Below are 392,830 nucleotides of genomic sequence, written 5' to 3'. Positions count from 1 at the left end.
TGGTCACATGTCGCTGACCAGTGGGCACCAGCGCCGCCCGCGGATATGGCGTCACCAGAGCCGGACCCGCACGGATACACGAGGCCGCCCAGTCGGCGACTGGCCGTCCCTTGGCCGTGGGCCACCACCGTGCTGGCGAGCTGCTCGGTCGCCCGACTCACCGACCTGCGCTCCTTCGTGATCTGGCACGACAACGGCGGACTGGTCAGCCCGACGGGCGGTTGGTAGCGACCGTCGGCGAAAGTGCGGAAAGATCTACTTCTGGGACGGCAACAGACATACGGGCGAGGCGCGGGCCCAGACCCAGCGCCCGCTCGGCCTGCACGCCCGTGTGATCATGAAGTTCACCGCCGACGGGTCGGGTCTGACAGTTGTCACAAACCAGGACTTCTGCGCCTCTGCCCCGCTCCCCTGCCCAACCGGTACGTCGGTGCTTACCGTGGATACCCGCACCGGCGCCGAAACCATCCTCGCGAGGGTCGACTCCGTGGTCGCCCTGAGCCCGGATGGACATACGTTGGCTGTCGACAGCCGCGAAGACGGTTGCGGCTGCTGAATCCCTTTCAATGGATGGTCACATCGATCTTGACGGCGACGACCCCGCTGGAAAATGAGCAGTCCCGGTTTCGGGCTTCAGCCCGATCAGCCGACCCAGCCAAGGACTTCGACGCCGGCAGCTGGCACGTCCCAACCCGCCAGACGATTGCGCCGCTTCGGCCGACCACAGGCATACGGACGCTGATGTTCAGCGGCGACGGGCGCCGGCTCGTCACCTGGGGGGATACCTTCGAGCATGACGAGGATTGGGGGGTGTCGCTGTGGGACATCGACACGGGAGCGAGAATCGGCTGACCGATCGATCTCCTCGGGTCGCGGCCACCGGGCAGGTGTTGGCCATCTCGGAGACCAACCAGCTCATCAGGCTCTGGAACCCCTCCACTGGCCGGATGGCCACAATCGAGGAGGGCGCGAACAACCTCGTCTTCCGGCCTGGTGGGCAGACCCTGGCCGTTGTCGGGCGGACGGACCGTGTGCGGCTCTACAATCCGGACGGCTCTCCGAACGCTCTACCGTGGATCGGCCCCGCCTATGGTGGTCTGACCTTCAGCCCCGACGGCGCCCGAATCCTCACCACGGACGACTTCGACAGGGTGCGGCTATGGGACGTGACGCCGCAGTGATGACCCGCGAACCCTCCCGCCCCGAGCAAGCACTCGACGACTCGCGACGCGGACGAGCTACCCCGCCGGTACGTGTCCGGAACCCTCGGCCCTATCGGCTGTCACGCTCGCCTGCACTGCCGGCCGAGACTCCGCTGCCCCACCTCAACCTCTGATAGGCGCGGATTCGACGTCCCGACGATTCTGGTGCAATCTTGCAACGCGACAACGCGGGCTACCCGTAGTCGGAGCCCTGCCGTATCCATACCTGAATGTGCGGCTTGCTTGCCTCAAGATCAGGCATCCCTGTGGCCTCGACGCGCGATCCGCGCGCCGTCCCCGCCGGTGGTGACGACTTGCGTAGCCCACGAACGCCGCGGCCTGCCCTCGCGGACGTACCGACGTCAATGGCTGCTGTGTACTTCATGGCGTACGCGGCTCTGCAGTTCGAGGCGTACGCGGACAGGTGGCGAGCGCGGCGAGATCGTCGGGTCGCGCGGGGCTGTAGAAGCCGGTGGCGAGGCCTTCGTTGGCGGTGGCGAGTTGGAGCAGGACGAGCATGGCGCCGGCGGTGAGATCCGACAGTGCTCTAGGGCTGGAGGCGGGTTCGCGGTGATTGGAGACGCTTCAGGTCCTGCCGGGATACTCGGTGCTGCTGGTGGATGATCCTGCTGTGCAGCGACTGTCGGAGCTCTTCCGCGTAAACACTTCGCACGTGCCGCCCTCCGGATGATGAGGTGGCAGGGTGATCAACCACGATGAGGCGGCGGCTGTGCTGCCGTTGACGCTGGCTTGGGTGAGTCGGCATCTGGAGGTCGGCGAACGGATTGTCAGGACCGAGGCGCTGCACGGTGGCATCACTGCCGAAATGCGGAGGCTGACCATCAGCATGCGGGACGGAAGCACCCGTGAGCTGGTGCTGCGGAGCTTCGTAGACCCTTTCTATGTGGGACACGCCGAGGACTGGCTGCATCGGGAGGCCGACGCCCTGTCCCTGCTCATGGGGACCGGCGTGCCGGCTCCTGAGCTGGTCGCGGTTGATCCGACCGCCGTGCATTGTGAGTATCCATCGCTGCTGATGACACATCTGACCGGCCGGACGGTCCTCGATGACGAGGGATTGGCGACGCGCGTTCCTCTGCTGGCCCGTCAACTCGTGGCGATCCACGCGGTGCGGCCCGCCGAGCGGCCCCGAAAGTATGTGGCGTTGACGACCGCCGACACCGTCGTAACTCCGAAGGGCGCCGACGCGGCGGCGTGGGCCGCGGCGATCGACGTGATCCGCAGGCCCGCGCCGGCCTATGAAGGGCGATTCCTGCACAGGGACTTCCAACCGGGCAACGTGCTGTTCGACCTGCCGCCCCGAAGGGCGGCAGGTGCTCGGATCACCGGCGTCGTCGACTGGGCAGCGACCTCTTGGGGCCCGGCGGATCTCGATGTGGCGCACTGCTGCACCAATCTCGCGCTGCTGCACGGCCGGGCGTGGGGTCTGCGGTTCGCTCAGGCGTATGAGGAGGCCGGCGGGGTGCTGGCCGCGGCCGCGAGCGAGCGGCTGTACTGGCAGGTGCGGGACGCGCTGGCGTGCTCAGAGGAGATGCAGGTGGTGGCGCAGCCATGGCGGGAGGCGGGGAGGACAGAGCTGACGACCCGAGCCGTGGAGGAGCGGCTGGATGCCTATGTCACCGCCCTGATGGACGCGCTGGGCTGAGCCAACGCGGCCCAGGCGCGGCTTGGACCTCATCGTCACCGCTTAACCAAGTGGAGAATCGAGGTTCGGCAGCGGCATGTCATGATCGGTGGGCGACCCGGGCGTGACGGGCTCACCTCAAGGACCTGGAGCCTTGCAGCGGGATGACGGAGCGGATCGCGGAGTCGGCGGCCTGCCGACGCATCGCGGCGTTCTCCTCGGCGAGGGCGGCGATGACGGTCGCCGCAGCGTCGAGCTGGTCCTGCAACTCGCGGTATCGAGTTCGGCTGGCCGTCAGGTCGCGGCGTAGACGGTCCAGCTCGTCGTCGCATTCTCTGGCCGTGGCTGCGGCTGGACTGTCGCTGACCCGGGCGTCCCACTCGGCCAAGATGTCGCTCGCGCGGTTCATGGTGGCGCGGCTGACCTGCGCCTCGCGGCAGAGGTTGTTCTTGGTCAGCCGCCCGTCGGTGTGGTTCGGTGCGCCGGCGAGCAGGCGCTGCATTGCGTCGAGCAGCCGCTGCCGGGTGGCGGGGGAAACGGATCCGCTCATCGGCCGGTGCGCGTGAGGACGTGGTCGACCTCGGTCAGCTCGGACTCTATGCGGCGCCGATGGTTGGCCGCGAGGGTGCCGGAGTCCAGCAGCCGGTGCAGCGAAGATCGTTCGGCGGTCCAGATCGGGATGTGTTCGGTGGCGATGATGCTGTTGGCGCACCGTGCGGGCTGGCAGCGGTCCAGCAGTGGCCCGCGGTGCCCGGCCGGGGTGATCGCGCCTTCGAGGCATTTCGCGCCGGCCGGGTCGTCGTCGTTCATGGTGCAGTGGTTGAGTTTGCCGAAGCGGATTGAAATGCGGGTGCGGCGTAGAAGGTCGTGCTCGACGCGGATGTCGCCGCGGCGGGCTTGCCCGGTGTCGCGTAGCTGTTCGGCTTGCGCGCGGACCGTGGAGAACGCCTCGCGCAGGCGGTCGGCGCCGGGGCCGTAGCCGATGCGCTGGCCGCTGGTGTCGGCGTTGAACAGCTCGGTGAGTCGGTCGAAGCGCCGGTCGCTGATGGCGGTGTCGAGGTGCTGGGCCCAGGACGGGTCGGTGTCCATGTAGCTGCCGGTGACACGGTTCGCCAGTGCCCGGGTGGCGACGTGTTTGAGCTGCATCCCGACGGCGATCTCGGAGCCGGGGAAGTCGCGGGTGAGCATGGCCATGGTGCGCCGGAACATGTGCGGGGTGACTTTGCCATCCGGGATTTCCTCGAGGCCGCTGAAATGCCGCCATCGGTTGATGTGGTTGATGAAGTCGACGATGGCGGCGATGCTGGCGAACCCTTCGCCCGCCCGGGCGCCGGTCACGGAGGCGAAGGTGAGCTCGCCGTGGCGCGACAGCTGGCCGGCCAGCGCGATCGCGTGGGCGACCGGCTCGGTGATCCACCAGTGCTTGACGGGTAGGTCCAGGTCGAGTTTCTGCCGGACGGACCTGACCGCAGGGCAGCCGTAGTAGTCGATGACCGCATCCTTGGTGATCATGCGCAGTTCCGACTCGCGCATCATCGACAGGGCTGCGGTGAACACGAAACACGCGTTGCGCAGCATGACCTGTTCGATCGCGATCTGCCGAGGACCCAAGCTGTCGTGCCAGGGTCCGCGGCTGCCGTCCGGCCGGGTCACCATGGCCAGATCCGGCAGCAGGCCGGGATGGCAGCGGCCGTCGACGATCAGCCCGGCGACGGCGTCCCTGCGGCTCTGGCCATGCGGCTTGCCGGGTCGGAAGAATGTCGGCCCGACACCGATGATGCGGGCAATCACGCTGAGGTGGGCGACACTGCCGCCGCTTTCACCGGGCCTGGCGCGGCGCATCGGCACGGTCGTCGCGGGATCGGCGAGCCAGACGTTCAAGCGCTGGTCGCCGCCGATGTCGGTGACCAGCCGCGTCTGCAGGTCGTCGCAGTAGGCGCTGGCGCGCGCGATGTCGGCGGCGAACACGTTGATGTAGGTCGAGCAGTTGCGGATCAGCGGGAACCAGGTCTGCGGCGGGATCGCCGGGGTCCGCAGCGGCGCGACGATCGGCTGATTCGCCACCGCGTTGGGTGAGCGGCCGGGCCAGGGGTCGCGGGCCAGGCCTCCGCCGGTCAATGCGGCGCGTAGCCGGTGCAGGGCCTTGATGACGTGAACAACATTGCACATGGTGCCCGGCTCGCAGGTCTGCTGCCTGATGACGACGTAGGCCTTGAGGTCGTCGTCGTTCCATTCGCAAAGATCGGCCGGCAGCCGGCGCTCGGCGCCGAACGCGGCCAGCGGGCGCAGCTGGGCGACGCGCTCGGTGACGGTCATCGCCGACAGCGGATCAGTGCGCAGATGAACGCCGGCGGCCAGCACCGCGGGATGGCCGGGGTTGAGCCAGAGCATCGCCAGTTCCCGCGCCAGCAGGTTCCAGCGCCCGGGCAGGTCGTGCAGCAGCACCCGGAGCGCTGAGCGGGGGTGATGGGGAGCTTTGTGCACCACGTCGTTGAGGTCCCAGCCGACGGTGTCACCGAAACGAGGGACGGCCGCGCCGGCCAGCAGAGGGTGCGACTGGATCACCAATTCGTCGTCGCGGTAGAACGCGGACCGGCCGGCGAGCGGTGAGGCGGGGCTGGTCATGCGTCGAACTCCACCCTGCTCGCCAAGGGCAGTTGAAGGACGATGCCGTCCTCGGCGATCTGCCGCCGCGCGTCGCGCAGCTCGGTGTCGGTGCGGGATCGCAGCACCTCCAGCAGGTTCGCGCGACTCTGTCCCCACAGCGCATGGAAATGGCTGGGTGTCAGTCGCAGGGCGAGCTGGTCGAGGTGCTCGGCGAATAGCAGCAGCTGCGGCAGGTTCGACGGCAGCACGAACGCGTTGCGGCATTCCAGGCAGCGCAGCGGCGCCACCGGGCAGAGTTGCCCGGGACGGCCGAATGGGGAGGCGAACGGGTCCGAGCAGTCGGTGACGCCCATGTTGAGCTGCCCGGTCCGCAGCGCCTCGATGTCGGCCGGTTGTAGTCCCAGCGCCGACGCCGAGCCAGGAGCGTCCAGCGACCGGGTCGCCTGCTCGTCCAGCACCGTCGGGCCGGCCAGCGCTGTGTCCAGCCAGCGCCGCTGCGAGGTGGTGATCACGTCCCCGGCGATCACCCGCAGGGTCGTGCCGTGCGCGTAGTGGCCGCGGAAGGTCTGCTCCGAGTGATCGTCGGCGATATCACTGATGCGCCCACCGAACGCGATCGCCTTTGCCCGGCCACCGGCCGGTCCGGGTGCTCGGCGCGCCGGGCGATCAACGCCCGAACCCGCCCGGCGTTCCAACCCGGCGTCCGCGATCCTGCCCGATGCTGCGACGGCAGGACGCGGACCCATCCGGTGACCGCCTGACGCAGGTCCGGGTCGTCGCGGGCCAGGGACGCCGAGCCGGCGCCGGGGACCTCAGCGTCGACATAGGTGAGCAGCGCCTTGATCGCCGTCAGATAGGCGCGGGCTGCGCCCTCGCGCAGCCGCGCGGCCTGCGCCAGCTCCACCCACTCATCGGCGAACTCGCCGGCCAGCCGCGCGCATCGGAACGCCGCCGGATTGAATGACACCGCCACTGTCGCCGACCGCAACCCCGACGTACCGCTGGCCGGCACCGTCACCTGCCGCACCCCGATCCGATCGACCCCCGGCTCCACCCGGCGTTCGGTGGGAAATCCGGACGTGTGTTCACCCCTGCGCGGCATGGCCGTCCCTCGTTGTCATCAGCTGCCGGGCGATCTCGGCGTAGGTCGCGCCGCCAGCCGCGGTCCAGCTGCGAAACGCCTCGTGGACATCGCGCATCGGGTCCTTCAGGTAGCGGATGTAGCGGTAGGTCGTGGCCGGGCTGGCGTGACCGAGCCGCCGCTGCACCTGCAGCAACGGGTTGCCGCTCATGTGATCCAGCAACGTCGACACCGGCACCCGCCGTCGCCGGTGCTCGTCCAGGGCCACCTCAGTCAGATAGATCAGCAGCCGCAGGGCGAACGTGTGCCGCAGATCGTGAAAGACCCAGCAGCGGCGCGGCACCAGCCCCGCCGACTCCTCGTCCGCGTGAGCCTTCATGCTTTCACGCCGCCCAGCGCACCCGGTCCCAGCCCGAGGCCGTGAGCATCCGCCCGCCGGTCCCGACGAACAGCGCCAGCGGGTCCAGGCCGTCGCCGGTCTCGCGCACCGCGATGCGGCGCAGCCGCGGATCCATCTCCCGGATCGACCTGGTGACCATTCCGCCGTCCAGCATCCCGCGGACCTTGGCGCCGTCGGCCTCCAACCGCGAGACGACGAACAAGTCGCGATGCCGGCGCCGCAGCGTCGGCTGCGCCTTCTCGACAATCTCCGGTCGTTCCAGCAGCAGATACGGATCGAAAACGTCGACCGCGTCGGCGGGGACGTAGACAGTCCGCGGATGCCCGAACTTCGCGCACGCGCCCAGTTCAAGCTCCGCCGCCCGCGGCCGGCCGCCATCGAGCAGCCCCAGCTCCGGCAGCAGCACGGTGGACCACTCCTGGATCCGCATCCCGGCCAGAAGGGCCAGCTCACAGGCCGCACGATTGCGATGCGGCCGCCAGCCCCGGAACCCCTCGTCCAAACCTGCGCCCGGGGCAAGCCCGCCGAACCCGACACCGCGCAGGAACAAATACTGCTCAAGCTCCATGTGCCGGACCCGAAGATCACGGCCGACCCCGGTCGACAACGACCGCCGGCCACGCCCGGCAGAGCGCCACTGCCGACGCTCGACGATGCCCTGCCGGGCCATGAAGTCATACAGGCAACCGATCGCCGCGGCGTCACGGTCCCACGCCGCCTCCCCGATCGTCTGCTCGGCATCGTCAAGGCGCCACCGACGAAACTCCTGCAGATGGGCCTCTGTGGCCGACGCCAGATTCGCACCACGGGCCAGCAGAAACCGGAGCAACATCACCACGGTGTAGGCATAGGCGCGCATCGTCTTGACGCTGCGCCGGTCCAAGCTCAGCTCCCGGAACCAGCTACACAGCGGCTCCACCGGCGTCATCGACTCCGACAACACGATCGGCGTACCCACCGCCGGAGCCCACCTCGCCAACAGGCCACACAACTCCACCGCGTCCAGGCCGGGAATCTCGCCGACCTTGCGCACCTTCTGCACATCGGTGAAGAACAAGTGCATGGGAACCCCGCGAACGATCGACGACCATGCCAATCACTCAACGGAGCCGGGGCTAGAGAGATACGCGCCGATCCTCAGCTGACACACGTAAGTGTCTTGGAGAACCGTCCCACTTCGACTCATAGCACTGCTCGGCGGGGATGTCGCCGATGGGCTTGGCCAGCATCGGCAGGATCGGAGGCATGACAGGCAGGTCCACCGGTACATCGTCTCCCAGTAGCAGGCGGTTGCCTCGAACCTGCTTCAAGAGACCGCGATCAGTCTTGAGGGTGGAGGCGGCGGGCGTCCCGGACCAGGGCGGGTCGATGCAGAGCGGCGGCCCGCAGTTGTTCCACCGCGGCGGCCAAGGCCCGTACGCGATCCTCGACGGCACGCTCGTCCCAATCGACCGGGTCGCGGACCAGCGGCCGTACTACTCGGGCAAGCACAAACGCCATGGCGTGAACGTGCAGGTCGTAGCCGTCCCCGCCGGCCGGCTCGTCTGGGCCTCACCTGCTCTACCCGGTGCCGTGCACGACCTGAACGCTGCGCGAACCACCGGTCTAATCGACGCCTAGACCTGCCGCAACGTGATGACGTTCGCGGACAAGGCATATCAAGGCGCCGGCGGCACGGTCCGGACTCCGTTCAAGCGCCACCGGCACCGGCCATGGCTGTCAAGCGGGTGTTCACCGCGCCGGCGCCGGATCTCGCCTGGTGCGGCCACATGACCGAGATCCGCACCGACGAGGGCAAGCTCTATCTGGCCACCGTCATCGACCTGTGCTCGCGTCGGCTTCTCGGCTACGCGATGGGCGCGCACCACGACGCCGGGCTGGTCGTCGCCGCGTTGAACATGGCCGCGGTCACCCGCGGCGGCAGCGTCGAAGGGGTGATCTTTCACAGCGACAGGGGCAGCGAATACTGCTCGGCCGACTTTGCCCGCGCCTGCGCCCGATGGAAGGTACGCCAGTCGATGGGCCGGTCGGATTGTGCTTCGACAACGCCGTCGCCGAGGCCACCTTCTCCACCGTCAAGGTGGAGTACGTGCACCGCCGCCACTTCCGCACCCGCGCCGAGGCCCGCCTGAAGATCGCCACCTGGATCACCGACTTCTATAACCGGCGCCGCCGGCACTCCGTCTGCGACTGGCGCTCGCCCATCGACTACGAACGATCAGAGACCCGCGCCCTGGAGGTCCAGGCCGCTTAACGGAGCCCTCCACGATCCCAGGGGATTGACAGTCCAGTCGCCGGCGCGGCTGTGTCGTCGGAGCCTCCAGACCCTGGCGGTGGAGAGGATCGGACATCGGGATTGGCGGGCAGTTGTGCGCGGTGGCGGAATCTGCCGGGGGCGGTGCCGAAGTGGCGTTTGAACGCCGCCGAGAAGGCGAACTCGGACGTGTAGCCGATGTCCGTTGCGACGGTGTGGACGGAGTTCGCCGGGTCGCGGAGGCGATCGGCGGCAAGGGTCATCCGCCACCACGTCAGATAGGTCATCGGGGGCAGGCCGGTGAGGGCGCAGAAGCGGCGAGCGAAGGCGGCGCGGGACAACCTGGCCTCGTCCGCGAGTTCCTGCACGGTCCAGGGATGTGCCGGGCCGTTGTGAATGGCGTTGAGGGCGGCGCTGGTCGCGGGATCGGTGAGGGCCGCGGCCCATCCGGTGCCCGTCCCGTCACCGGGGTGATCGTCGAACCAGGCGCGCAGGATGTAGACCAGGAGCATGTCGAGCGCGAGGGGCACCAGCGCGTCGGCACCGAGACGGCGCCCGGTGCTCTCACTGCTGAGTATCCGCACCGCCACCTCGAGGTCTGGATGGCGTTGCGGGTAGGCGGGGAGCTGGATCGTGTCGGGAAGTTCGCGCAGCAGCGGATGGGTCCAGTTCGGCGAGAGGTGGTAGCCGCCGCACAGCGTTACCGTCGCCGCCTCGTCGGCCAGCCTGTATCCGTTGCCGTGAGGGAAGAACACGACATCCCCTCGCCCGAGCCGGACGGGTCTGGCGGATTCCTCGATCAGCCGGCACGAGCCCTGGAGCACCACGAGAAAGCCGGCGGTGCCGGGTTGATCCGGGAACCGCTGTTCCCACGGTCCGGACCATTCGACCCGCTCGCAGCCCGGCTGCCCTACCCGGATCGCGGAGACCACGTCGCTCAGAACGTCCATCGGCGAATACTATCGCGTATAAATCGTAGACTGTCGCGCATTCATTGTCTCCCAACGTCTTCCTAGGCTCGATCTCAAGACGAAGCCAAACGGGAGACAACGATGACGACGGCGCGCAGCGACGCGATACGGCAGTGGATCGAGACGAACGCGCATCCGCTCGCGACCACCGCTCCCGCAGAACCGCTCACCGACCTGAAACCGCTGGCGGCGATGCTGGCCGACGCGGCCATCGTCGGCATCGGCGAGACGACACGCGCCGCGCACGAGGTGGTGTCGCTCGGCCACCGGGTCCTGCGGCTGTTGGTCGACATGGGTTTCCGCGTGCTCGCGATCCAGGACGACGAGTCCGCCGTGGAGACGCTGAACGACTATCTCCGCACCGGTGACGGCGACCCGGATTCGGCCATCGCCGAACTCTGGCGGCCGTGGCGCACCTCGGAAATGGCCGAGATGGTCAGCTGGGCCCGGTCGTTCAACGAGCAGCATCCCCATGATCCGTTTCGCGTGGTCGGCCTCGACCCGCCCTCGGCAAGGCAGGCCAACTACCAGGCCGTCCTCGACCACGTTGCCGACGAGGACAGCGAAATCGTCGACGCGATTCGGCGGCACTACGACGCCATCGTGACCGCCCACGAAGTACCCGAGCATGTGCAACTGGCGCGCAGTAGCCATCCAGGACGCCCGTTCGTCGACCACGCCAGGGACGCCTACCGGCTGGTGGCGGGTCTTCCGGAGTCCGCAGCCAGATCAGCGGCGCTGGACAACGCACGGCTGATCGTCGACTTCCACGCGGGCAGTTTCGCTGGCGGCGGCTTCGACTACGCCGTCACCCGACAGCGGGCGGTGGCCACGATGACGTCGCTGGTAGGCGACGGCGCCAAAGTCGCCTACTGGGAAGGCATCGCGTTCACCGCGAACGCGGCTCGGCTAGAACCGGTCGCCCTGCTCGACCCGTTCCAGAGCGTCGGCAACGAACTGCGCCAACAACTGGGCAATCGGTACGTGTCGCTGCTGATCGAGTTCGGTGGGGGAGACATCAGCCGACTCCACCCCGGTCAACACGCTCCCGCGGCGATGGCGGGCTCCGTGAACGCCGACCTGGCGGCGGCGGAGCCGGACCGGTACCTGCTCGATCTACACGCCCCACGCCAGGAACCAGTCGACGACTGGCTACGCGGCACGCACCGGCTGCGGGTGATCGGCGGAATCTACGAGGCCACCGCCGACCACGAGCACTACCTGACGACCGGCCCACTTGACGAATGGTTCGACGCCGTACTGCACGTACGCACCGTCGGACCGACCACCTTGCTGTAGCACACCCCGACCCAGAAGGAGCTTCCATGCGTACGACCGTGGCCGTCATCGGTGGCGGATATGGCGGTATCAGCACAGCCAAGGCACTTGACGAGGACACCGACGTCGTTCTCGTCGAACCGAGGGAAACGTTCGTGCACCACATCGCCGCACTGCGCGCCCTCACCGATCCGCAATGGACGGACCGGCTGTTCTTCGGCTACGACCACCTGCTTCGCCGTGGCCGGGTGCTCAGGGACCGGGCCGAGCGGGTGGACGGCACGTCGATCCGGCTCGCCTCCGGAAGCATGCTCGACGCCGACTACGTCGTGCTGGCGACCGGTTCTGAATACCCGTTCCCCGCGAAGACCGGCGTCACCGACAGTGCGGTCGCCAAGACCAAGTACGAAGCGACCCGCCACGCGTTGGCCGGATCGAACCGCGTCCTACTGCTCGGCGCGGGCCCGGTCGCGCTGGAACTCGCCGGAGAGATCAAGGCCGCGTGGCCGGACAAAGGCGTCACCGTCGTCGCGACAAGCGCCGACATCGTCCCCGGCGACTATCCCGACGAGTTCCGTACCGAGCTGCGCCACCAACTCGACACACTCGACGTCGAGCTCATTCTCGGCACCGGCCTGCGCGAACAGCCTTCTTCCGAGCCCGGTGAGGCCAAGACGTTCACCGCGACCCTGGACTCCAATGGGCAGGTCACCGCCGACATCTGGTTCCGCTGCTTCGGCGGCGCGCCGACCACCGACTACCTCGCCGGCGAGCTGGCCACCGCCCGCCGTGCCGACGGGCGACTCGAGGTCACCGCCGACCTCCGCCTGCCAGGGCAGCAGCGGATCTTCGCCATCGGCGACATCACCGCGACGCCGGAAGCCAAACAGGCCAGCGCGGCGATGGCGCACGCGGACGTAGTCGCGGACAACATCCGCGCTCTGATCAACGGCGGCGAGACACGCACGCCGTATGAACCCGGCCCGCCTGGCATCGTCCTCCCGCTCGGCCCCAACGGCGGCGCGACCTACGCGCCCGGCTGGCAGAACCATGTGGACGCCGACACCGCGGCACAGATCGCCCGGCGAGCGGCCGACCGGAACGACCCGCTTATCGCCATGGACATCCTGGACGCGGAAACCACCGCCCAGATCAAAGGCATCGACCTGATGACGGGCGACATCGCGGCGCTGTTCGACGGGTGTGTCAGACGAAGTGTGTAAGCCCTGGTCCTGGCAGGGTGGCGGAGTGAGAGCACTCCGCCACCCCTGAAGGGCGAAGTGAGAATGACTCAAACATCTTTCGAGGCTCCCATTGCCGGTGACGATGTCACCAGCGATGAGGTCGTCAACAGGTTGCTGGCCCAGGCTGATTCCACCGGCCGGCAGCTCGTCGGCCCGGGTGGGTTGTCGACCCAGCTGACGCAGAAGGTCCTCGAACGGGCCCTCGACGCCGAGATGGCCGACCATCTCGGTTACGAACCCGGCGACCCGGCCGGCAACGGCTCGGGCAACTCCCGCAACGGACGCAGCCGCAAGACCGTGCTCACCGACATCGGGCCGGTCGAGGTGACAGTGCCCCGCGACCGCAACGGGACCTTTACTCCGCAGGCGGTGCGGAAGCGGCAACGTCGTCTCGACGGACTCAACGACGCGATCGTCTCCCTCTACGCCCGCGGCATGACCGTCCGCGACATCCGCGCCCACCTCGACGAACTCTACGGTGTCGACGTGTCACCCGACCTGGTCTCCAAAGTGACCGACGCCGTCGCCGACGAGATCGGCCAGTGGCAGAACCGGGCCCTGGACCCGGTATGGGCGGTCCTGTTCGTCGACGCCATGTGGGTCAAGATCCGCGACGGGGTCGTCACGAACCGGCCCGTCTACGTCGTCGTCGGAGTCGACTTCACCGGCGCCAAGCACGTCCTCGGACTGTGGATCGGCAAAGACGGCGAGGGCGCCAAATATTGGATGGCGGTCCTGGCCGAACTACGGAACCGGGGCGTGACCGACGTCTGCTTCGTGTGCTGCGACGGGCTACCCGGCCTACCGCAGGCGGTCACCACCGTCTGGCCCGAAGCGATCGTCCAAACATGCGTCGTCCATCTGATCCGAAGCTCGATGCGGTACGCGTCGAAACGGGACATCGCCCTGGTCAACGCCGGCCTGAAACCGATCTACACCGCACCCACCGTCCAAGCCGCCACCGACGCCCTCGACGCCCTCGACGCCCTCGAAGACAGCGTCCTCGGCCGCCGATATCCGGCGATCGTCCGGCTATGGCGCAACGCCTGGACCGAGCTCACACCGTTCCTGGCCTACCCCGAACCAGTACGCCGGGTCATCTACACCACCAACATGATCGAATCCCTGAACGCCCGACTCCGCAAAGCCACCCGCAACCGCGGCGCGTTCCCCACCGAACAAGCCGCGTTGAAGACCCTGTTCCTCACCATCCGCACCATGACCCGGCCCGACGAAGCGGTCGGCGTGACCCGCTCCAACGGCTGGAAAGCCACCCTCAACGCGTTCGCCATCCAGTTCGGCGACCGCATCAACATCAACCGATAGACCAGGACCTTACACACTTAATCGGACAGTCCCTGGGCGCTCGACAAGTGCGTCGACGTGATAACTCACGGGGGTGAGGATCAGATGCCGCTGGTACACGTCAGAGGCAAGCCCAGAAAGACAGGCGCCAAAGCATGCCTGCTGGGAGCAGACGGGGTCCAGGGCCGCACAGCGGGTGGAGTCGGGGCGAGCAGCCGCGATCAGAGTTATCCCGCCGGTCACCTCGACCAAGCCTGGCCTGGCTGCGGCTGTAGGTCCAGTTAGCAGAAGGCCCGCGATCCGGGCGCGTAGCGCTCGTGCACCAAGCCAGCGCGAGGAGGCCACGGCCGAACGGCCGCGGCCTCCTCGGCCGTTACTCGAATACAAAACCGGCTTCCACGATCAGTGATCGACCGTTCGCGCTGTGCGTTTGCAGTTCTGTGGCGTGCCCCCGGGGTGGCCCGCAGAGCATCTGCGTCAATTGCTGACCTGGACAAACGCGCTCCGGTAGAGATCGCCTGTCGCTACAACTTGCGCCCGAGGTACCCGTTCGGGCGGAAGTCCGCCTGAAGACGACGCGTGCCGCGTCCGCCCGAACCTTGCGAGTGTCCGGGTGACTCTGCGAGTGATCTTGCGAGCCGTCCGGAATATCTGCGAGTCACCACTGCGTCGCTCTCAGTCAAGGGGGCGACGCTCGGCGATCCGGTTGTTGTCGGTGCTGGGAGCTAGCGTCCGCTGCATGGATGACACAGCCGAGACCCGGCAGATCGCGGTTGCGTACGTCGAGAGCCTTGAACAACGCGACTGGTCCCGGCTCGTTACCTTGCTCGCCGAGGACGTCGTCTACGAGATGCCGCAGACCCGCGAGCGTATCCGCGGCAAATCCGCGTTCCTCCAGTTCAACACGGACTATCCGGGTGACTGGCATCTGCGGATCCGTCACGTGGTCGCCGATGACCGCCTTGCCGCGTTGTGGCTTGACGTTCGCGTTGATGCCGACAGGCAGGACGCTTGCGTCTGGGTTGAGGTAGGCGAGCAAGGTCTCATAAACCGGATCACCGACTACTGGCCTGAGCCGTACGACCCACCTCCGGGGCGAGAACATCTCGTGGAGCGGTGGTAGGAACCGCGGCAACCCTCCGCGGCGCCGGCAAACCGCAGGGTAGGTCCGGACACTTCAGCCTGACATCGTCCGGACCTACCTTGCGAGTCACTGGTCAGCGCCTTGATCATCCGCAACCTTCGAGCGACGCGACAACGCGTGTCGCGCCCGCGCGAACCTTGCGGAGTCCGGACTTACCTTGCGGACGATCTTGCGGAGTCCGGCTTACCTTTCGGATGTGTCGTGGTCGAGGCACGCTGCCATCTCGGCCTCTCGCCCACGGGAACGCTTCCGTGAGGGCGTTGAAGACCGTCGAAAGTGGGGTACGTGGTGAGCGGACTGCCACAGTCAGTTGCCGGCACCGGGCCACCCTGGTGGTACCTGTGGGCCGCCTCAGACGCCACCAGTGGTCGCAACCTGCCCGGCCCACCGGAGAAGACGCCGTAGGGCGTTCACTTTTCCAACGCCCGTCGATGGTTTGTCACGTGTGCGCTGCGGTGTTGTCACACCGGTGCACGAGGTTGATGCTTCCCGTACCCCCAAGCCTCGGGAGCACTCGTGTTCGATCGCCGACACCGTATCCGGCTCACCCTCACCACCGTCGCCGCGACCGTGGCGATGGCCGCGTCCCTCCTGGTCGCCACTGCGGCGAGCGCCGCCCCGCCCGGTGTGCCCAGCAAGGCCACGGCGCAAAGCAATCTCAACGCGTTGACGGTCGCCGCCGAGTCGGGCAGCGGGTACAACCGGGATCTGTTCCCGCACTGGACCACCGTCTCCGGCGCCTGCAACACGCGGGAGACGGTTCTGCGACGTGACGGCAGTGGCGTGAGTGTGGACAGCGCCTGCTACCCGACCTCCGGTAGCTGGTACAGCCCCTATGACGGCGCCACCTGGAGCAATCCGGCGGATGTCGACATCGATCACATTGTGCCGTTGGCTGAGGCGTGGCGTTCCGGCGCCAACTCGTGGACGACCGCGAGGCGGCAGTCCTTCGCGAATGATCTTTCGGGTCCTCAGCTCATCGCCGTAACCGACAATGTGAATCAGAGCAAGGGTGACCAGGACCCGTCCAGCTGGCAACCGTCCCGGACCGCCTATCGTTGCACGTACGCCAAGATGTGGATCCGGACGAAGTACACCTGGAGCCTGCGCTTGCAGTCGGGTGAGAAGTCGGCGCTTCAGACCATGCTCAACACCTGCTCTTCCTGACCGTCGGTAGGGGCAGGAGGTGCCTTCCCAATCTCCTGCCCCTATCCGCCGCCCAGAGTTAGCGGTACGCGGCAAGCAGGTGCGACCGGCCTCACGCGAACCCGAACCAGTCCTTAGCCTCTGGTGGACAGCATGCCCATCACCAGGGCGAGGAACCCGACCCCGGCAAGAGCAAGACCCACCTCCCGCAGCGCGCCAGGGTGAGAAGCAGCGCCAGGCCGAAGCCGAGGTAGCTACCGAAGCGCAGCCGCCGAACCATGCACAGTGCCGTCGCTGCGGCGGCGACCGCGAGGCTGCCGAGGAACACCCCACCGGACAGGTTCCAGCGGTCGACGCCGAGGTTCAGCGCCGCGCCGAACGCGGTGACGAGCGCCAGAGCACCGAACAGGACGGCCGGTACACGCACCATGTACGGCATCGACTGCGAGGGTTCTCATCGACGATTTCGTCGGCGTCGAAGGTTTCGTGCGTGTCCTCGGTCATGCCGGCGATGTTGGCGCCCAGGCTTGAGAGCGGTCAGCGCCCGGTCGGGTTGGCGACTGTCACTTGCTTGACAGAAGATGAGTACACCTCACCTGTTTGTCTATGAGTATCCCTACCCACACGGTGAGTGAACCCGGGACTCAAGTCCCAAGCCGTCACCCATAGACCCGGCAGACAGTTGCGCACGAAAATAGCTATGTGGAAGTTGCAACACGCCGGGGACGAAAACGTGTCGGGGCCCCGCTGGCTGCGGGGCCCCGACGTGGGGTCGGCTACTGCTTGCCGCGGATCTCTGGGATGAGGAATGCGGCGAGCCGTAGCAGGTGAGCGATGGCCCTGGCCGCATGGGCAGGGCCATCGCGCCCACCTGACTGCAAGATTTCTGCGGTCAGGTCACACGCGGTGGCTGTCGTTGCGGCCGTCTCCCTCCATGCCGACACCGGCCGTTGGGCTGGTGTGGAGGGATGTTGTGGGTCTGACGGGGCGTCCCCGTCATCTTTGTTGATCGTCTACCCCTTCCGTTGAGGAGTTTCGGGCACGCCGATGTGCCCCGTGGTCGATCTCCCCAACGCGCGAGGAAGGGTTTGGAAACTGCCTCATCTTGCCCATCTGGCCCCACCGTCCGATAGGCACTTTTTATGGCTTCCGGCGTGTACGAACCAGTGCGTAATCGCCATCCGTCGTGCTCGACTGAGCGTGCGGTGACTAGATCGAATCCGATCGGCCCACGTGTCGAGACGACAGCCGATCGACCCACACACCCGGCCCACCGGAGTTGAACGACCGTTCGTGATCCTCGGGCTGCTGACCGGTGTAGCCCCGAGGATCGCGAGCCACGATCGGATCATGACCGCCACCACCCTGCGGCACGGCAGGTGCATCACCTGCGAAACCCCGACCACTGGACTGGCCCGCCTGACCCGACGCCGCAGCTACCGCGATGTCCTCGAACGCGTCACCACCCCGCCCGCAGGCCTAATCGGCGACGGCTACGAGGTGCAGTGGTTTGCCGACCCCTGCCTGTGTCCGATCGTCTCGGCGGAGGCGTGGGACGCCGTCATCGACGCCGGATGACTGCAGCCGAAGGGGACGCAGTCACCAAAGGTTCGGGGGTCCGTGGACGGGCGATGGCGAGACCGGCGGAGCCACCCACCCGACGATACGAGAAACATCCGACGCGGCAGGCACACTGAACTGGTGACCAGCGAACCAGTTCGCGTCCCGCAGGCCGTCTTCGGCGGCGGCGAGTTCTGGCGGCGCCTCGACCGGCTCGCCGACGACCGCGGCCACCAAGGGCACACCCGCTGGCTGGTCGGCGAAAGCGAACCTGACAACTGGTACAAGCTCTACTGCGACCGCTGCAACCTCTCGATCGTGGAGATGATCGTCGACCGGTGACCGTTGGATCACCCATGCCCGTCGCCGGCCGTAGCCTCAGCTCGTGGATATCGACGACCCGCACCATGGTGCGGACGGCTGGATGAATCGGATCTGCCTGATGCTGGCTCGCACGGTCCGGTCCGGGCGGACCCGGCCAGTTGCCCCGCGTGCAGACGATGGAGCAGCTGCGCGCCGAGTACGGGCGGACCGTGTTCAACGCCGCCACCTGCAGCCTGACGGCGACAGACTCACCTACTTCTGAGCGTTCTTCGCCGCTGCGGACTGGGCCCGCGAGGCCGCCCCGGTGCGCGCGGTGGCGCTGGCCGGGTTCCGCGCCGCCGCCGACTGCATCCGCGCTGCCGCCTTTGCCGTCATCGGCGTACCGGCCCCGGCCTTGTCGGTCGAGGTGCCGGCGCCGCTGCTCTTGCCGCTGTTCTTCGCCATGACCCGATCGTCCACTCGCGCCGTCACCCGGGCGTCTAATCTCGAAGGCCCACCGGGGCGGATGCTGGCGCCGCCTGGTGCCGGACGACCGCAGCACAATCGGTGCGGCAGAGGGCCTCGGGTCAGGGTGGGGGCCGGACGAATTCCGCCGTAGGGGGACCTGTGCGTTGTTCTGGGCCTTCCTCTGGCCGGTCTCCAGCCCGGGGCCGGTGCCTGGGCCGGAAAGCAAGGAGAACTGCACGTCGTTTTGCCCTTCACCTTGCACGGCGCCAGGACAAGAAGCGGGCGCAGCGGCAAGGCATGATCTTGATGGCCCCGGACGAACTGGGCGACCGCAATCCGGTCCCACGACCGCAGCTCCGACGTGGCCGGCAGGCTCAGGCTCGGCGTCGGTGGGGCGCTGACCTCCCGGGACCAGCCCGGCGGAGAGACCTCGGTCGTCTCCACGAACACCATGGGTAGGCCCGCGACCACTCGGCCACCCGCCTGCGGGCCGAGACGATCACGGGCCGTCGCGGCGGCGCGCACCGCGAACTCGTGCGTCGGATCGGTCTCGTCGTACCAGCCATTCCGCAGCTCGTCACCAGGGGCGAACCGGTGCAAGTTCCAGGCACGGGGACCACCAAGGTTGTACCCGTAGGCACTCAACAGACGAAACGAAGGAGCCAAAGGCATGCCGCCACCGTATCCACACCACTACCCGCTGTCGATGCCCCGGCGGGGAGTCCTTCCAAAAAGTCCAGTGCCCCCGTCTCTGATAGGCGGCGCGAACGTCGCCGGTCCTGCACTCAGCGAGGAGGAGTCGGGGTTGGCAAAGAGGCAAGCCGCAGCCACTATTGTTCTCGTGGCGATACCGGATGAGACGTATCGGCGGTACTTCGAGAACGGCAGGTTGGCAGTCGACTGGGACCGAGCGGCGCAGGTCGTTCGGCACGGTGAGCCAGCCGCCGGATTTTTTACCCTGCCGTGGTGGCAGACAGAATCACGCCTTCTCTCCCTTTATGGGTCAGACTATAATAAAGAGCGTCTGACTGAACTGCGGCGGCTTCCAATGAAAAGGATGTTCGGCCACCAGGGTTGGCGTACGGGCATACTCTATCCGGGCGTGCCGGATGAATGGACGCCAGTCGCAGTTGGGGTGATGACTCAGGCCGGACATGTCGGTTGCGTGGCTGGGGATGTTTGCACTGCTGGGCTCGGAAATCTGGTGCGCGCTCTCGATGCTGCTGGCGAATACTTTGCGGTACCCCTACACGTGTCGTCCTCCGATGTCGCAGTCCTGACGCCGGACGGCAGGGAGTTGTCAGCTTTCGACTACCCGTGGGCAGGGAAGGACTCCGAACGCCATAGGGCGGCGGCGCGCCTCAACAGGTCCCATGTCCTGGGCCTACTAATGCTCAAGCACGGGCCCACAGTCCGCTGGCGGTCACTCGCAGAACGGATTTCCGTTTACGGCGAGGATTCTGGCGTCACCGTAGGGCCGACCCTTCCGCTCTTCGAGGGCAGCAGGGTTATGGTGAGCCTCCGAGACGACACCGCCCGGATGGCGATTCAACGGGCTTCCGAGTTGGTGGGCTTCGAGTTCATCCCGCGCCCGAAGGGGATCATCGACAAGCGCCGCGCCAACGAAATCGGCAAGATTGACGCCCTGATAACCACATATCCGGAGTCTGGCGTTCCCATCTGCGAGTATGCGCGCAGATACAGTATTCCGATCTACCGGCCTGATGAGTTTGTCGGAGGCTTGGCAGAAGCAGTCCTGCATGAACAAAGAGCCTGATTCCATCTGACCCAAGGAGAAGGAGACCATGGCCGGCTTTCCGCAGCCCATCCCGACACCCACTCCTGGCCAGGTGCGGAGGTACCTCGCACAGTGGCGTGAAGGCGACCACGAGAAGATTACCGCCGCGCTGACCGAGACATTCCGAGCGATGCCTAAGAACAGTGATGTCGGCGAGGTCGGAGTCAAGATCGCGGCACTCAACGGCCTTTACTGGACCAACATACTCGGCGTGATCCAAGTCGCGAGCCACATCGTCAGCCTGGACATCGACGCTCAACTGGCCGAGGATGACGTGAACCCTGACCTCATTGAGAGCATCGCGAAGGTCGAGATCGGCGGCAAGAGACGGCGCAACTACTCTTTTGCCACCAAGTACTGCAGCTTCCACGCACCCGACGTCTACCCCATTTACGACTCCCGCGTAGCCGGCGTCCTCAATGAACTACTCAAACAGGGCGAAGCATTTGACAGCTTCAGACCCGGCGAGCAGTGGAAGACCGACTATGCGATCTGGCACCGGTCGATCAGCAGGTTTCGCAGGTTCTACGAACTGGAGGAATTCTCCATCCGGGACATCGACAAGTACCTGTGGATGCTGGATAGGGAGCGGAAGGCCATGGGCGCCGGCATGCCCGCTGCTTGAGGATCATCGGAGCGAGGAGTAGCACTGCTGGCGATTTTGTCGAAGGGACACCGTGTCGCGGATCTTCCGCTGATCGCTACGTCGGTGACCAGGCCCTGACCGGTCTCGTCGTCGGTACGCGGCTGGGGGCGCCGTTGGGGTTCCGTCGGAGGAACGCGTCGATTGGGCGTGGACGGCCTCGAAGTCGGCGGCTTACGAGCAGACGACTATTTGCCGCGCCGGATGCGGCGCATCCGACCAGCGGATTGTGGCTACCGGGGTCTCCTGGGCTCCGGCAGAGCTACAGCCCTACGATCGCGGGCCGGCCATCGACGAGCCGGTGACGGTCCAGGACTTCGGCACCTCCGCGGTAGCGGCGGTGCTCGCGGGTAGGTCGGAACTTGCCGGCCCGGTGATGGCTTCACACGTGCGGGCCTTGCTGCCGGCGGGTGCTGTCAGTCCCGTCGCATCCTCGCTTCGAGTACCCGATGAAGCCGGCCAAGACCCTGCGGAGATTTATCGATGACAGTGGGAGCAGTTTGCTGCCGACCGGCGATGTCCGCGCCAGCCTGCTGCGATCCATCGTCGAAGCGTCTACCGATCGCCTCCGCGCGGCGTGGTGCGCGGCTGGCGAGATGCGGACCTGGGTTGCAGCAATGCGCCGCAGTCGAGGCCAAGTTGGACTCCGGCGAGCTTGGCGATGCCACGCTCGCCTGGATGACGGGCGCGGTGCTGTCCCTGAACCGGCTGCTGATCCGGGACGTGCTGCAAGATCGGCGACCGTCGACCACCACGCGGGCCAGCACTGCGGTGATGCTGCTGTGCATCGCCGACGGCTTGGACCGGCTACGCCAGATGCTCCCCGACGGGCAGTTCCACCTGATGCCGATGCTGATGCCGCCCTTCCTATATGAACTGGCTGGCGTCGCCACTTCTTCTGATCACGCCGGCTGACGCTTGGATCAGGACCGGGGCGTGTGGCAGGTGGTTAGCCGGGCCGCCACCGGGTCGGACCGTCTTGGCCATCGCGGCTCAGTACAGACGACCGAGCGGTCCACCGGGCGAATCTCAGAAGACGGCCTGGTCGCACTGAGTTAGATCAGGGTACGTAGTCGGCCTCCTGCCGATTGACGACAAATGTGACGCTGTGCTTGGCGCGGGTGACTGCCACGTAGAGCCGATCGGGCGCGCGGAGCGCTGCGAGGTCTGCGGTTTTGAGGTACTTCCGCATCGGTTGGGTGGGGAAGATCAGCACGCGGTCGTAGGTGCTTCCCTTGGACAGGCCGATGTTCATGGCTGGTAGCCCCAGCGTGGGCGTGGTAACACGGTCCCGGAGGACCTTTGGGTCGTACTTGGCTACGTAGGCGTGCACGTCCTCTTCCGCGATCTTGAAAACCCCGTCGTGGCCGGTTTCGCAGTGGTTGCGGGATGTTGTCGGGGGCATGTTCGGGAAGAGTCGGTCGGACCAATTGCAGATGACCTGGTGGCAGCGCCAGCTCTCGGCACGTATCTCCAGTTCGCACGTCATCTGTGGCCGGTGAAACCAGTCCAGGATCCCGGCGCCGCGGTACTTTTTGTTCCGGGGGCCGTTGTTGGTGGCGAAGGTGTGCTGGCGTGGGTCGCCGACGACGGTGACGCTCATGGTCGAGGCGAACAACTTGTCGACGAAGTCGACGTCGTAACCGACCAGATCCTGAAACTCGTCGATGTAGATGTTGTCGTACATCGCCGCCAGCCGGCGCACGACCGCGCCGGCGGAGGCGTCGTCGGCCCGGCAGACGAAGTCGGTGACCCCGTCGCGGTACATGCCGCCGTGCCGGTCGAAGTAGTAGGGCAGCACGTTCTCCCGGCGTACGAACCGTGACCTGCTGCCGTGGAAGTTCAGTGAGCGGATGTCGTCGATCCTGCCGGTGAGGCTGGCCTGGAACGGTCGCGCCGCCTCACGGAGGAGGAAGGTGAACCAGGGCATTGTCGTGATGTGTGCGGGGACCAGGCCGGTGGCTTCCGCGAGTCGTCGGCGTATCTGGGCGAGATTCTCCTCTGTGTAGGTGGTGATCAGCGTTCGCCGGGTCGGGTCGGCGAGCGCGGCGTCGATGATCAGCTGGGTCTTGCGTGACCCGGCGGCGGCGATGACCGCGCGGTTACCGGCGGCGGACGGCATCGCGGATGTACTCCGGCATGGTGATGGACTGGTCGGATTCGAACGCGGCCAGGGCCCAGCCGGTCTTGTTCGCTGTCATGTGGTCGAGCATCTCGTCGTCGGTCGTGTAGCTCTTGCCGAGGACCTCGTTCATCCGTGCGAGGCCGTTGGCGGCCAGCACCTGAGGTTCGAGAGTCTTCTCGGCCCCGGCAGCGACGTGGATCGAGATGAACTCGTAGTCGTCGTAGCCGTCGTACTTCTGCCGCATCTTGGTGGCGTCGCCGTCGTTGTCGTTGACGACAGCGACGGGCTTGGCCAGCGGCACGGCGAGGTCGAGGAACCGGGCGGCCGACAGGCCGCGCACGTTGATGATGTCGACCCCGTCGGCGATCGGCTCACGGCCGTGCTCGTCGCGGTAGGCCCGCGTGACGATGAGCTCGTCCGATGGGCCCTCCACCAGGATCGCGCGTTTGGCCAGGACCAGCCGGAGGGTGTCGTAGCCGGAAAGCTTTTTGAAGTAGTCGACGGTGTCTCTGGCCAGGTCGGTGATGCGTTTCCCGCCCGCGGGGGTCAACAGGATCAGCTCGTCGAGACCGAGTTTGTTCAGGATGTAGGCGCTGTGGGTCGTCACGAGGACCTGCTTGTCCGCGCACTTCTGGCCGATCTTGTGCACGAGCTGGTTGAGGGATGAGAAAGACAGGTGGTTCTCGGGTTCCTCGATGAGGACCACGTGGGTGTCGGCGATCTTCTCGTTCAACGCCAACAGGATCTTGAGGCTGCTCTGCTCGCCCTTGCCCACGTGCGGAAAGGGCAGCTCGTCGAGGTGCGGAACGAGGCTGCGCTCCCACCCAGTCCGCTGGGAGATGTCGATGGACAGCGTAAGTTCGCGGTCGCTGATCTCACCCCGGTCGCCCGCCAGCTTGGCGTTGATGTCCTTGACTGCGGGAATTCCGCTGAAGGTCTCGCGGAGACTGCGGTACGAGCGGGACAACTCCACACGTTCGTGGGCGTCCAGGCTGGCGCCGATGATCGACTGCAGGTAGGCGTCCGCACCGTTCTGGAGCCGGATCGCCGTGGCGTCGATCAGCGACGCGGTCGCCGGCACACCACGCGCCGTGACGGCGGCTCCGGCGAAGTTCGTCCACTCCACCTGGTAGTACTCGGTCGGCACCCAGGCGATCTCACCCGGCTTCGCGGCGTAGGCGGCGTATTCGTCGATGAAGTCGCGGTTGAACGCGATTCTGATCTTGACACCGGGTGCGGGCTCTTTGAGGGAGTTGTTGGTGCCCTTCAGGGTGGCGAGGTCGTCGGTGTCATCGAAGTAGACCTCGATGAGGATCTCCGGCGGTTCCGCTGGACGCCGGGACCGTAGCGCTTGGATGTATTGATGTGTTGCGTCCAGATTGACCAGGAACGGCGAGAGTTCAGCAGCTATCGGGTTGCCGCGTAGCCGGCCCGTCAGGGCAAGGTTGATGGCCTCCAACAGGTTGGACTTGCCCACGTCGTTGTCGCCGACGATCACGTTCATGCCGGCGTTGAGGTCGAGTGTGAAGTCCTGAAATTGCTTATAGTTCCGAATGATGATCTTCTTGAGCACGGCGCGACGACTCCTGAACCCTCCGGTAGCGACAGGCGAAAGCATGATCCGACCGGCGCGGCTTGCGCTGATCGCAGATCCCTTCAAGGTGGACGGATTTCACCTTCGCATGCTCGACCGGCAAACGGGTTGTAAGACGGCCCGGCGTGTATCACCGGCGCACGGCTTGATGGGATGAACGTCTGATGCGTCCGAGCGACGCAAAGTTGTGGGGCCGGCTGGGCCGCAAGGACGAACTGCGAAAATCGACCCAAATTGATGAAACCCGGGGCGCAGTAGAGACTGGTACAGCTTCTTGAGAGGTCCAGGCGCCGACCTCTTCGAGCCGAGCTCCGCGAAGCGCCGGGCATCCGTGGCAAGCTCGACGTGTCGCTGGTCGGCTGGATCCAGCTGATCGAGCCGCAACCCGGCGCATCCCCGGTCGTCGGCGTCGCAGATCATGCGCAGTCTCCTTGCCCCGACGCCCGGACCGGACTATTCGTCTGACCAACTGGAGCGGAACCACAGCCAGTCCGGCATACCTACCGGCTCAAGGCCGATCGTGGTCAGCGCGCCGATGAGGGCCTGGTCCCAGTCCAGGTCCGGGTCACCAGCACCGCTGATCGCCGGATCGAGGATGTAATCGTCGCCGTTGTGGAACGCGACGTCTTGCGCATCATGGTCGAACAGCGAGTCGGCGATGACCACGACGAACTTGGCGACCGCAATCCGGTCCCACGACCGCAGCTCCGACGTGGCCGGCAGGCTCAGGCTCGGCGTCGGTGGGGCGCTGACCTCCCGGGACCAGCCCGGCGGAGAGACCTCGGTCGTCTCCACGAACACCATGGGTAGGCCCGCGACCACTCGGCCACCCGCCTGCGGGCCGAGACGATCACGGGCCGTCGCGGCGGCGCGCACCGCGAACTCGTGCGTCGGATCGGTCTCGTCGTACCAGCCATTCCGCAGCTCGTCACCAGGGGCGAACCGGTGCAAGTTCCAGGCACGGGGACCACCAAGGTTGTACCCGTAGGCACTCAACAGACGAAACGAAGGAGCCAAAGGCATGCCGCCACCGTATCCACACCACTACCCGCTGTCGATGCCCCGGCGGGGAGTCCCTCCGAAAGTCCGCAGTGCCCCGACTCTGATAGGCGGCGCGAACATCGCCGGTCCTGCAACGACGTCGTACCTGATCGACACGACGCGTACGTCTTCCAGACGTCGCCGTCCACCTCGCGTGTAAGCGCGTACCGCGGCGCTCTCGCGCCGCCGATGCCTCGGGCGATCAGCCGCATGACGGTGTCGTTGTGGCTGTAGCCGATGAAGAGCACCGGTACCTGGCGAACATCCGCTAGACGAACCGGGCTGCCCAGGCGTCGGTCAGGTATGCGCGCCTGAGGTCCCCCTCGGTCGCGATGACCTGGGCTCCTGCGTCAGGTCGCCGTGCAGGTACACGATTACCCCACCTGCCATGAGGAGGCGGGGCGTCACCTGGGCCCCGGCGCCTGGGCCCGATGAGCCGTTGAGCCTGTTAAGCCCAACCGACCTTCACGGTGGCAGGCATATTGGCAACATCGATTTCACAGGGTAGGTACCACATGCCGTGCTCGGCGTGCTCGGCGGCGAATCCGAGGCGTATGACGTTTCCTCGCTCGTTCCGCCACTGCTCGGGTGTCGTGCCGGTCATCCAGTGCCCAGGCCCGGTCGGCTCCATCTCGTACGGTAGTTCCTCTCCTACTGGTAGCTGGTCCTCGTAGACCGTTTCGCGTCCGGTGGTATCGGCTTGTGCATCATCTGGGCCGGTACCTGGCACGAATCGGTATGGGCCCCATATGTGCTGCCGAATTTCCTCGGCGCTGGGCCCGGCAGGGTTCAGATAGCCCTCACCACGACGGAAGTGGTCGTTGCGGACGACGATCGTGAGTCGGTCCAGCCGGTCGAGGCCAGACGGTCCGAGCAGCATGACCCGCATGCGCAGCCGATCGGAGCCGGGGTTGAAGCGCTCGCACGTCACGTTGAACCGAGGGCACAGCTCGCTGTGGCGGCGCTGACTTTCGATGCTCGCGAGCCTGCTCGATGAAATGCGGGCCTGGTAAGCGGCCCACGCCGCAACACCTACGGTGGCGGCCGTTCCCAGCGACTCGACTGCTCCCCAGGCTGGCGACCCGAGTACGTCCCAAATGTTCAAGGCGTCTCCGAACGGTGGCGACCGGAATTGTGATCAGGATGCCCAGTAGTGGACAAGATTGTCAGGGTGCATCCGGACGAGACAGGGCGGTCGCTCGGCGCGGTTGACCGACTATCGGCGACGATGATCGCCCGACCGCCGGCCCTACCGGCCCGACCGTGCCCCGAACCCGTGCCGAGAGCCGAGGGCGTCAAGGTCATCCGCTGCCACGATTGGACCCATGCCACCATCCTCCAACGTGGCCAGCGAGCCGATCCACCTCGCCCGGGAGGCGCAGCGCGCCTCGGACGAGCTGGCCAACGCGCTGCACCACGACGATGTGCCGATCACTGACCCGACGGCGCTGCTCACCGCGCTGGGCGGCATAGGACGTGCCCTGGAAACCTCGGTCACCGCGCTCGCTGAGGCCGCAGTCGGCGCGGGCCATTGCCAGGGCGCGGCGGCGCTGCGGGAGGCCCTTGGCCACCAGCGGAGGGCGGTACGCGCCCTGGCGCACGCCGTCGCCGTGGTGGAGACGCCGGCCGGCTCTAGCGTTCGGAGGCGTCGGCCGATCGGTCCGGGGAGTGGGGCGAACTGGCGCAGTTCTTCGAGTACGTCATCGACGTCGACCTGAGCCACCTCGTCCCCAGAACCGGACACCCTGCCGGCGATCGTGCCAGCACTGCGGGAGACCGCGTGGTACATGGCAAGTCATGGCTTGCCGGCAAGCCATGACTTGCCGTAGGTTCGGGGTGTGATGACGACGGCGCCGGATGTCGGGACCGCCGGTCAGGCTGCTGAGATCGCGGCCTATCACCATGGCCTGCTTGACTGGCCGCCGGAGGGCTGCGAGCAAATCGGCGCCGGCTCGCAACGCACGGTGTACCTCGACCGTGCCACCGGCACCGTCTACAAGGTGGGCCTCGACGCGGCCAACCGGCAGGAGACGGCCACCCTCACCGGCCTTCGCGCACGGGGCGTGGGGCACGCCCCTGCGGCGACGCTGTATGTCGTCACCGTCAACGAGTTGTATGACGGTGATCGGGAGGTCACTGTCGTGGCGATGCCGTACCTGCCCGATGACGGCAGCGTGCCCCGCCCCTACCCGCTCCTTGAAGGCGCGGCCGACCTCAACCCGCACGGCAACGTGCACGCCCACGGTGGTCGGCTGTGGCTGATCGACGCCGGTGGACTTTGACCAAGCGACCACGGTCCGAAGGACTCACATGAGCCAAGCTCATCTCGATCCGACCCGCCGCCACGACGCCGTTCTGCTCTTCGACGTCACCGACGGGAACCCCAACGACGACCCGGACGCCCAGAATCAACCCCGCACTGACGACGAGTCCGCGCAGGGATTGGTCACCGACGTGGCGATCAAGCGGAAGATCCGTGACACGGTGTCGCTACTTCGGGGCGATGACCCGCGCTACGGCGTTTTCGTCGAGGCGGGCGTCGCGCTGAACACGCGGTGGGCGGGCGCGCGGCAAACCGCCGCGGACCGAAGCGAGGACGCCGTCGGCACGTTGTGCGGCATGTACTACGACGCGCGGATGTTCGGCGCCGTCCTCACCGCGGGGAAGGGCGCGGGGTCAACCAGCATCCGCAGGCCGGTGCAGGTGACCTTCGCCCGCAGTATCGACCCGGTCCTGCCGATTGATCACGCGATCACCCGGGTCACCCAGACCCGGCAGGAGGACATCGACAAGGGAGAACGTACGGAGCTGGGCTCCAAATGGAGCGTGCCGTACGGCCTGTACCGGGCGAACGTGTTCTTCTCCGCCCCCCGGGCCGCGAAGACCAGGGTCACCAGCGAGGATCTGGCCACGCTGTGGCAGGCTCTGGCGGTCATGTTCGACCACGACCGCGCGGCCACCCGCGGCATGATGAGCACCTGCGGCCTGTGGGTATTCACTCACCGCGACGCCTACGGGGTCGCGCAGGCGCGGGAGTTGGATCGGCGGATCGGCCTGGCGCTCAAGGACCGAGACAAGCCACCTCGATCCATGGATGACTACGCCCTCACCATTGACGATACCGAGCTGCCCGATGGCATCGAACTGACCACCGTCGTCAACCTGTGGCTTTGATGAGGCCGGCCACACGAGGTCGACACCTTCCTGCTCTATAGCCTGATCTGGAGAGATCGCATGACCTACACCGTGGACATCTCCCGCGACCCCTCGTCGGGAGCCTGGCTCGCCGACGTTCGTGACCTCCAGGCCGCACACGCATTCGCCGATGACCGGCAGCAGCTTGATGTCCGCGTCCGAGAGGTGATCGCTCTGGTGGAGGACCTGCCCGACGGCGCAGAGGAGACCCTGCACATCGTCTACGTGAGCGTGCCGGCCGTGCTCGACCAGCTCAACGCCTACACCGGCGACAACATCTGGCAGGACGTCATCGCCCACCTGGATTACGACGAGGCCGCCACCGAGGCCATCGACCCCTCCGACGCCAGCGACCGGTTCGTCCTCGACGGTCGGATCATCCGGTGCAACGGCGACACCTGGTACGACGCGGGTGAGTACCCCGCTCAGGGAGAATGAGCATGGGTTACGAGATCGAGCCGCATGAGGTGCAGGCTCTTATGGAGAACCTGCTGGGCGACGTGCTCGCTGAGCCGGACGACCTGATCGCCTACGAGCTGTTGACCCGTGAGCAGGCGTTGTTCGACGCGCTCGTGTCGGCCATCAGGCGGCAACGCGGAGGGCGGCTAGCGAAGCTGGAAGAGGTGCTGCGCACGGCCGCTGAGGCGCAGGGCCAACCAGTGAGTGTCAGCGCCATCCGAAGGACGATCGCAGAACTGACCAGACTCAACAGCCGGCAGCGCGTCGAGCAGTTGATCGCGGCAGCCAAGGCGTGAGCCGCCGGGACCGTACGGCAGATTTTATTTACCATCGAGGCGGTTGATCTTCACAACCAGCGAACTGCCGGCCAGGTTATGCCTGTTGCGATCCCGGGCCTCGAACCCTTTGGTCGAGAGCGTGCGCCTGGCCGGCAGCCACCTCAACCACTGGCATAGGTGACTAGCGGGGGGTATGGCGCGGTACTTCGGCGGCCTCGACTGGGGCGAGAGCCACCACGACATGGCGGTCATCGACCAGGATGGGACGGTCGTCACCCAGTTGCGGATCACCAACACCGCCGACGGACTGGCCGAACTCCTCGCCGCGCTGCGGCAGGTCAAACGTAACCGCCGTGACATCCCGATCGGGATCGAAACCGGCCGTGGCCTGATCGTCGCCGGCCTGCGAAAGGCCGGGCAGCCGGTGGTCGTACTCAACCCGACTCAGGTAGCCCGCTACCGCGACCGGCTCAGCGCCCAACGAAAGAAGTCCGACCGCAGCGACGCCAAGCTCCTCGCGCACGTGCTGCGCGTCGACGGCGACGCCCACCGGCCTGTACCGGCGTCCACCCCCCGCGCCGAGGCGATCCGCGAGCTGGCCCGCGCGCACCGCAAGACCACGCACGACGCCCGGCACACTGCCGCCCGGCTCCGCTCCCGCCTGCACGAGTTCTTCCCCGCCGCCCTGGACGCTTGGCCCAGCCAGGGCGGCCTGACCCGATCCGACGCCCGCACCATCCTGACCGCCGCGCCCACCCCCGCCAAGGCGGCGCGGCTGACCCACCGCCGTCTGGAAGACCTCCTCACCGCCGCCGGACGCACCCGCCAGATCGCCGACGAGGCCGACCGGCTCTTCCACCTCTTCCGAGGGCGGGCGCTGCGGCAGCCACCGGAGATCGAAGACGCGATGGGCCACCAAAGCAGTGCTCTCCTCGCCCAGCTCGACGTCGCCCTCACCACCGCCGCCCGTCTGCTCGACCAGGTCGAATATCTCGTCGACCAGCACCCGCAGGCGCCGATCTACCGCAGCATGCCGGGCGTCGGCCCGATCCTGACCGGCCGGCTGCTCGGTGAGCTCGGCGATGACCCGGGCCGGTTCGCCACCGCGCGCAACCTGCGCGCGTACTGCGCCGCGACTCCGATCACTTGGGCCTCCGGCGGGTCGCACCGACACAGCCACCGCCGCAACGCCAACCCGATCCTGGCCGAGGCCGGTCACCTGTGGGCCTTCGCCGCCCTGACCCGCTCCCCCGGTGCCCGCGCCCTCTACGACCGGCGACGCGAAGCCGGCGACCGACACGCCGCCGCGCTACGTCGCCTCTACGCCCACCTGCTCGGCAGCCTGCACCACTGCCTCCGCCACGCCGTCCCCTACTCGGAGTCCCGGGCATTCCCGGCGAACGACGAGCCGGCCGACCAGAGCACGCAATGACAGTAGGCCCTGGTGGATGCCGGGACACGCCTCATGTTTGCTCCCGGGCCACGAGCCCTTGCTCGGGATCGGCACCCGGCATCCTCCCGACCGACCGTCAAATTCGCCCGTCACCCGCCCGAAGAGCCCTCCACAACGCTTCGGCCCACCCGCCCCTTCGTCCACGCAGAGCCCTTGTTGGACTCGCAGTAGGAGGTGCGGCGCTCGACGTGGATCGTCAAAGCGATCACCGCAAGTACGGCTCGTCTTCATCTGTGTCAGTGTTCCGAGCGAATTGCGGCCGAAGGGTGCGCCGCCTGCGCCGGGCGGGCGTCTGTCACCAGGGGCGACCAGATGCAGTCACTGAAGCCCTGCCCGACTCTCATGCTCTGCGATCTCACGCAGCAGACTGTCGCGCACCGAAGCGGACAACAGTGCGTCGTCGAGTAAAGCCGCGACCCTCTTGGCACCGTGAAGGGCAACCAGCACGAGCCATCGACGAATGATGACCCGAGCGGTACGCGTCAACAGTGGATGGTCCATCGGCCTGGTGCGGCTGTTGCCGTGAGCAAAGGCCGAGCGTGCACCATAGGCGGCTTTGATCAGCTCGCGGAGGGCGAGGCGGCTGTCGTCGTCCTGGCCGGCGAGGACAGCCGCCCGTTGGGAGACTTTGCGTCCGATGCTTTCGTGATCGCCGTCTGTGCCGCGTAAAAGCGCTTCGATTGTGACGATGCGACGGAAGGCGACGTAGCTGCTGTCGAGTTCGGGTTGTTTCGGGCCTTGATGATAGGCCAGGTACAGGTGATGCCCTGCCGCGTGGGCCAGGATCCGAAGGTCGCCGTCGCGCAACTTGGCTAGACGAGAGCCAATCTCGGCGGCGAACCGCTCCAAATTTGCGGCCACGGCCGGAGCGAGGATCTGCGGTTTGGTTGGTAGCAGGGTTTGCGGCTGCGGGTGCCATGATTTGACTTCGGAGGGCAGGTGTCCGCGGAGAGCATCGGGCGAGGTGATGATGCTCCGACCTGGCTCCACCAGGTAAGCCGTGAATGCGCGTACCGCTGGGAGGTCGAGCAGGTTGAGGGTGAGCAGGGGCCAGATCAGTTCGTGGGCATCGGGTTCGGTCTTGTCGAGACTGTGTGCCAGCTTCGGACGTCGTAGGGCGCCGAAGCCTTGGCTGTGTAGCGAGTCCGGTGTCCACACCTCACTCAGATAGGTTGAGTAGGACATCGGCAAGGTTGGGTCGTTGGCGCGGTCCACGCTGCACAGCTGCCAGCCGTCGAACAATGGAACGCTGGTCAGCGGAACGCTGACATCGACGGTGACGTACTCCCATGCAGGGATCGGCTTACCGGCGAGCGCGCCGGCGATCCGGCGAGCAATCGCCTCGGTGTCCGGGTTTTTTCCTGCGTATTCAAGGAGTTCTCGGGCCTCGTCTCCGAACGATGACCAGCTGGCGACTGCGGCGCGCCAATCTGTTCCGTTAGACCATTCGACGTCGCGGCCGTTCGCGCGCGCAGCCATCTGCGCGATATCGGCCCAATTCGGAAACTGCTCCCTAAGGATCGTTGGCAGTCGGGTAAACGAGAGTTGTAAAGTGGGCCTACGCGAGCGCTTCGCCTTCGGCGGGTTGACCTTCTCCGCGAGATACATGTCGAGCACCCGACGGAAACCATCAACAAGATCATCGAATGCCGGAGTCTCACCATCCACGACCCAGACGGTAGCCGTCGTGGTCGCCGCGGCCAACGCAGTATCGGGTGGAGCTTCGGCTGGAACGCCCGCGCGACGTTTTCTTCCGCCGTGATGTGCGCGCTGCCCGCCCTAACGGCGCGTCGAGGCGGCCTGTCCGCAGGCACTCATCGCTTCCACTCCACCTGACGGTCCAGTTAGGGCTGGAGTACGATCCCGCCGCTAGCCTGGGGGTGTACTGGCCGGGAGTTGCAGACGGCCTGCCGGCGCGGCCACTTCCCCAACGAGCTGGCCGCGTTAAAGTGTCTGTACCTGGTGACCCGGTCCCTGGACCCCACTGGAGCAGGCAGAACCCGATGGACGATGCGCTGGAAACCCGCGTTGAACGCCTTCGCCATCACCTTCAACGACCGCTTCCCGATCGCTGAAACCTACTAACCAAGATCGCCGGAAACGCCCTTAGCGAGACAGGCCCCGCTTCGGCCCACCCACCCCTTCGTCCACGCATCGTGATCAGTTCGGGTCGAGGTGCAGGTCGGCTGGCGGTGTGCCGGTGAGGAGGTAGTGGTGGGCTGCCCGTCGGGCGGTGGCCGGGGTGAGTCTGGTCCGTTCCGGGATGTAGGTGGTGGCCTGTCCGCCCTGGTTGTAGTCGATGGGTTCGGGCCAGGGCGGCAGATCGGGCTCGTAGGCGTAGCCGCCTTCGACACCGAAGACCAGGAGCACCGCTCGGTCGGGGTGGCCGACCCCGATCTGCAGGCCGAGGTCGTCGTTGTCCTCGGGCACGACGTCGACGATGTGTGGTGCTGCGCTGGCGATCTGGTCGAGTACGGCGTCCAGGTCGGCGGGCGCGGATACCAGGGCGGTGTGGTCGGCGCCCCAGTAGAGCGAGTAGCCGGTACTCATGCGACTCCTCGTCCGTTGCCGTGGTAGTCCGCCCACCAAGTGGTGGTGCCGTCGTCACCGGCAACGTACACCCGCAGTGTGGTGCCTTCGGGGAGCATCTCGGCCAGCCGCCGGTGGCAGCCCTTCGGCCCGCCGCAGGGCGGCGCGGACACCACCAGCACGGCCTGTTTGGGGGCGTCCGGTCTGCGGAGTACGGCAGCGGCGTGGCCTTCCACGTGCTGGGTGGCCGAGGCCATCTGGTGCCAGCGCAGCGGTGAATCACGTCGCAGTCCCGGCGCGCCCTGGCCGGGGCCGTCCTCGCCGCTCCAGATCGGCTTACTCCGCGTACGGCCATCCGGGCTGACCAGCATGCCGACCGTCTTCGCGCCGCGGGGCAGCATCGCCCGCACGCTCCCCGCCACCACGGCCAGGTACGGCACGGGCTCGGGCGAAGCCGTCGGGTTCACTGGCGGGTCCCCGTCGGAGACGGAGATGCCGATGGAAACCATGTACGCCTCGACCGCAGCGGCGCTGTGCCTCGCCGCCACCGCAGCATCCCGTGCCCTATCGACCGCCCTGAGCAGGCTGGAGATGAGGCCCGTAGCCGAGGGCACGTCCGCGCCACGCAGATGATCGCGCAGACGGTCGGTGGCCTCCGACAACTGCGTCGACGCCTTCACCGCCAGCGCCGCACCGGCGCGGATGGTGGTGACGGTGGCTCGTAGACACGCGCCTACCTGCGCCAGCGAGGTCATCGAGGTCCCACCCCGCTACGCCGTCGCGACGCGGCGGAGGAACCGTCCGGGCCGTGCCGGGCTTGCCGATCGTGAGGTGCTGATGGAGTCGCGGTTGGCGTTCGCATGAGAGGAGGGTGCGGCCGTGGCCGGATGGTTGGAAAGACCCGGCGCCTCAACCTGTGGATAACACGCCCGGTTATCCACAGCCACCTTCCGTAGTGGGTCAGGTAGGGCCTGTTCTGGTGCCCCTGGTGGCCTCCGATCGTTTACTCCCAGGCTGTGCGTCGGGTGTGGCCGCATCCCGTTCCGCGTCGGTCAGCGGCGGGCCCGGAGCCCGGTCCATAAGCTGGTGTGAGTTGCCGGTTCGGAACCCTTGCCCGCTGCGAGACGATGCCCGGCGTGGTCTCTGCCGGTACCGTCGGCCGCGGGGCGTGGCGCGTGCCTGGACGCGGCCGGTCGCGACGGGCCGCGCGCAGCTGGCCGCCCGTTCGTAGTATCAGGCGGTGGGAACTGTGACCGTGATGCTCCGAGGCGGCCCGGCCGATGGCGCGGTGCGCGAGTTGTCCGCCGGCCCGGACGGCGGCCCGCCCGCCGTGTGGGTCCTGGAACAGCGGAACTCGGTACCGGGCATGACCCCGGACCAGGATCACCGCTACGAAGTCGAACCCGAGCCGGCCGCCGACGGCACCTGGACGATGACGTACGTCCGGAGCACTCCGGGGCGGCGCCGCCAGCGGTGATGCGTGAGTGCCGAGCTAACGCGGGGAACATTCGCGCCGGTGACGGATTCGACCATGGCCTACGACCGGGCTTGAGACTGGCCCTGATGACGGACGGCTTGTCGCCGGACGTCCTGGCCTCACCTGTGGTGCCACCGAGATCGCCTGGTAGCCGTTGCTCGGGTCGGTCGTCAAGGAACAGGTTGAAGAGCAGGGTGGAGTCCCAGTGGTGGATCGAATCGCGACGAGCTGGACGCTTGTCGAGGGTCGGGCGTCCGACCTCATCGGCTCTCGGGTGCGGCTGCTGCTCGTCGGGTGTTGACCCTGGCTTGCTTACGGTTGCCGACGATTGGCCACCGGTGCGCAGGATTTAGTCGCGCTGGAGGCTGTATCGGCGGCGGCGCTGGAATTATGGATGGCATGCCTGACGTCCCGGTCGCGTCACCTGGTCCGCCGCTGCTGTGGGAGCAGCACTGCTGCCTCCCCCTGTCTTCCCAGGCCGACGTCGGTCAGTTGGCCCGGTACCTTCGGTCCGGTGGCAGCTACGTGTCGGTCAACGTCGGATACGCCCCGCACAGCGCTGCGGATGTCCTGAGTTTGCTTGATGCCTTTCGGCGGCGGGTGGCCGACGACAGCCGGTACCTGCTCGCCGCCACCAGCCGGGACATCGACCAAGCGCACATCAGCGACCGGGTCGCGGTCGGCTTCGACCTTGAAGACGCCGGACCGTTGGAGGGCCACCTCGACCGCGTCGAGCTCTTCTACGACCTGGGTGTGCGCACCATGCTGCCGACCTACAACCACCGCAACGCCGCCGGTTCTGGCTGCCTCGACGCCGTCGATGACGGCCTCACCGCCTACGGCCGGGCCCTGGTCCGAGAGATGAACGCGGTCGGGATGGTCGTCGACGGGTCCCACTGCGGCGCCCGCACCGGCCTCGACCTGTGCCGGAGCTCCAGCAGCCCGGTGATCTACAGCCACTCCTGCATGCGCGCCCTGTGGGAGCATCCGCGCAACATCACCGACGACCAGGCCCGCGCCTGCGCGGACACCGGCGGAGTCATCGGCATCACCGGCGTGGGAATCTTCCTGGGCCCCAACGACCCCTCCGTCGAAGCACTGTGCCGGCAGATCGACTACGCCGTCGACCTCGTCGGCCCCGACCACGTGGGGCTCGCCACCGACTACCCGTTCGACCTCGACGACTTCAACCGCGAAGTCGCCGCCAACCCGCACCTGTTCCCCGACAGCTACACCCGCTGGGGGCCCATCGAGTTCATGCCACCGGAAGACCTACTCAACGTCGGCGCCGCGCTCCACAACCGCGGATACCCGGCCGACGCGATCCACGCCATCGTCGGCGGCAACTTCCGCCGCATCGCCGGGCAAGTATGGAGGGCGTCCTCGCCCCAACCGCAAACACCTGATAACCGTCCGACGCGGGGCCCGATCAGCAGTTAGTCGGGACGCGACTACCGGGGCCTCCAGCTTCGCCAGCCGGTCGTCGGCGCCGGCACCCGGCTCCGAAGCGGAACAGGACGAGGCGTTTCCGCGCCCCTTCGGCGATGGCGGATGACCTCGTCGGGATCAGAGGGCTGTGGTGACAGCTGTCCGGTCCCGGGTATCATCCCGACTCGGGCGCCCAATGCGCCTCGCCGTTCACGAGGTGCCCCGCGAGGGCGGGATAATCGCGAGCAGTGTATTCGGCACCGCCGTCAGTCCCTACGTGATCGGCTGGCGGCTCGGGATGAATGTCCACAAGCACTACGTGATCAGCAGCGTTCCGCTAGGAGGCGTTGATGAGCGATGATCCCTCAATCAGCGACGACGGATGTGGCCGCCGACACCATATCCGCCGTGCGGAGCCGCATGAAGCCAACGAACTAGAAGGGCTTCAAACCCGCTCCGCCTCTCATTGGGATTATCCCGACGGGTACTTCGACTGGGCTGGCGACGCCCGGCGGATCACAGATTCCTATATCCGCGACAACTCAGTCTTCACGCTTGTCGACAGCGACGGCCGCAAACTAGGCTTCTACAGTTTCACTCAGAACGACGACGGCCTTTTGCTGGACAAGATGTTCCTCGACATCGGCCAGATCGGCAAAGGCTTCGGACGAGTGCTATGGCAGCACGCCGTAGGGACGGCACGCGACTTGGGCGCCTCCGAATTTTCGATCGGCGCCGACCCCAATGCCGCCGGATTCTACGAGGCTATGGGCGCCAAATGGTACGCCTCACAACGAACTGCGGAGCCGACGTGGACCGTGCAGATGTACCGCTACATCCTGCCCGAAGGCACTCAAGAGGCGAACGGCTCCGCCAGGGCTTGACCATGACAGGCCGGCACGCGTAGGACCGGGCGGGATCCCGGCGCACCACCTGTACCTCGGGATGTTGCGCCAGCCAGGCGGCGACAGGTGCGGCCTCGCGGCTTTCGAGGACCTCGACCGGGTGCCGGGTCTGCAGGTCCACCATGATCGTGGCGCGGACGTGACGGCGGCGCAAGGCGAGGTCGTCGACGCCCACTACCGCAGGCACCTGCTCAGCGAACGTCACTGCCGGACAGGCGGCCGACACGCTCTTAAAGCGGCGCACCAGCACATCAATCACACCGCCCGGCCGCCGATCGGGGCGTCGGCTATTCCTCCCATCCTCTACCGGAGAGCGCAATCTGGTTCCACGAAGTGCCGCGCCGTTGACGAGACAGGATCTCCTACTTGCCGTCGCTCACATCGCCCACCCCCGGCCGATGTGCAGGACGCACATCGGCACCGTACACAGTGCACGTCAACGTCACACAGCTGGCACTGGCCCGCCGGATGCCGGAAGATCGAGCACAGGACCGCCGATCAGTCCTGGCACCCGGTCTCGCAACAGGCCGCGGGCGGCCTGACGATAGCGGGACGGGCGTTGGTCCTGCGGCTCGCGCCGTCGCGACGCCAACCAGCTCAACCCCATTTCGGCGGCGCGCATCTCCTCTCCTCGCGACGTGGAATCACCATCACACCCGGAGGTTTCCGGTGAACAGTCAGTCGACAAATCAGCGCTCTCCCGACCCAGACGGGACTGTCCGCGACCTGCCCTCCACCGGCCGCCGGCCGCGCTCTGCGCGCGGGCTTCTGGTTTGGCTCAGGAACCGCTGGCCGACCGCGGTCGCCGTGGCGTTGTCCCTGCCCGGTCTCCTCGCCGAGGCCTCGCCTGCGGAAGCGCCCGACCTGACGAGAAGCTTGGGTGGAGTCTTCGTCCTGCTGCCGCTCGGCTACCTGGTGCTCGCCAAGCTTCGTCGGCGTCGTGCCACTTGGCCGGTGGTCATCACCGGCTTCGGCCTTGTGATTCTGACCCGAATCGTTGGCGTGGACCCGGCGTTCGTCCTGACGGTCATCGCCTTGCTGGTCCTCATCTGGAGCGTCGCCGACGGGCAGTTGACGCGGGACCGAACACTGCAAATGCAGGCGCTCGGATTCGGCGTCTTCGCCGCTGTCAGCTTCGCGGGACTAGCGATCCTTACCCAGGAGCCGACCATCGCAGGATATCTCGTAGCAGCGGCCTGGTTGGCGCACGGAATCTGGGATCTGGTCCACCTCAAGCTCGACAGGGTCGTCGCACCCTCTTTCGCCGAATGGTGCGCAGTGATCGACATACTGATCGCCGTCCAGCTGGTTCTACTTATCACCGCCTAGCGAGGACCTATGGGAATGCTGAGTGCAAATCGCGCCGTACGTCAGCACCATGTTGGACCCCTGCAAGGCTCCAACGACGGCGGTTTCAGCTGCTACGCTGGGGTACCGGCACCAACAACGGCAAACCGCGCCCGCGCTAACCGGAGTACGGCTCTGCGCCGCCGTTGGCCACGTGTCCAGCCGTTCGCTGTCGGATCGCCCCGGTGGGCACCGGCGTCCAGATGTCTACGTGCGATTCGGGAATTCGATCGACACATCCAGGAGTCTAGGCGCCACGCCCATCGATTCTCGTGACCATGGCGGATCCGCCAACACGGCTGCCAAGATCGTGAGAATCCGTCATCGGCGACGAGAACCTACAAGACGTGAAGGCTTGTTTTACCTCGTCCCGTCGGTTGGTCCACCAGTGCAAGGTTTCCTCGCCAGAGAGGAACAGGTCGTCGCAGGAGGTGTCTCCGCGGTCGTAGTGGAAGTCGAGATGCCAGTAGTCGGTGAGGCGCTTCCACCACAGCCGCTCGACCGCGTCGGTGACCTCGTTGTCGTCGAGTGGCAGGATTGTGCGGTAGCCACGGGTAAAAGCGTTGATTCGGACGAGGTCGAGTGCGCCGCGTTCGCTGCCGAACTGGATGGTGGCGGTTCGTACGAGTTCCTCTCCGAAGGGACGGATGCGGATTCGGTCCCAGTCGAGGATCCCGGCGACACGCAGGATGTTGTGGTCGTGGCCCACCGTGGGGGCCCAAAGGATGTTGCGGTGTTGCAGGTCGCCGTGGATCCAGCCGTGTGGTCCGGCAGGTACGTGGGTACGGGGACGTTCGTCGGCGACCTTGTTGATCAAGAGCTTTCGACGGTGCAAAATCTCTGTGACCTGCGTATCGAAAGGCGTGTTACCCGCTTCGGCTGCCGCAAGATAGTGATCAGCCTTGGCCACGGCCGCCTCGGTTTCGGTAACCTGCGCCCGCAATTGTTCGGGTGGCGCCGGTAAGCCCTCTGTTGTTCCGAGGTGGCGGAGGCTGTCGTGGAGACGTGCGATCACTCGTCCCAGCTCGTGCGCTTGGTCGAGGGTGAGATCTCGCCCTCTTAGGTGGTGACCGTCCAGCCAGGAGGTCATCATGAACCCGGTCTGGTCGATCTCTGCGACAGAGTCTCCGTTTCGGGTCATGCGGGGACGGCAGCCTGGAACCCCAAGGTCGATGAGCCTGGCGAGCACCCGGAGATTGCGACGTGCGGTCGACGGGGACGCGTCTCGAAGTTCCTTCAGTGCATGCACGCCGGCATCGGTGACGATGCGCCAGTTCCGGGTCATCAAACCGGTGGGTAGGTACGTAATGTCGTGCAGGGCGCCCCAGGCATAGATCAGCCCGAGCGCGGCCAACTTCGACGGCGGGCCGGGCGCGACAGACGCAGACGCGGCGGGACTCACCAGGAGACCGTACCGACGTGGCTTGCGCCCGCTGCGGTCCCCGCAGTGGCCCTTGTCCGTGTCGCGATCATCGTTGCTGCCCGTGGTTCTGAGCCAAGGCGGTCGAGCCAGGTCTGCGCGATGGGCACGGCGCGGGTCCACTCGCCGAGGGGTTTCGCGAACCCGCCATCGTTGGTAGTCCAGCTTCGCCCAGGTCGACGGCTCGGAGTCCGAGCGCGACTCGACCGCCCCCATGGGCGCGACCGGGCCGCTCGCCCACCTGCCGTGCTGCTTCTGCGCCAATCGCACGTACAAGACCTTCGGATGGATCAACACCCAGCTCTCCGGCTACTGCTGATCGGGCGTCATGAGGGTCTCGACGTTGCCCGAGCCAGGGCGTCGGCTGCGGTCTGTGTGGTGGTGGTGAGTGATTCGGTCAGTGCTGGTGGGAGGGATTTGGCGCCCAGGCCGCAGGCGGCGACGAGTTCGGTTAGTGCTTTGCGGTGCGCCTCGGTGAGGGTGGTGACGTCGCTGCGGTAGGTGAGGATCTCGCGGGCGGCGTAGCCGTCGGGGGCGTTGATCGCCTCGTTCGCGGTGCGGGCGAGCACGTGGTTGGCGGCAGTGGGGTCGGTGTTGCCGGTGAGGGTGGTGATGGTCAGTCCGAGCCTGGCTCGGAAGACGGCGTAACCGGGCTTGGGGCGCTGGCTGAGGAATCGGTTGATCATGGTTGTGGTTTTGGCGGCACGCACTGCAGGGTCGGTGCAGATGATGTTGAGGCAGGCGCCGACGTCCTGTTCCCACGGGTGGGTGAGTTGGCTTTCTTGGAGTAGGGCTCGGGCGGCCGGCCAGGCGCCGTGCAGGCAGCGGGTGATGATGGCGACTTGGCGTCCTTCCATGAGGTGGCGGGCGATTCCTCGGTGGGTCTCGGCGTGGGTGAGGGCGTCGTCCCAGCGGCCGGCGAGTGTCAGGGCGCGGATGCCTTCGGTGAGGTACTGGAGCCAGACCCAGTCGCGGAGGTTGCGGTGTTCTTCGGCAGTGCCAGCGAGGTGGACGAGCGGCAGCGTGTGGCCGTCGATGATCGGGTCGGTGCGGGTGAGGACGGCTTGGTACACGGTGTGGAGCAGGCGGAGGGCTTGTTCGCCGGCGTCGGCGCGGATCTGGAGTCGGGCGAGGTTGATGACGGGTTCGAGCATGTATCGGGCCTGCAGGACGGTGAGTTGCGGGTTGGCTCGGTAGATGTTGATGTGCTGCCAGCACAGGTCGCGTGCGTGCTCTGTCAGGCCGCAGTCGCTGGCCACGAGCGCGGCCTTGTTGAGGGCGTGTGCTGCTTCGGCCATGCCGTCCGCGCCTTGTTTCCGGGCGGTGTCGGCGATGGTGGCGATCTCGTCGATTCGTTCGGGTAGGGATGGACAGGTGGGTCGGGGCCAGCCGACGAGCGGGAAGCGGCGGGTGGCGGCGTGCAGGGTGTCCGGGTCCACGGTCAGCTCCTGGGGAGGATGGCTGTGGTGGCGGCGGTAGCGAGGATGCCTTGAGTGCGGGCGGACAGGCCCAACCGGTTCCAGTGAAAGATCAGGACCTGGCCCAGTACGGTGCGCAGTCCTCGGCCGAGGGTGCCGTCGGTTGCCGCACGGCGGAGGTGCTGGCCGGCGTGGTCGAACGCGGCGAGCCAGGCGGCGATGGACGCGGCCGGCTCGCCGTAGGCGCGGGCGGCGTCGTCGGCTCGTAGGGTTCGGGCGAGCAGGGGGCGGATGGTGTCGGCGAGTGTGGCGGTGTTCGGGGTGTCGGCGCCTGCAGGTGCTGGTCGCAGGTCGCGTACTCGGGCGTAGACGTCGCCGCGTTCGAACCAGTCCAGACCTGCGGCGTCGAGGAGGGCGTTGATCAGCAGGAGGGACAGGTGGCGGCGGTCCAGCGGCGGGTTGGGGTGGCGGGCGTAGGCGAGCGCGCCGTGGCTGTCGGCGATGAACAGGTCGTGGACGATGTGCATCGCGACGGGTCCGCCGAACGCGTCGGTTTCCGATTCGTAGATCGTCGGCCACCAGCGTGCGAGGACCCCGGTGGTGCTCAGGTCGTCGAGGGCCTTGTTGACGGCTGTGGTGTCGGCGTCGCGGAAGCGTAGCCGCCAGCAGGGGTACTTGCGCAGGTACCACCATCCGCCGGCGATTGCCCCGTCGGCGGTGAGTTGATCCAGGTGTGGTCCCAGTGGTGATGTTTCCGCGCCGGGCCAGTCACCGAACTGGACGAGCACCTGGTACCACTCGTGTTCGGCGCGGCGTTGGAGTGCGGCCAGGCCAGCGGCCTGGTATACCTGCCGGGCTTCGATGAGGTCGAGGGGATCCAGGTCGTTGCCGTCGGCGGTGGCCTCCAGGTTCGCGCCGGCGAGGAGTTGGAGCACGGCGGCGGCGAGTTGGTGTGGTGGTGTCGCGGTCAGGTGATGAGCAGGCATGCGTCCCATCCCGAGCGTGGTGGTGTGGTGTGCGAGGCGGTTTCCAGGGTCAGGCGGGCTCCGGCGCTGCCGGTGAGTAGCCCTGCGTCGTTGGTGGGGTCGTCTTCGGTGGCTGCCGCGTGCCTGGACAGCGTTTCGGCCAGGGCGGGCAGCTGTTGCCCGATCGTGGGGGTTCGCGCGTCACGGGCCGCCCGGTATGCGGTCTGGTAGATGCCGGCGATGCCGTGGCAGAGTCCCGTGTCGGTGATCCGGCGCAGTTGCCGGCCGGTCAGGCAGGCGGCGAGGGTGTCCTCGGCGGTGGCGCGGCGGCGGTGATGGTGGGTGGCGATGGCGGCGAGTTGCAGGGCGCGGGCGATGCCGACCGCGCCGTAGCACCAGGACGGCCGGCCGGGGCCGCGTTGTGACGGCCGGCCGGTGCGCAGGTCGTCGCGGGTGAGCCACTGCGGCCACCAGGAGCCGTCATCGGAGTCCTGCCGCCACCGGTCGAACCAGTCGCAGAGAGCGTCGATCGCCTCGGTTTGGCCGTCGACGACGCGGCCGTGGCGGGTGGCGAGGCTGAGTAGGGCGAGCAGTCCGGCGGCGCCGTGGGCCATGCCGAGGTTCGCGTGCCCGCCGGGGGTCGGCAGGCTCGGGTCGGGGTGGTGGGCTACCCACCATCCCGGCAGTTCGATTCCGTCTGCGCGGTGTGGTCGGGTCAGCCGGATCAGGTATCGCAGCAGGTCGGCGAGGGTGTCGCTGTCGGGCTGGTGGCGTAGCAGCAGCGCGGCGAGCCCGGTCAGTCCGTAGAACAGGTCGTATTCGCCGAACGTGGCGGTCTGGCCACGATCGATTCTGGTGTTGGCAGTCGCGAGCCGGCGCTGGGCCAGGCGCAGCAGGTGCCGGTCCAGACCGATGGCAGCCGGCTGGTATCGGGGGTGTGCGCAGTGCAGGACGAAGGCGATGGCGGGTGCGCCGTAGTAGAGGCCGGCGTGGTCGCCCGCGTCGAGCGGCCCGTTCGCGGCGCGTCTGATCCGCCGGTGCGCGGTCGCCCAGCCGCCGGTGCCGGTGAGGGCGCGCTCGATGTGCAGCAACGCGGTCCCGGCGGTGCCGTTCGCCAAGGACTGGCGGCCCGCCTCGCTGTCGGTGAGCACCATCGCAGGTGCGTCGATGTGGGGGGTCATAGGGCGCCGGCCAGGGCGAGTCGGCGCAGGGCGGCGGCGCGGGCCAGACGCCCGGTCATCTTCTCGACTGCGGGGTCGACTCCGACGGCGCGCCGGTGGTGCTCGTGCAGCAAGCTCCGCAGCACCTGGGTTGGGTCCCGCTCGGCGACGAGAGCCAGGTGGTACGCGGCGAGGGCTTCGTCGCGGGTCTGCCACGCGGCAGCGACCCTGTCGCCGTCGGGCAGGGCGCGGACGGTCCGGTAGGCGTCGGCGGGGTCGGCCAGGCGGAGGGTGTGATCGCGGACGCCGCGGTCGAGCGGTTCGGTGTCGCGGGGCAGGCAGGAAGTCAACGCCCGGTAGCCGGCCTGCGGGTTGGGAGCGAAGGCCGCGGCGAGGTGCGTCATCGACGCGGCGGCCAGGGCCTGGGCCGGGACGCCGGCGGCGTCGGCCGCGGTGAGCTGGGCGATGGCGCAGGTGGTGTCGGTGGCGAAGACACGCTCCGCGGCGGCCATCGCCGGGCCCTGGCCGTAGCGGGCCGGGTGTAGTGGGTAGCAGGCCAGGGTGAGCTGCGCGGGCAGGCCGCGTGCGTCCAGGCCGGCGGCGAACGCGGCGAGGTGGGCGGCGACCGGCCCGTACCGGTCCGGGCTGGTCAGGCGGAACAGCACGCTGAGGTGCTGGTCGGCGTCGGGGTGGATCAGGTCGCGGTGCCGGCGCACCCACCACCGTTCGACCAAGTCGCTGAGGGTGTCAGCGAGGGCGGGCAGGTGGCGGGTGAGGATCGCGTCGAACCGTGCCGGGTTGCCGGCCAGCTGCGCGTGCACCACCAGCGCGTCGCCAGGCCGCATGACCGGCCCCGGCTTCGCGGTGCGCGGGAGCGGGCGTGGCGGCGGGTTGATGACGGTCATCGGGATCAGCAGCTCGGCGGGGCGTCCAATCCAGCCGTGCGCGCCAGGCGGGCTGTCCTCCTGCAGCTCGACACGCCCAACCGGGGTCAGGCGGGTGCGCAGCAGGGTGCGGTCCACGGGCTGGTCCAGGTCGAGCGGAAGGCGCAGTTCACCCTGGCAGAGCACCACCCGGGCCGGCACCCGCCACCGCTGCCGCCACCACGTCAGGGTCTCCTCCCAGGACTCCCTCCGGGCGCTGGTCAGGTCGGAGTTGTCGAGGATCCAGCGGGCGGCGGCGAGCACGGTCCGCCCGTACCGGATGCGAGGGATGTAGGCCAGGATGCGGGCGGCCCCGGGGTTGAACGGGCCGAAGGTGGCGGTGCGGGCGTCGGCGACCTCGGCGATGAACCGGGCCAGCGGCGGGGTGTGCGCGGCGAAGTCGAGAGCGTGCGGGATCCGGGGGATCACCCGCCGGCCGGTGCAGCGCTGCACCAGGTACATCTGCTCGCCGTCGGCGGTCACCGCCAGGTCGTCCACGTCGATGACCTCGCCGTCGGGGTGTTCGCACAGCGAGACGACATCGGGAAGCAGTCGCGGCACGCCGACGACGTGCTCGTCATGCGCCCGCCGCGGTGGAAAGGACAGCTGAACCGCGAACGCCTCACCGCTCCCGGCCGCCGGCGGCTGCGTTTCGAAGGTCGCGGCCAGCAGGGCGCGGCCGTCGTCGTCGAGCAGGCGGGCGAACCGGCCGGCCATGCTGGTCGGGACGCGGGGTGCGGCGACCACGCGCAGTTCGAACTCACCCCGGTCGATCGCGTCGGTGGAGGCGGCGTGCAGCGCGACGCCGAGTTCGATGCGCTGCGGGGCCACGATGTCGCCGTGGTCGCCGACGGTCAGCGCCTCGACGTCGGCGTCGGTCAGGGTGATCTCCCGCGCGCCGTCGAGGGTCGCCTTCTGGATGAGGGCGAGGAAGGCGGCGTCGCGTTCGGTCAGTTCCCGCCACGCGGGCCGGGCGCGGGGCGCGTCGAGGTAGCCGCCGGGGTAGCCGAGGCCGGAGTCGGCCACCAGGTCGCGCACCGGGACCAGGGCGCCGGGTCCGTAGCGGGCACGGAAGCGGGCGTGGTAGTCGAGCCAGGCGGTGGATCCGAACGGTTGCGTGGACAGGCGCAGCAGGACACTGGCCGCGAGCGCGGCCTGAGCCAACACGCCCTCGGGGATCGCGATGCTGGCGTCGAGCCGCACATCAACGGCGAGGACCTGACTGGTGGCCGGGGCCAGCGCGGTCATCGACACCGACGCGAACGCCCGCAGCGCCGCCGCCCGTGACGGGTCGAGGCAGCTGTTGTGACGGGCCAGCAGCTCGTGGATCTCATCAAGGCCCGCCAGCAGCCCCGCGATGTCGAACAGGTCCTCACCGCCCACAGCGCGAAGGGCGCGGATCAGGTGCGCCAGGCCGTCGGGGCTCGTCGCCGGTGGACGAAGGTTGGTGATCAGGAACCGCTGGTCGACCAGGTTGTCCACCAGGGCGCGGATCTTCTGCCAGCCGGCGGCCGGGAACTGGGCGGCCAGCGCGTCGGCGAGGGCGTCTACCCGGACCGGTACGGCAGCCGCAGCCAGCACGGCTCGCACGGCCGGGGTGTGCGCGACGCTCGCCTCGCGCAGCGACGCGTGCCCGCGCACACCCACCTCATCCGGCAGGGACACGATCAGGCGGCCGTCACGCTCGACCCGGCCGCTGTTCGCCGTCACCAGCAGACGCGGACGTAGCCGCGGGTGCCGCTCCACCGAATCGATCAGGTGCGTGAGCCATCCGCCGTCCGGACGCGCCACAATCCGGTGCCGGGTGCCGAACTGGGCGGTCGCGGGCCCGACGGTGGCGGTGCAGATGCCGGCGAACATGCCGAACGGAGTCGCCCGGCGCTGCCAGCGCAGCAGGTAGGACGCGACGGACAACACCGCGCGGCGTAGCTGCTTGACGGTGCCCGGACCGGTGCCGGCGTCGAGAAGCCGGCCGACCCTCGCCGCCAGGTCCGGGCTGGCCAGCGACAGCGCCTGCCGGATCTCCTCACGCGCCCAAACCTTGGCCAGCCACGCCCGGCCCTGCTGCTCGACGACAGCCGGCTGGGACAGGTCCAGGTGCGTGGGCGGATCGAGATCGCCCGGATCGGTCGTCGCGCGCATCAGCACCAGGCCGCTATGCCGGTAGCGCACAGGGATGCTCACCTTGTTCACCTCCTCGCAGGGTGAACCGGACCGCCGACGCCCGGGAGCAGGACGCCGGCGGCCACAGATGGTTCGGGACGACGGGTTAGGACGGGTCGTTGGAACTGGAGCTGCAGGCGCTGCCGCTGCAGGTGCTGCCGCACCCGTCGTTGGTGCTGCACGCCATGCTCGTCAACGGGGTGGTGGCCTCGATGACCCGCATGTCCGGCAGGTCGAAGTCCAGGGCGTCGGTCAGGGTCGGATCCTTGACCATGCCGTCGAGGGTCAGCATTGGAGCCATCAACATCTCCTCACAGAAGGGGGGAATGGGGTGGAGCACCTGGCCCGCGCGGACGCCGCGCGGCTTCAGCCCGCCGTGGGCCAGGAGATCGTGACCCGGCCGTGGGTCTTGGTCAGCACCGCCGCACCCTCCGGCAGGGCGGCGTCGTCGCTGCCGGCCGGCCAGTAGCCGATCGTCGGCGCGGGGCGACCGTGACGGTCCCACGCCTGGATCTGCTCGACCATCGCGGTCGCGGGCAACTCGCCGTGCCGGCCGTAGGCGCGTGCCCCGAACTCCACCCCCGCACCCTCCAGCGCCGGTCGGACCGCGAGGTAGGCGAACGAGTCCCCACGCACCACGCCGTAGGGAAACCACTGCCCGCGCTCGGCGGCCAGCTCGGTACCGTCATCCGCCGCGACCTGACAGAACCCGGGCAGAAAACCGGCGCACCACAGATGCAGGTCGGCGAACGACGTCCTGTGCGGGATCGTGACGCCCGACCACACCTCGGCGCGGCCGGCAGCCAGTACCCCGTCGAGCTGGCCGAGGTCATCCGGGACGGCGTCGTCGAACCTGAGCCTGACATGGTGGCCGTCCGCGTCCGGCAGCTCGAAGACCCGCTCCTTGTGCTGCCCGCCACCCTGCATCGGCACGAACCCGCACACTTCGGCGCTCTGGCTCACCAGGTGATCCCTGTCGCACCGGAACGCGATCGAGCGGGTGACCCCGCCCATCCGCAACGGCACAACCAGCACCCCGTTGGGCGCCAGTTGCTCCAGCCAGGCCGGGGAGATGTCCCACGCACCGACCGTCACGATGATCGCGGCGAACCTGCCGTACCCGGACAGGCCCTGCTGCGCGTCGGCCCGCACGACCGTGACCCGGTCGCCGTACCCGGTGGCCTCCAGCACCGCCCTGGCCCGGTCGGTCACCTCCTCGTCGATGTCGACGCTGACCACACGCCCCTCACCGCCGACCACCTCGGCCAGCAACGCCGCGTTGTAACCCCCCGAGCCGACCTCCAACACACTCAACCCCGCACGCAGCCCGGCCTGCTCGATCATCCGCGCCTGAATAAACGGCGCGCTGATCGAGGACAGCGCCACACCGTGCTGGTCGGTCTTGGTCACCAACGACTCATCGGCGTTGTACACCGCCCCCAGCGACACGCCGGCCGGAGCGAACGCATGCCGCGGCACGGCCCGGAACGCCGCCTCCACTACCGGGGAGGTGATCATGCGATCTGCCAGCAGCTTTTCCGTCATCGCGTCGCGGAACTTCGCCGCCGCCCTATCGGAATCCTTGAACATGCTCACCTGCTGGGTCATCGATACTCCTGTACGGTCTGCTGATCTTGCTGGCTCCGGCAATTCCCCCGGATCCCGTTCGATTGCCTGGGAGTCTGGCCGTGAGTGTGGAGGCACGGCGTCTCGACCCGGCCCTAGAGCGAGGAAGGGGTGCGCCGGGCTACTAGCCATGGTCATTTTGCGGTGTGGGCCAGGTGTACTGGCGTCGTGATCGTCCGCCTGGAGGGTCGCCAGTGCGGTGTGGATCCAGCCGAGGCGTGTTTGCTTCAGGCTGTTGTAACTGACTGCACTGGTAACGATTACTGATTGCAGTCAAGCTGGGAATGCCGACTTATGGTCCGACCTTCTGGGCCGACCTGCGGTCCGACCGGACGTTGACCTGCCCGGCCTCAGCGGCCGACGGCTCGGGCCGGGCCGGCGTTGATTTGCCGCCGCCTTGAGGGGCGGATGGGCACCGTCGCGATCATGGGAGCCTAGGTGGCACAGCATGGTCAGGCGGCACGTTGGCTTGAGGCAGACAGATGGGATGGGCGCTTATGCGATCGGTCGTGTTTGACATCGGCGAGACCTTGCTCGACGACACCCGCGGGTTCGCTGCCTGGGCTGACTGGATCGGCGTGCCACGGCACACCTTCTCAGCTCTACTTGGAGCCCTGGTGGCACAAGGACGGAACAACGCCGAGACGTTCCAGTACTTCCGACCCGGATTCGACCTTGATCACGAACGTCAGCTACGCGAAGCAGCAGGCGTAGGAGAACAGATCGAGGAAAGTGATCTCTATCCGGACGTTCGGCCAGCGCTTTCCGAGCTACGGGCACGTGGCCTCTGGGTCGGTATCGCCGGGAACCAGACGGCGCGGGTTGGCGAGCTGCTTCGGCAACTCGACCTGCCGGCTGACCGGATTGCGACATCTGGCGAGTGGCAGGTGGCCAAACCTGATCGGCGCTTCTTCGATCGTGTCGCTGAGCTCGCGCCAGGAGAGCGTCACCAAATTGCCTACGTGGGCGACCATCGCGACTACGATGTTGCCGCAGCAGGGGCGGCTGGACTTCAACCGATCTTAGTCCGGCGTGGTCCATGGGGCCATCTCTGGGCCGATGATCCGCTCACGACGGCCTCCGCGAAATGGATAGTCAGGTCGCTAATGGAGTTGCCGGACCTGCTTCGCCCGAACGTTCCTTGATTTCGGACTTGCCTTCCAACCAATCCCTGAAGTCTTGCAACCGGCCGTTATTGGCGAGCGTCGTCTGCGAAAGCTGTCCGAGCAAGTCATGGACCTGTGGATGGCAGTGAACATGCTCAGGTGCAGCGCTCCTCGCCTCCAGGAGGGCTTCGAAGGCGGTTGAGGCGAGGCCGACCATCGCGTGTGCTCGGGCCATCTCAATGTAGAAGTGGGACCGGCGTTCGCCGGGAATATCAGTGGAGGGCCGCCATTGTGCTGCGACCTTGATGGCCGCATCGGGATCATTTCCATCGATTCCCAGGGCGACGTGATGGATGTGCACGGAGGTCGGACCGAACATAGTGCCGTAATAGACACCCTCTGGAACGCAGTGCGCCCAGACTCTTGCCTCCTCAAGATGAGCACGAGCAGAGCCGAGTTGCCCACCCCGGGCGCCGAGGACGGCTGCCCGCATATGCAGCGCGCCGTAAGCAGCGGCGGCGGATGTCCCGCCCTCAGGCGTGAGCTGGTCAGCGGCGCTTTCCAGCAGCGACCGCCCAACGTCAAATTGCCCGTTCGCGAAGAACGTTTCGGCCCGCACGTATCTGGCTGCTGCAACCGCCAGTTCATCGCCGGACTGACGAGCTGATTCGGCCATGAGGCCGATGATCCGCGCCGACAGGTCGTAGTAGCCGAACTTGTCGGCTACGGCGTCGGCGCCGCGATAAGCTTGCGTGAGCAGTCCAGCCGCCGCAGCCTGCCGGTGTCCGCTCCATTCCTGCACTGCCCGTTGTAGTTCCGGTAGGAGGCGCAGGAGGTCGTGCGCGAGCAACCGGTAATGTGACTGCAACCTTCGTCGCACGACATTCTCAACCCTGCGCCGAAGTTCGGGCAAGGACCCGATCGGTCCATCCGGGGGAAGATCATGTCTGTCTAGCGTACGGCGGAGCGCCGGCATCAGTAGGTGGACCGTGTCGCTGGCACGCGGGCCACTTATCGAGTTCTGGGTGCCCCGAACGCCGGCCGCGGCCGTGACCAGCGGCGACAGTTCAGCAGCGGGAAGCAGTCCGTTCAGCCAGTCGGGCGAAGGTGCGTGGCCGTGGTTGTTGCCGGTCCTCGCACTGTCGGTTCGTCGTGGGCTGTAGAGGCCGAGTCGGGTGTCGGTGGGTATGCCGAGGACGTGCCGTAAGGCGGTCCGGCGTTCCTCGCTGGGCCAGCGGTGTTCGCCGCGTTCGAGCTTGCCGATCCAGCGAGAGTCGACGTAGTGGGCGGCGAGGTCCCGTCCGGGGTAGAGCTGGCTGAGCGCAGCGTTGACGGCGTCGGCCAACTCGGCCCGGGACATGCACTGGCCAGGCCGACGCGGTGATGACAGGCTCCGGCGGGCTTCGCTGAGCACCGTGTTGGGCGTGATCACCGTGTCCGGATGGCGGGGCACTACGCCTTCCCCCGACTAGGTTGTCGGAAGCGAACCACCATTGATCCTGCGCAAGGTGTTACGTCAGCGAGCCGGAAACCGGCCGGTATGACGTGTGGGTCAACCGCTGCGAGTGCGTGGGACGGATCGGCTCTTTGGGTGGCGATAAGGACTTCGTCGACGGTGTGCATCTGATGCCGAAGCATCTCCGCGTATTCAGATCCCACGAGTAGGGCGCTCCGTGCGCCTGCTGTGTACGTGGCTGAGAGCAATCGCACCAGGCCCGCATCGACATCGAACTGGCCTGGCAACGCGAAATGCTCGCCAGCGTGACCTCCCGGGATGCCTTCGACAGCAACCTTGCTCGCGATGACAACATCCGCCCTACCGCGCAGGTCGAGGATGAGCCGTTCGTTTACCGCCGGGTCACGATCATTGTCCGAGGTGTTCACCCAGATTAGGTATGGCCTGCGTCGTACGGTGGCAGTGAGCCAAGGCCCGAGAACGGCAAGCGCTTCATCGCGGAGCACGTCAGTTTCGACCTCGACGCCGGCAGCGGCGAGCGCTGCCGCGCCGCCGTCGCCTCGCGACGTTGGGTCGATGACGCTGATCACGACCCGCGCAATACCAGCGTCAAGCAATTCTTGGCGGCAGGCAGGCGTAACGCCGACGTGATTGCACGGTTCGAGCGTGACAACCGCAGTACCGCCACGAGCCGCAGCCCCAGCCGCTGAGAGGGCGTGTACTTCGGCGTGCGACTCTCCTTTGCGGCGGTGGAAGCCCGCACCCGCTACCGTCCCATGGCGGTCCAAAATGACACATCCAACGGGTGGATTGGGACTCGTGGTTCCCAAGCCCAGGGCCGACAGCGTGATGGCGTGTCGCATCGCGGCGAGTTCGGCCTCCGACGCCATCAGGTGCTCTCGGCGAGGTCGTCGAGGAACGCGCGAACGTCGGCAAGCTGGCGGTGCTCGCGGACTGCCGCACCGACCTGTACAAGTTGGTGCAGGATTCGGCGGGTCCCTGTGTGGCGTGCGATCGGCAGCGCGGCATGTGCCGTTGCAGCGGCCAGATCGGGTTGGCGCGCCGCTACGTGGGCCGCGGCCTTGCTTACCAGCGCCGAGGCGAAGTCCCCGCGATGCAGTGGTGGGATCGAGGTAAGCGCCTCGCTTAGCACCGCGACGGCCTCGTTCGGGCGCCGTGCCAACCGCAGGCACGTTCCCCGATAAATTTCAATGTATCCACTCGTGCAATACGATCCATGCTCGCCTTCGGGCTTGCCGGGCTTGCCAACCGCCGCCCAGCGATGCGCGTCGTCGAGCATCAGCATGACTTGGCGATGGTCACCGCTCGCGGCGAGCGCGTGAGCATGTTGGACGCGAAGGGCTGCCCGCATGGGTCGAGGTAGCTGCTTGTCGTGGATCATTGCGGCCTCGGCGCGCTCGACGGCGCGGCGGGGCTGCCCGACGATCAGCCAATGCTGGCTGCTGCGGTATTTCGCCCATGCGGTCATGATGGGATCCGCGATCTGATCTGCCCAGGCGAGGGCCTTTTCGGTCCACCGATGCCCTTCGGCATAATCGTCGAGCGACTGGTTCAACCACGCTGCCGATTCGGCGTACTGAGCGGCGAGGCGGACGAGGGCGGGGCGGCGCGCGTCGGGCACGCCGCCCAGGAGGCGGTCGAGCAGCGTCAGTTGCGTGGTGACGCCGATGAGCGCGTACTCCGGGCCAAGGAGTTTGTCGTTCTGGACCAGCAGGTGCCACTGTGCTCGCAGCTGATACATCGTCTCGTCCCAGCTCCCGGGCGTCGGTTCAAGTCCGATGCTGTGGGGGGCCCAACTGGCGTCGCTTCGCCGTGGGCTGTAGAGGCCGAGTTGGGTATCGGTGGGGGTGCCGAGGACGTGACGCAGAGCGGTACGGCGTTCTTCGCTGGGCCAGCGGTGTTCGCCGCGTTCGAGTTTGCCAATCCAGCGGAAGTCGACGTAGTGGGCGGCGAGGTCTCGCCCGGGGTAGAGCTGGCTGAGTGCGGCGATGACCGCGTCGGCCAGTTCGGTCCGGGACATGCACTGCCGAGGCCGTTGCGGTGATGGCAGGCTCTGCCGGGCTCCGCGGAGCAGCGTGTTGGGCGTGATCACCGTGTCTGGGTGTCGGGGCATCTACACCTGCCTGCGGCCTGGCCTGGAGGTCTGCAAACGACCGCTGACGTCAGGATTGCGATCGCTGGGACGATGTCAGCCTATCGGTCAACACGCCCGGCGTCGTACTACCCGCCGTTGCCACGTCCAGTCGGCCATCTACTGTTCGTTCAGCAGGGTGGCGAGATGATCGCCGAACGACTCGGCCAGGCTCGCCAGCAGCGCCCGTCCTTTGTCCGCTGTGCCAGCCGAGGGACGGCCGATGACCCCGGTCTTCGTGTAGGCACCCATCCCATGGACCAACAGCATCGGCCGTTCGTCGGCTGCATGGTCCCCGTTGACGTAGCCGGGGCCTACGGCGTCCGGCTGGACGTGCAGCAGGATGGAGACTTCCAGCTCGCCGGCGTGCATGTCGTGGTGTGCGTCGCTGGCCAGCTGCGCCGCGGTCCGTGCACTGTCCCAGTCCGTCCGGGTGGGGAACAGGGTCATCGAGCCGGCCTGCATTGCGTTGGCGGTCTGCACGATGTTGCTGAGGACGTAGTTGCCGCCGTGGCCGTTGACGATCGCCAGCCGCCGGATCCCGTTGCCCGCGAGTGATGCCCGGATGTCCTCGACGACGGCAGAGAGGGTCTGGTGGCTGATGCTGACGGTCCCGGGCCAGGCGGCATGCTCGTGCGAGCAGGACACGGTGATCGGTGGCAATAGCAGGACGTTGTGCCGTTGTGCGATGGATGCGGCGACCGCTGATGCAACGATCGTGTCCGTGGTCAACGGAAGAAACGAGCCGTGTTGCTCGAAGCTGCCGATCGGCAACACCGCGACGATCGGTATGCGGGCGGCGACGTCGGTGCTGGTGGTCGTCGGGATCAAGTTCACCTGGCCATCTTGTCACCGGCCGGTCACGGCTCTGTGGTGCGTATCGACGAAGACGCGCACCGGGGGGAGGCCGCTGTGTCGGCGTAGCGCAATGGCCAGCGGTTGGGTCGCCCGGATGACGCGGTACGAGCCTGTCTGACGGGCTAGCCGCAGGGCGCTCATGCCGTGGGCGGCGGCGCGTTCGGGGTCGTTGAAGAGGTAGCACTCACCGAGATGTGCGTGCCACATCCCGGCGTCGAGCAGAGCTGTCGGCTGTTCGCCGTTCAGGAGCTCTTCGAAGATCGCCACGGCCGACATCGAGTCGCCGAGCAGGTGCCGGCAACGCGCATCGACTGCCGTGACGTAGCGCAGGTCGCAGTGTTTGGCGAATTCGTCTGCGGCGTCGTCTACGGCACGGCCCAGCCCACGACGGGCGTCGGTGATCACGCTGTTGGTGTCGTCGTCGCCGCTGGCGGCCAGCGCTTCGGCCATCCGGGCCAGGCACAGCACCCGCGTGCGGGACGGCACCGGGCCGTGCATGAGTGATCGGCGGGACAGCGTGATCGCGGTGCGGACGTCGCCGTCGTCGAGGGCTCGCTGGCTTTGCCGCATGAGGGTGTACGCGCTGAGTATCTGGTCGTCGGCTTCGGTCGAACGACGGTGCGAGCGGTCCAGCCACGATCCGCCGCCAGGTTCTCCTGCGTTGTCGGCGATCCAGCTCATGAACTCCGACCACCGGGCATCGACACCTGCCAGGTGTGGTCGGGCGCCGTTGCGTTGTAGCCAGTCGAGGACTTCGAGGTGCTGGCGAACCCGGACCGCGAGCTGTGGGGTTACGCACGGGTTGGACTGCCCAGTGATGCGGTCGAGTTCACGTAGCCACACCTCGACCGCATCCGAACGGCCGGAGATGAGTTCGGCATCGACGTGGCTGCCGGACACCGGGCTAATCGCCGGTGGGCTCGGATGTGGAACTACCGCGTCGGAGGAGCGGCGTGGGCTGTAGAGGCCGAGTTGGACGTCGCGGACGACATTGAGCACCTGGCGCAGGGCGGCACGGCGTTCTGCGCTCGGCCAGCGGTGATCACCCCGTTCAAGTTTGCCGACCCACCGGAAGTCGACGTACTGGGCGGTTATGTCCCGGCCTGGGTTGAGCTGCGCAAGGGCGTTGTTGACGGCATCGGCCAGCTCCGAACGCGACATGTGCTGGCCGGGTCGGTGCGGCGATGCCAGGCCCCTGCGGGCGTCGCGCAGCAGGGTGTTCGGCATGGTGGTCGTTTCAGGGTGACGCGGCACAGGCCACCTCCATGAAACGCCGCCCCCCGCCGTCCGCAACACGATGTGCCATGTGAGCATCCCAGCAGCGCCGAACGCTGTACCACCTCGGCCGCCGCCGTACCCACGACGTGGTGAGGCGCCCGCCGCTGGCTAGCCAAACGCTGGTCGGCGAACTCAGCATGGCGGGTGCCCATCGAGCTGTATGGGCTGAGGCGCCAGAGCCGGTGGTGAGAGCGCCGTAGCCGGGCAACCTCGCCATGGACACTGTCAGGCAGATCTGCCGGCACGGAGGTCATCGGTGAAGGCGCGCCAACTGGCCGGGACGAATTCTAGGACGGGCCCTCTGGTGTCTTTGGAATCGCGTACACCGACGGTGCCGTCGCCTGCGATGGCGAATTCGACGCAGTTTCCCTGGTCGCTGCGGCTGGAACTGCGCCAGTTCGTGTACTGCCGTGTGGTCATGCTGGAACTCCTTCGGCGGGTGCCAGATCCTGCGCCGCCGAATGGAGCAGGCGGATGCTCATGTGGGGCGTTAGCGCGGCGGCTCTGAGGCGGCTGTGCAGGTCCAGGTAGGGGCCGACCTCATGCCCTTCAGTGTGTACCAGGTCCTTGGTCAGGGTGTCGACCGCGACGGCCACCGAGCCCGGCGTGTCGCGGTAGCGGTAGATCGAGTACGGCGACAGCGGCGCGCTGTGCTTCTCGATGGAGGCACCGATCGGCAGCACCCGGACTTCTACGGACGAGTGGGCCGCGCAGACGGCGATGATGTGCCGCAGTTGATCGGCAACGATGTGTCGTTCGGCGGCGCGGCGTCGGATCGCGATCTCGTCGATCACGACGTTGTAGTGCGGGCCGTCGGCGGCGAGTAGTAGTTGCTGGCGGTGTGCTCTGGCGGTGACGGCGGCGGCGGGGTCGAACGTATCGGCTTGACGCGCAAGGTCACTGCGCAACCGGGCGTCGGCGAACGCGGTCGTCTGCAGCAGGCCGGGGATGAGGAGGGTGTATTCGGTGATGCTCTTGGTGCCGCTTTCCAGATCAGCGTAGGTAGCCTGTCGCACGCCCATCCGTTCGGCGTCGGCCTTCCACCACCCGTGAGACCAGCCGTCGGCCGCCGCATCCATGATCGTCATCCGTCGCTTGGCGCCAACGGTCAGGTAGTCGCAGATCGCGCTGACCAGGTCGATGTCGGGGCCAAGATGTCCGTTTTCCAGGGCACTGAGTTGCTGCCGTGGGAACCCGACCGCGCGTGCTAGCGGTTCGGCCAAGATGCCGTGCTCGTCGCGCAGGCGGCGAATCTCGCGTCCTAGCCACCGCCGACGGACGTACGGACTGGGACGAGTCACCGGCAGCCTCCGCGGTCCATTCACACCCGGCTGGCGATCACCGCCGGCCGGGTGCACTCAATCTAACCCCAACAGTTGGCCAGACGATCTTCATGCGGTCGGCTGACCGTGATGAATGCCCAGCTCAGAGGGCGGTCGGACCCAAGGTCAGTGCAGGAAGTCGGACCGAAGGTCGGCATTCCCAGCCGCGAACCATTCCGTGATCGTTGATTCGCAACATGCTTTTCGTCTATGAGCAGCTGTTGGCGGTGGAACCAGTGGGAATCGCGCTCGTACTGGCGACTGTGGCCGGACTCGTCGTCGGATTCATCGCCGGGCTGTGTGCCTACCGGACAAGCCGGCGATGGTGTCCCCGCTGCGGCGGTTCCGTGACCTGCCAGACCTGCAAGGTGAGCTTCCCCGGTCGGACCGCCGGTACCCCGCGCCAGTCGCCCGCGCGCTGACTCTCCCCCGAGGCAGCGCCGACATCCCCCGACGGACCAGGTTATGACACGACGCCACAGCGGATCACCCGTCACCGGGCACGCCGCTGCCCCCACAGCAACGACCACCTCCCCATACCCGGGCTACCGGACGGACGGATGGCCCACCCAAGAGGAACCGCCCCAGTCCGAGCCGATGATTTGGCGACCGCGCCAGCCGGCCTACCGCACCAACCCCCACCTGCCCCTCGCCGACGACCTGTACCTGATCGCCCTCGACGAACGGACCGGCCGGTACCGGCGCCCCGAGCGGGCCGTCCGTCTCGCCCTGGCCGCCGCGCTGCTCGGCGAGCTGGTCCTCGCCGGGCGTCTCGACATCCGGGGCCGGCGGCTCGTGGTCGTGCAGCAACGGACCCGGCCCGCCGACCCGCTCGCGGCCACGGTGGAACACCGGATCCTCGCCGAGCCGGGGGCCGTCCCGGTCGCCGGGTGGCTGGACTACCTCGCGCAGGAGTACCCGGACAAGATCGTCAGCCGGCTACGTGACCGGGGTTGGATCATCCCCGCAGTCACCCGACGTCTCTGGTCCAGGACGGTCGTGGCCAGACCAGCCAGCCGGGACAGGGCCACCGACATCGCCTGGCGGGCACCCCGGATCGCGAACGCTTTGACCGGACAGGGCGTGTGCGGGTGGGAGGAGCTGCTGCTCGCCCGCCTGATGATGATCCTCGACCTGCTCGCCCCCGTGGTCTACGACGGGCAGATCCGCAAGGCAGAGCGGCACGTGGAAGAGCGGATCCGAGAAGCACTCCCGCTGTGGGCGCTGACCGCCGTCACCAAAGCCGCAGTCGACCAAATCACGCTGTCCCACCGTCGCTAGCCCAGTTCCCCGGGAGGCCACCCCCGATGACCCCTCTACAACATCCGCGCAGCGTGTCGGCCGCCACCTCGGCGGGCAAACTCGGCGTGCCCCAACTCGTGTCGTTCATCTTGGCGTCCGCGACGCTGCTGACCGTGGTCACCGCGGTCTACCCGACCGGCATCGCCGTCACCGGCCTCATCAACTTCACCGCCGGATTCGCCGTCGTCGGTGTCGTCCTGATGTTATGGGCGCCTGGGTACGTCAAGATGGGCCGGCACGTCCCCAACGCCGGAGCCTTCTACGCCTACAGCGCCACCGGGCTGAACAAGCCGTTGGGCGTCGGCGCGGCGTGGATGGCGCTCGCCTCGTACTGCCTGTTGCAAGTCGGCCTGTACGGGGTGACCGGGACCGCGGCGGCGCCGCTGATGCGTGAGCTCGGGTGGAACCCGCCGTGGTGGCTGCTCGCCGGAGGCGCGGCGGTACTCGTCGGCGGCCTAGGCCTCACCCAGATCAAGATCTCCGGCCGGCTGCTCGCCGTGCTCCTGCTCGCGGAGGTCGCGTTCATCCTGGTCGTCGCGGTCGCAGGCCCGCTCCATCCCTCCGACAACGGGATGGCCCTGGAGGTGCTGGACGTCCGGCAACTGTTCGCCGGATCGGCCGCCGGCGCCACCTGCGCGCTCGTGCTGCTGGGTTATGTCGGGGTCGAGCAAGGTGCTGTGCTCGTGGAGGACGCGCGCCGGCCGCACTGGACGGTCGGGCTGGCCACCTACGGCGGGATCCTCGCCGCCGCTGTCCTCTACGTCCTGTCCACCTGGTCGCAGGCCGCCACGATCGGCACCGCACACCTGGTCGACTCCGCACGCCAGCACGGCCCGGACATGTACTGGCTCGTCGTGAACGTGACCCTGGGGCCCGTCGCGGTCCTGATCGGCCGGGTCTTGTTTTTGACCAGCGTCAACGCCGCGACTCTCTCCTTCCACCAAGCTTTCGCGCGTTACGCGTTCAGCGCGGGCCGGGACGGGGTGGTCCCGCGTTGGGTCGCCTACAGCAGCCGGCGCACGGGCGCGCCCGTCGCTGGCTCCCTCATCCAGACGGTCATCGGCCTGACCGTCATCACCGTCTACGCCATCGCTGACCTGGATCCTCTCGTCCACCTGTTCTACTTCGGTGGCACCGTCGGCGGTGTCGGGATCCTGCTGCTGATCACGTTGACGTCGATCGCGATCGTCTTCTTCCTCGCCCGCTGCCAGGGTGCGCGGGCCGTCGTCCTGCCGCTCGTCGCCGCGCTGATCCTGCTGGCCATGACCTACGCCGTGCTGACCAACCTGGACCTGCTCCTCGGTGTCGACCCCGACTCCCCGCTACTGATCGCCGTGCCTGCCATGTTCGGCGCGCTCATGGTCGCGGGCGTCGTCCGGGCCCTGTATTTGCGGTGCGTCCGGCCCGGGACCTACGCCGGGATCGGGCAGGGGGTCAGGAGCGTGCTCGCCGAGCTTCCCGATGACCCCGATCCGCGCGCGCTGACCGCCCCGGTCGTCCTGGACGGGTCGTCCCGATGACCGGCCCCCGGATCATCCAACCGGACCCGGCTGAGTCTCAGCCGATCGCCGAGGTGATCGCGGCCTCTTTCGAGGACCTGGGGGTGTCCCGCTGGCTCGTTGCCGACGAGAAGGCGCGGCGGTCCGTGCTGGCGGCGAACTTCCGGATCTGGGTGTCGCACGCGTTCGGCCACGGGGCGGTGTACGCGACGGAGGACCTGTCGGGGGCCGCGGTCTGGCTCGACGCCACTTCCGGGGCGATCCCCCTGCCGTACCAGTACGACGGGTTGCTCCTGAGCCAGTGCGGCCGGTACGCCCCCCGCTTCCTGGTCCTCGACGACGCCTTCGACAGCGCGGCCCCGGCCATGCCACGCCACCACCTGGCGTTTCTGGCCGTGCACCCGACCCGCCAGGGCGAGGGAATCGGCGCCGCGTTGCTGGATCGGCACCACAGCCTCTTGGACGTCCTCGGACTGCCCGCGTCGCTGGACGCGAGCAGTGAGGCCGCTGCCCGGTTGTACCGCCGCCTCGGCTACGAGGGCGAGGAGCCGGTGTTCCTGCCCGACGCGGGTCCGCCGTTCTGGCCGATGGTCCGGCCACCCCAACCTCTGCCAGCGCCGGGATAACTCGGCGCGGCGCTGGCAGGGGGCGTCGGAGCTGGCCCCCCGTTCCGGTCCCGGCGCCCTTCCCCGGGGGATGGTGTGCCGTTGCCTCCGGCGGCACACCATCCCCACCCACTCGTTCACGCCACTTGTTGAAAGCCGCCTACCTGATGAGTCTTCGCCATCCGGCCCCCGCGACCTTCCTCGGAATGCTGGGCACCCACCAACCACCAACTCCCACGCTTACCCGGCGGTACATCGGTTGGTGCCTGTACGCCCTGCGGATGAGGAAGCGCTTAGCCATAGATGTCGTTGCCCGGCGCGCGGGACGAACCGAGATGACAATCCGGCAGATTGAAGACGGCGCGCGGCGTACGACCGTTGCCGATGTGCTGGCCCTGTGCGATGTGTACCAGCCGTCATCGACGGACGTTGAGGCGCTGGCGGATCTGGCGAGGAAGTCTGAACAGGGACACGACTGGTGGGATGACTGCGCGAAACCGGCTCTAGCGCGGTATTTCACCTTGTTCCTCGGGCTTGAAGACAGCGCGTTATTGATACGACAGTTCTCCGACGCGGTAGTCCCCGGGCTTCTGCAAACGCGTGAGTACACGACAGCCCTGCTGCATGAGCTAACCGCCACGCCGACTCGTCGTAGTGCCGGGAAGGGAGGTGTGGAGCTGCTGCGGCGGGACGTGCCCCGCAGGGTCGAGGTCCGCCAGCGGCGGCAGCGCGTCCTCACCAGGGACAACAACCCCCTACATCTCAACGTCGTGATAGCCCAATCGGTGCTGCGGCGGCAGGTCGGCACCGCCGGGACGATGGAACGGCAGATGCGGCACCTGCTGGCCATGGCCGACCGGCGCAACGTGAGCGTGCGAATCCTTCCGACCAGAACGCCGGTCAGGCCGGAAAGCGCGTACATGCTGCTGACCCTGCCAGTTCCCGAGCCACTAGCGCTCTCGCGTGAACGCGACCGAGGAGGCACCACCGTCGCCAGCAACAGCTGGGACGTCGGCCAGTACATCGTCACCCAAGCGCAGATCGAAGGCTCAGCGTTGGACCCGGAAGCATCACTGCGGGAAATCAGAAAGGCGGCGGAGCAGTGGGAGAAAGCCTCGACGTCTTGAGGGATCCCGACGTCATGAGTGAGTCACTGCGGATCACCGGGGGCTGCAGCCTCGAAACACCGGTGGAGTATTACACCCACCGGGACTGCGAAGGATGGTCAGTCGTCCTGGTGGGCACGTACCCGATAGGAGAAGCGTCCTATTACACCCGACTGCGCAGGATCGTCCACGAGTTGGCAGGCGCACCGGGAGCAGTCGTGGATTTCGAAGAAGTGCCCTGGAACCCGCCTGAGGACCGTCTTCGGGCGAGCACAGCCGAACGCCGCGTCGTCGGCGGCCTTATCGGCGCCGAGGAGTTGCAGATCGGACGGGCCGAAACCCTGGGATGGGTCGCCAAACAGGTGTCGTTCCAGCCGTCGGCTGGCTGGCGTGTCCATGGGATACGGGCGCTGGAGCTGGTCCGCCGCGCCGGCCTGGTGGTGATGGAGGAACGGGCCCGCGCGGTGGACCAGCTGTTGGACTGGCGCGACGGGGACCGCCGTGGCCCGGCCCGCTACCGGCTGGCGGTCGCGCGGGCGGTACGGCTACAGGCCCGCTCGCGGCCGGCCGGCTTGGAGCATCCCGCGCTGGTGATGTACCGGGCCGAGGCCGCGGTCAGGGCGATCGACCAGGTCAACCGGCAGCAGGTGTTGGTGTGGGATGTCCAGATCCTGCCCCGGCTGCGTGCAGAACTGCTGGGACGCGGGCTGGTCCGCCAGCGGGTCGAATGGCACCGCGTTGGCCAGCTGCCCCACCGGGGCGCGGCGGTCGCGAGCCTCCTCCTCGGTTGGGCGCTCCAGCCCTGGCCGTCGCGGACAGCGGCAGCACAGGCAGAGCCGACCGCCACCCGCACGCGCGAATGACAGCGGCCCGCCGCCGGTAGCGCAGATCTTCCGGTCCCGGACACCAGCGGAGCCGGGAACCGGGCAACCCCACGTGCACGATCGGGGTCCTTAATATCCGCTGACTGATTGAAAGGTATGTTTTGACCAGAAATGGCATGACAGCAGCCATCGGTGTCGGGCTGTTGCTCGCGGCCGGACTCGGTGTGGTCCAACCTGTCTCCGCTGCCCCTCAGAGCGACGACCAGGCGACGTACTGGATGGGTGGCACCGGCCTACCCGGTGGTCCTCCCGTACCGCCGTCGCCCACCCCGATGGTCGTCGGCGGCTACGACGCCACCGAGCTGTATCCGGGGATGGCCAGCCTTCAGTTCATCGCGCACCCGACCAACGGGCAGCCGTCCTGGCACACCTGCGGCGGGTTCCTGACCGGCGTCCCCGGGGTCGCCGCAGGGTGGGTCGTCGTGGCCGCTCACTGTGTGACCGTGATGGACAGCCGGATCCTCAGGGACCCGGCCAACTGGCAGGTGCGGATCGGCACCAACCTTCGTAGCGCGGGTGGCACCCTCGCCCGGGTCACGCAGGTCGTCCTCCACCCCGAGTGGGACTGGTTCGCCTCGGGCGACGTCGGCGACATCGCGATGTTGCGTCTCGACCGGCCGGTCCCGCATGCCCCGTATCTGCCTCTTCCCGTCGTCGACCGTGACGGGAAGGTGCGGCTCCTCGGGTGGGGCACGCGCGACATGATCGACCTGCCCGAGGTGCTGCAAGAAGGCGACACCACGCTGGCGGCGGCCGAGCTGTGCGCGGCGGCTGCGATCACCGACGACGAGCTGTGCGTGGACAACCGGAATGGGGTGGCGGCCACCCCCGGCGACAGCGGCGGTCCGGCGCTGCAACGCATCGGTAGTCGGTGGGTGGCCGTCGGGATCGCGAGCCGGCTCACGGTCGGCCTGCCGCTCGGTGCCGGCCGCGCCGTCTACACCTCCGTGGCCCACTACGCGGCGTGGATGTGGTGGGTGATGGCCACCGGCCGGGCCGAGATGCCCACCCGTGCGACATACGCGTTGGCCGGCTAGCTCGCTGTAGACCGACATTCCCTAGGACCTTGGCCCGCCCTGGCCCTCAGGGCGGGTCCGGTCCCCACACCACAAGGCACAGGATGACGTCGCAGGATCCGCTGACCCAGCATCTGGTCCGCCGGTACGTGCAGGACAAGGTCTCGATCCGGGCGCTGGCCAAAGAGGTAGGCGTCTCTCGCGAGACGGTCCGCACGCGGTTGCATGGAGCAGGGGTCGCCGTTCGGAAACGTGGCCGTGCGCCGGTGCGGGCTAGCTCGCTGTAGACCGACATTCCCTAGGACCCTGGCCCGCCCTGACCCTCAGGGCGGGTCAGGTCCCCACACCACAAGGCACAGGATGACGTCGCAGGATCCGCTGACCCAGCATCTGGTCCGCCGGTACGAGCAGGACAAGGTCTCGATCCGGGCGCTGGCCGAGGAGGTCGGCCTCAGTTCCGAAACCGTCCGCCGGCGGCTGCACAACGCCGAGGCTGCGGTCCGGTGCCGTGCCAGACCACGACGCCCGCCGGTGCCGGCCGACCAGTCGATGATCTCCCGCTACGTCGAGGACGGGGTCTCCCTGGCGAGGATCGGGCGGGAGCGCGGCCGGTCCGCCAGCTATGTCGGCAGGCAGCTGCGTGCCGCCGGGGTGGTCCTGCGGCCGTCCGGGGGAGGACGCGGCCGGACACGGGTGCGTGCGCTGACGCCGTTCGACGGCGTGATCGCCGAGCACTACCGGCGATGCCTGTCGGTGGCGCGGGTCGCGAAGGAGCTCGGCGAGACCCGCCGCTACATCGAGAACAGCCTGAAGCTGACCGGCTCACTCCCGGGTCCCGCCCCTGACCTCATTGCGTTGCACGCCGACATCGCCGCCCGCTATCGCAAATGCCGCTCCCAGGCGCGGGTCGCCCGGGAGGTTGGCAGAGACAGACGTTTCGTGCGCAAGAGCCTTGAACTGTCAGGAATAGAGATAAGAACGACACGGAGGAAAAGGGATGGCACCTCAGGCGGGCGGGACCGGCACCAAGCTCGACCTCATCACCTACAACCTGCGGGACTACTACTACCGGCAGGAGTACCAGCGGTACGGGCAGGTGGAGGAGGTACTGGCGGGAGCGGTCGGCGCCCGGCCGGCGATCGTCGCCGTGCAGGAGCTGGTCGGTGGTGAGCAGTCCGACACCGATGGCGCGATCCGTCGGCTGGCCGCCGCCACCGGTCTGTGCTGCGTCCTGCCGGATGGGCGGAGCGCTGGTGTTCTCGGCGCACACGACCGGCTGGCGCTCGGGTTGCTGTGGAGTCCCGGTATCGAGCCGGTCCCGGACAGCTTCCACTGGCAGGCCGAGCCGTTCTGGCACGGCTTCGCGGCGGCCACCTTCACCGTCGCCGGCCACCGGCTCGCCGTGGCCAGCTACCACGCCCCGCCGTCTGCCGGCCGGGACCGGCGGCCGTTCGAGGCGGAAGCGCTGTCGGTCGCCCTCACCGCGGCGACGACCTGCGACCGTTTCCTCGGCGGGGACTTCAACGCTCCCAGCGCCAGCCGGCGAGGCGACGACGGGTACTACGACCCGGACCCGACAGATTGGGTCACCGACGCCGACCGGGCACGCTGGGGTGACGACCTGCCCGAGGTCGGGTATCCGACCGACTGGCGGTCGGGCGAGCTGCTGCAGCAGGCTGGATGGTTGGACCTCGCGCCCATGCTGGAGGCGCCGTGGGAGCCGACGACCGGCCACTGGCCGACCGAGCGCAACGGCCGTCGCCGGCTCGACCGGCTGTACCTGCGTCCCGGGACGGCGGCACGTACGGACGGGTCACTGCCGCGCAGCCGGGTGGTCGGTTGTCGAGTCCACGACAGTCCCCTTGCGAGGGAGGCGTCAGACCACCTGCCGTTCTCCTGCACGATCAGAATCGCGGCGGATCAGCGGTGACCTGGAACCGATGGCGGGTCGTTCTCGCCGTGGCCGCCGAAACGATCATCGCGACCGCCCTGGTCTACTCGCTGGCGGTCAACGTTGTCCACCTGATCGATTACGCGGCCACTCGAAGCTGGTTCAAGTCCGGTCCGTTGATCGACCATCTCGTCGCCGCGCTGCCGGCGGCGTCGGCGCTGCTCGGTATCGCCGTCGCCCTGGTCGGAGGGTGGACGTGGTCACGGGACGCCACGTGGGCGTGGATCTGGTGGTACCTCCTCGGTGTCGCGGTCAACCTGGCCGGGCACGCGGTCGCCTTCCGGATCGTCGACGCGGCGCAGGGACAACCGTGACCGATCCACGCCTGCCCGAGGCCATGTCCGGCACCGCCTGGTACGGCCGTCGAGGCCGACGCACCCGGTCCGGCACCGGCCCAGCAGCACCGGAGACGCCGATTAACCGGCCAGCCTCGTCCCCTCACCCCTCTACGACACGAGAGGCACCACCGGCCAATGATTGACCTGCGTCCACCCGCACGGCGAGTCGCGCAGCGCCTGGCGATAGCCGCCCTCGCCGTCCTCGCCCTACCCGCCACAGCCGCCTGCACCGCCAGCACCTCCACACCGTCGCCGCCGAGCGCCTCGCAGCAACCACCACCGTCGGCCCCGCCGGCCTGCCCGGTGCAACCCCGACCGGTCCTGCCGCAGCTGTGCGCTCTGGCCGCCGCCATCACCGCCGTCCCTGCCGACTCGCACCCCGGCCCCCACATCGAGGTCGACAGTGAGCTGTGGGCCCGGTCCACTGACCGGCTGTTGGGCTCCCGCGAGGTGTGGCGTCACACCAAGGGCCGCCCGGCGACCCTCACCGAACGGCGGGCCCCGGGTCCGGTCGGTCTCACCCGGCCGCCGAACGCCTCGGAACGGGCCCGCCTCGCCAGGGCCGAACCCGTGCCGGCCTCCGGCGACCCGCAGGCGCTCGTTCCCGAGCCGATTCTCGTCGATCCCCGTGCGCTGGCCGCGCAGCTGGCCGCCCACGCACCACCGCAGGCCCACACGCAGACGCTGCTGTCCAACCTCTCGCGCATGGCCGCCCAGCAGTACCTCAACCGTGGGCAACGCGCCGCGGTCCTGATCGTCCTGGCCACCGTCGACGGCGTCCACTACGCCGGCCCTACCCGTGACATCGCCGGCCGCAGCGGGGTGGCGGTCACCGTCACGAGCGCCCGCTCGACCTGGCAGATCATCGTCGACCCGACGACAGGTGAGCTGCTGTCGTACACCGAGACCATCACGGCGGGATACCGCCGGGGAATCTGGGCGATCCGTCTCTACCTCAGCCGCTCCCGGCACCACACGCCCGGCCCGGTTCTGGCGCAGGCGTCCGGTCCCTGGGCGGAGGCACGGTGATGGGTAGCAGTATGGATCCGTCCCCGCGAGTGCCGGTGCCCCCGGTGGTGATGCCGGCGGCATCACCGGCCGGGCAGGGCCTGGCGATCGACACGTCACGGCCTCACGAGGCCCGCCGCTACGACTACTGGTTGGGCGGCAAGGACAACTTCGCCGTCGACCGGGCCTCGGGCGACGCGATCGCGGCGGCCTTCCCGACGATCCGTTGCGCGGCGGTGGAGAATCGCCGCTTCGTGCTGCGTGTCGTGGAGACCCTGGCCGAGGCAGGGGTCCGTCAGTGGCTCGACATCGGCACGGGGATCCCGACCTCTCCCGCCGTGCACGAGGTCGCGCAGGCAGTCGATCCGGGGTGCCGGGTCGTGTATGTGGACAAGGACCCGATGGTGGTCGTCCACGCTGCGGCGATGATGAACAGTTCCCCGTGCGGCGCCACCGCCTACGTCCAGGCTGACCTGCGTGACCCGCAGAAGATTTTGGCGCATCCGGCCGTGGTCGCCACCCTCGACTTCGGCCAGCCGATCGCCCTGCTTCTCGGCGCCGTCCTGCACTTTCTCGCCGACTCCGACGATCCCTACCGGATCGTGGCCCACCTGGCGCAGGCCCTCCCGCCCGGTAGCTACCTGGTCCTGTCGCACGCAACCCTGGATCTGCCGCCTGCCGAGACCGTCGAGCGGCTCTCCGCTGTCATCGCCACCGGCGAGCACGGCACCCTGCGGCCCCGTACCCGCAACGAGATCGCCAGGTTCCTTACCGGGATGGAGCTGCTAGAGCCGGGGCTCGTCCCCGTCGTGCAGTGGCGACCCGACCGGCCACCCTCGCCGGAAGCGTCAGCGGAGGAAACGGCCCTCTACGGGGTGGTGGCCCGCACATGAGCACATTCGCGAAAGCGGACCTAACGCGTGCACCGGGCCCACCCGGCGCCGGACAAACCCAGCGTCAGGCCCTCGACTCCACACCTGCACCGTCAGCACTCTCCGCCCCTGCGACGACATGGACCGAATCATGAGCGCGAGCAGCACCTCCATCTGGACGCGACAGCCCCCGTCGGGGCAGGACTTGGTCTGGCTGCTCTCGCGCCTGGTCGAGGACGTGCCGCACGCCCGCAGTGCCCTGCTGCTGTCCTCCGACGGCCTGAAGAAGGCCGCCCACGGACTGGATGCCGACGGCGCGGACCACCTTTCCGCGATCGCCTCAGGCCTCTTTTCCCTCGCCCGCAGCGCCGGCAACCGCTTCGGGAACAGCGAGGGGGTCCGGCAGGTGGTGGCGGAACTCGACGACACCCTGCTCTTCGTCTCGGCGGCGGGGGCCGGCGCGGTCCTGGCCGTCCTGGCGGACCGGGACGTCGACCCGGGCGTGCTCGGATACCAGATGTCGCAGCTGGTCAAAAGCGTCCGCCGCCACTTGGCCACCCCGGCGAGGACACCTCCCGCCACGAGCGAGCCGAAACCACCGGGCAGCAGCCGGACCAGGCGCACCTACTGAAAATCCCTGTCCGCCCCGGCCGGCCAGAGCTGGGCGACTTCGCGGGAGTGATGCCGCCGGCATCACCGCCACCATTCGCCCCCCGCAACACCCCAGCTTGTCAGCACCGCACCGGCCGTGGCGCCCGTGAACCACTCATCAACCCCCGACCCGCAGATACTCACGAGCAAGGAAAAACCAGGGTGCGCGTATCCCCCACGTCGACCGTCGACTCCGGCCAATCCCCGGTTGAAGGACAGACCTCAACGGCGATTGGCCCCACCCCTTTGAATCCGACCGCGGCGCGATCAAGTAGCGGCGGCGCCGCCGTCCAAGCGGCGACTCGGTCGAGACACACGCGAACGAGTTTGATGGCGACGGTGCCTGATTGGGCGGCCCGCGTGGTCACCCTCCACCTCGCCGAGCGCTACCTGTTCGACGAGTGGACGACCGCCGAAATCGGGAGATCGGTTGATTGCCGGGCCAAGTACATCCAGAAGGTGCTGCCGGAGTTGGGGATACCACTCCGCAACGGGGGCCGACGGCGGGGCGCTAGCCCTGTCCCAGATGATCAAATCGCGTGGCCCGAGGGTGCCACCGAAGCGGGGTTGCCGCCGGGGTGGACGTGGACGAACTCGATGGCCAACGTGCCGGACTGGGCAGCCCGCGTCGTCACCCGCCACCTTGTCGACCGGTACCTGGTCCAGGGATGGACGATCGACGAAATCGCCAGTTCCGTCCAGTGCTCGTACGTACGCATCCGGCGTGTGATGGTGGAAGTAGGGATACCACTGCGCAAACGGCGTCAAGGGCTACCCGCACATAAGCGCCGTACCGGACGTGCGGATCGGCCGGCCCGGTGACACCGTCCCGAAGGCGGCGCGGACCAAACCGCCGGAGCCGCGGGCAGGGCCCCTATTCGTTGGTGGGCCTGCCTGACTGGGCGGCGAACGTGGTCGGCCCTGCTCTTCGTCTGGGTGGTATCACTATGAGCCGCAACCTACGCGTTGACGTGTTGCGGGATCTCATCGAGCTGCGTCTGCCTTTAGGCGAGGCCACGGCAGCTCTGGCCCGCTTCCCGTGGGACAGCGACGCCGAGCTGGTCGCGCTGACCCGAGCAGATGCCCTACGCCTGCTACGCCGCTACCTCGACGGCGACGTGACCGCCGTCGACTGCCAGCGCTGGGCCGAGGCGCTGGAAAGACGTGACGACGTCGGCCTGGAACCCGGGTTCGAAGACCTACTCAAAGAATTGTTGTTCGAGACCGCCACACCCGCCCTCTTCGGGGATCTCACTCCCGCCCTTGCCGCCACGTGGGAGACGACGCTGCGCACGGCGGAGGGAGGTCGAACCACTCATGCCGGTCCTGGCAAACCCGAGCGGCCCCTTGCTCGCATCCAGCACCCGCTGAACCTGTTCACCGTCCGCGCCCGCCACGCGGACCAGTCCGCCCGGCCTCTGATGCCCGTCCATCTGGCCGCCCAGGCGGGGATCGACCGTCGGTGGCGGCCGATCGTGACTTGCGTCCTCGTGCTGATCTGGGCCGGCCCTCTCGCCTGGCTCGCCGGCTACTGGGGCGCGGCTGCTGCGCCAGAGGGCGGTGTGCCGCTGCTAGGAGCGCAGACCGCGCTAGCCGTCAAGTGGGCAGTGGCAGCGGCGGTGCTGCCGGTCGCGATGGCTACCGTCTGGCTTGTGGAGCACCGGCCGGCGAGCACGGTGTGGTCTGTGCGGCGCCGGCTGCGATGGCCTTTGCTCGTCGTGTTCGCGGCGGTGGCTGTTCCGGCGGCGATGCACGCCGCGGCGGTGACGTCTGCGTTCGTCGCTACGCCGCTGGGTGTGGCGTCCAGCGGCCCCAGCCAGGCGGGCGGTGTGCTGCCGCGCTTGGCGACCCTCACGGTGCTGCTGATCCTCGCCGCTGGCCAGGCCGCGGCCCTGGTGTACCTGTCAGGCATTTGGTTACAGGCATGCGGTGCCGTCTATGGCTCGTCCTGGTCGGTCATCGTCGGCGCGGCGTCCATGTCCCTGCTGGCGCAGCAGCCCTCCGGCTACTGGCACGCCCTTGACGTCGTGATCACCGCCGTGATCCTCGGCTGGATCACGCTCCGGACCGGTGGTCTGGAAGCCGCTCTGGCCCTGGTGTTCGCCCACGCCGCCGTGTACGCCGGCCAAGCCGTCGCCGGTTCGGCTGTCCAGCCCAGCGCAACCGGCGAAGTGTCGTGGGCTGTGCCACTCATACACGCGTACCTGCTCATCGGCTACGCCGCGATCGTCAGCTGGATCGCCCCGCACCGACGTACCGGCCATCTCTACCACGCCGGCGCCGCCCCACCCGGTGACCTCTCCGACGCCCGCCAGGGTCGGGGCTGAGCGGGACGCTCCGCCACCGCACCAGACGGACCTGACGGTCGCTGCCCTAGACGATCCCTCTCCCTTCCCAGCACATCAGGAAAGCGATGCTGACGAACCTTGCAGATCCAACTCGCATGCCCGAGCCGGGCGACAGTGCCTACCATCGGCTCGGCGAGCTCTGGCCCGTCCACTGGCACCGACGGATCCTGACCGCGGTCACCGTGCCGCTTCTCACCTGGGTGAGCGTCCACCTCGTCTGGGAAATCGCGGAGCGGGTCATCCCCGCCACCGGCCCCCTGCTGGGCGCTAACACCGTACTGGCCGTCAAGTCAGCCGGCGTCGTGCTGGCGTTGCCCGCCTCGATGCTCGTCGTGCGGCTGGTCGACCGGCGACCGCCCGGCACGGTCTGGTCGGTGCAGCACCGGCTGCGGTGGAGATGGCTCGCGCTGTGCGCGGCGGTGGCCGCCGTGGCGACCCTCGGGTGGATGGTGGTGTCCGCCCTCGTCGCCGGCACCGACCTGCTGCCCGTGGTACCTGCGCTCTGGAAGGCTGGCTTTCCGCACCTGGCCGCCCTCGCGGTGATACTGGTGCTCCTGACCGTCTGCACCGCGAGCCAGCAGTATATTACCGGTGTCTGGCTGCAATCGGTCGGTGTCTTCGCCCGCTCGCAATGGCCGGCGATCCTGGTGACGGGCGTCCTCATCCCGGAACTCCTGTACGCGCGAAACGGATGGGTGCTCGGCGATGCGGTGGTGACCGCAGTCGTCCTCGCCTGGTTGACGATCCGGACCGGCGGCCTTGAAGCCGCTATCGCCTGCATGGTCTCCGGCGCAGCGGTAGGCATCGATGTCACGCCGACACCCCACGAAGCCATCACCACTGCCCAGGCGGCCTGGGTGCTCCCGGTCGTCCACGCCAGCACGGTCATCGCGTACGCCGCCGCGATCACCAGGCTCGCCGGTCGGCGCCCCGAGCGGGGCGACGGCGGGCCCCCGGTGACGACCCGCCAACCGCTCCCGCGGGCCATCATGAGCCTGCGGGCTGCACAGCGGTATCTCTCCAACGGAGTAGCCGGGCTCATCCTGACCTGCGCCGTACTCGTGGCCGGCGCGGTGCCCCCACCGCCAGAGTCCGGCCATTCGGTGCGGTCCCAGCAGTGGCACCTCGACGCCCTCCAGGTCGCCACCGCGCATCACACAAGCCGGGGTACGGAAGCGATCGTCGCGGTCATCGGCACCGGCGTCGTCGCCACCCATCCCGACCTCGCCGGCGTCGTCTTACCCGGGATTGACCTGACTGGGCAGCACCGCGACGGACGCCGCGACGACGATGGGCAGAGCAGCGCGGCGGCCGGACTCATCGCCGCGCGCGGCCACGGACCCGAGCACCGTGACGGCGCGCTCGGCATCGCACCCGACGCGCTGATCCTGCCGATCCGCCACGTCCGCACCTCCGACGCCGGCACCGCGACGACCCTCGCCGAGGCTGTCGACGAGGCGGTACGCCGCAACGCCCAGGTGCTGACACTCTCCCTGCCCGAGCGACCGTCAACGCGGCTCAAAGCGGCTGTCGAAGCGGCGGTGGCCGCCGACGTGGTAGTCGTCGTGGACGTCAACGGACAGCTCGGCGGCGCCGCATACCTCGCAGAGCTGCCGGGTGCGGTCGTCGTCGGGGCGACCGGACGCGACGGCACGACAAGCCGACTGTCACCGACTGGCGAGGTTATCGACCTGGTCGCGCCCGGGGTCGATCTGACGACTACCAGCCGCGACGGCCGCTACGAGCAGGTCAGCGGCACGGCCGCCGCGACGGCGGTGGTGGCCGGCGCGGCGGCACTGGTCCGTAGTCGGTACCCCACCCTGTCCGCAAGTGAGGTGGTGCGCCGGTTGACCGCCACCGCGGTCGACGAGGGCGCGACCGGCCGAGACGACCACTACGGCTACGGCGCGCTGAACCTCCTCGCCGCCCTCACCGCTCACGTCGCACTGACAGTTCCACCGACGCGCGCACCCGTCACCGCCGACCCCGAAACGGCGGAATACGAAGAGAAGGAGGAGCGGGCCGCCCGCTGGATGGGAGTGATCCTCATCGTTGCCGGGGCGATCAGTCTGTTGCTGAAAGTGCTTCTGGCGTGTGTTGTGGCAATCGTCGCGATCGCGTTGATCGCCACGCTCGTATACCTGCCGAGCCTGTGGCGTCGGTTTCGCTTCCGCCGGGTCCGGAACCGGAGAAGGACACCGTGACGCGGCCCCGCCGACAGGGCCGGCCGGAGCCGCCCGCTCCGGCTCCGCCGGACCGGCGATCCGGATTCAGCGCCACGCACGAACACGGTACCGACCGCGGCGACGGTGCGCTCGGGATCGCACCCCAGGCGCTGATCCTGCCCATCCGCCACCCCGCACCGCCAGCACCGGTACAGCGGAGACGCTCGCCGCCGCGGTTGAGGAGGCGGTACACCACGACGTCGACGTGGTGACGTTTGCGCCGCTCGCGCCCCCCGTCATCGCGGCTGCGCGCGCCCGTGGAAAGGCGGCGGCCGATCGTCGTCGTCGCGGGCGCCAACGGTCACGTCGAGCAGGCTGGGCGCTTGGCCCACATTCCGGTGCGTCGCCCCGGGATGGTGGGTCGTCGCCTTGTCCGACGGCACACCACCCCCACCCACTCACACATTTGAACTGAAAGAAGGAAAAGGACAGTCATGACACCGGCGATGCCCACAACTAACACTGGCTCCGGCACACCAAGGAAATCCCATTCTCGGGCCCGCCCAGCGGATCCGAGAGTCGCTTACCTGGATATGGGGAGGTTGCGGCGAGGGCACTGGTGGCGACGTGCGTGCCTGGCTGTTCTGATCCTGCCCGCAGTGTTGGTCGTATCAGCGCTCAATAGATTCTTGGTCTCTTGGGCGCCTGAGACCGTGCCGGTTCTGGGTTACTACCTCAAAGTCATCCTGTGGTTCGGTGTGACTGGCCTGGGGTTGCCGTTGGCTCTCCTGGCTGTGCGGTGGATCGATCGCCGCCCAGTCGGCACGCTGTCGTCCGTGGCGGGTCGTCTGCGATGGCGACTGCTTGTCAGGTATTTCTGCTACGGGGCTGCGGTATTGGTGCCGATCCAACTGTTTCTCGCTGCGGACGGTTTGCTGTTGCTGCCTATGCCGAGTCTCGACGGGCATCGATCGTCTGTGGTGGCCGTGGCGATCACCCTCCTGGTGTTGCTGGCCGCCGTAGCGGCGCAGACAAGTGCGGAGGAGTACATATGCCGGGGCCTCCTGATGCAGACGGTTGGCACCCTCAAGGGGTCGCCGTGGCCGGCGATCCTCGTGCAGACGGCATTTTTCGTCGGAATGCACGCGCGACACGGAATCGTTGTGCCCAGCCTCATCTTCGTGACAAGCCTCGCGGTGGCAGGCGGGTTAGTAACCGTGAGGACCGGGGGCTTGGAGGCCATGGTGGCATTCCACTTTGCGGGCAATGGGACTAGCGCCATCGTCGGCGTGTTTGCCTCCCAACCCTGATCACGCAGGAAAGTTCACCTATTGGCTCCGCTGCCGACGGCAGCGGATAACCGGTGCCCTTTGAACAGGCGCCGGCCCCGCCGAATTAAGCCAGAACCCGGGAGAGGAGGTGAGATCCATGACTGTCGCAGTCGACCGGCATGAACGCCACGTTGAGGCGCCAGCGAAGCATCGAGTTGACGCTCTGACGCGATGGCTGGGCCAGAGCACGCTGAAGCAGCGGCTCCTCGCGCTGATGCTGATAGCGCTGTAACCGGAGTGCCGGGGCCGACGGCTTCCCGCCGGCCCCGGTCTTCATTCACCGGTCATTTCTCTCCGGTGCCCGGACAACGGCCCCGGGACGTCAACACCCAGCACCGCCTATTGGAAAGGGATTCGCGAGATGAGGGCATGGTTACGTCGAGGCGCCGCTGCGGCCGTGGGCGTAGTGCTCGTCCTGGGAACCGGAGCGGGCCCAGCCAGGGCCGATGGGGTCCGCGATCGGCAGTGGCATCTGCGTGCCCTCCAGGTGGCCGAGGCGTACACGATCAGTCGCGGCAAGGGTGCGATCGTCGCGGTCGCCGACACGGGTGTCGCCGCCGATCATCCCGACCTGGCCGGCAGCCTCAAGCCGGGGGTGGACCTGATGGGCGATTCCACCGACGGTCATGTCGACACCGACGGTCACGGCACCGCGATGATCGGGCTGATAGCCGCCTGCGGGCACGGCCCGGGTAGGGCCCATGGCGCGCTGGGTATCGCGCCCGAGGCGACGGTCCACCCGATCCGAGTCGGGCGGGGGCTGTACATGCCGGGAGGCACCCTTGCACCCGCCATCCACGAGGCCGTGCGGGCAGGTGCCACCGTCATATCGATGTCCCTTAGCGGTGGCACCGATACGGCGCTGCGAGAGGCGGTCCAGGCCGCGGTGGACGCCGATGTGGTGCTCGTCGCCGGTGTCGGGAACCGACCCGAGGCGCATCGCGTGGGCTACCCGGCGGCGTACCCGGGGGTGCTTGCCGTAGGCGCGACGCGCCGCGACGGCCGGTTGGGCGAGGTGTCGGTGACGGGCGTCGAGGTGGACATCACCGCCCCTGGGGTCGACCTCGTCAGACCATCCCTCGGCGGCTACGGCCGGGGCACGGGCACCAGCGGAGCCACGGCGATCGTGGCCGGCGCCGCCGCGCTGATCCGGTCGAAGTATCCGCACCTGTCGGCGGTGCAGGTCCGGGACCGGCTCACCAGCACCGCCACAGACAAGGGCCCACCGGGCCGCGACACGCAGTACGGCCACGGCGCGCTGAACCTACTCGCGGCCCTGAGCCCGGAGCTGACACCCAAGCCCACACCGCGGCTGTGGCGGACACAGGAGCAGTGGCCGCCGGCTGAGGCCGCTGCCGCCACCGACCGGCCGGCAGCCTTGAAGCTCAGCGGCGCGGCGTACACGGCGATGGGATGCCCACTGCTCGTCCTCGTCCTGGCCGGCGCTGTCTGCCTGGTGCTCAGGCGACGGCGACGAAGCGTGACCAGCACCTCCGGCTTGCCGGAGCCCAAGAGCGGAGGGATCCGATGACGCACCTGCTCGTCGGATCGGACTGGCACGGCCACACAGACGAGTTGCCAACCCCTGCCGACACCCTCGCCTGGCTCGACCAGGTCGCCGCCCAGATCCAGGCCCACGGCGGGACCGGTCAGACGTTGTGGCTCGGACCCGCAGCAGACCTTCAGCAGCTACGCGTCGACATTGACATCGACGCCGACCGCGCGGCCCTGCGATGGCAGCTCGACGACACCTATGCCGTCGAGTTGCCGCCGGACCGGTCCATCACCGTCCTGCACTGCCACGACCTCGGCATCGTCACGATCCCCGCCCGCCTCGCACGCGTCTCGGCCGCCACCGCCCGCGCTGTCGTCGCCGAATACGCCACCACCGGGCGGAAGCCCGAGGGCGTCACCTGGCAGCCGTGCGGCGGTCGCGAAGGAACTCGACGAGCGGGTCTCCGGGAACTGCTCGATGGGGCGGAGGTGGCGCGGCGGCGCGCGATCGCGGCAACCAGGTCCATCACCGCCATCGACGGCGCCCTCAACGGCAACGGTTGGGGCTTGGACACGACACGGAGTCTGCGTGCCGCCGCTGACCATCTCGCCGTCGTCGTCCGGGTGCTGTCGCGCCGTCGTCGAGCCGGCGCCGAATTAGTCTCGTGGGTGCCCCTGATGATCTGGGCCACGATGATCGTCGCCCGCAAGCCGCGGAGCTATCCGATGATCGCGGCGACGGGCCTGGCGGCTGTTGTGGCGAGTACCGGGACAGATGCCTTCATCCGGGCGCGCTACGAGACTCGACTCGCCGCGGTCCCGACCATCGCTCCATACACCGCTCAGTACGAGCATCTGTGCATCGGATCGGTCAAGGACCAGGTCCGCGCCGCCGTCCAGGACCTCGGTGCGGCATTTCACCTGGCCGCGCAACTCCGCGAACTGTTGCCGCTTCCCCCGCCGAACCTGGCAGTGCCACGCTACCGGCGCCCCCTCCGAGCAGCCGCCCACCATCTCGATGCGGCCCATCACCATCTGTACGCGGCGTCGGACGCCATCCACCACCTGTCCGCCAGAGTCGAAGCACTATGAGCGGGAAGCCGCGAACCCAACGCGTTGCCGCGTTGCGGAACCTCATCGAGCTGCGTCTGCCCCTAGACGAGACCACGACAGCTCTGACCCGCTTCCCGTGGGACAGCGACGAGTTGGTCGTGCTGACCCGAGCAGATGCCCTACGCCTGATACGCCGCCACCTCCACGGCGACGAGACCGCCGTCGACTGCCAGCGCTGGGCCGAGACGCTGGAAGGACGGTACGACGTCGACCTGGAGACCGGGTTCGAAGACCTACTCAAAGAGTTCGTGCTTGCGGCGGGGTCTGTAGCAGACGTCGTAGGCGACCTCACCGGTGGTGATGCTCCGTCGGACGAGGAGCCGGTGCCGCTGCCCAACATCGACATTTGGCACGCGATGTTCAACGAACACGATTCTCAATCGACTCGCTCAATGCCTGCAGTCCGAGCGCCCGGCGCTAGGCAGATCACGCAGGGCGGCCCACCGTCACCTAGTATGCGAGCCGAGACTATGTTGCCGGCAGCGTTACGTGCGAATCCAAGCGGGGGGCCTATATGGGACTAATGACGCATGAGCTGATTCCGCTGCACGGAGACCTGGATCTGCCGACATCGGTCATAGACCGATTTGTCGACCTTGGCGGGGCCTGTAATAGCTTTGTCGAGGCGATTAGGTCGGCGGACCTCAGCGAGAGCCGAGCCCGGGACCTCATCGATGCGACGGAGTCCGACCGCCGCGACATGAGCTTCACCCTGGACGCGGCACATGAATTGGCGCTAGCCGCTCTGGACTATAGTGAATTTTTAATCCTCACTTATGCGAGATACGCGGCGACGTACGCTACATATGCAGTCCGAGTCGCCGCAGCGGTAGCAGCTCGCAGGCCGGCTCCGGAGCCAATAACCACGCCTATCCACGCCGGGGATATCATAAGGGAGCCGCATGTCTATGTGCCCCTAGTGCGCCTGAACCAGGATGGGGAATTGCCAAGCACTCACACGGCAGTCACGGGCGCACTCTCCCGGATGACCGATGAGACCGCCAGATTCTATGGCGGCGATCGGTCGCCGCATCGGCGCCCAGCAGGGTCCGTTGACATCGATGTCTCCTTCCCTACGTCCTTGCACGCTTATGCCGCAGCGCTCGCATTTTCCATTAGTAGCCACTTCGTGTCAACGTAGACCCCTTATCCCTGCCTTGATGTCAATTGGTATCACGGCGGCCAGGGGATGTCCTTGTCGATGGGTAAGGGAAGATCCGCCAAGGAAATTCCCAGGGCCTCGCACATGACTCGCCGATTGACCTCGTCTGGTTCTCTGTCGCCCTGCTCCCAGCGGGAGATCATGGATCTCAGCGAGCTGGCGTCGGGCGGGTTCAGTCCGTGGGCCTTCGCTACACGCCGGAATTCGTAGGCCAGCCTGAGCTGCTTCCAGCCGCGTTGCATTCGTGCCCGTCGAAATATTGCACCAGTCGCGGGCACGGCTCTGCCTCTCGGTGGAGATGTCATAAGCACCGTCCTTGAAGCCCTGATGTAGAGACCTCGGCATGGCTCTGCCGAAGTCACGATGTAAAACCAATCGCCGAGAACAGATGCGCCTGGCCTCGCCGGCGGCTTCCACGCCTTCGGTGGCCCACCATTAGCGCGGACGAAGGCACGGGCTTGTTGTCGGTCGACCGCACGATGCCCGCCCGCGTCGCCGCGCGCACCGCAGTCCCCCGGGTACTGGCCGCCCGGGCCTTGTCCGGTGCTGGTATCGAGGAACGCCCCCCGGCGCCTCCCACCGCTGGTCGCGACGAAAGGTTCAACTGGCAGTTGAGTTCTTCGGTGGCCGAGTCTAGACTGGACTCCGTCGATGTTCAACTCTTAGTTGAGATGATTTCACGTTGAGTGATCATCTTGCAGGTGGTCTGGGGGTGGTGAGCGGTGTCGGACGCTCGGCTTGCCGCCAGAGTGGACCGCCTGTTCGACGTCATCCGTCCCGAGGGACGTGCCGGGCGAAGGTACACCAACGAGGAGGTGGCTGCGGCCATCAGAGCCGCGTCCCCGTCTGTACGGGTGAGCGGCGCGTACCTGTCGGCAATCCGCAAGGGCACGAAGACCAACCCGTCTCGTGAACTGTTGGCCGGGCTAGCCAACTTCTTCGGCATCAAGCGGCTGTCGTACTTCGTGGACGACTTGACCGCCGAGCAGGTGGAGGCGGAGATTGCCTTCGCGCAGGCGTTGGGTGACGGCAAGCCGGTCGGACGAGTCGACGCGGAGGCGACTCTCGCTCGGGCACTCGAAAATCACGACGTCAGGATGCTCGCGTTGCGCGCGCTGGCACTCTCACCGCAGCAGCTCGCTGAGCTAACGAAGGCCGTCGACGACTTCCTCAACGAAGATCAAGGTGATGCCGATGATCACGGCAGGGCGGGCGGACATGATGAGGCGGATGAATAATGCCGCTGACAGTCGCGATCTGGCGGGCCCGAGGCACGACGGGAGGTGGCTCAGTGAATTTGAGAGCCATGAGTAGGGCCTGCACCGCCTTGATCAGCGATCTAGACCTGCCGACACCCACTGAGCCACAGCAGGTGATCGCCAGGCTGTGCGAGCGCATGGAGCAGCGGCTTGGCCGTCCCGTCCGGCACCGCCTGGTCCCCTTCCCATCCGGCGTCAGCGGCCTATGGGCAGTCAAGGGCAACGCGTATTACATTCTGTGTGAGAAGAACACCAGCCCGTGGCATCAGATGCTCATCACCGGTCACGAGATGTGGCACATGGAGGCCGGCGACATTCTGACGGCAGTTCCGGCGGAGAGCGTCTTGGATGCACTTTTCACGACCCTGCGCCCTGATGCTGTGGCCCGCATCGCGGCTGCCCGGACCGACTGCACCGGCTCGGGACCGGTTGGCCTGAGCGGAAAAGAGGACGTTGAACGACAACGGGCGGAGCAGGAGGCAGAACTCTTCGCTTCGATGCTGGCGGCCAGGGTCAGCCGTTGGCTACCTCATCGAGAATGGACAATTCCGCCACATGCGCGCGGCGTTGTGGACCGCCTGGAGTCGTCGCTGGGCCCCGGCATCAACACCACAGAGCACAAATGAGCGGCGGGTACTGGGTCGGGTCGGCCCTCCTCTTTGTCGCGTTCCTCTATAAGCTTGGCGACCTCCTTGTCGACCCGCGAAACGCGAGCCGGCGAGCCCTGTGCGCGATGCTCCTGCTTGCCTCATGCACGCTGCTAGCCGTGGCCCCGACGTCGATCGCTGCGGTCAACGCATGGACAGGCGTGCCCAACTTCGCCGCCGTGCTCGCCTACTGCCTAATCGTCGCGGTTGCCGCCTCCATTCAAATCCTCGTCGCATTCTGGCGGTACCCGCCGGCGACGGCTTGGCGCCGATCACGCTGGTGGCTACTCGGTTACGGCACTGTCATCATCGCGATGATGATCCTGTTCCTGCTCGGGGAAGCGCCTATCGAACGCCGAGTGGACTTCGATACCTACTATGCTCGGACGCCCTACATCTCCGGGCTGATTCTTTCTTATCTCGTCGCCGGCAGCATAGCCTACGGCAACATTTTGGTAGCCACGTGGCAGTGGTCGAATGTCGCCGGTCGTCCCTCGCTACGACGAGGGCTGCGGTTGATTGTCGTCTCAATGTGCCTTGATCTGGCATGCAACACCTGCAAGCTTATCGCCGTGTTCACCCGCTGGCTCGGCCACGATCTAGACTTCCTCAGTTCGTCCGTCGCCCCCGGCCTGTCTGTTCTCGGGGCAGGCACAGGTGCTATCGGATGTGTGTTTCCGGTGGTAGGACACCGCCTAGCCGGAGTCTCCAGCTGGATTCGCCGTTATCGGGCATACCGAGGACTGTTTCCGCTTTGGGACGGGCTCAGGGCCGCCACCCCGCAAATCGTTGCACCGATACCGCTGCCCTGGTGGGATCTCGACTTGCGCATCACGCGCCGTCTCGCCGAGATACGCGACGGGATCCTAGCCGTACGCCCTCACGTCAATCCGGACGTGGCCAAGACGGCGATGCGGCATGCACAGCGGTCCGGACTTGAAAGAGCCGACCGTGATGCGGCCGTCGAAGCTGCCTGCCTCGCCTATGCGATCGGGGCGAAAGCTCGGAGGGAATCATTTCCTCGCGGCACAGGGCAGGAGACGGAACCGGTAGCCGGCGGCGTCGACGGCATGGACGAGCTCGACTGGCTCGTGAAGGTCTCACGCGCCTACGCCACACTACCCATGGCAGCCCACGCAATCCCCGACGACAGCACCCGTGATGCCCCTGTCACTTCACATGAGGGCCAATGAACCGTGACAACACTAAGGCATGCCATAGTCCTTGGGTCTGGACTAGCCGGCGCGCTCGCGGCGACGGTGCTGGCCGAGGACGGATACGCCGTCACGGTCGTGGAGCGTGATCGGCTGCCGACCGGACCAGTCGCTCGCAAAGGGATCCCCCAGGCCCGCCATGCTCACCTCCTCTGGTCCGGTGGAGCGCGGACGCTGGACTCCGTGCTGCCGGGCACGATCGAGCGGTTGATCGCCGCCGGGGCGCACCGCCTCGGAGTACCCAGCAAGCTCGTGTCCCTGTCTGCGCAGGGATGGCTCCAGCGGTACCCCGACCGGCAGTTCCTCATCACCTGCAGCCGGGATCTTCTCGACTGGGTAATCCGTGACCATGCCCTGAGCAGTCGCAACATCGTCATCCGCGACAGTACCGATGTCCTGGAGCTGCTTGGTGACACCGCCCGGCTCGCTGGTGTGCGGGTGCGCGACCAGCAGACGCAGGCTGTCGAGGATCTCCACGCCGAGTTCGTCGTCGACGCCACCGGCCGCGGATCCCACGCACCCACGTGGCTGTCCGAGCTTGGCCTACCGGCAGTCGATGAGGAGATCGTTGACTCCGGCCTCGCCTACGCCACGCGACTATTCCGCGCCCCGGGCGCCGCGACCCGTGACTGGCCTGTAGTGAACGTCCAAGCCGACCCTCGGGCACCCTGTCCTGGACAGACGGCGACCCTGCTGCCGATTGAGGGCGACCGGTGGCTGGTGACGGTGTCCGGCACCCGGGGCGGTGAGCCGACCACTGACGAGCACCGATTTGTTGAGTTCGCCCGCGCGGTTCGCCACCCGATCGTGGGTGACCTCATCGCATCCGCTCAGCCATTGGGACCGGTCGTCGGCTCCCGGAGCACGGTAAACCGGCGGCGCTACTTCGAACGATTGCCCCGCTGGCCCCAGGGGCTCGTCATCCTCGGCGATGCCGTCGCCACCTTCAATCCCGTCTACGGACACGGGATGTCGGTGGCCGCACACAGCGTCGCTGCCCTACGCGACGGCCTGAGAAAGCATCATCGCGATCCACAGGCCGCCCAGAACCTGCAGCAGGCGATCGCCCGAACGGTTGAGCCGGCGTGGCTGATGGCCACCGGGCAAGACATCCTCTACCCGTCCGCCATCGGCCGCCGTCCACCCGCCACAGCCCGGCTCGCACAACGCTACTTCGAGCGGATGATGCAGACCGGCATCAGCCGACGTACCGTCGCGTACCCACTTCTCGACGTCTTCAGCCTGTCCGCGCCCATCAGATCTCTCCTCTCGCCGCGAATCGTCCTGGAAACGATCCTGGGACCCAAGCAGCCGCCGCCAAGCGAACCGCCACTCACCGCCGAGGAACTCTCAGTCTGGCGCTCGGCGACCCAACACCCGGACTTCCCCTAAAGCCATATCAACCGTAGGGGCTCACGCAACGCTAACCGAGGGGTGTAGCAGCAGAACCCACCGCTAGATAGACGGCAGCGGTCGCGCGTATGCCGCACGACCGCTGCCCCTCCTGACGCTGTTGCAGCGGCTCTTAGAAGTCCAAGACTCCTTCACCGCCGCCGGTGGTGACGTCCGCGTTCCCCCCACGCGGAGTTCATGTTAGGTGTTGTCGATTCTTATCCGATCTTCGTAGCAGGCCATCGAGATCTGCGCCCTGTAGCTGCCGTAAAGGCCGCCGATCCGTCTGGTCATGTACCCCCCCGATGGTGTTCTCCCGCTGGCAACGGTCGCACCGGTGCCGGTGTCCCACACCTTCCACCGCGTGTCACGGCAACCCCAGTAGGTGACGTCGATAAAGCGGCCAGCGGAGTTGGCTGGTATGACGCCGGTAGTGCAGCCACGGGTTCCCACGGTAAACAGCGGTGCGGTGCATTCAGCACTAGCAGCCTGAGCTGGAGTGACGATGAGAACGCCGCTGAGCGTGATGAGGAGCGCGGCTGCGCTCGCGAAAATCCTGGTGCGCATGTTGTTTCCCCCCTACATGCGATTCCTGTTCCTTCTCGTTGTCCTCAGATGTGTGGGTGCCTACCGATCACCCCCTTCCCCGGTCGTTAGAGGTCCGCCTGTCGACGGGGATCAGGTGCGCTGACTGGAGCGCGCTTGAGTGACGAGGAGCGTTCGATGCGCCCGGAAGGCCAGGTTGGGCTTGAACCGTGACTGGTGGCCACGGGCGAGCCGCAGCTCGGGCATCGCCTCGGCGAGTCGCACCAGAGCGATCCGGGCCTCCAGGCGGGCCAGGGCGGCGCCGATGCAGAAATGTGGCCCGTACCCGAAGGAGAGGTGGCCCCGGCCCCCCATGCGTGCCGGGTCGAACCGGTCTGGATCGGCGAAGGCGGCCGGATCCCGGTTGGCCGCCCCGATCAGCAACAGGCACCGGCCGCCGGCCGGGATGTCCACCCCACCGATCGTCAGCGGCCGAAGGGCGACCCGCAGCCAGCCGTCGATGGCCGGACCGAACCGCAGCACCTCCTCCAGGAAGGCCGGCACCGCGGCCGGGTCCGCCGCGATCCGCCCCCAACGCGCCGGCTCCGACAACGCCCGGTCCAGGCAGTGCGCGAGTAGCCCGGCGGTGGTCTCGTGCCCGGCCACCAGGAGGTTGAACGCCAGGCTCGCCACCTCGGCCGGGGTCAGCACGGCGTCGTCTCCGTCGCGGTGGCGCAGCGCCCGACTGACGAAGTCGTCGCCGGTAGCGCCCTCGGCGGTCCGCCGCGCGACCAGCGCCTGGCAGTAGTGCCAAAAGTCCAGCAGCCCCTGGGCCAACCGGACCTGCTCGGCCGGCTCCGGCTGGCCCCAGATCAATGCGATCTGCCCGTCGGCCCAGCTCCGGATACGCGGTACGTCCCGCTCAGGTACACCAAGGATGTCCACCACCACCAGCAGGGGCAGCAGCACGGTGAACTCCGGCACTAGATCAACCACCCCGCCTCGCCGGTCGGCGATCCGGGCCACCAGTTCCGTTACCCGCCGGCCCACGATCGGGCCGTACCTGTCGGCCACCCGAGGACCGGTGTGGGCGAAAGTGGCCCGCAACGCCCCCCGGGTCCGGGCGTGCACCGGCGAATCCGCCGCCGCCGTAGTCGGCGGAACGTCCAGGCGCATGACGACCGCCAGCGCCTCCGGACACATCTCGTAGACCGGGGCCAGGGTGAGCGCACTGCCGAAAGCCTCCGCATCCGCGAATGCCCGGCGCACGTGCTCGTGCCGACTGATCACCCACAGCCCGAGATCGTCGGCGAAGTGCACCCCCTTCGGAGCGTTCAACAGCTCGCGCCAGACGACAGCCGGGTCGGTGAGGTAGGTGCCGGCGAAAGGCCGCAACTGCATCATGAGCCTCCGTTCAATGTGTTTGTTGAGGGCGAACGGCTCTGCCGCTTAAGACGGCAACCGGTGAGCTTCATCGAGCCGACTTCGGTCGCCTTCGTTCCAGGAACGTAGCGGGAAAGGCGAGCTGCGGCTACGTGCCGCCGTGGGACTCGCAATCAGGTCCGATGCTCCTATCAGGGAAAACGGTAAGCACGACGCGGCACGACGCGGCACAATGCGACACACCCCGGCACACCTAGTCACCAGCCGTCATCTAGCCACCGGCATACCGGGTAGGGCAGATTGCGAAGGGTGAGACCTGCGAGACGCACGATGGGGTCGAGAGTGACCTCTGTGAGGGGGGACCGTGCGCGCGGGAATCGCAGCCGTGTCGGGTGCCTGCTCCCGGTACCCGACACGGCTCATACCTGGCCTGATGCGGCAGCGATACGAGTCCCGGAGGTGGTTGTTGTGGCAAGAGACGGTGATGGGTCCGACGAATTCCGGTCATCCGTTGAAGGGTGCGGTTCGGCCGAAGACGCCAGTCCGGGTGATGAGACAAGCCGCGACAATGAAGGGTTGCCGTTACCGCCGGTGCCGCGGCGCTTCCGATCCGATGGCGCCGATGTTCTGTGGCTCCGTGCAGCGTGGCTTGCCCCGCCGTGTGCCGTGGTCGGCGTCGGATCCGCCGATGGTGGCGTTGGCCGGTCGGCTATTACCGCAGCTGTGGGCGGGGTCTTGGCGCTCGCCTGTCCCGATCCCGTTATAGCCATCGACGCCACCGGTCGCGCCTGGGGCGGACTCGGGACCCGAGTCTCCACCGCGTGGCCGCGCAGTGTGTGGGATGCCGTAGACAACGAGGACTCCCTGATCGACAGGCAGTCCATTGAGCGATTCGTGCAGCAGGGCCCCACTGGTCTACACGCACTGGCAGCGGAGGAAGCAGTGGTCGGGGGCGCGCGACGTGCCCCGATGCTGCACGAAACGTACGCCCTGGTTGAACGGATCCGCCAGGTCTACTCGATCGCTCTCCTCGACCTCCCGCAAGTCGAGTTCCGAGGTACTTGGTCACCGTTGGTGGGATGCACAATTCCCGTCCTCGTGTCTCGCGCGACGCGCGAAAGCGTGCAGCACACACTGCGCCTACTGACACAGCTCCGCGAGGTCTCCGGCGGGTTTGCCGATCAGGTCATCCTCGCCCTGGTCGTTGGCCGGCCACACAACCCGCGAGAGCTACGGCTCGCCCAGCAACAAGCCACCGATGCCGTGCATGCTGTCATCACCGTGCCCTGGGACCCCGTACTAGCAAGGCCCGAACCAATCGACGTACGGCAGATCGGCGCCGCAGCTCGGCGAGCGGTAGTCAATCTCGCCGCAGAGATCGTGACCAGATGTCCATCCGTTCGGAGTGTGGCGCGCACACATAAAAACGTCCAGATGGCGGGCACGTCGGCACCGGAGGCTTGAGCAGTCGCCCGACCTTGCTGCCGTAGTCGTGAGCGGATGCCCATCCACTTCCTCGATGAGGGCGATATCGCAAGCCCGTGGAAACAGCTAGCACCTAACCCGAATTGGAGCGACGTCTATGTCCAGCCCTGCCCCGGCTCGCATGGGCCAGTCCGCCACCGAACGGCATCTCCACGACCAGTACGTCGCCACGCTTGCCCGCATTGAGGCCGCCTCCGTCACCCTCCGGGCCACCATCAGCAGGGCGCGCCGCAGCCAAGAGCAACGGGCGAATCTCGTCGGTCTCCACAACCTCGTTCGCGGCATGGGCATGGACCTCAACCGGGCGCTCGGCGGCCGGCAGCTGCCAAGTGACGCGTCCACGGATCCGTCATCAGGCGGAGACACCGGCGGCGAATGATGGCTTCCCCTGCACCGACCGAGAAGTAGGTCAAGGAGATCACCATGTTGCGTCCCAAGCCGGCCAACGAAACAGATTCCGTCACAGGCGCCGGCCATATGGCCCTACGGCCGGCGGTCAAATCGCGGCGACGGATACCTCTGACCATCCTTGCCGTTGTCGTCGCCATTGCTGTCACATCCGTGATCACTACGGCAGTCATCTACTGGCCGAACGTGTCCCCGACGGAACACCTGCTGGCGCCATCCACCGAGGCGCCACCGGACCTCGGACAGATCGGCATATCCGTCTCTCCGAAGGCGACAGGCGGCAGCTATGAACCCGTTATCCGCCCATGCGCGGCGGTCGGGTGGGGACCAATCGCAACGCACGTCGGTCGGCCAGCCAGCGTTGCGCAAGAGAAGCTCTCGGCGTCGGGCCCAATCGTTACAATGGTGTGCAGCACCCCGCTCGGCGACGGCGACAGCCGAGGCGTCGCAATGGCAGAGATCACGCTAGTCGAGGACGGTAGCGCGGAGGACATGTTCGAAGGTCTCCGGCGCGCGATTCAGGCTGATGTCGTGCTGACGCCAATATCCGGGCTGAGCGCCGCCGCGTATGCCTATGTCGACGAGGATGTCGGGCCAGCGGTTGTCGCCTATGACGGAAACCTCTACCTGAGGCTCGTCTGGGTACCGATGAAACCTAAGATGCTCCCCATGTATAGCGGTATCGTGCGAGCGCTCGCAGAGGTTGCTCGCCAGACGATGGATTCTCTCCGCGTCTGAATAACGCCCGCCGGCGAGTTCTGGCGATCGATTCCGCTAGACAGGCCGCAGCGGCAGTGGATCCTGATTTTGTAGTCACGCTCGGGGGTGTCACTCGTGAGCTATGTGGTTCCGGTCGAGGTTGTCGCCTCGTTCACCTGCCCTAGCATGTTATCGGAGCGGGACTTTTGGAGACTTTGGCCGGCTCTTCATTTGGCCAGCGCGCTCGTTCTGCTGGTGGTTGTGATTGGCGGCGCTGTGGTCGCATGTATTTTCGCTCGAACTGTGATCAACCGGATCGTCTCGTCCTTAGGTGTAGTTGGTCGCCTACGCCATCTAGCGAAAAGACCTCATCCCCGTCGACTCCGACGAGATGGCAGTCAAGGCTAGTCACGTGGTGTCAACGCCTGTCCTCTACCGCTGCCGGTGACCGCGATGCAAGATCGGAGACAAGACCTGTGATGGCGTCGAGGCTGGGAGGGAGTAATGGTACTTAGAGGCGGCACCCCGTGGCGGAGAGCTGGGAGTCCGCATTCGCCTCCATTGTTGCCGACGGCGCTAGGCGCTGTTACGGCGGAGAGTAGTCCAGTGGCCGATGATCCTCGAACCGGCGCCGCCTCTGCTAGCGCGCCGTCCCACCGAAGGAAACGGCAGAGACAGCGGCGATGGCCCTTGCCGCCTACAACGGCTACCGTGAGGCGTACATCGCCGCGCGGCCGAGCGAACCTGGCACCGGTTCTAACCAGGTACGTCGCTAGTCCGTTGCTGCAGCAGTTCCGATTGGCGCCGCAACGGCCCGCGCCAAGCATCGCTTCCCGAGGAAATACCCTCAGCCTGGCCTGGCCCAGCGGGGAGAAAACCACCCCACCGCAGGCTCTCGCAGAATTGCTGACAGTGAATGCTTTGCCAGTCTTGAGGAATCTCGTAAGTTGGGGTTGCACACCACCGGGCGGCGCCCTTAGTGCGTTCCGTCGGCGGGCCGGAAACGAAACGGCGAGCGCGATGCGCGCGCCGACGTTGCTTGCCAAGTTTCGGTAGCGGAGGAGTCAAGGTCATGGAATTTTCACGAAGGCGTCCCATCCAGATTGGCGGAGGGTACGCCGCGCGAGCGTCATCCCCGAGGCTGCTCGCTTGCACGGTGGTCGCGTTGTTCACGGCCGGGTGCAATGACGGCGACTCGCCACCGACGCCCTCACCCTCGGTTGTATCGCAGGTGCCGCCGTCTGCGACTCCGTCCTCGACGCGGGTCGTCGGCGGGGCGCCCACCGCGGTGGACGCCTACCGCGGCATGTGGAAGGCGTACATCGAGGCGGTCCGCATCCCTGACCCTCGATATCCCGATCTTGCCCGCTATTCGCAAGGTCACGCGCTCGACCTCTGGGTGACGGGTCTGACCTCTGCCGAGGAGAAGGGTCTTGTCGGGCAAGGCGACGTCACGTCGAATCCGGCCGTTACTTCCGTCAACCCGAACGCCACGCCGCCGACGGTGCAGATCAGGGACTGCGTCGAGACCTCCAAGAGCCGCCTGGTGAAACAGGACGGCTCGCCGTATCAGGACACCCCCGGTGGCAAGCGCTTGACCACGGCGACCGTCGCTCAAATCAGCGAGGGAGCCTGGAAGGTCACTCAGGTTGCAATTCACGGGGTGGGAACATGCTGAAGGCGATGCAATGGTTTGGGACCACGAGCGGCTCCGTTGCCCTGTTCGCCGTCGCTCTCGCGGTTCCGGCCCGCGCCGACGTCGCTGACCTTGTCAACTGTGTCACCAACCCAACGCACCCCTCGTGCACCATCGCGATCGAGGAGCCTGGTGGTTCCGAGGGTGGCAGCGGAGGAGGCAGCTCGGGCTGTCGAAACTGGCAGGGGCAGGCGATCCCCTGCAACATCCCGGGCAAGGGCTGGTACGGCGGTGACGGCTGCTGGTACAAGCGCGCGGAAGGACTCGATCTCGCCGCAGCCGAGGCTTTCGGTGGCAAGGTTTCACCGCCAGACGCCTGGTACGTGGGGTCCTGCGGTGACCCGATCACTAACTTCTGGCCGGCCAGCTACATCCGATACAGGGTGTTCGGCGGCGACCCTGCCATCGAGCTGCTGGCGCAGGAGGCGGTGCGGCACCTCAGGTTGCCCGCCCCGCAGATCCGGCTTAATCCCGCCACCGATTTCCCTCAGGTTGTGTACGTCCCGACGTGGATGTGGGTCGACGAGGCGGTGTGGTCCCCGCGTAGGGCGACAGCGAGTCTGGCCGGGCTGTCGGTGACCGCGGTCGGTACGCCGACGGCGGTGACGTGGTCGACCGGCGACGGCGGGTCCCGGCAGTGCGGGCGGGGTACGCCGTGGAGAGCGGGGACGAACCCGGCTAGCGCGTCGCCTGACTGCGGTCACACCTACACCTCGCCGTCGCGCGGCGGGGCGGGCGGCGCGTACACGGTGACGGCGACGATCACGTGGCGGGTTACCTGGTCGGGCGGCGGCACATCAGGTACGGAGCCGGATCTCACCTCGACCGCAGGTGTTGCGGTCCAGGTGGTCGAAGCCTCGGCCGTCAACACCAAACCGTGAGGAGCCCTCGGCGATGAGCACCACTACGTCCACCAGGTCCCTGGGCCGCAGGACACCACTGGAAGACCGACCCGTGGTGGATCCGCCCGGCGTGCGCCGCCGGCGTTCGGTTCCCCGTTTGCTGGGTGGCGCGTTGCTGGTGGTGCTGGGCGCCGTGGCGTTCGGGGTGATCGGGCTGCGTGCTGATCCCGGCATTGACGTGCTGGCGATGGCGCGTCCGGTCACCGCCGGTACCCAGCTGGGCGACGCCGATCTGCGGGTGGCGCGCATCGTGCCCGATCACGCGCTGCGGGTGGTTCGGGCGAGCGAGCGTGGCACGGTGGTGGGCCGTACCGCCGCGGTGCCCCTCGCGGCGGGTTCCCTGCTGACCGCCGATCAGCTCGGCGCGGTGACCGATCCACCACCGGGCCAGTCCGTCATCGCTGTCGATGTCAAGACCGGCCGGGCACCGGCCGGGCTGGCCCCCGGCGCGTCGGTCCTGATCGTCATCGTGCCGCAGAGCGGTGCCACCGACGCCCCGCCGCAGGCGCCGGCGGTGGTCCGGGCGGTCGACCTGACCGACAGTTCCGGAATCACCGTCGTGTCGCTGCAGATGTCGGCCGAGTCGGCGGTGCGGATCGCCTCCGCGACCGGGGACGTCGCGTTGGTCCTGCAGAACCCCGGGCGGTGATTCCGGCATGCTGCTCTGTCTTGGATCTGCGAAGGGGTCGCCGGGCACCACCACACTGGCTGTCGCGATGGCGGCCCGCTGGCCACATCCGGGGATCGGGCCTGTGGTGGTGGAGGTCGACGCGGCCGGCGGTGATCTGGGCAGCCGTTGGGACGCCTACGACGAGCCGGGACTGGCGAGCCTGGCGTCGGGCGCCTACGGCGGCCCAATCGGTGACGGCGCCGCGTTCGTGCAGCACCTGCGGGTCGGTGCGGATGTGATCCTGGCTCCGCCGAGCGACGCCGCCGCCGCGACGGTGGATGAGCTGCGGGTCAAGGGCCCCAGCATTCTGCGTGACCTCGCGACGGTCAGGCCGGTGTTCGCCGACCTCGGCCGCCTCGACCCGCGGTCACCGGTGCTCGCGTATCTCGATAAGGCGCACGAGTTGCTGCTGGTCGCGCGGCCGGAGTCGGCGCAGCTGCGGCATCTGCGAATGCGAGTGCCGGTCTTGCGCCGACACTGTCCCGCGGTGCGCCTGGTGCTCGTCGGTGACGGTCCACATCACCCCGAGGAGATCGCCGACTACCTGCAGATCGAGGTCGCGACCACGGTTCCGCACGACCCGGTATCGGCCGACATCCTGACCGGGCGCAAGCGGCCCCGACAGTGGGGGCAGCCCGGCGCCCAACGGGAGGCTGGCTGGACGCGTCGTCCGCTGCTGGCGGCGGTCCGCAGCTTCGCGCTCACCTACCGTCCCACCCGCCCTGCGTCGGAGGTTGTGACGGCCGCCGCCGGCCGTAACACCACGCAGGCCGTTCAGGAGAGATTGGAGGCGACGTCATGACGACGAGTCCGATGCCGGCGCAGGCTGTCGCGCTGCGTGACGAGCTGCATGCAGAGGTGTCCGACCGGCTGGCCGCCGCGGTGCGCCGTGGTGAGGTCGATAACCGGGCGGCGTACGTCGAAGCCCTGGTGACGGATGTGGTCCACGACTACACCGTGAGCGCGCTGCGGCGCGGCCAGCCGGCGGTCGCGAACGAGATCCGTGACCAACTGCGCCGATCGCTGCTGGACGCCTTCACCGGTCTGGGTGACCTGCAGCCACTGATCGACGACCCGAACGTCGAGAACATCGATGTCAACGGGGCCGAAAACGTGTTTGTCACCTACGCCGGCGGCATGCGGGTCCGGGTCGGGCCGGTCGCCTCCTCCGACGAGGAACTGACCGACACGCTGCGCAAGGTCGCCGCCTCGCTGGGGGTTCAGGAGCGGCGGTTCGACCCGGGCCTACCCCGGCTGAACTTGCGCCTACCCGGCGGGGCCCGGCTGTTCGCTCTGATGTCGGTGACCGAGCGGGTGCACGTGTCGATCCGCCGGCACCGGTTCATGCAGCTGACCCTGGCCGAGCTGGCCGAGTTGGGCACCATCACCCCGGCGATGGCGCAGTTGTTCGCCGCGATGGTCACCGCCCGGCTCAACATCGTCGTGTCGGGCGGCATGGACACCGGGAAAACCACGATGGTGCGGGCGCTGTGCTCGGCGATCGGCCCGCACGAGCGGATCATCACCGTCGAAGACCCGCACGAGCTGAGCCTGCACACCGATCCCGCCCACCCCGACGTCGTGCCGATGCAGCCGCGCGATGCGAACATCGAGGGTTCGGGCGGCATCGACATGACCACCCTTGTGCGGTGGGCGACCCGGATGAACCCCAGCCGAGTGATCGTCGGCGAGGTCCGCGGACCGGAGGTCATCCCCCTGCTCAACGGCCTGAACCAGGGCACCGACGGGTCGATGACCACCATCCACGCCTCGTCAACGCGGGAGGCGTTCAAGAAGATCGCCGGATACGCCCGCCAGTCCAAGGAACGTCTCCCGTTCGACGTCAGCTACCAGCTGATCGGCGGCGGCGTGCACGTCGTGGTGCAGCTGGGCAAGACCGCCGACGGCGCCCGGGTAGTCACCGGTGTCCGGGAGGTCGTCGACGCCGACGCGACCCAGGTCCGCAGCAACGAGATCTACAAGCCGGGTCCGGACCGCCGGGCCGTGCCGGCCAGCCGGTTCAGTGACGTCACCATCGACAAGCTCCTCGACGTGGGATTCGACGCCACGCTGCTCGGCGGAGAGCGGTGAGACGTGACTGGAATCAACATCCTGTGCGGTCTCGCGGTCGGCGGCGGCCTGTGGCTGGTCGGCACCGGGATCCGCCATACCGAGCGCCCGAACCGGCCCGCAACCTCCCCGTGGCTCCGCAACCTCGTCACCGGACGCAACGGCTACCGGTTGGCGACGGCCGTCGTGGTCGGCGCGTTGGTCGCGGGGTTCACCCGCTGGCCGGTGGCCGCGCTGCTGGCCGCCATGTTCACCTACGCGGCCCCGTCGATGCTCGGCGGCGGTCGGGCCGAGGCAGCTTCCCTCGCCAAGCTGGACGCGATTGCGTCGTGGACGGAGGCGCTACGCGGCAGCCTGCGCTCCTACGCCGGGATCGAGCAGGCGATCCGGGACAGCGCCGACCTGGCCAAGCCGCCGATCCACGCCCAGACGACCGCGCTGGCCGCGGCCCTCGACGCGGGCGTGCGGCTGCCGGCGGCAATGACCGGATTCAAACGCGACGTTGATCACCACGCCGCCGACCTGGTCGCCACCGCGCTACGCACGGCGTCCGGTAGCCACAGCGGCAACCTCGCCGCCCAGCTCGGCTGGCTCGCGCACGCGGTCCGGGAACGGGCCGCCGCGGTGCAGCGGGTCGAGACCGCCCGGACCGAGGCCAAGGCCAGCGCCCGCCTGGTGATCATCATCGTGGTCCTCGTCGGGGTCGGCCTGTACCTGTTCAACCGGCCGCTGCTGGCGCCGTTCGACAGCCCCACCGGACAGGTCGTGCTGCTCGCCGTCGCCGCGATCTGGACCCTCGCCACCGTGTGGCTGCAACGGCTCACCCGCATGCCCGAGCCCACCCGGGTGCTGCGGGACGACCCAGAGACGAGCACGCCATGAGCGACGCCCTGACCGGCATGGTCACCGCCGGCGCTCTGGTCGGCGCGGGCGTGGCCGTGTTCACCTCCGGGCTCAACCCGCCCCGCCCGGCCCTGACCGAGGCACTGGATCGGCTGTCCCGACGGCCCGTCGCCCCGCTCGATCGACGCCGTCGACTCGACCTGGCGCTCGCCACGCCGCTGCGCCCGTTCGGCCTGCCCCGCGACCGCACCCGACGCGACCTCGCGATCCTCGACCGCGACCCGGCCGAATATCTGGCCCAGCAGGTCGTCATCGCCATCGCCGGCATGCTGATCCTCGGCGCGCTGCCGGTGTTGTGGGGACTCGGCGGGCAACTGCCGCTGTGGCTGGCGCTGCTCGGCGCCGCGATCGCCGTCCGGCTCACCCACGGCCGCCTGCACGCCGCCGCCGAGCTGCGCCGGGCGCAGATGCGCGAGACCCTGTCTGCCCTGCTGGATCTCGTCGGCGGTGGCCTGTCCGGCGGGGCCGGCGTTGAGCAGGCCCTCGACGACACCATGGACGAGCTGTCCGGCTGGGCCGCCGTCCGCATCCGCCGCGAACTGGCCGCTGCGGCGCAGACCCGCGGCCGGCAACGCATCCACGCCTGGACCGCGATGCGGGATCTGGGCGCGCAGATCGGCGTCGACGAACTCGCCGAGCTCGCCACCGCGATGGAACAGGCCGCCGCCGGGGCACCGGTCGCCGAGACCATGTCCGTGGTAGCGCGCTCCATGCGAGCCCGGACGACCGCCGAGATGGAACGTCGCGCACACGCCAACAGCGCCCAGATGGCCATCCCCATCATGCTGTTCGGCCTCGGCTACCTGATCTTCCTTCTGTACGCGGCAATGGGCGCGATCAGCGCCAGCCTGACCCAATAAGGAGGCCCTACCCATGCCCGGACCCATCATCCGGCTGCTGGCCAAAGGCAGCGCAGCCATCCACACCCAGCCCGAACGCGGCTCCCAGCAGACCGTGGAGGTCCTGCTCTGGATCGGGGCGGTCATCGTCATCGTCGGCACGGTCGGCGCCCTTCTGCGTGACGACCTCGAAGCGTTCTTCAACAACATCTCGTACACCATCGGCTTCACCGGCGACGAATGACCATGCCTCACCCGCGTCAGCGACGACTCGACGGTGACCGCGGCGCGGTCACCGTCGAAGTTGCCGGCTACACGCTGCTGATGCTGCTGGCGCTGATGATCGGCGTCCAGGCGGTCACCTGGTGCTGGGCAGCCCTAGGCGCCCGGTACACCGCCAACCACGCCGCGCAGCAGACCCGCGTGCACGGCGGCACCGTCGCCGGCGGCACCGCCGACGCCCACACCATCCTGACCTCGGCGGTCGGCAACGCCCTCAACGGTGCACACGTCGATATCGACCGCACGGCGACCGAGGTCACCGTCACCGTCCGCGGTAGGGCCACCTCGATCATCCCGGGGATCCGTCCGCCAGTGACGGTCACCGTCCACGCACCCGTGGAACGGCTCAGCTAGATGCCCAACCAGCCGACCACCCGCCGGTGCCGCCGCCTCACATCCGCGGCGCGCGGCGACCGCGGCGCGTGGTCGGTGGAGGTGGCCGGCTTCTTCCTCCCGTGCATGCTCCTGGCCATCATCGTGGTCGCGGCAGCGTTCCAGCTGGCCATCTCCCGCCTGGACCTGGAATCCGCCTCCGCCGCCGCAGCCCGCGCCGCGTCACTGCAACGCAGCTCCGCCGCGGCGACCACCGCCGCCCGGCATGCCGCCGAAACCGACCTGGCGGGCCGGTCAATCACCTGCGCCACGCTCGCGATCGAGGTCGACACCAGCCGGTGGCAGCGCGGCGGTTCGGTCACCGTCACCATCACCTGCACCGCCAACCTGTCGACGCTTGCGATGACAACCGCCATCCCCGGCCAGCTGACCGCCTCGTCGACCTCCACAGCCCCCATCGACAACTACCGTTCAGTCGCGCTGCCGGACGTACCCGACCGCCCCGATCCCGGTGGTGCCGCATGATCGTCTCGCTGGAACCGGAACTGCTGCAACGGCTGACCAGGCTCGACCCGCAGTCCACCGCCGTCGCGGAAGAGCTCGACGACGACCTCGCCGCAGCAGTGCGACGCACCGCGTCCATGCGGCGACTCTTCTACGCCGCAGTCCTGATCGTCGCCCTGTACGGCACGGCCACCGGCGCGGTCACCGAATTCGACCTACCGTGGTGGATCGCGATCGGCGGCATCTTCGCCCTCGAACTCGGCGGCGTGACGTTCCTGTCCAACGCCGACGTCCGCCGCCGGCTCGGCGAACACGCCGCCACCTCCCGCCTGCTCGGCGCGATCATCGCCGCAGCGGCGGCCACCTTCAACATCGTCACACACGGCAACCGCCTGCTCGGCGGGTTCTTCGCCTTGATGAGCGTGCTCGGCTTCGTCAGCTGGTGGCTCGACGTCGAAAACAAACGCCGCGACAGACTGCGCGCCCGAGGGCTGCTCCCGGCACGACCACCGACGTACGAGCTGTGGACCCACTGGCTCCGTCACCCGCTGATCACCACTCAAGCCCGCAGCCTCGCCAAGGCATACCCGCAGTTGGGCCTCTACGGCTCGCTGGAAGCCGCGATCATCGTCCGCCGCCGGGAACGACGAGACGCTGCCCTCGCCGACGTCCTGCGCGCCCGCATCAAAGCCGCCGCCGGCAAGGAGATGGCCGACATCGCCGTGCTCACCTACGACATGGACCAAGTCGCCCGCAGGCTGCGCACCAACGCCGACTACGACGGCCTGACCGCCCTGCTGGCCGCCGAACTGACCGCCGAGCACGTGCTCCACGGCCGCGATGACCAGGCGGCAGTCGCGGCCCGCGCCCTCCTCGCCCGCAACGCCCAGACCCACCTGCCGCTCACCGCGGCCAACCCGGGCGCCAATGAGCCTGCATCGTCACCCGACCGCAAAGAGCCCTCTGACACCGATACACACCGCACACCCGGCCAACACGGCTCGCCGGTGGACGACACGTCGCGGCGAACGTCGCCCACTCTCAACGGCGGGCCGCCACCGGCCGAAGGCCGTGCTGTCCTCCCGCCGGCCGGCGCCGGGCCGGGCCTGCCGCCCGCGCGGCCAGCGACGGGCCGAGGCAACACACTCAGGCTCGTCGAAACCAGCGAAGGCCGCAACTCGGACCAGGTGGACACTCTGCCGCCTGGTCCAACGGCCAACACGTCAGCCAGCGCACCCGCAGGTTCCACTCCGCCGCCGGGTGGCCGGGTCCGCATCACCGTCATCGGCGAACCAGCCATCCTGGACAGGGCCGGCCAGCCGATCCGCGGCCTACGCGCCAAGAGCATGGAACTGCTGGTCTTCCTGGTCGTCCGCCGCGACGGCGCCCCGCTGACCGAGATCCTCCACACGGTATGGCCGGACGTCACCATGCAGAAGGCGAACCAGCGGCTGTCGACCTGCCTGAGCAACCTGCGCGGCATCATCCGTGCCGTACTCGACGCCGTCGAACCCGCCGACCGCGACGAGACAGCCGACAGCCCGCGCCCCGAGCCCATCGTCAACACCGGCAGCCACTATCACCTCGACCCCGCCATCGTCACCGTCGACTGGTGGCAACTGCTCGACGAGCGGCGAACAGGCAAGCCGGCGACGACCGAGGCGGTCCTCGGCGCGGCACGTGCTCGCATCGCCGACGGTTACGACTACCCCTGGCTGGACGCCGACTCCGACGAGCCCTCTGCCGACCGGCCCGGCCCGCAACCCTGGGAGAACCGGTGACGCTACGTCGACTCCGGACAGCACTGCCAACCGCAGCGGGTGGGGACCGTGGCTCCGCCACCGTCTTCGGCCTGTTCCTCATCATGGTCGTCCTGGTCTTTGCCGGCGCCATCCTCGAAGTGGGTGTGGCCATGAGCGCCCGGGGTCACGCCACCGACATCGCCCAGCAGGCCGCCCGCGCCGGCGCCAACCAGCTCAACCTCGCCGCGCTGCGCGAGGCCGGCGTGGTCCAGATCGACCCCACCGCCGCGCAGGCCGCCGCCACGGCCTTCCTCACCCAGATGGGCGAGCAGGGCACCGTCACCGTGACCGCCGAAGAGGTCCAGGTCACGGTAACCGTCACCAGACCCGGAATCCTCGTGCCGCTCCTCGGCATCGAGACGCTCACCCTCCGCGCCACCGCCAGCGCCGCACCGATCACCGGATAAGGCAGGAGACGCGCATGCGCACAGCAGTCGCCCGCATCGGTCAGCGGCTCGTCAACGCCGCCGGCCTGCTCCTCCTCCTGCTCGCCGTACCGGCGGCGCAGCTGCGCTACATCGGCTCCCCCCTGCCGGCCCACATGCCCTCCCTGGCCGAAGCCCGCACGGTATTGACCAGCCGGGACTGGCTCACCGACACCACCTACCTCAACGGGCTCTCGATCCTGCTCTGGGTGCTGTGGCTGCTGTTCGCAGTGTCCGTCGTCATCGAGATCTGGGCCGCCGTCCGGGGCGTGCGAGCACCCCGCTACCGGTTGCTGGCACCCGCCCAAGGGCTGGCCGCCGCGCTCATCGCCGGGATCACCGCCAGCATCGTCATCGCCGCACCCGCCGCATCGCTGACCGCCTCACTCACCGGCCCACCCACCCACGCCGCCCCGGCCACGGCGGCCCTCGCGCAAGCGGACACTCCACCCCGCACCACCATGACGATCTCGACCACCGCCGCCGCGGAACGCCTCGAAGGAACGCCACGCCTGCCGGCGTTCAAGCCGGTCGGCAAGGTCACCCTGCTAATCGACGGCGAACCGGTCGAGCACACGGTGAGTCGAGGCGAGTCGCTCTGGCGAATCGCCGATGAATTCCTCGGCGACGGCGACCGGTGGACCGAAATCTGGGAATTGAACAAGGGCCGGTACTGGTCCCACATCTCCGGCCGCACCACCTTCACCGACCCCGCCCTGATCTTCCCCGGCTGGGTGCTGACGATGCCAACCACTCCCCCACCGGCGAGCACAGCACCGAACAACCCGACTGCCCAGGACCCGGCGGACGCGACAACAACACCACCGAGCGCTGGACCGACGACGCCACCGAACACCGGCAAACCGGCCGTGCCGGGCACGGCGGCTCCGGCCACCCCCGAGCCATCGACCCCACCAGCGACGCCGGGAGACGATGGTGTCTTTGTGCCGCCTGCGGCGACGACGCCCACATCGACACCCACCTCGCCCTCGGCCGGCTCGACGACGTCGTCGACCACATCGAGTCCGCCCACCGCCCACACCAGCGATGACGCGCCTCCGCCAACCGAAGACCGGGATGCGACCGCCTCGCCGGACTGGGTCGTCATCACCGGCGGCGCGATGAGTGTCGGACTAGCCGCCGGCCTGGTCTACGCCGTCGCCGCGGTCTGGAAGCGACGCCGTCACCGCTACCGGCCCACACCCATTACCAGCCCCGTCCTCCAAGATCCAGACCTGGCACCACCGCTGGCAGCGATCGCCCGGCTGCGGCAAGGCGTACGCCGCGCCGCGCCGCACCTGCTGGACCGCAAACCGGACCGCGGCCCAACCGTCCGCGAGTATGTCAGCGCCCAGGTGAAGCCCCCGCTGCCGCCTCCTGGGCCCAGTGGCGCTGAGCTGGCCGGCGTCGCCGCGCTCCCGGTCACCGCAGGCCTCGGCCTGGACGGCCCCGCCGCCCTGGACGCCGCCCGCGCCCTCCTCGTCGCCACCCTCACCGCGGGCGACGCCGATGATCCGGACGCGCAAGGCTGCGCCATCATCCCGGCCTCGACACTGGCCACCCTGCTCGGCGTCGCCGCGGTCGACCTCGACCCGATGCGGCGCCTCACCGTCACCCCGACCTTCGCCGCAGCGCTCGCTCTCCTCGAAGAAGAGATCATCCGCCGCAGCCGGATCGTCGCCGACCAGGAGGCCACCACCGTCCACGCGCTCCGCGAGAAAGTGCGCTGCGGCGAACCGCTGCCGCAACTGCTGCTCATCGCCGATGTCCCCGACCAGACCTGGCACACCCGACTGGCCACGACGGTCCGGCTCGGCACCAGCGTCGACATCGGCGCCGTCCTGATCGGCCGCTGGCCCGAAGGCACCACGCTGACGGTCGCCGACGACGGCACCACCACCGGCGGCGACGGCCAACGCGTCGCGGTCCTCGACACCACCGCGACCACCGACATCCTGACCATGCTCGCCGAAGCCCACGGCGATGCCGAACCCACCACCACCCAGCCCGCACCCACCAGAACTCAACCAGCGACGGCCACGCCCACCGCCGCCGAGACCGAAGGCGCTGACTCCGCACCCCAGCACGTTGACCCGCGACCCGAGCCCGGCACCCCAGCCGAGGCAGCAGAGCCGGCACACGACGCTTACGGCAGGAGGGTGCACGCCCGAGTCCTCGGCGAACCCGCAATCCTCACCACCGACGGCAATCCCGTCCGCGGCCTGCGCGCCAAAAGCCTCGAACTGTTCGTCTACCTGGTCGTCCACCGCAGCGGCGCCGCCCTCGCCGACATCATGGAAGCGCTCTGGCCCGACGTGCCCTTCTCCCGCGCCGGGGACCGCCTGTCCACCTGCGTGGCCAACCTACGCACCATCATCCGCTCGATCGCCCAAGCGGACACCGAACCGGACGACGCACGCAAGATCGAACCGGTGATCAACACTGGTGGCCACTACCACCTCGATCCGCACCTGCTGCACGTCGACTGGTGGACCGTCCAGGACGCCTACGCCCAGGTCGCCGCCGCGGCCGACGACGCAGCCCGCCTGACCCACCTGCATGCCGCGATCGCCGCCGCCAGCGGCGGCGGCCTCGCCGACGGCAGCGACTACGAATGGATCGACACCGACCGCGAACATGCCCGACGCCGCCTCGTGAAGGTCTACGCCCAGGCCGCCGCCCTACAGGCCGCGCGCGACCCGGCCGCCGCGCTCACCCTCTACGACGCAGCCCGCGCGCTCGACCCGCTCTCCGACGAGCTGACTCGCCGCACCATGCGCACCGCCGCGCGTCTCGGCGACGCCGCCGGCGTACGACAACGGCTCTCCACCCTCCGCCGCGAACTCGACGACGCAGGCATCGACATCGACCCGGACACCGAGGAACTCGCCACCAACCTGCTGCGCGACCTGGCGAACCCGTGACCCTCCCTGCCCCGACGCCACAGCTGCCCGATCCGCACGCTCACGCCCACCGGGACGGGTGGGCATGACCCGCACGTGGGTCACGGCCTGCGCCGTTGCCGCACTCGCCCTAGCCGGACCCGTCCGAACCTGGATCCGGGCATTCAGCGTCCCGTATGACCATCCTCCCCGACCGGCCTGCCCTGCCTGTCACGCCGCCATCATCCCCGCCGGGCGAATCGGGTTGCTCGGATGGCTGCCGCCCAACGGCCGGTGCCGCACCTGCGCAACCCGGATCGGCCCACCCCCCGGCACCGTAGAAGCCGTCCTCGCTATCGCGGCCGGTGTGCTCGCGACCGCCACCACCACCCCGGCCGCAGCACCCGCCCTGGTCATCCTCACCGCCGCCTGCGTCACGCTCGCGTTCGTCGACCTCGCCGTTCGACGTCTCCCCGACCCGTTCACCGCAGCGGCGTTCACCGCCGCGGCGGTAACCGTCCTGCTGCAGACCCTCAACGGCGGCAACTGGAGCCACGCACTCCGCGCCGTCGCCGCAGCGGCTATCACCGCCAGCTGTTACCTCGTGTTAGTCCTCATCGCCGACGGGGGTCTCGGCGACGTCAAATTCGGACTCACCACCGGCCTACTGCTCGGCGCCCACAGCTGGACCGCAGCCTGGATCGGCGGACTCCTCAGCGTCCTGATCACCGCTGCGATCGGCACCACACTGCAAGCCACAGGGCGACGGAAACCCGGCGAGGACATCGCCCACGGACCCTCAATGCTGGCCGGCGCGGTGATCGCACTCGCCTCTGTCACCTAGCTGGGATCGTCACTGCATACGAACCGGACCAGCCCCGCACTCACCGAAACCGTTCAACAGCAAAGAGTAGTCAATCTGAAGACAGAAAAAGGACTGTCACGCTTTGCGGGCGCGTCGCGGACGACGGCGGGCAGCCGCCGGCTTGGAGCTCAGGCTGATCTTCGTAGCGAACCCGGCATGCTCTGGGACGCCAGCCGCAACCCGTCGATCCAGGTGTACTGCCTTTGCATGCCGACCGTCCACAGGCCCTTCTTCAGATCGCCAGTGTCGTCCAGGATCAGCACGCCGCCGGGGTCACCCAGCACGTCGACCACATAGCCGCGTACGTCGTCTCGGACAGCGTCGGCGTCCCACACCCGCCTCCCCGAGCAGCCGCCGCATCACATGCGGCGACACATCACCAGCCTGCTCAGCCAACTGCCAACGCGAACGCCAGTCCACACCGGACAAGAGGCCGAGCAGGAACAAACGCGCCTGCCGGCGCGGCTCCACCCGCCCGAACCGGGCCGCGACCGCCGCGAACCCGGTGTCGAACTCCGCCAGCCGACCCGCGGCGTCTACGCTATGGCCAGCGGGCCGCCGCACGATATTCGATTGTCTCCACAAGTCACCGATGATCAACCGGCGGGCCGCCTCTACGCAGGCAGGCGCGCGCCCACCCCATTAGGATCGCGACATGGCCCTTGACCTGTACGCAGGAATCCCAGTCAACGACTACCCGGCGGCACTGACCTGGTACGAAAAGCTGTTCGGCACGCCGCCGACGTTCATCGCCAGCGACACCGAGGCCGTGTGGGAACTTGCCGAGCACCGGTCAGTGGCCATCGAGCACCGGCCCGAGCGCGCCGGCCACGCCATACACACCATCTTCGTCGACGACTTCGACGCACGCCTCGCCCACATCGCCGGCAAGGGCATCGAGCCCTCCAAACAAGAGACCTACTCCAACGGTGTGCGCCACGCTACCTACCACGATCCGGAAGGAAACGAGATCTCGTTCGGCGGCGCCCCACTCTGATCAAGCCAACGGCTGTCGCAGACCTGGCCATCCATCAACCAGCATCTACATAACGAACCGGGCTGCTGTATTAGCCTGCCGGTGCTGTCGCTGTCAGGGCGCCCCTGCGTCCGCCGACCTCGTACGCCATTTGAGCGGCGACTGATTCGCGCTTGGGGTAAGGAGCTGCCGCCATGCCGATTACGACCCGGGTTCGCTCCGCTCGGGTACGCCCGATCCGCAGCAAATACCGGAAGTTGCCCGGGTGGCGCACTTTACGAGCGCCAATGGTACGCAGCGCTGCCGCCAACCACTGTGCCGGATCCTCCCCGACAGGCTGCGCGGCGCCGGCGGCGACGAGTCGGGCAACGACCCCATCGCGGCCACGTTCCCTGCCGGTCACCTTGGCCGCGGCCCGCGCCGGAAGGGATGTCCCGTCCGGCAGAAGGACGAGGGTCCGAGCGGTCGAGCGCCCAGCATAAATAAAATTGGATGCTTGATAAACCGTTCCTACGTGGCCCGGCATTATCAATTCGGATCCGCGCCATCTCGCAATCGGGTCACTAAACGCGACTACGCCGCGAATGCCATCCTGAGCCGCAACTTCGAACGCGCGAGCACAGAACCAACTTTCCTGGCGGAGTGTACGGATTCGTAGGTGACGAATTCGTACCGGCAGAGGCCAGCAAGCACGACCGAATCGCGTTGACCCGAGGCGTCGGCTCGATCTGATCGGCCGTGCGATCGGCTGGGCGGCAAGAACCAGAGAGTGCCACGTTCTTGCAGCGATGGGGGTTCGGCGGGTGAGCCGCGGGCAGCCAAGATTCGGGGCCAGCGACCGGCGCGGCCGTCACCGAGGGCTGACGGCAGGCGAGCCCAGGGCGACAGGGCCAGCTTCGCGGTATGGCGCCAGCCACTGCGGACTTTGCCGGTGACGGCGCTGCACTCGATGGTGCGGGTCAAGTCAGAACGGCGCGGGTGCATAGAGTGAAAGCCTCAGTCGAGGGCCGACCAACGGCCCGAGGTGCGACAGGGGGCAGGATGGTGGGGGTCGCAACGGGGTTCGAGGCACAGGGGCAGGCCGAGGCCTTGCTGTGGGCCGCGCCGTCTGGGCCGCTTCCCGTGCCGCCGGTCGAAACCAACATTCAGGTACTGCCTGTCAGCCAGCTGAACTGGCCCGACGCCGAAAAGCTCTTCTTGCGGCTGTTACAGACGGTCCGGCCGGTGACGTACGCCAAGCTGTTCGGCACACCCGGCCAAGCCCAAGCCGGCATCGACGCGTACGCGCGATTGCCACTCGATTTGACGGCGGCTGACGCCACTGGCCGTGACTACATCACGCTGCAGTCACGTCGGGTGCAGGCCCTGACCGCCACCAAGATCAAGAACGCAGTGGACGACTTCCTTGAGGGCGAGTGGGCGGGCAAGACCCGGACGTTCTACTACGCGACCTCATACGACTTACAGGAGACCAAGCTCGACGAGGCACTCCGGACGCAAAGCGACCGTTTGGCCGCGCTCGGGGTGACCTTTGTTCCCTGGGGCGTGCAAGAGGTTTCCGCCCTGTTGAAGAACCATCCGCGCATTGTCGACGACTTCTTCGGCAGGAACTGGGTCGAGGCGTTCTGTGGCCCGCAGGCAGCCCAGGCCCTGGTCAACAATCTACCCGCCCTGGAAAGCAGGGAACTGCGCACGCGTTTGCGACACCTCTACCAGGCGGTCTTCTCCGCTCAGGGTGGCGTCCAGCAAGGTGAGGACCCTGCGTCCGAGTCGCAGTTCGTGATCGTGAACGTCGATCCGCAGCCTCAGCAGAGCAGCGTCCTCGACGTCGAGCAACCGCCCCCAGAAAACACGACGCCGTCGGAACGGCCGGAGGAGGGCTTCACCCACGTCGCCTCGCGGCTGGGTGCCCGCCGCCAGTCGTTCCGCTCAGCCCAGAAACTCATCCGCGCCGCCGCCACGGCAGACCTGCCGAGCGAGCAGGGCTTCCTACCGGCCGACGCCTGGCTAGCTGGTGGCAAGTACCGCCTCGTTATCGGCGGCCCTGGCGTGGGAAAGTCCAGCCTGCTGCGGTTCGCGGCGGCGGACCTGCTCGCTGAGCGGCCGCAGTCGGTCGCGTTGCACCGTGAGCACGGCGGCGACCTGCCGGTGTGGTTGCCCTTCGGGTTCCTGTGCCGGCACCTAGACGCCTCAACGGAGAACTCGCTGGTCTCCGCCGTCGAAGCCTGGCTACGGTCGCAAAGCGCCAGCGATCTCTGGCCGTTAGTTCAACGAGCGCTGCGGGACGACCGGCTGGTGCTCTTCGTCGACGGCATCGATGAATGGAATGACATCAGCTCAGCCGAACGTGCTCTCGGCATACTGGAGGCGTTCCTGGGCCACACGAATACTGCCGCTGTCCTCTCGACCCGCCCGTACGCAGTCGATCGGCTCAACTGGCGGCGCCGCTGGACGCACGCGCGCATCACGCCTCTGACCGACGCGCAGCGCCGCAGTATCGCCGCTGGCATCTTGCAGTCGAGTACGGCAGCGGGGGCCGAGAGAGAACCGTGGCTGCAGTGGGGGGCAGGCGTTGAGACGTTCCTCGATCAGCTCGAAGCATCCACTGAACTCGCTCAGCTGTCCCGGTCGCCGCTGTTCCTCACACTGCTCGCGACGACCTGGCAAGGCGAACCGCTGCCACGACAGCGATTCAAGATCTATGCCCGGCTCGTCGAGCTATTGATCGAGAAGCATCCGCAAATGCGGCAGCGAGCCTCTCTCGCACAGGTTGGACCGCTACCGGCTGTCGACGCGAGCACGCTGTTCGCCGCGGTTGCCCACCGGCTTCGTCTCAAAGATGCGGCCGGCATCGCGACCAAGCAGGAGATGCGCAAGATCATCGTTGAATCGATGGTCGACGATGAAGTCCTCGGTTACCAGCAGGCCGAGGCCCGGCGGCTGGCCGACACGGTCCTGGCGATGGCCGAGGACGAGTTCGGGCTGATCGTCTCGCACGGCGCCGGATCATATGGCTTTCTGCACCGAGTCGTGCTCGACCACCTGGCCGGTCAGCACCTCGCGATGCTGCTGCCTGCCGCGCAGCTCGACACAATCCAGCGGTTTGTCCACGACCCGGCCTGGCGCGACGTGCTGCTCGCGCTGCTTAGCGCTCAAGTCAGCCCTCACGCGACCGAACCCCTGCTCACAGCGGCCCTCGACGCCGGTGAGCAACTCTGGGGGGACATCGACGGTTACGAGCTGCTAGCAGATGCGCTTGCCGCTGGCGTCAAACTCACGCCCCGCGCCCAGACCAAGTACATCAACGACCTCGTCGAACGGATCGAGACCCACCCGTATGCACGGCATCGCGCCAACCTGATCACCGCGTTAGTCGGAACGCTCGCGAGCCCCGCCGCCAGCAGCCACCTTCTGCCGATCATGAAACGGTGGCTCACCGCGTCCCACCCCGAGCCGTCCCCCATCATGTGGGCACTGCGAGACCTACCCATCGCCGACAACGACGCCGCCAAGTACCTCATCTGGGGCGTGCGGCATCCCAGCGACGAGGTGAAGATCAACGCGGCAATCGCCATCGCCCGCCGACTTGGCGGGCAACCACATCTCGTTTCTACGCTGGTAGCACTCACCGAGACCGGCCCCACCTCCGCTACCCAGGCCGCCGCAATCTGGGCGCTCGGCGAGGGATGGCCGGACGCGCCGGATACCGAGCGCCTGATCGACTGGGGCCGCCGCCAGCCATCCGTCGCTCTGCGGCTGGTCGCTCTGCACCTGGTACACAAGGCAGCCGAGGAACGAGACAGCTCCATGTTCCGACCAGAAGAGTGCGCCTGGCTGCTGTCGCTCCTGCACAGTGAGGGACACCACGCGGGCCCCTGGCCAGTGGCGGACATGGTGGGCATCTGTGCCGCCGGGAAGACGGAGGTTGCGGACTTCGCGCTGGAGACTCTCAAAACCAACGGACGAACCGGCGGCGACCGGTATCTCGCGTGGAGTCTGGCATGCACGGTCTTCGCCCAGGACGACCGCTTCAAGGACTGGGTCGCCGAGCAGCTCACCAAGCCGGACAAGCACGGGTTGATCCTCTATAACGTCAACATGATCCCCGAGCAGTGGCGCGATGACCCGGTCTTCGCCCAAGCTCTGCACCCGTACATCGAAGACGATGTAACGAATCTTGGATCCTTCGGAAGCGCTGGCCTTGCCGTTGCGCTGCCGCCCGTCCAGGCCGCAACGTTGCTTCTTCGTGGCCTGGACGGCTTTCGCCCATACGGCGCGGCCCATGTCCTGGCTGATAGGTACGGAGACGATGAGCGAGTTCGTACGGCCCTAACCGGCAGGCTGCGCGGCGCATACGAACAGGCGGCGCCCTTGGCCGGCGTGGCCGTCGACGTGCTCGGCCCTGAAGAGGGATTCGCCCTCCTCGTTTCGCTGCTCCGCCAGCCCGCTGAGGCTCGGCGTGCCCAGGAACGTGTCGTCGTTGCGGAGGCTGTCGCTGAGGCATGGACCCGTCTTGCGACCGCCGCTGACGAGCCTGGTAGCGGCCCGGCACAGTCGATTCTCGCCAGCTACGACCCGGCTGAATTGGCTGCCCTGTGCACAGCGGTCGATCCGCATCCCTTTACCTGGCACGTGGCCGCTGTCGTCAACGCCTGGCCCACCCAACCCGCCGTACAGGACTTCGTCGAGCAACTCATCACCGACATCCGACCGCTTGGATCCGGAATCCCGGACACCATTCCGGCCATCATTCTCCGCGCCTACTGCGCACGCGACGACGCACGGTCACAGCACTTCTGCGACAAGGTGTTGGGCCAGCTCCGATACCTTGAGCCGGAACTTCGTGAAGTGCTCGCATTCGAGCTCGCGCGCAGCTCGCTCGCCGTCCCGGAGCTCGTTGATGTGCTGTCCCAATGGGAGAAGGAACCCGACTCTGAGGTTCGCCGCACCGCCTTCATCGGTCTGGTGCAAGCGATCAAGGGCTACCAGCAGACCCTCGACCAGATGGCCGGAAGCGGCGTTCTCAGCGACCAGATGCAGTGGCTGCGCCAGAAGATCAGCGATAATCTCTGTGCCTATGGCCCTGACCTCGACGAGCTGCGGCAACTAGCATGGACCGGCATGCTGATGCTTGGCGACGTGACGCTCAGCGATGGCATCACCGAAGGGCTCGGCGAGCCCCGGCCGGTCAGCGTCAAGCTCACCGGGCTCCCGGACGGCGTCGTCGACCCGATTCTTGTCGACCTCGTCGCCGAGAACTGGGAGCGCTTGCGCGAGCACTTCGGCGACGACATCTACTGGCGCTTCGACCGCAGCTCGGGCGATCGCACTGCCACCATCGCCGAACACCGACACGAGCTCATGTCGGCCCTGTCAACGACAGCCATCCGATTTCCGGCCATCGCTGAGATGCTGCGGGAGGAGGCCGACTCCGACCCGAAACTGCGCCAGGACCCGAACTTCCTTCTATGGGCCAAGCATGAGAATCGGGGCGACGAAACCGTCCTACGCGCGCTGGTCGGCAAGCTTGGCGGCACCACGCAGAGTTGGGCGAACCAGGTCCTCGAAGCGGTGCTTGACAGAGAGAGCTGGACAGTCTCCGACGACAGTCTCAAAACTGTGCTGACCGACGACGGACCTACCAACCGTTCCGGCCACCGGCGCCGCAACCCCGCGAAGCTCGCCGCCTACGCGGAACTCTTTCCGGAAGATGAGGTATCCGTCACCGCCTTCCGCGACCTTGAGGAATGGTTTCGCGACGACCACTCCCGGCGCATGCCGCGGGAATGGGACGACACCCTGGCGCTCGCTCTTGCGCTTGCGCCGTCACAGGATTTGCCTGCGATCTTCATCCGCGTCCACGAACGTTTCCGCCAGATTGGAATGGCACATTTGTTTCCCACCTTGATCAACCCCTTGCTGCGGCGCCTGCGACGGGACGCGACCGCAGTCAACGCCTTCAGAGATGCCGTGGACGATCCGACGGGAATCCTCGACGCGACTCCAATTTTCACCACCGCGCCGGATCCGATTTCCGATCGGTGGCCAGACATGCTGCCGACACAACGCGTCTATCTTTTCGCTTTGATCTTGCGCCTGGCAGGCGGACTGCCTGAGCTCAAGGCCGCCGATGTAATGCAGAGGTTGGCCTCCATCTCGCCTGACACCGTTGTGCGTAATCCCTTTACTGAACACGAAGGTCCTCTGCGCCTCGCCGTTCTCGATCTAACGCACAGCTAAGGCGTCATGTCGGCACCCTGTCCCGGCCCGCCGCCGCCCGGGCCGGATCGTTGCCGGACAGACCCAGCGCGGCGCAGACCCGGGCGGTCAGTGGGGTGAGGTACCCGTTGGTGGTCAGCACCGTGCTCGGTCACCGAAGTCTTCGTTGTATACCGACGGCCGTCGCCGCCGTCGCCCGACGGCTTGGTAGGTCACTGTCCGCGACGGACGCTGTGGATCTTACCGGCTTTCAATCTCCGCTTCCGCCGAGAGTAGTGCTCCGAAGCATTCACGATCATCCTGATGACAGTGCCCCCAGGTAGCGACCTCTCATGCCGCCGGTCACGTGCTGCCGAATCGGAGATGCGCTACCGAGAGAGAAGGTGCCGAATCTGTGGCAGGGAGACTCACATCTTCGGCACGTGAGTTCTGATCGAGGGGCATCAGCAGCACGTAGCGGCTTCTCGTTCTGCTTGACTATTGCGTAGCGTCGAGGACATGGTTCGCTGCTGCGCGCACCACGGCGGATGGGTGGGACACGAGGATCTGAGCGAGGGGGCGAACGCGCTGGTCGGGCCGGTCGGGCCAGCAACTGACAACGTGTCGGGCGAGGAGGGTGCCGTCGTCGGCGAGCAGTTGCAGCAGTGTTTCGGTTGCCGTGGTGGCCGAGACGTCTTTGGTTATCCAGTAGCTGAGTGCTCCGGCGACGGCGGCTCGGATGCGGGGGTCCGGGTCTGTGGCCAGGGTGACCAGGGTGTTGGTGTCGTCGGGGTCGGCTCGCCGGGCGAGGTTGAAGATCATCTTCTGGCGCCCTTGCCGGTCTCGGACTGTGAGCCACTGCGTGAGAGGAGTCGGTGCCGGGGCGAGAGCGTCAATCGCGCTCGTAGCGGCCGGCCGCGGGTCACCTCCCCTGGACAGAAGAGCTGATAGCGGCTTGCGTTGAAGGACTGTGGTGAGTGCGTCCAGAAGCTGCGCTCGGGTGCTGTCGCCGATCCTGTCCGCGTTCCACTCGATCGTCTGGATCGTCTCGTCGAGCAGGTGGTTGTCGGCGAGGGGCTCCGTGAGCAGCTCAATCACGGGATCCCAGTCGGGGTTGTCTGGGAAATGCGTGTTGAGAAGCACGAGCGCGCGTCCAGGGTCGAAGCCGGCATAGAGGGGGTATACACCGCTGCGAACCGTGGCCAAGCGACCGCGAATCGAGTGCGCCAGTCCGGTGACGAGCGGCGCAACGGCTTCTCTGGGTACGTTACTGATCGAGCCCACCCAAGTCAGTGCGTCGATCGATCCGCTTCTTAGGGCGTCGTTGTTGGCTGCCCGCCAGGTTGGATTGCGCTGGACACCGATGGCCTTTATCGCGTGTTCGAGTTCCCAGTGGTCACCTGCCCGGTGCAGCAGTGCATCCACCTGGGCCGTCGTCCACTCACCTTCCGGGACGGCGCCGATGACCTTTGCCCATGCGTTCGCGGATCTTTGGTCGCCTAGTTGCGGAAGGGCGACAAGGTATGCGCGTACGAGCGAGCGGATGTCTGGTGACACGACCGGTAGGAGCGCTTTGAGCAGGTCGGCTTGCCGGCGTTCGACGATGAGGCTGGGGCGGACCCGCTGTTTCCATATGGACAACTCGTCTGGGCTACGCATCGCCCAGCGGGCAGCGGCGTCGGCAGTCGAGGTTCTCAGCACGTCGGCGCCCTGCGTGAGTAGTTCGAGCGAGGCTCCGGCCTCTGTGTGAGTGGCACGGTCGAGGTCGATCAACTCTGCGCTCTGGCGGACCGCGATAGCCGGCCCGGCCTCGATCAGGTGGGCAACTGCCGCAGCCACGGCCTTGGAATCCCCGGCGCGACGAAGGTCGGTGAGGCAGCCGGAGGCATCGTCGACGCCAAGCTTGGTGGACATCAGTTCCCACTTCGCCAGTAGCGACGTGGTGTGACGCCAGCTGTCGTGTAGCGCCGTAAATCCTTCGACCAGCGAAACTCCGCGCAGCCGGCCGGTTGGTTTGCTATTGCCGATTACGATCTCGTTGTCGTTCCGTGTCCAACGGCGGAACGACTCTTTAAAGACGGAGTTCAAGCCCCAGGACGTTGCCTGGGCGTTCCACCAGGATGTTTCTGTGTCGCTGGCGGTGATAGTTGTCGCGACATCGCCCTTGAACAGGTTCGAGGCTCGGAACACCAAGGCGGCTCCGCTGCCAGCTATCGCTGCAGCGGTGACGTCATGAGGCAGCACTTTCGGAATAGCCTGGACGGACACTGCGAGCTCGATGGCTGCCGCCGGTTCGCCGAGTTCTGCGAGGCATCGTGCCTGGTGCACTTGCAACCAAGCATGGTCGACTGCTGTCGATCTGTCGGAATCGAGCGTTTCACGGACAATCTCAAGTGCCTCGTCGTAGGCGCCGTGCTCTGCCAGTGCTGCTGAGAGCGCGATGGTTGCGGCCACCTGTTCATAGGGCTCGGGTGCGCTCCTGGTGCAGGCACGAAGAGCATCGACTGCTCCTGACGACACGAATGTCGTCAATGCTGCGAACAGTTCCCAAGCCCAACCCGTCCGTGTGGAGTCCTCTTCGAGAAGGCCGTATCTGTCGAATTCACCGAACCGGCCAGCCGCGAGCAGCGCAATCGCTTGGGGTGCCTGTAACGCTCTGACGCCAGCGTTCGGATGCGGGGCAACGAGCCGAGGAGCCAGCAGGGCGCGCCTCAACACGTCGGCCGACGCCAGGTCGCTGTCGCCATTCCATACCGATCCTGCCCATCGCGGTGCGGGCTTGGCCGCTGCGGCGATGTCGACCAGCGCAGAGAGGGCGCTGGCGTCAAGCACTTGGTCTTCGGGTACGAAAATCTTGCCGTTTTTGCCGGTCCGTTCCACGGCGTTGCGGTTGACGTGTACCCAGTAAGCCTGCCTTAATGTGGGGTTGCGGAGTACGAGGATGTGTGGAACTACATGCCCTGTCCAGTAGTCGAAGTGTGCATGATCGTTGCGGTGCCACCATCCATTGCGGCTGTCTCTCACGTGTGCCTCGGAGAACCACGACTCGCCGTTCTTGACCTGGGCGCCAAGCATCAAACCAAGATCGATGCGTCGTGCGTCACGTGGGGAAATCCATAAGTCGGTCCCAAGGTCGTGCTCGGGATTAGGAACGACCGCCCATCCGAACTCCTCAAGTATCGCTTTTACATAGGTCTGACCGGAGGTTCCAGTTGCTTCAGTTGCTCCGGCTCGCACTTGGGCCTCCTCGAACGCGTTGATCAAGCCGCCCCATGCGGTCACCTTCGTGTGGTCACATCGTCATGCGCGGAGACTGCAAGGGGTAAGAATAAATCTTACATAACGACATGCTCCGCCTGAACCGTGCCGCGCCAGGACGCCCTAACTGCGCGGTCGTGTCGCAACCTCGCCGTCGAGATTCAGCCGCAAGTCGACGAAGCCAGACAACTGAACGGCCCGCCCAGCGCGCCGCGGTCATCAGGTCGACCTCTCTGTAGCCGCTCGCTGTCCCACCTCTAAGCCCGCCTCCCTGGACGACGGCAAGTCAGAGACCGGCTCTAATCAGGACGAAGTACTACGAGAGCGATGGTCGGGACGGTCTCGGAGTGCTTCGCTCCACTGCAGGGCCAACAAGTCCACGGCATGCAGGGCATTTGAGGTCCTCGGTCAGTGGTCCAACCGAAGTCATCGCCCATCTGACTTGCCCATGACAGCGGCGGCTGCCAACCTTTCGCCATGACCATCCGTCTCCCCGCTGTTGAAGCCCGGCTTGGCTGCCGACTGGATCAAGTGGACGAGGTCGCTGTCGGCCGGCTCATCGGTCTGCGTGAGACCGATGATCTTGACTTCAAGAGTCTGCTCTATAAGCCTGGCGCAGAAGGTACATCCAGTCTCTCAGGCGATGTCGCAGCCATGGCCAACAGTGGCGGCGGCGTTGTAGTGCTCGGCATCGAGGATGATAGAGACGCCCAGGCTATCCGCCTCACGCCCGTAGCCATGAGCGATGGCGAGGAGCGGCGAATGCGCGAGCTGATCGCTTCTCACGTTTTTCCGTTTCCCGCTTGGGACATTATCCCGGTGCGATTGGCGGCCGGTCGTACCCACGGCTACTACATCTTGGCAGTCGCCGCGAGCGATCTAAGGCCCCACGCTGCGAAGCGCGGCCATGGCTTCGCCTACCCCGTTCGCGACGGGGCCAAGACCAGATATCTCAGCGAGCACGAGGTTGCCGATGCCTACCGCAATCGCTTCCGCTTAATCGAGTCGCGAATCGAGCGGCTGGACGATCTCGGCAGCATGATCGCTGATCCTAGCAACCCCTGGCATTCCGCGCCCTGGCTGACCTGCACGCTTGTGCCAACAGTTGGGACTCGACTGCGGGTCTCCCAGAACCTCATCCGGGACGTCAAGGATTGGACCAGGTACCTGTTTGATGAGCTTCCGCCCTTCACCCCGCTCCGTGAGGTCACGCTTGGTGTCGGAACCGGTCTCCGTTGCCTCCTGCTCACAAGCACAGAGACTGCACCGGTACGGGGCGAAGTCCGGCCGATCGCCCAAGCGGTGCTGGGCCTGGACGGCTCGGCCGCGGTCAGCGTCAACATCCTGGTGGGTGAGCGGGCCGAGAACGTCGTAGGCGAAGACGACCTTTTTAGCCAGGTAGTCGCCGGAGTTCAGTTCGTGGCAGGCTACGCAGCGAAAGTCGCCGGCGCGACCCATGACGCCTTGCTACGGGTCGACCTCTGGACGCCGCCAGGGTTACCCGCCGCAAACGCGGTAGACCGGAGCGTTCGTCTCGGCAGTTGGTCGCACAACGATCTGCGCCAAATCCCCGGCACAAGGCGTGCTCGCGGGCTGATTCGCAGCGAACACACCATTGACCTAGACGCCGCCGCATCGTCAACCGGGTCAGCGGTAGCGGCTGCCGTGCTGCCGTACGGCGATCTCGTCAACTCGTTCGGCCTGCCCGAACCGGCGGTAGTGTCAGCCGACGGCGCGCTCCAGATCAAAGGCTGGCAGGCCGACGGACAGCACCAACTACGGGAGTGGGCGTTCTCGCGCGGCGTGCCAGCCGAGGGCTGACCCACGATCATCGGCAGTCAAAGGATGGCTTCGATGACACCACCCGCCGGGTCGAAGCGTGTCTGCTGACGAAGAACCGAAAGGAAGGAAGGACCCGACAACCGGCATCCTGGGCACCCACGACGAAACCGCCACCTTCGAACCCAGTCCAATCGGTGGCGATGCAGGCGGCGTTGTCCACTATCCCCCTGGCACCCGGATCTAGCCGCGATCCGCGCTCATCCCTCCGTCCTCCGGTGACCCAAGGTAGTTGAATCAGGTAACCGTCCTGGTTGACGACGACATTTCTCGACGCGCCCCGACGTCGATCCGTCGGCTTGTGGATCTTTGAAGGTCACCGTGTACCTGGCTCTGCACTCCAAGCCGTACGCCGACAGATGCTCCGGCTATTGAGCGCGGAGGCCGACGTAAGTGCCGCGCGTCGCGGCGATGGCCTTGGACCACTTCGCGGCGGCACCAACCGACAAGCCGATCTGGTCGGCGAGCAGTGCTGGTGGCAGTTGGGCGGCGAGGGCCGCGAGCGCGCCGTTGCGGGCATGGAGTGCGTTCGTCAGTCCGAGCTTGGCGGCTCGGTCGCGGAGACGTTCCCCGGATAGAGGCCGGTTGCCCTGGCTGCTGGGGAACAGCCAGCGTGAGCCGGTCCTGCGGGCGTGGCCGGCAACCTCGCGGGCGAGTCCGGCGAGGGGTTCGCGGAGCCGGATGGGGGTGATGGCCAGAGTCAGGGTGGTCCGGCTGTCGGTCACGATAACGGCGTCGACGTCGAGGGCAGCCAGGCGGGTGATGCGTTGGCCGAACAGCAGGACGAGGACGGCCGCGAGGCGTGCGGGTGGATCGTCGAGCTGGTCGCGCAGGAGGCGCTGGGCCAGGGCGAGGCGTTCCTCGTCGTCCAGCATCGCGCGTTGTTCCCGGCTGATGCTGGCGGGGACGTCCAGCTCAGCGGGCACGTAGTCGTGGTCGACTGCCCATTTCACGAACGATCGCAGAGCGGGTCGATGGCTGGGCAGTTCGGTGACCCACGCGTCAAGTTGTGTCTGGGTGACGCTGGCCAGGCTGCCTGCGTCGGCAGTGACAGCGGCGGCGAACAACGTAGCGGTCCTGACCCGGACCAGGGGCCAGTGCAGGAGATCGGACCGGACTGCGGCGCCGTCGCTGACCTTGCGCTGCAGAGGACGGGTGACGGCCCACCGCACGTAGCGGCGGATGACGAGCCGGGCCGGTTCGGGCACTGCGGCCAGCAGCTCGTCGACGCGCTGGTGGTAGGCATCCAGGGTCGGTTCGCGGTCGGGTTGCCGCGCGTTGATGAGGTTGCAGGTCGGGCACCGGCCGGCGCGCAGACGTCGGGTGAACAAGCCGCAGCCGACGCACTGGTAGTGAAAACGTAGGTCGGCGCAGGGAGGGCATTGTGGCGCGTCGCCAGCCGCAGCGACGTTGGGTTGGACAGCGCGGCAGGTCGCGCAGGGCTCCGGGTTGGCGAAGGCCAGGTCAACGCACGGGCCGCAGATCGGGCCGGCGGGCCAGCGCAGTTCGGCCGTGGTCGTCGTGCCGCAGCGGGCGCACTCAAGCTGCTCACGGGCCCAGCAGCGGGTGCAGCGAGGCGGACCACTGGCCCCACCGACTTCGTGGTGGCCGACGCGGCCGCACTCCGTACAGGCAACCGGTGGCTTGCTCTTGCGGTGACAAACGGCGCACAGCGCGGTGCCGTCGTCGCGGCGGGCGACGGGCCTGCTGGTCCGGCCACAGGCCGAGCAGGGTGCGAGGTGGTTGGCTACCCAGCAGCGGTAACAGCGGCTCGTGCCGTCCTCGGCGCGAGCGACCACCACCGCCTCTGCTCCGCAGCCGCCGCATTGTTCTGGGCGTCGGCGACGCCCGGCGCAGGCGGAGCAGACGTGCCCGCCGTCGACCGACGTGTGCGGATAGCGCTGCTTGCCGCAGTCCCTGCACTGGATACGACTGCGCCGCCGGACGGCGCACCGGGAACAGACTGGTCGGCCTTCCTCGTCCGAGCCGCTAGGCTTGCGGTGGCGCCCGCACGCGGCGCAGTCGACCGCTGGTCGTGCCGCGTGCCAGCATCTCCCACAGTGCGGCGGGTCGCTGGCACGGTTGACTCTGGGCCGGACCTGGGCGCAGCCGGAACAGGTGACCTTGTTGCGTTGAGCCCAGCAGGTGCCGCACACCGGTCCGGCGTCGAGGATCTTGTGTGGCCGCTGCTGCTTGCCGCAGTCCATGCAGGTGATCCGGGGTCGGCTGCGGTCGTAGCAGTGCGAGCAGCGATTACGGGCGGCGATCCGGCAGTCCTTGCGGCCGCATTCGACGCAGGTGCCGATCATGGCCCGGGCCTGCCGAAGAACGATGGCGGCACGGCCGATGGTGGCAGCGCTGTCTCGCCGACAGCTTTCTTGCGGGCTGCGCGTTTGGCCGGGCGGGCGGGCTTGGCCGGGTCAGGTGTGGCAGCGAGGTCGGTGAGCTGGCAGTCGAGAATGTCGCAGAGCGCCAGCAGCAGTGGAATGGTGACCCGTTCCGGTGTCTCGGCGACCAGCCGGTAGACCTGCGAGCGCGACAATACGATGCCGCGGTCGGCCAGTGGATCGATGAGGTCGGAGGTGGAGAACATCCCGCGCACAGCCATGAGCTCGCGCAGCTTCCACTCGAACGCGGGCCCGCCGGTCATGAAATCGCTCCCTGCTCGCTGTCGTCGTCCCACTCCAGCCCCAGGCTCTGGTAGAGCACCCGGTCCTTGAAGTCGTCGGACAACGCGGTGTAGACGGCTGTCGTGGCCACGTGAGTGTGCCCGAGCTGGTCCTGCACCAACGCCATCGGCCACCCCATCTCGATCAACGTCGTCGCGTACGTGTGTCGCAGACAGTGCGGGTTGAGGTAATCGGGCAGCCCCGCCTCGTCCCGGATCGCGGCGAAGCGCAGGTTGATCTGCCGTGGTGTGATTCGGGCCCGCCGCTCGGTCGGCAGCAGCACCGTGCTGTCGACCTCCGGGTAGCAGGCCGCCCGCCCAGTTTCGACCCAGTGCGCAGCAGCCTCAGCCGCCCACGGGAACGCCGTCAGCACGGTGCGGCGTCGTGGCGGTCCGCCCGGGAAGCTCTTGGCGTTGCGCACGACGAGCGCGCCGTATCGGGTGAACTGCGGGCTCTTGGCGTTGCGGCGGAAGTCGCTCACGTCGAGCCCGGCCGTCTCGGTGCGCCGGGTGCCCCACGCCAGCATGATGAGGAACATCGTCGCGTCGCGGTGCGCCGACGCGGCTCCCTTGCGGTGAAACGCCGCAGCGTTACGCGCCCGCGCGTCGACCGTGCCGAAGAACTTGTCCAGCTCGGCCCGGGTCAGCGGCCGATTGCCGTCCGGGCGGCCCTCGTAGTCGCCCTTGTGCCGGATCAGGTTCAGCTCGTGCGTCACCCGCGCCGGCGTGGCGTCGAAGAACCGCTGGCAAACCGTGCCCCACTCGTAGCGCGGATCGGCGACGAACCCGGTGAACGCGACGATGGCGTTCTGGTAACCGCGCATGGTCGCCTTCGTACGACCAGCCCGCAGATGAGCGGCGGTCCAGGCATCGAAGTGCGCGGGCGTCCATTCCCACGGCCACGCACCGGAAGCAGCCCGAAGTTGACGCACCAGCCGCTCCCGACCACGCCGGGTGTCCGTGGCGAGCCCGCGCGCCGCCTGCTGGCGATCGAAGCCCTCCAACATTGCGTCGAACACCGCCTGCGGCAAGTCCATGTGCACAACGGATGAGTCCATAAACGCCGCAGCGCCGAGGTTCGGCCCGGACGCGCGCTGCGCCCGAGCGACGGTCAACGGCGACGCTCCTCGTACCATGACACGCATCGTTGTCGCATCTGATGCAACAAGCAAGTGTGATCGACGGTTTCGGGCTTCTGTGATCTACTTGCGACGACTTACGCGCCGGACCTGTGCGGCGCGGTCGAGTTGTTGCACGAGGTGCAACAACGCCTAGTTTCCGCGTTTGCCGGAACGGGATCCAATAGGACAAGTCTCGACAGGTCGAGGCTCTCATCGTACGGGACCAGCGCGGGAAATGGGCCGGTAAGCACTTTCTGTTGCATGGGTATTCCGAGAACGAGCACACCGACCAATTGCCCCCAGGGAAGCCATGACGCAGAGGGGATGGCGGTGTATTCGTCGAGCGGCCATCGATCGATAAGACCGTACCGCAGTTTCGCGGCCGGCCAACTGAAACTGTAGTGGTGGGCCTCTACAAATTCTCGCGCCGGTCTTTCGGCCAGCGGAATGACGATGTAACGGTTCGGGTCGAAACCGCCCTCGCTGGTGTGCCGCCAGCTGTGCTGGTGCTCCCGCCACCGTTGCGACCAGCCGCCGCCGTTAGCGTCGGGCGTGTCTGCGTGGCTGGTGACGGTTCGCGGGATCGCTCGCGAGGGCGTGGACGTGACAGGTGTTGCCATTCATCGCGTCTCCTTGCGCGTACGCAAGAGGCACTGCCCACGGCCAGGGCCCACCGCCCCGACGCGGGCAGCGGACCCTGGTGGGTGCGTGCCCCGTTTGCGGGGTGGGCGTGGTTGCGGCCTTCCGGGCCCGCGCGGGTGCGGTCGGGAGGTGGGATGAGCGGGATGTCAGACCGGGGCCGGCTCCGGCAACACCTAGCCCTGGTCAGTCGTTGTGGCGCGTCGGCCGTGGCGTGGCCGGGGCGGAGTGTCGCTGTCACGCGCGGTGGTTGTCTGGTCCGGGCCGCTGTCCGCTTGCTTCCGGTGCAGCGTGCTGAGGACGGCCGGGTGGACGCGATGCGGAAGCAGCCGGGCGCAGCACGCTCTGATCTCGTCCGGTGTTCCGCCGGTGAGCAGGGTCATCCTGATGCGGGCGCGCATGAGTTTCGCCGAGAACTCTTCGGCGCGGCGGCGGAGGGTGGCGTCCAGGTCGCGGGTTGCGAAGAGGAACGGCATCGTGTGCAGCATCGCCGACGTGGGGAGGTATCGACCGCGCGGCCCTCCGGTCGGTGGCAGGACGTAGGCGGCGGGGTCGGTGGCCTCGTCGATGGTCAGGTCGCGGGTGATGGTCCGGGTACCGCCTTCGAGTGCTGTGAGCACGGCGAGGCGCCGGTGCCCATCGAGGACTCGCCACCGTTCGCCGGCGCTCGGGCTGGCGGCCCAGAGGAGCAGCGTTCCGGTAGGCCAGCAGGCCTCCAGCGAGGACAGGAACAGCGTCTGCTTTTGGGTGGTCCAGTCCGGGCCGCCGGGCGGTCCGACGGGCCGCAGTGCCTGGTCACGCAGGGGTCCCAGCAGGGTGGTCAGATCCCACGACAGGTTGGTGCAGGTGATCGTCATTGCTACCTCGTTTTCGTTTGTCAGCAGGCAGGGCGGAGCCGGCTCCGTGGGTGGGTCCGGCCCGTATCGAGTAGGGCAGTGAGTCCGCGCCGCAGCTGCGGACCCCGGCCGCCTTGTGCGGTCTCGGGGTCCGCGGCGAAATCGGTAGGTGAGCGGGATGTCCGGCCGGTGCCGAACGTCGGCAGCGCCTAGCCTCGGGGCGTTGTATGCGGCGCGTCAGCCGGACGTCGATGTGGTGAATCTGCTGGTCGGCGGGTCGTGCGGTGGTACAGCGCCGTGTTCACACCGCGGTCGGCGTCAGCCGGCCTACCGCCCCCAGCTGTCGCCGCTTAGCCGCGAGTCCAGAGCCGCCGGGGTGTAGCAGAAGCAATCCTGGGGCAGTTCGCCGCAGTCGAAGCACCAGCCGCAGTACCAGCAGGCGCCGTCGTCAAGGTCGACCAGTGCGTTGCACTGCATACAGCGGTCGAGGTCGGCGACTGCTCGTCCCCACAGCGGCCAGTCCCACCGGCTGTTCGCCCAACGCGGGTCGAGCGGCAGGTAGCTGTCGTTGGAGTACCAGATGCCGCCGTCCCAGATCCCCGAGTCCTCGTTGAGGATGTACGCGCGCTTTTTGAACCGGCGGTTGACGGTGAGGATCACCATCTTGTTGTGCGGGGTCATCCACCGCTCGAACAGCAGCCGGTTGCGCCGCAGGTGCAGGGATCCGATCTGCCGGGGCAGGAAGTCCTCGGCGGTGATCCGCGTATCCGAGCGGCTGTCGCCCATGGCCGGTTGAACGTTGTGGGGCAGCACGCCGTTGTGCGCCAGCACGGTGCGCCGGTCACCCCCGACCTGGAACGGGTGGCAGTTGTCGACGTTGGTGCGCCCTGCGGTGGTGATCCGCGAGTGGAACAGGGCGGGACCGTCGGGATGCTCCTGACGCGCAGCGGCGAAGGCGTCGACCATCGCCTCACCGTCCATGCCGTGCCGGACCAGGATCTGGTTTTCGGCGACGATGGCGAAGCCGTGACCGTCGCCGTTGGTATACGTGCCGTTGATCAGGGCGGACGTTTCCGGTAGCACTCCGGCGGGGAAGAAGGTCAGCAGACACATGCCAGCGCCTCCAACTGCGCGGTCAGCGGCGCGTAGACGGGCCGGGCGGCGAGCCAGTCCACGAACGATGACCAGGCCCAGCCGCCGTCACGGGCGATTTCGTGGAACGTCAGGTCCCGGGTGTACTCGACCGACGCGGCGGCGAACCCGAGCGCGGCCTTCACCTCCCCCGGGTCGAGGGAACTGGCGAAGATCCGCAGTTCGAAGGTGTCCTCGTTACCGGTGTTGATCGCCCGGTAGCGGGCGTAGCCGCGGGTGCCCTTCGCGTAGTCCACGACCGCCCGCCGGTCGTCGTCGGTGAACGCCGCCCACTGCGGTGACTTGCGCCGCGCCAGCGTGATGACCTGCTGCTGGTTGCGGTAGATGAACTTCATCCACCGGTACACGTGCGACGGTGAGACGAACGCGTCCCGCGAGACGTGCACGTGCAGGCCGGTCCGTCTGGTGGCCGCGCAACCGGCAGCGCGCAACTGGTCGAGGAACTGCCAGGGGCAGTTGTCCAACGCCCACTGGTAGGACATGGGGTGGGTGACGACTTCGAAACCGCTATTGCCGATCGAGCTGTCGTTCTTCAGATAGCCGATATCGCCGAGCCGATCGTGGACAAGCTGCGCGCACGCCTGGTCGCGGTTGTACGGGGTTTCGACCTCGATTTCCAGGCCGAGATACAACGGCCCCGCGCCGTAGAAGATCGGGTAGGGCTTGTAGTCGTAGCTGTGGACGAGGACGTCGTCATCGTCATCGCTTTGGTCACAGTCGTTGCCGCAGTCGGAACCGTCTCGGTTCCAGCCGTCACACTCGCCGCACTGCCAGTAGTACTCGTCGAGGCAATCCTCGCAGATGGTAGAGCCGCGGACGGTCTCGGTAGTTTCGCTGTCGAGTACGACGCTGTCGCAGCGGTCGCAGGTGGTGCAGTCGTCGCAGGGCGACCCGTCGATGGTCGGGTCACCGCAGCCATCGCAGGTTGGCGTGCTCGGCGGCGCGCAGGTGTCACATCCGATGCATTCATCGAGAGTGTGGTTTGCCCCGCTGATCGTGGTTGGCATAATGGCACCTCCTTGAAGACGTCACGGAGGTGCGGACCCGTCCCTTTTCCGCACCTCCGTCAGCCGAATAGGCAAAGAAATGAGGAAGCGGAACGGGACAGGTCGAGTACTCGCGGCGGACGGCTTTCAGCCGGACATCACGAGCCGTGCAATGAGCGCCGATTCGACAATCACGCGGTAATTGCGGATGAATCAGCCGTGCGTTCGCAGCGGCATATGCGCCCGAACCGGAGGGCGGCATGCCCGCCAGGGCTGTTCCGCCGCGGGCGGCTTAGGCCGCGAAGTTGTGCGGGTGGACAGCGAAGCGGGTTGCTACCGCAATCGCGGGTGGTCGCGCCACCGACGGCGTGCTTCGAGGTCGTGGATTTCGCCGCGCAGCAGCCCGACCGCGTCTTCAATGGCGGCGTCGACGGTGTGGAACGACGCGGCGCGGGCGCCGCCGTCGGCGAAGGACGGGAAACCTACTCCGGTGACGCGGTTGTGGACCGTCACGGTCCGCTCGAAGCGTCCGGTGGGCGGCTGGAGGTAGCTGGTCGCGTCGATGACCCCGTCCGGCGCGTCGATCGCGATGGCGTAAAGCGCACCACGCATCGCCTGGTGTGTGCGGGCTGACCAGCCCTCGGGTAGCAGCTCGTGGACTCGGGCCAGGTGTTCGTCGACCAGCCGGATCGACGCGGCGATGGCCTGTTCGGTTTCGGCGGCGCGCTGGCGGTACTCGCGTTCTGCGTAGCTGACCCACTGTCCGCTGGGCTCGTGCAGGACGAGCCAGATTCCGCAGGGGTCGCACCACGGTCGGCCGTTGCGGCTGCCGCCTGGGTTGGTGCACGTCGCGCACACGATGGTGGTCATGCTCTTCTCCGTGGGCGGAGTCGTCCAGCGGCGGCGCCGGTGCCGGCTCGTGCGGTCATCGCGGCTGCTCCGGCTCTCGGGACAGTTCCTGCCGCTCGCCGTGTCGGCTCCTGGGTGGGGGTGGGATTCGGTTTGCCGGGTCGGCGAGGTGGGCGGGAGCGGTCCGCAGGGCGGGCAACCGGTCGTGGAGCCACTCGGCGATGAGGTTCTGGACCTCGCGGATGAGTTCCGATCCCGGATCCGGTGTCGCTGTGCCGAGTTCCGGATAGCGTGCGGCGACGGCCCAGACCATGGCCCCGGCGGCTGCCGGCGCAGCGGCGGCCAGCCGGGCGCGCCGTGTCTCGACCTCGTCGATGGTGGCGACGATCAGGGCGGCGACCTCGGCTGTGGTTGTGTGCTCCGGAACGGAGACGCTCCAGCCGTGCCCGTCGTCGTCCGGCCCGATGGTGAACTCGCTGGTGTCGGCGAACGGCTTTCGGTGGTTCGGCGCCTCGAACCAGCCCGGTCCCGCGGCAACGGCTTGTTGCGTGTCGCCGTTGCGGTCGGTGTGTGTGGTGCCGGCGTAGATGGTGGCGGTGTTGCCGCCGGTGTGGTCAATCTTGGCGGGGTGACCGCGCCGGGTTACTTCGGCGATCACCGCGTCCATGTCGATGCGGTGGGGCTGGCGGCCGTGGTTGAAGGCGTCGCGCAGGTCGTCGAGCTGATCGATGTCGACCTGCTTGGGCAGGTCGAGGGTGCGGTGGCTGCGTGCCCACGTCCATAGTTCGTGGTCGGTGGGCAGCGGGGTGTCGTTGCGGCGGCTGGCTTCGCCCCACGCCTTCGTGAGCTCGAGAAGATTCAGCCAGTCCTTAGTTGTGTCCACTTCACTCCCTTGTGGAGTTGTTCGGTGTGGTTGGTCAATGGCGGGCGCCGGTGCGGACCCGGGCGGGTTCGCAGCCCAGCGATGCGGCCGGCCGGAAGGGGTAGCTAGGTGGCCTGGTCCTGCGTCGGCGGTTCGGCGAAGTTCCAGCTCCAGCCGTCGAGGCGGTAGTAGCCGTCGGCATCGGCGGCGATGATGTCGGCCGATTCGTCGGGCGTGCCGGCCCGGCGGGTTTGATGGACGGCGCCGTCGATCAGGCGGATGCGGGTGGTCTCGGCGGCTTCGCCGACCCGGGCGGCGAGGCGGTCGCAGTCGGCCGCGATCCGGGCGATCGTGTCGGCGTCGAACCGGGCGATCGCCCATCCCTGCGGGCTGAGCAGGTCGGCGACGAGCGCCGGGTAGGGGCCGCCGACGCCGGGCAGCGCCACCCAGCCCGGTCCCCAGCGGGCCACCAGCTCTTCAGCGCGGGCAGAGTGGTGTCCCGGGCCGTCGGTGAGGTTCGCATCGATGTCAGCGGCGTCGCGGACCAGCCGGACGCGCGGATTGTCGCGCATTGCCTGGTGGCAGCCGGCGGACTGGACGGAGGTGACCGGACCGGGTACGGCCATCGCGGGCCGGCCCAGGGTGAGCGCGTGCGAAAGGACGCCCCGCGCGTCGCTGACCAGGGCGGCCTCGACGAGAACCGTGGCGCGGGTCAGGGCGGCAAGCCAGGTCCGGTTGACCGCGAAGTGGTGGCGCTGAGGTGTCCTGCCCGGCGGCCAGGCGCTGATGAGGTCGAGCCGTTCGAACAGCGCCTGATGGCCGGCGGGGTACGGGCGGTCGAGCCCGCAGGCGGGCATCGCCACCGCTGGGTGTCCGCCGGTGAGTGCGCCGCGCAGCGCTGCGGCGTCGATGCCATACCCGCCGGCGTTGAGGACGGTCCAACCCCGGTCGGCGAGCCCGTGGCCGAGGTTTTCTGCGACGTGCTGGCCGTAGGGGGTGGCTGCGCGGGCCCCGACGACGGCTATCGCACGGTCGAGCAGGTGGGGCAGTGGCCGCGCGGACCGTACCCACAGGCACAGCGGCGGGGCGGGCAGCTCCGGGGCACCGGCGGGGCGTCGGGCCGGGGTGAGGTCGTCCAGGACGCTCGGCCATTCCGGGTCCTGCGGCGTGACGATCCGGGTGCTGATCCGTTCGGTGTCGGCGATGATGCGCGCGGCGAGCTGCGGCGCGTCGAGGTAGTCGCGCAGCCGGCGCAGGATGGCTTGTGGCCCCTCGTTCTGGACCAGGGCGTGGATGTCGGGGTCTCCGGGCTTCGTCAGGGAGGCGAGGACAGCTCGGGCGGTCGTGGGGTTGTCGATGGAGGTCATGTCAGATTCCGTCTCCGGTGTGAAGGGTGATGGCCTCGGCGACGTGGGCGGTGTCGGGCAGTGCCCGGCCGGCGAGGTCGGCGAGGGTCCAGGCGAGGCGCAGCACCTGCACGCCGCCCGGGTAGGAAAGGCCACCGGCGTCGATGGCGGCGTTCAGCGGGGCCAGCGCCCGTGCGGCCGAGCGGCCCAGCGGCTGCACCAGGTCCCCTTGCCGCGCCTGGGCGTTGGTTGGGTACCGGCCGGCCCACCTGGTCGCGGCGGTTGCCCGCGCCTGCGCGACCCGGGCGGCCACGGTCGCGGTCGCCTCGCCGGGTGACGCGTCCGCTCGGGGTGCCGGTAGCGGCGGCAGGACCGTACGGATCGCGACCCGGTCGAGCAGGGGACGCAGCCGCCGCAGGTAGCGGGCCCGCCGTGCCGGTGAGCAGCCGCACCGCCCGTCGGTGTCGAAGCAGGGGCAAGGGCGGGCGGCCAGCACCAATTGCGGGTGCGCGGGGTACTCGACCACTCGGGTTCCGTCGGGCAGCTGCACCCGCCCGGTGTCCAGGGGCCGGCACAGAACCTCGATAGCCCGGGTGCTGAACTCGGCGGCATCCGCGAGAAACAGCACGCCCGCGTGGGCCAGGCTGACCGCGCCCGGACGGCGTGAGCCGCCGAGCAGCGCCGGAATCCAGGTGGTGTGGTGCGGAGCCTGCCATGGCGGCCGATGTAAAACGGTCACCGGTTCGGGCACGAGCCCCGCCCGCCGGTACAGGTCGGCGACCCGCTGACCGGTCTGCTCGTCGAGGTCTGGCAGCAGGCCGGGCAGCCGCTCGGCGAGCATCGTGGCCCCCGCCGTCGCCGAGCCGACCAGCGCCAGGCGGTGCCCACCGGCGGCGGCGATCTCCAGGACCCGCCGCCCGTGCCGGTGCTCGGCCGGCAGGTCCGCGAGGTCCCCGACCGGTACCCCCGGCGTCGGCCACCGCGTGCCGTCACCGGCGGCCACCTTCAGAAGGTCGACCAGCTCGCGCAGGTGGTGCGCGGCCCAGACGGTCACGCCGGGCACCGACGCGGCCAGCTCGCGGCTGCCCGCCGATACCACCGCGCGGCCAAACCCGGCCCGGACCGCGACGGTCAGCCGCTCGGCGAGTGCCCGCGGTGTGCGCAGACTGCCGTCCAGGCCCAGTTCAGCCAGGAACACGGTGTTGTCGAGGACCGGGGTGGGTGCCTGCTCGGTGGCGATCAGCAGAGCGACCGCCAACGCGAGGTCGACACCGCTGTCGGCCGCCTGCAATGGGGCCGGGGACACCTCCAGCGCGACCGTCTGGCTCGGCCAGCGGAAGCCGGCGTTGACGACGGCAGCGCGGACGCGGTCCCGGGTGTGGATCGCGCTGTCGCCGAACAGGCCGCTCAGGACGACCGTCGGCTCTCCCGTGGTCAGGGTGGCGCGAACGCGGATCATGTGGGCCGTGGCGACGGTGGCGGCCACCGTAGGCACTGTGGTCCCGGAAGGAATCGTTTCGGTCATTGCATTCGTCCTTTCTTCGGTAATGGCGGCCAATTCGCCGGCCGCGGGGCAAGGTGCAGGGCAGGCGCGGGGCCGCTCGCCCAGGTGACCGGGTCCCGGCCAGAGCGCGGGCCGAGAGCTCCGGCAGGGAGTCCGGCGGATGGCTGGCGGGCGAACGGGTTACTGGCCGAGGTCGTTGTCTCGCCGCCGGCGGGCCATGTGTCTGCCGACCTGCTTCACGAGCGCGAACGACCGGTCGTGTTCCTGGTCCCACACCTGCCGGTCCGACAGACCGGAGGTGAGCTCACGCGTCGCCTCGATCCGCCACTGCCGCAGCAGCGCCACACGGAAGGCGACAACGTTCGGCTCGGCCTCGTCCTCGGCGACACGGGCCGTCCGGGCCTCGCCGTGCACGGCGTACTCGGCGGCACGCTTGCCCAGCAGGTAGGTCCGCGCGCTGACCCGGCGCCACGCAGGCTCGTTAGCCACGTCCGGATCGGTCAGGATCCTGGTCACATCGGCCCGCCACGCCGGCAGGTGCGCGGTCACGTAGTCCCAGAAGCGTCCCCGCTGCTGATCCGCCTCGCTTGCCTCAGCGTCTGCCCCCGTCGGCCGTCGGTGTGGCTGGTCGTGCGGGCCGATCGTCGCGGGCGCTGGCGATCTCGCCGTGCTCGGCGTCGCGTCGGCGGTGCTCATGCTCGCCAGGCCTGGCGCACCTTGTGGCGCAGCCACGCCTCGTTCTCATCGATCGCGGAGCCCGCCAGTGCCTCGTAGTACGCACTGCTGTCGCTCATTTCCACCGGGGGAAGACCGGCGCGGGCCCACATGCGGACGTAGAGACCGACGGCGCTCGTGGTCAGCGGCGCCCGCAGGCTGGTCTTGCACAAGGCGATGCAGCATTCGGCTGCCGTTCCGGGCCGGGTGTCCTCGCCGGCTGCCACCCGGTCCAGCACCTCTCGGCAGTGCGCCCGGTACACCGACGCGGTGCTCATCAGGCCGTGAGTGGGGGTGAGCAGCCGGGAGCTCTTGCAGATCCGGTCGGCGCCGTCGGGGTGCCGGCGCTGCGCCGCCATGATCTCCTGTCTCGCCCAGGTGTTGGTGGTGAAGATTGAATCCACCAGATCTTGAAGGTTGTTGAAGTCGGATAGGGACACGGTTTTCCTCCTTCGGTTGTGGTCGATTGGGTCGGCGATGCCGAGAGACGACGAACGGGCCGGACCCCAGGCGCGGTCCGGCCCATTCAGATCGAGAGGCGATCGCCGTGGCTCGACGGCTGGGCGAGACGTTCACGCCCAGCGGTGCCGTGGTCAGGGCACCCGGCGCTCGGGATTGGGCGGGCGCGGTTGCTCGGACTGCGACTGGTCAGCGCCCAGCGCTGCGGTAGGGCACAGCCGGCGCTCGACCGCCCGGAATTGCCACTCCACGTGCGGGTGGATGTTGCCGAACTCGGGCGGGTTCCGAACTGTCCCTCCTGACTCAAATGCGAAACGCCACCCGGGCGGGTGGCGTCAGGTGCCGTGCGGTCAGGCCGCCACGGGCAGCGGCGGTGCGGGTTACAGGTTTCTGACGGCCGTGACGAGCCGACTCAGCGCGTGAGGGACGGCGCCGAGTTCGGGGGCGACCCTGTCGTGGATCGTCGCCCGCCGCCGATCCTCGCCCCGAATACGATCCACCTGGTAGTAGCGGCCGTCGGTGTCGACGGCGCAGACGAGGCGTACCTCGGCTGTCGCCTTTGCCGGCTCCCGGTTGATATCGCCATGGACGTAGCCGGGATACGGGATGTACTGGAATCCTTCGAACACCAGCCCAATCCCGACGAATGTCCGCTCGCCGCTGTGGAGCCAGTCCTTGATGGGCGATGCGGCCTCGGGCATGGTGACGAAGTCGACGAGCAGGTTCAGCACGCCGGCAATCCCGGAGCTTGGAGCGGGGTCCAGGTTGAGCGTGAACGGCATCGCCGCGACGTCGATCAGGTGCACCGGCAGGTCTTCGGCGAGTTGCCGGTGGAACAGCGCCAGCAACACGGGTGGGGCGTCCCACCCGTGGGTCTGGGCTTTGTCTTCGATACCGGCGACGACCTCGCGCAGGGCAAGGCGGATGTGCGGGGACAGCATGGGAATGATGCTCCTTCCGATTCAGGGCCGTGCAGGATCCGCGTAGAAGGTGTGGGCGCTGATCCGACGGTGGTTGATGTAGGACGGCCTTACGGCCGGTGGATGAGAAAGCAGTCGGCCGCGGCGGGGTCGTCGTGCCGGTAGTCGGCGATGCGGCTGTCGTAGTGGGCCGGCTGGCCGCAGTGTCCGCAGCGCATGGGAATCGGCCCGTCCAGCTCACGCCCGTCCGGCCCTTGCCCCGTGGTGTGGTCGTGGCCGGCGAACGTGCAGGTGCCGTACGTGCACATGGGCCGTCCGGGCGCCTGCAGCCGGCGAGTGATGTCCCGCTTGATCTGACCGATCGCGTCCTCGCCGAAGCGGACATCGTCCGTGCGGGGGGCTATCGATTCGAGGTAGGCGTCGAGGTCGACGTACCGGACCACGTCACATACGCTCCCGATCCCGGGCGGCAGCGTGTGCGCCGCGATGTGCCGGTCGATCCACCGCATCGCCAGGCCGGCAGGGTCGACCTGGCCGGAATCGGACGCCGGCGCGACCGGTTGAGCGCCACCGTCCAGGTGGCCGGGCGGCACGGTGCCCTCCGGCCTACCATTCGCGCTCGGCAGTGGCTCCTGCAGCGTCCATCGCCACCAGTGGGCGCCGACGGTGAAGTAGCCGTCGGCGTCGCGATCGACGCGGTCCTCCTCGAAGTGATGGCATCCGAACTCGCCCGGGTCGTATCTCTGCCGATAGACGCACAGCTCCTGGTCCGTGTGGGTCAAAGTCGGGTAGTCCCCGGGGGTGTCGCTGTCGTTCAGGTCGGTGAGGATGGCGCGCATGCGACGAACCTGCGGTAGCGGGAACCGCGCCAGGACAGCGCCAAGGGTGGAGTGGTACCCGTCCGCGATGAGCGCCTCGAAGGAGGCGCCGTCGACCGCCTCGCAGGTGACGGTCGCCGGGATCCAGATGGCGTCCGGCGGAACGACGTCCGCTCTGCTCCGCGAGACCAGATACCGGCTGCTCGTCTCCTCGCTGGCGGGATCGGGGTCGAGTCCGAACCAGTTCAGCTCGTGCCGGGCGGCGTAGCGCAGCAGGTCGAGCAGTGTGCGGCGACCCTTGAGGTAGCGACCTGTCTTCAGTGGCAGGATCCCGTGTGTCTCGGCGACCTGCGCGGGATTGCCTCTCGCGCCGGTACGGATGTGTATCCAGGTCTCTGCGCGGGCGTGATGGACGGTGCCGTCGCGGTCGTACCAGTCCGGGATTCCGTTGGAGAACAGTAGGTCGCCGTCGGGCCGGCTGACCCAGATCAGGGCCGGGGCGTCGCCCCACCAGTCGACGTTTCGTTGGAGGTCGTACGTACGGTGTCGCCGTGTGGCGACGGCATGCTCGGCCAGTGGCAGGACGTCGGTGACCCGCCACCAGAGTCTTCTGGTCACGCTATCTACTCCCTTTGGGTTAAGGCCCACGAGTCGGGACACGGTGAGGAACCCGGGTCCGGGCGCCGCAGCCTGGCTGCGCGGCCGGGCGGGCGGCGGTGCGAGGCGCGATCGGCACAGCGCCTGCTACGCGGGCTGCGATCCGACGTCGAGCCCGGTCTCGGCGACGGCACTGCTGTCGGCGTCGGCCGGGGTGAGGTCGAACAGGATCTTCTTGGACACCCGCAGGATGGTTTCCGCGCACTCGCGGATCAGGTTGAGATCACCGTTGGCCCAGCCGAGCACGTACGCGTCGGAGTAGACATGTGTGTCCAGTCCGAGTGCCTTACACACGAGGTGCGCGACGCTCTCGGCCTCGGTCTCTTTGCGTCCACGGTGCAGGTCCTCGCCGAGACGTGTGCCGGCGGTGTGCTCGCAGCGGATGTGCGCGAGTTCGTGCGCGGTGGTCTTGACCCGCTGCGCCGGGTCGACGTCCTCGCGGACCTGCACGAGCCGGGTGGTGGGTCCGGTGACGGTGACCCCGTTTGCGGTGCCGAGATAGCCGCTGCGCGCTGGCGCCAGCTCGAACGCGTAGCCTTCGTCCTTGATCAGCTTGACCAGGTCGTCGTAGGCGCCGGTCGGGTCGTCCCCGGTCAGCAACCGCGGCAGCTGACCGCCGGCCACCTTCATCCGGCGCACGCGCTGGACGGTCGGCGGCTCGAACGGCTCACCGTCGGTCTGGGACAACTCAAACACGCTGATCAGTTGGAAGCCGACGACCTGGACTGCGGGGCGGCCTTTGTCGTCCCGCTTGACCGTCCGGCCGGCTGCCTCCCACTCCTGGGCCTGCTCTTCGGTCGGCCGGCGCCGCACCGGCGCCCACACCTTGAACGCCTGCTCGTCAAGGCGGACCTGGCGCCCGCGCGCCCGCCACCCAGACGTGCCGGCCCGGTTGCCGTACGACAGGAAGTAGCGCGGCTCGATGCCACGCTCGTGTGCCTGCACCATGAGCAGGATCTGGTTGGTCAGGGTGTACCGGGCTCCGAAGACGGCCGCCCGCTCCACGAACTCGATCCACTGCTGCGGGTCGGCCGCGAGCCGCGCCAGCCGGTCATCGAAGTCCGCTTTGATCTTGGCGAGGAGTTCGGTGTGCTCCTCGGTCTCCTTCTTGGCCATCGTGGCCTCCTGTCCCCGCCTCCTGGCGGCGGGCAGGCTGGGACCGCGCAGCCCCAGCCTGCCCGCAGGCATGAGGTGAGGCTGCGCTGTTGGCGACGATCCACGCGGATCGAGGCAGCGCCGAGGGTCAGTCAGGCCGTTCGCGCAAGACGTCGAGCAGCGGCTCCCCCGTCAGCGCGGGATCATCAAGCCAGCCGCTGGCGACGAAGGCGTGAGCGGTGCTGGTCACCTGGAACATTCCGCGCGGGTCTCGGTCCAGCCAGTGCAGCCGGACCAGACGGCGCAGGGCCGACTTCACCGACCCGGCCGACATGCTGGTCAGGTCGACCAGGTCCCCGGGATGGCAGCCCGAGTACACGCCGCCCGATGCGGCGACCCAATCGGCATGCTGATGAACAGCGGCGAACACCAGCCGCTGAGCCGGTGTCAGATCCTCCGGGTGCAGGCCCCGGCCCGCGCGTCCACCAGACAACACCCACCAGCCGTAGGCGGTATAGGTACATATCCGGCTGATCGGACCGGCCAGCGCTCGCAGCCGCAGCGCACGGCTGATCACCGGCCGTCTCGATCCGAAACTGATCGCTGCCGGGCGATGCTCGGGCGGTACCGCGCGTCGAGCACTGCCCGACCGCGCACACCGATCGAGGCACTACGGTGTTCCCGCAACGCCAGGACAGCGTCCAGCTCGCCGCCGGCCGATCCTTCCAAGTCAGCCAGCGTGACCCGGTCGGCGCCGTCGTCGGCCGCGACCGCGTTGAGAAGCTCGCCGCGTGGGATGGTCGCCCTGAACTGTTCGGTGACCTCCCACACCACCTCGACACCGTCGTCGGCAGCTGCGGATTTGAGGCGACGGCGTAGCGGCCAGAGCGTGACGGCGCAGGATGCGACCGCCAGGCTGGACCAGCCACGCGGTCGGATGGATCGCAGCAATGCCGTAGGCGATATCAATGAGTTCTCCTAACGTCGAGCGGTCCCGCCGGTGAGGGCAGGACGGGATGGAACGAGCGCGGGGAATGGGTCGGCGGACAGCCGCAATCGACCGGCCGGAGCAGTGCTCGCCCTGCGGGCGAACTGCTCAGCCAGCCCCGGTCGCGACTGGCGCGGGATCGTGGCCGCCCGCCGACCCGACATCAGCGGTGCCTACTCTTCGTCGTCTCGCCTCTGCGTAAGGCAGTCCTCCGCGGCCAGGTCCTGCGCCTCATCGACGCCGGTGGACTCGACGCTGATAGCCCACAGGCCGACGTCGAACGCGGAGTCGTCCCCGCCATGAACCTCGTGCTCCCCGACGATGACCCCGACCGACACCGGCTGCTCATCGGGCCACACGCCAAGCACGGTGTAGAGCGTCACGAATCCACCCCCCTGTCTGGGAGGGATCGGTGCCGGCAAGTTGGACCTCCACGAGATCGAACTCATGCAGCGCAAGGACCACGGACCGGAACGTGCCGCCCTGATCGATCTCATCGGCGGCAACCCGCAGCGGCCGGAAACAACTCGGCAGCAGGTTCAGGATGGCGTCGTCCTCGCCGTCCAGATCGTCAAGGTCGTAGACCATGCGCCAATCCGCACCCGCGACGTCTGCAACGGACCGGTGCTGCCAGGCCCACCGGGCACGTTGACCGTGCCGGGCGGCGGTCAGGTGAACGGGTAGGTAAAGCCTGGTGGGCAGCCGGATGACATCGTCCTGACGCAGGTCGACCACGCGGCGAAGCCCGATGACCACGACAGCGGGGGCCGGCTGTGGCTGGATCATGGCTGGCTCCCCTGCGGGTCAAGAGTCGCGCTGATCCGTCCGGCGAGGTCCGCGTACTTGGCCACCTCCCCCTGGGCCAGTGCCCGGATGCGGTCGATCCCGCCGCCGGTAGGTGCGACGTCGATCATTTGGTCCACCGGGGCCGGCTCGCGGGATTCGACGGGCGCGGGTTCGATAGTGGCCGCCCACCGCTCGTGGGCGATCCACAGGGCGTTGACGATCGTCTCCGCGTCGGCCGTCGAACAGACGAGCCGGACTAGCGCGGCGGATCCGTCGGCAGAAACGAGGATGTCCCGGCCAGGCTTGAGGTCGCGGCGGCGTACCTGCACGCGGGTGCCGTCTGCCCGTGGTGCGCCGTCGCGGTCCGGGTCGTAGACGAGGGTCTGATTGCCGGCCCGCTTCGCGGTATACATGGCCGCGTCTGCCTGGGCGAGGGCGTGCCGAGGGTTGGTGCCGTTGCTGGCGGCGACGCCGACGCTGGCACGCGGCGACGTCCAGCGTTCATCACGGATCGGTTCGGCGAAGGCGGCCCGGATCGCGTCGGCGAGTTCCCCCGAATCGGTGTCGGGTGCCAGGATCACGAATTCGTCGCCGCCGGTACGGGCGATGAGCGCATCGGCGGTGACGGCTCTGGCGGCGGTGGTAAGGCGGTCCGCGATCGCGATGAGGTACAGGTCGCCGGCCGGGTGCCCGCCGTCATCGTTGACCTTGTTGAGGCCGTCGGCGTCGGCCAGGGCGATCGCCAAGGGTTGTCCCTGCGCGGCGGCAGCGGTGATGGCGTTCTCGGCGACGGTGCGGGTGGGAAGGCCAGTAAGCGGATCGGTCAGGGCCGCCGTGAGTTCCCGCCGGAGGTCGTTCTCCCGGACGTCGGCCTCCGCGAGTTTGTTGCGCAACTCCTCTGCGGTCGTCATGACGTGCCGGCGCCGGTGGGCTAGCAGTACAACCGCGCCGGTGCACAACAGGGCCCACACTTGCAAGGCGATGATGGCGACTGCGGCTACATATGCGCGGTCCCCGGGCAGGGCCAGGGCGTAGATCGGGCCAACGACGATAGCGCTGCTGATGGCGTCGAACACGACGGTTTTGATCCGGTCGGATTGGCGGCCGGGTGGCCGAGGGGTGAACATGAAGTGCTCCTTCGATGCAAGGAGCACCGGGGGCGGGCCGCTGTCGAAGGCGAGGCCCGCCCCCGGGCCCACGACTGAGGCAGCCCAGCCGGGTGGCGGAGCTGCCGGGGTGGTTCCGGATTTGATGCGGGCCGTGCCTTGGCGGCCGAGCGCGCGAGCGGTGCGGCCAGACGCAAAGGGCGTTACGGGTGGTACACGCTCAGATGCTGATGGTGGTGACGGAGGAACGCGCGTGGGAGCAGCGCGGCAGCCATCGGCATGCCCAACTGGTAGTGCCCGACGGCTGCCTCGACCTGATCTGGCTCGGCGACGGGGAGTTGGTGGTCGCGGGTGGTGATACGGGCCCGCGGCTGGTCGACCTGTCGGCGAACGCCGAGGTGGCGGGGGGTCCGCCTCAGTCCCGGAGCTGCGGGTGCTTCGTATGGCGGGCCGCCGGGGTGCTACGGGCTGAGGTTGCCTAGCCCGTCGGAGGGAGGGCTAAGGACGGCAAGGTCGGCTGCCACCTGGGCGGCTTCTGGGACGCCGAGTGCCTGGTACAGGTGCAGGGCCTGCCGTAGGTGGGAGGCGGCGGAGGCGGTGTCGCCGAGGTCGGCGGCGGCGCGGCTGATTCCTTCGGTGGCGCGTGCTTCTTCAATGCGGTGGCCGTGGTGGTGGGCGATGGTGAGAGCTTCCTGATGCAGGGCGTGGGCCTGGTCGGGGTGTCCGGAGAGTCGGCGTAGGGTGCCGAGGTGATTCAGGGCTTCGGCCTCGTCGTCCGGAGCGCCTACCGCACGCAGCGCGGTAAGTGCCTGCTGCAGCAGGTTTTCGGCGGCGGGGTGGTCGCCGGTCAGATACCGCACCACCGCGAGCTGGGTTCGGATATTTGCCTGACCATGCCGATGGCCGAGTATGCGGTAGAGGTCCAGAGACTGGCGCAGCAAGTCGTCCGCGCCCGGGTAGTCCCCAGTCAGTGACCCCAAGACCCCCAACTCGCGGAGCACGCTGGCCTGGCCGAGTCGGTGGCCGAGTGTGCGGTAGAGACCCAGGGACCGGCGTAGCAGGCTGTCCGCGCCCGGACTATCCCCGATCAGACGCCGCACTATCCCCAGCGCTTCAAGGACATGGGCCTGGCCTGGCCGGTTGTCGAGTGCACGATGCAGAGCCAGAGCTCGGCGTAGCAGCTCGTCTGCGCTCCGGTAGTCCCCGGTCAGGCGTCGCACAATCCCCAAATCGCCGAGAGCGTGGGCGTGGCCTGGCAGGTTATCAACCGTCTGGTAGAGGTCTAAAGCTTGGCGTAGCAGGTCGTCGGCACCCGGGTAGTCCCCGGTCAGGCGTCGCACGATCCCCAGCTCGTGGAGAGCGTTGGCCTGTCCGAGCCGGCCGCCGAATGTGCGATAGAGGTTTAGGGCCTGACGTAGCAGGTCGTCGGCGCCCAGATAGTCCCCCGTCAGCCACCGCATAACTCCCAACTCGCCCAGAGCGTTGGCCTGGCCCTGCCAGCTGTCGAGTGCGCGGTGCAGGGCCAGGGATTGGTGCAGTAGGTCGTCGGCGCCCGAGTAGTCCCCGGTCAACCAGCGCATAACTCCCAGCTCGCCGAGGGCGTTGCCCTGGCCAAGCCGGTCACCGGCTTGCGCCGCGTGGTTGGCGGCGTACTGGTGCAAGTCGACCGCAGTGGCCCAGGGACCCTCGTTACGTAGCAGGTTGGCAAGGCCGGCGGTGAGGCCTACCACGCGGTGGTGCTGGTTGCGGGCTGTCGCGCGGTGCAGGCAGGCGAGCAGATTCGTCCGTTCGACGCGCAGCCAGCCGGCGGCGGCGTGCCAGCCGGTCAGGTTGGGTGTGGCTGCCAGCGTCACCGCCGCTGTGGTCGTGGGTCGGGTGTATCGGGCGATCAGGCGATCGGCGCGGACGGCGGTGTGCTGGTAGTAGTCCAGTAGCCGCTCCACGGCCTCACCGCGTACCTCGGGACGGTCTGTGGTAGCGGCGAGGGTACGGGCGTAGGCACGGATGAGGTCATGCATCCGGTAGCGGCGGGGTGCGGGTTCGTCGAGGAGATGGTCGTTGTACAGCTCATCGAGCTGCTCGGCGGCGTGGTCGAGGGCGATGCCGGTCAGGGCGGCTGCGGCGTAGGCGTCGATGTCGACGCCCGGGTGCAGGCCGAGGAGCCGGAAGAACCGCTGCCGCTCGGGCGGCAGGTGGCGGTAGGACAGGTCGAACGCGGCCCGCACGGTCGCGTACTCCCCCTTGACCGTCAGAACCCGCTCGCCGGTTACGCGGAGCTCGGCGAGCAGGTCCGCCATGCTCCACGCGGGCCGGGCGCCGAACCGGCTCGCGATGATGGCGATCGCCAGCGGCAGGAACCCGCACACCTCGACCAGTTCCGCAACCAGGTCGGATTCGGCGTCGGCACGGGGAACCAGCCGGACGAACATCGCCGCCGCGTCGTTCGGGCTCAGGAGATGCAGGTTGAGGTGGGTAGCCTCGTGCAAGTCGGCCAGGCGGACCCGGGAGGTAATGAGCACCAGCACGCCGGTGGAGCCGGGCAGCAGCGGCCGCACCTGTGCCGTCGACCGCACGTTGTCGAGCACGAGCAGGGCACGTTTGCCGTTCATCCGGTCCCGCCACAGAGCCGAGCGGGCCTGCACTCCGTCGGGGAGCTGGCGAGGGTCAAGGCCGTCGGCACGCAGCAGGTCGGCAAGCGCGTCGGCCGCGTCGGTGGCTTCGTGTCCGGGGGTGTGACCGTGCAGGTCGACGAAGAGCCGCCGGTCCGGAAACCCGTCGGCCAGCTGGTGAGCGGCGCGCACCGCGAGCGAGGTCTTGCCGATGCCGGGCATGCCGTCGATGGCGTGGATCGCGATCACGCCACTGTTCGATGCGGCGTCGGCGTCAGCGACGGTGGCGGTGATCCGCTCCAGCTCAATGTCCCGACCGACGAACACCGCCTGCCCGACCGGCAGCGTGTCCCGCGCCGGCCCTCCACCGGCGTGCAGGTCGAGTTCGGTCAGGGCGTGGAACACCTCGTATTCCAGGCGCTCCACCGTGGAGAACGTGCGTAGGATCAACCCCGCGTCGCTCAGCCGGCCCCGGAAGCCGTCGATGCGTGACCGGTCGGTGTCGACCAGCCTGGCCGGCAGGTCGGGCCGCTCGTCGAGCAGGAACACCAGCCGCGGAAGCCCGACCTCCGTCGCCGTGAGGAACTCCAACTCGGTGTAGGACACCGACGTGTCCGGGACGATCGACCCGTACCGGAATCCCACCACCGCCACGTACACGTCGCACGCCCGGACCAGCCCCTGGCAGTACCCAGCCGGCTGGCCATCGCGTGCCGCGAAGTAAGCCTGGTCCACTGGCACTAGCCGCGCCCGGTTCACCGCGTCGATCACCCCCCGCACGAACGACACCGCCTGACTCGGGTACCCGGCCATGTCCGACGTGTGACTGATGAACACTTGCACGCCACCCGCCACGACACCCCTCCGCACGCCACTCCGCAACCCCACCCCGTTGTGGGCAGACTGCTCACCGTCGCTGTTCCCAGCAAACCATCCGAGACGCCAAGGTCACCGCCCCGAATATGGAGGTTCTCATCGAGAAGAGCCACACCGGCGCCCCATTCAGCACGCAGGCGGACCCACAATCAGCGAAGAAGGCAAGTACGGCTGATCGGGTGAGACGGCTAAGGTACACCGAGAGCCCACAGGGATTTCTCATGGAAAAGGCGCAAGCGCCAACCCGGGCGCCATATCCGTAAGATCGCGCCACGGTGAACGAGAACCTACAATTCAGCTCGCTTCAGTCAGGTCGACGCCGCGTATGACGAAGAAGCCAACGGGGTCGACGGCGTTGGATTCGGTCGCGGGCTGGCCGGTATGGGTTTCGAGGTGCAGGTGTGGGCCGGAGGAGTGGCCGCTGCTGCCGACCTGGCCGATGACCTGACCGACGGCGACCTGCTGGCCCACGTCGACCGGCGGGCGGCGCAGCATGTGGCAGTAGCGGGTGACCGTTGAGTCGGGATGCTTCAGCTCTACGTACCAGCCGCAGCCGAGGACGTTGACCGGATGCCCGTCCACGTCGCAGGAGTAGGGGCTGCCGTCGGGCCGGTGGGCGTTGCAGACGACGCGGATGACCAGGCCCGAGGCGGCGGCGTGGATCGGGGTGCCCTTGGGTGCACCGATGTCGACGCCATCGTGCTTGGGTCGGCGGTCGGTGCGGAACCCGGACCCGACGGTTCCGCGGACTGGTTTCGTCCAGCCGTCGACGCTGATGCACTGCTCACCGGGGCCGCCAGGGGTGGTCGGTTGGCCTGAGACGAGCGCGACGAGGACGGCCGCGTCGCTTTCCCACTTGGCGTAGGCGTCGGGATAGGCCGAGCGTTGTACGGCCTGCGCGGCGACGGTCAGCGGCATCATCTGCCAGCCGGGGATGGTGACGAGTTTGCGGTAGAATGCCGCCGCCGCGTACTCGGGATCCATAATCTGCGCAGGCGTGCCCCATCTCTGGCTCGGTCGTTGCTGGAACAGCCCAAGCGAGTCGTGGTCATTGCGGTCACCGAGATGCCCGAGGTTACGCAGGCCGGACTCTTGGAGCGCGGTGGCCACCGCGATGACCTGGCCGCGGACAGGGATGCCGTTCTGGACGCCGACGGTGACGATGACCTGGGCGTAGTGCCGTTGTTCGGCGTCGTAGCGGCCGGTGGTGCCGCTCGGGGTGGTGACCACCGAGCAGGCCGATGCGGCTCCGGTGAGTGCGAACAGGCCGGCGACGCACAGGAACGCGACGCCGGCGATGACGGAGACGATCAGAGCGATGACGCGGCTGTTCACGGCAGCCGCCGAGTGTGTATGGGCATAGCGTTTCCCTTCGAGATGGACGTGCCCGCGGCGATCAGCCGTACGGGGGGTCCCGGCGTCGGCCTGGAAAGGGGTGGTGCGGTGGCGGGACATGGGTCTGTGTTTCGCCACCGGCAGGCACGCGGCGTTTACGAGGCGGATGCCGGGTGCTGCCGGGCATGGCCGTTGTTCCCGCCCAACTGCGCAACCCGGTCGATCAGCGTGAGCGGCGAGTCGAGCAGGCCGCTGGCTCCGATACGGCTGATCCGCTGGACCTGCCGCAGAGAGATGTTGTGCCGCTGGGCGAATTCGGCCCGTTCGAGGTCCGGGTTGGCTTTGAGTTCGGCCCACAGCTGCCGCCACCGGTCGTAGGACGCCTGGTCCTGCGGCACCCGGCGCAGCACGTCGGCGGGCGGCATCGGCCCGACCGGAAGAGCCGCGGGATTCCGCTCGGCGTCCGCGTCGACGTCGCTGTTTGGGGTTGGGGGCGTCAGGTCAGCGCCGATGACGCGGGCCCAGCCCGGCACGTCGGCCTGGGCGGTGAGCGTGGCGGCGACCGCGTCGAGGTCGAGCGTGGTAGCGGCGATGTCGGCCCGGACCGGGTCGTCGTGCCGGGAGCGGATCAGCGTCTCCACGTGGCTAGCGAGTGCGGCGCGGCGCTTCTCGTCGCGGAGCTGCTGACGGGCGATGTCGAGGGACTGGTGCAGTGGGAGCCGCTGCGCGACGGCGAGGGAGCGGGCGCGGCGGGTGACGGCCGGTTCGCGCCACCACTGCCCGATGCCGAAGGCCGGTGCGGTGTCGGCGAGTTTTCCGGCGGCCCGCAACGCGTCACGACGTCGGGCGGCGCTGTGCATCAGCCAGATCGCGTATGCGAAGACCCCGAGGCCGCCGAAGACGACAGCGAGGTACGCCACGTCGGCGTGGCCGACGATGTTGGTGGTGACGCCGACGGTGACGGTCGCGGCGGACAGGATCCGCCAGCCGTAGGCGGACTCGCCGAGCCGCTGGCGCCAGTCGGCGAAGGCGGCCGTGACGGCGCCGCCGAGGTCGATGACGATCGCGAACGGCGCGACGAACGTGGCCCGCCACCACCAGTGCAGGGTGTCGGGCCAGGGTGGGGTCTGCACACCAACCCAGATTTGGCCGATGGTGGAGCCGATGGCGGCGACGGCGTAGAAGACCCAGGCGGCGTGTTCGACCGTCGGGCGACGCGAGTGCCTCGTGCGTTGCCCCACCCGCTGCTGCCGGTGGCGCTCATCAAGGGTCATGGGCTTCTCCTTCAAGGAAGAGGAGGCCCAGCACCCCGACGCGGGACGCTGGGCCTAGATAGGCGTAGGCGTTCCGCCGTGACGAACCACCGGGGTGGGTGTCCGTCAACCGGGGGGATGGTGTTTCAGGTGGTGATGCGGAAGCGGGCAGGCCGCTGCCGGGTACGGGTCACCGTGCCGGTCTCGGCAAGGCGCAGCAGGGTACGACGGATGGTGCCGTGGGAGCGGCCCAGCGCTTTCGCCAGTTCGTACGGGCTGAAATCGAGGTGCGGCCGGGTGTGCATGTGCTTCAGCACCAGGGCGGTGAGTTGGCCGTAGGCCAGCCGCCGCTGTCCGTTGCGGTTACGGCTGGCCGACGCGTGGGTTCCTGCCGATTGACCCGTCGGTGGACGCGCTGGCGCCTGCTGTCCGCCGCTATCGGTGATCAGCATTCCGTCACCGGCGACGAGGGAATGCAGGGACAGTTCGCATACCGGGTGACGAGGTGTCGAGGTACTCGACGTAGAGGCGGCCGAACGCGCCGCGGTCGCCGTCTTGGGCGCCGCGCAGCAAGGACGGTGGCGGGCGGGGTCTTACTGCGGTGCCGAGCGGATTGGCGTGGGGCTGCCATGCCGAAGCTCCCTTTCTCAGGCTCGAAATTGGGTCCGGGCACGGCCAGATGGCCGTGCCCGGACGTGGTGCCGGCGGCCGGGCGATGGCCAGGGGCGAAGGGGCGAGTTGGATGAGGTGAACCAGTGGGCGCCAGGCGTTGCGATGGCGGTTGCTCAGCCGGCGGCGAGATTCACCTGGTGTGTCGTACCCCCACACAGGCCCTATTGGGCCTCGGAGCAGGGTTGAGGCTGAGGACGGTCCGCCCGCGGTGGCTCGGATCACCCTCGCGCTGGTGCTGGGGGTCGATGACCGGGCGGTGCCTGCGCGCTAGTCCCGCGTCGCTGCGGGAAGCGTTGCCGCCAACACAGCGGTCTTGGGTGCCGTTCGAAAGATCGCGACCGCGTTGGCGGCGATGTCCGCGACGCCGTCTGTGCGCTCCTGCGTGGTGAAGGGCAGCCGTGCGTGGGGGCCGACGCGGAACGCGGGAAGCTCGTTGTGCTCACACGCGACGACGATCCCGTCGGCGGTCGCGTACTCGTCGAAGAACCTGAGTTCGAGATTGCCGATGTCTGTTTCCCGGTTGCCGGTACAGACAACGACGAGGTCGTATGTGCGGCCGTCGATGAGGCCCGCGTCGGGCAGCGCGATAGGTCGTACCCGGCGAGGCAGCACGGTCAGCCGCCGGACACCGAACCGGTCCGGCCGCAGGTAGCGGCCGATGGCCTGGTACCTGCCCCGGACGTTGTCCTGCCAGTCGTCGCACGTCGTCGGCACGTCAGCGGCGTACCAGTCGACCCGGTCCACCTGGTCCAGCGCGACTGCGGCCATGAACGGCTGTGGCCCGATACCCAAGCAGGACTCGACGGCGCACTTACCGGAATCGCCGCCACCGATCACCGCGACCCGACGCACTGCGCGTAGCGGCCACGCACCGGCCATGCGCTGCATGAACTGTGGGAAGGTGAGAATCCTGACGCCGTCGGCAACGCCCTGATCGTTCGGCTCGCCCAGGCCCCGGGCGTCGATGACCCGTCCGGCGGGCAGCGACGTTCTGCCCTCAATCTCGATTTCCACCCCGGGGTAGTCCCGGCTCACCGACACGACATTGGCCTTGGTCACCACGTCGGCGTACTGCGCCAACGCGAGGCGGACCACGAATGCCATGTCGGCGTTCGTGATGTATTCGAGCATGGACACGTTCGCTGGCTGGATCGGTGCGCCCGGCAGGTAGTTCAGGCTGGCCCCCAGGTCACCGGCTAAACCTCCGGATCCTGCGCGGTTGCGGGAGTTCAGGTGGAACGTCGGCCGCCGCGTCATGGCGAAGCTGCCGCCAACCCGGTCGGCGCGTTCCAGCACCAGCGGCTTGGGATAGCCGCTGAGGACGCGGATCGCGGCATAGGTGGCCGCGTGGACACCGCTGCCGATGATGACCTCACGGTCGCTGCTGCTGGAGCCGAGCAGGTCCCGCTGGCGCTGCTCACCCGACCAGTAGGCGTCGAGGACTCGATCGGCGTATGCGCGGCCGTTGGGGTCCAGCGCGACACCGGTGAGCCTGGCCTGCGTCGGGCTGGGAAAGTCTTGCTCGCGTTGCATCATTGCCCGCAGCCCTTCGGCGGCGGAGTCCTTCACCGCGACGGCGGTGAGCAAGGAGTCGATCTGTGCGGATGGCTCGAACATGGCATCTCTCCTCGGTTACCCGGGGACACCACGTCGGGCCGCGTGCCCACCCCGGGACGCCCCCGGGGTTGCGTCACGCGGCCGGCGCGATCCCCGGAAGGGTCGAAATGGGTAGGCGGCTGGGCCTGGCGGTTACCAGTCCCAGTTGGGCGGTCGCCGAGCTGGTCGGCGTTGAACATGGCCGTCGCCGCCCGGTGCGGGCGCCGGCGTAGCGCCTGACAGCAGGTGGGAAGCCGGGCACGGCCACATGGCCGTGCCCGGGGTGTGCGAGGTCGCACTGCGGTCGCCGAGCGTCGGCCGTAGGTGGTACAGGAACAGCGAGTGCGGCGGACGGCGACGTGGTGGTGCCCTCAGGCGGTGGCCGCGAGGGGCCGGATGCATAGCGGCGGGATCCGCTGCCACGACGCGGCGAGCGTGCCCGGCCGGGCGGGGTGCTCGATGACGTCGTAGTCGCGGATCCAGACCGCGTACCAGGGTTCGGCGGGTGCGGACTGGCGTAGTAGCTGATCTGCGGCGAGCGGGATACCCGCCAGGGCGGGGTGTTCGCTGGCCCGGTACCGGGACCGCCGGGCGGCGAGCATCGGGCAGGCTCGTCGGCTGTAGGCCGCGCACGGTGGGCATGCCGCCGGTTCCGCCGTGCACCCGTAGAACAGGTCGGATTCGCGGGCGAACATGACCGCCCGCCGACCCAGCCGCTGGCCGCAGACCTGGCACAGGCTGCGGATCAGGCATTGGTACTGCACCAGGTCGGTGATCTTGCCGAAGAGGTACAGCCCGTCGCGGGTGGCCGGGGTGATCATCGGAACGACCAGACCACCGGAGCTGGGTCGCCCGGCCAGGTGCACCGGAATGTCAGGAATTGCTCTCATCGGCTGCCGCCCCCATCCGGCTCGCCGGCGCCTCTGGACGCACCTGATCGACGTCGGCGACCGGCCGCAGACGCGGGTCGCTACGCAACAGTTCGTGGCAGTCGGCCGACACGGCGGAGGGGACCGAGCCGGGCACGACCATGCCGACGCGTCCCACGTTGACGGCGCGGCGCGCCTCATCTCGTGCCCCGGTAGGTGCTTGGCCAGCGGCGGCGTCGTCCTGGTGAATCAGACGGGCGATCAGGCACGTCGCGGTGCTCCGGTCCGCGGCGTTCCAGTCGCCGGGCAGGGTGACCGTGAGGGTGTCGCCGTGCAGGGTGCCGTCGCCGCAGGCGCGACCGGCGGGATCGGCCAACATGACTCTGGTCAGCCGGCGCGCCGGCCGGTCGGCCCAGACGGTGACGACATGGGTGCCGATTGGCAGGCGGCCGAGGTGCACTGGCTGATCGGTGAACGGCGGCAGCGGTGCCGCAGCGAGGCTGCCTTGCTGAGGCTCGGTCATCGCGCGATCACCACCTCGTCGACGAGGATGTCGAACCACGGGATGGCCGTCGCCTGACGCAGCAGCGTCAGCCAGTCGTCGATGGCCGTGATCGGGCCGTCGGGGTCGGGTAGCGGATGCCGGTCGGTGAAGTCCGGGGCGTCCCCGGCCAGGCTGCCCTCGGCGAGGAGCGTGCTGGCGAAGATTCGGATCGCTTCCCGTGTGACCGTCTCAGCGGTGCTACCGACGATCAGGATCTGCGAGCCGTCCCAGTCGATGAGCCCGTACACGTCGCCACCAGGTGCCGCCACGCGTCGCGCTGGGGTACGGCAGGTGATTGATCGGCGTGTTTTCATCGAGCCTCACCACCATCGGCGGGGCCAAGCATGGTGGCGGGATCGAAGACCGCGGTGCTGCCGCGGCCGGCTTGTTTCGCCGCGCGCATGGCCCGATCGGCGTGCACAAGTGCCACCTGCCGGTCGGCGTGCACGTGGGGTGCGAGGGAGGTGACGCCAGCGCATGCGGTGACGGTGACGGTGATCGGGTGCCGGCCGAGGTGGATGTCGGTCCGCTCGGCGACGGCCTTGACCAGCCGCACCGCGTGGCCGGCGGAGTCGAGGCGGTCATCGAGGATGACGACGAACTCGTCGCGTCGCAGTCGGAACACCCGCCCGCCAGCGGCAGAGGCGGCGTGCTGAAGGCGACCGGCGGTTTGGACGAGCAGCTGGTCAAGTGTGTCGTCGCCGAAGCGATCCGCGAACGCTCGCGTGCTGTCGAGGTTGATCAGGATCAGCGCGACTGGTCGCCCGGCGACGGCCAGCGCGGCGTGGAAGCCGGCGCGGTCGCCGAGGCCGGTCAGGTCGTCGCGGTGAGCATGCATGGCGGTGGCGACCGGCGTCCGGTGGCGGGCGGAGGCGCGTAGTCGGATCAAGTAGTGGGTGATGACGGCGGTGATCGCTATGGCCGCCAGGAATGCAGCGATTTGCGCGGGGGTGGACACTGGTGCCCACACCTCCAATCCCAGGTTGGGGAGGTGTCGAGGGCAGCCGGGTGCCACCGGCTGCCCTCACCTCGATCGGTGTGTGAACCTCCGGTCGCGGAGATTCGCGGGTATGCCGGCGGCGCCCTGGGCGGGCACCGGACGTACAGGCGGTTAGTTGGTAGTGGTCCCGGTGGTGGTGGCCTGCCACACCTGCGGCGGCACGCCGGCCCGCAGGGCGTGGCCAAGCAGGTGGGCAAGCCGGTAGTCCGGTTCGGCGAGCAGGGCCCGGTCCACGGCGATGTTCGCCATGGCGACGTCACCGGCGAGGTAGGCGGTGATGGCGAGCAGGCAAGCGGGGGCGGCGCTGAGGTCGGGCATCGCCCGGCGGGTCACGTCGATCCAGAGCTGCCGCTGGGCGTCGCTGCCGTCGCAGGTGATCCAGGCGTGGTCCCGGACGGCGAGCACCATCAGCGCGGCGGTCAGCCACCCCACGTCGTCGTCGGACAGAACCTGGCCACGGGCAGCGGACTCGTACGCCTGCTGCACCGCCGCGATCCCCTCGCGCACCACGTGCGCGGGCGGCTGTCGGTCCTCGCGGGCGGTCGAAACGGTGCCGTCGGCGACCATGCCGGCGAGCCGAGACAGGGCGGCGAAGGTCGTGGCGCGCATCCGGTCACGCTCGGGCCCGGTTACCGGTGTGATCAGGTGTTCCAGCGCGGTCCGGTCCGGCAGCGGGGCGATACCCCGGTAGACCGCCTCCGCCGGGAACATGCTGGCAGCGGGGTCGTAGGCGATGCCGTCGGCGCAGCGGATATCACCGCACAGGCACCAGTAGCGGCCGTCATCGACCCGCAACACCTGCTGAACTTCGACGCCTGCGCTGGTCAACGCGGTGGCGAACAACGCGGCGGCGGGTTCGACCCGCTCGGCCGGGCCGTAGCCGACCAGGAACGCGGCCGAGCCGTACTCCGCCATCATCGTGGCGTTCTCCGCGGCCGGCACCGCCAGCTCTTCGAGTTCGGACGGTTGGGGCAGGTCGAGCCGGGCGGTGAAGCGGATCCACCCGTCGTCCAAGACCACGACGAGCAGGCTGTCGGTCGGGGTGAACCCGACGATGTAGGGCATTGCGACGACAAGGTCGTTGCGGGTGGTCAAACGAAACTGGCCAGGATCTTCCACAGGTTGGTCCTCCTTCAAAGGGCCCGTTGGGGCGGCCCGGGGCCGCAGATATCGGGTCATCGACAGTGGGTCAGTGCGGCCAGTACCGCGTCAATTTGGGCGGGGGTGAGGCTGACGGCAGTGCCGTCGCGGCGACCGGTGATAGCGACGGGTCCGGCCAGTGGCGTCCGACCGCCGCCGAGGCGGGCGACAAGTAGCCCGGCGACGAGGTTGGGGCGCCGGGACTTCGCGGGGCCGTCCTCGTCGCACCACAGGTGGAGGTTGCTGGCGCCGGTCGGGATCGGGGCCGGCCAGCCGCCGACGGCGCGGCGCAGGACGGTGGTGACGTCGCCGCCGCGTAGCCGGCTGTGGTGCTCGTGGCTCATGCCGTCCTCGGCGACCACGATGAAGACGAAAGGCGTGTGGGTCACAGGGACTCCTCTCGGATGGAGTCGCCGGGCATGACCGTCAGACCATGCCCGGCAAGCGAGGTGAGGGTGGCCGGGCATCGGCCAGAAGGAACCGTGCGGTGCCCGACGCGTGCGGCGCCGAGCGGTCAGACGGGCTGGGTCAGCCCTGGAACACGATCCGGCCCTCGACGGTGACCTGCACCGGCACCGTGCGGTCACGTCGGAGCAGCCAGGGCTCGGCCTCGTCGAGGTGTGCGGAGATTCGCACCGTGCCTCGCCAGTCGACGTAGGCGAAGACGCGGACACCGGCGATGTGGATCGCCGGGTGTGGCGCGTCGAACCTCCCCGGTACCAGCCGGGCGTCCAGGTTCGCGCCGAGCGCGACCACCGGCGTTGATGCGTCGAGGCGTCGGAACCGGGTCGCGTGGCGCCGCCACACGTCGGGACCGTTGCCAGGTGGCGGGTGGCCGCCGTGGCTGTCGGCCCATCGCTGAGCGCGGTCGGACGCCCTGTCACACAGCGCCGCCGCCTCCGCGAACAGATCCGCCCGGGTCAGCTCAACGAGCAACCGGGGTGCCGGTTGGCGTGCCGGTTCGCGCACGCGGTACACGCGCAGCAGGACGCCGGCCGAGTCTTCGTGCAGGTACAGCTGGTAGCGGTAGTCGAGGTCAGTGTCGTCAGCGGCCTCGGTGCCGGTGACCTCATCTCGCGGCAGTGTTCCGGGAAACGCGTCGGCGTAGGCGAGCCACGCCGACGTGACCAGCCGGTGACCGCACTCGTCGGCCCAGGCCAGGACGTGAGCCACGACCGGGATCAGGTATTCCGGGTTGGCCCACTCGGACCGGAACGCCCGACTGGTGCCCGACTGGTCGGTGATGGTGACCACGCCCCGTGTGCTCGTCACAGGATCGTCGTCCGTGCTCGACGACAGATGGAGCGGACGGCTGCCGTGGGTGCCGTATTGCTGGTCGTTGGTCGTCATTCGCTGTGGGCCTTTACGTCGACCGTGACATCGAACGCGAGCGTGTCCAGGTCAACGTTGTCGACCTGGTCGGTGTCGAGGCCCAGGTACTCGCGGACGTCGTCCTTCGTGTAGCCGGTGCTGGCGTCGTCGTTCGGTTTCACGTAGAAGCTGCCAGTGATGGTGAACTGCACCCGGTGCAGCGGTTGGTAAGGGTCGAGGTCGAAGCGGGCGAGGAACTTGTCGAGCCCCTCCCGGCAGATGTCACCATCGCGGTGCCGGTCGATGGCATAGGAGCGGATCTCCGCGAGCTCACGGGTGTGCCGCCGCTGCTGCTCCTCGTCCTGCTCGACTAGACCACTGACCCGGTCGGCGGCGGCGCGTTCAGCCGTCAGGGCCCAGGCCACAGCCTGCTGAGCCAGGCGCAGCGCGGTAGCGGGATCGGTTACCGGCACCGCCCTGATGTCGGCGCGCAAGCTGCGGTCTTGTCCGTTGATCAGGACCTGGACCGTGCCCGTCCCCTCGGCCTGGCGCAGGACGACGGCGTTGTCGCGGCGGTCGGCGTCCAGGATGGTGACGGCCCGACCGGGCGCCGCGGACAGTTCCGCCAGCGACTGCGGCTGCTGATGTGGGTAGGCGGTGAGAGCAAGTGGCGCCCGGGAACGGTCGGATGTCAGGACACGTTGCTGCATGATGTTGGTCATGCCAGTTGCCTCTCTGGAAGCCCGGCGGACCGCCGGGACACGGATGTGCAGACGTGCGTCGAACGGCGCTGCATCAAAACTGGTGCACCGGCCAGATGAACGAGATCGGCAGCACTGTGGCCTGTGGTGACGCCAGGCAGGCGGTGGAACGGCGTCACAGGGTGATGCCGTTGACGGTGACCGTCGGCGTCGGGTCGACCAAGCGCAGAATCGCGTTCGGCGGCACCGTGGCGCGCTCGCCCGTGGTGTAGTCGATGACCCACCAGCGGTCGCGGCCCTGCCACGCCCCGGCGACCGTGAGCGGAGTGCTGTCGAAGGCGACCACGTCGTCGTCGACGCGCACCGCGTGGACCGGTTGCAGACGCAACCCATCGGCGGGCCGGACCACCCACGGGGCGACGGAGCTCGCCAGTGGCCCACTGGCCCAAAAATGGGTGTCGTAGTCAACGCCTATGCAACTGTGCGTGATCGACGTCACGGTGGCGGGTAGCCATACGGTGCGGACGTTGACGTGCACGGCCTGCCCGGGGTGCAGATCGGCGGGCGGGACGGCAGTGACGCGGGCAGCGAACAGTCTGTTCATGCCGAACTCCTGTGTGGATGGTTGGAATCCGGGCAGGGCGGAAGGCCGTGCCCGGGGTTGCGCCGCGGAGACGCGGGTGCGAGGGCCGGGCGACGGCCAGGTACGGCGGCCCAGGACGCGGGCCGCTTCAGGGACGCAGGTGGCTACTGGTGGCGCCAGATGGATCAGCAGCGGGGGGCGCGTCACGGGGCGAGCCGTCGACGCGGTCGGTGCGCAGATACACCCCGCACTCGGCGATGGAGAGCCAGCCAGGTCGCAGGATGTGGGCCCGGGGATTGCGCCGGCAGGTCTGCCCGAGCGTGACAACGGGCCGCGGCGGTTGACGACCGGCGGCGGCAGGCCAGCGGCGCGGCGAACGCCGGCCATGCTGCGAATCTCCGTGCCAGTCCCGTCCGAACCTTCCGGGCGATCGGAACGCCAGGTGACGTCGAAGGCGTCGGTCTCGCGGTGAAAACCGTGCGGTCGTCTCGATGCGGCGATGCCGGGCGGCGACGTGACAACCATCGGTGATCGTGACCGCTAGTGGTCAGGGTGAGTCGTCTCCGTCCGGGGAACCCAGGTCGAGGTGGAGATCCCCGTCGATTCCGCTCGCCACCGCGTGCACGAGCACCGGGTCGTCGTAGCCGACCTCGGTAAACACGTCGCCCGTCCTCAGGCTGTGGACTGAGACCTCCACGCCGTTGCGCAGCACCCCGTGGTAGCTCTCGGTGTAGATGGCGCAACCGTCGTCCTCGGGGTGTGTCCCGGCCTCGTACTCAGCGGCCCCCGCCTTCGCCTTCGCTTCGGTGGGAAACCACCCGACGCGGGGCTTTCTGCCCGGGAGATCACCGGCCCTGACCTGCTCGACCTTGACCCCGCCGGCCGATAGACGCGCGACCTCGACCAGTTCGTCGTCGGCCTCCTCGGATCGCTCGCTGTCCGGCATGTCGTCCGGAATGACGAGGTCCACCACCCATCCGCCGCCCTGCGGACGCAGCACGTAGTAGCCGCCGTCTACGAGGCTGCTCACCGCGCGCAGCTCGCCGCTGTCGACGGCGTTCCACTCCAGGCCCCGGCGGCCGGCGTTGAAAGCGGCTCGCAGTTCGGTGAGCAGCGTGGGGTCAATCTGTTCGGGCAGGTTCAGGTCTGCTCGGATCCGGCTAATGGCCCACAGTTGCTGGTCGGTGGGCGGGTCGGTCTCGTTGCCGGTGCTGGCTTCGCCCCACGCCGTGATCACGTCGAGGTGTTGGAGCCAGCGCGGATCATTCAGGTCCATGCGTGCGTCTCCCATCGAAAAATTGGAAAGGTGGGTTGGTGCACCGCTCATCGGCCATCCCGTAGCGGCTGTCCCGCCCCGTCAACCAGGTCGCAGTCGCGCACGGGGTCGCCGATCAGGTCGGCTTGACTGGCGTCGTGACCGGGCTGTGAGAAGCGAATGCCGGCAGACGAACCGGGGGTTTGACCGGTTCGTCTGGGCGGATGCGGCGCTGTGGGTTCAGCGGGTGCTGAGCGCGACGAGGATGTCGCGCTGGTGCAGCGTGGTGATGCGGTGGTTGGCGTGTGCGAGGTAGGCGATGTGGGTGGCGTACCGGTCGCTGGTAGCCGCCAGGTGGGTGCCGTCGAGGGAGATGACGTTGCTGCCGGGGACGGCACAGAGCCAGCCGTAGTGGGCGTAGCTGTCCGCGCTGGTCTGGAATGCTTCCAGGTGGCTGGTGGGCAGATCCGTGAGTCTGGTCGGCAGGGCGTTGTAGGTGAGCATCGTGGCGATGCGGGGCTGGGCGAGGTAGTGCTGCTGGGCCTTGGCGATCGGGTACTTTGCCGGGTCGGCGAGGTGCCGATCGAGAAAGGTCCAGTAGGGCTGGGCGGGCCGGGTGCCGGCGACGACGGAGTTCCAGATGTGCCAGCGGTACCAGTAGTCCCGATGGGCGGTGGCGCGCATCGCGTCGAGGTCCAGGAGTCGGACGGGTCCGCCGGCGGCGGTGTCCCTCCACGGCTGCAGCAGGTTGCCGCGGCGCAGGCGGGCGGTGGTGATGAAGTGTCCGGCGCTGCCGAGGTTGATCAGCGGTGTGGCCGCGAGGCGGGATGCGGCCGTGGTGGCCACCTGGTCAATGGGGGTGTCCTGCGGCAGGCACACGATGGTCAGGGACGTCTGGGGCACGGTGTCCTCCTTGAGATGGGAGTGGCGAGACACGGGAATGCCGAAAACGGCTACCCGCAGAGCGAGATGGAAGCGCGACCGTGATGCGGTCAGCAGCACGCGGAACGAGGCCGCGGCAGGCGCCTGGACGGCGCGGGGTGGTGCGGTGGGGTGGGCGAGGCGCCTACGGGCGGCGCAGGCCGACCGGCCGGTTGGCGGGTGGGCGGTTGCGACCGCGGGTCGTGGGCGGCGAGGCCCGGATGATGGTGCATAAAGGGTTCAATGAAATTGAGCCCTCACCGTAGCCCGATTACCCAACAGGTCACGGGCCGCGCATAGCCTCCTCATACCCCTGCTGGCCTGCGCTGTTGGATGCATCGCGCGTTCGAGGGCGCAGCCCGTCGTGGCCCTGTTGGGTGGCCGTGAACGCATGTTGCTCACCACTACTAACCGCCGCATGGTTGTTGGGTAACCGAATGTGACGTCACGGGGTCGCGTCACCGGTCCCGGCTCTGACCGCCGCCCCCGAGGACGCCGCACGGCGAGGTATCAGGCGGTGGGCCGGCGCGCCGCGGGTGCGGCGGTGCCCGGCGTGGGCCTCGGGAGCCGCCCGCGGCGGTGGACGCCACGTTGGGTCTCGGCCTGCCAGGTGCTGAACCGGCGTCCGGCGAGCCGGCGTAGGAAGGCCGGGATGCGGTTGGCGGGAATGCCGACCAGCGGAGGCCCGAGGACGGCGAGAAGGTCGGAGGCTTCCTGCGACGCCCAGCCGGCCTCGCTGATGGCCGCCTCGTCGGGGAAGACATCGGCGACACGGTCCACGGTCGGGTCAAGGGCGCCGTCTTGAGTACCGCCGTAGGAGTACACCCAGAACAGGTTGGCGGGCGGGTCGGGTTCGACGAGCCGCCGGAACCGGTCGACTTCCTTGGTATAGCAGTAGAAGCGCACCTCCGGCCGGGCGTGGCAGATCCGCAGCCAGGCCGCGAGGTACTCGTCGCAGAAGAAGTCGCCACTGTCATGGATGCGGATCCAGCGGCCCTGCGCCGCGCGGCGCCCAAGTTCGGCGGTCATCACGGCTTCCCAGCCGGGCAGGTCGTCGAGGACGAACATCAGGTTGGCCTGGTGGCGAGCGCGTACCGCAGGCCACAGGTAAGTGCCGTTGCGGGCGTAGCAGACGCGGGCGCAGATGCCTGCCGATGGGCAGGTGTTGTAGGTGCGGCCGTCGGCGAGCCGGCCGGCCCAGGCGGGCAGGGTCCAGTTCCACACGCCGATTGCTTTCATTTCACGGTTCTGGGTGAGCAGGCGTCTGGGGCGTACATCGCCCGCTGCGTGCGGCCCGGTGTCGGGATGGCTTGCAGGCATACAACTCCTCGGTGTGTTGGGTGGTGGAGTGAGTGCGGCGCATGCGGTGGCCCCGTCCCCCGCCGCGCCGAACGGCGTCGGGGCGCGGAACCGAGAACGGCCTCGGGTCCGTCTCCGCGCGGTAGGCGCGGGAAGACGGACCCGAGGCCGTGGGGTCGCGGCGTGAGGACGCCGCCGGGCCTCAGCCGGTGGCGTCGAGGATCAGCCGGAGGGGGTGGTCGTCCGGGCCTGCCGGTCCGGGGGTGAGGGGGCCGGGTTGGCCGTGGCTGCTGGGCAGGTCGGCCAGGGTGAGTCGGTGGCGGCCATTTCCGGCCAGCCGCCACACCGGGCCGGCCGGCTCGGGCCCGGATTCCGGGCAGGTGGTAGCGACGATCAGGGTGGGTTCGGGCCGTTCGGCGAGCTTGCGGTGCAGGTTCTGCTCCCGTAGCCGGCTGGGCAGAACGAACAGGATCGGGTACTGCGGGCCGCCCTCGGCGCGCAGTTTGCGGTGAGAGGCCAGCTTGTCGACCAGACGCCTGATCGGTTCGGTGCCGCGGTCGAGTTCGAGGAAGAACCCGGTTTCCTGGCTGCCGTCGGTCCAGACGCCGTGGCCGTCGGGTTTGATCCGGTGGCCGAACGCCGCCGCCGTGGTGCGTTCGGACCACCAGCGGGTCAACGCCGTGCCCGGCCGGTGGCGGGCGTGGACGAGCAGAGAGACGAACACGTCGTTGACGGCGAGGAGATGGTCCAGTGTCGCGCTGGAGTAGACCCGATCCTGCCGTTCCCGCACGGCTTTGATGCTGGGTGGGCTATCGCCGAGTGCCAGCGCGGTGTACCTGGCGGAGAGCAGGCCGGGCAGCCAGCACATCGGGTTGGCGCCGGGCCGGTTGCGGATGAAGCGGTCGATGAAGCCGAGCCGGCGCAGTAGCTGTAGGCGATGCCGACAGGTTGTGGAATTGGTGAACAGGATCGAGGTGAGGTGTTCGGTGGTGAGAGTGGTATGCCCGTCGAGGAGAAAGGCGATGGTGTAGTCGCGGGGGCGAAGACGGTGGGAGATGTCGATGAGGGAGTGGGTGGCTGTGGAGCGAGAGCTGGTCGTCGGAGGCACGCCTACTGGGATGTCCCCCGTAGAGAGCTCCCCCAGGGGGGAGTGTCGGGTTTTGTTGTTCGCGGACATGACGGCTCCTAGCTGGGCTGTTGGGTGGGTGGGGTCGGCCGGGGCTCGGCAGTACAGCGCCGGGCAGTGGCCGGGTCGGTGGCTGGTGCGATGACCGGGTTCTGGCCGGGTCTGCAGAGGGCGATCAGACCGGCGCCACCGGGATTCCGATCTGGTGACGGGCTGATAGCAGGGCGTAAACTGACGAAGTCCCCCAGCGGCTTCCCCCGTGGTCGCTGAGGGACCTCGCCACTTATCGCGAAGGTGAACGAGCACCGCTTACGGCCGGCCCAGAGGCCGGGCGGCCTCGTACCCGGGCGTTGCCGAACACGTCTGGTGGGTTACGCAGGATCCTGTTGGGTGGCTGTTGGGTCGTCTGAGTCCGGATCGTCGCCGGCCGGTGGGGCGGCGACGCCGGCGAGCTGGGCGATCGCCGACTGGTTCCCGGCGGTGCCTGCGACCGCGTCGGCGACGGCCTGTCGGACGGCGGTGGCCTCGCCGACGATCGGCCGTGACGGGTTGGTCCGCAGGGTGAATGCCGCGGTTTCACGGCTGTTGACGACGAGCCGGCACGCCGCCCGGTAGGCGTCCATGTGGGACACGTCGTGCTCGTCGAGTTCGGGCATGGTGTGCCGGGCCAGCTGGTGGGCGTCCTCCGGCGCGCAGGAGAAGAAGACCTTGTTGCGGGCGTTCGCGGAGATGGCCAGCTGCGTCTCCCGCGGCATCTGCGACAGGTTCTGGTGCGCCAGAACGAGGCCGAGGTGGTAGCCGCGCGCCTCGGCCAGCATGTCCCCGACCGAGCCGGGCAGGTTTAGGAAGTTGTGGGCCTCGTCGATGTATGCGAAGGAGTCGCGCCGGTCCGCCTCTGGTAGCCGGGTCCGGCCGGTGGCGGTCTGCCAGGCCGAGGCGAGGACGAAGCTTCCCATCAGCCGGGCTGTTTCTTCGCCGATCTGGCCTTTCGGTAGTCGGGCGAGCAGGATGCCGCCGTCGAGAACGCGGCGCATGTCGAAGCTCGACCGCGGCGCGCCGAGGGTGCGGCGAACGAAGTCCCGCAGCAGGAACGCCCGCAGCCTCGACAGCACGGGGCCGATCACCTGCGCCCGCAACGGTGCCGGGGTGGACTCGAACCATTCCCAGTAGCCGCGCAGGCCCTCGGGGTCGTCGAGGTCCTGGGTGAACGCGTACCGGAACTTCTTGTCGTTAAGCAGGGGCGGGATCAGCGTCAGCGTGGCGTTGGCCTTGCGTAGCAGCGTCAGACAGGCGACCCGCAGCGTGTCGTCGATTCGGGGTCCCCAGTGCTTGGCGAAGATCCGTCCGAAGATGCTGACGATGTTGTCCACGACCAGGTCGTGGTCCTCGCCTTGCAGGGGGTTGAGGGTGGTGCCGGCCGGCTGGTTCGGGTCGATGATCGTCAGCCGTTTGGCGTGGCTTTTTGGGATTCGGTCGAGCAGGTCGAGGACCAGGTCGCCTTTCGGGTCGATGACGACGGTGCCGCGACGGGCGTGGATGTCGTCGAGGATCATGTTCATCAGCAGCGTCGACTTGCCGGAGCCGGTGGAGCCGAGCACGTGCAGGTGCTGGCGGGCGTCGACGACGTGTAGGGCGACGGAGTGGCCGCCGACGTCGGCGCGGCCGAGGACCTTCGTGCCGCGTCCGCCGGCGGCGACGGCGACCGGGGCGGGCATCGGTTTGGCGCGTGCGCGGTCCAATCCGGGTACGGCGATGTCCTGGGGCAGTGCCGCGATCGTGGCCAGTTCGGCGTGGGACAGGAGGAAGCCGCGGCGCAGTCTGCGGCCGGCCAGGACCGGGGCGGGGTTCCTGATGGAGCGGCGGCGTAGCCGGTTGCGGCCGGTCCACACCCCGTAGGCCGAGGCGATGCCGTGGGTGAGGATGACCAGCCGGGGTTTGAGGTCTTCGGGGTCGCTGCCGCGGGGGTTGGTGTGCGCGACGCCGAAGCGAAGCGCCACCTCCCACTGGGCGCCGGCGAGCTTGTCGACACCGAAGCGGCCGTCCCGCTCACGCTGCGGGTCGTTGCCCGGCGGTGCCGTGTATCGGGCAGGCTGACGGGTTTGCCGGCCCGTGCTGAACAGTTCCGTCACCAGATCGAGGACGGCGCGTAGCCAGGTGGCCGGGTCGAGCAGGTCGCGCGGTGCCCGGCCGGTACGCAAACTCTGGACACCGTGACGCAGCAGGCGTACCTGCCGGGTCGTCGCGGGCCGGGCCAGGACCTGCACGCAGGCCGACTCGGCGGCGTGCAGTCCCGATGCCGCGGAGATCAGGGTCCGCAGCGGGTCGTTGTCGTGGTCAGTCTGCAGCGGGTACCAGGCCGGCAGGATAGGGGCGAGCGCGCCGCCGACGTTGAAGGCGTCCCGGGGCAGCGGCGGGTCGGCGTCGGTGACGGTGCACGCCGCGCCGGGCCAGGCACCGCGGATCGCGGCCTGAATCGGGCCGTGCTGAATGGTCGCCGGTACCCAGACCGCGATCGTCAGTTGCCGGCCGCCCCACCGGTACTCCACCGCGAGGTGCGCTCGGCCGTCGCGCAGGCGGCGACGCCAGCCGGTATGCAGGATCTCAGCGAGGGTGGCCCAGAAGGTAGCGGCGCCGTCCGGGTTGACCTCCGGCGGTGGGCTGATGGTGATCAGCTGCGCGTTTCGGGCCATCCGGGCGTGTCGGCGGCGAGCCACGACGGTGCCTGCGGCGTAGCCGCCGGCGACGATGAGCAGGCCGACGAGCGCGAGCCACGGCCGGTCCCGGCACCAGCCGACAGCGGTGGTCACGGTGTCGAGGAGCCATTGCGACGGTCCGGGCAACGACGGTGTCGTCGGTACCGGCGGGGTCGAGGACGGTGCGGGCGTGGGAGCGAGCGTGGAGACGATAGAAGCGGGTACGAGGCTGGGGTTCACGGGTTAGGCCCTTCCGGAGAACAAAAAGGGCCGCGGGCGGCCATTGCTGGCGACCCACGGCCCTCGGATGGTTTGCTGATGCCACGGTCGTTTCCAGCCGCGGCAGGTGTGGCGGGGTTACTCGTCGTCGGGCAACTCCAGGTCTCCGAGACACAGCCGATGCTCCTGGCGGGAGGCCACGGCCTGGAAGCCGACTCGGTGGGTCCCGGACATGAGTAGGCCCTCGCCGCGGCGGGCGGCGAGCAGCACCCGGGCTTCACCGGTGGTCAGGCCGAACACGTCCGCGACGACGTCGATCGCCTGCGGCGCCTGCCGCAGCAGGATCTGGGTGGCGGCGTTGGCGATGACGATCTGCCCGAGGGCGGAGCCGAGCAGGTCACCGACGTCCTGTGTGATGACCGCGAGCCCAGCCCGGCGCTTCCGTGCTGATTTGGCGAGGTGGGAGAGGAATTTGGCGCCTTCGCCGTCGCGGAGCAGTGTCCAGGCTTCGTCGACAACGACCAGCCGCCTGGGTGTGTGCGCCGAGCGAATGGCTGGGGTGTCGACCTCGCGCCAGATCGCGTCGAGCGCGAGGAGCATGCCGGGGGCGCGGAGCTCGTCGGCGAGGTGCCGGGTGGACCAGCACACCAGCTGCCCTGACGGGATCGTCGTGGTGGGGCCGTCGAAGAGGTCCCGGAACGATCCGGTGGTCCACGGTGTCAGCCTGGCGGCGAGGGTGTCGCCGGCCTCGGTGCGCTGCGCGGTGAGCGCGGTGGCGACGTCGCGTAGCAGCGGTGCCTGGCGGCGCCAGGTGTCGGGGTCGTTGGAGATCCCGGCCTGGTCGTAGGCGTCGTTGATCGCCTTATCGAGGGCAGCTTGCTCGGAGGGTGGTGGCTGCTCACCCAGCAGTACCGAGATCAGGGTGTGCAGGAACATCGCCCGGTAGGTGCGTGCTTTCGGTCGGCGGTCGGCGGGTGGAATGTCGAGCGGGTTGAGCCGCACCCCGTTGGCGCCGAGCGCGATGGTGACGCCGCCTACCGCGTCGGCGAGACGGATGTACTCGTTGTCGGGATCGATCACCGCCACGTGCACGCCGTCAGCCAGCGACCTGAGTACTTCCAACTTGACGAAGTACGACTTGCCGGCCCCGGACCGGGCGAGGACGACGCTGTTGGCGTTGTGCTGCGCCCACCGATCCCACCAGACGACCCCGTTGGAGTGGGGGTTGAGTCCGTAGAGCATGCCGCCGGTGGCGCCGGGCTCACCGGGCAGCGGCGCCGGCAGGTCCGACGACGCGAGCGGGAACGCCGAGGCGAGCGCGTCGGTGTCCATTATCCGGCGCATGTCGAGCCCGTCGGTGCCCAGTGGGAGGGTGCTTGTCCAGCCCTGCATCTGGCGCCAGGTTGCCGGCTGGGTGTCCAGCAGCACCGAGGCGGCGGTGGCCCGCACGTGGGCGACCGCTTCGTCGAGTTCGTCGAGGGTGGTGGCGTGCACGCACAGGTACAGGCCGACGCGGAAGAGTTTGCTGTGGCCTCGGGCGATCCGGTCGGCCAGCTCCGCGGCGTCGTCGGCGGCGGCCTCGGTGATCGGGTCGATCAGGCGGCCCTTCTCGGTGTCGGTGCGTCGGTTGGACTCCAGCCGGGCTCGCTGTTTGCGCAGCCGGGCGGCGGCGATCTGCGGGGCGAGGGGGTCGATGTGGACGGCGACGTCGAGGCGGCCCGGCCAGGCCAGCAGCGGGTCCAGCCAGGCGGGGCCGACCTCGGCGGGGTATCCGGTGACGATCAGCGTTGCCGCGTAGCCGTCGCCGAGGCGCAGGTAGCGAGGTGTGTGGTCGATCGCGGCCGGGCCCACAACGGCCGCGAGCCCGGCCGGATCGGCCGGGCTCGCGTCAGCGGCGGTGGTCGGCTTTTGCCGTTTCAGTAGGGGCATGTCAATCTCCTGGTCCAGTGACGGCCGCGTCGGGCAGGGCACGGGCCCAGGTGACGTCGGTCGGGGTGTAGGGGTCGGTAGCGCAGGTGAGCACCGCGGCGGCCCGGCCGCCGTCAAGGACGGCGGCCTCGGCCCCGAGAGTGGACAGCGCGGACGCGGTGTGTTCCGCCCGGCGCAGGACCTCGGTGTCGCGGCCCTTGTCGCCGGTCGCGGTGACCGCGACGGTCACCGTCCGCCACAGCGGGTCCCGGCGGGCCGCGAGGTCGTCGAGAAAGTTGGCGTAGTCCCGGGCGGCGTCGGCCAAGGCAGGGTTGCCGATGGTCTCGGCGCCTTCGGCGATGCGGTAGGCGTGGCTGGACAGGTCGACCCGCTGCGCGGAGATCACGATCTGTACCGGTCCGGACAGGGAGTTGAGCCACCGCCCGTAGCTGCCGATCAGGGCGGCTTGCTCGTCGCCGGTCCGCAGCCCGATGTTCACGGTGGTGCAGGCGACCAGGGCCGCGGCGTGCGAGCCGGCGTCGATGACGCCGGTGTCGCTGATCGCGGTGGCGGGCAGCCGCAGCACCGACACCGTCGCGGCGGGTGTGGTGGTGGCTGGTGCCCAGGTCGGCGCCGGGAGCGGCCTGCCGCCTGCCGCCGGCGTCAGCTGTTTCGAATTGCGGGTGTGCCGTACCGCCGCGAGTAGCCAGGCGTCCATGGACAGGCCGTCGCGGCGGCCCAAGGCCAGCACGATCGCCGCCCCGGCGAGGGGGACGAGGATCGCGATCAGCATCGGCTGCGGCAGCAGGTCGCCGACCGCGCGGAAGATGCCGTAGCCGATCACCCCGGCCGCGGCCAGGATGGCCAACTGCCGGGCGGTCAACCCGTAGACGATCTTGTCCGGGGTGTCGACGTCGGCGGGAATTCGGGCGTGCGGGGTGAGGTCATCACTCGGGCGCATCGTCGCCTCCGGCCGTCCGCGCGCCAGCAGCGCGGGCTTTCATCGCCCGGGTGTAGACATCGACGCCTTCGGCGATCTCCTCCGGGGTGTAGGCGTAGATGGGGCGGCGCGTCGGCCAGGCGATCGCGACGATCTCGGCGCTGCTGGTTGTGAAGTTGCGGGGCGGTTGCTGGGTCATCGCTTCGTCAGTGGTGTCCTGTGGCGCTGTCATCTGGTTTCCCTTTCGCCTTGGGTCGGGAGGTGCTGCCCGTCCACAGCGCGGGTGAGGATGTCCCCGCCGTGGACGAGAGGTTCTTTGGGTGGCCCGGTGATGGGCGCAGGTCAGCGTGTGTGGTTGGGCCGGTTCCATGTGCCTTTGACCGGTGGGCGTACCGGCCGGGTGCGAGGCATCGCGGTCGCCGGGGTGACCCCGGGCGGGACCGATCGTGGGGGTCCTGACCGCGGTGGATCCGGGACGACGCCAGCGGCCCGGGTCGGCGGCCGTGTCGAGCGGGGAGTCGTTGGTGCCGCGCGTTTCGCCACGGTCCGCGTGTAGAGGTCGACGCCGCCGGCGATTTCGTCGCGGGTGTAGGGGCGAACGGGGCGGCCGGTTGGGTAGGCGGTGCCGGTGCGGCCGGGACCCGCACCCGATGGCTGCGGCAGTGGTCGGGGCGCGGAACCGCCAGAGCGAGGTTGGCCGCCGCCTCTGCCGCTCGAATGCACCGGCCACGGACGGTTCGCTCCGGTCGCGCCACCGCCAGTGCGGCTGGCGGCCCCTGCGGCGCTTCGACCGCCGCTGAACGCGCGGGATAGCCCGCGGGTTAGCTGCTGCACGAGCACGACGCGCAGGATCATGCCCATCGGGTTCGGCGGGGTGCGGGTGACGTATCGGCTCATCAGTTTGGGGATCTTGACGATGCCCCACAGCAGGCACACCACGATGAGCAGATTCATGATCGCGGCGGGGTCGCCGGTGGGTATCGGCAGGCCGAGCACGGCCAGGTTGCTGGCTGGGTTGAGGAAAACCGTCAGCGTGGTGTGCAGGGCGACCGCCTGTAGGACCACGATGCCGTTCGTGCCGAGGACTGCCCGCCACCACAACATGGCGCCACCTTCGGTCTGCTCGGTTCCGTGCAGCGCCAGGGCGATCGGTGAGATTCCGACAGCGACGACGAGGAACCCGAGCCGGATGATCCACTGCACGAGGAGGGTGCCGGTGAGCACGGCGATCAGCATTCCGATGAGCAGTAGTAGGAAGCTGACCGCGGTCGCGCCGGTCGGACTGCCCAACGCGCCGACCGCGATGTCACGCAGCTGCCGCATCGAGCCGGGCGAGGTGATGTCCTGGTCGGTTAACGCGGCGGTCAACGCGTTGGACAGGTCGATGATGGTGGAACAGATCGGGATGGCGAAGTTGGCGCCGATCAGGCCGATGACCAGGCGAGGGATCAGCTCACCTGGCCCGACCCGGGATTGGATGGTGTCGCGGCCCATCACCATGATGGCCGCCCACAGGAACGCCAGCACGTAGCAGACGTTCACGATGCCCAGTGACGTGCTGGCGAACGTGGTGACCTGCGGCAGGGTGGTCACGTCGGGGCTGACGAACGCGGTGACGGACAGCAGTTCCCACAGGGCATTCAGCACGCCGATCACCGTTTCGGCGAACCACTGCAGGATGGAGCGGATCAGCTGCTTGACGTACCAGTCGCCCACGTCAGCCGCCGATCCAGCCCTGCACGATTGCGAGCAGGATCGGCGCGAGGACTGCCAGGGCGTAGCCGAGGAGGGCGTTCTTGAACGCGGAGTTGGACTTCTCGATCTCGGTCGGGTCGCCGCCGGCGGCCAGACGGCGCAGGCCGCCGATGGTCAGGAACAGGGTCGCGACCCCGACCAGCAGCCCGACGATCCAGGCCGTGATGCGGCTGATGATCACGGGCAGCGGGTAGGGGGCGGCCAGGATCTGCGGCTCAGCCGCGTGCGCCGGGGCCGAACCGGTCAGGGTCGCTAGGACCACGAGGGTGATGGTGATGGTGATGATGCGGTGAACGTTGCGGCGGAACATAGCGCGCACCTCCCGCCCCGCATGCGGGGCTGAATGGGGTTGAGGTGCGCCACCAGGAATCGGGGCAGGGCCGTGGGAGCGTCGCTCCTTCCAGCCATGGGTGATCGGGTGCGAACACGGCCACTCAGGCCGGCCGCGCCCCGATCCCCGGGGCGCCGACACCGGCCGCGTCTCGGTCCGATGTCTTGCCCACGAACGCCCCCTGTTGGGTGGCCAACACGACGTCCGCCGCCACCCCGCGACCCAACAGCGACCCAACAGCGCGTCGCTGTTGGGTCGCGTCCGCAGCAGCGACTCGCTGTTGGGTCGGCGCCATTCGTTGTTGGGTCGCCGCGACCAGATGTTGAGTCGCGCCGTCAGCAGAAGGGACGTCCTCCCGCGTGTCGGGCCGTGCGCTGTTGGGTCGCGGTCATCGCTGTTGGGTGGCGGCGACGCGTTGCCGAGTCGCGGCGACTTTCTGGCGGGTCGCAGCACTATTGCGGCGGCGCGGACGAGGCCGCAGCGGCACGAATGCGAGGTCGCCGTCGCGGATGGCTTCCCGGAGCCGGCGTTCGGCCTTTAGACGCCATGAGGAGGCCAAGCTGGAGGTGATGCCGAAACTCGCCGCAGCCTGCGCGAGAGTGGTGTTGTCGAGGCGGGTGGCGGCGATCAGGTTCGCCTCGTCGGCGTCCAGCACACCGACCGCGACGGCACGGGCCAGCACCAGGTCAGGGTGGTCCCACGGGTGGATCGGCGCGATCGGGTCCGGCCCGTCGGTGTGGATCAGATGTGCATCGGATTCGGCGTCCCGGGCCTTACGCGCGGCACGCAGACCGGCATCGATCAGCCGGCCGCAGATCCGAGTCGGCTCCAGGTCGATGGTCTTGAGTCGCGCCACAAACCCGACCAGCAGTTCGGCGTCCAGATCGCTGGTGTCGCCCCGCCATCCCGCAGCGAGCGCACCGGCAACGTGCCGCAGACCCGGCATAGCGATCCCCACCGCGGCGACAACCCAGGCCGGGCCGTCCCGACGGGCGCGGATGACCAGCTCACGCCACACGGCATCGCGCACCTCAACGCCGGTCTGCGGCGACAGCAGCAGGGTTCGTAGCTGCTCCAACGGCAGGATGTCATCCGGCAGACCCTCGAAACCGCGACCATCGAAACTGAGGTGTGTGGGCGGCTGAACCAGAAGTGTGAAGGCACGTTCGGCCGCGGCTAGCGGCGATGACGGCCAGGATCGAGCAGACATGTCAACCTCACGAGGCGATCGGCGCCGCATCCGACAGCGGCGCTGCACCCCTATCCGCACATGCCGACCCAACGGTCCATGAGCGTGCGAACCTGCGCCGGAAGCTGTTGGGCCTGCTCAATAGCCATGCCCGCCCAACAACCAACAGCAGCCGCAGATGTCGTTAACGATCCTCGCGAAGGCCAACACCGCAGCTCACCGGCCTGTTGGGTACCGTTGACTCAGAAGATCAGCACGAGAGTGGATTCGCACCGCAGCGTCCCACGAGATCATGAGATTTCCGCGCAAGAAGCGCCCGGCAGACACACGTCGGTGCACGACTCCGCCTACCAGCACCCCGACCATCCGCGCGAGGCTCAAGCACTGGCCATGTGGGGCGCATCCGGCCTGGTCACCACCGCGCCGCCCGCTCGCTTCTTCGCGATCACCACGCCGTATCGCTATCCCCGTCCACGGACTCCTGGCGGCTCCGGATCACGGCGTCCGTCCCCTCGCCGGTATCCGTGCTCGACCTGCCCTCTGGTCGCCATCTGTGGGGGCAGCTACGGCCGCGACGCGCAGAACTGGACGCAGCCGGCGCCGAAGCCGTCGGCAAGGTCAAGGCCCCGCCACCGACGCCCCGCCCCGTCGACCAGGCATACCAAGCGGCCGTCTCGACAAGGGCGGCGTGAGCGCCCACCACGTGCACTCACTGTTGGCTACCCAACAGCCATACACGGAAAACTGTTGGGCCAACGATGATCATCTGTTGGGTAAGCCGACCCAACAGACGGCACGCGCTGTTGGGTGCTGTTGGGTTCCGGCGTGTGAGAGACCGCGCTGTGAGCCGGTATCCCGGGGCCATTCGTAGGTGCGAACACGGTCAGCCAGCGCGGGAGCTACCCGCACATGACTGCTCTGCCGAACTCCGTCCCCGACGACCCGCCCCGCCCGAACCCATCCACCCTTGCGCCGAGCATCCACGGCGACGCGATCCTCGTCGGCGGCGACGTACCCATCGCCGTCTGGCGACTCGACGACCGCGACGACGACGTACTCACCACCGACCCCACCGCCCGTCTTGCGTCGCGGCTGGCCCGGCGACTCATCCTCGTGTACACCCGGCGTGGCGAGGCGATCGTCGACTTCGACAGCGACCCACATCTGCAAACCGCCAGCGCCGACACATCCCGTTCGTACCTGCCCATCACCGACCCCGGCGAGGTCGCGGACCTGGACTCACTTGCCGAGCCCGCCAGCCTCGTCGTCCTGCGGTGGCCTCCGCGGCACGCCGACCGAACGCGGGCCAGCATCGCAGACCTGTTCGGCGCGTGCCGGCTCATCATGACGGCAGACACATGCGCGATCGCGGCCATCAGCTCCACAGCACCCGGCCAGCCCGGAACCACGTACGCCGAGCACCTGAGCGAACTGCTGCCAGCTGCTCGTGCCGCGGGCCTTACGCACGTCCTGCAAATCGTCGCGGTCATTGGTCCGGGCAACGGCGACCAGTTCGTGTACTACGCCACCCACGCCGAAGCCGAGGCAGCGCGACAGGATCGGCCGACCGGTCACGGCGACCAAAGCTTCCACGTCGACCTAATGGTCTTTACCGCCCCAGGAGTCGCGATGGCCGAATCCGACCCAACTCCGACCGACCGCGACCCGCAGCGACTCACAACACAACGCCACCACGATTCCCGCGACGTGACCCAAATCGCGGAAAACGACGTCACCACACGATCGACCAACGGCGCTGAGTCACGCTACGGTGCCGCCGCGCCAACAGGCCCTACCAGCCACAACGAGCTTGACCAACCCCAATCCGAGGTACGCGCTGAAAGGACGCCCGATCTATGCCCGCCCTATCCGCACCCCACACCGGTGTCCGTGCCGCACGGCGAGTCGCTCCCCCAGCCTGGTCCGTCCGACACGGCAGGCCGGCGATGAGCGGGTCGACCGCCCCCGAATGGCGGCCCGACCCCCTGCTCACCATCGACGACGTCGCCGCCTGGCTCGGCAAGCCGAAGAACACCCTCTACGCCTGGCACAGCCGGGATAAAGGACCTCGCGCCATCCGGGTCGGCAACACGCTGCGCTACCGGCGCAGCGAGGTCGAACGCTGGCTCGACGACAACACCGACCCGGAGCGATGAACAATGGCCCGACCTCCACTCCCCATCGGCACCTGGGGCAACATCCGCACCGAAAAGCTCGGCCCCAACCGCCACTGCGCGCGAGCCCGGTTTCGCGACTACGACGGCAGAACCCGCGACGTCGAGGCCACCGGCACCACCGGACCCGCCGCCACCCGGGCGCTGAAGGAGAAGCTGCGCGACCGCGTCGCCCCGAACGACGACGAGATCACCAGGGACACCCACGTCAGCACGCTCGCCAACCTGTGGATCGAGGTCGTCACCGCGGAGGAACGCGTCCTACCGCAGACCATCAACAATTACAAGACCAGCCTGCGCACCTCGATCGTGCCTGCCCTGGGTAACCTGCGCATCCGAGAGGCCACCGTGGGCCGCCTCGACAAGTTCCTCGGCGATGTCGCCAAGACCCGGCCGGCAGCGGCCAAGAACGCGAAGGTCGTCCTCGACCAGATGTTCGCCCTAGCGGTACGCCGTGGTGCGCTCACGACCAACCCCGTCCGGGAAACCGGTCGCCTTCGCAAGCCACGCCGCACCGTGCGCGCCCTCGAAAGCGAACACTTGGAAGGCGTCCGCTCGGCGATCCGCCAGTGGCAACAGCCCACTGCTGGCAAGCCGGGACCTCGGCAGACCGGCGACCTGGCCGACATCGTCGACCTCATGCTCGCCACCGGCGCCCGCATCGGCGAGATCCTGGCCGTGCGGTGGGAAGACGCGGACCTCGCCGCCGAACACCCGGCCGTGACCATCTGCGGCACCATCGTCTACCTCAAGGGCAAGGGCTTTTTCCGACAGGAGTGGACCAAGAGCGACGCCGGTTACCGGACGGTCATCCTGCCCCGATTCGCGGTCGGGATGCTGCTGGCCCGCAAGCTCACCGCCGCTGACAACCCCCACGATGCGATCTTCGCTTCCCGGCGCGGCACCTGGATGTCCCCGCACAACGTGCGCCGCCAGTGGCGCCAAGCCCGCGCTGAGACCGGCCTCGAATGGGTCACCCCACACACCTTCCGCAAGACGGTCGCCACCCTCATCGACAAGCAGGCCGACGCCAAGAGCGCCGCTGCCCAACTCGGGCACGCCAGCGAAGACGTCACCAACACCTACTACATCGTCAAACCCACCCTCGCCCCGGACAGCTCTCACATCCTCGAACAGCTCGGCGCCAGCCCGACGACAACCGACCCCGAACGCCGCGACCATGGGCCGTCCCGGGCAGCGTAGCCCCGGACAGAGGATCGCCTGACACCCTGCAGCGCGGACAGACCCATCCCGCCGACGAACGTGGCCGCGCCCTCGCGTTTGTGGGGGGTTTTCGGGGGGTGATTCAAAATCGCATAGACAAACTTAAGGCCCTGACCGGCGTTCTCGCTGGTCAGGGCCTTAATTATGTGGAGCTGAGGGGATTTGAACCCCAAAGACCGTGGGCGGGGTAGAGATCATCCGGAACCGGGCAGATCTGACCCCTCACCAGGGCCGCGACCCTCAACGTCTCTCGACGTCTTACACGGCTTTTCGGTCTCAGTTGTGCCGGATCTGTGCCCGATGATCATGAAGCGGCCATCGTGCCGTATCGATTTACGCCATCCCTCACCGTGGCTTGACGAAGGTGCCTCGCTGCGGCACCACGAACAGCACGCCTTGTTCCACCAGGACGCCAATCGCTCGCCGCACGGTAGCCCGCGCAAGCCCGTACTCCTGCACGAGCTGACTCTCGGACGGAATCGCTCGGTTGGGCTGCCAGTCGCCACGGCCGATCCGGGCGGCGAGAATGCCGACCAGTTGCCGGTACGGCGGCAGCGGCGCCTCGTGGTCGATGCGGGCGTCCGGGTCGAACTCCATGGCTTGACCGTAGAAGTCTCGACATGGCCTCCCTCGACCTTCTACGTACCTAGACGTATGTGAACCAGCGTTGGTACGGTCGGTTAGCCCGCTGTGCTGGCCGTGGAGGACCCGAACCCGCCCCGGTACGGCGGATGCGCTCTGCCCGGCCGGGCACCTCCGAGCCTCGCCGGGCAGAGCGACCGCCAAGCAGGGGAGCCCCATGCCTGTCGTGCAGCACGGCCATATAGCGGTCAGGCCGCAATCACGCCTACCCGAATCCGGCGACGAGCTGTGGATCAGCCGCGAGGCTTCGGTGCAGTTCGCGGGACAACCGCGCTTCGTGTTCCGCGTCATCTCGGTGTCCCGGAAGCCCACCTACCACGGATGGGTCTGGCTCAGCGGCTATCAGCTCGACAGACAGGGCAACGCCGTAACGAAGCGAGAGATCTTCGTGCAATTGGCCGGTCTACGTCGCGCGATGCGTCGTCCGGCGCAGCGAACATACTGACCTACTGCCGTCCCGTCACCGTCGTCCCACACCCTGTGGAGCGGGTCCGCCCTCCTGGCCCAAGGTCGTTCAGTCGTGGAGTGCTCCACCTTGGTCCAGGAGGGCGGATCTGCTCGGCTCCGCCTGGGACGACGGCGACGGGACGGCACTCCCCAGCCACTCACCCCACCGCAACCGCCGAGCCTTCCCCTGCCATCCCGGAGCCTGAGGCCCCCGCCGGAGGCATCTCGACCTGGCACACTTCCCCGCTTTGCGCTTGCCGATCACCAGCTCCCCCATCCCACCTCGGGCGAGCCCAGCCACCGAATGACGACCACGGCGGACCCAGCGGTGTGCGTGCCAGCGTGAGGGATCATCGCGAGTTGGCACACGGGCGACCACTCTTCTCGGTCCTCGAAAGCCCAGCTCCCTGCGCAGCCTGACGTCCGGAGCTGCGCGTGCTCCTGGTGGTGGTCGGCGTTGGCCAGATCCGCCCGCGGTTGCGCCTACGGCTTCCAATGGCCCGCCGTGCGCCGGGGCGTGACCGGCCGCCAGGCCGCACGCGCGCCCCGGCGCGACACGGCGGCGGGCCGAAGGCCCGCCCTTGAACAAGTAAAGAAAGTCTGAACACGCTCAAGCTACAACGCATGTTGGCGGCAATAGCAAGGTGCCCACCGCGCCGTTCATGCTGTGGCGGTGGGCACCTTGGAAACGATGCGATAAAGAGCCTGGCCGTGCGTGGTGTGGTAGTGCTGTCCTCAGAGCTTCGGCAAGGCTGGATTGTAGCCTGGCCCGAACTGTTGACGCTTGTGGTTGTCAATCTCGATCAGAATCTCCGTCAGGCTGTCACGAGCCCTTTGTACTTCGGCGTCCAGGCGACTAAGCACTTCATTGTTTGCCGCTCGAATCATCCCCGTGTTGTCGCCACCATCCGAAACGCCCGTGGGCTCGATGTACAAGCCGTCTTCGTCGTAGTACCGCGTTATCACATTCCTCAGCTCGTAATACACCTGCGTCATGATGGTATGCGCTCGGGCGCGTACTGCTCGGTCGTCGGCTGGATCGGGATTTGTGGTAGACATTTCATCCTGCCCGCTCTGCTGCGGCGCTCTCCGCAGTCTTTGTTGCTGGCTGAAAGCGCGTACCGCGCCATCTCCATAGGTTTCTGCCATAGATGAAGACAAACGCAACGGAGAGTGCGATCATCCCGGGTTGATCGGTTGCAGCTCCGTAGGCGACCCATACGCCTTGGTTCAGGATGCCATAGATCCATCCATATCGCGGGTTGATGCCACCGATCCACAGCCCACTTATCGATACCGCTGCCGCGATCCACGACCAGGCAGCCGGGCTCATGACCGAGCCTCGCCCAGGTCGACATTGAGCGTGTAGGCCACCCGGTCACCCGGAACGATGGCCGTAGATACTTCGACCGGCACTCCGTCCTTGCTCATTACGCGCCAGTGTTCGTAGACCGGGGTACCCCGACTGATTGCCAGTTGTTCGCGTTCATCGGTGGTCGGCATCCTGGTTTCCAGATTGATGGATACGCGGTCAGGAGTGGAGCCGGCTTTGCGAAGCTGTGCGATCGTGCCTATGCCGGGGCGTTCTGATCCAGGTGAAGTCAGCTCGGCTTGTCGCGCAAGCTCCGTCGTCATGAACGAGCGTGTCAACTGGTGCGGCTGTCCGGCGATCGTGTACCGAAACGTTCTTGCAAGGAGTGGCGTCCCGGCCTGGACTTGGAGCAGCTCCGCTACGCGGTCCGCTGCGTCAACAAGCTCGTAGGACGTAGCTACGTCGAGGCCATTTGTGCCGGTCATCGCCTCGAATAGCCCACCAGTCGCTACCTCGTCTCGGACGGCTCGGTCGTACTCCATGTGCAGCCCAGCAACCAAGTCTCGGCGCACCACCTGCCGTTCCCGAACGTAGATGCCCGAGCCCTGACGACTGACAAGCAGGCCGTCGCCGACCAGTGCCCGTATGGCTCGATCCATCGCCCCTCGTGACCGCACGCCGTACTCGGCCATGAGGTCGGTGAGCTTCGGCAGCTGCGCCCCGGGACGGAATTCGCCCGATTCGATCCTTCTACGTAGATCTTGTTCGACCTCCGTAGCTGCTGTGCTACTCACAGTGCCACACCTCCTCTTCAAGATCCTCAGATTGTCCCGGGACAGTGGTTGCACCTGTTGTTCCGCCATGCCATGATAGTCCCATCGAAGTTGGCCCGGGACAATAGGCCAACGGAACGATCTGGGGATCGGCCTAAGGGGCCTGAGCAGTACGAAGAGGAGCTGTAGATGCGGAACATCCCGGTGAACCTGTCTGGCTACAAGCTGCGGGTGGTGGAGGAGCCGTCGGTGAAGGCGGATCAGGAAGGGAAGGTGATCACGGCGTACGGCACGAGCGACCCGCTGTTCACGGTCGCGGTGTTCGCGAAGCCGATCGCGACCGAGGAGGGCTACCGGGGGAAGGGCGAGGAGCTGAAGGTCACGCTTGCGACGGACCCGGGCCAGGTCGAGGAGGGTGAGCTGGTGGAGCTGATCGGGCCGACGGTGTCGCACTGGGAGCGGGACGGGCGGTCGGGTCTGACCTGGAAGGCACAGGGACTCAAGACCGCTCGCTGATCGGACCTTCGGCCCCGCCCCTTTCTGGTGGGCGACCCGTTCGAGTCGGGTCGGGGCGCTCATGCCGGTGGCAATTCGGTCCTCGTGGGACTGCATCCTCGGCAGATTGTTTGTTGATAATTCCACAGTGGATACCCCCTTGCCTGAAAACACCATTTATTTGCTATCGGATTGCTATCAGGATTTGAAGGGAGGTTGTTGTGTCGAATTTTGACCTGATCGTTTCTGGCCTCCTGCTGGTTTCGGTTTCGATCAACGTTGGTCTGATTCGCCGTGAGACTCGACGTTGGCGGCGCGTGTGGCGCCTGAGCGGTCGGGAGTAGCCCGCCGGTCGGTGCGTTCTATCCGCCCCTTGGGTCTGGCTACCAGGGGCGGGTGGTGCTCACCGAAAAGGCGAGCAGACCGTGCGGAAAGGAGGGGCATGGATATGGTTCCGGAGATGGTGAAGTCGTGGACGGGTCGAAGTCGGTACGAGGCGTTGATGGGCAATGTTCAGGGCTTGGCGCTGATGCTCGATGCGGCGAAGAGCCTGATCAACGCGTGTGAGCCGCCGCCGGGGGCGCTGTACCAGTTCGCGGCTCGGATCGAGGACTTGGAGGACGCGCACAAGCAGGCTGTCGAGACGCTGCGAGCGTTCCACACGCGGGTGAAGACGTACGAGGCCGATTTGCTCGCGAAGCCGTGGAAGGTGGGCTGATGTCGTACCGGGTGAGCGACACCTACGACGGGATCGACAAGGCGATGCGCTTGATGCGCGGTTCGATGAAGGGAATGCCGGAACGGTACCGGTACATGCGGCACTACGACGAGCTTCGCCGGTCGGTCGCGGTGCTACTGGTGCTACTCGAAGAGGCTGCCCCGTGGCTGGAAGAGACGCGGGAAGCGAAGAAAGCCACGACTCGGGCGAAGGAAATGTTCAACGCCGTGCGCTGACCGGCGGTCTCGGAGGAGGCCCGGACTGGTGATCCGGTCCGGGCTCTCTTCTGCCCAAAAACAGGACATGACGAATTGCACACGAATTAGTGAGGGTAGGTGCGGGAGATGGGTAAGCGTACTCAGGGGTGGGAATGGCGGGCGGCGGGTTGGGCCGCTCGGCATCCGGGTTTCGTGGCTGCGCCGACTGCTCTGACCGCTGGTGTGGTCGAGTTCGGGCCGGTCACCACGGGTGGTGTGGTGGCGGGCGCGGTTGCGGCCGGTGTCGGTTGGTACCGGGGTCACCCGGACTCCTGGTCGCGGTTCGCCGCTCCTCAGCTTCGGGCGGTGCGTCGTCGGTGGCTGTCGCGGACCTACCTCGGGCCGTGGTGGAGGCGGGTGACGGAGGCGTGCGGCCTGGTCACGGTCCAGCGGATGACGGGTGTGATCAACGTTCCCCGGATCGTGCGTATCCGTAGCCACTCCCCATCGACCGAGACGGTCTACGTCCGGCTGTTGCTGGGCCAGACTCCGAAGCAGTGGGAGGAAGCGGCTGAGGCCCTGGCGGTGGCGCTGCGGGCGGAACGGGTCGGGGTCGAGCGGGTACGGCCTCAGGTTATCGCGTTGATCGTGCAACGCTCGGAGCCGTTCACGCAGGTGATCGTTCCACCGGACATCCCGGCCGACTCCGACGCTGTGAGCCTGGCCAACGTCTATCTGGGCGAGACGGAGCACGGGTCGGACTGGCACGCGCCGCTGATCGGTCAGCACTGGTTGATCGCGGGGGCCACCGGTTCGGGCAAGAACTCGGTTACCTGGATGGCGCTTCGGGCGTGCGCTCCGCTGATCCGCGACGGCCTGGTCCGCCTGCACGTGATCAACCCGAAGGGCACCGAGTTGAACGCGCTGCGTCCGGTGTCCTACCGGTACGCGGAAGCCGACAAGGACATCGTGGACGTGATGGGGTCCTTCTGGGAGACCATGCAGGCCCGGAAGCGAACCCTTGCCGAGCAGGGGCGGCGAACCTTCGAGATGTCGCGGGAAACCCCGCTCGACCTCCTGGTCATCGACGAGCTGGGCGCCGTGACCGGCTACGGGGACCGGTCGTTGACCCGTGGCGCTCAAGCGGTGCTGCCGCTGATCCTCTCGCAGGCCCGCGCGTTGGGCGGCAGCGTGATCGGTGCTCTTCAGGAGCCCACCAAGGACGTGATCCCGCAGCGGGACCTGTTCTCCCTGCGGGTGTGCCTGCGGGCTACCTCGGCCGGTCACGTGGACATGGTGCTTGGTGAGGACATGCGCCGGCGGGGCGCTCTCGCTGACGAGATCCCCAACGTGCCCGAGTCGGCCGGTATCGGCTTCGTGGTCAAGCAGCGGTCGCGTACCCCGATGCGGGTCCGGGCGGCGTACTGCGACGACACCGACATTGCGGAGCTGGTCCGGGTCGCCGGGTGGCCGGTCTCCGAGCTGTCCCGTACGGGGCAGGGATGACCGCCATGCCTGAGCAGTCTCGACCGACCAAGCCACCCCGGCCGGTCCGGAAGCTGTCTCGCCGGCTGGATGTGGCGCGGCAGCTTCACGACCTGGAGCAAGACACCGCGTTGGACATCGTGGAGATCGAGCGGCTGCGGGTGAGCGTCACTCGATCGCTGTGGCTGTTCCTGGCCCTCGGGTCGGTGTTCACCACGACCGGTGTTCACGACTTCCTTGCCGGGCACCTCACCCCCGCCGACCCCGTGTGGTGGGGCTGCTGGGGAGTGGAACCCTGCCTGGTTGGAATCCTCATCACGGTGCTCCGCTGGGAAGCAGCGATGATCGCCCGGGGGATCGACATCGACTCCCGTGCGGTCGACTGGCTCAAGCGGTTCCTGCTCGGCTGCACCCTGATCATGAACGTGGTACCGGCCCTGTTCCCCCGGGACGGCGGAATCAGCGCGGGCATGCTCGCCGCTCACATCATGGTCCCGGTTCTGGTGTTCTTCCTGGCCGAGGTCATGCCGATCGTGCAGGCGCGCTGCACCCAGGCGCGCCGAGCGATCACCCTCACCACAACTACGGCCCCCGCGCCTGAGGACACCATCCCGGCGCCACCTCCGGCGCCTCCGGTCGCGCCATTGTCCGCCCCGGCCGCCGTCGTAGAAGCCCCCACCACCCCGGTCCCGGCTCCGGCGCCGCCGGTTGTCGACACCGCCCCGGCGCTCTCGCTGGAAGGGCTCGGGATCCCGGTCGGGATGCAAGACCAGATCCGGCGACTCGTCGCGGACCTGCCCCGGCCCGTGACCGCTGTCGACATCCAACGGGCCACACGGCTACCGCTGCCGATCGCGACGCGGGTGGCAGACCGGCTAACCCCGGTCGGGGTCAACGGCTCCACGCACTGACCCCCCGCTCGTCTTTCAGCCGTCCAATGTGGCCGGTCGCTGACCGTGCCCGTGGGGCATCCCGCCCATATCCGGGGTGCCCTCGCGGAGACAGCCAGCACCGATGAACCCCTGCTCAGAGCATCGGAGGACCCGCGATGAAACGCCCCACCGGTCCCGCCGCTGCCGTCCGCGCACTCCGTCCCGGACACGTCATGTGCGCGGCCGGCTGCGGCTGGCCCCTCGACCCCGCCGCTCGCGTCGGCTGCAACGGCCACCCGGCCGCGTTCGATCGGCACCCCGGATGCGACGACACCACGAACCGCACCCCCCGATCCCGGAGGAACTGATGCCGCTGACCAATCGACAACGACCGACGTACGACGGTGAGGCGGCGCTTGAACAGTGGATGCGGACCCCTGCCTACCGCGAATGGCGGACCGGCGTCGAGAGCGTCAAGGGCTGCCTCCGGCCGGTACGCCTGATCGGCAAGTGGGAGGCTCGGCACGCCGCCACCGGACACGTCATCGCGTCCCGGTCCGGTCGGGTCTGGGCCTCCTGCGGCACCCGACGCGCGGCCGTTTGCCCCACCTGCGCCGACCGGTACGCCGCTGACGCCTGGCACCTCATCCACGCGGGCATGTCCGGCGGCAAGGGCGTCCCCGCCACCGTCGCCCGGTCAACGCGACTGTTTGTCACCCTGACCGCGCCGTCCTTCGGCCCGGTCCACAACCGGCCCGGGAAGCGGCCCTGCGGCTGCGGCAAGTGGCACCCGGACGGGCATCCGCTCCTGGGTAGCCCGATCGACCCCGACTCCTACGACTACCCCGGCGCCGTCCTGTGGCAAGCACACAGCGGCCAACTCTGGCACCGGTTCACCATCGCGCTCCGGCGGGCCGCTGCTGCCGCTGGTGGCCTCACCGTCCGGGCATCCGGTGCGCACCTGCGGATCTCCTACGCCAAGGTTGCCGAGTACCAGCGGCGGGGCCTCGTCCACTTCCACGCCGTGATCCGGGTCGACGGCCCATCCGGTCCGGACTCGGCTCCCCCGGTGTGGCTCACCCCCGACGTTCTGGCCGACGCGGTGCGTTCCGCGGCAACCTCCGTCCAGGTCGACACCGAACGACCCGACGGCACAGGGCTCGCCCTCGGCTGGGGCGCCCAGGTCGACGTCAAGGACATCACCGCTACCGACATCGACGTCACCGCCGACGAAGAGGGCGACGGGGACCAGGTGGTGAGTGACACCCGGCTCGCCGGCTACATCGCCAAGTACGCCACCAAGGGCACCGGGGCGACCGAAACCGGAGACCGGCGCATTCGCTCGCAACTGCACATCGACCAGCTCCGGGTATCGGACCACCACCGGGCGATGATCCAAGCCGCGTGGGACCTCGGCGGTCTCGACCAATACGCCGATCTCAAATTGCGCCACTGGGCGCACATGCTCGGCTTTCGGGGTCACTTCCTCACCAAGTCGCGGATCTACTCCACGACCTTCAAAAATCTGCGCGCGGAACGTCAAGCTCACCAATTACAAACCGCGCTCACCGAAGCTGGCCTACCCGCCGACGCTGACGTCCTGGTCGTCAACGACTGGCAAATCCTCGGCATCGGCTACGACACCCCCGAACAACTCGAACTCGCCACCGCGATCGGTGACCGAATCCGAGCCTCACGACAGACACGAAAGGAAGCCCAATGAGCGCCACCCCCACCGAACGCCTATGGAGCATCACCGACGTGTCGGCGTTCCTCGGCATCCCCGTCGGCACCCTCTACCAATGGCGCCACCGCCGCACCGGTCCCCGCGCTTCCCGGGTCGGCCGTCACCTCCGCTACGACCCCGCCGACGTACGGGCGTGGTTCGACCAGAAGGCAGCCTGACATGCCCATCGATGACCTGTGGTACCTGACCAAGCGTGGGCCGGACAAGAAGCGTTTGCCGTCAAAGCGCCACGGCCGGGGCAAACGCTGGCGGGTGCGCTACACGGACGCAGCCGGAGAGCCCCGAGAGAAGTTGTTCGAGCGCAAGGTCGATGCCGAAGAATTCGACCTGAGCGCCCGTGCCGGTATCGCGGAAGAGACCAAGGTTGACCAGGCAGAGCGACAGGCTACCTTCCGCGAGTACGGCGAGCGTTGGCGGCTCTCGCGTCAGATCGGGCAAGCTCTCGATTACCAGCGCCACACGGAGTCACGTCTACGCCATCATCTTTATCCGCACGTCGGCAAGAGGCAGATGCGCGCAATCACCGTAACGGATGTATTGGAATGGATTTCCCTTCTACTGCGAAACAATGTCGCGCAATCCTCAGTGAAGACATACTTTGATCTGTTCAACGCCATCATGAACGCGGCTGTAGCAGATAAGGTAATTGCCAATAACCCGTGCAAGGCGGTACGACTTTCGGCAATCCTGCGGGGCTTTTCTCGCGCGCCGAAGTGGGTACCCACCGATGACGACATGCTGGCCCTGGTCGACGTCGTCCCGGACCGCTACCAGGCGGCCATCTGGTGCGGCGCGGGTGAAGGTCTGCGACTGGGCGAAGTCCTCGGCCTGGAGGATGGCGTGCGGTGTGTCGACCAGCCGCGCCAGGAGCTGCACGTGGTCCAGCAGCTTCGCTTTCACCGCGAGGCTTACGGCGGCTTCTACATCGCCCCGCCCAAAGCCGGCTCCGTCGGTGACGTGGACCTGGACGACCACGTGGCGGCGGTGCTCGCGGAGCACGTACGGAAGTACCGGCCCGCGCTGGTCGAGCTGCCCGACATCACTGCCGGCACTCCGGACCCCGGCAAACAGCCGAAGCGGCGGGCGGTCCCACTCCTGTTCACCGACGAACAGGGCAGGCCGATTCATGATCAGCGCTGGTCCGACCTGTGGCGAGGTTGGCGCAAGTCGGCGGGCTGGCCGGAGGAAGGCACCTTCCACTCCCTACGCCACTACTTCGCGACGCGTCTGATCACCTCGGGCGCCGATCCCACCGACGTCCAGAACGCCTTACGCCACTCAAGCCTGCGGATCACGTTGGAGACCTACGTGCACTGGTGGCCGAAGAAGAACCGTCGTCGCAACATCGTCAGCACGGCGCTTCGGGAGGCTGCGGGAAACCGCCCCGGCCCGGCTCTCCCGGGCTGAGTTGTGCCGGATCTGTGCCAAATGATCAACGACCAGCGTTTCCGCTGGTCGTTGGTGTTATTGGTGGAGCTGAGGGGATTTGAACCCCTGACCCCCTCGATGCGAACGAGGTGCGCTACCGGTCTGCGCCACAGCCCCCTGGTCGAGCTTCCGACCACCAAGCACCCGCCGCCGTCCGAGACACCGGCGAGCCGGCGCCAAGGCTAACAGGTCGGTCCGGCTGGCCGCGAGCCCGCCCCCGGCGTGCCGGCCGTCGAACATCGGGGCCGGGCGGCCAACGCGAGATCCCGCAGGGGCGGGCCCGAGACCGACCCCGGGCGTCGATACGGATGCGTACCGACGCCGGGACCCGGTCACTGACCGGCGGTCGGGCCCCGGCCCGCCTCGTACGGCCGTCCCCGCAGGCCGCCGGCCCGCCGGTAGGAGACCGAGCCGGCCGCCCGGCCGCCCCCGCTGGCCGCCGGCGGCAGGTCCGCGATCCGGTCCAGGCCGAGCGCGGCCCGGCGTACCAACTCGCGCTGGGCCGCCAGCCGACGCTGCGTCTCCCGACGGGCCTGCGCCCGGCGGGCCTGCTCGCGGCGCACCTCGGCCTGGCGGGCGGCCAGCCAGGCCGCCTCCCGGGCCTGTGCCCGACGCCGCCGGCGGTCCCCGATGGCCCGGCTCCGCAGGTGTACGACGTACACGACCAGCATCATGCAGGTGACGGAGAAGCCGATCCAGAACCCGGGGCTGACCACGATCACGCCGACCAGTTCGACCAGGTTGAGCAGGAGCAGCGCGGCGAAGACCCGACGGCGGCGGTAGACCGCGGGGGTGTGCCGTCGCGGCGGCGGACGGCGCCGGGACCGGCCCGCGTCCCGGGGCACCGAGCGCAGCCGCCGGCTCCGCCGGGTCCGGGCCGGCGGGGCGGAGCCGGCCGGCTCCCCGGTCGACGCATCGACACTCAGCGTGACGACGAGGGAACGGGGCGGGTTGACCGGCTTCCGGCCCGGGACAGTACGGTGCCGCCGGCGGCGCTGGAGCACCCGCGCCGTCGACTGCGCCCGCTCCGCGGCCAGCCGCTCCGAGGCGTCGTACCGGCGAACGAGCGCCGGCGCGAGGGCGAGCAGACCGGCAGCGGCGAGGACGGCGAGGAGCACCGAGGCCGGCACCCTCATCCCTCCCGTCACCCACGTCGGGCAACCGCCGGCCGCCCCGATCCCGCGATGGAATGTCCAATCACGCAGATCGTGCGGGGCTGGCGCGACGTTGCCGCACGTCCCAGTTACTTCAGGTTACGGGCGGGGACCAGGAAAATCGTGCGCCGCGCCGACCGGGCGGGGCCGGAGGGGATCGCCCCGAGGGCCCGGCGAAGCGTCAGGACGCGGCGGTGCGCAGCCGGTGCCAGCGGGCCAGCAGGCCACCCTCGGCGGTGAGGTCCTCGCTGGTCATCGCGTATCCGATGTGGTCACGCCAGGCGCCGTCGATGTGCATGTACCGCGGGTGGTACGCCTCCTCGCGGAAGCCCAGCTTCTCCACCACCCGCCGGGACGGCCCGTTCTCCGGACGGATGTTGACCTCGACCCGGTGCAGTCCACCGGGGCCGAACGCGTGGTCCACGACGAGCGCCAACGCGGTCGGGACGATGCCGCGCCCGGCCACCCGGGCGTCCACCCAGTACCCCACGTACGCCGAACAGAACGCCCGCCGCACGATGTTGCCCAGGTTCAGGTGCCCGACCAGCCGCTCCCGCCCGCTCTCGCTCAGACAGACGGCGAACGGCATCCCCTCGCCCCGGCGGGCCTGCCGGCGCTGGTCCTTGTAGACGTAGCGGAACGCGACCGGCGAGTTGAGCTCGTCCCACCGGCCCGGCGGGGAGGACTCCCAGGGGGCCAGCCAGGCCTGGTTGGCGCGGCGCACCTCGGACCAGGCGGCGGCATCGGAGCGCCGGTACGGTCGCAGCAGCACCGGCCCGTCGCCGAGCACCACCGGCCAGCCCGGCGTGCTGCCGAAGTTCATCGACGCCGATCCAGCAGCAGCACGTCCACCGTGGAGCCGGCCGCCGCGCTGGTCACCCGCTCGCCGAGCACCACCAGGCCGTTCGCCTCGGCCAGCCCGGAGAGGGTGTACGGGCCGCCGCGCAGGGGCTGCACCGTGTAGCCCCCGCCGCGCCGCTCCGCCACGTGCGCCGGCCGGAACTCGCGCAGCCCGGCCGGCGAGGAGACCGTCTCCAGCAGATGGGCCCGTACGCTCGGCCGGAACACCGGCTCGGCGCCGGCCAGCAACTGGATGGCCGGGCGGGCCAGCACCTCGAAACCGATCAACGCGGCACCGGGCTCACCGGGTAGACACACCACCGGCACCTCCTCGGCACCGACCGTACCGAACCCGAGGGCGCTGCCGGGATAGAGGGCGACCTCCATGAAGGTCACCGGGCTGGCCCGGCCACCGTCCCGGCGGGACAGTACCCGGCGGACCATGTCACCGGGACCGATGCCGGTGCCGCCGGTGGTGATGATCAGGTCGGCGCGCAGGGTCTGGTCCTCCAGCAGCCCGCGCAGCCCTTCCGGATCGTCGTCGCAGATCCCCACCCGGTACGCCAGCGCACCCACCTCGGCAGCCGCCGCGGTGAGCGCGTGTGAGTTGATGTCCACCACCTGGCCCGGCTGGCTGCCCCGGCCCACGTCGACCAGTTCGTCACCGGTCGCCACGATCACCACCCGGGGGCTGGGCCGCACCACGACGTGGCCGATCCCGGTCGCGGCGAAGACCGCCACCAGGGCCGGCGAGATGTACGACCCGGCGCGGGCCAGCAGCGTGCCGGCGGGCAGTTCCTCCCCGGCCCGGCGCAGCCCGTACCCCCGCTTGGGGGTCCGGAAGATCTCCACCGCCGCCATGCCCTGGTCGGTCCACTCCACCGGCACCACCACGTCCGCGGCCAGCGGCAGCGGCGCCCCGGCGGCCACCGAGAAGCAGGCCCCGGGCGTCAGGCGGACCGGCCGCCAACTGGCCGCGCCGAGGTCGCCGACCACGTTGAGGCGTACCGGGCGGGGGTCGCCGAGGCGGGCCGGGCCGGGCGAGCTTCCCCCACCGGCCCGGCCCGCGCCGGAGATGTCCTCCCAGCGTGCCGCGTACCCGTCGACGGCGGCCTGGTCGAAGGCCGGAAACGCGTGCGGCGCGACGACGTCCTCGGCGAGCACGTTGCCGTACGCCTGGGTCAGGTCGAGGTCGAGCGGCGGCAGCGCGCGTAACCTGCGCAGCACGCTGCCCAGGTAGTCCGCGAGCGGCGTCAACTCGTTGGCGGCCGCCTCGGCGTCGGCCGTCGCTGTCACACCGTCACCTTGCCATGGATGGTCATGTCCGGCGGCCGGCGTCGGAGGCGACGAACTCGCCCAGCCACTGCCGGAACTCCGCACCAAGATCCTCACGTTCGCTGGCGATCTGCACCACCGTCTGGAGGTAGCCCAGCGGCATGCCGGTGTCGTACCGGGTGCCCCGGTAGACGATGGCGTGCACCGGGGTCCCCTCCTTCAGCATCAGCCCCATCGCGTCGGTGAGCTGGATCTCGCCGCCGCTGCCCCGCTCGGTCCGCCGGATCGCGTCGAAGATCCCGGCCGGCAGCACGTACCGGCCCAGCACCGCGAGGTTGCTCGGCGCGTCCTCCGGCTTCGGCTTCTCGACCAGCCCGGTCACCCGGACCACCTCGCCGAGGTCGCCCAGCTCCGGCTCGGCCGGCTCCACCGACGCGATCCCGTACCGCTTGGTCTCCTGGGGCGGCACCTCGAAGAAGGCGAGCACGATGCCGCCGGTACGGGCCTGGAGGTCGAGCATCGCCGGCAGCAGCGGCTCGGCGAGGTTCACGAACTCGTCCCCGAGCAGTACGGCGAAGGGCTGGCCGCCGACGTGCGACTCGGCGTACCCGACGGCGTGTCCCAGGCCGAGCTGTTCGGGCTGGCGGCAGGTGTAGATCTCGGCCAGTTCGCTGGGGCGGCGGACGGCGGCCAGCAACTCCTGGTCGCCCTTCTCCTCCAGCCGCGCCTCCAGGTCGGGCCGGCGGTCGAAGTGGTCGACCATCGAGGTCTTGCCCCGACCGGTGATCAACAGGACGTCGCCGATACCGGCGTGGGCGGCCTCCTCGACGATGTACTGCAACACCGGGCGGTCGACCACCGGCAGCAGTTCCTTCGGCACCGCCTTGGTGGCGGGCAGGAAACGGGTGGCCAGGCCGGCGGCGGGGATGACCGCCTTCACCGCCCGCCGTGCCGTCGTCGACGTAGGGGTTTTCGCTTGGCTCGCTGCTTGCTCCGGCATGTCGCGAGACTATCGGCCGCGACCCTGACGCGGCGGTTGTGGCCCGGATAACGCGCCGTTCTCGGCGGCCACGCCCCGGGAGAGGCCGACCTCGGCGGGCGTCCCGGGCCGGCCGCGCTCGGCCGCCGTGGCCGACCGCCCGTGCTCGGCCGCCAGCCCCGCCCACCCGTTCCGGGCACCCGCCCAGGGCAGGCCGTCGTCCAGTGGTGGGCCGCCGGCCCGTACCGCGATCTCCTCGACCGCCGGGCGCGCGGCACCGCCGGTCGCGGTCCGGTACGTGTCCCGCCCCGCCGCCTTGGCCGCGTACAGCGCCTCGTCGGCGGCGGCCAGCACCTGTGCACCGGTGGTCGCGTGGTCGGGATAGACGGCGACCCCGATCGACACGGTCACCGAGACGAGCGCCCGGACCGGGGCGAGCGCGCCGGGCCGGGGCCGGATCGCGATCGGGGTCTCCCGGACGGCGGCGCCGAGCCGCTCGGCGACGATGGCCGCGCCCCGGGCGTCGGTCTCCGGCAACAGGACCACGAACTCCTCGCCGCCCTGCCGGAACGCCAGGTCGACCTCCCGCATCCCGCCCCGGATCCGCTGGGCGAACTCGGCGAGCACCGCGTCCCCGGCCGCGTGCCCGTAGGTGTCGTTGACCTCCTTGAACCGGTCGAGGTCGAGGGCGAGCACGCTGAGCACCCGGCCGAACCGGCCGGCCCGTTCGACCTCGCGGCGGATCGACTCGTTGAGGTACCGGTAGTTCCACAGCCCGGTCAACGGGTCCGTCAGGGAGAGCCGCTGGACCTCCTCGTGCACCCGGACGTTGCGCACCGCGATCGCGGCGTGCCCGGCGAACGTGCGCAGGGTGACCAGGTCGGCGTCGTCGAACTCGTCGGAGCCGAGCCGGTCGTAGAGGGCCAGTACCCCGACCGCCGGCGGCTGGTCGGCGGCGTCCGGCGGCGCGGTCGGGGTTGCGGCAGCGCCGGGCGGGGCGCCGGGGGCGGTGAACGGCACCGCGACGTACGTCCGGCAGCGCGGTTCGTGCGGATGCAGCGCCGGCCGGTCCCGGTCCAGCCGTCCCCGCCGCGCCGCCCCGGTCGCCGCGACGGCGCCGAGCAGCCCGGCGCCGAACGGGACGCGCAGCAGCGACGGTCCGCCGGCGTCGCCCGGGGCCACCTCGGCGTCCGGCCCGTCCGGCGCCGCCCCGGCCCGCACCGTCGCGTCCGGCACAGGTTCATCCGGCAACATCCCGTCCGGCGGCGGGGCCGGGCCGTCGAGCCCCTCGGCGCACTGGCTGACCAGCATCCCGGTCCCCGGGTCGAGCAGCAGCACCACGCCGGCTCGGGCCCCGGTGGTGGCCAGGGCGGTCCGCAGGATCACCTGGAAGATCCGCTGGAGGTCGTGGGTGCTGGCCAGGGTGTCGCCGAGCACGGTGAGCTGGTCGCGGAGCTGGTGCCGGCTGATCACCAGCGCCCGCAGGTACGACTGCGTCTCCCGGGTCACCCGGTTGAAGCTGTCGGCGAGCCGGCCGACCTCGTCCGGGGCGAGGACCGGCACCCGGGCCGCCAGGTCGCCGTGGGCCACCCGGTCGGCCGCCCGGACCAGCTCGGCGAGCGGCCGGGTCGTCGAGCGGGCCAGCCGCCAGGCGGCCAGCGTGGCCAGCAGGGCCGCGAGCAGGACCGCCGCGCCGAGCAGCCCGTACCGGACCGGCGGTGGGTCGCGGGGCACCGAGAGCACCAGCGGCAGCGGCTGGCCGGGGGCGGGACCCACCCGCCGGACGTACCGACCGCTGTCGGTGCGGGCGACACCGTCTCCGGTGATCCGTCCGGCGGCGGCGAGCACCCCGGCCCGGGTGCCGGTCGACTCGGTGCTCTGCGCCGCCGCTGCCCCGCCGGCGTACCCGCCCAGCAGGGTCACCGCCGTACCGCTGGCCGCCGCGAGGCGTCGGACGAACGGGGCGTCCAGCGCCTGGGCGGCCCACACCTCGCCGGTCACCGCACCGAGCCGGTCCCGCAACTCCACCCGTACGGCGAGGGCCACCGGCGCGGCGTCGGCGGAGACCGGCCCCGCGCAGGGCACCCAGGGCCGGGGCGGCGCGCCCGGGGTGACGTAGCCGGGTACCCCGCCGGGGTCGGTGATCAGCACGGCCCCGGCCAGTCCCCGCGTGACGACCTCGGCGGCCGTGCCGATCCGGCCGGCCGGGTCGGTGACGACCGCCACGGCGCCGGCGGCGGCGTGCAGTTGCTGGCAGAGCGCGCCGATCGAGGTGCGCACGGCGGTGGCGGCCAGCCTCAGCCGCTCCTCGGACTGGTGGCGGCCGACCGCGGTCACCGTGAGGCCGACGAAGAACGCGCCGAGCAGCACCGGTCCGAGCACGACGGCGAGGAAAGCTGTGGTCAACCGCCCGCGCAGCGTCACTCATCCCCCCGGAAGCTTCGCACCCGATGCTGCGATGCTGACCCAACCGAAGTGGTTAACCGGCGTCACGGCAGGAGTGTTACGTGCCGGATTTTTCGGATGAAGCGGTCAGGTTGGCCAAGGTCGATCTCCGGATCACCCTGCTGGCCCGGCGCCGGGCGCTGCCGGGTCCGCTCCGGCGGGCCGCCGCCGAGCGCGTCCGGGCCGCGCTGGTCGATCTCGTCCAGCGGGTACGCCCCGAGCTGGTCACCGGGTACGTCCCGGTTGGCAGCGAGCCCGGTGGCCCGGAGCTGCCGGACGTACTGGCGGCGGCGCTCGCCCCGGCCGGCCCGCCGTTGCTGCCGGTGCTCCGCCCGGACCTGGACCTGGACTGGGCCCCCTACGGCGGGCCGGGATCGCTGGTCGCGGCCGGCCGGGGGATGCGGGAGCCCTCCGCCGGGCGGCTCGGGCCGGGTGCGATCGCGGCCGCGGGGCTGATCGTGGTGCCGGCCGTGGCCGTCGACCGGCGTGGCGTACGGCTCGGGCGCGGCGGCGGCTCGTACGACCGGGCGCTGGCCCGGGTCGGCGAGGGCGTCCTGACCGTGGCGCTGCTGCACGACGGTGAGCTGGTCGACTCGGTGCCGAGCCGGCCGCATGACCGCCCCGTGCGCGCGGTGATCACGCCGAGCGACGGCCTGCGGATGCTGGCTCCCCCGCCGGGGTCACCCGGCACACGTTGACTGGACGAAAACGGGTTCGATGGCGCACCATTGGCACTCGGAACCGTCGAGTGCCAAAAGGCTTGCAAGATCCGGAGGAGATCGTGCCCACCTACCAGTACGCCTGCACCGAGTGCGGCCACCAGCTCGAGGCGGTGCAGTCCTTCACCGACGAGCCGCTGTCCGAGTGCCCGGCGTGCGAGGGTCGGCTGCGCAAGGTCTTCAACTCGGTCGGCATCGTCTTCAAGGGCTCCGGTTTCTACCGCACCGACTCCCGGGCCAACGGCTCCGAGGGGGGCGACGGCAAGCCCGCGCCGGCCAAGTCCGAGCCGGCCAAGAGCGACTCCGGCTCGACCAGCGGCGGCGACTCCGGCTCCGGCTCGACCTCCGGTGCTTCCGGCGGCAGCGGCACGTCCGGCTCGACCGGCGGGACGTCCGCGAACGGCTCGGCCAGCAAGCCGAAGGCGGCCTCCTCCTCCACCAGCACCGGCGGCAGCTGACCCGGCTGATCTGGCGGCTCTTGCCGACCCGAGGGGCGGCCGGAACCGGCTGACCTGGGCGGGTGGCCGGCGGAGTTTTCCACAGCCACCCGAGTTATCCACAGGTGGCCGCCGTCCGGCCCTTCCGGGCGCGCTCCCCGCCTAACCTCCTGCACACCGGACGACGCCCGCGTGGGGCGGCGTCGCCGGTCGAGGGAGGCAGGCCATGGCGCTCGACCGTACACTCAGCCGGCGCGACGACCCGTTGCGCCCGAGTCGCTGGCCGTCGCGCCCCGCCGGCGGTCCACTGCTCCGATGGGCCCTGGTCGCCGCCCTGCTGCTGCTCGCGGGCGGCATCCTCTACCTCAGCCAGCCACAGGTGTCGTGCTCCGACGGACGAGCCGGGGCGGTCCGGCCGGCCAGTTCGACGGCGCCGACCGCCACCGGTGTGGCCGGGCCCGCCACGCCGGCACGCCCGTCCAGTGCCGGTCCCGGCACATCGTCCGGGCCGCACGGCGGCGCGTCGTCCGGGCCGGACGGCGGCCGGGGAGGCGCCCTGCCGTTGCCGGCCGGGGCGGTCGGGGTGCCGATCCGGCTCGCCGAGCCGGCCGCGCTGGCCGTGGTGCGGCCGGGAATCCGGGTGGACCTGCTGGCCGTGCCCGCCGATGACCGCTCCGCCCGGTCCACCGCACCGACCCTGGTGGCGGGCCGGGCGCTGGTGCTCGACGTCCTCGACCAGGCCGCCGACGACGCGGTGGCCGGCGCGCTCTACCTGGCGCTGGCACCGGAGCAGGCACGGCGGGCGGTCGGGATGCCAGCACCGACCCGCTTCGCGATCATCGTCCGGCCCTGAACCGCGCCGGCCGACAGATCACCAGCCGTTCGCCGTCAGCCCCGGCCGTCAGCGCTCGCCGTCACCGCTGACCGTCACCGCTCGCCGTCGGCGAACCGTCCGCAGGCGGAGGCACGTGGTCATTCCCAGTGCGGCGGGCGTTCGGCGAGTAAGCGCTCGTCGTTGGAGCGCGAATGCTCGCCCCAGCCCCGGTCGGTGTCGTCCACCGACTGGTCGGGCAGCACCCGTTCCCGCACCGGGCGTGGTCGGGAGGGGTCAGTGGGCCGGGCCGGGTCGACCGCCCGTCCGGCGTCACCCTCCCGGGCCGTGCCGGAGGTCTGCTGCTCTTCGGTCCCGCCCACGCCGGAAGCGTACCCGGCTGGCCCCCGGCCGCCGGGGCGGACATCGGTGGGGTTGGTAGCGTCGGACAGCGTGACGACGCGCAGCGATGACTCCGCCGACGACGCCTTCTGGCGCCGGCCCACCGGACCATCCGCAGGCTCTCCGGCCGACTCCCCCACCCCGGACCCCTCGGCCCCGGGCTCCCCGGCTCCGGCATCGCCGCTGGGCGGCGCACCAGCATCGCCGGCGTCCCGTTATCCGGGCCCGCCGCCGAGCAGCACGCCGCCACCCGGCTGGCGTCCCCCGGTGCACGTACAGCCGCCACCGCCACGCCGGCTGCCAGCGCAGGACCTGGCCGCCCTGGACGCCGCCGAGGACAGCGCCCGCACGCTGACGTACGGGATCGGCATGGTCGGCGCGGCCGCTCTCGTCCTGGTGATCTGCCTGCTCTGTTCCCGGGTGCTCGTCTAGAGCACGCCCTGCCACACCACCTGGGCGCCGGAGTCTCCGGTCAGGTAGACGTACCAGAGGCTGACCGCGGCGAGCACCACGATCACGGCGCTGAGCACGGGAGTGAGCCATCCCGGCAGGGTCCGGCCCCGCCGGGCGGTCAGCACCACCAGCAGCAGGGTCACCAGGCCCAGCCCGAGGCTCCACCAGAACGCCAGATCGCCGTACGCCTGGTGCTCGTCGATCTTCGCGATGATCTCCGGCGGGTAGCTCTTGGCGATCAACACCTCCCGCAGTTCGTCGCCGGAGAGCTTGGCGAAGAGTGCCGCCATCGGCGCCGCCACGGCGAGGGCGGCCGCCGCCCAGTCCAGCCGGGCGCGGAACCGGGGCAGGAGTGCGTACCCCGAACCGACCAGCGCGAGCAGGGGGATGAACACGACCGCCGCGTGTACCAGCAGGGCATGTGCGGGGAGGCCCATGAATTCCCTGAACACTGCCGCCTCCTTGTGTAGGGGTACCGACCCGGTGCGCTATCCCGGTACACGGAGGTAGAGCCGGAACGGTTCACTCCGGTTCCGTTTCACCACAACCGCCGCTCCGGCCCCCCGAGGCGGCGTCATCGACCGCCCCGCCCTGTGGCCGCCACCACGATGGCGCCGCCGTCGCCTTGTTGGACCCCGATCGACGTGCTGTGATTGTGGTATGACGGGCGAGGAGCTACTCCGGTCGAGGGGCCTTCGGGTGACCCGGCCGCGGCTCGCCGTCCTGGAGGTGCTGGCCGCCGGTGGTCACCTGGAGGTCGAGGAGATCACCCAGCGCGTCCGGCAGCGCCTCGACTCGGTCTCCACCCAGGCGGTCTACGACGTGCTCGGCGCGCTGTCGCGGGCCGGCCTGTCCCGGCGGATCGAGCCGGCGGGCTCACCCGCCCGCTACGAGGCGCGGGTCGGCGACAACCATCACCACGTCGTCTGCCGGGGCTGCGGCGAGATCTCCGACATCGACTGCGCCGTCGGCGCGGCGCCCTGCCTCGACCCCGTCAACGCGTACGGCTTCGAGGTGGACGAGGCGGAGGTGACCTACTGGGGTCTCTGCCCGAACTGTCAGCGGCGGCGCGGCGCCGACGGCTGACCCGCCGGCGTACCCCCGTTCACTCCGGCTCGGACGGTCCCGCCTCCTGCGGCAGCAGGGCCCGCTCCACGGCCGACCACGGCTCCCGGCTCGGCGCCTGCGCCCCCGCCGGACAGCTCCGGCGGTAGTCGCACCAGCCGCACCGCACGCCGGGGGTGACCGGAAAGGCCTCGTCGGGGTGGACACCGTCGGCCACCGCCCGCTCCGCCGCCACGATGTCCCGGGCGGTCTCCTCGGCCCGGGTCACCTGCCGGGAGATCGACTCGGCGGTGTGGTCATGGGCGGCGACCGTGCCGGTGGGCAGATGGTGCAGCTCCACCCGGCGGCAGGGGCGCCGGAACACCCGCTCGGCGGCGTAGGCGTAGAGGGCGAGCGCCTGGGACCCCCGGGCGTCGTCGGCGTCCAGGCCGGTGCGCCCGGTCTTGTAGTCCACGATCACCAACTCGGGGCCGTCCGGACCGGGCCGGGAGTCGATCCGGTCGGCCCGCCCGTTGAACGCCAGCACCGCCGTCTTGACCGCCACCACCCGTTCCACCCCCAGCGGGTCGTGCCCGGGATCCAGCGTCTCCACGTAGGACTCCAGCCACTCCAGGGCGCGGCGGAACGCCACCCGCTCCTGCGCCTCGTCGCGGTAGCCCTCGCGGACCCAGGTGCCCTTGAGCAGCCCGCTCAGCGCCTCGGGACGACGGTTCTCCACCGGCAGGGCGTACCAGTTGCGCAGTGCGGTGTGCACGCTCGCGCCGAGGGAGTTGTGCGCCCAGGGTGGCCCCTTCGGCGGCGCGGGCCGGTCGACGTAGGCGTAGCGGTAGCGGCGGGGACAGTCGGTGTAGGTGCCGAGTTTGCTCGGCGTGCAGACGAAGAGGCGCTCGGGCATCCCCTCGAAGCCCAGTTGCTCGGGCGCGGCGCCGCGCGGTCGAGGGGGGCGGTTGCCGGCGTCCGATGGCCTTCGCACGGACCGATCCTGCCACGCCGGTCCGACACCCCCGTGCACCCGACACCCCGGACGGGCACCGGCGGTCAGGCCCGCGCGAGGTACGTGGTGACGAAGGCGGCCACCGCGTCCGCGATCAGCTGTACGGCGATCGCCGCGAGGAGCAGACCGGCGATCCGGGTCAGCACCTCGATGCCCCCGGGTCGGAGCACCCTGACGATCCCGCCGGAGAAGCGCAGCGTGAGCCAGACGGCGGCCATCACCGCGACGATCGCCACCGCGATCGACACGAAGTCCGCCACCCCGTCGGCCTGCTGCACGAAGAGCATGGTCGCGACGATCGCGCCCGGACCGGCCAGCAGCGGCGTACCCAGTGGGACCAGTGCGATGTTCGACGTGGTCTGCCCGCCGGGCTGGTCGGCCTTGCCGGTGAGCAGTTCGAGCGCGACCAGCACCAGCAGCAGCCCGCCGGCGGCCTGCAACGCCGGCAGCTGCACGTGCAGGTAGTCCAGCAGGGTCTGGCCGGCCACCGCGAAGACCACGATCACCCCGAGGCCGAGCGCCACCGCCTGCCAGGCGGCCCGTACCCGCTCGTGGGCGGGCATCGTCCGGGTCAGGGCGAGGAAGATCGGCACCATCCCCGGGGGGTCGGTGATCACGAGCAGGGTCACGAAGACCTCGCCGAACAGCTTGGCGTCCACGCGGTCACCGTAGTATCGGCGACCCCCCTGACCAGGCGGGTCAGCCCACAGACGTGACCGGGACAACCCCGCTGGTGGCGCCCGCCACGATCCGCTCGTACGCCTCGACCGCCGTGGTGTGGGCGCCGAGCCGGACGGTCTTGTGCGTGCCGTGGAAGTCCGAGGAGCCGGTGACGAGCAGTCCCAGCTCCCCGGCGAGGGCCCGGACGTGTTCCCGCTCGGCCGCCGAGTGGTCCTCGTGGTCGGCCTCCAGACCGGCCAGACCCGCCGCGGCCAGCTCGACGATCAGCCGGTCCGGCACGATCCGGCCCCGGCGGCTGGCCCGGGGGTGCGCGAAGACCGGCACCCCACCCGCCTGGCGCAGCAGCCGGACCGCCCGAAAGACGTCGATGTCCTCCTTGGGGAGCCGGTACCGCTCCCCCAGCCACTCGGGCCGGAAGGCCTCCGTGGTGGTGCGCACCAGCCCGGCCCGGATCAGCGCCTGCGCGATGTGCGGGCGCCCCACCGTGCCGCCGGCCGCGCTGGTCCGGATCTCCGGCCAGCTCACGTCGACGCCGTCGGCGCGGAGCCTGGCGACGATGCGTTCGGCGCGCACCTCCCGGGACGCGCGGATCCGGCTCAGCTCGGCGACCAGCTCGGGGGACTCCGGGTCGAAGAGGTACCCGAGCAGGTGCAGCGGGATGGCCGGCTCCGTGCCGTACCACCGGCAGGAGAGCTCGGCGCCGCGCAGCAGGGTGAGCCCCGGTGGCAGGGCGCGGACCGCCTCGGACCAGCCGGCGGTGGTGTCGTGGTCGGTGATGGCCAGCACGTCGAGCCCGGCGGCGGAGGCGGCGCGTACCAGTTCGGCCGGCGTCAGGGTGCCGTCGCTGGCCGTCGAGTGGGTGTGCAGGTCGATCCGGGGCCCGTCGCCGGTACCCGGCACCCCGCCGCCCGGCGGCCCGGAATCAGCGTCAGTCACCGGCCCGACGCTACCGGCCGTCGGCGCCCGGCATCAGCCTGGGCACGAGGCCCCAGCTCTGCTCCACGCCCGCCGGCAGCGGCACGACCTGCCGGCTGCCGTCCGTACGGCAGCGCACCACGGCGCCGTCGTCGCCGGTGACCACCGTCCGGGCGTCCGCCCAGACGGGCGCCACCGGGGAGTCGACCGGACAGGAGACCGGGGGTACGGCGTCGCGCAGGCTGCCGTCCACGTCGACCAGCGCCACGTCCGTGGCCCGCCGCTCGGCCAGCCGTACGCCGTCCGGGGCGAGCCGGCCGTCCGACAGCCCGTCCTTGAGGCCCAGCCCGCAGGCGCCCCGGCGGAGGAGTTTCAGGCCCCCGTCGGTGACGCCGAGCGTCGCCAGGCATCGCCGCGCCCCGTCGCCGGTGTCCCGGACCAGCCCGGTCAGCGTGGCACCCCGCACCCCGTACACCGCGGTCACGTCGGTGTTCCAGTGCGGCCGGGGCGCCTCCCCGGTCAGCTCCACCACGCCGTAGCCGCGGGTCCCGCCGGAGATCACCACGTGTCCGGCGGCCAGCGCCACCGGCCAGGTGTCGGCGGGCACGGGTACGTCGCCGGTCACCGCCAGCCCGGTGGTACCGATCCGGGCGAGGTAGAGGGTGTCGCCGAGCTGGAACGCCAACCGCTCGCCGTCCGGGCTGAGCACCCAGCGGTCGTCCTGGCCGCTGAGCGAGACCGACGAGCCGTCGGTACGCAGGAACCGGACCCTGTCCGCGCCCGCGTACACCCAGCCGGTGGCGACCCGGTAGACCCGGGTGACCTCGCCGACCCCGGCGAGGCTCAGCCGCCGGCCGTCGGTGGTCCAGAGTTGGTCGGCCGCCCAGAGGTCGAGCCCGACGCCGGTGTCCGCGATGACCTTCGGCGGCTCCACCGATCGGCTCGGCTCGGGATCGGCGAGGTCGACGTCGACGGCGGCCACCGAGGATCCGCCCCGACCGGGTGGCCAGCCGTCCCCGATGGACGCCACACCGCCGATGGTGAGCACCAGCGCGGCCGCCACCGCGAGCGCGGAGAGGACGCCCTGCCGACGGCGTACGGACTGGCCGTGCCGGATCGCCGCGCCGGCCCGGTCTTCGGCGGTGGGCGGCGCCTCGACCCGGGCGGTGAACATCTCACGCAGGGAGTCCTCGAGCATGGTCATCGACATTCCGCTCCGACCGCCGGCACCGGCGGGCCGGGCACCGTCAGCGCGGTGGCCGGACGGCGGGCCGGCGACTGCGGGAGCCGGGGAGCCGGCGGCCGGGCCGCCGGGCGAGGCGCCGGTTCGGGCACGGCGCCGGTGACACCCCCGAGCGGTACGGGCACCGGCGCGTCCTCGCCCGGGGCGGTCGAGGCGGCCTCGGCGGCGAGTCGGCGGCGGAGGGTGCCCAGCGCCCGCGAGGTCTGGCTCTTGACCGTTCCCGGTGAGATGTTCAGCATCGCGGCCGTCTGCGCCTCGGTCAGGTCCTCGTAGAAGCGCAGTACGAGCACTGCCCGCTGCCGCACGGGCAGGGTCCGGACGTGTCGCCAGAGCCGGTCACGTTCGAGTTGCTCCTCGATCTGGTCCGGGGCGGCCCGCTCCGGAAGCACCTCGGTCGGCCGCTCGCCGTGCCAGCGCCGCCGCCACCAACTCGTCGCCGTGTTGATCAGCACCCGCCGGGCGTACGGCTCGACCGCCTCGATCTCGCCGAGCCGTTTCCAGGCGAGGTAGGTCTTGGTGAGGGCGGTCTGCAGCAGGTCCTCGGCGGTCGCCCAGTCCCCGGCCAGCAGGTACGCGGTGCGCAGCAGTGCGGCCGAGCGCGCCGCGACGAACTCGCGGAACTCGTCCTCGACCGAGTGCGTGGGCGCCACGGGCGTCGCCTCCAAGCTGCCGTACCAACCGACAGGCTGGCACGGCTGGCCCGTCGAGGTCGACGCCGGTTGGGTGCGATCTGCTCCGATTTTCGGTCAGAAAACCTCAGGCACCGTCGTCGGCCTTGGCCTCCTCGGCCTCCTTGCCCAGCCGCGCCTCGACCGCCTGCGGCTCGTACATCTCCTCGACGACACGCAGGTAGAGCTCGTTGGGGTTGGGGAGATACTTGATCTCCCGCAGCGCCTGCTCCTGGCCGGCCGATTCCAGCACGAAGGTGCCGTAGTTGAGCGTCCGGCCGAGCGGGGACTGCTCGTACTTCATGTCGGTGACCCGCAGCAGCGGCATCATCGCGACCTGGCGGGTGATGATCCCGTTGACCACCATGACCCGCTTGTTGGTCAGGATGAACCGGTCGAAATACCAGTCCGCCACCCGCCAGGCGACCCAGCCCATGATCGCGAGCCAGATCAGCACCGCGACCGTGGTGAGGCCACCGCCGGCCTGGACGGCCAGGAAGCCGGAGAGGTAGCCGAGCACGAAGGTGGCGAGGAGCCCGACCAGGACCGGGGTGGCCAGATAGATCTTGTGCCGCTTCCACTCCCCGCGGTAGCGCTCGGTGGGGAAGAGATAGCGCGCCACCAGCGGCGTCGGCTCGTCCTCGAGCGGGAGCACCCGGCGCGGCCCGAGCGGCATGCCGGAGGCGTCGACCCGAAGGCCGGCCAGCTCCTCCTCGGAGATCTCCGGCCCACCGTCCGGGTCCCGTACCCAGCCGCGGGTGCCGGCCCGGCGTTCCTCGCCCGCGTAGCCGATGTCGTCGGAGTAGGCGGGGCCGTCCGAATAGGAGGGGCCGTCGGAGTAGGCCGGACCGGATCCGAAGCCGGGACCCTCGTCGCGGATCGGCGGGATCGGCTCGGTGTCCCGGTCGCGCCGTCGACGCTCGGCGTCGTCCTCGGGAGGTTCGCCGGACGGATTGCCCATCGGCGGTTAAGCCACGAGGTTGGTGAAGAAGTCGCCGAAGCCCTGGGCGATGTCCATCACGCCGCCGCCCAGCGACTTGAAGACGTCCGCCGCGGAGGTGGGCCGGTAGGCGATGAAGAAAATCAGGAAGGCGATTCCGCCCCAGGTGAGGACCTTTTTAACCATGGCGGGCCATCCCTCCGTGCGGTGCCGGGCTACGAACCGCGACAAAACCCAGAGTATCAGTCGGCTGTCGAACGGTGAATAAAGCGCGCCCCGGATCCGTCCCTGCGAGGTCGGTCATCACACCTTCCCCTGCAGATAGGGCGACGGGGCACCGTACACAAGCTCGGGTGGTGTCCACTCGGTCAGGTCGTGCAGTACGACGTCTTCCGCGAAGAGGTAACCCGCGCTCGCCGGCCAGGCTATCGCATAGAGCCAGATACCCCGAGCTTCTCCGGCGTACGCGCTGCGGTCTGTCGGAGATCTGACTGACCACAGTGGAGTGGGGTGGCCGGCCGCGCGGACCTTGACGTGCGCGATCCGCTCGGCGTGTCCCGGCCCGGGCTCGGTCAGCGCCTCGGCGAGCTGCGGCCCGGGGTCGGGGCCGCGACTGCCCGAGAACCGGGTCCCCAACCCGACGCCGGGCTCCTCGGCGACGAAGATCAGATCGGCGGGTCCACCGCCGAGCGGGGCCGGCCCGCTACAGGCCACCACGCTCGCCCGGACCCCGGTGTGGTCGTCACCGGCCCAGCCGACACCGGTGATCGTCCAGGCCGACGGCAGCGGCCAGGGGCACCACAGGGGCACCGACGACGGCGTGTCGTCCTGCCGGTCCGCCGTGATCCGCTCGACGGTGCTGGCCATGATCTCCGGGCCGATGTGCTCGGCCACGTGCAGCGGCGGGACCGGCCCGCAGCCCAGGCAGCGCCAGGCGGTGTGCATCAGGCCGGGCTCCCGGACCACACCGCCGCACCGCGGACAACTCAGCGCGACACCCACGCAACTACAGTCCCCGCTCTACACCGGCGAAGTCAAGCGAACCGCCCTTTTTCGGTCTTTCTCCACGACGGGCCTCTTCGGGTACCGGCAGGGCGGGTTGTCGACGTACCGGGCCGAAGCCCTCAGTCCGGGTCGCCGGGGGGCGGACCGCCGTAGGTGCGGATCCAGGTGTGCATGGCGATGCCGCTGGCCACCCCGGCGTTGATCGAACGGGTCGAGCCGTACTGGGCGATCGAGTGGACCGCCGCGCAGGCCGCTCGGGCGGGTTCGGACAGGCCCGGACCCTCCTGCCCGAATAGCAGTACGCAGCGGCGGGGCAGCACCGCCGTCTCCAGCGGCCGCGAGCCGGGCAGGTTGTCGATGCCGATCACCGGCAGGTCGTCCGAGTCGGCCCAGGCCAGAAAGACCTCGATCGTCTCGTGGTGCCGGACGTGCTGGTACCGGTCGGTCACCATGGCGCCCCGGCGGTTCCACCGGCGCCGCCCGACCACGTGCACCTCGGCGGCGAGGAAGGCGTTGGCGTTGCGGACCACCGTGCCGATGTTGAAGTCGTGCTGCCAGTTCTCGATCGCCACGTGGAAGTCGTGCCGCCGCCGGTCCAGGTCCGCGACGACCGCCTCCCGGCGCCAGTAGCGGTACCGGTCGACCACGTTGCGCCGGTCGCCCTGCGCCAGCAGCTCCGGGTCGTACCGCGGGTCGCTCGGCGGGTCGCCCGGCCACGGGCCGACGCCCACCTCGACCTCGACCTCGCCACCCTCCACGCGCCGAGGGTACGGCCCGCGGTCAGCCCGCCGGGCGCAGGCCCAGCGCCTCGCCGAGCCGGTCCAGGAAGCGCCGCTGTTCCGGGTCGACGGGGTCGCCGAAGGGGCGCGGCCGGCCGTCGGGACCGGCGGCCCGGCAGACCCGCGCGGCCACCGACTGCACCCACTGCCGGTACGCGGCCGAGTCCGCCGGATCGGCGCAGCGGGTCAGTGCGCGGACCGCCGAACCACAGGCGGCGAGCAGATCGGCCTGGCCGGCGTCGGCGTGCTCGGCCCGGGTGGGCGCGGACCGCCCGTCGTCGGATTCCGCGTAGATCGCGGCCACCACCGCGCGGACCAGCTCGCTGTCGAAGGCGCGGCCGGCGGCGATGCCGTCCAGGCCGGCGAGCCCCTCGGTGACGGCCCGCACCGGGTTGTCCGGACCCGCGGTGGTCGCCGCCACGATGACGCGGCCGGGCAACCGGGTGAGCAGCCGCCACTCGGCGGCGGAGTAGCCGGCGGTGGTCGCCGGCCCGGCGCCGGGCACGGCCTCGGGCAGGTCTGGAGATCCGGTCTGGCTCATGGCGGCCTCCCGGGCCAGCATATGTGGCTACGGCGGGATATGCGGCGACCGCGCCGGAATGTGGCGAGGGCGGGATTTGTCCCTGCCGGCGGCCGGCGTGGGCCTCCTGAGGGACGTCCTCAGCACGTCCACGGATGCGGCACGTCCACGGATGCTGTACCGCGAGACGAGCGGGGGCGGATGGCCGGGCGGCGGTCAGCGGAATGTGCGCCAGCGGACCGGGCCGGGAAGTGCGCTTCGGGGCGGGAAAACCGACCCCGGACGCAATGAGCGGCGGGGCCCTCCCCGGCACCCGCCGCCCACGCTCTGATGGGGAAGATTCTGCCCGATCAAACCCATCGGGCAGAAGGGGGCAGCGAGAGATCGGGGTCACAGTTACCCCTTTGTTATGTTACCGAACGTGAGAATCCGTACGCGCCCAGCCATCCGATTCGTCACCTGTTTCCGCTTGCCAGGTGCCACCTGGGCGGATCACACCCGGATCGGCCAGCGGAAGCACTGGAAACGCTCCCATAACTGGCCGTGACCGCCGGCTGTCACACTTGTTTCGGCTTCGACGGCTTGGCGCCAGGGACTCCGGTCGATACCGGCAACGGCGTGACGCCGCCCACGATGGCCGTTTCGACCCGACCGGACAGGGAATTCCTGTGGCGTCCGACTGGTTCTCCCAGACGTAACCGCCAATCGGTGATCGGAGTGATCAATGGCGACTGTTGAGCTGACCACGGCCAACTTCGACGAGGTGACCGAGCAGTCGGGCATCGTGCTGGTGGACTTCTGGGCGGACTGGTGCGGCCCCTGTAAGCGGTTCGCCCCGGTCTACGAGCGCTCCTCGGAGAAGCACCCCGAGATCGTCTTCGGGAAGGTCGACACCGAGGCGCAGCAGGAGATCGCCGCGAAGTTCGACATCCGGTCCATCCCCACGATCATGGCCGTCCGGGACGGCGTGATCGTCTTCGCCCAGCCCGGCGCCCTCCCCGAGTCGGCGCTCGAGTCGCTGATCGAGCAGGTCGAGGGGTTGGACATGGACGACGTACGCAAGCAGCTCGCCAGCCACCAGCACTGAGCCGGCTGTTCGGCTTCCGGCCGGATCCCCGCCACGGGGGTCCGGCCGAGTCGTCTGCGCCCACGGGGCGCGAGCCCCTCCCGGCCGGTTCGGGTCGCCGACGCCCGCAGGGGTACGCGCGGGCACGCACCACCGCGTAGGGTCACCTCCCGATGGACGCGTTGACGAGCCGAGGTCGGGCGCTGCGGGTAGGCATCACGCTCATCGCGGGTGCACTGCTGCTCACCGGCACCCTCCGGGGCAGTGACGACCACTTCCCGTTCGGGCCGTTCCGGATGTACGCCGGGTCCAACCCGCCCGACGACCCCGCCCCGGACACCCGGGTCGAAGGGGTCGACGCCACCGGTGCGGTGATCGGCCTCGACGAGACGCGCACCGGCATCCGCCGCGCCGAGATCGAGGGCCAGCAGGCCCGCTACGTCGCCGAGCCGACGCTGCTGCGCCAGGTGGCCGACGCGTACGCCGAGCGGCAACCGGCGGCTCCGGCGCTGGTCGAGGTCCGCATCGTGGTCCGCTGGCACGGCGTCCGGGACGGCCGGCCGACCGGAACCTCGACCGACGAGACGGTGGTCCGGTGGCGGGCGTCGTGACGGCGGCGGCGCGCGGCGCAACGATGCTGAGCCGCTGGCTGACCGAGCCGGTGCCCCGGGCCCGGGTCGCCGCCTTCCGTACCCTGGTCTATCTCTTCGTCGCCGCGGACCTGGTGGTGTTCACGCCCTGGGTGCGGGACAAGGCGAGCGTTTCCGGCGAGCTCTACCAGCCGCTCTTCGTCGGCCGGCTGCTGCCGCTGCCCACCCCGACCCCGCTGCTGGTCACGATCCTCTTCTGGGCGCTGCTCGCGCTCGCGCTGGCCGCCGCGACCGGCCGGGCGCCACGGGTCCTGGGCTGGACGGTCTTCCTGCTCTACTTCGAGTGGATGATCGTCGCGATGAGCTACGGCAAGGTGGACCACGACCGGTTCGCCTTCCTGGTGGCCCTCGCGGTGCTGCCCACCGCCGGCCGGGCCCGGCACGCCGACCGCGATCGGACCGAGGCCGGGGGCTGGGCGCTGCGGGTCACCCAGATCGCCGTGGTCTGCACCTACTTCCTGGCCGCCTGGGCCAAGCTCCGCTTCGGTGGGCTCGACTGGATGACCGGCTCCGTGCTGGCCCGGGCGATCATCCGGCGCGGCACCGAACTGGCCGACGTGATCGCGCAGGTGCCGTACCTGCTGATCGCCGCGCAGATCGGCATCGTGGCGTTCGAGCTGCTCAGCCCGCTCGTCTTCGCCGTACCGCCGCGCTGGCGGCAGGCGGTGGTCGCCTTCTTCTACTCGTTCCACCTGGTGACCGTCGCGACCATCACGATCTCGTTCGCCCCGCACCTGGTGGCGATGACCAGCTTCCTGTCGCTGGAGCGGGTGCGCCCGCTGTGGCGGCTCCGCCGGCTGCTCCACCGCCCCGGCGGCGCCGACCGGCCACCGGAGGAGCCGGACGCACCGGAGGTGGCGGCGCCGCAGGACGCGCCGCCGGTTCAGCCGTCCGCGACGGTGCCGTAGAGCCGGTCCCGGGTCGCCTGCGGCAGCGAGCAGGCGGCGGTGCCGCCGGGCATCCGGTGTCGGTTGCGGGCCACCCAGCGGTACGCCGGCCAGGCCAGCGCCCGCACCGGGGGCAGTCGCAGCCCCGCGCCGAGCAGCCGCCAGCCCGGCCGGCTCGCGCCGAGCAGCCGGGCGATCGCGTCCGGGCCGGCCCCGCGTACGCCGTCGGTGCCGACCCACTGGACGGCCTCCTCGCACTCCGCCTCGGTCAGCCCGAGCGCGTCGAGGTCGGCGAACTGCCACGGCACCACCCGGGCACCGGTCGGGATCCGGCGGCCGATGAAGTCGGCGCACATGGTGCAGAAGGCACAGTCGCCGTCGTACACGAAGGTGGGCTGGTCCATGGCTCCATCCTCCCCCGGGCGGAGCGGCCCGGCTAATCCACGTGGCCGAGATAACCGGCGAGCGTGCGGTCCAGGATCTCGGCGCCGGGGCGGGCCCAGAGACCGGCGTGGAACACCTCCACCTCGATCGGGCCGGAGTAGCCGGCCGCCTCGACCGCGTCCCGGAAGCGGCGCAGCTCGACACAGCCCTCGCCGGGCAGCCCGCGCCCCAGCAGCACACCCTCGGGCAGCGGCGTGATCCAGTCCGCGACCTGGAAGCAGGCGATCCGGTCCTCCCGTCCGGCCCGGGCGATCTGCGCCCACACCTGGTCGTCCCACCAGACGTGGTACGTGTCCACCACGACGCCGACCGCGTCGGTCGGATGCGGCGCGGCCAGGTCCAACGCCTGCCCGAGGCTGGCGACCACGCACCGGTCGGAGCAGAACATCGGGTGCAGCGGCTCGATCGCCAGCCGCACCCCGGCGGCGCGGGCGTACGGCACCAGCTCACCGATCGCGTCGCCGATGTGGGCGCGGGCACCGTCGACATCCCGGCTCCCCTCGGGGAGGCCACCGGAGACCAGCACCAGCACCGGCGCGCCCAGGGTGGCCGCCTCGTCGATGGCGCGACGGTTCTCGTCGTACCAGTCGGGGGTGTTGAAGAAACCACCGCGGCACAGCGAGGTGACCGCGAGCCCGGCGTCGCGCATCAACGCCGCGGTCTTGTCCAGGCCATGGGCGGCGGTCTCCTCCCGCCACAGGCCGACCTGGCTGACCCCGGCCGCGACGCACCCGGCGACCAGGTCGGGGATCGGCCAGTACTTCGCGGTGGCCTGGTTGAAGGAGAACCGGGCCGGCACCGTCATGCCCCGCCCTCCAGGTCCGGGATCTCGATCCGGCGGCCGTCCCGGGCGGAGGCCAGACCCAGCTCGGCGAGTTGGACGCCGCGCGCGCCGGCCCAGAGGTTCCAGCTGTACGGCTCGTCGGTGACCACGTGCCGCAGGAACAGCTCCCACTGCGCCTTGAAGCCGTTGTCGAACTCGTCGTTGTCCGGCACGACCTGCCACTGTGACCGGAAGTCCTCGGTCGCCGGCAGGTCCGGGTTCCAGACCGGCTTCGGGGTGGTGGCGCGGTGCTGGATCCGGCAGTTGCGCAGCCCGGCGACGGCGCTGCCCTCGGTGCCGTCCACCTGGAACTCGACCAACTCGTCCCGGTAGACCCGGACCGACCAGGAGGAGTTGATCTGCGCGACGATCCGGGCGTCCTGCCCCGGCCGCTCGATCTCGAAGATCCCGTACGCGGCGTCGTCGGCGGTCGCGTCGTAGCGCTCGCCCGCCTCGTCCCACCGCTGCGGGACGTGTGTGGTCACGTGTGCGGTCACCGCGGCCACCCGGCCGAAGATCTGCTCCAGCACGTAGTGCCAGTGCGGGAACATGTCGACGGTGATGCCACCCCCGTCGGCCGCGCGGTAGTTCCAGGACGGTCGCTGGGCCGCCTGCCAGTCGCCCTCGAAGACCCAGTAGCCGAACTCGCCCCGCACCGACAGGATGCGGCCGAAGAAGCCGCCCCTGACCAGGCGGTCGAGCTTGCGCAGGCCGGGCAGGAAGAGCTTGTCCTGCACCACGCCGTGCTTGATGCCGGCCGCGTCGGCGAGCCGGGCCAGCTCGACCGCGCCGTTCAGGTCCTCGGCGGTGGGCTTCTCGGTGTAGATGTGCTTGCCCGCCTCGATCGCCAGCTTCAGCGCCTTCTCCCGCTGGGCGGTGACCTGGGAGTCGAAGTAGATCTGCACGTCCGGGCGGGCCAGCGCCGAGGGCAGGTCGGTGGTCCACTCGGTCAGGCCGTGCCGGTCGGCGATCTCCCGCAACTTGGCCTCGCTGCGCCCGACGAGCACCGGCTCCGGCCAGAGGCGCCGGCCGTCGGCCAGCGGGAGCCCGCCCTGCTCGCGGATCGCCAGCAGCGACCGGACCAGGTGCTGCCGGTAACCCATCCGGCCGGTCACGCCGTTGAGCACGATGCCGATCGTGGTGCGGGCCATTGCGTCGCCTCCTCGGGCTGCCCGAGCTAGCGGGCGGGTGGGGTGTCCAGCCTGGTGAATGGCCGTACCAGTCTGGTAAGCGCTTTCCCGGCTACGCTACCGACTCGGTTCCGATTCCGGCAAGCCCGGCCGACCGGCCCCCGACCGCCGGTCCGGCACCGGTCTCCGCGCCGCCGCTCGGGCCACCCGGCCGGGCGACCGCGCCGCGCTATCCTCACCTGCAGCCGGCTACCGGGCGGCCGGGGAAGGACTGGACGATGGCCACTCTGGCGGATGTCGCACGGCGGGCGGGCGTGTCACCGGCGACCGCCTCCCGGATCATCAACGGCAGCCCCAAACCCGTCACCGAGGCACTGCGCGAGCGGGTGCTGGCCGCCGTCGAGGAACTGCAGTACGTACCCAACGCGCACGCCCAGCAGTTGGCCCGGAACCACCGCAGCGCCGTCGGCGTCGTCGTGCACGACGTCTCCGACCCGTACTTCTCCGAGATCACCCGAGGGTTGCAACGGGTCGCCACCGAGCACGGCCGGCTCGTCATCATCTGCAACACCTACCGGGACCCGGACAAGGAGCTGGAGTACGTCGAGCTGCTCCGCGCCCAGCAGGCCGCCGCCATCATCCTGGCCGGCTCGGGCTACCACGACGAGGAGTTCACCCGCACGCTGGACGCCAAGCTCCGGGTCTACCAGGCCACCGGCGGGCACGTCGCGGTGATCGGCCGGCACGAGCACACCGGCCACGCCGTCATCCCGGCCAACGAGACCGGCGGACACCTCGCCGGCACCGAGCTGTTCCGGCTCGGCCACACCCAGCTCGGCGTGGTCGCCGGACCGAGACACCTCACGACCACCAGCGACCGGCTCGCCGGGCTGCGCCGGGCCGCCCGCGAACACGGTCAGCGACTGACCTCCCGGCAGGTGGCGTACGCCGACTTCGACCGGTCCGGCGGGGTGGCCGGCACCGCCGCCCTGCTCGACGCGCACCCGCAGCTCACCGCGATCGCCGCGCTGAACGACCAGATGGCGATCGGCGCCCTCGCCCTGCTGCGCGAGCGCGGCATCGACGTACCCGGACAGATCAGCCTGGTCGGCTTCGACGACATGCCGATCGCCCGGGACGTCACCCCGGCGCTCACCACGATCCGGCTGCCGCTGGCCGACATGGGCGCCCGGGCCATGACGCTGGCCCTGCAACCGCCCGACCCGCTGAACACCCCGCAGGTCGAGCACGTCGCCGCCGAGCTGGTCCGGCGGCAGAGCAGCGGCCCGCCCCCGGCCTGATGGCCGGGCGGTACGGGTCATCGCCCACTGCCGGCGTGGCGGAGTTGCGCCCGCCCTCGTACGCATGTTCGAATAACCCCCATGCGCTGGGCGAACCTGTCGTCGGCTCCCCCCGGCAACGGGACCCCGGAGGGGGCAGCGCCAGCGGCTCCACCCCTGCCGCTGGCGCTGCCCGACGCCGTCGTACGCACCTTCGACACCCCCGGTTTCGCCGGCATGACCTTCTACGAGGTGCAGGCCAAGTCGATCATCAACCGGGTTCCCGGAGCGTCCCGGGTGCCGTTCGAGTGGACCATCAACCCCTACCGGGGGTGCAGTCACGCCTGCTCCTACTGCCTGGCCGGCGACACCGCCGTGCTCCTCGCCGACGGGCGTACCCGACCGCTGGCCGAGCTGCGCATCGGTGACGAGATCTACGGCACCGCCGAGCAGGGCAACCACCGTCGCCACGTCCGCACCCGGGTGCTGGCGCACTGGTCGACCGTGAAGCCGGCGTACCGGCTGGTGCTGGCGGACGGCACCGAGCTGACCGCGAGCGGCGACCACCGGTTCCTGACCCCCCGGGGCTGGAAGCACGTCACCGCCGCCCCGCCCGGCGAGCCGCCCCGCCCCTACCTCACCTCGGCCGACAGCCTGGTCGGCACCGGCCGCCCCGGCGACGCCCGGATCGACGGCGGGGGCGGCGGGATCGACGGCACCGTCCTGGCGAGCCGGGACGCGCTGCGGGTGCGGGCCATCGAGCCGCTCGGGCGGACGGAGACGCTCTACGACATCACCACCGGCACGGGCGACTTCATCGCCAACGGGGTGGTCAGCCACAACTGCTTCGCCCGGAACACGCACACCTACCTCGACCTGGACGCGGGTCGGGACTTCGACAGCAAGGTGATCGTCAAGGTCAACGCCGGCGAGCTGGTCCGCCGGGAGCTGTCCGCGCCGAAGTGGCGGGGCGAGCACATCGCGATGGGCACCAACGTGGACTGCTACCAGCGCGCCGAGGGCCGCTACCAGCTCATGCCGCCGATCCTGACCGCGCTGCGGGACTTCGCCAATCCGTTCTCGATCCTGACCAAGGGCACGCTGATCCTGCGCGACCTGCCGCTGCTCCGGCAGGCGGCCGAGGTGACCCGGGTCAGCCTCTCCATGTCGGTCGGCTTCGTCGACGAGGCGATGTGGCGCTCCGTCGAGTCGGGCACGCCGAGCCCTCGACGGCGGTTGGACGCGGTCCGCGAGCTGACCGACGCCGGCTTCGCCGTCGGCGTGCTGATGGCGCCGATCCTGCCCGGGCTGACCGACACCGACGAGTCGATCGAGGCGACCGTGGCCGCGATCGCGGCGGCCGGCGCGGTGAGCGTCACCCCGCTGCCGCTGCACCTGCGCCCCGGCGCCCGGGAGTGGTACGCGACCTGGCTGAAGCGCGAGTTTCCCGAGCTGGTCCCCCGCTACCGGGCGCTGTTCCGGGGCGGGGCCTACCTGCCCCAGGCGTACCAGCGGGAGGTGACGGCCCGGGTCCGGATCGCGGCCCGCCGGCACGGGCTGGTCCGCGCCGAGCCCGGCGAGACCCGACAGGTCCCGCCGGACGAGTCCGGCCCACCGCCGGCCGAACAGCTCACCCTGCTCTGAACGGCCACAGGGCGGATCATCGCCCGCCCAGACCCGCCGCACGGAGCTACAGTCACGGGGTGCGCAACGCTCAACAGATCCTGGCCGACTCCGCGGTGATCGCGGTGGTCGGCGCCTCCCGTGACCCGCACAAGGCGGCCCACACCGTGCCGTTGCAGATGCAGCGGCACGGCTGGCGGATCATCCCGGTCAACCCGCTGGCCGACGAGCTCTTCGGAGAGCGGGTCTACCGTTCGCTGGCCGAGATTTCCGAGCCGGTCGACCTGGTCGACGTGTTCCGGCCCGCCGAGGACGCCGTCCAGGTCGTCCGCGAGGCGGTGGCCATCGGGGCTCCGGCGGTCTGGCTCCAGCTCGGCATCGTCTCGGCCGAGGCGCGGCGGATCGCCCTGGAGGCGGGCATCGACTACATCGAGGACCGTTGCCTGGCGGTCGAACGGGCCGTCGCCGGGATCTCCCGCCGCGGCTGACCTCCGCCGGCCCGCCAGTTCGGCCTACTGGGCGCGCCCCGCGCCGGCTCTGACCTGCCCGGGGTCGCTGTCACCGCGAAGCTGGCCGGTGTGCACATCCGCTGTGCGGAGGTGCACCGGACGGTAGCGTTCCGGACAAGGAGGGCAATAAGCATGAGTTACCCACCGCCCGGCGAACCCCGGGACCAGCCGGAGCAGCAGCCACCGTACGGCGAGCGGCCGGCCGACCCCGGCCCGCCGCCGGGCCAGTACGGCCAGCCGCCCTCGTACGGCGAGCCGAGCCCGTACGGCCAGCCGCCCCCGTACGGCGAGCCGGGCCAGTACGGCCAGCCGCCTCAGTACGGCCAACCGGGCCAGTACGGGCAGCCGCCCCGGTACGGCCAGTCGGGCGGCACGAACGTGCTGGCCATCCTGTCGCTGGTCTTCGCGTTCGTCTTCGCGCCGGCCGGCATCGTGCTGGGGCACCTGGCCCGGCGGCAGATCAGCCAGACCGGCGAGCAGGGCGGACAGCTCGCCACCTGGGGGCTGATTCTCAGCTACATCTTCACCGCGCTCTACCTGATCGGGTGCTGTGGCTGGCTCGCCCTGGTTGGCTGGGCCGGCTCGGACGGCGGTGGCGGGTCCTTCTGACCCGTACCGAGGCGTCCGGGCGGCGCCGCGCGGACCGCCCGGGCCCGCGCGACCCGCATACCCCCTACCGGAACTCGGCCTCCCGCACGCTGTTGCCCCCGTCCACCACGAGCATCTGGCCGGTGATGTACGACGCCGCCGGCGAGCAGAGGAAGGCGATCGCCGCCGCCACCTCGTCCGGGGTGCCGGGACGGCCGACCGGCGTACCGAGGCCCTGCTTGAGTTCCGCCATCGTGGACGCGGCGGTGTAGATCGTCCCCGGTGCCACCGCGTTGACGGTCACCCCGTCCGCGATCGCCTCCATCGCGAGCGCCCGGGTCAACCCGACGACCCCGGCCTTCGCCGCCGCGTACGCCGCCTCGGTCGGCAGCGCGTTGACCGGGCCGGCGGTGGCGGAGAGGTTGACGATCCGCCCCCAGCCCCGCTCCGTCATCCCGCCGATGAAGGCACGGCTGCACAGGAACGCCGTGCTGAGGTTCCGTTCGATCTCCCGGTGCCACTCGTCGTAGCTGAGCTGGACCACCGGCCGGAGCACCTCCGGGCTGGCCCGGCTCGCCAACCCGGCGTTGTTGACCAGCACCTCCACCTCACCGAGCTGCTCGGCGACGGCATCCGCGAGCGCGCCCACCTCGGCCTCGTCGGTCAGGTCCGCGACGAAACCCGTCGCGCCCAGCTCGGTGGCCCGCTCGTGGATCCGGCGGGTCGTCGAGACGATCGCCACCCGGGCGCCGAGGGCGCAGAGGCGGCGGGCGGTGGCGTAGCCGATCCCGTCGGCGCTGCCCGCGCCGGTGACCAGGGCCACCCGGCCGTCGAGGCGCATCGTCACCGGCTCGACGTCGTCGTCGGGTTGGTGGGTCGGCTCGATGCTCTGCGTGACGGTGCTCTGCGAGCCGGTGCGGGGCCGGCGGGCCAGCGTGGGGCGCGTGGCGTCCCGGCGAGGCCGATTACCGGATCTGTCCCCGGCGCGCGCGTCGAATACCATGCCCGCGATCCTGCCCGGTCGCGACGATGCGGGCAACGGCGCAGCGCCGTGCGCGCCACCACGTCGTGCCGCCGGCCCGCCCCGAACCGCTCCACCAGCGCGGCACCGCCCGTTCCGTCGACCCGGGGCGGAACCGGCGCGGGGTGGTGCGGCCGTACCCGGACGGGGCGGACCACCGGGCTGGCGACCGCCGACTACCCTGGCGACGCATCCCGGCATGGACGGAGTGAGAGACCCCCGATGAGTGATCCTCAGCAGCCCGGCAGCACCAGCGACCAGTCCTGGCAAGCGCCGTCACCGGCCCCGCAGCCGGGGAGCTATCCGGATCAGCCCCCGCCCGCCTATCCGGACCCGACCTACCCGACCTACCCGACCCCCACTCCGGACCCGACCTACCAGCTCCCGGCCCAGGAGCAGGGCTACCAGTACCCGGTGCCCGCCCAGGGTCAGCAGCCCGGGTACCCGCCGCCCGGATACCCGATGTTCGGTGCCGCGCAGCCGACGAACGGGCTGGCGATCGCGTCCATGGTGGTCTCCATCGTCGGCATGCTCGGCCTCTGCGCGTACGGCATCGGTGGTCTGCTCGGCATCGTCGGCGCGATCCTCGGGCACGTCTCCCGCAAGCAGATCCGTGAACGGGGCGAGAACGGCGAGGGCATGGCCACCGCCGGCATCATCGTCGGCTGGATCGCCGGTGCCATCGCGGTGCTCGCCATCATCGCGATCGTCGTCATCATCATCGTGGCCGCCATGAACAGCGACAACCCGTCCAGTCTCGACAGTGGCTACTGAGCCCGTCCGGCCGACAGGAGACATGGTGGACCAGACCAGTACGGGCGACCCGGCCGAGCCCGGCGCGGCCCCGGCCGGCGCGCAGAGCGGTGGCGGGGAGCCCGCCGCCCTGTCCGGTGGCGGGGAGCCGACCGCCGGCCCGGCCGGCAACCCCGGATACCCGGGCTACCCCGGATACCCGGCCTACCAGATCCGCCGCCCCACCAACAGCACGGCGATCGCCGCGCTGGTCACCAGCCTGGTCGCCCTGTTGGGCTGTCAACTGGTCGGGGTCGTCGCGATCTACCTCGCCAACCGCGCCCGGACGGAGATCCGGGCGAGCGGCGAGGAGGGCGACGGCCTCGCCACGGCCGGCCTGATCATCGGATGGATCGCGGTCGGCCTGGGCGTACTGACCCTGCTGGTGCTCCTCGCCTACGTCGGCTTCATCGGCGCGATGCTCGCCGGCGCGGCCAGCGCCAACTGACCCGACGCGCCTCGGCACAGGCCGCTACTCCGGGGCAGGGGTGAAGGACCTCGTCCGCCGCAGGCCGGCGGCGCGTCCCTTGGCGGCGATCACCAGCGCCATCTTGCGGGACGCCTCGTCGATCATCTCGTCGCCGAGCATCACCGCACCGCGCCGGCCGCCGGCGTCCGAGGTGTGGTGGGCGTACGCGTCGAGGATCAGCTCGGCGTGGTCGTAGTCGTCCTGCCGGGGCGAGTAGACCTCGTTGGCCGCCTCGATCTGGCCCGGGTGCAGCACCCACTTGCCGTCGAAGCCGAGCGCGGCCGAGCGCCCGGCCGACTCCCGGAAACCGTCGACGTCCCGGATCTGCAGGTACGGCCCGTCGATGGCCTGCCGGTCGTGGGTGCGCGCGGCCATCAGGATCCGCATCAGGATGTAGTGGTACGGGTCCCCCGGATACTGCGGCACCAGCCCGCCGACCACCAGCGACCGCATGTTGATCGACGCCATGAAGTCCGCCGGACCGAAGACGAGGGTCTCCAGCCTCGGCGACGCGGCCGCGATCGCGTCCACGTTGACCAACCCGGCGGCGTTCTCGATCTGCGCCTCGATGCCGATCCGGCCGACAGGCAGGCCGAGGCTCCGCTCCAACTGGGTGAGCGTCAGGTCCAGCCACTCGACGTGGCTGGCGTTCTGCACCTTCGGCAGCATCACGCAGTCCAGGTGGGAACCCGCCCCCTCGACCACCTCGATCACGTCCCGGTACGTCCACGGCGAGGTGACGTCGTTGACCCGTACCGCCCGGGTCTTGCCCTGCCAGTCGCCCTCGTTGAGCGCGGCGACGACGTTCTTCCGGGCGTCCGGCTTCGCACCCGGGGCGACGGCGTCCTCCAGGTCGAGGAAGACCATGTCCGCCGGCAGGCCCTGCGCCTTGCCGAGCATCTTCGGGCTGGACCCGGGTACGGCCAGACAGGAGCGGCGGGCACGGCCAACCGTGGTCATCGTCAGTGCTCCTTCCACGGTCCGGCGGAGGACCCGGCCGGACGGGACGACGGTGCTGTCGCCCACGTTAGGCCGGCCGGCCCCGGGGAACGGCGGCGGGCTCCACGCCCGACGTGCCGCGTCGCCGTACCGCGCGGACGACGAGCCAACCGGCGACCGCGACCGCCACCGTCAGCAGTGCCCACCACCATTCCGGCCACGGCCCCCGTTCGGGTCCGCCCACCTCGGTGACCCGCAGGTCCGGGAGCAGTTCGCCGGCGAGCTGCATCCGGTCCACCCGCGCCACCTGCCCCAACCCCTCCGGAACCCGGGCGACGACCCGGGACGCCGTACCGTCGACCGGCTGCCGCACGATCTGGTAGTCCCCGTCGTCTGTCCCGATCAGCATCGTCCGGTCGGCGGCCCAGCCCAGCAGCTCGATCGGATGCGCCGGCGCCGGCGTCCAGGACCCGGCGGCGGATCCAGGACGCGCAGCGGGACACGACGGCCCGCCGGGGGTACGGCACCGGCTCCCGCACCTCATCCACAACCGGAGGCCTTCACCTACCTACGACATCAGATCGTGTCGTCACACAACTCGACCAACCTCCCTGGGCAGTACACCTAGCCGGCGGGACCGGCCTCGGGTGGCATCGGCGCGGCGGCCGGCGGCCCGGCCCCGGTGGCCCGGTCACCGGCCGGGCCGCCTCGCCCGCCGCCGCTGCGACCGGGGTCGGCGGCGTCACCGGGACCCCCGCCCTGCCGGCGGGTCCGCCAGCCCCGGGCCTCGCCGCGCAGCACGATCGCGACACCGGCCAGCAGCAGGGCCAGGCCGGGAAGGGCCGCCACCGGGGGCGCCTGGCCGAGCCACGCCCACGCGATCAGCGCCGCGCCGGGCGCTTCGAGCAGGAAGAGCACGCTGATCGTGGTGGCGGAGATCCGGTGCAGCGCGTAGTTGAACATCGAGTGGCCGAGCAGTTGGGCGCCGGCCACCAGCCCCAGTACCGCCAGCCAGGTGCCGGTGTCGAACCCGGTCAACCGGACCCCGCCGACCAGGCAGACGGCGAGCAGCACCAGCGCGCAGACCCCGTAGCAGATGGTGGTGTAGGTGACCGTGCTGATCGTCGTGCGGGCCCGCTCGCCGAGAGCGGTGTAGACCGCGCCCGCCACGCCGCCGGCGAGCGCCAGGAGGTCGCCGAGCACCGCCCGGCCGGAGACCCCGAAGTCGGCCCCGACCGCCCAGATCGCGCCGGTGACGGCCACCCCGATGCCGACCCAGCCGAGGACCGGAAGCGTTCGGCCCTGGCCGAGGGCGATCAGCGCCTGCCAGACCGGTTGGGTGACCACCAGCGCGGTGGCGGTGGCCACGGAGGTGAGCTGCGCGCTCGGCATCCAGGTGCCGAAGTGCACCGCGAGGGCCAGGCCGGCGAGGACGCAGTACGTCCCCTGCCGCCGGCCGGCGCCCCGGGTCAGGGCCCGGAGTTCGGCGCGCCGACGCAGCAGCGAGAAGGGCCCGAGCAGGCCGACCGCGATGAGGTTGCGCCAGAAGGCGATGGCCAGCGCCGGCGCGGTGGCGAAGGCGATCAGCGGCGCGGAGGACGACACGGCCGCGATCGCGAGGACGACCGCGCCGGTGGTCACCGGGTCCACACCCGCCAACCCCGAGCCGCCCGGACCGGACCCGCCTGTGCCGGACCTGCCTGTGCCGGACCTGCCTGTGCCGGACCCGGCTGGACCGGACGCGGTTGTGCCCGACCCGGCTGGGCCGGAGCCGGCTGCCGGCGGGACAGCCGGGCCGGACACGGCTCGGCCGGCAGCGGCTCGGCCGGCAGCGGACACGGAAGAATTCTCACATGTCACTCGGGGCCACCATCATATTGACGATTCGTTACGCTCACCCGGTCCTGCCCCTGTCGCACCTGCCTGTGGAGGCTGTTTCACCGTGCCCCGGTACCGGGCGGTGCTGTTCGACTTCTTCGGCACCCTCACCTGCGCCGTACGGCGGGGCCAGCAGCACCGGGCGGTCGCCGACCTGCTCGGCTGCGCGCCGGAAACCCTCACCGACGTCCTCAACGAGTCCTTCTACCTCCGGGCCAGCGGCGCGCTCGGCGATGCCACCGCAACCCTGCGCTGGGTCTGTGACCGGGCCGGGGGTCAGCCCTCCGCCGCCGGGCTCCGCGCCGCGGTCCGGGCGCGGGTCGAGGCGGTACGGGCGGACACCCGACTGCGCCCGGAGGCCGTGACCGTGCTCCGGGCGCTGCGCCGGCGCGGTGCGCGTACCGGACTGGTCAGTGACTGCACCCACGAGCTGCCCGCCTTCCTGCCGAGCCTGCCGATCGCGCCGCTGCTCGACGTACGGGTCTTCTCGGTGCAGGTCGGCTGCTGCAAGCCCGATCCGGCGATCTACCTGGCGGCGTGCCGCCGACTCCGGGTCGCCCCGGAAGACTGCCTGTACGTCGGCGACGGCGGAAGCCAGGAGCTTTCCGGCGCGACCCGGGCCGGCATGACGGCGGTCCGGCTGGCCGCCGCCGACCTGGGTGAGCACCTCGTCTTCAACGACGACACCGGCTGGACCGGCCCCGCCCTCACCTCCCTGACCCAACTCCCCGACCTCTTCGACGCCCCCACCCCCCACCCCCAAGATCGCGGTGATCAGGGAGTCTTTTCGGCGTGTCGCCGGCGCGCCGCGATACCCACCCCCTGATCACGCCGATCTTGGGGCGGGGCGGGGCAGCGCGGCGGCGCGGCGGCGCGGCGGCGGGGCGCGGCGGCGGGGCGGTCTGTCTACCGTGGCAGCCGGGGGTGGGGCAGGATGCGGGGTGTGAGTGGCGAGCGCGGTGTTCCACCGCTGGTGGAAGAGGCGATGAAGAAGGCCGCCGTGGCGTGGGTCGGGGTCGCCGACCGACCCGCGGTCGCGCTCTGGTGCGTACCCCTGGACGGCGGGCTGTACGTCGTCAGCGGTCCGGGCGAGCAGTCCGCACCCGGGCTCGCCGACGCCGACACCGCCACGGTGACGCTTCGCGGCGACCACGGCGGGCAGATCGTCACCTGGCCGGCCGAGGTGAGCCGGGTGACCCCGGGCAGCGAGCAGTGGACGGCGGCCGCGCCGCAGGTGGGGACGAAGCGGCTCAACGCGTCCGGCGGCCTCGGCGAACTGGTCGAGCGGTGGGCGGCGGAGTGTGCGCTGAACCTGCTGAGGCCCGCCGACGCGCCGGTGCTCGCCGGGGAGTCGCTTCCCGCCGACTCGCTGGCGGCCCCGCCCCGGCCCACCGGCGCCGTCCGGCAGACCCGCCGGCCGTTCCGGCTGCATCGGGTACGCCGCCGCTGACCTGCCGCAGGCGACCGACGCCGGTACCGGCCGAGAAGCCGATCCTGCCGGCCAGCCCCGCCACGGCCGGCCAACCCGGCCCCGGCCGCCCAGCCCAGCCCGGCCTGGCGCGCGCATGATCACCGTGATCAAGGGGTTGGCAGGGCGACACGCCGTAGGACACGCGGAAGCACTCCCTGATCACGGGGATCTTGGGGGTGGGGTGGGTGGGAGGGTGGGCGAGGGCGGGGAGGCGGGAAAGGTCGGGCGCCTAGGCTGGGCATCGTGACCACGCCGACCCGGGTTTACCTCGCGCGACTCGCCGGCCTCGCCGTATTCGACCCCAACGGTGACCTCGTTGGCCGGGTACGGGACGCCGTGGCCCGGATGCGGGGCGGAAACCGGCCACCCCAGGTCGTCGGGCTGGTGGCCGAGCTGGCCATGCGGCGCCGGATCTTCCTGCCCATCAACCGGATCACCTCGATCGACGCCGAGGCGGTCGTGCTCGGCACCGGCACACTCAACCTGCGCCGGTTCGAGAAACGCCCGAACGAGCTGCTGGTCCTGGAGGACCTGCTCGACCGCCGGGTGCAGATCGAGCCGATCGGCCGCCCCGGCAGCGTGGTCGACGTGGCGATGGAGTCGAGTCGTACCGGCGAGTGGACGTTGACCCGGGTCGCCGTACGGGAGCAGACCGGCCGGCTCACCCGGCGGGGCCAGCTGCACCAGCTCGACTGGGACAAGGCGAGCGGGCTGCTCGGCCTGCCCGAGACCCGGGGCACCGCCAACCTGCTCGCCGTGATGGAGAACATGCGTCCGGCCGACCTCGCCAACGCCCTCCAGGAGCTGCCGGACAAGCGGCGCAACGAGGTCGCCGCCGCCCTGGACGACGAACGCCTCGCGGACGTGCTCGGCGAGCTGCCCGAACGGGACCAGGTGGAGATCCTCGCCGCGCTGGAGCGGGAGCGGGCCGCCGACGTACTGGAGGAGATGGATCCGGACGACGCCGCCGACCTGCTCAGCGAGCTCTCCCAGGGGGAGCGGGACGTGCTGCTCGACCTGATGGAGCCGGACGAGGCCGACCCGGTACGGCAGCTGCTGCACTACAAGCCGGGTACGGCGGGCAGCGTGATGACCTCGGAGCCGGTGATCCTGCCGCCGGACGCGACCGTCGCCGAGGCGCTGGCCCGGATCCGCGAGGAACAGCTCTCGCCCGCCATCGCCGCGCAGGTCTTCGTCACCCGCGCCCCGCTGGCCACCCCCACCGGCCGGTACCTCGGCATGGTGCACTTCCAGCGGCTGCTCCGGGAGCCGCCGGCCGAGCTGCTGGGCGGTGTGGTCATGAACGACATCGACCCGTTGCGCCCGATCACCGCGCTGCCGGAGATCACCCGGCGGATGGCCACCTACGACCTGGTCGCGATGCCGGTGGTGGACGCGAACAACCGGCTCGTCGGGGCGGTCACCGTCGACGACGTACTCGACCACTCGCTGCCGCGCGACTGGCGGGACCGGGACCTGGCGGCCCGCAACGTGACGGCGGGCGGCGAGGGATCGTCGACCAACGGCCTTCTCCAGGCCGGTGACGGCCGCCGCAGCGGGACCGCCGAGAGCGACGCGGCGCCGGCGGCCGAGCCCGAACCGGGGCGGCCCTCCGCCGGCGGGCGGGGGCCGGGCGACGGGACGACCGGTGCCGGCGGCCTGGCGGAACCGGGCGACCACGATGGCTGAGCCGCGCCGGCCCGAGCGCCTCGACCAGCCGCGCGAGCCCCGCCGGCTCAGCATGCCCCGCCTCGACCCGGAGGCGTTCGGCCGCTGGTCCGAGGGGATCGCCCGCTACATGGGTACGGCGAACTTCATCGTCTGCATGACGGTGGTGATCGCGATCTGGCTCGGCTGGAACACGCTGGCCCCGCCCGACCTGCGGTTCGACCCGTACACCTTCACGTTCCTGACCCTGCTCCTCTCCCTACAGGCGTCCTACGCGGCGCCGCTGATCCTGCTCGCCCAGGGTCGGCAGGCGGCCCGGGACCGGCTGGCCATGGAGGAGGACCGGCGGCGGGCGGCGATGCAGAAGGCCGACACCGAGTACCTGGCCCGGGAGATCGCGGCGCTGCGGATCGCGCTCGGCGAGGTCGCCACCCGCGACTTTCTCCGGTCGGAGCTGGCCCGGCTCCTGGAGGAGCTGGACGAACAGGCCCAGCGCCGGCAGCGCTCGGACCGCCGGCAGGGCCGCCGGGAGCTGGAGCGCGCGTCCCGGCCCGGCCGGACGGCGGAGATCTCCGAACCGGCGGACGAGGTGGACGGGGACTGACCGGCGGCGGGGCGCCCGGGCTCCGCGCGGCGGCGGTAGCGCGGGTGCCCGCCGACCCGGGAGGGAGAAGAAAACGCCGCGCGCCTCAAGGGGCTAGGCGCGCGGCGAACTCCAACGATCGTCGCACCCTGGCGGGTACGGCGTCTACCGCCGAATCGCCAATTCCGTACGCCCGGCCGTACGCCCGGCCTGCCCGCCGCGCCGTACGATTCGGTCACACCGGCTCCCCGTGCGCGGCTGGTCGCCGCTCGCGGCGACGTAGCATTGCGGCATGTCTGCCCCCGCCGCTCCCGGTCGCGCCGCCGCCTCCCCCGTCCCCGGTTCGGAAGCCCGGCCCGGGAACTCCGTCGAGGAGGCGATCCAGGCCGCGCTGGCCACGGTCGACGACCCCGAGATCCGCCGCCCGATCACCGAGCTGGGCATGGTGCGCTCCGCCGTGCTCGGCGCCGACAGCACGGTACGGGTCGAGCTGCTGCTCACCGTCGCCGGCTGCCCGTTGCGCGACAAGCTCCGCTCGGACATCACCTCGGCCCTCGCGGCGGTTCCCGGGGTGACCGGGGTGGAGATCGACTTCGGGGTGATGACGCCGGAGCAGCGGCAGGCACTCCAGACGCGGCTGCGCGGCGGTGGCGGTGCGACCGAGGAGCCGGTGATCCCCTTCGCCCAGCCCGGCTCCCGGACCCGGGTCTACGCGGTCGCCAGCGGCAAGGGCGGGGTCGGCAAGTCGAGCGTCACGGTGAACCTGGCCGCCGCGCTGGCCGCCAAGGGCCTGTCGGTGGGTGTCGTGGACGCGGACATCTACGGCCACTCCGTGCCCCGGATGCTCGGCACCGAGGCCCGGCCCACCCGGGTCGAGGACATGATCATGCCGCCCCAGGCGCACGGGGTGAAGCTGATCTCGATCGGCATGTTCACCGCGGGCAACGCCGCCGTGGTCTGGCGCGGGCCGATGCTGCACCGGGCGTTGCAGCAGTTCCTCGCCGACGTCTACTGGGGCGACCTGGACGTACTCCTGCTCGATCTGCCGCCGGGCACCGGCGACGTGGCGATCTCGCTGGCCCAGCTGCTCCCCAACGCGGAGGTCCTGGTCGTCACCACCCCGCAGACCGCGGCGGCCGAGGTGGCCGAGCGGGCGGGTGCGATCGCCCTGCAGACCCACCAGCGGCTGGCCGGCGTGGTGGAGAACATGTCCTGGCTCGAACTGCCCGACGGTTCCCGGATGGAGGTCTTCGGCTCCGGGGGCGGCGCCACCGTCGCCGAGTCGCTGACCCGGGTGATCGGGGCGCAGGTGCCGCTGCTGGGTCAGATCCCGCTGGACACCCGGGTACGGGAGGCGGGCGACAACGGCATCCCGATCGTGCTGGCCGATCCCGACGCACCCGCGGCGCAGGCGCTGAACGCGGTCGCCGACCGGCTGGCGGTCCGGCGCGAGACCCTGCTCGGCAAGTCGCTCGGCCTGCGCCCCGTCGGTCGCTGATCCGTCCCCACCCTGGCTGACCGGCCGGCGGCGGGCCACATGACCGGCCGGACCGGGGCCGCCAATTGCCGTGCCCCGGGTCAGGTGGCGTCTGCCGTGCCCCGGTCAGGTGGCGTCGGCGTCGAAGGCCCGGGGCTGTGCCCCGACCGGCGGAGCGCTGCCGGCGGCCGAGCCGCCGGCGCCCGCCGAGCCGCTGACACCGGCCGCGGTCGAGCCGGCGGCACCGGTGGACGCCGCCGACGCGCGGATGTCGGCGGCGGAGGCGACCTCGCCGAATTCCCGCTGCACGTCGGTCAGATCCGAGCGGATCTTGTCGTACGTGCCCTGCAGCGGCTTGCGGATCGCCTCCTCGTCCTCCTCGCTCAGCAGATGCTTGCGGATGAACGCCTTCGGGTGCAGATCCTCGAGCTGGATGTCGGTGCCGAGTTCCCGGCTCAGGTCGCCGGTCGCGTTGCGGGCCATGTCGCGCAGGTTCCGGAGCATCCGGAGACCGTCACTGATCACGTTCGGCAGCCGGTCACCGAAAATCAGCAGGGCGACCAGCAGCAGCGCACCGATCTCCCACCAGTTCAGATTCTCGAACACGCCCGCCTCCTCATGCCACTCCCGGCAAGAGTACGCACGTCGGCGCCACCGACGGGAGGGGGAGCGACCGGCTACTTCGCATCCGCGGCAAGCGTTACCGACGCCGACTGCTGGGCGGACCCACGCCGATACTCGACGTTCACCACCGAGCCGGGCGCGTACTTGCGCACCAGGGCGATCAGGTCGCTCGGCTCCGCCAGCGACCGGCCGTCGAGCTTGACCACCACGTCACCGGCGCGCAGCCCCGCGTCGGCCGCCGGACCGGCCGGGTCGACCGAGGCGATGCGTACCCCGCCGGCCCCGCCCGCGCGGGCACCGCCGACCTGGGCGCCGATGATGGTCCGCCGGGCCCGGCCGGTGTCGATGATCTCCTGGGCCAGCCGTTTGGCCTGGTTGATCGGGATCGCGAAGGCCAGGCCGACGTTGCCGGCCGTCTCCTCGTCGGCGGCCGGGGACTGGATCACCGAGTTGACGCCGATCACCCGGCCCGCGCTGTCGACCAGCGGTCCCCCGGAGTTGCCCCGGTTCACCGCCGCGTCGGTCTGGATCGCCGCGTAGTACCGCACCTGCCCACCGGGCTCGCCGTTCTGGAAGGTCCGGTCGAGCGCGCTGACGATGCCCGAGGTGACCGTGTTGGCCAGCGAGAGCGGGGTACCGAAGGCGAGCACCGGATCGCCGACCGCGATGCCGTCGGAGTCACCGAACTCCACCGGCGCCAGCCCCGTCCGGGACACCTTGATCACCGCGATGTCCGACTCGGGGTCCTTGCCGACCACCTGCGCCGGAGCGGTGGAGCCGTCGTTGAAGACCACCGTCGCGGTGTCCGTACCACCGCCGACGACGTGGTCGTTGGTGATCACGTAGCCGTCCTGGGTGACCACGAAACCGGAGCCGAGCCCGACCCCGCCGCTGCTGCTGACCCGTACGGTCACGACGCTGGGCAGCAGCCGCTCGGCGACACCGGCCAGCGACTCGGGGGGTCGGCGGGCGGCCGGTGGCGGCTCCGCACTGCCCGCACCCAGGCTCACCGGTCCCGCAGAGCCGCCCCGCACCGCGAACGCGTAGCCCAGGGAACCACCGAGGGCGCCGGCCAGCAGCGCGGTGACCAGCGAGACCAGGAACACCGGGGCCAGACCCCGAGGCCGTACCGCGTCCGGATCGGTGACCGGCTCCGGCGCCATCGCCTCGCCCGACGGCGCCGCCTGCACCACCACGGCGGCCGGGGTGTGCGGGTCCCGCCACGGGTCGCGCAGCGCATCGGACCACCACGGGGACGATCCCGGATCGGGGCCGCCGGCGGATGCCGCCGACGCGCCCACGGTGGGGGCCACGGCCGGCGGCGTGTACGCCGGCGTCGCGGACCCATCGGGCTGGCGCCAGTTCCAGCCGTCCGTCACGTTCGCTGCCTCCCAGTCCGTCCCCTGGAGTCCGGGCGCCGCGCGGCAGGCGACCGCTTCCGGCCGCGGCGTCCGGGTTCCGCCTCCAGGATTGCACGAATGGCTGAATACGGGTCAGGGGTTGTCCGAGGCGTGGATCGCATTGGCCGACACGTGGCTGCCGATCACGGCCCGTCGCCCTTAGGCTCATACCCGCAACCCGCCGCCCCGTTCCGCCCCGCCATCCCCTGCCGCCCGGAGGTGCCCCATCGCCACGGCCGCCCGGTCAGTCGACACGACGACCGCACAGGCGCTCCAGTTCGCCGAAGCGTACGTCGCCGAGGACCTGGTCCTGCGCACCGCTCGTAGCCTCGCCGCCGAGGTCGGCCTCGACGCGGTCACCCCGGGAGCGGGCGCGCTGCTGCGGCTGCTGGCCGCCGCCGGCAGTGCCCGGGCGGTGGTCGAGATCGGCACCGGCACCGGCGTGAGCGGGGTCTGGCTGCTGCGCGGCATGCGCCCGGACGGCATCCTGACCACCATCGACGTCGAGACCGAGCACCAGCGGATCGCCCGACGGATCTTCCAGGAGGCGGGCTTCGCCTCCGGGCGTACCCGGATCATCACCGGGCGGGCCCTGGACGTGCTGCCCCGGCTCGCCGACGGGGTCTACGACCTGATCTTCGTCGACTCCGACGTCGCCGAGTACAGCGCCTGCGTCGAGGCCGCGCTGCGGTTGCTGCGCCCGGGCGGGATGCTGGCGCTGCACGGCGCGCTGGCCGCCGGCCGGATCGGCGACCCGGCGGCCCGGGACGTGGGGACGGTGACGGTACGCGAGATCGTCAAGGCGGTCCGCGAGTCGGAGGAGTGGATTCCCGCGCTGCTGCCCGCCGGTGAGGGAGTGCTGGTCGCGGTCAAGCGCTGAGCGGCCACCGGGCGGCGGGTCACCCGGCGCGGGCCGCCAGCCAGCGCAGCAGGGTCCGTACGCCCCAGCCGGTGGCGCCCCTGACCAGTTCGCCGTCGTGATTGTCCGACCAGGACGGTGCGGACATGTCCACGTGCACCCAGCGGTCCCGCAGTTCACCGGTGAACTCGCGCAGGTAGAGGGCGGCGACGACGGAGCCGGCGCCCTGGGCCGGGGCGCTGTAGAGGTCGGCGAGGTCGCTGCCGAGATATTCCACGTAGTCGGCCGGCAGCGGCATCCGCCAGGCCCGTTCGCCCGCCGCGCCAGCCGCCTCGATCAGCTCGGTGGCGAGTTCGTCGTTCTCGCTGTAGAGCGCCGCCGTCCGCTTGCCCAGCGCGACCGCGTTCGCCCCGGTCAGGGTGGCCAGGTCGACGAGCAGGTCCGGCGCCAGCCGCCGCACCGCGTACGCGAGGGCGTCGGCGAGCACCAGCCGCCCCTCGGCGTCGCTGTTGGTCGTCTCGCTGGTCAGCCCGCCGTAGTGCCGGACCACGTCGCCGGGGCGGAACGCCGAGCCGCTGGGCATGTTCTCGGCTAGTGGGGCGAGCGCGGTCAGCCGTACCGGCAGGTTCAGCGCGGCGGCCCCGAGGGTGGCCGCGATCACCGCAGCGGCCCCGGCCATGTCCTTGCGCATCAGCTTCATGCCCTCACGGGGCTTGATCGAGAGCCCGCCGGTGTCGAAGGTGATGCCCTTGCCGACCAGCACCACGTGCCGGCGTGCCTCGGCGGGGCGCCAGCTCAGTTCCACCAGGCGCGGCCCCTGGGCGGATCCGCCGCCGACGGCGAGGAGGCCGCCGAAGCCCTCGGCGGCGAGCCGGTCCGGCTCGCGGATGTCGACGGTCAGCCCCGGCCGGCCCTGGGCCGCCGCGGCCACCTGGCCGGCGAACCAGGCCGGGGTCTTCAACGCGGACGGGGTCATCGTCAGGTCCCGGGCGAACCGGGTCGCCTCGGCGGTCACCCGGGCGCTCTCCAGGGCCGCCGCGTGGGGCTCCGGGTCGGCGATCGCGAGCAGCACCTCAGCGAGGGCCGGCCGGTCGTCCCGCTCCGTGGACGCGGCCGGTATCCGGAACCGGTACGAGGCGAGCCAGAGCCCCTCCGCCAGCCCGCGTACCGCCTCCGGCGCTGCATCGACCGGCATCGCTATAGTGATCGAAGTCTCATCCGCCGCGGCCCGGGCCAGTGCGGCTCCCGCGGCCCGCCAGCCGGCCTCGTCCCCGTCGCCCACTCCGACCAGCAGCAGCAGGGTCGGCCCGCCCTGTGGCCGGATCGACCGGTGGGTGGTGCCGGCGGTGCCGGGGTGCGCCAGGTGGGGCAGCAGCCCGGTCGCCTCGGCGGCCCACTCAGCCCGGAGGGTCGGGTCGAGCAGTCGGGCGCCGCCGCGTCCGGGCGCGGCCGGGCCGCCCGCCGGGCCGCCGTCCGGCTCCTCGGCGGGCTGCTCCCGGTCCGGCCGGACGGGGAGGACCAGCGTGTCGGATCCGGTGGGATCGACTACCAGACGGATCGAGAGCACGCCGAACTACCTCCAGGGAAAGGGCGAGTTGGGGCCCGAGAGGGGGCACACCCCGGCCACGGCCCGACATGACGACCCTGGGCCACCGGCACGCCGGTGGCCCAGGGCTGACGGACCCCTCCGGGCGTCAGCCACCGCCCGGAGCACTTTTCACTCAGCCGGCGGCGGCCTTCAGCGCGTCACCGAGCGCGTTGGCCTCGTCGGGAGTCATCTCGACGACGAGCCGGCCACCACCCTCCAGCGGAACCCGCATGACGATGCCCCGGCCCTCCTTGGTGACTTCCAGCGGACCGTCGCCCGTCCGCGGCTTCATCGCCGCCATCTTGTCTCCCCTCAGACCTTCACCAGGGTCGGTGGGTTGCCCCACATCCATTTCGCAGCCTCACCGCGCTCAAGGCCCGCGGTGCCGACCAACGATTTTCCCTGATGAACACCGCCGGACCCAAACCGAACCACAACTGATGTAACAGCATCTAGCATATCTTGAGAACTGCTGTCACAATGTGCGGTCATGCAGGCACGGTCGGCACTCTTCGACCTGTATGGCGACTATCTCCGGTCCCGGGGTGGTCGCGCACCCGTTGCCGCCCTGGTGAAGCTCCTCTCGCCGCTCGGGATCGCGCCTCCGGCGGTCCGTACCGCGGTCTCCCGGATGGTGCGTCAGGGCTGGCTGCACCCCCTCCGGCTCGCCTCCGGGCCGGGTTATCTGCTCACGCCCCGGGCGGCCCGACGCCTCGACGAGGCGGCCGCCCGGATCTACCGCACCGGCCGGATGGGCTGGGACGGCCGGTTCGACCTGATCGTGCTCGACCCGCCCGTCAACCGTCGGGAGCGCCAGCGGCTCGCCGCCAACCTAACCTTCCTGGGCTACGGGATGCTGGACGAGCGCACCTGGGTGGCGACCCGCGCCGGCCAGGACGTCGACGGTCTGCTCGCCGAGAACGGCGTACGCTACGAGCGGTTCACCGCCGCCCACGCCGGGGGTACCCCGGGCGCGATGGCGGTGGTCCGGCGGGCCTGGGACCTCGACGAGATCGCCGAGGCGTACCAGGACTTCGTGGCCCGGCAGCGCCCGCTGCTCACCGCGGTCACCGTACGCAGCGGTGACGAGGACGCGTACGCCGCCCGCTTCCGGCTGGTGCACGCATGGCGTACGTTCCTGTTCCGGGATCCGCAACTGCCCCCCGCGCTGCTGCCCGAGCGGTGGCCGGGGACCAGTGCGGCGGTGTTCTTCGACCGGCACGCCGCCCGGCTCCGCCCGGCCGCCGACCGATTCGTCGAGCAGTGCCTCGACGCCTCCAGCCGTGTCGCCCGACAGAAGGGTTCGCGACCGTGACCGAGCCGTTGCTCATCGACCGCACCGACGCCGTGGTGACCCTGACCCTCAACCGTCCGGCGGCGATGAACGCGCTCGACGTCGCGCTGAAGGAGGCGCTGCGCGACACCCTGGCCGAGCTGGAACAGGACCGGTCCTGCCGGGCGGTGGTGCTCACCGGCGCCGGACAGGCCTTCTGCACCGGTCAGGAACTGCGGGAACACGCCGCCACCCTGGCCGCCGGCAACACCGATCCGCTGGCCACCGTGCGGGCCCACTACAACCCGATCGCCGCCCGGCTGGCCAACCTGGCCAAGCCGGTGGTGGCGGCGGTGCACGGCATGGCCGCCGGGGCCGGCGCCTCGCTGGCCTTCCTCGCCGACTTCCGGATCGGCGGCCCCCGGACCACCTTCCTGATGGCCTTCGCCAAGGTGGGGCTGGCCGGCGACACCGGCGCCTCCTGGTCGCTGCCCCGGCTGGTGGGGCACGCCAAGGCGATCGAGCTGCTGATGCTCGCCGAGCCGGTCGGCGCCGACGAGGCGCACCGGCTCGGGCTGCTCAACCGTCTGGTGGACGAGGACCAGGTGCTGCCGGCCGCCCAGGAGCTGGCCACCCGGCTCGCGGCCGGACCGACCATCGCGTACGGGGCGATCAAACGGCAGCTCTCGGTCGGCGACGCCGGCACCCTCTCCGAGGCGCTGGCGGCCGAGGCGCAGGCCCAGGCGATCTGCGGGGCCACCGCCGACCACCTCGCGGCCACCAGTGCCTTCGTCGAGAAGCGACGGCCGACCTTCCAGGGCCGGTAGCGGCACCCCGTACGCCCCGCCGCCCGGTCCCGGCGCATCGCCGGGCCAACGGATTTCGCCGCACCTGACCAGGGCGGTAAGCCCGTTGGGCGGTTCTCGCCGTTACGAATCATCTGTATATGTGCCTACAGTGGGCAACATGGCCGATCGAGACGCTGTCGCACACCTGCTGCGCCGGGCCACGTTCGGGCCGACGGCCGCCGAGGTCGACGCGGCCGAGCGGTCCGGGCTACCGGCGACCCTCGACCGGCTCCTCGCCCCGACGGGCGACGACCGCGGCGCAGCGGCCACCGCACCGCCCTCGCTGGGCGCCGACCCGTACGCCGACCTCGACAAGGGGGCCAGCCGGGAGCAGCGGCAGCAGGCCCAGCGGGAGCGTACGGAACAGGTGCGCCTGCTGAGCCAGTGGTGGCTGGACCGGATGGTCGCCGCCGACCACCAGCTGAGCGAGAAGCTGGTCTTCTTCTGGCACGGCCACTGGGCGACCAGCGTACGGAAGGTCAAGTCGGCGCAGCTCATGCTCGCCCAGCTCGACACGCTGCGCCGGTACGGCCGGGGCGAGTTCGGCGAGCTGGTCCGGGCGATGGTGCGGGATCCGGCGCTGATCCTGTGGCTGGACGGCCAGAAGAACACCCGGTCCGCCCCGAACGAGAACCTGGCCCGGGAGCTGATGGAGCTCTTCACCCTCGGCATCGGCAACTACACCGAGGCCGACGTCCGGGCCGGTGCGCGGGCACTGACCGGCTGGCAGGTGGAACGGGGCGCCGCCACGGCGAGGTTCGTGCCGCGCCGCCACGACCCGGGCGCGAAGACCATCCTCGGGCAGACGGCGGCGTTCGACGCCGACTCGTACGCCCGGCTGCTGGCCGGCCGACCCGAGGCCGCCTCCTTCGTCGCGGCCCGGCTCTGGTTCCGGTTCGCCGGCAAGGACACCCCGGTCCCGGCGCAGCTGGCCGGCGCGGGCGGCGGGACCCTCGGCGTGCTGCGGGCCCTCTTCACCCACCCCGACTTCGCGCGGACCCGGGGCCAACTCGTCAAGCAACCGGTGGAGTGGCTGGTCGGGGCGATGCGCCAGCTCGGCATCCGCCCCGCCGACCTTCCCGACGAGCAGCGCCGGGAGCTGGCCAACCGGCTGGCCGGGATGGACCAGGTGCCGTTGCGGCCGCCGAGCGTGGGCGGCTGGCCGGCCGGTGAGTCCTGGCTGACCACGTCGTCCCTGCAGGCCCGGATGCGACTGGCCACCCTGCTGGCCGGATCGGCCGCGCCGGCGGTACGCCAGCGGCTGGCCGCCGCACCCCAGGCGGGACGGCCGGACGCGCTGGCCCGGCTGCTGGTGGTGGACGCCTGGACCGCCCGTACCCGGGCCGCCCTGACCCCGCTGGCCGGCGACCCGGAACGGCTGATCGCCGCCGGGTTGATCAGCCCCGAGTACACGGTCTGCTGACCGGAAGGCGACGAGCGGATGGACATCCTCACCCGACGCAAATTTCTGATCGCCAGCGGCGTCGCCGGGGCGGGCGCGCTCGCGACCGGCGCCACGGCGTACACGCTGTCGGACCTGTTCGACACGGCCGGAGACGCCGACCCGGACAGCCGCACCCTGGTCCTGGTCACGCTCTACGGCGGCAACGACGGCCTGAACACGGTGGTCCCGTACGCCGACCCGGCCTACCAGGACGCCCGCCCCGAGCTGGCGTACTCGGCCGAGGAGGTCAAGCGGCTCGACGACCACGTGGGGCTGAACCCGGCCCTGGCCGGGCTGCACGGGCTCTACGGCGCCGGCCGGCTCGCGATCGTCCGGGGCGTGGGCTACCCGAAGCCCGATCGCAGCCACTTCCGCTCGATGGACATCTGGCAGACGGCCAACCCCGACCGGCCGGAGCCGACCGGTTGGCTGGGCCGCTGGCTGGACGGCGCCGGTGGGGACCCCCGGCTGGCGGTCTCCTTCGAGCCGTCCCTGCCGCCCCTGCTGGCGGGAGCGCGCAGCGCCGGTGCCGCCGTACCGGTGAACGGGCGGCAGGCCCGGCGGGGGTTCGGGGCCGAGACGCTGGCGTCGCTCGCCGTACCGCAGCCGGGCGAACCGGCCGGTCAGGCCCGGGCGGCTGCCTGCTTCGCCGACCTGCGCGCGGTGGAGACGATGATCGCCGAGGTACGGGAAGCCGGGGAGTCGGCCGAGCCGACCGACCCACCGGGCGACGAGCCGGCGGCGACCGCGACCGGCGGTGCCCAGACCCCGTTGCAGGCCCAGCTCGACCTGGTGGCGCAGTGTGTCGAGGCCGGGGTGTCCAGCCGGGTCTTCTCGGTGTCGTTGGGCGGTTTCGACACCCACGCCGACGAGAAGCAGCTCCAGGCGGTGCTGCTCGGGCAGGTGGACCGGGCGCTGTCCGGGTTCGCCGACCGGATGAGCCGGACCGAGGCCGGGCGCCGGGTCGTGGTGGCGGTGTATTCGGAGTTCGGCCGGCGGGTCCGGGCCAACGCCTCGGACGGCACCGACCACGGCACCGCCTCGGATGTCTTCCTGCTCGGCGCGGGCGTACGCGGTGGCCTCTACGGCGAGCCGCCGAGCCTCACCGACCTCGACGACGGGGACCTGCGGTTCGGCACCGACTTCCGGGACGTCTACGCCACGCTGCTGGAGCGAGTGCTCGACACCGACCCGGGTCCGGTGCTCCACGACTGGCCCGGCCGGTTGCCGGACGTGGTGGCCTGAGCCGGGGCCCGGCCCTGGCCCGCCGGGCCGGGATCAGTCGTCGTCCTCCTCCGGGTCCTGGTTGGCCTCGGCGCCGAGCACGAACGCCTGCATCGCCAGCTCGTCGTCGGACGGGGAGACGAAGGCCGGCAGCTCGCGTGGGCCGAGCTCCTGCACGTACGACCAGAAGAGCCGGACCGCCTCGGCCGGCGACGCGGCCTCGATCGGCAGGTCGAGGCTGACCAGCCAGGTGCGCCGGCCCGGCGGCGGGCCGACCCGCCCGGCCAGCTCGCGGTAGAGCGCCGGGTCGACCGGGGTGACCGGGCCGTCGAGGGCGAGCCGGTCGGCCGGCACCGGCTCGTCGAAGACCTGCCGGGTGTACGTCACCGCGAGCGAGCCCGTCTCCGCCGGACCGGACTGCGGGTCGTCCGGGTCCCGCTCGGCGGCCTCGTCGACGGCCGCCACCCGGCCCAACGCCACCACCAGCGGCGGCTGCTCGTCGCGCACCACCAGCACGGGTTCTCCCGGACCGGGCCGGTGCCGCCCCGACAGGCCGGTCAGTTCGAGGATGTCGTGGTGGAAGAGCCGCTCGGCCTCGTAGCGCTCGCCGGGGATGACGACGGCCCAGGCGCCGGGCGGGGCCGGGTCGTCCACGCCGGCGCCCCGCCCACCCAGGCCGACCGTCCCGGTCCGGGCGCTCACGCCGGCGCTCCGGCGTGCTCGGCGCGGGCCCGGGGTCGCACCGCGCCGGGTCGACCGGCCCGCTCGCTCCGCTCGCTCATGCCGCTATCCCATCACGGCCGCGGCGGGCGGTTTCGGGTGGCTGCCGGTCCAGACGTGGCAGTCGGCGAGATGGTCGTCCACCATCCCGGTGGCCTGCATCAGGGCGTAGGCGGTGGTGGGGCCGACGAACCGGAAGCCCCGCTTCTTGAGCGCCTTGGCCATCGCGGTCGACTCGGGGGTGACGGCGGGCACCTCGGCGAAGGAGCGCGGCCGGGCCGCCCGGGGCGGGGGCGCGAACGACCAGAGCAGCGCCGCGAGCCCGTCGGGCAGCGCGATGGCGGCCCGCGCGTTGGCGACGGCCGCCTCGATCTTGGCCCGGTTCCGGACGATGCCGGCGTCGGCGAGCAGCCGGGCCACGTCGGCGGGGCCGTAGCCGGCGACGGTCTCCAGGTGGAACCCGTCGAAGGCGGCCCGGAACGCCGGTCGCTTGCGCAGGATGGTCAGCCACGACAGCCCCGACTGGAACGCCTCCAGGGTGAGGCGTTCGTAGAGCCCGTCGTCGCCGTGCAGCCGCCGGCCCCACTCCTCGTCGTGGTAGGCCTGGTAGTCGGGCGTGCTCGCACCCCAGGCGCAGCGGGCCAGCCCGTCGGCGCCGGTCAGCAGATCTGTCACGCACCAACGGTAGGCCAGCCGTCCGACAACCGGCCGGCACCGGACGGCCGAACCGGACAGCCGGGCCGGGACCGGGACGGCCCGGCCGCCGGATCAGGGCAGCCGGCCCTGCTCCACCAGTCGGGCGAACCGCTTCAGGGCCTGGGTGAGGCCGACCTTCGACCCGGGCCAGAGCACCGGCCAGGCGAACCGTCCGGCGGAGCCGCCCGGGAGGTGGAACCACTCGTGCCAGACCACCTGGGTCCGGTCCCGGTCCATCTGGGTGCAGCGCAGCACGCCGGGCCCCCGCAGGAGCCGACCGCAGTGCACCACCCGGACCTCGTACGGTGCGTCGACCCGGACCACCCGCATCTCGTCCCGCAGCACCGCCGGGCCGACGCTGGTGACCGCCTCCACGAGGCTGCCCTCGCCGCCGTCGCCCTGGACCAGCCGGACCCGGGTGAACGGGATCCAGTCGGACTGCCGCTCCCACGCGGTCAACGCGGCGAACACCCGCGGTGCGGGCGCGTCGACGATGACGGTGGCGGTGACCTCGCCGGCGCCCGGCCGGGCCGCGGTGCGGAACTCCTCGCCGTCCGCCGCCGCGCCGCTCACGCCCGCTCCGGCTGGGTCGCCGGTCCGCTCGGCCCGGCCGCGTCGGCGGGCACGATCCGGCGGGTCGGCCGCTCCAGGTCCGCCCCGTCGGCCTCGGGCGCCTCCGCGTGCCCGTCGCCACCGGTCCGGGTACGGGCCGTCGGCGCGTCGTCGGCGTGCGTCTCCGGGGCGACCGTGCCGGTCGCGTCGGCCGGAACGGGGCCACCCGGCTGGTCCAGCGCGGCGGCCGGCAGCGGCGTGCGGGGCTCGCCCGGGACGGTGTGCGCGGGGGCGGTGTGCGCGGGGGCGCGGTCGGCCGGGACGGTGGAGCCGGCCGGGACGGCCGGTTCGGGTGCCCCGGCCGGGACCGGCGTGCCGGGCTGACCGGGCTGGTCGGGCTGACCGGGCTGGTCGGGCTGACCGGGCTGGCCGGGCGGTGCGGGTACCGACAGCGGTGGGCCGTCAACCGGTACGGGGGCGTCGGTCGGGGATACCGCCCCGCCGCCGAGGGGCACCGCTGCCGCCGGCGCGGTATTGGCTCCGGCCGCCCCGAGCGCGGCCTCCCGCGCCCGGCGCAGCGCCTCGGCCTCGTCGGCCCGCCCGTCGCGCAGCGCCGCCACCTCGGCCTCCAGCACGTCGATCAACTCGTCCTTGTAGCCGATGTCGTAGGCCACCCGCCGCAACGCCTGGTCGACCTGGGCCATCCGGTAGCCGCGTACCGCGGTGTCGAAGCGGACCTCACCGACGTCGGGCTCGCGCAGCGGTCGGTTGGCCGGCAACGACGTCGCGCGGCCGTCGGGCTCGGCGGTCGCCAGACCCGGATCGGTGCCGGTCACGAGCACGGTCACGCCGAAGACCACCGCCGCGACGGTCAACGCCACGACCAGAAGGAGCAGAACCTGACCCATCCGCCGATCGTGGCATGCGGAGGCGGGCCGAGCGACCCCGCCACCCCGCTGTTTCCTCAACAGCCGTCCGCGCCACCGCACCGGCACGGCGGCGCGGTGCCCTCGGGCGTACCGGGAAACGGCGCCGACTAGCGTCAGCGGCGGCGGGAACCGGAGCGGGAGGAGGGTCGATGGCGGACGCGTTACGGCTGGGACGGCGCACCTTCGCACCCGGGGAACTCACCGTGATGGCGATCGTGAACCGTACTCCGGACTCGTTCTTCGACCGGGGCGCGACGTTCGCGGCGGAGAGTGCGCTGCGCGCGGTCGACCGGGCCGTGGCCGACGGGGCGGAGATCGTCGACATCGGCGGGGTGAAGGCGGGGCCCGGCGCGGAGGTCGGCGTGGCGGAGGAGATCCGCCGGACGGTGGACCTGATCGCGGCGGTCCGGGCCGCCCACCCCGATCTGGTGATCTCCATCGACACCTGGCGGGCCGAGGTCGCCGTCGAGGCGGTACGGGCGGGCGCCGACCTGCTCAACGACACCTGGTCCGGCGCGGATCCGGCGCTCGCCCGGGTCGCCGCCGACACCGGGGTGGGGCTGCTCTGCTCGCACGCCGGTGGGCTGCCGCCGCGTACCCGCCCGCACCGGGTGGCCTTCGACGACGTGGTGGCCGACGTGGTGGGCACGGTGAGCGGGCTCGCCGAGCGGGCGGTCCGGCTCGGCGTACGCCCGGACGGCATCCTGATCGATCCCGCGCACGACTTCGGCAAGAACACCCGGCACTCGCTGGAGGTCACCCGGCGGCTGGCCGACCTCACCGCGACCGGCTGGCCGGTGCTGGTGGCGCTCTCGAACAAGGACTTCATCGGCGAGACCCTGGACCTGCCGGTCGAGGAGCGGCTGGAGGGCACCCTGGCGGCGACCGCCGTGTCGGCCTGGCTGGGAGCCCGGGTGTTCCGTGCCCACCAGGTACGGCCGACCCGGCGGGTGCTGGACATGGTCGCCTCGATCCGGGGGGACCGTCCGCCGGCACTGTCCCGGCGTGGACTCGCCTGACCCGGCGCTTGCGCCGCACGGCGGCGCCGCCGGCCTCACTCCGTCCAGCGCAGGATGTTCTTGCGCCACGCGTAGAGGATGCCGAGGGCGAGCACGGCGACGAAGATCGCCATCTCCACGACCGTGGTGACGCCGAACCCGGGCCGGTCGAAGACCACCGCCCAGGGGAAGAGGAAGACCGCCTCGACCGCGAAGAGCACGTAGAGGTAGGCGTAGACGTAGTAGCGAATCTGCATCTGGGCCCAGTCGCTGCCGACCGGGTCGAGCCCGCACTCGTAGCTGGTCCGCTTGCCCGGCGGGTCGGCGGGCCGGGCCGGCCGCAGCAGCCGGTTGGCGGAGAACGCCCCGACGAAGACCAGTACGCTGGCGAGCAACAGCAGCCCCAGCGTCGCGTACGACCCCAGGTATCCGGTCACGTACGGCAGCCTACCGGGCCCGTGATCTGAATTACGACACGAGTTTCCGGGCAGGACAAAAGCGGGCTAATGCTCCCATCGTCGTGTCCCATACGACGGACCTTAGGCAAGGATCACCAACGACCGTCGTAGGCTCTGAAGTGAAAGATTGGAGCGGGGCGGGCCCCACCACCACGCCGACCCGCCACCTGCGCTCAAGGAGGACATGTGGCCGAGCAAGGCGAGGTCACCCCCGAGCTCAGCCCGTCCCCCCGGGCCGAGCGAAGCGGGGGGCCGCTGTGACCAAGCAGGTCCGTCAACTGGACCGGGTGGTCATCCGGTTCGCTGGCGACTCCGGTGACGGCATGCAGCTCACCGGGGACCGGTTCACCTCGGAAACCGCCCAACTGGGTAACGACATCTCCACCCTGCCCAACTTCCCCGCCGAGATCCGCGCCCCCGCCGGGACCCTACCCGGCGTCTCCAGCTTCCAGGTGCATTTCGCGGACTACGACATCCTGACCCCCGGCGACGCCCCCAACGTGCTGGTCGCGATGAACCCGGCCGCGCTCAAGGCCAACGTCGCCGACCTGCCGCGCGGCGCCGACATCATCGTCAACACCGACGAGTTCACCCGGCGCAACCTGGCGAAGGTGGGCTACCAGGTCAGCCCGCTCGATGACGGCTCGCTGGAGGGCTACGCCCTGCACCCGGTCGCGCTGACCTCGATGACCGTCGGGGCGCTCGCCGCGCACGACGTGTCGAAGAAGGACGCGGAGCGGGCGAAGAACATGTTCGCCCTCGGCCTGCTCTCCTGGATGTACTCGCGCCCGTACGCGTCGACGATCCGGTTCCTGGAGCGCAAGTTCGCGGCCCGGCCCGAACTCGTCGCGGCCAACACGGCGGCGTTCAAGGCGGGCTGGAACTTCGGCGAGACCACGGAGGACTTCGCGGTCCGCTACGAGGTCAAACCGGCCCGGATGAACCCGGGCACCTACCGCAACATCACCGGCAACGCGGCGCTCTCGCTCGGCCTGGTCGCCGCCGGCGTGCGGTCGGGGCTGCCGGTCTTCCTGGGCGCCTACCCGATCACCCCGGCCTCCGACATCCTGCACGAGCTGAGCAAGCACAAGCGGTTCGGTGTCACCACGGTGCAGGCCGAGGACGAGATCGCGGCCATCGGGGCGGCACTCGGCGCCTCGTACGGCGGTGCGCTCGGCGTGACCACCACCTCCGGTCCGGGGGTGGCGCTGAAGGGCGAGACGATCTCCCTGGCGGTGGCGCTGGAGCTGCCGCTGGTCATCGTCGACGTGCAGCGGGCCGGCCCGTCGACCGGCATGCCGACCAAGACCGAGCAGGCCGACCTCAACATGGCGCTGTTCGGCCGGCACGGCGAGGCGCCGGTGGCGGTGATCGCGCCCCGCTCGCCGTCGGACTGCTTCCACGCGGCGTTGGAGGCGGCCCGGATCGCGCTGACCCACCGCACCCCGGTGATCCTGCTGTCGGACAACTACGTGGCCAACGGCTCGGAGCCGTGGCTGCTGCCGGACGTCGCGTCCCTGCCCGACCTGCGGGTGGAGTTCGCCACCGCGCCGAACGGCGAGGACGGCACGTTCCTGCCCTACCTGCGGGATCCGGACACCCTCGCCCGGCCGTGGGCGGTCCCCGGCACGCCGGGGCTGGAGCACCGCATCGGCGGCCTGGAGAAGGCCGACAAGACCGGTGACATCTCGTACGACCCGGCGAACCACGACTTCATGGTCCGGACCCGGGCGGCGCGGATCGAGGCGATCCAGGTGCCGGACGTCGAGGTGGAGGACCCGGACTCCGACGCCCGGGTGCTGGTGCTCGGCTGGGGCTCCACGTACGGGCCGATCGGCGCGGCCTGCCGGGGGCTGCGCCAGCGCGGCCTGCCGGTGGCCCAGGCGCACCTGCGGCACCTGGCTCCGCTGCCGGCCAACCTCGGCGAGGTGGTGCGCCGCTACGAGCGGGTGGTGATCCCGGAGATGAACCTCGGTCAGCTCGCCCACGTGATCCGGGCCCGTTACCTGGTCGACGCGATCCCCTACAACCAGGTACGCGGGCTGCCGTTCACCGCCGCCGAGCTGGAGACCATGCTGGAAGAGGTAGTCAAGAATGCCTGAGGCGATGGATTCCGCCGGCGGTGCGAACGGGACGCCGGTGGCCCTCAAGCTCACCGCGAAGGACTTCAAGTCCGACCAGGAGGTGCGCTGGTGTCCCGGCTGCGGCGACTACGCGATCCTGGCCGCGGTGCAGCAGTTCATGCCCGAGCTGCGGATTCCCCGGGAGCGGATCGTCTTCGTCTCTGGGATCGGCTGCTCGTCCCGCTTCCCGTACTACATGAACACCTACGGGCTGCACTCGATCCACGGCCGCGCGCCGGCCATCGCCACCGGGCTGTCGGTGTCGCGGCCGGACCTCTCGGTCTGGGTGGTGACCGGTGACGGTGACGCGTTGTCGATCGGTGGCAACCACCTGATCCACGCCCTGCGGCGCAACGTCAACCTGAAGATCCTGCTCTTCAACAACCAGATCTACGGCCTGACCAAGGGGCAGTACTCGCCCACCTCGGAGGTCGGCAAGATCACCAAGTCGACGCCGGTCGGGTCGGCCGACTCGCCGTTCAACCCGCTGTCGCTGGCGCTCGGCGCCGAGGCGAGCTTCGTGGCCCGCACCATCGACTCGGACCGCAAGCACCTCCAGTCGGTGCTCCGGGCCGCCGCGGAGCACCAGGGCTCGGCGTTCGTGGAGATCTACCAGAACTGCAACATCTTCAACGACGGCGCGTTCGACGAGTTGAAGGAGCCGGGCACCCGGGACGACTACCTGATCCGGCTGGAGCACGGGCAGCCGATCACGTTCGGCTCGCAGGGCCAGTTCTGTGTCGTACATCCGCCGGGCGGCTTCGGTCTGGAGGTGCGGGAGACGTCGACCGTGCCCGCCGGGGAGATCGTCGTGCACGACGCGACCGTGGCGGAGCCGGCGTACGCCTTCGCGCTCTCCCGGCTGCCCGGTTTCGCCCTGCGCAACACCCCGATCGGGATCTTCCGCAACGTCGACCGCCCGACCTACGACGGAGTGGTGCAGGAGCAGCTCCAGGCCGCCCGGGCCAAGGCCACCGGCACGCCGGAGGAGCAGCTCGCCGGCCTGCTGAACAGCGGCGACACCTGGACCATCCTGTAGCACCGCGACGATCCGGAGGACGCCCGTCGGCCACCGCCGGCGGGCGTCGCCGTCTCGCCGCCGTTGCGCCCCGGCCGGCGCTGCGCCCCGAATCGGGTCAGCGGTGCTGCTCGGCGGCGGCGCCGGAGCTGGGCCGGTCGTCGCGGACGTACACCAGCATGTCGCCGGTCTCGATGACGCCCGCGGAGTGTTCCGCCAGCGAGACCACCTTGCCCCGGCGGACCAGCGCGATCACCAGTGTCTTGAGCGTCCGCGGCGCGAGCCCCACCTCGTCCCGGTTGGCCGAGCGCATGGCCAGCGCCATGCCCTGCCCCGGGGTCAGCAGGTCCTCGACGACGTCGATGAGCGGCGGCGCCGAGGTGGAGACGCCGAGCAGCCGTCCGGCGGTCGCCGAGGAGACGATGACGTGGTGGGCACCGCTCTGGCGCAGCAGCGGCGCGTTCTCGGCCTCGCGGGCGGCGGCGATGATCCGGACCTGGCCGGCGGTGAGCTGACGTACGGTCAGCGTGACCAGTACGGAGACCTCGTCGCTGTCGGTCGCGATGATCACCGACTTCGCGCTCTGTATGTGGGCCTCTTTGAGCGTGGCCGACCGGGTGGCGGAGCCCTCCACCACAACCAGTCCGGCGGAGGTCGCCTGCCGTACGGCGTTCGGATTGCGCTCGACGACGAGGATCCGCTGCTTGTCGAAGCCCGTCTCCAGCAGTGCGGAGATGGCGCTGCGGCCCTTGGTGCCGTAGCCGCAGATGATGACGTGGTCCTTCACTTTCCTCCTCCACCGCGTCAAGCGGAGGTTGGTGCGGTACTGCTCGGTCAGGACTTCCAGGGTGGTACCGACCAGGATGATCAGGAACAGCACCCGCGCCGGCGTGATCACCAGGACGTTGATCAGCCGGGCCCCCCTGGTCACCGGCGTGATGTCGCCGTATCCGGTGGTGGAGAGCGAGACCACCGAGTAGTAGAAGGAGTCGAGCAGGGTCAATCCGTCCTCGTTGACGTCCCGGTAGCCGTCCCGGTCAAGGTAGACGACGCCGACGATCAACAACACGAGGCCGAGAGCCGCGAGCAGCCGCACGCTCAACGCGCGCAGCGGCCCCCGGGACACGCGGGGAAAATGGATCACCGCTGAGCCTGCCTCATTCTCGCCCCCGCCCGCACGTGCACAACATAGCCCGGAACGTCGCGCCGGGTTGACCTCGGTCCCCGGTCGGGCGGTTGGACGTGTTGTCACGGGCTGCCCGGCTTGCCATGCATGGGGGGGAAATTTTGCCTGAATGCATTGCGCTGGGTGCCGGCGGTAACCAGGCTGTCACGTCAGGTGCGGCCATCGGCGATGAACCTCCCCCGCGCCCACCACATCTCCCACGTTCACCTGGAGGTGCCGTGAGCATGCTGCCCGCAGTCCCCGAGTTGCCCGCCGGGACGGTTCTCGAACTTCGCACCGAGGACTGGCGCTACGGCGGCCACCCACTCTGCCTCCGGGTCGAGGAGGTCCGGCACGACCTCTCGCACTACTACCGAGAGGAGTGGCTCTGGGTGATCGGCGAGGCCCTCGATGCCGACGGGACGCCGAGCGGCCGGATGGAGGCGCTGGTGAAGGTGGCGGCCCTGGCCGGGCCCCGGACGGAGGCGTTCGCCCCACACGGCGACTGAGGGCCGGGGTGCCCGGCCGGGGGAGGACCGGGCGCCGGAGCCGGGCGGGGACCGCCGGCGGCGGGGTCACGGGGTGGCGTCGGTGTGGTCGAGGGCTTGCGCGCGGCACGGCGGGTGTGAAAATTTCCTACCAGCGGTTTATGGGCGTCGGCACAAACCACCGACAACCGGTCCGCCGACCCACCCGCCCGGGGAGCCCAACGAAGGGACGCACCGCATGAAGCCATCTCGGCTCAGCGCCGCCGGCCTGGCCATAGCGCTGCTCGGCTCGCTCGCCGTCTCGACCGGCGCCAGCGCGGCACCGGGTACGTCGACCGCGCCGACGGCCGCCAGCACCTGCCAACCCGACCCCGCCACCCCGAAACGCCAGTTCCGGGCGATGTGGATCGCGAGCGTGGTCAACATCGACTGGCCGACCAGGGCGTCGTACACGGCCCCGGACCGGATCGCGGCGCAGCGGGCCGAGTACACCGGCTGGCTCGACCTGGCCGAGCGGCTCAACCACAACGCGGTGGTGGTGCAGGTCCGGCCGACCGCCGACGCCTTCTGGCCGTCCCCGCACGAGCCGTGGTCGGAGTACCTGACCGGGGTGCGCGGGCAGGACCCCGGCTGGGACCCACTGGCCTACCTGGTGGCGGAGGCGCACAGGCGCAACCTGGAGTTCCACGCCTGGTTCAACCCGTACCGGATCTCCATGCCGGACGGCGCCGGCGCCGACGTGCACAAGCTGGCTCCGGGCCACCCGGTGCGGCAGCACCCGGACTGGGCGGTCGCCTACCCGATCAACGCGGCCGGCTCCCGGCTCTACTACAACCCCGGCATTCCCGAGGTACGACGCTTCGTGCAGACCGCCATGATGGACGCGGTCACCCGGTACGACATCGACGGGGTGCACTTCGACGACTACTTCTACCCGTACCCGGTGGCCGGGCAGGACTTCGCCGACCAGGCCACCTTCGAGGAGTACGGCGCCGGCTTCGCCAGCCGGGCCGACTGGCGGCGGCACAACATCGACCTGCTCGTCCAGGAGATGGGTCAGCGGATCAAGGCGGCCAAGCCGTGGGTGAAGTTCGGGGTCAGCCCGTTCGGCATCTGGCGGAACGCCGCCGCCGACCCACTCGGCTCGGAGACCAACGGCACCCAGTCGTACGACGCCAACTTCGCCGACACCCGCAGGTGGGTCAAGGAGGAGTGGATCGACTACATCGTGCCGCAGATCTACTGGAACATCGGGTTCGCCGTCGCCGACTACGCCAAGCTGGTGCCCTGGTGGGCCGACGTGGTCGCCGGCACGCGGGTGCAACTCTACGTCGGACAGGCCGACTACAAGATCGGTGACCCGGCCCAGCCGGCGCCGTGGCAGGACCCGGCCGAGATGTCCCGGCACCTGACCCTCAACCGGGACCACCCGGAGGTCGCCGGCAACGTGCACTTCAGCGCCGTCCAGGTCCGGGCCAACCGGCTCGGCGCCACCGACGTCTACGCCGCCGCGCACTACTCCCGGCCGGCGCTGGTGCCGACCATGCCGCACCTGCGGGCCCGACCGCTGATGTTCCCGGTGCTGACCGGGGCCTCCCGGCGCTCCGACGGGATCCGGCTGAGCTGGCGGCAGCCGGCCGACGGGATCGGGCCGTTCGGCAGCGCCGCCTCGTACGCCGTCTACCGGTTCGACGGAACGCACCTGCCCAACGCGTGCGACGTCGCCGACGCCGCGCACCTGGTCGGCACCGTACGGGCGGTCGGCGGCGGCACCCAGTCCTACCTGGACACGACCGCCGAGCCGGGCCGGCGCTACACCTACCAGGTGAGCGCGCTCGACCGACTGGCCAACGAGAGCCTGCCCAGCCCGCCGCGCTTCGTACGCTGACCGGACCGGCTCCGACCGGACGCCACGAATGCTCCGGGGTGCACCCGCACCCCGGAGCATTCGCCTGTTTGCGCGGCCTTCAGCAAAATTCAAGCGCACGTAGAGATCGGCCCGCGACGATTCCCCGAGACTGGTCCCACCCCCGGTGACCCACCGGTAACAACCGCCCTCGGATCGCCCCCACCAGGGGCACCCCCTCGACCCGGAGGAACGTCGTGGCTCGTCGTCGCACCGCCCTGGCGGTCAACGTCCTGGCATCCGCCGCCCTGACCCTCGTCGCCGTCCTCGGCCTGACCGGCCCGGCCGCCGCCGTCACCCCCCAACAGAAGCTCTCCGTCCTGTCGAGTTGGACCCAGACCAGCGCCGGCAGCTACAACGCCTGGAACGCCGCCCGGACCAACCAGGGCGCCTGGGCCGACTACAACTTCAACTGGAGCACCGACTACTGCTCGTCGAGCCCGGACAACCCGCTCGGCTTCAGCTTCGAACTCTCCTGCTACCGGCACGACTTCGGCTACCGCAACTACAAGTCCGTCGGGCTCTTCGAGCCGAACAAGGCCCGGCTGGACAGCGCCTTCTACGAGGACCTTCGGCGCTCCTGCGCCACCTACGACGAGTTCGTCCGGCCGGCCTGCGACAGCCTCGCGTGGATCTACTACCAGGCCGTACACATCTTCGGCAGCGTCGCGGTGAGCCAGGCCGACCTGGACCGGGCGGCGGCGCTCAAGGCCGACGGCGAACGCCGCCGAGCACTGACTGCGGCGTAAGGAGCTGTAAGGAAGGGCCCCCCGTTATCGCTTTTGGTAGAGGAAGGGCCCCTTCTTAACAGCTCCGCGCGGTGACCGCGCGCTGAAGGATCAACCCTCCGACAGCCAGCGGAGCATCCGGCACTCGCCGGCCAGCGCGCAGCCGGGCGGCGGCGCACAGGTGGTTCGGGACCGGCGCCGATTGCCGTCGGCGCCGGTCCCGAACCGGTTCCGGGTGATCTCCAGGCGCGGCTTCACCCAGCCCAGGAAGCGGGCGTAGAGCCGCTGCGGGTCGGGGCCGGGTTCCGGGTTGAGCCGGTGCAGGTCGTCGATCGCCGCCTGGAGCATCGTGGCGAGATAGACGTGCAGTGCCGTCGGGTCGGCGACGTACTCGATGGGCAGCAACGTGCGGGCGGTGAGGCACGGCCACTCCGCCGCGCAGGACCGGCAGAGCCAGATCGGCCGCTGCGGCAGGTGTGGCCGGTGGCACCGGCCCGGTTCCCCTGGCGCACCGCCGCCGGCCGGGGCGTCGGTCACCGCGCGCCCCGGGCACGATCGGCCTGGGCGGGGGTCAGCTGACCGGCCCGCCCGGTCGGGTGACCGGTGGGAACCTCCCAGCCGCGACGCTGGTTGCGGCTCCGGATCCGGTTCGCCCGAGGCTCGACCGGCGCCGGATCCTCCACCGGCTCCGGATCCACCGAGCCGCGAGCCGACCGCGCCAGCGTCGGCCCCGCCTGCACCACCGCCCGAGCGGACGGGGCCGCCGAGGGGGGTGGAAACGCCATCGACGGCGCCGGGGCGGCGGCATCCGGGCAGCGCCACCGGAGGCCGCACCGGCAGTACCGCCAGAGCCGCCGCCAGTCGCGGCGGTGCCGATTCGGCGTACGTCTCATCTCACAACCTCCGTCGCGGTCTGGAAGCGGGGGCCGCCTCGGGAAGGGGAGAAATCGTCTCCGGCGGCCCCCGCGCGGTTCCGCCCGTCCTCGTCCGACCCCGAGCGGTTCCGCCGGTGACAGTCTGGTGTGGATGCGACTACGGTCGATAGGTCTGCTGCCCGTTCGCGCAGCTCAGCGGCGGGTTGCGCGTAGTCGTGAGTGGACCGAGTAGTCGGCGCCGGATTTCGAGTGGAGGTTGCGTAGATGGGCGCAGCGGTGGATCTTCTGGTCGAGGAGTTGATCGAGGCACGGACGTCCCGGGGGCTGACGCAGGAGGAGTGGGCGCGGGCGATCAGGTTCTCGCCGACGCACGTCAGCTCGGTGGAGACCCGACACCGGCCGCCGACCGCGGACTACGTCGCCGCCATCGACAAGGCGTTCAACACCGGCGGGACATACACGCGGTTGTTGGTCAAGCTCTCCGGCTTCGACACCGCGCCGATCTGGCTTCAGGACTGGATCGAGATCGAACGGCAGGCGGTGCTGCTGCGCTGGTTCGAACCGGCGTACGTCCCGGGGCTGTTGCAGACCGAGGCGTACGCCCGGGCGACGCTGGCCGGCGGCCGGTTCACCGCCGAGGAGATCGATCAGCACGTCACCTCGCGGCTGGCCCGGCAGGCGATCCTGACCCGGGAGAGGCCGCCGCACTTCATCGCGGTGATCGACGAGGCGGTGCTGCGCCGGCCGGTGCCGGACCAACCGGGGTTGATGCGCGAGCAGGTCGAGCAGATCGCCGCGCTGGCCGAACTGGAGCACGTCCAGGTGCAGGTGGTGCCGGCGTCAACCGGGCTCTACCTCGGACTCACCGGCCAGTTCATCCTCGCGGATCTGCCGGACGTGAGCCGCTTCGGGCATGCGGACAACCAGCTCAAGGCGCAGCGGGTCGACCATCCGGTCGATCTTGCTAGTCTGGCCAGGACGTGGGAAGTCGTGCGCAACCACGCCCTCCCGCTCCGTCAGTCGCTGGAGCTGATCAAGGAAGTGGCGAAGTCATGGAGCTAACCGGTGCCCAGTGGCGCAAGTCGACCCGGTCCGGCGGCAATGGCGGTTCGTGCGTCGAGGTCGCGGACAACCTGCCCGGCGTGGTCGGCGTCCGGGACAGCAAGGACCCGACCGGCCCCGCGCTGACGTTCGCCCCCGCCGCCTGGCGCGCGTTCGTCACCCTCGCCAAGGACCGCTGACCACAGCCCCATCGATGCCCCCACCCCGCCGGGTACGGGGGCATCGTCGTCGTTCGTCCGGTTCGACCATGTCGCAATGTCTCTATTATTGCGCCATCACGACACGCATCCGGCTAGACTTGTCTCAATCATAGAGACATCGGGACACAGCCATGATCTTCACAGCGCCCGACCTGACGGATCGGGACAAGCAGGTTCTCGCGGAGATCCACCAGATGCGCCTCGAACTGGCCGCCGTACTCCGTGCTCCCCGTCGCTGGCGGGGCGGCCTCCGGCGCACGATGCTGGCCCGCGCGATCATGGGCTCGAACAGCATCGAGGGTTACGTGGTGGCCGAGGACGACGCCGCCGCAGCGGTGGACGACGAGGCGCCGCTGAGCGCCGACGAGCGGACGTTCGCCGAGATCCGGGGTTACCGGCAGGCGCTCGGGTACGTCCTCCAGATGGCCACCGACCAGCACTTCACATTCGACACCACCGTGCTACGGGCCATGCACTACATGATGCTGGCGCACGACCTCTCGAAGAGTCCCGGGCAGTACAGAACCGGGTCGATCTACGTGCACGACGACCGCACCGGCACCCGGGTCTACGAAGGGCCCGACGCCGACCTCGTACCCGAGCTGATGGAACAGCTCGCCACCAGCCTGCGCGATGATTCAGGCCATGATCCCCTGATCCGTGGCGCCATGGCCCACCTGAACCTCGCGATGATCCACCCGTTCCGCGACGGGAACGGACGGATGGCCCGCGCCCTGCAAACCCTCGCGCTCGCCCGAGAGGCCATCATCGAGCCGGAGTTCTCCAGCATCGAAGAGTGGCTCGGCCACAACACCGAGTCCTACTACCAGGTCCTGCTCGCGACCGGCCGTGGGAACTGGCAACCCGACCGGAGCGCCCACCTGTGGGTGATCTTCAACCTACGCGCGCACCACATGCAGGCCCAGACGGTTGCGCGCCGAATGGACGAAGCCGCGGCGATCTGGCGCGAGCTGGACGAGCAGGTGGCAAACCACCGCCTGCCAGAACGGGTCACCGACCTTCTCTACGAGGCAGTGCTCGGCTACCGGCTGCGCAGATCGAGCTACATCAAGGCCGCCGGCATCGAGCAGCGGACCGCCACCCGCGACCTCGCCCGCCTGGTCGAGGTCGGCCTGCTCGATGGGCGTGGCGAAACCCGAGGGCGGCACTACGTGGCCGGCGAGACGCTGATTGAGGTCAGGCGTCGGCGCCAGTCCCTACGCCGTCGCCTGCGGGACCCGTACCCGGCCCTGCCGGCCGTGGTGGCGAGCGAGGCGGACGCGGTGGAACTTTCGTCGCCCTGACCGGCCTCTCCCCCCACCGGCCTCTCCCCCACCGGCCTCACTGCTTTTCGGATTTCTCCGGAGCGTGCCGGGGCCCGGAGCGCTGAGCCGGACTCTCCACCCCGGCGAACCGGATCGAGTCGACGGCCAGGTCCGGGTGCTCCACCTCCAGGGCCACCGCCGCCGCCTCCTCCAGGCTCAGCTCGGCCCCGGCCGCGTACGCGGCGTCGAAGGCCGCATCGCCCAGCAGGGCCCGCAGCGCGCTCTGCTCCTGTAGCCAGTACGCCCCGAAGGTGCCCGGGGTGCAGCGCATCGCCGAACGGGTGAGCTGGGCCGCGCCGAAGAGCCGGGCGGCGGTCCTCGGGTCCCCACCGCCCGCGCAGCGCACCGCGATCGCGTTGACCGTGTCGCAGGCGCGGGCCAGGAAGCCGTAGCTCATCCGGGAGCGCAGCGCGACGACCAGGTGGTCGTGCGCGGCGACCAGGTCGCCCCGGGCCAGTGCCACCATGCCGAGCAGCATGTCGACCGAGCGCTTGCCCCGCTCGGTGGGCCGGGCCGCCTCCACCGGCCGGGCCGCGCCGAGCAGTTCGGCCGCCTCGTCCAGCGCGCCCCGCCGCCAGAGCAGCTCGGCGAGGCTGTAGACGGCGAGCAGCGCGTCGCCGGCCACGTCCTCCTCCTCGGCCCAGGCGATGACCTCGCGGCAGACCCGCTCCGCCTCGGCGAGCTGCCCCATGTCCATCAGCGGCGCGGCCCGTCCGGCCAGCACCCGGGCGAGCAGGCCGGCGTCGCCGGCCTGCCGGGCCGCCGACTCGGCCCGCTGGGAGAAGCGCAGCTCCTCGGCGAACTCACCGTCCGCGCCGGCATGCTGCGAGTGCATGTGGTACGCCGCCGCGAGTTCCGCCTCGGGGATCCGCTCCCCGGTCTCGGCGATCCGCCCGTAGAGCCGGAAGAGCCAGAGCCGGCCCTCGCGGGCGAGCCCCCGCTCCCGCCACCACTCGTCGAGCCCGCTGGCCAGTTGCAGGCCGTGCCGGGCGCTGCCCCCGGTCGCCGTCCAGCGCAGCGCGGCGCGCAGCTCGTCGGCGAGCGGGTCGAGGGCGTACAGGCTGAGGGTGACCGGCCGGTCGTCCGGGCCGAGGTACGCCCGCTGCAACGCGTGCAGTGACCAGGCGACGTGCCGGTCCCGGGCGGTCTGCTCCTCCCCGGCGTCGACCAGCCGCCGCGCCGCGTACGCCCGGATCGGGTCCAGCATCCGGTAGGTGCTGCCGGAGACGTTCGGCTCGGCCTGGATCATCGACTTGTCGACCAGCACCGAGAGCGGGTCGAGCGCGTCGTCGTCGAGCAGCCACTCCACCGTGGTCAGGTCGACCGGGCCGGAGAAGACCGCGAGCCAGCGCAGCAGCCGGGCCGCCCGGGGCCCGAGCGTCCGGTACGACCAGGTGACCGTGGCCTGCATCGTGACGTGCCGCTGGGTGGCGGAGCGCTGCGCCGCCCGTACCCCTGCCGGGAGCGCCAGCCCGCGCGCCGCCGCGGCCAGGTCGACCGTGTCGTGCTGGTTGGCGATCCACCGCCGGCCGACGACCGGGGCCGGCTCCACGTCGTCCCGCCCGGCGTCCAGCGCCCCGAGCACGTCGTCGAGGCGCTCGGCGAGCTGGCTGGCCGACAGCACCCGGAGCCGGGCGGCGGCGAGTTCGATCGCCAACGGCAGCCCGTCCAGCCGGGTCACCACCCGTTGCAGGTCGGCCGACTCCGCCGGGCTGGCCCGGCGGCCTCCCCGGGCCGCCGCGGTGCGGTCCAGCAGCAGCGCGACGGCGTCGCTCGGACCGCCGCCCGGCACCGGTTCCACCGACAGGGGTGGGATCCGCCAGATCACCTCGCCCGGCAGGCCGAGCGACTCCCGGCTGGTGGCCAGCACCCGTACGCCGCTGCCGCCGGTCAGCAGCCGCGAGATCACCTCCGCGCAGGCGCCCGGCTGCGCGTCGCAGGTGTCCAGCACGACGAGCATCCGCCGGGACGCCACGAACTCGACCAGCGTCTCCAGCATCGGCCGCCCCGGCTCCGGCCGGAGCCCGAGGACCGCCGCCACCGCGAAGGCGACCAGCCCCGGGTCGGTGACGCTGGCGATGTCGACGAACCAGACCCCGTCCGGATAGGACTCCACCACGCCGCCGGCCAGCTCGACCGCCAGCCGGGTCTTGCCGCCCCCGCCGGCACCGACCACGGTCACCAGCCGGTGCTCCTCGATCAGCCGGTCCAGCTCGGCCCGCTCCAGTCGCCGGCCGACGAACGAGGTGACCTGGGTCGGCAGGTTGTGCGGGATGGCGTCCGCGGTGCGCGGCCGGGGGAACTGCCGCTCCAGCCCGGGGGCGACCAACTGGAAGAGCCGCTCCCGGTCGTCGAAGCCGCGCAGCCGGTGCAGGCCGAGATCGAGCAGGGAGGCGCCGGGGGGCAGCGGAGCGGCGTACTTGGCGGTCGCCCCGGAGCAGAGCACCTGTCCGCCGTGGGCGGCGGCGGCGATCCGGGCGGCCCGGTGCACCTCGGCGCTGGCGTACTCGCCGGCGAGCGGCTCCGCGTGGCCGGTGTGCAGACCCATCCGTACCCGGGGGGTGGCCTCCGGCGTCGGCCACTCGTGACTGTTCAGCGCGCGCTGCGCGGCCAGGCAGGCGTCCAGGGCGGCCGACGCGTCGGCGAACGCGACGAAGAACGAGTCGCCCTCGGTGAACAGCTCGGTGCCGTCGCTCGCCGCCAGGGTGGCCCGGAGCAGGCGCCGGTGGTCGCTGAGCACCGGTCGATAACCCGCACCGAGCATCTGAGCCAGCCGGGTGGAGCCCTCGATATCGGTGAACATGAACGTCACCAGCCCGCTCGGCAGGTGGATCCGTGACGACATGCGTGGAACCTCCCGCCCCCTGGAAGTCGCGTTCATGCTGCCGCATATTTACGCGTCGGCCCATCGTAGGAACGGACGGGGCACCCCCGTCCCAAGGGGCTATCACCCGACTACGCTCCGGAGCCGACGCCGGGGAATGGGGGCAGGGAACCCCGGGACCGCCCGCGACCAGCGGGTCCACCCGGGACCGGACCGCCGCCGGACCGGATGGGGGTGGCGTCGGCCGGGCCGGAGGCGCCGACAGCCGGCGAGCGTCGGGCTGGTTCGGGAAGCCCGATCAGCCGGAGGGTGTCGGGCCGGGGAGTCCGCTCAGCCGGAGGGTGTGGGGCCGGGAAGCCCGATCAGGCGGACGGCGTCGGGGTGGGTCGGGGCCGATCAGCAGCCGCAGCCGCCGCCGCAGCAGCCTCCGCCACCGGCGGGGGCCGCCGGGGCCGCACCCGCCGCGCCGCCACGGCCGGTCACCGCGACCGTCGACAGTAGCTTGACGGTGTCGTCGTGCCCGCGCGGGCAGGAGGCGGCGGCCGAAGCCTCGGCCATCGGCCGGTTGACCTCGAAGGTGTCGCCGCAGGCGCGGCAGCGGAACTCGTAGCGGGGCATGCCAACAGGGTACGGCCAGACCTGACGTTCGGCCGTCCATGGGTAATACTCGACGGGTGGCGGAGCGCGAGGACATGTCGACGGCTCGGTCCCTACGTCCCGCCGCGCCCGCGTTCGACGGGCCGCTGGCCAGTTCCGGGGCCGCGCCCGACCCGGTAGCCGAGCCGCCGGCCCCGCCCGAGACCCCGGTCGTCCCCCGGACGCCGCCCGCCGGGACGACAGCGGGCGGTACGGCGGACAGCGGTACGGCGGGCAGCGCCGAGGCGGCCTCGGCCGGGACGACCGCCACCGCCGTGCCACCGGTCGCCGTAGTGCCACGGCCGCGCGCGAAGCCCGGGTCGGAAACCGGGCCGGGCTCCGATCCGGAGCGGGCGACGTCGACGCCGGATGCGGCGGAGCAGACCGAGGCGAGAAGCACGGACGCACCGGAGCCGGCCGCCGAGCCGGAGAGCACGGCCGGGCCGGACACGACGGCCGAGCCGGACACGACCGCCGAGCCGGAGAGCACGGCCGGGCCGGACACGACCACCGAGCCGAGGACGACGCCGGCCCCGGTGGCGACGGCCGCCGGGACAGGGCCGGCCGAGTCGACCGGGAGCACGGCCGAGCCGAGGACGACGGCGACCGACCCCGAGCCCGGGACGACCGGAGCCGAGTGGACGGCCTCCGGGGTCGCGGCGACGACCGACGCGCCCGTGACGACCGCCCCGGACCAGGCCGCCACGTCACCGGTGACCAGGGCCGAGTCGACCGACCCCGAGGCCGGGGCCACCGATCCGGCGACGCCGCCGGCAGCGCCCGACAGCCCGACGGCGGAACCCCGGGGCGACTCGACGCAGCCGGCGGCGGCAGCGTCCGGACCGGGCGGCGCCTCGACCGGCACCCTGATCGACCTCGACCGGCCGGCGGTGGGGCGGGCCGGCGTCAAGCGACGGATCCGGGTGCCCTTCGCGCGCGCCGTACGCCGCTGGCCGTCGCCGCGGGAGACCGCCGTCGACGGCGTACGGGCGGCTCGGGCCTGGTCCCAGCGGCCCAGCGGCCGCCTCACCCTGCCCGCGCTGCTGCTTCTCGCGCTGGTCGCGGTGAGCGGCACCGCCGGTGCCGTGCTGATCCCGGCGGCGGCCGGTGACCCCCGACCGTCCCCGACCGGGGCCAGCGCGCAGCCCGGCCCGGACGGCCAGCTTCCACCGGGGCCGACCGGCGTCGTCGCCACCCCGCCGACCGATCCGGCGCTCGGCGGGAGCCTGCCGCCGCCGTTCAGCGTCGGCGGTCGCCCGGCCGACATCCTGGCGAGCTGGGCCACCCAGACCGGCAGCCGGGTGCAGGTCGCCCCGATTGCCATGCAGGCGTACGGCTACGCCGAGCTGACCCTCGGCCAGACCACTCCGGGCTGCCAGCTCCGCTGGACCACCCTGGCGGCCATCGGGATGGTGGAGTCGAGCCACGGGCGGGCCAACGGCGCCACCCTCGGGGCGAACGGCCGGGCCGAACCGGAGATCATCGGTCCACGGCTGGACGGCACTGGCGATGTGATGCGCATCACGGACACCGACGACGGTCGGCTCGACCGGGACACCGAGTACGACCGGGCGGTGGGTCCGATGCAGTTCATCCCCACCACCTGGGAGCAGTACGGGGCGGACGCCGACCTGGACGGCCGGAAGGACCCGCACGACCTCGACGACGCGGCGCTGGCCGCCGGTAACTATCTGTGCAAGGGCGGGCGCAACCTCTCGGTCGCCTCGGACTGGTGGAATGCCATCCTTTCCTACAATGACGTGCGGCCATATGCCCAGGCGGTGTTCGACACGGCCAACAAGTACGGCATCGACAGCAGAACTTAGCGTAATGGCCCATGCACATTGCAGAACTGGGCACTTTCGCCGACGTGCGGTTAGCGGCAAGCTAGACGGGTGATGGTGCGCGAGTGGGATCCCCGGACCGCCCCGGCCGCCGAGATCGAGTCGTTCCTCGACGCGATCAACTCGGTTCTCGCGGCCGACCTACCGGAGGATCCGCTGTGGGAAAACGGCATGCTCCGGGAATACCTCTGCGAGGTGATGCCCGGTGAACGGCGGATCTCCTGGGTCGCGCAGGAGCAGCCGTCGGTGGACGGGCAGCCCGGAGCCATCCTGGGGCACGTCCACGTACTCCTGCTGGGCGACATCGGCGTGCTGGAGGTGCTGGTCCGGCCGGCGGTCCGACGCTCGGGGCTGGGCCGGAAGCTGATCTCCACGGCCGCCCGGCGCACCTACCAGGAGGGTTTCCGTTCGATCGGTGTGGAGGTCATCGGCGACACCCCGGCCGTCGGCTTCTACGAGACGCTCGGCTTCGACCGGGAGTACGTGGAGACCCGGAGCGTGCTGCGCCTCTCCACGGTGGACTGGACCGCGCTGGGCGACATGGCACAGGGGATCGCCGCCGGCTACCGCCTGGAGTTCTGCCCGGGCGGGCCGCCGGAGGAGTTGATCGACGCGTACGCGCGGGCCAAGGCCGAGGTGCGCGACGTCGACGGCGGCGACCTGGAGCTGCGTCCGAGCTCCTACGACCCGCAGCGGCTGCGGGACAGCCTCGGCTGCCTGCACCGTCGGGGCATGAAGCCGTACATCGTGCTGGCGATCGAGGAGAAGACCGGCGAGGTGGCCGGGCTCACCGAGGTGGTCGTGCCGGCCCAGCACCCGACCCGGGCCGACCAGTACGACACCATCGTGGGCCAGGAGCACCGGGGCTACGGCATCGACCGGGCGATGAAGGCGCGGATGCTCTTCGAACTGCGCACCGCCGAGCCGAAGCTCTCCGAGGTGCAGACCTGGAACGCCCAGGCCAACGAGCCGATGCGGGCGGTCAACACCGAACTGGGCTTCCAGGCCGACCGGGAGTGGTACGAGTACGGCGCGGACGTGGCCGAACTGGTGCACCGGCTCGACGCCACCGGCTGACCGTACGGGTCAGTAGCGTCCGCGGAGCATCCGGGCGGCCTCCACCGCCCAGTAGGTGAGGATGACCTGCGCGCCGGCCCGGCGGATCGAGGTCAGGGTCTCCAGCACGGCCTGGTCCCGGTCGATCCAGCCGTTCGCCGCGGCGGCCTCGACCATCGCGAACTCCCCGGAGATCTGGTAGGCGGCGACCGGCACGTCCACCTCGTCCCGGACCGCGGCGACCACGTCGAGGTAGGGCAGGGCCGGCTTGACCATCACCAGGTCGGCCCCCTCGGCCACGTCGAGGCGCACCTCGCGGAGCGACTCGCGCAGGTTGGCCGGGTCCTGCTGGTAGGTGCGCCGGTCCCCGTCCAGGGACGACTCCATCGCGTCCCGGAACGGGCCGTAGAACGACGAGGCGTACTTCACCGCGTACGCCAGGATCGCCGTGTCGGTGTGCCCGGCGGCGTCGAGCGCGCGTCGGACCGCCCCGACCTGGCCGTCCATCATCCCGGACGGGCCGACCATGTGCGCCCCGGCCGCCGCCTGGGCGATCCCCATCTCGGCGTACGCGACCAGGGTCGCGTCGTTGTCGACCGTGCCGTCCGGGGCGAGCAGCCCGCAGTGCCCGTGCGAGGTGAACTCGTCCAGGCAGAGGTCGCTCATCACCACCGTGCCGTCCCCGACCTCGGCGACCACGTCCCGGATCGCCGCGTTGAGGATGCCGTCCGGGTCGACACCGCCGGAGCCGGTCTCGTCCTTGCGGGTCGGCACGCCGAAGAGCATGATGCCGCCGATCCCGGCGTGCACCGCCTCGGCCGCCGCCTTGCGCAGCGACTCCCGGGAGTGCTGCACCACCCCGGGCATCGAGGCGATCGGCCGGGGCTCGGTGATCCCCTCCTTGACGAACATCGGCAGCACCAGGTCCGCCGGGGCGAGCCGGGTCTCCCCGACCAGCCGGCGGACCGCCGGTGAGCGCCGCAGTCGGCGCGGTCGGACGTTCGGGTACGACATGAGGAACTCCCTATCGGAACCGCAGTGCGGTCGGGCCCTGCACCTTGGAGCCGCGACGCTGCTTGGCCGGCATCGCCGCCAGCTTCTCCCGCAACTCCACAGCGTACGACGCGAGCGCTTCCACCAGATCGGGCACCGAGGCGTGTGCCGGCTGGGCGTCCACCCGCAGGCCGAACTCGGTGGCGGTCTCCGCCGTCTTCGGGCCGATCACCGCGACGACCGTCCGGGCGTGCGGCTTGCCGGCGATGCCGACCAGGTTGCGTACGGTCGAGGAGGAGGTGAAGAGCACCGCGTCGAAGCCGCCCGACTTGATCGCGTCGCGGATCTCGGCCGGCGGCGGCGCGGCCCGCACCGTCCGGTACGCGGTCACGTCGTCGACCTCCCAGCCGCGCTCGGTCAGCCCGGCGGCCAGGGTCTCGGTGGCGATGTCGGCCCGGGGCAGCAGCACCCGGCCGACCGGGTCGAGGATCTCGTCGTGCGGCGAGAACTCGGCCAGCAGCCCCTCGGAGGACTGCTCGCCGGCCGGGATCAGCTCCGGCTGGATGCCGAAGGCGCGGACCGCCTCGGCGGTCGCCTCACCGATGCAGGCGATCTTGACGCCGCCGAAGTGCCGGGCGTCGAGCCCGTGCTCGGCGAACTTCTCCCAGACCGCGCGCACCGCGTTCACCGAGGTGAAGATCACCCAGGCGTACCTGCCGTCGACCAGGCCCTTCACCGCCCGCTCCATCTGGGCGGGAGTACGCGGCGGCTCGACCGCGATGGTCGGCACCTCGCACGGGATCGCGCCGTACTCCCGGAGCCGGGCGCTCATCACGCCGGCCTGCTCCTTGGTGCGCGGCACGAGCACCTTCCAGCCGTACAGCGGGCGGTTCTCCCACCAGCTCAGCTTGTCCCGCTGGGTGACCCCGGCGCCGAGGGTGAGCACCACCCGGCCGGTGAAGCCGAGCGCGGCGGCCACGAAGCTGTCCACGGTCGAGGCGGTCGTGTACTGCGTCTCGCCGGTGCCGTCGCCGGTCACCGCGACCGCGGTCGCGCCGTCGACCCCGGCGGCGAGCAGGCCGTCCCGGACCGCCGCCAGGTCACCGGCGTCGACCGCCAGGGCGAGCGAGCCGCGGTTGACCGTCGCCGCCAGCGCCTCGAAGTCGATCGCGCTCACGTCGTCGACGTCGGCCGCGGTCCGTACGCCGGTCAGCGGCACCCCGGCGTACGCGGCGACGCCCTCGGCCTGGCCGACTCCCGGCACCACCTCGAAGTGCACGGCGGTCCGGGCGACCGCCTGCACCTCCTTGACCACGGTCTCGTGCCCGAACGGGTCGCCGGCGACCAGGTGCACCGCGCTCAGTCCGGAGCGGGCGGCCGAGAGGAGCACCTTGGCGACGTCCCCCGGCACCCCCTCGGCGGGGCTGAACTGCGCGTCGGACTTGGCCTGCGCCCGGACGGCGGTGAGCAGCGCCTCGGGGACGCTGCGGTCGTATACGACCTGGTCGGCGTCGACCAGGGCGTCGTGCGCCCGGCGGGTCAGCAGGCCGGGGTCGCCGGGACCGGCCCCGACGAAGGCGATGCGGCCGGCGGGCTTACGGGTGCGGATCATTCTGTAGCTCCAAGATGCTGGGTCCTCGCGCCGGAATCCGTAGGCGTGCCGAGGATCGAATCGGCGCCGAGGTCGAGGAGATCGGCGGCGAGCGCCTTACCGATCTTCTCCGCCTCGGCGGGCGTACCGGTGCGGGACAGCCGGAGGTCACGGGAACCGTCCGGGCTGATCACCGCCCCGCGCAGGTAGATCTCGTCTCCACCGCTGGCACCCGAACTGTCGAGTTCACCCTCGGCGAGGACCGCGTACGCGGCGACCGGGGCACTGCACCCCGCCTCCAGGGTGGCGAGCAGGGCCCGCTCCGCGGTGATCGCGGCCCGGGTCGGCGGGTGGTCGAGTACGGCGAGGAGATCCACCAGATCCGAGTCGTCGGACCGGCACTCCACCGCCAGCGCGCCCTGTGCGGGGGCGGGCAGCATCAGCATCGGATCGATCGTCTCGGTGATCTCTTCGGTGCGGCCGAGCCGGACGAGTCCGGCCCGGGCCAGCACCACGGCGTCGAGGTCCGGTTCGGGACCGGATACGCGTCGGATGCGGCTGTCCACGTTGCCCCGGATCGGGGTGACCGTCAGCTGGAGTCCGAGCGCGTGCAGCTGGGCGATCCGGCGCAGCGCACCGGTGCCGACCGTCGATCCGGGAGGCAGTTCGGCCAGCGTACGACCGTCCTGGGCGACCAGGGCATCGCGCGGGTCCTCCCGGGGCGGTACGGCGGCGATCAGCAACCCGTCCTGACCCGCCGTCGGCAGGTCCTTGTACGAGTGGACCGCGAAGTCGATCTCCTTGGCCACCAGCGCGTCGCGCAACGCCGAGACGAAGACGCCGACGCCGAGCCGGTGCACCGGGGCGCTCGACCGGTCGCCGGCCGTCACCACCTCCACCAGCTCGACCTGCCGGCCGGTGGCGGCCTGCACGGCGTCGGCGACAGCCCGGGACTGGGCGAGCGCCAGCGCGCTGCCCCGGGTGCCGAGGCGTAGCGGGCTCATCGCTCTCCTCCGGAGTGCTGTCGGGGCACCTGGGTGCCGCGGGTCTCCGGCGCACGCGGTTCGGGCCGGGCGTCGAGACCGGTCTGCGGCTGGCCGAACCCGGACACCTCGCCGACCAGTCCGGTCACCTGGGCGCTGCCGAGCATCTGGACGGTGCCGGGCATCCGGGCCAGCTCGGCGCCGGCGCCGAGGGCAGCCGCCCGGGCAGCGGTCGGGGCGGCTCCGGTCGGGGCGGCTCCGGTCAGGTCCGGCACGGTGTCGACCTGCGAGGTGACCGGCACCTCCAGGTCGAACAGCTCGCGCAGCAGCGCGGCGTACTGGTCGCCGCCGGGTTCGGCGGCGAGCTGGCGTACCCGCACGGTGGGCGAGTGCAGCAGCCGCTGCACCACCCGGTGCACCGTGTGGCGTACCTCGGCCCGCTGGTCGTCGGTCAGGTCGGGCCGGCGCTGGCCGAGCCGCCGCAGCTCCACCGCGACCACCTCGTCGGCGCGGGCCCGCAGGGCGGCCACGGTCGGGGCGACGTCGGCGCCCCGCAGCCAGCTCAGGAAGCCGTCGACCTCGCTGGAGACGATCTGGACGACGGCGGCGGTGTCGGCGGCGGCCGGCCCGATCGGCTGGGCGGCGGCCAGGCCGTCGATGTCGATCACCACCACGCCCGGCAGGTCGGCGACCGACGGCTCGACGTCGCGGGGTACCGCCAGGTCGAGCAGGACGAGCGGGTCGGGCCGCCGGTCGGCGCGCAGCCGCAGGGCCCGGGCGACGGTCTCCCGGGTCAGGACCGGCTCGATCGACGCGGTGGCGGCCACTACTATGTCTACTGTGGACAGGGCGTCGGCCAGTTCGGCGATCGGCACCGCCGTCGCGGCGTACGCCTCGGCCAGCCGGACGGCGCGGTCGGCCCCCCGGTTGCTGACCGCCACCGGCCCGGCGCCCAGCCGGGACAGGGTGGCCACGGACAGTGCGCCCATCGAGCCGGCGCCCACGACCAGCGCCGGGCGCTCCTCGACGCCGTCCGGCAGGTGCGTCGCGGCCAGGTCCAGCGCGGCGGTGACCACGCTCTGTCCGGCCCGGTCGATGTCGGTCTCGGCGTGCGCCCGCTTCCCCACCCGCAGGGCCTGCTGCATCAACTCGTGCAGCAGCCGTCCGGTCGAGTCCGCGGCGTTCGCGGCATGGTAGGCGTCCCGCAGCTGGCCGAGGATCTGCGCCTCGCCGACCACCATCGAGTCCAGCCCGGCGGCGACCCGGAAGGCGTGCTCGACCGCCGCGCCGTCGTAGTGCACGTAGAGGTGGTTGGCCAGCTCGGCCGGGGCAGAGCCGGCGTGGCCGGCGAGCACGGCGCAGACGTCGCCGAGCCCGCCGTGGAAACCGGTCACGGCGGCGTACACCTCGACCCGGTTGCAGGTGGAGACGACGACGGCCTCCCCCACGTACGGCTGGGCGATGAGCCGCCCGAGGATCTCCGGCAGTTCGGCGGAGGCGACCGCGAGCCGCTCCAGGGTGGCTACCGGCGCGGTGCGGTGCGAGGCGCCGACGACGAGCAGGTTCAGGTTCATGTGCCGACCGCCTCCGCGTTGGTCGACCGGAGCGGGCCGGTGGGGGTGGACTCGGTGGTCCCGGTGGCCGCCAGGCCACCGGGCAGCGCGGTCAGCCCCGCGGTGGGACCGGCCAGGCCTCCGCCCGGCGTCAGGCCCCCGCCGCCGGCGGCGGAGCGGCCGACCCCCGGCGCGACGGGCAACCCGGTGAGGGCCGACTTGCGGTGCTCGTGGAAGGAGAGGATCTGCAGCTCGATGGCGAGGTCGACCTTTCGGACATCGACCCCGTCCGGGACCGAGAGCACACAGGGTGCGAAGTTGAGGATGCTGGTCACCCCGGCCGCGACGAGCTGGTCGGCGACGCCCTGTGCGGCCGTCGCCGGGGTGGCGATCACCCCGATCGCGATCGACTCCTCGGCCGCCACCCGGGCGAACTCGTCGATGTGCCGGACCACCAGGCCGTTGATCTCCTCACCGACCCGTCCGGCGTCGGCGTCGAAAAGGGCGGCGATCCGGAAGCCCCGGCCCGCGAAGCCCGCGTAGCCGGCGAGGGCGTGACCGAGGTTACCCACCCCGACCAGGGCGACCGCCCGGCGCTGGGTGAGCCCGAGCACAAACTCGATCTGGTCGATCAACAGGGCGACGTCGTAACCCACGCCCCGGGTGCCGTACGAGCCGAGCTGGGAGAGGTCCTTGCGCAGCTTGGCGGAGTTGACCCCGGCCGCCGTGGCGAGTTCCTCGCTGGAGACCGTGTCGTTGCCGGCCTCGGCGAGATTGTGCAGGGCACGCAGGTATTCGGGGAGCCGGGCCACCGTCGCCTCGGGGAGGTCCGGTAGCGCCGGCACCGCCCCGGCGCGGCCGGGCGTGCCTGGGTGGCGGTGCTGACTCATGCGACTCCGTGCCGTGCGATCCTCGACCAGCCGATCCGGCGGGTCGTTGCGGGGCACCCGCTGGCGACCGCTGTTACCGGCTGTGCTAGCAGGGCTCGTCGGAGTATCAGAGTAGGCGCTTGTGAAGACACGCACAAATCGCGATCTTGATAGACCGCGACAGCGCCTCACCAGGGCCTCCATTTACAAGATCAGTTAGACGGGTCGACCGGAGTCGCCCGGCGATTATGTCTCAAGTCCGACTTATCTAGCCAACTCGCCGCGACCACTCCCGGTGGCGGTGCGGGATGCTTGACGCAACGCCACGCCGGGACCGGCCGGTGGAGAGGCGGCCGGACGACCGGCCCCCGGGCACGGACGTCGACGGTGGGGACAGCCCTACCGCGAAGAGACCGGCGAATGGGATGGGGGGGCGCGTGGGCGGATGTCTAGCGTCGACGACATGACCACCACCGCCTCCGCCGTACGCTCGGGCGCCGGATCGGACGCCGGCCGCACGGTCCTGCGCCAGCTCGCGATCGATTCCGGTTACATCCTGCTCGGGCTGCCCCTCGCCCTGGCCGGCTTCGTCGTGCTCGTGGTCGGATTCGCCCTCGGCGTCGGCCTGGCGGTCGCCGTGATCGGGCTGCCCATCCTGGCCGGCACCCTGTACGCCGCCCGGGGCTGGGCGGACGTCGAGCGGTCCCGGATGCCGGCGGTGCTGCTCCAGCCCCGGGTCCGGCCGCACTACCGGACGGCCGAGCCCGGCGCCAGCGTCTGGCGACGCATCCTGGTCCCCATCGCCGACGCCCAGTCGTGGCTCGACCTGGCGCACGGCTGCTTCAAGCTGGTGGTGGCGGCGGTCACCTTCGCCCTCGCGGTCGCCTGGTGGATCGGTGCGCTCGCCGGCTCGCTCTACTGGGCGTACGACTGGGCGATTCCGCGCGGCGGCCCGGACAACCAGGACCTGGCCGAACTGCTGGGGCTCGGCGAGACGGCGGCGGCCCGGATCGGCCTGAACAGCCTGCTCGGCCTCTTCTTCCTGATCACCCTGCCGATCGTGGTGCGCGGCTGCGCGCTGACCCAGGCCCGGTTCAGCCGGGCCCTGCTCACCGGCGTCGCCGAGATGCGCAACCGGATCACCGTGCTGGAGGAGCAGAAGCGGGCGGCGGTCTCGGCGGAGGCGACCGCGCTGCGCCGCCTGGAGCGGGACATCCACGACGGGCCGCAGCAGCGGCTGGTCCGGCTCGCCATGGACCTCAGCCGGGCCCACGAGCAGCTCGCCTCCGACCCCGAGGCCGCCCGGGTGACGATCGAGGAGGCCCTCAGCCAGACCCGGGAGACCCTCGCGGAGCTACGCGCCCTCTCCCGGGGGATCGCCCCGCCGATCCTGATCGACCGAGGCCTGCCGAGCGCCCTCGCCGCGCTCGCGGGACGGGGCGTCATCCCGATCGAGCTCACCGTCGACACCCAGCTGGGCACCCCGCAGGGTCGACTCGACCCGGCGGTGGAGAACACCGCGTACTTCGTGGTGGCCGAGTCGCTGACCAACGTGGCGAAGCACAGCCGGGCCAGCGAATGCTGGCTGACCGTGAGCCGCACCGGCCGGCACCTGCGGATCAGCGTCGTCGACGACGGCGAGGGCGGCGCGCACCTGTCCAAGGGGCAGGGCCTGGCCGGCCTCGCCGACCGGGTACGCGCCAACGGCGGCACCCTGACCGTGACCAGCCCGGCCGGCGGCCCGACGGAGATCCGGGCGGAGCTGCCGTGCTGAGCGCCGCCGAGCCGGAGGTGGTAGACAACGTCATGCGCGTAGTGATCGCCGACGACGCGGTCCTCCTCCGGGAGGGCCTGGTCCGGCTGCTGACCGAACACGGCAACGAGGTGGTGGCCGCGGTCGGTGACGGTGAGGCCCTGGTCGAGGCGATCGTCGCCCACCGGCCGGACGTCTCGATCGTCGACGTACGGATGCCGCCCTCGCACACCGACGAGGGGCTGCGGGCGGCGGTGGAGGCGCGCCGGCTGGTCCCTCGTACCCCGATCCTGGTCCTCTCCCAGTACGTCGAGGTCTCCTACGCCGACGACCTGCTCGCCACGGTGAAGCCCTCCGGCGGCGGTGCCGGCGGCGGCATCGGTTACCTGCTCAAGGACCGGGTCGCGGCGATCGCCGAGTTTCTCGACGCGCTGGCGCGGGTGGCCGCCGGCGGCACCGTGCTGGACCCCGAGGTGGTCGGTCAGCTGCTGGTCCGGCGCCGCCGCGACGACCCGCTGCGCGAGCTGACCCCCCGGGAACGGGAGGTACTCGGCCTGATGGCCGAGGGGCGCTCCAACACCGCCATCGCCCGGGCGCTGGTGGTCAGCGACGGCGCCGTGGAGAAGCACGTCCGCAACATCTTCACCAAGCTCCGGCTCCCCCCGGACGAGGAACAGCACCGCCGGGTCCTGGCCGTGCTCGCCTACCTGCGCGGCTGACGGTGCCCAGCCCGACGGTGTTAGGCGGGGGCCCTTCCTATACAAAAAGCGATAAGCGGGGGCCCTTCCTTACGGTCAGGCGAGTTGGGTGGCCACCTCGACGGCCTCGGTGAGGGTGTCGGCCACCGGCCAGCCCGAGGCGCGCAACCGGACGGTGTCGGTGAAGCCGCCGGTGTAGAGGACACAGCGGGCGCCGACGGAGTCGGCGGCCTCGGCGTCGTCGATCGAGTCGCCGATCAGCACCGCCGACCGGCCGTCCACGCCGAGTTCCGCCAGGTGCCGGGCCAGGTGGGCGGCCTTCCGGTCGCCGCCGAGGGTGCCGCGCAGCCCGTCCACCCGGCGGAAGTGCGTGGTCAGGCCGTGGCCGTCGACCACCGGGACCAGCTCCTCGTGGAACCACATCGAGAGCAGCGACTGGGACCCCGGCCATGCCCGCAGCGCCTGCGGGGCGTCCGCGGCCAGCTCACAACTGGCCAACCCCAGCCGGTACGCGTCGTGGAAGAGCTTGTCGAGCCGGCCGAACTCGTCGGCGTCCAGCGCCCGGCCGAGCACCTCGGCGTAGTAGTCCGCGACCGGGCGCCGGAACTGCGTCCGGTGTTCCTCGGCGGTGACGGCCGGCCCGGCGGCACCGGCCAGCGCGACGTTCGTGGCGGAGACGACCAGGTTGAGGTCGTTGAGCAGGGTGCCGTTCCAGTCCCAGACCAGGTGTTCACGTGCGGGAGCCATCCCGGAACGATAACGCGGAGCCGCCGGTTCGATCCTCCGGCCGGTCAGTCCCGGGCGGCGGTGAGGTCCCGGCGCAGCCGCTCCTCCTCGACCCGCCAGTAGCCGTGCTCCCGGCCGTCGAGCAGCACCACCGGCAACCGGTCGCCGTACTCGCGTTCGAGCTCCAGGTCACCGGTGACGTCCACCTCGACCCACCGGTCCCCGGTCGCCGCCACCACCCGGTCGACCGCCTCCTTGGCGACCTCGCAGAGGTGACAGCCGGGGCGGGTGATCAGGGTCAGCCTCGGCTCACTCGTCACCACGTCCCCCTACCTGCCGGAGCATCGACCTGCGTACCCTGCCGATCGCGGAGCGCGGCAGCGACCCGACGAACTCTATCCCGCTCGGGCACTTGAACCGGGCCAGGCTGCGGGCGCAGTGCCCGGCGAGGTCGGCGGCCGACACGGTCCCGCCGGGGACCCGCACCACGTAGGCGTGCACGGTCTCGCCGGTCGCCGGGTGCGGCACCCCGAACACCGCCGACTCGGCCACCCCGGGGTGCGCGTCGAGGACCCGCTCGACCTCCTGCGGGTAGACGTTGAAGCCGTTGACCAGGATCAGCTCACCCAGCCGGTCCACCAGGAAGAGGTCGCCGTCGGCGTCGGCGTACCCGATGTCGCCGGTGCGCCACCAGCCCTCGGCGTCCGGCCCGTCCCGCCCGTCCGGCCAGTAGCCGGAGAAGAGGTTGTGGCCGCGCACGACGATCTCGCCCGGGTCGGTGCCCGGCGAGTGCAGATCCAGGTCGAGGTCGTCCTCGGGCCCGGGGTCCCCGCCCGGGTCGTCGTCGCGCCAGAGCACCTCGCCGTCCGGGCCGACGAGGCGCAGCTGCACGCCGGGGAGCGGGCGGCCGATCGAGCCGGGTTTGGGCACCGGAGCGGCCAGAGTGGAGGTCAGCACCGGGGCGGTCTCGGTGAGCCCGTACCCGACCTGGATCGGGCGGCCGGTCGCCTCCGCGTACCGGCTTCCGGTTTCGGGGGGCAGCGGCGCCGCACCGCAGATCGCGGTCCGGACCGACGACGCGGCCGCAGCCAGTTCCGGCCCGCGCCAGGCGGCGAACATCGACGGTACGCCGACGAGCAGGCTGACCCGGTGCCGCTCGACCAGCGCCAGCACCTCGTCGGGCTCGAACCGGTCGACCAGCACCCCGCTGGCCCCGTGGTGGACGACCGCGCCCAGCCCGGCGTTCAACCCGTAGGCGTGGAAGAGCGGCAGGGCGAGCAGCACGGTGTCCTCCGGGCCCACCACCGGCGGCTCGATCCGGCCGATCTGCTCGTGGTTGGCCGCCAGCGCCCGGTGCGAGAGCATCGCGCCCCTGGGCTGTCCGGCGGTACCCGAGGTGTAGAGGAGGACGGCCAGTTCCTCGCCGTCCGCGACCGCCGGCCGCTCCGTCGACCCGGCCGACGCCTCCGGTCCCGACGGGGGCGGCGGGGCGGCCGGCAGCCTGGTGTGCACCTCGGTCAGTGCCGGCAGCTCGCCGGACACCTCGGCGACCAGGTCGCGGACCGGCTCCGTACAGATCAGTACGGCCGCCGCCGAGTCGGCCAGCACGTGCCGCAGTTCCGGACCGGTGAAGGCGGGATTCACCGGTACGGCGACCAGCCCGGCCCGCAGGGTGCCGAGGAGGGCGATCGCGAAGTCGGGGGTGTTGCCCAGGGCGATGGCGACCCGGGCGGGGTGCCCGGCGGCGGAACCGGACGCCTGCCGGCGCAGCGCATCGGCGACCCCGTCCACCGCACGGTCCAGCTCGGCCCAGCTCAGCGTGCCGCCGGTCCAGTGCAGAGCCGGACGGTCGCCACGGGTGGTCGCGGCCCGGCGTAACCGGTCGGCGAGGGTGGCGGCGGGCGGTTCGGTGAGGGCGGCGGGGCGCGATCCATCCTGCACGGTCGCTGAGTCTGGCACAGCCGCCCGACTCCCGCTCGCTCGTCCGGTCCGTCCGTCGCTGGTGGAAGTTGCTCGATTTGTTGTCCGTCGTTCGTGGAAGTTGCTCGACTCCGCGGCCGTCCACGCGGTACCGTCCACCGGACCGCCCGCGTGGCCGCCGCTGTCCGGCCACAGTCGCCTTAGCACCAATCTCAGCGGCACGCCAAGAGCGTGCCGCCTTTTGGCGTGTTGCCGCGTTTTCCCAGGTCAGAGCCCTGCCCCTAGCAGTGTCCGGGATCCGACAACGCACAACCGGTCCGGTCCGGACGGGTGACCCGGGGAAATACTTTGGCCCTGTGTAACGGACTCGCCGCACATGGGTGACGTTGGCCCTATCATCACTCGGGTCGGCTCACCCCTTTTGCCGTGAGTCGACACCCCTCAGCCCGAGGAGGCCGCCGTGCCTGTGAGAGCACTGCAGAAGCAGCTGCGGGGCGTGTGCCGTCGTACGGCACACCCCGGATCTGTCATGGCGGAGCGCGCCCGGCCAGGCGCGCTTCCGGCCACCATCGCGGCCGGGTCCTCGCGACCGGTCCTGTTGACGCGGCCGGCCGGGGAGGTCCAGTGAGTACGAACGACTATGCCGACGAGCTTCTCGGCGGGCAGGTCCACGACGCGCGACTGGCGTTGGCCGAGGGGCTGACCGAGCTCCGGGTCTCGATCAACGACATGTTGAGCCTCGCGGTCCGCGGCGACGGCGGCTCCAAACGCATCCGGAACCGCCCGCATCCGAACGAGGCGCCGACCCGGCAGCCCGCACCGGGCGGCAACGCCCGGCCGGTCGCCGGCGGGCGGGTGGCGAGCCCGACCCGGCCGGCCATGCCGGCGCAGCCCGGGTCGGGCCAGGCACCGGACGGCGGCGGGGGCAACGGCGGCGGCGACACCGAGACGGCGATCCTGCCGGTGGTGCCCGGTGTCGAGGAGTCCACCGGTTCCGGCGGCTCCCCCACCGGCCAGCCGAGCCGGCCGGATCCCTCGGACGTGCCGGCCACCGAGGTCTGGGGGCTGGTGGAGCGGGCCCAGGCCGGTGACGCGGAGGCCTTCGGGCTCATCTACGACCGCTACGTGGACACCGTCTTCCGGTTCGTCTACTTCCGGGTCGGCAACCGGCAGCTCGCCGAGGACCTGACCTCGGACACCTTCCTGCGCGCCCTGAAGCGGATCGGCAGCTTCACCTGGCAGGGTCGGGACCTGGGCGCCTGGCTGGTGACCATCGCCCGCAACCTCGTCGCGGACCACTTCAAGTCGGGCCGGTACCGCCTGGAGGTTACTACCGGTGACGTTCTGGATGCGGATCGCGAGGACCGCGGGCCGGAGGGGAGCCCGGAGGCGGCGGTCGTGGAGCACATCACGAACGTGGCGCTGCTGACCGCGGTGAAGCAGCTCAACCCGGAGCAGCAGGAGTGCATCGTGCTGAGATTCCTCCAGGGCTTTTCGGTCGCGGAGACGGCCCAGGCGATGGGAAAGAACGAGGGCGCCATCAAGGCACTCCAATACCGCGCGGTCCGGGCGCTGGCCCGGCTGCTGCCCGACGGGTTCCAGCCGTGAACCGCTCCCAGGGCCGTCGCCGGTGCCGCGTGACGCCGCTCACTCTTCGTAGTATTTCCGGCCGCCGGCCCGTAACCGCCCGGCCCCGCCGAGCGTTTGTCCCGGTGCGACCGGTGGTTGCCCCGGCAGCTCTCCGGCCGGTCGGTTGGACGTACGGTCCGGCTGCGGCTGCTGCGGTCCGGTTCTGAGCCGCGTCGCACCCGGACGGCGACCACGCCGGCCGCAAGCGCCGTGAGCAGCGAAGGGAGGTGTCGGCGGTGAGTTGGACAACGTTCTACCGCCAGCGAGCCGAGCGCTTCGCGCAACTACTCGACGAAGCCAACGGGGGCCGTCGCCACCACGTCCGGTCCCGTGTCGACACCGAGCTGGCCGGACCCGTGGCGATCGGGCAGCGGCTCCAGTCCGTCCGGTCCTCGGTGGAGGTCGACCCCGACTTCCGGGCCGGCCTGCGGGCGATGCTGGTCGCCACCGCCGAACGGGAGGGCATCGGCGTCACCGCCACGGCTGACCCGATCGACGACACGGTGGTCGAACGACCCGGCAGCGTCCGCACGCCGCGCGGTACGACCCCGTCCGCGCTGAGCGGCCCCCGCAGCCGGGCCCGCGCCCGCGGCGCGATCGTGCTCGGCGTCGCGGTGGGGGCGATCGCGGTCTCCGGCATGTCGGCGGCGAGCGAGAACGCCGTACCCGGTGACGCGCTCTACGGCATGAAACGGTCCACCGAACGGGCACAGCTCGCCCTCGCCAGCTCGGACCTCAGCCGTGGCCAGCTCTTCCTCGACTTCGCCCGCACCCGGCTCGCCGAGGCACACGCCGTACGCACCGACCACGCGGGCGTCGTCGCCGTCCTCGTCGACATGGACGCCGACACCCGGCAGGGGGTACGGCTGCTCACCACCGCCGCGCTGCAACGGGGCGACGCCGCCGCGCTCGACGTCATCGACGGCTTCCTCACCCAGCAGCGTCGACAGGTCGACGCGCTGCTGGTCCACGCTCCGCGTAGCGCCCTGGACCGCGCCGACAGGTCACTGGGCCTGCTCGACGCGATCGAGCAACGCGCCGACGGCCTCCGCGCCGCGCTGAACTGCGCCGCCGGGGCGAGCGGTCGGACGGACAGCCTGGGACCGCTGCCGAAGACCTGCCCCACCGGCCGGCACTCCAACGGCGTGCCACCCGGCGCCACCCGGGACGACGTGATCGGTGAACGGGTTCCGGCCGAGCCGCTGCGCGGCGGCGAGCGCCGGCCGTCCGCCGAGGAGGGCGTCGACACCCCCGGCACGCGGGACCAGCCGGTACCCGGCGAGAAGCCGCTCTCCTCGCCCGAACCGTTGCACCGCGAGCGCCCGCCCACCTGATCCCCCACCGGTTCCCGCCGCCCCGGCCGGCGTACGGCTCACATGAAGTTGCGGGTGTGCAGCGCGGAGAGCGCGGCGGCCTCGTCCGCCGGGAAACCGAGGTATTCGAGCCGGCGCCGCCGGCCGGAGTCCATCGTCTCCTGTAGCCGCAGCACCTCCCGCCACCCGCGCTCGATCGCCGTCGGCGCCCACGAACCGGCAGCCAGGACCACCAGCGCCTCGAAGACCTGCCGGTTGAGCCCGGCGGTGTCGGCCAGCGCGGTGTGCCTCCGCTCGACCGCGGCCCGCAGCCGGTGCAGGAACGCCGGATCCGACCGCACCACGTGCGCCGTGTGCGCGACCCCGAAGGCGACGTGCCGGGCCTCGTCCCGGGCGGCCAGCCGGGTGACGTCGGCGGTGACCCGGTCCGGCGCGTGCCGGTGCAGGAAGTGCAGCAGGTCCAGGAAACTCCCCTCGCCGAGCACGGAGAGCAGGAACGAGGCGAGGGTGAAGTCGGGCTCCTCCAGCAGGGTCTGCAACGACGCCCGGCCGCCGGCCCCGGAGCGGCCGAGCACGTCGCGGTGCAGCAGCGCCCGGCGGGTGAAGATCTCCACGTGCCGGGCCTCGTCGGCCGCCTGCGACGCGAGGAGCTGCATCACCTCCCGGTAGTGCGGGTGCAGCCGGGAGAGGAGCCGGGCCGGGATCATCAACGCCGCCTGCTCGTTCTCCACCAGGTAGGTCATCACCTGCACGACGGCGTCCTCCACGTCCGCCGACACCGGCCCGGCCGCCGTCCAGTCCACCGCGGTCGCCGGATCCCACTGGTTCGCGGTGGCCTGCGCGTACAGCCGGGGCGCGACGTCGGCCCAGACCAGGTCGCGGTCGACCCAGTCCACCGCCAGCGCCGGGCCGCCCGGCTCGACCAGTGCGCCCCGGGCCGCCAACCCCCACTCCGGGTCCGCGTGTGCCACCACGTCCGAGGCGGTACGCCCGGCCCGTCGCGCGTCGCGCCAGCGGTCCAGATCGGCACTGCCCCGCACGACGGTCGGTGGATCGGTGTCCGGGTCGAGCCGGTGCCCCTCGGCCCGGCACCAGGCGGCCAGGTGCAGCCGGAGGGCCGGGTGCCGGCCGCCCACCACCAGCCGGTCCCCCGGCGCCAACCCGGCCAGCGCCCGGTCCAGGAGGATCTGGCCGCCGGATTCGAGGCCGAGGCCCTCAAGGTCGATAGTCGTCGGCACCGGGTGCTCCGTCCGGGTCGTAGAAGCCGCTGTCGGTGACCGCGCGGTCCAGCGCGGCGTACCGGTCCGTACGCCCCGGCAGCCACCGCTTGAGCCCCTCCAGGTCGAGCAGGGGCCGGGTGCCGCTGTCGGCGTACGACATGCCGAGCAGCAGCTTGGCGAAGTGCTCCACCGAGCTGGGATCCCCGCCCGGTCCGGCGGTCAGCGTGCAGTGGTCGTACGGCTCGGTCTGGGCGAGCACCCGCACCGACCCGGCCGGCAGGACGCCCTCCCGGCCGAAGAGCAGCAGGCTCGCGTCGACCAGGCACGCCGCGTCGACGTACCCGGCCCGCAGTGCGGTCGCGGCGTCCCGCTCGCCCCCGACGTGGTCGCCGTGCAGGCCGACGCCCACGTCGAAGCGGAGCACGTCGACGTCGGTGCCCGGGTCGAGGCCGGCGTCGCGCAGCAGCGCCAGCGGCAGCAGGGTCGCCTGCGGGGAGTCGACGGCGCCGGTGGCCACCGTACGGCCGCGCAGGTCGGCGGGACCGCGGAGATCCGAGTCCGCCCGGACCACGATCACCGAGCTGAGGTCGCGGTCGGTGTCGCGCATCGCGACCGCCCGTACGGCCACGTCGCGGGCCCGGGCCAACCGCCGGGCGCGTAGCCAGGCCAGCGGCGAGTTCCAGGCCAGGTCGATCCGTCCGGCGATCAGGTCCTCGACCTGCCGCTCGTAGTGGGAGTAGAGGACGTAGTCGAAGTCGAGACCGCGGTCGCGGAACCAGGCGCGGAAGCCGGTCCAGATGGTCACCACCTTCGGGTCGTACGCGACGGCACCGAGCAGCAGGGGGTCCGCCGCGCGGCCCGCGCTCACGCCGGTCCGCCGTCCAGCAGGGGCAGCCCGCAGAGCGCCCGGCCCACGAAGTCCAGCAGCGCCGGGGTGGTCGGCGCCATCACCCGGGCGGCCCGGGAGTCGCGGAACCGGCGTTCGATGCCCAGTTCCCGGCGGAACGCGGCGCCGCCGCACGCCGTCATCGCCAAGTCGGCGACCTCGGCGGCGCTGCCGTCCGCGGCGGCCTTCACCTCCAGGACGAGCAGTTGGGCGTCCTCGCGCCCCTCCTCCAGCGCGGTGAGCGCGCTCTGCACGAGCGCGGCGGTGCGGTCCGTCTCGATCCGCATCCGGGCCAGGATCGCCCGGGACTCCGGCTGCTGCGCCAGCGACCGGTCCAGGTGCCGCAGCCGGGTCCGGGTCAGGTGCTCCGCCGTCTCCGCGGTCACCGCCTGCGCCAGCCCGACGCTCGCGGACGCGTTGAGCAGCAGGAACCACGGCAGTACGGCGGAGAGTGCCAGGTCCAGTCCGGCGCCGTCCTCGCCCAGCAGGGCGGTACGCGGCACCCGTACCTCGATGCCGTCGACCGGGCGGGAGTCGTTGCCGCGCAGGCCGAGACCGTCGAACTCCGGGCCGAGGCGCAGCCCCGGGGCGCCGCCGCGGACCAGCCAGAGCGTCATCGGCCCCGGTGCGTCGAGCGGGCGACTGGACCAGACGTAGCTGTCCGCCTGGCCGGCCGAGGTGACCCAGCTCTTGCGGGCGTCCAGGCGTACCTCGTCGCCGTCGCCGGTCGCGGTGCCGACCGGTGCCCAGAAGTGGCTGCGGGAGCCGGTCTCGGAGAGGGCGAGGGGTGCTCAGGTGCCGCCCGGCGGCGACCTCGGCCAGTACGTCCGCGCGGCCGGCGGCGACCAGTGCCGCGACCGCGCTGTAGTGCATCATCACCACCATCGCGGTCGATCCGCAGGCGGTGGAGAGCTGCCGGACCACGTCGGCGGCGGCTCGTACCCCCTGGCCGGCGCCGCCGTGCTCGACCGGCACGGTGAGGGCGAGCAGTCCCGCGTCGGCGAGCGCGTCGACGGCCCTGCGGGGAAACTGGGCGGCCCGGTCGGCGGCGCCGGCCCGGGGGGCGACGACCTCCTCGACGATCCGCCCCAACGGCTCCTGGTACGCCATGTTTCCTCCCCCGGTCGGCGCCGGGCCGACCTGTCGCGTGAGATCGGTGGGTGTACGCGCGTGCGCGGTGGGTGTACGCGTGCGATCGGTGGCGCGATGACCGGTGTGGAATGGAGGCTCGCGATGGGCGGCGAACGCCCCGGTCCGGCCCGGCACGGCGGCGGGTCCGGCGGACGCGGGGACGGCGACAACTGCCGAGTGACAGCCTAACCACAGAGAGCGACGCCCAGGAAGAGACGAGCATTGATCGATACCGCCGGACGGGCATCCGTACCATCCGGCCGTCTCCGGGTACGGCGTGCCCGATCCCGATACCCTCGCTGGTGTACCCGGATCCCGGCACCCGGGCCCCGCAGCTCGACGTACCCGTGCCAGACGAGGAGGTTTCCCGCGTGGCCCGCACCCGCAAGGTGACCGTCAGCACCGACGAACACGGTCACACCGCCGGTTGGGCCGCCGCCGAACCGCAGCTCGCGCCGGCCGCGCCGGCGGCACCCACCGACCGGATCGCCGCCGCGTTCTTCGACGTGGACAACACGATGATGCGGGGCGCCTCCATCTACTGGTTCGCCCGTGGGCTGGCCGCGCGAAACTACTTCACCACCGCCGACCTGGCCCGGTTCGGCTGGCAGCAGTTGCGCTTCCGGGTGCTCGCCACCGAGCACGCCGGAGACATGTCCCGGGCCAAGGAGGCCGCCCTCGCCTTCGTCGAGAACTGGCGGATCGCCGACGTCGAGCGACTCACCGAGGAGATCTTCGACGAGCTGATGGCGCCGCGGATCTGGGCCGGTACCCGGGCCCTGGCCCAGCGGCACCTGGACTCCGGCCAGCGCGTCTGGCTGGTCACCGCCGCGCCGGTGGAGATCGGCCGGGTGATCGCGGCCCGGCTCGGGCTCACCGGCGCGATCGGCACGGTCGCCGAGATCGAGCACGGGGCCTACACCGGGCGGCTGGTCGGCGACCTGATGCACGGGCCGGCCAAGGCGGACGCGGTGGTGCAGCTCGCCCGGGTGGAGGGGCTGGACCTCGACCGCTGCGCCGCCTACAGCGACTCGGCCAACGACATCCCGATGCTCTCCGCCGTCGGCCGGGGGGTGGCGATCAATCCGGACGCCGCGCTGCGCCGGGTGGCCCGGGAGCGGGGCTGGGCGGTGCATGACTTCCGTACCGGCCGGAAGGCGGCCCGGATCGCCGTACCGTCGACGGTCGCCGCCGGCGCGCTGGCCGGTGCGGTCAGCGCGGGGCTGGCCGCGCACCGGCGCCGGCGGAATCGGTGAGGCCGGCGCAGCCGCTGAGAAGCGTTAAGAAGGGGCCCTTCCTATACAGAAAACGATAGGAGGGGGCCCTTCCTTACCCCTCAGGCGCCGAAGGGGTCGGGGCGGCGCGCCAGGAGCTGGTGCAGGGTCTGCTGGATCGTCTCCCGCACCTGGTCGGCCAGGTTGAAGACCACCAGCGGGTCGTCGGCGGAGTCGACGAGGTGCGTGGTCGGGATCGGCGGGCAGAACTGGATCAGCCACTTGCTGGGCAGCGGCACCGCGCCGAGCGGGCCGAGCCACGGGAAGGTCGGGGTCACCGGGAAGTACGGCAGCTTGAGCAGCCGGGCCAGCGGCTTGATGTCGGCGAGCATCGGATAGCTCTCCTCGGCGCCGACGATCGCCACCGGGACGATCGGGGTGCCGGTACGCAGCGCCGCGGAGACGAATCCGCCCCGGCCGAAGCGCTGGAGCTTGTAGCGGTCGGCGTAGAGCTTGCCGACGCCCTTGAAGCCCTCCGGGAAGACGCCGACCAGTTCACCCCGGCCGAGCAGCCGCTCGGCGTCGGGGTTGCAGGCCACCGTACCGCCGGTCTTGCGGACCAGCTCGGAGATGACCGGCATCCGGAAGACCAGGTCCGCGCCGAGCAGCCGCAGGTAGCGGTGGGCGGGGTGCCGGTCGTGCAGCACCGCCGACAGGACCAGCGCGTCCAGCGCCACCGTGCCCGAGTGGTTGGCCACCACCAGTCCGGCGCCGTCGACCGGCAGGTGTTCGACGCCGAAGACCTCGGTGCGGAACCAGTCGCGGTAGATCGTCCGCAGGACCGGGTGGAAGAGTTGGTCGGTCAGCTCCGGGTCGAAGCCGAACTCGTCGACCTCGTACTGGCCGGAGAGGCGGCGCCGCAGGAACGCCAGCCCGGCGGCGACCCGCCGGTCCCAGACGTCGCCCGGCTGGTCGGTCACCGCCGGCGGAACCGGCCCGGGTCCGTCGCCGTTGCGCCGCGCCGGCCGGGCCAGGTCCGCGGTCTCCTCCATCGGGGGTACGGCCAGCCGGCGTGCCCGCCCCGCCCGGGCGCCGCCGGTGGCGGTGCCGTCGGACCGGCTCGCCGGCCGGTTGCCGTTGGCGGTGCCGCGCCCGGCCCCCCCGGTGCCGTTCTCGGTCATGGCCGCTCCCGAACCGCGGCGCGGACCTGCCGGATGCCGTCGAGGATCGCCTGCTCGGCGCGGTGCAGCCGATCCGACCCGAGCACCGTACGGTCGGGGTGCCCCCGGATGAAGTCCTCGAAGGCGGCGGCGGTGCTGCGCGGGGTGAAGCCGTACTCCTGGATCAGCCGGCTGGTGTCGACCACCCGGCCGTGCACGAAGAGGTCGACCTGGTCCAGGCCGTAGCGGCCGAAGCCGAGGGTGCGGGCTATCCCGGCCGCCCCGGAGAGTCCCGGTTCCAGAATCGGTACGGCGACCCGGCCGGCCCGGCGGATCGCCTGGGAGAGCGCGAGCACCCCGGCCCCGGCGACGTTGTACGTCCCGGCGTGGTCCTCCACCACCGAGCGGTGCAGGACCTCCAGCGCGTCGTCGAAGTGCACGAACTGGAGCCGGGGATCGCGCCCGAGCACCGTCGGCACGACGGGCTGGGCGAAGTAGCGGGTCAGCGTCGTGTCGGCGGTCGACCCGATGAACGGCGCGAAGCGCAGCACGGTGGCGGTCACGTCGGCGCGCCGCCGCCGGAAGCCCCGGACGTACCCCTCGATGTCGAGGATGTCCCGGGCGAAGCCGCCGCGCGGCACCGCCTGCGGCTCGGTGTCCTCGGTGAAGACCGCCGGGTCCCGGAACGAGGCGCCGTACGCGGCGGTCGAGGAGCGGACGACCAGCTTGCGCAGCCGGGGTGCCCGTTGGCAGGCGGCGAGGAGCTGCATCGTGCCGATGACGTTCTGCTCCTTCATCGCCGTCCGGCCGCCGTGCTGTTGGTCCGGTGCGGTGACCAGGGCCAGGTGGACGACGGCGTCGGCCGCCAGGTCGGCGATGACGCTGCCGACCGCCCCGGCGTCGGCCCGGACCCGTTCGACGCCGTCGAGCAGGGGGGCCAGCTCGGGCGCCGGGTCGGAGACGTCGAGCCCGACGACCCGGGCGATCCGGTCGTCGGCGACGAGTCGGGCCGCGACGTGGGCGCCGAGGAACCGGCTCACGCCGGTCACCACGACCACCCCCGGAGTACCGGGGGTGCCGCCGGGGTTCACCTCGCGCTCCGCGCGGACCGACCCGGGCCGGACCCGGACCGCCGCGACGTCGTCACGTGGGCCTCCGAAGGTCGACAGCTGACCGGTGTCACCACTGGCCGGGCCGGAGCCCGGCCAGGGTCACTTACCGAGACGGCGACGCTGGACGCGGGTCTTGCGCAGCAGCTTGCGGTGCTTCTTCTTAGCCATGCGCTTGCGGCGCTTCTTGACCACCGAGCCCATACGACAGCCCTTCCGATGCAACGTGCGGGTCGGCCCGGAGCCACCCACGGGTGTAGCCGGTAACCGAGCTGGACAACGGACCGGACCCGCACGGTGGGCGTCACACACACCGGCATGCGGCCACGGTCGCGCTCCAGCCTAGCCCGCGGGCATCGGCCGGACCAACGCACCCCCGTGCCAAGCCGGCGCGACCGCGCCCGGCCTCCGGAAAGCGCCGTCGGCGCGGGCGTCGGGCGACACCGTTCAGACCTCAGGCGGTCTCCTGAAAGGCACCGCGCAGGTACTCGTGCACGGCGTGCTCCGGCACCCGGAACGAACGCCCCACCCGGACCGCGGTCAGCTCGCCGGAGTGTACGAGCCGATAGACGGTCATCTTCGACACCCGCATCAGCGTCGCCACCTCGGCGACGGTCAGGAACCTGACCTCCGGCAGCCGGCCGTCGGACTGTGGTGATCCTGCCATGGCTCACCAACCCATCCCATTCCCCGGCGCGTGCCGCCCGGCCGGATGGCCCCGCGCCGCGGCGGGCAACGCGCGTGTTACCAGTACGGTAACGGGACGGCTGTGACCGGCGCGATCCCTTCGTGCATTTGATCATCGTTGGTGCCATTTTCGACGGCTCGGACAAGCCGGCCGTCCCCCGCCCGGCTCCGGCCGGGCACCCGTCCCCGGCCGGCCGGGGACCGCGCGGTCACTCGGCGCGCAGCGCGACCACCGGGTCCAGCCGGCCGGCCCGCTGCGCCGGTACCACCCCGAAGATGATGCCGACCGCCGCGGAGACCCCGAAGGAGAGCGCCAGCGACCACCAGGTGATCACCGCCGGCACCGGGGAGAGGGCGGCGACCAGCAGCGCGGCGCCGACGCCGAGGGCCATCCCGGCCACCCCGCCCAGCGCGGTGAGCAGCACCGCCTCCAGCAGGAACTGGAGGCTGATGTCCCGGGGCCGGGCGCCGACCGCCTTGCGCAGGCCGATCTCCCGGGTCCGCTCCCGCACCGAGACCAGCATGATGTTGGAGACGCCGACGCCGCCGACCAGCAGCGAGATGCCCGCGATCGCGGCGAGCACCCCGGTCAGCACGCCGAGGATGTCCCCGAGGACCCCGAGGATCTGCTCCTGGGTCACCGCGCTGAACTCCGTCTCGGGATGCCGGCGGGACAGCTCGGCCACGATCTCGGCACCGAGTTCGGAGATCCGTTCCCGGTCGGGCGCCTTGACCGCGATCCCGTCGATCCGCTGGGTGCCGTAGAGCCGGTGCGCGGCGGTCACCGGAATGTGCACCTCGTCGTCCCGGTCCACGCCGAGGCTCTGGCCCAGCGGGGCGAAGACCCCGATGACCCGGAACCGTACGCCGGCGATGGCGACCTGCTGGCCGATCGGCTCCCGGTCGCCGAAGAGGGTACGGGCGACGGTCGAGCCGAGCACCGCCACCCGGCGGGAGGTGTCCACATCGGACGAGGTCAGGTAACTGCCCCGGCCCAGCTTGCGGACGAAGACCTGCGGGGTGGTCTCCAGCACCCCCTGCACGGTCGTGAACGCCGCCCGGGTGCCGGCGCGTACCGTCTCGCCGGAGGTGACCGTGACCGCCACCCGGCGCGGGTCGCCGACCACCCGGTTCACGGCCTCGACGTCGGCCAGGGAGAGCCGGGACACCGCCGGCGCCGCGCCGAAGTCGAGCCGGCCGGGGACCACCACCAGCAGGTTGGAGCCGAGCCCCTCGACCTGCTGCTCCACCTCGCGCTTGGCCCCGGTGCCGATGGCCACCAGCACCACCACCGCGGCGACGCCGATGATGACGCCCAGCATGGTGAGTCCGCTGCGCATCCGGTTGGCGCGCAGCGCCCCGAGCGCGACCCGCCAGGCCTCGGCGAGCCTCACGGCCGGCTCTCCGGGTCGGCCCCGCGACACTCGGCCCCGCGACACTCGGCCCCGCCGGAACCGGGACCGGGCCGGTCCGCTCCGCGGCGCCCGGTGGCTCCGGCGGCGCCACCGGAGCCACCGGACGGGTGCCCCGAGTCGCTTCCGGACGCGAGTCGGGGCTCCGCGCTGGGAGCGGGATCTACTATCTCAGGCCCCGCTGGCGTCCCCGGCACGGCCGTCGCCGCAGCCGCTCCGACCGGCGTGCTAGCCGGCCCACCCGCGTCGCCGGCCGCCGCCGCGCCGGATGCCGGGGCGACGAGCCGGCCGTCGCGTACGACGATCTGCCGCTGCGCCCGGGCGGCCACCTCCCGGTCGTGGGTGACCAGCACGACCGCCACCCCGGACTCGGCGTTCAGCTCCTCCAGCAGGCCCAGCACCGACTCTCCGGTGACGGTGTCGAGGTTGCCGGTCGGCTCGTCGGCGAGCAGCACCACCGGGTCGGTGACCAGGGCCCGGGCGATCGCCACCCGCTGCTGCTCGCCGCCGGAGAGCTGGTTGGGCCGGTGGTCGAGCCGGTGCCCGAGTCCGACCCGGCCCAGCATCGCCGCGGCCAGCGCCCGCCGCTGCCGGCCGCCGACGCCCCGGTAGACCAGGGGCAGCGCCACGTTCTCCACCGCCGAGGTACGGGGCAGCAGGTGGAAGGACTGGAAGACGAAGCCGATGGTCTCGTTGCGCAGCCGGGCCAGTTCGTCGGCGGTCAGCGCGCCGACGTCCCGGCCGCCGATCCACAGCCGCCCGCCGGTCGGCCTGTCCAGCCCGCCGAGCAGGTGCATCAGCGTCGACTTGCCCGAACCGGAGGGGCCGACGATCGCCACGTAGTCACCGGCGGCGATGGTCAGCGACACCCCGCGCAGCGCGGCCACCGACACCCCGTCCAGGTCGTAGCCCCGGGACAGGTCCACCGCCTCGATCACCGGTGTCCGGTCGGTCTCCGGCTCCCCCGCCGGGCCGGGTGTCGCAGCCGCTGTCCGGTCCGTCGCCCGCGCCGCTGTCCGGGCGGTCACCCGAGCCGCTCGCCGGTGCTCACCCGGTCGGCGCCGCCGACCACCACCCGCTGGCCCGGCTCGACGCCGGTGACGATCTGCACCAGGTCCTGCCCCTGCACGCCGACCGTGACCGGCACCCGCTCGGCCCGGCCGTCCCGTACCACCCAGACCGCGTCCCGCCCGTCGGTCGAGAGCAGCGCCGCGGCCGGCACGGTGACCGCGTCGGCGGCCTGGCGTACCCGCAGGTGCACCACCGCGCTCATCCCCGGGCGGGGGTCCGGGGCCGCCCGCCCGTCGTCGAAGCGTCCCGGGGCGAGGGAGAGGCGTACCCGGTAGGAGACGCCGCCCCGGGTGGAGGCGGTGGGCAGCACGTCGACCGAGCGGACCTCGGCCGGGTACGAGGCGCCGGTGGCGGCGTCGAGTTCCACGTTCGCCGGTACGCCCGGCCGGACCAGCAGCACGTCGGTCTCGTCCACGTCGGCGACCAGGCCCAGGTCGGTCAGGTCGACCACGGTCAGCACCGGGGTGCCGGCGGTGACCCGACCCCCCACCGGTACGGCGGCGTCCACCCCGGGTACCGGTGCGGCCGGCCCGGCGGAGCTGTCCGCCCCGGCCGCGTCGGCTCCGGGCAGCGGGCCGAGCCCGCCGGCGGCGCCGAGCAGCCCGGCCAACCCGGCGGCGGGACCGGCCGACGAGGAGGTGCCGCCGAGCTGCACCACACCGCCGATCGGGGCCCGCAGGGTCAACGCGTCCACGGTCGCCTTCGCCAGGTCGTACGCCTGCTCGGCCTGGAGCCGCTGCGCCGCCGAGAGCGCCCGTACCGCCGAGTTGAGCCCGGCGACGCCACGCTGCACGGCGCGTACCGCGTCGCCGGCCGCCCGGGCCGCGACCTCGTACTGCCGCTCAGCGGACGTGACCTGGGCCAGCAGCGCGGCCCGCAGCCGCTGGTCGGTGAGCTTGCCGGCGGCCTGCCGGGCCGCGTCGAAGGCCTGGGCCGCCGCCCGGTCCGTGCCACGGCGCAGCCGGGACAGGTCGGCGCCGCCGCCGGCCCCCCGGCCGGCCCGGTTGGCCGCCGCGAGCGCCTGCCGGGCCCCGGCCAGCCGGTCCTGGGCGGACGGCGAGTGGATGACGGCCAGCACCTGGCCGGCCTCGACGGTCTCGCCGGGCTCGACCCGCAGGCTGGTCAGGGTGCCGTCGGCCGGGGCGCTGAGCGTGGCGGCGGCCCGGGCCGTCACGCTGGCCGGCGCGTCGACCAGTTCGGTGACGCTGGCCAGCTCGGCGGTGGCGAGCTCGATCTGCGCGTCGTCGTCGTCGCAGGCGGCGGCGGTGAGGCCGAGCAGGACGACGACGGCGAGGAGGGCGGACAGGCGGGGCCGCGGAACTGCGGACAGGCGCGGCGGGCGGGCGCGACGCACCCGCCCATGGTACGAGCCGCCGCCCTGATCGGCCGGCCGCCGCGCCTGTGGACTCTGACCGGGGTCGATGGACCGGGGTCAGCCGGCGATCTCCCGGACGTACGCCACGCAGTCGTCGTGCAGGGTCGACCACGACGTGCCGAAGACCTGCCGGGCCGCCTCGTCCTCCGGCCGGCCCTCGTGCACCACCTGGGCGAAGAACTCCAGCACGTCCGGCTCGCCGTACCGGTCGACGAGGTGCCGTACGGCGAGGTAGCCGATGCCGTAGGTGCCGGCGACCTGCCAGTCCGGGGCGTCCACGGCCGGCAGCACGTCGTCGAGTTCGCCGTTCCAGTCGCCGTCGGCGAGCACCCGGGCCACCTCGGAGAGGCTCTCGTAGCGGTCCACCGGCCGGCCCCCGGCCGCGGCGTTCTCCGCCACCCCCTCGATCAGCCACCAGGCGTCCCCGCCGGCCTGTTTCGCGCCCGGCAGTGAGGCGGCGTGAGTCAGCTCGTGCCGCAGCAGCTCGTCGAGCTGGCTGTCGTCCAGCCCCTTCGAGTTGAGCACCACGTCGTACTGGTCGGCGCCGACGGTCACCGCGTACCCGGCGGTCCACTCGGGACGGTCGCCGCCGTACCAGCGGGTCCACTCGGCGGGGCCGGCGTAGAAGACGCGGTAGCGCTCGGGCGGGGAGCCGTCCACCGCGTACCGGTCGGCGACCCCAGCGGCCCGCTCGGCCTGGGCCAGCAGCTCGGGCAGCCGCTGCCGGTAGGTCCGGGTGGTGGCGACCAGCACCCGCTCGCCGACCGAGACCACCAGGTCGCTGGCCTCCCACGGGCGGGGCCGGTCGTCGGCGGTGGACGGCTCGATCGCGACCAGCCGGGGCTGGCCGGCGGCGTCGGCCCACCGGGTGGTGACGGTGAGCGCGGCCGGTGCACAGTCCGGGGTCACGAAGCAGTGGTGCACGGTGAAGAGGGCCTGCCACTGCCCGGGCTTCTCCATCCGGACCGGCTGTCCGCGCAACTCCACCCGCCACTGGGTGACCCGCATCGCGCGCAGGCTCCGGAACTGCCGCCGCAGTTCCCTGGCCAGCTCGCCGCCGCCGGCGGCAGCGGGGTCGGCGACGGCGAGGTAGCCCGCCTCGTCGCCGCGGAGCAGCGCCGCCGACTGCCGGCCGAGCAGTTCGGTCATCCGCTCACCGAGCCAGTCCCGGGTGACGGTCGCCGGGTCGCCGGGCCGGGGGCTCCGGGCCGGGGCCGCCGCGCCGGAGTCGATGGCGCCGGAGACCCGGTCGAAGAGCAGCACGCCGGCCACCACCGGCGCCGTACAGAGCAGCAGCGCCGCGACCGTGCCGACCGCCGCCCAGAACGGCCAGCCGCGCCGGTTGGCGGGCAGGCGGCGGCCATCATCCCCGTGATCCACGGCCCGGAGAGTACGACGATCGGTCCAGTCGCGCGATCCGTGGTCCGGCCGCCGGGATGTCCCACCACAGTGGACCTTTGGGTCAGCCCGACCGCGGCCGGCCCACCCCGCCGCGTGCAACTGGCCCCGTCCCGGTCTGATTGCGTCACCCGTGGCCCGCTGCGTCGGACGTCCCCGAACAGTCCTTCTGCCCGGATTGTCGTCCCCTACGCCATCCTGGGCGGGCCACGGCTTTCGTCCCGTCCATCGCCCTCCTGGGCGCGCTGCCCGGCACTTCTCGGCTGGTCTGGTCCGCACCGGGGTAGCTGCCGCCCTTCGGGCGAGACGAGCGAGATTCCACCGAATCGTGTGCTTTCTTCATACAGGCCCGCCTTGCCCGGATCATCGCCGTACGGTGGCGTTCAGTGGCTACAACCCATTTGTGGCCCTCCGCGCCCGAAGTGGTGCGGCCGTGTCTTCTACGAAAGGCAGGGAAGCTTGATGTCCAAGTTTCAGGGGAGCCCAGCGGACCTCGCCCAGTCCACCGCACGGCCGAGAAGGCGACGCTCCCGGATGTTCTTAGCCGGTGGCCTCGTGGCCGGAAGCCTCGTGGCCGGGGCTGCAGGTCTGAACGGGGTGGCCGCGATGGCCGGCGACAGGAGCGCGACGGGCCTGGACCTGTCGAACCTGTCGTTCGTCTCCGGCGGCGACAACGGAGAGGGCGACCAGGGCAAGGACCCGAAGGACCGGTCGGCGGAGCGCGGGGGCTCCACCGGCGAAGGTTCGACCGGCAACTCCAACGGTTCGGAGTCCGGCGGAAACCGGCAGGGCGGCGACTCGGGCTCCGGCCGGCACGGCGGCGACGAGAACTGCGAGTCGGAGCAGCGCGGCAGTGGCAGCGAGGACTGGCAGGGCTCGTCGTCCGGCGAGCACGGCAACGGCGACCGGCAGGGCTCGTCGTCCGGCGAACACGGCGACCGCGACCGTGAGGGATCGTCGTCGGGCGAGCACGGCGACCGCGGCCGTGAGGGCTCGTCGTCCGGTGCCAACCGCAACGGCGACGCGAGCGCCAAGCCGGAGGAGAAGAAGGACGACAAGGCCGAGGAGAACAAGGACCACAAGGCCGAGGAGAAGAAGGCCGAGGACTCGAAGGCCAAGCCGGACGAGAAGAAGGACCACAAGGCCGAGGACTCGAAGGCCAAGCCGGACGAGAAGAAGGACCACAAGGCCGAAGAGAACAAGGACCACAAGGCCGAGGAGAACAGGGACCACAGGGCCGAGGACTCCAAGGAGCGGTCGGGGCACGGCGACAGCGGCGAGGGCCGGCAAGGCAACAGCTCGGGCGAGAGCCGCGACTCACGCTGCGGCTCGGACGGTGGCTGGAACGGTGAGCACGAGGAGGAGAGGTTCGTCCCCTGTGACCCGGACAAGCTCATCGCCGCGCTGGTACACGCCAACGCCGAGGGCGGCGCCAGCCTCAGGCTCGCTCCGAAGTGCACGTACCGGCTGACCGCGTTTGAGGACCACGGCGACAAGCACGGCGACAAGGACAAGGGTTGGTCAGACGGTCGGGAGGACAGCAGGGAAGACAGCAAGGAAGACAGCAGGGAGAACGGCCAGGAAGACGGCCAGCAGAACGGCATGAACGGCGAGGACGGCAGGGACGGCCGGGAGAACGACGACCGGAAGAAGAAGGACGACCGGAAGAAGAACGACCGGTCCGGTCTGCCGGTGATCAAGACGCCGATCCGCATCAAGGGCGAGGGCGCGACCATCACCCGGGACTCGTACGGCAAGGACTTCCGGTTCTTCACCGTCCGGGACGGCGGCGACCTGAAGCTGAGCGACGTCACGCTCAAGGACGGGCGGGCCGACGAGGGTGGCGCGATCAAGATTGACTTCGGCGGCAGCGCCGAGATCAAGCACACCACCATCAAGGAGAGCACCGCCTTCAGCCACGACGGCGGTGGCGGAGCGATCTTCAACGACGGTCACGCCAAGGTCGTCGAGAGCAAGTTCTTCGAGAACAGCGCCGCCGGCAAGACCGGCAGCGGTGGCGGCATCCTCAACGGTGGGGTCCTGACCGTGGAGAAGTCGGAGTTCCGCGACAACAGCGCCGGGGCGTTCGGCGGCGGGCTCGCCAACTACCGGGGTGCGGCCGACATCAGCAAGAGCACCTTCGAGAACAACCACGCGCTGGCGGGCGGGGGCCTGGCCAGCGTCTCGGCCCGGACGAGGGTCGAGGAGAGCAAGTTCGTGGACAACACCGCCAAGGTCGGCGGCGGCGTGTTCAACAAGGAGGCCAACCTCACCCTGCGCAAGGTGCAGGTCAGCCACAACCTCGCGTTCGGCGACGGCGGCGGCATCGCCACCATCCGGGGCCTGCTGGTGATCGACAACAGCAAGATCACCAACAACACCGCCCGCGGTGACGGCGGCGGGATCTTCGGCGAGAAGTCCGAGGTGATCATCCGCCGGTCCGAGGTCAACCACAACCACGCGGTCGGCCCGCGCTCACAGGGCGGCGGCATCGCCGTCAAGGGCGGCAAGCTGGACCTGACCAAGAGCAAGGTGGCCGACAACGACGCCACCAAGCGGGTCGGTGGGGTCTTCGCCAAGGACGCCAAGGTCGACGTGGACGAGGACACCGTCATCACCAGGAACGAGCCCACCAACTGCGGTGGCTCGGACCGCATCGAGAACTGCTTCGGCTGACAGAGCCAGCCCGAGTGGCGGATCGGGTAGACCCGACGGCCGGCGACGAACCGGCGGGCAACCTGAGGGGCGCATCCGGCCTCCCCGGGGACGATCATCAGATCGGACCCAGCGGGAGACCGGGTGCGCCCTGTCGCGTCACCGGCCCGCTGCCCGCACCGGCGGCGGGCACCGAGGGACCGCGATTGCGCCCGGCCCCGGTGACCGGGACCGGCTAGCGGCGGGTGGCCAGGGCGCGGGCGAAGAAGGCGAGGTTCGCCGGGCGCTCGGCGAGACGCCGCATCAGGTAGCCGTACCAGTCGGTGCCGTACGGGACGTAGACCCGTACGGTGTGGCCGGCCCCGGCGAGCCGCGCCTGCTCCTCGGGGCGGACCCCGTAGAGGAGCTGGAACTCGAACTCGTCGGGAGCCCGGTCGAACCAGCGGGCCCGGTCCTCGGCGATCGCGATCAGCGTCGGGTCGTGGGTGGCCACCATCGGGTAGCCCGCGCCGGAGAGCAGGATGTTCAGGCAGCGGACGTACGACTTGTCCACCTCGCGGGCGGACTGGTAGGCGACCGACTCCGGCTCCTTGTACGCCCCCTTGCAGAGCCGCACCCGCGAACCGGCGGTGGCCAGCTCCCGGCAGTCCGACTCGGTACGCCGCAGGTAGGCCTGGAGCACGGCGCCCGTACCCGGAAAGTCCTTGCGCAGCTCGGCCAGGATGTCGAGCGTCGAGTCGGTGGTGGTGTGGTCCTCCATGTCGAGGGTGACGGTGGTGCCGGCGGCCGTGGCGGCGGCGCAGATCGCCCGCACGTGTTCCCGGGCCAGCCGTTCGTCGAACCGCTGGCCGAGTGCGGAGAGCTTGACGCTGACCTCGGCGGCCGGGGTCAGCCCGGCCTGGGCGAGCCCGCCGAGCAGCCCGAGATATTCGTCCCGGACGGCGTTGGCCTGCTCCGCGGTGACGGTGTCCTCGCCGAGATGGTCGAGGGAGACGGCGAGGCCGTCGGCGACGAGCTGGCGGGTGGCCCGCAGCGCGTCGTCGGTGCCGGTGCCGGCGACGAACCTGCGTACGACGTCCCGGGTGTAGGGGGCCGTCTCGACGAGCCGCTCGAACCGGGGTGACCGGGACGCGGCGAGGATGACCGAACGGAGCATGAGCCGAGCGTAACGCCCGCCGCCGGACCGGATCCGCCGACCGGACCGGTCGGGCCGGCCGCCCGCCGCACCGCCCCGGGACGGTCCGGACCCGGCGCTGCGGGAGGCGGGGCCGCGGAGGTGGCGGGCATCCGTTACAAACGACCACGTGGAAAAACATTCACGACGTCGGCTCCGGTCAGCGAGCGTGCCGCTCGGCGCGCTGACCGCCCTCGCGCTCACCCTGACCGGGTGCGCGGACGACGACGATGACGACTGCGACCGGGACGAGCGCCGCGGTGCGGCGACCGCCACCCCCACCCCGACGATCGGGTTGAGCCTGGCCCGCACGGCACCGGAGCCCACGTCGGCCGTGCCCGAGCAGGGCGGCTTCGGCACCCACCTCGCCGCCTGCGGGGGCTGAGCGTGCGGCGCGAGGCCTCGACGCCCCGGCCGGGGTGGCACGACACGGTCCGCGGCCAGGGCCTGGTCTACGCGGACACCGAGCTGCCGGACGGCCGGTTCATGTCGTACTGGGACGAGAGCGCCTGCTACGCGCTGGAGTTGGACGAGGTGCTCCGGCTGGAGGAGGCGACCGAGGAGCTGCACCGGATGTCGGTGGCGGCGGCCGAGCACGTGGTGGCGCGCAACCGGTTCGCCGAGTTCGGCATCCCGGGCTGGGCCGCCGAGGCGGTCACCCGGTCGCTGCGGGAGCGGCCGCCGACCGTCTACGGCCGGTTCGACCTCTGGTACGACGGCAGTTGGCCGCCGAAGATGCTGGAGTACAACGCGGACACCCCGACCGCGCTGGTCGAGGCGGCGGTGATCCAGTGGTACTGGCTGGAGGAGACCCGCCCCGACCGGGACCAGTGGAACAGCCTGCACGAACGGCTCGTGGCGGCGTGGCGGCGCATCGGCGCCGGGCTGCACGACCCGCTGCTGCACCTGGCCTGGTCGGACGAGGAGGAGACCGGCGAGGACCAGATGACCGCCGGCTACCTGGCCGAGACCGCGCACCAGGCGGGGCTGAAGACGGAGCTGCTGCCGATGCTCGAGATCGGCTGGGACGGCCGCCGGTTCGTCGGCCCGCCCGATCCGGCCGGGGCGCGGGAGGCGATCCTCACCTGCTTCAAGCTCTACCCCTGGGAGTGGATGCTCGCGGAGCCGTACGGCCGGCTGGCGCTGGCGCCGGGCACGCCGACGACCTGGATCGAACCGGCCTGGAAGATGATCCTGTCCAACAAGGCGCTGCTGGCGGTGCTCTGGGAGCTCTATCCCGATCATCCGTACCTGCTTCCGGCGTTTCTCGACTCGCCGCGCGGAATGCCCGAATACGTGGCCAAACCGCTGCTGGGTCGGGAGGGTGGATCGGTGCGGATCGTGACCGGCGCCGGGGAGATCACCAATCCCGGCATCTACGGCGCCGAGGGCTGGTGTTACCAGGAGTTCCGGGCGCTGCCCTCCTTTGCAGGCAACCGGATGGTGCTGGGGAGCTGGGTGGTGGACGGCGAATCGGCCGGTGCCGGCATCCGGGAGAGCCAGAGCTTGATCACCGATGGCTACGCGCGGTTCCTGCCCCACTACGTGGATGCCCCGCGACAGCCGTGAGTCGTCTACGGTTGTCGGGTGAACTTCGACGCGTACGCCCGGACCGGGGTTGATCTCGTCAACGCGCTACTCGACGACCTCGACGGTCTACGGGCGGTTTTCAGCGAAGAGCACGCCTGGATGGGCGACGAGGTGACCGAACGCGACGTCACGGTGTTCCGCCGCGCGCAGAAGCGCCTGCGAGACGTCTTCGAATTCGGATCTTCGGGCCGCGATGCCGAGGCGGTGGCCGAGTTGAATGCGCTCCTGGAGGCCTTTCCGGTCCAGCCGCGCATTTCCGGGCACGACGCCAACAGTTGGCACATGCACGCGACCAGCCGGGGCGCCTCGGTCAGCGCGGAATTCCTCGCCGGTGCCGTCTGGGGCCTCTCCGTCTGGTTGTGCGAGTACGGCGCGGGCCGGTTCGGCGTCTGCGCCGACGACCGGTGCGGCAACGTCTACCTGGACACCTCGTCCAACTGCTGCCGCCGGTTCTGCTCGGAGCGCTGCGCCACCCGGTCGCACGTGGCGGCGCACCGGGCGCGCAAGCGGGCGGCCGTGGAGGAGAAGTCCGTCGCGCCGGTCGAGGCGGTCGAGGCGGTCGAGGCCGTCGAGGAGAAGGCGCCGGTCACCGTCGGCTGACCCGGCCGCGCGACTCGCCGTACCCGGTGACCACATCCCGGTGACGCCGCACCGTGCCGCCCGTCCTGAGGTTGAAGCGCAGCGGGCGCACCGCCGGCGGGCGCGCGCGTGACAGGATCGGTCGATCCGGGTACGACCGACCTGAGGCTGGCCATGACGACTGAGACTCCCGGTCCGCCACCGGGCGACTTCCACCTCGAACGCTACAAGTACATCCTGCAGCAACTGCACGCCACGAACGAGAACGCGTACCGCTTCCTGGCGATCTACCAGACCCTTGCCACGACGCTCGCCGGAGCGGCGCTGGCGCTCTTCGTGGGTTACCGCAAGTGGGAGATCGAGCCGGGCACGGCGCAGGCCGGGGTGCTGGGCATCCTGTGCCTGATCACCCTCGTCGCCCTGTTCACGACGCTCTTCATCGTCGTCGGCATATTCAGCTGGCTGGACTACCGCCGCGAGGAGTGCGAGCTGACCGACGAGGCCGTGCGGCCGGGGTTCCGGAAGCCGCCCCGGCACATGAACTTCCTCCGCTGGTACGAGACGTACATCATCGCGTTCATCCTGATCTCGATGGCGCTGCTGTGGAGCCTCACCCTGATCTTCATCGTGCCCGCCATCAGGTGACATCCGGGGCGGTCAGGTCGAGGCGCCAGTCGTTGGAGCGCATCGGCCGCCCCGGCGGGAACTCGAACTCGGTCTCGCCGAGCAGTTCGAAGCCCGCCTTGCGACACACCGCGTTCGAGGCGGGGTTGTCGACCGAGGGGAACGCGTGGGCGTACCGGTGGGTCCGCCGTGCGCGGGCCACGTCGACCACGGCGGCGAGCGCCGCGGTGGCCAGCCCTCTCCCCTGGTACGTCGGCAGGATGCTCCAGCCCATCTCGTAGACGGTCTCGTCGTGCCAGTGTCGGTCCCAGTAGCCGATGCTGCCCGCCGGTACGGCCTCGGGCAGCGCGACGACCCGGAACATGACGCCCTTGCCGGTGCCGGCGAACCGGACGTAGCGCTCGTGCCGGGCGACGACCTGCTCGTCGGTCTCCGGGCCGCCGAGGTGCCGCTTCATCTCGGGTGTGTTGATCCGGCGCAGCAGGTCGAGGTCGTCCTCGCTCCACGGCTCGATCCGCACCCCGCTCGGCTCCCCCACCACCTCGGCCACCCCCCTGTCAGCCGTCCCCCGCTCATCTAACCAAGCCGGGCTGGGCTGCGAGCGCGTGGCTGCCATGATCGAGGCCGTTCGGAAGGTCGCCCCGAAGAGCAGGACCGTGGTGTCGGAGCACCTGACCGGCTACCGGTTCCGAGGAGAAGCATGCTGCTGTGGCTCGTACCGATCGCCGTACTCGGCGGGCTGTGCTGGGGCTTGTACGGAGCCGTCCGGGCCGTCCGGCGCAGGGCCTGGACGGCTCCCGGCACGTGGGTGCGATTCGCCGTCCTCGCGGCCTCCAGCACCGTCCTGCTGTACGGCCACGGGTTGTTCTCCGGTCTCACCCTCGACACCGAGGAAACGTGCGAGCTGGTCAAGGGCCAGGAGTACGACACCGCCTACCGGGCCGAACACCTCGATGAGCCGGGGCGGTGGTTCCCGCTGCACAACCGGTGCAACGCCGAATACGACCTCATCCCCGCGTACGTCAATCCGTCGCTGGTCGTCCTCGCCGCTCTCACGCTGGGCTGTCTCGGCGTCGCGGTGGTGATGGCGATCCGGCTCCGGCGGAGGGCCGTCGACTAGCCTGCACCCGTCATGTCCGATGAACCGTTCCTGGCCGCCACCCGGGACTCCTACGACGCCATGGTCGTCGAGTACGCCGACATGTTCGGCGCGAGCCTGGCGGACATGCCCCTCGACCGGGCGTTGCTGGCCGCCTTCGCGGAGCTGGTACGCGCCAACGGGAACGGGCCGGTCGCCGATGTCGGCTGCGGGCCGGGCCGGGTGACGACCGTGTTGCGCGAGTTGGGGCTGGACGCGTTCGGCATCGACCTGTCGCCCGGGATGATCGAGCTGGCCCGGCGTACCTATCCGGGTCTGCGCTTCGAGGTGGGGTCGATGCTGGCCCTGGAGCTGCCCGACGCCGCCCTCGGCGGCCTGCTCGGCTACTACTCGATCATCCACGTCCCGTGGGAGCGGCGGCCCGAGGTCTTCGCGGAGTTCCACCGGGTGCTCGCGCCGGGCGGCCAACTCATGCTCGCCTTCCAGGTCGGCGACGACCTGATCCATCGCGACGAGGTGTTCGGAAAGCCGGTCGACCTCAACTTGTACCGGCAACAGCCGGGCGAGGTCTCCGAGCTGCTGCGCGAGGCCGGCTTCGAGCCGTGGGCGACGGGCGGTGCGGGAGCCCCAGGGCGCGGAGAAGGTCCCGCAGGGATATGTGCTGGCCCGCAAGCCCGCCCCGACGCCCTGAGCCGGATGGCCACGCGAGTCAGGCGATCCCCTGCTCGGCCTCGCTCCGGTGCTTCCGCTGCGCCACCCCGTCCCGGGGCCCGCACTCCCGTGGGTGGTCGGCACCCCGCTGGCAGCGCCGGCCGCCGGCTCCGTCGAGCCGGGCGTCACACCAGATCCGGGTACGTCGTGCCTGCTCGTCCTCCCGGGACAGTGTCACCTCGCCGAAGTCGAGTACCGGCACGTGCGCCAGCGACGCCCGCAGGGCGGTGACCAGGTCGACGGCCACGTCCAGTGAGGTGATCGTGGTCGGCAGGTGGATGACCCAGCGGGCGTCGCTCACCACTGGCCACCGTTGCGAGGTGGCCCGTGGTGGCGCCCGTGCCGGCCGCCTGGTCGGCGGTCGGTGCCCTGCTGCGGGCGCGGTTCGGGCGCCGGGGCCCGTGGATCGGGTGCCGGGGCCGGCGGGTCGGCGAACCGGCAGCCGACATGCCGGGACTGCCACTGCCGCAATCCTTGGCGCATCCGCTCCGCCTCGGTCCGGGCCGTGGCCGCCTCGCGCCGTAGCCGGTCCAACTCGTCGGCGACCTGACGCAGGTAGGCGTAGACCTCGTCGGGGTCGAGGCCGCGCCACCGGCGTACGGCGAAGGTCTCGGCCCGGACGTGGTGCGCGCCGAGCCGGTCACCCTTCCGGTAGATCATGAAGGCACTCCGGTCGCTTCGTGGGCCGCGACCAGCCCCTCCGACGGGCCCCGTGTGACGTACGGCGGCACCGGCAACTCCCCCAACGCCACGTCGATCCGACCCATGACCCCTCCCCCTGCCTCCGGTTGGCGGTGTGTGGCGCCGAGGCGGGCGGGGACGGTCGGTACGGCCGCGCGAGACGTACCGACCGGAGCCCGGCACCCGCCCCGAGCCACCTCGGCATCGTCTGCCAAACTCCACGCTCTAGTCAATAGGGTAGTGCCAATCGGGTATACCCGTGCGTGCATAGCGTGCGGTCCATGGCCGGTGGACCAGGCGAGCTGATGGGCCCTTACGAGATCGCCGACTACCTCGGCGTATCTCGTCAGCGGTTTCAGCAGATCGCCCGCCGGCCGGGCTTCCCGAAGCCGTACCAGGAGCTACGGGGCATGAAGGTCTACCTGGCTGCCGAGATCAGGCAATGGGCCAAGCACAACCGCCCACCAAAGCCCGACGCGGACGATTAGTCTCACGAGAACCGAACCAGAGCAGCGGCCTGGATGGGGTCCCATGGGGAGACGACACTCATCGCCCCGACTCGACATCCGTGCGGGCCGATCTGCTATCGGGGCTGCGACCCGTCCTCTACCTCGTGGTCTGTGCCGCGCCGCCCGCCCAGCAGGTCGGTGAACTCGTCACGCTTTTGTTGGCGGACGGTTGGACGGTCTGCGTGGTCGCCACCCCGACGGCGGCGACCTGGATTGACACCGCCGCGCTCGCTGAGCAGACCGGCTATCCGGTGCGTTCGGAGTGGCGCAGGCCCGGGGAACCGGGCGCACTGCCGGACGCGGACGCGGTCCTGGTGGCGCCGGCGACGTTCAACACGATCAACAAGTGGGCGCTCGGCATCAGCGACAACTTCGCCCTCGGCCTCCTCAACGAGATGCTTGGGCTGCGGCTGCCCATCCTCGTCTCCCCGTACGCGAAGCAGGCGCTCACCACACACCCCGCCTACGGAGGCCACGTGCAGGCGCTCAGCGACTCCGGTGCCGTGTTCACCCCGGCCGAAGCCTTACGTCCGGCTGTGCCAGGCGACGGCTTCCGATGGCGCCAACTGACCGAAGACGCGTCGGATCTACGCCCATCAAGGCGTCACTAGGTGAGCCTGGCCGAGCTTGATGACGGGCAGGTGCGGCTGTGGCGGACGTACACCGGTAACGGAAAGGCGATCGCATGAAGGTGACCTGGTCGTACGACCGAGCCGATCACCGAGACAGTCACGAGGTGGAGGTCAGCGACCCCGTCGCTCTGGAAACCCTGCTGCGCCGCGTTCATGAGAAACAAGAACCTGTCGTGGTAACGATCTACGACGTGCCGGATGACGAGGATGACCTACCAACGGGCCTTCAGGTTGGTCTCGGTCATCCGACCCACGCCTTTGTCGTCCACATCGCCGACGATGGCGGGTACCTCATCTACCCCGACGTGCCGGCTCCGTCCGAAGGGATCGCCTTCGACGTCGGCGGCGTGCGTACCGAGTACCCCGCCGAACATCTTCGGGTCCAACCCGACTTTGCGCTGCGGGCAGCGGCCACCTTCCTGCGAACCGGCAAGCCGCCAACCCCGCCTGAGAGGACGGCCGGACTGTAGGAGTCATCGGGTCCTCGGCACCAGGTTCGAAGGGGCCCCGGCCGAACGAATGACTGGTATCGGGTCCCCGTCATGATCCCGATGGATACGTGAGCGCCTAATCTTGCCCAGGTGACGGAGCTGGCGCGCGGCATCTATGAACACCTCATCACCAACGAGCTCGCGGGCAAGCTCCACCATCACAGTCCCGACCTGGTCCAGCGAGGCAATCTTGACCCGGCCGACGCCGACAACGTCCTCACCCGGCACATTGCCGGCCTGGCCCGCCGCGCGCTGCGGTCGGTGGGCGGCAGCGATGCCGAACGTCTCGCCCGGCAGATCCAGATCGCCAACCAGATCGCCGACAGCATCGCCGCCATCGAGCCACGGGCGGTCGGCGATGACGACCAGGTGACCGAGGCGCACCGCCAGCTACTCACCGCCATCGCGCATCCTCCGACGCCGCCGGCCAGGCCGCACTTCCCGGCCCGCCCGAGCACCCCGCTGGCGAGTGGGGCCCTACTGGTCAACGGTCGGCATCAGCCGCGCATCGGCCATGAGGTCGGCTACGAAATGGCCTCCGCAGACCAGGTCGACCTGCTCTGCGCCTTCATCACCTGGCCGGGCGTACGCATGCTGGAGCGACCGATCGGAGAGCTGACCGCCCGGGGCGGGCGGATCCGGGTCATCACCACGACCTACCTGGGGGCGACCGACCCGCGCGCGGTGGACCGGCTCGCCGAGTTGGGCGCAGACATCAAGATTTCGTACGAGACGAAGACCACCCGGCTGCACGCCAAGGCCTGGCTCTTCCGCCGAGACAACGGCGTTGAGACCGCGTACGTCGGCTCATCGAACCTGTCCCGTGCGGCCCTGGTCGATGGCCTGGAGTGGAACATCCGGGTATCCAGCCTGGAGCAGCCACACGTCATCGACACCTTCGACGCGACGTTCACCGACTACTGGAGCGACCCCGCGTTCGAGCCATACGATCCCGCTACAGAAGGAGATCGGCTCCGGCAAGCACTGCGCGGCGAGCGCCGGCAGTATCAACCGCGTGCCCAACGGTTGGCCGACAGCGACGGGCCCGACGTCGAGATCAGCAACATCGCCGTCCACCCGTACGGCTATCAGCGGGCCGTCCTCGCCGATCTCGCGGCCGAACGCCTGGTCCACGGCCGGCACCGCAACCTGGTCGTGATGGCGACCGGCACCGGCAAGACGGTGGTCGCCGCCCTGGACTACCGCGACCTCAGAGAGAGACGCGAGGTCGACTCGCTGCTCTTCGTGGCGCATCAGGAACAGATCCTGCGGCAGAGCCGGTCGGTCTTCCGGCACGTGCTGCGGGATGGCAGCTTCGGCGAAATCCTGGTGGGCGGGGAGAAACCACGCGACTGGCGGTACGTCTTCGCCTCCGTCCAGTCCCTGCATCGGCTCGCCGACGAGGACCTGCCGCCGGACCGGTTCGACATGGTGATCGTGGACGAGTTCCACCACGCCGAGGCGCCGACGTACGCCCGGCTGCTGGAGCGGCTGCAACCGCGCGAACTGCTCGGACTGACCGCCACCCCCGACCGCGCCGACGGCGGCGACGTACGCCGGTGGTTCGGCGGGCGGACGGCGGTCGAACTGCACCTCTGGGAGGCGCTGGAACGGCAGCTCCTCGCGCCGTTCCAGTACTTCGGTCTGCACGACGACGTCGATCTGTCGACGTTGCGCTGGCGACGCGGGCAGGGCTACGACCTGAGTGAGCTGAACAAGGTCTACACCGGTAATCACTCGCGCGTCTCGAAGATCCTCCAGGCGGTCCGCGACAAGGTCGACGTCCGCCACATGCGCTCGCTCGGGTTCTGCGTCAGCGTTGCCCACGCGGAGTTCATGGCCGACCGGTTCACCCAATCGGGAGTACCGGCCGCAGCGGTCACGTCACGACTCGGGTCCGACGACCGCAGACGGTTGATCGACCAGTTCCGCCGCAACGAGCTGCGGGTGCTCTTCACCGTTGACCTGTTCAACGAGGGCGTCGACCTGCCGATGGTCGACACCATCCTGATGCTGCGGCCCACCGAGAGCGCGACAATCTTCCTTCAGCAACTCGGCCGTGGCCTCCGGCTCGACGACGGCAAAGCGTGCCTGACCGTGCTCGACTTCATCGGCGGGCAACACGCCAACTTCCGTTTTGACCTACGGTGGCGCGCGCTGACCGGCGTCAGCCGCCGAGGGCTCACGGAGGCCGTCGAGTACGACTTCCCCAACCTGCCCAGCGGATGTCACATCGAGCTGGACCGGGTTGCCAAGGACGTCGTCCTGGACAACCTCAGATCAGCGCTGCCCAACTCCACAGCGAACCTCACCGCCGAGCTGCGAGACCTCGGGGATGTCAGCCTCGCCGAGTTCCTTCGGGAGACCGGCCTTGAGGTGGAGGACATCTACCGTCGCAAGTCGCTCGGCGGATGGGCCGGACTGCGCCGCCGCGCCGGTTTGAGCCGTACGCCTCCCGGCCCCGACGATGGCACGCTCGGGGCCGCCATCGGTCGCATGCTGCACCTGGACGACCCGGACCGCCTTGACCTGCTGCGCCGGGTCGCCACCGGTGAAGGCCCTGGTCCGGGCCGACTTGCCGAGGTACTGCACATCGCGCTCTGGGGCAACAAGATCCCGCTCGACCGAACGGAGGACGGGCTACGGCGGCTCTGGGCGCAGCCAGACCGATGCGACGAACTGTCCCAACTCGCTGAGGTACTGCGGGAACGGATCCACCGGATCACTCTCCGACCGGTGTCAGCGACCGTGCCCCTGCGCACGCACGCCCGCTACAGCCGCGACGAGGCCTGCGCCGGATTCGGCGTGCCCAACCCAACGCAGCTCCGGGAGGGTGTGAAGTGGGTGCCGGACGAGCAGGCGGATCTCTTCTTCGTCACCCTCATCAAGTCGGAGCACCACTACTCCCCCACCACCATGTACGCCGACCGGGCCATCACCGACGAGCTTTTCCAGTGGGAGTCGCAGAGCACCACCTCGGCGGCGTCGCCGACCGGGCAGCGCTACATCCAGCACGTCCAGCGTGGGTCGTCCGTGCATCTCTTCGTGCGGGAGTCCAAGGTCCGCGACGGCGACCTGGGCGTTTCGCCGTACCTGTACGCCGGCCCCATGACGTACGTGTCGCATACCGGTGACCGCCCGATGCGGGTCATCTGGCAGCTCGACCAGCCACTCCCACCCGACACGTACGCGGCTGCCCGAGCCATCGCCGCATAGATAGCGGGGACTATCGGCGCAGCGCTCCAAAAGCTAGTACTCGGTCATGGAGATGCTGGGGTGCGCTCAACGCGTTCGCCATGCAATCGGGCCAGTACCGACTGGTTCGCTTCCCAGCCGTCCGGGAACTTGATCGGTACGTTCAGGTGGACCGGCTCGGTCGACGGGTGCGCGTCCAGCAACTCCGCGATCCCCGCCCGCGCCACCACCACACACGCGTGCCGATGCCGGGACGTCAACACACACAACCGCCCCGCCTCCAGGTGGAACGCCGTCGCGTCCCGCCGCCCCGACAACGGATGCAGCACCACGGTCACGTCGTACTCCCGGCCCTGCAACCGGTTCGCGGTGTCGACCGTGATCCCGGCGCCCGCCGCACCGAGCCGCGACCGGATGGCCGCGACCTGGTCCCGGTGCGCCGCCCCGATCGCGATCCGGTCGGCCGTCACCGCAACACCCCCGGGCGTACGCTCCGACACCGCCACAGCGCCCCGTTCCAGCAGCCGCAATGCCAGCGCCGCGCAGGCCGCCGCCGCCTCCGCGTCGGTACGCAGCGTGTGCCGGGCCGGCAGCTCGTACAGCGCCCAGCCGGTCGAGGCGGCCAACTCCAGCGCCTCGTCCACCGGCCCGCCCCCGGAGCCCGCCGCGCCCAGGGTCAGGGACCGCTGCGCGGCGGTCGTACCGGCCGAGAAGCCGGTGTACGGGTAGAACGCCTCGGCCACCACCGGTGCCGCCGAGGCGGGCAGCCGCCACGAGACCGGCAGCCGGTGCACCGGCAGCTCCGGGTTGTGCCGCAGCAGCGCCGCCACCGCCGACTGCATCGGATCCCAGGTCAGCCCGGTCCACCGCTCGGTTTCCACAGTGGAAAACGGATCGAGCTGGCCGGGATCACCGACGAACAGCGCCCGATCGAACCTGCCGGCCACCCGCAGCAGGGCGTCCGAGCGCATCTGGTACGCCTCGTCGACGATCGCCCACGGCCAGCGCCCCTCCGGCACCAGGGCCCACTTCGCGGCCGTACCGATGATCACGGATGATCCGCCGAGGTCCGCGACCTTCGCCGCGACCCGGACCGTCGAATAGTTCTTGATCCGCTCCGTCGCGGTGTACTCGTTCGCGGAGAGCCGTCCGATCGGCAGCTCCGGCCGGGCCTGGGCGAGCCGGCCGATCAGGTCGTCGACCTGCTCGTTGGTCTGCGCGATCACGATCAGCGGCTCGCCGGCCTCGGCCAGTTCCCCGGCCGCCCGCACCACCAGCGTCGACTTCCCCGCCCCGGGCGGCGAGTCGACCACCACCCCGCGATGGTCACCCGAGTGCAGGTCGGCCAGCGCCGCCGCCACCGCCCGGTCCGCCCGCGCCCCCGGGGGCAGCGCGTCATCTGATCCCTGCGCGGCGGTCATGCCCACTCCTCCCGGGCGTCCTCGACGGTCGGTTCGACGGCATCCTCGTACGCCGTCGGCGGCCCGCCGTGCGTCCACGGTGTCCGGTCCCGGTCCGGGAACTCGCCCGGCGGCAGGCTGAGTCGGAGAGCGTGGTGTAGCAGAGCCGGTCCCCCACCTCCGGCACGCTCCCCGGCGCCGGGGTCAGCGACCGCCCCAACCCGCCGGACAGCTCCAGCACCACGTCGGTCGACCCGGCGTCGGCCGGCGTCACGAAGACCACCCGGGCCTTCTGCCCCGGACGCTCGGGCGCGTGCAGCACCGTCCCCGGCGTCACCAGCACCGGATCGGCGGTACGGACCTGGATGCGGGGCCGCAGCACCCGCCGCTTCCCGCTGTCGTCGATCCGGTTCGGATCCGCCAACGTCACCACGCCGACGAACGCCTCCCCGGTCAACCGGTGGTCGGCCATCACCAGCGGATCGTCGTACGCCCGCTGGACCGCGTACGACTGCAAGGCCCGTTCCAGCCGGTACAGCCGTTGGGCCGCGTTCACCGCCCCGTCCCGGCGCGGCTGCGGGTGGCCGCCCCCGTCGATGTACAGGGTGAAGGCGCTGTACGCGTCCCGGTCCTCGGCCCAGCGCCCGTCGACCCGCGCCCCGGCCGGCAGCTCCCGCAGCAGCGAGACCGCCCGCCACATCAGCCGCCAGGTCGGCTCCAGTTGGGACCGCAGCGCCTCCGCCAGCGCACCCCGGGCCCGTGCCCGGCCCGCGTCGTCACCGGCGGCGGTCGCCTCCTCGTACCCCTTGATCGCCGCGCCGAGGATCTCGTTGTCGAACGTCGGGTCGGTGGCCGGCCCGGCCGGCGGCCAGTGCACCGGGTCCTCGGCGGCGGCCGCCGCCTGCGCCCCCGTCATCCCGGCCGGCGGGTCGATCCAGCCCAGCAGCGCGGCCAGGTGCGCGTCCTCCAGCCCGCTCTGCCCGGTCGCCCAGTGCAGGCTCAGCGCCTCGGTCATCGCCAGCAGCATCGACGAGCCGGGATGCTCGGCCCGGTCCGCCAGGAAGGTCAGCCAGCGGCCGAGCAGCGGCACCGACGGGTGCACCGGATAGTCCCCGTCGGTACGCCGGAACCGGGTCGACCGGCCGAACAGCCGGACGAAGCCGACCCCGGCCGAGTTCGGCACCAGGAGCTGCGGCGCTTCGGCGTACCGGTAGCGGACCTCCCGGCCCCGGTTGGCCGGCACCGCCTCCGCGACACCCCGGAAACTCCCCAGGTAGGGCAGGATCACCCCGGCCAGCTCGGCGGCGAACCCGAACCGCTGCTCCCGGTTGCGCGGCTGCGGCACGATCAGCAGCTTCGGGTCGCCCGGGTCGGCGCCGACCAGCGCGGCCAGCGGCGCGTTCGCCTCACCGGCCAGGGCGAGCGGGACGAACACCAACGGCCGGTCGGCCAGATGCAGGTGCCGGACCGTGGTGATCCGCTGCGCGACCCCGGCCACCACCGCCTCGGCCCGAGCCAGCGCGGTCAGCGTGCTCATGCACCCGCCCCGGCCCGGGGCAGTGTGGTCAGCCTGCTCACGAACCCGCCTCGGCCAGCAGCTCCGCCCGCAGCCGCGCGGCGGAGCGGAGCAGCGCCGCCGCCTCCGCCTGGTCCTCGGCCGGCGTCAGCTCGCCGTGCGCCAACCCCAGCGCGGTCGCCACCCGCTCGATCCCGCCCAACTCCTCCCGGGCCCCCGTGCCGAGCGCGGCGGTGCACCCCCGCGCCTCGTCCCGACAGAAGTAGGCCAGCTCGCAGACCGCGAGGCAGTCCGGCGAATACCGCGCCTCCACCGCGTGCAGCGACTCGACGATCGCACCCGGCGGCCGGGTCGGCGCCCCGGCCGCGTCCGGCGCCAGGTCGAAGCTCAGGCCCGCCGGCAGCGCCGCCAGCATCTGGTCGACCTTCGTCATCCGGCTGAGCTGGCGGCGCAACACGGACAACTGCCGGCGTACGTCGACCAGCACCGCCATCGGCTGGTTGGAGAAGTCGCGCGGGCAGACCAGCACCACGTCGTGCGACACGACCGTCGGATCGAATCCGGCGTCGGCCAGCAGCTCCCGCATCGCCAGCACGTAGACGGCGGCCTGGATCGCCGCCGCCGACACCTTGCTCGGGTCGGCCTGCCCGTCGACCACCGCGAACGACTTGACCTCCACCACGTGGAACCGGCCGTCATGCTGGAACGCGATCAGGTCCGGCTCCAGGTAGACCCGCTGCCCGGCCACCTCCAGCCGGAGCAGCGGATGGTCGAAGAGCGAGCCGACGCCCTCCGCCCCGGACGCGGACCGGGTGAGCAGCGCCCGGGTACGGGCGTACCGGACCTCGTTGCTCTCCCGCTCCGCCGCGCTCACCGACTCGACGTCGTCGTAGCCGACCTCGGGGATCGGCAGCCCGAGCCGTTCCCGGAGCAGGCGGACCAGTTCGGCACAGCCGTCCGCCTTCACCTGCGCCTCGAACGCGTTGCCCCGGGTGATGGCGAACCGCGACTGACCGAACCGGGCCGGGAAGCCGACGTGCGCGACGAGCCGCTGCTTGTCCACGCCCGCGCCGTCCAGCACCGCCCGCCGGACACAGCCGGGATTGCGGGTCAGCGCGGCGATGGTACGGGCGTTGTGCCGTACCGGCACCGCACCGCCGCGCAGCGCGGCCAGCCGTTCGCCGGTGCTCGTCATGTCGTCCCCCTGAGCGTCCACGGGCGCAGCCATGACGGGTGATCGTACAAGCGTCGGTCCCGCCGAACGGTGGACGGCGGTCGAGGTCTGTCCCGACACCTTCCGGTTCAGGTTCCGGGATCGGGACATTCCCGAGCGGGCTGTCGGGGGACAGCTCCGATCAGTGCGGCACGGGCGCGGGCGCCTCGGCGGTCAGGTGCTCGCGCGCGTACCGCAGCGCCTCGCGCAGGTCGTCCTCGCGCTCGGCCCGGCTCTTCGCCCGCCGGGTGGAGACCTCCACCGCGACCGAGCCGCCGAACCCGCGGGCCGCCAGCGACCCCAGCAGCTCCGCGCAGGGCTGGGTGCCCCGGCCCGGCACCAGGTGCTCGTCGCGCCCCTCGCCGGTGCCGTCCCCGAGGTGTACGTGGGCCAGCTTGCCGCCCATCGTGTCCGCCATCTCCAGCGCGTCGCTGTGCGAGGCGGCGCAGTGCGACAGGTCCAGGGTGTAGGCGTCGTACCCGGTGTCGGTCGGGTTCCAGCCCGGCATGTACGGCACGAACTCCCGGCCGGCCATCCGGACCGGGTACATGTTCTCCACCGCGAACCGGACTCCCGGATGTTCACCGCCGAGCGCGCCCAGCCCGTCCGCGAACGACCGGGCGTAGTCCCGCTGCCAGGTGAAGGGCGGGTGCACCACCACGGTCGACGCCCCCAGCTCCTCGGCCAGGACCGCCGAGCGCCGCAGCCGCTCCCACGGGTCCGAACTCCAGACCCGCTGGGTGACCAGCAGGCAGGGCGAGTGCACCGACAGCACCGGCACCCCGTAGTGGGTCGCCAGGCCGCGCAGCGCCCCCGCGTCCTGGCTCACCGCGTCGGTCCAGACCATCACCTCGACGCCGTCATAGCCGAGGGCGGCGGCCATCTCGAAGGCCGCCGCCGTCGGCTCGGGGAAGACCGACGAGCTGGACAGGAGTACGCGGGTGCTCACGTACTTCAGCGTAGCCTGATCCGGACAATCCCACTCGGGACGAGTTGGCGCATAGCGCCCATTCAGCACCCGTCCCCGCAGCTCAGACCGGCCCGGTGGCCGGTTCCAACTGATCCAGCCGGCGCAGGATCACACCCTCGCGCAGCGCCCACGGGCAGATGTCCAGCGTCTCCACCCCGAGCCGGCGCATCACCGCCTCGGCCACGACCGCCCCGGCGAGCAGTTGGTGGGCCCGGCGGGCGCTGACCCCCTCCAGCTCGGCCAGCTTGCTCGGCGGGATGTGCCGGATGAAGCCGATCACCTGCCGCAGCCCGGTCCGGGACAGGCTGCGCGGCGTCCAGAGCCCCTTCCCGGACGGGGCCGCCCCGGCCAGCCGGGCCAGGGTCCGGAACGTCTTGCTGGTGGCGACCGGCCGGTCCCAGTCCGCCTCCGCCATCTTCTCCACCACCGGATCGAGGGTCGTCTCGACGTACTCCTCGAGTTCCGTCACGGCCTGGGCCGACGGGGCCGTCGTCGTCTCCGGCTCCAGCCCGAGCCGGTCCCGGGTCAGCCGGCCGGCGCCGAGCGGCAGCGACAGAGCGAGGTTCGGTTCCTCGTCGATGCCGGCCGCCAGCTCCAGCGAGCCGCCGCCGATGTCCAGCACCAGCAGCCGCCCCGCCGACCAGCCGAACCACCGCCGTACGGCGAGGAAGGTCATCCGGGCCTCGTCCGCGCCGGAGAGCACCTGGAGGCGTACCCCGGTCTCCTCCCGGACCCGGGCCAGCACCTGCGGCGCGTTGGTGGCGTCCCGGACCGCGGAGGTCGCGAACGCCAGCACGTCGTCGGCGGTGAGCCGGGCCGCGGACATCTTCGCCTCGGTCACCGCCGCGACCAGCGCGTCCGCCCCGACCTCGGTCAACGCCCCGTCCGGGCCGATCTGCTCGGCCAGCCGCAGCACCGCCTTCTCCGAGTGCGCGGGCCAGGGGTGGGCGCCGTGGTGGGCGTCCACGACGAGAAGGTGCACCGTGTTGGAGCCGACATCAAGCACGCCGAGTCGCATAGCAAGACACTAGACCGCAGGTGGCGGGGCGATACCGGGCGTACGCTGACCGGGTGGCAGCACGTGAACCGTTCCGGATCCTGGTGGACGACCCCGCCGACCCCCGCAGCCGGGAGGTCCCGCTCGACTTCCCCCGGGAGTGGATCGAGTTCACCGACCCAGCCGATCCCGAGCACCTGATCCGGGCCGACCTGACCTGGCTGCTCTCCCGCTGGACCTGCGTGTTCGGCAAGGCCTGCCACGGCATCATCGCCGGGCGCGCCGAGGACGGCTGCTGCTCGCACGGCGCCTTCTTCACCGACGCCGACGACGAGAAGCGGGTCCGGGCGGCGGTCAAGCGGCTCACCCCGCAGACCTGGCAGCACTTCCGGCGCGGCTTCAAGAACTACACCGAGGTCGACTCCGTCGACGGCGAGACGCCGGCCCGGCGCACCGCGACCCGCGGCGAGGACGCCCCGTGCGTCTTCCTCAACGAGGCGGACTTCCCCGGCGGGGGCGGCTGCGCGCTGCACGCCCAGGCGCTGCGCGACGGCGTACACCCGCTGGAATACAAGCCGGACGTCTGCTGGCAGCTCCCGGTCCGCCGGGACCAGGACTGGGTCAAGCGCCCCGACGGTACGAAGGTGCTGGTCTCCACGCTCGGCGAGTTCGACCGGCGGGGCTGGGGCGCGGGCGGGCACGACCTCGACTGGTGGTGCACCTCCTCCCCGGAGGCGCACGTCGGCACCGAGCCGATGTACCTGTCGTACTCCCCGGAGCTGACCGCGCTGATCGGCAAGGCGGCGTACGCGCAGCTGGCCGAGCTCTGCGCGGAGCGGGTCCGGCGCGGTCTGGTGGCCACCCACCCGGCCACCGCCGGGGCCGACCCGGTGCTGCGCGACCAGGAGGGCGGCCGGGAACCGGCCAGCCCGCGCGCGGCCGCCGCCGGCCGCCGTCCGGCGCAGCGGACCATCGCCGGCCGGTAGCGCCCACCGGCCGGTAATCGGCCCACGGCCCGGTCGCGGCCTACGGCTCGAACTTGTAGCCCAGGCCCCGCACCGTGACGATGAACCGCGGCGTCGACGGCTCCGGCTCGACCTTCGACCGCAGCCGCTTCACGTGGACGTCGAGGGTCTTCGTGTCGCCGACGTAGTCCGCGCCCCAGACCCGGTCGATCAACTGCCCCCGGGTCAACACCCGGCCCGCGTTGCGGAGCAGCAGCTCCAGCAGCTCGAACTCCTTCAGCGGAAGCTGCACGGCCGACCCGTCGACGGTCACCACGTGCCGCTCGATGTCCATCCGGACCGGCCCGGCGGCCAGGGTCGGGGTGCCCGGCTCCACGGTCTCGTTGCCCCGCCGCCGCAGTACGGCCCGGACCCGGGCCACCAGCTCCCGCGGCGAGTACGGCTTGGTGACGTAGTCGTCCGCGCCGATCTCCAGCCCGACCACCTTGTCGATCTCACTGTCCCGGGCGGTGACCATGATGATCGGCACCTGGGAGCGCTGGCGGAGCTGCCGGCACACCTCCGTACCGGACATCTCGGGCAGCATCAGGTCCAGCAGCACGATGTCCGCGCCGGTACGGTCGAACTCGGTCAGCGCGGCGGTACCGGTGGCCGCCGCCGAGACCTCGAACCCCTCCTTGCGCAGCAGATAGGAGAGGGCGTCGGAGAACGACTCCTCGTCCTCGACCACGAGTACGCGGGCCACGGCGTTCCTTTCTCTGTCGGTGCGGACCGGGATCAGCCGGCCACACCGGTTTCGATCTCGACTGACGGGGCGGGGGGCAGGAAGGCGTCCGGCGGGTGGGCGGGGAGCCGCAGCGTGAACGTCGACCCACCACCAAGAGTGCTCGACACCTCGACCCGGCCGCCATGGTTGGTCGCGATGTGTTTCACGATAGCCAGCCCGAGCCCGGTGCCACCGGTCTGCCGGGAGCGGGCCTGGTCGGCCCGGTAGAAGCGTTCGAAGATCCGGTCCACGTCGTCCGGGGCGATGCCGATGCCCTGGTCGGTGACGGCGATCTCGATGTGGTCCGCGCTGCGCCGGGTGGTCACCGTCACCTGGGTCCCCTCGCCGGAGTACGCGATCGCGTTCTCCACCAGGTTGCTCACCGCCGTGGCCATCTGGCTGTCGCTGCCGTACACGGTCAGCTCGCGGTCGCCCTCGACGACCACACCGACCTGGCGGGCCGCCGCGGCGGTACGGGTCCGGTCGACCACCTCGGCGGTGACCCAGTCCAGCGGGACCGGGTCGGGGGCCGGCAGCGGCTCGGCGCCCTGCAACCGGGTGAGTTCCAGCAGCTCGTTGACGAGCTTGCCGAGCCGGGTCGACTCGTGCTGGATCCGCACGGCGAAGCGGCGCGCCGCGGCCATGTCCTCGGCCGGGTCGAGCATCCCGTTCCCGTCCCGGTCGGTGGCGTCGAGCAGCGCCTCGGCGAGCAGCTGCAACGCCCCGATCGGGGTCTTCAGCTCGTGGCTGACGTTGGCCACGAAGTCCCGGCGCACCCGGGCGACCCGGTGCGACTCGGTCACGTCCGCCGCCTCCACGGCGACGTACCCGGCGCCGATCCCCATCGCCCGCAGGTGCACGCCGAGCGGGTCCTGCGCCCCGCCCTCCCGGCCGCGCGGCAGGTCCAGCTCGACCTCCCGGCGTACGCCGGTGCGTCGCACCTGCCCGGCCAGGGTGCGGATGATCGGGTGCGCGGCGACGGTGCCCGGGGTGGCGCCGACCCGCAGCAGCCCCATCGCCCGGGCGGCCGGATTCACCAGCACCGGGACATCGTGGTTGTCGAGGACGACCACGCCGACCCGCAGCGAATCGAGGCTTTTCCGGCCGAGTCCGGACAGCCCGGCCTGCTCGTCGTTGCCGATGGCCGACCTCCCGCTGCCTCGTGCGCCGCCCCGGTCCCCGAAGCGGGCCCGCAGGGGCGACCAGCCGGCGATACGGTGGCGGAGCGGGCCCAGGAACAGCCCGATGCCCAGCCCGCCGAGAACGCCCGCCACCACCCCCCACTCCACGCGGCCGATCGTAGGGTCATCGTTAACCTGTCGACCAGGCGAAATTGGGCGAATCACGCCCCCATCAGGAATTGTTCACCCGCCGGCCCGGTGCCGTTCACCACTGTTCACCACACTTGCCCCGGGCCCGCCTACCGTGGTCGGGGCAGCGCCGGCCCCCCGCCGCACGGCGAAGACGACCAGGACGTGACACATGCGCGAAGAGTTCCGGACCGACCTCAACATCGTGAGCCAACTGCTGGTGGACATGGCCGAGGCGGTCCGGGTGGCCATGCGCCAGGCCACCCGCGCGCTGCTCACCGCCGACCGGAAGGCGGCGGAGGCGGTCATCGCCCAGGACGCCGAGGTCGACTCCCTCTTCCGGCACGTCGAGGAGCGGGTCTTCGACCTGCTGGCCCGGCAGGCCCCGGTCGCCTCCGACCTGCGCGCCCTGGTCACCGCCCTGCACGTCGCCGCCGACCTGGAGCGGATGGGCGACCTCGCCGACCACGTCGCCAAGACCGCGCTGCGCCGGCACCCCTCGCCGGCCGTACCGGCCGAACTGCGCGGGGTCTTCACCGAGATGTCCGGTTGCGCCGACCGGATCGCCGACAAGATCGCGAACGTGCTCTCCAAGCCCGACGCCACCCTCGCCGCCGAGCTGGACCGGGACGACGACGCGATGGACGACCTGCACCGGCAGCTCTTCGCGGTGCTGCTCGACGACGACTGGCCGTACGGCGTGGAGACCGCCATCGACGCGACCCTGCTGGGCCGCTTCTACGAGCGGTACGCCGACCACGCGGTCAACGCGGGCCGGCGCATCGTCTACCTGGTCACCGGCGAACCCGCCACCCGCGAGCCCCAGGAGTAAGGAAGGGCCCCTTCCTATCGCTTTTTGTATAGGAAGGGGCCCTTCTTAACGTCTCTGAACCTCAGCGGCCCTGGTTGGCGACCGCCGCGGCGGCCTCCCGGGCGGCGTCCGGGTCGAGGTAGCTGCCGCCGGTGGTCAGCGGACGCAGCGACTTGTCGAGGTCGTAGCGCAGCGGGATGCCGGTCGGGATGTTGAGCTTGGCGATCGCCTCGTCGGAGACCCCGTCCAGGTGCTTGACCAGGGCCCGCAGCGAGTTGCCGTGCGCCGCCACCAGCACCGTACGGCCGGCGAGGATGTCCGGCACGATCGAGTCGTACCAGTAGGGCAGCATCCGCTCCACGACGTCCTTCAGGCACTCCGTGCGGGGCATCAGCTCGGGCGGGAGCAGGGCGTAGCGCGGGTCGCCGGCCTGGGACCACTCGTCACCGTCCGCGATCGGCGGCGGCGGGGTGTCGTACGAGCGGCGCCAGAGCATGAACTGCTCCTCGCCGTACTCGGCCAGGGTCTGCCGCTTGTCCTTGCCCTGGAGTGCGCCGTAGTGCCGCTCGTTGAGCCGCCAGGACCGCCGTACGGCGATCCAGTGCCGGTCGACGGCGTGCAGCGCCAGCTCACCGGTGCGGATGGCCCGGCGCAGCACGCTGGTGTGCATCACGTCGGGCAGCAGGCCGTGCTCCCGGAGCAGCTCGCCGCCGCGCCGGGCCTCCTCCTCGCCCTTGTCCGTGAGATCCACGTCGACCCAGCCGGTGAAGAGGTTCTTGGCGTTCCAGTCGCTCTGGCCGTGCCGGAGCAGCACCAGGGTGCCCACCGCGGCTCCCTCGCCGGCCACCGGGGCACCGTCCGGCCCAGTCCTCGTGCTCGCAGTCATGCGCCTCATCCTGCCGGACCGCCCCGACGGGTACGCGCCGACCCGGGGTGACGACCAACACGTGGAAAAACGGATGACCCGCACTGAGCTGCCCGACTAACTTCGTAAGGCATTTTGCGGCAGGCGGTCATTACGCATCGGGGGGCGACGTGCGGACGGTCCGAGGTTGGCTTCGGGACACCGCTGGCGGGCTACCGGGGGCGTTCTGGTACCTCTGGGCCGGCACCCTGATCAACCGCCTCGGCTCGTTCGTGATCGTCTTTCTCGCCATCTACCTGACCACGGTGCGGGGCTTCTCCGAGTTCGAGGCGGGCCTGGTGCTCGGCCTCTGGGGTGCCGGCGGCGCGGCCGGCACGCTCGGCGGCGGGGTGCTCGCCGACCGCTGGGGCCGGCGCCCCACCCTGCTCACCGCGCACCTCGGCGCGGCCACCATGATGCTGCTGCTCGGCCTGGCCCGGGAGCTGTGGCTGGTCGCGCTCGGCGCGCTGCTGCTCGGGATGTTCGCCGAGGCGGCCCGGCCGGCGTTCGGGGCGATGCTGGTCGACGTGGTGCCGGAACGGGACCGGCTGCGCGCCTTCACCCTCAACTACTGGGCGATCAACCTCGGCTTCGCCTGCGCGGGGTTACTGGCCGGACTGGCCGCCGAGGCCAGCTACCTGCTGCTCTTCGTCGTCGACGCGGCGACCACGCTGGTCACGGCGACGATCATCTTCACCCGGGTCGGCGAGACCCGGGGGCTGCGCAGCCGCCCGGTCAGCGGCGCGGTCGAGCCGGCCCCGCACCGCGGCGGGCTGGGTACCGCGCTGTCGGACCGGGTCTTCCTCGGCTTCGTCGCGCTCAACGTGCTGCTCGCCGTGGTCTTCATGCAGCACATCTCGATGCTGCCGATCGCGATGGGCGCCGACGGGCTCTCGCCGGCCACGTACGGCGCGGTGATCGCGGTCAACGGGGTGCTGATCGTCGCCGGGCAACTCTTCGTACCCCGGTTGATCGCCGGACGCAGCCGCTCCCACGTACTGGCCCTGGCGGCGGTGGTGGTCGGCGTCGGCTTCGGCCTCACCGCGTTCGCGGACGCCGCCTGGTTCTACGTGGTCACCGTGCTGATCTGGACGCTCGGCGAGATGTTGAACTCGCCCTCCAACTCCACCCTGATCGCGGAACTCTCCCCGTCCGCGCTGCGCGGCCGGTACCAGGGAGTCTTCTCGCTCTCCTGGTCGCTGGCGGCCTTCGCCGCGCCGATCGCCGGCGGCTTCGTCCGGCAGCAGTTCGGCGACGCGGCGCTCTGGTTGGGCTGCGCGCTGATCGGCGTCGTGGCGGCGCTGGCGCACCTGCTCTCCGGCCCGGCCCGGGAGCGCCGGGCCGCCGAGCTGCGCCGGGTCGAGGCGGGGGCCACCGCGGCCACGGCCTCCGCCGCGGCCTGAACACCCCGGGAGGAGACGTCCGGTCCCGGCTGGCGAAGTATTACGTAATTACGTAAGCTTTGGTCATGGGCCTGGAAGAGCGCGTCGCCGAGCTGGAGCGCCGACTCGCCGCGCTGGAACGTCACGCGGCCGGGTCGGGGGCGGATCCCGACCGGGACGGCCGGGGCCGCGCCGCCCAGCCGGCGGACCCGGACTTCTGGGCGCTGGAGGGGCTCAAGGACCGGCTGGCGAAGGCGGGTGCCGACGCCGGCGCGGTGCTGTTCACCGGTTCGGTCCGGCTGCCCACCCACGAGCGCTACGACTGGCAGTACGGGCTCCCCGTCGAGGCGATCCTCGACGACCCGGAGAACTGGTCGGCGGCGTCGGAGTCGCTGGCCGCACTCGGCCATCCGGTCCGGATGCGCCTGCTCCGGGAGATCCTGGCCGGCCGCCGCACCGTGGCCGAGCTGACCGAACTGGAGGGCATCGGCACCACCGGGCAGGCGTACCACCACCTGCGGCAACTGAGCGCCGCCGGTTGGCTGCACAGCCCGGGCCGGGGCCGCTACGAGGTACCGCCGGGCCGGGTCGTCCCGCTGCTGGTGGTGCTGGTCGCCGCCCGTGCATGACCGGAACCGACCGGAGGAGATGACGACCGTGCTCAAGACCGTGATGATCCTGTACCGGCTCAGTTGGCGGGTGTTCCTCGTCCTCCTGGTGGCCGGCTTCCTCGTGGACTTCCCGATGGTGTGGGGCTGGGTAACGCTGGGATGCGCCTTCGTCCTGCGGGTGGTCGCGGAGCGGCTGGCCCGCCCGGCCCGGGGGGCCGCGCCGCCGACGCCGGTGGAGGTCGAGGCGCCGGTCACCGGACGCTGGTCCGCGTTGAACAGCCCGGCGGACAAGGTGCCCAGCCACGGCCTGCACGGCTACGGCCAGGCGTACGCGATCGACGTGGTGGCGGAGCCGCAGGACCGGCCGCGCCCCCGTTTCGGCTGGTGGCCACTGGCCCGGCGGAACCGCGACTTTCCGGCTTTCGGGGCCGAGCTGCTGGCCGTCGCCGACGGCACCGTGGCGCGGGCCGTGGACCGCAACCGCGACCACCTCAGCCGCAACTCCTGGCCGGCGGTGTTCTACCTCAGCGTCGAGGGGCTCTTCCGGGAGGTCGTCGGCCCGGGACAGATCCTCGGCAACCACCTGGTCCTCGACCTCGGCGACGGCCGGTACGCCGCGTACGCGCACCTGCGGCGGGGCTCCCTGCTCGTCCGGCCCGGCGACCGGGTACGCGCGGGGCAACCGGTGGCCCGCTGCGGCAACTCCGGCAACTCCAGCGAGCCACACGTGCACTTCCAGCTCATGGACGACCCCGATCCGGACATCGCCCGGGGCCTGCCGTTCACCTGGCGGGGCGTCGGCGTACCGGGGAACGGGACGGTCTTCACCGCCGAGCCGGCGCGGCAGATTAGCTGAACGAACGCGTCCCGGCGGGGAAAACGGACACCCGCGCTATTGGTGACGGAAAACCGACACCGGAACCATTTGTGGGAAGAATGGCCCGGCGGCGGCGGGCGACGCTCACCCCCGTAAGCGTCGCCCGCACACACCGCCGGTTACAGGTGGCGCCGTCCCCCAACGGCATAAGTGCCACCCGTCCCCCAACGCCGTCGCTCGGTGCACGGATCTGTTCGATCCGCCGCTCCCCCGAACGTTTCCGAGCGTGGCGCGGGCAATAACGTTAGTTGTCGCCGGATCGGCCGCACAACCCGGGCTCTCTGTCTCGCCGGTCACACCGGGTGGTACGGGCACGTTCCAGCACCTCACAAACCACAACCGCCGGGCAGTCCTACCGCATTCCCGGCCCTCATCCGTCCTCGCGCTCCGGCGACTCGGTACGGAAGAAATTGCTCTTCCGGCCGTCGGAAAGCTGCTCCTGATAGATGAAATTGAGACCGCGAAGGTCGAAGGTGTGGAACCACTCGTCCCAGCTGACCGGCCGCAGCCTGCCCCCTTCCCGCCAACCCGGGAAGTCAAACGTCAGCACCCCGAGTCGGCCTTCCCGCTCGGTCCCCTCGATGGTCGCCGGCTGCGCGTTCCGGCCCTCCGCCCACCGCCGGATCACATCGTGGTCGCGGGTCACCAGGCTTCGCCCCGGGCGCTCCGGCTGGTCCTGAGGCGAGGAGATCGGCTGGGAGTACTTCAGGGACCGGGACACGCCGCCGCCCTGCTGGCCCTGGCCACCGCCGGTGGCCGCCTTCCGGGCGCCGGTGGCCTTGCCCGCCGGGGCGTTCTTTGCCGGGGACTTCTTCGCCGGGGCCTTCTTCGCCGGGGCGTTCCTCGCGGCGCCCGCCCTGGCCGGCGTCGCCTTCGTGCCGGCACTCTTGCGTGCGCCCGCCGCCCTCGCCGTCGTGGCCTTGGCCCCGGTGGCCTTCGCCCCGGTGGCCCGGGCGCCCGTCGCCTTCGCCCCGCTCGTCTTGCGGGCACCCGTCGTCTTGCGGGCACCCGTCGCCTTGCGGGCACCCGTCGCCTTGCGGGCACCTGTCGCCCTGGCGCCCGCGCTGGCCCCGGTGGCCTTCCGCGCCCCGGCGGCCCGCCCCGGCGGGGCCTTCTTCGCGGCGGTCTTCCGCGCGCTCGTGCCCTGTCGGGCGGTGACCGTCTGCCGGGTACCGGTGCTCTTCCGAGCCGCGACCGTCTTGCGGGCCGGCGCCTTCTTCGCCGCCGCCCGGGTACCCGGCGCCTTTCTGGCCGTCGCCCGGCTGGCCGGCGCCTTTCTGGCCGTCGCCCGGCTGGCCGGGGCCTTCTTGGCCGTTGCCCGGCTGGCCGGCGCCTTCTTCGCAGCCGCCTTGGTGCCCGCGGTCCGCTTCGCGGTGGCCCGCTGCCCGGCCGCCTTCTTCGCCGGGGTGGCGCGCTTCGCGGGTGCCGCACCGGTCTTCTTCGCCGCGGTGCCGCCCCGGCTCTCCGCCCGGAGGGTACGGACCAGGCTCTTCACCAGGTCGGGCTTGCGGAGCGCGGAAATTCCCGTGACGCCCCGCTTTTTGAGCTGCCCCCGGATGTCATCGGCCTTCATCTGACCGATCTTGTTCTCGCTGATCTCGGCCGTGCTGCTGGGCCGGCGCTTGGTCGCGGTCGCGGTTGCGCCGCGACCGGAACTGTTCCGCTGGGCCATGAGGTTCTCACGCTCCCTATGACAGTCTGTCCTCGGCAGGCGGCGCAGGTCATCACTGCGTGCCGGTGCCGCCAGGGGCGCGCATACCCGTCAGGGGCGGTCCAAATCCGATTCGTCGACAGCTGAGCGTTCGAAGAGGTGCGCGAACGCCCGGAGGTTCGCCACCGACTCGCCCCGACTGACCCGCCAGTCCCACTCCCGGCGGATCGCCGACCCGAACCCGATCTCCAACATCGTGTCGAAGGACTCGTCCGCGTACGTGAGCACCGAGCCGAGCAGCCGGTCCAGTTCCTCCTCGGTCACCCCGGCCAGGCCCACCCGACCGGTGAGGTAGACGTCGCCGGCCGCGTCCACCGAGAACGCCACCCCGTACATCCGGGCGTTGCGCTGGAGCAGCCAGGTGTAGAGCTCCTCACGCCGCTCGTCCGGCTGGCGCATCACGAACGCCTCGATCCGCAGCGCGTGCTCCCCGACGATCAGATTGCAGGCCGTCCTGAGCTTGTGCGTGCCGGGCAGCGTCACGACGTACGAGAACTCGCCGGTCGACTCGACGGTCAGCTCCCGCTCGGCGCAGACCGACTCCACGAGCCGACCGATCTCGGCGCGGCTTGGCACCCTGCCCACCTCCGTGTTCCGTGGGCCGTCCCGGCCCGACCGGTCCGCCCCGCCGGCGCTCATCCGCCCGGCTGACGGCTGACGGCTCAGCAGGCCGCCAGCGGGATCACCGTCGCGTCGTCCGCCAGTTGCGCGGTGAGCCGGTTGCGCTGTTCCGCCACCGCCTCACGGTAGACCGTGAGCAGCCCGCTGGCCGTACGGGACCAGGAGAAGTTGCGGGCGTGCTCGACGGCGCCCCGGGACAACTCGGCCCGGCGCGCGGGCGCGGCGAGCAGGCTGGCGAGCATCCGGGCCCAGTCGACCGGGTCGTGCCCGTCGACCAGCATCCCGCTCACCCCGTCGCGTACCGCGGTGACCAGCCCGCCCACCGCGGCGGCCACCACCGGCGTACCGCAGGCCTGTGCCTCCAGGGCGACCAGGCCGAACGACTCGTTGTGCGACGGCACCGCGACCAGGTCGGCGGCCCGGTACGTGGCGGCCAGGTCGTCCCCGGTCTGCGGCGGCAGGAACCGCACGGCGTCGGTGACGCCGAGCCTCCCGGCCAGCTCGATCAGGGCCGTCGGCCGGTCCAGTCCGCTGCCGCTGGGCCCACCGGCGATCACCACGGTCACCTGGCCGGCCAGCTCGGGATCCCGGGCCCGCAGTGCGGCGAGCGCGTGCAGCAGCACGTCCGGCGCCTTGAGCGGCTGGATGCGGCCGACGAACGCCACGATCAGCCCTCGCTCGGGCAGCCCCAGGCGGCGCCGGGCGGCGAGCCGGTCCGCCACCTCCCGCCCACGCTCCGGCGGGGTGAAGCGGTCCAGGTCCACGCCGGGCTCGACCACCCCGACCCGTACCGGGTCGGCGTCGTACCGGGCGATGAGGTCGCGCGCCTCGACGGCGGTGTTGGCCACCAGCCGGTCGGCCTCGGCCACCACCTGCTCCTCGCCGATCACCCGGGCCTTCGGCTCGGGGCGGTCCCCCTCGGCAAGCCGGGCGTTCTTCACCTTGGCCAGGGTGTGCGCGGTGTGCACCAACGGCACCCCCCAGCGCTCCTTGGCCAGCCAGCCGACCTGCCCGGAGAGCCAGTAGTGCGAGTGGATGAGGTCGTAGAAGCCGGGTGGGCGGGCGGCCTCGGCCCGCAGTACGCCGGTGGTGAAGGCGCAGAGCTGGCTCGGCAGCTCCTCCTTGGCCAGCCCCTCGAACGGCCCGGAGGTGATGTGCCGGACCCACACGCCGGGCGCCATCTCGACCACCGCCGGCAGCTCGCTCGACGTGGCGCGGGTGAAGATCTCCACCTCGACGCCCGCCTCGGCGAGCCGTCGGGAGACCTCGACGATGTAGACGTTCATCCCACCGGCGTCCCCGGTGCCGGGTTGGTGCAACGGTGAGGTGTGTACGGAGAGGGTCGCGATCCGTCGAGGCATCGGCCACGGTTGGCAACCTCGCTGCCGGGCCAGGCCGGTGTGCAGATCCGCCACGTCCGCTCCTTCTGTCACGGTGTTACGTCATGCCCGCACGACCGGGACGGCCATGTCCGCTCGACCGGGGCGCCCCAAAAGGCAACCACTGCGGCGGATGTCATCTTCCCGATTCGCCCCTGGCAATTCGTCCGGAGCGGCCCACAGGGTGACGGACCTCTCTCCGCGTCCGGGCCGTACCCGCCGTTGAGCTGCGGAATGAACCGCTGTAGACCTGGGCGCACCAACGGGACAGCGGCGCATCCGCCGGCGCGGCCCGCGCCTTGCCGGCCCGCGCCTTGCCGGCCCGCGCCTTGCCGGCCCGCGCCTTGCCGGGCTGCGTCTTGCCGGGCTGCGTCTTGCCGGGCTGCCGCGGGCGTGGGCGCACAGACGGGGCAGCTCTACAGGCGCGCAGCCAGCACCGTTGCGAAGTCTCCGCGCCAAGACGGGGCAGCTCTACAGGCCGCGGCCGGCGCTGTTGCGCGGTCTCCGCGCCAGTCGGCGCACAGACGGGGCAGCTCTACAAGCGCGCGGCCGGCCCTGCTGCGCGGTCTCCGCGCCAGTGGGCGCACAGACGGGGCAGCTCTACAGGCGCCACGACCGTCCTGCTCGGCCAGGACAGGAGCATTCGCCCGCCCGACCGACCGACTGGCCGGGCCGGCGGCGGGGGCGGGGGCGGGGCCGGCGGCGGAGGGCGGGGGCCGGCGGCGGGGGCGATCCGGGTGGGCCAGAATGGCCCGATGACCTCCGTCGCGATCGTCACGGGCGCGTCCAGCGGGATCGGCGCCGCCACCGCCCGGCGGCTCGCCGCCGAGGGCTTCCACGTGCTCGTCGCCGCCCGCCGCGCCGACCGGCTCGCCAGCCTCGTCCAGGAGATCCGCCGGGCCGGTGGCACGGCCACCGCCCAGGCCTGCGACGTCACCTCCGACGCCTCGGTGGCCGAGCTGGCGGCCGCCGCGGCCGAGCTGCCCGGACCGGTCACCCTGCTGGTCAACAACGCCGGCGGCGCCCGCGGGCTCGATCCGGTCGAGTCGGGGTCGGTCGCCGACTGGCAGTGGATGTACGACGTCAACGTGCTCGGCACCTTGCGGGTCACCCAGGCGCTGCTGCCGGCCCTGGAGGCCTCCGGTGCGGGCACCGTGGTGGTGGTCAGCTCCACCGCCGGCCTCGGCGTCTACGAGGGCGGCGGCGGCTACACCGCGGCGAAGCACGCCGAGACCGCGATGGCCGGGACCCTGCGGCTGGAACTCTGCGGGCGACCGGTCCGGGTGATCGAGATCGACCCGGGCATGGTGCGTACCGAGGAGTTCTCCCTGACCCGCTTCGGCGGCGACGCGCGGCGCGCGGCGGCGGTCTACGCCGGTGTCGCCGAGCCGCTGGTCGCCGACGACGTCGCCGACTGCGTCGCCTGGTGCGCCACCCGGCCGCACCACGTCAACGTGGACCGGCTGGTGGTCCGCCCGCTGGCCCAGGCGTCGCAGCACAAGGTGCACCGGGTCGCCCCGGACACCGAGGGCTGAGGCGACCGGTGCCCGCCGCACGGTCGCGGTCGGGCGGCGCCGGGACCCCGGCGTCGCGCCCCGTCGGCGCGGTGACCCGGGGCACCACCAACGCCAACCGGCTGCGCCGGGTGGACAACTGGATCGCGGCGACCTGCGCGGACCTGCTCCGCGACGCCCCGGACCCGCTCGTGGTCGACCTCGGCTACGGCGCCAGCCCGGTCACCGTGGTCGAGCTGCGCGCCCGGCTGGCCGCCGCGGCCCGGCCGGACGTCCGGGTGGTCGGGCTGGAGATCGATCCGGTACGGGTGGCCGCCGCCGCGCCCGCAGCCGACCCGCCGGGGCTGACCTTCGGGCTGGGCGGGTTCGAGCTGGCCGGGCTGCGCCCGGTGCTGGTACGGGCGTTCAACGTGCTGCGCCAGTACGCCGAGCCGGAGGTGGCACCGGCCTGGCGGAGCATGACCGGGGCGCTGCGCCCGGGTGGGGTGCTGGTGGAGGGGACCTGTGACGAGTTGGGGCGGCTCGCCGCCTGGCTGCTCCTGGACGCGGCGGGGCCCCGCTCGCTGACCCTGGCCGCCCGGCTGGCCACCCTGGACACCCCGGGCACGCTCGCCGAGCGGCTGCCCAAGGCGCTGATCCACCACAACGTGCCGGGCACCGGCGTACACGCGCTGGTCCGGGCCCTGGACGAGGGCTGGCGGGCCGCCGCCCCGTACGCGACGTTCGGGCCGCGGCAGCGCTGGGTCCGTACCGTCGAACGGGTCCGCGCGGACGGCTGGCCGGTGCTGGACCGGCCGGCCCGGTGGCGCCTCGGTGAGGTGACGGTGGCCTGGGCGGCGGTGGCCCCGTCCGGCGCGGGGTGGTGACGGGCGCTCAGAGCGCGCAGTTGACCAGCACCGGTTCCGGGTGCAGGGTCGCACCGAACCGGTCGTGCACGCCGTCGCGGATCTCCCGGGCCAGCGCCAGCAGCGCCGCCGTGGAGCCGCCGTCGGCGTTGGTCAGCGCCAGGGTGTGCTTGCTGGAGATGGCCACCCCGCCGGCCCCCCGGTAGCCCTTGGCGAAGCCGGCCTTGTCGATCAGCCAGGCGGCGCTGACCTTCACCACGCCGCCGGGGCCGGGCCAGGAGGGCGGTTCCCCGAGGTCGGCGGCGCGCTCCCGCAGCGCCTCGTACGCGGACGCGTCGAGCACCGGGTTGGTGAAGAACGAGCCGACCGAGCGGGTGTCCGGGTCGGCCGGGTCCAGCACCATGCCCTTGCCGCCGCGCAGCCCCCGTACGGCGGCCCGGGCGTCGGCCAGTGGCACCCGGTCGCCGACCTCCACCCGGAGCGCGCGGGCCAGCTCGGCGTAGCGCACCGGTGCGGAGAGCGGGGACCGGGCCAGCCGGAAGTCGACGCTGAGCACCGTCCACCGGTCGCTGTGCCGGAAGACGCTCGACCGGTAGCCGAACCGGCACTCCTCGGCGGTCATCCGCAGCACCTCGCCGGCGACCCGGTCGTAGACCTCGACGCCGGTGACGGTCTCGGCGACCTCCTGCCCGTACGCGCCGACGTTCTGGATCGGGGTGGCCCCGGCCGAGCCGGGGATGCCGGAGAGGCACTCCACGCCGGACCAGCCGGCCTCGACGGTGGCGGCGACCAGGTCGTCCCAGGGCTCACCGGCCGCCACCCGGATGCTGACCGCGTCGTCGGTCTCGGCGAGCACCCGGATGCCCCGGGAGCGGACCAGCACCACGGTGCCGGGGAAACCCTCGTCGGCGACCACCACGTTGCTGCCGCCCGCGAGAACCATGATCCGCTGCCCGAGCGCCTCGGCTTCCCGTACGCTTTGTACGATTTCATCCGTTTGCTCGGCCACCACCAGGCGCGCGGGCGCACCGCCCAGCCGCAGGGTCGTATAGCCGGCCAACCGCGTCGGGTCGGTGGGGCCGGTGGCGGTTGTCGGTCTGGCGCTAACGTCTGGCACGCCATTCACCCTAGGCTGAGAGGCGGCCCGGCCGGTGGCGGCCCGGTGGCGCGGGAGGATCGTCATGAGCAGACTGCACGGCACCAAGGACTTCTGGATGGGCGCCCTGCGCGCCGAGGGGCCCGCCTTCGGCGCGGCGATCGCGGAGGCGCCGCTCGACATCACCGTGCCGTCCTGTCCCGAGTGGACCATGACGGACCTCGTCCACCACCTGGGCTCGGTCTACCGGCGGGTGCGGGGCATCGCCCAGCAGGGCGGCACCGAGCGGCCGGCCCCGCTCGCCGTGCCGGACGGCCTGCCCACCGGCTCCGCCGTGGTGCAGTGGTGGCGCGAGGAGTTCGACCAGCTCATGGTGGTGCTGGACGCGCTGGACCCGGAGGCCCCGGCGTGGAACTGGGCACCCCAGCCGAAGCGGGTCGGGTTCTGGCACCGCCGGCTCGCGGTGGAGACCGTGGTGCACCGCTGGGACGCGCAGATGGCGGCGGCGGTCGGCGAACCGATCGAGGCCAAGCTCGCCGCCGACGGCGTCGGCGAGGTGCTGGACACCCTGCTGCCGGCCGGCAGGCGCGTCTCGCCCGAGGGGGCACACGGCGTCGTCCAACTGGTCGCGACCGACGCCGGCCAGGAGTGGTACCTGCGGCTGCGCGGCGAGGGCGTCGCGCTGCTGGACACCGACACCCTGCTGGACAGCGACGACCACCACGCCCGGGCGCACGTCTCCGGCACCGCCAGCGACCTCCTGCTGGCCCTCTGGGGTCGGCTGGGTTTCGACGTCCTCGACGTGGCCGGCGACCCCAACCTGCTCCCCGCCCTCCGCGTCGGCTGACCCCCACCTCCCGATGATCAGGGGACGGTTCCGCGTGTCGTACGGCGTGTCGCGGTAACCACTCCCTGATCACCGCGATCAGTCTCGGGAGGGGCCCCGGGGAATCTCGGCATCGATCGGTGGCGCGTGCTTGACACAGTCGACCGCCGCCGTCAGGCTCTCGTGAGAGCGCTCTCCCTACCGCCGGTCACGATCAGCTGACGCTGGCCGCGCGACCCTCGACGTCGTCGTCGTCCGGCGGTTCGGCTACGGCGGCGCCGAGCGGTCCGAAGGGGACGGTCCACACGGACACGGGGGAAGGGCGGTCGAGGAGCATGGCGGCGGACCGGTCCGCGGGAACGACGGTGGCATCCGCACCGCCCGGCGACGCCCCAGCGGGTTGTTGACCTTCATGGCGACGTGGAACGATTTCAGTGGCCGTACGCGGTGCCCCACGATCCGAAAGAACCCCTCCTCGCTTGACAGATCATCGGCGGAATCATGGAAGGCGCGGTGAAGGCATGACGGGTACCCACTCTTCGACGGCCGGCACTCCGGCGGCACTGTTGCGGCGGACGGAGGTGACACACCGGTTCCCGGAGGGCTTCGTCTGGGGCGCGGCCACCGCCGCGTACCAGATCGAGGGGGCGGCCCGCGACGACGGTCGCGGCCCGTCGATCTGGGACACCTTCAGCCGTACGCCGGGCAAGGTCTACGCCGGGCACACCGGCGACGTCGCCTGCGACCACTACCACCGGTACCCGCAGGACGTGGCGATGATGGCGGATCTCGGCCTGGCGGCGTACCGGTTCTCGATCGCCTGGCCGCGGATCAAGCCGGACGGCTCCGGCCCGGTCAACCCCCGCGGGCTGGACTTCTACGACCGGCTGGTGGACGAGCTGCGCGGGCGCGGGATCGACCCGATCATCACGCTCTACCACTGGGACCTGCCGCAGGCCCTGGAGGACCGGGGCGGCTGGACCAACCGGGAGACCGCGGAACACTTCGCCGACTACGCCGCCGCGGTCTACGCCCGGCTCGGCGACCGGGTCACCACCTGGACCACCCTCAACGAGCCGTGGTGCTCGGCCTACCTCGGTTACGGCAACGGGCTGCACGCCCCGGGGCGGCGGGATCCGGCGGCCGCCTTCGCCGCCGTACACCATCTGCTGCTCGGGCACGGCCTGGCCGTGCGGGCGCTGCGCGCGGCGGGTGCCGGCACCGTCGGGGTCACCCTCAACCCGGTCGCCGCGTTCCCCGCCGACCCGTCCAGCCCCGCGGACGCCGCGGCGGTACGGCTGGTCGACGGGCTGCACAACCGGATCTTCCTCGATCCGCTGCTGCTGGGGCGCTACCCGACCGACGTGCTGGACCACGTCTCCCGGTTCACCGACCTGGGCTACCTGCGCAGCGGCGACGAGAAGATCATCAACGCCCCGATCGACGTGCTCGGCGTCAACTACTACGCCCCGACCTACCTGGCCGCCCGGCCGGGCGCGGCCGGCGGCGGCGGCGCCTACCCGGGCACCGAGGGGATCGAGTTCCTGCCGCCGGCCGGCCCGCTCACCGACATGGGCTGGATGATCGAGCCGGCCGGGATGACCGCCGTGCTGACCCGGATCTCCCGGGACTACCCGGCGGTGCCGCTCTTCGTGACCGAGAACGGCGCCGCCTTCGAGGACAAGTACGACGGCGGCGGCTCCGAGGCGGAGGCGGCGGGGCGGGTGCCGGACGTTGACCGGATCGCCTATCTTGACGGGCACCTGCGGGCAGCCCACGAGGCCATCTCCCAGGGGGTCGACCTGCGGGGCTATCTCGTATGGTCGTTGTTGGACAACTTCGAGTGGGCCGAGGGTTACCGCAAGCGGTTCGGGATCATCTACGTCGACTACCTGACCCAGCGCCGGGTGCCGAAGGACAGCGCCCGGTGGTACCGGGAGGTGATCCGGCGCAACGGCCTGTGAACGGCGCCGGCGACCCGGGCGGGGGCCGGTGGCCGAGGTGGGGAGCGACATATGACGGCGGCTCGTGAGCGGCCCACGCTGGAGGCGGTGGCGCGGCGGGCCGGCGTCTCCCGGGCGACCGTGTCGCGGGTGGTGAACGGCTCCACCACCGTCGCCGAGCCGATCCAGGAGGCGGTCCGCCGGGCGGTCCGGGAGCTGGGGTACGTCCCCAACCTGGCCGCCCGGAGCCTGGTCACCCAGCAGACCGACTCGGTCGCGCTGATCCTGCCCGAAGCCGCCACCCGGGTCTTCTCCGACGACCAGGTCTTTCCCGGCATCATCCGGGGGGTCAGCCGGGAGCTGGAGGCCGCCGGCAAGCAGCTCGTGCTGATCCTCGCCGAGTCGACGGCCAGCCACGAACGGGTCGAGCGGTACGCCATGGGCGGGCACGTCGACGGGGTGCTCTTCGCCTCGCTGCACGGCATCGACCCGCTCCCCGGCATGCTCGCCCGGACCGGGCTGCCGGTGGTCTGCTGCGGCCGCCCACTCGGCCAGCCGCCGGTGCCGTACGTCGACGTGGACCACGTCGGCGGGGTGACCAGGGCGATCCGGTACCTGCTCGACTCCGGCCGGCGCCGGATCGCCACCATCGCCGGCCCGCAGGACATGGTCGCCGGGATCGAGCGGCTGGCCGGCTACCGCGGCGTGCTGCGGGACGCCAGCCGCCGCTCGATCGTCGCGGTCGGCGACTTCACCCGGGAGTCGGGTGCGGTGGCGATGAGCCAGCTCCTGGACGACGACCCGGGGCTGGACGCGGTCTTCGTCGCCTCCGACCTGATGGCCCACGGGGCGCTGCGGACGCTGCGCGAGGCCGGCCGCCGGGTGCCCGACGACGTGGCCGTGATCGGGTTCGACGACATCGAGATGGCCAGTTACACCGACCCGCCGCTGACCACCGTCCGCCAGCCGATCCAGGACCTGGGCCGGACGATGACCCGGCAACTGCTCCGGCTCGCCGCCGGGGAGGAGATCGACCGGGCCGTGGTGCTCCCCACCGAGCTGGTGCTCCGGGTCTCCGCCTGACCTCGACCCGGCCCGCCGGCGCCCGACCCGGCCCGGCCCGGCGACGCTCAGCCCAACGCGAGGTCGGCCCCAACGCGGAGGTCGGCCCCAGCGCGGAGGCCGCTCAGCCCGGCGTGGATATCCGCTCGGCGGTCGCGTAGGTGTCCGCGCCGAAGAGCACCAGCCGGGCCTGCTCGACGGTCGCCGGCCGGGCCGCGCGGAGCGCGGTCAGCGCCTGGCGTACCGCGTCGTCGACCGGCCAGCCGTAGACGCCGGCCGAGATGAGCGGGAAGGCGACCGAGGTGGCACCGAGGTCGTCGGCGACCCCGAGACTGTTGGTGTAGCAGTCGCGGAGCAGGGCCGAGCGGTCCTCGTCGGCGGACCAGACCGGCCCCACGGTGTGGATCACCCAACGCGCGGGAAGCTCGCCGGCGGTGGTCGCCACCGCCTGACCGGTCGGCAGGCCCCGGCCGTACCGGTCGGCGCGCAGCGCCCGGCACTCGGCCAGGATCGCCGGTCCGCCCCGGCGGTGGATCGCGCCGTCCACCCCGCCCCCGCCGAGCAGGGACGAGTTGGCCGCGTTGACGATCGCGTCCACCCGCTCGGCGGTGATGTCCCCCCGCACCAGCACGATCTCCATCAGCGTCCCCCGAGCTGTCCGGTCGGCGCGGCGGCCGGGGTCGGGGCGCCCGGCGTGGCCCCGGCGATTGCCGGGGCCGGCGGGCCCGTCGGTCCGGCGGAACCGGCCGCCTCGATGGACTGGCCGAGGGACCGGCGGGCCAGCAGCGCGGCTCCGGCGACCGCGGCCGGCATCACCAGCACCGCGCCGAGCGGGATCAGGAAGCCGAGGAAGACCGCGACCCCGAAACCGAGCGCGAGCGGACGGTTGGCCCGCAGCACCCGGCGGCGGTCCGGCAGCCGCATCCCGCGCCGGTAGAACGGCACGCCGACCAGCTCCAGGGCGAGGAACCAGCCGCCGACCGCCGCCGCGACCACCGGCACCACGAGCTGGCCGACCACCGGGATGAAGCCCGCGACGAAGAGCGGCACGCCGATCAGCGCCGAGCGGCCGAGCAGCCGCAGCGAGTCGACCAGGCTGCGCCGCATCGACCGGTACCAGGGCACCTCGACCTCGTCCGGCACGCCGCCGTACCGGGCCTCCACCCGCTCCGAGATCCGCTCGTAGAAGGGGTCGCCGACCAGCAGCGTCACCGCCGCGAACGTGAGCACCCCGAGCAGCCCGCCGAGGCCGAGGAAGGCGAGCGCGGCGATCAGGCGTACCCCGTCGCGGGTGGTGTCCGACCAGCTGTCGGCGAACGGGGTGACGAGTTCGGCGAGGTCGGAGACGAAGTAGACCAGGGTGGCGTACCCGGCGAGGTAGAGCGTCCCGGTGATCAGCGCCGGTACGACGCCGAGCAGCATCAGCCCGGGATTGCGTACGTAGATCGCCAGGCCCCGGAACAGCAGCCCGACGCCGGTACCGAATTCGGAGAGGGCCCGACCGGTCCGGCCGGCCGCCACGGGGGTGTCCACGACCGGGAAGCCTAATCGGCGACGCCGGAGACGGCACGGTTCGCCGCCGTACCGGCGGTGTCGGGGTGTGCGGGGTGAACCGGCCGGGGCCGGCCCGCGGGCGGCGGGGCAGGATGGAGGACGTGCGCGCCGCCCGGCTGATCTCCCTGATCCTGCTCCTCCAGGCGCGGGGAACGATGACCGGGGCCGAACTGGCCCGGGAGCTGGAGGTCTCCGAGCGGACCGTCTACCGGGACGTACTGGCGCTCAGCGCCGCCGGCATCCCGGTCTACGCCGACCGGGGCCGGGCCGGCGGATACCGGCTGCTCGGCGGCTACCGGACCCGGCTGACCGGGCTGAGCCGCAGCGAGGCCGACGCGCTGTTCCTCTCCGGCCTGCCCGGCCCGGCCGGCGAGATGGGACTGACCGAGGTCGTCGCCGCCGCGCAGCTCAAGGTGCTCGCCGCGCTGCCGTCCGGGCTGCGCGACGCCTCGGCGCGGGCCGGCCGGCGGTTCCACCTGGACGTGCCCGGCTGGTTCCGGGACGCCGACCCGCCGCCGTGGCTGGCCGAGCTGGCCCGCGCGGTGTGGCAGGACCGGACGGTCGAGCTGCGGTACCGGCGCCGGGAGCGGGAGGTGGACCGGACGGTCGAGCCGTACGGGCTGGTGCTCAAGGGCGGCGGCTGGTATCTCGTCGCCCGGGTCGGCGCGGAGCACCGCACCTACCGGGTGGACCGGATCCTCGACGTCGAGGTCGGCGAGGCCACCTTCGCCCGGAACGAGGCGTTCGACCTCGCCGGCCACTGGACCGCCCAGGCCGACCGGTTCGTCCGGCAGATGCTGGCCGACGAGATCACCGTACGGCTCAGCCCGGCCGGCCTGCGCGCGCTGCGCCACGTCACCGAGCCGCCGGCCGTCGCTGCCGCACTGGACGGCGCCGGCGAGCCCGACGGGCAGGGGTGGGTGGTCACCCGGCTGCCCGTCGAGTCGGTCGACGTGGCGTACACCCAACTGCTGGCCCTCGGCCCGGAGGTGGAGGTGCTCGACCCGCCGGGGTTGCGGGCCAGACTCGCCGAAGCGGCCCACCGCCTCGCCCGGCTCTACATGTAAGGAAGGGGCCCTTCCTATCGCTTTTTGTATAGGAAGGGCCCCTTCCTAACGCCTAACACCTAAGCACCTAACAGCTCAGCGGTAGCCGGTGGCGTCGGCCGGCCGGCCCGCGCTCTCCACCTCGACGATGTACCGCCAGGCGTCCGGCTGGCTGCCGTCGAGGTCGGTGAACCCGTACACCTGGGCGAGCTGGCCACTGGAGAGCGACTGTCCGGACCAGCGCGCCCGGTCCGGGTCGGTGGCGAGCGCGGCGACGGCCCGGCCGACGTACGCCGGGGTCTCCGAGATGACGAAGTGCGGCTGGTCGACCGTGGCGTCCCGCCAGTTCTCCTCGGTCACGCCGAAGATCTCCAACATCGCCTCCGAGCGCAGCCAGCCGGGGGTGAGCGCCACGGCGGTGCCGCCGTACTCGCGCAGCTCGTGCGCCCAGCTGAAGGCCAGCCGGTTGACCGACATCTTGGCCAGGTCGTAGAAGACCGACAACCGGTAGGTGGCGGTGTTGTATGCGGTGGTGCCGTCCCCGACCTCGACCACCAGCCCGCCCGGCCGGCGGATCAGCAGCGGCAGCGCGAAGTGGCTGGTCACGATGTGCGTGTCGACGGCGAGCCGGAGCGCCCGGAAGCCGGCGTCGAGCGGCTGCTCCCAGACCGGCTTGTGCCAGGTGATCAGCGGGTCGGCCCCCCACACGTCGTTGACCAGCACGTCCAGCCGGCCCTGCTCCCGGTCGATCCGCTCGACCAGTGCCCGCACCTCGTCCGGAACGAGGTGGTCGACCCGTACGGCGATCCCGACGCCGCCGGCCGCCGTCACCAGCTCGGCGGTCTCCTCGATCGTCTCCGGCCGGTCCAGCTCCGAGCGTCGCTCCCGGGTGCTGCGCCCGGTGGCGTACACGGTGGCGCCGGCCGCACCGAGCTGCACCGCGATCTGCCGGCCGGCCCCTCGGGTCGCACCTGCCACGAGCGCGACCTTTCCTGTCAGCGTTCCAGTCATGCCGGTGACCCTGGCAGGAAAACCTGACAGCCCCTGTCCGGATTTGTGGCGGACCCGGTCACCCCGCCGGCCACGGTCAGACAGCACCCCGGGCCACGCACTATGGTTCCGGCACGTGGCATCGACCCCGCACCACACGCTCGACAGTGGAGGACGACCGCCGTGCCCGACCTGACCACGCCGTTGTGCCGCCGCCTGGGCATCACCGCCCCGGTCGTACAGGCACCGATCGGCTCGGCGACCACCCCGGAACTCGCGGCGGCGGTCTCCGCCGCCGGGGGCCTCGGCACCCTCGCGCTGACCTGGGCGACCGTCGACGAGAGCCGCGAACGCATCCGGCGGGTACGGCGGCTGACCGACCGACCGTTCGGCGTCAACCTGGTGCTGGACTTCCCGGTCGCCGAGCACCTCGCGGCCTGCCTGGACGAGGGCGTACCGGTGCTCTCCACCTTCTGGGGCGACCCGGGCCGGGTGCATCCGGCGATCCGGGCGGCCGGGGCCCTGCACGTGCACAGCGTCGGATCGGTGGCCGAGGCGCGACGGGCGGCCGAGGTGGGCGTCGACGCGGTCGTCGCGCAGGGCTGGGAGGCGGGCGGGCACGTACGCGGCGAGGTCGCCACCATGGCGCTGGTGCCCGCGGTGGTGGACGCCGTGCACCCGGTGCCGGTGCTCGCCGCCGGCGGCATCGCCGACGGGCGCGGCCTGGCCGCGGCGCTCGCCCTGGGCGCCCAGGCCGGCTGGCTCGGCACCCGCTTCGTCGCCGCCGCCGAGGCCGGCAGCCATCCGGTGTACCGGGACCGGGTGCTCGCCGCCACCGTGGCGGACACGGTGCACACCCGCTGTTTCGACGGCGGCTGGCCGGACGCGGCCCACCGGGTGCTGCGCAACACCACCCTGGACCACTGGGTCGAGGCCGGGTCGCCGGCCGCCCCGGACCGGCCCGGCGAGGGCGACGTGCTGGCCACCGACGCGCGGGGCCGGGAACATCTCCGGTACGGCGACGTGATCCCGCTGCCCGGCATGACCGGGCGCCTCGACGAGCTGGCGCTCTACGCCGGCCAGTCCGCCGGCGGGATCCACTCGGTGGCCCCCGCGGCGGAGATCGTCGAGACCCTGCTCCGGGAGGCCACGGCGGCGCTGCGACACGCCGGCGGCCGGGTGATCGGCGTACCGGCGGGCGGGCTCAGCCCTCGTTGAGGAAGTGGGAGATCTTCTCGCGCAGGTCGGCGCGGTGGCTCCAGAACACGCCCGGCCGGTCGTACACGTGCAGGGTGGCCGAGGGCAGCGTGGCGGCGAGCTGTTCGGCGACCGCGAGCGGGTGCAGCTCGTCGCCGGCACAGCCGACCACCAGGGCCGGGGCGGTGACCGCCGCCAGGCTCGACCGGTCCCGGATCGCCACCCCGTCCGGCAGGTCGGCCAGTCCCTCGCCCAGGCCGTCCCGCATCAGCTGGTCGACCCGCTGCCGCAGGTAAGCCCAGCCGGCGGGGGTGTTGCGGACGGGCGCCGGGACCTCGGCGGCGACGGCCTCGGCGACCGTGCCGGCGTCACCGGTACGCACCGCGGCGAGCAGCCCGGCGAGCCGCTGCCGGGCCGCGTCCGGCCGGGGTTCGTCGAGTACGGCGGGGAGCACGAAGACGACCCGCTCGAAGCGCTCGGGGCTCTCCCAGAGCACCCGGCTCAGTGCCGCCGCGCCGAGACTCACCCCGAGGGCCCGGGTCGCACCGCTGAGGTCGGCGATCGCCCGCAGGTCCCGCCCCAGGTCGGCGTAGCCCCACCGCCCGGGGGGCGAGTCGGAGCGCCCGTGTCCACGGAACTGGAAGAAGACCCGGCGACCGGCGACCGCGCTGCCCAGCGGCCGGGTGGTCGAGATCCCGGCGGCCAACCCGTGCGCGAAGACGGTGACCGGGTCACCGGCGCCGGTGACCAGCCGCTCCAGCCGTACGCCGTGCGGGGTGGCGACCAGCTCGGTCTCCGGTTCGGGCAGCGCCGGCCGCCCACTGCGCGGGGCGGTGGGGCCGGGGCCGTACGTCCGTGGCCCGCCGTCCGGCGGCGGTGGCCAGCGGAAATCTCTCACCAGAAGCCCTTGCCGTCGGTGAGGTCGCGCAGGCCCACCCGGACGTCGAGCAGATAGATCAACGCCGCCGCGATCCCGATCAGGGCGAACAGGTTGATCGGTCGGTACAGCAGCAGGGTCAGCACCAGGCAGACCGCCAGGATGGCGATCCAGGCTCCCTTGGGGAGCGTGCCGATGGCCGGGAAGGCGTCCGAACGCTGGGTGATGCAGTGTACGAGCGCGACGCCCTGGATGACGAGGGCGAAGACGAGCAGCACCAGGTTGATGACGTCGACGACGGCGAGGTAGAAGAGCGGCGCGGCAGTGGCCATGCCGTGAAGCTTATGCCGGCCACCCCGGGTACGTGCTACTTGCCGCACCCGGGGTGACCGTCCTCGACGCTCCGTACCGGCTGGACCGCCCCGGCCGGCGGCTGCACGCCGCCAGTCGAGGGACCGGCGGCGGGAGCTACTCGCCGCTGGTCGGGCGGGGCGTCCGCTTGGTCGCCGGCCGGGTCGACTTGGCGGCCGGGCGGGTCGACTTGGCGGCCGGCCGGCGCTTCGGGGCAGCGGCGTCGTCCGCGGTGGGGATCACCTCGGCGACGTCGGCCGGGGTGGGGATCTCGGCGGTCGGCTCGGCGGCACGGGTCGGGGTGGCGGCGACCGCGGCGGGCGCCTCGGTGGCCTCCATGTCGGCGTTGACGGTGTCGGCGGCCTGCACCACGCCGGTGCCGACGACCCGCTCGCCCCGGGCGACCAGCTCGCCGTAGACGGCGAACGCCCGCTCCTGGGCGGCCTGGGCACCGGCCACCACCACGGCGGCGTTGCGGATGGCGGCCTCGCGCAGCCGGTCGAGTTCCACGTCGCGCCGGGCCGCCCGGTCGCGCAGGCCGGCGGTGTTGGCGTTGCGCAGCGTCGTCGCGGCCTTCTCGCGCAGCTCGGCGGTGGTGGTGACCGCCTTCTCGCGCAGCTCGGCGGTCGTGCTGACCGCCTTCTCCCGCAGCTCGTTGCGGGCGGCCGGGTCGCTGAGCCCGGTCACCACCTCGGGCAGCCGGCGCAGCTGCTGGTACGCGACGTCTCCAACACCGGCGACCGCGTAGAGCGGGGCGGGAATCCGGGTGTTCCTGGGCTGGCTCATGCTTGCTCCTCCTCGTCAGGGGCCGAGGCGGCCGTCGGGGCCGGACCGGCCTTCTTGACGGCTTTCTTGGCGATCTTCTTGGCGGTCGGTCGGCGGACGGGTCGGGACCGCTCCGCGGGGCGGTCGGCGGTGGGCGGCGGCGGGGCGGCGCCCGCCTCGGTCACCGCCACGGATTCGAGTACGGCCTCGGTCGGCCCGGGCGGGCCAGGCCGGGTGGCCGGCGCCTCCGGGGCGGACGGGCCCGGGCCGGCGGTCGGGGTCGACGTGCCGGTGCCGGTGCTCGACGGGCCCGGCTCCGACGCCGCCGGAGCGGCCTCGGCGGTGCCGGCCTCGGCGGTGCCGGCCTCGGCGTGCCGGAGGTTCTCCCGGCGGAACGTCTCGTAGATCTGGCTCAGCGACTGCTTCTGCGCCATGGTGAGGTCGGGGTCGGCCGCGATGGCGGCGAGCACCCCCTGCCCCTCGGGGTCGTCGAGCAGGCCGGCGCGCAGGTACATCACCGGGGTGGAGACGCGCAGCGCGCTGGCCAGCTGCTGGAGCACCTCCGCGCTCGGCTTGCGCAACCCGCGCTCGATCTGGCTCAGGTACGGGTTGCTGACCCCGGCCTGCTCGGCGAGTTGGCGCAGCGAGATCTGCGCGTTGCGGCGCAGGTCACGGATGAACCCACCGACGTCACGGGGAAGGTCCTTCGGAGTGGCCATGCGTCCGACGGTAACCGCCGCTGCTTGCTCCTGCAAGCGAAACGCTAGCCAGAGTTAGCGACGTCTCAGCGGACCGCTCAGCGCGAGGCGGGCACTCACCAGAGCGGGCGTACCGCCCCGACCGGCTCGCCGCCGCCGTACAGCGGCAGCTCGGCCAGCTCGTCGAGCACGGTGGCCTGCCGCAGTGCCCCGGAGCCGGCGAGCCGGCGCAACGCGGAGACCAGCACCGGCGGGCGGGCCCGCTTCGCGCCGTCATCGATCTTGATCGCCACCGCGCCGACCCCCGGCGCGGCCACCGCGACGATCCCCTCCGCCCCGCTCTTCGCGAGCAGGCCGGGCACCCCGGACATCAGCCGGGTGTCGTCGGCGTCACTGCCACCCACCAGCACCGGATGCGCCCGCATCGCGTCGGCGACGGCCCGCTCCGGCGAGCCCGGCTCGGCGGTGACCAGCCGCAGGTAGCCGCGGGCCAGCCCGGTCAGCGACACGGCCAGCACCGGCGCACCACACCCGTCGACCCCCACCGCCGCCGCCCGCTCGCCGGTCAGCTCCTCGACCGCGGCCCGCAGCCGCTGCTGCAACGGGTGCTCCGGACGCCAGTAGTCCCGGACCGGCCAGCCGGCGGCCAGACAGGTGAGCAGCATCCCGGTGTGCTTGCCGGAGCAGTTCATCCGGGACCGCGACGGCCCGCCGCCGGAGCGCAGCACCGCCGCCGCTGCCACCTCGGAGAGCGGCAGCTCCGGCGGGCAGTGCAGCGCCGACTCGTCGAGCCCGGCACCGCGCAGCAGGGCGGTGACCCGCTCCACGTGGACGTCCTCGCCGGAGTGGCTGGCGCAGACGATGGCCAGGTCCGCCGGATCGGCCAGCCGGAGCCCGGAGCGGAGCATCCCGATCCCCTGGAACGGCTTGTTGGACGAGCGGGGGAAGACCGGCGCCTCGACGTCCCCGGCCGAGGCCGTCACCGCCCCGTCCGGGCCGAGCACGACCACGGAACCACGGTGGACCGACTCCACGAAGTCCGACCGGACCGCCCCGGCGAGCGGCACACCACCGTTGTAGATCATGCCCATGTCCGCGACGGTACGCCCCGCACCGGCCCGGTTCAGCTCCGGGGCGCGAGTCCGAGCAGGTCACGCGTTTGCGCGGGGGTCAGCGGCGGCCGCTGGGCGAGCTGCGCGAAGCTGACCGCGCGGGCCACCAGCTGCATGTTGGACTCGACCGGCCGCCCCTTCGCGTACGAGACGGTGTCCTCCATCCCGACCCGCAGGTGCCCACCGGTGGAGAGCGCCGCCAGGATCACCGGGATCGTGCCGCGCCCGATGCCGGTCGCCGAGAACGTCGTCCCCGCCGGCAGGTCACGCAGGGCCTGCCGGCAGGCGACCAGCGCCTCCGTGGTGGCCGGCATCCCCCCGGGCACCCCCATCACCAGGTCGACGTGCACGTGCCCGCCCGCCGGCAGGCCGTACCGGTCGAGCAGGCGGCGCAGCGCCGTCAGGTGGCCGAGGTCGAAGATCTCGTACTCCGGCACGACCCCCCGGTCCTGCATCCGGGTGTGCAGCTCGACCACGAACTCCCAGCGGTTGAGAAAGACGTCGTCGCCGAAGTTGACCGTGCCCATCGTGCAGGAGGCCATCTCCGGGGCGGCGTCCAGCACGGCCAGCCGGTCGGCCTCCGGGTCGGTCACCGCACCGCCGGTGGAGAGCTGCACGACCAGGTCGGTGCTCTCCCGCAGCGCGGCCACCGTCTCCCGCAACCGCCCCAGGTCGAGGGTCGGCCGGGCGTCACCGTCCCGGATGTGTACGTGGATCACGGCGGCGCCGAGCGCCTCGCACTCCTTGGCGGTCAGCAGCAGCTCGTCCAGGGTCACCGGCAGCGCCGGCACCTCCGTCTTCGCCGACTCCGCCCCGGTCGGCGCAACCGTGATCAACGTCCCAGTCGTCATGGCCGGATCCTAGTCGCGTGCGCCGTCACGACTCCGGGTCGATGGCGGCGGCGGTGCCGTCGACCAGCAGGGCCGCGTCGTCCGGCACCGAGCGCTTGAGCACGGCCAGGGTGACCGGGCCCAGCTCGTAGTGCCGCACCGCCGTGCCGACGAAGCCGACCGCGCGGCCCCCGGCGGTCACCGGGGTGCCGACCGCCGGCAACTGGTCGGTGGTCACGCCGTCCAGGTGCAGCAGCGCCAGCCGGCGCGGCGGCCGGCCCAGGTTGTGCACCCGGGCCACCGTCTCCTGGCCCCGGTAGCAGCCCTTGTCCAGGTGTACGGCCGGGGCGACCAGTCCCACCTCGGCCGGGATGGTGCGGTGGTCGGTCTCGAAACCGGCCCGGGGCAGCCGCGCCGCCACCCGCACCGCCTCGTACGCCCACAGTCCGGCGACCGGCGCGCCGGCGGCGGCCAGTTCGCCGGCCACCTCTGCGATGGCGCCCCGGGGAACGAGCAGGTCCACCCCGAGCGGCACCCGCCGGACCCACCCACCGGCCGGCAGCGGCCGTACGTCGTACAGCACGGTGGGCCGGGCCGGCAGGGTGCCGGCGGCGAACTTCGGACCCGGCACCCCGAGCACGTCCGGAGCGGCCAGGCCGGCGACGCCGAGGACCGCGACCACCTCGGTCGCGCGGGGGCCGACCAGCGAGAGCAGCGCCCAGTCGGCGGTCGCGTCCCGGGGGTCGACCCGGGTGAAGAACCGCATCTTCGTCAGGTAGTCGAGCAGTCCGGCGGTGTCCCCCGGCTCGGTGTCCAGCCAGGTCGTCTCGCCGTCCTCGGCGACCATGGCGTGCTGCTCGACGTGGCCGTGCGGGGAGAGGACCAGCAGCTCACTGCCCTGCCCGGCGCGCAGATCGGCCAGGTGCTGGCTGGTCAGGGTGTGCAACCAGCCGGCCCGCTCCGCACCCGGGACCGCGACCACGCCCCGGTGCGACCGGTCCACCAGGCCGACATCGGTGGCGAGCAGCCGCTGTTCGCGCATCGGATCGCCGTAGTGGGCGGCCACCGACCGCACCCCGGCGGCGGCGTGCTCCGGTGCGGGCCGGTCCCGCGCCTCGTCGTCGATCGCCTCGACGGCTACCGCACCCGCGACGTCGATCATCCCTGCTTCTCCCTGCACCCGGTCCGGCCGCAGACGCCGAAGAGCGCCACGTGCCCGATGTCGATCTGGAACCCGCGTTCGGCCGCCAGCTTGTCCGCGACCGGTCCGAAAATCTCCGGATCGACCTCGTCCACCGCCCCACAGACCCGACAGACCAGGTGCGCGTGGGTGTCCTCACCCGCGGCGTGGTAGGTCGGTGACCCGTGGGACAGGTGTGTATGGGTAACCAGCCCGAGGCGCTCCAGTAGTTCCAGCGTGCGGTAGATCGTGGTGATGTTCACTCCGGCAGCCACCTCGCGCACCGCCGAGTGCACCTGTTCGGGGGTGGCGTGCCCCAGGTCGATGACGGCTTCCAGGATGAGCTGCCGCTGCGCCGTCAGGCGTAGCCCACGGGAACGCAACAGTTCGGCGAGTGACGATTCCGACACCGACAAAGCATAGTTCGGATCTCCGCCGCGCCGCCCGGCGCCGGCCGACGCCCGCCGGCTACCCTCGGCGTCGTGTCCGGCGGACAGATCGTTGCGGTGCTGGGCCGGGGCGTGGTGCCGGCCGACGAACCGGTGCTCCGGGCCGACGACCAGGGCGCACTGCACGGGGACGGGCTCTTCGAGACGATGCACGTCCGGGGCGGACGCCCCTGGCTGGTCGACGAGCACCTGGCCCGGCTGGCCCGCTCGGCGACCGCCCTCGACCTGCCGCTGCCGGCAGCCGCCGAGCTGCGGGACCTGCTCGACACCGCCTGCGCCGGCTGGCCGGCGGCGACCGAGGGGGCGCTGCGGCTGGTCTGCACCCGGGGACCGGAGCGCGGCGGCCCGGGCACGGTCTACGCGACGCTGGCCGAGGTGCCGGCCGCGTCCCGGCGCGCCCGCCGGGACGGCATCGCGGTGGCCACCCTGCCGCTCGGGGTGACCGCCGACGCCCGGTCCGGCCGCCCGTGGCTGCTGGCCGGCCTCAAGACCCTCTCGTTCGGGCAGCACAAGGCCGCCCGGCGCTGGGCCGCCGCCAACGGCGTCGACGACGCGCTCTGGATCTCCACCGACGGGTACGCCCTGGAGGGCACCAGCGCCAACCTTGTCTGGCTGGCCGGCGACACCCTCTGCACCGTGCCCGCCGACACCGGGATCCTGCCCGGGGTGACCGCCGACTGGCTGCTCGGGCGGGCCGCCGCGCTGGGCTGGACGGCCGCCCGGCGACGGATCTCCCCGGCCGGCCTGCGGGCGACCGGCGGCGTCTGGTTCACCTCGTCGGTACGGGGGCTCGCGGAGGTGCGCTCCCTGGACGGGGTGCCGCTGCCGCCGTCGCCGCACACCGCCGCCCTCCACGACCTCCTCGGCTTCCCCCTTGGGTAAGGAAGGGCCCCTTCTTATCGCTTTCTGTATAGGAAGGGCCCCTTCCTAACACGCGAGCCGGCGTGACACGTGGGGCGGCGTGACGCGTGGGGCGGCGTGACGCGTGGGGCGGGTCGGCGCGTGGGGCGGCTCGGCGCGCTATCCGCCTACCCGGATCAGCCGGGCGGAGAGGTGCGGCGAGAGCGGCTGCCCCATCGCGGCCATGTCCTGGGCGTAGAGCAGGGCACCCTCGACGATGCCGAAGAGCCGGTGTCCGGCGGTGACCTCCTTGGCCGTCGCCGTACGCAGCACCGCGTCGCTGACCAGCTCCACCTGGGTACCGGTGATCTTGCCGACGTGCAGCTCCATCACCCCGGTCGGGGTGGTGAGCAGGACCTCCAGCTCGTCGGTCCCGCTGCCCTCCTCCCTGAGCACCGGCCGCCACCAGCCGACCTCCCGGCCGGCCGGCCGCACCGGCTGGCTCTGCTCGTCCAGGATCCAGGCGCGGGACTCGTAGTGCAGGAAGGGCCGCCCGTCATGGGTGATCCGGATCTCCTGCGCGTAGTCGAAGTCCTCGATGGTCGGGAAACCGCCGCGACCGCGCCCCCGCCACAACCCGACGTACGGAAGCAGGCTGTTCAGCGCCGGATGCAGGTCCGGCCCGGTACGCAGGTCGTAGGTCTCCGCGAACGGGTACGGGTCGACGGGCGGAGCGTTGAGCCACGGCGGCGGCTGGATCGGGTTGTCGCTGTCGCTCACCAGCGTCCTCTCGAAATGCGGATGGCCAGATACACCAGGAAACCGGCGAGCGCGCCGAAGCCCGCCACCAGCAGGCTCACGAACCCAATCTCGGTAACCATGACGGGTTGATCCTATGCTGGCCGCATGGCTCGCACTCTGGTCGTCAAGGTCACCGCCGGCTCCGACGCCCCGGAGCGCTGTGCCCAGGCGTTCACCGTGGCCGCCACGGCGGTCGCCTCGGGCGTGGACGTCTCACTCTGGCTGACCGGCGAGTCGACCTGGTTCGCGCTGCCGGGGCGGGCGGAGGAGTTCGAATTGCCGCACTCCGCGCCGCTGCCGGAGCTGCTGCACGTGATCATGAGCAGTGGGCGGGTCACCGCCTGCACGCAGTGCGCGGCCCGCCGGGAGATCACCGAGTCGGACGTGCTGCCCGGGGTCCGGATCGCGGGGGCGGCGGTCTTCGTCGAGGAGGCGATGGCCGAGGGCGCCCAGGCGCTGGTCTACTAGCCGGTCCTGTCCCGCCGGCCGGCCACTCCGCAGGGGCGTATGCCCTTGGAGTGTGATGCCTCTGGGGCATATTCATGCCGCAGAGGCATCACGCTCAATCGCGTTGCCGACGGTCGGCGCTCCCGCGCTATCCCTTGACGGCTCGGGCGGAGTTCCACAGGACGCCCCGGTTCACCCGGTCGGGATACCGCCGGACCATCTCGTCGTACAGTTCGACGGCGCTGGTCGTGCTCTCCGCAGCCGCCTCGAAGTCCTGGATGTAGCGGCGGGTCTCCTCGATGGTGTGCGGGCCGTCGTCGGCGCCGGGGCGCTTGTGGCCCGCGATCACGGCGACCGGCCGCAGGGCCGCGACCGTGTCCAGGGCCGCCAGCCAGGCCTGGCTCCCGCCGTTGCCGCACTCGGCGAGATAGAGGTGTACGTCGTTGTAGACGGAGTCGCCGGCGACCACCAGCCCGATGGAGGGCACGTGCAGCGCGGTGGTGTCGTCCGTGTCGCTGTGCCCGAGCTCGATCGCGATCAGCCGCTGCCCCTCCAGGTCGACGACGTGGTCGGCCAGCGGCTCGGCGACGATCGGCCGCTGGGGTATCTGGTCGGGGAAGGCGGGACGCCAGTACCCGTCGAGCCACTCCGGGCCGACCTGCGCCCGCATCCGCCGCACCACGCTCGCGGTGGCCACGACCTTCGCCTCGGGAAAGCGCTCCAGCACCACGGACGCGCCGAAGAAGTGGTCCCCGTGGCCGTGGGTGACGAAGATCGTGGTCAGGTTCCGGCCCACGCCGGCCACCCAGTCGGTCAGCCGGCGCGCCTCGTCCACGGTCATCAGCGCGTCCACCAGGACCGCGTCGTGGTCACCGTAGATCAGGGTGGCGGAGGTGGGCGACCACTGCCGCTGCGTCTCGCCGGGCGGCAGGTCGTCGGAGACCGCCGGCTTCGGCGGCGCCACGTACGTGCAGTAACTGAGCGAGACCATTCCCCCACACAACCACGAGAACTTCCCCACCGACGGCGCAACGGAACAGCCGACGGCGCGACGGGGGCCGGAGGTGGCGGGCGGGTCAGCCGGGGCAGCCGGTGGTGGTGGCCGCCCGGATCCGGCCGTCGAGGGCCTCCACCACGACGCTGAGCGGACCCGCGCGGTAGGCGTACAACTCGGGGGTGTCGGCGACCACCACGGTGCCGGCGGGGGCCGGCAGCAGCGTGCCGGGCGGCGCGGCCGGGACGCCCCGTCCGGTGGCCCGGACGGTCCAGACCCGGCCCTGGCCGGGGCAGGCCGCCGCGGTGGGGCCGGCCGGGGCGACGTCGGTCGCGCCGAGGGCGGTGAGCACCCGCGCGGGGTCCGGGTCGGCGGGCGGCAGCGGCGGTACGGCCGGGCCGTCGGAGCCGTCGGAGGTCGGTCGGCATCCCGTGCTGACGGTCAGCGTCACCAGGCCGGGTTCGGACACCTCCCCCTCGACCAGCACGAACTCCCCGGCATCGGCCCAGAGGCTGCGCGCCGCGCCGTCCGGCTCCCGCCCGACGCCGGCGTGGTAGTGGGGCGGCAGCCGGTCGGCGATCCGGTCGAGCGCCGCGTCCGCGTCCGCCGCCGGAGCACGGAGGGTCACCCCCGCCTCCAGCGTGGCGCCCTCGCGCAGCGGGGTGAGCCGGCAGCCGGTACGCCGGCGGGGCTCGGCCAGCTCCACCACCACCTCCGGCCCGGCGGCGACCACCAGGTCACCGACCGCCCGCTCGACGACCGGGGTGGCCTGCCCCACGCTGCGCTGCTCCCGCACGGTCGGCTCGTCCCGGTGCACCGAGACGGCGGTGGCCACCAGCAGGACCACGGCCCAGCCCGCCACCCCGGCGTGCAGCCAGCGCCGCCGGCGGTTGACCGGAGGGGTCGGCGGGGCCGGGGGCGGCACGGAGTGGGTGGTCACGCCGCCATGGTGGCACGGTCGGGCCGGTGCGGATCAGCCGCCCGCGCTGAGCCGGTAGCCGACGCCGCGGACGGTCTGCACCTGCGGCCCGCCCTCGACGGCGCGCAGCTTGCGGCGGAGCCGTTTCACGGCGGAGTGCAGGATGGCGGTGTCGCCGAGGTAGGCGCCGCCCCAGACCGAACCGAAGAGCCGCTCGTAGGTCCAGACCCCGAGCGGCGGGCTGGCGAGCCGGGCCAGCAGCTCCCGTTCCAGTCGGGTGAGCGCGAGCGGCTCGCCGCGCCAGGTGACCAGGTGGCCGCCGGGGTCGACGGAGAGGTCGCCGAGGCTGACCGGCGCGCTCGCCGCCGGTTCGGTCCCGTTTCCGGTCAGCGGGAAGAGCATCGCCCGGAGTTCGGCCAGATCCGAACAGATGACCACGGTGCCGAAGTCGTCCAGCCGCCGGACCACGCGCTCGCGCACCGCCACGTCCGCCGAGACGCACACCACCAGTGGGACCTCACCGTTCGCCACCGCCGACCTCCCCGCCACCTCGGGCGCGAGCCTCGCCTTCTCGGATCCCGAGGTCTCGCCGTGTCCGGGTGCCAGCCAATCCGGTTTGGCCGGGCGAGTCAACAACGATGCCAACCAATGTATGGCAGGTTTCTGACTTTTGACCGAAATACGGCCTGTTACTGCCCGAATACTGCTTGGCGTGGAGGATTGATCACTTCCCCCCGGCACCACAGCATGACTCTTAGCCGATGTGGGGGATGCACTGCGTAACACCGCTCAAACCCACGCGTGCCGCCAGCCCGGAACATCCGGAGCTGGATGGTCGGCACCCGCGCCCGCGCGGGTGCCGGAAAGTGGGGGAGGAAGCATGCCACATCAACCAACCGGCCGGCGGGGGAGCCGGCCGAGACTCTGGCGGACAGTCGCCGCCGGGGTCGCCGTGGTCCTCGGTCTGACCGCCCAACCCGCCGTCGCCACCGCCGCCGGGCCCAGGGCCCCGGTCGACGCGGAACTGCTGGCCGAACTGGCGGCCGGCGGAAGCACGAGCTTCACCGTCTACCTGCGGGAGCGGGCCGAGCTGGGCCGCGCGGCGCGACTGCGCGACTCCGACGACCGGGCCACCGAGGTCTACCGGCAGCTCACCGGTACCGCCGAGCGCAGCCAGCGCGGGCTCCGCGCCGAACTGGACAGCCGCGGCACCACGTACCGGGCGTTCTGGATCGCCAACGCGCTGCGGGTGGAGGGGGACCGCGGCCTGGTCGACGCGCTCGCGGCCCGCCCCGAGGTGGCGAGCATCGAGCCGAGCCGCAGCTACGAGCTGGTCAAGCCCGTGGCCATGACCCCGGACACCCGATCCGGGGTGGACGCGGTCGAGTGGAACGTGGACAACATCGAGGCGCCCCGGGTCTGGTCCGAACTGGGCGTACGCGGCGAGGGGCTGGTGGTCGCCAACATCGACAGCGGCGTCCAGTACGACCACCCGGCGCTGGTCGGCAGCTACCGCGGCAACAGCGGCGGCACCTTCGAGCACAACTACAACTGGTTCGACCCGGCCGAGGTCTGCCCCAGCCCGGCACCGTGCGACAACAACGGCCACGGTACGCACACCATGGGCACGATGGTCGGCGGCGACGGCACCGGCAACCAGGTCGGCGTCGCCCCCGGGGCGAAGTGGATCGCCGCCAAGGGCTGCGAGACCAACAACTGCAGCGACGCCTCGCTGCTCGCCGCCGGTCAGTGGGTGCTCGCCCCAACCGACCTGAACGGACAGAACCCCCGGCCCGACCTGCACGCCGACGTGGTCAACAACTCCTGGGGCGGCGGTCGCGGCGACGAGTGGTACGAGCAGACGGTCGACGCCTGGCGGGCCGCCGGCATCTTCCCGAGCTTCTCCGCCGGCAACAACGGCCCGGGCTGCAACACCACCGAGAACCCCGGCGACTACCCGAACACCTACGCGACCGGGTCGTACGACGTCAACAACGTCATCTCCGGCTTCTCCGGCCGGGGCACCTCCAGCATCGACGGCGGGGTGAAGCCGAACATCTCGGCGCCGGGCAGCAACATCCGGTCCAGCATCCCGGGCAACGGCTACGGCCTCGGCAGCGGCACCTCGATGGCGTCTCCGCACGTCACGGCCACCGTCGCGCTCGTCTGGTCCGCCGCGCCGAGCCTGCGCGGCGACATCGCCGGCACCGAGCGGCTGCTCGACGACACCGCCACCGACGTCGACGCGCTCACCTGCGGCGGCACCGTCGACGACAACAACACCTTCGGCGAGGGGCGGCTCAACGCGTACCAGGCGGTCAACGCCGCACCGCGCGGCGCGGTCGGCCGGATCACCGGCACCGTCACCGACGCCGACGGCGACCCGGTCGCCGGAGCGCGGGTGCGCGCCGGCACGGTCAACACGGTGACCGGACCGGACGGCGGATACGCGCTGACCGTGCCGGCCGGTGAGCACCAGTTGACCGTGACCGCGTACGGCTACACCACCGGCACCGCGACGGTGACCGTCGCCGAGGGCGAGGGGGTGGTACGGGACTTCACCCTCGCCGCCGCGCCGACGGTACGGATCTCCGGCCGGGTGGTCGACGGCTCCGGACACGGCTGGCCGCTGTACGCGAAGATCGAGGTCGCCGGCGTGCCCGGCGGTCCGGTCTTCACCGACCCGGTGACCGGCGCCTACGCCCTCACCGTCCCCGGCGACGCGACCTACCGGCTCAGCACCACCGTGCGCTACCCCGGCTACCGGCCGGTCACCACCGAGATCGAGATCGGCACCGAGGCGCGCACCCTGGACATCCCGGTCCCGGTGCAACCCGCCTGCACGGCCGCCGGCTACCTGGCCGGGACGAGCGACCCGCTGCTCGCGGAGAGCTTCGACGGCACCGGCACCCCGGACGGCTGGTCGGTGGTGAACCGGACCGGGGACGGCGGCTGGACGTTCACCGACGACGGCGAACGGGGCAACCTGACCGGCGGCAGCGGCGGCTTCGCGATCGTCGACAGCGACAGGCTGGGCAGCGGCAACACCCAGGACACCGACCTGGTCAGCCCGCCGCTGGACCTCTCCGCCGCCACCGCCCCACTGCTGCGCTTCAACAGCGACTGGCGGGCCGTGGGAGTCAGCGACACCGCCGACGTCGACGTCTCCACCGACGGCGGCGCCACCTGGACCAACGTCTGGCACCAGACGGCCAGCCTGCGCGGCCCGCGGGTCGAGGAGGTGCCGCTGGACGCCGCCGCCGGAGCCGCCGACGCCCGGGTCCGGTTCCGCTTCACGGGCTCCTTCGCCTGGTGGTGGCAGGTCGACAACGTCCAGCTCGTCAACCGGCTCTGCACCCCGGAGCCGGGCGGCCTGGTCGTCGGCTTCACCACCGACGCCAACACCGGCGCCCCGCTCGACGGGGTGACCGTCACCAGCGTCGGCGAGCCGCTCGACTCCGGCGTCTCGGTGGCGACGCCGGAGGATCCGGCCATCCCGGACGGCTTCTACTGGCTCTTCTCCAGCCTCACCGGGCCGCAGCAGCTCAGCGCCGGGCTACCGCCGTACCGGGCGGCGGCGGAAACGGTGACGGTCGTCGCGGACAGCACCCGGCGGGCCGACTTCGCACTCCAGGCCGGTCGGCTGACGGTCACCCCGACCGACATCGAGATGCACCAGCCGTACGGCAGCACCCGCACGGCCACGGTGACGGTGACCAACACCGGCAACGCCCCCGCGACCGTGGGAACCCTGGAACGGGCCGGCCGGTCGGCGCTGCTCTCCCGCAGGGGGGCGGCGCTGGTCGAGCGGCCGGTCAAGGGCATCAGCAAGGGCCGCACCGGCACCGCGTACCCCGCCGGGGCGGGCGCCAGCACCGCGCCGCTGGTCGACGAGGCGTGGAGCCGGCTCGCCAACACGCCGGCCGCACTCTTCGACAACTCCGCCGCCACCCTGGACGGAAAGGTCTACTCGATCGGCGGCGGCGCCGGCACCGGCACCGAACGCAAGGCGTGGGTCTACGACCCGGCGGCCAACTCGTGGACGGCCCTGCCGGACCTGCCGACCGCCCGGTCGAAGCCGTCGGTCGCCGCGCTGAACGGGCGGATCTACGTCCTCGGCGGCTGGGGTGACGGCTCCCTGCCGGTGGCCACCGTCGACGTCTTCGACCCGGCCAGCGGCACCTGGCGCACCCTGCCCGGGGTGGCGAACCCGGTGCCACGGGCGGCGACCGCCAGCGCGGCCAGCCACGGGAAGGTCTACATCGTCGGTGGCTGCGGCGATGAGGAGTGCGCGGTGGACTCCACCGACGTGGTGGTCTTCGACCCGCTGACCAACCAGTTCACCGCGGTGGCCGACTATCCGCAGCCCGTCTCGTGGCTGGCCTGCGGCGGGATCGGCGGCCGGGTCTACTGCGCCGGCGGGGTCGGTGCGACCGAGTTCGACAACGGTTACGCCTACGACCCGGACGCCGACGCCTGGTCGCCGCTGCCGGACATGCCGCTGGACCTGTGGGGCTCGCCGTCCGCCGCCGCCGGTGGCCTGCTGGTGCTGGCCGGCGGTGCCACCGCCAACTCCAGCGCGCTGACCAACCGGACCGTGGGGTACGACCCGGTGGCCGGGGCCTGGGTGGACCTGCCGAACGTGCAGTTCGCCCGCTACCGGGGCGCGGCGTCGTGCGGGGCGTACAAGGTCGGTGGTTCGCCGTCCTCGTTCGTGGGCTCGGTGGAGTCCGAACGGCTCGGTGGCCTCGACCTCTGCGCCGAGGCCGGGGAGGCGCCCTGGCTCAGCACGACGCCGACCGGGTTCACCCTGGCACCGGGCGAGTCGAGGGCGGTGACGGTCACCCTGACCGCCACGGCCGCCACCGGCGTCGCCCAGCCGGGCAGGTACGCGGTCGAACTCGGGCTGGTCACCGACACGCCGTACCCGGTGCCGGTGGTCGACGTCGAGATGAACGTGTCGCCGCCGGCGAGCTGGGGCAAGCTCCAGGGCGCCGTGCTCGGCCGGACCTGCGGCGGCGCCGAGGTGCCGCTGCGGGCCACGGTACGGGTCAACCCGGCCGGTGACCCGGGCACCGGGTACACGCTGTCGGCCGACGCCGAGGGGCGCTACGCCTACTGGCTGCCCCGGGGCCGGTACGACGTACTGGTCGCCAAGGACGGTTGGGTGCCGCAGGCGAAGCGGCAGCAGATCCAGCCGGGCCTGGTCAGCACGCTCGGCGTCGTACTCGATCCGGTGACGCCCTGTCCCGCGCGGCTGGGCGGGATCTGAGGCGGAGGTACCCGCTCCACCGGTGGCCGCCGGACCCGCCCGGGGTTCGGCGGCCACCGCCGTCCGGCCGGCGTTCCTTCGCCGATCGGGGCGGCCGGCCCGACCGGTGTTCCTAGGATGGGGTGGCGCCCGCCCGGCCGGGCGGGGCGTGTGCGAACGATCCCGAGGAGCCACAGATGACCAGCCGTCCTCCGGTGCCCCCGTTCACCCGGGAGACCGCGACCCAGAAGATCCGGATGGCCGAGGACGTCTGGAACTCCCGGGACCCGGAGAAGGTCGCGGCCGCCTACACCCCGGACAGCCGGTGGCGCAACCGCGCCGAGTTCCTCACCGGGCGGGACGAGATCGTGCGGTTCCTCCAGCGCAAGTGGACGCGGGAGCTCGAATACCGCCTGGTCAAGGAACTCTGGGCGGTCGAGGGCAACCGGATCGCCGTGCGGTTCGCCTACGAGTGCCACGACGACTCCGGGAGCTGGTTCCGCTCGTACGGCAACGAGAACTGGGAGTTCGACGAGAACGGGCTGATGCGGCTCCGGCTGGCCAGCATCAACGACCTGCCGATCCAGGAGTCGGAGCGGAAGTACCACTGGCCGTTGGGACGCCGCCCCGACGACCACCCCGGGCTGAGTGACCTCGGGCTCTGACCCCCCGGGACCCCGCCCCGGGGATCCGGGCCGGGCGCGGGTGCCGACGGCTGCACCGGCCACGGTCGAGGGTGGACGGGTCCCTGGTGTCCCGGCCCGGCGCCGGAGCCGTCCTCTCGATATGAATACGTTTTTGGATCGCCTTGTACCGCGCTGGCAAGATGACCACCGTGTCAGATGCGCAGTACAGCTACGTGGGGCCGCCGGACGCGCCGGACCGGTATGAGCTGATCGAGCGGCGTGCCGCGGGTGGCGAGGGCGAGGTCTGGCGGGCCCGCGAGCACCACGGCACCGTCGCCTTCTCGTACGCCGTGAAGATCCTCCGGGTGCCGGAGGAGGACCAGGGCGACCGTGGCCTGGAAGGGCTCCGGCTGCAGGCCGCGCTGGCGACCCAGCTGGAGCATCCGGCGCTGGTGAAGGTGAAGGACGTCTTCGTCGGGCCGCCGCCGCATCCGGCGGGGCAGGCCGCACCCGATGCCGGGCCGCGGCTGTACTTCGTGATGAAGTGGATCGAGGGGCACAGCCTCCAGGAGGGCCTGGAGCGCGGTGACGTGCGCGGGTTGGACATCCTCCGGCCGCTCGAACCGATCGCCGAGGCGGTCGACTATCTGCACAGTGGCCGGGACACCGACGGGATACCGGTCCTGCACCGGGACATCAAACCGGCCAACATCCTGGTCGCCGGCGACGGGCGGGTCTACCTGGTCGACTTCGGCCTGGTCCGGCTGCACAGCACCAGCGGCACCGCCCGGCTGTACGGCACGGCGCCGTTCATGGCGCCGGAGTCCCTGGCCCGGGGCGAGTACACCCCGGCGACGGACCGCTACGCCCTCGGCGCGACCGTCTACTACGCCCTGACGGGCGAGATGCCGGTGCCGGGGGACACCGAGGGGATGACCGAGCGGCTCACCGCCGCCCTCGGCCCGGGGCAGGACCGGGTGGTCCGCGGGATCCTCTCGATGGTCGCCGTGGTCGGCGACCGTCGGCCCTCCGCCGCGGCGGCCTGGATCCGCGCCCTGCGCGGCGCACCGATGGAGACCTCGATCGGCGAGCCGTCCCGACCGGCTCCACCGCCGCCGACCGCCGGGCCGGCGGACTACCCGCTGCCCCCCGGCGTCCGCCCGTCGTCCGCCCCGCCGCCGACCGCCGGGCCGGCGGACTATCCGCTGCCGCCGGGCGCCCAGCCGTCGGGCGCCCCCGGCCCCCGCCCCTCCTCGGGCCCACCGGCGCCCGGCCCCGGTCCATCGGGTTACCCGCCACCCCCGGGCACCCCGCCGTCGAGCGGCCCGCCCGCCGGGCCCTCGCACTACCCGATGCCCCCCAACTCCGGCCCGGTCGGCTACCCGCTGCCGCCCGGTCCCGGCCCCTCCGGCTTCCCCGGCCGGCCACGGAAGAAGTCCAAGGTACCGCTGATCGTGGCCATCGTGTCGGTGCTGGTGTTCCTCTCCTGTTTCATACCGGGGCTGGTGAGCATCCTGAACGCCGGCGGGTTCGGCGGCGGCAACGGCGCCAGCCCGGCACCCAGCATCGACCGTGCCTCTCCGCCACCGGCGGTCACCGCGCTGGAGCCGGTGCTGCTGTCGGTGGCCGACGTCATGTCCGCGCTGAAGGTCGGAGAGCGTGACACGGTCAAGCCCAGCGCGGCCGAGGAGACCCTGCAGGGCGGCCCGGCCGACCTCAGTTTCTGTTCCGACGGAGGCCGCGTCGACGGCGCCGCGATCGGGGCGAACAGCAGCAACGGCTACTGGGTGACGACCGGCACGTACCCGCGGATCGGCTCGGCGGTCGCCGGCTTCTACGGCAACGCCGCCGACCCGTTCCTCGACGCCGCCCGTGCTGCGGCGCAGCGGTGCGAGTGGCGGTCGTTCACGGTGCCCAAGCTGGGCCAGGAGTCGTTCGGGGCCACCATCGACACCTCCATGGGCACGTACCAGGTGATCATGGTCCGCTCCGGCCAGGTGCTTTTCGAGGTGGCGATGGACACCAACGCCAGAGGCGTGAGCGGGCAGAGTGAACTGATCAAGATGGCGACCTCGATGTCCAAGCGGCTGCCGAAGATCAAGGCGAGCCGGTGACCGCGTCGGGGCCGGTGGCCGGGTGAGCGCCGCGCTGCTGGTCGGGGTACCGGGCGAGGACGGGGAACGCCGGGTCACCGAGGATGTCGCGCCGCTGCGGATCGGTCGTGATCCGCTCTGCCCGATCGTGGTGGACGACGCGCGGGCCTCCCGCGAGCACCTGGAGCTCACCTACCGGGCCGGACGGTGGCGCCTGCGGGACCTGGGCAGCCGGAACGGCACCTTCGTCAACGGCCGGCAGGTGCACGAGCTGGAGCTAACGGACCCCTGTGCGGTACGGCTCGGCAACGCCGTCGACGGTCCGGCGCTGACCTTCCGCCCGGACGGGCGTCCCGCTCCCCCGCCGACGGTGACCGATTCGGCGCAGTCCGGCCAGTTGACCGAGGTGCGGCCGAGCCGGTTCGCGCCCGGTGCCGAGCCACCACCCGGGGCCCGCTTCGCGCTGGGCCGGATGCCGTCGGCCACCTACCGGCCCGGCGGACGCGTCCGGATCGGCCGGGCGCCGGACAACGACGTCGTCCTCGACGACCTGCTGGTCTCCCGCTACCACGCCGACCTCGTCCGGGACGGCGCCGAGTTCCACGTCATCGACCTGGGCACCCGCAACGGCACGTACGTCAACGGCCGTCAGGTCGAGCGGGCGGTGGTGCGCGCCGGGGACCTGCTCTCGTTCGGCCACCACCAGATGGTCTTCAACGGCGTCGAGCTGCACGAGTACGTCGACGCCGGCCGGGTGTCGCTGCGCGCCGAGGGGCTGACGGTCACGATCGGCGGGCGGGACCTGCTCGCCGGGGTCTCGTTCGACCTGGACGAGTGCAGCCTCCTCGCGGTGGTCGGCCCGAGCGGCGCCGGCAAGTCGACGCTGCTGGGTGCGCTGACCGGCAACCGCCCGGCGCAGTCGGGCACGGTGCGCTACCAGGGTCGCGACCTCTACGCCGACTACGCCGACCTGCGGCACCGCATCGGCCTGGTGCCGCAGGACGACATCCTGCACCGCCAGCTCACCGTGCGCCGCGCCCTGCGATACGCGGCCGGCCTGCGTTTCGGTTCGGACGTGACGCCGGCGGAGCGGGACGAGCGCATCGACGAGGTGCTGGGCCAGCTCGCCCTGACCGCGCACGCCGACCAGCGCATCGACACGCTCTCCGGCGGGCAGCGCAAGCGCACCTCGGTGGCGCTGGAGCTGCTGACCGAACCCTCCCTGCTCTTCCTCGACGAACCGACCTCGGGGCTCGACCCGGCGCTGGACCGGGACGTGATGCACGGCCTGCGGGATCTGGCCGACCGTGGCCGGACCGTCGTGGTGGTGACGCACAGCCCGCTGCACCTGAACGTCTGCGACCGGGTGCTGGTGCTCGCCCGGGGCGGGGCGGTGGCCTACTTCGGCCCGCCGGACAAGCTGCTGGAATTCTTCGGCGCCGCCGAGTACGCCGACGTGTTCACCGCCGTTGCCACCCAGCCGGAGGTCTGGACCGCCCGGTTCGCGGCCATGCGCCGTTCGGAGGCGAAGCCGGCACGCACCGAACCGCCGGCGGTCCCCGCCGCCGCACCGCCGCGCCAGGGGTGGTGGCGGCAACTGGAGATCCTCACCCGACGCACGGTCGCGGTCACCCTCGCCGACCGGTTGTACGCGGGGCTCTCCATCGGCCTGCCGGTGGGTCTCGCGGCCCTGCTGCACGTGGTGCCCGGCTCCGACGGCCTCGGGATACCCGCCCAGCCGCCCGGGCGCAGTACCGAGGCCGCCGAGCTGCTGGTCATCCTGATCACCGGCGCGATCTTCATCGGGCTGGCCGGCGGCATCCGGGAGTTCGTCGGGGAGGGCGCCATCTACCGCCGCGAGCGGGCGGTCGGGAGGGCGCCGGGCGCCTACCTGAGTTCCAAGCTGATCGTCTTCGCCGTGCTGAACGCGGTACAGGCGGCACTGTTCGTGCTGCTCGGCATGGTCGGGCGGGCGGGGCCGCGCGACGCGCTCGTGCTGGGCTCGCCGCTGTTCGAGCTGATGGCGGTGGTCTGGCTGACCACGCTGGCCGCCACCGTACTGGGGCTGCTGGTCAGCGTGTACGTCTCCACCAGCGAGCAGACGATGCCGGTGCTGGTCGGGCTCGTGATGGCGCAGCTCGTGCTCTGCGGTGGCCTGTTCGCCGTGGTCGAGCGCGCCGGCATCGAACAACTCTCCTGGCTGGCCCCGGCCCGCTGGGGGTACGCCGCCGCGGCCGCCACGGTTGACCTGCGCGCGATAATGCTGAAGCCCTCGACGGACGCGCTCTGGGCACACACCGCGGGGGCCTGGTCCTGGGCGATGCTCGTCCTGGCCAGCCAGACCGTGCTGCTGACCGCGGCGGTGCGGTGGGCGCTCCGGCGCCACGAGCCCGCCCTGCAGAACCGGAGGAGTCGCACGTGAGCCGCCGCAAGAATTCGTCCGCTCTCGACGCCGTGCTCCGCGACGGCTGGAGCAGCGCCTGCCGACTGTACGAGCACCTGCTGCACGGCGGCCAGCTGGTCGCCCTGCCCCCCACCGGCCTGCGGCTGGGTCACGACGAGACGATCTTCGGCGACACGGTGCTGGGGTACGCCCGCTTCTACGGCACCAGCGCGCAGTACCGGGAGAGCAGCCACCTCTGGTTCGGCTCGACCAGCTTCGTGCTCGCCGGCATGGCCGGGGACGCGATCAGCAACGCCAGCGCCCGCAACCGCGCGGCGGCGATGGCGGCGGCGCAGTGGCGGGACCAGGCGCAGGTGCGGATGGTCCTGACCAACCAGCGGCTGCTCGGCGACTACCAGGGCAACCTGCTGAGCTTCTGGCACAACGGCGTACTGGAGATGACCGCCGACCTGACCCAGTGGTCGTTCGTGCTCCGCTACCAGGAGGGCCATCCGCTGATGCTGCACGGCCCGGCCGCGCCCTGGTACGCGGTCGCGGTCGCCTGGCTGGTCTTCGGCCCGCAGGGCATGCGGCTGCCGGCCCTCGCGCCGATCATCGAGGCCGTGTCGCAGCGCTCCCGCGCCATCACCGGCGAGGTCGTGCCCGACAAGCCCTGACCGGCAGCGAGGCGGACTGCGGTCGTACCTCCGCCACTACTCACCCATGCGTTCCAGCTCGCCGCCGCGAGGTGCGGGGGCGGAACCGCCGACCGGCGGCGGGCGGAGTTCGAGAAGCCGTTGCCGCAGCCTCGGCTTCGCGGCGAGCGGACGCAGCGCGGTCGCCATCAACCCGGGTACCGCCTCCGGCCCGGCCCGGCGGGCCGGGTTCAACTGCTCGGGCGCGACCGCGTCGACCATGCCGCGCACGATCTCGGTCATCGGCTGTCCGGCCAGCTCGTCCAGCTCCGCCTTCTCCTGCGTGCTGAGTTGCTGGTCCAGCCGGGAGAGCCGGGAGGCGAGGGTGGCGACCTCGTCCGGGGTGGCGCTGAGCCGGCCGGCCTTGCCGAGCAGGTCACGCAGCGAGAGCTGCCGCTCGGAGTGCCGCTGCAACGGCACGGCCTCGTCCAGTTCCGCCTCGGTGACCCCGACCGCGTCGACGATGACGAACCGCTCCTTGACCAGCGCGTCCTCGGTCACCGCCTGGAACTCGGCCGGGTCGATGGTGCGCGCTCCCCGACCCTTCAGCTGCTCGAAACAGGTGGCGCTCCGCACGGGCCGCAGGAAGAAGACGCACTCCAGCGGGCGTACGTCGGTGCCGGTGGCGATCATGTCGACGGTGACCGCGACCCGCAGTTCGGGGCTGTTCCGGAACGCCTGGATCAGGTCGTCGGGGTTGTTGCCCTCGCGCCGGGAGGCGTACGTGATCTTCTGGGCGAAGTCGTCGCCCCTGGCGAAGACGTCCCGGACCATTTGGACGATCTCCTCGGCGTGGTTGTCGTCCCGCGCGAAGATCAGCGTCTTCGGCACCTTCGACCGGCCGGGGAAGATCTCGGTGAAGAGCCGGTCCCGGAAGGTCTCCAACACCAGCCGGAGCTGCCCCCGGGAGATGACCGACCGGCCGACCTGGCCGCCGTCGTACGCGAAGTCGTCCTCCAGCTCCTGGTAGCGCTCGGCCCGGGTGCGGCGGTCCCGCAGCGGCACCACCGTGCCGGCCTCGATCCGCTCCCCCGACTCGGTTATCCGCGTCCTGATCCGGTACACGTCGAAGTCGACGTTGACCCCGTCGGCGACCGCCTGCTCGTAGGTGTACTCGGAGACCAGGTTCTGCTGGAAGAACCCCAGGGTCTGCTTCACCGGGGTGGCGGTCAGTCCCACCACGAACGCGTCGAAGTACTCCAGCACGGCCCGCCACCTGCCGTAGATCGAGCGGTGGCACTCGTCCACGACGATCAGGTCGAACGCCTCCGGCGGCAGCTCGGGGCGGTAGCCCACCTCCGCCGGCTCGTCCAGCTCGTAGCTGTCGTACGCCTGGTCGTCGACGTCGACGTCGGGTAGCTCGCGCCCGCGCAGTGCCGCGTAGAGGCGCTGGATGGTGGAGATGACCACCATGGACGAGTCCAGCATGCCGGCCCCGGACAGCCGGTCCACGGTGTACAACTCGGTGAACGTCCGCCCGTCGTCCGGGGTCTGGTAGCCGGCGTACTCCCGCAGCGTCTGCCTGCCGAGGTTGTTGCGGTCGACCAGGAAGAGGATCCGGTTGGCTCGGGCGTGCCGGAACAGCCGGTAGCTCGCCGTCACGGCGGTGAAGGTCTTTCCCGCCCCGGTGGCCATCTGGATCAGCGACCGCGGCCGGTCCTCGGCCAGCGAGCGCTCCAGGCCGCGGATCGCGTCGACCTGCGCCGGGCGCAGGCCGGCACCGTCGAGCGCCGGCATCCGCCGCAACCGGGCCCGCAGCGTCGGCAGGTTCCGGTTGTCGTCCGCCTCCCGCATCCACCGCGCCAACGTTTCGGGCCGGTGGAAGGCGAAAACCTCCCGGGTACGGGGGAACGGGTCGAGCCCGTTCACGAACGCCGTCCCGGTGCCGGTGGCGACGTACCCGAAGGGCAGCGGCGCGTCCCGCCGCCAGGCGGTCATCCGCTGTTCGGGGGTCAGCCCACGCCGGTAGCGGTCGAGCTGCGCCTGCGCACCCCGGGGCGCCGTACCCTCCCGCTTCGCCTCGACGACCCCGACCAGCCGCCGGTCGACGTACAACAGGTAGTCGGCGCGGCCGGTCGAGAGGGTGACCTCGCGGAGGGCGATGCCCGGGCCGGCGAAGAGGTTGAGCCGGTTCTCGTCCTGGACCACCCAGCCGGCCGCCGCCAACTGGCGGTCGATCTCGGCCCGGGTCCGCAGCTCGTTGAGCGGCTCCCGGGCGGCACGCCGGGCGCGGGCGATGAACTCCTCCCGGTTGGCGGCCGAGACCCTGACCGGCGTACGGCTGCCCCACTCGCGCCGCGCCTCCTCGGCCTGCGCCTCCAGGGTCGCGACCAGGTCGATCGTGCTCTCCCGGCGCGCGTCGGCGTCCCGCACCGCCCGCTCCGCCTCGGCGGCGGCGTCCGCCTTCGCGGCGGCCAGCGACCGTTTGCCGGCCAGCAGCAGCTTGGTCTCCGCCAGCGCCTCCCGGTAGCGGCGCAGCTCGGCGTGCAGTCCGGCCACCACCGGCTGCGGCACCTGGCGCGGCGGCGGGCTCGGCGGCACGAACCCGATCGGCGAGCGGTCGCCGGTCAGCGCGCGGTGGTACCAGACGCCGAGTTCGAAGCAGGTACGCAGCAGCTCCAGCGCGCTACGAAGCTCGCCCAGGTGGTCGTGCACCGCCCTGTCGCCGACGTCGCGCAGCCGCTCGAACGCGGCGTAGAGGTGGGGCACGAGTACCCCAGTGGCGCCCAGTGCCCGCACCTGGTGGTGGAAACTCGTGCCCTGCGGCCGGATGTCGGTAAGGCGTACCAGTTCCCGGGCGAGCACGTCACCGAAGGCCCGGGTCTTGAACATCGACGCCTGAGCGTCCACGTAGACCAGCGCCTCGGCGCCCGCGCCGTACCAGAGCAGCAGCGGGTGCGCCTTCAGGAAACCGAAGTTCGCGGACTGCTCCGCCAACTTCGCCATGTACCGAGGATCCATGAGACCCCACACTCCGTAGCCGGCCGGCGAACAGGTCAGGCTAGCGAAACGAAACATTCCTTACAGGTCTCAAGTCGACATGCCGACAGCGCTCCCAGGGGGCGCACCAGCGGGGCGGGCTCAGGCCGTCCCGGCCGCGGACAGCACCAGATCGTGCGGCCATTCGTCCCGCAGTACCCGGTCCAACTGCCGGTCGCTCGACCTGTCGCAGTACGGCGTCTCCTCGGTGTCCCGCACCACCGCCTCGACCGGGGCGGCGAGCATGCCCCACGGCGGGATGGTGTTCGCGAGCCGGCCGGCGAGCCGCAGGTCACGGTACTCGGGCGCCCACCAGAGCACGAAGACCGACTCGAGTTCGCGGGGGTCGATGGCGAGCCAGACGCCGAAGGTGATGCTCTGGCCGTCCGTCAGCCGGATCGGCAGCAGCGCGCGGACGAACGCGCCGATCTCGGGGACCCGCATCATCACCGACTCACGGGCCGTCGGGTGGCCCAGGTACCGGCCGTCTCCTCCTGGGCGGGCGCGTCGAGTACCGGCTCGGGCAGGGTGAAGCGCACCTGCCGGTCGCGCAGGCTGAGAGATCGCCCGCAGCACGGGCAGGTGTCGGCGATCATCGCGTCAGTCCCTAACCGGCATCGCTGCCGTGGACGCCGTGCCAGGCCAGCGGGTGGCATCGGCGGTACGCCGCTGGCGCGTCGGACCTCGGCGGTCCTCGGCGCCGGCGGGAAACCGGACCTGGCCAGGTCGTTCCGGTACGACCAGGGCCAGTCGAGTGTAACCGGGAAGCGACGGTACGGAGCCGGGACGGCGCGGCGGTAGCTGGTGGCGGTCGACGCGGCAGCCCGGACCCGTCCGCGGCGCCGGTGCGTCGGACCGGGTGTGCCGCGATGCCCCCGGGGCCCTAGTAGTGCTTTGTTAGGTTCGGTGGCGTTTGTTGCGGTGTAGCGGTTTCACGGGTTGGTGGCAGGTGGTGCAGGCGCCGGTCCAGGTCGCGAGGAGTCGTTGCAGCTCGCGGATGACGGTGTAGAGGGTCAGGCCGGCGCAGCCGCTTTTGGGTCCAGACGCAGTTCGGTGATGAACAGGTGCGCGGCGGTGACCAGGGTGACGTGGCGGTGCCAGCCGGTGAAGGATCGGCCTTCGAAGTGGTCCAGACCGAGGCCGGTCTTCAGCTCGCGGTAGTCGTGTTCGATGCGCCAGCGGATTTTGCCGTAGCGGACCAGGTCGGCGTGGCTGGTGGTGGCGGGGAGGCTCGACAGCCAGTACTTGACCGGGTCGGTCTGGTCGTCGGGCCACTGGGCGATCAGCCACCGCTCGGGCAGGATGCCGTCGGCGTCGCGGGTGACGCGATGCCCGGCCGGGCGTACCCGTAGGAAGACGAACTGGCTGCTCATCGTGCCCTTCGAGCCCTCGCGCCAGGTGACCGTCTCCGCGCCGCCGCGTCCGGCGGCGCGAACGTGTTCGACCAAGCTGACAGCGGTCTTCGGGTAGTGCGGGTCGGTGCGGGTCGGCGGCCGTCCTTTCCCGGACCAGGCCCGCGCGACCGGCCGCACCCCGGGCTCGTGTGCGAGGGCGTCGCCTTTGACTTGCATGATGTAGCCGATTCCGCGTTCGTCCAAGGCGCTGCGGAACTGGCTGGTGTCGCCATAGCCCGCGTCGGCGGCCAGCAACGGCGGGCGGAGTCCGTGGTCGGCCAGCCCGTCGAGCATCTCCACTACCAGCGACCACTTCGGTCGATGACGCTCGTCGGCGGGTATCCCGCACCGAACCCGGCGGGCGGTCACGCCGGGCCGGTCGGCCTCGTCGACGCCGTGCTCGTCCCACGAGGCCGGCAGGAACAACCGCCAATCGAGGGGACACGACGCGCTGTCGGTGACCGCGTGGACGCTCACCCCGATCTGACAGTTCGCGACCTTGCCCAACGTCCCCGAGTACTGCCGCGCCACGCCCGGTGAGCCCTTGCCGTCCTTCGGGAAACCAGTGTCATCGACCACCCACGCCAGCGGCCCGACCACGTCGACCGCACGCGCGGCCAACCCCATCCGCACCGCCGCGGTGTCCCACGTCGAAGTCGTCACGAACTGCTGCAACCCCTGATGGTCCACCCCGAGCCGATCCGCCATCGGCTGCATCGACTTACGCCGACCATCCAACAGCAGCCCACGCAGATACGTGCCAGCCTTCGCCCGCTGATCCGACCGCGCCAACCGGGTGAACACATCCGCGGCGAACGCCTCAAGCCGTTGCCGCACAAGGAAAAGCTCGTCAGGGGTCACCGCAACATCGAACTACCTGGAACCACTCCAACGCCCCAACGACACGCCGACCTAACAAAGCACTACTAGGTCGTGTCTCGAAGTGCGTGTAGCCACTCGTTGATGGCGGTGACGTGGATGGTGGCTTCGTAGCGGACGGCCAGCTTGTCGTATCGGGTGGCCAAGGCCCGGTGGCGTTTGAGCCGGTTGATGCCGCACTCGACGGCGTGGCGCTGGCGGTAGACCTCGGGGTCGAAGGCGGGTGGCCGGCCGCCTGCGGAGCCTTTGGCGCGGCGGTGCGCGTCCTGGTCGACCTTGCTCGGGATGCAGGCCTTGATCCCACGGCGGCGCAGGTGGGCGCGGTTGGCGCGGGACGTGTAGGCGCGGTCGGCGATGACCCGGTCGGGTCGCACGCGGGGGCGGCCGGCGCCGAGACGGGGCACGCGGATACCGGCCAGCACCGCGGCGAACTGCGGGCTGTCACCGCGGTGCCCGGCAGTCAGCAGCATCGACAGCGGCCTGCCGCCCTGCTCGCACGCCAGGTGCAGCTTCGTGCTCCACCCGCCGCGGGAACGCCCGAGGGCGTGGTCGACCGGCTCCGTCACCACCCCGCCCGGCGGCTCGGTCTGCTGCTGAGGGCACCGGCGTGCGCCGGCGGCGTGCTGGTGGGCCCGAGCGATGGTGGAGTCGACGCTGACGTCCCAGGTGATCAACCCAACCGCGTCGGCGCGGGCCTGCAACCCGGTCACGATCTGCTGCCAGATCCCGGCCCGCTGCCACCGTCGAAACAGCGCATACACCGCTTGCCAGGAGCCGTAACACGCCGGCACATCCCGCCACGGCGCACCGACCCGCACCCGCCACCGGATGCCGTCGATGAGCTGCCGCTTGCCCCACTGCGACGGTCGACCTGGCCGCTTACCCGCAGGCAGCAGCGGCGCCAGCACCGCCCACTGCGCGTCGGTCAGGTCATGCCGCCTCGTCACCGCTATGGTGGCCACGAGGTCTCCGGTATTCAGGTTCTTCTTGGTCGAAAAACCCTCTACCGGAGACCTCGCCGTCTATCGATCACCGACACGCCGCACCCGACTTCGAGACACTGCCTAGTGGCGGAACAGCCACCCGGGGACGGCGTTGGCGAGCGCCCGGTAGCCGGTCGGGTTGAGGTGCAGGTGGTCGCCCGTGTCGAAGGCCGGCAGCAGTTGGCGGGGATTCGCCGGGTCCCGGGCGGCGCGGTCGAAGTCGAGCACCGCGTCGAACCGGCCGCTGGTGCGGATCCAGTGGTTGACCGTCTGGCGCGCGCCCTCGCGGGTGCCCGCCGCGTCGTCGTAGCCGGTGTTGCCGCCGAAGGGTGTCAGGGTGGCCCCGTACACCGTGATGCCCTGGGCGTGCGCCCGGGTGACGATCTGGTCGTACGCGGTGATCAGGTCCTCGGCGACCGCCTTCTGCGCGGCCTCGGTGGCCTCGGCGGTGCCGATGTCGTTGACCCCCTCGAACACGATCAGCCACCTGGCCCCGCTCTGGGCCAGCACGTCACGGTCGAGTCGGGCCAGGGCGTTGGGACCGAGCCCGTCGTTGAGCACCCGGTTGCCGCCGGCGGCCTGGTTGACCACCGCGACGTTCGCGGTGACGCGGCTGGCGTGCAGCCGGCCCAGGAGCTGGTCTGGCCAGCGGTCGTTGCCGTTGGTGGTGGAGCCGCGGCCGTCGGTCAGCGAGTCACCGAGCATGACGGCGGTCGCGCCGGTCCGGGCCGGCACCTCCAGGCCGCTGAGGAAGTACCAGTGGTCGGTCGGGGTGGCGCCGGGCAGCGTGGCGTCCGCGACGTGGTTGCCGGCCAGCAGGTGCGAGGTGGTCCGGGATCCGGGGTGTGAGGTGACGTTGTTCGACGCCTGCCCCTCGGCCAGGTAAAGCGTGACGGTGAGGTTGGACCGGGCCGCGAGGGAGAAGCTGATCGGATCGGAGACCATCTGCGCGCCGACCGGGATCACCACCGAGGACCGGCCACTGAACGTGACGGGCCGCGAGGTGCCGGGCTCGATTTCGCTGACCCCGGCCTGCCCGCCGGCGGGCAGCGCCACCGACGCCGAGGTGATCGGCAACGGCGCCCCGCCGAACGCGTTGGAGAGCCGGATCCGCATGTGCTGCCCGCCGACCGAGACCCGGACCGTCTGCCGCAGCGTGCTGTCGGCCAGGACCAGGTTCTCCTGGGTGAACGGCGCCGGAGGCATGTTGTGCGGCTCGGTGAGCTGCGGCATCGACGTCCAGCTCGTCACCCAGCGGCCGTCCGCTCCGGCGGGACCCCGGCCGGCGGCGGCCGTCTCCGGCTCGGAGCCGGGCACGAGACCCGCGATCCCGGACGACGTGGCCACGACGGCGACCGTGACGGCCCCCACCGCGATCAGGCCCAGCACCGACGGTCTCCTGCTCATGCCGACATCCTCTCGTCACGGTCCACACTCGCCGGTGAAACGTTACTGAGGTCGAGCTGAAACGTAAAGATGGAGGGACGCTGATGTCTGGCCGAATCAGGGCGGCGAAGCGGGCACCCAGCCGCTGGACGCGGCCACTGCAACACCTGACCGTCGCCTGCTCGCTCGGGTTCGTCGTCGGGACGACCGTCCAGACCTTCGTGATCATCGACGTACGGATCATGGCGGAGATGATGCGGCTGGCCGGGTCGACGGCGGCGCAGGCCGAAGCGGACGCCCCCGGCTTCGTGACCGGCTTCCGCCTGGTCGGCTGTCTCTACATCCTCGGGAACGCGGTGGGCCTGCTCGCCCGGACCGGACGCGCGTGGGTCTTCTGGTGCGCGCTGGTCGTGAACGTGACCCAGGCGGCCGGCGTGGTCGTGATCCCGCCGGAGGTCTTCGAGGCCACCCGGGCGCGGTTCGGCACCCCGGGACTGCTGCCCTCACTCGTCACGGACGGCGGCGCGGTGGTCCTCGCCCTGGTCCTGGTCGTGGCCCTCGTCCGGTACCGGGGGCCGTGGGCCTACCTCCGGTCGCCGGCGCCGGCGCATTGACCTCCGGCCGGCGCAGGGCGAGGCGGGCGCAGGGCGAGGCGGGCGCAGGGCGAGGCGGGCGCACCGCCGGGGCAGCTCTACAGGCGGGCCGGCACCTATCGCCTCCGCCGCCGGGTCCTGCCGACCGCGCGGTGGCGGAGGTGATCCTCCGCTTGGATATTCCGCGCTCAGACGGGAAGAAGGCACCATGACCGACCACCGCGTCAACACCCCGTTCAGCGCCCGCTCCACGGCCCCCGAGGTCATCGCCGGCATCGACCTGACCGGCCGCCGCGCGATCGTCACCGGCGCCGCCTCCGGTATCGGCGTCGAGACCGCCCGTGCACTCGCCGGTGCCGACGCCGAGGTCACGCTCGCGGTGCGCGACGTCGAGGCGGGCCGCCGGGTCGCCCGCGACATCACCGCGGACACCGGCAACGACCGGGTCCGGGCCGCCCCACTCGACCTCGCCGACCCGGCCTCCGTCACGGCATTCGTGGCCGACTGGTCCGGGCCCCTACACATCCTGGTCAACAACGCGGGCGTGATGGCGCCCCCGCTGACCCGCACCACGCGGGGCTGGGAACTGCAGTTCGCCACCAACCACCTCGGGCACTTCGCGCTCGCCACCGGCCTGCACGACGCGCTCGTGGCCGCCGCTGGCGCCCGCGTCGTGTCGCTCAGTTCCCGGGGACACCTCCGGGCGCCGGTCGACTTCGACGACGTCAACTTCGAGCGCCGTCCCTACGACCCCTGGGTGGCGTACGGGCAGTCGAAGACGGCCAACGTGCTCTTCGCGGTGGAGGCCGACCGGCGCTGGTCCGCGGAGGCGATCAGGGTCAACGCGGTGCACCCCGGCGGCATCCTCACCAACCTGACCCGGCACATGAGCCAGGAGGAACTGGACCGGACCGTCGAGCAGTCGAACGCCTCCGACGATCCGCTCAAGACGCCGGAGCAGGGGGCGGCCACCTCCGTACTGGTGGCAACCTGGCCGGGGCTGGAGGGCGTCGGCGGGCGGTACTTCGAGGACTGCCAGGAGGCGGAACCGCACCAGGCGGGCACCCACAGCGGGGTGGCGCCGTACGCGCTCGACCCGAAGGCGGCCGCCCGGTTGTGGGAGGTCTCGCGGGACCTGCTCGACACCTGAGCGCCGAACGACCCGGCCCCGCCCCCGTCTCGGTACGACGGGAGGCGGGGCCGGACGTGGTCTGACGCCGACGGGTCAGCCGACCGTGACGGACACCTCGTTGATGCCCCGGTTAGCGGTCACGGAGGCGTCCCCGTTGCCGTGCCGGGACAGCGCCCGCAGCGTCCAGGTGCCGGGCGCCGCGAAGAACCGGAACTGACCGGCCGGCGAGGTGACGACCTCGGCGGTGAACTCACCGGTCGAGTCGAGCAGCCGGACGTACGCGCCGGCGACGGTCTCGCCGTCACCCGCCCGGACCACACCGGTGATGACGGTTTCCTTCTCCAGGTCCAGACCGGCCGGCAACGGAGCCGACTGGTCCGGGGCCGCGCAGCCGGCGGCGGTGGAGGCCGAGGTGGGTGCCGTCATCTGCCCGCCTCCCCCGGCTCGTCGCCGAGCGCGACCGGCACGCCGACCAGCGAGCCGTACTCGGTCCAGGAGCCGTCGTAGTTCTTGACGTTCTGGTGGCCGAGCAGCTCCTTCAGCACGAACCAGGTGTGCGAGGAGCGCTCACCGATCCGGCAGTACGCGACGGTCTCCTTGCTGTCGTCCAGCCCCGCCTCGGCGTAGATCCGCCGCAGCTCGTCGTCGGACTTGAAGGTGCCGTCCTCGTTCGCCGCCTTCGACCACGGCACGCTCAGCGCGGTGGGGATGTGCCCGGCCCGCTGCGCCTGCTCCTGCGGCAGGTGCGCCGGGGCCAGCAGCCGGCCCGCGTACTCGTCGGGGGACCGGACGTCGACCAGGTTCTTCGTGCCGATCGCGGCGACCGCCTCGTCGCGGAACGCCCGGATGGTGAGGTCCGGCTCCTGCGCGACGTACTGGGTCTTCGGCCGGCTGACGGCGTCGGTGGTCAGCGGGCGGGCGTCCAGCTCCCACTTCTTGCGGCCACCGTCGAGCAGCCGCACCTCGCGGTGACCGTAGAGCTTGAAGTACCAGTACGCGTACGCGGCGAACCAGTTGTTGTTGCCCCCGTAGAGGATGACGGTGTCGTCGTTGCCGATGCCCCGCTCGGAGAGCAGCGCCTCGAACTGGGACTTGTTGACGAAGTCCCGGCGCACCGGGTCCTGGAGGTCGGTCTTCCAGTCGAGCTTGATCGCGCCGGCGATGTGCCCACCCTCGTACGCGGTGGTGTCCTCGTCGACCTCGACGAAGACCACACCGGGGGCGTCGAGGTTCTTCTCGGCCCAGTCGGCCGAGACGAGTGCGGTGTCGCGACTCATCAGATCACTCCTTGGTGAGGATTGGTGGTGAGCCTGCGCGTGTGGATCGACCCTTGTTGTTGTCGCAAGTCACGCGCGGGACCCAGAGAAGGACGGATCACGGGTACGTGCGACGGCGCCGCTGCCGGGCGTGGGGGAAATCAGAGGGTACGCAGAGAAAGCAGCCCCGCCGTCAGATGACGGGGCGACACAGGCAGGTGGCCACGCGGCACAGGTCGACCGCGCGCCGTTTGGTGAGGTGCGTCCCCATAGCGTGGGAGCCTACCAGTGCTACCCAGTCGTCACCCAGAGCCGATCCACGATCCGGGATCCCCGGCCGGTCCGGTCGGCCCGCTCAGCTGACCTCGCTCAGCGCCACGTCCCGGGCGGTCGCCGCGACGGCGAGCCCGTTCGGCAGCGCCCGTACCTCGCGCACCTCGAGGGCGAACGGCAGCGGCGGCAGCGGCACCGTGACGGACAACTGCTGGGCGAAGGTCGAGATGAAGGCGCGGATCGTGGCGTTGTTCGGCAGGTCGTCGGCGGTGAGCTCGGAGAAGTTGATCACAACCTCACCCTTGACGACGGTGAGGTCGGCGATGCCCCGCAGGGTCAACTCCTGGTTGATGATCGGCACCTGCACCGGCGCGCTGATCGCGAGCTTGCCGCCCTGTTCGCGCAGCGTCACACCCGGCCGGTCGATGAGCGCGACCACGCTGTCGTAGGAGATGGTCCCGGTGCCGTCGACCGTCCTGGCGGTCACCTCGCCCTGACCGGTCCGGAGCGTGTCGATCGAGGCGGCGACGTTCCGCGCGTCGACCGTCAGCGCCGGTATCCGTACCCCCGGGGTGTCGCCCTGGGGCGGGCCCTGCACGTCGCGCAGCACCACCTTGACGGAGTCGTAGTTGCCCCCGACGACCTGGGTGAGGAAGGGGAACCCGCCGACCGTGACGTCGGGCGCGGAGGCCCGCACGTCCTGCTTGGCCATCTCCTGGTTGATCCGGTCGGCCACCACCCGCTCCGCCACTCCGGCGGCGACCCGGTCGGCGACCACCAGCAGCCCGGCCAGCACGAGGAGCACGATGAGCAGGATGACGAGCGCGCGGCGACCTCTCCGCCGGCGCGGCTGCTCCGGGTAGTAGGTCTCACCCTCCGCCGGATAGCCGTTCGCCACGCCGCCTCCTCGCCTGTCGTCGGGAGCATCATCTACCCGGAGGGCCGCTTCTCCAACCGCGACCCCGGATACGCCAACCTGTCGGGTCGGATTACAGGAAGAAGACGCTCATCGCGTACGCCGCGGGTGCGGCCAGCGCGAAGCCGCCGAGCGGGCCCTGCATGTGCCGGGCCACCCACATCGTCGGCGGCTCACCGGCCATCAGCCGCCCCGCCTCGGCGTAGCCGGCGGCGAGGTCGGCCAGCACCGCCGCACCGGCCGCGACCAGGCCGATCATCGCTCCGCTGGTCGGGTCGAAACCGACCAGGTAGCTGCCGACGACAGCGCCGGCCAGGGTGCCGAACATCGCCCCGAGCACCACGCCGGCCGCACCCCGCGGCACCTGCGGAGCCATCCTCGGCCACGGCAGCAGCGCGTCGGTGACCCGGGCGACGACCAGCGCGACCGCGGTGGCGACCAGGCAGACGAAGATCGCCTGGGTGCCGATCGGGATCCGGCTGAGCACGACGAGGCTGGCGAAGGAGACCACGCCGACCACGATCAGCAGGGTGGCGCCGAGCGACTCGGTGACCCGGGCACGGTCCGTCGAGCGGACGAGCTGGCCGAGTACGCCGACGGCGAAGCCCGCCGCGGCGACGTACCCGAGCGGGCCGAGCGCCGCGATCTGCGGCAGTACCGCCGCGGCGTCGGCGGCCCCGGCGACCAGCACCGCGACGGCGGCGACCAGCGGAAGCGCCGGCGGGCGCATGGCCATCGTCCAGGCCAGCACGAAGAGCAGCTGCACCCCGAAGACGACCATCGCGAACGGGATCCGGGCGCCCGGCCCGGCGGTGTACGCGCCGAAGACCAGGCCGCCGCCGAGCAGTGCGGCGAAGCCGGCGATCGCCACCGAGAGCATCCGGCGGACCGGTACCGGTGGGATGTCCTCCTCGGCGTCCTCCGCCGGCTCCACCGGGACGTCCCGATCGCGCTGCTCACCGGGGCGCGCGTCCCGGGAGCGGTGCCCGGTCGGGGGCGCGGGGGCGTCGAGCGGCGGGCTGGCGGGCTCGGAACCGGCGGGGTAGCCGCGCGGGCCGGGCGTACGGTCCGGGGTACGGGGCGGTCCGGCCGGGGCGGGACGACCGTCCGCCCAGGACCCGCGCCCGGTCTCCGGTGGCGTCGAGGGGTACACGCCCCGATCGTGCCAGACCGGACCGGTGACGCGCCGGTCCCGGTTTCCCCGATTCGGAAACTCGTGCGTTATGGCCCATCCCACAACCGAACAGCCGAACGTGTGAGAGCTTCCACCAGAAGTTCAGATAAGCTCAAGCCTTACCTGCCCGTCAGCGCAGCCGGGACGACCCCCCAGTCTCAGCGCGGTCCGCTTCATCCCGGGTCGCCGCTGACCGCCGTGCGGCTCCCATGCCGCCGGGACGGAGGTGATGTGTGGAGATCCTGCTGCTGGTGACCGCGCGCGCAGGCGAACCATCCGCCGTGCTGCCGGCCCTGGACCTGCTGCCCCACTCGGTTCGTACCGCCCCCCGCGACGTCCGCACCCTGGTGTCCGGCCCGAGCCCGGACGCCGTACTGGTCGACGCCCGCTCCGAGCTGAGCGAGGCGCGCGCCACCTGCCGGATGCTGCACGCCACCGGGCTCGGCGTGCCACTGCTCGCGGTGGTCACCGAGGCCGGCCTGATCGCGCTGAACGCGGACTGGGGCGTCGACGACGTCATCCTGGCCACCGCCGGCCCGGCCGAGGTCGAGGCCCGGCTGCGGCTGGCCGTGGGCCGGCTGAGCAACGCCACCGCCGCCGCCGGCGGGCTGATCCGCGCCGGTGAGCTGACCATCGACCCCGACACCTACGCGGCGAAGCTCAAGGGCCGGCCGCTCGACCTGACCTACAAGGAGTTCGAGCTGCTCAAGTTCCTGGCGCAGCACCCGGGCCGGGTCTTCACCCGGGACCAGCTGCTGCGCGAGGTCTGGGGCTACGACTACTTCGGCGGCACCCGCACGGTCGACGTGCACGTACGGCGGCTGCGCGCCAAGCTCGGTTCGGAGTACGAGTCGATGATCGGGACCGTCCGTCAGGTCGGCTACAAGTTCGTCACCCCGCCGTCCCGGCCGCTGCCGGAGACGGAGAGCATTCCGCTGCCCGTCTGAGGAGGGGTCCACGCGCACCTTCGCCAGGAGGCCACCCGGTTCACCGGGTGGCCTTCCGGCGTACCGGGCCCGGGATGGCGGCCGGGCTCGTACCGAGTTTCATGATCGATGCGTCATTCAGCCACTTTTGATATCAAATCTACATACTCTGGACGGCATGTCGAGGACCCGGATGCTCATCGCGGCCGTACTGGTCGTCGGCGCGGTCCTGGGTAGCGCGTACGCGCTCGGGCGCCTCCTGGGCACCGCGGACGACCGGCAACGGCCCACCGCCGCCGGCTCCCCGTCGGCCCCGCCGACCAGCCGACCCGCCCTGCCGAGCCCGACCGCCACCGCACGCCCCGGCGACCCGGAGGTGCCGGGAACACCGCGCCGGCTCGGTCCCGAACGCGGCGGACCGTACGGCGCCCGGATCACCACCGGCTCCGCGCAGTTGGCACTCACCTTCGACGACGGGCCGGACCCCCGCTACACCCCGCAGACCCTCGCCCTGCTGCGCCGCTACGGCGTCAAGGCCACCTTCTGCCTGGTCGGCGTCAACGTCCGGGCCCACCCCGAACTGGTCCGCGCCATCGCCGCCGACGGGCACGCGCTCTGCAACCACTCCTGGGCACACGACGTGGGACTCGGCAGCCGCTCCGGCGCCACGATCCTGACCGACCTGGCGCGTACCAACCAGGCGATCCGGGCCGCCGTACCCGGGGCGTCGATCGCGTACTTCCGCCAACCCGGCGGCGCGTGGACCCCGTCGGTGGTCACGGCGGCCCGGAAACTGAACATGACCTCGCTGCACTGGACGGTCGACCCGCGGGACTGGACCCGTCCCGGCGCCGGCAGGATCACCGGCACCGTCACGTCCAGCGTCTTCCCCGGCGCCATCGTGCTGCTGCACGACGCCGGTGGCGACCGGCAGGGCACGGTCAACGCGCTCCGCGCGGTCCTGCCCAACCTGACCCGGCGCTTCCGGCTCGCCGCGCTGCCGACCGACGTGCCCCGGGCGCAGCCGTCGAGCGCGCAGCCGGCCCAGGCACCGGGCGGACCGCTGGCCGGGCCCTCGGACGACACGCCGGCCCACCCACCGGCCCACTCCTGACCCGGCGCGGCGCGCGGACGCCGCCGGGTCCCGCGTACCGGGGTCTACGGTGTTGAGGTGAGCAGCGGGATGGCGGCACCACGCCGGGGGACGCGACTGGAACGGCTCGACGGGCTCGACCCGGCGACGGTCGAAGCGGTGTTGGCGCTGGCCGCGGTGGCGAGCGCCGCCGACGGGGCGGACCCGCTCTCCGACCAGGTGACGTTGCCGCTCCGGCACGGCGGCACCACCTCCGGCACCCACCTGACGATCCGGCAGCCGGACGGGACGCTGGCCGGGTACGCCCACCTCACGGTGGAGCCGACCGGTGGGGCGAGCGCCGAGCTGGTCGTACACCCGATGCACCGGCGGCGGGGGGCGGGCCGCGCCCTGGTCGAGGAGCTGCTGGCCGGGTCGGCACCGGGCCGCGCGGAAGGCGGGCCGCTGCTGGTCTGGGCGCACGGCGACCATCCGGCCGCCGCCGCCCTCGCGCTGGACCTGGGTCTTGCCCGCTCCCGGGTGCTGTGGCAGCTCCGCCGGCCGCTGCGGGGGCCGCTGCCCGACCCGCGCCTGCCCGCCGGGGTGTCGCTGCGGGCGTTCCGCCCCGGCGAGGACGACGAGGCCTGGCTGACGGTCAACCGGCGGGCCTTCGCCGACCATCCCGAGCAGGGCCGGTGGAGCCCGGACGACCTGCGGCTGCGCCTGGCCGAGCCGTGGTTCGACCCGGCCGGGTTCCTGCTCGCGGTGCAGGAGTCGAGCGGGCGGCTGCTCGGCTTCCACTGGACCAGGGTGCACGCGGGTGCGGCGCCCGGCGGGTCCGGCCCGGCGCCGGCCGGCGCCGGAGCGATCGGTGAGGTGTACGTCCTCGGCGTGGACCCCGACACGCACGGTCTCGGGCTGGGCCGGGCACTCACGCTCGCCGGACTGCGGCACCTGCGGGACCGCGGCCTGACCCGGGTCATGCTCTACGTGGACGAGTCCAACACCGGCGCGATGGCGCTCTACACCCGGCTCGGCTTCGCCAACTGGGTACGGCACGTTCAGTACCGGTGGATCGCGGCCGAGGCCGAACAGCCCGGTGCGACGGCGCGCCCCGGCGACCCGGCGGGCGCACCGCTGCCCGACGCCGAGCGCGAGGCCGCCTGACCGGCGCGCGCCCGGGACCCGAAATCGCCCCAGGCGGCGCCACCGGTCCCACGGTTCACGGAACGGACATCTCACCCTCAGGATCCGGTCATACAGCCGGTCACCCCTGTTCACCCTGCGTTCACTCGTGACCGGCAAACCGGCTACCTGGCGCTCCTACCTTCCCTAATAGTCGGTCACCAGCCGGCTCCGGGCGACGCCCCGGGTTGCTCCGTACAAGGTGAAGGGAACCTTTCAGGTGAAGCTCCAGCGGCACGGCACCATTGCCTGCCTCGCTCTGGCCACGGCACTGGCAGTCAGCGCGTGCGGCTCGGACAATAACGAGCCGACCGAGGTGGCGGGCTCCGGCTCCGCCGCGGCCGACTGTGCGACCGGCACCATCAACGCCCAGGGTTCCTCCGCGCAGAAGAACGCGGTCGACGAGTGGCGCAAGGCGTACCAGCAGAAGTGCTCCGGTTCGACGATCAACTACGAGCCCAGCGGCTCCGGCGCCGGCATCCAGGCCTTCCTCGCCGGCACCGCGGACTTCGCCGGCTCGGACTCGGCGCTCAAGGAGGACGAGCAGCCGAAGGCCGACGCCAAGTGCCCCGACGGCAAGGCGATCCACCTGCCGATGGTGATCGGCCCGGTGGCCGTCGCCTACAACGTCAGCGGCCTCGACAACCTCCAGCTCAAGCCGGCCACCCTGGCGAAGATCTTCGCCGGCACGGTCAAGAAGTGGGACGACGCGGCGATCAAGGCCGACAACCCCGGCGTGACCCTGCCGTCGACCACGATCCAGACCGTCCACCGCTCCGACGAGTCGGGCACCACGGACAACTTCACCGACTTCCTCGGCAAGACCGCCGCCGCTGACTGGACCTTCGGCAAGGGCAAGGCCTGGAAGGCCCCGGGCGGCACCGGTGCGGCCAAGTCCGACGGCGTGGCCAGCGCCATCAAGCAAGCGGACGGCAGCATCGGCTACGTCGAGTGGTCGTACGCCGAGAACAGCGCCCTGAAGATGGCCAAGATCGGCAACGGGGCCGGCGAGTTCGCCGAGCTGACCGCCGAGTCGGCCGGCAAGACCATCGCCGGCGCCGAGGTGACCGGCCAGGGCAACGACCTGAAGATGTCGATCGACTTCAACACCAAGGAGGCGGGTGCCTACCCGATCGTCCTGGTGACCTACGAGATCGTCTGCGACAAGGGCCTCGCCGCCGACAAGCTGGCGCTGGTCAAGGGCTTCCTTGGCCACGCCGCCAGCACCGAGGGGCAGGCCGCGCTGACCGAGCTGGGCTACGCCCCGCTGCCGGAGGCGGTCCGTACCAAGGTCGAGGCCGCGGTCAAGGCCCTCGCCTGAGCCACGCGCCACCAATCCTCATAACTTCGTCAACGGAGCGAGCGAGCAGATGGGCGACACCCCAGACCGCTCGGCCAACGCCGGCACCGGCGGATCGCGCGTGACCACCAGTCACGCCCGGTCCGCCGGTGCCGCGCTGTCGGTCGACGTACCAGTGACACCCGCGAACCCCGCTCCGGACGGAGGGGGGGATGATGCCGGCGACCGGATGGGCGGCGGCGGGGCGCTGCCCCGGCGGAGCGCCTTCGGCGCGGAACGCGTCTTCCGCAACCTCACCCTCGCCGCCGGCGTGGTGGTGCTCGGCATCATCCTGGCGATCGCGATCTTCCTGGTCGCCAAGGCCGTACCGGCACTGAACGCCAACACCGCCAACTTCTTCACCTTCGAGGGCTGGTTCCCCAACGAGGCCGACCCGAGGTTCGGCATCGGGGCGCTGGCCTTCGGGACCGTGCTCACCTCGATCCTGGCCCTGCTGCTGGCCGTACCGGTCGCGCTGGGCATCGCGCTCTACCTGTCCCACTACGCGCCCCGCCGGCTCGGCACCGTGCTGGGCTTCCTGATCGACCTGCTGGCGGCGGTGCCCAGCGTGGTCTTCGGGCTCTGGGGCCGGGACTACTTCTACGGCCCGGTCCGGGACCTCTCCGGCTGGCTGAACAGGTACTTCGGCTGGATCCCGATCTTCGGTGGGGACGGCCCGTTCGGCCGTTCGATCCTGCTCGGCTCGCTGGTCCTGGCGATCATGGTGCTGCCGATCATCACCTCGCTCTCCCGCGAGGTCTTCCGGCAGACCCCGACCGCCAACGAGGAGGCCGCGCTCGCCCTCGGCGCCACCAAGTGGGAGATGATCCGCACCGCCGTACTGCCGTACGGGCGGCCGGGGGTCATCGGCGCCACCATGCTCGGCCTGGGCCGGGCGCTCGGCGAGACGATCGCCCTGGCGATGACCCTCGGCATCGTCTCGAAGATCTCGTTCAACATCATCGAGAACGGCGGCAACACCGTCGCCGCCAACATCGCGAACTCGTTCGGCGAGGCCAACGACGTCGGCCGCGGCGCCCTGATCGCCTCCGGGCTGGTGCTCTTCTCCATCACGCTGATCGTCAACATCACCGCGCGGGCCGTCATCTACCGGCGCCGGGAGTTCACGGAGTCTGCCGCATGACCACTCTGGATACCGCTCCCCCGCCGGTCGCGCCCGGCCGGGACACCCCGCTGCGCACCCGGCGGCTGCCGGTCGCCGCCGTGATCGGCATCGCGGTCGCGGCCCTGGCCGTGGCCGCCGGGCTCGTCTACGGCACCGACATCGGCGGTACGGCGCTGGTGGTCTTCCTCGCCGTGCTGTTCTACCTGGTCGGACTCTTCCTGGCGAGCACCGCCGTGGAGGGGCGCCGGCAGGCGCGCAACCGCACCTGGAGCGCGCTGATCCACTCCGCCTTCGTCCTCGCCCTGCTGCCGCTGGTCTCCGTGGTCTGGACGCTGGTCAGCAAGGGCATGGAGCGCCTCGACGGCAACTTCTTCGGCACCTCGATGAACAACATCGGGGCCCGGGACCCGAGCGGCGGGGCGTACCACGCGATCATCGGGACGCTGGAGCAGGTCGGCATCGCCACCCTGATCACCGTCCCGCTCGGCATCGCCTGCGCCATCTACATCGTCGAGTACGGGCGGGGACGCTTCGCCTTCACGATCCGGTTCTTCGTCGACGTGATGACCGGCATCCCGTCCATCGTCGCCGGCCTGTTCGTGCTCGCCTTCTGGATCCTGATCGTGTCGCCGATGTTCAACAACGGCCGGCCCGGCTACTCCGGCTTCGCCGCCTCACTGGCGCTGAGCGTCCTGATGCTGCCGACCATCGTCCGGTCCACCGAGGAGATGCTCCGGCTCGTACCGGCGCCGCTGCGGGAGGGCTCGTACGCGCTCGGCATCCCGAAGTGGAAGACGATCCTGCGGATCGTGCTCCCCACCGCGCTGCCCGGCATCGTCACCGGCGTCATGCTGGCCATCGCCCGGGCGGCCGGCGAGACGGCGCCGGTGCTGCTGGTCGCCGGCGGTGGCGCGGCGATCAACTTCAACCCGTTCGAGAACAACCAGTCGTCGCTGGCGCTCTACGTCTACCAGCAGGCCGGAGACGCCTCCCGGTACGCCCCCGCCCGCGCCTGGGCGGCCGCACTCACCCTCGTCGCCCTCGTCCTGATCCTGACGATCGCGGCCAAACTGCTGGCCCGCCGCAACCGGTTCAGCCGTTAGTCCCCGGCCCAGCTCGAAGGGAAAGGAAACCCACCATGGCCAAGCGAATCGACGCCCTCAACGTCACCGCCTACTACGGCTCCTTCAAGGCGATCGAGGACATCAACCTCGTGGTCGAGCCGAAGACCGTGACCGCCCTCATCGGTCCCTCCGGCTGCGGCAAGTCGACCTTCCTGCGCACCGTCAACCGGATGCACGAGGTGCTGCCGGGTGCCCGGGTCGACGGCCGGCTGACCATCGACGACCAGGACATCTACGAGCGGGACGTGGACGTGACCGCGGTCCGGCGGATGATCGGCATGGTCTTCCAGCGGCCCAACCCGTTCCCCACCATGTCGATCTTCGACAACGTCGTCGCCGGGCTGCGGCTCAACGGCGTACGGCGCAAGTCGATCCTGGAGGAGGCCGCCGAGCGGGCGCTGCGCTCGGCCAACCTCTGGGACGAGGTCAAGGACCGGCTCGGCAAGCCGGGCGCGGGGCTCTCCGGCGGGCAGCAGCAGCGGCTCTGCATCGCCCGGACCATCGCGGTCGAGCCGCAGGTGGTGCTGATGGACGAGCCCTGCTCGGCGCTGGACCCGATCTCCACCCTGGCGATCGAGGACCTGATGTTCAAGCTGAAGGACCGCTACACGATCATCATCGTGACGCACAACATGCAGCAGGCGGCCCGGGTCTCCGACCGTACGGCCTTCTTCTCGATCGAGCGCACCGGCGACCCCGGCCGCCTCATCGAGTACGACGACACCCAGAAGATCTTCAGCAACCCGGGTGTGAAGAAGACCGAGGACTACATCACCGGCCGCTTCGGCTGAGGTGTAAGGAAGGGCCCCTTCTTATCGCTTTTTGTATAGGAAGGGCCCCCTCCTAACGCCCCGGGGGGCGGGTCAGTCGATGACGAAGCGGGGTTCGCCGGACAGGTCGAGCCGGGGCATGACCGGGCTGGCGGCGTCCCGCGTGCCGGCGGCGGCCGGTACCGCGGCCAGGTCCGGGCAGGTCCCGATCTCGTCCAGCGTGACGAGGGTGGGCGGCAGCATCGTGAGCTCCCCCGCTGCCGCCCGGGCCAGCGCGTCCGCCGGGCGGATCCACATCGTGTGGTCGGCCTCCCCGGAGACGTCCCGGGTCCGCTGTCCCGCCGGCAGCGTCGCCACGAAGAAGTGCGTGTCGAAGCGGCGCGGCTCGAACTCCGGGGTGACCCAGCGGCTCCACGGCAGCAGCAGGTCGGCGCGGAGCGTCAGCCGGCAGTCCCGCAGCAGGTCCGCGAAGCCGGTACGCCGACCGACCAGCGCCTGCCGGCAGCGCTCCCAGTCGTCGCCGCTGACGTCGTCGAGCAGGTCGTCCGGGTGCCGGCCGGCGAGCAGCACCCCGGACTCCTCGAAGACCTCCCGGGCCGCCGCGCAGACCACCGCCTGGGCGGCCGCGGACGACAGGCCGAGCCGGTCACCCCACTGCGCCGGGGTGGGGCCGGACCAGTCCAACCGCACCTCCGAGTCCGCCGGGTCGACCGAACCACCCGGAAAGGCGTACATCCCGCCGAAGGCCATCGCGGCGAGCCGGCGGATGACGTACACCTGGAAGCCCGGCGCGTCCGGGCGGAGCAGCAGCACGGTGGCGGCCGGACGCGGCGACGCCGGGGTACGGCCCTCGGCGTGGAACCGGCGGGCGTGCTCGACGACCGAGTCCGGGGCGGCAAAACTCGTCATGGTGGCAGGGTAGCCAGCCGACCCCGATGCCGCGATCTTGCCTGGTGGGGCCCGGGGCGGCCGTCCCGGGGCGCTCGGCTACGGTGCCGGCATGACTCGTTGGGGCATCCTCGCCACCGGCCGCATCGCCGCCACCTTCGTCGAAGACCTCCGGCTGCTGCCGGACGCCGAGGTCGTCGCGGTCGGGTCACGGTCGGCCGACACCGCGCGCGCCTTCGCCGACCGGCACGGCATCCCCCGGGCGTACGGGTCGTGGCCGGAACTCGCCGCCGACCCCGAGGTCGACGTGGTGTACGTCGCCACCCCGCACGCCGCGCACCTGGACGCGACGCTGACCTGCCTGTCCGCCGGGAAGGCGGTGCTCTGCGAGAAGCCGATCACCCTGGACCGGGCGGGCGCGCAGCGGCTCGTCGACACCGCCCGCGCCAACGACCTGTTCCTGATGGAGGCGATGTGGATGCGGTGCAACCCCGCCGTCCTCCGGGTCCAGGAGCTGATCGCCGAGGGGGCCGTCGGCGAGGTGACCAGCGTGCAGGCGGACTTCGGGGTGGCCGGGCCGTTCCCGCCGGAGCACCGGATGCGGGCCCGGGCGCTCGGCGGGGGCGCCCTGCTGGACCTGGGGGTCTACCCGGTCGGCCTGGCGCACCTGCTGCTCGGCGCCCCGGACCACGTACGGGCCTGGGCGAAACTGGGCCCGGAGGGCGTCGACGAGAACACCGGCATCGTCCTGGGCTACGACTCGGGCGCGGTGGCCAGCCTCACCTGCGGGATGATCGGCGCGACCCCGGTGGCCGCGACGATCACCGGTACCACCGGCCGGATCGAGCTGGCCCCGCCCTTCTACCGCCCGGCCCGGGTCACCCTGCACGGCGCGGGGACCGGCGGACCGGTGGAGGTTCCCGTCGACCTGACCGGCGGCGGCTACCAGTACGAGGCGGCCGAGGTGCAGCGCTGCCTGCGGGAGGGCCTGCGGGAGAGCCCGCTCGTACCGCACGCCGCCACCCTGGAGGTGATGGGTCTGCTGGACACCATCCGCGCCCAGATCGGCGTCACCTACCCCTGACCCCGCCGGCCGCCGCCGGCTCCGGGCCGGCCGGCGCCCGCCGCCGCGCCCGCTTGATCGGCGTGATCAGGGAGCGGTCACCCCGACGCGCCGACGACGCGCGGGAAGCGCTCCCTGATCACGGGGATCATTAGAAGAGGGGGTTGACCAGGAGGTACATCAGGGCGCCGATAGAGCCGGCGGCCGGGAAGGTCAGCACCCAGGCGCCGACGATGTTGCCGGCCACGCCCCACCGTACGGCCGAGAGCCGCTTGGTCGCGCCGACGCCCATGATCGCCGAGGTGATGGTGTGCGTGGTGGAGATCGGCGCACCCAGCACCAGGGCGTTGAAGTAGAGCACGCCGGAGGCCACCGTCTCGGCGGCGAAGCCCTCCGGCGGCCGGAGGTCGATGATCTTCCGGCCGAGGGTACGGATGATCCGCCACCCGCCCGCGTACGTGCCCAGGGCGAGCACGGTCGCCGAGGTCCAGAAGGCCCACTCGGGGATCGTCTCGGCGGTGTCCTGGTAGCCGCCGACGAAGAGCGCGAGCACCACGATGCCGATGGTCTTCGCCGCGTCCTGCATGCCGTGCCCGATCGACATGGCCGCCGCCGAGGCGGTCTGGGCCCACCGGAATCCCCGGTTCAGCCGGCCGGGCTGGCCGTTCCGGAAGATCCACTGAACCGCGATCATGACGATGTAACCGAGCAGGAAGCCGACCAGCGGGGAGAGGATCATCGGCAGCACGACGCTCTCCCCGATGCCCTTCCAGAGCACGGTGTGTGACGCGGCCAGCGTCGAGCCGACCAGCCCGCCGATCAGCGCGTGCGACGAGGACGACGGCAGGCCGAAGTACCAGGTGACCAGGTTCCAGGTGATCGCGCCGATCACGCCGGCGAAGACGATGCCCAGGCTGGAGACCCCGGTCGGCAGGGAGACCAGGCCGCTGCCGACCGTCTTGGCCACGTCGGCGCCGAAGTGCGCGCCGATGAAGTTGCCGATGGCGGCCATGCCGAGCGCCACCCGGGGGGTGAGCGCCCGGGTGGAGATGCTGGTGGCGATCGCGTTCGCGGCGTCGTGGAAACCGTTGGTGTAGTCGAACACCAGTGCGACAGCGATCACCGCCAGTACGGCGATGAGTTCAGGTTCCACGGGTCAGCTTTCCTTGACCGCGATGGTCTCGACCGTGTTCGCCACGTGCTCGAAGGCGTCACAGGCCGCCTCCAGCTCGTCGGCGACCTCCTTCATCTTGAGCACCGTCAGCGCGTCGTACTCGCCGGAGAAGAGCCGGACCAGCAGCATCCGGTACGCCTGGTCGCCGTCGTTCTCCAGCCGGTTGCACTCGATCCAGTAGTCCTCGAGGTCCTTCATCGCCTTGAGCCGGGGCATCGCGTCGGCGGTGAGCTTCGCCTGCTGGTCCAGCACGTTCACCAGCTCGTGCATCTCCCGGGGCAGCGACGGCAGCTTGGTCAGGCCGTACAGGTAGAGCAGGTTGCCGACCGCCTCCAGGTGGTCCATCACGTCGTCGAGCAGCGAGCCGAGCCGGTAGATGTCCTCCCGGTCGAACGGCGTGACGAAGGTAGAGTTGATCTTCTTGTAGAGCTCGTGGGTGATCTGGTCGCTGTCGTGCTCGACCTCGGTGAGTCGTTCGCTGACGGACTGGACGTCGACGCCGGGCAGGGCCAACTCGTTGAGCAGTTCGGTGCCTCGCACGAGGTTCTGCGCGGCCCTGGTGAACAACTCGTAGAAGGCGCCCTCGGAGGGACGGAGAGAAAACTTCACGGCACGGACCTCGATGCGTTGGTGGGCGGGCGGCGGGCCGCGAGGGGCTGCCTCTGGGAGATGCTAGGAAACCTCGAATTTCGAATTTCCCCGGCCCACCCCTGGTCAGAGCCGGTTCATCTTCCATTTACCCAGAATTCATCTTGTCCTTCCGTTACCGGTCGGCCGGTCCGCCTCCGCCCGCGTGTCCGCGCCGCGCACCGGCGGCACGCCGGCGGGGGCGAGGCCTTGGCGCGGCCCGCGCCACACCTCGGGGAGGCCCCTGGGGAGCAGGCACCGGGTTGGGGGACCATTGTCCCGGACGGGGAGGCGCCGATGCGGGACCTGGGGACCGAATTCGAGGCCGAGCGCGACCATCTCACCGGGGTCGCCTACCGGATGCTGGGCAGCCGGGCGGAGGCGGAGGACGCCGTCCAGGAGACCTGGCTGCGCTACGCCGCCGCGCTGGCCGACCCGGACGCCCGCGCCGGCATACGTGACCTGCGCGCCTGGCTGACCACCACGACCGCCCGGATCTGCCTCGACGTGCTCCGCTCCGCCCGGGTACGCCGGGAGGCCTACCCCGGCCAGTGGCTGCCGGAGCCGATCGTCGAGGCGCTGCCCGGCTCGCCCGGCCCGGCCGGCGCCGGCACCTCCGGCCTCCTCGGCGGCTTCGCCCCCGACCCGGCCGAGCGGGCCGCCCGGGCCGACGAGGTCGGACTCGCGCTGCTTCTCGTCCTGGAACGGCTCTCCCCCGAGCAGCGGGTGGCCTTCGTCCTGCACGACGTCTTCGCCGTACCCTTCGCCCAGATCGCGACCGTGCTCGGCACGACCCCGGCGGCGGCCCGGCAACTCGCCGCGCGCGGACGCCGGGCGGTGGTCGAGGGCAGCCCTCGGCAGCCGGCCGGCCCGGCCGAACACCGGCGCCTGCTGGCCGCGTTCCTCGACGCCGTCGAGACCGGCGACGTGCAGCGGCTGCTCGCGGTGCTCGCGCCGGATGTGGTCTTCGTCGGCGACGGGGGCGGGCTCTTCCCGACCGCCCGCAACCCGGTCACCGGCGCGGAGAAGGCCGCCCGGCTCGCGGTGGGCCTGTTCCGGCGCGCGAACGAGCGGACCAGCCGGCTGCGGGCCCGGTTGGTGCTGGTCAACGGCACCCTGGGGGTCCAGGTGGCGGCGGAGTACCGGCCCGGCCAGCCGTTGCGCGGAGTCATGTGGTTCGTCGCCGACGCCGGCCGGATCAGCGGGATCTACCACCAGGTCAACCCCGCCAAGCTGACCCGGGTGCCGGAACTCGGCCCGGACGAGGGCAGCTGGCCCGTCGTCCGGTAGCGCGCCGGGTCAGACGACCAGGGCCAGCCACTTCCGGTACGCCGTCGCGAACGGCTCGGTGCCGTCACCGAGCGCGCCGTAGAGCCACCGCGCGGCGGCCTCCGCCTCCGCCACCAGCTCCTCCGGGTAGCCGAACCGCACCCGGTGCTCGGCGAACTCGTCCTCGTCGCGCAACTCCACCAGGCCGGTGCCCCGACGGCGGACCACGTCCAGGTCGAGGTCGAACAGGTGGACGGTGTCCCCGTCCCAGCGGGCCGGACTGGCGATGTCGCAGTAGACCTCGCTGGTGCGCGGCGGCGGGTTGAACATCGCGCTCCACCACGCCTCGTGCGGTACGAGCAGCACGAACGGGATCTGCTCCACCGAGGGGCGGCCGTGGTAGACGGACCGGGTGCCGAGGGTCACGCCGAGCCAGGTGCCCAGGTCGTCCTCGGCGAGCCTGCGGGCGGGGTAGTCCCGGTGCGCGGTGCCGTCGTACTTGCGGTAGACGACCCGGACCACATCGCTGCGCATGCCCGCACCCTAACCGATGTGGCCCAACACCCGCCGTGGCCGAGGCAACCGGCAGGCATCGGTTCGACAACTGCCGGCTGTCGGGTACCGGACCGACACCGGCCAGCCCGTCTCGGCCGCCGGAGAGCCGGTACCGGGACCGGCCGTCGCACCCGGCGGACCCGCCGGTGCGGGAGCGCGACGGGCGTCGGGGCCGACGGGTACGGTCGCACGGTGACCGCGCCCGCCACAGACGCCAGCCTGTTCGACACGACCGGCGCCGGGGCGGTGCAGCCCGACGCCCCGGCGCCCGTCCGGCCCCGCGGCCGGCGGCGGGCCGGCCGGCCGAGCGGCACCGACCTGCTGGCCGCCGCGGTGGGCGCCGTTCCGGGCGGCGCCGCCCGGCCGGGGCAGCAGCAGATGGCCGCCGCGATCGAGGAGTGCGTCTCCTCCGGTGAGCACCTGCTGGTGCAGGCCGGCACCGGCACCGGCAAGTCGCTGGCCTACCTCGCCCCGGCACTGACCGTCGACGGCCCGGTGGTGGTCTCCACCGCCACCCTGGCGTTGCAGTCCCAACTCGTCGAGCACGACCTGCCCCGGCTGGCCGACGCGGTCGCCCCGGTGCTCGGCCGGCGGCCGACGTTCGCGGTGTTGAAGGGGCGGCACCACTATCTCTGTCTGGCCCGGCTGGACAACTCCACAGAGGACGAGCCGGAGGACGCGCTCTTCGACACGCCGGGTCGCGCCGGGGGCGGCACGAAGTGGCTCGGCGAGGCCGGACGGCTGGGCAAGCAGATCCAGCGGCTGCGCGACTGGGCCATGGAGACCGGCACCGGCGACCGCGACGAGCTGGACCCGGGCGTCGACGACCACGCCTGGCGGCTGGTCTCCATGCCGGCCCGCGAGTGCGTCGGCGCGGCCCGGTGCCCGTTCGGGGCCGAGTGCTTCGCCGAGGCGTCCCGGGCGCGGGCCCGGGAGGCCGACGTGGTGGTGACCAACCACAGTCTGCTCGCCGTCGACATGCTCGCCGGCCGGCACATCGTGCCCCCGCACAAGCTGCTGGTGATCGACGAGGCACACGAACTGGCCGACCGGGTCTCCTCGGCGGCCCAGGCCGAACTGGTGCCGGAGCTGATCGACCGGGCGGCCCGGCGTACCCGGCCGCTGCTGCCGCCGGAGGTGGCCGAGGCGCTGGTCGAGGCCGGTGACGCGCTCACCGTCGGGCTGGCCGAGACGCCGGCCGGGCGGATCGTCGCCGGGCTGCCGAGCCCTCTGGTGCAGGCCTGCACCCTGCTCGACGCCGCCACCCGGGCCGCGCTGGACAAGATCGGCGACGTCAAGGCCGACGACCCCGATCCGGTACGCAAGCAGCAGGCCAAAGCGGTGTTGGACGAGCTGTCCAAGACCGCCCAGCGGCTGCTGGAGGAGGCCGACCACGACGTGGCCTGGGTGGAGAAGCCGGAGGGGGCGGGATCCGGGCGCCGCGCGCTGGTGGTCGCGCCGCTCTCCGTCGCCGGGACGCTCGCCACCCACCTCTACGACGAGCGCACCGTCGTCGCCACCTCGGCGACGCTGGCCCTCGGCGGCCGGTTCGACACCGTGGCCCGGGCGCTGGGGCTCGGCCCGGCCCCGATCACCGCACCGTCACCGGCGGCCACGGCCCTGGCCGACAGCACCGCCCGTCCCGGCGCCCCGGCCCGGTCCACGCCCGCCGGTACGCCCTCGGGCCGGTCCCCGGCCGGCGAGCGCGGGACGGAGGCGCCCAGCGGCTGGCGCTCGCTCGACGTCGGTTCCCCGTTCGACTATCCCCGGCAGGGCATCCTCTACGTCGCCGCGCACCTGCCCCGGCCCAGCGCCTCGGGCCTGCCGGCGGCGGCCGGCGAGGAGCTGTTGGAGCTGGTCGGCGCGCTCGGTGGCCGTACCCTCGGATTGTTCTCGTCCCGGCGGGCCGCGCTCCAGGCCGCCGAGCTGCTGCGGGCCCGCACCGACCTGCCGGTGCTGCTACAGGGCGAGGAGGCGCTGCCGCTGCTGGTCCGCAAGTTCCGCGAGGACCGGGCGAGCTGCCTGTTCGGGGTGATGTCGCTCTGGCAGGGCGTGGACGTACCGGGCGACGCCTGCCAGCTGGTGGTGATCGACCGGCTGCCCTTCCCCCGCCCGGACGAACCGCTGGCGGCGGCCCGCGCGGCGGCGGTGGACGCGGGCGGAGGCTCCGGGTTCGCCTCGGTGAGCGTCCCGATCGCGGCCGTACGGCTGGCCCAGGGGGTCGGCCGGCTGATCCGCTCGACCGGTGACCGGGGCGTGGTGGCGGTGCTCGACTCCCGGTTGGAGACCGCCCGTGGCTACGGCGCCTTCCTCCGGCGGTCGCTGCCGCCGTTCTGGTACACCACCCGGCCGGAGGTCGCCCGGGGCGCCCTGGAACGGCTGGCCCGCGCCTGACCCGCGCCGCGCGCCCCGCCCGGCCGGGGCAGGGGCACGGCGCCCGGCCCTGTGGCGCGGGGCCGCCCCCGGGTCAGGGTGCCTGGGAGGCCACCACCACGGCGTCCGGCGGCACCGCCGGCGGGCCCCGGTGGGCCAGCCGGCGGACGGCGGTGTTCAGCACCGCGATCAGCGGCACCGAGACCAGTGCCCCGACGATCCCGGCGAGCACCACGCCGGCGGCGATCGCGACGATCACCGCGAGCGGATGGATGGCCACGGCCCGCCCCATGATCAACGGCTGGAGGATGTGTCCCTCCACCTGCTGGACCCCGATCACCACGCCGAGGATGATCAACGCCGTCACCCAGCCGCTGTCGACCAGGGCGACCAGCACGGCGACCGCCCCGGAGAGGGTGGCACCGACGATCGGGATGAACGCGCCGAGGAAGACCAGCGCGGCGAGCGGGAAGGCGAACGGGATGTCGAAGATCACCAGGAAGACGCCGATCCCGACCGCGTCGATGAACGCGACCAGCACCGTCGCCCGGACGTACGCGACCAGGGTGCTCCAGGAGGCCCGGCCGGCGTCATCCACCCGCCACCGCGCCGCCACCGGCAGCAGCTGGACGATGAAGCGCCAGATCTTGCCGCCGTCGCGCAGGAAGAAGAACGTGGCGAAGAGCACCAGCAGCGCGCCGGTGATCAGCTCGGCGACGGTCGCCGCGGTCGAGACCGCGCCGCTGGTCAGGGACTGGGTGTTCTCGTTGATCCAGCGCTCGCCCTGCTCGATGTAGGAGTCGAGCTGCCGGTCCGACATGTGCAGCGGCCCGGTCTGGAGCCACTCCTGGATCTGCCGGATGCCGCCGGTGGCGTTGCGGCTCAGGTCGGGTACGCCCCGGATGAACTCGTTGACCACCAGGGTGAGGGTGCCGACCACCGCGGCCAGCCCGGTGACGAGTACCACCGCCGTGGCCAGTGAACGGGGGAACCGGGCCCGCAGCAGCAGGCCGACCGCCGGGCCGAGCAGGGCGGAGAGCAGCAGCGCGATGGCCAACGGAATGATCACGATCCGGATGGTGCCGACCACTCGGAGCAGCGCCCAGGCGACGATGCCGATCACGATCAGGCGCCACGACCAGGCGGCCGCGATGCGCAGGCCGTGCGGTACGTCCGCGTCGTCCAGGCTCGACGTCGACGGGTGGACCTTCGTCAGCTCCTCGTCACCGCTCACCAGTGGGCGCAGCGGCGGCGGGGCGTCCGCCGTGGGCGTCTCGGGGGCGGCCGGATGCTCCGTCCCGCCCGACCGGCCCGGCGGGCGCCCGAACGCGGACGCGCGGCGGATCGCCGCGCGCAGCTGCTCGAAGCGGTTCAAGCGCACCTCCCAATGAGGAATCAGCCTCCCTACCGTAGCGGGCTCCTCACATGTCGGCTCGGTGCGCGCGGCCACCGGAGACGCACCCGGTCGCCCCGACCGCCCGGATCCGGTGTGCGGTCGGTCGCGCCGGGGACGGCCACCGGCGGCGTACGGCAGGGACGCGCGGTACGGTTCCGGTCGTGACCGCCGACCCGAACACCGACAACGGCCTGCCCATCCGCCTGCTGCACGACCGGGTGCTGGTCCGCACGGAGGGAAGCGAGGGCGAACGCCGCTCGACCGCCGGCATCGTCATCCCGGCGACCGCCTCGATGGGACGGCGCCTCGCCTGGGCGACCGCGGTCGGCGTCGGTCCGAACGTCCGCGCCATCGTCTCCGGCGACCGGGTGCTCTTCGACCCGGACGACCGGTCCGAGGTCGAACTCCACGGCCGGGAGTACGTCCTGCTACGCGAGCGCGACGTGCACGCCGTGGCCGCCCAGCGGGTGGAGACCGACTCCACCGGGCTGTACCTCTGAGCACCGCCGCTCCGGGCCGGATCTGAGCACGCCACTTCCCGCCGGACTGGGCACGGCCACTTCGGGCCGAATCTCCACGCCGTCGTCGGCGCTGGTCAGCGCCCCGGCGGGGGTCCGTAGCCGGCACCGGGCGGCGGGCCGTAGCCGGTCGGTGGCGGGACGTGGCCACCGGGCGGGGGCCCGTAGCCGCCGGATGCCGCCGGGCCATAACCACCAGGTGGCGGACCGTAACCAGCGGATGGCGGAGGGCCGTAGCCGCCACCGGGCGGCGGAGGGCCGTAGCCGCCACCGGGCGGCGGGGGCGGATAGCCGGGGCGCGGGGCTGGGCCGGGGTAACCGGTCGGTGCCGGCGCGCCGGCCGGCACGAGGACGACCGGAATCGGCACCACCGGCTCCTCCGGCGCCTCGACGGTCCGGCGCACCCCGTCCGGGAAGTTCAGGTGGTATCGGGCACCGTCCCACACCCCGACCGGGGCCTGCGGGTCGCGGCCGACGAAGGCCCCCCGGAACGACTGGATCGCGTCGAGCAGCCGCCGCTCGTCACCGGCCGCGCGGGCCAGGTCGGCCGGCCGACTGTCGAGCCCGCGCAGCATCCCGTCGCGCAGCAGCGCCAACCGGGTCGCGGCGAACTGGAAGCCCCGCATCGCCTTGAGCCCCTCCGGCCCGGCCACCCGGCGGGCCCACTGCCGGGCCGCGTGCCGCCGGCCGAGGCTGGTCAGCGCGGCGACCTCGGGCGGGGTGAACCAACCGGCCCGTACGTAGTCGGGCAGCCGGCGCTCGGTCAGCCGGCCCTCCCAGCCGCGCAGCCAGATGGCCAGGCCGACCATGCCGAGGAAGATCGGCACCATCAGGCCGATGTAGCCGTAGAGCAGGATCAGCGGCTGCCCGGTCTGCTGCGCCAGCGTCGGCATCAGGTTCCAGGTGCCGTGCAGCATCATCGCCAGCAGCAGGCCGGCCAGGGGAGCGAAGATCCGTACCCGCAGGTCGGCCGAGCGGGCCGCGACGCCCAGCCCGACGCCGGCCATCGAGGTGAAGAGCGGATGGGCGAAGCCGGTGAGCAGGACCCGCACGATGAAGAGCCCGAAGAGGTTCTGCGCCCCGGTGGCCGGCCCGTACTCGTCGACGCCCTGGCCGTAGGCGAGACCGCCGAGGTAGAGGATGTTCTCCACCATGGCGAAGCCGACGGCCGACAGTCCGCAGTAGACGATGCCGTCGGTGATCCCGGACCACTCCCGGCGCCGGAACACCAGCAGCAGGATCGGCCCCAGCGTCTTGGTCAACTCCTCGATGAACGGCGCCACCAGCACCGCGACGAGCGAGTCGGAGAGACCGGCGGACTGGAACAGACCGGCCGCCCAGGTGTTCACGTTGAGCGAGGCGTAGGTGGAGACCGCCGCCCCCCAGGCGAAACAGAAGAGCAGGTACTTCATCGGCTCCGGCTCGTACCGGTCCAGCCAGAGGAAGCAGGCGACCAGGACGGGGACCGGCAGGATCGCCGCCACCAGTCCGATCACCAGGGCCTCGACGCCCAACCGGCTGCCGAGGGTGAGCAGCATCGCCACCGCGCTGCCGGCGATCAGCAGGATGGCGCCGGCCATCACCAGGATGCGCTGCCAGCCCAGCCCCGAGCGCGGCATGCTGGCCGACACCGGCAGCCCGACGTGCGACGGCACCCCGGCCGACAGCGGCGGCGGCCCGTACGAGGGCGGCCCGTACGCCGGTGGCGGCCCAGGCGGCGGTACCGGCGACGACGACGGGTGCGGCGCGGCACCGCTCGGGGTCTCGGGCATGCGGTCAGCGTAGCCACCCGGGACACCGCTGGTCGGAGCAGATCCGGGCCGGTTATGCTCGCTTCCAGGTCACGAGTGCCAGCGTCCAAGCCCCGGCTTGCTGGCCGGCAACCCTCGTCGAGGTTCGCGGTGGGGTGCCCCGGGTGATGACCGGGTCCGGTTCATGTCGTGCCGGGCAAGCGCGGACCCCGTTCCATGCCGCCCCGGGGTCCCTGGACCCTCGGAGGTGCCTCCATGACCACCACTCTCGTTCCCGCGCTCCGGTCCGCCACGGAACCGGACCCCGCCCGGCCGGCCGAGGCCGCCGACGCTGGTCCCGGGCCGCTCGGCGTGCTCGGCGTACCGGGTCAGGTCAACCTCGACTACGCCGCGACCGCGCCGTGCGCGCGGGTCGCGGCCGACGCGGTGGCCGAGCTGCTGCCCTGGTACGGCAGTGTGCACCGGGGTGCCGGAGCGGCGTCCCGGCGGAGCACCCTGGCCTACGAGCGCGCCCGGCAGACCGTGGGTGACTTCCTGGGTGCCCGGGGCGACGACCACGTGATCTTCACCCGGAACACCACCGACGCGCTCAACCTGCTGGCCCGGGCCCTGCCCGCCGGCACCACGGTGGTGACCTTCGCCGGGGAGCACCACGCCAACCTGCTGCCCTGGCGCGGCGGCACGGTACGGCTCCCGGTGCCCCGCTCCGCGGGCGCGGCGCTGCGCGCCCTCGACGCCGCCCTGGGCGAACTGCGCCGTGACACGGACGGTGCGGCGCCGGTCCTGGTCGCGGTGACCGGGGCCAGCAACGTCACCGGGGAGTGCTGGCCGGTGGCCGAGCTGGCACTGGTGGCGCACCGGCACGGCGCGCGGATCGCGGTGGACGCCGCCCAGCTGGCGCCGCACGTTCCGCTGGACATCGCCGCCCTGGCCGTGGACTACGTGGCGATCTCCGGACACAAGCTCTACGCGCCGTTCGGCGCCGGGGTGCTCGCCGGGCGGGCCGACTGGCTGGACGCGGCCCCGCCGTACCTGGCCGGGGGCGGGGCGACCACCGCCGTCGGGGCGGCCACCCACGACGTACGGTGGGCGCGCGGGCCGGCCCGGCACGAGGCGGGTACCCCGAACCTGCTCGGCGCGGTGGCGCTGGCGGCGGTCTGCGCGGCCCTGGAGTCGGCGGACCGGACCGCGCTGCACGCCCGGGAGCAGGCCCTGCTGGCCCGGCTGCGCTCGGGGCTGGCCGCGCTGCCGGAGGTGCTGGAGCTGCGCACCTTCGACGCGGCCGCTCCCCGGGTGGGCATCGTGTCGTTCGTGGTCGCCGGCCGCGACTCGACGCGGGTCGCCGAGGAACTGGGCCGGGAGCACGGCATCGGGCTGCGGGACGGCCTCTTCTGCGCGCACCCGCTGACCCGGCGGCTGCTCACCGAGGCGGCCACCCGGGCCGGGCGGAGCGATCTGCCACCGACCGCGCTGCGCGCCAGCATCGGGCTGGGCAGTACCCGGGACGACGTGGACCGGCTGCTGACCGCCCTGGCCGGGCTCGGCTGAGCACGCCTGCCCAGCCGGCGGCCGGCACGGTCGTCGGCCCGGCGGCCGGCGGGTTCGTGAGCGCGACCGGCGCGTCAGGGGTTCGTCGGCCCGGCGGCGGGCGGGTTCGTGGGCGCGGCCGGCGCGTCCTTCGGCCCGGCGGCCGGCGGGTGCCGGGGAGCGGCCGTCGGCGGCGGCGCCCCGGCGTCGGCGGCCGGCGCGGCGGCCGGCCCGGCGTGGCTGCCGACCGCCTTGCGGACCAGGCGGTTCGCCTCGGTCCGTTCGATGCCGGTGGCCCGCAGCAGGTCGCTACCGGTGGTCCGGACCTGCGCGATCACCACGCTGCCGGAGAAGCCCACCCCGTCGGCGTACGCCCGGCCAGCCTCGCTGACCGCCTGTAGCGCCTGTTCCCGGGCGGCCTCCGGCGCGACACCGACGCCGAGGTCCTTGCGGAGCAGCCGCACCGACTCGGCCAGGAAGTCGACCGCGGTCGGCATCGTCTCCGGGATCGGTTCGTCGTCCTCCAGCGCCGTGACCGCCCGCCGGATCAGCGTCCCGCTGTTGTGTACGGCGTGGTTGATGTACCGGGCGCTCTCCACGTACTGGGCCAGCGCCCCCCGGCGGTGCCAGCGGGCGGGCGAGAGGTTGGCGGTCTCCCGGCCGCCCTCCAGCGCCTCCTCCAGGCCCTCCAGGTGCCGCTCCACCACGTTCAACCGGTCCAGCGCCGCCTGCGCGCGGCTGGCGTCCCGGTCCCTGAGCGCCTTCCCGGTCTCGGACAGTTCCTCGGCGAGCCGGCCGAGCGCCGGCCGGGCCGCCCGGTCCACCACGCGCAGCGGGTTCAGCGGCAGCAGCAGGGTGATCACCACGAGACCGGCGAGGCCGCCGATGAGCGCGTCGATCACCCGGGGCGACTCCAGGTTCGTCATCTGCGGCGCCAGCGCCACGATCAGTACGGCGGTGGCCGCCGCCTGGGTGACCACCGCCGGCCCGCCGCCGAGGAAGATCGTCACCACGATGGAGAGGAAGACGATCACGCCGAGCTGCCAGGGCCCGCTGCCGCCCGCGACCACCAGGGCGTCACCGAGGCCGATCCCGACGGCCACCCCGATGATCAGCTCGACGGTCCGGCGCAGCCGCTGGCCGACCGAGGAGGCGAGCGTGCCGATCGCCGAGATCGGCGCGAAGACCGGCTCGGGATTGCCGAGCAGTTCGTGCGAGGCGACCCAGGCCAGCGAGGCGGCGATCGCCGCCTGCAGCGCCAGCACCAGGTTGAACCGCACCGCGTGCCACCGGTCCCGCAGGGTGGCCCGGGACCGCTTCCGGGCACCCTCCAGCGTCTCGGCGATGCGCCGCCGGTCGAGGTCACGACGCCGCAGCGCCGTGAAGTCCCGGACAGAGCGCATGCCGGGGACTACCCGCGCAGGGGCGGGACGAACCCGCAGCGGGGGCGGCGTCGGACAATCCCGACGACTCGGTCCAGCCGGCGTGCGCCGCCCGGCACCGGCGATCGGCCCCATGGTCGGCCGGACCTCCGGCGGCTAGCCTGCCAACCATGCCGGATCTTCTCGACGACCTGCGGGCCGCGCTCGGCGACGCCGCCGTACTCACCGATCCCGATCTGCTGGAGGGCCACCGGCGCGACGAGGCCGACCTCTGCGCCGCCGGTACGCCGGCGGTGGTGGTCCGGCCGCGGAGCACCGCCGACGTGGTCACGGTGATCGAGGTGGCGGCGCGGCACCGGGTACCGGTGGTGCCGCAGGGCGCCCGGACCGGCCTGGCCGGGGCGGCGAACGCGGTCGACGGCGCCGTCGTGCTCTCCATGGTGGCGATGAACGAGATCCTGGAGGTCGACCCGGTCAACCGGATCGCGGTGGTGCGGCCCGGCGTGGTCAACGCCGCCCTGGCCGGCGCCGTCGCCAAGCACGGGCTGCGCTACCCGCCCGACCCCGGCTCCTGGGAGTCCTCCACCATCGGCGGCAACGTGGCGACGAACGCCGGTGGCATGTGCTGCGTCAAGTACGGGGTGACCACCGAGTACGTCCTCGGCCTGGAGGTGGTCCTCGGCACCGGCGAGGTGCTGCGCACCGGGCGGCGTACCGCGAAGGGCGTGGCCGGTTACGACCTCACCCGGCTCTTCGTCGGCTCGGAGGGGACGCTCGGCGTGATCACCGAGATCACCGTCGCGCTGCGCCCGGCGGCGGAGGAGTCGCTGACCCTGGTCGCGGTCTTCCCCTCCACCGCCGCGGCCGGCCGGGCGGTGGCGGAGATCTCGGCCGGCGGGCTCACCCCGAGCCTGCTGGAGCTGCTGGACCGGACACACCTGGCCGCGATCGAGGCGTACCAGCCGATGGGGCTGCGTACCGACGCCGAGGCGCTGCTGCTGGCCGCCGCCGACACCGGTCCCCGGGCCGCCGCCGACCTCGCCCGGCTGGCCGAGGTCTGCACGGCCAGCGGTGCCGACGAGGTCTACGCGGCCACCGACGCGGTGGAGGCGGCGGCGCTGCTCCAGGCCCGCCGGCTGGCCCACCCGGCGATGGAACGCTTCGCCGCGCAGGCGTACCCCGGCGGCAACGGCGGCCTGGTCATCGACGACGTGGCGGTACCCCGGGACGCGCTCGCCGCGCTGCTGGACGGCACGGCCCGGATCGCCGTCGAGTACGACGTACCGATCGGCGTGGTCGGGCACGCCGGTGACGGCAACATGCACCCGAACATCGTGGTGGACCGGGCCGACCCGGCCAGCCTGGAGCGCGGCCGGCGGGCGTTCGACGCGATCATGGAGCTCGGGCTCTCGCTCGGCGGCACCTGCAGCGGCGAACACGGCATCGGCCTGCTGAAGCGGGACTGGCTGGCCCGGGAGATCGGCCCGGTCGGGGTACGGGTGCACCAAGCGATCAAGGACGCTCTCGACCCGGCCGGCCTGCTCAACCCCGGCAAGGTGCTCTGACCACCCCGCCGGCCCGGCTCGCGCGGGCGGGCGGGTCAGCCCGGCAGTTCCACCCCACCGAGGCCGGCGCCGGCGCTCCGGTCGGCGGCGAAACCGCGCACGTCCGGGGCGCCCAGCCGGGCCGCGTCCGCGGTGGCGTCGTCCGGCATCCGCTGCGACTGCCGCTCCGCCTCGACCCGGGCCAGGTAGTGCTCGACCTCCCGGGCCCGCACCGCGGCGTTCCAGCCCAGCACCCGGCCCATCACCTCGGCGGCGTGTTCGGCCGACTCGGCGCCGCGGTGCACCGTCTCGAAGGAGATCCGGGTACGCCGGGTCAGCACGTCGTCCAGGTGCAGCGCCCCCTCGGCGCCGGCCGCGTACGCCACCTCGGCGGCCAGGTATTCCGGTGCCCCGACGATCGGCGAGCCGAGCAGCGGATCCGCGTCGACCATGGCGAGCAGCTCGGCGGCGAGGTTGCCGTACCGCTCCAGCAGGTGCTCCACCACCCCGGCCGGTACGCCGTGCCGGCGGGCCAGGTCGGCGCGGTCCCGCCACAGCGCGGCGTAGCCGTCGGCGCCGAGCAGCGGCAGGTCGGCGGTGCGCGACGGGCGTGCCCCACCGAGCCGGCGGGCCGCCCGGTCGACCACGTCGGCGGCCATCACCCGGTAGGTGGTGTACTTGCCCCCGGCGACCAGCAGCAGCCCGAGCATCGGCTCGTAGACCGCGTGCTCCCGGGAGAGCTTCGAGGTCGAGTCCGCCTCGCCGCCGAGCAACGGCCGCAGCCCCGCGTAGACGCCCTCGATGTCGGCGGTGGTCAGCGGCCGGTCCAGCACGGTGTTGACCTGGTCGAGCAGGTAGTCGATGTCCCGGGCCGAGGCGGCCGGGTGGGCCCGGTCGAGCCGCCAGTCGGTGTCGGTGGTGCCGATGATCCAGTGCCCGCCCCAGGGGATCACGAAGAGCACCGAGGTGGGGGTACGCAGGATCAGCCCGGCCTCGCCGGTGATCGCCGAGCGGGGCACCACCAGGTGCACCCCCTTGGAGGCGCGCACCCGCAGTCCGCGCCGTACCCCGACGTCGCCCAGCAGCTCGGACATGTCGTCGCTCCACACTCCGGTGGCGGCGATGACCGTACGGGCCCGCACCTCGAACTCCGCGTCCGGTGAACCGGGCGGCGCCTCCATGTCCCGGACCCGTACCCCGGTCACCTCGCGGGCCTGCCGGGTCAGCCCCACCACGCGGGCGCTGGTCACCACCGCCGCGCCGAGGCTGGCCGCGGTCCGGGCCAGCGTGACCACCAGCCGGGCGTCGTCGACCTGCCCGTCGTAGTAGCGGATCGCGCCGGCGATCGCGTCGGCGCGCAGGCTGGGAAAGGTCCGGCGGGCGCCCTCGCGGGTCAGGTGGCGGTGCAGCGGCATGCCGCGCCCGCCGCCGAGCATGCCGGCGAAGACATCGTACGCGGCGACGCCGGTGCCGTAGTAGGTCCGTCGCCAGGCCCGGCCGGGCAGGCCGGTGCGACCGCCGCCGGCCGGCAGCGGGACCAGGATCGGTACCGGACGCACCAGGTGCGGGGCGAGCCGGGTGGCCAGCAGGCCCCGTTCGGTCAGCGCCTCGTGCACCAGGCCCAGCTCCAACTGCTCCAGGTAGCGCAGGCCGCCGTGGATCAGCTTGCTGGACCGGCTGGAGGTGCCGGCCGCGTAGTCGCGGGCCTCGACCAGGGCCACCTTGAGACCCCGGGAGGCGGCGTCGAGGGCGGCGCCCGCTCCGGTCACCCCACCACCGATGACGAGTACGTCGAACCGCTCACTCCGCAGCCGGCGCAGGTCGGCGCTGCGGCGGGACGGCGAGAGCCGGCTCGCGGTGTTCCGGGAAACGTTGGGGTCACGCACCTGTCCACGGTACCGCCGCCCGCCGAGCCCGCCCGCCGGCACACCACACCGGCCCGTACCGCCGGGGCGGGCCCGTGGCGCGCAGATCGTAATCTGCACCCATGCAGGCTGGTCCCCCACCACCGCCCGGTGAACGGTTTCCGCCGCCCGCCGTCGTGGCGCCCGGGGGCCGGCCTCCCGGCGTCCCGGGCAATCCGTGGCCGGTGCTCGCCGCCGCGTTCCTCGGCGGGTGGGCCGTGGTGGTCACCGTGGGCGGCCAGGGCAGCGGCTGGCTCGTCGGACAGTTCCTGCTGATCAGCGGGCTGGACCAGCCGGCCTGGGCCGGGCCGCTCGCGGCTGCCGGTACCACGCTGCTGGTGGCGCCGCCCGCCGCGCTGCTCTGCTGGCTGCCCCGGTCCCCGGCGGTCCGCGCGGCGGGTCGCGCCTGGCTGCTCGGCGCGCTCGCCCTGGGTGCGCTCGGTCTGCTCCGGGCGATCCCGCTGCCGGCGCACGAGGGCTACCTGGCCGCCCTGGCCGCCACGGCCGCCCTGGCGGCGGTGCTGGTCCGCCGGTTCGGCCCCCACCGGGAGCGGGCCGGGGCCGGCCACCGCCCGGGTCCGGGCCGCGCCGGAGGGGATGACGCGGGAAAAGACCGGACCGGCGCGCCGGGCCGGGCCGGTACCGACCCGGCCGCGCTCGGGCTGGCGGTGGCGGCCGGGCTGGCGCTGCTGCTGCCCTGGCTCTGGGTGGGCGCGCTCGGCGGTGTACTGGAGACGGCGGCCGGGCTGTCCGCCGCCGCCGCGATCGGCTGGCTGGCCGCGACCATCCTCGACAGCGACTTCTGGGCCGCCTACGACCGCTGCGGTGCGAGCCGGCCGGACCCCTCGGGCGCGACCGGCGCCGGTGCCGGCACCGGCGCCGGCACCGCTGCGGGCCGGCCGGGTGGCGGTCCCCGGCTGGTGCTGGTCGGCGGCCTGGTGGCCGGGGTGGCGCTGGCCCTCGTCGCGGCCGGGACCGGCCAGTCCGGCGTACCGCTCGCCGCCCTGCTGGTGCTGCCGCCGGCCGGCTTCGCCCTCGCCGGGCTCCGGCCGGTGTCCCGGGCCGCCGCCGGCCTGGCGGGCGGAGCCCGGGACGGCGGGGCGGGCAGCGGGGTGGTCGGCTGGCTGGTCGGCATCGCCGCCGCCGGGCCGCTGCTCTTCGTCGACCCGGACGAGGTCACGCTGCTGCTCGTCCCGGCCCGGGACGTGCCGACCTGGACGGCCGTCGCCGCCGGCGCCTCGCTCGCCGTCGCGGTGCTGCTCGGCATCGGGTACGGCGTCGGCCTGGGCCGCTCCGGCGCGCGCTTCCCCCGCCGCCCGGTCGCCGCCGCCGTTGCCGCCGTGCTCCTGCTCGCCGCCGCCGTGGTGTACGCCGGGCCCGGCGCGCCGGGCTGGCACGGCGACCGGCTCTTCGTGGTGTTGAAGGAGCAGGCGGACCTGTCCGGGGTGCCGGCCGGCCCGTCCGGTGCCGCCGGACGGGAGGCCCGGGGCCGCGAGGTGTACCGCCGGCTGGTCGAGACCGCCCGGCGCTCGCAGGCCGACCTGCGCCGTCAACTGGACCGGCTGCACCTCGACCACACGCCGTACTACCTGGTCAACGCCGTGGAGGTCGACGGCGGCCCGGCGGTGCGGGCCTGGCTGTCCGGCCGTGACGACGTCGCCGAGGTGCTGGTCAGCCAGCGGCTGCGTCCGCTGCCGGCCGGCCGTACGCCGATGCGGGGTGCGGTGGCCGCGCCCACGGCGCCCACCTGGAACCTGCGCCTGATCGGCGCGGACCGGGTCTGGTCGCAGCTCGGCACCGACGGTGCGGGGATCGTGGTCGGCGGTTCGGACTCCGGCGTGGACGGTGCACACCCGGCGCTCGCCGGCGGCTTCCGGGGCGGCGACGACTCCTGGTACGACCCGTGGAACGGCTCCGGCGCCCCGACCGACCAGAACGGCCACGGCACCCACACGCTCGGTACGGCGGTCGGCGCCCGGAACGTCGGGGTGGCTCCGGGGGCGCGCTGGGTCGGTTGCGTGAACCTCGACCGCAACCTGGGCAGCCCGGCCCGCTACCTGGACTGCCTCCAGTTCATGCTCGCGCCGTTCCCGGCGGGCGCCGACCCGCTCGTCGACGGCCGGCCCGAGCGGGCGCCGCAGGTGCTGACCAACTCGTGGGGCTGCCCGCCGGTCGAGGGCTGCGCGACGGAGACCCTCCGCCCGGCCACCGCCGCGCTCGCCGCCGCCGGCATCTACTTCGTGGCCGCCGCCGGCAACACCGGGCCGTACTGCGGGTCGATCGACGATCCGCCCGCGCCGTACGCCGAGGTGTTCACGGTGGGGGCGGTGGACCGGGACCGGCGGGTGACCACCTTCTCCAGCCGGGGACCGGCGGCCGGCGGTGCGGCGAAGCCGGACGTGGTGGCACCGGGCGCCGACGTGCTCTCCGCCGTGCCGGGCGGCGGCTACCGGGCGACGGCCGGCACGTCGATGGCGGCTCCGCACGTGGCCGGGGTGGTGGCGCTGATGTGGTCGGCCAACCCGGCGCTGATCGGGGACGTGTCGACCACCAGCCGGATCCTGCGGGAGACCGCGACGCCCGCCGAGGCGTCCCGCGATCCGGACGACACCTGCGGTTCGGACGCCCACGTGACCGGTGCGGGGCTGGTCGACGCGTACGCGGCGGTCCGGGCCGCCCAGGCGGTGGAGCGGCGTTGAGCCGGCAGCGGGGTTGGGCATCGAGCCGGCGACGGACGCGACGCCGGGCGAGGGCGACGGCCGACCGCGCGGAGTCGCGCACGATGATCTAGGGTCCCCCTGGTGGACGCCGAGTTCTCCCTCGTCGAGCTGACCGACGACCTGCTCCCCGCCGTCGTGCTGCTCTGCCAGGAGTCCCTGGACCTGCCCGAGGACGCCACCGAGGCGGCGGCGATCGTGGCCCGGTTGCGCGACGACCGCCCACTGCCCGGTTCGGCCGAGCGCCGCCGTACCGTCGGGTTGGTCGCCCGCTCCGGCGACGCGCTCGCCGGCGTGGTCCTCGGTTCGATCGCCCGCCGCGACCCGGGCACCGGCCATGTCGACCTGCTCGCGGTCCGCCCCGAGCTGCGCCGCCGGGGCGTCGGCCGGGCCCTGCTGCTGGCCGCCGAGGGCGCGCTCGCCGGTGTCGGGGCGAGCCAGGTGCTGCTGGCCGGCAACGCCCCGCACTACGCGTGGCCGGGCATCGACGTGCGGTACACCCCGGCGATCTGCACCGCGCTCGCCCTGGGCTACACGCCGGACGGCACCGCCTGGAACATGACCGCGGACCTCTCCGACGAGTCCTCCCCGGCGTTGCGGGGCACCGGGGCCGGCGAGGCGCGGCTGGCCGGCGAGGGCGTGACGGTACGCCGGGCGGTGCCGGGGGACCTTCCGGCGCTGGTCGAGTTCGCCCGGGACAACTTCGGCGGCAGTTGGGACGCCGAGGTGGCGCACTCGATCGGCCGCCCGGACGCCGGCTGCCATCTCGCCGTCCGTACCGCTGCCGGGGGCGGGGACGAGATCCTGGGTTTCGCCGCGTACGGCTCCTCCCGGCCGAGCTGGTTCGGGCCGATGGGCACCGCCTCCGCCGCGCAGGGGCTCGGGATCGGCGGCGTGCTGCTGCGCCGCTGCCTGCGCGACCAGTGGGCGGCCGGGCATTCTCGGGCGCAGATCGGCTGGGTCGGGCCCGTACCGTTCTACGCGGCGAGCGCCGGGGCGTGGATCGAGCGGGTCTTCTTCCTCTACCGCAAGCGGCTCACGCCGGCGGCCGGGACGAGCTGAAACTCCCGAACGGCCCGCAAAGACCAGAGAACGGGAGCAATACCCATATAGCGCCATTCTCCGGTACGTCGTCCGCCGTGCTCCTACCGTTGTCAGGTGAGGAGGAAGTCATGGCGAAGGACGACGAACCAATTGACGATCTCCAGCCGGTCGCGTTGACCCGGGTCACAAAGGTGCCCGCGGAGACGCCGGTGAGCCGGCTCGACTTCGGCGACGCCGTACAACGGGCCGAGATGGAGGGCGTCGCCGAGACTCCGCTCGAACCCGTGGAGATGGTCGACGCGCCGGTCCAGATCAGGAAACCCTTCACGCCGTTCGAGAAGCGACGCAACCAGCGGCGCCTGCCGACCTGACCCCGGTCGGCGTCGACGCTGCCGCCTGTCGGTCGGGTCGACATTGCCGGACCTGTCGGCCGGGTCGACATTGCCGGGCGTCAGTCCCGGTCCACGCTGCCGGACCTGCCGGCCCGGTCGACGCTGCCGGATCTGTCGGCCGCTGGATCGGGTGGCCGGCCCGGCCATCGGACAGACAGCGACGAGGGGCGGACCGCTCGCGCGGCCCACCCCTCGCTACGTGGAGCCTGGACTCAGAAGTCCATGTCCCCGCCGCCCGGCGCAGCCGCCGGGGCCGGGTTCTTCTCCGGCTTGTCCGCCACCACAGCCTCGGTGGTCAGGAACAGCGCGGCGATCGACGCGGCGTTCTGCAGCGCCGACCGGGTCACCTTGGCCGGGTCGATGATGCCGGCCGCGAGCAGGTCGACGTACTCGCCGTTCGCGGCGTTGAGGCCGTGCCCGGGGTCGAGGTTGCGTACCTTCTCGACCACGACGCCACCCTCAAGGCCGGCGTTGACGGCGATCTGCCGCAGCGGGGCGTCCAGCGCGACCTTGACGATGTTCGCACCGGTCGCCTCGTCACCCGCGAGGTCCAGCTTGTCGAAGGCGGTCTTGCCGGCCTGCACCAGCGCGACGCCACCACCGGGGACGATGCCCTCTTCGACGGCGGCCTTCGCGTTGCGGACCGCGTCCTCGATGCGGTGCTTGCGCTCCTTCAGCTCGACCTCGGTGGCCGCGCCGACCTTGATCACCGCAACGCCACCGGCCAGCTTGGCCAGCCGCTCCTGCAGCTTCTCGCGGTCGTAGTCGGAGTCGCTCCGCTCGATCTCGGCCCGGATCTGGTTGACCCGGCCCTGGATCTGCTCGGCGTCGCCGGCACCGTCGACGATGGTGGTCTCGTCCTTGGTCACCACGACCTTGCGGGCGCGGCCCAGCATGTCGAGGCCGACGGCGTCGAGCTTGAGGCCGACCTCCTCGCTGATCGGCTGGCCACCGGTGAGGATGGCGATGTCGCCCAGCATGGCCTTGCGACGGTCACCGAAGCCCGGCGCCTTGACGGCGACGGACTTGAAGGTGCCCCGGACCTTGTTGACCACCAGGGTCGCCAGGGCCTCGCCCTCGACGTCCTCGGCGATGATGGCCAGCGGCTTGCCCGACTGCATGACCTTCTCGAGGATCGGCAGCAGATCCTTGACCGAGGCGATCTTGTTGTTGACGATCAGGATGTAGGGGTCGTCGAGGACGGCCTCCATCCGGTCGGGGTCGGTCATGAAGTACCCCGAGATGTAACCCTTGTCGAAGCGCATGCCCTCGGTGAGCTCCAGCTCCAGCCCGAAGGTGTTGCTCTCCTCGACGGTGATGACGCCTTCCTTGCCGACCTTGTCCATCGCCTCGGCGATGATCTCGCCGACGCTGCTGTCACCAGCGGAGATGGAGGCGGTGGAGGCGATCTGCTCCTTGGTCTCGACGTCCTTGGCGAGCTTGCTCAGCTCCTCCGAGACGCTCGTGACCGCGGCCTCGATGCCCCGCTTCAGGGCCATCGGGTTCGCGCCGGCCGCGACATTGCGCAGGCCCTCGCGGACCAGCGCCTGGGCCAGGACGGTCGCCGTCGTCGTGCCGTCACCGGCAACGTCGTCGGTCTTCTTGGCGACCTCCTTGACCAGCTCCGCGCCGATCTTCTCGTACGGGTCCTCGAGCTCGATCTCCTTGGCGATGCTCACACCATCGTTGGTGATGGTGGGAGCGCCCCACTTCTTCTCGAGCACGACGTTGCGGCCCTTGGGGCCGAGCGTCACCTTCACGGCGTCGGCGAGGGTGTTCATACCCCGCTCGAGGCCACGGCGCGCCTCTTCGTCGAACGCGATCATCTTGGCCATACGGCGTTGTCCTCCTGGACACTCACGGCCACCGGAGTCTCGTCGACCCCGACGTGCCGCCTGATTACGCACCTTCGGACGTCACCGCTGCGTCAGCTCGCGGCGTCGAGGGCGCCTGTGCGCCTGATCGACTCCGACGCGCTGGGCGACGGTGACGTTCGCCGGCCGGGCCGGATAGCCCGCGACGACCGGCCATGTGCCGCAAGCCCCTCCCGCGGACTCGCGACCGTGGCCCTACCGCCCCGACCTTCTGGCACTCGCGGCGCGCGAGTGCCAATCACTTGTTTAGCACTCTCACCTGCCGAGTGCAAGCGAGTAGGCGCGACCCGGCGAGGTGGATGACGGGCGACCAGACGGACCCGGGCCAGGTGATCTGCGCGGATCCAGCCACCGGCCCGCCCCGGGGAACGACCGGCCGGAATGCGAAGTCCGGCGCCCGCGCCGAGGGAAGGCGCCCGGCGCGCCGGGCGCCTCAGTCGCGTCCGGCGCGTCCCGCGCGACGGGGATGACGGCACGACGGCGATGACGGTGCGACGGCGCCAGCGGCACGTGGAGCGACGCAGCCTGCGAGGAACGGCGTCGGGCCAGCGGCACGTGGAACGGCGCAGCCGGCGAGGAAGGGCCGCCCGGCGCCAGCCGGCTCGGGGACGGCGACCCGGGGATCGCCGCCCGTCCTCAGCGGGCCGCGGGTCAACCCGGCTGGAGCCCCACGGATCGGCCCGGCCAGGGCCCACGGATCGGACCGGCCGGAGCCCCACGGATCGGCCCGGCCAGGGCCCACGGATCGGCCCGGCCGGAACCCACGGATCAACCCCGGCCGGGCCCGACCGGCGCCCGCGCGGAAGGCCTCGGACACCCGCGAGGAACCAGCCGGAGCCGGTGGCGGACCGGTCGGCAGGGCCGAACAGGGTCGGCGGCCGAACAGGGTCGGCAGCCGGACCGAGCGGCGACGGGGCGGCGGGCACGCTACGGCTGGAGAATGCGCCCCGGACCGGATAGGAAACCGGATCGCCGGGTGTCGAAGTGCCGAAGGGGGTAGGCCGCTATTTCGGCGGCCTCACGCGATGAGGCGGACCTTCTCCGCCTGCGGACCCTTCTGGCCCTGCGCGATTTCGAACTCGACGCGCTGACCGTCGTCGAGTGCCTTGTAGCCATCCATCTCGATCGCGGAGAAGTGGACGAACACGTCCTGTCCACCGTCGACCGCGATGAAGCCGTAGCCCTTTTCGCTGTTGAACCACTTCACGGTGCCCTGCGCCACGGTGCACTTCCTTACTTCGGTCGCGCCGGGGTTGACGACTCCCCCGGCGTCGACGCGTACGCCTGCCGGGGCCGCCGAGCCGGGTTCCGGAAGGTCCACCGAATCGAGCGGCCGAAACCGCACCGTACACCAGGTCTGTCGCCAACGCACTACTCCAAAACGGGCAGCAGGCTCAGAACCGCACGGTTCTCCGCCGCTATTTCCCATTGGCCGGTGTCGCTGCACAGCTCACGACCGGTCTTGCCGGGCGGCGAGTGCGTCGGTAGCCGACGGCGCGGAGCCGAGCACGCCGTGCGACCATTGCCGACGTGCCGGTACCCGCCCCGAACACCACCGCCGGCCCGGAGACGGCCCCGGCCCCGGACGCCCCCGCCAGCCCCGTACCGGCGGTCGCCGGTCGCTCGGCCGCCGGACCGCCGCCGGTACGCCGGGTCCGGCCGACCGACGTGGGCCGGTGGCGGGCGCTGCGGCTGGAGATGCTCGCCGACTCACCGCTGGCCTTCCTGCAGACGCTCGCCGACGCGGCCGCCCGGCCGCACGCCGACTTCGCCGCCCGGATCGCCGGCACCTCGACGGGCCACCGCTCCGCCCAGTTCGTGGCCGAGGCCGACGGCCGGTTCGTCGGGCACGCCGGCGGGCAGGCGGCACCCGGGCAGCCGGGCCTCACCATCGTCTCCACCGTCTACATCACACCGGCCTGGCGCGGCAGCGGACTGCTGGCTGCCCTGATCGCCGAGGTCGCCGCCTGGTCCCGGGCCGCCGGCCGACCGGAACTGCTGCTGGAGGTCGTCGTCGGCAACGACCACGCGGTACGGGCGTACGAGCGGCTGGGGTTCGTCGACACCGGGGTACGGGTGGCGCACCCGACCGTGCCGGTCCTGCGCGAGTTGCAGATGCGCCGGGCGGCCTGAGCGCCGACGCGGTTAGGAAGGGGCCCTTCCTATACAAAAAGCGATAAGAAGGGGCCCTTCCTTACCCCTCAGTGGTGTCGGCGGGCCTGGACCACGCGGAACCGGTTGGCGACGTACGCGCCGTCGGTCAGGGCGGCGTTGGCGGCCGGGTTGGCGCCGCTGCCGTGGAAGTCGGAGAACGCGGCCGACTGGTTGACGAAGACGCCCCCGGTGAGGTTGCAGGAGAGGTGCACCCCGGTCTCGATCGCCGCCGTCTCGGCGGCGTCCAGCACGGCCGGGTCGGTGGCGTAGACCGAGGCGGTCAGCGCGCCGCGCTCCCGCACCGTCTGGCGCAGGATCGCCAGGCTGTGTGCGGTGGAGTCGGTCGCGACCACGAAGGAGATCGGCCCGAACCACTCCCGCCCGTACGTCGGCACGGCGTCCGCGCCGAGCCGGGCGATCAGCGGGGTACGGACCACCGCGCCCGGGTAGCCGGGGTGTTCGACGGTCCGGGACGGCAGCAGCGTCTCGCCGACTTCCGCCGCCTCGTCGAGCCGGGCCAGCACCCCGTCGTTGACGATCGCGCCGATCAGTTCGACGGCCCGGGCCGGGTCGGCGGTGAGCTTGCCGACCGCGCCGGCGATTCCGGCGGTCACCTCGTCGAAGCTCTTGTGCCCCTGGTCGGTCTCGATGCCTCCGGTGGGGACCAGGATGTTCTGCGGGGTGGTGCACATCTGTCCGCTGTAGAGGACCAGTGAGAAGCCGATGTTGCGGCACATCCCGGCGAAGTCGTCGGTGGAGTCCACCACGATGCTGTTGACCCCGGCCTTCTCGGTGTAGACCGCGGCCTGCCGGGCGTTCGTCTCGAGCCAGTCGCCGTACTCGGTGGAGCCGGTGAAGTCGACGATCCGCACCTCGGGCCGGAGTGCCAGGGTCGAGGCGAGCCCCTCGCCCGGCGCCTCGGCGGCGAGCATGATCACGTTCGGGTCGAAGCCGGCCTCGGCGAGCACCTCCCGGGCGTACCGGACGGTGATCGCCAGCGGCAGCACGGCCCGGGGGTGCGGCTTGACCACGACCGGGTTGCCGGTGGCCAGCGAGGCGAAGAGGCCCGGGTAGGAGTTCCAGGTCGGGAAGGTGTTGCAGCCGACCACCAGGGCCACCCCGCGCGGCACCACGTGGAAGGTTTTGGTCATCCGCAGCGGGTCGCCCTTGCCGGCCGGCTTCTCCCAGGCCGCGCTCGCCGGGTGCCGGGTCATCTCCCGGTACGCGTAGGCGAGCGCCTCCAGCGCCCGGTCCAGCGCGTGCGCGCCACCGGCCTGGAAGGCCATCACGAAGGCCTGGCCGCTGGTGGCATGCACCGCGTTGGCCAGCTCGAAGATGTGCGCGTGCAGCCGGGCCAGGATCTCCAGGCAGACCCCCAGCCGGGTCTGCGGGCCGGCGTCCCGCCAGCCGGGCAGGGCGGCGGTGGCGGTGGCGAGCAGCGCCTCCGCGTCGGTGTGCGGGTACTGCACGCCCAGGTCGATGCCGAACGGGCTCGCCTCGGTGGCGACCCAGTCCACGGTGCCGGGCTGGTCGAGCGGGAACTTGCCACCCAGGTACGAGCGGAAGGCGGCCTCACCCTCGGCGGCGGCGGTCTCGCCGTAGACGCGGGGGCTGGGCGACTCGGGGTAGGCCGACCAGTAGCCGCGCTCGGCGATCGCGGTCAGCGCACGCTCCAGGGTGTCGGCGTGCCGGGCGAAGAGGGGATGCGGGCTGGGCTGGCTCGTGGCTTCGGCGCCGGCCCGACTCCCAGGTGTAGGGGTCATCCCGCCATCATGCACCAGCTCAGCGCCATCGGGTCAGATGGTCGCCTGCCAGCTGTGCAGTGCGGCGACGGGGCGGAAGCCCATCGCCTCGTTGATCGAGATCATGTAGGTGTTCGACGCCGCGTTGTAGGTGTCGATGAACCGCAGGGCGGGCTCGCGCTCCAGGGCGTACCGCAGATTCTCGATCTTGATGATCGTGCCCAGCCGGTGGCCCCGGTGCCGGGGCTCGACGAGGGTGATCTGCTGGTAGGCGTGCCAGTCGCAGCTCGCGGCCAGCCCGATCATGGTCCAGGCGACCAGCCGGCCGGTCGCGTCGTGCCGGACGCCGCAGTTGTACCACCGCATGCCGCGGGCCTCCAGCCCCGCCTCGATCCCGCGCAGCCGGGCGACGTCGGGCACCGGCGAATCCCACGTGAGGTCGCCGAGCGGTGCGTCCCCGACCAGCCGGCTGTCCAGATAGGCGACGTCGTCGACGTACTCCTCCGGGGTCCGGTCGGGCCAGCGCACCACCGAGTAGCCGGCCGCGCGCAGCCGGGCGGCATCCAGCAGCCGGTCCAGCGCCGGCGAGTCGACCGCGGCCACGTCGAGCCGGCGGCGTACGTCGGCGAGCGCGAAGTGCCCGCCCATCGCGAGCGCGAAGGCGTCCCCGGGGGTGGCGCCGGAGGCCGGGTCGGCGGCCGTACCGGTGGCGGGGTCGGCGAGCGTGCTGACGGTCTCCGCGACGACCCGTTTACGGCCGAGGTCGCGGAGCAGTCGCACCGCGTACCCGTAGAGCGCCCGGCCGACGCCGCGGCGCCCGTACCCGGGGTGCACCGCGAGGGTGAGCTGCGCGTTCTCCAGGTTTTCCAACTGGGGCAGCGTGACGGTCAGGTATCCGACCGGGACGTCGTCGAGGTGGGCCAGCGCGTGTCGCTGCTCTTCGCCGGGCATCGGGTGCCGGAACCCGCCGACGAAACGCTGCCGGCAGTAGCGCGGCAGGTCCGGCGCCTCGGCCGCGCGGGCGTCGGCGAGGATCTCGTACCCCCGCTCGATCGCGACGTCGTCGGCGGCGTCGAACGGGGTGACCACGATGTCCATCCCCCGAGGGTGCCCGGCGCACCGTCCGGACGCGACCGAATATCGGCGTTTCCTCAGTGGATCGATCGGAATTGATTCATGTGCCGCACCGGTGTCGATCCGAGGGCCGACCGGTGGAAGTTTGGTCGGGAGGACGATCGCACAACGCCTCCGGCGTTGGGACGTAAGAGCTTGAAAAGTCTACGGCGATGCGCCCTCCCGCACGGAGCATCTTGCGTCCTGCAGATGCGGTCGTCAAGCCTTCACGCGGGTGTTTTCGTCACGTGCGGCAAAACCGCAGCTACAGGCCGCATCCGGCGCCGCGCCTCCGGACGGTCGGGTCGAGCGCACGTGCAGGTGCACGTGAGTAATCCTCACGCGGCGCCGCCGACCCGACCGGCGGGGTGGATCAGCCGAGCAGGCCGGCGTCGCGGGCCGCCCGCAGCGACGGCTTCATCCGGTACGTCGGACCGACCTGGGCCGCCACCGCGTCGATGGTCTTGAGCCCCTCACCGGTGTTGTAGACGACCGTCTCGGCGTCCGGGTCGAGTCGGCCGCTCGCCACCAGCTTCGCCAACACGGCCACGGTCACCCCGCCGGCCGTCTCGGCGAAGACCCCGGTGGTACGGGCCAGCCGCCGGATGCCGTCGCGGATCTCGTCGTCGTCCACGTACTCCATCCAGCCCCCGGTACGACGCACCGCCTCCAGCGCGTACAGGCCGGCGGCCGGGTCGCCGATGTTGAGCGACTTCGCGATGCCGGTCGGCCGGACCGGGGTGATCACGTCCGTGCCGGCGTGCAGCGCGGTGGCGATCGGGTTGCAGCCGGCCGACTGCGCGCCGAAGACCCGCCACCCGTTGGCCGGCGCCTCGACCAGACCGATCTCGACCAGCTCGCTGAACGCCTTGTCAATCTTGGTGAGCAGCTCGCCGCTGGCCATCGGGATGACCACCTGCTCGGGGATTCGCCAGCCGAGCTGCTCGGCGACCTCGTACCCCAGGGTCTTGGAACCCTCGGCGTAGTAGGGCCGGACGTTGACGTTGACGAACGCGGTGTCCTCGAACTCGTCGGTCTCCACCAGCTCGCCGCAGAGCCGGTTGACGTCGTCGTAGGAGCCGTCGATCGCCACCAGGTCACCGCCGTAGACGGCGGTGGTGACGACCTTGCCCTGCTCCAGGTCGCCGGGGATGAAGACGATGGAGGGGACCCCGGCGCGCGCGGCGTGCGCGGCGACCGAGTTGGCCAGGTTGCCGGTGGAGGCGCAGGCGAACCGGCTGAAGCCGAGGCCGCGGGCCGCGGTCAGGGCCACCGAGACGACTCGGTCCTTGAACGAGTGGGTGGGGTTGGCGCTGTCGTCCTTGACCCAGAGCGGGGCGCGGATGCCGAGGTCCGCGGCGAGGGCGGTGGCCGGGATCAGCGGGGTGAACCCGGGGTCGAGGGTGATCCGGGTGGCGGGGTCCTGGCCGGTGGGCAGCAGCGGGGCGTAGCGCCACAGGTTGCGCGGGCCGGCCTCGATGTCGGCCCGGGTCACCCGGGCCAGCAGGGCCGGGTCGTAGCCGACCTCCAGCGGGCCGAAACACTCGTAACAGGCGTGCTGCGCGGCGAGCGGGTATTCGGTACCGCAGCCGCGACAGACCAGGACGCGGGCCGGGTTCGGGGCCACCGGAGTGGTGTGGGTGGGAGTCGCGTCGATGATCGACGTCATGGCGAGGCCGTCCTCTCATCTTCCCCAGCGCCGCATCGCGCGGCGGGGACGGATTTGGCACCTGCCTCGCCAAGGCCTCGTCATCGAGACGGCGAAGTGGTTGCCGGGGCGTCAACGGGCCGTATCCCTCAGCCCCTCTGGATGAGGTATGCAGTTGTGCGGGTCAGTCTACGGCGCCGTACCTCCCCCTGTCCCGGCCCATCCTCCCGTTGTGAGCAAGATCCCCCATGATCAGCGTGATCAGGGAGTACCGCTGGCGTGTCGTCGGCGTGTCGGGATGCCGGCTCCCTGATCACGGTGATCACGCTCGTGCCGGCGCCGAAATCGGTCGCCTAGGCTGGCGAACACGCCGAATGCGCAGTTGGGGTGGCCAGGCGGCGGCGGAGAGACGGGAGCAGAAGATCTTGCAGGACGCGATGCAGGCCGGAACCGTCCGGATCACCGGGGCGGGCGGCGACGAGATCGAGGCGTACCTGGCCCGGCCGCTCGGCCCGGCGCCGCACGGCGGGGTCGTGGTCATCCACCACATGCCCGGCTACGACGAGCCGACCAAGGAGATCACCCGGCGGCTGGCCAGCTACGGGTACGCGGCCATCTGCCCCAACCTCTACAGCCGGGAGGCGCCGGGCGCCAGCCCCGACGACGCGGCCGCCACGGCGCGGGCCGCAGGCGGCGTACCGGACGACCGGCTGGTGGGCGACGTGGCCGGCGCGGCCGACCACCTGCGAGGGCTGCCCGCCGCGAACGGCAGGGTCGGGGTGATCGGCTACTGCTCCGGCGGGCGGCAGGCCTTCCTCGCCGCCTGCCGGCTGCCGCTGGACGCCGCCGTCGACTGCTACGGCGCGTTCGTGGTCGGCGAGCCGCCGGAGGACTTCCCGCTCCGGGTGCCGCCGCTGCTGGACGAGGCGGGCTCGCTGCACTGCCCGCTGCTGGGCATGTTCGGGGCGGAGGACCAGTACCCGTCGCCGGCACAGGTGGCGGAACTCGACCGGGAGCTGACCCGGCTCGGCAAGCCGCACGAGTTCCACAGCTACGACGGGGCCGGGCACGGCTTCTTCGCGGTCAACCGGCCCGCCTACCGGCCGGAGGCCGCCACCGAGGGCTGGCAGCGGATCCGGGAGTTCCTCGACCGCCAGCTCAGCGCCTGAGGGAGACCGCCATGTGCACGTACCTCACCGAGAAGTGCGAGATCGACGGCAGCGGGAAGGGCGCGGGAGGCTGGTTCCCGCTCAGCCACGCCACGGTCTACGTCGACCACCCGACGCACGCCCCGTACGCCCACACGCTGAACATCGACTTCCTGAACCCGGCGGCCGGGCCGGGGGCACGGGTCGCGGTCGAGCTGACCGAGGAGTCGGCGCTGGCGCTGGTGGCGGCGATCCAGGCGGCGCTCGCGTCCGCGCCGCCCGGCCTGGCGAGCCGCGACCAGCGGGTCTGACCGGCCCGCGCGGGTGGGGCGGGAAGGCCCGGCCGCCCCGCCCGGTTGTCGACAGCGGCAGCTCAGCGCTAGCCTACTGGACATGTCTGGACAGGTTAGCCGGCTGAAGCACCAGCGGATCGCCGACGAGTTGGCCCGGGAGATCCGGGGCGGCCGGCTGACGCACGGTGCGCAACTGCCCGGCGAGCACGCGCTCGCCGCGCGGTTCGACGTGAGCCGCACCACGGTGCGGCAGGCCCTCACCGAGCTGGGCCGGCGCGGGCTGATCTCCACCCACTCCGGCAAGGGCTCGTTCGTCACCTTCGACGGCCGCCCGCTCGACGACCGGCTCGGCTGGGCGCGCGCGCTCGCCGAACAGGGAGTGCCGACGACGGTCCGGGTGCTCCGGCTGGAGCTGGTGCACGAGCCCGAGCTGGCGGAGCGGTTCGACCTGCCCACCGCCGAGTACGTCGCCGTGGACCGGCTCCGGTCACTCGTCGACGGCCCCGCGATCTCCATCGAGCGGAGCCGGATCCCCGCCGTCGGGACCCTGCGCGAGCTGCCCGGCCGCGGGCTGACCGGGTCGCTCTACGCGGCGCTGCGGGCCGCCGGCCTGGCGGCGGCCTGGGGCGAGGAGTGGGTCGAGCTGGCCCCCGCCACCCAGACCGACGCGGACCTGCTCGGTTGCCACCGGGGGAAGCTGCACCTGCACACCCGGCGACTCAGCCGCGCCGCCGACGGCGGCTTCGTCGAGCACGTCGAGAGCCTGCTGGACCCCGAGCGGTTCCGGCTGCACCTGCGCTTCGGGGAGAGGCCGGCATGAGCCCGTCGACCGGTGGACCACAGGTGCCCACACAGCCCGGCCCGGCGCAACCCGCGCGCCCCGCGGGGTCGTCGACGGTCCAGGCGCGGGCGGTCGGGGCCCTCACCGGACTCGCCGTCGGCGACGCGCTCGGCATGCCGACCCAGTCCCTGCCCCGCGAGCGGATCCAGGCCCGGTACGGCCAGCTGACCGGTTTCGAGCCGGGCCCCGCCGACCAGCCGATCGCCCCCGGCATGCCGGCCGGCGCGGTCACCGACGACACCGAACAGGCGGTGCTGCTGGGCCGACTGCTCTTCGCCGGCGCCGGGCGGATCGACGGACACCGGCTCGCCCGGGAACTGCTCGCCTGGGAGGATGACATGCGCCGCCGGGGGTCGCTGGACCTGCTCGGCCCGTCGACCCGGGCCGCGGTCGCCGCCGTGGCCGCCGGTCGCCCGATCGAGGAGGCCGGCCGCTTCGGCACCACCAACGGCGCCGCCATGCGGATCACCCCGGTCGGCATCGCCGTACCCCCGAGCGACCTGGACCGGCTCGTGGCGCGCGTGGTGGAGGCGAGCTGGGTCACCCACAACACCGGCGTCGCGCTCGCCGGGGCCGCCGCCGTGGCCGCGGCGGTCAGCGCCGGCCTGGACGGCGCCGACCCGGCGACCGCGACCGCGACCGCCGTCCGCGCCGCACAACTCGCCGGCACCCGCGGCCACTGGATCGCCGCCGCCGACGTCGCTGCCCGGATCGACTGGGCCAGCCGCCTGGTCGCCCACCGGCCGCCGGAGGAGGCCGCCGAAGTGATCTACCGCCTCGTCGGGACGAGCGTGGCCACCCAGGAGTCGGTCCCGGCCGCCTTCGCGGTGCTCGCCGTGCACCCGGACGACCCGTGGCGGGCCTGCCTCCTCGCCGCCTCCCTCGGCGGCGACTGCGACACCATCGCCGCCATCGTCGGCGCCATCGCCGGCGCCACCCACGGCGTCGACGCCTTCCCCGTCACCGCGCTCGAGACGATCGACGCGGTGAACCACCTTCCGTTGACCGACATGGCGACCCACCTGCTCGCCCTCCGTCAGCAGCAGAGCTGACGCCGGTACCCGCAGGGAAAGGCAGGACGAAGATGTCCGCGACCGAACTGGCCGGAACCTCCCCGGCCGACAGCAACCGGATCGGCGCCGTCGAGACCAGGGGCATCGAACCGGTACCACCCGCCGAACGCACCGGTGGACCGGGCCAGCTCTTCTGGGTGTGGTTCGCGGCGAACATCTCGATCCTGGGACTGCCGCTGGGCGCCACCCTCGTCGCGCTGCGCGGCATGAACATCTGGCAGGCCCTGCTCGTCGCCGCGATCGGCTCCTTCGGGTCGTTCGCCCTGGTCGGGCTGATCAGCGTGGCCGGCAAGTGGGGTGGGGCACCCAGCATGACCCTGTCCCGGGCCGTCTTCGGCCCGCGCGGCAACCACGGGCCGACCCTGGTCTCGTGGCTGTCCCGGGTCGGCTGGGAGACGGTCAACACCACCACCGCCGCGTACGCGCTGCTGGCGCTGCTCAGCATTGTCTTCGGGCTGAAGGCGAACCCGGTGTTGACCGTGCTCAGCCTGCTCGTCTTCGTCGTGCTCACCCTGGTGGTCTCCGGGCTGGGGCACGCCACGCTGGTCTGGATCCAGCAGTGGGCCACGTACGTCTTCGGGGCGCTGAACGTGCTCGTCGGCGCCTTCCTGGTGACCCGGGTGAACTGGGACGCCGTGCTGAACGCCCCGGCCGCCCCGGCCAGCGTCGTGATCGCCGGGATCGGCGTGATCGCCGCCGGCACCGGCATCGGCTGGGCGAACGCGGGCGCGGACATGGCCCGCTACCAGCACCGGCACGTACCGGGCCGGCGGATCGTCGCGGCGGCCTCGGTCGGCGCGGGCGTACCCCTGTTCCTGCTGATCGGGCTCGGCGGCCTCCTCTCGGCCGGCGACGGCAGCCTCGCCGCCGCCAGCGACCCGGTCTCGGCGATCCAGGTGATGCTGCCGTCCTGGATGGCGGTGCCGTACCTGCTCGCCGCCTTCGGCGGGCTGCTGCTCTCCAACAACCTCTCCGTCTACTCCGCCGGGCTGACCATGATCACCCTCGGGCTGCGGACCCGCCGGGTGATCGCCGTCGGGCTGGACATCGTGCTGACCCTGGCCGGCGGCGTCTACTTCATGCTGATCGCCGGGGACTTCTACGGACCGTTCATCACCTTCATCTCGCTGCTCGCCGTGCCGATCACGGCCTGGGTCGCGGTCTTCCTGGTCGACATGCTCTTCCGCCGGGAGTACGACCCGCGCGGCCTGATGGACACCACCTCGACCGGCGTCTACTGGTACCGGGGCGGGTTCCGGTGGTCGGCGGTGCTGCCCTGGCTGGCCGGCGTCGTCGTCGGGCTCCTCTTCACCACCGCCTCCACCTCGGCCACCGACGTCTGGTTCGCCGGTCCGCTGGCGGACTCCTGGCTGGGCGGCAACGGGCTCGGCTGGGTCGCCGCGTTCGTGGTGGCCGGCGGGCTCTACCTGCTCGCCTCCGTGACGTCCCGCCGCCGGAGCGGCGGGCCGGAGCTGGCCGGCGCCACCCGACCGGACGCCCCGGTCGACGGCCGGCCGGTCGGGACCCGGCCGTGACCGCCCGGCTGGTGCACACCGGCAACGTCGTCGTGGACGTGGTGATGTACCTGCCCGGACTGCCGGAGCCCGGCGGGGACGTGCTGGCCACCGAGAGCCGGATCACCGCCGGGGGCGGCCTCAACGTGATGGTCGCCGCCGCCCGCCAGGGCCTGCCCAGCGGGTACGCCGGGATGCACGGGACCGGTCCGTTCGGCGAGCTGGCCCGGCGCCAGCTCGCCGAGGCGGGCATCGAGATCGTGCAGCCCCGACTGGCGGACCGGGACACCGGGTTCAGCGTCGTCATGGTGGACCCGGGCGGGGAACGTACCTTCGCCACCAGCCCGGGCGCGGAGGCCCGGCTCGGGCCGGCGGACCTGGCCCGGATCGAGCTGCGCCCCGGCGACCTGGTCTACGTCTCCGGCTACAGCCTGGCGTATCCGGTGAACGGACCGGCGCTGGCCCGGTGGCTGCCGACGCTCGACGCCGGGATCACCGTCGTCGTCGACCCCGGCCCGCTGGTCACCCAGATCCCGCAACCGGTACTGGCCCCGGCGCTGGCCCGCGCCGACTGGTGGAGCTGCAACGAGCGGGAGGCGGGGCTGCTCACCGGACTCGGCGACCCGGCCGCCGCCGCGGCGGCGCTGGCGACCCGGACCGGGCGGGCCGGCGTGCTCGTCCGGACCGGCCCGGACGGCGCCGTGCTGGTCGAGGGCGACCGGCCGCCGGTCATCGTACCGGCGTTCCCGGTGACCGTGGTGGACACCAACGGCGCGGGCGACGCCCACGTGGGCGCGTTCGCCGCCGCGCTGGCCCGGGGCCTCGACCCGGCCGACGCGGTACGCCGGGCCAACGCCGCCGCCGCGCTCGCCGTGACCCGGCGCGGCCCCGCCACCGCCCCGACCGCCGACGAGGTCGACATCCTGCTCGCCACCGCACCGGTCGACTGAGCGTGCGCGCCCGTCCGCCACCCGGCGGCCGGGCCCCGGCGACGCCGGCTACTTCCGTCGGCGTCGCAGGGTCTCGCGCAGGAGCAGGACGCCCACGAAACCGGGCGGGATGGCAAGGGCGCCGGCCGCGTACCCCAGCCACGACAGCCACGGCCGGTCCGGGACGTCGGCGCGGGCCAGCTTGCGGCTGCTGCGGTAGTTGCCCAGGTCACCGACGCGAATGGTGGCACCGATGTCGGCGGAGGTGAAGACCGCACCGACGGTCAGATGCTCGACCCCGCCGCCGGCCCAGGTCACCTCCACCTCGCAGCTCTCCCAGTAGCCGAACCCACGGTTGGTGATCGGGCCGTGCGGCACGCAGGAACTCACCGTCGCCTGGCCCTCGCGCCTGGCGTCCGCCATGTCGTAGCCGGCCAGCCGGTTCAGGGTGACGGCCACCCCCAACAGGCTCGCCGCCAGGACCAGCACCCCGGCGAGGAACAGGAACGACCGCAGGGCGCCGCCGGTCCGCCGTACCACCGCGGCGGCGGGATCCCGGGCAGCGGCGTCCCGCTCGGCGTCCTGACGGTCCAGCTCCCGCTCCTGTTCCCTGATCTCGGCGAGACGCCTGGCGATCCGGTCGTCCGGCGGTTCCACCACACTGCCCTCCCTAGAGCGGAAGCTCGATGCGACTCGGGGACGGGTTGTCTTCGCGCAGCGTATCGCCGGCCTGCCCGCTGTTCTGCGCGCCGTTCGTGTGGGCCGCGGAGCGCCCGGTGTTCTCGGCCGCCTGGCCGACCGAGCCGTACACCGAGGTGTGACCCCGGCCGAGCGTGTTGTACGCCTGCCGGAAACCGCTCAGGCCGGGCCCTCCCTCGAACGCGGCCTGCATGCGGAACGCCTCCAGCCGCAGGGTGTTGCGGCTGGCCTGGCCGATCTGCGCGAGGATGGTGTCGCACTGACCGGTGAACAGGCCGATGCGCTTGATCGACTCGAACAGCCGCCGCAGCAGGTTGAGAATCTTGCTGCTGGTCTTGCCGACCAGGACGGCGATCTCGGCGGCGACCTTGGGGATCAGCACCACCGTGAGCGCCTGCAACGCCTTGGAGATGCAGGCCCCGACGACGTCGGCCACGATGTCGCGGATGGTGTTGCGGATGACGCCCACCATCGCCCCGACGATGGTGGTCGCCTTGCTCATCGCGTCCGCGATCGCACCCAACGCCTGCACCGACTCCGCGTGCGACCGGGCGCGGGCCCGGTAGGCCGCCGCCGCCTGCGACGTCCACGCGGCGGTGCTCCGGTTGACCTCGTCGACGAAGAAGTCGGTGGCCTGGTAGATGCGCCGCTCGATGTTGTACCAGCTCTGGGCGTGGCCCTCGATCGCCTTCGGGTCGCCGGCCAGCTTGTCCAGCGGCTCGCGCAGGAAACTGACGTGCTCCATCAGCCAGGCGACGCCGGCGGCGAAGACGGCCTGCAGGGGATCCATGATGGCCCCGAGGGCGGAGAGGCCGCCGGCCACGAGGTTGCCCCCGACACCCAGCCAGTCCTGGTTCCGCATGCCGTCGGCGATCCCGCAGGCCGACTCGAAGATGCCGGCGCCCTCGTACGCCTTCGTGCCGCCCTCGGCGGCGATGAGGGTCGGCCGGGTGAATGCCGCGTCGGTGCTCATTATCGGGTGCTCCTGATCCGTTCGGCGGCGGCGCCGTCGGTGATGTCGACGTTGTCGGCCAGCGCCCGCAGCAGCTCCGCCAGGTGCGCCG

At 71.1% G+C, this 392,830-nt stretch carries 362 protein-coding genes, 1 tRNA gene, 18 pseudogenes and 2 riboswitches (1 of these 383 cut by a window edge); of the genes and pseudogenes, 181 read left to right on the top strand and 200 right to left on the bottom strand.

Annotated features, from left to right (window positions below; all coding sequences use genetic code 11):
• From ACQEUR_RS10790 to ACQEUR_RS10780, 3 genes are all read left to right on the top strand, one after another.
• A partial coding sequence (locus ACQEUR_RS10790) for a hypothetical protein (protein WP_433028947.1) occupies positions 1–228 on the top strand: 228 nt, incomplete at its 5' end.
• Between the two features lie 342 nt (positions 229–570).
• The gene (locus ACQEUR_RS10785) at positions 571–852 is read left to right on the top strand and encodes a hypothetical protein (protein WP_433028945.1); all 282 of its coding nucleotides are present in this window, start codon (positions 571–573) and stop codon (positions 850–852) included.
• 95 nt (positions 853–947) lie between these two features.
• The gene (locus ACQEUR_RS10780) at positions 948–1,181 is read left to right on the top strand and encodes a hypothetical protein (protein WP_433028943.1); all 234 of its coding nucleotides are present in this window, start codon (positions 948–950) and stop codon (positions 1,179–1,181) included.
• Between the two features lie 402 nt (positions 1,182–1,583).
• On the opposite strand, the gene ACQEUR_RS10775 is transcribed toward ACQEUR_RS10780, so the two are convergent.
• Positions 1,584–1,721 carry a hypothetical protein gene (locus ACQEUR_RS10775; RefSeq protein ID WP_433028941.1) on the bottom strand — a complete coding sequence of 46 codons (138 nt, stop codon included), beginning with the start codon at positions 1,719–1,721 and terminating at the stop codon, positions 1,584–1,586.
• A 184-nt stretch (positions 1,722–1,905) separates the two neighbouring features.
• Between ACQEUR_RS10775 and ACQEUR_RS10770 the strand changes: the two genes are divergently transcribed.
• The gene (locus tag ACQEUR_RS10770) at positions 1,906–2,868 is read left to right on the top strand and encodes a phosphotransferase family protein (RefSeq protein ID WP_433028939.1); all 963 of its coding nucleotides are present in this window, start codon (positions 1,906–1,908) and stop codon (positions 2,866–2,868) included.
• 112 nt (positions 2,869–2,980) lie between these two features.
• Here ACQEUR_RS10770 and ACQEUR_RS10765 read toward each other — a convergent pair whose 3' ends face one another.
• The 6 genes from ACQEUR_RS10765 to ACQEUR_RS10740 all read right to left on the bottom strand — a co-directional run bounded on the left by ACQEUR_RS10765 (position 2,981) and on the right by ACQEUR_RS10740 (position 7,998).
• The gene (locus ACQEUR_RS10765; RefSeq protein WP_433028937.1) at positions 2,981–3,397 is read right to left on the bottom strand and encodes a hypothetical protein; all 417 of its coding nucleotides are present in this window, start codon (positions 3,395–3,397) and stop codon (positions 2,981–2,983) included.
• A complete protein-coding gene (locus tag ACQEUR_RS10760) occupies positions 3,394–5,472 on the bottom strand; it encodes a hypothetical protein (RefSeq protein ID WP_433028935.1) in 2,079 nt (692 codons plus the stop codon). The genes ACQEUR_RS10765 and ACQEUR_RS10760 overlap by 4 nt, the downstream gene beginning before the upstream one ends.
• Complete coding sequence (locus tag ACQEUR_RS10755) at positions 5,469–5,981, bottom strand: hypothetical protein (protein ID WP_433028933.1); 513 nt, start codon at positions 5,979–5,981, stop codon at positions 5,469–5,471. Before ACQEUR_RS10755 ends, ACQEUR_RS10760 begins: the two co-directional genes overlap by 4 nt.
• On the bottom strand, positions 5,978–6,472 hold the full coding sequence (locus ACQEUR_RS10750) for a hypothetical protein (protein WP_433028931.1): 495 nt from the start codon (positions 6,470–6,472) through the stop codon (positions 5,978–5,980). The genes ACQEUR_RS10755 and ACQEUR_RS10750 overlap by 4 nt, the downstream gene beginning before the upstream one ends.
• A 67-nt stretch (positions 6,473–6,539) precedes the next feature.
• Positions 6,540–6,914 carry a hypothetical protein gene (locus tag ACQEUR_RS10745; RefSeq protein ID WP_433028929.1) on the bottom strand — a complete coding sequence of 125 codons (375 nt, stop codon included), beginning with the start codon at positions 6,912–6,914 and terminating at the stop codon, positions 6,540–6,542.
• A gap of 4 nt (positions 6,915–6,918) precedes the next feature.
• A complete protein-coding gene (locus ACQEUR_RS10740; protein ID WP_433028927.1) occupies positions 6,919–7,998 on the bottom strand; it encodes a site-specific integrase in 1,080 nt (359 codons plus the stop codon).
• Between the two features lie 353 nt (positions 7,999–8,351).
• On the opposite strand from ACQEUR_RS10740, the pseudogene ACQEUR_RS10735 reads away from it, so the two are divergent.
• The 3 genes and pseudogenes from ACQEUR_RS10735 to ACQEUR_RS10725 all read left to right on the top strand — a co-directional run.
• Positions 8,352–8,657, top strand: a pseudogene (locus tag ACQEUR_RS10735) (transposase family protein); the annotation flags it as partial.
• A pseudogene (locus tag ACQEUR_RS10730) lies at positions 8,648–8,902 on the top strand (DDE-type integrase/transposase/recombinase); the annotation flags it as partial. The pseudogenes ACQEUR_RS10735 and ACQEUR_RS10730, both read left to right, overlap by 10 nt.
• A gap of 32 nt (positions 8,903–8,934) precedes the next feature.
• Positions 8,935–9,189, top strand: a complete 255-nt coding sequence (locus tag ACQEUR_RS10725; protein ID WP_433028925.1) for an integrase core domain-containing protein — start codon at positions 8,935–8,937, stop codon at positions 9,187–9,189.
• Here ACQEUR_RS10725 and ACQEUR_RS10720 read toward each other — a convergent pair.
• Positions 9,186–10,139 carry an AraC family transcriptional regulator gene (locus tag ACQEUR_RS10720; protein ID WP_433028923.1) on the bottom strand — a complete coding sequence of 318 codons (954 nt, stop codon included), beginning with the start codon at positions 10,137–10,139 and terminating at the stop codon, positions 9,186–9,188. The two genes, ACQEUR_RS10725 and ACQEUR_RS10720, sit on opposite strands and share 4 nt — an antisense overlap.
• 102 nt (positions 10,140–10,241) lie before the next feature.
• On the opposite strand from ACQEUR_RS10720, the gene ACQEUR_RS10715 reads away from it, so the two are divergent.
• The 5 genes from ACQEUR_RS10715 to ACQEUR_RS10695 all read left to right on the top strand — a co-directional run bounded on the left by ACQEUR_RS10715 (position 10,242) and on the right by ACQEUR_RS10695 (position 16,298).
• Entirely contained in the window at positions 10,242–11,459 is a 1,218-nt protein-coding gene (locus ACQEUR_RS10715) for an erythromycin esterase family protein (RefSeq protein ID WP_433028921.1), read from the top strand.
• 26 nt (positions 11,460–11,485) lie between these two features.
• A complete protein-coding gene (locus ACQEUR_RS10710) occupies positions 11,486–12,661 on the top strand; it encodes an NAD(P)/FAD-dependent oxidoreductase (protein WP_433028919.1) in 1,176 nt (391 codons plus the stop codon).
• 63 nt (positions 12,662–12,724) lie between these two features.
• Positions 12,725–14,008: an IS256 family transposase gene (locus ACQEUR_RS10705; RefSeq protein ID WP_433028917.1), complete on the top strand. Its 1,284-nt coding sequence runs from the start codon at positions 12,725–12,727 to the stop codon at positions 14,006–14,008.
• A 718-nt stretch (positions 14,009–14,726) separates the two neighbouring features.
• Positions 14,727–15,110 carry a nuclear transport factor 2 family protein gene (locus ACQEUR_RS10700; RefSeq protein WP_433028915.1) on the top strand — a complete coding sequence of 128 codons (384 nt, stop codon included), beginning with the start codon at positions 14,727–14,729 and terminating at the stop codon, positions 15,108–15,110.
• Between the two features lie 597 nt (positions 15,111–15,707).
• Complete coding sequence (locus ACQEUR_RS10695; RefSeq protein WP_433029015.1) at positions 15,708–16,298, top strand: HNH endonuclease family protein; 591 nt, start codon at positions 15,708–15,710, stop codon at positions 16,296–16,298.
• A gap of 139 nt (positions 16,299–16,437) precedes the next feature.
• Here ACQEUR_RS10695 and ACQEUR_RS10690 read toward each other — a convergent pair whose 3' ends face one another.
• Positions 16,438–16,716: a hypothetical protein gene (locus ACQEUR_RS10690; RefSeq protein ID WP_433028913.1), complete on the bottom strand. Its 279-nt coding sequence runs from the start codon at positions 16,714–16,716 to the stop codon at positions 16,438–16,440.
• A gap of 911 nt (positions 16,717–17,627) precedes the next feature.
• Between ACQEUR_RS10690 and ACQEUR_RS10685 the strand changes: the two genes are divergently transcribed.
• Together ACQEUR_RS10685 and ACQEUR_RS10680 are read left to right on the top strand one after the other, a co-directional pair.
• Positions 17,628–17,855, top strand: coding sequence for a hypothetical protein (locus ACQEUR_RS10685; protein WP_433028911.1), 228 nt, complete (start codon positions 17,628–17,630; stop codon positions 17,853–17,855).
• Positions 17,856–17,978: 123 nt separating this feature from the next.
• Positions 17,979–18,179, top strand: coding sequence for a hypothetical protein (locus ACQEUR_RS10680; protein WP_433028909.1), 201 nt, complete (start codon positions 17,979–17,981; stop codon positions 18,177–18,179).
• A 234-nt stretch (positions 18,180–18,413) separates the two neighbouring features.
• Here ACQEUR_RS10680 and ACQEUR_RS10675 read toward each other — a convergent pair whose 3' ends face one another.
• Positions 18,414–18,605: a hypothetical protein gene (locus ACQEUR_RS10675; protein ID WP_433028907.1), complete on the bottom strand. Its 192-nt coding sequence runs from the start codon at positions 18,603–18,605 to the stop codon at positions 18,414–18,416.
• A 673-nt stretch (positions 18,606–19,278) separates the two neighbouring features.
• Here ACQEUR_RS10675 and ACQEUR_RS10670 point away from each other — a divergent pair.
• The 3 genes from ACQEUR_RS10670 to ACQEUR_RS10660 all read left to right on the top strand — a co-directional run bounded on the left by ACQEUR_RS10670 (position 19,279) and on the right by ACQEUR_RS10660 (position 21,964).
• The gene (locus tag ACQEUR_RS10670; protein ID WP_433028905.1) at positions 19,279–20,385 is read left to right on the top strand and encodes a hypothetical protein; all 1,107 of its coding nucleotides are present in this window, start codon (positions 19,279–19,281) and stop codon (positions 20,383–20,385) included.
• Between the two features lie 28 nt (positions 20,386–20,413).
• Positions 20,414–21,031, top strand: a complete 618-nt coding sequence (locus tag ACQEUR_RS10665; protein ID WP_433028903.1) for a hypothetical protein — start codon at positions 20,414–20,416, stop codon at positions 21,029–21,031.
• A 657-nt stretch (positions 21,032–21,688) separates the two neighbouring features.
• Entirely contained in the window at positions 21,689–21,964 is a 276-nt protein-coding gene (locus ACQEUR_RS10660; RefSeq protein WP_433028901.1) for a hypothetical protein, read from the top strand.
• 145 nt (positions 21,965–22,109) lie between these two features.
• On the opposite strand, the gene ACQEUR_RS10655 is transcribed toward ACQEUR_RS10660, so the two are convergent.
• The 4 genes from ACQEUR_RS10655 to ACQEUR_RS10640 all read right to left on the bottom strand — a co-directional run bounded on the left by ACQEUR_RS10655 (position 22,110) and on the right by ACQEUR_RS10640 (position 26,914).
• Positions 22,110–23,171, bottom strand: a complete 1,062-nt coding sequence (locus tag ACQEUR_RS10655; RefSeq protein ID WP_433028899.1) for a UvrD-helicase domain-containing protein — start codon at positions 23,169–23,171, stop codon at positions 22,110–22,112.
• The gene (locus ACQEUR_RS10650; RefSeq protein ID WP_433028897.1) at positions 23,152–24,747 is read right to left on the bottom strand and encodes an ATP-dependent nuclease; all 1,596 of its coding nucleotides are present in this window, start codon (positions 24,745–24,747) and stop codon (positions 23,152–23,154) included. The genes ACQEUR_RS10655 and ACQEUR_RS10650 overlap by 20 nt, the downstream gene beginning before the upstream one ends.
• A gap of 474 nt (positions 24,748–25,221) precedes the next feature.
• The gene (locus ACQEUR_RS10645; RefSeq protein ID WP_433028895.1) at positions 25,222–25,644 is read right to left on the bottom strand and encodes a hypothetical protein; all 423 of its coding nucleotides are present in this window, start codon (positions 25,642–25,644) and stop codon (positions 25,222–25,224) included.
• 613 nt (positions 25,645–26,257) lie between these two features.
• Entirely contained in the window at positions 26,258–26,914 is a 657-nt protein-coding gene (locus ACQEUR_RS10640; protein ID WP_433028893.1) for a hypothetical protein, read from the bottom strand.
• Between the two features lie 220 nt (positions 26,915–27,134).
• Here ACQEUR_RS10640 and ACQEUR_RS10635 point away from each other — a divergent pair, with 220 nt between their 5' ends.
• From ACQEUR_RS10635 to ACQEUR_RS10610, 6 genes are all read left to right on the top strand, one after another.
• Positions 27,135–27,527: a hypothetical protein gene (locus ACQEUR_RS10635; protein WP_433028891.1), complete on the top strand. Its 393-nt coding sequence runs from the start codon at positions 27,135–27,137 to the stop codon at positions 27,525–27,527.
• 120 nt (positions 27,528–27,647) lie between these two features.
• Positions 27,648–28,091: a hypothetical protein gene (locus tag ACQEUR_RS10630; protein ID WP_433028889.1), complete on the top strand. Its 444-nt coding sequence runs from the start codon at positions 27,648–27,650 to the stop codon at positions 28,089–28,091.
• 28 nt (positions 28,092–28,119) lie between these two features.
• Complete coding sequence (gene cas7c, locus ACQEUR_RS10625; RefSeq protein ID WP_433028887.1) at positions 28,120–28,983, top strand: type I-C CRISPR-associated protein Cas7/Csd2; 864 nt, start codon at positions 28,120–28,122, stop codon at positions 28,981–28,983.
• Between the two features lie 60 nt (positions 28,984–29,043).
• A complete protein-coding gene (locus tag ACQEUR_RS10620; protein WP_433028885.1) occupies positions 29,044–29,442 on the top strand; it encodes a hypothetical protein in 399 nt (132 codons plus the stop codon).
• Positions 29,443–29,444: 2 nt separating this feature from the next.
• Positions 29,445–29,759 carry a hypothetical protein gene (locus tag ACQEUR_RS10615; RefSeq protein WP_433028883.1) on the top strand — a complete coding sequence of 105 codons (315 nt, stop codon included), beginning with the start codon at positions 29,445–29,447 and terminating at the stop codon, positions 29,757–29,759.
• 175 nt (positions 29,760–29,934) lie between these two features.
• On the top strand, positions 29,935–31,173 hold the full coding sequence (locus tag ACQEUR_RS10610; protein ID WP_433028881.1) for an IS110 family transposase: 1,239 nt from the start codon (positions 29,935–29,937) through the stop codon (positions 31,171–31,173).
• A gap of 339 nt (positions 31,174–31,512) precedes the next feature.
• Here ACQEUR_RS10610 and ACQEUR_RS10605 read toward each other — a convergent pair whose 3' ends face one another.
• On the bottom strand, positions 31,513–32,862 hold the full coding sequence (locus ACQEUR_RS10605) for a hypothetical protein (RefSeq protein ID WP_433028879.1): 1,350 nt from the start codon (positions 32,860–32,862) through the stop codon (positions 31,513–31,515).
• 246 nt (positions 32,863–33,108) lie between these two features.
• Here ACQEUR_RS10605 and ACQEUR_RS10600 point away from each other — a divergent pair.
• A pseudogene (locus tag ACQEUR_RS10600) lies at positions 33,109–33,279 on the top strand (IS256 family transposase); the annotation flags it as partial.
• Positions 33,280–33,354: 75 nt separating this feature from the next.
• Here ACQEUR_RS10600 and ACQEUR_RS10595 read toward each other — a convergent pair.
• Together ACQEUR_RS10595 and ACQEUR_RS10590 are read right to left on the bottom strand one after the other, a co-directional pair.
• A complete protein-coding gene (locus ACQEUR_RS10595) occupies positions 33,355–33,744 on the bottom strand; it encodes an Imm1 family immunity protein (RefSeq protein WP_433028877.1) in 390 nt (129 codons plus the stop codon).
• Complete coding sequence (locus ACQEUR_RS10590; RefSeq protein ID WP_433028875.1) at positions 33,741–34,478, bottom strand: DddA-like double-stranded DNA deaminase toxin; 738 nt, start codon at positions 34,476–34,478, stop codon at positions 33,741–33,743. The genes ACQEUR_RS10595 and ACQEUR_RS10590 overlap by 4 nt, the downstream gene beginning before the upstream one ends.
• A gap of 485 nt (positions 34,479–34,963) precedes the next feature.
• On the opposite strand from ACQEUR_RS10590, the gene ACQEUR_RS10585 reads away from it, so the two are divergent.
• The 4 genes from ACQEUR_RS10585 (at position 34,964) to ACQEUR_RS10570 (ending at position 38,862) form a co-directional block, all read left to right on the top strand.
• Positions 34,964–35,200, top strand: coding sequence for a hypothetical protein (locus ACQEUR_RS10585; protein ID WP_433028873.1), 237 nt, complete (start codon positions 34,964–34,966; stop codon positions 35,198–35,200).
• Between the two features lie 399 nt (positions 35,201–35,599).
• On the top strand, positions 35,600–36,640 hold the full coding sequence (locus tag ACQEUR_RS10580; protein WP_433028871.1) for a dipeptidase: 1,041 nt from the start codon (positions 35,600–35,602) through the stop codon (positions 36,638–36,640).
• Between the two features lie 338 nt (positions 36,641–36,978).
• Positions 36,979–37,512, top strand: a complete 534-nt coding sequence (locus ACQEUR_RS10575) for a GNAT family N-acetyltransferase (protein WP_433028869.1) — start codon at positions 36,979–36,981, stop codon at positions 37,510–37,512.
• 828 nt (positions 37,513–38,340) lie between these two features.
• A complete protein-coding gene (locus ACQEUR_RS10570; RefSeq protein ID WP_433028867.1) occupies positions 38,341–38,862 on the top strand; it encodes a hypothetical protein in 522 nt (173 codons plus the stop codon).
• Positions 38,863–39,127: 265 nt separating this feature from the next.
• Here the strand turns inward: ACQEUR_RS10570 and ACQEUR_RS10565 are convergent, their stop codons facing one another.
• The 7 genes from ACQEUR_RS10565 to fxlM all read right to left on the bottom strand — a co-directional run bounded on the left by ACQEUR_RS10565 (position 39,128) and on the right by fxlM (position 48,537).
• Positions 39,128–40,282, bottom strand: a complete 1,155-nt coding sequence (locus ACQEUR_RS10565; protein ID WP_433028865.1) for a phosphotransferase — start codon at positions 40,280–40,282, stop codon at positions 39,128–39,130.
• Positions 40,283–40,626: 344 nt separating this feature from the next.
• On the bottom strand, positions 40,627–41,739 hold the full coding sequence (locus ACQEUR_RS10560) for a hypothetical protein (protein ID WP_433028863.1): 1,113 nt from the start codon (positions 41,737–41,739) through the stop codon (positions 40,627–40,629).
• Positions 41,740–41,741: 2 nt separating this feature from the next.
• Positions 41,742–42,704, bottom strand: coding sequence for a thiopeptide-type bacteriocin biosynthesis protein (locus ACQEUR_RS10555; RefSeq protein WP_433028861.1), 963 nt, complete (start codon positions 42,702–42,704; stop codon positions 41,742–41,744).
• Complete coding sequence (locus tag ACQEUR_RS10550) at positions 42,686–43,837, bottom strand: lanthionine synthetase C family protein (RefSeq protein ID WP_433028859.1); 1,152 nt, start codon at positions 43,835–43,837, stop codon at positions 42,686–42,688. The genes ACQEUR_RS10555 and ACQEUR_RS10550 overlap by 19 nt, the downstream gene beginning before the upstream one ends.
• Positions 43,838–43,860: 23 nt before the next feature.
• Positions 43,861–46,950, bottom strand: coding sequence for a lantibiotic dehydratase (locus ACQEUR_RS10545; RefSeq protein ID WP_433028857.1), 3,090 nt, complete (start codon positions 46,948–46,950; stop codon positions 43,861–43,863).
• A gap of 85 nt (positions 46,951–47,035) precedes the next feature.
• Complete coding sequence (gene fxlA / locus ACQEUR_RS10540) at positions 47,036–47,230, bottom strand: FxLD family lanthipeptide (RefSeq protein ID WP_433028855.1); 195 nt, start codon at positions 47,228–47,230, stop codon at positions 47,036–47,038.
• Positions 47,231–47,295: 65 nt separating this feature from the next.
• Positions 47,296–48,537: a methyltransferase, FxLD system gene (gene fxlM, locus ACQEUR_RS10535; RefSeq protein WP_433028853.1), complete on the bottom strand. Its 1,242-nt coding sequence runs from the start codon at positions 48,535–48,537 to the stop codon at positions 47,296–47,298.
• A gap of 500 nt (positions 48,538–49,037) precedes the next feature.
• On the opposite strand from fxlM, the gene ACQEUR_RS10530 reads away from it, so the two are divergent.
• Positions 49,038–49,700: an HAD family hydrolase gene (locus ACQEUR_RS10530; protein ID WP_433028851.1), complete on the top strand. Its 663-nt coding sequence runs from the start codon at positions 49,038–49,040 to the stop codon at positions 49,698–49,700.
• Here the strand turns inward: ACQEUR_RS10530 and ACQEUR_RS10525 are convergent.
• The 7 genes from ACQEUR_RS10525 to ACQEUR_RS10495 form a co-directional block, all read right to left on the bottom strand.
• A complete protein-coding gene (locus ACQEUR_RS10525) occupies positions 49,651–51,093 on the bottom strand; it encodes a hypothetical protein (protein WP_433028849.1) in 1,443 nt (480 codons plus the stop codon). The genes ACQEUR_RS10530 and ACQEUR_RS10525 overlap by 50 nt on opposite strands.
• A gap of 20 nt (positions 51,094–51,113) precedes the next feature.
• Complete coding sequence (gene ribD / locus ACQEUR_RS10520) at positions 51,114–51,980, bottom strand: bifunctional diaminohydroxyphosphoribosylaminopyrimidine deaminase/5-amino-6-(5-phosphoribosylamino)uracil reductase RibD (protein WP_433029013.1); 867 nt, start codon at positions 51,978–51,980, stop codon at positions 51,114–51,116.
• 26 nt (positions 51,981–52,006) lie between these two features.
• Positions 52,007–53,230, bottom strand: coding sequence for a hypothetical protein (locus ACQEUR_RS10515; protein WP_433028847.1), 1,224 nt, complete (start codon positions 53,228–53,230; stop codon positions 52,007–52,009).
• A gap of 159 nt (positions 53,231–53,389) precedes the next feature.
• Positions 53,390–54,106, bottom strand: a complete 717-nt coding sequence (locus ACQEUR_RS10510; protein ID WP_433028845.1) for a creatininase family protein — start codon at positions 54,104–54,106, stop codon at positions 53,390–53,392.
• Between the two features lie 12 nt (positions 54,107–54,118).
• Complete coding sequence (locus tag ACQEUR_RS10505; protein ID WP_433028843.1) at positions 54,119–55,354, bottom strand: hypothetical protein; 1,236 nt, start codon at positions 55,352–55,354, stop codon at positions 54,119–54,121.
• Between the two features lie 276 nt (positions 55,355–55,630).
• Positions 55,631–55,825 (bottom strand): DUF397 domain-containing protein, encoded by a 195-nt coding sequence (locus tag ACQEUR_RS10500; protein WP_433028841.1) that lies wholly within the window; start codon positions 55,823–55,825, stop codon positions 55,631–55,633.
• Complete coding sequence (locus ACQEUR_RS10495) at positions 55,822–56,706, bottom strand: helix-turn-helix domain-containing protein (RefSeq protein WP_433028839.1); 885 nt, start codon at positions 56,704–56,706, stop codon at positions 55,822–55,824. The genes ACQEUR_RS10500 and ACQEUR_RS10495 overlap by 4 nt, the downstream gene beginning before the upstream one ends.
• A 618-nt stretch (positions 56,707–57,324) precedes the next feature.
• On the opposite strand from ACQEUR_RS10495, the gene ACQEUR_RS10490 reads away from it, so the two are divergent.
• The 23 genes and pseudogenes from ACQEUR_RS10490 (at position 57,325) to ACQEUR_RS10380 (ending at position 82,084) form a co-directional block, all read left to right on the top strand.
• Positions 57,325–58,008 carry a GPP34 family phosphoprotein gene (locus tag ACQEUR_RS10490; protein WP_433028837.1) on the top strand — a complete coding sequence of 228 codons (684 nt, stop codon included), beginning with the start codon at positions 57,325–57,327 and terminating at the stop codon, positions 58,006–58,008.
• Between the two features lie 26 nt (positions 58,009–58,034).
• Complete coding sequence (locus ACQEUR_RS10485) at positions 58,035–59,549, top strand: APC family permease (protein ID WP_433028835.1); 1,515 nt, start codon at positions 58,035–58,037, stop codon at positions 59,547–59,549.
• Positions 59,546–60,154, top strand: a complete 609-nt coding sequence (locus tag ACQEUR_RS10480) for a GNAT family N-acetyltransferase (protein WP_433028833.1) — start codon at positions 59,546–59,548, stop codon at positions 60,152–60,154. The genes ACQEUR_RS10485 and ACQEUR_RS10480 overlap by 4 nt, the downstream gene beginning before the upstream one ends.
• Positions 60,155–60,300: 146 nt before the next feature.
• Positions 60,301–61,260 (top strand): helix-turn-helix domain-containing protein, encoded by a 960-nt coding sequence (locus ACQEUR_RS10475; protein ID WP_433029011.1) that lies wholly within the window; start codon positions 60,301–60,303, stop codon positions 61,258–61,260.
• Positions 61,257–62,102 carry a hypothetical protein gene (locus tag ACQEUR_RS10470; protein WP_433028831.1) on the top strand — a complete coding sequence of 282 codons (846 nt, stop codon included), beginning with the start codon at positions 61,257–61,259 and terminating at the stop codon, positions 62,100–62,102. Before ACQEUR_RS10475 ends, ACQEUR_RS10470 begins: the two co-directional genes overlap by 4 nt.
• Positions 62,103–62,239: 137 nt before the next feature.
• Positions 62,240–63,160: a S1 family peptidase gene (locus ACQEUR_RS10465; protein ID WP_433028829.1), complete on the top strand. Its 921-nt coding sequence runs from the start codon at positions 62,240–62,242 to the stop codon at positions 63,158–63,160.
• Positions 63,161–63,243: 83 nt separating this feature from the next.
• Entirely contained in the window at positions 63,244–63,426 is a 183-nt protein-coding gene (locus ACQEUR_RS10460; RefSeq protein WP_433028827.1) for a helix-turn-helix domain-containing protein, read from the top strand.
• A pseudogene (locus tag ACQEUR_RS10455) lies at positions 63,365–63,652 on the top strand (helix-turn-helix domain-containing protein); the annotation flags it as partial. The gene ACQEUR_RS10460 and the pseudogene ACQEUR_RS10455, both read left to right, overlap by 62 nt.
• Before the next feature lie 484 nt (positions 63,653–64,136).
• Positions 64,137–65,069, top strand: a complete 933-nt coding sequence (locus ACQEUR_RS10450; RefSeq protein ID WP_433028825.1) for an endonuclease/exonuclease/phosphatase family protein — start codon at positions 64,137–64,139, stop codon at positions 65,067–65,069.
• On the top strand, positions 65,066–65,404 hold the full coding sequence (locus tag ACQEUR_RS10445) for a hypothetical protein (protein ID WP_433028823.1): 339 nt from the start codon (positions 65,066–65,068) through the stop codon (positions 65,402–65,404). Before ACQEUR_RS10450 ends, ACQEUR_RS10445 begins: the two co-directional genes overlap by 4 nt.
• Positions 65,405–65,563: 159 nt before the next feature.
• The gene (locus ACQEUR_RS10440; RefSeq protein ID WP_433028821.1) at positions 65,564–66,457 is read left to right on the top strand and encodes a hypothetical protein; all 894 of its coding nucleotides are present in this window, start codon (positions 65,564–65,566) and stop codon (positions 66,455–66,457) included.
• Positions 66,457–67,329, top strand: coding sequence for an SAM-dependent methyltransferase (locus tag ACQEUR_RS10435; protein WP_433028819.1), 873 nt, complete (start codon positions 66,457–66,459; stop codon positions 67,327–67,329). The genes ACQEUR_RS10440 and ACQEUR_RS10435 overlap by 1 nt, the downstream gene beginning before the upstream one ends.
• 130 nt (positions 67,330–67,459) lie before the next feature.
• The gene (locus ACQEUR_RS10430) at positions 67,460–67,939 is read left to right on the top strand and encodes a roadblock/LC7 domain-containing protein (protein WP_433028817.1); all 480 of its coding nucleotides are present in this window, start codon (positions 67,460–67,462) and stop codon (positions 67,937–67,939) included.
• Between the two features lie 967 nt (positions 67,940–68,906).
• Positions 68,907–70,286, top strand: a complete 1,380-nt coding sequence (locus ACQEUR_RS10425; protein WP_433028815.1) for a hypothetical protein — start codon at positions 68,907–68,909, stop codon at positions 70,284–70,286.
• A gap of 116 nt (positions 70,287–70,402) precedes the next feature.
• Positions 70,403–72,511: a S8 family serine peptidase gene (locus ACQEUR_RS10420; RefSeq protein WP_433028813.1), complete on the top strand. Its 2,109-nt coding sequence runs from the start codon at positions 70,403–70,405 to the stop codon at positions 72,509–72,511.
• Positions 72,512–73,185: 674 nt separating this feature from the next.
• A complete protein-coding gene (locus tag ACQEUR_RS10415) occupies positions 73,186–73,782 on the top strand; it encodes a lysostaphin resistance A-like protein (protein WP_433028811.1) in 597 nt (198 codons plus the stop codon).
• 382 nt (positions 73,783–74,164) lie between these two features.
• Positions 74,165–75,334 carry a S8 family serine peptidase gene (locus ACQEUR_RS10410; protein ID WP_433028809.1) on the top strand — a complete coding sequence of 390 codons (1,170 nt, stop codon included), beginning with the start codon at positions 74,165–74,167 and terminating at the stop codon, positions 75,332–75,334.
• The gene (locus tag ACQEUR_RS10405; RefSeq protein WP_433028807.1) at positions 75,331–76,389 is read left to right on the top strand and encodes an Imm1 family immunity protein; all 1,059 of its coding nucleotides are present in this window, start codon (positions 75,331–75,333) and stop codon (positions 76,387–76,389) included. The genes ACQEUR_RS10410 and ACQEUR_RS10405 overlap by 4 nt, the downstream gene beginning before the upstream one ends.
• The gene (locus ACQEUR_RS10400) at positions 76,386–76,934 is read left to right on the top strand and encodes a hypothetical protein (protein ID WP_433028805.1); all 549 of its coding nucleotides are present in this window, start codon (positions 76,386–76,388) and stop codon (positions 76,932–76,934) included. The genes ACQEUR_RS10405 and ACQEUR_RS10400 overlap by 4 nt, the downstream gene beginning before the upstream one ends.
• Before the next feature lie 1,492 nt (positions 76,935–78,426).
• Complete coding sequence (locus tag ACQEUR_RS10395; protein ID WP_433028803.1) at positions 78,427–78,810, top strand: hypothetical protein; 384 nt, start codon at positions 78,427–78,429, stop codon at positions 78,808–78,810.
• A 134-nt stretch (positions 78,811–78,944) separates the two neighbouring features.
• The gene (locus ACQEUR_RS10390) at positions 78,945–79,457 is read left to right on the top strand and encodes a hypothetical protein (RefSeq protein ID WP_433028801.1); all 513 of its coding nucleotides are present in this window, start codon (positions 78,945–78,947) and stop codon (positions 79,455–79,457) included.
• Positions 79,454–80,671, top strand: coding sequence for an MAB_1171c family putative transporter (locus ACQEUR_RS10385; RefSeq protein WP_433028799.1), 1,218 nt, complete (start codon positions 79,454–79,456; stop codon positions 80,669–80,671). Before ACQEUR_RS10390 ends, ACQEUR_RS10385 begins: the two co-directional genes overlap by 4 nt.
• A 3-nt stretch (positions 80,672–80,674) precedes the next feature.
• Positions 80,675–82,084, top strand: coding sequence for an NAD(P)/FAD-dependent oxidoreductase (locus tag ACQEUR_RS10380; protein WP_433028797.1), 1,410 nt, complete (start codon positions 80,675–80,677; stop codon positions 82,082–82,084).
• 201 nt (positions 82,085–82,285) lie between these two features.
• Here the strand turns inward: ACQEUR_RS10380 and ACQEUR_RS10375 are convergent, their stop codons facing one another.
• Together ACQEUR_RS10375 and ACQEUR_RS10370 are read right to left on the bottom strand one after the other, a co-directional pair.
• On the bottom strand, positions 82,286–82,651 hold the full coding sequence (locus tag ACQEUR_RS10375) for a hypothetical protein (protein WP_433028795.1): 366 nt from the start codon (positions 82,649–82,651) through the stop codon (positions 82,286–82,288).
• Between the two features lie 111 nt (positions 82,652–82,762).
• A complete protein-coding gene (locus ACQEUR_RS10370; RefSeq protein ID WP_433028793.1) occupies positions 82,763–84,010 on the bottom strand; it encodes a cytochrome P450 in 1,248 nt (415 codons plus the stop codon).
• Between the two features lie 951 nt (positions 84,011–84,961).
• Here ACQEUR_RS10370 and ACQEUR_RS10365 point away from each other — a divergent pair.
• The 18 genes and pseudogenes from ACQEUR_RS10365 (at position 84,962) to ACQEUR_RS10280 (ending at position 100,736) form a co-directional block, all read left to right on the top strand.
• Positions 84,962–85,456 carry a hypothetical protein gene (locus tag ACQEUR_RS10365; RefSeq protein WP_433028791.1) on the top strand — a complete coding sequence of 165 codons (495 nt, stop codon included), beginning with the start codon at positions 84,962–84,964 and terminating at the stop codon, positions 85,454–85,456.
• A 142-nt stretch (positions 85,457–85,598) separates the two neighbouring features.
• Complete coding sequence (locus ACQEUR_RS10360; protein WP_433028789.1) at positions 85,599–85,856, top strand: hypothetical protein; 258 nt, start codon at positions 85,599–85,601, stop codon at positions 85,854–85,856.
• Between the two features lie 44 nt (positions 85,857–85,900).
• Positions 85,901–86,623, top strand: coding sequence for a hypothetical protein (locus ACQEUR_RS10355; protein ID WP_433028788.1), 723 nt, complete (start codon positions 85,901–85,903; stop codon positions 86,621–86,623).
• Positions 86,624–87,872: 1,249 nt separating this feature from the next.
• Positions 87,873–88,262 (top strand): hypothetical protein, encoded by a 390-nt coding sequence (locus ACQEUR_RS10350; protein WP_433028786.1) that lies wholly within the window; start codon positions 87,873–87,875, stop codon positions 88,260–88,262.
• The gene (locus ACQEUR_RS10345; protein ID WP_433028784.1) at positions 88,256–89,161 is read left to right on the top strand and encodes a hypothetical protein; all 906 of its coding nucleotides are present in this window, start codon (positions 88,256–88,258) and stop codon (positions 89,159–89,161) included. The genes ACQEUR_RS10350 and ACQEUR_RS10345 overlap by 7 nt, the downstream gene beginning before the upstream one ends.
• 13 nt (positions 89,162–89,174) lie before the next feature.
• Positions 89,175–89,831, top strand: coding sequence for an SAF domain-containing protein (locus tag ACQEUR_RS10340; RefSeq protein ID WP_433028782.1), 657 nt, complete (start codon positions 89,175–89,177; stop codon positions 89,829–89,831).
• 103 nt (positions 89,832–89,934) lie between these two features.
• On the top strand, positions 89,935–90,654 hold the full coding sequence (locus tag ACQEUR_RS10335) for a hypothetical protein (RefSeq protein ID WP_433028780.1): 720 nt from the start codon (positions 89,935–89,937) through the stop codon (positions 90,652–90,654).
• Complete coding sequence (locus tag ACQEUR_RS10330) at positions 90,651–91,943, top strand: CpaF family protein (RefSeq protein WP_433028778.1); 1,293 nt, start codon at positions 90,651–90,653, stop codon at positions 91,941–91,943. The genes ACQEUR_RS10335 and ACQEUR_RS10330 overlap by 4 nt, the downstream gene beginning before the upstream one ends.
• Before the next feature lie 3 nt (positions 91,944–91,946).
• Positions 91,947–92,804, top strand: coding sequence for a type II secretion system F family protein (locus tag ACQEUR_RS10325; RefSeq protein WP_433028776.1), 858 nt, complete (start codon positions 91,947–91,949; stop codon positions 92,802–92,804).
• Positions 92,801–93,685, top strand: a complete 885-nt coding sequence (locus ACQEUR_RS10320; protein ID WP_433028775.1) for a type II secretion system F family protein — start codon at positions 92,801–92,803, stop codon at positions 93,683–93,685. The genes ACQEUR_RS10325 and ACQEUR_RS10320 overlap by 4 nt, the downstream gene beginning before the upstream one ends.
• Before the next feature lie 13 nt (positions 93,686–93,698).
• On the top strand, positions 93,699–93,908 hold the full coding sequence (locus ACQEUR_RS10315; protein ID WP_433028773.1) for a hypothetical protein: 210 nt from the start codon (positions 93,699–93,701) through the stop codon (positions 93,906–93,908).
• Between the two features lie 2 nt (positions 93,909–93,910).
• Positions 93,911–94,300 carry a TadE family protein gene (locus ACQEUR_RS10310; protein ID WP_433028771.1) on the top strand — a complete coding sequence of 130 codons (390 nt, stop codon included), beginning with the start codon at positions 93,911–93,913 and terminating at the stop codon, positions 94,298–94,300.
• Positions 94,301–94,804, top strand: coding sequence for a hypothetical protein (locus ACQEUR_RS10305; RefSeq protein WP_433028769.1), 504 nt, complete (start codon positions 94,301–94,303; stop codon positions 94,802–94,804).
• Positions 94,801–96,564 carry a hypothetical protein gene (locus ACQEUR_RS10300; protein ID WP_433028767.1) on the top strand — a complete coding sequence of 588 codons (1,764 nt, stop codon included), beginning with the start codon at positions 94,801–94,803 and terminating at the stop codon, positions 96,562–96,564. Before ACQEUR_RS10305 ends, ACQEUR_RS10300 begins: the two co-directional genes overlap by 4 nt.
• Positions 96,561–96,992 carry a TadE/TadG family type IV pilus assembly protein gene (locus tag ACQEUR_RS10295; protein WP_433028765.1) on the top strand — a complete coding sequence of 144 codons (432 nt, stop codon included), beginning with the start codon at positions 96,561–96,563 and terminating at the stop codon, positions 96,990–96,992. Before ACQEUR_RS10300 ends, ACQEUR_RS10295 begins: the two co-directional genes overlap by 4 nt.
• Before the next feature lie 14 nt (positions 96,993–97,006).
• Complete coding sequence (locus tag ACQEUR_RS10290; RefSeq protein WP_433028764.1) at positions 97,007–99,934, top strand: LysM peptidoglycan-binding domain-containing protein; 2,928 nt, start codon at positions 97,007–97,009, stop codon at positions 99,932–99,934.
• Positions 99,935–99,998: 64 nt separating this feature from the next.
• Positions 99,999–100,256, top strand: a pseudogene (locus ACQEUR_RS10285) (prepilin peptidase); the annotation flags it as partial.
• Between the two features lie 3 nt (positions 100,257–100,259).
• Entirely contained in the window at positions 100,260–100,736 is a 477-nt protein-coding gene (locus ACQEUR_RS10280; RefSeq protein WP_433029009.1) for a prepilin peptidase, read from the top strand.
• 200 nt (positions 100,737–100,936) lie between these two features.
• On the opposite strand, the pseudogene ACQEUR_RS10275 reads toward ACQEUR_RS10280, so the two are convergent.
• Positions 100,937–101,279 (bottom strand): annotated as a pseudogene (locus tag ACQEUR_RS10275) (transposase); the annotation flags it as partial.
• A gap of 133 nt (positions 101,280–101,412) precedes the next feature.
• Between ACQEUR_RS10275 and ACQEUR_RS10270 the strand changes: the two are divergent.
• A complete protein-coding gene (locus ACQEUR_RS10270) occupies positions 101,413–101,754 on the top strand; it encodes a VOC family protein (protein WP_433028762.1) in 342 nt (113 codons plus the stop codon).
• A gap of 1,020 nt (positions 101,755–102,774) precedes the next feature.
• Positions 102,775–107,973, top strand: a complete 5,199-nt coding sequence (locus tag ACQEUR_RS10265) for an NACHT domain-containing protein (RefSeq protein ID WP_433028760.1) — start codon at positions 102,775–102,777, stop codon at positions 107,971–107,973.
• 456 nt (positions 107,974–108,429) lie between these two features.
• Here the strand turns inward: ACQEUR_RS10265 and ACQEUR_RS10260 are convergent, their stop codons facing one another.
• Positions 108,430–111,213, bottom strand: coding sequence for a DUF4365 domain-containing protein (locus ACQEUR_RS10260; protein WP_433028758.1), 2,784 nt, complete (start codon positions 111,211–111,213; stop codon positions 108,430–108,432).
• 453 nt (positions 111,214–111,666) lie between these two features.
• On the opposite strand from ACQEUR_RS10260, the gene ACQEUR_RS10255 reads away from it, so the two are divergent.
• On the top strand, positions 111,667–113,010 hold the full coding sequence (locus ACQEUR_RS10255) for an AlbA family DNA-binding domain-containing protein (RefSeq protein ID WP_433028756.1): 1,344 nt from the start codon (positions 111,667–111,669) through the stop codon (positions 113,008–113,010).
• Positions 113,011–113,396: 386 nt separating this feature from the next.
• Here the strand turns inward: ACQEUR_RS10255 and ACQEUR_RS10250 are convergent, their stop codons facing one another.
• The 20 genes from ACQEUR_RS10250 to ACQEUR_RS10155 form a co-directional block, all read right to left on the bottom strand.
• The gene (locus tag ACQEUR_RS10250) at positions 113,397–114,359 is read right to left on the bottom strand and encodes a hypothetical protein (RefSeq protein ID WP_433028754.1); all 963 of its coding nucleotides are present in this window, start codon (positions 114,357–114,359) and stop codon (positions 113,397–113,399) included.
• Positions 114,360–115,333: 974 nt separating this feature from the next.
• The gene (locus ACQEUR_RS10245; protein ID WP_433028752.1) at positions 115,334–115,678 is read right to left on the bottom strand and encodes a helix-turn-helix domain-containing protein; all 345 of its coding nucleotides are present in this window, start codon (positions 115,676–115,678) and stop codon (positions 115,334–115,336) included.
• A complete protein-coding gene (locus ACQEUR_RS10240) occupies positions 115,675–116,811 on the bottom strand; it encodes a tyrosine-type recombinase/integrase (protein WP_433028750.1) in 1,137 nt (378 codons plus the stop codon). The genes ACQEUR_RS10245 and ACQEUR_RS10240 overlap by 4 nt, the downstream gene beginning before the upstream one ends.
• An 821-nt stretch (positions 116,812–117,632) precedes the next feature.
• Entirely contained in the window at positions 117,633–118,313 is a 681-nt protein-coding gene (locus ACQEUR_RS10235; RefSeq protein WP_433028748.1) for a hypothetical protein, read from the bottom strand.
• Positions 118,314–118,619: 306 nt separating this feature from the next.
• Positions 118,620–119,405: a class II glutamine amidotransferase gene (locus tag ACQEUR_RS10230; RefSeq protein WP_433028746.1), complete on the bottom strand. Its 786-nt coding sequence runs from the start codon at positions 119,403–119,405 to the stop codon at positions 118,620–118,622.
• Complete coding sequence (locus ACQEUR_RS10225) at positions 119,393–120,451, bottom strand: hypothetical protein (protein WP_433028744.1); 1,059 nt, start codon at positions 120,449–120,451, stop codon at positions 119,393–119,395. The genes ACQEUR_RS10230 and ACQEUR_RS10225 overlap by 13 nt, the downstream gene beginning before the upstream one ends.
• Positions 120,452–120,763: 312 nt before the next feature.
• Entirely contained in the window at positions 120,764–121,300 is a 537-nt protein-coding gene (locus tag ACQEUR_RS10220; protein WP_433028742.1) for a hypothetical protein, read from the bottom strand.
• A gap of 55 nt (positions 121,301–121,355) precedes the next feature.
• Positions 121,356–122,162 (bottom strand): hypothetical protein, encoded by an 807-nt coding sequence (locus tag ACQEUR_RS10215; protein WP_433028740.1) that lies wholly within the window; start codon positions 122,160–122,162, stop codon positions 121,356–121,358.
• A 104-nt stretch (positions 122,163–122,266) separates the two neighbouring features.
• A complete protein-coding gene (locus ACQEUR_RS10210) occupies positions 122,267–123,508 on the bottom strand; it encodes a DNA-processing protein DprA (RefSeq protein ID WP_433028738.1) in 1,242 nt (413 codons plus the stop codon).
• A 1-nt stretch (position 123,509) separates the two neighbouring features.
• On the bottom strand, positions 123,510–124,973 hold the full coding sequence (locus ACQEUR_RS10205) for an ATP-binding protein (RefSeq protein WP_433028736.1): 1,464 nt from the start codon (positions 124,971–124,973) through the stop codon (positions 123,510–123,512).
• Between the two features lie 198 nt (positions 124,974–125,171).
• Positions 125,172–125,480 carry a hypothetical protein gene (locus ACQEUR_RS10200; RefSeq protein WP_433028734.1) on the bottom strand — a complete coding sequence of 103 codons (309 nt, stop codon included), beginning with the start codon at positions 125,478–125,480 and terminating at the stop codon, positions 125,172–125,174.
• A 203-nt stretch (positions 125,481–125,683) separates the two neighbouring features.
• The gene (locus ACQEUR_RS10195; protein ID WP_433028732.1) at positions 125,684–126,145 is read right to left on the bottom strand and encodes a hypothetical protein; all 462 of its coding nucleotides are present in this window, start codon (positions 126,143–126,145) and stop codon (positions 125,684–125,686) included.
• Positions 126,146–126,544: 399 nt separating this feature from the next.
• Positions 126,545–127,105 (bottom strand): hypothetical protein, encoded by a 561-nt coding sequence (locus tag ACQEUR_RS10190; RefSeq protein ID WP_433028730.1) that lies wholly within the window; start codon positions 127,103–127,105, stop codon positions 126,545–126,547.
• Between the two features lie 89 nt (positions 127,106–127,194).
• Positions 127,195–128,520: a hypothetical protein gene (locus tag ACQEUR_RS10185; protein ID WP_433028728.1), complete on the bottom strand. Its 1,326-nt coding sequence runs from the start codon at positions 128,518–128,520 to the stop codon at positions 127,195–127,197.
• Between the two features lie 126 nt (positions 128,521–128,646).
• Positions 128,647–129,747, bottom strand: coding sequence for an ArdC-like ssDNA-binding domain-containing protein (locus ACQEUR_RS10180; RefSeq protein ID WP_433028726.1), 1,101 nt, complete (start codon positions 129,745–129,747; stop codon positions 128,647–128,649).
• Positions 129,748–129,802: 55 nt separating this feature from the next.
• The gene (locus ACQEUR_RS10175) at positions 129,803–130,231 is read right to left on the bottom strand and encodes a hypothetical protein (protein WP_433028724.1); all 429 of its coding nucleotides are present in this window, start codon (positions 130,229–130,231) and stop codon (positions 129,803–129,805) included.
• Positions 130,228–130,605: a hypothetical protein gene (locus ACQEUR_RS10170; protein ID WP_433028722.1), complete on the bottom strand. Its 378-nt coding sequence runs from the start codon at positions 130,603–130,605 to the stop codon at positions 130,228–130,230. Before ACQEUR_RS10170 ends, ACQEUR_RS10175 begins: the two co-directional genes overlap by 4 nt.
• 210 nt (positions 130,606–130,815) lie before the next feature.
• Complete coding sequence (locus tag ACQEUR_RS10165) at positions 130,816–131,025, bottom strand: hypothetical protein (protein ID WP_433028720.1); 210 nt, start codon at positions 131,023–131,025, stop codon at positions 130,816–130,818.
• Positions 130,988–131,428, bottom strand: coding sequence for a hypothetical protein (locus ACQEUR_RS10160; RefSeq protein WP_433028718.1), 441 nt, complete (start codon positions 131,426–131,428; stop codon positions 130,988–130,990). Before ACQEUR_RS10160 ends, ACQEUR_RS10165 begins: the two co-directional genes overlap by 38 nt.
• The gene (locus tag ACQEUR_RS10155) at positions 131,425–132,627 is read right to left on the bottom strand and encodes a GGDEF domain-containing protein (RefSeq protein ID WP_433028716.1); all 1,203 of its coding nucleotides are present in this window, start codon (positions 132,625–132,627) and stop codon (positions 131,425–131,427) included. The genes ACQEUR_RS10160 and ACQEUR_RS10155 overlap by 4 nt, the downstream gene beginning before the upstream one ends.
• A 143-nt stretch (positions 132,628–132,770) precedes the next feature.
• Here ACQEUR_RS10155 and ACQEUR_RS10150 point away from each other — a divergent pair, with 143 nt between their 5' ends.
• The gene (locus ACQEUR_RS10150) at positions 132,771–133,016 is read left to right on the top strand and encodes a hypothetical protein (RefSeq protein WP_433028714.1); all 246 of its coding nucleotides are present in this window, start codon (positions 132,771–132,773) and stop codon (positions 133,014–133,016) included.
• Here ACQEUR_RS10150 and ACQEUR_RS10145 read toward each other — a convergent pair.
• The 25 genes from ACQEUR_RS10145 to ACQEUR_RS10025 all read right to left on the bottom strand — a co-directional run bounded on the left by ACQEUR_RS10145 (position 132,996) and on the right by ACQEUR_RS10025 (position 160,680).
• The gene (locus ACQEUR_RS10145; RefSeq protein ID WP_433028713.1) at positions 132,996–135,998 is read right to left on the bottom strand and encodes a tetratricopeptide repeat protein; all 3,003 of its coding nucleotides are present in this window, start codon (positions 135,996–135,998) and stop codon (positions 132,996–132,998) included. The two genes, ACQEUR_RS10150 and ACQEUR_RS10145, sit on opposite strands and share 21 nt — an antisense overlap.
• A gap of 315 nt (positions 135,999–136,313) precedes the next feature.
• The gene (locus tag ACQEUR_RS10140; protein ID WP_433028711.1) at positions 136,314–137,354 is read right to left on the bottom strand and encodes a peptidoglycan DD-metalloendopeptidase family protein; all 1,041 of its coding nucleotides are present in this window, start codon (positions 137,352–137,354) and stop codon (positions 136,314–136,316) included.
• A 155-nt stretch (positions 137,355–137,509) separates the two neighbouring features.
• Positions 137,510–138,628 (bottom strand): hypothetical protein, encoded by a 1,119-nt coding sequence (locus ACQEUR_RS10135; RefSeq protein WP_433028709.1) that lies wholly within the window; start codon positions 138,626–138,628, stop codon positions 137,510–137,512.
• Between the two features lie 125 nt (positions 138,629–138,753).
• The gene (locus ACQEUR_RS10130; RefSeq protein ID WP_433028707.1) at positions 138,754–139,059 is read right to left on the bottom strand and encodes a hypothetical protein; all 306 of its coding nucleotides are present in this window, start codon (positions 139,057–139,059) and stop codon (positions 138,754–138,756) included.
• A gap of 487 nt (positions 139,060–139,546) precedes the next feature.
• Complete coding sequence (locus ACQEUR_RS10125) at positions 139,547–140,896, bottom strand: hypothetical protein (RefSeq protein WP_433028705.1); 1,350 nt, start codon at positions 140,894–140,896, stop codon at positions 139,547–139,549.
• Positions 140,897–141,246: 350 nt separating this feature from the next.
• A complete protein-coding gene (locus ACQEUR_RS10120; protein WP_433028703.1) occupies positions 141,247–141,765 on the bottom strand; it encodes a hypothetical protein in 519 nt (172 codons plus the stop codon).
• Positions 141,749–142,267 (bottom strand): hypothetical protein, encoded by a 519-nt coding sequence (locus tag ACQEUR_RS10115; RefSeq protein WP_433028701.1) that lies wholly within the window; start codon positions 142,265–142,267, stop codon positions 141,749–141,751. The genes ACQEUR_RS10120 and ACQEUR_RS10115 overlap by 17 nt, the downstream gene beginning before the upstream one ends.
• Positions 142,264–142,557 carry a hypothetical protein gene (locus tag ACQEUR_RS10110; protein ID WP_433028699.1) on the bottom strand — a complete coding sequence of 98 codons (294 nt, stop codon included), beginning with the start codon at positions 142,555–142,557 and terminating at the stop codon, positions 142,264–142,266. Before ACQEUR_RS10110 ends, ACQEUR_RS10115 begins: the two co-directional genes overlap by 4 nt.
• A gap of 41 nt (positions 142,558–142,598) precedes the next feature.
• Positions 142,599–143,246: a GGDEF domain-containing protein gene (locus ACQEUR_RS10105; protein ID WP_433028697.1), complete on the bottom strand. Its 648-nt coding sequence runs from the start codon at positions 143,244–143,246 to the stop codon at positions 142,599–142,601.
• 153 nt (positions 143,247–143,399) lie between these two features.
• Positions 143,400–144,407, bottom strand: a complete 1,008-nt coding sequence (locus ACQEUR_RS10100; protein WP_433028696.1) for a DUF4192 domain-containing protein — start codon at positions 144,405–144,407, stop codon at positions 143,400–143,402.
• A gap of 56 nt (positions 144,408–144,463) precedes the next feature.
• Positions 144,464–144,817, bottom strand: coding sequence for a DUF3846 domain-containing protein (locus ACQEUR_RS10095; RefSeq protein ID WP_433028694.1), 354 nt, complete (start codon positions 144,815–144,817; stop codon positions 144,464–144,466).
• A 139-nt stretch (positions 144,818–144,956) separates the two neighbouring features.
• Complete coding sequence (locus ACQEUR_RS10090) at positions 144,957–145,700, bottom strand: hypothetical protein (RefSeq protein WP_433028692.1); 744 nt, start codon at positions 145,698–145,700, stop codon at positions 144,957–144,959.
• 74 nt (positions 145,701–145,774) lie between these two features.
• On the bottom strand, positions 145,775–146,461 hold the full coding sequence (locus ACQEUR_RS10085; protein ID WP_433028690.1) for a hypothetical protein: 687 nt from the start codon (positions 146,459–146,461) through the stop codon (positions 145,775–145,777).
• Positions 146,462–146,615: 154 nt separating this feature from the next.
• On the bottom strand, positions 146,616–147,044 hold the full coding sequence (locus ACQEUR_RS10080) for a hypothetical protein (RefSeq protein WP_433028688.1): 429 nt from the start codon (positions 147,042–147,044) through the stop codon (positions 146,616–146,618).
• A 526-nt stretch (positions 147,045–147,570) separates the two neighbouring features.
• Entirely contained in the window at positions 147,571–148,350 is a 780-nt protein-coding gene (locus ACQEUR_RS10075; RefSeq protein ID WP_433028686.1) for a hypothetical protein, read from the bottom strand.
• Between the two features lie 168 nt (positions 148,351–148,518).
• Positions 148,519–149,181 carry a hypothetical protein gene (locus ACQEUR_RS10070; protein ID WP_433028684.1) on the bottom strand — a complete coding sequence of 221 codons (663 nt, stop codon included), beginning with the start codon at positions 149,179–149,181 and terminating at the stop codon, positions 148,519–148,521.
• Between the two features lie 528 nt (positions 149,182–149,709).
• On the bottom strand, positions 149,710–150,519 hold the full coding sequence (locus ACQEUR_RS10065) for a GP88 family protein (RefSeq protein WP_433028682.1): 810 nt from the start codon (positions 150,517–150,519) through the stop codon (positions 149,710–149,712).
• A gap of 181 nt (positions 150,520–150,700) precedes the next feature.
• Positions 150,701–151,606, bottom strand: a complete 906-nt coding sequence (locus tag ACQEUR_RS10060) for a replication-relaxation family protein (RefSeq protein ID WP_433028680.1) — start codon at positions 151,604–151,606, stop codon at positions 150,701–150,703.
• A 389-nt stretch (positions 151,607–151,995) separates the two neighbouring features.
• The gene (locus tag ACQEUR_RS10055) at positions 151,996–154,431 is read right to left on the bottom strand and encodes a helicase HerA domain-containing protein (protein WP_433028678.1); all 2,436 of its coding nucleotides are present in this window, start codon (positions 154,429–154,431) and stop codon (positions 151,996–151,998) included.
• 243 nt (positions 154,432–154,674) lie between these two features.
• A complete protein-coding gene (locus ACQEUR_RS10050) occupies positions 154,675–156,465 on the bottom strand; it encodes a VirB4 family type IV secretion system protein (protein WP_433028676.1) in 1,791 nt (596 codons plus the stop codon).
• Position 156,466: 1 nt separating this feature from the next.
• The gene (locus ACQEUR_RS10045; protein ID WP_433028674.1) at positions 156,467–157,405 is read right to left on the bottom strand and encodes a PrgI family protein; all 939 of its coding nucleotides are present in this window, start codon (positions 157,403–157,405) and stop codon (positions 156,467–156,469) included.
• Positions 157,392–157,616: a hypothetical protein gene (locus ACQEUR_RS10040; RefSeq protein ID WP_433028672.1), complete on the bottom strand. Its 225-nt coding sequence runs from the start codon at positions 157,614–157,616 to the stop codon at positions 157,392–157,394. The genes ACQEUR_RS10045 and ACQEUR_RS10040 overlap by 14 nt, the downstream gene beginning before the upstream one ends.
• A 110-nt stretch (positions 157,617–157,726) precedes the next feature.
• Positions 157,727–159,100, bottom strand: coding sequence for a hypothetical protein (locus ACQEUR_RS10035; protein WP_433028670.1), 1,374 nt, complete (start codon positions 159,098–159,100; stop codon positions 157,727–157,729).
• Between the two features lies 1 nt (position 159,101).
• The gene (locus ACQEUR_RS10030) at positions 159,102–159,449 is read right to left on the bottom strand and encodes a pilin (protein WP_433028668.1); all 348 of its coding nucleotides are present in this window, start codon (positions 159,447–159,449) and stop codon (positions 159,102–159,104) included.
• 409 nt (positions 159,450–159,858) lie between these two features.
• On the bottom strand, positions 159,859–160,680 hold the full coding sequence (locus tag ACQEUR_RS10025; RefSeq protein WP_433028667.1) for a hypothetical protein: 822 nt from the start codon (positions 160,678–160,680) through the stop codon (positions 159,859–159,861).
• 888 nt (positions 160,681–161,568) lie between these two features.
• Between ACQEUR_RS10025 and ACQEUR_RS10020 the strand changes: the two genes are divergently transcribed.
• From ACQEUR_RS10020 to ACQEUR_RS10010, 3 genes are read left to right on the top strand one after another with little or no spacing between them, the layout of a single operon-like run.
• The gene (locus ACQEUR_RS10020; RefSeq protein ID WP_433028665.1) at positions 161,569–162,609 is read left to right on the top strand and encodes a hypothetical protein; all 1,041 of its coding nucleotides are present in this window, start codon (positions 161,569–161,571) and stop codon (positions 162,607–162,609) included.
• Entirely contained in the window at positions 162,606–162,815 is a 210-nt protein-coding gene (locus ACQEUR_RS10015; RefSeq protein ID WP_433028663.1) for a helix-turn-helix transcriptional regulator, read from the top strand. The genes ACQEUR_RS10020 and ACQEUR_RS10015 overlap by 4 nt, the downstream gene beginning before the upstream one ends.
• 3 nt (positions 162,816–162,818) lie before the next feature.
• On the top strand, positions 162,819–164,036 hold the full coding sequence (locus tag ACQEUR_RS10010; protein ID WP_433028661.1) for a tyrosine-type recombinase/integrase: 1,218 nt from the start codon (positions 162,819–162,821) through the stop codon (positions 164,034–164,036).
• Positions 164,037–164,402: 366 nt separating this feature from the next.
• Here the strand turns inward: ACQEUR_RS10010 and ACQEUR_RS10005 are convergent, their stop codons facing one another.
• Positions 164,403–164,654, bottom strand: coding sequence for a GntR family transcriptional regulator (locus tag ACQEUR_RS10005; protein ID WP_433028659.1), 252 nt, complete (start codon positions 164,652–164,654; stop codon positions 164,403–164,405).
• A 271-nt stretch (positions 164,655–164,925) separates the two neighbouring features.
• On the opposite strand from ACQEUR_RS10005, the gene ACQEUR_RS10000 reads away from it, so the two are divergent.
• On the top strand, positions 164,926–165,144 hold the full coding sequence (locus tag ACQEUR_RS10000) for a hypothetical protein (RefSeq protein ID WP_433029007.1): 219 nt from the start codon (positions 164,926–164,928) through the stop codon (positions 165,142–165,144).
• Positions 165,145–165,881: 737 nt separating this feature from the next.
• Here the strand turns inward: ACQEUR_RS10000 and ACQEUR_RS09995 are convergent.
• The gene (locus ACQEUR_RS09995; protein ID WP_433028657.1) at positions 165,882–166,133 is read right to left on the bottom strand and encodes a hypothetical protein; all 252 of its coding nucleotides are present in this window, start codon (positions 166,131–166,133) and stop codon (positions 165,882–165,884) included.
• A gap of 342 nt (positions 166,134–166,475) precedes the next feature.
• On the bottom strand, positions 166,476–167,252 hold the full coding sequence (locus ACQEUR_RS09990; protein WP_433028655.1) for a GntR family transcriptional regulator: 777 nt from the start codon (positions 167,250–167,252) through the stop codon (positions 166,476–166,478).
• 168 nt (positions 167,253–167,420) lie between these two features.
• Here ACQEUR_RS09990 and ACQEUR_RS09985 point away from each other — a divergent pair, with 168 nt between their 5' ends.
• The 8 genes from ACQEUR_RS09985 to ACQEUR_RS09950 all read left to right on the top strand — a co-directional run bounded on the left by ACQEUR_RS09985 (position 167,421) and on the right by ACQEUR_RS09950 (position 174,152).
• Complete coding sequence (locus tag ACQEUR_RS09985; RefSeq protein WP_433028653.1) at positions 167,421–167,747, top strand: hypothetical protein; 327 nt, start codon at positions 167,421–167,423, stop codon at positions 167,745–167,747.
• Between the two features lie 421 nt (positions 167,748–168,168).
• Positions 168,169–168,444: a hypothetical protein gene (locus tag ACQEUR_RS09980; protein WP_433028651.1), complete on the top strand. Its 276-nt coding sequence runs from the start codon at positions 168,169–168,171 to the stop codon at positions 168,442–168,444.
• On the top strand, positions 168,444–168,680 hold the full coding sequence (locus tag ACQEUR_RS09975) for a hypothetical protein (RefSeq protein ID WP_433028648.1): 237 nt from the start codon (positions 168,444–168,446) through the stop codon (positions 168,678–168,680). Before ACQEUR_RS09980 ends, ACQEUR_RS09975 begins: the two co-directional genes overlap by 1 nt.
• 378 nt (positions 168,681–169,058) lie before the next feature.
• Entirely contained in the window at positions 169,059–170,147 is a 1,089-nt protein-coding gene (locus tag ACQEUR_RS09970; protein WP_433028646.1) for an FtsK/SpoIIIE domain-containing protein, read from the top strand.
• On the top strand, positions 170,144–171,037 hold the full coding sequence (locus tag ACQEUR_RS09965; RefSeq protein ID WP_433028644.1) for a hypothetical protein: 894 nt from the start codon (positions 170,144–170,146) through the stop codon (positions 171,035–171,037). Before ACQEUR_RS09970 ends, ACQEUR_RS09965 begins: the two co-directional genes overlap by 4 nt.
• A 388-nt stretch (positions 171,038–171,425) precedes the next feature.
• Complete coding sequence (locus ACQEUR_RS09960) at positions 171,426–172,721, top strand: replication initiator (protein WP_433029005.1); 1,296 nt, start codon at positions 171,426–171,428, stop codon at positions 172,719–172,721.
• Positions 172,718–172,903, top strand: coding sequence for a helix-turn-helix transcriptional regulator (locus tag ACQEUR_RS09955; protein WP_433028642.1), 186 nt, complete (start codon positions 172,718–172,720; stop codon positions 172,901–172,903). The genes ACQEUR_RS09960 and ACQEUR_RS09955 overlap by 4 nt, the downstream gene beginning before the upstream one ends.
• Before the next feature lies 1 nt (position 172,904).
• The gene (locus tag ACQEUR_RS09950) at positions 172,905–174,152 is read left to right on the top strand and encodes a tyrosine-type recombinase/integrase (protein WP_433028640.1); all 1,248 of its coding nucleotides are present in this window, start codon (positions 172,905–172,907) and stop codon (positions 174,150–174,152) included.
• Between the two features lie 61 nt (positions 174,153–174,213).
• Here the strand turns inward: ACQEUR_RS09950 and ACQEUR_RS09945 are convergent.
• From ACQEUR_RS09945 to ACQEUR_RS09920, 6 genes are all read right to left on the bottom strand, one after another.
• A tRNA-Ala gene (locus ACQEUR_RS09945) sits at positions 174,214–174,290 on the bottom strand.
• 215 nt (positions 174,291–174,505) lie between these two features.
• On the bottom strand, positions 174,506–175,309 hold the full coding sequence (gene sepX, locus ACQEUR_RS09940) for a divisome protein SepX/GlpR (RefSeq protein WP_433028638.1): 804 nt from the start codon (positions 175,307–175,309) through the stop codon (positions 174,506–174,508).
• 199 nt (positions 175,310–175,508) lie between these two features.
• On the bottom strand, positions 175,509–176,150 hold the full coding sequence (locus tag ACQEUR_RS09935) for a GNAT family N-acetyltransferase (RefSeq protein ID WP_433028636.1): 642 nt from the start codon (positions 176,148–176,150) through the stop codon (positions 175,509–175,511).
• Complete coding sequence (locus ACQEUR_RS09930) at positions 176,147–177,463, bottom strand: molybdopterin molybdotransferase MoeA (RefSeq protein ID WP_433028632.1); 1,317 nt, start codon at positions 177,461–177,463, stop codon at positions 176,147–176,149. The genes ACQEUR_RS09935 and ACQEUR_RS09930 overlap by 4 nt, the downstream gene beginning before the upstream one ends.
• 22 nt (positions 177,464–177,485) lie before the next feature.
• Positions 177,486–178,442, bottom strand: coding sequence for a UTP--glucose-1-phosphate uridylyltransferase (locus ACQEUR_RS09925; protein WP_433028630.1), 957 nt, complete (start codon positions 178,440–178,442; stop codon positions 177,486–177,488).
• 9 nt (positions 178,443–178,451) lie between these two features.
• Positions 178,452–180,845, bottom strand: coding sequence for a diguanylate cyclase (locus ACQEUR_RS09920; protein WP_433028628.1), 2,394 nt, complete (start codon positions 180,843–180,845; stop codon positions 178,452–178,454).
• Between the two features lie 83 nt (positions 180,846–180,928).
• Between ACQEUR_RS09920 and ACQEUR_RS09915 the strand changes: the two genes are divergently transcribed.
• From ACQEUR_RS09915 to ACQEUR_RS09905, 3 genes are all read left to right on the top strand, one after another.
• Entirely contained in the window at positions 180,929–181,564 is a 636-nt protein-coding gene (locus ACQEUR_RS09915) for a 5-formyltetrahydrofolate cyclo-ligase (RefSeq protein ID WP_433028626.1), read from the top strand.
• 83 nt (positions 181,565–181,647) lie between these two features.
• Complete coding sequence (locus ACQEUR_RS09910) at positions 181,648–182,043, top strand: FmdB family zinc ribbon protein (RefSeq protein ID WP_433028624.1); 396 nt, start codon at positions 181,648–181,650, stop codon at positions 182,041–182,043.
• 205 nt (positions 182,044–182,248) lie between these two features.
• Positions 182,249–182,875 carry a flagellar biosynthesis protein FlgA gene (locus ACQEUR_RS09905; RefSeq protein WP_433028622.1) on the top strand — a complete coding sequence of 209 codons (627 nt, stop codon included), beginning with the start codon at positions 182,249–182,251 and terminating at the stop codon, positions 182,873–182,875.
• Positions 182,876–182,994: 119 nt separating this feature from the next.
• Here ACQEUR_RS09905 and ACQEUR_RS09900 read toward each other — a convergent pair whose 3' ends face one another.
• Positions 182,995–183,216 carry a hypothetical protein gene (locus ACQEUR_RS09900; RefSeq protein ID WP_433028620.1) on the bottom strand — a complete coding sequence of 74 codons (222 nt, stop codon included), beginning with the start codon at positions 183,214–183,216 and terminating at the stop codon, positions 182,995–182,997.
• Between the two features lie 70 nt (positions 183,217–183,286).
• Here ACQEUR_RS09900 and ACQEUR_RS09895 point away from each other — a divergent pair, with 70 nt between their 5' ends.
• Complete coding sequence (locus ACQEUR_RS09895) at positions 183,287–183,667, top strand: hypothetical protein (RefSeq protein ID WP_433028618.1); 381 nt, start codon at positions 183,287–183,289, stop codon at positions 183,665–183,667.
• Here ACQEUR_RS09895 and ACQEUR_RS09890 read toward each other — a convergent pair.
• Positions 183,664–184,140, bottom strand: a complete 477-nt coding sequence (locus ACQEUR_RS09890; protein ID WP_433028616.1) for a DUF2231 domain-containing protein — start codon at positions 184,138–184,140, stop codon at positions 183,664–183,666. The two genes, ACQEUR_RS09895 and ACQEUR_RS09890, sit on opposite strands and share 4 nt — an antisense overlap.
• Positions 184,141–184,348: 208 nt before the next feature.
• Here ACQEUR_RS09890 and ACQEUR_RS09885 point away from each other — a divergent pair, with 208 nt between their 5' ends.
• The gene (locus ACQEUR_RS09885; RefSeq protein ID WP_433028614.1) at positions 184,349–184,774 is read left to right on the top strand and encodes a Fur family transcriptional regulator; all 426 of its coding nucleotides are present in this window, start codon (positions 184,349–184,351) and stop codon (positions 184,772–184,774) included.
• A 19-nt stretch (positions 184,775–184,793) separates the two neighbouring features.
• Here the strand turns inward: ACQEUR_RS09885 and ACQEUR_RS09880 are convergent, their stop codons facing one another.
• The 10 genes from ACQEUR_RS09880 to ACQEUR_RS09835 form a co-directional block, all read right to left on the bottom strand.
• Positions 184,794–185,648, bottom strand: a complete 855-nt coding sequence (locus ACQEUR_RS09880) for a RecB family exonuclease (protein WP_433029003.1) — start codon at positions 185,646–185,648, stop codon at positions 184,794–184,796.
• A gap of 143 nt (positions 185,649–185,791) precedes the next feature.
• The gene (locus ACQEUR_RS09875) at positions 185,792–186,406 is read right to left on the bottom strand and encodes a MarC family protein (RefSeq protein WP_433028612.1); all 615 of its coding nucleotides are present in this window, start codon (positions 186,404–186,406) and stop codon (positions 185,792–185,794) included.
• Positions 186,407–186,446: 40 nt separating this feature from the next.
• Positions 186,447–187,328 carry a PHP domain-containing protein gene (locus ACQEUR_RS09870; protein ID WP_433029001.1) on the bottom strand — a complete coding sequence of 294 codons (882 nt, stop codon included), beginning with the start codon at positions 187,326–187,328 and terminating at the stop codon, positions 186,447–186,449.
• 46 nt (positions 187,329–187,374) lie between these two features.
• Complete coding sequence (locus tag ACQEUR_RS09865) at positions 187,375–188,547, bottom strand: hypothetical protein (RefSeq protein WP_433028610.1); 1,173 nt, start codon at positions 188,545–188,547, stop codon at positions 187,375–187,377.
• Positions 188,544–189,236 carry a SigE family RNA polymerase sigma factor gene (locus ACQEUR_RS09860; RefSeq protein WP_433028608.1) on the bottom strand — a complete coding sequence of 231 codons (693 nt, stop codon included), beginning with the start codon at positions 189,234–189,236 and terminating at the stop codon, positions 188,544–188,546. The genes ACQEUR_RS09865 and ACQEUR_RS09860 overlap by 4 nt, the downstream gene beginning before the upstream one ends.
• Positions 189,237–189,342: 106 nt before the next feature.
• Entirely contained in the window at positions 189,343–190,215 is an 873-nt protein-coding gene (locus ACQEUR_RS09855; RefSeq protein ID WP_433028606.1) for a PH domain-containing protein, read from the bottom strand.
• Positions 190,216–190,221: 6 nt separating this feature from the next.
• Positions 190,222–190,380 (bottom strand): hypothetical protein, encoded by a 159-nt coding sequence (locus ACQEUR_RS09850; protein WP_433028604.1) that lies wholly within the window; start codon positions 190,378–190,380, stop codon positions 190,222–190,224.
• 117 nt (positions 190,381–190,497) lie between these two features.
• Positions 190,498–191,196: a DUF6758 family protein gene (locus ACQEUR_RS09845; RefSeq protein ID WP_433028602.1), complete on the bottom strand. Its 699-nt coding sequence runs from the start codon at positions 191,194–191,196 to the stop codon at positions 190,498–190,500.
• Between the two features lie 122 nt (positions 191,197–191,318).
• Positions 191,319–191,957: a TrmH family RNA methyltransferase gene (locus tag ACQEUR_RS09840; protein ID WP_433028600.1), complete on the bottom strand. Its 639-nt coding sequence runs from the start codon at positions 191,955–191,957 to the stop codon at positions 191,319–191,321.
• Positions 191,958–191,979: 22 nt separating this feature from the next.
• On the bottom strand, positions 191,980–192,519 hold the full coding sequence (locus ACQEUR_RS09835) for a hypothetical protein (RefSeq protein ID WP_433028598.1): 540 nt from the start codon (positions 192,517–192,519) through the stop codon (positions 191,980–191,982).
• 703 nt (positions 192,520–193,222) lie between these two features.
• Here ACQEUR_RS09835 and trxA point away from each other — a divergent pair.
• The 3 genes from trxA (at position 193,223) to ACQEUR_RS09820 (ending at position 195,122) form a co-directional block, all read left to right on the top strand.
• The gene (gene trxA, locus ACQEUR_RS09830; RefSeq protein ID WP_433028596.1) at positions 193,223–193,585 is read left to right on the top strand and encodes a thioredoxin; all 363 of its coding nucleotides are present in this window, start codon (positions 193,223–193,225) and stop codon (positions 193,583–193,585) included.
• 152 nt (positions 193,586–193,737) lie between these two features.
• Positions 193,738–194,175: a hypothetical protein gene (locus ACQEUR_RS09825; protein WP_433028594.1), complete on the top strand. Its 438-nt coding sequence runs from the start codon at positions 193,738–193,740 to the stop codon at positions 194,173–194,175.
• 23 nt (positions 194,176–194,198) lie between these two features.
• Entirely contained in the window at positions 194,199–195,122 is a 924-nt protein-coding gene (locus tag ACQEUR_RS09820) for an MFS transporter permease (RefSeq protein WP_433028999.1), read from the top strand.
• Here ACQEUR_RS09820 and ACQEUR_RS09815 read toward each other — a convergent pair.
• The 3 genes from ACQEUR_RS09815 to ACQEUR_RS09805 are packed head-to-tail and all read right to left on the bottom strand — an operon-like array spanning position 195,098 to position 197,519.
• Entirely contained in the window at positions 195,098–195,505 is a 408-nt protein-coding gene (locus tag ACQEUR_RS09815; RefSeq protein ID WP_433028592.1) for a thiol-disulfide oxidoreductase DCC family protein, read from the bottom strand. The two genes, ACQEUR_RS09820 and ACQEUR_RS09815, sit on opposite strands and share 25 nt — an antisense overlap.
• Before the next feature lie 32 nt (positions 195,506–195,537).
• Positions 195,538–196,350, bottom strand: coding sequence for a sugar phosphate isomerase/epimerase family protein (locus ACQEUR_RS09810; protein WP_433028590.1), 813 nt, complete (start codon positions 196,348–196,350; stop codon positions 195,538–195,540).
• Positions 196,347–197,519: a Gfo/Idh/MocA family protein gene (locus tag ACQEUR_RS09805; RefSeq protein WP_433028588.1), complete on the bottom strand. Its 1,173-nt coding sequence runs from the start codon at positions 197,517–197,519 to the stop codon at positions 196,347–196,349. The genes ACQEUR_RS09810 and ACQEUR_RS09805 overlap by 4 nt, the downstream gene beginning before the upstream one ends.
• A gap of 257 nt (positions 197,520–197,776) precedes the next feature.
• Between ACQEUR_RS09805 and ACQEUR_RS09800 the strand changes: the two genes are divergently transcribed.
• From ACQEUR_RS09800 to ACQEUR_RS09785, 4 genes are all read left to right on the top strand, one after another.
• Entirely contained in the window at positions 197,777–198,799 is a 1,023-nt protein-coding gene (locus ACQEUR_RS09800) for a LacI family DNA-binding transcriptional regulator (protein WP_433028586.1), read from the top strand.
• A gap of 81 nt (positions 198,800–198,880) precedes the next feature.
• On the top strand, positions 198,881–200,422 hold the full coding sequence (locus tag ACQEUR_RS09795) for an Rv2578c family radical SAM protein (RefSeq protein WP_433028584.1): 1,542 nt from the start codon (positions 198,881–198,883) through the stop codon (positions 200,420–200,422).
• 59 nt (positions 200,423–200,481) lie between these two features.
• Entirely contained in the window at positions 200,482–200,889 is a 408-nt protein-coding gene (locus tag ACQEUR_RS09790; protein WP_433028582.1) for a CoA-binding protein, read from the top strand.
• A 153-nt stretch (positions 200,890–201,042) separates the two neighbouring features.
• Entirely contained in the window at positions 201,043–201,519 is a 477-nt protein-coding gene (locus tag ACQEUR_RS09785; RefSeq protein WP_433028580.1) for a DUF4190 domain-containing protein, read from the top strand.
• A gap of 64 nt (positions 201,520–201,583) precedes the next feature.
• Here the strand turns inward: ACQEUR_RS09785 and ACQEUR_RS09780 are convergent, their stop codons facing one another.
• Entirely contained in the window at positions 201,584–202,432 is an 849-nt protein-coding gene (locus ACQEUR_RS09780) for an SDR family NAD(P)-dependent oxidoreductase (RefSeq protein ID WP_433028997.1), read from the bottom strand.
• Positions 202,433–202,741: 309 nt separating this feature from the next.
• Between ACQEUR_RS09780 and ACQEUR_RS09775 the strand changes: the two genes are divergently transcribed.
• Positions 202,742–203,293: a DUF4190 domain-containing protein gene (locus tag ACQEUR_RS09775; protein ID WP_433028578.1), complete on the top strand. Its 552-nt coding sequence runs from the start codon at positions 202,742–202,744 to the stop codon at positions 203,291–203,293.
• A 25-nt stretch (positions 203,294–203,318) separates the two neighbouring features.
• Positions 203,319–203,759 carry a DUF4190 domain-containing protein gene (locus ACQEUR_RS09770; RefSeq protein ID WP_433028576.1) on the top strand — a complete coding sequence of 147 codons (441 nt, stop codon included), beginning with the start codon at positions 203,319–203,321 and terminating at the stop codon, positions 203,757–203,759.
• A 24-nt stretch (positions 203,760–203,783) separates the two neighbouring features.
• Here ACQEUR_RS09770 and ACQEUR_RS09765 read toward each other — a convergent pair whose 3' ends face one another.
• The 3 genes from ACQEUR_RS09765 to ACQEUR_RS09755 all read right to left on the bottom strand — a co-directional run bounded on the left by ACQEUR_RS09765 (position 203,784) and on the right by ACQEUR_RS09755 (position 206,369).
• Positions 203,784–204,740, bottom strand: a complete 957-nt coding sequence (locus ACQEUR_RS09765) for an HpcH/HpaI aldolase/citrate lyase family protein (protein WP_433028574.1) — start codon at positions 204,738–204,740, stop codon at positions 203,784–203,786.
• A gap of 67 nt (positions 204,741–204,807) precedes the next feature.
• Positions 204,808–205,128 carry a hypothetical protein gene (locus tag ACQEUR_RS09760; RefSeq protein ID WP_433028572.1) on the bottom strand — a complete coding sequence of 107 codons (321 nt, stop codon included), beginning with the start codon at positions 205,126–205,128 and terminating at the stop codon, positions 204,808–204,810.
• Positions 205,129–205,343: 215 nt separating this feature from the next.
• Positions 205,344–206,369 carry a DMT family transporter gene (locus ACQEUR_RS09755; RefSeq protein WP_433028570.1) on the bottom strand — a complete coding sequence of 342 codons (1,026 nt, stop codon included), beginning with the start codon at positions 206,367–206,369 and terminating at the stop codon, positions 205,344–205,346.
• Positions 206,370–206,661: 292 nt separating this feature from the next.
• Between ACQEUR_RS09755 and ACQEUR_RS09750 the strand changes: the two genes are divergently transcribed.
• The 5 genes and pseudogenes from ACQEUR_RS09750 to ACQEUR_RS09730 all read left to right on the top strand — a co-directional run bounded on the left by ACQEUR_RS09750 (position 206,662) and on the right by ACQEUR_RS09730 (position 211,817).
• A complete protein-coding gene (locus ACQEUR_RS09750) occupies positions 206,662–207,423 on the top strand; it encodes an HAD family hydrolase (protein ID WP_433028568.1) in 762 nt (253 codons plus the stop codon).
• A gap of 108 nt (positions 207,424–207,531) precedes the next feature.
• Positions 207,532–208,047, top strand: coding sequence for a hypothetical protein (locus ACQEUR_RS09745; protein WP_433028566.1), 516 nt, complete (start codon positions 207,532–207,534; stop codon positions 208,045–208,047).
• A gap of 264 nt (positions 208,048–208,311) precedes the next feature.
• Positions 208,312–209,544: pseudogene (locus ACQEUR_RS09740) on the top strand (magnesium transporter MgtE N-terminal domain-containing protein); the annotation flags it as partial.
• A gap of 205 nt (positions 209,545–209,749) precedes the next feature.
• Positions 209,750–210,340 carry a DUF1003 domain-containing protein gene (locus ACQEUR_RS09735; protein ID WP_433028564.1) on the top strand — a complete coding sequence of 197 codons (591 nt, stop codon included), beginning with the start codon at positions 209,750–209,752 and terminating at the stop codon, positions 210,338–210,340.
• 271 nt (positions 210,341–210,611) lie between these two features.
• Positions 210,612–211,817: an Mrp/NBP35 family ATP-binding protein gene (locus ACQEUR_RS09730; RefSeq protein WP_433028562.1), complete on the top strand. Its 1,206-nt coding sequence runs from the start codon at positions 210,612–210,614 to the stop codon at positions 211,815–211,817.
• A gap of 105 nt (positions 211,818–211,922) precedes the next feature.
• Here ACQEUR_RS09730 and ACQEUR_RS09725 read toward each other — a convergent pair whose 3' ends face one another.
• Both ACQEUR_RS09725 and ACQEUR_RS09720 read right to left on the bottom strand, forming a co-directional pair.
• Positions 211,923–212,402, bottom strand: a complete 480-nt coding sequence (locus ACQEUR_RS09725) for a preprotein translocase subunit TatB (RefSeq protein ID WP_433028560.1) — start codon at positions 212,400–212,402, stop codon at positions 211,923–211,925.
• A 71-nt stretch (positions 212,403–212,473) separates the two neighbouring features.
• Positions 212,474–213,733, bottom strand: coding sequence for a S1C family serine protease (locus ACQEUR_RS09720; protein ID WP_433028995.1), 1,260 nt, complete (start codon positions 213,731–213,733; stop codon positions 212,474–212,476).
• Between the two features lie 391 nt (positions 213,734–214,124).
• Here ACQEUR_RS09720 and ACQEUR_RS09715 point away from each other — a divergent pair, with 391 nt between their 5' ends.
• The gene (locus ACQEUR_RS09715) at positions 214,125–214,700 is read left to right on the top strand and encodes an O-methyltransferase (protein WP_433028993.1); all 576 of its coding nucleotides are present in this window, start codon (positions 214,125–214,127) and stop codon (positions 214,698–214,700) included.
• A 19-nt stretch (positions 214,701–214,719) separates the two neighbouring features.
• On the opposite strand, the gene ACQEUR_RS09710 is transcribed toward ACQEUR_RS09715, so the two are convergent.
• Positions 214,720–216,246 carry a leucyl aminopeptidase family protein gene (locus ACQEUR_RS09710; RefSeq protein ID WP_433028558.1) on the bottom strand — a complete coding sequence of 509 codons (1,527 nt, stop codon included), beginning with the start codon at positions 216,244–216,246 and terminating at the stop codon, positions 214,720–214,722.
• A gap of 154 nt (positions 216,247–216,400) precedes the next feature.
• Positions 216,401–216,568 carry a DUF3117 domain-containing protein gene (locus tag ACQEUR_RS09705; protein WP_007455245.1) on the bottom strand — a complete coding sequence of 56 codons (168 nt, stop codon included), beginning with the start codon at positions 216,566–216,568 and terminating at the stop codon, positions 216,401–216,403.
• A 189-nt stretch (positions 216,569–216,757) separates the two neighbouring features.
• Here ACQEUR_RS09705 and ACQEUR_RS09700 point away from each other — a divergent pair, with 189 nt between their 5' ends.
• The 4 genes from ACQEUR_RS09700 (at position 216,758) to ACQEUR_RS09685 (ending at position 221,077) form a co-directional block, all read left to right on the top strand.
• Positions 216,758–217,582 (top strand): PaaX family transcriptional regulator, encoded by an 825-nt coding sequence (locus tag ACQEUR_RS09700; RefSeq protein WP_433028556.1) that lies wholly within the window; start codon positions 216,758–216,760, stop codon positions 217,580–217,582.
• A complete protein-coding gene (locus ACQEUR_RS09695; RefSeq protein WP_433028554.1) occupies positions 217,579–218,367 on the top strand; it encodes an enoyl-CoA hydratase/isomerase family protein in 789 nt (262 codons plus the stop codon). Before ACQEUR_RS09700 ends, ACQEUR_RS09695 begins: the two co-directional genes overlap by 4 nt.
• A 139-nt stretch (positions 218,368–218,506) precedes the next feature.
• On the top strand, positions 218,507–219,811 hold the full coding sequence (locus ACQEUR_RS09690) for a DUF1800 domain-containing protein (protein ID WP_433028552.1): 1,305 nt from the start codon (positions 218,507–218,509) through the stop codon (positions 219,809–219,811).
• An 18-nt stretch (positions 219,812–219,829) separates the two neighbouring features.
• On the top strand, positions 219,830–221,077 hold the full coding sequence (locus tag ACQEUR_RS09685; RefSeq protein ID WP_433028550.1) for a DUF1501 domain-containing protein: 1,248 nt from the start codon (positions 219,830–219,832) through the stop codon (positions 221,075–221,077).
• Positions 221,078–221,110: 33 nt separating this feature from the next.
• Here ACQEUR_RS09685 and ACQEUR_RS09680 read toward each other — a convergent pair whose 3' ends face one another.
• From ACQEUR_RS09680 to ACQEUR_RS09665, 4 genes and pseudogenes are all read right to left on the bottom strand, one after another.
• A complete protein-coding gene (locus ACQEUR_RS09680) occupies positions 221,111–221,731 on the bottom strand; it encodes a hypothetical protein (protein ID WP_433028991.1) in 621 nt (206 codons plus the stop codon).
• 111 nt (positions 221,732–221,842) lie between these two features.
• A complete protein-coding gene (locus ACQEUR_RS09675) occupies positions 221,843–222,451 on the bottom strand; it encodes a DNA-3-methyladenine glycosylase I (protein ID WP_433028548.1) in 609 nt (202 codons plus the stop codon).
• Positions 222,452–222,544: 93 nt separating this feature from the next.
• A complete protein-coding gene (locus tag ACQEUR_RS09670) occupies positions 222,545–223,045 on the bottom strand; it encodes an SRPBCC family protein (RefSeq protein WP_433028546.1) in 501 nt (166 codons plus the stop codon).
• Between the two features lie 524 nt (positions 223,046–223,569).
• Positions 223,570–223,932: pseudogene (locus ACQEUR_RS09665) on the bottom strand (DivIVA domain-containing protein); the annotation flags it as partial.
• 170 nt (positions 223,933–224,102) lie between these two features.
• Between ACQEUR_RS09665 and folP the strand changes: the two are divergent.
• The gene (gene folP / locus ACQEUR_RS09660) at positions 224,103–224,972 is read left to right on the top strand and encodes a dihydropteroate synthase (protein WP_433028544.1); all 870 of its coding nucleotides are present in this window, start codon (positions 224,103–224,105) and stop codon (positions 224,970–224,972) included.
• A 35-nt stretch (positions 224,973–225,007) separates the two neighbouring features.
• On the opposite strand, the gene ndhC is transcribed toward folP, so the two are convergent.
• Positions 225,008–225,388 carry an NADH-quinone oxidoreductase subunit A gene (gene ndhC / locus ACQEUR_RS09655; RefSeq protein WP_433028542.1) on the bottom strand — a complete coding sequence of 127 codons (381 nt, stop codon included), beginning with the start codon at positions 225,386–225,388 and terminating at the stop codon, positions 225,008–225,010.
• A gap of 278 nt (positions 225,389–225,666) precedes the next feature.
• Between ndhC and ACQEUR_RS09650 the strand changes: the two genes are divergently transcribed.
• Positions 225,667–227,511 (top strand): 2-oxoacid:acceptor oxidoreductase subunit alpha, encoded by a 1,845-nt coding sequence (locus ACQEUR_RS09650; RefSeq protein ID WP_433028540.1) that lies wholly within the window; start codon positions 225,667–225,669, stop codon positions 227,509–227,511.
• Complete coding sequence (locus ACQEUR_RS09645) at positions 227,504–228,571, top strand: 2-oxoacid:ferredoxin oxidoreductase subunit beta (RefSeq protein ID WP_433028538.1); 1,068 nt, start codon at positions 227,504–227,506, stop codon at positions 228,569–228,571. Before ACQEUR_RS09650 ends, ACQEUR_RS09645 begins: the two co-directional genes overlap by 8 nt.
• 97 nt (positions 228,572–228,668) lie before the next feature.
• On the opposite strand, the gene ACQEUR_RS09640 is transcribed toward ACQEUR_RS09645, so the two are convergent.
• The gene (locus ACQEUR_RS09640) at positions 228,669–229,694 is read right to left on the bottom strand and encodes a potassium channel family protein (RefSeq protein WP_433028536.1); all 1,026 of its coding nucleotides are present in this window, start codon (positions 229,692–229,694) and stop codon (positions 228,669–228,671) included.
• A 266-nt stretch (positions 229,695–229,960) separates the two neighbouring features.
• Between ACQEUR_RS09640 and ACQEUR_RS09635 the strand changes: the two genes are divergently transcribed.
• The 3 genes from ACQEUR_RS09635 (at position 229,961) to ACQEUR_RS09625 (ending at position 232,858) form a co-directional block, all read left to right on the top strand.
• Entirely contained in the window at positions 229,961–230,224 is a 264-nt protein-coding gene (locus tag ACQEUR_RS09635) for a hypothetical protein (RefSeq protein ID WP_433028534.1), read from the top strand.
• 217 nt (positions 230,225–230,441) lie between these two features.
• Positions 230,442–232,091: a family 10 glycosylhydrolase gene (locus tag ACQEUR_RS09630; RefSeq protein WP_433028532.1), complete on the top strand. Its 1,650-nt coding sequence runs from the start codon at positions 230,442–230,444 to the stop codon at positions 232,089–232,091.
• A 215-nt stretch (positions 232,092–232,306) separates the two neighbouring features.
• The gene (locus tag ACQEUR_RS09625) at positions 232,307–232,858 is read left to right on the top strand and encodes a phospholipase (RefSeq protein WP_433028530.1); all 552 of its coding nucleotides are present in this window, start codon (positions 232,307–232,309) and stop codon (positions 232,856–232,858) included.
• A 90-nt stretch (positions 232,859–232,948) separates the two neighbouring features.
• On the opposite strand, the gene ACQEUR_RS09620 is transcribed toward ACQEUR_RS09625, so the two are convergent.
• Positions 232,949–233,374, bottom strand: coding sequence for a hypothetical protein (locus ACQEUR_RS09620; RefSeq protein ID WP_433028528.1), 426 nt, complete (start codon positions 233,372–233,374; stop codon positions 232,949–232,951).
• Positions 233,375–233,976: 602 nt separating this feature from the next.
• Between ACQEUR_RS09620 and ACQEUR_RS09615 the strand changes: the two genes are divergently transcribed.
• The 3 genes from ACQEUR_RS09615 (at position 233,977) to ACQEUR_RS09605 (ending at position 236,278) form a co-directional block, all read left to right on the top strand.
• A complete protein-coding gene (locus ACQEUR_RS09615) occupies positions 233,977–234,774 on the top strand; it encodes a helix-turn-helix domain-containing protein (RefSeq protein WP_433028526.1) in 798 nt (265 codons plus the stop codon).
• On the top strand, positions 234,765–234,953 hold the full coding sequence (locus tag ACQEUR_RS09610) for a DUF397 domain-containing protein (RefSeq protein WP_433028524.1): 189 nt from the start codon (positions 234,765–234,767) through the stop codon (positions 234,951–234,953). The genes ACQEUR_RS09615 and ACQEUR_RS09610 overlap by 10 nt, the downstream gene beginning before the upstream one ends.
• Before the next feature lie 152 nt (positions 234,954–235,105).
• Complete coding sequence (locus ACQEUR_RS09605) at positions 235,106–236,278, top strand: Fic family protein (RefSeq protein WP_433028522.1); 1,173 nt, start codon at positions 235,106–235,108, stop codon at positions 236,276–236,278.
• A 37-nt stretch (positions 236,279–236,315) separates the two neighbouring features.
• On the opposite strand, the gene ACQEUR_RS09600 is transcribed toward ACQEUR_RS09605, so the two are convergent.
• On the bottom strand, positions 236,316–239,144 hold the full coding sequence (locus ACQEUR_RS09600) for an ATP-binding protein (RefSeq protein ID WP_433028520.1): 2,829 nt from the start codon (positions 239,142–239,144) through the stop codon (positions 236,316–236,318).
• A 375-nt stretch (positions 239,145–239,519) separates the two neighbouring features.
• Positions 239,520–239,741: an FmdB family zinc ribbon protein gene (locus ACQEUR_RS09595; protein ID WP_433028518.1), complete on the bottom strand. Its 222-nt coding sequence runs from the start codon at positions 239,739–239,741 to the stop codon at positions 239,520–239,522.
• Between the two features lie 1,019 nt (positions 239,742–240,760).
• Here ACQEUR_RS09595 and ACQEUR_RS09590 point away from each other — a divergent pair.
• Together ACQEUR_RS09590 and ACQEUR_RS09585 are read left to right on the top strand one after the other, a co-directional pair.
• Positions 240,761–241,585, top strand: a pseudogene (locus tag ACQEUR_RS09590) (lytic transglycosylase domain-containing protein); the annotation flags it as partial.
• A gap of 72 nt (positions 241,586–241,657) precedes the next feature.
• Positions 241,658–242,680: a GNAT family N-acetyltransferase gene (locus ACQEUR_RS09585; RefSeq protein ID WP_433028989.1), complete on the top strand. Its 1,023-nt coding sequence runs from the start codon at positions 241,658–241,660 to the stop codon at positions 242,678–242,680.
• A gap of 9 nt (positions 242,681–242,689) precedes the next feature.
• Here ACQEUR_RS09585 and hemB read toward each other — a convergent pair whose 3' ends face one another.
• The 5 genes and pseudogenes from hemB to ACQEUR_RS09560 all read right to left on the bottom strand — a co-directional run bounded on the left by hemB (position 242,690) and on the right by ACQEUR_RS09560 (position 248,669).
• A complete protein-coding gene (gene hemB / locus ACQEUR_RS09580; protein ID WP_433028516.1) occupies positions 242,690–243,673 on the bottom strand; it encodes a porphobilinogen synthase in 984 nt (327 codons plus the stop codon).
• A 10-nt stretch (positions 243,674–243,683) separates the two neighbouring features.
• On the bottom strand, positions 243,684–245,264 hold the full coding sequence (locus ACQEUR_RS09575; RefSeq protein WP_433028514.1) for a uroporphyrinogen-III synthase: 1,581 nt from the start codon (positions 245,262–245,264) through the stop codon (positions 243,684–243,686).
• Positions 245,261–246,247: a hydroxymethylbilane synthase gene (hemC, locus tag ACQEUR_RS09570; RefSeq protein WP_433028512.1), complete on the bottom strand. Its 987-nt coding sequence runs from the start codon at positions 246,245–246,247 to the stop codon at positions 245,261–245,263. The genes ACQEUR_RS09575 and hemC overlap by 4 nt, the downstream gene beginning before the upstream one ends.
• Before the next feature lie 244 nt (positions 246,248–246,491).
• Positions 246,492–247,794, bottom strand: a pseudogene (locus ACQEUR_RS09565) (glutamyl-tRNA reductase); the annotation flags it as partial.
• A 2-nt stretch (positions 247,795–247,796) separates the two neighbouring features.
• Positions 247,797–248,669, bottom strand: coding sequence for a redox-sensing transcriptional repressor Rex (locus ACQEUR_RS09560; protein WP_433028510.1), 873 nt, complete (start codon positions 248,667–248,669; stop codon positions 247,797–247,799).
• A gap of 442 nt (positions 248,670–249,111) precedes the next feature.
• Between ACQEUR_RS09560 and ACQEUR_RS09555 the strand changes: the two genes are divergently transcribed.
• Positions 249,112–250,422 (top strand): sensor histidine kinase, encoded by a 1,311-nt coding sequence (locus ACQEUR_RS09555; protein WP_433028508.1) that lies wholly within the window; start codon positions 249,112–249,114, stop codon positions 250,420–250,422.
• A 32-nt stretch (positions 250,423–250,454) separates the two neighbouring features.
• Positions 250,455–251,120 carry a LuxR C-terminal-related transcriptional regulator gene (locus tag ACQEUR_RS09550; protein ID WP_433028987.1) on the top strand — a complete coding sequence of 222 codons (666 nt, stop codon included), beginning with the start codon at positions 250,455–250,457 and terminating at the stop codon, positions 251,118–251,120.
• A 75-nt stretch (positions 251,121–251,195) separates the two neighbouring features.
• On the opposite strand, the gene ACQEUR_RS09545 is transcribed toward ACQEUR_RS09550, so the two are convergent.
• Genes ACQEUR_RS09545 through ACQEUR_RS09535 form a run of 3 tightly spaced genes read right to left on the bottom strand, consistent with a single transcriptional unit; the run spans position 251,196 to position 253,766 of the window.
• Complete coding sequence (locus ACQEUR_RS09545; RefSeq protein ID WP_433028506.1) at positions 251,196–251,846, bottom strand: HAD family hydrolase; 651 nt, start codon at positions 251,844–251,846, stop codon at positions 251,196–251,198.
• A gap of 44 nt (positions 251,847–251,890) precedes the next feature.
• Positions 251,891–252,145: a glutaredoxin family protein gene (locus tag ACQEUR_RS09540; protein WP_433028504.1), complete on the bottom strand. Its 255-nt coding sequence runs from the start codon at positions 252,143–252,145 to the stop codon at positions 251,891–251,893.
• Positions 252,135–253,766 (bottom strand): AMP-binding protein, encoded by a 1,632-nt coding sequence (locus ACQEUR_RS09535; protein ID WP_433028502.1) that lies wholly within the window; start codon positions 253,764–253,766, stop codon positions 252,135–252,137. Before ACQEUR_RS09535 ends, ACQEUR_RS09540 begins: the two co-directional genes overlap by 11 nt.
• A 750-nt stretch (positions 253,767–254,516) precedes the next feature.
• On the opposite strand from ACQEUR_RS09535, the pseudogene ACQEUR_RS09530 reads away from it, so the two are divergent.
• Both ACQEUR_RS09530 and ACQEUR_RS09525 read left to right on the top strand, forming a co-directional pair.
• Positions 254,517–255,353, top strand: a pseudogene (locus ACQEUR_RS09530) (ECF subfamily RNA polymerase sigma factor, BldN family); the annotation flags it as partial.
• Positions 255,354–255,601: 248 nt separating this feature from the next.
• Positions 255,602–256,507, top strand: a pseudogene (locus ACQEUR_RS09525) (DUF5667 domain-containing protein); the annotation flags it as partial.
• A 239-nt stretch (positions 256,508–256,746) separates the two neighbouring features.
• On the opposite strand, the gene ACQEUR_RS09520 reads toward ACQEUR_RS09525, so the two are convergent.
• From ACQEUR_RS09520 to ACQEUR_RS09500, 5 genes and pseudogenes are all read right to left on the bottom strand, one after another.
• Entirely contained in the window at positions 256,747–257,925 is a 1,179-nt protein-coding gene (locus tag ACQEUR_RS09520; RefSeq protein ID WP_433028500.1) for a ferritin-like domain-containing protein, read from the bottom strand.
• Complete coding sequence (locus tag ACQEUR_RS09515) at positions 257,903–258,775, bottom strand: phosphate/phosphite/phosphonate ABC transporter substrate-binding protein (RefSeq protein WP_433028985.1); 873 nt, start codon at positions 258,773–258,775, stop codon at positions 257,903–257,905. Before ACQEUR_RS09515 ends, ACQEUR_RS09520 begins: the two co-directional genes overlap by 23 nt.
• Positions 258,772–259,308: an acyl-CoA dehydrogenase family protein gene (locus tag ACQEUR_RS09510; protein ID WP_433028983.1), complete on the bottom strand. Its 537-nt coding sequence runs from the start codon at positions 259,306–259,308 to the stop codon at positions 258,772–258,774. The genes ACQEUR_RS09515 and ACQEUR_RS09510 overlap by 4 nt, the downstream gene beginning before the upstream one ends.
• A gap of 69 nt (positions 259,309–259,377) precedes the next feature.
• Positions 259,378–259,518: pseudogene (locus tag ACQEUR_RS09505) on the bottom strand (hypothetical protein); the annotation flags it as partial.
• 163 nt (positions 259,519–259,681) lie between these two features.
• Positions 259,682–259,903: pseudogene (locus ACQEUR_RS09500) on the bottom strand (acyl-CoA dehydrogenase family protein); the annotation flags it as partial.
• A gap of 392 nt (positions 259,904–260,295) precedes the next feature.
• Between ACQEUR_RS09500 and ACQEUR_RS09495 the strand changes: the two are divergent.
• Positions 260,296–261,180, top strand: a complete 885-nt coding sequence (locus ACQEUR_RS09495) for an HAD family hydrolase (protein WP_433028981.1) — start codon at positions 260,296–260,298, stop codon at positions 261,178–261,180.
• Between the two features lie 80 nt (positions 261,181–261,260).
• Here ACQEUR_RS09495 and ACQEUR_RS09490 read toward each other — a convergent pair whose 3' ends face one another.
• The 8 genes from ACQEUR_RS09490 to ACQEUR_RS09455 form a co-directional block, all read right to left on the bottom strand.
• On the bottom strand, positions 261,261–262,319 hold the full coding sequence (locus ACQEUR_RS09490; protein ID WP_433028498.1) for a lysophospholipid acyltransferase family protein: 1,059 nt from the start codon (positions 262,317–262,319) through the stop codon (positions 261,261–261,263).
• Complete coding sequence (locus ACQEUR_RS09485; protein ID WP_433028496.1) at positions 262,316–263,389, bottom strand: NAD-dependent epimerase/dehydratase family protein; 1,074 nt, start codon at positions 263,387–263,389, stop codon at positions 262,316–262,318. Before ACQEUR_RS09485 ends, ACQEUR_RS09490 begins: the two co-directional genes overlap by 4 nt.
• Before the next feature lie 120 nt (positions 263,390–263,509).
• Positions 263,510–263,611, bottom strand: coding sequence for a 30S ribosomal protein bS22 (locus ACQEUR_RS09480; protein ID WP_007465623.1), 102 nt, complete (start codon positions 263,609–263,611; stop codon positions 263,510–263,512).
• 250 nt (positions 263,612–263,861) lie between these two features.
• Positions 263,862–264,074 carry a helix-turn-helix domain-containing protein gene (locus ACQEUR_RS09475; protein WP_331214529.1) on the bottom strand — a complete coding sequence of 71 codons (213 nt, stop codon included), beginning with the start codon at positions 264,072–264,074 and terminating at the stop codon, positions 263,862–263,864.
• 229 nt (positions 264,075–264,303) lie between these two features.
• Positions 264,304–265,488: an ABC transporter permease gene (locus ACQEUR_RS09470; protein WP_433028494.1), complete on the bottom strand. Its 1,185-nt coding sequence runs from the start codon at positions 265,486–265,488 to the stop codon at positions 264,304–264,306.
• The gene (locus tag ACQEUR_RS09465; protein WP_433028979.1) at positions 265,485–266,444 is read right to left on the bottom strand and encodes an ABC transporter ATP-binding protein; all 960 of its coding nucleotides are present in this window, start codon (positions 266,442–266,444) and stop codon (positions 265,485–265,487) included. The genes ACQEUR_RS09470 and ACQEUR_RS09465 overlap by 4 nt, the downstream gene beginning before the upstream one ends.
• Positions 266,445–266,530: 86 nt before the next feature.
• The gene (locus tag ACQEUR_RS09460) at positions 266,531–267,931 is read right to left on the bottom strand and encodes an efflux RND transporter periplasmic adaptor subunit (protein WP_433028491.1); all 1,401 of its coding nucleotides are present in this window, start codon (positions 267,929–267,931) and stop codon (positions 266,531–266,533) included.
• 78 nt (positions 267,932–268,009) lie between these two features.
• Positions 268,010–269,332, bottom strand: coding sequence for a hypothetical protein (locus tag ACQEUR_RS09455; protein WP_433028489.1), 1,323 nt, complete (start codon positions 269,330–269,332; stop codon positions 268,010–268,012).
• Positions 269,333–269,956: 624 nt separating this feature from the next.
• On the opposite strand from ACQEUR_RS09455, the gene ACQEUR_RS09450 reads away from it, so the two are divergent.
• Positions 269,957–272,026 (top strand): hypothetical protein, encoded by a 2,070-nt coding sequence (locus ACQEUR_RS09450; protein WP_433028487.1) that lies wholly within the window; start codon positions 269,957–269,959, stop codon positions 272,024–272,026.
• Positions 272,027–272,240: 214 nt separating this feature from the next.
• On the opposite strand, the gene ACQEUR_RS09445 is transcribed toward ACQEUR_RS09450, so the two are convergent.
• The gene (locus tag ACQEUR_RS09445; RefSeq protein ID WP_433028485.1) at positions 272,241–273,161 is read right to left on the bottom strand and encodes a proline dehydrogenase family protein; all 921 of its coding nucleotides are present in this window, start codon (positions 273,159–273,161) and stop codon (positions 272,241–272,243) included.
• Positions 273,162–273,348: 187 nt separating this feature from the next.
• On the opposite strand from ACQEUR_RS09445, the gene ACQEUR_RS09440 reads away from it, so the two are divergent.
• The 4 genes from ACQEUR_RS09440 to ACQEUR_RS09425 all read left to right on the top strand — a co-directional run bounded on the left by ACQEUR_RS09440 (position 273,349) and on the right by ACQEUR_RS09425 (position 275,993).
• A complete protein-coding gene (locus ACQEUR_RS09440; protein ID WP_433028483.1) occupies positions 273,349–273,564 on the top strand; it encodes a hypothetical protein in 216 nt (71 codons plus the stop codon).
• Between the two features lie 2 nt (positions 273,565–273,566).
• Positions 273,567–274,748 (top strand): glutathionylspermidine synthase family protein, encoded by a 1,182-nt coding sequence (locus ACQEUR_RS09435; protein WP_433028481.1) that lies wholly within the window; start codon positions 273,567–273,569, stop codon positions 274,746–274,748.
• 18 nt (positions 274,749–274,766) lie between these two features.
• Entirely contained in the window at positions 274,767–275,369 is a 603-nt protein-coding gene (locus ACQEUR_RS09430) for a CGNR zinc finger domain-containing protein (RefSeq protein WP_433028479.1), read from the top strand.
• A gap of 153 nt (positions 275,370–275,522) precedes the next feature.
• Complete coding sequence (locus tag ACQEUR_RS09425) at positions 275,523–275,993, top strand: hypothetical protein (protein ID WP_433028477.1); 471 nt, start codon at positions 275,523–275,525, stop codon at positions 275,991–275,993.
• Here the strand turns inward: ACQEUR_RS09425 and ACQEUR_RS09420 are convergent.
• Positions 275,986–276,513: a GNAT family N-acetyltransferase gene (locus tag ACQEUR_RS09420; protein ID WP_433028475.1), complete on the bottom strand. Its 528-nt coding sequence runs from the start codon at positions 276,511–276,513 to the stop codon at positions 275,986–275,988. The two genes, ACQEUR_RS09425 and ACQEUR_RS09420, sit on opposite strands and share 8 nt — an antisense overlap.
• A 159-nt stretch (positions 276,514–276,672) precedes the next feature.
• Between ACQEUR_RS09420 and ACQEUR_RS09415 the strand changes: the two genes are divergently transcribed.
• On the top strand, positions 276,673–277,092 hold the full coding sequence (locus ACQEUR_RS09415; protein WP_433028473.1) for a transglutaminaseTgpA domain-containing protein: 420 nt from the start codon (positions 276,673–276,675) through the stop codon (positions 277,090–277,092).
• A 12-nt stretch (positions 277,093–277,104) separates the two neighbouring features.
• Positions 277,105–278,013, top strand: coding sequence for a methyltransferase domain-containing protein (locus tag ACQEUR_RS09410; RefSeq protein WP_433028471.1), 909 nt, complete (start codon positions 277,105–277,107; stop codon positions 278,011–278,013).
• A gap of 198 nt (positions 278,014–278,211) precedes the next feature.
• Here ACQEUR_RS09410 and ACQEUR_RS09405 read toward each other — a convergent pair.
• Positions 278,212–278,442: pseudogene (locus tag ACQEUR_RS09405) on the bottom strand (DivIVA domain-containing protein); the annotation flags it as partial.
• A 302-nt stretch (positions 278,443–278,744) separates the two neighbouring features.
• Here ACQEUR_RS09405 and ACQEUR_RS09400 point away from each other — a divergent pair.
• From ACQEUR_RS09400 to ACQEUR_RS09385, 4 genes are all read left to right on the top strand, one after another.
• Positions 278,745–278,951 (top strand): helix-turn-helix transcriptional regulator, encoded by a 207-nt coding sequence (locus ACQEUR_RS09400; RefSeq protein ID WP_433028469.1) that lies wholly within the window; start codon positions 278,745–278,747, stop codon positions 278,949–278,951.
• Positions 278,952–279,031: 80 nt separating this feature from the next.
• Positions 279,032–279,583 (top strand): flavoprotein, encoded by a 552-nt coding sequence (locus tag ACQEUR_RS09395; protein WP_433028467.1) that lies wholly within the window; start codon positions 279,032–279,034, stop codon positions 279,581–279,583.
• Between the two features lie 74 nt (positions 279,584–279,657).
• The gene (locus tag ACQEUR_RS09390; protein WP_433028464.1) at positions 279,658–280,074 is read left to right on the top strand and encodes an Imm1 family immunity protein; all 417 of its coding nucleotides are present in this window, start codon (positions 279,658–279,660) and stop codon (positions 280,072–280,074) included.
• Between the two features lie 111 nt (positions 280,075–280,185).
• Positions 280,186–283,311 (top strand): DUF3427 domain-containing protein, encoded by a 3,126-nt coding sequence (locus ACQEUR_RS09385; RefSeq protein ID WP_433028461.1) that lies wholly within the window; start codon positions 280,186–280,188, stop codon positions 283,309–283,311.
• A 44-nt stretch (positions 283,312–283,355) separates the two neighbouring features.
• On the opposite strand, the gene ACQEUR_RS09380 is transcribed toward ACQEUR_RS09385, so the two are convergent.
• The 5 genes and pseudogenes from ACQEUR_RS09380 to ACQEUR_RS09360 all read right to left on the bottom strand — a co-directional run bounded on the left by ACQEUR_RS09380 (position 283,356) and on the right by ACQEUR_RS09360 (position 289,407).
• Positions 283,356–284,711, bottom strand: a complete 1,356-nt coding sequence (locus ACQEUR_RS09380; protein ID WP_433028458.1) for an AAA domain-containing protein — start codon at positions 284,709–284,711, stop codon at positions 283,356–283,358.
• Positions 284,708–286,227, bottom strand: a pseudogene (locus ACQEUR_RS09375) (hypothetical protein). Before ACQEUR_RS09375 ends, ACQEUR_RS09380 begins: the two are co-directional and overlap by 4 nt.
• Positions 286,228–286,264: 37 nt before the next feature.
• Positions 286,265–287,434 (bottom strand): hypothetical protein, encoded by a 1,170-nt coding sequence (locus ACQEUR_RS09370; RefSeq protein ID WP_433028455.1) that lies wholly within the window; start codon positions 287,432–287,434, stop codon positions 286,265–286,267.
• Positions 287,435–287,561: 127 nt separating this feature from the next.
• Positions 287,562–288,302, bottom strand: a complete 741-nt coding sequence (locus ACQEUR_RS09365) for a sugar phosphate isomerase/epimerase family protein (RefSeq protein ID WP_433028977.1) — start codon at positions 288,300–288,302, stop codon at positions 287,562–287,564.
• Positions 288,303–288,450: 148 nt separating this feature from the next.
• Positions 288,451–289,407 carry a Ppx/GppA phosphatase family protein gene (locus tag ACQEUR_RS09360; protein ID WP_433028452.1) on the bottom strand — a complete coding sequence of 319 codons (957 nt, stop codon included), beginning with the start codon at positions 289,405–289,407 and terminating at the stop codon, positions 288,451–288,453.
• A 77-nt stretch (positions 289,408–289,484) separates the two neighbouring features.
• Between ACQEUR_RS09360 and ACQEUR_RS09355 the strand changes: the two genes are divergently transcribed.
• The gene (locus tag ACQEUR_RS09355; RefSeq protein WP_433028975.1) at positions 289,485–290,372 is read left to right on the top strand and encodes a hypothetical protein; all 888 of its coding nucleotides are present in this window, start codon (positions 289,485–289,487) and stop codon (positions 290,370–290,372) included.
• Between the two features lie 40 nt (positions 290,373–290,412).
• On the opposite strand, the gene ACQEUR_RS09350 is transcribed toward ACQEUR_RS09355, so the two are convergent.
• Entirely contained in the window at positions 290,413–291,096 is a 684-nt protein-coding gene (locus ACQEUR_RS09350; RefSeq protein WP_377417080.1) for a response regulator, read from the bottom strand.
• 32 nt (positions 291,097–291,128) lie between these two features.
• Positions 291,129–292,406 (bottom strand): sensor histidine kinase, encoded by a 1,278-nt coding sequence (locus ACQEUR_RS09345; RefSeq protein ID WP_433028448.1) that lies wholly within the window; start codon positions 292,404–292,406, stop codon positions 291,129–291,131.
• Between the two features lie 193 nt (positions 292,407–292,599).
• Between ACQEUR_RS09345 and phoU the strand changes: the two genes are divergently transcribed.
• Positions 292,600–293,259, top strand: coding sequence for a phosphate signaling complex protein PhoU (gene phoU / locus ACQEUR_RS09340; protein ID WP_433028445.1), 660 nt, complete (start codon positions 292,600–292,602; stop codon positions 293,257–293,259).
• A gap of 61 nt (positions 293,260–293,320) precedes the next feature.
• Here the strand turns inward: phoU and ACQEUR_RS09335 are convergent, their stop codons facing one another.
• Positions 293,321–294,124 (bottom strand): phosphoglyceromutase, encoded by an 804-nt coding sequence (locus tag ACQEUR_RS09335; RefSeq protein WP_433028442.1) that lies wholly within the window; start codon positions 294,122–294,124, stop codon positions 293,321–293,323.
• 149 nt (positions 294,125–294,273) lie between these two features.
• Here ACQEUR_RS09335 and ACQEUR_RS09330 point away from each other — a divergent pair, with 149 nt between their 5' ends.
• The 3 genes from ACQEUR_RS09330 to ACQEUR_RS09320 all read left to right on the top strand — a co-directional run bounded on the left by ACQEUR_RS09330 (position 294,274) and on the right by ACQEUR_RS09320 (position 296,991).
• Positions 294,274–295,545 carry an MDR family MFS transporter gene (locus tag ACQEUR_RS09330; RefSeq protein WP_433028439.1) on the top strand — a complete coding sequence of 424 codons (1,272 nt, stop codon included), beginning with the start codon at positions 294,274–294,276 and terminating at the stop codon, positions 295,543–295,545.
• Between the two features lie 65 nt (positions 295,546–295,610).
• A complete protein-coding gene (locus ACQEUR_RS09325; protein ID WP_433028436.1) occupies positions 295,611–296,153 on the top strand; it encodes an ArsR/SmtB family transcription factor in 543 nt (180 codons plus the stop codon).
• A 19-nt stretch (positions 296,154–296,172) separates the two neighbouring features.
• Positions 296,173–296,991, top strand: coding sequence for a M23 family metallopeptidase (locus tag ACQEUR_RS09320; protein ID WP_433028433.1), 819 nt, complete (start codon positions 296,173–296,175; stop codon positions 296,989–296,991).
• A gap of 391 nt (positions 296,992–297,382) precedes the next feature.
• Here the strand turns inward: ACQEUR_RS09320 and ACQEUR_RS09315 are convergent.
• From ACQEUR_RS09315 to mshA, 3 genes and pseudogenes are all read right to left on the bottom strand, one after another.
• A pseudogene (locus ACQEUR_RS09315) lies at positions 297,383–297,925 on the bottom strand (hypothetical protein); the annotation flags it as partial.
• Between the two features lie 849 nt (positions 297,926–298,774).
• Complete coding sequence (locus ACQEUR_RS09310; protein ID WP_433028430.1) at positions 298,775–299,299, bottom strand: YbjN domain-containing protein; 525 nt, start codon at positions 299,297–299,299, stop codon at positions 298,775–298,777.
• An 86-nt stretch (positions 299,300–299,385) separates the two neighbouring features.
• Positions 299,386–300,759, bottom strand: a complete 1,374-nt coding sequence (gene mshA, locus ACQEUR_RS09305) for a D-inositol-3-phosphate glycosyltransferase (RefSeq protein ID WP_433028427.1) — start codon at positions 300,757–300,759, stop codon at positions 299,386–299,388.
• 719 nt (positions 300,760–301,478) lie between these two features.
• Here mshA and ACQEUR_RS09300 point away from each other — a divergent pair.
• Together ACQEUR_RS09300 and ACQEUR_RS09295 are read left to right on the top strand one after the other, a co-directional pair.
• Positions 301,479–302,258 (top strand): SDR family oxidoreductase, encoded by a 780-nt coding sequence (locus ACQEUR_RS09300; RefSeq protein ID WP_433028424.1) that lies wholly within the window; start codon positions 301,479–301,481, stop codon positions 302,256–302,258.
• Positions 302,259–302,329: 71 nt separating this feature from the next.
• Positions 302,330–303,103, top strand: a complete 774-nt coding sequence (locus ACQEUR_RS09295) for a class I SAM-dependent methyltransferase (protein WP_433028421.1) — start codon at positions 302,330–302,332, stop codon at positions 303,101–303,103.
• A gap of 7 nt (positions 303,104–303,110) precedes the next feature.
• On the opposite strand, the gene ACQEUR_RS09290 is transcribed toward ACQEUR_RS09295, so the two are convergent.
• Positions 303,111–304,199, bottom strand: coding sequence for a UDP-N-acetylmuramate dehydrogenase (locus tag ACQEUR_RS09290; RefSeq protein ID WP_433028418.1), 1,089 nt, complete (start codon positions 304,197–304,199; stop codon positions 303,111–303,113).
• Positions 304,200–304,263: 64 nt separating this feature from the next.
• Between ACQEUR_RS09290 and ACQEUR_RS09285 the strand changes: the two genes are divergently transcribed.
• From ACQEUR_RS09285 to ACQEUR_RS09275, 3 genes are all read left to right on the top strand, one after another.
• Positions 304,264–305,025, top strand: a complete 762-nt coding sequence (locus ACQEUR_RS09285; RefSeq protein WP_433028415.1) for a maleylpyruvate isomerase family mycothiol-dependent enzyme — start codon at positions 304,264–304,266, stop codon at positions 305,023–305,025.
• Positions 305,026–305,525: 500 nt separating this feature from the next.
• On the top strand, positions 305,526–306,968 hold the full coding sequence (locus tag ACQEUR_RS09280; RefSeq protein WP_433028412.1) for a GH1 family beta-glucosidase: 1,443 nt from the start codon (positions 305,526–305,528) through the stop codon (positions 306,966–306,968).
• Between the two features lie 51 nt (positions 306,969–307,019).
• Positions 307,020–308,030, top strand: a complete 1,011-nt coding sequence (locus ACQEUR_RS09275) for a LacI family DNA-binding transcriptional regulator (protein WP_433028409.1) — start codon at positions 307,020–307,022, stop codon at positions 308,028–308,030.
• Positions 308,031–308,133: 103 nt separating this feature from the next.
• Here the strand turns inward: ACQEUR_RS09275 and ACQEUR_RS09270 are convergent, their stop codons facing one another.
• On the bottom strand, positions 308,134–308,649 hold the full coding sequence (locus tag ACQEUR_RS09270; protein WP_433028406.1) for an O-acetyl-ADP-ribose deacetylase: 516 nt from the start codon (positions 308,647–308,649) through the stop codon (positions 308,134–308,136).
• The gene (locus ACQEUR_RS09265; RefSeq protein ID WP_433028403.1) at positions 308,649–309,542 is read right to left on the bottom strand and encodes an EI24 domain-containing protein; all 894 of its coding nucleotides are present in this window, start codon (positions 309,540–309,542) and stop codon (positions 308,649–308,651) included. Before ACQEUR_RS09265 ends, ACQEUR_RS09270 begins: the two co-directional genes overlap by 1 nt.
• A 113-nt stretch (positions 309,543–309,655) precedes the next feature.
• Between ACQEUR_RS09265 and ACQEUR_RS09260 the strand changes: the two genes are divergently transcribed.
• Positions 309,656–310,630 carry a helix-turn-helix transcriptional regulator gene (locus ACQEUR_RS09260; protein WP_433028400.1) on the top strand — a complete coding sequence of 325 codons (975 nt, stop codon included), beginning with the start codon at positions 309,656–309,658 and terminating at the stop codon, positions 310,628–310,630.
• A gap of 75 nt (positions 310,631–310,705) precedes the next feature.
• Here the strand turns inward: ACQEUR_RS09260 and ACQEUR_RS09255 are convergent, their stop codons facing one another.
• Complete coding sequence (locus ACQEUR_RS09255; RefSeq protein ID WP_433028396.1) at positions 310,706–311,620, bottom strand: SDR family oxidoreductase; 915 nt, start codon at positions 311,618–311,620, stop codon at positions 310,706–310,708.
• 162 nt (positions 311,621–311,782) lie between these two features.
• Here ACQEUR_RS09255 and ACQEUR_RS09250 point away from each other — a divergent pair, with 162 nt between their 5' ends.
• A complete protein-coding gene (locus tag ACQEUR_RS09250) occupies positions 311,783–312,817 on the top strand; it encodes an NAD(P)H-dependent flavin oxidoreductase (RefSeq protein ID WP_433028393.1) in 1,035 nt (344 codons plus the stop codon).
• Here the strand turns inward: ACQEUR_RS09250 and ACQEUR_RS09245 are convergent.
• The 8 genes from ACQEUR_RS09245 to ACQEUR_RS09210 all read right to left on the bottom strand — a co-directional run bounded on the left by ACQEUR_RS09245 (position 312,804) and on the right by ACQEUR_RS09210 (position 319,019).
• Complete coding sequence (locus tag ACQEUR_RS09245; protein WP_433028390.1) at positions 312,804–313,694, bottom strand: alpha/beta fold hydrolase; 891 nt, start codon at positions 313,692–313,694, stop codon at positions 312,804–312,806. The two genes, ACQEUR_RS09250 and ACQEUR_RS09245, sit on opposite strands and share 14 nt — an antisense overlap.
• The gene (locus ACQEUR_RS09240) at positions 313,691–314,005 is read right to left on the bottom strand and encodes a DUF2516 family protein (RefSeq protein WP_433028387.1); all 315 of its coding nucleotides are present in this window, start codon (positions 314,003–314,005) and stop codon (positions 313,691–313,693) included. The genes ACQEUR_RS09245 and ACQEUR_RS09240 overlap by 4 nt, the downstream gene beginning before the upstream one ends.
• A 136-nt stretch (positions 314,006–314,141) precedes the next feature.
• A complete protein-coding gene (locus ACQEUR_RS09235) occupies positions 314,142–314,810 on the bottom strand; it encodes a hypothetical protein (RefSeq protein ID WP_433028384.1) in 669 nt (222 codons plus the stop codon).
• Complete coding sequence (locus tag ACQEUR_RS09230; RefSeq protein WP_433028381.1) at positions 314,807–315,508, bottom strand: helix-turn-helix domain-containing protein; 702 nt, start codon at positions 315,506–315,508, stop codon at positions 314,807–314,809. Before ACQEUR_RS09230 ends, ACQEUR_RS09235 begins: the two co-directional genes overlap by 4 nt.
• Before the next feature lie 95 nt (positions 315,509–315,603).
• Positions 315,604–316,578 carry an asparaginase gene (locus ACQEUR_RS09225; protein WP_433028378.1) on the bottom strand — a complete coding sequence of 325 codons (975 nt, stop codon included), beginning with the start codon at positions 316,576–316,578 and terminating at the stop codon, positions 315,604–315,606.
• A gap of 32 nt (positions 316,579–316,610) precedes the next feature.
• Complete coding sequence (locus tag ACQEUR_RS09220) at positions 316,611–317,450, bottom strand: 3-keto-5-aminohexanoate cleavage protein (RefSeq protein ID WP_433028375.1); 840 nt, start codon at positions 317,448–317,450, stop codon at positions 316,611–316,613.
• Positions 317,451–317,475: 25 nt separating this feature from the next.
• On the bottom strand, positions 317,476–318,591 hold the full coding sequence (locus tag ACQEUR_RS09215; protein ID WP_433028372.1) for a YgfZ/GcvT domain-containing protein: 1,116 nt from the start codon (positions 318,589–318,591) through the stop codon (positions 317,476–317,478).
• Complete coding sequence (locus ACQEUR_RS09210; protein ID WP_433028369.1) at positions 318,588–319,019, bottom strand: Fur family transcriptional regulator; 432 nt, start codon at positions 319,017–319,019, stop codon at positions 318,588–318,590. The genes ACQEUR_RS09215 and ACQEUR_RS09210 overlap by 4 nt, the downstream gene beginning before the upstream one ends.
• A 72-nt stretch (positions 319,020–319,091) precedes the next feature.
• On the opposite strand from ACQEUR_RS09210, the gene ACQEUR_RS09205 reads away from it, so the two are divergent.
• Positions 319,092–319,940, top strand: coding sequence for an aminotransferase class IV (locus ACQEUR_RS09205; RefSeq protein WP_433028366.1), 849 nt, complete (start codon positions 319,092–319,094; stop codon positions 319,938–319,940).
• Between the two features lie 138 nt (positions 319,941–320,078).
• Here the strand turns inward: ACQEUR_RS09205 and ACQEUR_RS09200 are convergent, their stop codons facing one another.
• Together ACQEUR_RS09200 and mtfM are read right to left on the bottom strand one after the other, a co-directional pair.
• Positions 320,079–320,681 (bottom strand): FABP family protein, encoded by a 603-nt coding sequence (locus ACQEUR_RS09200; protein WP_433028973.1) that lies wholly within the window; start codon positions 320,679–320,681, stop codon positions 320,079–320,081.
• The gene (gene mtfM, locus ACQEUR_RS09195; RefSeq protein WP_433028363.1) at positions 320,675–320,779 is read right to left on the bottom strand and encodes a small membrane protein MtfM; all 105 of its coding nucleotides are present in this window, start codon (positions 320,777–320,779) and stop codon (positions 320,675–320,677) included. The genes ACQEUR_RS09200 and mtfM overlap by 7 nt, the downstream gene beginning before the upstream one ends.
• Positions 320,780–320,804: 25 nt before the next feature.
• Here mtfM and ACQEUR_RS09190 point away from each other — a divergent pair, with 25 nt between their 5' ends.
• Positions 320,805–321,167 carry a DsrE family protein gene (locus tag ACQEUR_RS09190; RefSeq protein ID WP_433028360.1) on the top strand — a complete coding sequence of 121 codons (363 nt, stop codon included), beginning with the start codon at positions 320,805–320,807 and terminating at the stop codon, positions 321,165–321,167.
• Between the two features lie 127 nt (positions 321,168–321,294).
• On the opposite strand, the gene ACQEUR_RS09185 is transcribed toward ACQEUR_RS09190, so the two are convergent.
• The 3 genes from ACQEUR_RS09185 to ACQEUR_RS09175 form a co-directional block, all read right to left on the bottom strand.
• Positions 321,295–322,137 carry an MBL fold metallo-hydrolase gene (locus tag ACQEUR_RS09185; RefSeq protein ID WP_433028357.1) on the bottom strand — a complete coding sequence of 281 codons (843 nt, stop codon included), beginning with the start codon at positions 322,135–322,137 and terminating at the stop codon, positions 321,295–321,297.
• Between the two features lie 85 nt (positions 322,138–322,222).
• Complete coding sequence (locus ACQEUR_RS09180; protein WP_433028354.1) at positions 322,223–323,080, bottom strand: hypothetical protein; 858 nt, start codon at positions 323,078–323,080, stop codon at positions 322,223–322,225.
• A gap of 33 nt (positions 323,081–323,113) precedes the next feature.
• The gene (locus ACQEUR_RS09175; protein ID WP_433028971.1) at positions 323,114–323,545 is read right to left on the bottom strand and encodes a winged helix-turn-helix domain-containing protein; all 432 of its coding nucleotides are present in this window, start codon (positions 323,543–323,545) and stop codon (positions 323,114–323,116) included.
• 394 nt (positions 323,546–323,939) lie between these two features.
• Between ACQEUR_RS09175 and ACQEUR_RS09170 the strand changes: the two genes are divergently transcribed.
• The 5 genes from ACQEUR_RS09170 (at position 323,940) to ACQEUR_RS09150 (ending at position 334,089) form a co-directional block, all read left to right on the top strand.
• Positions 323,940–328,331: a S8 family serine peptidase gene (locus ACQEUR_RS09170; protein WP_433028351.1), complete on the top strand. Its 4,392-nt coding sequence runs from the start codon at positions 323,940–323,942 to the stop codon at positions 328,329–328,331.
• A gap of 176 nt (positions 328,332–328,507) precedes the next feature.
• On the top strand, positions 328,508–328,975 hold the full coding sequence (locus tag ACQEUR_RS09165) for a DUF1348 family protein (protein WP_433028348.1): 468 nt from the start codon (positions 328,508–328,510) through the stop codon (positions 328,973–328,975).
• Positions 328,976–329,145: 170 nt separating this feature from the next.
• A complete protein-coding gene (locus tag ACQEUR_RS09160; protein ID WP_433028345.1) occupies positions 329,146–331,050 on the top strand; it encodes a serine/threonine-protein kinase in 1,905 nt (634 codons plus the stop codon).
• Positions 331,051–331,072: 22 nt separating this feature from the next.
• Positions 331,073–333,451, top strand: a complete 2,379-nt coding sequence (locus ACQEUR_RS09155; protein ID WP_433028342.1) for an FHA domain-containing protein — start codon at positions 331,073–331,075, stop codon at positions 333,449–333,451.
• A complete protein-coding gene (locus ACQEUR_RS09150; RefSeq protein ID WP_433028339.1) occupies positions 333,448–334,089 on the top strand; it encodes a hypothetical protein in 642 nt (213 codons plus the stop codon). Before ACQEUR_RS09155 ends, ACQEUR_RS09150 begins: the two co-directional genes overlap by 4 nt.
• Positions 334,090–334,125: 36 nt before the next feature.
• On the opposite strand, the gene ACQEUR_RS09145 is transcribed toward ACQEUR_RS09150, so the two are convergent.
• The 6 genes from ACQEUR_RS09145 to ACQEUR_RS09120 all read right to left on the bottom strand — a co-directional run bounded on the left by ACQEUR_RS09145 (position 334,126) and on the right by ACQEUR_RS09120 (position 341,749).
• Entirely contained in the window at positions 334,126–337,053 is a 2,928-nt protein-coding gene (locus ACQEUR_RS09145; RefSeq protein ID WP_433028336.1) for a DEAD/DEAH box helicase family protein, read from the bottom strand.
• 135 nt (positions 337,054–337,188) lie between these two features.
• Positions 337,189–337,533 (bottom strand): hypothetical protein, encoded by a 345-nt coding sequence (locus ACQEUR_RS09140; protein ID WP_433028333.1) that lies wholly within the window; start codon positions 337,531–337,533, stop codon positions 337,189–337,191.
• Positions 337,533–337,682, bottom strand: a complete 150-nt coding sequence (locus tag ACQEUR_RS09135) for a hypothetical protein (RefSeq protein WP_433028330.1) — start codon at positions 337,680–337,682, stop codon at positions 337,533–337,535. Before ACQEUR_RS09135 ends, ACQEUR_RS09140 begins: the two co-directional genes overlap by 1 nt.
• A 417-nt stretch (positions 337,683–338,099) precedes the next feature.
• On the bottom strand, positions 338,100–339,341 hold the full coding sequence (locus tag ACQEUR_RS09130) for an IS701 family transposase (protein WP_433028327.1): 1,242 nt from the start codon (positions 339,339–339,341) through the stop codon (positions 338,100–338,102).
• A gap of 65 nt (positions 339,342–339,406) precedes the next feature.
• On the bottom strand, positions 339,407–340,321 hold the full coding sequence (locus ACQEUR_RS09125) for an IS5 family transposase (RefSeq protein ID WP_433028324.1): 915 nt from the start codon (positions 340,319–340,321) through the stop codon (positions 339,407–339,409).
• A 102-nt stretch (positions 340,322–340,423) separates the two neighbouring features.
• The gene (locus ACQEUR_RS09120; RefSeq protein ID WP_433028321.1) at positions 340,424–341,749 is read right to left on the bottom strand and encodes an SGNH/GDSL hydrolase family protein; all 1,326 of its coding nucleotides are present in this window, start codon (positions 341,747–341,749) and stop codon (positions 340,424–340,426) included.
• A gap of 83 nt (positions 341,750–341,832) precedes the next feature.
• Between ACQEUR_RS09120 and ACQEUR_RS09115 the strand changes: the two genes are divergently transcribed.
• Together ACQEUR_RS09115 and ACQEUR_RS09110 are read left to right on the top strand one after the other, a co-directional pair.
• Positions 341,833–342,342 carry a hypothetical protein gene (locus ACQEUR_RS09115; protein ID WP_433028318.1) on the top strand — a complete coding sequence of 170 codons (510 nt, stop codon included), beginning with the start codon at positions 341,833–341,835 and terminating at the stop codon, positions 342,340–342,342.
• Positions 342,343–342,529: 187 nt separating this feature from the next.
• Positions 342,530–343,471, top strand: a complete 942-nt coding sequence (locus ACQEUR_RS09110) for an SDR family NAD(P)-dependent oxidoreductase (protein ID WP_433028315.1) — start codon at positions 342,530–342,532, stop codon at positions 343,469–343,471.
• A gap of 75 nt (positions 343,472–343,546) precedes the next feature.
• Here the strand turns inward: ACQEUR_RS09110 and ACQEUR_RS09105 are convergent, their stop codons facing one another.
• From ACQEUR_RS09105 to ACQEUR_RS09085, 5 genes are all read right to left on the bottom strand, one after another.
• Entirely contained in the window at positions 343,547–343,879 is a 333-nt protein-coding gene (locus ACQEUR_RS09105; protein WP_433028312.1) for a DUF1416 domain-containing protein, read from the bottom strand.
• A complete protein-coding gene (locus tag ACQEUR_RS09100) occupies positions 343,876–344,730 on the bottom strand; it encodes a sulfurtransferase (RefSeq protein WP_433028309.1) in 855 nt (284 codons plus the stop codon). Before ACQEUR_RS09100 ends, ACQEUR_RS09105 begins: the two co-directional genes overlap by 4 nt.
• 172 nt (positions 344,731–344,902) lie before the next feature.
• Entirely contained in the window at positions 344,903–344,980 is a 78-nt protein-coding gene (locus tag ACQEUR_RS09095) for an Ms5788A family Cys-rich leader peptide (RefSeq protein WP_310503780.1), read from the bottom strand.
• 84 nt (positions 344,981–345,064) lie between these two features.
• Positions 345,065–345,880 (bottom strand): LmeA family phospholipid-binding protein, encoded by an 816-nt coding sequence (locus tag ACQEUR_RS09090; protein ID WP_433028306.1) that lies wholly within the window; start codon positions 345,878–345,880, stop codon positions 345,065–345,067.
• A gap of 91 nt (positions 345,881–345,971) precedes the next feature.
• Entirely contained in the window at positions 345,972–347,051 is a 1,080-nt protein-coding gene (locus tag ACQEUR_RS09085) for a hypothetical protein (RefSeq protein WP_433028303.1), read from the bottom strand.
• A 254-nt stretch (positions 347,052–347,305) separates the two neighbouring features.
• Between ACQEUR_RS09085 and ACQEUR_RS09080 the strand changes: the two genes are divergently transcribed.
• The 7 genes and pseudogenes from ACQEUR_RS09080 to pstB all read left to right on the top strand — a co-directional run bounded on the left by ACQEUR_RS09080 (position 347,306) and on the right by pstB (position 354,635).
• Positions 347,306–348,019 carry a winged helix-turn-helix transcriptional regulator gene (locus tag ACQEUR_RS09080; RefSeq protein WP_433028300.1) on the top strand — a complete coding sequence of 238 codons (714 nt, stop codon included), beginning with the start codon at positions 347,306–347,308 and terminating at the stop codon, positions 348,017–348,019.
• Between the two features lie 157 nt (positions 348,020–348,176).
• Positions 348,177–349,112, top strand: coding sequence for a polysaccharide deacetylase family protein (locus ACQEUR_RS09075; protein ID WP_433028297.1), 936 nt, complete (start codon positions 348,177–348,179; stop codon positions 349,110–349,112).
• A 69-nt stretch (positions 349,113–349,181) separates the two neighbouring features.
• Positions 349,182–350,141, top strand: a pseudogene (gene mshD, locus ACQEUR_RS09070) (mycothiol synthase); the annotation flags it as partial.
• 334 nt (positions 350,142–350,475) lie between these two features.
• Entirely contained in the window at positions 350,476–351,576 is a 1,101-nt protein-coding gene (pstS, locus tag ACQEUR_RS09065; RefSeq protein ID WP_433028294.1) for a phosphate ABC transporter substrate-binding protein PstS, read from the top strand.
• A 49-nt stretch (positions 351,577–351,625) separates the two neighbouring features.
• Positions 351,626–352,738, top strand: a complete 1,113-nt coding sequence (pstC, locus tag ACQEUR_RS09060) for a phosphate ABC transporter permease subunit PstC (RefSeq protein ID WP_433028291.1) — start codon at positions 351,626–351,628, stop codon at positions 352,736–352,738.
• Positions 352,735–353,823, top strand: coding sequence for a phosphate ABC transporter permease PstA (pstA, locus tag ACQEUR_RS09055; protein ID WP_433028288.1), 1,089 nt, complete (start codon positions 352,735–352,737; stop codon positions 353,821–353,823). The genes pstC and pstA overlap by 4 nt, the downstream gene beginning before the upstream one ends.
• Positions 353,824–353,858: 35 nt before the next feature.
• The gene (gene pstB, locus ACQEUR_RS09050) at positions 353,859–354,635 is read left to right on the top strand and encodes a phosphate ABC transporter ATP-binding protein PstB (protein WP_433028285.1); all 777 of its coding nucleotides are present in this window, start codon (positions 353,859–353,861) and stop codon (positions 354,633–354,635) included.
• 72 nt (positions 354,636–354,707) lie between these two features.
• Here the strand turns inward: pstB and ACQEUR_RS09045 are convergent, their stop codons facing one another.
• On the bottom strand, positions 354,708–355,523 hold the full coding sequence (locus ACQEUR_RS09045; protein WP_433028282.1) for an NUDIX hydrolase: 816 nt from the start codon (positions 355,521–355,523) through the stop codon (positions 354,708–354,710).
• A 91-nt stretch (positions 355,524–355,614) separates the two neighbouring features.
• Between ACQEUR_RS09045 and ACQEUR_RS09040 the strand changes: the two genes are divergently transcribed.
• Complete coding sequence (locus tag ACQEUR_RS09040) at positions 355,615–356,586, top strand: Gfo/Idh/MocA family protein (protein ID WP_433028279.1); 972 nt, start codon at positions 355,615–355,617, stop codon at positions 356,584–356,586.
• 130 nt (positions 356,587–356,716) lie between these two features.
• Here the strand turns inward: ACQEUR_RS09040 and ACQEUR_RS09035 are convergent, their stop codons facing one another.
• The gene (locus ACQEUR_RS09035) at positions 356,717–357,718 is read right to left on the bottom strand and encodes an anion permease (protein WP_433028276.1); all 1,002 of its coding nucleotides are present in this window, start codon (positions 357,716–357,718) and stop codon (positions 356,717–356,719) included.
• Between the two features lie 3 nt (positions 357,719–357,721).
• Positions 357,722–358,348 carry a DUF47 domain-containing protein gene (locus ACQEUR_RS09030; protein ID WP_433028273.1) on the bottom strand — a complete coding sequence of 209 codons (627 nt, stop codon included), beginning with the start codon at positions 358,346–358,348 and terminating at the stop codon, positions 357,722–357,724.
• Positions 358,349–358,663: 315 nt separating this feature from the next.
• Between ACQEUR_RS09030 and sigJ the strand changes: the two genes are divergently transcribed.
• Positions 358,664–359,656, top strand: coding sequence for an RNA polymerase sigma factor SigJ (sigJ, locus tag ACQEUR_RS09025; RefSeq protein ID WP_433028270.1), 993 nt, complete (start codon positions 358,664–358,666; stop codon positions 359,654–359,656).
• 9 nt (positions 359,657–359,665) lie between these two features.
• On the opposite strand, the gene ACQEUR_RS09020 is transcribed toward sigJ, so the two are convergent.
• Positions 359,666–360,169 carry a DUF402 domain-containing protein gene (locus tag ACQEUR_RS09020; RefSeq protein WP_433028267.1) on the bottom strand — a complete coding sequence of 168 codons (504 nt, stop codon included), beginning with the start codon at positions 360,167–360,169 and terminating at the stop codon, positions 359,666–359,668.
• 339 nt (positions 360,170–360,508) lie between these two features.
• Between ACQEUR_RS09020 and ACQEUR_RS09015 the strand changes: the two genes are divergently transcribed.
• Positions 360,509–362,584 (top strand): ATP-dependent DNA helicase, encoded by a 2,076-nt coding sequence (locus tag ACQEUR_RS09015; protein WP_433028969.1) that lies wholly within the window; start codon positions 360,509–360,511, stop codon positions 362,582–362,584.
• Between the two features lie 73 nt (positions 362,585–362,657).
• Here the strand turns inward: ACQEUR_RS09015 and ACQEUR_RS09010 are convergent, their stop codons facing one another.
• Positions 362,658–363,962, bottom strand: a complete 1,305-nt coding sequence (locus ACQEUR_RS09010; RefSeq protein WP_433028967.1) for an AI-2E family transporter — start codon at positions 363,960–363,962, stop codon at positions 362,658–362,660.
• A 158-nt stretch (positions 363,963–364,120) separates the two neighbouring features.
• On the opposite strand from ACQEUR_RS09010, the gene ACQEUR_RS09005 reads away from it, so the two are divergent.
• Positions 364,121–364,459: a GroES family chaperonin gene (locus ACQEUR_RS09005; RefSeq protein WP_433028263.1), complete on the top strand. Its 339-nt coding sequence runs from the start codon at positions 364,121–364,123 to the stop codon at positions 364,457–364,459.
• Positions 364,460–364,554: 95 nt separating this feature from the next.
• On the opposite strand, the gene ACQEUR_RS09000 is transcribed toward ACQEUR_RS09005, so the two are convergent.
• Positions 364,555–366,249, bottom strand: a complete 1,695-nt coding sequence (locus tag ACQEUR_RS09000) for a PrsW family intramembrane metalloprotease (RefSeq protein ID WP_433028260.1) — start codon at positions 366,247–366,249, stop codon at positions 364,555–364,557.
• A gap of 67 nt (positions 366,250–366,316) precedes the next feature.
• A riboswitch (SAM riboswitch) is annotated at positions 366,317–366,437 on the top strand.
• Positions 366,438–366,483: 46 nt separating this feature from the next.
• On the opposite strand from ACQEUR_RS09000, the gene ACQEUR_RS08995 reads away from it, so the two are divergent.
• On the top strand, positions 366,484–367,776 hold the full coding sequence (locus ACQEUR_RS08995) for an aminotransferase class V-fold PLP-dependent enzyme (protein WP_433028257.1): 1,293 nt from the start codon (positions 366,484–366,486) through the stop codon (positions 367,774–367,776).
• A 74-nt stretch (positions 367,777–367,850) separates the two neighbouring features.
• Here ACQEUR_RS08995 and ACQEUR_RS08990 read toward each other — a convergent pair whose 3' ends face one another.
• Positions 367,851–369,158 carry an FUSC family protein gene (locus ACQEUR_RS08990; RefSeq protein ID WP_433028254.1) on the bottom strand — a complete coding sequence of 436 codons (1,308 nt, stop codon included), beginning with the start codon at positions 369,156–369,158 and terminating at the stop codon, positions 367,851–367,853.
• 149 nt (positions 369,159–369,307) lie between these two features.
• Between ACQEUR_RS08990 and ACQEUR_RS08985 the strand changes: the two genes are divergently transcribed.
• The gene (locus tag ACQEUR_RS08985; protein WP_433028252.1) at positions 369,308–370,702 is read left to right on the top strand and encodes an FAD-binding oxidoreductase; all 1,395 of its coding nucleotides are present in this window, start codon (positions 369,308–369,310) and stop codon (positions 370,700–370,702) included.
• A 35-nt stretch (positions 370,703–370,737) separates the two neighbouring features.
• Here the strand turns inward: ACQEUR_RS08985 and ACQEUR_RS08980 are convergent, their stop codons facing one another.
• Positions 370,738–372,567: a glycerol-3-phosphate dehydrogenase/oxidase gene (locus tag ACQEUR_RS08980; protein WP_433028250.1), complete on the bottom strand. Its 1,830-nt coding sequence runs from the start codon at positions 372,565–372,567 to the stop codon at positions 370,738–370,740.
• 101 nt (positions 372,568–372,668) lie between these two features.
• Between ACQEUR_RS08980 and ACQEUR_RS08975 the strand changes: the two genes are divergently transcribed.
• The 3 genes from ACQEUR_RS08975 to ACQEUR_RS08965 all read left to right on the top strand — a co-directional run bounded on the left by ACQEUR_RS08975 (position 372,669) and on the right by ACQEUR_RS08965 (position 376,717).
• Positions 372,669–375,284 (top strand): S8 family serine peptidase, encoded by a 2,616-nt coding sequence (locus tag ACQEUR_RS08975; protein WP_433028248.1) that lies wholly within the window; start codon positions 372,669–372,671, stop codon positions 375,282–375,284.
• Between the two features lie 102 nt (positions 375,285–375,386).
• Positions 375,387–376,364 (top strand): GNAT family N-acetyltransferase, encoded by a 978-nt coding sequence (locus ACQEUR_RS08970; RefSeq protein WP_433028246.1) that lies wholly within the window; start codon positions 375,387–375,389, stop codon positions 376,362–376,364.
• 110 nt (positions 376,365–376,474) lie between these two features.
• Positions 376,475–376,717, top strand: a complete 243-nt coding sequence (locus ACQEUR_RS08965; RefSeq protein ID WP_433028244.1) for a hypothetical protein — start codon at positions 376,475–376,477, stop codon at positions 376,715–376,717.
• A gap of 233 nt (positions 376,718–376,950) precedes the next feature.
• Here the strand turns inward: ACQEUR_RS08965 and groL are convergent, their stop codons facing one another.
• Together groL and ACQEUR_RS08955 are read right to left on the bottom strand one after the other, a co-directional pair.
• Positions 376,951–378,573: a chaperonin GroEL gene (groL, locus tag ACQEUR_RS08960; RefSeq protein ID WP_433028242.1), complete on the bottom strand. Its 1,623-nt coding sequence runs from the start codon at positions 378,571–378,573 to the stop codon at positions 376,951–376,953.
• 1,057 nt (positions 378,574–379,630) lie between these two features.
• Complete coding sequence (locus ACQEUR_RS08955) at positions 379,631–379,834, bottom strand: cold-shock protein (RefSeq protein ID WP_173040429.1); 204 nt, start codon at positions 379,832–379,834, stop codon at positions 379,631–379,633.
• A 446-nt stretch (positions 379,835–380,280) separates the two neighbouring features.
• Between ACQEUR_RS08955 and ACQEUR_RS08950 the strand changes: the two genes are divergently transcribed.
• Entirely contained in the window at positions 380,281–380,745 is a 465-nt protein-coding gene (locus ACQEUR_RS08950) for an N-acetyltransferase family protein (protein WP_433028964.1), read from the top strand.
• Positions 380,746–380,813: 68 nt separating this feature from the next.
• Here ACQEUR_RS08950 and paaN read toward each other — a convergent pair whose 3' ends face one another.
• The 3 genes from paaN to thrC form a co-directional block, all read right to left on the bottom strand.
• Positions 380,814–382,529, bottom strand: a complete 1,716-nt coding sequence (gene paaN, locus ACQEUR_RS08945) for a phenylacetic acid degradation protein PaaN (protein WP_433028240.1) — start codon at positions 382,527–382,529, stop codon at positions 380,814–380,816.
• A gap of 33 nt (positions 382,530–382,562) precedes the next feature.
• Positions 382,563–383,606, bottom strand: coding sequence for a GNAT family N-acetyltransferase (locus ACQEUR_RS08940; RefSeq protein WP_433028238.1), 1,044 nt, complete (start codon positions 383,604–383,606; stop codon positions 382,563–382,565).
• Positions 383,607–383,994: 388 nt separating this feature from the next.
• Complete coding sequence (gene thrC / locus ACQEUR_RS08935) at positions 383,995–385,290, bottom strand: threonine synthase (protein ID WP_433028236.1); 1,296 nt, start codon at positions 385,288–385,290, stop codon at positions 383,995–383,997.
• A 12-nt stretch (positions 385,291–385,302) separates the two neighbouring features.
• Positions 385,303–385,438: riboswitch (SAM riboswitch) on the bottom strand.
• A 205-nt stretch (positions 385,439–385,643) separates the two neighbouring features.
• Here thrC and ACQEUR_RS08930 point away from each other — a divergent pair.
• From ACQEUR_RS08930 to ACQEUR_RS08905, 6 genes are all read left to right on the top strand, one after another.
• On the top strand, positions 385,644–386,438 hold the full coding sequence (locus ACQEUR_RS08930) for a dienelactone hydrolase family protein (protein WP_433028234.1): 795 nt from the start codon (positions 385,644–385,646) through the stop codon (positions 386,436–386,438).
• A gap of 11 nt (positions 386,439–386,449) precedes the next feature.
• Positions 386,450–386,728 carry a DUF6295 family protein gene (locus ACQEUR_RS08925; RefSeq protein WP_433028232.1) on the top strand — a complete coding sequence of 93 codons (279 nt, stop codon included), beginning with the start codon at positions 386,450–386,452 and terminating at the stop codon, positions 386,726–386,728.
• An 82-nt stretch (positions 386,729–386,810) separates the two neighbouring features.
• Entirely contained in the window at positions 386,811–387,530 is a 720-nt protein-coding gene (locus ACQEUR_RS08920; RefSeq protein WP_433028230.1) for a GntR family transcriptional regulator, read from the top strand.
• Positions 387,527–388,603, top strand: a complete 1,077-nt coding sequence (locus ACQEUR_RS08915; protein WP_433028228.1) for an ADP-ribosylglycohydrolase family protein — start codon at positions 387,527–387,529, stop codon at positions 388,601–388,603. Before ACQEUR_RS08920 ends, ACQEUR_RS08915 begins: the two co-directional genes overlap by 4 nt.
• Positions 388,604–388,635: 32 nt before the next feature.
• Positions 388,636–390,159, top strand: coding sequence for a purine-cytosine permease family protein (locus ACQEUR_RS08910; RefSeq protein ID WP_433028226.1), 1,524 nt, complete (start codon positions 388,636–388,638; stop codon positions 390,157–390,159).
• Complete coding sequence (locus ACQEUR_RS08905; RefSeq protein WP_433028224.1) at positions 390,156–391,088, top strand: PfkB family carbohydrate kinase; 933 nt, start codon at positions 390,156–390,158, stop codon at positions 391,086–391,088. The genes ACQEUR_RS08910 and ACQEUR_RS08905 overlap by 4 nt, the downstream gene beginning before the upstream one ends.
• Positions 391,089–391,136: 48 nt before the next feature.
• On the opposite strand, the gene ACQEUR_RS08900 is transcribed toward ACQEUR_RS08905, so the two are convergent.
• The 3 genes in view from ACQEUR_RS08900 to ACQEUR_RS08890 are tightly spaced (at most 10 nt apart) and all read right to left on the bottom strand, a layout consistent with a single transcriptional unit that may run on beyond the window.
• Positions 391,137–391,727, bottom strand: coding sequence for a DUF6346 domain-containing protein (locus ACQEUR_RS08900; protein WP_433028222.1), 591 nt, complete (start codon positions 391,725–391,727; stop codon positions 391,137–391,139).
• Between the two features lie 10 nt (positions 391,728–391,737).
• Positions 391,738–392,739: a hypothetical protein gene (locus ACQEUR_RS08895; RefSeq protein ID WP_433028220.1), complete on the bottom strand. Its 1,002-nt coding sequence runs from the start codon at positions 392,737–392,739 to the stop codon at positions 391,738–391,740.
• On the bottom strand, positions 392,739–392,830 hold the final stretch of the coding sequence (locus tag ACQEUR_RS08890; RefSeq protein WP_433028218.1) for a type VII secretion target. It continues 220 nt past the right edge of the window; the window shows 92 of its 312 coding nt (coding positions 221–312); its start codon lies beyond the right edge, outside the window; the stop codon is at positions 392,739–392,741. Before ACQEUR_RS08890 ends, ACQEUR_RS08895 begins: the two co-directional genes overlap by 1 nt.

Origin of the sequence: Plantactinospora sp. CA-290183 (assembly GCF_050936375.1) — a bacterium.
In the GTDB taxonomy this organism is placed as follows: Bacteria; Actinomycetota; Actinomycetes; order Mycobacteriales; family Micromonosporaceae; genus Plantactinospora.
Note: the sequence above shows the minus strand (reverse complement) of the source record. Positions and strands in the feature narration are given on the sequence as shown.

Excerpts from the sequence above, each read along its gene's own strand:
- ACQEUR_RS10785 (WP_433028945.1), top strand. The coding sequence starts at position 571 with ATGGTCACATCGATCTTGACGGCGACGACCCCGCTGGAAAATGAGCAG.
- ACQEUR_RS10780 (WP_433028943.1), top strand. The coding sequence starts at position 948 with ATGGCCACAATCGAGGAGGGCGCGAACAACCTCGTCTTCCGGCCTGGT.
- ACQEUR_RS10775 (WP_433028941.1), bottom strand. The coding sequence starts at position 1,721 with ATGCTCGTCCTGCTCCAACTCGCCACCGCCAACGAAGGCCTCGCCACC.
- ACQEUR_RS10765 (WP_433028937.1), bottom strand. The coding sequence starts at position 3,397 with ATGAGCGGATCCGTTTCCCCCGCCACCCGGCAGCGGCTGCTCGACGCA.
- ACQEUR_RS10760 (WP_433028935.1), bottom strand. The coding sequence starts at position 5,472 with ATGACCAGCCCCGCCTCACCGCTCGCCGGCCGGTCCGCGTTCTACCGC.
- ACQEUR_RS10745 (WP_433028929.1), bottom strand. The coding sequence starts at position 6,914 with ATGAAGGCTCACGCGGACGAGGAGTCGGCGGGGCTGGTGCCGCGCCGC.
- ACQEUR_RS10740 (WP_433028927.1), bottom strand. The coding sequence starts at position 7,998 with ATGCACTTGTTCTTCACCGATGTGCAGAAGGTGCGCAAGGTCGGCGAG.
- ACQEUR_RS10725 (WP_433028925.1), top strand. The coding sequence starts at position 8,935 with ATGGAAGGTACGCCAGTCGATGGGCCGGTCGGATTGTGCTTCGACAAC.
- ACQEUR_RS10720 (WP_433028923.1), bottom strand. The coding sequence starts at position 10,139 with ATGGACGTTCTGAGCGACGTGGTCTCCGCGATCCGGGTAGGGCAGCCG.
- ACQEUR_RS10715 (WP_433028921.1), top strand. The coding sequence starts at position 10,242 with ATGACGACGGCGCGCAGCGACGCGATACGGCAGTGGATCGAGACGAAC.
- ACQEUR_RS10710 (WP_433028919.1), top strand. The coding sequence starts at position 11,486 with ATGCGTACGACCGTGGCCGTCATCGGTGGCGGATATGGCGGTATCAGC.
- ACQEUR_RS10705 (WP_433028917.1), top strand. The coding sequence starts at position 12,725 with ATGACTCAAACATCTTTCGAGGCTCCCATTGCCGGTGACGATGTCACC.
- ACQEUR_RS10700 (WP_433028915.1), top strand. The coding sequence starts at position 14,727 with ATGGATGACACAGCCGAGACCCGGCAGATCGCGGTTGCGTACGTCGAG.
- ACQEUR_RS10695 (WP_433029015.1), top strand. The coding sequence starts at position 15,708 with ATGGCCGCGTCCCTCCTGGTCGCCACTGCGGCGAGCGCCGCCCCGCCC.
- ACQEUR_RS10690 (WP_433028913.1), bottom strand. The coding sequence starts at position 16,716 with ATGCCGTACATGGTGCGTGTACCGGCCGTCCTGTTCGGTGCTCTGGCG.
- ACQEUR_RS10685 (WP_433028911.1), top strand. The coding sequence starts at position 17,628 with ATGACCGCCACCACCCTGCGGCACGGCAGGTGCATCACCTGCGAAACC.
- ACQEUR_RS10675 (WP_433028907.1), bottom strand. The coding sequence starts at position 18,605 with ATGGCGAAGAACAGCGGCAAGAGCAGCGGCGCCGGCACCTCGACCGAC.
- ACQEUR_RS10670 (WP_433028905.1), top strand. The coding sequence starts at position 19,279 with ATGCCGCCACCGTATCCACACCACTACCCGCTGTCGATGCCCCGGCGG.
- ACQEUR_RS10665 (WP_433028903.1), top strand. The coding sequence starts at position 20,414 with ATGGCCGGCTTTCCGCAGCCCATCCCGACACCCACTCCTGGCCAGGTG.
- ACQEUR_RS10655 (WP_433028899.1), bottom strand. The coding sequence starts at position 23,171 with ATGCCGTCCGCCGCCGGTAACCGCGCGGTCATCGCCGCCGCCGGGTCA.
- ACQEUR_RS10635 (WP_433028891.1), top strand. The coding sequence starts at position 27,135 with ATGCCACCATCCTCCAACGTGGCCAGCGAGCCGATCCACCTCGCCCGG.
- cas7c (WP_433028887.1), top strand. The coding sequence starts at position 28,120 with ATGAGCCAAGCTCATCTCGATCCGACCCGCCGCCACGACGCCGTTCTG.
- ACQEUR_RS10620 (WP_433028885.1), top strand. The coding sequence starts at position 29,044 with ATGACCTACACCGTGGACATCTCCCGCGACCCCTCGTCGGGAGCCTGG.
- ACQEUR_RS10615 (WP_433028883.1), top strand. The coding sequence starts at position 29,445 with ATGGGTTACGAGATCGAGCCGCATGAGGTGCAGGCTCTTATGGAGAAC.
- ACQEUR_RS10610 (WP_433028881.1), top strand. The coding sequence starts at position 29,935 with ATGGCGCGGTACTTCGGCGGCCTCGACTGGGGCGAGAGCCACCACGAC.
- ACQEUR_RS10595 (WP_433028877.1), bottom strand. The coding sequence starts at position 33,744 with ATGAGTACCGGCTACTCGCTCTACTGGGGCGCCGACCACACCGCCCTG.
- ACQEUR_RS10590 (WP_433028875.1), bottom strand. The coding sequence starts at position 34,478 with ATGACCTCGCTGGCGCAGGTAGGCGCGTGTCTACGAGCCACCGTCACC.
- ACQEUR_RS10580 (WP_433028871.1), top strand. The coding sequence starts at position 35,600 with ATGCCTGACGTCCCGGTCGCGTCACCTGGTCCGCCGCTGCTGTGGGAG.
- ACQEUR_RS10575 (WP_433028869.1), top strand. The coding sequence starts at position 36,979 with ATGAGCGATGATCCCTCAATCAGCGACGACGGATGTGGCCGCCGACAC.
- ACQEUR_RS10555 (WP_433028861.1), bottom strand. The coding sequence starts at position 42,704 with ATGCCTGCTCATCACCTGACCGCGACACCACCACACCAACTCGCCGCC.
- ACQEUR_RS10550 (WP_433028859.1), bottom strand. The coding sequence starts at position 43,837 with ATGGTGCTCACCGACAGCGAGGCGGGCCGCCAGTCCTTGGCGAACGGC.
- fxlA (WP_433028855.1), bottom strand. The coding sequence starts at position 47,230 with ATGGCTCCAATGCTGACCCTCGACGGCATGGTCAAGGATCCGACCCTG.
- fxlM (WP_433028853.1), bottom strand. The coding sequence starts at position 48,537 with ATGACCCAGCAGGTGAGCATGTTCAAGGATTCCGATAGGGCGGCGGCG.
- ACQEUR_RS10530 (WP_433028851.1), top strand. The coding sequence starts at position 49,038 with ATGGGATGGGCGCTTATGCGATCGGTCGTGTTTGACATCGGCGAGACC.
- ribD (WP_433029013.1), bottom strand. The coding sequence starts at position 51,980 with ATGCGACACGCCATCACGCTGTCGGCCCTGGGCTTGGGAACCACGAGT.
- ACQEUR_RS10505 (WP_433028843.1), bottom strand. The coding sequence starts at position 55,354 with ATGCCGAACACCCTGCTGCGCGACGCCCGCAGGGGCCTGGCATCGCCG.
- ACQEUR_RS10500 (WP_433028841.1), bottom strand. The coding sequence starts at position 55,825 with ATGACCACACGGCAGTACACGAACTGGCGCAGTTCCAGCCGCAGCGAC.
- ACQEUR_RS10490 (WP_433028837.1), top strand. The coding sequence starts at position 57,325 with ATGATTTGGCGACCGCGCCAGCCGGCCTACCGCACCAACCCCCACCTG.
- ACQEUR_RS10485 (WP_433028835.1), top strand. The coding sequence starts at position 58,035 with ATGACCCCTCTACAACATCCGCGCAGCGTGTCGGCCGCCACCTCGGCG.
- ACQEUR_RS10480 (WP_433028833.1), top strand. The coding sequence starts at position 59,546 with ATGACCGGCCCCCGGATCATCCAACCGGACCCGGCTGAGTCTCAGCCG.
- ACQEUR_RS10475 (WP_433029011.1), top strand. The coding sequence starts at position 60,301 with ATGAGTCTTCGCCATCCGGCCCCCGCGACCTTCCTCGGAATGCTGGGC.
- ACQEUR_RS10465 (WP_433028829.1), top strand. The coding sequence starts at position 62,240 with ATGACAGCAGCCATCGGTGTCGGGCTGTTGCTCGCGGCCGGACTCGGT.
- ACQEUR_RS10460 (WP_433028827.1), top strand. The coding sequence starts at position 63,244 with ATGACGTCGCAGGATCCGCTGACCCAGCATCTGGTCCGCCGGTACGTG.
- ACQEUR_RS10450 (WP_433028825.1), top strand. The coding sequence starts at position 64,137 with ATGGCACCTCAGGCGGGCGGGACCGGCACCAAGCTCGACCTCATCACC.
- ACQEUR_RS10440 (WP_433028821.1), top strand. The coding sequence starts at position 65,564 with ATGATTGACCTGCGTCCACCCGCACGGCGAGTCGCGCAGCGCCTGGCG.
- ACQEUR_RS10435 (WP_433028819.1), top strand. The coding sequence starts at position 66,457 with ATGGGTAGCAGTATGGATCCGTCCCCGCGAGTGCCGGTGCCCCCGGTG.
- ACQEUR_RS10430 (WP_433028817.1), top strand. The coding sequence starts at position 67,460 with ATGAGCGCGAGCAGCACCTCCATCTGGACGCGACAGCCCCCGTCGGGG.
- ACQEUR_RS10425 (WP_433028815.1), top strand. The coding sequence starts at position 68,907 with ATGAGCCGCAACCTACGCGTTGACGTGTTGCGGGATCTCATCGAGCTG.
- ACQEUR_RS10420 (WP_433028813.1), top strand. The coding sequence starts at position 70,403 with ATGCCCGAGCCGGGCGACAGTGCCTACCATCGGCTCGGCGAGCTCTGG.
- ACQEUR_RS10410 (WP_433028809.1), top strand. The coding sequence starts at position 74,165 with ATGAGGGCATGGTTACGTCGAGGCGCCGCTGCGGCCGTGGGCGTAGTG.
- ACQEUR_RS10405 (WP_433028807.1), top strand. The coding sequence starts at position 75,331 with ATGACGCACCTGCTCGTCGGATCGGACTGGCACGGCCACACAGACGAG.
- ACQEUR_RS10400 (WP_433028805.1), top strand. The coding sequence starts at position 76,386 with ATGAGCGGGAAGCCGCGAACCCAACGCGTTGCCGCGTTGCGGAACCTC.
- ACQEUR_RS10385 (WP_433028799.1), top strand. The coding sequence starts at position 79,454 with ATGAGCGGCGGGTACTGGGTCGGGTCGGCCCTCCTCTTTGTCGCGTTC.
- ACQEUR_RS10375 (WP_433028795.1), bottom strand. The coding sequence starts at position 82,651 with ATGCGCACCAGGATTTTCGCGAGCGCAGCCGCGCTCCTCATCACGCTC.
- ACQEUR_RS10370 (WP_433028793.1), bottom strand. The coding sequence starts at position 84,010 with ATGCAGTTGCGGCCTTTCGCCGGCACCTACCTCACCGACCCGGCTGTC.
- ACQEUR_RS10365 (WP_433028791.1), top strand. The coding sequence starts at position 84,962 with ATGCTGCACGAAACGTACGCCCTGGTTGAACGGATCCGCCAGGTCTAC.
- ACQEUR_RS10360 (WP_433028789.1), top strand. The coding sequence starts at position 85,599 with ATGGGCCAGTCCGCCACCGAACGGCATCTCCACGACCAGTACGTCGCC.
- ACQEUR_RS10355 (WP_433028788.1), top strand. The coding sequence starts at position 85,901 with ATGTTGCGTCCCAAGCCGGCCAACGAAACAGATTCCGTCACAGGCGCC.
- ACQEUR_RS10345 (WP_433028784.1), top strand. The coding sequence starts at position 88,256 with ATGCTGAAGGCGATGCAATGGTTTGGGACCACGAGCGGCTCCGTTGCC.
- ACQEUR_RS10340 (WP_433028782.1), top strand. The coding sequence starts at position 89,175 with ATGAGCACCACTACGTCCACCAGGTCCCTGGGCCGCAGGACACCACTG.
- ACQEUR_RS10330 (WP_433028778.1), top strand. The coding sequence starts at position 90,651 with ATGACGACGAGTCCGATGCCGGCGCAGGCTGTCGCGCTGCGTGACGAG.
- ACQEUR_RS10320 (WP_433028775.1), top strand. The coding sequence starts at position 92,801 with ATGAGCGACGCCCTGACCGGCATGGTCACCGCCGGCGCTCTGGTCGGC.
- ACQEUR_RS10315 (WP_433028773.1), top strand. The coding sequence starts at position 93,699 with ATGCCCGGACCCATCATCCGGCTGCTGGCCAAAGGCAGCGCAGCCATC.
- ACQEUR_RS10310 (WP_433028771.1), top strand. The coding sequence starts at position 93,911 with ATGCCTCACCCGCGTCAGCGACGACTCGACGGTGACCGCGGCGCGGTC.
- ACQEUR_RS10305 (WP_433028769.1), top strand. The coding sequence starts at position 94,301 with ATGCCCAACCAGCCGACCACCCGCCGGTGCCGCCGCCTCACATCCGCG.
- ACQEUR_RS10300 (WP_433028767.1), top strand. The coding sequence starts at position 94,801 with ATGATCGTCTCGCTGGAACCGGAACTGCTGCAACGGCTGACCAGGCTC.
- ACQEUR_RS10290 (WP_433028764.1), top strand. The coding sequence starts at position 97,007 with ATGCGCACAGCAGTCGCCCGCATCGGTCAGCGGCTCGTCAACGCCGCC.
- ACQEUR_RS10270 (WP_433028762.1), top strand. The coding sequence starts at position 101,413 with ATGGCCCTTGACCTGTACGCAGGAATCCCAGTCAACGACTACCCGGCG.
- ACQEUR_RS10265 (WP_433028760.1), top strand. The coding sequence starts at position 102,775 with ATGGTGGGGGTCGCAACGGGGTTCGAGGCACAGGGGCAGGCCGAGGCC.
- ACQEUR_RS10255 (WP_433028756.1), top strand. The coding sequence starts at position 111,667 with ATGACCATCCGTCTCCCCGCTGTTGAAGCCCGGCTTGGCTGCCGACTG.
- ACQEUR_RS10245 (WP_433028752.1), bottom strand. The coding sequence starts at position 115,678 with ATGACCGGCGGGCCCGCGTTCGAGTGGAAGCTGCGCGAGCTCATGGCT.
- ACQEUR_RS10235 (WP_433028748.1), bottom strand. The coding sequence starts at position 118,313 with ATGACGATCACCTGCACCAACCTGTCGTGGGATCTGACCACCCTGCTG.
- ACQEUR_RS10230 (WP_433028746.1), bottom strand. The coding sequence starts at position 119,405 with ATGTGTCTGCTGACCTTCTTCCCCGCCGGAGTGCTACCGGAAACGTCC.
- ACQEUR_RS10225 (WP_433028744.1), bottom strand. The coding sequence starts at position 120,451 with ATGCCAACCACGATCAGCGGGGCAAACCACACTCTCGATGAATGCATC.
- ACQEUR_RS10220 (WP_433028742.1), bottom strand. The coding sequence starts at position 121,300 with ATGACCACCATCGTGTGCGCGACGTGCACCAACCCAGGCGGCAGCCGC.
- ACQEUR_RS10210 (WP_433028738.1), bottom strand. The coding sequence starts at position 123,508 with ATGACCTCCATCGACAACCCCACGACCGCCCGAGCTGTCCTCGCCTCC.
- ACQEUR_RS10190 (WP_433028730.1), bottom strand. The coding sequence starts at position 127,105 with ATGCTGTCCCCGCACATCCGCCTTGCCCTGCGCGAGGTCGTCGCCGGT.
- ACQEUR_RS10180 (WP_433028726.1), bottom strand. The coding sequence starts at position 129,747 with ATGCCTGCGGGCAGGCTGGGGCTGCGCGGTCCCAGCCTGCCCGCCGCC.
- ACQEUR_RS10160 (WP_433028718.1), bottom strand. The coding sequence starts at position 131,428 with ATGATCCAGCCACAGCCGGCCCCCGCTGTCGTGGTCATCGGGCTTCGC.
- ACQEUR_RS10135 (WP_433028709.1), bottom strand. The coding sequence starts at position 138,628 with ATGACCCTTGATGAGCGCCACCGGCAGCAGCGGGTGGGGCAACGCACG.
- ACQEUR_RS10130 (WP_433028707.1), bottom strand. The coding sequence starts at position 139,059 with ATGCTGATCACCGATAGCGGCGGACAGCAGGCGCCAGCGCGTCCACCG.
- ACQEUR_RS10125 (WP_433028705.1), bottom strand. The coding sequence starts at position 140,896 with ATGTTCGAGCCATCCGCACAGATCGACTCCTTGCTCACCGCCGTCGCG.
- ACQEUR_RS10120 (WP_433028703.1), bottom strand. The coding sequence starts at position 141,765 with ATGAGAGCAATTCCTGACATTCCGGTGCACCTGGCCGGGCGACCCAGC.
- ACQEUR_RS10115 (WP_433028701.1), bottom strand. The coding sequence starts at position 142,267 with ATGACCGAGCCTCAGCAAGGCAGCCTCGCTGCGGCACCGCTGCCGCCG.
- ACQEUR_RS10085 (WP_433028690.1), bottom strand. The coding sequence starts at position 146,461 with ATGACCAACATCATGCAGCAACGTGTCCTGACATCCGACCGTTCCCGG.
- ACQEUR_RS10080 (WP_433028688.1), bottom strand. The coding sequence starts at position 147,044 with ATGAACAGACTGTTCGCTGCCCGCGTCACTGCCGTCCCGCCCGCCGAT.
- ACQEUR_RS10075 (WP_433028686.1), bottom strand. The coding sequence starts at position 148,350 with ATGAGCGGTGCACCAACCCACCTTTCCAATTTTTCGATGGGAGACGCA.
- ACQEUR_RS10065 (WP_433028682.1), bottom strand. The coding sequence starts at position 150,519 with ATGCCTGCAAGCCATCCCGACACCGGGCCGCACGCAGCGGGCGATGTA.
- ACQEUR_RS10050 (WP_433028676.1), bottom strand. The coding sequence starts at position 156,465 with ATGCCCCTACTGAAACGGCAAAAGCCGACCACCGCCGCTGACGCGAGC.
- ACQEUR_RS10045 (WP_433028674.1), bottom strand. The coding sequence starts at position 157,405 with ATGCGCCCGAGTGATGACCTCACCCCGCACGCCCGAATTCCCGCCGAC.
- ACQEUR_RS10040 (WP_433028672.1), bottom strand. The coding sequence starts at position 157,616 with ATGACAGCGCCACAGGACACCACTGACGAAGCGATGACCCAGCAACCG.
- ACQEUR_RS10030 (WP_433028668.1), bottom strand. The coding sequence starts at position 159,449 with ATGTTCCGCCGCAACGTTCACCGCATCATCACCATCACCATCACCCTC.
- ACQEUR_RS10025 (WP_433028667.1), bottom strand. The coding sequence starts at position 160,680 with ATGTCTGCTCGATCCTGGCCGTCATCGCCGCTAGCCGCGGCCGAACGT.
- ACQEUR_RS10020 (WP_433028665.1), top strand. The coding sequence starts at position 161,569 with ATGACTGCTCTGCCGAACTCCGTCCCCGACGACCCGCCCCGCCCGAAC.
- ACQEUR_RS10015 (WP_433028663.1), top strand. The coding sequence starts at position 162,606 with ATGAGCGGGTCGACCGCCCCCGAATGGCGGCCCGACCCCCTGCTCACC.
- ACQEUR_RS10010 (WP_433028661.1), top strand. The coding sequence starts at position 162,819 with ATGGCCCGACCTCCACTCCCCATCGGCACCTGGGGCAACATCCGCACC.
- ACQEUR_RS10005 (WP_433028659.1), bottom strand. The coding sequence starts at position 164,654 with ATGGAGTTCGACCCGGACGCCCGCATCGACCACGAGGCGCCGCTGCCG.
- ACQEUR_RS09985 (WP_433028653.1), top strand. The coding sequence starts at position 167,421 with ATGCGGAACATCCCGGTGAACCTGTCTGGCTACAAGCTGCGGGTGGTG.
- ACQEUR_RS09980 (WP_433028651.1), top strand. The coding sequence starts at position 168,169 with ATGGATATGGTTCCGGAGATGGTGAAGTCGTGGACGGGTCGAAGTCGG.
- ACQEUR_RS09975 (WP_433028648.1), top strand. The coding sequence starts at position 168,444 with ATGTCGTACCGGGTGAGCGACACCTACGACGGGATCGACAAGGCGATG.
- ACQEUR_RS09965 (WP_433028644.1), top strand. The coding sequence starts at position 170,144 with ATGACCGCCATGCCTGAGCAGTCTCGACCGACCAAGCCACCCCGGCCG.
- ACQEUR_RS09960 (WP_433029005.1), top strand. The coding sequence starts at position 171,426 with ATGCGGACCCCTGCCTACCGCGAATGGCGGACCGGCGTCGAGAGCGTC.
- ACQEUR_RS09955 (WP_433028642.1), top strand. The coding sequence starts at position 172,718 with ATGAGCGCCACCCCCACCGAACGCCTATGGAGCATCACCGACGTGTCG.
- ACQEUR_RS09950 (WP_433028640.1), top strand. The coding sequence starts at position 172,905 with ATGCCCATCGATGACCTGTGGTACCTGACCAAGCGTGGGCCGGACAAG.
- sepX (WP_433028638.1), bottom strand. The coding sequence starts at position 175,309 with ATGAGGGTGCCGGCCTCGGTGCTCCTCGCCGTCCTCGCCGCTGCCGGT.
- ACQEUR_RS09935 (WP_433028636.1), bottom strand. The coding sequence starts at position 176,150 with ATGAACTTCGGCAGCACGCCGGGCTGGCCGGTGGTGCTCGGCGACGGG.
- ACQEUR_RS09925 (WP_433028630.1), bottom strand. The coding sequence starts at position 178,442 with ATGCCGGAGCAAGCAGCGAGCCAAGCGAAAACCCCTACGTCGACGACG.
- ACQEUR_RS09905 (WP_433028622.1), top strand. The coding sequence starts at position 182,249 with ATGGCGCTCGACCGTACACTCAGCCGGCGCGACGACCCGTTGCGCCCG.
- ACQEUR_RS09885 (WP_433028614.1), top strand. The coding sequence starts at position 184,349 with ATGACGGGCGAGGAGCTACTCCGGTCGAGGGGCCTTCGGGTGACCCGG.
- ACQEUR_RS09880 (WP_433029003.1), bottom strand. The coding sequence starts at position 185,648 with ATGCCCGAGCGCCTCTTCGTCTGCACGCCGAGCAAACTCGGCACCTAC.
- ACQEUR_RS09865 (WP_433028610.1), bottom strand. The coding sequence starts at position 188,547 with ATGACCATGCTCGAGGACTCCCTGCGTGAGATGTTCACCGCCCGGGTC.
- ACQEUR_RS09855 (WP_433028606.1), bottom strand. The coding sequence starts at position 190,215 with ATGGGCAATCCGTCCGGCGAACCTCCCGAGGACGACGCCGAGCGTCGA.
- ACQEUR_RS09850 (WP_433028604.1), bottom strand. The coding sequence starts at position 190,380 with ATGGTTAAAAAGGTCCTCACCTGGGGCGGAATCGCCTTCCTGATTTTC.
- ACQEUR_RS09835 (WP_433028598.1), bottom strand. The coding sequence starts at position 192,519 with ATGAGCCAGACCGGATCTCCAGACCTGCCCGAGGCCGTGCCCGGCGCC.
- trxA (WP_433028596.1), top strand. The coding sequence starts at position 193,223 with ATGGCGACTGTTGAGCTGACCACGGCCAACTTCGACGAGGTGACCGAG.
- ACQEUR_RS09825 (WP_433028594.1), top strand. The coding sequence starts at position 193,738 with ATGGACGCGTTGACGAGCCGAGGTCGGGCGCTGCGGGTAGGCATCACG.
- ACQEUR_RS09820 (WP_433028999.1), top strand. The coding sequence starts at position 194,199 with ATGCTGAGCCGCTGGCTGACCGAGCCGGTGCCCCGGGCCCGGGTCGCC.
- ACQEUR_RS09815 (WP_433028592.1), bottom strand. The coding sequence starts at position 195,505 with ATGGACCAGCCCACCTTCGTGTACGACGGCGACTGTGCCTTCTGCACC.
- ACQEUR_RS09810 (WP_433028590.1), bottom strand. The coding sequence starts at position 196,350 with ATGACGGTGCCGGCCCGGTTCTCCTTCAACCAGGCCACCGCGAAGTAC.
- ACQEUR_RS09805 (WP_433028588.1), bottom strand. The coding sequence starts at position 197,519 with ATGGCCCGCACCACGATCGGCATCGTGCTCAACGGCGTGACCGGCCGG.
- ACQEUR_RS09800 (WP_433028586.1), top strand. The coding sequence starts at position 197,777 with ATGGCCACTCTGGCGGATGTCGCACGGCGGGCGGGCGTGTCACCGGCG.
- ACQEUR_RS09795 (WP_433028584.1), top strand. The coding sequence starts at position 198,881 with ATGCGCTGGGCGAACCTGTCGTCGGCTCCCCCCGGCAACGGGACCCCG.
- ACQEUR_RS09785 (WP_433028580.1), top strand. The coding sequence starts at position 201,043 with ATGAGTTACCCACCGCCCGGCGAACCCCGGGACCAGCCGGAGCAGCAG.
- ACQEUR_RS09775 (WP_433028578.1), top strand. The coding sequence starts at position 202,742 with ATGAGTGATCCTCAGCAGCCCGGCAGCACCAGCGACCAGTCCTGGCAA.
- ACQEUR_RS09765 (WP_433028574.1), bottom strand. The coding sequence starts at position 204,740 with ATGACCACGGTTGGCCGTGCCCGCCGCTCCTGTCTGGCCGTACCCGGG.
- ACQEUR_RS09760 (WP_433028572.1), bottom strand. The coding sequence starts at position 205,128 with ATGCTGATCGGGACAGACGACGGGGACTACCAGATCGTGCGGCAGCCG.
- ACQEUR_RS09745 (WP_433028566.1), top strand. The coding sequence starts at position 207,532 with ATGCGGGGTGTGAGTGGCGAGCGCGGTGTTCCACCGCTGGTGGAAGAG.
- ACQEUR_RS09735 (WP_433028564.1), top strand. The coding sequence starts at position 209,750 with ATGGCTGAGCCGCGCCGGCCCGAGCGCCTCGACCAGCCGCGCGAGCCC.
- ACQEUR_RS09730 (WP_433028562.1), top strand. The coding sequence starts at position 210,612 with ATGTCTGCCCCCGCCGCTCCCGGTCGCGCCGCCGCCTCCCCCGTCCCC.
- ACQEUR_RS09705 (WP_007455245.1), bottom strand. The coding sequence starts at position 216,568 with ATGGCGGCGATGAAGCCGCGGACGGGCGACGGTCCGCTGGAAGTCACC.
- ACQEUR_RS09700 (WP_433028556.1), top strand. The coding sequence starts at position 216,758 with ATGCAGGCACGGTCGGCACTCTTCGACCTGTATGGCGACTATCTCCGG.
- ACQEUR_RS09690 (WP_433028552.1), top strand. The coding sequence starts at position 218,507 with ATGGCCGATCGAGACGCTGTCGCACACCTGCTGCGCCGGGCCACGTTC.
- ACQEUR_RS09685 (WP_433028550.1), top strand. The coding sequence starts at position 219,830 with ATGGACATCCTCACCCGACGCAAATTTCTGATCGCCAGCGGCGTCGCC.
- folP (WP_433028544.1), top strand. The coding sequence starts at position 224,103 with ATGGCGGACGCGTTACGGCTGGGACGGCGCACCTTCGCACCCGGGGAA.
- ACQEUR_RS09645 (WP_433028538.1), top strand. The coding sequence starts at position 227,504 with ATGCCTGAGGCGATGGATTCCGCCGGCGGTGCGAACGGGACGCCGGTG.
- ACQEUR_RS09635 (WP_433028534.1), top strand. The coding sequence starts at position 229,961 with ATGCTGCCCGCAGTCCCCGAGTTGCCCGCCGGGACGGTTCTCGAACTT.
- ACQEUR_RS09630 (WP_433028532.1), top strand. The coding sequence starts at position 230,442 with ATGAAGCCATCTCGGCTCAGCGCCGCCGGCCTGGCCATAGCGCTGCTC.
- ACQEUR_RS09615 (WP_433028526.1), top strand. The coding sequence starts at position 233,977 with ATGGGCGCAGCGGTGGATCTTCTGGTCGAGGAGTTGATCGAGGCACGG.
- ACQEUR_RS09610 (WP_433028524.1), top strand. The coding sequence starts at position 234,765 with ATGGAGCTAACCGGTGCCCAGTGGCGCAAGTCGACCCGGTCCGGCGGC.
- ACQEUR_RS09605 (WP_433028522.1), top strand. The coding sequence starts at position 235,106 with ATGATCTTCACAGCGCCCGACCTGACGGATCGGGACAAGCAGGTTCTC.
- ACQEUR_RS09600 (WP_433028520.1), bottom strand. The coding sequence starts at position 239,144 with ATGTCGTCACGGATCCACCTGCCGAGCGGGCTGGTGACGTTCATGTTC.
- ACQEUR_RS09595 (WP_433028518.1), bottom strand. The coding sequence starts at position 239,741 with ATGCCCCGCTACGAGTTCCGCTGCCGCGCCTGCGGCGACACCTTCGAG.
- ACQEUR_RS09585 (WP_433028989.1), top strand. The coding sequence starts at position 241,658 with ATGGTGCGCGAGTGGGATCCCCGGACCGCCCCGGCCGCCGAGATCGAG.
- hemB (WP_433028516.1), bottom strand. The coding sequence starts at position 243,673 with ATGTCGTACCCGAACGTCCGACCGCGCCGACTGCGGCGCTCACCGGCG.
- ACQEUR_RS09575 (WP_433028514.1), bottom strand. The coding sequence starts at position 245,264 with ATGATCCGCACCCGTAAGCCCGCCGGCCGCATCGCCTTCGTCGGGGCC.
- hemC (WP_433028512.1), bottom strand. The coding sequence starts at position 246,247 with ATGAGCCCGCTACGCCTCGGCACCCGGGGCAGCGCGCTGGCGCTCGCC.
- ACQEUR_RS09560 (WP_433028510.1), bottom strand. The coding sequence starts at position 248,669 with ATGAGTCAGCACCGCCACCCAGGCACGCCCGGCCGCGCCGGGGCGGTG.
- ACQEUR_RS09555 (WP_433028508.1), top strand. The coding sequence starts at position 249,112 with ATGACCACCACCGCCTCCGCCGTACGCTCGGGCGCCGGATCGGACGCC.
- ACQEUR_RS09550 (WP_433028987.1), top strand. The coding sequence starts at position 250,455 with ATGCGCGTAGTGATCGCCGACGACGCGGTCCTCCTCCGGGAGGGCCTG.
- ACQEUR_RS09545 (WP_433028506.1), bottom strand. The coding sequence starts at position 251,846 with ATGGCTCCCGCACGTGAACACCTGGTCTGGGACTGGAACGGCACCCTG.
- ACQEUR_RS09490 (WP_433028498.1), bottom strand. The coding sequence starts at position 262,319 with ATGACCGAGAACGGCACCGGGGGGGCCGGGCGCGGCACCGCCAACGGC.
- ACQEUR_RS09480 (WP_007465623.1), bottom strand. The coding sequence starts at position 263,611 with ATGGGCTCGGTGGTCAAGAAGCGCCGCAAGCGCATGGCTAAGAAGAAG.
- ACQEUR_RS09475 (WP_331214529.1), bottom strand. The coding sequence starts at position 264,074 with ATGGCAGGATCACCACAGTCCGACGGCCGGCTGCCGGAGGTCAGGTTC.
- ACQEUR_RS09450 (WP_433028487.1), top strand. The coding sequence starts at position 269,957 with ATGGCCGGCGACAGGAGCGCGACGGGCCTGGACCTGTCGAACCTGTCG.
- ACQEUR_RS09445 (WP_433028485.1), bottom strand. The coding sequence starts at position 273,161 with ATGCTCCGTTCGGTCATCCTCGCCGCGTCCCGGTCACCCCGGTTCGAG.
- ACQEUR_RS09425 (WP_433028477.1), top strand. The coding sequence starts at position 275,523 with ATGACGACTGAGACTCCCGGTCCGCCACCGGGCGACTTCCACCTCGAA.
- ACQEUR_RS09415 (WP_433028473.1), top strand. The coding sequence starts at position 276,673 with ATGCTGCTGTGGCTCGTACCGATCGCCGTACTCGGCGGGCTGTGCTGG.
- ACQEUR_RS09410 (WP_433028471.1), top strand. The coding sequence starts at position 277,105 with ATGTCCGATGAACCGTTCCTGGCCGCCACCCGGGACTCCTACGACGCC.
- ACQEUR_RS09400 (WP_433028469.1), top strand. The coding sequence starts at position 278,745 with ATGGCCGGTGGACCAGGCGAGCTGATGGGCCCTTACGAGATCGCCGAC.
- ACQEUR_RS09390 (WP_433028464.1), top strand. The coding sequence starts at position 279,658 with ATGAAGGTGACCTGGTCGTACGACCGAGCCGATCACCGAGACAGTCAC.
- ACQEUR_RS09380 (WP_433028458.1), bottom strand. The coding sequence starts at position 284,711 with ATGACCGCCGCGCAGGGATCAGATGACGCGCTGCCCCCGGGGGCGCGG.
- ACQEUR_RS09370 (WP_433028455.1), bottom strand. The coding sequence starts at position 287,434 with ATGGCTGCGCCCGTGGACGCTCAGGGGGACGACATGACGAGCACCGGC.
- ACQEUR_RS09365 (WP_433028977.1), bottom strand. The coding sequence starts at position 288,302 with ATGGCCGCCGCCCTCGGCTATGACGGCGTCGAGGTGATGGTCTGGACC.
- ACQEUR_RS09360 (WP_433028452.1), bottom strand. The coding sequence starts at position 289,407 with ATGCGACTCGGCGTGCTTGATGTCGGCTCCAACACGGTGCACCTTCTC.
- phoU (WP_433028445.1), top strand. The coding sequence starts at position 292,600 with ATGCGCGAAGAGTTCCGGACCGACCTCAACATCGTGAGCCAACTGCTG.
- ACQEUR_RS09335 (WP_433028442.1), bottom strand. The coding sequence starts at position 294,124 with ATGACTGCGAGCACGAGGACTGGGCCGGACGGTGCCCCGGTGGCCGGC.
- ACQEUR_RS09325 (WP_433028436.1), top strand. The coding sequence starts at position 295,611 with ATGGGCCTGGAAGAGCGCGTCGCCGAGCTGGAGCGCCGACTCGCCGCG.
- ACQEUR_RS09320 (WP_433028433.1), top strand. The coding sequence starts at position 296,173 with ATGACGACCGTGCTCAAGACCGTGATGATCCTGTACCGGCTCAGTTGG.
- ACQEUR_RS09300 (WP_433028424.1), top strand. The coding sequence starts at position 301,479 with ATGACCTCCGTCGCGATCGTCACGGGCGCGTCCAGCGGGATCGGCGCC.
- ACQEUR_RS09285 (WP_433028415.1), top strand. The coding sequence starts at position 304,264 with ATGAGCAGACTGCACGGCACCAAGGACTTCTGGATGGGCGCCCTGCGC.
- ACQEUR_RS09280 (WP_433028412.1), top strand. The coding sequence starts at position 305,526 with ATGACGGGTACCCACTCTTCGACGGCCGGCACTCCGGCGGCACTGTTG.
- ACQEUR_RS09275 (WP_433028409.1), top strand. The coding sequence starts at position 307,020 with ATGACGGCGGCTCGTGAGCGGCCCACGCTGGAGGCGGTGGCGCGGCGG.
- ACQEUR_RS09270 (WP_433028406.1), bottom strand. The coding sequence starts at position 308,649 with ATGGAGATCGTGCTGGTGCGGGGGGACATCACCGCCGAGCGGGTGGAC.
- ACQEUR_RS09260 (WP_433028400.1), top strand. The coding sequence starts at position 309,656 with ATGGAGGACGTGCGCGCCGCCCGGCTGATCTCCCTGATCCTGCTCCTC.
- ACQEUR_RS09255 (WP_433028396.1), bottom strand. The coding sequence starts at position 311,620 with ATGACTGGAACGCTGACAGGAAAGGTCGCGCTCGTGGCAGGTGCGACC.
- ACQEUR_RS09240 (WP_433028387.1), bottom strand. The coding sequence starts at position 314,005 with ATGGCCACTGCCGCGCCGCTCTTCTACCTCGCCGTCGTCGACGTCATC.
- ACQEUR_RS09235 (WP_433028384.1), bottom strand. The coding sequence starts at position 314,810 with ATGAGCCAGCCCAGGAACACCCGGATTCCCGCCCCGCTCTACGCGGTC.
- ACQEUR_RS09230 (WP_433028381.1), bottom strand. The coding sequence starts at position 315,508 with ATGGCCACTCCGAAGGACCTTCCCCGTGACGTCGGTGGGTTCATCCGT.
- ACQEUR_RS09225 (WP_433028378.1), bottom strand. The coding sequence starts at position 316,578 with ATGGGCATGATCTACAACGGTGGTGTGCCGCTCGCCGGGGCGGTCCGG.
- ACQEUR_RS09220 (WP_433028375.1), bottom strand. The coding sequence starts at position 317,450 with ATGACGACTGGGACGTTGATCACGGTTGCGCCGACCGGGGCGGAGTCG.
- ACQEUR_RS09215 (WP_433028372.1), bottom strand. The coding sequence starts at position 318,591 with ATGATCGACGTCGCGGGTGCGGTAGCCGTCGAGGCGATCGACGACGAG.
- mtfM (WP_433028363.1), bottom strand. The coding sequence starts at position 320,779 with ATGGTTACCGAGATTGGGTTCGTGAGCCTGCTGGTGGCGGGCTTCGGC.
- ACQEUR_RS09190 (WP_433028360.1), top strand. The coding sequence starts at position 320,805 with ATGGCTCGCACTCTGGTCGTCAAGGTCACCGCCGGCTCCGACGCCCCG.
- ACQEUR_RS09185 (WP_433028357.1), bottom strand. The coding sequence starts at position 322,137 with ATGGTCTCGCTCAGTTACTGCACGTACGTGGCGCCGCCGAAGCCGGCG.
- ACQEUR_RS09170 (WP_433028351.1), top strand. The coding sequence starts at position 323,940 with ATGCCACATCAACCAACCGGCCGGCGGGGGAGCCGGCCGAGACTCTGG.
- ACQEUR_RS09165 (WP_433028348.1), top strand. The coding sequence starts at position 328,508 with ATGACCAGCCGTCCTCCGGTGCCCCCGTTCACCCGGGAGACCGCGACC.
- ACQEUR_RS09145 (WP_433028336.1), bottom strand. The coding sequence starts at position 337,053 with ATGGCGAAGTTGGCGGAGCAGTCCGCGAACTTCGGTTTCCTGAAGGCG.
- ACQEUR_RS09140 (WP_433028333.1), bottom strand. The coding sequence starts at position 337,533 with ATGATGCGGGTCCCCGAGATCGGCGCGTTCGTCCGCGCGCTGCTGCCG.
- ACQEUR_RS09135 (WP_433028330.1), bottom strand. The coding sequence starts at position 337,682 with ATGATCGCCGACACCTGCCCGTGCTGCGGGCGATCTCTCAGCCTGCGC.
- ACQEUR_RS09120 (WP_433028321.1), bottom strand. The coding sequence starts at position 341,749 with ATGAGCAGGAGACCGTCGGTGCTGGGCCTGATCGCGGTGGGGGCCGTC.
- ACQEUR_RS09115 (WP_433028318.1), top strand. The coding sequence starts at position 341,833 with ATGTCTGGCCGAATCAGGGCGGCGAAGCGGGCACCCAGCCGCTGGACG.
- ACQEUR_RS09110 (WP_433028315.1), top strand. The coding sequence starts at position 342,530 with ATGACCGACCACCGCGTCAACACCCCGTTCAGCGCCCGCTCCACGGCC.
- ACQEUR_RS09105 (WP_433028312.1), bottom strand. The coding sequence starts at position 343,879 with ATGACGGCACCCACCTCGGCCTCCACCGCCGCCGGCTGCGCGGCCCCG.
- ACQEUR_RS09100 (WP_433028309.1), bottom strand. The coding sequence starts at position 344,730 with ATGAGTCGCGACACCGCACTCGTCTCGGCCGACTGGGCCGAGAAGAAC.
- ACQEUR_RS09095 (WP_310503780.1), bottom strand. The coding sequence starts at position 344,980 with ATGGGGACGCACCTCACCAAACGGCGCGCGGTCGACCTGTGCCGCGTG.
- ACQEUR_RS09075 (WP_433028297.1), top strand. The coding sequence starts at position 348,177 with ATGTCGAGGACCCGGATGCTCATCGCGGCCGTACTGGTCGTCGGCGCG.
- pstC (WP_433028291.1), top strand. The coding sequence starts at position 351,626 with ATGGGCGACACCCCAGACCGCTCGGCCAACGCCGGCACCGGCGGATCG.
- pstA (WP_433028288.1), top strand. The coding sequence starts at position 352,735 with ATGACCACTCTGGATACCGCTCCCCCGCCGGTCGCGCCCGGCCGGGAC.
- pstB (WP_433028285.1), top strand. The coding sequence starts at position 353,859 with ATGGCCAAGCGAATCGACGCCCTCAACGTCACCGCCTACTACGGCTCC.
- ACQEUR_RS09045 (WP_433028282.1), bottom strand. The coding sequence starts at position 355,523 with ATGACGAGTTTTGCCGCCCCGGACTCGGTCGTCGAGCACGCCCGCCGG.
- ACQEUR_RS09040 (WP_433028279.1), top strand. The coding sequence starts at position 355,615 with ATGACTCGTTGGGGCATCCTCGCCACCGGCCGCATCGCCGCCACCTTC.
- sigJ (WP_433028270.1), top strand. The coding sequence starts at position 358,664 with ATGCGGGACCTGGGGACCGAATTCGAGGCCGAGCGCGACCATCTCACC.
- ACQEUR_RS09020 (WP_433028267.1), bottom strand. The coding sequence starts at position 360,169 with ATGCGCAGCGATGTGGTCCGGGTCGTCTACCGCAAGTACGACGGCACC.
- ACQEUR_RS09000 (WP_433028260.1), bottom strand. The coding sequence starts at position 366,249 with ATGCCCGAGACCCCGAGCGGTGCCGCGCCGCACCCGTCGTCGTCGCCG.
- ACQEUR_RS08995 (WP_433028257.1), top strand. The coding sequence starts at position 366,484 with ATGACCACCACTCTCGTTCCCGCGCTCCGGTCCGCCACGGAACCGGAC.
- ACQEUR_RS08990 (WP_433028254.1), bottom strand. The coding sequence starts at position 369,158 with ATGCGCTCTGTCCGGGACTTCACGGCGCTGCGGCGTCGTGACCTCGAC.
- ACQEUR_RS08985 (WP_433028252.1), top strand. The coding sequence starts at position 369,308 with ATGCCGGATCTTCTCGACGACCTGCGGGCCGCGCTCGGCGACGCCGCC.
- ACQEUR_RS08975 (WP_433028248.1), top strand. The coding sequence starts at position 372,669 with ATGCAGGCTGGTCCCCCACCACCGCCCGGTGAACGGTTTCCGCCGCCC.
- ACQEUR_RS08965 (WP_433028244.1), top strand. The coding sequence starts at position 376,475 with ATGGCGAAGGACGACGAACCAATTGACGATCTCCAGCCGGTCGCGTTG.
- groL (WP_433028242.1), bottom strand. The coding sequence starts at position 378,573 with ATGGCCAAGATGATCGCGTTCGACGAAGAGGCGCGCCGTGGCCTCGAG.
- paaN (WP_433028240.1), bottom strand. The coding sequence starts at position 382,529 with ATGACCCCTACACCTGGGAGTCGGGCCGGCGCCGAAGCCACGAGCCAG.
- ACQEUR_RS08940 (WP_433028238.1), bottom strand. The coding sequence starts at position 383,606 with ATGGACATCGTGGTCACCCCGTTCGACGCCGCCGACGACGTCGCGATC.
- thrC (WP_433028236.1), bottom strand. The coding sequence starts at position 385,290 with ATGACGTCGATCATCGACGCGACTCCCACCCACACCACTCCGGTGGCC.
- ACQEUR_RS08930 (WP_433028234.1), top strand. The coding sequence starts at position 385,644 with ATGCGCAGTTGGGGTGGCCAGGCGGCGGCGGAGAGACGGGAGCAGAAG.
- ACQEUR_RS08925 (WP_433028232.1), top strand. The coding sequence starts at position 386,450 with ATGTGCACGTACCTCACCGAGAAGTGCGAGATCGACGGCAGCGGGAAG.
- ACQEUR_RS08920 (WP_433028230.1), top strand. The coding sequence starts at position 386,811 with ATGTCTGGACAGGTTAGCCGGCTGAAGCACCAGCGGATCGCCGACGAG.
- ACQEUR_RS08915 (WP_433028228.1), top strand. The coding sequence starts at position 387,527 with ATGAGCCCGTCGACCGGTGGACCACAGGTGCCCACACAGCCCGGCCCG.
- ACQEUR_RS08910 (WP_433028226.1), top strand. The coding sequence starts at position 388,636 with ATGTCCGCGACCGAACTGGCCGGAACCTCCCCGGCCGACAGCAACCGG.
- ACQEUR_RS08895 (WP_433028220.1), bottom strand. The coding sequence starts at position 392,739 with ATGAGCACCGACGCGGCATTCACCCGGCCGACCCTCATCGCCGCCGAG.